This is a genomic window from Streptomyces sp. JH002, assembly GCF_050916115.1.
Lineage (GTDB): Bacteria > Actinomycetota > Actinomycetes > Streptomycetales > Streptomycetaceae > Streptomyces > Streptomyces xiamenensis.
Genome location: NZ_CP087989.1, coordinates 57,672 through 519,044 on the forward strand (window position 1 = coordinate 57,672; position 461,373 = coordinate 519,044).

At 72.6% G+C, this 461,373-nt stretch carries 353 protein-coding genes and 6 pseudogenes (1 of these 359 cut by a window edge); 169 read left to right on the forward strand and 190 right to left on the reverse strand.

What is annotated here, in order from left to right; translation table 11 throughout:
* The 3 genes in view from H7827_RS00255 to H7827_RS00265 are tightly spaced (each overlapping or abutting the next) and all read right to left on the reverse strand, a layout consistent with a single transcriptional unit that may run on beyond the window.
* Positions 1 to 1,971, reverse strand: the 5' portion of a protein-coding gene (locus H7827_RS00255) for a class I tRNA ligase family protein (RefSeq protein WP_432741589.1). 345 nt of this gene lie to the left of the window's left edge; the window shows 1,971 of its 2,316 coding nt (coding positions 1-1,971); its start codon is at positions 1,969 to 1,971; its stop codon lies off the left edge, out of view.
* Positions 1,968 to 3,098: an NAD(P)/FAD-dependent oxidoreductase gene (locus H7827_RS00260; protein ID WP_432741591.1), complete on the reverse strand. Its 1,131-nt coding sequence runs from the start codon at positions 3,096 to 3,098 to the stop codon at positions 1,968 to 1,970. Before H7827_RS00260 ends, H7827_RS00255 begins: the two co-directional genes overlap by 4 nt.
* The gene (locus H7827_RS00265) at positions 3,098 to 4,438 is read right to left on the reverse strand and encodes a lysine N(6)-hydroxylase/L-ornithine N(5)-oxygenase family protein (protein ID WP_432741593.1); all 1,341 of its coding nucleotides are present in this window, start codon (positions 4,436 to 4,438) and stop codon (positions 3,098 to 3,100) included. The genes H7827_RS00260 and H7827_RS00265 overlap by 1 nt, the downstream gene beginning before the upstream one ends.
* 549 nt (positions 4,439 to 4,987) lie before the next feature.
* Here H7827_RS00265 and H7827_RS00270 point away from each other — a divergent pair.
* The gene (locus tag H7827_RS00270) at positions 4,988 to 5,131 is read left to right on the forward strand and encodes a hypothetical protein (RefSeq protein WP_432741595.1); all 144 of its coding nucleotides are present in this window, start codon (positions 4,988 to 4,990) and stop codon (positions 5,129 to 5,131) included.
* A gap of 133 nt (positions 5,132 to 5,264) precedes the next feature.
* On the opposite strand, the pseudogene H7827_RS00275 reads toward H7827_RS00270, so the two are convergent.
* Positions 5,265 to 5,750: pseudogene (locus tag H7827_RS00275) on the reverse strand (transcriptional regulator); the annotation flags it as partial.
* A gap of 57 nt (positions 5,751 to 5,807) precedes the next feature.
* Here H7827_RS00275 and H7827_RS00280 point away from each other — a divergent pair.
* The 3 genes from H7827_RS00280 to H7827_RS00290 all read left to right on the forward strand — a co-directional run bounded on the left by H7827_RS00280 (position 5,808) and on the right by H7827_RS00290 (position 7,960).
* Positions 5,808 to 6,284, forward strand: a complete 477-nt coding sequence (locus tag H7827_RS00280) for a type 1 glutamine amidotransferase domain-containing protein (RefSeq protein WP_432741597.1) — start codon at positions 5,808 to 5,810, stop codon at positions 6,282 to 6,284.
* Between the two features lie 89 nt (positions 6,285 to 6,373).
* On the forward strand, positions 6,374 to 6,973 hold the full coding sequence (locus H7827_RS00285; RefSeq protein WP_432741599.1) for a TetR/AcrR family transcriptional regulator: 600 nt from the start codon (positions 6,374 to 6,376) through the stop codon (positions 6,971 to 6,973).
* 252 nt (positions 6,974 to 7,225) lie between these two features.
* The gene (locus H7827_RS00290) at positions 7,226 to 7,960 is read left to right on the forward strand and encodes an SDR family NAD(P)-dependent oxidoreductase (protein WP_386533002.1); all 735 of its coding nucleotides are present in this window, start codon (positions 7,226 to 7,228) and stop codon (positions 7,958 to 7,960) included.
* 129 nt (positions 7,961 to 8,089) lie between these two features.
* On the opposite strand, the gene H7827_RS00295 is transcribed toward H7827_RS00290, so the two are convergent.
* Positions 8,090 to 9,115 carry a MerR family transcriptional regulator gene (locus tag H7827_RS00295; protein ID WP_432741601.1) on the reverse strand — a complete coding sequence of 342 codons (1,026 nt, stop codon included), beginning with the start codon at positions 9,113 to 9,115 and terminating at the stop codon, positions 8,090 to 8,092.
* A gap of 365 nt (positions 9,116 to 9,480) precedes the next feature.
* Here H7827_RS00295 and H7827_RS00300 point away from each other — a divergent pair, with 365 nt between their 5' ends.
* The 7 genes from H7827_RS00300 to mnhG all read left to right on the forward strand — a co-directional run bounded on the left by H7827_RS00300 (position 9,481) and on the right by mnhG (position 17,016).
* Complete coding sequence (locus tag H7827_RS00300) at positions 9,481 to 10,452, forward strand: TIGR03557 family F420-dependent LLM class oxidoreductase (protein ID WP_432741603.1); 972 nt, start codon at positions 9,481 to 9,483, stop codon at positions 10,450 to 10,452.
* A gap of 254 nt (positions 10,453 to 10,706) precedes the next feature.
* Positions 10,707 to 13,601: a Na+/H+ antiporter subunit A gene (locus H7827_RS00305; protein WP_432741605.1), complete on the forward strand. Its 2,895-nt coding sequence runs from the start codon at positions 10,707 to 10,709 to the stop codon at positions 13,599 to 13,601.
* Positions 13,598 to 14,179, forward strand: a complete 582-nt coding sequence (locus tag H7827_RS00310) for a Na(+)/H(+) antiporter subunit C (RefSeq protein ID WP_046725309.1) — start codon at positions 13,598 to 13,600, stop codon at positions 14,177 to 14,179. The genes H7827_RS00305 and H7827_RS00310 overlap by 4 nt, the downstream gene beginning before the upstream one ends.
* A complete protein-coding gene (locus H7827_RS00315; RefSeq protein ID WP_386533015.1) occupies positions 14,176 to 15,795 on the forward strand; it encodes a Na+/H+ antiporter subunit D in 1,620 nt (539 codons plus the stop codon). The genes H7827_RS00310 and H7827_RS00315 overlap by 4 nt, the downstream gene beginning before the upstream one ends.
* The gene (locus H7827_RS00320) at positions 15,795 to 16,370 is read left to right on the forward strand and encodes a Na+/H+ antiporter subunit E (protein WP_386533092.1); all 576 of its coding nucleotides are present in this window, start codon (positions 15,795 to 15,797) and stop codon (positions 16,368 to 16,370) included. Before H7827_RS00315 ends, H7827_RS00320 begins: the two co-directional genes overlap by 1 nt.
* The gene (locus tag H7827_RS00325; protein WP_030737945.1) at positions 16,367 to 16,660 is read left to right on the forward strand and encodes a monovalent cation/H+ antiporter complex subunit F; all 294 of its coding nucleotides are present in this window, start codon (positions 16,367 to 16,369) and stop codon (positions 16,658 to 16,660) included. Before H7827_RS00320 ends, H7827_RS00325 begins: the two co-directional genes overlap by 4 nt.
* Entirely contained in the window at positions 16,657 to 17,016 is a 360-nt protein-coding gene (mnhG, locus tag H7827_RS00330) for a monovalent cation/H(+) antiporter subunit G (protein ID WP_386533019.1), read from the forward strand. The genes H7827_RS00325 and mnhG overlap by 4 nt, the downstream gene beginning before the upstream one ends.
* 42 nt (positions 17,017 to 17,058) lie before the next feature.
* Here the strand turns inward: mnhG and H7827_RS00335 are convergent, their stop codons facing one another.
* The 4 genes from H7827_RS00335 to H7827_RS00350 all read right to left on the reverse strand — a co-directional run bounded on the left by H7827_RS00335 (position 17,059) and on the right by H7827_RS00350 (position 21,232).
* A complete protein-coding gene (locus tag H7827_RS00335) occupies positions 17,059 to 17,622 on the reverse strand; it encodes a dihydrofolate reductase family protein (RefSeq protein WP_432741608.1) in 564 nt (187 codons plus the stop codon).
* Positions 17,623 to 17,845: 223 nt separating this feature from the next.
* Complete coding sequence (locus tag H7827_RS00340) at positions 17,846 to 18,886, reverse strand: chitinase (protein WP_432741610.1); 1,041 nt, start codon at positions 18,884 to 18,886, stop codon at positions 17,846 to 17,848.
* A gap of 196 nt (positions 18,887 to 19,082) precedes the next feature.
* Entirely contained in the window at positions 19,083 to 19,769 is a 687-nt protein-coding gene (locus tag H7827_RS00345) for a DUF402 domain-containing protein (protein ID WP_432741612.1), read from the reverse strand.
* Between the two features lie 248 nt (positions 19,770 to 20,017).
* Entirely contained in the window at positions 20,018 to 21,232 is a 1,215-nt protein-coding gene (locus tag H7827_RS00350; RefSeq protein ID WP_432741614.1) for a threonine synthase, read from the reverse strand.
* A gap of 194 nt (positions 21,233 to 21,426) precedes the next feature.
* Between H7827_RS00350 and H7827_RS00355 the strand changes: the two genes are divergently transcribed.
* Positions 21,427 to 22,137, forward strand: a complete 711-nt coding sequence (locus H7827_RS00355) for a helix-turn-helix domain-containing protein (protein WP_432741616.1) — start codon at positions 21,427 to 21,429, stop codon at positions 22,135 to 22,137.
* On the opposite strand, the gene H7827_RS00360 is transcribed toward H7827_RS00355, so the two are convergent.
* The 3 genes from H7827_RS00360 to H7827_RS00370 all read right to left on the reverse strand — a co-directional run bounded on the left by H7827_RS00360 (position 22,119) and on the right by H7827_RS00370 (position 23,618).
* The gene (locus H7827_RS00360) at positions 22,119 to 22,694 is read right to left on the reverse strand and encodes a dihydrofolate reductase family protein (RefSeq protein ID WP_432741618.1); all 576 of its coding nucleotides are present in this window, start codon (positions 22,692 to 22,694) and stop codon (positions 22,119 to 22,121) included. The genes H7827_RS00355 and H7827_RS00360 overlap by 19 nt on opposite strands.
* A gap of 412 nt (positions 22,695 to 23,106) precedes the next feature.
* Entirely contained in the window at positions 23,107 to 23,388 is a 282-nt protein-coding gene (locus tag H7827_RS00365) for a hypothetical protein (protein ID WP_030737922.1), read from the reverse strand.
* Complete coding sequence (locus H7827_RS00370) at positions 23,385 to 23,618, reverse strand: hypothetical protein (protein WP_364243131.1); 234 nt, start codon at positions 23,616 to 23,618, stop codon at positions 23,385 to 23,387. Before H7827_RS00370 ends, H7827_RS00365 begins: the two co-directional genes overlap by 4 nt.
* 230 nt (positions 23,619 to 23,848) lie before the next feature.
* Between H7827_RS00370 and H7827_RS00375 the strand changes: the two genes are divergently transcribed.
* Together H7827_RS00375 and H7827_RS00380 are read left to right on the forward strand one after the other, a co-directional pair.
* Positions 23,849 to 24,313 carry an SUKH-4 family immunity protein gene (locus H7827_RS00375; RefSeq protein WP_432741621.1) on the forward strand — a complete coding sequence of 155 codons (465 nt, stop codon included), beginning with the start codon at positions 23,849 to 23,851 and terminating at the stop codon, positions 24,311 to 24,313.
* Positions 24,314 to 24,536: 223 nt separating this feature from the next.
* Positions 24,537 to 25,133 carry a DUF998 domain-containing protein gene (locus H7827_RS00380; RefSeq protein ID WP_432741623.1) on the forward strand — a complete coding sequence of 199 codons (597 nt, stop codon included), beginning with the start codon at positions 24,537 to 24,539 and terminating at the stop codon, positions 25,131 to 25,133.
* Between the two features lie 585 nt (positions 25,134 to 25,718).
* Here the strand turns inward: H7827_RS00380 and H7827_RS00385 are convergent.
* The 3 genes from H7827_RS00385 to H7827_RS00395 form a co-directional block, all read right to left on the reverse strand.
* Positions 25,719 to 26,276 (reverse strand): DUF1648 domain-containing protein, encoded by a 558-nt coding sequence (locus tag H7827_RS00385; RefSeq protein WP_432741625.1) that lies wholly within the window; start codon positions 26,274 to 26,276, stop codon positions 25,719 to 25,721.
* A gap of 273 nt (positions 26,277 to 26,549) precedes the next feature.
* Positions 26,550 to 28,121, reverse strand: coding sequence for an alpha/beta hydrolase (locus tag H7827_RS00390; protein WP_432741627.1), 1,572 nt, complete (start codon positions 28,119 to 28,121; stop codon positions 26,550 to 26,552).
* Positions 28,122 to 28,438: 317 nt separating this feature from the next.
* Positions 28,439 to 29,380 (reverse strand): MBL fold metallo-hydrolase, encoded by a 942-nt coding sequence (locus tag H7827_RS00395; protein ID WP_432741629.1) that lies wholly within the window; start codon positions 29,378 to 29,380, stop codon positions 28,439 to 28,441.
* Between the two features lie 287 nt (positions 29,381 to 29,667).
* Here H7827_RS00395 and H7827_RS00400 point away from each other — a divergent pair, with 287 nt between their 5' ends.
* Positions 29,668 to 30,096: a hypothetical protein gene (locus H7827_RS00400; protein ID WP_432741631.1), complete on the forward strand. Its 429-nt coding sequence runs from the start codon at positions 29,668 to 29,670 to the stop codon at positions 30,094 to 30,096.
* Positions 30,097 to 30,103: 7 nt separating this feature from the next.
* Complete coding sequence (locus tag H7827_RS00405; protein WP_432741632.1) at positions 30,104 to 33,961, forward strand: hypothetical protein; 3,858 nt, start codon at positions 30,104 to 30,106, stop codon at positions 33,959 to 33,961.
* Positions 33,962 to 34,033: 72 nt separating this feature from the next.
* On the opposite strand, the gene H7827_RS00410 is transcribed toward H7827_RS00405, so the two are convergent.
* Genes H7827_RS00410 through H7827_RS00420 form a run of 3 tightly spaced genes read right to left on the reverse strand, consistent with a single transcriptional unit; the run spans position 34,034 to position 37,228 of the window.
* Positions 34,034 to 35,374 carry an ABC transporter substrate-binding protein gene (locus H7827_RS00410; protein WP_432741634.1) on the reverse strand — a complete coding sequence of 447 codons (1,341 nt, stop codon included), beginning with the start codon at positions 35,372 to 35,374 and terminating at the stop codon, positions 34,034 to 34,036.
* Between the two features lie 2 nt (positions 35,375 to 35,376).
* Complete coding sequence (locus H7827_RS00415) at positions 35,377 to 36,288, reverse strand: carbohydrate ABC transporter permease (RefSeq protein ID WP_432741636.1); 912 nt, start codon at positions 36,286 to 36,288, stop codon at positions 35,377 to 35,379.
* Positions 36,281 to 37,228, reverse strand: a complete 948-nt coding sequence (locus tag H7827_RS00420; RefSeq protein WP_432741638.1) for a carbohydrate ABC transporter permease — start codon at positions 37,226 to 37,228, stop codon at positions 36,281 to 36,283. The genes H7827_RS00415 and H7827_RS00420 overlap by 8 nt, the downstream gene beginning before the upstream one ends.
* 542 nt (positions 37,229 to 37,770) lie before the next feature.
* Between H7827_RS00420 and H7827_RS00425 the strand changes: the two genes are divergently transcribed.
* A complete protein-coding gene (locus tag H7827_RS00425) occupies positions 37,771 to 38,820 on the forward strand; it encodes a LacI family DNA-binding transcriptional regulator (protein WP_432741640.1) in 1,050 nt (349 codons plus the stop codon).
* A gap of 273 nt (positions 38,821 to 39,093) precedes the next feature.
* Here H7827_RS00425 and H7827_RS00430 read toward each other — a convergent pair whose 3' ends face one another.
* Positions 39,094 to 40,131 carry a LacI family DNA-binding transcriptional regulator gene (locus H7827_RS00430; RefSeq protein WP_432741642.1) on the reverse strand — a complete coding sequence of 346 codons (1,038 nt, stop codon included), beginning with the start codon at positions 40,129 to 40,131 and terminating at the stop codon, positions 39,094 to 39,096.
* 177 nt (positions 40,132 to 40,308) lie between these two features.
* On the opposite strand from H7827_RS00430, the gene H7827_RS00435 reads away from it, so the two are divergent.
* From H7827_RS00435 to H7827_RS00455, 5 genes and pseudogenes are all read left to right on the forward strand, one after another.
* A complete protein-coding gene (locus H7827_RS00435; protein WP_432741644.1) occupies positions 40,309 to 41,652 on the forward strand; it encodes an extracellular solute-binding protein in 1,344 nt (447 codons plus the stop codon).
* A gap of 32 nt (positions 41,653 to 41,684) precedes the next feature.
* Positions 41,685 to 42,636, forward strand: a pseudogene (locus tag H7827_RS00440) (carbohydrate ABC transporter permease).
* 2 nt (positions 42,637 to 42,638) lie between these two features.
* Positions 42,639 to 43,550 carry a carbohydrate ABC transporter permease gene (locus tag H7827_RS00445; RefSeq protein WP_432741646.1) on the forward strand — a complete coding sequence of 304 codons (912 nt, stop codon included), beginning with the start codon at positions 42,639 to 42,641 and terminating at the stop codon, positions 43,548 to 43,550.
* Positions 43,551 to 43,595: 45 nt separating this feature from the next.
* Positions 43,596 to 45,419 (forward strand): glycoside hydrolase family 2 protein, encoded by a 1,824-nt coding sequence (locus H7827_RS00450; RefSeq protein WP_432741649.1) that lies wholly within the window; start codon positions 43,596 to 43,598, stop codon positions 45,417 to 45,419.
* A 303-nt stretch (positions 45,420 to 45,722) separates the two neighbouring features.
* Positions 45,723 to 48,005: a glycosyl hydrolase gene (locus tag H7827_RS00455; protein ID WP_432741651.1), complete on the forward strand. Its 2,283-nt coding sequence runs from the start codon at positions 45,723 to 45,725 to the stop codon at positions 48,003 to 48,005.
* Between the two features lie 99 nt (positions 48,006 to 48,104).
* Here the strand turns inward: H7827_RS00455 and H7827_RS00460 are convergent, their stop codons facing one another.
* Together H7827_RS00460 and H7827_RS00465 are read right to left on the reverse strand one after the other, a co-directional pair.
* The gene (locus H7827_RS00460) at positions 48,105 to 48,563 is read right to left on the reverse strand and encodes a hypothetical protein (RefSeq protein ID WP_432741653.1); all 459 of its coding nucleotides are present in this window, start codon (positions 48,561 to 48,563) and stop codon (positions 48,105 to 48,107) included.
* Positions 48,564 to 48,573: 10 nt separating this feature from the next.
* Positions 48,574 to 49,317, reverse strand: coding sequence for a hypothetical protein (locus tag H7827_RS00465; protein ID WP_432741656.1), 744 nt, complete (start codon positions 49,315 to 49,317; stop codon positions 48,574 to 48,576).
* 230 nt (positions 49,318 to 49,547) lie between these two features.
* On the opposite strand from H7827_RS00465, the gene H7827_RS00470 reads away from it, so the two are divergent.
* The 4 genes from H7827_RS00470 to H7827_RS00485 all read left to right on the forward strand — a co-directional run bounded on the left by H7827_RS00470 (position 49,548) and on the right by H7827_RS00485 (position 54,554).
* On the forward strand, positions 49,548 to 50,282 hold the full coding sequence (locus H7827_RS00470) for a Crp/Fnr family transcriptional regulator (protein ID WP_386542081.1): 735 nt from the start codon (positions 49,548 to 49,550) through the stop codon (positions 50,280 to 50,282).
* Positions 50,283 to 50,522: 240 nt separating this feature from the next.
* Entirely contained in the window at positions 50,523 to 52,925 is a 2,403-nt protein-coding gene (locus H7827_RS00475; RefSeq protein ID WP_432741658.1) for an AAA family ATPase, read from the forward strand.
* A 49-nt stretch (positions 52,926 to 52,974) separates the two neighbouring features.
* The gene (locus H7827_RS00480; RefSeq protein WP_432741660.1) at positions 52,975 to 53,208 is read left to right on the forward strand and encodes a hypothetical protein; all 234 of its coding nucleotides are present in this window, start codon (positions 52,975 to 52,977) and stop codon (positions 53,206 to 53,208) included.
* A 224-nt stretch (positions 53,209 to 53,432) separates the two neighbouring features.
* Positions 53,433 to 54,554: a PP2C family protein-serine/threonine phosphatase gene (locus H7827_RS00485; RefSeq protein WP_432741662.1), complete on the forward strand. Its 1,122-nt coding sequence runs from the start codon at positions 53,433 to 53,435 to the stop codon at positions 54,552 to 54,554.
* Positions 54,555 to 54,566: 12 nt separating this feature from the next.
* Here the strand turns inward: H7827_RS00485 and H7827_RS00490 are convergent, their stop codons facing one another.
* The 3 genes from H7827_RS00490 to H7827_RS00500 form a co-directional block, all read right to left on the reverse strand.
* Positions 54,567 to 55,787, reverse strand: a complete 1,221-nt coding sequence (locus tag H7827_RS00490; protein ID WP_432741664.1) for an MFS transporter — start codon at positions 55,785 to 55,787, stop codon at positions 54,567 to 54,569.
* Between the two features lie 92 nt (positions 55,788 to 55,879).
* Positions 55,880 to 56,719: an aldo/keto reductase gene (locus H7827_RS00495; RefSeq protein WP_386540919.1), complete on the reverse strand. Its 840-nt coding sequence runs from the start codon at positions 56,717 to 56,719 to the stop codon at positions 55,880 to 55,882.
* Positions 56,720 to 56,916: 197 nt separating this feature from the next.
* Positions 56,917 to 57,537, reverse strand: coding sequence for a bifunctional 4-hydroxy-2-oxoglutarate aldolase/2-dehydro-3-deoxy-phosphogluconate aldolase (locus tag H7827_RS00500; RefSeq protein WP_432741666.1), 621 nt, complete (start codon positions 57,535 to 57,537; stop codon positions 56,917 to 56,919).
* 300 nt (positions 57,538 to 57,837) lie between these two features.
* Between H7827_RS00500 and H7827_RS00505 the strand changes: the two genes are divergently transcribed.
* Positions 57,838 to 58,608, forward strand: a complete 771-nt coding sequence (locus H7827_RS00505) for a GNAT family N-acetyltransferase (RefSeq protein ID WP_432747912.1) — start codon at positions 57,838 to 57,840, stop codon at positions 58,606 to 58,608.
* 21 nt (positions 58,609 to 58,629) lie between these two features.
* On the opposite strand, the gene H7827_RS00510 is transcribed toward H7827_RS00505, so the two are convergent.
* Positions 58,630 to 59,367, reverse strand: coding sequence for a FadR/GntR family transcriptional regulator (locus tag H7827_RS00510; RefSeq protein ID WP_432741668.1), 738 nt, complete (start codon positions 59,365 to 59,367; stop codon positions 58,630 to 58,632).
* A gap of 192 nt (positions 59,368 to 59,559) precedes the next feature.
* Here H7827_RS00510 and H7827_RS00515 point away from each other — a divergent pair, with 192 nt between their 5' ends.
* Together H7827_RS00515 and H7827_RS00520 are read left to right on the forward strand one after the other, a co-directional pair.
* Positions 59,560 to 61,908 carry a beta-galactosidase gene (locus H7827_RS00515; RefSeq protein WP_432741670.1) on the forward strand — a complete coding sequence of 783 codons (2,349 nt, stop codon included), beginning with the start codon at positions 59,560 to 59,562 and terminating at the stop codon, positions 61,906 to 61,908.
* Between the two features lie 41 nt (positions 61,909 to 61,949).
* On the forward strand, positions 61,950 to 63,212 hold the full coding sequence (locus H7827_RS00520) for a cellulase-like family protein (protein WP_432741672.1): 1,263 nt from the start codon (positions 61,950 to 61,952) through the stop codon (positions 63,210 to 63,212).
* A gap of 27 nt (positions 63,213 to 63,239) precedes the next feature.
* Here H7827_RS00520 and H7827_RS00525 read toward each other — a convergent pair whose 3' ends face one another.
* From H7827_RS00525 to H7827_RS00535, 3 genes are all read right to left on the reverse strand, one after another.
* On the reverse strand, positions 63,240 to 64,196 hold the full coding sequence (locus H7827_RS00525) for a sugar kinase (protein ID WP_386540928.1): 957 nt from the start codon (positions 64,194 to 64,196) through the stop codon (positions 63,240 to 63,242).
* A 49-nt stretch (positions 64,197 to 64,245) separates the two neighbouring features.
* Positions 64,246 to 65,391 carry a galactonate dehydratase gene (gene dgoD / locus H7827_RS00530; RefSeq protein WP_432741674.1) on the reverse strand — a complete coding sequence of 382 codons (1,146 nt, stop codon included), beginning with the start codon at positions 65,389 to 65,391 and terminating at the stop codon, positions 64,246 to 64,248.
* 109 nt (positions 65,392 to 65,500) lie between these two features.
* Positions 65,501 to 66,328, reverse strand: coding sequence for an SDR family NAD(P)-dependent oxidoreductase (locus H7827_RS00535; RefSeq protein ID WP_432741677.1), 828 nt, complete (start codon positions 66,326 to 66,328; stop codon positions 65,501 to 65,503).
* Positions 66,329 to 66,471: 143 nt separating this feature from the next.
* Between H7827_RS00535 and H7827_RS00540 the strand changes: the two genes are divergently transcribed.
* Positions 66,472 to 67,341, forward strand: coding sequence for a hypothetical protein (locus tag H7827_RS00540; RefSeq protein WP_432741679.1), 870 nt, complete (start codon positions 66,472 to 66,474; stop codon positions 67,339 to 67,341).
* A 59-nt stretch (positions 67,342 to 67,400) separates the two neighbouring features.
* Here the strand turns inward: H7827_RS00540 and H7827_RS00545 are convergent, their stop codons facing one another.
* The 5 genes from H7827_RS00545 to H7827_RS00565 form a co-directional block, all read right to left on the reverse strand.
* A complete protein-coding gene (locus tag H7827_RS00545; RefSeq protein WP_386540933.1) occupies positions 67,401 to 68,213 on the reverse strand; it encodes an SAM-dependent methyltransferase in 813 nt (270 codons plus the stop codon).
* Positions 68,214 to 68,287: 74 nt separating this feature from the next.
* On the reverse strand, positions 68,288 to 68,980 hold the full coding sequence (locus H7827_RS00550) for an aspartate/glutamate racemase family protein (RefSeq protein WP_432741681.1): 693 nt from the start codon (positions 68,978 to 68,980) through the stop codon (positions 68,288 to 68,290).
* A complete protein-coding gene (locus H7827_RS00555; protein ID WP_432741683.1) occupies positions 68,977 to 69,705 on the reverse strand; it encodes an AroM family protein in 729 nt (242 codons plus the stop codon). Before H7827_RS00555 ends, H7827_RS00550 begins: the two co-directional genes overlap by 4 nt.
* Positions 69,706 to 69,713: 8 nt before the next feature.
* Entirely contained in the window at positions 69,714 to 71,432 is a 1,719-nt protein-coding gene (locus H7827_RS00560; RefSeq protein WP_432741685.1) for an OPT family oligopeptide transporter, read from the reverse strand.
* 46 nt (positions 71,433 to 71,478) lie between these two features.
* A complete protein-coding gene (locus H7827_RS00565) occupies positions 71,479 to 72,453 on the reverse strand; it encodes a DUF1177 domain-containing protein (protein ID WP_432741687.1) in 975 nt (324 codons plus the stop codon).
* A gap of 270 nt (positions 72,454 to 72,723) precedes the next feature.
* Between H7827_RS00565 and H7827_RS00570 the strand changes: the two genes are divergently transcribed.
* Positions 72,724 to 73,584 carry an IclR family transcriptional regulator gene (locus tag H7827_RS00570; protein ID WP_432741689.1) on the forward strand — a complete coding sequence of 287 codons (861 nt, stop codon included), beginning with the start codon at positions 72,724 to 72,726 and terminating at the stop codon, positions 73,582 to 73,584.
* Between the two features lie 82 nt (positions 73,585 to 73,666).
* Positions 73,667 to 74,398, forward strand: coding sequence for a dipeptidase PepE (pepE, locus tag H7827_RS00575; RefSeq protein ID WP_432741691.1), 732 nt, complete (start codon positions 73,667 to 73,669; stop codon positions 74,396 to 74,398).
* Between the two features lie 81 nt (positions 74,399 to 74,479).
* Here pepE and argG read toward each other — a convergent pair whose 3' ends face one another.
* Positions 74,480 to 75,925: an argininosuccinate synthase gene (argG, locus tag H7827_RS00580; protein WP_030737796.1), complete on the reverse strand. Its 1,446-nt coding sequence runs from the start codon at positions 75,923 to 75,925 to the stop codon at positions 74,480 to 74,482.
* Positions 75,926 to 76,077: 152 nt separating this feature from the next.
* Here argG and H7827_RS00585 point away from each other — a divergent pair, with 152 nt between their 5' ends.
* Both H7827_RS00585 and H7827_RS00590 read left to right on the forward strand, forming a co-directional pair.
* Positions 76,078 to 77,271: a sensor histidine kinase gene (locus tag H7827_RS00585; protein ID WP_432741694.1), complete on the forward strand. Its 1,194-nt coding sequence runs from the start codon at positions 76,078 to 76,080 to the stop codon at positions 77,269 to 77,271.
* 26 nt (positions 77,272 to 77,297) lie between these two features.
* Positions 77,298 to 77,678 carry a response regulator gene (locus H7827_RS00590; protein ID WP_386539012.1) on the forward strand — a complete coding sequence of 127 codons (381 nt, stop codon included), beginning with the start codon at positions 77,298 to 77,300 and terminating at the stop codon, positions 77,676 to 77,678.
* 13 nt (positions 77,679 to 77,691) lie between these two features.
* On the opposite strand, the gene H7827_RS00595 is transcribed toward H7827_RS00590, so the two are convergent.
* Positions 77,692 to 78,372, reverse strand: a complete 681-nt coding sequence (locus H7827_RS00595) for a response regulator (protein WP_200362383.1) — start codon at positions 78,370 to 78,372, stop codon at positions 77,692 to 77,694.
* A gap of 597 nt (positions 78,373 to 78,969) precedes the next feature.
* Here H7827_RS00595 and H7827_RS00600 point away from each other — a divergent pair.
* The 9 genes from H7827_RS00600 to H7827_RS00640 all read left to right on the forward strand — a co-directional run bounded on the left by H7827_RS00600 (position 78,970) and on the right by H7827_RS00640 (position 87,203).
* A complete protein-coding gene (locus H7827_RS00600) occupies positions 78,970 to 79,635 on the forward strand; it encodes a LuxR C-terminal-related transcriptional regulator (RefSeq protein ID WP_432741695.1) in 666 nt (221 codons plus the stop codon).
* Between the two features lie 149 nt (positions 79,636 to 79,784).
* On the forward strand, positions 79,785 to 80,447 hold the full coding sequence (locus tag H7827_RS00605; protein ID WP_432741697.1) for a DedA family protein: 663 nt from the start codon (positions 79,785 to 79,787) through the stop codon (positions 80,445 to 80,447).
* Positions 80,444 to 80,722 carry a hypothetical protein gene (locus tag H7827_RS00610; protein ID WP_432741699.1) on the forward strand — a complete coding sequence of 93 codons (279 nt, stop codon included), beginning with the start codon at positions 80,444 to 80,446 and terminating at the stop codon, positions 80,720 to 80,722. The genes H7827_RS00605 and H7827_RS00610 overlap by 4 nt, the downstream gene beginning before the upstream one ends.
* Positions 80,616 to 81,677 (forward strand): sensor histidine kinase, encoded by a 1,062-nt coding sequence (locus tag H7827_RS00615; protein ID WP_432741702.1) that lies wholly within the window; start codon positions 80,616 to 80,618, stop codon positions 81,675 to 81,677. The genes H7827_RS00610 and H7827_RS00615 overlap by 107 nt, the downstream gene beginning before the upstream one ends.
* The gene (locus H7827_RS00620) at positions 81,665 to 82,309 is read left to right on the forward strand and encodes a response regulator transcription factor (protein ID WP_386539020.1); all 645 of its coding nucleotides are present in this window, start codon (positions 81,665 to 81,667) and stop codon (positions 82,307 to 82,309) included. The genes H7827_RS00615 and H7827_RS00620 overlap by 13 nt, the downstream gene beginning before the upstream one ends.
* The gene (locus H7827_RS00625; protein WP_432741704.1) at positions 82,306 to 83,166 is read left to right on the forward strand and encodes a hypothetical protein; all 861 of its coding nucleotides are present in this window, start codon (positions 82,306 to 82,308) and stop codon (positions 83,164 to 83,166) included. Before H7827_RS00620 ends, H7827_RS00625 begins: the two co-directional genes overlap by 4 nt.
* Positions 83,167 to 83,330: 164 nt before the next feature.
* Positions 83,331 to 84,872: an MDR family MFS transporter gene (locus H7827_RS00630; protein WP_386539024.1), complete on the forward strand. Its 1,542-nt coding sequence runs from the start codon at positions 83,331 to 83,333 to the stop codon at positions 84,870 to 84,872.
* Between the two features lie 74 nt (positions 84,873 to 84,946).
* Positions 84,947 to 85,936, forward strand: coding sequence for a phosphotriesterase family protein (locus H7827_RS00635; protein WP_432741709.1), 990 nt, complete (start codon positions 84,947 to 84,949; stop codon positions 85,934 to 85,936).
* Between the two features lie 19 nt (positions 85,937 to 85,955).
* On the forward strand, positions 85,956 to 87,203 hold the full coding sequence (locus tag H7827_RS00640) for an Nramp family divalent metal transporter (RefSeq protein ID WP_432741711.1): 1,248 nt from the start codon (positions 85,956 to 85,958) through the stop codon (positions 87,201 to 87,203).
* 31 nt (positions 87,204 to 87,234) lie between these two features.
* Here H7827_RS00640 and H7827_RS00645 read toward each other — a convergent pair whose 3' ends face one another.
* The 4 genes from H7827_RS00645 to H7827_RS00660 form a co-directional block, all read right to left on the reverse strand.
* Positions 87,235 to 87,834: a DedA family protein gene (locus tag H7827_RS00645; protein ID WP_432741713.1), complete on the reverse strand. Its 600-nt coding sequence runs from the start codon at positions 87,832 to 87,834 to the stop codon at positions 87,235 to 87,237.
* A gap of 224 nt (positions 87,835 to 88,058) precedes the next feature.
* Entirely contained in the window at positions 88,059 to 88,307 is a 249-nt protein-coding gene (locus H7827_RS00650) for an acyl carrier protein (RefSeq protein WP_200362399.1), read from the reverse strand.
* A gap of 33 nt (positions 88,308 to 88,340) precedes the next feature.
* Complete coding sequence (locus tag H7827_RS00655; RefSeq protein ID WP_432741716.1) at positions 88,341 to 89,255, reverse strand: acyl-ACP desaturase; 915 nt, start codon at positions 89,253 to 89,255, stop codon at positions 88,341 to 88,343.
* Positions 89,252 to 90,487: a beta-ketoacyl-[acyl-carrier-protein] synthase family protein gene (locus H7827_RS00660; protein WP_432741718.1), complete on the reverse strand. Its 1,236-nt coding sequence runs from the start codon at positions 90,485 to 90,487 to the stop codon at positions 89,252 to 89,254. Before H7827_RS00660 ends, H7827_RS00655 begins: the two co-directional genes overlap by 4 nt.
* 262 nt (positions 90,488 to 90,749) lie before the next feature.
* Here H7827_RS00660 and H7827_RS00665 point away from each other — a divergent pair, with 262 nt between their 5' ends.
* The 13 genes from H7827_RS00665 to H7827_RS00725 all read left to right on the forward strand — a co-directional run bounded on the left by H7827_RS00665 (position 90,750) and on the right by H7827_RS00725 (position 113,465).
* Positions 90,750 to 92,588, forward strand: a complete 1,839-nt coding sequence (locus tag H7827_RS00665; RefSeq protein WP_432741720.1) for a fatty acyl-AMP ligase — start codon at positions 90,750 to 90,752, stop codon at positions 92,586 to 92,588.
* Between the two features lie 16 nt (positions 92,589 to 92,604).
* Positions 92,605 to 101,946, forward strand: coding sequence for an SDR family NAD(P)-dependent oxidoreductase (locus tag H7827_RS00670; protein WP_432741722.1), 9,342 nt, complete (start codon positions 92,605 to 92,607; stop codon positions 101,944 to 101,946).
* Positions 101,943 to 102,794, forward strand: a complete 852-nt coding sequence (locus tag H7827_RS00675) for a 3-hydroxyacyl-CoA dehydrogenase family protein (protein ID WP_432741724.1) — start codon at positions 101,943 to 101,945, stop codon at positions 102,792 to 102,794. Before H7827_RS00670 ends, H7827_RS00675 begins: the two co-directional genes overlap by 4 nt.
* Before the next feature lie 88 nt (positions 102,795 to 102,882).
* Positions 102,883 to 103,149: an acyl carrier protein gene (locus H7827_RS00680; protein WP_364243013.1), complete on the forward strand. Its 267-nt coding sequence runs from the start codon at positions 102,883 to 102,885 to the stop codon at positions 103,147 to 103,149.
* On the forward strand, positions 103,146 to 104,309 hold the full coding sequence (locus tag H7827_RS00685; RefSeq protein WP_432741726.1) for an acyl-CoA dehydrogenase family protein: 1,164 nt from the start codon (positions 103,146 to 103,148) through the stop codon (positions 104,307 to 104,309). The genes H7827_RS00680 and H7827_RS00685 overlap by 4 nt, the downstream gene beginning before the upstream one ends.
* On the forward strand, positions 104,306 to 105,346 hold the full coding sequence (locus H7827_RS00690) for an HAD-IIIC family phosphatase (RefSeq protein WP_432741729.1): 1,041 nt from the start codon (positions 104,306 to 104,308) through the stop codon (positions 105,344 to 105,346). Before H7827_RS00685 ends, H7827_RS00690 begins: the two co-directional genes overlap by 4 nt.
* Positions 105,347 to 105,379: 33 nt before the next feature.
* On the forward strand, positions 105,380 to 106,387 hold the full coding sequence (locus tag H7827_RS00695) for a R2-like ligand-binding oxidase (protein WP_432741731.1): 1,008 nt from the start codon (positions 105,380 to 105,382) through the stop codon (positions 106,385 to 106,387).
* A 1-nt stretch (position 106,388) separates the two neighbouring features.
* Positions 106,389 to 107,153 carry a thioesterase II family protein gene (locus H7827_RS00700; protein WP_432741733.1) on the forward strand — a complete coding sequence of 255 codons (765 nt, stop codon included), beginning with the start codon at positions 106,389 to 106,391 and terminating at the stop codon, positions 107,151 to 107,153.
* Complete coding sequence (locus H7827_RS00705; protein WP_432741735.1) at positions 107,150 to 107,926, forward strand: 4'-phosphopantetheinyl transferase family protein; 777 nt, start codon at positions 107,150 to 107,152, stop codon at positions 107,924 to 107,926. Before H7827_RS00700 ends, H7827_RS00705 begins: the two co-directional genes overlap by 4 nt.
* Entirely contained in the window at positions 107,919 to 109,526 is a 1,608-nt protein-coding gene (locus tag H7827_RS00710; protein WP_432741737.1) for a GMC family oxidoreductase, read from the forward strand. Before H7827_RS00705 ends, H7827_RS00710 begins: the two co-directional genes overlap by 8 nt.
* Entirely contained in the window at positions 109,523 to 110,851 is a 1,329-nt protein-coding gene (locus H7827_RS00715) for an SGNH/GDSL hydrolase family protein (protein ID WP_432741739.1), read from the forward strand. Before H7827_RS00710 ends, H7827_RS00715 begins: the two co-directional genes overlap by 4 nt.
* Positions 110,848 to 112,149: an SGNH/GDSL hydrolase family protein gene (locus H7827_RS00720; RefSeq protein WP_432741741.1), complete on the forward strand. Its 1,302-nt coding sequence runs from the start codon at positions 110,848 to 110,850 to the stop codon at positions 112,147 to 112,149. The genes H7827_RS00715 and H7827_RS00720 overlap by 4 nt, the downstream gene beginning before the upstream one ends.
* A gap of 74 nt (positions 112,150 to 112,223) precedes the next feature.
* On the forward strand, positions 112,224 to 113,465 hold the full coding sequence (locus H7827_RS00725; RefSeq protein ID WP_432741743.1) for an acyltransferase family protein: 1,242 nt from the start codon (positions 112,224 to 112,226) through the stop codon (positions 113,463 to 113,465).
* On the opposite strand, the gene H7827_RS00730 is transcribed toward H7827_RS00725, so the two are convergent.
* The 6 genes and pseudogenes from H7827_RS00730 to H7827_RS00755 all read right to left on the reverse strand — a co-directional run bounded on the left by H7827_RS00730 (position 113,398) and on the right by H7827_RS00755 (position 120,749).
* Positions 113,398 to 114,696 carry a glycosyltransferase 87 family protein gene (locus H7827_RS00730; RefSeq protein ID WP_432741745.1) on the reverse strand — a complete coding sequence of 433 codons (1,299 nt, stop codon included), beginning with the start codon at positions 114,694 to 114,696 and terminating at the stop codon, positions 113,398 to 113,400. The genes H7827_RS00725 and H7827_RS00730 overlap by 68 nt on opposite strands.
* Positions 114,697 to 114,813: 117 nt before the next feature.
* Positions 114,814 to 115,665, reverse strand: a pseudogene (locus tag H7827_RS00735) (IS5 family transposase).
* A gap of 61 nt (positions 115,666 to 115,726) precedes the next feature.
* The gene (locus H7827_RS00740; protein ID WP_432741747.1) at positions 115,727 to 116,386 is read right to left on the reverse strand and encodes a transposase; all 660 of its coding nucleotides are present in this window, start codon (positions 116,384 to 116,386) and stop codon (positions 115,727 to 115,729) included.
* Positions 116,286 to 116,840 (reverse strand): transposase domain-containing protein, encoded by a 555-nt coding sequence (locus H7827_RS00745; RefSeq protein WP_432741749.1) that lies wholly within the window; start codon positions 116,838 to 116,840, stop codon positions 116,286 to 116,288. Before H7827_RS00745 ends, H7827_RS00740 begins: the two co-directional genes overlap by 101 nt.
* Before the next feature lie 128 nt (positions 116,841 to 116,968).
* Positions 116,969 to 117,481: a hypothetical protein gene (locus H7827_RS00750; RefSeq protein ID WP_432053335.1), complete on the reverse strand. Its 513-nt coding sequence runs from the start codon at positions 117,479 to 117,481 to the stop codon at positions 116,969 to 116,971.
* 106 nt (positions 117,482 to 117,587) lie between these two features.
* Positions 117,588 to 120,749: an NACHT domain-containing protein gene (locus tag H7827_RS00755; protein ID WP_432741751.1), complete on the reverse strand. Its 3,162-nt coding sequence runs from the start codon at positions 120,747 to 120,749 to the stop codon at positions 117,588 to 117,590.
* A 502-nt stretch (positions 120,750 to 121,251) separates the two neighbouring features.
* Between H7827_RS00755 and H7827_RS00760 the strand changes: the two genes are divergently transcribed.
* From H7827_RS00760 to H7827_RS00775, 4 genes are all read left to right on the forward strand, one after another.
* Positions 121,252 to 121,404 (forward strand): hypothetical protein, encoded by a 153-nt coding sequence (locus tag H7827_RS00760; protein WP_432741753.1) that lies wholly within the window; start codon positions 121,252 to 121,254, stop codon positions 121,402 to 121,404.
* 206 nt (positions 121,405 to 121,610) lie between these two features.
* The gene (locus tag H7827_RS00765; RefSeq protein ID WP_432741755.1) at positions 121,611 to 122,093 is read left to right on the forward strand and encodes an ECF-type sigma factor; all 483 of its coding nucleotides are present in this window, start codon (positions 121,611 to 121,613) and stop codon (positions 122,091 to 122,093) included.
* A gap of 14 nt (positions 122,094 to 122,107) precedes the next feature.
* Entirely contained in the window at positions 122,108 to 122,335 is a 228-nt protein-coding gene (locus H7827_RS00770; protein WP_432741757.1) for a hypothetical protein, read from the forward strand.
* A 110-nt stretch (positions 122,336 to 122,445) separates the two neighbouring features.
* Positions 122,446 to 122,625: a hypothetical protein gene (locus H7827_RS00775; protein WP_432741759.1), complete on the forward strand. Its 180-nt coding sequence runs from the start codon at positions 122,446 to 122,448 to the stop codon at positions 122,623 to 122,625.
* 9 nt (positions 122,626 to 122,634) lie between these two features.
* Here H7827_RS00775 and H7827_RS00780 read toward each other — a convergent pair whose 3' ends face one another.
* The 7 genes from H7827_RS00780 to manD (H7827_RS00810) all read right to left on the reverse strand — a co-directional run bounded on the left by H7827_RS00780 (position 122,635) and on the right by manD (H7827_RS00810) (position 130,667).
* On the reverse strand, positions 122,635 to 123,759 hold the full coding sequence (locus H7827_RS00780; protein WP_432741761.1) for an NAD(P)-dependent alcohol dehydrogenase: 1,125 nt from the start codon (positions 123,757 to 123,759) through the stop codon (positions 122,635 to 122,637).
* 145 nt (positions 123,760 to 123,904) lie between these two features.
* Complete coding sequence (locus H7827_RS00785) at positions 123,905 to 124,531, reverse strand: bifunctional 4-hydroxy-2-oxoglutarate aldolase/2-dehydro-3-deoxy-phosphogluconate aldolase (protein WP_432741763.1); 627 nt, start codon at positions 124,529 to 124,531, stop codon at positions 123,905 to 123,907.
* On the reverse strand, positions 124,518 to 125,507 hold the full coding sequence (locus H7827_RS00790) for a sugar kinase (protein WP_432741765.1): 990 nt from the start codon (positions 125,505 to 125,507) through the stop codon (positions 124,518 to 124,520). Before H7827_RS00790 ends, H7827_RS00785 begins: the two co-directional genes overlap by 14 nt.
* Entirely contained in the window at positions 125,504 to 126,541 is a 1,038-nt protein-coding gene (locus tag H7827_RS00795; RefSeq protein ID WP_432741767.1) for an L-idonate 5-dehydrogenase, read from the reverse strand. Before H7827_RS00795 ends, H7827_RS00790 begins: the two co-directional genes overlap by 4 nt.
* Complete coding sequence (locus tag H7827_RS00800) at positions 126,538 to 127,935, reverse strand: MFS transporter (RefSeq protein ID WP_432741769.1); 1,398 nt, start codon at positions 127,933 to 127,935, stop codon at positions 126,538 to 126,540. The genes H7827_RS00795 and H7827_RS00800 overlap by 4 nt, the downstream gene beginning before the upstream one ends.
* Positions 127,936 to 128,004: 69 nt before the next feature.
* Positions 128,005 to 129,462 carry a mannitol dehydrogenase family protein gene (locus tag H7827_RS00805; protein ID WP_432741771.1) on the reverse strand — a complete coding sequence of 486 codons (1,458 nt, stop codon included), beginning with the start codon at positions 129,460 to 129,462 and terminating at the stop codon, positions 128,005 to 128,007.
* The gene (gene manD, locus H7827_RS00810) at positions 129,459 to 130,667 is read right to left on the reverse strand and encodes a D-mannonate dehydratase ManD (protein WP_386539076.1); all 1,209 of its coding nucleotides are present in this window, start codon (positions 130,665 to 130,667) and stop codon (positions 129,459 to 129,461) included. Before manD (H7827_RS00810) ends, H7827_RS00805 begins: the two co-directional genes overlap by 4 nt.
* Positions 130,668 to 130,869: 202 nt before the next feature.
* On the opposite strand from manD (H7827_RS00810), the gene H7827_RS00815 reads away from it, so the two are divergent.
* Entirely contained in the window at positions 130,870 to 131,601 is a 732-nt protein-coding gene (locus H7827_RS00815; RefSeq protein WP_386539074.1) for a GntR family transcriptional regulator, read from the forward strand.
* Between the two features lie 52 nt (positions 131,602 to 131,653).
* On the opposite strand, the gene rhaS is transcribed toward H7827_RS00815, so the two are convergent.
* From rhaS to H7827_RS00835, 4 genes are read right to left on the reverse strand one after another with little or no spacing between them, the layout of a single operon-like run.
* Positions 131,654 to 132,742, reverse strand: a complete 1,089-nt coding sequence (rhaS, locus tag H7827_RS00820) for a rhamnose ABC transporter substrate-binding protein (protein ID WP_432741774.1) — start codon at positions 132,740 to 132,742, stop codon at positions 131,654 to 131,656.
* Positions 132,743 to 132,802: 60 nt separating this feature from the next.
* Complete coding sequence (locus H7827_RS00825; protein ID WP_432741776.1) at positions 132,803 to 133,795, reverse strand: ABC transporter permease; 993 nt, start codon at positions 133,793 to 133,795, stop codon at positions 132,803 to 132,805.
* Entirely contained in the window at positions 133,785 to 134,789 is a 1,005-nt protein-coding gene (locus H7827_RS00830) for an ABC transporter permease (protein ID WP_432741778.1), read from the reverse strand. Before H7827_RS00830 ends, H7827_RS00825 begins: the two co-directional genes overlap by 11 nt.
* Entirely contained in the window at positions 134,786 to 136,306 is a 1,521-nt protein-coding gene (locus H7827_RS00835) for a sugar ABC transporter ATP-binding protein (protein WP_432741780.1), read from the reverse strand. Before H7827_RS00835 ends, H7827_RS00830 begins: the two co-directional genes overlap by 4 nt.
* A gap of 112 nt (positions 136,307 to 136,418) precedes the next feature.
* On the opposite strand from H7827_RS00835, the gene H7827_RS00840 reads away from it, so the two are divergent.
* The 4 genes from H7827_RS00840 to rocD all read left to right on the forward strand — a co-directional run bounded on the left by H7827_RS00840 (position 136,419) and on the right by rocD (position 139,660).
* The gene (locus H7827_RS00840; RefSeq protein WP_386539065.1) at positions 136,419 to 136,934 is read left to right on the forward strand and encodes a DUF1990 family protein; all 516 of its coding nucleotides are present in this window, start codon (positions 136,419 to 136,421) and stop codon (positions 136,932 to 136,934) included.
* 58 nt (positions 136,935 to 136,992) lie between these two features.
* Complete coding sequence (locus tag H7827_RS00845) at positions 136,993 to 137,508, forward strand: Lrp/AsnC family transcriptional regulator (RefSeq protein WP_432741782.1); 516 nt, start codon at positions 136,993 to 136,995, stop codon at positions 137,506 to 137,508.
* A 104-nt stretch (positions 137,509 to 137,612) separates the two neighbouring features.
* Positions 137,613 to 138,428, forward strand: a complete 816-nt coding sequence (ddaH, locus tag H7827_RS00850) for a dimethylargininase (protein WP_432741784.1) — start codon at positions 137,613 to 137,615, stop codon at positions 138,426 to 138,428.
* Complete coding sequence (gene rocD, locus H7827_RS00855) at positions 138,425 to 139,660, forward strand: ornithine--oxo-acid transaminase (RefSeq protein ID WP_432741786.1); 1,236 nt, start codon at positions 138,425 to 138,427, stop codon at positions 139,658 to 139,660. Before ddaH ends, rocD begins: the two co-directional genes overlap by 4 nt.
* A 131-nt stretch (positions 139,661 to 139,791) precedes the next feature.
* On the opposite strand, the gene H7827_RS00860 is transcribed toward rocD, so the two are convergent.
* The 3 genes from H7827_RS00860 to H7827_RS00870 all read right to left on the reverse strand — a co-directional run bounded on the left by H7827_RS00860 (position 139,792) and on the right by H7827_RS00870 (position 143,788).
* On the reverse strand, positions 139,792 to 141,756 hold the full coding sequence (locus tag H7827_RS00860; protein WP_432741788.1) for a heparinase II/III domain-containing protein: 1,965 nt from the start codon (positions 141,754 to 141,756) through the stop codon (positions 139,792 to 139,794).
* Between the two features lie 118 nt (positions 141,757 to 141,874).
* Positions 141,875 to 143,035 carry a pectate lyase family protein gene (locus H7827_RS00865; RefSeq protein ID WP_432741790.1) on the reverse strand — a complete coding sequence of 387 codons (1,161 nt, stop codon included), beginning with the start codon at positions 143,033 to 143,035 and terminating at the stop codon, positions 141,875 to 141,877.
* A 267-nt stretch (positions 143,036 to 143,302) separates the two neighbouring features.
* Complete coding sequence (locus tag H7827_RS00870) at positions 143,303 to 143,788, reverse strand: carboxymuconolactone decarboxylase family protein (RefSeq protein WP_200362455.1); 486 nt, start codon at positions 143,786 to 143,788, stop codon at positions 143,303 to 143,305.
* Positions 143,789 to 144,488: 700 nt separating this feature from the next.
* Here H7827_RS00870 and H7827_RS00875 point away from each other — a divergent pair.
* The 6 genes from H7827_RS00875 (at position 144,489) to H7827_RS00900 (ending at position 151,483) form a co-directional block, all read left to right on the forward strand.
* Positions 144,489 to 145,076 (forward strand): tyrosine-type recombinase/integrase, encoded by a 588-nt coding sequence (locus H7827_RS00875; RefSeq protein WP_432741793.1) that lies wholly within the window; start codon positions 144,489 to 144,491, stop codon positions 145,074 to 145,076.
* Entirely contained in the window at positions 145,069 to 147,504 is a 2,436-nt protein-coding gene (locus H7827_RS00880; RefSeq protein ID WP_432741795.1) for a tyrosine-type recombinase/integrase, read from the forward strand. The genes H7827_RS00875 and H7827_RS00880 overlap by 8 nt, the downstream gene beginning before the upstream one ends.
* A 37-nt stretch (positions 147,505 to 147,541) precedes the next feature.
* Positions 147,542 to 148,252 (forward strand): TIGR02391 family protein, encoded by a 711-nt coding sequence (locus H7827_RS00885; RefSeq protein WP_432741797.1) that lies wholly within the window; start codon positions 147,542 to 147,544, stop codon positions 148,250 to 148,252.
* Positions 148,253 to 148,467: 215 nt separating this feature from the next.
* Positions 148,468 to 149,406 carry an RNA polymerase sigma-70 factor gene (locus H7827_RS00890; protein WP_432741799.1) on the forward strand — a complete coding sequence of 313 codons (939 nt, stop codon included), beginning with the start codon at positions 148,468 to 148,470 and terminating at the stop codon, positions 149,404 to 149,406.
* Between the two features lie 89 nt (positions 149,407 to 149,495).
* Positions 149,496 to 150,158 carry a GntR family transcriptional regulator gene (locus H7827_RS00895; protein ID WP_200362459.1) on the forward strand — a complete coding sequence of 221 codons (663 nt, stop codon included), beginning with the start codon at positions 149,496 to 149,498 and terminating at the stop codon, positions 150,156 to 150,158.
* Entirely contained in the window at positions 150,155 to 151,483 is a 1,329-nt protein-coding gene (locus H7827_RS00900; RefSeq protein ID WP_432741801.1) for an MFS transporter, read from the forward strand. The genes H7827_RS00895 and H7827_RS00900 overlap by 4 nt, the downstream gene beginning before the upstream one ends.
* Positions 151,484 to 151,565: 82 nt before the next feature.
* On the opposite strand, the gene H7827_RS00905 is transcribed toward H7827_RS00900, so the two are convergent.
* The 3 genes from H7827_RS00905 to H7827_RS00915 form a co-directional block, all read right to left on the reverse strand.
* Entirely contained in the window at positions 151,566 to 152,387 is an 822-nt protein-coding gene (locus H7827_RS00905) for an SAM-dependent methyltransferase (RefSeq protein ID WP_432747913.1), read from the reverse strand.
* A 146-nt stretch (positions 152,388 to 152,533) separates the two neighbouring features.
* Positions 152,534 to 154,072: an MDR family MFS transporter gene (locus H7827_RS00910; protein ID WP_432747914.1), complete on the reverse strand. Its 1,539-nt coding sequence runs from the start codon at positions 154,070 to 154,072 to the stop codon at positions 152,534 to 152,536.
* Positions 154,073 to 154,157: 85 nt separating this feature from the next.
* A complete protein-coding gene (locus H7827_RS00915) occupies positions 154,158 to 154,811 on the reverse strand; it encodes a TetR family transcriptional regulator (protein ID WP_432741803.1) in 654 nt (217 codons plus the stop codon).
* A gap of 81 nt (positions 154,812 to 154,892) precedes the next feature.
* Here H7827_RS00915 and H7827_RS00920 point away from each other — a divergent pair, with 81 nt between their 5' ends.
* Positions 154,893 to 155,630 (forward strand): Mut7-C RNAse domain-containing protein, encoded by a 738-nt coding sequence (locus H7827_RS00920; RefSeq protein WP_200362465.1) that lies wholly within the window; start codon positions 154,893 to 154,895, stop codon positions 155,628 to 155,630.
* Between the two features lie 176 nt (positions 155,631 to 155,806).
* Here H7827_RS00920 and tpg read toward each other — a convergent pair whose 3' ends face one another.
* Together tpg and tap are read right to left on the reverse strand one after the other, a co-directional pair.
* A complete protein-coding gene (tpg, locus tag H7827_RS00925; RefSeq protein ID WP_432741805.1) occupies positions 155,807 to 156,367 on the reverse strand; it encodes a telomere-protecting terminal protein Tpg in 561 nt (186 codons plus the stop codon).
* Positions 156,368 to 156,373: 6 nt separating this feature from the next.
* A complete protein-coding gene (gene tap / locus H7827_RS00930) occupies positions 156,374 to 158,695 on the reverse strand; it encodes a telomere-associated protein Tap (protein WP_432741807.1) in 2,322 nt (773 codons plus the stop codon).
* Positions 158,696 to 158,825: 130 nt separating this feature from the next.
* Between tap and H7827_RS00935 the strand changes: the two genes are divergently transcribed.
* The 5 genes and pseudogenes from H7827_RS00935 (at position 158,826) to H7827_RS00955 (ending at position 164,614) form a co-directional block, all read left to right on the forward strand.
* Complete coding sequence (locus H7827_RS00935) at positions 158,826 to 160,136, forward strand: hemolysin family protein (RefSeq protein WP_432741809.1); 1,311 nt, start codon at positions 158,826 to 158,828, stop codon at positions 160,134 to 160,136.
* Positions 160,133 to 161,173 (forward strand): hemolysin family protein, encoded by a 1,041-nt coding sequence (locus H7827_RS00940; protein ID WP_432741811.1) that lies wholly within the window; start codon positions 160,133 to 160,135, stop codon positions 161,171 to 161,173. The genes H7827_RS00935 and H7827_RS00940 overlap by 4 nt, the downstream gene beginning before the upstream one ends.
* A gap of 19 nt (positions 161,174 to 161,192) precedes the next feature.
* A pseudogene (locus H7827_RS00945) lies at positions 161,193 to 161,985 on the forward strand (SGNH/GDSL hydrolase family protein).
* An 11-nt stretch (positions 161,986 to 161,996) separates the two neighbouring features.
* Positions 161,997 to 163,427: an adenylosuccinate lyase gene (gene purB / locus H7827_RS00950; RefSeq protein ID WP_364242924.1), complete on the forward strand. Its 1,431-nt coding sequence runs from the start codon at positions 161,997 to 161,999 to the stop codon at positions 163,425 to 163,427.
* A 50-nt stretch (positions 163,428 to 163,477) separates the two neighbouring features.
* A complete protein-coding gene (locus tag H7827_RS00955) occupies positions 163,478 to 164,614 on the forward strand; it encodes an ROK family protein (RefSeq protein ID WP_432741813.1) in 1,137 nt (378 codons plus the stop codon).
* 47 nt (positions 164,615 to 164,661) lie between these two features.
* On the opposite strand, the gene H7827_RS00960 is transcribed toward H7827_RS00955, so the two are convergent.
* Entirely contained in the window at positions 164,662 to 165,396 is a 735-nt protein-coding gene (locus tag H7827_RS00960; RefSeq protein WP_432741815.1) for a GntR family transcriptional regulator, read from the reverse strand.
* A 130-nt stretch (positions 165,397 to 165,526) separates the two neighbouring features.
* On the opposite strand from H7827_RS00960, the gene H7827_RS00965 reads away from it, so the two are divergent.
* Positions 165,527 to 166,276 (forward strand): SDR family NAD(P)-dependent oxidoreductase, encoded by a 750-nt coding sequence (locus tag H7827_RS00965; protein ID WP_432741817.1) that lies wholly within the window; start codon positions 165,527 to 165,529, stop codon positions 166,274 to 166,276.
* Between the two features lie 46 nt (positions 166,277 to 166,322).
* Here H7827_RS00965 and sigJ read toward each other — a convergent pair whose 3' ends face one another.
* Positions 166,323 to 167,234, reverse strand: a complete 912-nt coding sequence (gene sigJ / locus H7827_RS00970; RefSeq protein WP_432747915.1) for an RNA polymerase sigma factor SigJ — start codon at positions 167,232 to 167,234, stop codon at positions 166,323 to 166,325.
* A 160-nt stretch (positions 167,235 to 167,394) separates the two neighbouring features.
* On the opposite strand from sigJ, the gene H7827_RS00975 reads away from it, so the two are divergent.
* The gene (locus H7827_RS00975; protein WP_432741819.1) at positions 167,395 to 167,940 is read left to right on the forward strand and encodes a GNAT family N-acetyltransferase; all 546 of its coding nucleotides are present in this window, start codon (positions 167,395 to 167,397) and stop codon (positions 167,938 to 167,940) included.
* A gap of 105 nt (positions 167,941 to 168,045) precedes the next feature.
* The gene (locus tag H7827_RS00980) at positions 168,046 to 169,737 is read left to right on the forward strand and encodes a DUF885 domain-containing protein (RefSeq protein ID WP_386542125.1); all 1,692 of its coding nucleotides are present in this window, start codon (positions 168,046 to 168,048) and stop codon (positions 169,735 to 169,737) included.
* 124 nt (positions 169,738 to 169,861) lie between these two features.
* Here H7827_RS00980 and H7827_RS00985 read toward each other — a convergent pair whose 3' ends face one another.
* From H7827_RS00985 to H7827_RS01015, 7 genes are all read right to left on the reverse strand, one after another.
* Positions 169,862 to 170,674, reverse strand: a complete 813-nt coding sequence (locus H7827_RS00985) for an SDR family oxidoreductase (protein WP_432741821.1) — start codon at positions 170,672 to 170,674, stop codon at positions 169,862 to 169,864.
* Positions 170,675 to 170,705: 31 nt separating this feature from the next.
* Positions 170,706 to 174,236 (reverse strand): AAA family ATPase, encoded by a 3,531-nt coding sequence (locus tag H7827_RS00990; protein WP_432741823.1) that lies wholly within the window; start codon positions 174,234 to 174,236, stop codon positions 170,706 to 170,708.
* The gene (locus tag H7827_RS00995) at positions 174,233 to 175,387 is read right to left on the reverse strand and encodes an exonuclease SbcCD subunit D (RefSeq protein WP_432741825.1); all 1,155 of its coding nucleotides are present in this window, start codon (positions 175,385 to 175,387) and stop codon (positions 174,233 to 174,235) included. Before H7827_RS00995 ends, H7827_RS00990 begins: the two co-directional genes overlap by 4 nt.
* A gap of 185 nt (positions 175,388 to 175,572) precedes the next feature.
* The gene (locus tag H7827_RS01000; protein ID WP_432741827.1) at positions 175,573 to 176,622 is read right to left on the reverse strand and encodes a pectinesterase family protein; all 1,050 of its coding nucleotides are present in this window, start codon (positions 176,620 to 176,622) and stop codon (positions 175,573 to 175,575) included.
* A 73-nt stretch (positions 176,623 to 176,695) separates the two neighbouring features.
* Positions 176,696 to 177,355, reverse strand: coding sequence for an FMN reductase (locus H7827_RS01005; RefSeq protein ID WP_432741829.1), 660 nt, complete (start codon positions 177,353 to 177,355; stop codon positions 176,696 to 176,698).
* Complete coding sequence (locus tag H7827_RS01010) at positions 177,352 to 178,440, reverse strand: LLM class flavin-dependent oxidoreductase (protein ID WP_432741831.1); 1,089 nt, start codon at positions 178,438 to 178,440, stop codon at positions 177,352 to 177,354. Before H7827_RS01010 ends, H7827_RS01005 begins: the two co-directional genes overlap by 4 nt.
* A gap of 113 nt (positions 178,441 to 178,553) precedes the next feature.
* Positions 178,554 to 179,183, reverse strand: a complete 630-nt coding sequence (locus H7827_RS01015) for an IMPACT family protein (RefSeq protein ID WP_432741833.1) — start codon at positions 179,181 to 179,183, stop codon at positions 178,554 to 178,556.
* 59 nt (positions 179,184 to 179,242) lie between these two features.
* On the opposite strand from H7827_RS01015, the gene H7827_RS01020 reads away from it, so the two are divergent.
* Positions 179,243 to 179,653: a CoA-binding protein gene (locus H7827_RS01020; RefSeq protein ID WP_030737629.1), complete on the forward strand. Its 411-nt coding sequence runs from the start codon at positions 179,243 to 179,245 to the stop codon at positions 179,651 to 179,653.
* A gap of 15 nt (positions 179,654 to 179,668) precedes the next feature.
* Here H7827_RS01020 and bla read toward each other — a convergent pair whose 3' ends face one another.
* Entirely contained in the window at positions 179,669 to 180,628 is a 960-nt protein-coding gene (gene bla, locus H7827_RS01025; RefSeq protein WP_432741836.1) for a class A beta-lactamase, read from the reverse strand.
* 127 nt (positions 180,629 to 180,755) lie between these two features.
* On the opposite strand from bla, the gene H7827_RS01030 reads away from it, so the two are divergent.
* Positions 180,756 to 181,706, forward strand: a complete 951-nt coding sequence (locus tag H7827_RS01030; RefSeq protein WP_432741838.1) for a LysR family transcriptional regulator — start codon at positions 180,756 to 180,758, stop codon at positions 181,704 to 181,706.
* Positions 181,706 to 182,608 (forward strand): serine hydrolase, encoded by a 903-nt coding sequence (locus H7827_RS01035; protein WP_432741840.1) that lies wholly within the window; start codon positions 181,706 to 181,708, stop codon positions 182,606 to 182,608. Before H7827_RS01030 ends, H7827_RS01035 begins: the two co-directional genes overlap by 1 nt.
* A gap of 10 nt (positions 182,609 to 182,618) precedes the next feature.
* Here H7827_RS01035 and H7827_RS01040 read toward each other — a convergent pair whose 3' ends face one another.
* Together H7827_RS01040 and H7827_RS01045 are read right to left on the reverse strand one after the other, a co-directional pair.
* Positions 182,619 to 183,173, reverse strand: coding sequence for a YbaK/EbsC family protein (locus H7827_RS01040; RefSeq protein WP_432741842.1), 555 nt, complete (start codon positions 183,171 to 183,173; stop codon positions 182,619 to 182,621).
* Positions 183,174 to 183,190: 17 nt separating this feature from the next.
* Positions 183,191 to 183,766, reverse strand: coding sequence for a helix-turn-helix domain-containing protein (locus tag H7827_RS01045; RefSeq protein ID WP_030737612.1), 576 nt, complete (start codon positions 183,764 to 183,766; stop codon positions 183,191 to 183,193).
* Positions 183,767 to 183,874: 108 nt separating this feature from the next.
* On the opposite strand from H7827_RS01045, the gene H7827_RS01050 reads away from it, so the two are divergent.
* Complete coding sequence (locus tag H7827_RS01050; RefSeq protein WP_432741845.1) at positions 183,875 to 184,735, forward strand: EamA family transporter; 861 nt, start codon at positions 183,875 to 183,877, stop codon at positions 184,733 to 184,735.
* Between the two features lie 22 nt (positions 184,736 to 184,757).
* Positions 184,758 to 185,729 (forward strand): hypothetical protein, encoded by a 972-nt coding sequence (locus tag H7827_RS01055; RefSeq protein WP_432741847.1) that lies wholly within the window; start codon positions 184,758 to 184,760, stop codon positions 185,727 to 185,729.
* A 32-nt stretch (positions 185,730 to 185,761) separates the two neighbouring features.
* Here the strand turns inward: H7827_RS01055 and H7827_RS01060 are convergent, their stop codons facing one another.
* From H7827_RS01060 to H7827_RS01085, 6 genes are all read right to left on the reverse strand, one after another.
* Positions 185,762 to 186,616, reverse strand: a complete 855-nt coding sequence (locus tag H7827_RS01060; RefSeq protein ID WP_432741849.1) for a spermidine synthase — start codon at positions 186,614 to 186,616, stop codon at positions 185,762 to 185,764.
* Between the two features lie 90 nt (positions 186,617 to 186,706).
* A complete protein-coding gene (tuf, locus tag H7827_RS01065; protein WP_432741851.1) occupies positions 186,707 to 187,885 on the reverse strand; it encodes an elongation factor Tu in 1,179 nt (392 codons plus the stop codon).
* Positions 187,886 to 188,162: 277 nt separating this feature from the next.
* Positions 188,163 to 188,843, reverse strand: coding sequence for a uracil-DNA glycosylase (locus H7827_RS01070; RefSeq protein WP_030737601.1), 681 nt, complete (start codon positions 188,841 to 188,843; stop codon positions 188,163 to 188,165).
* A 91-nt stretch (positions 188,844 to 188,934) separates the two neighbouring features.
* Positions 188,935 to 189,696 carry a 3-oxoacyl-ACP reductase FabG gene (gene fabG / locus H7827_RS01075; protein ID WP_386539983.1) on the reverse strand — a complete coding sequence of 254 codons (762 nt, stop codon included), beginning with the start codon at positions 189,694 to 189,696 and terminating at the stop codon, positions 188,935 to 188,937.
* 82 nt (positions 189,697 to 189,778) lie between these two features.
* On the reverse strand, positions 189,779 to 190,177 hold the full coding sequence (locus H7827_RS01080; protein ID WP_030737596.1) for a DUF3037 domain-containing protein: 399 nt from the start codon (positions 190,175 to 190,177) through the stop codon (positions 189,779 to 189,781).
* Positions 190,174 to 191,016, reverse strand: coding sequence for a HipA family kinase (locus H7827_RS01085; protein WP_432741854.1), 843 nt, complete (start codon positions 191,014 to 191,016; stop codon positions 190,174 to 190,176). The genes H7827_RS01080 and H7827_RS01085 overlap by 4 nt, the downstream gene beginning before the upstream one ends.
* Before the next feature lie 610 nt (positions 191,017 to 191,626).
* Here H7827_RS01085 and H7827_RS01090 point away from each other — a divergent pair.
* Positions 191,627 to 192,589, forward strand: a complete 963-nt coding sequence (locus H7827_RS01090; protein ID WP_432741856.1) for an NADP-dependent oxidoreductase — start codon at positions 191,627 to 191,629, stop codon at positions 192,587 to 192,589.
* A 21-nt stretch (positions 192,590 to 192,610) separates the two neighbouring features.
* Here the strand turns inward: H7827_RS01090 and H7827_RS01095 are convergent, their stop codons facing one another.
* The 7 genes and pseudogenes from H7827_RS01095 to H7827_RS01125 all read right to left on the reverse strand — a co-directional run bounded on the left by H7827_RS01095 (position 192,611) and on the right by H7827_RS01125 (position 199,119).
* Positions 192,611 to 192,862: an SDR family NAD(P)-dependent oxidoreductase gene (locus tag H7827_RS01095; RefSeq protein WP_432741858.1), complete on the reverse strand. Its 252-nt coding sequence runs from the start codon at positions 192,860 to 192,862 to the stop codon at positions 192,611 to 192,613.
* On the reverse strand, positions 192,859 to 194,166 hold the full coding sequence (locus H7827_RS01100) for an MFS transporter (protein ID WP_432741860.1): 1,308 nt from the start codon (positions 194,164 to 194,166) through the stop codon (positions 192,859 to 192,861). The genes H7827_RS01095 and H7827_RS01100 overlap by 4 nt, the downstream gene beginning before the upstream one ends.
* Positions 194,167 to 195,198: 1,032 nt before the next feature.
* On the reverse strand, positions 195,199 to 195,468 hold the full coding sequence (locus H7827_RS01105; protein ID WP_432741862.1) for a hypothetical protein: 270 nt from the start codon (positions 195,466 to 195,468) through the stop codon (positions 195,199 to 195,201).
* A gap of 131 nt (positions 195,469 to 195,599) precedes the next feature.
* Positions 195,600 to 195,860: pseudogene (locus H7827_RS01110) on the reverse strand (amino acid--tRNA ligase-related protein); the annotation flags it as partial.
* 54 nt (positions 195,861 to 195,914) lie between these two features.
* A complete protein-coding gene (locus H7827_RS01115; protein ID WP_432741864.1) occupies positions 195,915 to 196,865 on the reverse strand; it encodes an alpha/beta hydrolase family protein in 951 nt (316 codons plus the stop codon).
* Positions 196,866 to 196,941: 76 nt separating this feature from the next.
* Positions 196,942 to 197,682: a TetR/AcrR family transcriptional regulator gene (locus H7827_RS01120; RefSeq protein WP_432741866.1), complete on the reverse strand. Its 741-nt coding sequence runs from the start codon at positions 197,680 to 197,682 to the stop codon at positions 196,942 to 196,944.
* Positions 197,683 to 198,162: 480 nt separating this feature from the next.
* Positions 198,163 to 199,119: a zinc-binding dehydrogenase gene (locus H7827_RS01125; protein ID WP_432741868.1), complete on the reverse strand. Its 957-nt coding sequence runs from the start codon at positions 199,117 to 199,119 to the stop codon at positions 198,163 to 198,165.
* A 42-nt stretch (positions 199,120 to 199,161) separates the two neighbouring features.
* On the opposite strand from H7827_RS01125, the gene H7827_RS01130 reads away from it, so the two are divergent.
* Together H7827_RS01130 and H7827_RS01135 are read left to right on the forward strand one after the other, a co-directional pair.
* Positions 199,162 to 199,776: a TetR family transcriptional regulator gene (locus H7827_RS01130; protein ID WP_386539971.1), complete on the forward strand. Its 615-nt coding sequence runs from the start codon at positions 199,162 to 199,164 to the stop codon at positions 199,774 to 199,776.
* 79 nt (positions 199,777 to 199,855) lie between these two features.
* Positions 199,856 to 200,602 carry an SDR family NAD(P)-dependent oxidoreductase gene (locus H7827_RS01135; protein WP_432741870.1) on the forward strand — a complete coding sequence of 249 codons (747 nt, stop codon included), beginning with the start codon at positions 199,856 to 199,858 and terminating at the stop codon, positions 200,600 to 200,602.
* Between the two features lie 608 nt (positions 200,603 to 201,210).
* On the opposite strand, the pseudogene H7827_RS01140 reads toward H7827_RS01135, so the two are convergent.
* Positions 201,211 to 202,115 (reverse strand): annotated as a pseudogene (locus H7827_RS01140) (IS701 family transposase); the annotation flags it as partial.
* A gap of 51 nt (positions 202,116 to 202,166) precedes the next feature.
* Between H7827_RS01140 and H7827_RS01145 the strand changes: the two are divergent.
* Complete coding sequence (locus H7827_RS01145; RefSeq protein ID WP_432741872.1) at positions 202,167 to 202,736, forward strand: NUDIX hydrolase; 570 nt, start codon at positions 202,167 to 202,169, stop codon at positions 202,734 to 202,736.
* Between the two features lie 351 nt (positions 202,737 to 203,087).
* On the opposite strand, the gene H7827_RS01150 is transcribed toward H7827_RS01145, so the two are convergent.
* Positions 203,088 to 204,338, reverse strand: a complete 1,251-nt coding sequence (locus H7827_RS01150) for an MFS transporter (protein WP_432741874.1) — start codon at positions 204,336 to 204,338, stop codon at positions 203,088 to 203,090.
* An 85-nt stretch (positions 204,339 to 204,423) separates the two neighbouring features.
* Here H7827_RS01150 and H7827_RS01155 point away from each other — a divergent pair, with 85 nt between their 5' ends.
* On the forward strand, positions 204,424 to 204,759 hold the full coding sequence (locus tag H7827_RS01155; RefSeq protein WP_386539967.1) for an ArsR/SmtB family transcription factor: 336 nt from the start codon (positions 204,424 to 204,426) through the stop codon (positions 204,757 to 204,759).
* A 176-nt stretch (positions 204,760 to 204,935) separates the two neighbouring features.
* Here the strand turns inward: H7827_RS01155 and H7827_RS01160 are convergent, their stop codons facing one another.
* Entirely contained in the window at positions 204,936 to 205,514 is a 579-nt protein-coding gene (locus H7827_RS01160) for a TetR family transcriptional regulator (protein ID WP_432741876.1), read from the reverse strand.
* A 96-nt stretch (positions 205,515 to 205,610) separates the two neighbouring features.
* Here H7827_RS01160 and H7827_RS01165 point away from each other — a divergent pair, with 96 nt between their 5' ends.
* Complete coding sequence (locus tag H7827_RS01165) at positions 205,611 to 206,672, forward strand: NAD(P)-dependent alcohol dehydrogenase (protein ID WP_432741878.1); 1,062 nt, start codon at positions 205,611 to 205,613, stop codon at positions 206,670 to 206,672.
* Between the two features lie 175 nt (positions 206,673 to 206,847).
* Here H7827_RS01165 and H7827_RS01170 read toward each other — a convergent pair whose 3' ends face one another.
* The 3 genes from H7827_RS01170 to H7827_RS01180 are packed head-to-tail and all read right to left on the reverse strand — an operon-like array spanning position 206,848 to position 209,459.
* Positions 206,848 to 207,654, reverse strand: a complete 807-nt coding sequence (locus H7827_RS01170; RefSeq protein ID WP_432741880.1) for an FAD:protein FMN transferase — start codon at positions 207,652 to 207,654, stop codon at positions 206,848 to 206,850.
* Entirely contained in the window at positions 207,647 to 208,069 is a 423-nt protein-coding gene (locus H7827_RS01175; protein ID WP_432741882.1) for an FMN-binding protein, read from the reverse strand. The genes H7827_RS01170 and H7827_RS01175 overlap by 8 nt, the downstream gene beginning before the upstream one ends.
* A gap of 28 nt (positions 208,070 to 208,097) precedes the next feature.
* Positions 208,098 to 209,459: a ferredoxin reductase family protein gene (locus H7827_RS01180; protein WP_432741884.1), complete on the reverse strand. Its 1,362-nt coding sequence runs from the start codon at positions 209,457 to 209,459 to the stop codon at positions 208,098 to 208,100.
* Positions 209,460 to 209,667: 208 nt separating this feature from the next.
* Between H7827_RS01180 and H7827_RS01185 the strand changes: the two genes are divergently transcribed.
* Complete coding sequence (locus H7827_RS01185; RefSeq protein WP_432741886.1) at positions 209,668 to 210,408, forward strand: response regulator transcription factor; 741 nt, start codon at positions 209,668 to 209,670, stop codon at positions 210,406 to 210,408.
* Positions 210,405 to 211,865, forward strand: a complete 1,461-nt coding sequence (locus tag H7827_RS01190; RefSeq protein WP_432741888.1) for a sensor histidine kinase — start codon at positions 210,405 to 210,407, stop codon at positions 211,863 to 211,865. Before H7827_RS01185 ends, H7827_RS01190 begins: the two co-directional genes overlap by 4 nt.
* Before the next feature lie 186 nt (positions 211,866 to 212,051).
* On the opposite strand, the gene H7827_RS01195 is transcribed toward H7827_RS01190, so the two are convergent.
* Together H7827_RS01195 and H7827_RS01200 are read right to left on the reverse strand one after the other, a co-directional pair.
* Positions 212,052 to 213,029, reverse strand: a complete 978-nt coding sequence (locus H7827_RS01195) for a GHMP kinase (RefSeq protein WP_432741890.1) — start codon at positions 213,027 to 213,029, stop codon at positions 212,052 to 212,054.
* A gap of 41 nt (positions 213,030 to 213,070) precedes the next feature.
* Positions 213,071 to 213,292: an MbtH family protein gene (locus tag H7827_RS01200; protein WP_386539949.1), complete on the reverse strand. Its 222-nt coding sequence runs from the start codon at positions 213,290 to 213,292 to the stop codon at positions 213,071 to 213,073.
* Between the two features lie 600 nt (positions 213,293 to 213,892).
* On the opposite strand from H7827_RS01200, the gene H7827_RS01205 reads away from it, so the two are divergent.
* Genes H7827_RS01205 through H7827_RS01245 form a run of 9 tightly spaced genes read left to right on the forward strand, consistent with a single transcriptional unit; the run spans position 213,893 to position 240,787 of the window.
* Positions 213,893 to 218,662, forward strand: coding sequence for an amino acid adenylation domain-containing protein (locus H7827_RS01205; RefSeq protein WP_432741893.1), 4,770 nt, complete (start codon positions 213,893 to 213,895; stop codon positions 218,660 to 218,662).
* Positions 218,659 to 224,988, forward strand: a complete 6,330-nt coding sequence (locus H7827_RS01210) for an amino acid adenylation domain-containing protein (protein WP_432741895.1) — start codon at positions 218,659 to 218,661, stop codon at positions 224,986 to 224,988. The genes H7827_RS01205 and H7827_RS01210 overlap by 4 nt, the downstream gene beginning before the upstream one ends.
* On the forward strand, positions 224,985 to 232,046 hold the full coding sequence (locus tag H7827_RS01215) for an amino acid adenylation domain-containing protein (RefSeq protein WP_432741897.1): 7,062 nt from the start codon (positions 224,985 to 224,987) through the stop codon (positions 232,044 to 232,046). The genes H7827_RS01210 and H7827_RS01215 overlap by 4 nt, the downstream gene beginning before the upstream one ends.
* Complete coding sequence (locus tag H7827_RS01220; protein ID WP_432741899.1) at positions 232,043 to 233,089, forward strand: pyridoxal-phosphate dependent enzyme; 1,047 nt, start codon at positions 232,043 to 232,045, stop codon at positions 233,087 to 233,089. The genes H7827_RS01215 and H7827_RS01220 overlap by 4 nt, the downstream gene beginning before the upstream one ends.
* Positions 233,086 to 235,755 carry an argininosuccinate lyase gene (argH, locus tag H7827_RS01225; RefSeq protein ID WP_432741901.1) on the forward strand — a complete coding sequence of 890 codons (2,670 nt, stop codon included), beginning with the start codon at positions 233,086 to 233,088 and terminating at the stop codon, positions 235,753 to 235,755. The genes H7827_RS01220 and argH overlap by 4 nt, the downstream gene beginning before the upstream one ends.
* A gap of 47 nt (positions 235,756 to 235,802) precedes the next feature.
* Positions 235,803 to 236,507 (forward strand): thioesterase II family protein, encoded by a 705-nt coding sequence (locus H7827_RS01230; protein WP_432741903.1) that lies wholly within the window; start codon positions 235,803 to 235,805, stop codon positions 236,505 to 236,507.
* 7 nt (positions 236,508 to 236,514) lie between these two features.
* Positions 236,515 to 237,339 carry a mycofactocin-coupled SDR family oxidoreductase gene (locus H7827_RS01235; RefSeq protein WP_375878735.1) on the forward strand — a complete coding sequence of 275 codons (825 nt, stop codon included), beginning with the start codon at positions 236,515 to 236,517 and terminating at the stop codon, positions 237,337 to 237,339.
* Between the two features lie 59 nt (positions 237,340 to 237,398).
* Positions 237,399 to 240,032, forward strand: a complete 2,634-nt coding sequence (locus tag H7827_RS01240) for an amino acid adenylation domain-containing protein (protein WP_432741905.1) — start codon at positions 237,399 to 237,401, stop codon at positions 240,030 to 240,032.
* Positions 240,029 to 240,787 carry a thioesterase II family protein gene (locus H7827_RS01245; protein ID WP_432741907.1) on the forward strand — a complete coding sequence of 253 codons (759 nt, stop codon included), beginning with the start codon at positions 240,029 to 240,031 and terminating at the stop codon, positions 240,785 to 240,787. The genes H7827_RS01240 and H7827_RS01245 overlap by 4 nt, the downstream gene beginning before the upstream one ends.
* Here the strand turns inward: H7827_RS01245 and H7827_RS01250 are convergent.
* Positions 240,672 to 241,094, reverse strand: coding sequence for a hypothetical protein (locus tag H7827_RS01250; RefSeq protein WP_432741909.1), 423 nt, complete (start codon positions 241,092 to 241,094; stop codon positions 240,672 to 240,674). The two genes, H7827_RS01245 and H7827_RS01250, sit on opposite strands and share 116 nt — an antisense overlap.
* A 234-nt stretch (positions 241,095 to 241,328) precedes the next feature.
* A complete protein-coding gene (locus H7827_RS01255) occupies positions 241,329 to 241,937 on the reverse strand; it encodes a hypothetical protein (RefSeq protein ID WP_386539921.1) in 609 nt (202 codons plus the stop codon).
* 802 nt (positions 241,938 to 242,739) lie between these two features.
* On the opposite strand from H7827_RS01255, the gene H7827_RS01260 reads away from it, so the two are divergent.
* Together H7827_RS01260 and H7827_RS01265 are read left to right on the forward strand one after the other, a co-directional pair.
* Positions 242,740 to 243,234 (forward strand): SigE family RNA polymerase sigma factor, encoded by a 495-nt coding sequence (locus H7827_RS01260; protein WP_386539925.1) that lies wholly within the window; start codon positions 242,740 to 242,742, stop codon positions 243,232 to 243,234.
* Positions 243,235 to 243,261: 27 nt separating this feature from the next.
* Positions 243,262 to 244,116 carry a hypothetical protein gene (locus H7827_RS01265; RefSeq protein ID WP_432741912.1) on the forward strand — a complete coding sequence of 285 codons (855 nt, stop codon included), beginning with the start codon at positions 243,262 to 243,264 and terminating at the stop codon, positions 244,114 to 244,116.
* A gap of 117 nt (positions 244,117 to 244,233) precedes the next feature.
* Here H7827_RS01265 and H7827_RS01270 read toward each other — a convergent pair whose 3' ends face one another.
* On the reverse strand, positions 244,234 to 245,367 hold the full coding sequence (locus H7827_RS01270) for an FUSC family protein (protein ID WP_432741914.1): 1,134 nt from the start codon (positions 245,365 to 245,367) through the stop codon (positions 244,234 to 244,236).
* 280 nt (positions 245,368 to 245,647) lie between these two features.
* On the opposite strand from H7827_RS01270, the gene H7827_RS01275 reads away from it, so the two are divergent.
* The 7 genes from H7827_RS01275 to H7827_RS01305 all read left to right on the forward strand — a co-directional run bounded on the left by H7827_RS01275 (position 245,648) and on the right by H7827_RS01305 (position 254,288).
* Positions 245,648 to 246,214 carry a potassium channel family protein gene (locus H7827_RS01275; protein ID WP_043178916.1) on the forward strand — a complete coding sequence of 189 codons (567 nt, stop codon included), beginning with the start codon at positions 245,648 to 245,650 and terminating at the stop codon, positions 246,212 to 246,214.
* 217 nt (positions 246,215 to 246,431) lie between these two features.
* Complete coding sequence (locus H7827_RS01280; protein ID WP_432741917.1) at positions 246,432 to 246,965, forward strand: GNAT family N-acetyltransferase; 534 nt, start codon at positions 246,432 to 246,434, stop codon at positions 246,963 to 246,965.
* Between the two features lie 342 nt (positions 246,966 to 247,307).
* A complete protein-coding gene (locus H7827_RS01285) occupies positions 247,308 to 248,735 on the forward strand; it encodes a GntP family permease (protein WP_432741919.1) in 1,428 nt (475 codons plus the stop codon).
* Positions 248,736 to 248,937: 202 nt separating this feature from the next.
* Entirely contained in the window at positions 248,938 to 249,489 is a 552-nt protein-coding gene (locus H7827_RS01290) for a (2Fe-2S)-binding protein (protein ID WP_432741921.1), read from the forward strand.
* Entirely contained in the window at positions 249,486 to 250,490 is a 1,005-nt protein-coding gene (locus H7827_RS01295; RefSeq protein ID WP_432741923.1) for an FAD binding domain-containing protein, read from the forward strand. The genes H7827_RS01290 and H7827_RS01295 overlap by 4 nt, the downstream gene beginning before the upstream one ends.
* Complete coding sequence (locus tag H7827_RS01300; RefSeq protein WP_432741925.1) at positions 250,487 to 252,604, forward strand: xanthine dehydrogenase family protein molybdopterin-binding subunit; 2,118 nt, start codon at positions 250,487 to 250,489, stop codon at positions 252,602 to 252,604. The genes H7827_RS01295 and H7827_RS01300 overlap by 4 nt, the downstream gene beginning before the upstream one ends.
* 349 nt (positions 252,605 to 252,953) lie before the next feature.
* Complete coding sequence (locus H7827_RS01305; protein WP_432741927.1) at positions 252,954 to 254,288, forward strand: hypothetical protein; 1,335 nt, start codon at positions 252,954 to 252,956, stop codon at positions 254,286 to 254,288.
* Positions 254,289 to 254,423: 135 nt separating this feature from the next.
* Here H7827_RS01305 and map read toward each other — a convergent pair whose 3' ends face one another.
* The 3 genes from map to H7827_RS01320 all read right to left on the reverse strand — a co-directional run bounded on the left by map (position 254,424) and on the right by H7827_RS01320 (position 256,923).
* The gene (gene map, locus H7827_RS01310; RefSeq protein WP_386539941.1) at positions 254,424 to 255,194 is read right to left on the reverse strand and encodes a type I methionyl aminopeptidase; all 771 of its coding nucleotides are present in this window, start codon (positions 255,192 to 255,194) and stop codon (positions 254,424 to 254,426) included.
* A 284-nt stretch (positions 255,195 to 255,478) separates the two neighbouring features.
* Positions 255,479 to 256,003: a hypothetical protein gene (locus H7827_RS01315; RefSeq protein WP_432741929.1), complete on the reverse strand. Its 525-nt coding sequence runs from the start codon at positions 256,001 to 256,003 to the stop codon at positions 255,479 to 255,481.
* A 287-nt stretch (positions 256,004 to 256,290) separates the two neighbouring features.
* Positions 256,291 to 256,923 carry a TetR/AcrR family transcriptional regulator gene (locus H7827_RS01320; protein WP_432741931.1) on the reverse strand — a complete coding sequence of 211 codons (633 nt, stop codon included), beginning with the start codon at positions 256,921 to 256,923 and terminating at the stop codon, positions 256,291 to 256,293.
* A gap of 201 nt (positions 256,924 to 257,124) precedes the next feature.
* Between H7827_RS01320 and H7827_RS01325 the strand changes: the two genes are divergently transcribed.
* Positions 257,125 to 257,859: an SDR family NAD(P)-dependent oxidoreductase gene (locus H7827_RS01325; RefSeq protein ID WP_432741933.1), complete on the forward strand. Its 735-nt coding sequence runs from the start codon at positions 257,125 to 257,127 to the stop codon at positions 257,857 to 257,859.
* Positions 257,860 to 258,057: 198 nt separating this feature from the next.
* Here the strand turns inward: H7827_RS01325 and H7827_RS01330 are convergent, their stop codons facing one another.
* From H7827_RS01330 to H7827_RS01410, 17 genes are all read right to left on the reverse strand, one after another.
* A complete protein-coding gene (locus H7827_RS01330; protein ID WP_432741935.1) occupies positions 258,058 to 260,220 on the reverse strand; it encodes an MMPL family transporter in 2,163 nt (720 codons plus the stop codon).
* Positions 260,221 to 260,246: 26 nt separating this feature from the next.
* Positions 260,247 to 260,792, reverse strand: coding sequence for a TetR/AcrR family transcriptional regulator (locus H7827_RS01335; RefSeq protein WP_386539185.1), 546 nt, complete (start codon positions 260,790 to 260,792; stop codon positions 260,247 to 260,249).
* Between the two features lie 119 nt (positions 260,793 to 260,911).
* Positions 260,912 to 261,493: a TetR/AcrR family transcriptional regulator gene (locus H7827_RS01340; RefSeq protein WP_432741937.1), complete on the reverse strand. Its 582-nt coding sequence runs from the start codon at positions 261,491 to 261,493 to the stop codon at positions 260,912 to 260,914.
* 1,231 nt (positions 261,494 to 262,724) lie between these two features.
* On the reverse strand, positions 262,725 to 262,952 hold the full coding sequence (locus H7827_RS01345) for an MbtH family protein (RefSeq protein ID WP_432741939.1): 228 nt from the start codon (positions 262,950 to 262,952) through the stop codon (positions 262,725 to 262,727).
* A 65-nt stretch (positions 262,953 to 263,017) separates the two neighbouring features.
* Positions 263,018 to 264,520 carry an amino acid adenylation domain-containing protein gene (locus tag H7827_RS01350; RefSeq protein WP_432741941.1) on the reverse strand — a complete coding sequence of 501 codons (1,503 nt, stop codon included), beginning with the start codon at positions 264,518 to 264,520 and terminating at the stop codon, positions 263,018 to 263,020.
* Positions 264,517 to 267,849 (reverse strand): amino acid adenylation domain-containing protein, encoded by a 3,333-nt coding sequence (locus H7827_RS01355; RefSeq protein ID WP_432741943.1) that lies wholly within the window; start codon positions 267,847 to 267,849, stop codon positions 264,517 to 264,519. Before H7827_RS01355 ends, H7827_RS01350 begins: the two co-directional genes overlap by 4 nt.
* Positions 267,842 to 269,647, reverse strand: a complete 1,806-nt coding sequence (locus tag H7827_RS01360) for a carbamoyltransferase family protein (RefSeq protein ID WP_432741945.1) — start codon at positions 269,645 to 269,647, stop codon at positions 267,842 to 267,844. Before H7827_RS01360 ends, H7827_RS01355 begins: the two co-directional genes overlap by 8 nt.
* Positions 269,648 to 269,649: 2 nt before the next feature.
* Positions 269,650 to 270,834 (reverse strand): aminotransferase class I/II-fold pyridoxal phosphate-dependent enzyme, encoded by a 1,185-nt coding sequence (locus tag H7827_RS01365; RefSeq protein ID WP_432741947.1) that lies wholly within the window; start codon positions 270,832 to 270,834, stop codon positions 269,650 to 269,652.
* Positions 270,831 to 271,883, reverse strand: a complete 1,053-nt coding sequence (locus H7827_RS01370; RefSeq protein ID WP_432741949.1) for a 2-ketoarginine methyltransferase — start codon at positions 271,881 to 271,883, stop codon at positions 270,831 to 270,833. Before H7827_RS01370 ends, H7827_RS01365 begins: the two co-directional genes overlap by 4 nt.
* Positions 271,880 to 272,155, reverse strand: coding sequence for a hypothetical protein (locus H7827_RS01375; RefSeq protein WP_432741951.1), 276 nt, complete (start codon positions 272,153 to 272,155; stop codon positions 271,880 to 271,882). The genes H7827_RS01370 and H7827_RS01375 overlap by 4 nt, the downstream gene beginning before the upstream one ends.
* 26 nt (positions 272,156 to 272,181) lie before the next feature.
* Positions 272,182 to 277,941, reverse strand: coding sequence for an amino acid adenylation domain-containing protein (locus tag H7827_RS01380; protein ID WP_432741953.1), 5,760 nt, complete (start codon positions 277,939 to 277,941; stop codon positions 272,182 to 272,184).
* 48 nt (positions 277,942 to 277,989) lie between these two features.
* On the reverse strand, positions 277,990 to 287,769 hold the full coding sequence (locus tag H7827_RS01385; RefSeq protein ID WP_432741955.1) for an amino acid adenylation domain-containing protein: 9,780 nt from the start codon (positions 287,767 to 287,769) through the stop codon (positions 277,990 to 277,992).
* A gap of 267 nt (positions 287,770 to 288,036) precedes the next feature.
* Entirely contained in the window at positions 288,037 to 289,050 is a 1,014-nt protein-coding gene (locus H7827_RS01390) for a TauD/TfdA family dioxygenase (RefSeq protein WP_432741957.1), read from the reverse strand.
* A gap of 406 nt (positions 289,051 to 289,456) precedes the next feature.
* Positions 289,457 to 290,707: an MFS transporter gene (locus tag H7827_RS01395; protein ID WP_432741959.1), complete on the reverse strand. Its 1,251-nt coding sequence runs from the start codon at positions 290,705 to 290,707 to the stop codon at positions 289,457 to 289,459.
* Between the two features lie 76 nt (positions 290,708 to 290,783).
* Positions 290,784 to 291,368 carry an ArsR/SmtB family transcription factor gene (locus H7827_RS01400; RefSeq protein WP_432741961.1) on the reverse strand — a complete coding sequence of 195 codons (585 nt, stop codon included), beginning with the start codon at positions 291,366 to 291,368 and terminating at the stop codon, positions 290,784 to 290,786.
* A gap of 817 nt (positions 291,369 to 292,185) precedes the next feature.
* Positions 292,186 to 292,956, reverse strand: a complete 771-nt coding sequence (locus H7827_RS01405; RefSeq protein ID WP_432741963.1) for an aminoglycoside phosphotransferase family protein — start codon at positions 292,954 to 292,956, stop codon at positions 292,186 to 292,188.
* Between the two features lie 322 nt (positions 292,957 to 293,278).
* Positions 293,279 to 293,926, reverse strand: a complete 648-nt coding sequence (locus H7827_RS01410; RefSeq protein ID WP_432741965.1) for a hypothetical protein — start codon at positions 293,924 to 293,926, stop codon at positions 293,279 to 293,281.
* Positions 293,927 to 294,787: 861 nt separating this feature from the next.
* Between H7827_RS01410 and H7827_RS01415 the strand changes: the two genes are divergently transcribed.
* The gene (locus H7827_RS01415; RefSeq protein ID WP_432741967.1) at positions 294,788 to 295,807 is read left to right on the forward strand and encodes a Gfo/Idh/MocA family protein; all 1,020 of its coding nucleotides are present in this window, start codon (positions 294,788 to 294,790) and stop codon (positions 295,805 to 295,807) included.
* Between the two features lie 98 nt (positions 295,808 to 295,905).
* On the opposite strand, the gene H7827_RS01420 is transcribed toward H7827_RS01415, so the two are convergent.
* The 12 genes from H7827_RS01420 to H7827_RS01475 all read right to left on the reverse strand — a co-directional run bounded on the left by H7827_RS01420 (position 295,906) and on the right by H7827_RS01475 (position 306,469).
* Positions 295,906 to 297,243 (reverse strand): cytochrome P450, encoded by a 1,338-nt coding sequence (locus H7827_RS01420; RefSeq protein ID WP_432741969.1) that lies wholly within the window; start codon positions 297,241 to 297,243, stop codon positions 295,906 to 295,908.
* Positions 297,244 to 297,441: 198 nt separating this feature from the next.
* On the reverse strand, positions 297,442 to 298,413 hold the full coding sequence (locus H7827_RS01425; protein ID WP_432741971.1) for a PfkB family carbohydrate kinase: 972 nt from the start codon (positions 298,411 to 298,413) through the stop codon (positions 297,442 to 297,444).
* The gene (locus H7827_RS01430; RefSeq protein WP_432741973.1) at positions 298,410 to 299,048 is read right to left on the reverse strand and encodes a bifunctional 4-hydroxy-2-oxoglutarate aldolase/2-dehydro-3-deoxy-phosphogluconate aldolase; all 639 of its coding nucleotides are present in this window, start codon (positions 299,046 to 299,048) and stop codon (positions 298,410 to 298,412) included. The genes H7827_RS01425 and H7827_RS01430 overlap by 4 nt, the downstream gene beginning before the upstream one ends.
* A 101-nt stretch (positions 299,049 to 299,149) precedes the next feature.
* A complete protein-coding gene (gene manD, locus H7827_RS01435) occupies positions 299,150 to 300,352 on the reverse strand; it encodes a D-mannonate dehydratase ManD (RefSeq protein ID WP_432741975.1) in 1,203 nt (400 codons plus the stop codon).
* 36 nt (positions 300,353 to 300,388) lie between these two features.
* A complete protein-coding gene (locus H7827_RS01440; protein ID WP_432741977.1) occupies positions 300,389 to 301,222 on the reverse strand; it encodes a carbohydrate ABC transporter permease in 834 nt (277 codons plus the stop codon).
* Complete coding sequence (locus H7827_RS01445; RefSeq protein WP_386539168.1) at positions 301,219 to 302,169, reverse strand: carbohydrate ABC transporter permease; 951 nt, start codon at positions 302,167 to 302,169, stop codon at positions 301,219 to 301,221. The genes H7827_RS01440 and H7827_RS01445 overlap by 4 nt, the downstream gene beginning before the upstream one ends.
* Positions 302,169 to 303,347, reverse strand: coding sequence for an ABC transporter substrate-binding protein (locus H7827_RS01450; RefSeq protein ID WP_432741979.1), 1,179 nt, complete (start codon positions 303,345 to 303,347; stop codon positions 302,169 to 302,171). Before H7827_RS01450 ends, H7827_RS01445 begins: the two co-directional genes overlap by 1 nt.
* A 360-nt stretch (positions 303,348 to 303,707) precedes the next feature.
* Positions 303,708 to 304,493, reverse strand: a complete 786-nt coding sequence (locus H7827_RS01455; RefSeq protein WP_432741981.1) for a FadR/GntR family transcriptional regulator — start codon at positions 304,491 to 304,493, stop codon at positions 303,708 to 303,710.
* A gap of 64 nt (positions 304,494 to 304,557) precedes the next feature.
* Positions 304,558 to 305,037 (reverse strand): DUF4231 domain-containing protein, encoded by a 480-nt coding sequence (locus H7827_RS01460; protein ID WP_432741983.1) that lies wholly within the window; start codon positions 305,035 to 305,037, stop codon positions 304,558 to 304,560.
* A 61-nt stretch (positions 305,038 to 305,098) separates the two neighbouring features.
* Positions 305,099 to 305,599 (reverse strand): DUF5709 domain-containing protein, encoded by a 501-nt coding sequence (locus tag H7827_RS01465; RefSeq protein ID WP_386539160.1) that lies wholly within the window; start codon positions 305,597 to 305,599, stop codon positions 305,099 to 305,101.
* A gap of 55 nt (positions 305,600 to 305,654) precedes the next feature.
* On the reverse strand, positions 305,655 to 305,981 hold the full coding sequence (locus H7827_RS01470) for a plasmid stabilization protein (protein ID WP_386539158.1): 327 nt from the start codon (positions 305,979 to 305,981) through the stop codon (positions 305,655 to 305,657).
* A 143-nt stretch (positions 305,982 to 306,124) separates the two neighbouring features.
* Positions 306,125 to 306,469: a hypothetical protein gene (locus H7827_RS01475; protein ID WP_432741985.1), complete on the reverse strand. Its 345-nt coding sequence runs from the start codon at positions 306,467 to 306,469 to the stop codon at positions 306,125 to 306,127.
* Between H7827_RS01475 and H7827_RS01480 the strand changes: the two genes are divergently transcribed.
* The 3 genes from H7827_RS01480 to H7827_RS01490 all read left to right on the forward strand — a co-directional run bounded on the left by H7827_RS01480 (position 306,455) and on the right by H7827_RS01490 (position 307,659).
* Positions 306,455 to 306,610, forward strand: a complete 156-nt coding sequence (locus H7827_RS01480) for a hypothetical protein (RefSeq protein WP_432741987.1) — start codon at positions 306,455 to 306,457, stop codon at positions 306,608 to 306,610. The genes H7827_RS01475 and H7827_RS01480 overlap by 15 nt on opposite strands.
* A gap of 219 nt (positions 306,611 to 306,829) precedes the next feature.
* Positions 306,830 to 307,132 (forward strand): hypothetical protein, encoded by a 303-nt coding sequence (locus H7827_RS01485; RefSeq protein ID WP_432741989.1) that lies wholly within the window; start codon positions 306,830 to 306,832, stop codon positions 307,130 to 307,132.
* Between the two features lie 86 nt (positions 307,133 to 307,218).
* Entirely contained in the window at positions 307,219 to 307,659 is a 441-nt protein-coding gene (locus tag H7827_RS01490) for a hypothetical protein (protein WP_386539152.1), read from the forward strand.
* A 93-nt stretch (positions 307,660 to 307,752) separates the two neighbouring features.
* On the opposite strand, the gene H7827_RS01495 is transcribed toward H7827_RS01490, so the two are convergent.
* Positions 307,753 to 308,361: a hypothetical protein gene (locus H7827_RS01495; RefSeq protein ID WP_432741991.1), complete on the reverse strand. Its 609-nt coding sequence runs from the start codon at positions 308,359 to 308,361 to the stop codon at positions 307,753 to 307,755.
* A 288-nt stretch (positions 308,362 to 308,649) separates the two neighbouring features.
* Here H7827_RS01495 and H7827_RS01500 point away from each other — a divergent pair, with 288 nt between their 5' ends.
* Positions 308,650 to 309,234 (forward strand): TetR/AcrR family transcriptional regulator, encoded by a 585-nt coding sequence (locus H7827_RS01500; protein WP_432741993.1) that lies wholly within the window; start codon positions 308,650 to 308,652, stop codon positions 309,232 to 309,234.
* Positions 309,235 to 309,285: 51 nt separating this feature from the next.
* On the opposite strand, the gene H7827_RS01505 is transcribed toward H7827_RS01500, so the two are convergent.
* A complete protein-coding gene (locus H7827_RS01505) occupies positions 309,286 to 310,176 on the reverse strand; it encodes a helix-turn-helix domain-containing protein (RefSeq protein ID WP_432741995.1) in 891 nt (296 codons plus the stop codon).
* Positions 310,177 to 310,306: 130 nt separating this feature from the next.
* Between H7827_RS01505 and H7827_RS01510 the strand changes: the two genes are divergently transcribed.
* Both H7827_RS01510 and H7827_RS01515 read left to right on the forward strand, forming a co-directional pair.
* Entirely contained in the window at positions 310,307 to 311,122 is an 816-nt protein-coding gene (locus H7827_RS01510) for a phytanoyl-CoA dioxygenase family protein (RefSeq protein WP_432741997.1), read from the forward strand.
* Positions 311,119 to 311,451: a hypothetical protein gene (locus H7827_RS01515; RefSeq protein WP_386539144.1), complete on the forward strand. Its 333-nt coding sequence runs from the start codon at positions 311,119 to 311,121 to the stop codon at positions 311,449 to 311,451. Before H7827_RS01510 ends, H7827_RS01515 begins: the two co-directional genes overlap by 4 nt.
* 142 nt (positions 311,452 to 311,593) lie before the next feature.
* Here the strand turns inward: H7827_RS01515 and H7827_RS01520 are convergent, their stop codons facing one another.
* Entirely contained in the window at positions 311,594 to 312,136 is a 543-nt protein-coding gene (locus H7827_RS01520; RefSeq protein WP_432741999.1) for a nuclear transport factor 2 family protein, read from the reverse strand.
* 151 nt (positions 312,137 to 312,287) lie between these two features.
* Positions 312,288 to 312,968, reverse strand: a complete 681-nt coding sequence (locus tag H7827_RS01525; RefSeq protein ID WP_432742001.1) for a TetR/AcrR family transcriptional regulator — start codon at positions 312,966 to 312,968, stop codon at positions 312,288 to 312,290.
* 106 nt (positions 312,969 to 313,074) lie between these two features.
* Between H7827_RS01525 and H7827_RS01530 the strand changes: the two genes are divergently transcribed.
* Positions 313,075 to 314,046: an NAD(P)-dependent alcohol dehydrogenase gene (locus tag H7827_RS01530; protein ID WP_432742003.1), complete on the forward strand. Its 972-nt coding sequence runs from the start codon at positions 313,075 to 313,077 to the stop codon at positions 314,044 to 314,046.
* A 64-nt stretch (positions 314,047 to 314,110) separates the two neighbouring features.
* Here the strand turns inward: H7827_RS01530 and H7827_RS01535 are convergent, their stop codons facing one another.
* Genes H7827_RS01535 through H7827_RS01545 form a run of 3 tightly spaced genes read right to left on the reverse strand, consistent with a single transcriptional unit; the run spans position 314,111 to position 317,141 of the window.
* Positions 314,111 to 315,325: an ATP-grasp domain-containing protein gene (locus tag H7827_RS01535; protein WP_432742005.1), complete on the reverse strand. Its 1,215-nt coding sequence runs from the start codon at positions 315,323 to 315,325 to the stop codon at positions 314,111 to 314,113.
* Positions 315,322 to 316,389, reverse strand: a complete 1,068-nt coding sequence (locus H7827_RS01540) for a pyridoxal-phosphate dependent enzyme (protein ID WP_432742007.1) — start codon at positions 316,387 to 316,389, stop codon at positions 315,322 to 315,324. The genes H7827_RS01535 and H7827_RS01540 overlap by 4 nt, the downstream gene beginning before the upstream one ends.
* Positions 316,390 to 316,394: 5 nt before the next feature.
* The gene (locus tag H7827_RS01545) at positions 316,395 to 317,141 is read right to left on the reverse strand and encodes a class I SAM-dependent methyltransferase (protein ID WP_432742009.1); all 747 of its coding nucleotides are present in this window, start codon (positions 317,139 to 317,141) and stop codon (positions 316,395 to 316,397) included.
* A 436-nt stretch (positions 317,142 to 317,577) separates the two neighbouring features.
* Between H7827_RS01545 and H7827_RS01550 the strand changes: the two genes are divergently transcribed.
* The 3 genes from H7827_RS01550 to H7827_RS01560 all read left to right on the forward strand — a co-directional run bounded on the left by H7827_RS01550 (position 317,578) and on the right by H7827_RS01560 (position 320,351).
* Complete coding sequence (locus tag H7827_RS01550) at positions 317,578 to 318,105, forward strand: hypothetical protein (RefSeq protein ID WP_386539131.1); 528 nt, start codon at positions 317,578 to 317,580, stop codon at positions 318,103 to 318,105.
* A 152-nt stretch (positions 318,106 to 318,257) separates the two neighbouring features.
* Positions 318,258 to 318,902, forward strand: a complete 645-nt coding sequence (locus H7827_RS01555; protein ID WP_386539129.1) for a sigma-70 family RNA polymerase sigma factor — start codon at positions 318,258 to 318,260, stop codon at positions 318,900 to 318,902.
* A gap of 213 nt (positions 318,903 to 319,115) precedes the next feature.
* Positions 319,116 to 320,351, forward strand: a complete 1,236-nt coding sequence (locus H7827_RS01560) for an MFS transporter (protein ID WP_432742011.1) — start codon at positions 319,116 to 319,118, stop codon at positions 320,349 to 320,351.
* A 43-nt stretch (positions 320,352 to 320,394) separates the two neighbouring features.
* Here H7827_RS01560 and H7827_RS01565 read toward each other — a convergent pair whose 3' ends face one another.
* The gene (locus tag H7827_RS01565; RefSeq protein ID WP_432742013.1) at positions 320,395 to 321,153 is read right to left on the reverse strand and encodes a class I SAM-dependent DNA methyltransferase; all 759 of its coding nucleotides are present in this window, start codon (positions 321,151 to 321,153) and stop codon (positions 320,395 to 320,397) included.
* Positions 321,154 to 321,447: 294 nt separating this feature from the next.
* Between H7827_RS01565 and H7827_RS01570 the strand changes: the two genes are divergently transcribed.
* The 3 genes from H7827_RS01570 to H7827_RS01580 are packed head-to-tail and all read left to right on the forward strand — an operon-like array spanning position 321,448 to position 323,554.
* Complete coding sequence (locus tag H7827_RS01570; protein WP_432742015.1) at positions 321,448 to 322,089, forward strand: GntR family transcriptional regulator; 642 nt, start codon at positions 321,448 to 321,450, stop codon at positions 322,087 to 322,089.
* Positions 322,086 to 322,367, forward strand: coding sequence for a hypothetical protein (locus tag H7827_RS01575; protein ID WP_432742017.1), 282 nt, complete (start codon positions 322,086 to 322,088; stop codon positions 322,365 to 322,367). Before H7827_RS01570 ends, H7827_RS01575 begins: the two co-directional genes overlap by 4 nt.
* Positions 322,364 to 323,554 (forward strand): MFS transporter, encoded by a 1,191-nt coding sequence (locus H7827_RS01580; protein WP_432742019.1) that lies wholly within the window; start codon positions 322,364 to 322,366, stop codon positions 323,552 to 323,554. The genes H7827_RS01575 and H7827_RS01580 overlap by 4 nt, the downstream gene beginning before the upstream one ends.
* A gap of 43 nt (positions 323,555 to 323,597) precedes the next feature.
* On the opposite strand, the gene H7827_RS01585 is transcribed toward H7827_RS01580, so the two are convergent.
* The 9 genes from H7827_RS01585 to H7827_RS01625 form a co-directional block, all read right to left on the reverse strand.
* On the reverse strand, positions 323,598 to 324,710 hold the full coding sequence (locus tag H7827_RS01585; RefSeq protein ID WP_432742021.1) for a peptidase C39 family protein: 1,113 nt from the start codon (positions 324,708 to 324,710) through the stop codon (positions 323,598 to 323,600).
* 76 nt (positions 324,711 to 324,786) lie between these two features.
* Complete coding sequence (locus tag H7827_RS01590) at positions 324,787 to 326,889, reverse strand: iron ABC transporter permease (RefSeq protein WP_432742023.1); 2,103 nt, start codon at positions 326,887 to 326,889, stop codon at positions 324,787 to 324,789.
* Positions 326,886 to 327,962: an iron-siderophore ABC transporter substrate-binding protein gene (locus H7827_RS01595; protein ID WP_432742025.1), complete on the reverse strand. Its 1,077-nt coding sequence runs from the start codon at positions 327,960 to 327,962 to the stop codon at positions 326,886 to 326,888. Before H7827_RS01595 ends, H7827_RS01590 begins: the two co-directional genes overlap by 4 nt.
* Before the next feature lie 105 nt (positions 327,963 to 328,067).
* Positions 328,068 to 328,931, reverse strand: a complete 864-nt coding sequence (locus tag H7827_RS01600) for an ABC transporter ATP-binding protein (protein WP_432742027.1) — start codon at positions 328,929 to 328,931, stop codon at positions 328,068 to 328,070.
* A 166-nt stretch (positions 328,932 to 329,097) separates the two neighbouring features.
* Positions 329,098 to 329,973, reverse strand: a complete 876-nt coding sequence (locus H7827_RS01605) for a helix-turn-helix domain-containing protein (protein ID WP_432742029.1) — start codon at positions 329,971 to 329,973, stop codon at positions 329,098 to 329,100.
* Positions 329,974 to 330,050: 77 nt separating this feature from the next.
* The gene (locus tag H7827_RS01610) at positions 330,051 to 337,397 is read right to left on the reverse strand and encodes a MupA/Atu3671 family FMN-dependent luciferase-like monooxygenase (protein WP_432747916.1); all 7,347 of its coding nucleotides are present in this window, start codon (positions 337,395 to 337,397) and stop codon (positions 330,051 to 330,053) included.
* Between the two features lie 59 nt (positions 337,398 to 337,456).
* Complete coding sequence (locus H7827_RS01615; protein WP_432742031.1) at positions 337,457 to 340,711, reverse strand: type I polyketide synthase; 3,255 nt, start codon at positions 340,709 to 340,711, stop codon at positions 337,457 to 337,459.
* Entirely contained in the window at positions 340,708 to 341,985 is a 1,278-nt protein-coding gene (locus H7827_RS01620; protein WP_432742033.1) for an MFS transporter, read from the reverse strand. The genes H7827_RS01615 and H7827_RS01620 overlap by 4 nt, the downstream gene beginning before the upstream one ends.
* A gap of 598 nt (positions 341,986 to 342,583) precedes the next feature.
* The gene (locus H7827_RS01625) at positions 342,584 to 343,246 is read right to left on the reverse strand and encodes a helix-turn-helix transcriptional regulator (protein ID WP_386541152.1); all 663 of its coding nucleotides are present in this window, start codon (positions 343,244 to 343,246) and stop codon (positions 342,584 to 342,586) included.
* Between the two features lie 645 nt (positions 343,247 to 343,891).
* Here H7827_RS01625 and H7827_RS01630 point away from each other — a divergent pair.
* Complete coding sequence (locus H7827_RS01630) at positions 343,892 to 345,289, forward strand: DUF7507 domain-containing protein (protein WP_432742036.1); 1,398 nt, start codon at positions 343,892 to 343,894, stop codon at positions 345,287 to 345,289.
* A 183-nt stretch (positions 345,290 to 345,472) separates the two neighbouring features.
* On the opposite strand, the gene H7827_RS01635 is transcribed toward H7827_RS01630, so the two are convergent.
* From H7827_RS01635 to H7827_RS01655, 5 genes are all read right to left on the reverse strand, one after another.
* On the reverse strand, positions 345,473 to 346,165 hold the full coding sequence (locus tag H7827_RS01635) for an aspartate/glutamate racemase family protein (RefSeq protein WP_386541149.1): 693 nt from the start codon (positions 346,163 to 346,165) through the stop codon (positions 345,473 to 345,475).
* A 200-nt stretch (positions 346,166 to 346,365) separates the two neighbouring features.
* Positions 346,366 to 347,283 carry an NAD(P)-dependent oxidoreductase gene (locus H7827_RS01640; RefSeq protein WP_432742038.1) on the reverse strand — a complete coding sequence of 306 codons (918 nt, stop codon included), beginning with the start codon at positions 347,281 to 347,283 and terminating at the stop codon, positions 346,366 to 346,368.
* Positions 347,276 to 347,857: an RraA family protein gene (locus H7827_RS01645; protein ID WP_432742040.1), complete on the reverse strand. Its 582-nt coding sequence runs from the start codon at positions 347,855 to 347,857 to the stop codon at positions 347,276 to 347,278. Before H7827_RS01645 ends, H7827_RS01640 begins: the two co-directional genes overlap by 8 nt.
* 23 nt (positions 347,858 to 347,880) lie before the next feature.
* The gene (locus H7827_RS01650; protein WP_432742042.1) at positions 347,881 to 348,669 is read right to left on the reverse strand and encodes an IclR family transcriptional regulator; all 789 of its coding nucleotides are present in this window, start codon (positions 348,667 to 348,669) and stop codon (positions 347,881 to 347,883) included.
* Positions 348,670 to 349,176: 507 nt separating this feature from the next.
* Positions 349,177 to 349,554: a nuclear transport factor 2 family protein gene (locus H7827_RS01655; RefSeq protein WP_432742044.1), complete on the reverse strand. Its 378-nt coding sequence runs from the start codon at positions 349,552 to 349,554 to the stop codon at positions 349,177 to 349,179.
* A 438-nt stretch (positions 349,555 to 349,992) separates the two neighbouring features.
* Between H7827_RS01655 and H7827_RS01660 the strand changes: the two genes are divergently transcribed.
* The 7 genes from H7827_RS01660 to H7827_RS01690 all read left to right on the forward strand — a co-directional run bounded on the left by H7827_RS01660 (position 349,993) and on the right by H7827_RS01690 (position 355,277).
* On the forward strand, positions 349,993 to 350,157 hold the full coding sequence (locus H7827_RS01660; protein WP_432742046.1) for a hypothetical protein: 165 nt from the start codon (positions 349,993 to 349,995) through the stop codon (positions 350,155 to 350,157).
* Between the two features lie 182 nt (positions 350,158 to 350,339).
* Positions 350,340 to 350,849 carry an inclusion body family protein gene (locus H7827_RS01665; RefSeq protein WP_432742048.1) on the forward strand — a complete coding sequence of 170 codons (510 nt, stop codon included), beginning with the start codon at positions 350,340 to 350,342 and terminating at the stop codon, positions 350,847 to 350,849.
* A gap of 248 nt (positions 350,850 to 351,097) precedes the next feature.
* Complete coding sequence (locus H7827_RS01670) at positions 351,098 to 352,138, forward strand: vWA domain-containing protein (protein ID WP_386541134.1); 1,041 nt, start codon at positions 351,098 to 351,100, stop codon at positions 352,136 to 352,138.
* A gap of 242 nt (positions 352,139 to 352,380) precedes the next feature.
* Positions 352,381 to 352,926 carry a hypothetical protein gene (locus tag H7827_RS01675; RefSeq protein WP_432742050.1) on the forward strand — a complete coding sequence of 182 codons (546 nt, stop codon included), beginning with the start codon at positions 352,381 to 352,383 and terminating at the stop codon, positions 352,924 to 352,926.
* A 19-nt stretch (positions 352,927 to 352,945) separates the two neighbouring features.
* The gene (locus tag H7827_RS01680) at positions 352,946 to 353,500 is read left to right on the forward strand and encodes a SigE family RNA polymerase sigma factor (protein ID WP_386541130.1); all 555 of its coding nucleotides are present in this window, start codon (positions 352,946 to 352,948) and stop codon (positions 353,498 to 353,500) included.
* Positions 353,481 to 354,236 carry a hypothetical protein gene (locus H7827_RS01685; RefSeq protein WP_432742053.1) on the forward strand — a complete coding sequence of 252 codons (756 nt, stop codon included), beginning with the start codon at positions 353,481 to 353,483 and terminating at the stop codon, positions 354,234 to 354,236. Before H7827_RS01680 ends, H7827_RS01685 begins: the two co-directional genes overlap by 20 nt.
* Before the next feature lie 189 nt (positions 354,237 to 354,425).
* Positions 354,426 to 355,277, forward strand: coding sequence for a class I SAM-dependent methyltransferase (locus H7827_RS01690; RefSeq protein WP_432742055.1), 852 nt, complete (start codon positions 354,426 to 354,428; stop codon positions 355,275 to 355,277).
* A 123-nt stretch (positions 355,278 to 355,400) separates the two neighbouring features.
* Here H7827_RS01690 and H7827_RS01695 read toward each other — a convergent pair whose 3' ends face one another.
* Entirely contained in the window at positions 355,401 to 355,934 is a 534-nt protein-coding gene (locus H7827_RS01695; protein WP_432747917.1) for an EF-hand domain-containing protein, read from the reverse strand.
* 391 nt (positions 355,935 to 356,325) lie between these two features.
* Here H7827_RS01695 and H7827_RS01700 point away from each other — a divergent pair, with 391 nt between their 5' ends.
* Together H7827_RS01700 and H7827_RS01705 are read left to right on the forward strand one after the other, a co-directional pair.
* Positions 356,326 to 357,021, forward strand: a complete 696-nt coding sequence (locus H7827_RS01700) for a TetR family transcriptional regulator (RefSeq protein ID WP_432742057.1) — start codon at positions 356,326 to 356,328, stop codon at positions 357,019 to 357,021.
* A gap of 8 nt (positions 357,022 to 357,029) precedes the next feature.
* Positions 357,030 to 357,809, forward strand: a complete 780-nt coding sequence (locus H7827_RS01705) for an SDR family NAD(P)-dependent oxidoreductase (protein WP_364241311.1) — start codon at positions 357,030 to 357,032, stop codon at positions 357,807 to 357,809.
* Between the two features lie 207 nt (positions 357,810 to 358,016).
* On the opposite strand, the gene H7827_RS01710 is transcribed toward H7827_RS01705, so the two are convergent.
* From H7827_RS01710 to H7827_RS01725, 4 genes are all read right to left on the reverse strand, one after another.
* Positions 358,017 to 358,781, reverse strand: a complete 765-nt coding sequence (locus tag H7827_RS01710; RefSeq protein WP_432742060.1) for a transglycosylase SLT domain-containing protein — start codon at positions 358,779 to 358,781, stop codon at positions 358,017 to 358,019.
* Between the two features lie 336 nt (positions 358,782 to 359,117).
* The gene (locus H7827_RS01715; protein WP_030731963.1) at positions 359,118 to 360,044 is read right to left on the reverse strand and encodes a cytochrome c oxidase assembly protein; all 927 of its coding nucleotides are present in this window, start codon (positions 360,042 to 360,044) and stop codon (positions 359,118 to 359,120) included.
* Between the two features lie 30 nt (positions 360,045 to 360,074).
* Entirely contained in the window at positions 360,075 to 360,803 is a 729-nt protein-coding gene (locus tag H7827_RS01720) for a type 1 glutamine amidotransferase (RefSeq protein WP_030731960.1), read from the reverse strand.
* Between the two features lie 22 nt (positions 360,804 to 360,825).
* The gene (locus H7827_RS01725) at positions 360,826 to 362,064 is read right to left on the reverse strand and encodes a MurT ligase domain-containing protein (protein ID WP_030731957.1); all 1,239 of its coding nucleotides are present in this window, start codon (positions 362,062 to 362,064) and stop codon (positions 360,826 to 360,828) included.
* Between the two features lie 194 nt (positions 362,065 to 362,258).
* Here H7827_RS01725 and H7827_RS01730 point away from each other — a divergent pair, with 194 nt between their 5' ends.
* Positions 362,259 to 362,453: a hypothetical protein gene (locus tag H7827_RS01730; protein ID WP_030731954.1), complete on the forward strand. Its 195-nt coding sequence runs from the start codon at positions 362,259 to 362,261 to the stop codon at positions 362,451 to 362,453.
* A 30-nt stretch (positions 362,454 to 362,483) separates the two neighbouring features.
* On the opposite strand, the gene H7827_RS01735 is transcribed toward H7827_RS01730, so the two are convergent.
* A complete protein-coding gene (locus H7827_RS01735; protein WP_030731951.1) occupies positions 362,484 to 363,692 on the reverse strand; it encodes an ROK family protein in 1,209 nt (402 codons plus the stop codon).
* A 17-nt stretch (positions 363,693 to 363,709) separates the two neighbouring features.
* On the opposite strand from H7827_RS01735, the gene H7827_RS01740 reads away from it, so the two are divergent.
* Together H7827_RS01740 and H7827_RS01745 are read left to right on the forward strand one after the other, a co-directional pair.
* Complete coding sequence (locus tag H7827_RS01740; RefSeq protein WP_432742063.1) at positions 363,710 to 364,957, forward strand: MFS transporter; 1,248 nt, start codon at positions 363,710 to 363,712, stop codon at positions 364,955 to 364,957.
* A 30-nt stretch (positions 364,958 to 364,987) separates the two neighbouring features.
* Positions 364,988 to 365,245 (forward strand): DUF6332 family protein, encoded by a 258-nt coding sequence (locus H7827_RS01745; protein WP_432742065.1) that lies wholly within the window; start codon positions 364,988 to 364,990, stop codon positions 365,243 to 365,245.
* Positions 365,246 to 365,501: 256 nt separating this feature from the next.
* On the opposite strand, the gene H7827_RS01750 is transcribed toward H7827_RS01745, so the two are convergent.
* Positions 365,502 to 366,767 (reverse strand): geranylgeranyl reductase family protein, encoded by a 1,266-nt coding sequence (locus H7827_RS01750; protein WP_386541790.1) that lies wholly within the window; start codon positions 366,765 to 366,767, stop codon positions 365,502 to 365,504.
* A 173-nt stretch (positions 366,768 to 366,940) separates the two neighbouring features.
* Here H7827_RS01750 and H7827_RS01755 point away from each other — a divergent pair, with 173 nt between their 5' ends.
* The gene (locus H7827_RS01755; RefSeq protein ID WP_432742067.1) at positions 366,941 to 368,341 is read left to right on the forward strand and encodes a dipeptidase; all 1,401 of its coding nucleotides are present in this window, start codon (positions 366,941 to 366,943) and stop codon (positions 368,339 to 368,341) included.
* A gap of 25 nt (positions 368,342 to 368,366) precedes the next feature.
* On the opposite strand, the gene H7827_RS01760 is transcribed toward H7827_RS01755, so the two are convergent.
* From H7827_RS01760 to H7827_RS01795, 8 genes are all read right to left on the reverse strand, one after another.
* Positions 368,367 to 368,957 carry a hypothetical protein gene (locus tag H7827_RS01760; RefSeq protein WP_432742069.1) on the reverse strand — a complete coding sequence of 197 codons (591 nt, stop codon included), beginning with the start codon at positions 368,955 to 368,957 and terminating at the stop codon, positions 368,367 to 368,369.
* A 170-nt stretch (positions 368,958 to 369,127) separates the two neighbouring features.
* Positions 369,128 to 369,766, reverse strand: coding sequence for a class F sortase (locus tag H7827_RS01765; RefSeq protein ID WP_030731937.1), 639 nt, complete (start codon positions 369,764 to 369,766; stop codon positions 369,128 to 369,130).
* A 91-nt stretch (positions 369,767 to 369,857) separates the two neighbouring features.
* On the reverse strand, positions 369,858 to 370,880 hold the full coding sequence (locus H7827_RS01770) for an NUDIX domain-containing protein (RefSeq protein ID WP_432742071.1): 1,023 nt from the start codon (positions 370,878 to 370,880) through the stop codon (positions 369,858 to 369,860).
* A 27-nt stretch (positions 370,881 to 370,907) separates the two neighbouring features.
* Positions 370,908 to 371,870, reverse strand: coding sequence for an ROK family protein (locus H7827_RS01775; RefSeq protein WP_432742073.1), 963 nt, complete (start codon positions 371,868 to 371,870; stop codon positions 370,908 to 370,910).
* Positions 371,871 to 371,913: 43 nt separating this feature from the next.
* On the reverse strand, positions 371,914 to 373,194 hold the full coding sequence (locus tag H7827_RS01780) for a DUF6986 family protein (protein ID WP_432742075.1): 1,281 nt from the start codon (positions 373,192 to 373,194) through the stop codon (positions 371,914 to 371,916).
* Between the two features lie 136 nt (positions 373,195 to 373,330).
* On the reverse strand, positions 373,331 to 374,293 hold the full coding sequence (locus H7827_RS01785) for an electron transfer flavoprotein subunit alpha/FixB family protein (RefSeq protein ID WP_432742077.1): 963 nt from the start codon (positions 374,291 to 374,293) through the stop codon (positions 373,331 to 373,333).
* Positions 374,294 to 374,344: 51 nt separating this feature from the next.
* Entirely contained in the window at positions 374,345 to 375,142 is a 798-nt protein-coding gene (locus tag H7827_RS01790) for an electron transfer flavoprotein subunit beta/FixA family protein (protein ID WP_046725219.1), read from the reverse strand.
* Between the two features lie 85 nt (positions 375,143 to 375,227).
* Positions 375,228 to 375,593 (reverse strand): thioredoxin family protein, encoded by a 366-nt coding sequence (locus H7827_RS01795; protein ID WP_432742079.1) that lies wholly within the window; start codon positions 375,591 to 375,593, stop codon positions 375,228 to 375,230.
* A 138-nt stretch (positions 375,594 to 375,731) separates the two neighbouring features.
* Here H7827_RS01795 and H7827_RS01800 point away from each other — a divergent pair, with 138 nt between their 5' ends.
* Complete coding sequence (locus tag H7827_RS01800) at positions 375,732 to 376,442, forward strand: lysophospholipid acyltransferase family protein (protein ID WP_432742081.1); 711 nt, start codon at positions 375,732 to 375,734, stop codon at positions 376,440 to 376,442.
* A gap of 62 nt (positions 376,443 to 376,504) precedes the next feature.
* Here H7827_RS01800 and H7827_RS01805 read toward each other — a convergent pair whose 3' ends face one another.
* Genes H7827_RS01805 through H7827_RS01815 form a run of 3 tightly spaced genes read right to left on the reverse strand, consistent with a single transcriptional unit; the run spans position 376,505 to position 379,786 of the window.
* Positions 376,505 to 377,569: a threonine aldolase family protein gene (locus tag H7827_RS01805; RefSeq protein WP_432742083.1), complete on the reverse strand. Its 1,065-nt coding sequence runs from the start codon at positions 377,567 to 377,569 to the stop codon at positions 376,505 to 376,507.
* Positions 377,566 to 378,339 (reverse strand): SDR family NAD(P)-dependent oxidoreductase, encoded by a 774-nt coding sequence (locus H7827_RS01810; RefSeq protein ID WP_386536325.1) that lies wholly within the window; start codon positions 378,337 to 378,339, stop codon positions 377,566 to 377,568. Before H7827_RS01810 ends, H7827_RS01805 begins: the two co-directional genes overlap by 4 nt.
* A 46-nt stretch (positions 378,340 to 378,385) precedes the next feature.
* Positions 378,386 to 379,786, reverse strand: a complete 1,401-nt coding sequence (locus tag H7827_RS01815) for a DUF6421 family protein (RefSeq protein ID WP_386536322.1) — start codon at positions 379,784 to 379,786, stop codon at positions 378,386 to 378,388.
* A gap of 190 nt (positions 379,787 to 379,976) precedes the next feature.
* On the opposite strand from H7827_RS01815, the gene H7827_RS01820 reads away from it, so the two are divergent.
* The gene (locus H7827_RS01820; RefSeq protein ID WP_432742086.1) at positions 379,977 to 380,663 is read left to right on the forward strand and encodes a glycerophosphodiester phosphodiesterase; all 687 of its coding nucleotides are present in this window, start codon (positions 379,977 to 379,979) and stop codon (positions 380,661 to 380,663) included.
* On the opposite strand, the gene H7827_RS01825 is transcribed toward H7827_RS01820, so the two are convergent.
* Complete coding sequence (locus H7827_RS01825; RefSeq protein WP_432742088.1) at positions 380,644 to 381,219, reverse strand: GNAT family N-acetyltransferase; 576 nt, start codon at positions 381,217 to 381,219, stop codon at positions 380,644 to 380,646. The two genes, H7827_RS01820 and H7827_RS01825, sit on opposite strands and share 20 nt — an antisense overlap.
* A 123-nt stretch (positions 381,220 to 381,342) precedes the next feature.
* On the opposite strand from H7827_RS01825, the gene H7827_RS01830 reads away from it, so the two are divergent.
* From H7827_RS01830 to H7827_RS01845, 4 genes are all read left to right on the forward strand, one after another.
* Positions 381,343 to 381,921, forward strand: coding sequence for a DUF5134 domain-containing protein (locus tag H7827_RS01830; RefSeq protein ID WP_432742090.1), 579 nt, complete (start codon positions 381,343 to 381,345; stop codon positions 381,919 to 381,921).
* Between the two features lie 64 nt (positions 381,922 to 381,985).
* Positions 381,986 to 382,939, forward strand: coding sequence for a M56 family metallopeptidase (locus tag H7827_RS01835; RefSeq protein ID WP_432742092.1), 954 nt, complete (start codon positions 381,986 to 381,988; stop codon positions 382,937 to 382,939).
* Positions 382,940 to 383,219: 280 nt separating this feature from the next.
* A complete protein-coding gene (locus H7827_RS01840) occupies positions 383,220 to 383,915 on the forward strand; it encodes an HAD family hydrolase (RefSeq protein WP_432742094.1) in 696 nt (231 codons plus the stop codon).
* 139 nt (positions 383,916 to 384,054) lie between these two features.
* A complete protein-coding gene (locus tag H7827_RS01845) occupies positions 384,055 to 384,711 on the forward strand; it encodes a TetR/AcrR family transcriptional regulator (RefSeq protein WP_030731876.1) in 657 nt (218 codons plus the stop codon).
* A gap of 6 nt (positions 384,712 to 384,717) precedes the next feature.
* Here the strand turns inward: H7827_RS01845 and H7827_RS01850 are convergent, their stop codons facing one another.
* Positions 384,718 to 386,145 (reverse strand): LVIVD repeat-containing protein, encoded by a 1,428-nt coding sequence (locus H7827_RS01850; RefSeq protein WP_432742097.1) that lies wholly within the window; start codon positions 386,143 to 386,145, stop codon positions 384,718 to 384,720.
* A 206-nt stretch (positions 386,146 to 386,351) separates the two neighbouring features.
* On the opposite strand from H7827_RS01850, the gene H7827_RS01855 reads away from it, so the two are divergent.
* Entirely contained in the window at positions 386,352 to 387,044 is a 693-nt protein-coding gene (locus H7827_RS01855) for a DUF305 domain-containing protein (protein ID WP_432742099.1), read from the forward strand.
* A gap of 111 nt (positions 387,045 to 387,155) precedes the next feature.
* On the opposite strand, the gene H7827_RS01860 is transcribed toward H7827_RS01855, so the two are convergent.
* Complete coding sequence (locus H7827_RS01860; RefSeq protein WP_432742101.1) at positions 387,156 to 387,518, reverse strand: ArsR/SmtB family transcription factor; 363 nt, start codon at positions 387,516 to 387,518, stop codon at positions 387,156 to 387,158.
* A 101-nt stretch (positions 387,519 to 387,619) separates the two neighbouring features.
* Here H7827_RS01860 and H7827_RS01865 point away from each other — a divergent pair, with 101 nt between their 5' ends.
* From H7827_RS01865 to H7827_RS01925, 13 genes are all read left to right on the forward strand, one after another.
* Complete coding sequence (locus H7827_RS01865) at positions 387,620 to 388,702, forward strand: NADH:flavin oxidoreductase/NADH oxidase (protein ID WP_432742103.1); 1,083 nt, start codon at positions 387,620 to 387,622, stop codon at positions 388,700 to 388,702.
* Between the two features lie 76 nt (positions 388,703 to 388,778).
* Positions 388,779 to 389,456, forward strand: coding sequence for a uracil-DNA glycosylase (locus H7827_RS01870; RefSeq protein ID WP_030731862.1), 678 nt, complete (start codon positions 388,779 to 388,781; stop codon positions 389,454 to 389,456).
* The gene (locus H7827_RS01875) at positions 389,453 to 390,430 is read left to right on the forward strand and encodes an N-acetylglucosamine kinase (protein WP_432742105.1); all 978 of its coding nucleotides are present in this window, start codon (positions 389,453 to 389,455) and stop codon (positions 390,428 to 390,430) included. Before H7827_RS01870 ends, H7827_RS01875 begins: the two co-directional genes overlap by 4 nt.
* A gap of 97 nt (positions 390,431 to 390,527) precedes the next feature.
* Positions 390,528 to 391,418 (forward strand): sirohydrochlorin chelatase, encoded by an 891-nt coding sequence (locus H7827_RS01880; protein ID WP_432742107.1) that lies wholly within the window; start codon positions 390,528 to 390,530, stop codon positions 391,416 to 391,418.
* Between the two features lie 58 nt (positions 391,419 to 391,476).
* On the forward strand, positions 391,477 to 392,199 hold the full coding sequence (locus tag H7827_RS01885) for an HAD family hydrolase (protein WP_200362691.1): 723 nt from the start codon (positions 391,477 to 391,479) through the stop codon (positions 392,197 to 392,199).
* A 144-nt stretch (positions 392,200 to 392,343) separates the two neighbouring features.
* Positions 392,344 to 393,672 carry a Zn-dependent hydrolase gene (locus H7827_RS01890; RefSeq protein WP_432742110.1) on the forward strand — a complete coding sequence of 443 codons (1,329 nt, stop codon included), beginning with the start codon at positions 392,344 to 392,346 and terminating at the stop codon, positions 393,670 to 393,672.
* A 322-nt stretch (positions 393,673 to 393,994) separates the two neighbouring features.
* On the forward strand, positions 393,995 to 396,514 hold the full coding sequence (locus tag H7827_RS01895; RefSeq protein WP_432742112.1) for an AfsR/SARP family transcriptional regulator: 2,520 nt from the start codon (positions 393,995 to 393,997) through the stop codon (positions 396,512 to 396,514).
* Positions 396,515 to 396,866: 352 nt separating this feature from the next.
* Complete coding sequence (locus tag H7827_RS01900) at positions 396,867 to 417,113, forward strand: amino acid adenylation domain-containing protein (RefSeq protein ID WP_432742114.1); 20,247 nt, start codon at positions 396,867 to 396,869, stop codon at positions 417,111 to 417,113.
* Entirely contained in the window at positions 417,113 to 418,900 is a 1,788-nt protein-coding gene (locus H7827_RS01905; RefSeq protein ID WP_432742116.1) for a carbamoyltransferase family protein, read from the forward strand. The genes H7827_RS01900 and H7827_RS01905 overlap by 1 nt, the downstream gene beginning before the upstream one ends.
* Complete coding sequence (locus H7827_RS01910; protein WP_432742118.1) at positions 418,897 to 422,283, forward strand: amino acid adenylation domain-containing protein; 3,387 nt, start codon at positions 418,897 to 418,899, stop codon at positions 422,281 to 422,283. Before H7827_RS01905 ends, H7827_RS01910 begins: the two co-directional genes overlap by 4 nt.
* On the forward strand, positions 422,267 to 423,820 hold the full coding sequence (locus tag H7827_RS01915; RefSeq protein WP_432742120.1) for an amino acid adenylation domain-containing protein: 1,554 nt from the start codon (positions 422,267 to 422,269) through the stop codon (positions 423,818 to 423,820). Before H7827_RS01910 ends, H7827_RS01915 begins: the two co-directional genes overlap by 17 nt.
* The gene (locus H7827_RS01920) at positions 423,817 to 424,032 is read left to right on the forward strand and encodes an MbtH family protein (RefSeq protein ID WP_432742122.1); all 216 of its coding nucleotides are present in this window, start codon (positions 423,817 to 423,819) and stop codon (positions 424,030 to 424,032) included. The genes H7827_RS01915 and H7827_RS01920 overlap by 4 nt, the downstream gene beginning before the upstream one ends.
* A 72-nt stretch (positions 424,033 to 424,104) precedes the next feature.
* A complete protein-coding gene (locus tag H7827_RS01925) occupies positions 424,105 to 425,397 on the forward strand; it encodes an MFS transporter (RefSeq protein ID WP_432742124.1) in 1,293 nt (430 codons plus the stop codon).
* A 58-nt stretch (positions 425,398 to 425,455) separates the two neighbouring features.
* On the opposite strand, the gene H7827_RS01930 is transcribed toward H7827_RS01925, so the two are convergent.
* The 5 genes from H7827_RS01930 to H7827_RS01950 all read right to left on the reverse strand — a co-directional run bounded on the left by H7827_RS01930 (position 425,456) and on the right by H7827_RS01950 (position 433,329).
* Positions 425,456 to 426,466 carry a FecCD family ABC transporter permease gene (locus H7827_RS01930; protein WP_432742126.1) on the reverse strand — a complete coding sequence of 337 codons (1,011 nt, stop codon included), beginning with the start codon at positions 426,464 to 426,466 and terminating at the stop codon, positions 425,456 to 425,458.
* 11 nt (positions 426,467 to 426,477) lie between these two features.
* Entirely contained in the window at positions 426,478 to 427,521 is a 1,044-nt protein-coding gene (locus H7827_RS01935; RefSeq protein WP_432742128.1) for a FecCD family ABC transporter permease, read from the reverse strand.
* Positions 427,518 to 428,573, reverse strand: coding sequence for an iron-siderophore ABC transporter substrate-binding protein (locus H7827_RS01940; protein ID WP_432742130.1), 1,056 nt, complete (start codon positions 428,571 to 428,573; stop codon positions 427,518 to 427,520). The genes H7827_RS01935 and H7827_RS01940 overlap by 4 nt, the downstream gene beginning before the upstream one ends.
* A gap of 125 nt (positions 428,574 to 428,698) precedes the next feature.
* Positions 428,699 to 430,915: an OmpL47-type beta-barrel domain-containing protein gene (locus H7827_RS01945; RefSeq protein ID WP_432742132.1), complete on the reverse strand. Its 2,217-nt coding sequence runs from the start codon at positions 430,913 to 430,915 to the stop codon at positions 428,699 to 428,701.
* The gene (locus H7827_RS01950; RefSeq protein ID WP_432747918.1) at positions 430,915 to 433,329 is read right to left on the reverse strand and encodes a ThuA domain-containing protein; all 2,415 of its coding nucleotides are present in this window, start codon (positions 433,327 to 433,329) and stop codon (positions 430,915 to 430,917) included. The genes H7827_RS01945 and H7827_RS01950 overlap by 1 nt, the downstream gene beginning before the upstream one ends.
* 428 nt (positions 433,330 to 433,757) lie before the next feature.
* On the opposite strand from H7827_RS01950, the gene H7827_RS01955 reads away from it, so the two are divergent.
* Positions 433,758 to 434,753: a multicopper oxidase domain-containing protein gene (locus tag H7827_RS01955; protein ID WP_364241399.1), complete on the forward strand. Its 996-nt coding sequence runs from the start codon at positions 433,758 to 433,760 to the stop codon at positions 434,751 to 434,753.
* A 92-nt stretch (positions 434,754 to 434,845) separates the two neighbouring features.
* Here H7827_RS01955 and H7827_RS01960 read toward each other — a convergent pair whose 3' ends face one another.
* A complete protein-coding gene (locus tag H7827_RS01960) occupies positions 434,846 to 435,607 on the reverse strand; it encodes a transglycosylase SLT domain-containing protein (RefSeq protein ID WP_432742135.1) in 762 nt (253 codons plus the stop codon).
* Positions 435,608 to 435,975: 368 nt separating this feature from the next.
* Between H7827_RS01960 and H7827_RS01965 the strand changes: the two genes are divergently transcribed.
* Positions 435,976 to 436,803: a siderophore-interacting protein gene (locus tag H7827_RS01965; protein WP_432742137.1), complete on the forward strand. Its 828-nt coding sequence runs from the start codon at positions 435,976 to 435,978 to the stop codon at positions 436,801 to 436,803.
* On the opposite strand, the gene H7827_RS01970 is transcribed toward H7827_RS01965, so the two are convergent.
* From H7827_RS01970 to hppD, 7 genes are all read right to left on the reverse strand, one after another.
* A complete protein-coding gene (locus tag H7827_RS01970) occupies positions 436,763 to 438,115 on the reverse strand; it encodes an FAD-dependent oxidoreductase (RefSeq protein ID WP_386541608.1) in 1,353 nt (450 codons plus the stop codon). The genes H7827_RS01965 and H7827_RS01970 overlap by 41 nt on opposite strands.
* The gene (locus H7827_RS01975; RefSeq protein ID WP_432742139.1) at positions 438,112 to 439,365 is read right to left on the reverse strand and encodes an FAD-dependent oxidoreductase; all 1,254 of its coding nucleotides are present in this window, start codon (positions 439,363 to 439,365) and stop codon (positions 438,112 to 438,114) included. Before H7827_RS01975 ends, H7827_RS01970 begins: the two co-directional genes overlap by 4 nt.
* Positions 439,362 to 441,056: a prenyltransferase/squalene oxidase repeat-containing protein gene (locus H7827_RS01980; protein WP_432742141.1), complete on the reverse strand. Its 1,695-nt coding sequence runs from the start codon at positions 441,054 to 441,056 to the stop codon at positions 439,362 to 439,364. The genes H7827_RS01975 and H7827_RS01980 overlap by 4 nt, the downstream gene beginning before the upstream one ends.
* Positions 441,057 to 441,072: 16 nt before the next feature.
* Positions 441,073 to 442,110 carry a polyprenyl synthetase family protein gene (locus H7827_RS01985; protein ID WP_432742143.1) on the reverse strand — a complete coding sequence of 346 codons (1,038 nt, stop codon included), beginning with the start codon at positions 442,108 to 442,110 and terminating at the stop codon, positions 441,073 to 441,075.
* Positions 442,107 to 443,171 carry a prenyltransferase gene (locus H7827_RS01990; protein WP_432742145.1) on the reverse strand — a complete coding sequence of 355 codons (1,065 nt, stop codon included), beginning with the start codon at positions 443,169 to 443,171 and terminating at the stop codon, positions 442,107 to 442,109. Before H7827_RS01990 ends, H7827_RS01985 begins: the two co-directional genes overlap by 4 nt.
* A gap of 143 nt (positions 443,172 to 443,314) precedes the next feature.
* Positions 443,315 to 444,490, reverse strand: coding sequence for an acyltransferase family protein (locus H7827_RS01995; protein WP_432742147.1), 1,176 nt, complete (start codon positions 444,488 to 444,490; stop codon positions 443,315 to 443,317).
* Positions 444,487 to 445,629: a 4-hydroxyphenylpyruvate dioxygenase gene (hppD, locus tag H7827_RS02000; RefSeq protein ID WP_432742148.1), complete on the reverse strand. Its 1,143-nt coding sequence runs from the start codon at positions 445,627 to 445,629 to the stop codon at positions 444,487 to 444,489. Before hppD ends, H7827_RS01995 begins: the two co-directional genes overlap by 4 nt.
* 247 nt (positions 445,630 to 445,876) lie before the next feature.
* On the opposite strand from hppD, the gene H7827_RS02005 reads away from it, so the two are divergent.
* The 4 genes from H7827_RS02005 to H7827_RS02020 are packed head-to-tail and all read left to right on the forward strand — an operon-like array spanning position 445,877 to position 449,947.
* A complete protein-coding gene (locus H7827_RS02005) occupies positions 445,877 to 446,932 on the forward strand; it encodes an iron-siderophore ABC transporter substrate-binding protein (RefSeq protein ID WP_432742150.1) in 1,056 nt (351 codons plus the stop codon).
* Between the two features lie 20 nt (positions 446,933 to 446,952).
* Positions 446,953 to 447,993, forward strand: coding sequence for a FecCD family ABC transporter permease (locus H7827_RS02010; protein ID WP_432742152.1), 1,041 nt, complete (start codon positions 446,953 to 446,955; stop codon positions 447,991 to 447,993).
* Complete coding sequence (locus H7827_RS02015; protein WP_386541039.1) at positions 447,990 to 449,081, forward strand: FecCD family ABC transporter permease; 1,092 nt, start codon at positions 447,990 to 447,992, stop codon at positions 449,079 to 449,081. Before H7827_RS02010 ends, H7827_RS02015 begins: the two co-directional genes overlap by 4 nt.
* Positions 449,078 to 449,947 carry an ABC transporter ATP-binding protein gene (locus H7827_RS02020; RefSeq protein WP_432742155.1) on the forward strand — a complete coding sequence of 290 codons (870 nt, stop codon included), beginning with the start codon at positions 449,078 to 449,080 and terminating at the stop codon, positions 449,945 to 449,947. The genes H7827_RS02015 and H7827_RS02020 overlap by 4 nt, the downstream gene beginning before the upstream one ends.
* Here H7827_RS02020 and H7827_RS02025 read toward each other — a convergent pair.
* On the reverse strand, positions 449,935 to 451,506 hold the full coding sequence (locus tag H7827_RS02025) for an SDR family oxidoreductase (RefSeq protein ID WP_432742157.1): 1,572 nt from the start codon (positions 451,504 to 451,506) through the stop codon (positions 449,935 to 449,937). The two genes, H7827_RS02020 and H7827_RS02025, sit on opposite strands and share 13 nt — an antisense overlap.
* 330 nt (positions 451,507 to 451,836) lie before the next feature.
* On the opposite strand from H7827_RS02025, the gene H7827_RS02030 reads away from it, so the two are divergent.
* A complete protein-coding gene (locus tag H7827_RS02030) occupies positions 451,837 to 454,080 on the forward strand; it encodes a terpene synthase family protein (RefSeq protein WP_432742160.1) in 2,244 nt (747 codons plus the stop codon).
* A gap of 75 nt (positions 454,081 to 454,155) precedes the next feature.
* Here H7827_RS02030 and aceA read toward each other — a convergent pair whose 3' ends face one another.
* A complete protein-coding gene (gene aceA / locus H7827_RS02035; protein ID WP_432742162.1) occupies positions 454,156 to 455,445 on the reverse strand; it encodes an isocitrate lyase in 1,290 nt (429 codons plus the stop codon).
* A 331-nt stretch (positions 455,446 to 455,776) separates the two neighbouring features.
* On the opposite strand from aceA, the gene H7827_RS02040 reads away from it, so the two are divergent.
* Complete coding sequence (locus H7827_RS02040) at positions 455,777 to 457,186, forward strand: short-chain fatty acyl-CoA regulator family protein (protein ID WP_432742164.1); 1,410 nt, start codon at positions 455,777 to 455,779, stop codon at positions 457,184 to 457,186.
* Positions 457,187 to 457,376: 190 nt separating this feature from the next.
* A complete protein-coding gene (locus tag H7827_RS02045; RefSeq protein WP_432742165.1) occupies positions 457,377 to 461,327 on the forward strand; it encodes a Pls/PosA family non-ribosomal peptide synthetase in 3,951 nt (1,316 codons plus the stop codon).
* The last annotated feature ends 46 nt before the right edge of the window (positions 461,328 to 461,373 follow it).

Here is a 461,373-nt window from a genome sequence, read left to right on the forward strand (position 1 = left end):
CTGCCGGGCGAGGCCGACGGCGGTCCCGGCGGGCACCAGCTCGACCGTGGTGGGCCATCGGTGTGGCGGGGGCGCACCGATGGCGGCGGCGAGCCGGGCCGCGAACCGCGGCATGACGGGGGCGGCGCAGTCGGCGAGCAGGCGTGCGGCGGCCAGTTCGAGGGCGATGGCGGTGCGGGCCTCGTCCCGGCAGCTGTCGAGGTGCGCGGCGGGGGCCTGCAGTTGGGCGAAGGCCATGATGTCCTCGACGATGCCGTTCAGTTCCCGAGCCGCGCGGTTGAGGGAGAATCCGTCCTGGCCCAGGCTGCCGGTGACGGCCGCACGCCGGTTCTCCAGGCGGGCCAGCAACGCCATGTGCTCGGGCGTCCAGGTGCCGGCGTCCGGGGCGGTGCCGCCGTACCGCTGCTCGAGGCGGTCGCCGAGTCCGTTCAACCAGCCCTGCCAGGTGCCGATGAGGGTCTGCCGGACGTACCTCTGGTAGGCGCCGCGTTCGAAGGTGGTGCGGCGTCCTTCGGGGCGGGTCAGCGCGAGGTAGCAGCGGATGCCGTCCACCGTGCGGGGGTTGAGGATGTCCTTGCCCCGGATGACGTGGCCCCGGCTGGTGGAGAACTTGCTGTCGCCGAGCAGGTAGAACTCGTTGATGTGGTAGTCGATGTCCGGGGTCCACTCCGGGTGGGCGAGCCGGTAGAGCGCCGGGACGAACACGGGGTGGAAGAAGCTGCCGTCCGAGCCGAGGAAGTGGACGATCTTCCAGTCCTGTTCGGGGGCGTCCGCCGTCCAGGAGCGGCCGAGGCCGCGGCCGAGCGACTCGATGCCGTGCAGGACGCTGAAGGCGTAGTCCAGCCAGGACCAGATGACCTGGCCCTCCACGGCGGTCCCGGTCGGCTCGATGCCCCAGGTCGCCGGGTGGGTAACGGGGATGTCGAGGTTCTCGCGGCGGGAGAGGCGGTCGGCCAGTTCCTTCACGGCGGGTGGGACGCGGCCCAGTCGGTGGTGGGCGGCGATGTCCTTCAGCAGCCGGTGCAGCGGCACCGTGTAGCGGGTGAAGGTCCCCTCGCGCGGGGCGGTGTTCGACGCGGTGGCGTGCGCGTCGGTCAGGTCGGTGCAGACGTTGGGTTCCCGGCATGCCTCGCACACGTTCCCGCCGGAGGATTCGCCGCAGGCGGGGCAGCGGCCGGTGACCGCGGACTCGTACAGGTACGCCCCGCTCACGGCGTCGAAGAGGGCGGGGCCCGCGGCGGGGGCCACGGTGCCGTCGGCCGTGAGGCGGGAGAAGAACGTCCGCAGGGCGTCCGGATAGGTGTCGTCCTGGCTGGTCGCGGTGTACTGGTGGATGTCGATGTCCATCAGGCGGAGGGTGGCGAGGATCTCGGCGCTGTAGTGGGCGGCGGTCGCCGCCGGTTCACGTCCCTCCCGGTGGGCGGCGGCCACGACGTAGTTCTGGTAGTCGTCGCTGCCGGTGAGGTGCCAGGCGTCGGCGCCGTTCATGCGCTGGAAGCGGACGAAGACGTCGGCGCCGAAGAACGGGCCGGACAGGTGGCCCAGATGGAGGTCTCCGTTGGGGGTCGGCGCGGAGGAGAACACGAACAGCGGGCGGGTGCCGAAGCGGCGGTGCGCGGGGGCGGCCGCGGCCCCGGCCGCCCTGCCGGCGTCGCGCCAGTAGAGGCTGAGCAGCAGCAGTTCGGTGTCCCCGGTGTTGGTGACCGAGTGCGTCTCGAAGGGCTCGAACTGGACGACGGTCGAGGCGCGCACCGGGTGGCGTTCGGCGTCGACGGTCAGCTCGCCGCTGCCCGAGACGATCACCCACGTCTCCGTCTCGTCGTGCTGGTGCGCCTGCGATCGCGCGCCCGGTTCCACGCTCACCCAGGCGGCGGCGACACCCAGGCGTGCCGCGGTGCCGGTGTCGAGAGAGGTGACGTGGATGGCGTCGCAGGGGTGGGGGGCGGCGGCGCTGTGGGTGCTGATCCTCACGAGTGGCTCCCTTCGTTCTGTGCCGGGCGGGGCCGGTGCACCGGCAGACGCAGCAGGTCCGCGGCGGCCGAGGCGATGGCGGGGGCGAGGCGGTAGCCGGATCCGCCCGCGGCACCGGCGAAGACGACCCGTCCGTGGGGGTCCAGGGCCCGTACCTCGGGTTGCCCGGTCGTGCTGTAGGCGTCGCAGAACACCCGCCCGGACAGGGCCCGTTCGGCGAGCCGGGGCAGGTGACGGCGCAGGGCTGCCCGTGCTTCGGCGGTGTTCTGGGGGGTCAGTCCGCGCGCCGCTGTCCCGGGATCGGTGTCCCATTCCTGGCAGGTGTAGCTGAACAGCCAGTGCCCGCGCTGCCTCAGGGGCAGCAGGAAGGCGTCGTCGTCCTCGAAGACGATGGCGCGGTCACCGGCGGCAGGTGGCCGGTCGAGGTGCACAGCGATGATCTTCTTGACCCGGGCGCCGAGCGGTGCGACAAGGTCCCGCCAGGCGGGCTCGGCGAGCCAGGGCCCGGGGGCGAGGACGGCCTGGCGTGCCGTCAGGGTCTCGCCGGTGCGCAGCCGCAGCGTCACACCTTCACCGGGCCCGGACCGGTCGTCGGCATCGGCATCGGTGTCGGAGGGCTCCACCCGCACGACCTCGACGCCTTCCCGGAAGCTCACCCGGTGGCGCAGGTCGCGTGCCAGCGCCTGGACGAGGGCGTACACGTCGGCGTGCTGAGCGCCCTCGCAGCTGAACACCCGGCTGTCGTGCGGGAGGCTGATGCCGAGCGAACCGACCGTGGGCCGGCCGGCCGGGGCCAGCCGGGCGGAGTCGAGGTAGGTCCGGGCGAGACGGCGGGCGGTGGCCGGGGAGGCGATGACGGACAGGGGGGTCGGGTGGATCGGCAGCCGCGGATCCAGGTCGGTGAGTCCTTCGTAGTAGTCCTGGCTGTACCGGGCCATGCGCCGCAGGCGTTCTGTCGCACCGCGCGGGCAGTGCAGTCCGGCCGAGTACCGGCTCGCGCCGCTGCCGGCGGTCGCGCGTTCGAGGATCACGACGGACGTGGTGGGCGCGCGGGCGGTGATGTGCCGGGCGATGAGACAGCCGACGATTCCGCCACCGACGACGGCGATGTCGGTCCCCTCCGCCATCACAGAGCGCCCGGTTCGTCGTCAGAGGGCTTGGCGGACCACTCCACGAAGGACGGCAGTTGTCGGTCGGAGCCCTCCCCGATGATCCGGTCGAGGATACGGCGGCTTCGCCAGGCGGTGAGGCTCAGATTGGGATCCGCCAGGCCGCGCTGCCCGCGGGCGGCGTTCTGCATGAAGATCATGCGGTCGCGCGGGCCGTCCCACCGGACGGCGAAGTCCTGGTCGATGCGGTACTCGTCGCCCTCGCGCTCCAGCCGGTCGGCGATGGGTGCGAGGAAGTCCGTCGGGGCCGGGCGGAACCCGGTGGCCCACACGATGATGTCCGTGTCGAGGTGCTCGACGGCGCCGGGCTCATCGTTGTGGGTCATCTTCATGGCCCACGCTCCCGATTCGTTCCTGGCCACATCGGTGACGTCCCGGTTCGGCAGCAGTGTCACGAGGTCCTGGGCGCCGCGGATGAAGCGGTGCTCGTAACAGTGCTGGTAGATCTCCCGCAGCGTCGATCCGGAAATCCCGTCGCTGGTCAGGATGTTCTTCCTGTTGAGCGAGTTCCGCGTCGCGCGGTCCAGTCCGAAGAAGTGGTCCGAGTAGCTCGGAACGTAGTACTCGTTCGTGAACGGCGAGTCGTCGAGGGGGAGATAGTTCTCGCGCCGGGACACCCACGTCACCCGCCGGGGCAATTCCTTCGACGGGCGCGCTATCAGGTCCAGGAAGGCCTCGGCGCCGGACTGGCCTCCGCCGACCACCGCGACCCTCTTGCCGGCGACGTTCTGTGATTCCACCGTGAAGTCGGAGACGTGGAACTGGGTTTCGCCGAGCTTTCCCAGGGAGGTCTCCGGCACCCACGGCCGGGTGCCGACGCCGACGACGATGTTCTCCGCCCGCAGGGTGCGACGGCTGGTCCGGACGACGAACCAGTCGTCGAACTCCACGGAGAGCACCTTCTCGCCGAAGACCACGTTCTTGTTGCGCCGGCTGGCCCACTCCAGATAGTTCCGGAACTCCATGCGCGGCACCGCGTCGTACTGCGCGTTGATGAAGTGGTAGATCCTGCCCTGCTCGTGCAGGTAGGCCAGGAAGGAGAAACCGTTCGTGGGGTCGGACAGCAGGACCAGGTCCTTCAGCAGCGAGACCTGCAGCGACGCGCCGGTCAACTGCTGGCCGTCGTGCCAGCCGAACTGATCGTTCTCGTCGAGGAAGAGGTTCGACACCCCCGGCAGGCCGTGCAGCAGCGACGCCAGACTGAGATTGGCCGGGCCGACCCCGATGCCGATGCAGCGGTAGTACGTCGATTTCCCTGCTTCGGTGTGCGCGCTTCCTTGTGCGACAGATTTTCCCACAGTGTTAACACACTCCCAGCACTGACGTCGCCCGACCGCCGGGGGGATTCTGCCTTCACGTGGACAGCTGTCGCAGGGGCATCGCGGAAGACCCTTCGATGCGACCTCAGTGGTTTTCATCTCGGCCGAATTTCAGCCAACGCTTTTCAGAGAATCATCCATGCGATGCAGCGGGGATCCGGAACGGCCAACGTGAGGAGAACACCGGGCACCCAGAAAGTCGGCTCATGTGCACGTGCTCGTTCGCCTGTCTTGCATTTACGGCCACGCGGGGAATCCGGCACGTACTGCCGAGGCCGTTTCCCCGCATTTCATATCGGCGATTTTCTTGGCTTTCGAACGTCAACCCAAGCTAACACGGGCCTCATTGTGCGCCAAGAGACATATTCCTGTGCCAGATGCGGACACATTTTCGACCGCCTCTGAACTTCGCCACGGCTTCCCTGCTTTGACCAGGGACTTCATCGTGGCCCGTGAACGTACCCGGGAAACGGAAACTCACCCTCCACCGTGAAATTCCGGGATATCGCGCGCCGGGATTCAACGGCCTTGGCCGGTCGGCGCGAGCGGGCAGCCGCCTACACCACCGTGCAGCGCTCGGCGCGCGAGCTGTACGGGGACGGCGGGTACCGATCCCTCCGGCACGCCATCGAGTACCCGGAGCTCAACGGCCTCTTCGCCGCATCCCGCTGATCCCCGTCCACCGGCCCGGTCGGCGTCGTTTCGGCGCCCGCCGCGCACACGGCGACCGACAGGATCGCGAGGGGGCAGGGCACGGTGTCCGTTCGCCGGCGGGGCGGGAACGCCGGGTGACCGAGGGCCCGGTTCAGGACTCCCGGCGAGGGACGGCAGGGGTGAGCGTCCAGGAGATGAGGAGGTCGAGTGCCTGGCGGGAGGGCGAGCCGGCCTCGGTGCTGTAGAGGAAGACGGCTGCTTCGGTGTCCCCGGGGAGGGTGAACGTTTCGTACTGGACGGTCAATTCGCCGACCAGCGGGTGGAGCAGTCGTTTGGATCCGTGCGTGCGCTGGTGGACGCGGTGCTGCTGCCACCAGTGGCCGAACTCCGCGCTGTTCTCCTGCAACTCGGTGATGAGGTCCTCGGTGGCCCGGTCCCCGGGCGTACGGCCGGCCTCGAGGCGGAGGTTCTCCACGGCCGCGCGGGCCTGGAGTTCCCAGTCGACGAAGAGGGAGCGGGCTGCCGGGTCGAGGAGGATCCACCGTGTGTAGTTGCGCCGAGCCGGCGGCAGGGCGTCGAAGTCGGTGAACAGCGCTTTGGCCATCCGGTTGGCTCCCAGGACGTCGGCTCGGCGTCCCCGCTGGACCAGCACAGCGCCGACCCGGCGATCGCCGGTGCGGACTGTGCGCGGCATGTGGCCCACGCCCGGAAGGCACTGCGCGACTTCGGTCCGCTGCTGAAGCTGGACGAGGTTTCGGCCACCGACTACGACGCCGTGGTACTGCCGGGCGGACACGGTCCCGTGGTCGATCTCTTCCAGGACGCGTACCTGGGCCGGCTGCTGGTGGAGGCCGACCGCGCCGGCAAGATCATCGGTGCGGTCTGCCACGGCCCGGCCGCGTTGCTGTCCGCGGTCGACGAGCGGGGCGGGTGGATCTTCTCCGGCCGGCGGATGGCCGCGTTCACCGACGAGGAGGAGCGCCTGTTCGGCACCGCCGACAACGCTCCGTGGCTGCTGGCGAGCCGACTGCGCGAGATGGGCGCCCGGCATGAGCACGGTGCCCCCTACCAGGCGTTCACCATCCAGGACGCCCACCTCTTCACCGGCCAGAACCCGGCTTCCAGCGCCCCGATGGCCGACGCGATCAACACCGCGCCGGCAGCGGGCTGACCCCTCCGCCGTGCAACCGCCGCCCGCCCGGGTCCGCCGGGGGCGAACCTGTTATGGCCCGTACAGTCCAGAACTCATACCATGAGGACATGGCCAGACCTCGCAAGTTCGACGAAGATCGCGTGCTTCTCGCTGTCCGCGATGAGTTCTGGGACAAGGGCTACGCGGCGACGTCCCTGGAGGACCTGCTGCGGGTGAGCGGGCTCGGCAAGGGCAGCCTGTACGGCGCGTTCGGAGACAAGCGGAACCTGTTCCTGCGGGTGCTGCGGGACTACGACAACACGAACCTGTCGATGCTGCGCGAGCGCCTGGAGTCCGCGCCGCGAGGGATCGACCTGGTGCGCGCATTCGTGCTCAGCCCGGCCGCCGACCCCACCGGGGCAGTTGCGCGTCGCGGGTGCCTGCTGGCCAACAGCAACGCCGAGCTCGCCACCAGCGCGCCGGATGTTGCGGCCGAGGCCCGCCGCAGCTACGACGCGATCACCGCCATCCTCACCGAGGCGCTGGAGCGGGCCCAGCGTGAGGGCGACCTCTCCCCCGACGCGGACCCCGGCGAGACCGCCCGCACCGTTCTGATCGCCCAGCTCGGCCTCATCGCGCTCGGCCGCACCGGCATGGACATCGACACCCTCACCGCGGCGGCGCAGACCGTTCTGGCGCGGCTCCTGCCCGCTCTCCCGCCCACGTAGCGGCCATCCGCCGGCCGGCCTGGAACCGGCACACGTCCTTACGGGCCCGAGTGTGGTCAGGCGCGCCTTCGTGCTGCGCGCCACACACCACGCTTCGCACGCAGGGCGCCCACCGGCCGCGCTCCCGCCTGCCCTGCGGCGTGCTCGGCCCAGGCTGCCGAGTCGCCCCTCACGGACCTGTTCTTGACTGCTCGGTCCATATCGTGGATTGTTATGGACTCAACGGTCCATAATTCTTGAGAAGGGGGCGGCATGGCCGTCTTGGCAGGCAAGGTCGCTGTGATCACCGGAGGCAGTACCGGCATCGGTTTCGCAACGGCACGCGCGTTCCGCGATGCGGGCGCCCAAGTGTTCATCACCGGTCGCCGCAAGGACGCGCTGGACGCCGCGGTCGCCGAACTCGGCACCGGCGTGACCGGCGTGGTGTGCGATGTCTCGGTGCCCGCGCAGCTCGACGCGTTCTACGAGGCCGTGCGTGAACAGGCCAGTGGTATCGACGTGTTGGTCGCGAACGCCGGAATCGGCACCGCGGCTCCGCTCGGCGAGGTGACCGAGGAGCTGATCGACTCCCTGTTCGCCACCAACGTCAAGGGAACGATCTTCACTTTTCAGCAGGCACTGCCGCACCTGAACGCGGGTGCCTCGGTGATTCTGACGGGCTCGACCGCCGCGACGCGGCCCGACCCCGGGCTTGAGGTCTATGCGGCGTCGAAGGCCGCGGTGCGCAGTCTTGCCCGTGGTTGGGCCCTCAGCTCGCGCGCACGCGGTTTCCGGGTCAACGTTGTATCGCCGGGCGGGACGCGCACCCCGGGTCTGCTGGAGCTGGTCCCGGCCGAGGTGCTCAAGCAGGCCGAAGAGGGCGTCCCCCTGGGCCGCCTCGCCGAGCCCGAGGAGATCGCCGCGGTGACGACGTTCCTTGCCTCGGACGCGTCGAGTTACGTCAACGGTGCGGAGTTCTTCGCCGACGGTGGATACGCACAGGTGTAGGAGCGGCCGTACGCGGCGGGCTCGTGGATGAGTTGTCCGCACGTCACGCCTTCCTCCCTCCGAGTCCGCTGTCCAGGCGGACCCGGATCGGCGGGAGCGATCACGACCCCACACCGCCCCGGCCACCGCTCACTCCGGTGGTGCGGTCGCGGTGGGGTCCAGGACGGCGGCGAGCCAGGTGTTCGCGGCGGCGTAGCCCGCGAGTTCGGCGTGGTTAGCGTCCAGGGTGCCGTCCACCATCTGCACGAGGAGCTGGTACCGCTCGTACGGATCCGTGGGCCGGGGTCCGTTCGCCTCGCGCTCCTGGTCGGCGAGGATCTGCGGCTCGATGAGCAGCAGTCCTCCCGCGAGCTCCCGTCGCGTCGCCGCATCGTCGAACGAGGCCCCGAACATGCCGCCCAACCAGCGCAGATACCGGTCGCCCAACTCCTGGGCCTGTGGGGAGCCGGGGGCGAGGCCCGCCTGTCGCGCGGCGACGGCTTCCTCGATGAGGGGCGCGGCGCGCTCGTAAGCCTTGAGCGCGTCCTGGGAGACCAGCAGGTGTCCGGGGCCGTCGGTGAAGCGCTCGTTGAGGTCCGCCCGCACCGCGCTGCGCACCTGCGGGTCGCTGACCAGCGCCGCCAACTCGATCCACGCGTCCAGTTGCTCGGGGGTCGGCTCGTCCGGCAGGCGGGGCGGGGCGGAGTTGAGCTCGGCGACGAACCGGGGGTTCTCGTTGAGCCCTTCGCTGACATCGGCCCAGAACTCCGCGATCAGCCGCTCCCGCTCCTCGTCCGACAGGGACACCAGCCGGTGCAGAAGCGCGGCCTGCTCGGCACTTCCGTGCTGCCGGACCAGTGCCCGCAGCACCGCACGGCGGGCGCGCAGCCGCGATGCCTCGCGCTCCACGACCGCCAGGTGGGCGGTCGCGAGGTCGTGGAGCGTGGTCTGCCCGGCGAGCAACCGCCGGATGTCGTCGAGGCCCGCGTCCAGATCTCGCAGTGTGCGGACCAGTTCGAGGCGCGCGATGGCCTCGATGTCGTACAGGCGGTAGCCGGCGGTGGTGAGTGCGGAGGGCTGGACCACTCCGGCGTCGGCGTAGTAACGGATGGCGCTGACACTGAGGCCGGTACGGCGTGCCACGTCTCCGATCGGGTACATCTTCTCGTCGTCCACGGTGCAACTGTGGGGTCTCGACCCGCTTGAGACACAAGCCCGCTGGGATCCGTGTTCGATGTCGCGCGGTGGGCGTCGACCGCGCACGGGTACCCGGCTCGAGCCGGGCCGGTCACGCACCGGAACCAGGGGGCGCACGCCTTTCTGGAGCGGCAGCTGGACGGCCCGCGATCCGATGTGGCCGGCGGGGTGGTGACGGCGAGGGGCATCGGTGCATGGGCCGGGTGGGCCCGGGCGCGTCGTGGTCGGGGTGGGCCGTTGGGGGGAGCGGGGTGTCCGGGCGGCCTGTCGGGGCGGGGCCCTTGTGCTGTCTCTGGCAGCGTGCCGCGGGAGTGAGCCATGGCCGGGGCGAGTGAGGGGTTCGGATGCAGATCGGGTACAAGCTGGCGGCGGAGGGGTACGGTCCCGCGGAATTGGTGCGGCAGGCTGTGGCCGCCGAAGCGGCCGGGTTCGACTTCGTCGAGATCAGCGACCACTTCCACCCCTGGCTGGACAACCAGGGCCATTCCCCGTTCGCCTGGGGAGTGCTGGGCGCGATCGCGGCGCGTACCGAACGCATCGGGCTGGCGACCGGGGTGACCTGTCCGACCGTCCGCTACCACCCGGCGGTCATCGCGCAGGCGGCGGCCACGCTGGCGCTGCTGAGCGAGGGCAGGTTCACGCTCGGCGTCGGTTCCGGGGAGCGGCTGAACGAACATGTCGTGGGCCGCGGGTTCCCGGACTCGGTCCGGGTACGGCAGGACATGCTCCGGGAGGCGCTGGAGATCATCCGGCTGCTGTGGCGGGGCGGCTACCGCTCCTACGAGGGCCGGTACCTGCGACTGGAGGACGCGCGGGTGTTCGATCTCCCGCCGAACCCGCCGGTGCTGGCGGTGGCGGCCGGGGGCGAGGAGGCCGCCCGGATGGCGGGTGAGCTGGGCGATGGGCTGTTCGCGACCGAACCCCGGGGAGAACTGGTGCGCGCCTACCGGGACGCCGGGGGCGGCGGCCCCCGCTACGCCGAGGTCCCCATGGCGTGGGCGCCGGACGAGTCCTCGGCCGTGCGGGCGGCACTGGAGACCAGCCGGTGGGCACTGACCGGATGGAAGGTGATGAGTGAGCTCCCCAACCCGGTGAACTTCGACGCCGCTGCCGCCACCGTGCGGGAAGAAGATGTCCTGAACCACTTCGCCTGCGGCCCGGACCCACAGCGGTATGCCGAGGTGGCTCAGCCGTTCGTCGACGCGGGGTTCGACCATCTGGTGATGCAGAACGCGGGGCCGGACCCCGATGGCTTCCTCGACTTCTACCGCAGCGACCTCGACAGCCGGCTGCGTGCGCTGACGCCCCGGGGCTGAACCTGCCGCAGCCACGGGCCAGGGGCCGGCGCGGGGAGGAGCGGGCCAGGACGGCGGGCCGTGCTGGTTGAGCCGTTCGTGGTGGCTGTGGGGCGGTGCCGGGGTGGGGTCGGCCGGGCGGGGAGACGAGGGTGTGACCGCTGTGTGTGGAGGGTCTGGGCGGCGGTGCCGGGGCTGCGGGGGTGCTGTGGTCCCTGAGGGAGGATCGGCGCGTCCCGCCCGTATATGCCTTTGGTGCCGATAAGCATGGGTCCATGACCGTGCTGGTCCTGGCTCACTTCGTGCTCGCGCTCTGTGCCGCGCCGCTCATCCGGCGTGTCGGGGCGGGGGGTTTCGCCGTGCTCGCGCTGCCGCCCGCGGCGGCGATGGTGTGGGCGTTGTGCCAGTGGGGGGTGACAGCCGGTGGCGGGGCGCGGGTTGAGGTGTGGACGTGGATCCGTACCTACGACGTCCACGTGGCGTTCCGACTGGATGCGCTGGCACTGGTGATGGTGCTGCTCGCGGGCGGGATCGGTGCGCTGGTGCTGTGGTACTGCACGCGCTATTTCGTTTCCGGGGGGCCTCAGTTGGGGGCGTTCGCGGGAAATCTGCTGGCCTTCGCGGGGGCGATGCTGGGGCTGGTGCTCGCCGATGACCTGATGGTGCTGTACGTCTTCTGGGAACTGACCACGGTGTTGTCGTTCCTGCTGATCGGGTACGACAGTGAGAACCGCGGCAGCCGGCGGGCCGCTCTGCAGGCGCTGACGGTGACCGCGTCCGGTGGGCTGGCGATGTTCGTCGGGTTCCTGATGCTGGGCAACGCCGCCGGTACGTACCGGATCTCCGAGATCCTGGACGCTCCGCCCGCCGGCAGCGGGGTGGTCAGCGCGGCGCTCGTGCTGATCCTGGTCGGGGCGTTCGCCAAGTCGGCGGTGTGGCCGCTGAGTCTGTGGCTGCCCAACGCCATGGCCGCGCCGACACCGGTGAGCGCCTATCTGCACGCGGCGGCGATGGTGAAGGCGGGGGTGTATCTGGTGGCCCGCCTGGCGCCCGCCTTCGCGGAGGTGGCGCCGTGGAAGCCGCTGGTGCTGGTGCTGGGCACCGCCACGATGCTGCTGGGCGGGTGGCGTGCGCTGCGGCTGCACGATCTCAAGCTCGTGCTCGCCTACGGCACCGTCAGTCAACTGGGGTTCCTCATCGTCCTGGCGGGTGCGGGTTCCTACGGCGCCGCGCTGGCGGCTGTCGCGATGATCCTGGCGCACGGCCTGTTCAAGGCGGCGCTGTTCCTGGTCATCGGCATCGTGGACCGTGCCGCCGGCACCCGGGATCTGCGGCGCCTGTCGGGGGTGGGGCGTGGCCTGCCGTGGGTGTGCGTCACGGCGGTGGTGGCCGGGGCGTCGATGGCGGCGCTGCCGCCGTTGTTCGGATTCGCCGCGAAGGAAGCGGCTTTCGACGCGCTGCTGCACGGGACCGTCGCCGAGCGTGTCGTTCTGGGTCTGATCGTGGCCGGCTCCGCGCTGACCACCGCGTACACGCTGCGTTTTGTGTGGGGGGCCTTCGCCCGCAAGCCGGGGCAGGAGGACACGGTGGTGCGGCCGGTGGGGCCGGTGTTCCTCGCGGCGCCCGCGCTGCTGGCCGCCGGCTGCCTGGTGTTGGGGCCGGGCGTCGGCTGGACGGCCGGGCTGTTCGAGGCGTACGCGGCGCAGTACCCGGTGCCCGCGCACCCCTACCACCTCGCGCTGTGGCACGGTTTCGGCGCGGCGCTGGGGTTGTCGGTGCTGGCCTGGGCGGGCGGCGCGGCGCTGTTCGTACTGCGCACCCAAACGGTGGCGCTGGGGCGGCGCTTGGCGTGGCCCAAGGCGGACGAGATGTACGGGCGCGGTGTGCTGGGCCTGGAACGGTCCGCGCTGCAGGTGACCGGTCTCGTGCAGAAAGGTTCGCTGCCCGCCTACGTCGCCACCGTGCTCGGTGTCATGCTCGCCGGTCTGCTGGCGGTGCTGGCGATCCGGCGGCCGTGGGACGGGGTGCCGGGCCCCCGGGTGTGGGACTCACCGTGGCAGGCCGCGGTGGCCGCGCTGACCTGCGCGTGTGCCCTGATGTGTCTGGTGGTGCGGCGGCGTATGAAGGCCGCCGTGCTCGCGGGGCTGACCGGGTACGGCACGGCGTTGCTGTACGTCGTGCACGGCGCTCCCGACCTGGCGCTCACCCAGTTCGGCGTGGAGACGGTGGCGACGGTGGTGCTGGTGCTCGTGCTGCGCGGGCTGCCGGTGTACTTCGGGGAGACCATGCCGAACTCGCGGCGGGTGGCGAGCTGGTTCCTGGGGCTCAGCAGCGGGGCCGCCGTCGCCTGCGCGGTGTGGCTGGCGGCGGCCGCCCGCCGCGAGGCGCCGGCCGGGGACGCGCTGACCGAGGAGACCGCCCACCACGGTCTCAAGGACGTGGTGGCGACGATCCTGGTGGACTTCCGGGCCTGGGACACGATGGGCGAATCCGCCGTGCTCGCGGTCGCGGTCCTGGGGGTGACCAGCCTGCTGTACGTGCATCGCCGCCAGGGCCCGTCGCCCGGCCCGGCGCCGGGCGCGCCGCCGACCCTGCCCGGCGGAGTGACCGCCTGGTCGCTGGCCGGTCCCACCGGGGGCGGGTACGGTCAGGGCGCCCCCGGGCGCAGCTGGCTGGCCGCCGGCAACACCTTGGCGCCCGAGCACCGTTCGGTGGTGTTCGAGGTGATCGCGCGGCTGGTGTTCCACCCCATCCTGATCCTGTCGGTGTATCTGCTGCTGTGCGCGGAGAACCTGCCCGGTGGCGGCTTCGTGGGCGGCCTGGTCGCCGGGGTGGCCCTGATGATCCGTTATCTGGCGGGCGGGCGGTACGAGTTGGCCGCCGCCGCACCCGTCCACCCGGGCTTCTTCACCGGCATCGGGCTGACCGTGATCACCGGCATCGCGCTGATCGGGCTGATCGACGGCACGGTGCTGCACGCCTGGACCTGGCACGGGCACCTGCCGGGCATCGGCGACTTCCACGCCGGTACGGCGGTCCTGTTCGACCTGGGGGTGTATCTGCTGGTGCTGGGCGCGGTCCTGGACGTCGTGCGGGCCCTGGGTTCGAAGATCGACCAGAACACCGAACACACGGCCCGGCTGGCCCTGCACGGAGAGGCGAAACCATGACCGTCAGCGCGACCCTGTTGATCTGCGCCGTGGTACTCACCTCCGTCGGGGTGGTCCTCATCCACACCAGGGCCCTGACCCGGGTCCTGATCGGGATCATCGTGTGCGGGAACGGCATCAACCTGTTCGTCCTGGCCGCCACCGGGCGCGCCGGACTGCCCCCGCTGCTGTACCCGGGCGTCGCCCACTCCCGGGTCACCGACCCGCTGCCGCAGGCGATCGTGCTGACCGCCGTGGTCATCACGCTGGCCACCACGGCGTTCGTTCTCGCGATGGCCTACCGCAGCGGTCAGCTCACCGGTTCGGACTTCGTCCCCGACGACGTCGAGGACCGGCGCATCGTCCTGCGTGCGGTGATCTCCGCCGAACGCGCCGAACTGCGCGAGCAGCACGGGCAACCGAGCCGACGGGCCCGGCGCGAGCAGCGTCGCGAGCACCGCCGCCGGCTGCGGGCCGACCGCGCGTTCCAGGCCCGGGCCCGCGACGCCTCCGGTGACCTGTGGGACGACATCCTCGGCGCCGACCCGCCCCCGCCTCCGCCCCAGCCCGACTCCCGGCAGGAGAACGACACCCGGTGAACGCCCTCGTCCCGCTGCCCGTGGTCCTGCCCCTGACCGCCTGCGGCCTCAGCCTGTTCATCGGTCCGAGGCTGCGCTCGCTGCACCGCCTGATCAGCATCGCGGTTCTCACCATCGTGCTCGCCGTCGACGTCATCCTGCTGTTCGAGGCGGACCGCTCCGGGCCGCTGGCCGTGCACCTCGGGGACTTCGCCCCGCCGCTGGGCGTCACCCTCGTCGCCGACCGGCTCTCCGCCCTGATGCTCACCGTCTCCGGCGCCGTCACCCTCATCGTCCTCATCTACGCGCTCGGCCAGGACATGGCCGACCGGGAGGAGCGGGCCCCGATCCCCGTCTTCCACCCGGCCTACCTCGTCCTGGTCGCCGGGGTCTCCTGCACCTTCCTCGCCGGCGACCTCGTCAACCTGTACGTCGGCTTCGAGATCATGCTCATGGCCAGCTTCGTGCTGCTCACCGTGGGCGGCACCGAGCCGCGCCTGCGCGCGGGGTCCACGTACGTCGTCGTCTCCCTCGTGTCCTCCCTGGTCTTCCTCGCCGCGATCGCCGTCGCCTACGCCGCGGCGGGCACCGTCAACTTCGCCCAGCTGTCCGTACGCCTCGCCGAAGTGCCCGAGGGCGTGCGGATGCTGATCGAGGTGCTGCTGCTGACCGTCTTCGGCGTCAAGGCGGCGGTCTTCCCCGTCGCCGCCTGGCTGCCCGACTCCTATCCGACCGCGCCCGCGCCGATCACCGCCGTTTTCGCGGGACTGCTGACCAAGGTCGGCGTCTACTCCATGATCCGCGCCGAGACGCTCCTGTTCCCGGGCAACCACCTCACGCTCGTCCTCATGGCCATCGCGTTCGCGTCGATGCTCGTCGGCATTCTCGGCGCGGTCGCCCAGACCGACCTCAAACGGCTGCTGTCCTTCACCCTCGTCAGCCACATCGGGTTCATGCTGTTCGGACTCGCCCTGGGCACCCGCGAGGGCATCGGCGGCGCCATCGTCTACACCGCCCACCACATCACCGTGCAGACCACGCTCTTCCTGGCGGCGGGACTGCTGGAGCGGCGCTACGGCACCACCGAACTGACCCGCCTGGGCGGCGCAGCACGCACCGCTCCGCTGCTGGCCGTGCTGTGGTTCATCCCCGCCATGAACCTCGCCGGTATCCCCCCGCTGTCGGGCTTCCTCGGCAAACTCGGCCTGATGCGGGCCGGCGCGGCGGACGGCGGTGCCGACGCCTACATCCTGCTGGGCGCCATCGCCGTCACCAGCGTCCTCACCCTGTACGTGATGGCCAAGGTGTGGAACCTCGCCTTCTGGCGTGCCGAGCCCGCTCCCCTGCCCGCCGAGGGGGTGGTCCTGGAGGACACCGAGGAGGACGAGGAACGCCCCCACATCCCGATCGGCCCCGCCGGCCCCACCGGCCCGGCCGGCAGCGGCGCGACGCCCACCGGCGCCTGCATCCGCACCACCTCCCGCGTCCCGCTCATCATGACGAGCGCCACGGCGGGTGCCGTCGCACTGGGACTGGCCTACACCCTTCTGGCCACGCCCCTGACCGCGGTCGCCGACCGGGCGGCCGGCGAACTCCTGGCCCGTTCCCCCTACATCGAGGCGGTCCTCAACCCGTGATTCCCCCCGTGCCGCCCGCCCCCCGCCACCGGCGGCTGGACCTCCCGCTGATCGCCTGGCTCACCGTCATCTGGATGCTGCTGTGGTCCGGGCCCACCTGGGGCAATCTCATCAGCGGCGTCCTCGTCTCCGTCCTGCTGTGCCTCGTCTTCCCGCTGCCCGCGGTCGAACTCGACCTGCGGCTGCGGGCGATCGGCATCGTGAAGCTCGCCGGATACCTCCTGTACGACATGGCGGTCTCCAGCGTCACCGTCACGCGGCAATCCCTGGCCGGACGCCGGCGGCTGCGGCCGGCCGCGGTCGTCGCGGTGCCCCTGCGCTGCCGGACCGACCTCATGATCGCCGCCTGCGCCGTATCGGTGTCGTGCGTGCCCGGCGGCGCCCTGGTCGAGGTCAACGGCACCACCGCGACCCTGTTCCTGCACATCTCCGACGCCGATCAGCCCGGCAGGATCGAACGCTCGCGCCGCAACGTGTGGCGCCTGGAGGCGCTCGTCGTACGCGCCTTCGGCACCCGCGCCGAAATCGAACGGATCCGCACCGACCCCCCACAGCACAAGGAACCCCGCCCATGACCCAGGCCAGTGACGTTCTCCTCAACACCGCGCTCGGCGTCATCCTGCTCGCCGGCGCGCTCCTGCTCATCCGAATCTGGCGCGGCCCCTCCATGCTCGACCGGGCCATCGCCATCGATGTCGCCGCCGCGCTGATCGTCGCCGGCATCGGCGTGAACGCCGCGTCCACCCGCACCCGCTACTACTTGTCGATCATGCTCGTCATCGCGTTCCTCGGCTTCACCAGCTCCGTCGGCATCGCCCGCTTCATCGCCGTACGCGACCGCCCCAAGACGAAGGAAGCCCCGTGAACACCTGGCACCAGGTGGCCGACCTCATCGGCTCGCTCCTGCTCCTCGCCGGCGCTCTCGTCGCCCTGTCGGGCGTCATCGGGCTCCTGCGCCTGCCCGACGTCCTCACCCGCTCCAGCGCCGCGACCAACCCCCAGACGCTCGGCATCCTCCTTCTCACGGCCGGAGTCGCTCTCCGGCTGCGTTCGTGGACCGACGCCGCCACTCTCGCCCTCGTCGTCTTCTTCCAGCTCCTCACCAGCCCCGTCGCCGCCCACATCGTCGCCCGGGTCGCCTACCGCACGCAGCAGACGGAGCACCATCCGCTCCTCCACGACGACCTCGGCGCACAGCAGCGGTCCGGAGAGACCGACTAACACGGACCCCGGGAAGGCGACCGACGAACCGGCGATGAGCGGTTACCGCACCACGCGGTGGCGGAGGTAGACGACGTTCGAGCTGAAGGTGCGGGTCTCGACGAGTTCGAGATCGACCCGGCGCTCGTGGTGGGGGAAGAACGGAACGCCGCCGCCGAGCAGCACCGGGTGGACCACGGCCCGGTACTCGTCGATCAGACCCGCGTCGGCGACCTCGGCGGCCAGGGTCGCGCCGCCGATCGCGATGTCGCCGGTCCCCGGCTCGGCGCGCAGCCGCTCGATCTCCTGCGCCGGGCCGGCGGAGGCCAGCCGGGCCGTGCCCCGCACCGCCGGCAGCGTCCTGGAGAACACGACCTTGGGAAGTGGCTTCCACAACGCGGTCCACTCCCGGGACGCCGCGTCGAGCGCGGGGTCCTCGTCGGCGGTCTCCCAGTACAGCATCGTCTCGTACAGCCGCCGTCCCATCAGATGAACGCCGACATCCCGGATCTCGTCGATCCAGAAGCGGAAGATCTCCTCGTCGGGTGTCGTCCAGTTGAAACCGCCGTCCGGTCCGACGATGTAGCCGTCGAGTGAGACGCCCATCGAGTAGGTCACGCTGCGCACCAGAAGTCCTCCTCCGTTACGGGCTCGACAGTATGACCGGCGGACGCGGCGGAACTCATCGCGGCTCGCGGGACGCCTTGCCGGAGTCACCGCACACGACCCCGTCGCCCGGGGAGCACCTCGGCGGCCGCGGCGGTGACGGCACGTGGTCCGACCACCGCGCGCCGAGAGGTCCACACCAATGTCGGATGCTGTCGGCGGGCGGTGGTCGGATCGGGTCAGCTCAGGGCAGGCCCCGGACGTGCGGTCCGACGACGGAGGACCAGGCGTAGCCGCTGTGCGCGTCCCAGTTGGTCGACCATGTCATCGCTCCGCGCAGCCCGGGGTAGGTCCGGTCCGGCACGAAGTTTCCGCAGTTGACGCCCTGGGTGAGGCAGTCGAGTGCGGCGGTGACGACCTCGGGGGCGACGTAGCCGGAGCCCGCCGCGTTCGGCGAGGCGGGGACGCCGAGCCCGACCTGGGAGGCGTCGAGCCCGCTCTCCAGCTGGATGCACGCCAGGGCGGTGAGGAAGTCCACCGTGCCCGCGGCGTACACCTGGCCGTCGCAGCCCAGCATGGCGCCGCTGTTGTAGTACTGGGTGTTGACCACCGTCAGGAAGTCCTTGGTGTTCAGCGCCAGCTGGAAGTACGGGGAGCCGGTGGACTGCATGTCCAGGGTCTGCGGCGCCATGGTGTAGACGAGGCTGTCGCCGGTGGCCGCGTGGATACCCTCCATGGCCTGGGTCAGATAGGTGGCGTTGATGCCGTGTTCCAGGTCGATGTCCACACCGTCGAAGCCGTACTCGTCCATCAGGGCGAGCGTGCTGCGGGTGAACGCGTCGGCGGAGGCCGGGTCGTTGACGGCGACGTTCCCGAGTTCGCCGCCCACCGAGATGATGACCGACTTCCCGTCGGCCTGCTTCGCGGCGATCTCGTCCTTGAACTCCTGCTCGGAGGCGTAGCCGAGCACCGGATCGAGATGGAACTCGATCTCGCCGGGGACGGCGGTGGAGTCGGCGAACGACACCGCGATGATGTCGAAGTCGTCGGGTACGTCGGCCAACCGCTGGAGCACCGAGCCGTTGTCGAAGTTGTGCCAGTAGCCGGTCACCGCGTGCCCGGGCACCTGTTGGGCGCCAGGCGACTGCCCGGCCGGCTCCGCGGCGCCGGCTCCGGCGCTCAGCGCGGTGGTGACCAGGACACCGGCGAACGCTCCGGCACCCAGGACCAGGGCGAGCGGTCGGCGACGCGTGGGGCGAGCGCCGACGGTAGGGGTGTTGTCCACTCCTGCCTCCGTAACGAGTGTGGGGGATACGGGAGGAACGGTGGCCACCGATGGGTCCTCAGGTTGGTCCAGACCACTGTTCATGTCAATGGGGCGGTCAACTCCTCGGCGAGGCCTCTGGTTCACGGACGGCTCGCCGGTGGGGTGCTGCCACGCGTGGCGATCACCGCTGTCGGCACGATCTCTCCGCCGCGTTTCAGCCGCTCCCGGGCGCCACGGTCCCGCCTGCCGCGGCGCGCTGCGACAGGCGTGGTGGGGGCCACTGCGGCTGCCACCGCCAGCGCGCCCATTTCTGTGCGTGTGCGAAGACACCGGTGCGTTCGGCGAGCATCGTGAGGATCTGGGCGCGGGCGGCGTCCACGGCCCGGTGTTCGGCGTCGGAGACGATGCCGAGCCGCCGTACATGGGCGTACTCGTCCTCGTCCTTCCACCTCCAGCTGGTGAGGTCGGGGGCGATGACCAGATCCAGGGTGAGGTCGAAGGTGTCGAACCCGGACGCGGTACGGGCGGTGGGCCGCTCGAAGTTGACGTACCAGTTGCGCAGCCGCCGGCCGTGGCTGTCGGGAATGTAGAAGGCGTTGACGCTGAACCAGGCCGCGGGCGGTTTCCACAGCAGCAGGTCGGTCTCCTGCCAGGCCGCGGCCGCGAGATCCCACGTGCCGGTGGCCATCGCGTCGAATGCCTCCCCGCGGACGGAACGGTCGCCGTCGTGGCGGGCCTTGCGATACAGCGCGGGCCACCGGGCTTCGGCGCCCGGCGCGCAGGCCGTCACCAGGGCTTCGCCGGTGTCCTCGACGACGCGCAGGGCCTGTTCGTTCCACAGCCGTCCGGAACGGTGCACCTCACGCCGTACGACGGTTTGGCCCGTCTCGAAACAGTGCATCGCGTCCTCCTTCACCGGACCCGTCCGGGGGTCCGGCGGGTGGTGGTCATCACTTCAGCGCGCACCGGGCCAGGTGGGCAATCCGCCGTACGGGGGCCGCGTTGACCGGCCGCCCCCGTGAGCGGCGCGCGACACGCGGGCCCTGGGAGAAACAGGGATCACTGATCGCGATCGCTCGTGTTCCTCCGTGTCGGGGCCTCCGCTTCTGTCCGCGGCAGAAGGACGGAGCGCCCCTGTCCCCCGGGGATCTACCGAATGCCGGCAGCGTGTAGCCGGCGCTCAACAGCCGCCCATTCCGGGACGACACCCTCGGAGGCGCGGTCGCCCACCGCGCGGTCCTTGAATCCGCTGGAGGTGGAGACGCAGACCACCGGCTCGTCGCGGATACCGAGGGCGCGCACAGCGGCCAGCCCTGCGGCGCTGGACAGCTCCGTCCACAGGCCGGCCCGAGCCAGTTCGCGCCGGGCGTCGCGCAGTTGCCCGTCGTCGAGAACCACCACCTGGCCTCCGCTGTCCCGGACGGCGACCACACCGCGGTAGCCGCTGACGGAGGAGACGATCGAGTACGCGTCGGTCGGCCGCACGTCCACCTCCGCCGCGGGGAGGCCCTGGCGCACAGCCCGGGCGAGGGGTGCGGCCGCGGCGGGCTCGCAGGCGATCATGCGCGGCAGGCGCTCGGTAAGGCCCAGGCGGCGCAGTTCGGTGAAGCCCTTCCATACGCCGTAGAGGAGTTCGCCGTAACCGGTGGGGACACACACGGCTCCGGGGACCACACCGAGGTCCAGATACAGCTCGTAGGCGATGCTCTTGTACCCCTCGGGGCCGAAGGGGTGGCCGGTGTGCGTGCGGGTGAGGTTGCTGACCGGGTGCAGCCCCATACGGTCGACGACCATCCGCATCAAAGGCCAGCGCGCGTCGCGGGGCACGGGCAGGACCACCGCCTCGTAAGCGTTGAGGAAGGCGTCGACGGCCGGCGGCACATCCGTAGCCGTGAACACCACACACCGCAGGCCGGCGCGGGCGGCGAAGGCGGCGGCCGACGCTCCGTGGTTGCCGGAAGAGGCGACGACGACTCCCGGGGCATCGAGGCCCAGCGCGGCGCTGACGGTGCAGCGGTTCAGCCGGTCCTTGTGGCTCCAGGTGGGGTTGCGCGACTCATCCTTGATGAAGATCCCGGGCTCGAGTTCGACGAGGGGAGTGCCTCCCTCCCCCAGCCCGGGCGCGGTCAGTGGCGGGAGCAGTGGTTGCCACCGTTCCAGACCGGAGGACGCCACGGCCGGGTCCGGGGCGGCGAAGAGCGACGACGGGGCCCGGTCGTAGGCGTAGTCGACCTCCACCGGGTAGGAAACGTCCTCGGTGCTGCTCCTGGGACAACCCCGGGTCAGCGGGGGCCACAGGGGATAGCTGATGGCCGGGTCGGCCAGTGATCGCTGCACGGTTGCCAGGGAGCCATTGATAGCCACACACCGAGCCTAGTTGCGGCCTGCTTCGACCGTGGCCTGTCCTCGTCCTTGTGAGGATGGGGACTCGAAGTCCCCCCGGGCCGCACCATGGCGAACGGTGCGAGGACTGCGGAGCGGGTACGCCGGCGCATCGGGCGGGCGGTGCTGAGGCGGTGCGCTCCGGCGGCCGGCCGGTGCCGCGTATGGTGCCGCCTGTGGAGCTGCGATTCGAGACGCGAGGGTCCGACTCACCGTGGGTCGACTCCGTGTGGACCTGCACGAGCGACCGGGTCACGGCGATGACCTCCGTCGCCGGGGTGCGCTGGGGCCTGGTGTTCTGGGAGTGGGAGGGGCGGGCCCACGCGAGCATCACCGGTCCGGAGACCCGGGCCGGCACGGCGCCGGTGCCGGAGGGCGCGACCTTCACGGGCATCGACTTCGCCGTGGGCACGGCGTTGCGCGCCGTGCCCACGCCGTCGCTCGTCGATGGCGGCATCGAGCTCCCCGACACGACACGGCGGGCGTTCCGGTGGGACGGCGCGAGCTGGGAGACCCCTGGACCCGACGACGCCGAGGCCCTGGTCGGGCGCCTCGTACGGGCCGGTGCCGTGGTCCGTGATCCGCTGGTCGCCGAGGTGCTGCGGGGAGACCATCCAGAGGTGTCGGGGCGCACGGTCGAACGCCGGTTCCGCGCTGCCACCGGGCTGACCCGGGGAGCGGTGCGGCAGATCGAGCGGGCCCGCTCGGCGGCGGAACTGCTGGCCGCCGGTACGCCGGCCGCCGATGTCATCGCCCGGCTCGGCTACTTCGACGAGCCGCACCTGGCCCGGGCGTTGCGCACGTACGTCGGACGTACCGGCGGGCAACTGCGTGAAGGGGCCGGTGGCGCGATCGCCCTCGACCTGGATCAGTGCCTGACGTCGTAGACCAGCTTCAGGATCCCGTTGGAGTAGCTCTCGGACTCCCGCAGGGTCAGCAGCTGCTTTTCGCGGTCGGCCCGGCCGAACAGACTCTTCCCCGCGCCGAGCAGGACCGGGAAGACGAGCAGGTTGTACTGGTCGATCAGGCCGGCGTCCGACAGCCGTGCGGCCAGCTCCGCACTGCCGTGGATGAAGATCGCGCCGCCCTCGCTCTGCTTGAGCGCGGCGATGTCCTCGGTCGAGCGCAGGATCGTCGTCGGACCCCACCCGTCGACCAGAGCGTCGTCGGACAGCGTGGTCGACACCACGTACTTGGGCAGTTCCTTGTAGTCGGCGTGGTCCTCGGAGCCGGGCCAGACCGGGGCGAACGCCTCATAGCTGCGGCGGCCGAACATGAGCGCCGTGGTTTCGGCGAGTTCCTCGCCCTTCAGTGACCAGGCTTCGGGAACGAACGTGAGGTCGTTCACCACCCAGCCCCCGCTGCGGTGCCCCTCCCCCGGCCCGCCGGGCGAATCCACGACGCCGTCGAGGGACATGAAACCGGTGTAGACCAGGCGACGCATGTGCGGGCTCCTCATGATCGGGTGAGCTGGTGCGTTCACGCTAGCTCGCGCTCGCGCCGGTCGTCTTGGACGGAAACGACAGCGGCGTCGGGCGATGCCGGGATCGCCGACGGTCGCGGCGCCCCCGGGGCCCAGAAAAGCGGTGACGCCCGTCCGTCTCACCGGTGGCGGTCTCGGAGGATCGGCGCTTCCCCGGCTCGGTCAGTTCTTGATCGCGAAGCAGCCGGGTGAGTGCTCATCGCTCCGCGGGGCGAGCCCGGCGGACCAACAGCGGGCGCGGGGCCGCTGGCCGGGCGGCCAGGTGGGCCCGGAACGCCCGTCCGGTTCGCCTTCGGCCGGTTGCGGATGTCGGGCGGACGGCGTGGACGCCGCTGTGGCCGACCCCCTCTCGCCCCGGGAGGTCCGGTCCCGGTCACGGGCCGGTGGGCAGCCAGCGGATGTCGAGGATGCGGGCGATGCGGCGGCTGCGGGATTCCAGGACGTACTCGATGGCGCCGAAGACCATGGTGTCGTCCTCTATCGGGGCGCGCCGGATCTCGTGGGGCCAGGGGTAGCCGAGGGGGCGGCCGACGTGTTCGGCCCGCCATTCCAGTTCGGTGACCAGGGCGCGCAGAGCGGCCCACGCGGGGCCGGACTCCTTCGCCAGTTGCCGTTCGAGTTCCGGGTCGGTGTAGATGTCCCAGCGTGCGGTCACGCGGCGCTGATCTCGCGCCAGTCGCCGCCGCCCTGGTGGGCCTGGACGTACCGCTCGACGCGTCCCTCCCGCTGGGCGAGCAGCCCGTACGCCCACCAGCGGCGGTAGATCTTCGAGAAGGTGGCCGGGGTGGCTGCCTCCAGCTCGGATCGGCAGGCCTCGCGGTCGCCCGGATCCTGCATGGCGATCACCTCGGCCACCGTCGGATCCGGAGTCCTGGAAATGTCCACGCCCGCGCTCCCTTCGACCTGAAGTCTCCCTCCACCCTAATGGCTACCCAGCAGGTGGGAACCCGAACGGGGCTCTTCGTTCCGGAGGCCGGCCGGGTGGGATCCCGTCCGGGCCGGATCGCCCTTCCGCCGCAGGCCGGGGTCTGCGCCACCTCGACACCACGACGGGCATGCGCGCGTGCGGTGCGGGCGGGGACGGCGCTGTCAGTGGCGGGAGCTAGATTCCCGGCATGGATGACACGCAGACAGCCGCGGCACTGGCCGGGTGCGTCAGCTGCCCGTACCCGGGTACGTGGCAGGGCGCCCCCTTCGCGGAGCGTACGGTCGGCGGCGTGCGCTACGGCGTGGTCGCGCTCGATCCGGGGCTGAGCGCACTGGGCGTACGGCGGGCCGACGGTTCGCTGTGGGGCCTGCCGGAGGAGGGCGTACCCCATCTGGTCAACTCCGGCGTCGAGGCGTTCGTCGCCTTCACCCGGGCCTACGAAGAGGCCACCGGCGAGGCCGACGCGTACGAGGGTCCCGACGAGGGCGGCGACGAGGGAGAGGACGCAGAGGAGTTGGCCGAGCAAGCCGCCGACGCCCTCACCGACGCGTTGCTGGAGCGATTCGCGGCACTGGACGCGGAGGCGGTCGCCGACGAGAATTCCTTCTGGTGTGTCGCCGCCGAGGAGTTGGGCTACGGCATGGGTGGGTGAGCGTGCGCCCGGCAGCGGCGTGGACGGCGGTCCGTGTCCGGTGGAGCGCTGTGATCACCGTGTTCCGCGGGGAGGGCCTCGCGATCGCTCGGCCGTTCGGCCCACTCCTCGACTGCTTGCCCCCACCGCGCACCGGGGAGATGCCCCCGCACCCCCCCCGGACCACCGCGCTCCGCCTTCGACACCGCGGGCGGCCGTCCGCCGTCCGTGGGTGAGGAACCCTGTGACCTTCCTGTTGTGGCTCGGCGCCCTCGGGTGCTGGCTGTTCGTCGTCACCTTTCTCGTCGACGGCTGGACCCGTCCCGGATACCGGCCCGTCCGGCACGCGGTGAGCGCGCTGGCGCTGGGTGACCGGGGCTGGATCCAGAACGCCAACTTCATCGTCTGCGGCGTGACCGTCACGGCGGGCGCGGTGGCACTCGCCGGGGCGGTCGACAGCGTTCTGCTCGCCCTGGTGATCGCCCTGTTCGGGGTGGCGCTGGTGGCGTCCGGGGTCTACCCCATGGACGCGATGCGCGGATATCCGCCCGGTACGGCGGAGGGGACCCCCGCACACACGTCAACGGCACACCAGCGGCACGACTGGGCCGGCACGGCGGTCTTCGGGCTGCTGCCCCTCGCCGTGATCATCGCGGTGTTCGTCGTGCCGGGGGCCGGGTGGAAGGGGTACTCGGTCCTCACGGCGCTCGTCGTCCTGGTCGGAGCGGGCCTGTTCGCGCAGGCGTGGGAGGACGATCACCCCCGCACCGGCCTCGTGCAACGCGTGGTCATCGTCACCGGGTGGCTCTGGCTGGGGTTCCTCTTCGCCCACGCGGCCTGACCGGCCCGGCCTGCGGGGGCCGGCGTTGTCACATCTCCCTGCGACATAGCGGGTCATGAGGCCGCACATCTGCTTTTCGGCCACCTCGGACGGGCCGCTGCGCCCTTGTCCCCCACCGAGCATCCGGCCAGGTGGGCACGGGGGCGCTGGCGGCGATGGGGCTGCTGGCGGTGACCGGGACGATCACCGCGCTGATCTCCTCGGGGGACATCACCGACCGGCTGTGGGAGGCGGCCCCACAGCAGGCGGTTGTCCGGCGGGCAGTGGCAGCGCATCCTCCTCACCCGCGCCTTCTAACGCCGGGCGTCCCCGCTGGTGATGGTCGAGCCGACCGCCGCGCTCGACGCGCGCGCCGAGCACCGCGTCGTCACCGGGTTGCGCGGGCAACAGCGCACCACCGGCCAGGGGTTGGCCGCTCGGTGGCGCGTGCCGGGTCACCCCAGGGGGCGTCACCGCCCCTGCTCGGTGTCACGGTGACGGACGGGTCCGCCCCCTCCGTCACTTGGCCCGGACCATCACGAACCGGCGCCGGGCCGGGGCGTCGTCGTGCAGGGGGCCGCCGTGAACAGCCGCCGGCGAGGCCGGTCAGGAGGCGTGCGGGAGCGTCTTCCGCTCCCGCGCGTCCGACCACCACGCCAGGCCCGGGGGTACCAGAGACAGCAAGAAGACGAGCAGCGCGACGATCCAGGTCCAGTTGGCGACCTGCGTGGTCTGCACGGTGCGCCACTGCACCCAGCACAGCGGCAGCAGGGCGACACCGAAAAGAGCGTTCGTCATCAGCAGCGCCCTGGCCACTTGGCGCGCGGAAGCGGCGGTGGCCGGGCGCCCGCTCGTCGTGGCCGATGCCCGTGCCCACCGGTCCCGCGGTGCGGGCATCGCGTCGAGCGGCGTGCTCCGTACGACGGCGGCCGCGCAGCCGACCATGACCGCGGTCAGCCCCGCGTAGAGGAACACCGGCAGGAAGGCGCTGCCCACGCTCTTGTCGGCCCACGCGTCCACGCCACCCGGGGCGATGTGCTGCGGGACCCGGCCGGGTATCTCCGGATAGCGCAGCAGCCCCCACACCAGCATGCCGCCGAGCAGCAGCAGGCTGGGCACCACCCACCACCACAGTCCCCCTCGCTGCCCCGTGCCGGCCCTCATGGGTGTCCCCTCCCGTGTCGGCCTCCGCCATGCGTTTCCGCCTCACCGTAATGCGGCACCTACCGGGCCGTCAGGTCACGGGGGCGGGTACGGGGTGGAGACGCCTCCGCGCCCCGATGCCGTGGGGCGGCGGGGCGCACGCCGTTCACGGCCACGCGCACCCCGCGCCCCGGGCGTGGTCGCCCGGGTGCGGGGTGCGAGGGAGGAGGGCCCCGGCGGCTCAGGTCCCCCGGTGCTTCGGAGAGCAGGTCCGGCGAGGAGCAGGGCCGGGGATCACTCCAGCGTGCACCGGGCGTCGGCGGGCGGGGAGGTGAGGTTGACGAGGTAGTCGGCGACGATGTCGTCGACGCACGCGTTGCCCGCGATCAGGGCCGCGCCGTGCTGCTCACCCTCGACGGTCAGCAGGCTGCCCCCCAGTGCTTCGGCCAGGCGGGTGCCGCCCTCGTACGGGGTCACGGGGTCGCCGGTGACGGTGACGGTCAGGGTGTCGGGCAGCCCCTCGACCTCGGTGGCGTAGGGGTAGCCGAGGGTCGGCTCGACGGGCCACGCCTCACACATGTTCCGCGTCTCGGCGACCGGCAGGCCGGGGTCGAGGAAGGGGGCGGCGGCGAGGGTAGCTCGCAGGAGCGCCGTCTCCTGTTCGGCGGTGTGCCGGTCCTCGTCCAGGCAGTTGATGGCCTGGGTGGCTTCGATGGAGTTGCTGTAGCTGCCATCGGCGTCCCGCTCGTAATAGCCGTCGTAGAGCCCTATCAGGGTGTCACCGCGCCCGTCCCCGATCTCACGGATTCCCTCGATGATGTCGGGCCAGCGAGACTTCGCGTACAGCCCGGCGATCACCCCGTCGATCGCGTGGGTGAAGCCGAGTTCGCGTCCGTCGCCGGCCGGGACCGGGTTCTCGATCAGCGGGCGGACGATGTCCTGGAACCGTTCGGTCACCGTCTCGGGGTCGGAACCCAGCGGGCAGTCCGCCTCTTCCGTGCAGAAGGCACCCATCATCTCGAACGAGCGCTGCAGGCCGGTGAACTGCGACGCTCGCCGTTCCGCGGTGTTCGCGTAGGGGTCCATCGCCCCGTCGAGGACCAGCGCCCTGACGTTCTCGGGGAACATCTCGGCGTAGACGGCCCCGAGCCGCGAGCCGTAGCTCGTGCCGAGGAAGCTCAGCTGGTCGTCCCCCAGCACCGCGCGCAGGACGTCCATGTCGCGCGCGGCGTCCCGGGTGCCCACGTGGGCGAGGACCTGTTCTCCCCCGGAGCGTTCTGCGCACTGCTCCATCCACTGCCGCACGTCCTGGGCCGTCCAGCCGCCCAGAAGGAGCTTCTCCGACATCGCGAGGTCATCACGTTCGGCGTCGGTGTAGCAGTCCAGGGCTGGTTGCGACGCGCCGACGCCGCGCGGGTCGAAACCGATCAGGTCGAACCGCTCCGCCACGGAGCTGTCGGGGTTCAGCAGGGCGATCAGCGCGGCGAAGTTCATCCCCGGGAAGCCGGGGCCGCCCGGGTTGGTCAGCAGGGATCCGACCGGCTCCCCCTTCGCCGGCGACCGCAGCAGCGCGATCGAGACGGTCTCGCCGTCCGGGTCGTCGTAGTCCAGTGGTGCCTCCATCCGGGCGCACTCGAACTGCTCGTTCGCGAACAGTTCCTCGTCGCTTGGCATGGTCGCGTACGGCTCGCACGGCTCGAAGGCCAGGTCCTGCTCGTAGAAGTGCCGCAGCGCGTCAGAGGAGTCGGTCGGCGATTCCTTCGGGGCGTCGTCCGGGCTCGCCGATGTACAGGCTCCGAGCACTCCCACCAACAGCAGTGACGCGCCGAGCGCCGCCGTTCGGTGGATGGGGGGACGGGTACGCATGTTCCTCCTCGCGGACGCCACCGGTGTGGCGGCCGGACAGTGGGCTCCTCGCCCTCGGCGGCGTGGCCGGACGGGTCGGGGTACGGCCGGTGCCCGAAGGCGGCTCCCCCGCTCGTCCGCCGGCCCCGGTCATCTCCGGTGCCGCCGGGGCGTGTTCGGTGTCGGTGATCTCCATGATCCGCGGGGGCGGGGGCCGCGGTGAGTGCGCTCCGTCATCGGTCCGGGTGACGGACGTCATGAGGAGCGGTGACACATGCCATGCACCGCTCACCGGCAGCGGCAGGAGGGAACGGGTGCGCGGAACGCCGTGCGGCGGCTCAGGCGTAGCAGCTCAGGGGCTTGCCGCCGTTGTAGGTGATCATGTCGTTCAGGGCTGCGGCCTGGTCGATCCGGGCGCCCGGGGCGGCGCCGTTCCGTTCCGCGTAGGCGCGGTGCAGGTTTCCGACGAGGCGTTCGGGGTCGAGGAGTTCGCCGAACGCCCCGAGGTCGGTCTCCCGTGCGGCGTCCAGCGGTGTGAGGCCCGCTTCGTGGCCGCGCCGGGCGAGGTCCTGGACGAAGCGCAGGTAGGCGCCGACCCGCTCGATGACCTCCGGACCGCACACCGGCCCGTGCCCGGGCACGATCGTCTCGGGGTTCAGGGCCCGCAGGGTCTCCACCGCGCGCAGGGCGCCGCTGATCGATCCCTGGAGGAGGAAGGGGGTGCCGCCGTTGAAGAGCAGATCACCGCTGAACAGCAGTCGGCGCTCGGGGATCCACAGCACGGAGTCGTTGGTCGTGTGGGCGGGGGTGCCGATGTAGCGGACCTGGCAGGGGAGATCGTCGACGTAGACGGTGACCTCGTCGCGGAAGGTGAGGAACGGCGGTTCGAGTTCGATGTCCCCCCAGTCGACCTCCGTCCAGTACGGAGCCGATCGCGGCTTCCCCCACTCCAGCAGGGACCGGCGGACCCCGTCGTGGGCGACGATGGTGGAGCCGGCGAACAGGTAGTTGCCGAAGGTGTGGTCGCCGTGGTGATGGGTGTTGATCAGCGTGCGTACGGGCCGGTCGGTGATCGCGCCGATCGCCCCGAGGTAGGCGCGGGTGCGGGACTCCGTGGAACAGGCGTCGACGCTGACCACGCCTCTGCGGCCCACCAGGAAACCGGTGTTGTTGATCCACCAGGAACCGTCGGGCTGGACGTAGGCGTAGATGTTCTCGCTCACCTCCTGGACGTGTGCGGCCCCGATCCCGGTCCGTGGGTGCGGATGTGCCGAACTCACCGGGTGACACCGCCCGAGGTCACCGATACCAGCACGCTGATCACCTTCCTGGTAGGTCGTTCCCGCACTGCCGCTGTCGGGTCCGCGCACGGGGCCACCCCGTTCGCGCGGACCGGAAGAAGCCTGTCCACCGGCACCCCCAGTTCATGCGTGGCCCCCGCAGGCGTGCCGACGCCCGTCCGGCGGTCACCGGCCGCCGTCGGCCCTCTGGCGGCCGGGTCGTTCCGCCCCCACACTGTCAATCCACACGCCCAGTACACCTCTCGCGCGACAGTACGGGGGAACCGATGGACGAAGAACTCGCCTCGCTCGCCGCGTCGGCGGCCACATCGGTCGTCGACTCACTGGTTACGGACGCCTGGGAAGGAGTGCGCGACGACGTGGTGCGGCTGTGGACCCGGCACGACCCGGCGGCGGACGGCACGCCCGGGAGCGAACTGGACGCGGCACGCGCGCTGCTGCTGACCCCGGGCCGGCGGGAGGCGCGGGGTCAACTCGTGGCCGACTGGGAGGAACGGTTCCGGGGCCTGCTGCGGGCCGAACCGGCCGCGGCCGAGGCCCTGTCCCGTCTGGTCTCCGAGATCGTCGGCGGGGCCGGGGGTGACGCCCCCGCGGCGGCGAGGGAGACCACGGTGACCCGTACCGAGATGCGCGCCGAGGCGAGCGGCAGAGCCCAGATCTACCAGGCCGGGAACAACATCACGACCCAGCGGTAGGCCCGGGGTGGCCCCCGGCGCGGAACCACCGCAACCGCACGTCGAGTTGCGTGCCTGGGCGAGCGGTCACGGCGCCGTCAACCAGGCGGGCCGCGATCTCGTCATCGTGTACGGAGGGGTGACGCGGCACCTCCACGAGCATTTCCACGCGGGCGCGGAGGCCGACGAACGGACCCTGACGCCGTCGTCCGTCGACACCTGTCCCTACCCCGGACTGCGTCCCTTCGACGTGGACGACGCCGGGTGGTTCTTCGGCCGCGAGACACTGGTCAGCCGGCTGATCGGCGATCTGGAGCTGTCCCTCGCCGACCGGCGCCCGCTGGCGGTCGTCGCGCCCTCCGGCGCCGGAAAGTCCTCGCTCCTGCACGCCGGTCTCCTGGACGCGCTGCGGCGGGGTCAGCTTCCCGGATCGCGGTCCTGGCCCCATCTGCTGCTGACCCCCACCGATGACCCGCTCGCCGCGCTCACCTCGGGCTTCTCCCGGCTCACCGGGACCGGGGAGGGTCGTCTGCGGGCGGCCCTGGACGCCGGGCCCGGCCCGCTCCGGCAACTCCTGCGGGAACGGCTGGCCCTCCCCGCAGGCGGCCGGCTGGTGCTGGTCGTGGACCAGTTGGAGGAGCTGTTCACCCTCGGCCGGGGCGAGGACGCCCGGCGCCGGTTCATCGACGCCATCGCCGGGCTGACCGGCGGCGACGATCCGGTGGCGGTGGTCGTGTACGGCCTGCGGGCGGACGCCTACGGGCCCTGCGCGGCCTTTCCCCACCTGCGGGAGGCCCTGACCCACCGCCAGGTCATCGTCGGACCGATGTCGGAGGACGAGGTGCGCCGCGCCATGACCAGGCCCGCCGAACGCGCCGGTCTGGTGCCGGCGCCCGGCCTGGTCGATGTCATCCTGCGCGACCTGCGCGGCACCGCCCCCCGGGACGACGGCGCCTACGAGACGGGGCGGCTGCCCCTGCTCGCCCACGCCCTGCGCGCCACCTGGCAGCAGCGCCGGGACGACACCCTGACGGTGGGCAGCTACCGCGACACGGGCGGCATCGGCGGGGCGGTCCAGGCCACGGCCGAGGCCGAGTTCGCACGGCTGGACCCCGGGACGCGCCGGACGGCACGTCAGCTCTTCCTCGGCCTGGTGCGGATCGGTGAGAACGGCGAGGTGTCCCGTCGCCGCCGCACCCGGACCGATCTGCTGCTGGCGACCTCGGCGCCGGGCTCCGTTCCCGCCATCGTCGACCGGTTCACCGGCGCCCGTCTGTTCACCCAGGGCGTGCTGCGCGGCGAGGGCACCGTCGAGGTCACGCACGAGGCGCTGCTGTGGGCGTGGCCCAGGCTGCGCGGCTGGATCGCGGAAGCCGGCAGCGGCGCACTGATCCGGCAGGAACTGGAGGACACCGCGCTCGGCTGGGAACGTGGCGGACGCCGGGACACGGGCGTCCTGTTGCGCGGCGCCCGTCTGGAGGCGGGACAGTCCTGGGCGCGGCAGGCCGGTCCCGAACACATCAGCCCGGTGGTCCTCGCGTTCCTCGGTGTCTCGCGGCGGCAGGCGCGCCGGAACCGAAGGCTGCGCAACGGGGCGGTGTCCGTGACCACGGTGCTGGCCCTGATCGCGACGGTGCTGGCCGTGTTCGCCTTCGACCAGCGCGGTGAGAGCCTGCGGCAGCGCGATGAGGCGATCTTCAACCGGGTCGGTGCCGAGGCGGACCGCCGCCGTGACGGCGATCCGGCGCTGGCGGCGCAGCTCGACCTGGTGGCGGACACGATGCGCTCCACGCCGCAGACCAGGACCCGGCTCATGGAAACGGCGGGCGCGGTGCTGCCCGCGTCGGTGCCGGAGCAGAACGGCATCGTGCACTCGGTGGCGTTCGGCGCCGACGGCACCCTGGCCACCGGCTCCGACGCCGTGCGGCTGTGGGACACCGCACGGCCGACCGACCTGTCCGAGCTCACCTCCGTGGAGGGCTCCGGGAGAGGGGCCCGGGTCTCGGCGTCCTACGACGTCGAGGGCGAGCTGCTGGCCGTGGGATCCGGCGACGGCCGGCTGCGGATCCTGGACGCGTCCGATGCCGGTCACCCCGTGCCGCTGTCGGGCTGGGTCCCGGTGGCGGATGGCCCCGTGACCAATCCCCGGTTCAGTCCGGACGGCCGGACGCTCGCCTTCGCCAGCACCACCTACACCGACGGGACCACCACGGCAGTCGTGCAGTTGTGGGACGTGTCGGACCCCGGCCAACCGCGCCCGCTGAGCACCGCGCTGTCCTCCCCCGGGCAGAGTGTCGCGTCCGTGGCCTTCAATCCGACGGGTACGGTGCTGGCCGTGGGCGGCGGAACGGCGCCCGGAAGCGACCAGGCACACCTGCTGCGCCTGTGGGACGTGACCGACCCGTCGGAACCCGTCGGCCTGGGCGGCGATCTCGGCGGCCACTCGGCGGTCGTCAACCAGGTGGCCTTCAGCCCACTGACCGATCTGCTGGCCAGCGCGGGCAGTGACAACCGCGTGCTGCTGTGGGACGTGTCGCGGCCGCGCGAACCACAACTCGTGCAGCAGCTCTTCCTCAACAGCGTGGCCTCCTCCGTCGCGTTCAGCCCGGACGCGCGGCTGCTGGCCACCGGGGAGAATGCGGGCAGCGTTTATCTGTGGAACGTCGGAGCCCCCGCGTCGGCGCGCGTCATCGGCCCGCCGCTGCGCGGCCACACCAGCACCGTCACCGGCCTGGCCTTCGCACCCGGCGGCCGGACGCTGGCCAGTGGCAGCGGGGACGGCGCGGCCCTGGTGTGGCGGCTTCCGCCGTCGCTGGCCGTCGCGGAGTCCGGGGCCGCGGTCGCGGCCCTGGCCGTGAGCGGGGACGGGGAACTCCTGGCGGTGGCCTCGGGTTCGCTGGTCTCGTTGTGGGACGTCTCGGACCCCACCCGGCTGGCCCGGGTCGGTGCCCTGCCGCTGTTGCCCTCCGCCGTGAACGCCCTGGCCTTCCGGGAGGGGGGCGGCGGCCCGGCGCTGCTGGCCACCGGCGGTGACGCCGGTGAGGTCCGGCTGTGGGATGTCTCCGATCCGGGCCGGCCGCGCGCGCGGGCACGGCCGGCGCAGGTCACGTACGAGGCGGTGCACGGCCTGGTCTTCGACGCGTCGGGGCACACCCTGGTCGCCACCACGATGATGCTGCAGGGCGGATACCGGGGCGGGGTGTACGCGTGGGACGTCAGCGATCCGGACCGGCCCGGCGTACTGGACATCGATCCGTCCGACCAGCACGCGCGGCCCGTCAATGGGCTGGCCGCCGCCCCCGACGGTGGCCATGTCTACACCGGCGAGTACTACGCCCCGGGGTCGCTCGGTGTGTGGCGGACCGGACGGGGCGAGGTCCCCTCCCCCGCGGGCCGCACGAACACCGGACAGATCGTCATGTCGCTGGCGGCCGACCCGCGCGGCGGCGTCGTCGCCACCGGCACGGGTGAGAGCGAGGTGTGGCTGTGGGACGTGTCCCGGCCCTCCTCCCCCGGGTCCCCCAGCGGTCCGCTGAGTGCCGGGGGGATGGCGTTCAGTGTGGGCTTCTCCCCCGACGGCGGGCTGCTCGCGGCCGGGAACGGTGTCGGGCAGATCCGGCTGTGGGACACCTCAGACCCCTCCCGGCCGGTGCCCTGGGGTCTGCCGGTGGACGGCCACGGGAGCGATGTCGTGGCACTGCGGTTCGGCCCGGTGGAGGGGGCGCTGTTCACCGGCGGCCGGGACGGCACGGTGCGCGTGTGGCAGACCGATCCGGCCGGGGCCCGTGAGGTGCTGTGCTCCATGACGGGTTCCGCCATGACGCCCGAGCGCTGGGACACGTATGTGTCCCCGGACCTGCCCTACGACCCGCCCTGCGCGACCTGATGGCGTTCGCCCACCGGGAGGCGAACACGGCACCGCGCCGCCGGGGGTGCGGTGCCGTACGGCCGCGGGGGTTCAGCCCGCGGCGCGGATCGAGTCGCCGAGTTCGCCGAGGAAGGATTCGGCGGCCTCCTCCGGTGAGGTCTCGCCGAAGATGACCTGCTGGTAGTAGCGCGTGAGGATCACCTCGATGTCGCTGGCCCCGTTGGGGGTGATGGGCGGTGTGTCGCCGACTTCGCCGGACATGGCCTCGGTGAAGGCGAGCGCTTCCCGCCCGCCGGCGTCCAGGGTGGGCTGCACGGCCTCGCGGAAGGCCGGGTTCCCCGGCTCGCCGCGGTCGAGGCCGAAGAGTTCGGCGACGCGCACGTCGTTGGTCAGGAAGTCGATCAGCAGGGCGGCTTCGGCGGGATGGGAGGAGGTGGACGCGCCGGCCCAGTACATGGAGGGCTTGAGGTACTGGAACCCCTCGGGGGTCTGCGGGTCGGCGGGCCAGTTCACCAGGGTGAAGTCGAAGTCCGGAGCCGCCGCCCGGTACGAGGAGAACTGGCCGGCCGGGATGAAGGCCATGGCGGTCTCTCCGGTGACCAGGGACGTCTGGTCGAGGGGCAGGCCGACCTTCTCACTGATCCGGGCGACGCTGGGAGCGGCCCCGCTGTCGATGAGGTCCAGGACCCGTTGCCAGTAGCCGGCCAGTACGTCGGCGGGCAGGGCGAGTTGACCGTCGGAGTCGAACAGTTGCGCGCCGTGCTGGCGGGCCCAGACGGTGAGGGTGAAGGCGTCGACGCCGAAGGGGCTGACCCCGTTCACCTCTCCCCCGGATGCCTGGCCGAGTGCGACGGAGGCCTCTTCGAGGTCTTCCCACGTCCAGGTGTCGGTGTCCGGCAGGTCGACGCCGTACCGCTCGAAGAGGGTGGTGTTGACGGCGACACCGTTGGTGGTGGCACCGGTGGGGACGGCGTACAGGGTGTCGCCGACCCGGCCGGAGTCCAGGACGGCGTCGGGCAGGGCGGACGGGTCGAGGATGTTGTCGACGGTGGACAGGTCGAGCAGGGCGCCGCGTTCGGCGTAGGAGGAGAGGTAGAGCTGGTCGAACTGGACGACGTCGGCCATGTCCCCGGCTGCGGTCGCGGTCGCCATCCGGTCCCAGTAGCCGTTCCAGTCGGAGTAGACGGCCTCGACGGTGATGTTGGGGTGGTCCGCCTCGAAGAGTTCGATGGCCTCCATGGTCGCCTGGGTGCGGGCGCCGGCCCCCCACCAGGCGAAGCTGATGGTGACGTCCTTCTCGCTCAGCTCGGGGTGCAGCACCGGATCGGCTCCCACCCCGCAGGCGGCGACGGCGAGCAGCGCGGTGCCGGCCGCCAGTGCGGCCCTGGCACGGTACGGGGCGCGGTGGGGCATGGTGATCGGTCTCCTCATCGCTATTTCCCGCCGGTGGTGGCGATGCCGCGCAGCAGGAAACGCTGGCCGAACAGGAACACCAGGAACACCGGTATGAGGGAGACGACGCTCATCGCGAACATGGCGCCGAAATCTGACTGGGTCTGGGCGTCGATGAACGACCGCAGAGCCACGGGAACGGTGTAGAGGTCGGGTTTGGTGACGAAGATCAACTGGGTGAAGAAGTCGTTCCACGTCCAGATGAAGGTGAAAATCGCCGTGGTGGCCAGCGCCGGGACCATCAGTGGCAGCATGATCTGCCCGTAGATCCGGGCGTGACCGGCACCGTCGATGCGGGCCGCCTCGTCCAGTTCCCGGGGAATACCGCGGATGAACTGCACCATCAGGAAGATGAAGAACGCGTCGGTGGCCAGGAGTTTCGGCACGATCAGCGGCAGATACGTATTGATCCAGCCCAACTGCGCGTACACCACGTACTGCGGGATGATCAGCACGTGGATCGGGAGCATGATCGTCACGAGCATGGCCATGAACGCCCAGCGTCGCCACCGGAACTGGAGCCGGGCGAACGCGTAGGCGGCCATGGAACAGGACACCAGGTTCCCGATCACCGAACCGAGCACCACCAGGAACGAGTTCAGCAGATACGTACTGAACGGATACGCCAGCGCGTTCCAGCCGTTCGGGTAGTGATCGAGGTCGAAGGTGTCGACGAACAGCCCGGAGCTGGTGAAGATGTCGGCGTTCGGGCGCAGCGAGCTGGCCACCATCCACAGCAGCGGATACAGCATCAGCAGCGCGACGATGATCAGCCCGGTGTGCTTGAGAACGCTGCCCGCACGACGGCGCAACCGCCGCCCCCGGTACGGGGCGGGCAGGGCTTCGGGGGCGGGGCGCGGGCGCGTGACGGGCTTCGGTGAGGTATCAGTCATTGTAGAAAACCCAATACTTGGACGCCCAGAAGTTCACCGCGGTGAACGCTCCGATGATCAGCAGAAGCAGCCACGCCAGCGCCGACGCGTAACCCATGCGGAAACTGGTGAACCCCTCCTGGTAGAGGTAGAGGGAGAAGAACAGTGTCGAGTCACTGGGCCCGCCGGTCCCTCCCGAGACGATGAACGCCTGGGTGAAGGACTGAAAACTCCCGATCAACCCGAGCACCAGGTTGAAGAAGATGATCGGACTCAGCAGCGGCAGCGTGATGGAGAACAACTGCCGCCGTTTGGAGGCCCCATCGGTGGCCGCCGCCTCGTACAGCTCACGCGGAATCTGCCGCAACCCCGCCAGGAAGATCACCATCGGCGCGCCGAACGTCCACACGTGCAGAATGATCAGTGTGCCCAGCGCGGTATCCGGATCGGACACCCAGCCCGGGCCCTCGATACCGAACAGGGCCAGGAAGGCGTTCACCAGCCCCTGGGCCCCGAACACCAGCCGCCACAGCACGGCGATGGCGACACTGGCGCCCAGCAGCGAGGGCAGGTAGAGGACGGAGCGGTAGAGCGGCAGACCGCGGACACCGCGGTCCAGCAGCAGCGCCAGAGCGAGCGCCACCATCAGCTGCAACGGCACCGCCACCAGCACGTACACGAACGTGACCTGCAGGGACTGCGCGAGACGTTCGTCGGACAGCATCCGGCGGATATTGTCCAGGCCGGTGAACTGCGGGTCCTGCAGCAGGTTGTAGTCCGTGAACGCCAGATACAGCGAGGCGATCATCGGGCCGATGGTGATACCGAGCAGTCCCAGCATCCACGGCGCCAGGAAGAGCGCCGCCGCCTTGTTGTCGCGGTTCCGTTCTCTTCGCTCCCCGTCGCCCGCCCGTGTGCCGCGTGACTTGCTGAGCGTGCGGAACTCGCCCAGCGCGCTCATCCGGAGCGTCCCTCGCGTTGTGGTGTCGGATCCACCTGCTCCTCCTCGCGTGCGTGGGTCGGGGCCGTGCACCGGAAGACGGCGCGGGTGTCCCTCGCGCGCCGTCCCTCGGGGGCTGGTCCTCCCCGCGTCCCGTGCCGGGAGGTGCTGCCGTGCGGCGTGTGTTCCGGCGGGCCGTCCCAGGGCTCCGACCGGCTTCGCGGCGGTGTCCACCGCCGGTGTGCTGTCCCGTTTCTCACGGCCTGACAGGTCGCCGTTGGCCGCACGGAGCGTGCGCCCTCCCAGGGGTCGCCTGCGGAGGGGCCGCGCGATCCGGCCGGCGTGTAAGCGCTTGCCGCGAGATGTTAGGAGCGCGGATATCGGTAACACAAGACTGTGGGGGCATCTCTTTCGCGAAAGGGCCGCGCCGCTTCCGGAGGGACACACCGTGTTCCCACCCGCCCCACGCGGGGGGCAGACTCGGGGCGACGCGGCGGGACCCCACCCTGGTACCGGGGTTCCGTGGCGGCGTCCGGAAGCGGTTCGGGAGAAGTGGGGGCGGGATGCCCGGGGAGCTGAACGTGGGTGCCGAGGAGCGCGGGAGACGGCCGGCGACGATCTATGACGTCGCGCGACTGGCCGGGGTCTCCCACATGACGGTGTCGCGCTATCTGCGCGGAACGACCGGGGTCGGGGCGGAATCGGGCCGCAAGGTCGCCCGGGCGGTGGCGCTGCTGGACTACCGGCCCAACCGGATGGCGCGGATCATGCGTACCCGCAGGTCGGACCGGATCGCCGTGATCCTGCCCGACGCGACCGGCATGATGCCGACCCGGCTGCTCACCGGGGCCGCCCGTGCCGCGCACGAGGCGGGGTACCTGCTCGACCTGGTCGCCCTGGAGGGGGACGCCGCCGCCCGGGCGGAGCGCATCCACACGCTCCTGCGGCCCGAGTACGTCGCGGGGATCGTGGCCTTCACCCCCCTGCACGCGTGGACGGGGGACCGCGCGCCGACGGAGGTCGCGGTGCCGGTGGTGGTCGACGGGGAGTACGACGACAACATGCGCGCCCAGGGAGTGCTCGCGGACGCCACGCCGGCCGCCGGCATCGTCCGCCACCTGGCCGCGCTCGGGCACCGTCGCTTCCTCCACGTCGCCGGGCCCCAGGCGTGGGCGTCGGCGCGCAACCGGCGTGCGGTGTACGAGGCCACCGTCGCCGAACTGGGCCTGGAGTCCTACGGCGTGGCCCCGGGCGACTGGGGGGCGGAGGCGGGCCGGCGGGCGGCCGGGTGGCTGCCGGGGTCCGGGGTGACGGCGGTGTTCGCGGCGAACGACCGGACCGCCTTCGGGATGGTCCAGGGGCTGCGCGAGCTGGGCATCGACGTGCCGGGGCAGGTCAGCGTCTTCGGGTGGGACGACGACGAGATCGGCCGCTGCCTCGTCCCCGCGCTGTCGACGGTCAGGGTCGACCGGGAGCGGCAGGGAGGCGATGCCGTGCGGCGGCTGCTGGCGCTGCTGAACGGTCAGGAGCCGGCCGCCCCGCCGCAGGCCGGGGCGCTGAACCAGTTGGTGGTGCGCGATTCGACGGGCCCGGCACCGGAGCGCGCCGTGTGACCCGGCCCGGCGCGGGGAGGGAGCGCACCGGGTGAGGAGGGCGGGTGTGGCCACGGTGCGACCGTCTCGCCCACGGCTTCGCGGGGGGGGTGTCCGGGCCGGTGTGGTGCGGGGCGGCGAGGTCGGGCGGTGCCCCGCGTCCCACGGCGTTGCGGGCGTGGCCGACGGCCGCGCGGATGCCGGGCGGTTGGTGTGGCCCCTCCAGCCCGCGGTCTCGCGCCTGACCGGCCCGGTCGCCGTGCGGGTGCCCGGCGGGCCGGCAAGACGGCCGGGTCAGGCGCGGGATCCGGTGCCCATGCTGCTCTCGCGCACCAGCAGGCGGTGTGCCACCACCCGTTCCCGTGGCGGTGTGACGGCGCCCCCGGTGTCCCGTTCGGAGATCCGGACCATGAGCAGTTCCAGGGCGACCCGCGCCACGGCGTGTTTGTCGGGTGCCACGGTCGTCAGGGACGGCACGCTGAACCGGCCGCCCTCCACGTCGTCGAAACCCACCACCGCCACGTCCTCGGGCACCCGCAGCCCCCGGTCGTGGAGTTCCCGCATGGCGCCGAGCGCCAGTTGGTCGTTGAGGCACAGCAGCCCGTCCGGCGTCTCCCCGGTGTCCAGCAGGCGGCGTACCGCCCGCGCGCCGTCCAGGGCCCGGAAGTTCTCGACCCGCAGCAGGACCGCCGGGTCCCAGGGCAGGCCCGCGGCCTCCAGCGCGGCCCGGTGGCCGGCGCTGCGCACCTCGGCGGTGCCCGGTTCCGTGCCCTCCCGGCCGCCGATCACCCAGATGCGGCGACGGCCGAGTTCCAGCAGGTGAACGGTCGCCTCGCGGGCGGCCCGTTCGTTGTCGATGGCGACATGGTCGGCCTGCCCGGGCCGTACCCGCTCGCCGAGCAGTACGGTCGGCGGGGCGCCGGGGCGGTCGCGCAGGTCCGCACCCGTGAGGGTCAGCGGGCTGAGGATCAGGCCGTCGGCGAAGTCCGATCCGAACCCCTCCAGGGCCGCCAGTTCCCGGCGCCGGTCCTCGCGGGTCTGGTGCACCAGGACCGTCATCGCGTTCCGTTCGGCCTCGGTGATGATCAGCGTGGCGAGGTCCGCGAAGTAGGGGATGTCGAGTTCGGGGACGACCAGCGCGATGATGCCCGTTCTGCCCCGGCGCAGATGCCGGCCGGCGAGGTTCACGCGGTAGCCCAGCTCGTCGATGGCCTCCCGCACGGCGGTGCGGGTCCGTTCCGAGACATGCGCGTAGTCGTTGATCACGTTGGAGACGGTCTTCTCCGAGACGCCCGCGCGTCGCGCCACGTCCTTGATCCTGGGTCGCGCCACCCGTACCTCCTGAGCCGGTCACCGATCGTACGGGCCGCACGGCGGGCCCGACCACCGGTTATCACCATCCGTGGGCGTCCCGGCGACGCAAAGCCATCCTGTCACTTCTCTTTACAGCCGTTGTACATCGATGTAAAAACTCCGGAACAACCCAGCGTCGGGTCCGAGAGGTGTGAGATGACCGGTGCACATCCCAGGCGCCGCGACCGGTTCACGGTGGACCGGCGGCGGTTTTTGCGGCTCTCCCTGACCGCCTCCGGAGCGGCGCTCGCCCCCGGTCTGCTCGCCGGCTGCGGCGCCCCGGCCCCCGGCGGCGACGGCCTGGGGCTGAAGATCTGGGACCTGTTCTCCGGCGGCGACGGCCTGCTGATGGACGAGATGATGGACACCGTCAGCGGCGGGCCCGAGGGCTTCACCCTGGACCGCACCATCCTGGAGTGGGGACCGTCGTACTACACCAAACTGGCCATGGCCGCCGCGGGCGGCCGGGCGCCCGACGTCGCGGTGCTCCACCTGTCGCGGATGCCGGGGTACGCGCCCGGCGGGCTGCTCGATCCCTTCGACATGGAGCTGCTGGCCGAGTTCGGCGTCACCCGTGAGGACTTCCCGCCGGCCCTGTGGGAACGGGCCCAGTGGGAGGGCACGCTGTACGCCGTCCCCCTGGACACCCACCCGTTCATCGTCTTCTACGACCTGGACGTGGCCGAACGGGCGGGCGTGCTGGACGGTGCGGGCCGGCTGATCCAGCCCGGTTCGCCCGGCGCGATGCTGGAGACCAGCGCGGCACTCGCCGAGGCGCAGGGCGGGGCCGGGCTGCTGTTCGGCCATGTGACCGACCCCGCCCAGAACTGGCGGATCTTCAACGCCCTGTACGCGCAGACCGGCGCCACCTTCGGCCTGCCCGAGTCGGGCCCTGCCATCGACACCGACGCGGCGGTGCGCGTCGTCTCCTTCCTCCAGGAGCTCTTCGACGGCCGCACCAACCCCAACCATCTGGACTACTTCGGTGCCCTGGCCTCCTTCATCGAGGGCCGGGGCGCCATGATCGCCGTCGGCGAGTGGGAGCTGCCCACCCTGCGCAGCACCGGCATCCGGCTGGGCGCCGCGCCGTTCGTCAACGTCTTCGGCGAACCCGCCGTCGCCACCGACTCGCACAGCTACGTACTCCCCCGGCAGGAGAGCCCCGACCCGGCGCGGCGGCGTGAGGCGCACCGCTATGTGGCCGCCATGCTCCGGCAGAGCCTCACCTGGGCCAGTGCCGGCCACATACCCGCCTATCAGCCGGTCCTGGCGGAACCCGGGTACGCGGACCTGGATCCGCAGTCCTTCTACACCGAGGCGGGCGACCTGGCCGTGCTGGACCCGCCCGCCTGGTTCGCCGGCTCCGGGTCGCTCTTTCAGGACCGGATGTCGCAGGCCCTTCAGCCCGCGCTGCTGGGCAACGCGTCCGCCGAGGCTGCGGTGGGGCGGATGGTCCGCGAGTGCGCGGACCTCCTCGACCAGCCGAACCCCGTCCGGTGACCCGGCCCACGCAGAGAGAGGGAGCGCGCCCGATGAGCATCAAGGCTTCCCCCAAGACCGTCGCCGCGCGCGACGGCGGTGGCGGCGGCGTTCCGGAGCCGTCACCGGCCGCGGGCCGTTCCGGACCGCGAAGGCGCCCGAGCGGAGGGTGGTTCGTCCTGCCCTTCGCCCTGCTTCGGGCTGTTCATGCTGTGGCCCATCGTCCACGGCGTCACGATGAGCTTCACCGACGAGTCGCTCACCCTCGCCGGGACCTCGTTCGTCGGCTTCGACAACTACGCGGAGGCCTTCGGCGACGCGGCGGTGTGGAACGCCCTGGGCAACACCCTGTTCTTCACGCTGATCACCACCGTGCCCCTGGTGCTCATCGCGCTGGCGATGGCCCTGCTGGTGCACACCGGTCTGGCGGGCCAGTGGCTGTGGCGGCTGGCGTTCTTCGCCCCCTACCTGCTGCCGGTCGCCGTGGTGACGCTGATCTGGCAGTGGGTGTACCAGCCCGATCTGGGCCTGGCCAACCAGCTGCTGCAAACCCTGGGCTTCGGCCCGGTGGGCTGGCTCTCCGACGAGGCGGTCGCCATGTGGGCGATCGCGCTGCTCACCGTCTGGTGGACCGTCGGCTTCAACTTCCTGCTCTATCTCGCGGCGCTCCAGTCGCTGCCCGACACGCTCTTCGAGGCGGCGGCCCTGGACGGCGCCGGCGCCTGGCGGCGGCTGTGGTCCATCACCCTGCCCCAACTGCGGCGCACCACGGTGCTGGTCGGCATGCTCCAGGTGCTCGCCTCGCTCAAGGTGTTCGACCAGATCTACATCCTCACCAAGGGCGGGCCCAACGACAGCACCCGCCCCATCCTGGAGTACATCTACGACGTCGGGTTCACCGGCTACCGGCTGGGTTACGCCTCCGCCATCTCCTATCTCTTCTTCGCCCTGATCATCGTCATCTCCATCGCCCAGCTGCGGTTCTTCCCGCGTCAGGAGGGCTGACCGTGCCCGCCACCACCACCCTTGGCACCCGGCCGCGCCCGACGCGCCGCCGGGCGGCGGCCGAATCCGCCGGCTCCCCGCTGTTCCTGGGCCACGGCCGGCTGCCCAGGGCGCTGGCCGGCACGGCGCTCGCGGTGTTCGCGCTGCTGTGGCTGACGCCCTTCGCGCTGGCGCTGGTGACCTCCCTGCAGAGCGAGCGGGACGTCGCCTCCTCCGGGCTCAACCCCCTCAAGGGCGCGCTGACCCTGGAGTCCTACCGCCAGATCATCGAACGCGGCAACATACCGGTGTGGGCCGTCAACAGCCTGCTGATCGCCACGCTGGTCACCGTCATCACCGTGGTGATCTCCACGCTGGCCGCCTACGCGTTCTCCCGGGGCACCTTCCGCGGCCGGCGGGTGCTGCTGGCCGTCACCGTCGCGTCCATCATGGTGCCGCCGCAACTGCTCATCGTTCCGCTCTTCCAGCAGATGCTCACGTTCAACCTCGTCGACACCTACTGGGCGGTGATCCTGCCGCAGGTGGTGGCGCCGATGATGGTCTTCATCCTCAAACGGTTCTTCGACGCCGTGCCCCGGGAGCTGGAGGAGGCCGCCCGGATCGACGGCGCCTCCGAACTGCGGGTCTTCCGCTCGGTGGTGCTGCCGCTGTCGCGCCCCATCGTGGCGGCCGTCTCGGTGTTCGTGTTCATCGGCGCCTGGAACAACTTCCTGTGGCCGTTCATCATCATCAACGACTCGTCCCTGATGACCCTTCCGGTGGGTCTGGCGACGGTGCGCGAGTCCTACGGCATCCAGTACGCGCAGTCGATGGCGTCCGCGCTGCTGGCCGCCGCTCCCCTGATCATCGTCTTCCTGTTCTTCCAGCGCCGCATCGTGAAGTCCGTGGCCACCACCGGACTCGGCGGCACCTGAGCGCCCCGTGCCACCGCCCCGCCCCGTTCCCGTACAGGAGTTGTCGTGCCCACCCGCACCGCCGCACCCCGTCCCGAGTACCCGCGACCGCAGTTCGTCCGCGAGGACTGGCTGAACCTCAACGGCACCTGGCAGTTCGCCTTCGACCCCGGGGACAGCGGCCTGGAACGCGGCCTGCTGACCGGCGGCCTGGACCGGGAGATCACCGTGCCGTTCCCGCCGGAGTCCGTGCTCTCCGGCATCGGGGAGACGGACTTCCTGGAGGCCGTCTGGTACCGGCGCACCCTCACCCTGCCCGCCGAGTGGACCGGCCGGCGGGTCCTGCTGCACTTCGGCGCCGTGGACTACGACGCCACCGTGTGGGTGAACGGCACCGAGGTGGCCCGGCACCGGGGCGGGTTCACCCCCTTCACCGCCGACCTGCACGAGGTGGCCGGGCCGGGTGAGGAGATCACCGTCACGGTGCGCGCCCGCGACCCCAAGTCCGGCCCTCAGGCCCGGGGCAAGCAGGCCCTGCGCTACGCCAACCACGACTGCAACTACACCCGGGTCACGGGCATCTGGCAGACCGTGTGGGCCGAGCCGGTGCCGCACGTCCGGCTGCACCGTCCCCGGATCACCCCGGATCTGGCCGGCTCCGCCTTCCATCTGGAACTGCCGCTGTCCGGCAACGCGCCGGGACACCACGTACGGGCCCGGCTGAGCGACGCGGAGGGCGAGGTCGTCACCGCCGAGGCCCGCGCCGATCTGGATCTGGCGCCCCGGCTGTATCTGCCCGTACCGCTCGACCGCCACCGGGTGTGGAGCCCGCAGGACCCCCACCTGTACGACCTGCGGCTGGAACTGCTGGACGGCGACGGCCAGGTGGTCGACTCGGTCGGCAGCTACGCGGGGCTGCGCTCGGTGGCGATCCGGGACAAGGCGGTCCTCCTCAACGGGGAACCGGTCTTCCAGCGACTGGTGCTGGACCAGGGCTGGTACCCGGACGGGCTGATGACCGCTCCCACCGACGCCGCGCTGGTGCGGGACATCGAACTCGCCCAGGCGGCCGGCTTCAACGGCGCCCGGCTGCACCAGAAGGTGTTCGAGGAGCGGTTCCTGCACCACGCCGACCGGCTCGGGTACCTGGTGTGGGGCGAGTTCGGGGACTGGGGCTGCGAGGTGGGCGGCAGTTCGGGTGACAACCAGCAGCCCGACGCGTCGTACACCGGGCAGTGGCTGGAGGCGGTGGAACGCGACTACTCCCACCCCTCGATCATCGGCTGGTGCCCGCTGAACGAGACGTACCAGCGGCTGCACGACCGCACCACGCAACTGGACGCGGTGACGCGGGCGATGTTCCTGGCCACCAAGGCCCTGGACACGACGCGGCCGGTCCTGGACGCCTCCGGGTACGCCCACCGGGTCGCGGAGACCGACATCTACGACGCGCACACCTACGAGCAGGACCCCGCCGCCTTCGGCACGCAGGTCGCCGGACTCGACCGGGACGATCCGTATGTCAACACCGCGCCCGACGGGCGGCCGTGGTCGCTGCCGTACCGCGGCCAGCCCTATTTCATCAGCGAGTTCGGCGGCATCTGGTGGCATCCGGAGACCGCGGCCCTGGCCCGGGGTGATGACCGTGAGGAGTCCTGGGGCTACGGCGACCGCCCGCGCGACGAGGAGGAGTTCCACGCCCGGTTCGCCGGATTGACGGGCGCGCTGCTGGCCGATCCGGGCATGTTCGGCTACTGCTACACCCAGCTGACCGACGTGTTCCAGGAGCAGAACGGCGTCTACCGCTTCGACCGGAGCGACAAGCTGGACGTCTCCCGGATCCGGGCGGCCCAGCTGCGGCCGGCGGCCATCGAGCGGCCCGAGGGCTGAGGCAGGTCCTCGCGACGTACCGGCCCCCGGCGACCTCCCCGCGCCGGGGGCGCGGCGTCTTAACCGCCGCTTAAGCGGGGATGAGCCGACGCTGATCTTCGGCATCGCCGCGCCGGGGCCGGATGCCGCCCAGCAAGCGGTTGTCCCGCCTCTCACCTGCGGTCCGTACCTGAATCACTTTCAGGACCGGACTTTTACGTTCCGCAGGCTCCGTTGACAGAGCGTCCCCACCCCTCCTACCTTCGCGAACGCCGGATCGCTTTCCGGTGGTGCCCGCCTTCCCCCCACACCTTGAGGTAGCAGATGAGCCAGCATCGCGTGCCCCGGCGACGACGCCGGATCGCACTGACAACCGCCGCGGCGGCGACGGCGGCGGCCGTGGTCGGCGTCGTGGTGATCCCCTCCGCCGGGGCCGCGGAGGTCCCGGTCGGCAGCGGCAGCTACTCCGACACCCGCCCGGCCGGCGCCCAGGGCCCCACCGACAACATGGGCACCCCGGTCCTGCCGCAGGTCACCGACACGGTCGCCGGAGAGCCGGTGCCCACCAACAAGTGGTGGTCCTCGCTCGTCTTCAAACGCTACCCGGACAACCCGTACTCCCAGCCGATGTACGGTCACCCCCTCACCTACCAGGCCGTCGCCGAGGGCCTCCAGGTGGGCCACCCCACCGACCACGCCATCGTCGGCGACGGGCGGCAGTACGAGTACGTCCACACCGCCGACCTCACCCTGAGCGTCGCCGGCCTCGACTCGCCCGACGTCAAGGCGGACGGCTGGTCCGACTGGACCGTGAACCCCTACTGGGGTGACGGTGACCGCGAACTGCGCGCCACCATCGGCCACGGCCTGCCGTACGTGTACGCGGAGGCCGCCGGCGGGGACGCCGAGATCATCACCAACGGCACGCCGGAGGTCTTCTCCGACGACGGCAACATCCTCGGTGTGACCGTCGCCGGCAACCACTACGCGCTGTTCGCCCCCACCGGCAGCGACTGGAACATCTCCGGCACCTCCGTGACGGCGGCACTCGGCGACCAGGACTACTACTCCGTCGCGCTGCTCCCCGAGCGGGAGGCGCTGGACACCTACGCTCAGTACGCCTTCAGCTTCGTCACCGGCTCCGAGGTGTCGTGGGACTACGACACCGAGGCGGGCGAGATCAACGCCACCTACACCCTGGAGACCGAGGCGCGCGAGGGCTCGGAGACCGGCACCATCCAGGCGCTCTACCGCCACCAGTGGCTGCACACCGACGACGCGCTGCTGCCGTACGAGTACGTCTCACCGCGCGGCGCGATGAAGGTCCGCGAGGGCAACTCCTTCACCACCACGCAGTCCGTGCCCGGTGTGCTGCCCGTGCTGCCCGAGAGCGACGGCGTCGACGAGGCCCGGCTGAGCGGCTACATCGCCGACGTGCTCGGCTCGCAGGACCCCTTCGAGGGCGCCACCGACACCTACTGGACCGGCAAGCAGCTGGGCAAGCTCGCCCAGCTCACCACCATCGCCGACCAGGCCGGCGACGATGCGTCCCGCGACCGGCTGCTGGCGCTGATCAAGGACCGGCTGGAGGAGTGGTTCACGGTCGGCGGACCGGCGGAGTTCTCCTACGACTCCGACTGGTCGACCCTCACCGGCTACCCGGCGTCCTACGGCAGCGACGCCGAGCTGAACGACCACCACTTCCACTACAGCTACTTCGTGATGGCGGCCGCCGTCGTCGCGCAGTTCGACCCCGCGTGGGCCGAGCAGTCGGCCTGGGGCGGCATGGTCGGCGAGCTGATCCGCGACACCGCCAACCCGGCGCGTGACGACGACCGTTACCCGTTCCTGCGGGGCTTCGACCCGTACGCGGGCCACAGCTGGGCCGCCGGTCACCAGGGCTTCGCCGCCGGCAACAACCAGGAGTCCTCCTCGGAGTCCGTCAACCTCAGCGTCGGCCTCATCATGTGGGGCTCGGCCACCGGCGACGAGGAACTGCGGGACCTGGGCGTCTACCTGCTGGCCACCGAGGCCGAGTCGATCCGGCAGTACTGGTTCGACGCCGACCAGGAGGTCTACCCCGAGGACTACGCGCACCCGATCGTCGGCATGGTCTGGGGCTCCGGCGCCGCCTACTCCACCTGGTGGACCGCCAACCCCGAGGAGATCCACGGCATCAACGTGCTGCCCGTGACCGGCGGTTCGCTGCACCTGGCCGCCAACCCGGAGGCCGTGGCCCGCAACCTGGACCACCTCGTCGAGCAGAACGGCGGACCGTTCGAGGAGTGGCGCGACCTGCTGTGGCAGTTCCAGGCACTCGCCGACCCGGCGACCGCCAAGGCGTCCTACGACGCGGACGGTGACGCGTACGAGCCGGAGGCCGGGGCGACCCGCGCCCACACGTACCACTGGATCAACACCCTCGCCACGGTCGGTGCGCCCAACCTCGACGTGACGGCCGACAGCCCGACCGCCGCGGTGTTCGAGAAGGACGGCACGCGCACCTACACCGCGCACAACTACGCCGGCACCGAGCAGACGGTGACGTTCTCCGACGGCACCACGCTCACGGTCCCGGCCCGCTCGTCCGCCACCTCGCAGGGCTGACGGACACCCATCCCGCCGCCGGCCGTCCCCGCCACGGGGACGGCCGGCGCTGTGCTCGCGGCGCGCGGACCGCGGCGGACCACGGACGGGAGCGGCCCCTCAGGTGGCCCGGGCTCCGCCGTCGGCACGCCCGGGCCGATCCGGCGCGTGCGTGGTGTGGAGGTCCCCGTGCTGCACGGCGAAGACCGTGCCGGATTCGCGGGCGGTGTTGTTCTGCTCCAGGGTGAACGTTTGCCGGCCGGTGGCGAGGGCCCGGTCGATGTCGGCCGTCAGCCGGGCCAGCGGTGTGCGGCAGGCCGGCTCCCGGCGCAGCAGTTCGGCGAGTTCCCGGGCCCACACTCCGCACAGCACCCGCCGCACCTCCTCGGAGTCCGCCGCCGCCCGGACCAGTGCCGCGTTCTCCTCGAGCCGGGCCGCGAGCATCTCGCCCCGGCCCGGCGCGCCCTGGCGGAAGAGCCCGAGGACGGTGCCCTTGGTGCTCCGCCACAGGTCGGTGGCCATCGTCGCCACCACGGCCGTGGCACCCGCCTCGGCGAGCAGCGTCAGTTCGTCAGTCACGTGGGCTCCCTCACGTCCTGTCGGTGATGTGCATGGTGCCGTTCTGGACCGCGTAGATGACGCCGTGTCCCGATGCCTCGCTGATCATCTTCGGGGCCCCGCGGCTCTCGGGGCGGGCCGTACGGTCTTGGGCGGCGGGCCCGGCCTCCTCCTCGCCGGGAGCGGCGCGCGGGGTGACGGCGCCGGGCACGTGCAGCCAGGCGGACGCGGTGAACTCCTTCTCCCGGACGCCGACCTGCCGGAAGCTGTCCGGGTCGATGCCGGGCCGGCCCTGGCACACCACCTCCTCGTGGAAGTGCTGGGAGATGATGAGCGCCGCCGTCGCCTGCGGACGCACCGCCAGGGCGTCCCGGGCCGGTGCCGCGTCCAGCAGCCGGGCCAGGACCTCCAGCGGACGGCCGGTCACGGTACCGTCCGGGCCGATGTGCACGTCCCCCGCGTGCAGCGCCATCCGTACCCGCACCTGCACGGGCGGCCCGGCCAGGCGGTTGTGCGCCGCGAGACGGACCGACAGTTCGTGCGCCAGCGGGTGGATCAGGCTCGCCTTGGGCGTCCCGGCCGGCATCGCGACCCGTACGCCGTCGCCGAGATCCTGGTACAGGCACGCCTCGCGGTCGATTCCACTGCGTGTGAACGCCTCGCGCAGCGCCGCCCACAGCGCGGCACGGATCCGCCGGAGCGCCACGTCTCCGCGCCCCGCCGACCGCGCGATGTCCACCGCGAGCAAGGCCCGGTATTCCGGCACGTTCTCCATACGCCCTCCTCGTCCCGCGATCCCCCGGTCGCACCGGCGGCCGGCCGCGTCGTGACGCGTCCGCCCGGGTGCGTGCTTCCACTGTGCCCCGATTGAACGGAACGCATCCCCTCGCAATACTGGTTCGGCCCGACGTCGCGGAGCCGATCCGCCCCACTCGCCCGGACAGCACGGGTGACGGGGCGCCCCCACACTCGGCGACGGGGACCCCGGGCGGGAGGCGGCGGCGCATGGACGGCACCACACCTGGCCCGGACGCGGCCGGACGCACGCCCGCGCGGGCGTGGACCTGGCCCCCGTCGAGTCTGCTCGGATCGCTCCCGCACTCCGAGCGGCAACGGCTCCTGGCGCTGGGCGCGGGCCGGCGCTACGAGGCCGACCGGGTGCTGATGCGGGAGGGGGAACGGACCACGTTCGTCCTCATCCTGCTGCACGGCGTGGTCAAGGCGACCGGGCTCGCGCCGGACGGCCGGGACGCCCTGCTGGCCGTGCGGATGGGCGGGGACCTGGTGGGCGAACTCGCCGCGGCGGACGGCGGCCCCCGCTCGGCCACGGTCACGACCTGCGGAGCGGTGATCGCCAGGGTCGTCAGCCGGGAGGAGTTCCTCGGCTGCACGGGCCGCAACCCCGGGATCGCCCACGCCGTCAACGCGTCCGTGGTCGCGAAACTGCGCGTCGCCAACACCCATCGCGTGGACTTCACCGGCTGCGACGCCGCCACCCGGCTGGCCCGGGTGCTGCACCAGATCGTGCTGACCCACGGCGAGCGCTCCGGCGCCGGTGCGCTGATCCGCTGGCCGATCACCCAGCCGGAGCTGGCGACCCTGTCGGGGGCCGCGGAGCCCACCGTGCAGAAGGTGCTGCGCCGGCTTCGTGAGGCGGGCGTGATCTCCACCGGCTACCGCAGTGTGCGGGTGGAGGACCTGGCCCGGCTGAGCAGCATCGCCTTCGACCCACAGCCGTGATAACCCGCCCGGCGCCGGGGGAACTTCGCCCGCGGCCGTGGAGCAGCCGGGCGGAATCAGTCGTACGACGGTATTGCCCCCCACCGTGCTCGCTAGCGTGACAAGGGCGAGGGGGGCGGCCGGTTGGTGGACATGTGCCCAACCGGCCGCCGCGCCACAGGAAGGCGGGGACGGTCCGCGACCATCGTGAGGTTTCATCGGGGTCGGTCGCGCGTTCCCTCAACGGGAATGGGATGGGCCATGGCAGACAAGGACGGGCGCGGGCGGCAACCGCTCGGCCCCGAACATCGGGGGGAAGACGCCCCGGCACGCGGCGACCACCGCGTCGACATCCGCGGGAACGCGTCGGGGACGGTGATCGCGGGCCACCACAACGTGGTGATCGACGCCCACGGTTCGACGGTGAACCTGCTCCAGCCGCAGGAACGGCCCAAGCCGGTGCGCAGGGAGTCGGTGGCGCTCCTGCCCCGGCGGCAGCGGGACCCGGTGGGCCGCGAGGCGGACCTGGAGGAGCTGGGAGCGACGCTGCGCCGTCACGGGCTGGTGCAGTTGTGGGGGCCTCCCGGGGTCGGCAAGAGCACCCTGCTGCGGCACGCCGCCCGCCGCCTGGGCGCCGGCCCGGACGGGGTGCTGTTCCTGAACGGGGCGCACCGCGAGAGCGAGGACCTCGCGCAGGAGATCTTCGAGGCCTGCTACGAGGCTCCCGGTTACGCCCCGACGGGGCCCGAGCTGCGGCGGCTGATGGCCGGGGTCCGGGTCGCGGTGTACATCGACGACGCGGAGCTGACCCCGGAACAGCTGCGGCAGCTCACGGACGCCGCGCCCGACGCGACGTTCGTCCTCGCTTCCGGGGAACGCACCCTGCTCGGCGAGAGCGGCCGGCTGGAGCTTCGGGGGCTGTCCCGCGCGGCCGGACTCCAGTTGCTGAGCGAGGAGTTGGCGCTTCCGCTGCCCCAGCACGAACGCGCGGCGGCCGACGAGTTGTGCGGGCTGTCCCTCGGGCGGCCCCTGCTGCTGTTACGGGCGGCCGGGCTGGCCCGCGCGGGGGCGGCGGGCGAGCTCAGGCTGCCGCGTGCGGCCGAGATCGAGGGCCTGCTGCCGCTGCTGTTCGAAGGGCTCGACCCGGCCGCGGTCGGGGCGCTGCGCCTGCTGGCGACGCTGGGGGACGCGGAGCTCGACCCGGTGCACGTGGGGGCGCTGTGCGGGGTGGCCGAACCGGCCGCAGTCTGCGCCCGGTTGGCCCGGCTCGGCCTCGCGGAGGCCACCGAGCGCGGGTTCCGGGGGGTCGCCGACGTGGTGCCGGAGATACGGCGCTGGGCTCCGGCCACCTTCCCCGCGCTGTTTCCGGCCGACCGGCTGTGCGACCACTTCACCCGCTGGGCGTCGCTGCCGACCACCACCGCGTCCCAGGTCGCCGACCACGGGCGCGCGCTGGAGCTGGTGGCCGAGCTGGCGGAGGAGCAGGGCCGCCCCGACCTCGCCGTGCGCCTCGCCCGCGCCGTGTCGCCCTCCCTGGCCCAGTCGCTGCGGTTCGGTGTGTGGGGGCGGCTGCTCGACCGGGGCGAGAGCGCCGCGCGGCAGGCCGGGGACGCGACGGCCAGGGCCTACTTCACCCATGAGAAGGCGATCCGGTGCCTGATGACCGGCCGGCGGGTGGTGGCAGCGGTGCTGCTGGCCGAGGCCGTGGTGCTGTGGCGGCAACTGGGTGACACCGAGGGGGTCGACGCCGCGCTCAACGCCCAGCAGTACACCCCCGCGCCGTCCGTGCCGACGCCGGAGGCGGCAGCGCCGGGAGGCGGCGGGGAGATGCCGCCCGGCAATGATCCGGGCCCGGGGGCGGCGGCGGGGGGCGATCCGGGCGCGACGGCCGGGACGGACGCGGGGGCGGCTGGTCCCGGGACGGGTACGGCTCCCGGATCCGGTCCGGGAGCGGCCTCCGAGCCCGCGGGGCACAGCCCGTCCGGCGGTGATGCCGGCCCGGTACCGGCGGGGGACGGCGGCGGGCAGCCCTGGGGGGACCCGGGCACCTCGCCCGTGGGAGACGCCGGCGCTGCCCACGGAGCCGGTACGGGGGCGGGAACGGGAGCCGTTCCGAACGAGCCGGGGGACCCCGCGACGGCTTTCGCCGCCCACTCCTCCGGGGCCGCGGCCGGCGGTGCCGGGGTGGGGGCCGGCGCCGGCGCTGTGCTGCCGGGCGCGCTGTGGTCGAGCCTGCTGCCGACCATCATCGGTGTGGTCGTCGCTGTCGCCCTCGGCGTGGGCATCTATCAGGTGGCGGCCTCGGACGACGGGAGCGCCACGGAGTCGGCCTCGGGTCCCCGGGACGAACTGGCAGGGGTCTGGCGTGACGAGGCGGGGAACGTCTTCCGGATCACCGGGACGGGCGACGGCGCGTACGCGGTCGACGTACAGGCGACCTGTGGGGAGAGCGCCACCATGGAGATCACCGGAGGTTCCGGCAGTTACCGGGCCACGATGCCGGTGTGGGACGAGACCGCCTGCGGAACCACGGTCGGCGAGGCGGACGTGACGATCGAGGTCGCCTCCGACCGTTCCAGCGCCGCCGTCCAGGTCACCGAGCGATCGGACGGCAGCTGGGAGTGCTACACCTGCGGCCCGCAGAACTGGACCCGTCTTTCCTGAGGTCCTGACATCCGAGGGGCCCCTCGGCCCCACCGAAGGAGGAATCAGCATGGCCGACTCCACGGGCGACCACTTCTCGATCAGCATCGGCGGTGACGCCTCGGGTCCCGTCGTGGCCGGGCACGACAACACGGTCGAGGTCCGGCGGGCGGCCGGGCCGGAGGCCGGGGCGGGGCCGGCCCAGACGACCACGGTCCGCGACCACGGCACCGCCTACACCGTGATGAAGGGCGAACTGCACATCCATCAGGACGCCGCCGTCCGGCCACCGGAGGAGGACTGACGCCCCGCGTCCGCCCACCGGTGGCCACGGCGAGCGAGCGGGAGCTTCCGCTCCGGGGTCCGGCACAGCCGCCCCCGGAGCGGAGGCCCGTTCCGCGTGGACGGGGCCCGCTGCGGGGGCGTGCCCGGTCCGGCCGCCGTTCCCCCGGAGTGACCACCCGAAGGGCGGATGAGCGGGTCTCCCTCGTACGGTACAGAGAGACCGCCGTCCGCCCGGGAGCCTCCATGACCCGCATCCGCCGGAGGACGTCTCCCGACGCCCTCCAGGCCATCGATCCGCCGCCCACCAGGGAGCTGGTCGCCGGCGTGCTGCTGGTGACGGTGCTGGTCGAGGTCCTCGGGGTGCTGTCCGGGTCCACGGTCTGGCTGCTGGGGCTGCTGATCTTCCTGCCGGGCACGGCGTCGGCGCTGTGCACCGTGGCCCAGACACGGTTCGTGGCCGCCTGGACCACCGTCGTCGTCATGCTCACCCTGCTGGTGCGCGACCGGGAGAGCGGCCACTGGCTGGACCGGGTGCTGCTGGTGCTGCTCACCCTCGCCCTGGGGGCGCTCTCCGTCTACGCCTGCCACCGGCGCATCAAGCGCGAGCACGAGATGCTGCGGCTGCGCTCCACCGCCGCCGCGATGCAGCGGCACATCCTGCGCCCGCTGCCCCTGCTCACCGACCACGTACTGGTCAGCGGCGTCTACGAGCCCGTTCAGGAGGAGCGGCTGGTGGGCGGGGACATCTACGACGTCGTCGCCTCGCCGTGGGGCACCCGCATCCTGATCGGCGACGTGCAGGGCAAGGGGCTGGCCGCCGTGGGCGCCGCGTTCGCCGTCATCGGTGCCTTCCGCGAGGCCGCCCACCGCGAGCCGACGCTCACGGCGCTCGTGGACGCCCTGGACGCCTCGGTCGTGCGCCACAACTCGTACGCCGAGCAGTTGGGCGACGACGAACGCTTCGTCACCGCGCTCGTCGTCAGCGTGGACGCCGGCACCGAGACACAGTTCGTCAACTGCGGTCACATCCCGCCCCGGCTGGTGCACGACGGTGCCGTGACCGCCCCGGCCCTCGATTCCGGTGTCCCACTGGGCCTGGCCGCGCTGGCGGCCGAGCCGGCGACCGTGGGCTGGTTCGACTTCCCCACCGGTTCGACCCTGCTGCTGACCACCGACGGGCTCACCGAGACCCGTGCCGGCGACGGGACGTTCTACCCGGTCGACGAGCGGCTGCGGAACCTCGCCGGCCGTTCCCCCAGCGAGTTGCCGAAGGCGCTGTACGACGACGCCCGGTCCTTCGCGGGCAGGGCCGAGCAGCAGGACGATGTCGCCGTCCTGAGTGTCCGCCGTTCCCCGCACCGCTGAACGCGCCGCCGGTCAGGGGCGGCCCGGCGATCCCGGGCCGGCGGCCGCCGATCTCAGCAGGTGGAGGCCGATGGCCGCGGCCAGCAGCGTCACGCAGCCGGTGAAGACGAGTCCGGCGTCGCGCAGTCCGATGACGAGGGTGAGGGCGCCCACGCCCAGGACGGGCAGGGAGATGCCGAGGTAGGCGACCACGAAGAACGCGGAGGTGGTCTCGCCCCGGCGGTCCCGGGGGGCGCGCGTGGTCACCGCGGTCACCCCGGCGCGGAAGGCGAGCCCCTGTCCCGTGCCGCCCACGATCGCGCCGGCCAGGAGCAGCGCCAGTTCACCCGTGAGCAGCGAGGCGCCGATCAGCAGCATGCCGGCCACCAGGAGGAAGCAGCCGGCGGGCAGCGCCCGGGTGCCGGGCAGCCGGCCCGCCGTCAGCTGGCCGGCGGTGGAGGAGGCGAACGCGGCGAAGACCACGGCGCCGGAGACGGCCAGGTTGTGCACCCCGAGGTGGGTGGCCATGAAGGTGGGCGCGACCGAGGTGAACAGGCCGAACATGGCGAAGCCCGCGAATCCGGCCAGGGCCGCCGGGACGAACGCCGTGCGGACCTGGTGCGGCACCCCGGGCGGGCGGATCCGCAGCGGGGGCGGCGGGCGGTCCGGGCGGGCGGTCTCGGGCAGCGCCGCGGTGAGGGCGCAGGCCGCCACGAGAAGTCCCAGATGGGCGAGGTAGGGCAGCCGCAGGGGCGCCGGGGCGTACTCGGCGAGTACCCCGGCCAGCAGGGGCCCGCACCCGAGGCCGCCCATGTTGGCGGCGGTGGCGGCGAACGCGGCGCGTTCGCGTCCGCCGGGCGGGGCCAGTTCCATGACGGTGACGGTGGCGGTGCCCGTCAGCAGGCCGGCGGAGAAGCCGGACAGGAGGCGGCCGGCCAGCAGCCAGGGCAGTCCGTCCTCGGCGAGGAAGCAGCCGGCGCAGGCCATGGACAGGAGCAGTGCGATGAGCAGGACCGGGCGTCGTCCGCGCTGGTCGGAGAGGTCTCCGGCGAGCACGAGCACGGCGATGACGCCGACCGCGTAGGTCGCGAAGATGACCGTCACGAGAAAGGAGGAGAAGCCGATCTCGCGCTGGTAGAGGCCGTACAGGGGGGTCGGCAGGGTGGTACCGGCCATGCCGACGGCGAAGGTGTACGCGGCGGCGAGGTAGTGCCATGGCCGGAGGTGCCGGGAACCGGCCGTACCCGGAATCATGTGGTGATCGTACGGATGGCGGGCGAGTGCTGACGGCTCATCAGCATCCGCCCGCGTGTCCCGTGACCTGCGGGGGGGCGTTGCCCGCCCGGTCAGCCCACGTAGTCGAAGGTGTTGGGGTCCGGGCCGCCGCGTCCCGCCGGGCCGCGGTCCAGACCGTCGATGGCCCGGACGTCCTCCGGGGAGAGCTCGAAGTCGAAGATGCGGGCGTTCTCCTCCATGCGCGCGCGGTTCATGGACTTCGGGAAGACGATGTCACCGCGCTCGATGTGCCAGCGCAGGATCACCTGGGCGGGGGTACGGCCGGTGCGCTCCGCGATGGCGGCGACGACCTCGTCGCCCAGGACGGCGCCCTGGCCGAGCGGCCCCCACGCCTCGACGGCGATGCCGTGCCGCAGGGACGCCTCGCGGGCCCGCTCGTTGGGGAAGTACGGGTGGACCTCGATCTGGTTGACGGCGGGGACGATCCCGGTCTCGCCGATGATCCGCTCCAGGTGGTCCGGCTCGAAGTTGGAGACACCGGCCGACCGCAGCGTGCCCTCGCCGATGAGGTCGGTGACGGCCTTCCAGGTGGAGACGTAGTCGCCGTCGTACCGGGTGGGCAGCGGCCAGTGGATCAGGAACAGGTCGAGCCGGTCCAGACCGAGCCGGGTGAGGGATTCCTCGAAGGTGCGCCGTACGTCGTCCGGGCGGTGGTTGCCGTTGTCGAGCTTGCTGGTGAGGTACAGCTCCTGGCGCGGCAGACCGCTGTCGGCGACGGCTCGGCCGACTTCCGCCTCGTTGCCGTACATCTGGGCGGTGTCGATGTGCCGGTAGCCCGCCTCCAGAGCCGATCCGACCGTGGCCGCCGTGTCCTGCGGCGGCACCAGGTAGGTGCCGAAGCCGAGCTGCGGGATGGACGTGCCGTCGTTCAGGTCGATCGTCGCTGTCATACCCGAGACGGTAGGCGGCCGCCCGGGCGGACACGGGCACCGGCGGCAGGGCCGGCGCCCGTGTCCCGGGATGCCGCCCGAAGGGAGGTACGGGTCGCCGTCCGGCCGTGCCAGGAGGCCCTGGTCCACGGCGGCCTCCCGGCAGCCGTCTTCGCGGTCCGGGTCGTGGGGGCCGGGTGCGGGGGTCGTGGCCGGGTTCAGGTGCGGGCGTCCAGTGCCTCGCGCAGCCGCCTCAGGGCGCCGGGGTCGGACAGCGCGGAGCCGATGGCGACTGCGGCGCAGCCCGCGGCGAGGAAGTCGGCGGCGTTGCCGGGTCCCACTCCCCCGGTGGCGACGAAGCGGACGTCCGGGAACGGCGCGAGGTGGGCGGTGATCCAGCCGGGCCCCAGCTGCTGCGCGGGGAACGCCTTGACCCAGGTGTACCCCGCGGCCAGGGCGCCCGCGATGTCGGTGGCGGTGGCGGCGCCCGGCAGATGGGGCAGCCCGGCCCCCTGGGACGCCTCGACCACCGGCGGGTGCAGTCCCGGTGCCACGGTGAAGGAGGCTCCCAGGTCCCGGGCGGCACGCAGCCGCTCCACGGTGGTGACGGTGCCGGCTCCGACGTGCTTGCCGTGCGCGCCGGCCGCCTTGACGGCGGCTTCCAGGGAGGGCAGGGCGTCCTCGGACTGCACGGGTATCTCGACCAGTTCGACGCCGGCCTCCCAGGCGCGCAGGCACAGGTCGACGGTGGTGCGGGGGTCCTGGCCGCGGAAGATGCCCAGGACGGGGCCGGTGGACAGGTGGCGGGCGAAGAAGGCCGCGCTGGGGTCAGAGGTCATGCGGGGTTCCTTTCCGGCCCGGCGCGGTGCTGAGGTGCCGGGCCGCGGTGCGGAGTGCGTCGAAGGGACGGGTTCGGCGGATGGGACGACGGCGGAGGGGGGCGGTGGGCGACACCGTTCACGGCACGGCCGGGACGCGGGAGCGCGCGGGCGCGGACCCGCGCCGGTCAACTCCCCGCGGGGAACGGCCCCGCGTGACACCATCGGCGGGTCAGGGCCACGCACCGCTGCGGCCGCGTGGATGTCGGAACCTACCGCTGTGGGGTGACGGTGACCGCTCCTCCGGAAGCGATCGAATCGATGGAACAGCTCGCCGTGGTCTGGCGGGCCATGGCGCTGGACCGGGACCCGGACGCCGATGTGCGGGACCTGCCCGGCCTGGCCGTGCGCTGGGCCGACAGCCGGTTCGCGTTCTGGAACTGCGTCACCCTCACCGAGGCGGACGCCGGCGCCGAACTGCTCGCCCGGCGGCTGGCGGAGGCCGCGGACATCATGCGCGCCAAGCGGCGGCCCGGATTCCTGTGGCTGTTCGAGGACCTGCTGGCCGGGGAGGCGCGCGGCACGCTGGCCGCGGCGGCCGAGCGCGCCGGTCTGCGGTACGCCTTCCCGGGGACGGCGATGGCGGGGGATCTGCTGCCGATCCCCGAGCCCTCCCACCCCGATCTGACGTTCGCCAGGGTGACCACCGCCGCGCAGTTGGAGTCCTACGCGGATCTCAACTCCCGTGGGTACGGCTTCCCGCTGGAGGACGGCCGGGACGGCCTGGCCGGCTCCGCGCTGTGGACGAGCGGGGTGCACGCGTATCTGGCGCTGCGCGGGGACGTCCCGGTGGCGTGCGCGGCCACCGTCGAGGCGGCGGGCCGGCTGTTCGTCCTGCTGGTGGCCACGGATCCGCGGTGGCAGCGCCGGGGGTACGGCGAAGCGGTGACCCGCAAGGCGCTGTACGAGGGGGCGCGGGCCACCGGGCTGACCCGGGCCACGCTGCACGCGACGGCCGCCGGCGCGCCGGTGTACCCGCGCATCGGCTTCGTCCCGCACTCGCCGATGGGCTTCTACGGTCTGCGGGAGTGACCCCGCGCGCCCGGGCGTGGCTCAGCCCCCGGTCCGGGTACGGGCACGGGCGCGTGTCCGGGTGCGGGTGCGGGCGAGGTGGTCGCTGTCCTGGGCGGCCTTGGCGAGCAGGTCCAGCATGGCGGCCTCGGCGCGGGCGGGATCGCGCTCGCGTACGGCGTCGAGCACCGCGCGGTGGCTGGGGACGGGGTCATCGGCGTCGGCGTGCGCATGGACCATGCGGTCGCGTTCGCGCAGCCCCGGCTCCAGCAGCATGTCCATCCGCCGCAGCAGTTCGTTGCCGGTGGCGGCGAGCAGCGCCCGGTGGAACGCCGTGTCCGCCTCGGCGGCGGCGGAGTCCTGCCGCGCCTTCCCCATGGCCTCCAGTGCGCTCTCCAGCGCGGCCAGATCGGCGTCGGTGCGGTGCAGGGCGGCCCGGTGTGCCGCCGCCGGTTCGACGATGGCGCGCACATCGGCGAGGTCGCGCAGCAGTTGGGTGCCGTCGCCCGTCTCCATGCGCCAGCCGATCACATCCGCGTCGAGCAGGTTCCAGTGCGTCCGTTCCCTGACGTAGGTGCCGCGCTTCTGCCGCGCGTCGGTCAGCCCTTTGCCCGCCAGGACCTTGAGCGCCTCGCGCATGACGGTCAGGCTCACGTCGAGTTCGGCGCCCAGGGCGCCGATGTCCAGGGTCTGGCCCTCGGCGATCTCACCGCCGACGATGCGGGCGCCCAGGGTGTGCACGACCTGTCCGTGCACACCGCGGCCGGAGTAGGACGCCATGCGGTTCTCCTCGGGTGGCCGGGTCCGCCGGGGGGAACCGGAGGGCCCCGCCGACGTGTTGGGGCGGGCCTCTCCCGCCGCGGGGCGCCCGAGTCTACCGTGGGCATTATTTATGAATACATCTTGACAGAGATCCGGGCCGCCCGGACGATGAACCGACCCTCTCCCGCCGCGCCAACGGAGCCGCCCGTCATGCTGACGCTGCACACCCAGGACCTCCCCGCCCCGCCGGCCGGCCATCTGCCGATGGGCAGCCGCGCGGGCACCCGCGCGCCGCTGACCGCCGACGGCCGCAAGCTGCTGCGCGGTGCCGAGCCCTGGCTGCCGGTCATGGGCGAGTTCCACTTCAGCCGCTATCCGGCCGCCGACTGGCGCGAGGAACTGCTGAAGATCCGGGCCGGCGGGATCGACGTCGTCGCCACCTACCTCTTCTGGAACCAGCACGAGGAGCGGCGCGGCGCCCTGCGCTTCGACGGCGACCTGGACCTGCGGCGCTTCCTGAACGAGTGCGCCCGCCTGGGACTGCACGCGGTGGTCCGGGTCGGCCCCTGGTCGCACGGCGAATGCCGCAACGGCGGCTTCCCCGACTGGCTGGCCGACACCCCGTGCGTCCCGCGCACCGACGACCCGCGCTATCTGACGCTCGTGGAGCGGTACTACCGGCGCATCGCACACGAGCTGCGCGGCCTGTCGTACGACGACGGCGGGCCGGTGGTGGCCATCCAGGTGGAGAACGAGCTGTACGACCAGCCGGGGCACCTGCGGACGCTGCGCGCCCTGGCCGAGCGGGTGGGCATCCACGCCCCGCTGTGGACGGCGACCGCCTGGGGCGCCGCCGACCTCCCGGCCGACGTGCTGCTGCCGCTGTACGGCGGTTACCCCGAGGCGTTCTGGGAGGACGCGCACGAGGGCTGGGCCCGCGGCATGCGGCGGCACTACTTCTTCAGCGCGATCCGTGACGACCACGCCATCGGCGCCGACCTGCGCTCGTGCGCCCCGGCGGGCACCGGGCCCGATGACCGCCGCTATCCGTACGCGACCTGTGAGCTGGGCGGCGGCATGGCGATCGCCTACCACCGGCGCCCCCTGGTGCCCGCCGCCGACGTCTCCGCGCTCGCCCTGACCAAGCTCGGCAGCGGCTCGGTGTGGCAGGGCTACTACCTCTACCACGGCTGCTCCCAGCGGCTGGGCCAGGCGCTGCCCAACCAGGAGTCGCAGGACACCGGCTACCCCAACGACCTGCCGGCCGTGAACTACGACTTCCAGGCGCCGCTCGGGGAGTACGGGCAGGTCAGGCCGTCGTTCGCCGCGCTGCGGCTGCAGCATCTGCTGATCCGGGACAGCGGCGCCGCGCTGGCGGACATGCCGCTGCACCTGCCCGAGGAAGGGCCCGACGGGCTGGATGACCGTTCCTCGCTGCGCTGGGCGGTGCGTGCGGCGGGCGGCAGCGGCTTTCTGTTCGTCAACAACCACCAGCCGCACGAGACGCTGCCCGACCGGACCGGGGTGCGATTCCGGGTGCACCTCGACGGGGAGCCGCTCACCGTGCCCGACCGGGAGGTGACCGTCCCCTCCGGAGCGCACTTCGCGTGGCCGCTGGGGTACGACGCGGGGGGCGGCCTGTGCGTCACGTGGGCCACCGCCCAGCCGGTGGCCCGGCTGGACCTCGACGGCACTCCCGTCGCGGTCTTCGCGGCCACCGCCGGCATCACCGCGCGGTTCGCGCTGCCCGACGGCTGCGAGGTGTCGGGCCCGGTGACCGTGGACCGCACCCCCGGCGGCACGGTGGTGAGCGTGCCCGAGCCCGGGACGCGGGCCGCGGTGACGGTGACCGGGCCGCACGGCCGGGTACGACTGCTGGTGCTCTCCGGCGAACAGGCCCTGCTGGCCCAGCGGGTGAACATCGGCGGCACCGACCGGCTGGTGCTGTGCGAGGAGCCGGTACTGGCCGACGGGCCGGAACTGCGCCTGCACACCAGCCGCTCCGAGGTCACCGTGCGGGTGCTGACGGCCGACGGGTTCACCCGGCGGACGCTCGCCCCCGGCGAGGGCGCCCCGTCCGCGCGCCAGCTCCCGGTGGATACCGTACGGTCCAAGGCTCTCGCCCCGCCCGCCCGCACCGGTGGCCCCCACGGCCGGGCCTCCGCGCCGCGCGACGAGGACTTCGAGGAGGCGTCCGTGCACCGGATCCAGATCCCGGCCGGCGCCCTCGACGGCGAGGGCGAGGTACTGCTGCGGCTGGCGTACACCGGTGACGCGGCGCGCGCCTACGTCGGCGGCCGCCTGGTGGCGGACCACTTCTGGTACGGGCCCGTCTGGGAGCTGGGACTGCGCCGGTTCGCCGACGCGGTGACCGAGCACGGGATCGAGATCCGCGTCCTGCCGCTCGCCCCCGACAGCGCGGTGTACGTCGACCCCTCCGCGCGCGCCGGTCTGGCCGCCGCCCGCACCCGCGCCACCGTGGAGAGCGCCGAACTCGTCCCCGTCCACCGCCTCACGCTGCCGGCCGGCCTCACGGCGCACGGCAAGGCCGCCGGCTGAGCCCCGCACCACCGCACCCGCGCCACGAAAGGACCCCTGCCATGCCCCTCCCCCGGCCGCCGCATCTCCCCGAGACGCTGACGATCAGTCTGTGGGACTTCAGCTGGTACACCCGCACCGGGCCCGGCGAGCCCTTCGCCGATCTGGACCGCGCCTTCGCCGAGGCCGTCGAGCGCGGCTACAACACCGTCCGGATCTGCGCCATGCCGTATCTGCTGTTCGGCTCGGGGCTCGACACCAGCCGGCTGCGCCTGGGGCCCCTGGGCGGGGAGTACGGCCAGCGGGTGCGCTGGTACGACGTACGCGCCGAGACCGTGATCGACGGCCGCGCCCAGCTGCTGGAACTGTTCCGGGCGGCCCGACGGCACGACTGCTTCGTCATCCTCTCCTCCTGGGAGTACCAGCAGTCGGCCTCCTTCGCGGCCGACCGCGCCTGGTACGACGCCCTGATGGCCGTCGACCCCGAGGAACGCCCCGCAGCGCTGGCCGACGCGCTCGCCGACCTGCTGTCCTTCCTCGCCGCGCACGACGGCCTGGACGACCGCGTCGCGTTCACCGAACTCCACAACGAGGTGCAGGCCGGCTTCCTCACCGAGGGCCTGGAAGGGGACCATGTCGTCGCGCTGCGCCCGCGCCTGGAACGCGGACTGGAGCGCTTCCGCACCCGGCACCCGGACCGGATGGTGACCGTCAACTACGCGCAGGTCCCGGTCGGATCGCTGCGCGGGGTGCCCCGGGACATCGATGTCGCCGTCTTCCACCCCTATGTGTACGGCGTGCTGGACGAACTGCTGGACGCCTTCGCCCTGCGCGACGCCTCCCGGGACTTCCCGCAGGAGCGGGCGCGGCGCGAACTGCTGCGTCCCGGCGCCCCCGACCTGGCCGACTGGGCACCGCCGGCGCGGGAGCGCTGGCGGCTGGAGGCCACCGTGGTGGGCCTCCGTGAGGTGTACGTCCACGACTGGTGCGACCCGGTGCGCTTCGACGCCTGGCTGTACGACCGGTACGCCGTCCACCGCGTCGCGATGGAACAGCGGCTGACGACCTGGATCGCCGCCGCCGCGGACTGGGCCGCCGACACCGGGGTGCCCTTCGTCTTCGGCGAGGGCTGGGTCGGCTACACCCCGCGGCTGGGCACCTTCGAGGAGGGCCCGGTGGGGGCGGCGCTGTGCCGGCTGGCGGTGACCGAGTCGGCCGCGGCCGGCGCCTGGGGCGCGGTGGTGTGCTCCAACGCGGCCCCGCAGCACACGATGTGGGAGGACGTCGCGCTCCAGCGGGAGTGCAACGCGCTGCTGCGCGGCTGAACCGGCGCGGCGGCGCCGTCCGCGGGATCAGCGGATGGCGCTGCCGGGCGGGGCCTGCAGGAGGGCGAGTTCGTCGCGGTGCGGCAGCCCCTCCCAGTCGCCGTGCGCGGCGACGGTGAACGCGGCGACGGTGCCCGCCCGGCCCAGCCGCTCCGCTGCTTCCAGACCGTCCAGCAGGCCCGACAGATAGCCGGCGCAGAAGGCGTCGCCCGCGCCGACGGTGTCGACGGCGGTGACCCGGTGGGCGGGCTGGTGGAGATGGCGGCCGTCCGCTCCGTACAGGTCGGCGCCCTCGCCGCCGCGTTTGACGATCACCTCGCGGGCCCCGGCGGCCAGCAGTTCGTTCACGTCGCCGCAGATCAGGGGCAGTTCGTCGTCGGAGGCGATGAGGATGTCGACCCGGTCCCGCAGCCGCCGCAGCGTCTCGGTGGCCTGCTCCGTACTCCACAGCCGGGTGCGGTGGTTGATGTCGAGGACCACGGTCCAGCCGTGCTCGCGGGCGTGGTCGGCGGCGGCGGTCACGGTGGCGAGGGGCCCGGGGCCCAGCGCGCAGGTGATGCCGGTGAGGTGCAGCACGCGGGCGCCCGCCGCCAGCGCCGCCGCCAGGTGGGCGGGCCGCTGCCCGGAGGCGGCCGAACCGGCGCGCCAGTAGTGCACCCGGTTGACGCCGCCCACCAGGCGTTCGCGCAGCAGCGCGCCGGTGGGTGCCCGCGGGTCGGTGGTGACGTGGCGTACGTCGACGCCCTCGCCGCGCAGGGTCCGCAGGATGAGCCGTGCCGGCTCGTCCGCGCCCAGCCGCCCGGCCCACGCGACCCGGTGGCCCAGGCGGGCCAGGCCGATGGCGACGTTGGACTCGGCGCCGGCCACGGCGGTGCGGGCCGGGGCTCCGCCGGTGAGCGGGGCCTCGGTCTGCCAGGACAGCATGGTCTCGCCGAAGGTGAGGACATCGGCGGGTGCGGTCGCGGGGTCCGGGGAGGATGTCATACGAGGGGCTCCGGTGGGTCGGCGGGCGGGAGCGTGGGCCGGGGCGGGGTCACCATTCGGCGAAGGAGCCGTCCTGGTGCCGCCAGATCGGCCCGCGCCAGTCGGGGGCGCTGTTGTCGGCCGCGCGTACCGCCCGTTCGTCGACCTCGATGCCGAGTCCGGGCGCGGTGGGGCGCAGGAAGCTGCCGTCGTGGAAGCGGAACACCTCGGGGTCGGCGAGGTAGTCCAGGACCTCGGCGCCCTGGTTGTAGTGGATGCCGATGCTCTGTTCCTGGATGAGGAAGTTGGGGGTGCTGAAGGCGATCTGGAGGCTGGCGGCGAGCGAGACCGGGCCCAGGGGACAGTGCGGCGCGAGCGGGATGTCGAAGGTCTCGGCGAGCGCGCCGATGCGGCGGACCTCGGAGATGCCTCCGGCGTGCGAGAGGTCCGGCTGGAGGACGGCCACCCCGGCGCGCAGGGCGGGCAGGACATCGGTGCGCGAGTACAGCCGTTCCCCGGTGGCGATCGGCACCGGGGAGCCGGCCACCAGGTCTCCCAGCAGATGGGTGTACTCGGGCAGGACCGGCTCCTCGGCGAAGAGCGGGTTGAAGGGGGCCAGGTGCGGCAGGACCTTGCGGGCGTTGCCGGCGGTGAAGCGGCCGTGGAAGTCGACGGCGAAGTCCCGGTCGGGGCCGAGCACCTCGCGCGCGGCGGCGGCGCGCCCGATCACGTCGTCGATGTCGCGGGTGGTGGCCAGCCGGTTCATCCGGCCGCAGGCGTTCATCTTGACGGCGGAGAAGCCGGCCTCGACCAGGGCGGAGACCGCGTCAAAGATCTCGGCGGGCTCGTCGCCGCCCACCCAGCTGTAGGTGCGGACCCGGTCGCGCACCGGGCCGCCGAGCAGCACGTGGACGGGCGCGCCGAACGATTTGCCCGCGATGTCCCACAGCGCCTGGTCGAGCCCGGCGACGGCGCTGGAGAGCACGGGGCCGCCCCGGTAGAAGGAGCCCTTGGTCATCACCTGCCAGTGGTCCTCGATGCGCAGCGGGTCCTTGCCGATCAGGAGTTCGGCCAGCTCGTGGACGGCGGTGCGGACGGTGGCGGCGCGGCCCTCGACGACGGGTTCGCCCCAGCCGACGATGCCGTCGTCGGTCTCGACCCGGCACAGCAGCCAGCGGGGCGGAACGGCGAAGGTTTCGATGCGGGTGATCTTCACGGGGCGCTCCTGCGCGGGAGGGTGACGGGGTGACGGGCGGGTGTCGGGTGGAGGGCGGGTGGGGTGTCGGCGGGGGTCGCGGATCGGGACCGCGGGCCGGGGGCCCCGGTCAGGAGGAGGTCTTCAGCACGCTCCATCCCCCGTCGACGACGAGGGACGTGCCGGTGACGAAGGAGGCGTCCGGGCCGGTGAGGAAGGCGATGGCGCCCGCCACCTCCTCGGGGCGGCCCAGCCGGCCCAGCGCGGTCTGTCCGGCGCTGGCCCGCCGGTCCTCCTCGCCGATGTCCTCCCAGGCCCGGGTGAGGATCGGGCCGGGGAGCACGGCGTTCACCCGCACCTCGGTGCCGTACTCGACCGCCAACTGCCGCATGAGCCCGGTCAGCGCGGCCTTGGAAGCGGCGTAGGCGGGCCGGCCCGGCATGCCGACCAGCGCGTGCACGGAGGAGACGAACACGGCGCTGCCGCCGGTGCCACGCAGGTCGGACAGGCAGGCCCGGAAGCCGAGGAAGGATCCGGTGAGGTTGACGGACAGCTGCTGCTCCCAGCCGGCCCGGTCCAGGGCGTCGGCGGCGGCGATGCGCACGGTGTAGGCGTTGCTGACGAGGGCGGAGACCGGGCCGAAGTGCTCGTGCGCGGTGTGCAGGACGCCGTCCCAGTGCGCTTCGTCGGAGACGTCGCCGTGCCGGTAGACGGCGTGGCCGCCGGCGGCCCGGATGGCGGCGGCGGTGTCCTCTCCCGCGGCGTCCGCCACGTCGACCAGGACGACTCCGGCGCCGTCGGCGGCCAGCCGGTGGGCGGTGGCGGCGCCGATGCCGGAGGCGGCTCCGGTGACGACGGCGCAGTGGCCGGTGAAGTGGTTCACGCGCGGCTCCCGGGCGGCTGTGCGGCGGCAAGAGGGGGTGGGCGCCGGCCGTTCGGCACGGCCAGCAGGCGCCATTAAATATGAATTAATGGTGCCTGCCAAGGGTTCGCGCGGGATCCCGGCCGCGTGCCGCGCGGTCTGTACAGGCCGCCCGCCGCGTCGTACCGTCCGCCGAGCGCGTCCCCCTGCTCCCGACCCTCCGAGGAACGGACCCCCCCATGCCGCTGCGTACCGGGCGAGGTTCCCAGGTGGCCACCGCCGGCCTCCTGCTCCTGACCGCCCTGCTGTTCTCCGCTCCGCCGGCCGCCGCCGCGGACACCTGGACCGAGGTGGGCTCCGACCGGGCCGATCCGCTGACCGAGAGTCAGGGGCTGACCTCGGTGGAGATCCCGGCCAACAGCCCCTTCCGCTACACCGGCATCGGCACCATCCCCGCCGATCTGCGGCTGCGCGGCTGGAACCATGTCGGGGACCCCGACGCCTCCTACGACGGCCACTACATCGAGCCCTACCAGCGGGATTCGGGCACCACCAAGATGTACCGGGTGCAGGCGCCGGACGGGCGGTGGTCGGAGTACGTGCACACCCTGGGCCCCGGGGAGGCGCTGAACAACTCCTGGGTCGCCATCTCGCCCGACGGGCAGTGGATGCTGTCCGGCGAGTACGGCACGATGAGCCGGCTGCTGGTCTTCCCCACCCCGGGGATCAACCCGGACACCTCGCCGTCGGCCGACCTCCCCCAGGTCTCCACCGTGCACCTGGACCGCCCGGTGCGCGACGTGCAGGGCTGCGACTTCTCCGGGCCGACGACGCTGCTGTGCTCCTCCGACGACCCACAGGGCGCCCTGTTCGGCATCACCAAGCCGCTGCTGCAGGTCGATCTCTCCGACCGGCCGAACGGCGGGGCGGATGTGACGGGGCGGGTGACGGCGCTGCGTCAGCTCCCGCTGCGCAGCGGCTGCTCGGGCGCCTTCGAGGTGCAGGGCATCGACTACGACCGGCGCTCGGGCACGCTGCGGGTGATCGTCATGTCCCCGGGCTTCTGCGTGCTGACGGACAGTGTGACCTACCGCTTCACCCGGAGCTGACCCCGGCGGGACCGCCGCGCCACGAGCGCGGCGGTCCGCGGTGCGCGGCCGGCCCGGCGTCAGGGCTTCCTGGCCACCAGACCCCACTGGTACAGCTGGTCCTGCGGCGGTTCCACCTCCGGGTGGTCGGGGCGCCAGCGCGCGATCGGGCCCAGGCCGGGCGGCAGCAGCTCCAGGCCGGCGGCCGTGGCGGCCAGCTGCTCCTTCGAGCGCGGGTAATACGGTGCCGCGCCGGCGGCGGCGTAGTCCTCGCAGACAGCGATGACCACGGGGTCGTCGATGCTGTCGCAGGTCACCAGGTAGCTGCCGGAGGGCAGCCGCCGCATGTACTCCTGGACGAGTTCGGCGGCCGGGTCGGGCTCGATGTGGCCGAGCATCGACAGCAGCATGAGGGCGACGGGCTGTTCCAGGTCGAGGTCGGCCCCGGCGCGTTCCAGCATGACGTCCACGTCCATGACGTCGGCGTCGAGATAGGTGGTCGCGCCCTCCGGAGTGGAGGTGAGCAGCGCCTGGGACTGCAGCAGGACGGTGGGGTCGGTGTCGGCGTAGACGATCCGGGAGTCCGGGGCGTAGCGCTGGGCGACCTGGTGGGTGTTCTCGGCGGTGGGCAGACCGCTGCCGACGTCGAGGAACTGGCGGACGCCGACATCGCGGGCGAGGTGGCGGACGGCGCGGCCGAGGAACTCGCGGGACGCCACCGCGATGCCGGCGATGGCCGGGTACTCCTCCCGCAGGGCGTCCCCCAGCTCCTTGTCGACGGGGTACCAGTCGTCACCGCCGAGCCAGTAGTTCCAGAACCGCGCGGAGTGCGGCACGGTGGTGTCGATCTTGAGCGGGGCGGGGCGGTCGTGGGCGTCGTCGGCTGTGCTCATGGCGGCCTCCCTGGAAGCTGAACCGTTTCCCCATGGTGGGCTCCCGGTCGCCATCTGTCACCCGCCCACGCCTGTCACTCCCGTACCGCGCCGTCTCCGGAGCGGGGGCGGGGCACCTGCGGCGGGGCCGCCGGCGACGAGGAGCGCAGGGCCAGCAGGCCCGCCGCCAGCACCGCGTCCACCGCCGGCACGCCCAGTTCGCGCTCCAGCCGGGGCGCGATGCCGATGGTGGTCAGCCCGGTGCAGGCCAGCAGCAGGGTGTCCGCCCCGTCCGCGACGAGTTCCGCGGCGGCCGCGGACACCGCCGCGGCGCCCTCGGGGGTGGTGAGGCCGACGGTGTCGTGCACCCCCTCGGGGCGGCGGTGGCCCGCGTGGTGCGGGCCGAGCACCTTGGCGATGGCCGGTGGTACCTCGTCCCGGATGCCGATCACCCCGACGCGGGTGCCCAGGCCGAGCGCCACCCCGGCCGCGGCCGTGCCGGCGCCGATGACCGGCACGGCGAGGGCCGCCCGGGTGGCGGCGAGGGCGGGGTCGGCCGCGCAGCTGATGAGGACGGCGTCCGCGCCGTCGCGTTCCAGCGCGCGGGCCAGGTCGACGATCTTCGGTGCGGCGCGGCGCTCGCTCTCCTCGTCATGGATGCCGCGCGGCTGGCCCGGGATGCAGCGCGAGTCGGTGCGCAGGCCGAAGCGCTCCCGCAGGAGCCGGCCGTGCCCGTCCACCTGTACGGGGTCCTCGCTGGTCAGGACGCGGACGATGCCGACGGTCATGCGGGGTCTCCGGTGCGGTGGTGGGCGGTGGCGACCTCGGCGGCCAGCCGGACGGCGAGGGAGCGGGCGAGCAGCACCGGACGTCCGGTGGCCGCGGCGGCGGCGCGGCGCATGCGTTCGGTGTAGCCGATGCAGTCCAGCACGATCCACGCGCTGCCCCGGTCGGCCAGTTCGGCCGCGGCGCGCGCGACCTGGTCGAGCGGGGCGTCGCCGGGGGCGTACGGGTCGGCCGCGCTCACCCGTACCGGGCCGTCCAGGACGGTGCTCCAGCGCCGCCCCACGTCGTCCGCCTGATCCGCGTGCGGGCAGCAGACGCCCACCGGGTCGCCGCCGGTGACGGCGGCGACGGCGCGCTGCACCAGCGGTTCGGCGAACAGCAGCGGGCGGGTGGCCGGCAGCTGGGGGAAGTTCCCGGTGCACAGCACCAGGGTCGCGCCGGCGCCGTCCGCCTCGGCGCGGGCCACCGCGCGGGCCATCCGGGGCAGCAGCGCGTGGTGGCCGAGTTCCACGGAGCGGCCGTCGCGCAGCCGGGAGACGAGGGGAGTCTCGCCGGGCGCGGGGGCGAGCGCGGCGCGGGTGGCCCGCTCCTCCGGTCCTTCGAAGCGGTCCTCGTCGAGGGCGCCGTGTTCGGTGTACGCCGCGCCGCCCAGCAGCGGGGCCGCGTCCTCGTGCAGATCGGTACGGGGTGCCTGGCCGATGGTGACCAGGCCCAGGATCGCGCTCATGCGGGGCCTCACAGGGTCTTGGTGAGCTGGCCGACGTCGTTGACGGAGCTGCCGGCGATGAGTCCGGCGCCGACCAGGGACAGGTCGTTCTCGGCTTCCTCGTCGGAGGCCCGGCGGGCGGCCGGGTCGGTGATGCCGCGCCGGCGCCACACGGTGTAGCCGGTGCGGACGGCCAGGGCGCCCAGGACCATCCAGCCGGCGGCGGGGGTGGCCACCAGCAGACCGGTGGCGAGCAGCACACCCATCTGCCGGGAGGAGCCGCCGATGGCCTGGATCAGGGCGCCGGGGATGGCCCACAGCAGGAGCGTGCCCATCACGCCGGGGTCCAGGCCGGCCAGGATGGTGGCCACGTAGACCTCGGAGACGGGCGGGATGCGCCCTTCCTCGAAGAAGCTCTTCCAGGCGATGGCGACGATGATCAACGCCACCGCGAAGCCGACGAGCTGGGCGAGGTACTGCTGGCGGCGGCCGTCCATCTCGTACGGCCGCCAGGGGGTGGCGTCCTTGCGCAGCAGCCAGCCGGCCTTGAAGTCGTAGCCGATGTCGGCGAAGGCCGGTCCGGTGGAGGCGGTGTAGCCGACGAGCAGCGCGAGCGGGACGGTCTCGATCTTCAGCACCAGGCCGACGATCAGCACGATGAGGGTGACCGCGAAGGCCGGGAACCAGCCCGAGTGCATGGCGGCCAGCCCCACGATGAGCTGGTGGACCAGGGCGGCGGTGGCGGCCAGCAGCACCCAGCCGATGAGGCCGGGCAGTGACATGCCGCCGGCTATCCCGCCGGTGAGGGCCACCACGACGGCGCCGCCGAGGAAGAGCACCATGCCCTGGATCAGGCCGCGCCGCAGCTGGGCGGCGTCCTTGGTGCGGGTCTCCGGGCCGGCCGGTGCCGGGTCCTGCGCGGCGTCCCGCGGGGTGGCGCCCGGGTGGGCGGGGGCCTCGGCGGGCTCGGCCGCGCCGCGGCGGCTCTTGCGGTTGCGCATCAGCAGGACGGCCTGGATCAGGGCGACGATGCCCGCGCCGACCATCAGTCCGTGCGGGATGAACTCCTGCGAGAGGTTGACGTCGAAGATCCCGGGCGCGTACTGGGCGATGAGCAGTCCGATGCCGAACATGGCCAGCGCCCAGATGTTGCCGAGGAAGCCGACTCCGGCGGCGGCGGTGGGGAGCTTGGCGAGGGCGCCCAGGAGTCCGGCGACGGCGCTGACGCCGAGCACGGCGGCCTTGCGTCCGCCGGTGTCGCCCGCCTTGATCGTCTCGGCGGAGGCGATGCCGGCCGGCCAGGCGTTGGAGGCGGCCAGCAGCTTGGAGTCGAAGACCCGGTACAGGACCCAGCTGTCCACGGCCAGGCCGATGGCGGCACCGCCGAGCATCGGCCACACCAGGTCGGTGCGGCCCAGCGCGAAGGGCACCGCGATGGGGGTGAGCAGCGAGTTCGCGGCGGCGAAGGTGGCCCCGGAGATGGCGGACTGGACGAGGTTCTGCCGGTGCGGGGAGCGCATCCGGACCAGGATGCCCAGCGGGATGCGGCCGACCAGCATGGCGACCAGGGCGCCGATCACCGAGGTGTTCGGCGAGACGCCGAGCGAGGTGATCAGCACGATGCCGATCAGCGCGCCGAGTACGGACATCGCGATCGTGATGACGAGCGTGATGGGTTCGAAGGCGCGCGGGTGCCGCTGCCCGGGCTCCGCCGTAGCGGCCGGCGGAGTGGAAAGACTCGGTTCCACGGGGGACTCCTGGTGGTGCGTGCGTCGGACCGGGGAGGTCGGGACGTCAGGACGGGAGCGACTGCAGGTGGGTCATGGGGCCGTACAGCTCGACGAGCCGGGCGAACTCGGCCGGGTCGTGGAAGCGGGCGCCGCCGCGGCCGAACTCCTTGGCGGTCTCGATGGCGAACCGGGCGGCGGCGGCGATGTCGCTCTCGTGGCTGGCGCCGGTGGCGCAGCCGGCGACGGGGGTCGCGGCGGTCACGGCCAGGCCCACCACGGGGGCGGTGGTGGCGACGGCGGGCTGCAGGATGGAGTTGATGTGGTGCACGTCGTTGCCGTAGGGCGTGATGTCCTGGGTGGTGACAGGCAGCACCCGGGCGGGCTCGCCGGTGACGCTCTCCAGCACGGACAGCAGGTCCTCGCTCACCCGCAGGATCCAGCCCTGGTGGATGGTGGGCGACAGGGCGATGCCCCGGTGGCTGAGCAGGCGGTTGCCCTTGGTGGTGTCGATGGAGATGATCGCCTCCATCGCGGGCGAGACCTCCTGGTGGTTGCAGGTCAGGGTGTCCACGGGGGAATCCATGAACGGCACCGGGTCGTGCGGCTGGGTCGGGGCCCAGCCGCTGACGTGGGTGGACAGCAGCACGTCTCCGTCGAGGACGTCGCCCCTGGCGTGCATGTCCAGCAGCTTGGCGGCGGCGGCCAGGGCGGCCACGGCGCCGTCGGCGTCGGAGACCATGCCGATGCGCTCGGGGCGGGCGCCCACCCCGCCGAGCCGGCCGAGTACGCCGAGGGTCGGGGCGTCGCCGCCGGCGAGGCGGCCGTCGCGGCCGGGGACGGTGACGGCGACGAAGTCGGTGCTGCCCTTGTCCCCGGTGAGGGTGGTCACCTCGACGCGGACGCCGGCGGGGGCGCCGGCGGTGTCACCGGCCTCGGCCGCCGCGGTGGCGTGCACGGTGCGCAGATGGTCCGCCAGCAGCTCCCCGCCGGTCTGCGGGCGGTCCAGCAGTTCGATGATGTCGAGGACGTGCTTGAGCACGGGGGGTCCTTTCACTGGGGCGCGCCCGGGGGACGGAAGGGGTCGTCCGGGTCGCGCCGGCCGCGCCGTCGCGGTGCTGTGGGAGATGTCGCCGGCTCCGTCGTCGCCCCGGGGGATGGCGTGGGCGGGCGGGCCGGGCGGACGGGCCGGGATTCCGGCGGGCCGCCGTACCGGTCGGCCGTACGGGCGGCCGGTGCGCGTACAGAATCCGCGCGCTGTTCACCGTAACGCAATAGTTTCTCTATATGCGGGACGGTTTACACTCCTGGCATGACGGCGACCCATCCCCTGGGAGATCCCGTGTCGGAAAGCGTCTCTGTTCCGACCGACCGGGACCAGAGAACCGACAAACCCCCGCTGCAGACCGCCGACCGGGTCCTGAGCCTGCTGCTCTCCTTCGACCGGGACCATCCCGAGTGGGGGGTGAGCGATGTCGCGGCCGAGTTCGGCCTGGACAAGTCGGTGGCCCAGCGGCTGCTCGCCGCCCTGGCCCACCGCGGCTTCGTGGTCTCCGAACCGCGCACCCGCCGCTACCGGCTGGGGCCCGCCGTGTGGCATCTGGCCAAGGTGTGGGAGCGCGACGGGGGCATGGCGAGCCTGGTACGGCCGGTGCTGCGCTCGCTGTCCGACACCGTCGGGTACGGGGTGCTGTTCGCGGTGCCGGACGGCGTGCACATGCGCTGCGTCGCGGCAGTGGACGGCGCTTCCGGACCGCTGCGCGCCCACGATCTGACCGGGGAGCTGTACCCGGCCCACGCCGGAGCCACCTCGCGGGCGTACTTCGCGATGCTGCCCGCCAGGGACCGGGCGGCGCTGCTGTACGGTCGCCCGATGGCCCGGTTCGGCGAGCGGACGCTCACCGATCCGGTCCTCCTGGAGGAGCGGTTCGCCGAGGCCAGGCAGAGCGGCTATGCCTGCTCGGAGGGCGAGTACGACAACGAGACCGCCGCCGTCGCGGTGCCCGTGCTGGTCGGGCGGCGCCCGGTGGGCACGCTGTCGGTCGCCGGGCCCAGCGGCTTCTTCGGGGAGCGGCCCACCGCCGTGGTCGCCCCGCTGACGAAGGCCGCAGCCGACCTGGGCCGGCTGCTCACCCCGCTGCGTCCGCGCCGAGCCCCCGTCGACCCGCACTGAACCCGACCGGCGGGCACCCGCCCGGCGCCGGACCGACCTGATCCCACCCGACCCGCCTCACCACCACGGAAGGAAGCACCCCGTGCGCCTGCTGCTGCTCTCCAACTCCACCGCCCCCGGGCACGGCCCCCTCGAACACGCCCGTGCGGAGATCGCCGACGCCCTCGGCAGCGCCCGCCGGATGCTGTTCGTGCCCTACGCGCAGGCCGACCACGACGCGTACACGGCGGCGATCGCCGGGGCGCTGGCCCCGCTGGGGGTGGAGGTGCGGGGCGCGCACACCGCCGACCGGCCCGCAGCGCTGCTGGAGGAGGCCGACGCGGTGTTCATCGGGGGCGGCAACAGCTTCCGGCTGCTGACCGCGCTGCACCGGCACGGCCTGATCCCGGCGATCCGGGCGAAGGTGGCGGCGGGGGCGCTGTACATGGGGTCGAGCGCCGGCACCAACATGGCGTGCCCCACCCTGCGCACCACCAATGACATGCCGATCGTCCAGCCGCCGTCCTTCGACGCGCTGGGCCTGGTGCCGTTCCAGATCAATCCGCACTACCTGGACCCGGTGCCGGGCAGCACCCACATGGGCGAGACCCGGGCGAAGCGGATCGCGGAGTTCCACGAGGAGAACGACGTGCCGGTGCTGGGGCTGCGCGAGGGCACCTGGGTGCGCGCCGATCAGGGGCGGCTGACGCTCGGGGGCGTCGCGGCCGGCGCGGTGCTCTTCGGGCGCGGGCGCGCGCCGGTGGAGTACGGTCCCGGCGCCGATCTGAGCGCGCTGCTGAACACCGAGCCGGCCTTCGACAACCCGCTGGGCTGAGCCGGGGGTCGGAAACGGGACAACGCGAGGGAGGGCCGGACGCCGCGGCGGCGTCCGGCCCTCCCCGCTTCCCGTCACCGGTCAGTCGTTGCCCAGCTCCATGGCGGCGCGGTCCAGCAGCTCGTCGTCGCCGGACACCTCACCGCGGGAGGCGATGGCCTCGGCCCCGCCCTCCGGCATGGCGCCGATCAGCCCGGTGGCGGCGGCCTGGGCGGCGCCGGTGGCCGGACCCGCCGGACCGATCAGGCCGATCCCGGCGTACTGCTCCAGCTTGGCGCGCGAATCGGCGATGTCGAGGTTGCGCATGGTGAGCTGGCCGATGCGGTCCACCGGACCGAACGCCGAGTCCTCGGTGCGCTCCATGGACAGCTTGTCCGGGTGGTAGCTGAAGGCAGGGCCGGTCGTGTCCAGGATCGAGTAGTCCTCGCCGCGCCGCAGCCGCAGCGTCACCTCGCCGGTGACGGCCGCGCCGACCCAGCGCTGGAGGGACTCGCGCACCATGAGCGCCTGCGGGTCCAGCCAGCGGCCCTCGTACATCAGCCGGCCCAGGCGGCGGCCCTCGGCGTGGTACTGGGCAAGGGTGTCCTCGTTGTGGATCGCGTTGACCAGCCGCTCGTACGCGGCGTGCAGCAGGGCCATGCCCGGCGCCTCGTAGATGCCGCGGCTCTTGGCCTCGATGATCCGGTTCTCGATCTGGTCGGACATGCCCAGGCCGTGCCGGCCGCCGATGGCGTTGGCCTCCATCACCAGTTCGACGGAGGAGGCGAACTCCTTGCCGTTGATCGTCACCGGCCGGCCCTGCTCGAAGCCGATCGTCACGTCCTCGGTGGGGATCTCGACCGAGGGGTCCCAGAACCGGACGCCCATGATCGGCTCCACGGTCTCCACCCCGGTGTCCAGGTGCTCCAGGGTCTTGGCCTCGTGGGTGGCGCCCCAGATGTTGGCGTCGGTGGAGTACGCCTTCTCGGTGCTGTCGCGGTAGGGCAGGTCGTGTGCGAGCAGCCACTCGGACATCTCCTTGCGACCGCCGAGCTCGGTCACGAAGTCGGCGTCCAGCCACGGCTTGTAGATCCGCAGCTGCGGGTTGGCCAGCAGGCCGTACCGGTAGAAGCGCTCGATGTCGTTGCCCTTGAACGTGGAGCCGTCGCCCCAGATCTGGACGTCGTCCTCCAGCATCGCGCGCACCAGCAGGGTGCCGGTGACGGCACGGCCCAGCGGCGTGGTGTTGAAGTACGCGCGACCACCCGAGCGGATGTGGAACGCCCCGCAGGCCAGCGCGGCGAGCCCTTCCTCCACCAGTGCAGCGCGGCAGTCGACCAGCCGGGCGATCTCGGCGCCGTAGGTCTTGGCGCGGCCGGGCACCGAGGCGATGTCGGGCTCGTCGTACTGGCCGATGTCGGCGGTGTAGGTGCACGGGACGGCACCCTTGTCGCGCATCCACGCGACCGCGACCGAGGTGTCGAGACCACCGGAGAAGGCGATGCCGACGCGCTCGCCGGCGGGGAGGGAGGTGAGGACCTTGGACATGGGAAGAGTATGCACAAATACGCATGATCATGCAAAGTCGGGGGTCGGACCGGGAGATCATCCGCGAGACGGGGCACGCCACCCCTTTTCCGGCGGGAGACTCATTCGTTCGAGCGATGCCACCTCAGGGCGCGGCCCCTACTGTCTGGGCGATGACCTCGTTCCCGCTGCACAGGCCGCACGTCATCGATCCGCTGGTCGCTCTCGCCGCCGTCTCCCCGGCGCTGCTGGATCAGGCCACCACCGACAACTCCCAGGCCGCCTGGACAGCCCTGCTGATCCACTCCGCGATCGCCTTCTGCGGGCTGCTCATCAGGCGTTGGTGGCCGCTGACCGGGTTCGCCGGGATGCTGCTCACGCTGGCCACCGTGGAGATCTGGTGCGCGGCCCAGGAGGTCCAGCTCGGCAATCTGGCGGTGCTGCCGCTGGCGTTCTCGCTGTACGCGGTCGGCGCGTACTGCACGCTGCCGCGCGCGCTGGCCGGGCTGTGCGGCGGCACCGTCGCGGTCTGCCTGGGGGTGATGGTCAACCACGCCACCGCCACCACCGACTGGCGCGGCGGCTCCGACGTGTTCGCGACCGTGGCACCGGTGCCGGTGGCCTGGGCGCTGGGCATCGTGGTGCAGAGCCACCGGCTGACCCTGAAGGCGGTACGGCAGCGGGTCGCCGACGCCCAGCGCGAGCACACCCTGCTGGCCGAGCGCGCGGCGGCGGCCGAGCGGGTGCGGATCGCCCGTGACATGCACGACGTGGTGGCCCACTCGCTGACCCTGCTGGTGGTGCACGCCGAGACGATGCGCGCCAGATCCGGTGACCTGCCCCCGTGGGCGAGCCGGCAGGTGGACGCACTGGCCGCCGCCGGGCGGCAGGCGACGGTGGAGATGCGCGAGCTGCTCGGCGTGCTGCGCAACGGGACGCCGGAGAAGGCCCCGCTGGCCCCCGCCCCCTCGTTCGCCGAACTGCCCGCCCTGATGGAATCCGCCCGGCAGGCCGGCAACCCGGTCCGGCTGGAGACCCGCGGCGATCCCGCCGGCCTGCCCAAACCCGTGCAGCTGACGTGTTATCGGATCGTCCAGGAGACCCTCGCCAACGCGCGCCGGCACGCGCCGGGCGGCGCGGTGGACATCGAGGTGGCGGTCGAGGAGAGCGCCCTGCGGCTCGCGGTGCGCTCGGAGACCTCCCCGTACCCGGTGGTGCCGGTCCAGGGGGCGGGCACCGGGTTGCAGGGGATGCGGGAGCGGGTGGCGGCGCTGGGCGGCGCGTTCGCCTCCGGCGACACCGGGGACGGCGGTTTCCTGGTCACCGCGTCCGTGCCACTTCCCGAGCGGGCGGCGCGGGCGTGGTGAGAGCGGAGCCGCGGCCGATCACCGTCGTGATCGCCGACGACGAGCGCACCATGTGCGAGAGCCTGGAGCTGATCCTGCACGCCCAGCAGGGCCTTGAGGTCGTGGGGATCGCGACCGACGGGCAGACGGCGCTGCGCGTGTGCGCCGAGCTGCGGCCGGATGTGGCGCTGCTGGATGTGCGGATGCCGGGGGGCGACGGGCTGTGGGTGCTGTCCTCGCTGGCCGGCCGGGGGCTGGTGGGGGCCGGCGGCATCCAGGTGCTGATGCTCACCACCTTCGACAGCGGCCGGTACCTGGCGGACGCGGTCGCGCACGGGGCCCGCGGGGTGCTGCTCAAGAGCCTGCCGTGGGAGGAACTGGTGGCGGCGGTACGGGCGGCGGCCGGCGCCGGCGGGCACCGGCCCTGAACGCCGGGGCGGTTCAGCACGGTCCGGCCCGGCGCACCAGGGCGGCGGCCTGGCCGCGATCACGGCAGTCGGTCTTGCTGAGCAGCCGGGAGACATGGGACTTGACGGTGTGTTCCGACACCGAGAGCCGCTGAGCGATCTCCAGGTTGCTCAGGCCCTCCCCCAGTAACCGGAGCACATCGCGTTCACGGGCGGTCAGCCCGGCGAGCCGGGCCGCGTCGGAGGCGTCCACCGTACGGTCGGACCGGCCCCTGACGTAGCCGTCGATGATGCGCCGGGTCACGCTGGGGCTCAGGAAGCCCTCCCCCTGGGCGGCGGCCCTGACCCCGGCGAGCACCTCCTCGTAGGAGCTGCTCTTGAGCAGGAAGCCGCTCGCCCCGCCCGCCAGGGCCTCGTCCACGTACTCGTCGAGACTGAAGGTGGTGAGCATCAGCACCCGGCAGCCGCCGTGCCCCAGCAGCCCGCGGCGAGCCAGCTCGGCGAGCACCCACAGGCCGTCGCCCTGCGGCATGCGGACGTCCAGCAGCAGGACGTCCGGGCTGCGCTCGGCGCACTGCCGCACCGCCTGCAGGCCGTCGCCCGCGCTGCCGACAACACACAGATCCCGCTGCGTCTCCAGGATGAGCCGCAGTCCCTCCCGTACCACCGGTTCGTCGTCCGCGATCACCACGGACACATGGCGCTCCGTTCCCATCGTCACCTTTTCCCCAAGGTCGCGTGCCACGTGACCCGTCCCCGCGGGAGCGAAGATGCCGCCGGCGTCCCCCTGGTCGGGGAGGACGCGAGAACAGCTGCCGTGCACGGGCGGGTCTGTGTGCGGTGGTGTCATCCTCATTGACGACGCGTGGCGCTTCAAGGCCGCACCTTCGGCACCCATGGGCGGACCGGTGACGGAGCCGCGGGGCGGGTGCGGGCTCCGTCGGGCGGCGGAGGGGCGGCCACCGCCGGCGGGGGCGGCATCATCCTCAAGAGTGCATGGGGCGGGCGGGGATGCATCCTTAGCGGCGATGCCCGCGTTCGCACAGGTGTGCTGTCATGAGCGAGCGCTCACGAGTTCCGCCGGTATCACTGCCACGCGCGGTGTCCCGACCACACACCGTCCCAACCGAACTGGCCTCACAGCTCTCCGGCGCACGGTTATCGCGTCATGCGATCACGGGGCCCTGACCAGGAGTTGACTTCGCACCTGCCGTTTTCCCGGCAAGGCGGGCGGAGTTCGGGCGCGCGCGCCCGAATGCGGCATCGCGCGCTGTGCTTCACGCCTTTCGTGCCACTCCCCGACGGAGAACACATGCGTAACGAGCACCACAGCACCATTCGGATCGCTCTCGTCGACGACGAGGGGCTGGCGCGGGACGGCTTCAGTGCCGTCCTCACCCACGAGGAGGGAATGGAGTTGCTGACCGTCACGGATTCGCCCCGGGACGCGCTGATGACCGCGGAGAGAACGGATCCCGATGTGATCCTCACGGATCTGACGGTCGGCCAGGAACGCTCCCTGGAGATCCTCGCCCAGGCCCAGGGTTTACGCGCGAAGCTCATCGTCATCACCAGCCGGGACACCGAGGAGTCCCTCTTCCGCGCCCTCAAGCTCGGCGCCCGCGGCTACCTGCTGAAGTCCACCACCCGGAACGAACTCATCGAGGCGGTACGGGCGGTGGCGCGCGGCAACGCGTACCTGTGCCCGGTGATGGTCTCCCTCATGCTGGACCGCTTCAAGATCCTGCCGCCCGCCAACGGACCGCACGGCGGCGCCTTCTCCGAGCTGAGCGAACGCGAGGTGGAGGTGCTCAAGGGGATCGCGCTGGGCATGTCCAACAACGAGATCGCCCAGGAGATGAGCCTGACCATCGCCACCGTGAAGTCCCATGTCTCGAATGTGCTGTCCAAACTGGGGCTGCGCGACCGGCTCCAGGCCGGGATCCTCGCCCACCGCAAGGGCTTGACCCCGCACTGAGCGGCACTGTGGTACTCCGCAGTACGGGGGTGCGCGGCACCGCACGGCACCGGCCGCCCAGCCCCATGGCCGGGCCCGACGGCCGCTGGCAGACTGGCACACGGCAAGGACCCGCCGCCGGCGGGACGGCCGGAGAGGAGCACCCGACGGTGGACGCGGACACCCTGGCGACGGCGGCCGGCCACGCCGAACCGTGGGCGTACGCGGTGCTGTTTCTGGCCACCGCCGCGCCGCTGGCGCCCAACGGCACCCTCGTGGTGGTCGCCGGGGCGCTGGCGGCACGCGGCGACCTGTCGCTGCCGCTGGTGGCGGGCGCCGTGCTGGCGGGCACGCTCACCGGCGATCTCGGACTGTACGGCACGGCACGGCGGCTGCGCGGCCGGACGCGGGAGCGGGCCTGGCCGCTGATCGCCGCCGCCCGCCGGGAACAGCTGGCCGGGCTGATCGGCGCGGCCTCGGCCCGGTTACGGCGCGGCGGTGCCTTTCTGGTGCCGCTGCGTTTCGTGCCCTGCGGCCGGGCGACCGGCGCGGCGGCGGCCGGGCTGAGCGGCTATCCGGCGGCCCGCTACGCGGCGTTCGCCGTGCTGGCCGAGGTGAGCTGGACCGGCCTGTACGTGTCCCTGGGATACGGCGGACACAGCGCGGCCTCCGGGCCGGCCCCGGTGTGGGTGCTGGGCGCGGGGGCGGGCGCGATCGGCGGGGTGTGGTGGCTGCTCGCCCGGCGGCGCCGCGCTCCGGGCCGGCCGCCGGTCGCCGCAGTCCCCCGCACCGTCGCGCCGCTGTCGGCGGGCACGGTCGGGAGCGCGGGATGAGCGGGCGATGGCGGCAGGCCGCCGCCATGGCGCTGGCCCGTACGGTGCACGCCCTGCTGGACGTGGTGGCGGGCGTGGTGGCGCTGGTGACCCTGATCGCGCTGCCTGTGACCGGGCACCGGCGGTGGCGCCGGGCCGGGTTCCGGCTGCGCCAGGACATCCTGCTGCGTGCCGGACGGGCCGAACGGGCCAGGCTGCGCTCGTGCGGCGTCGCCGAGGTGCCGGACCCGGCCGCCGCCGTCCCCCCCGCCGCGCGCCGGGCGGCCCGCCGGTGACGCCGGCGCCGAGGCGTACCACGAGGTGCTGGCCGACACCGAGCGGCGCACCCACTCCTGGCTGGTGTCCCGGGTGACGGTCGGTCTGCCGGTGGGCGCCGCGGTGCTGCTGTGCTGGTCCTTCGGTGTGGCGCTGGTGACCGCGCCGCTGTACCGCGCCGATCCGCAGTTCCTGGGCGAGGCGGTCCGGGTGCTGGCCGGGGCCGTCGCGCTGGCGCTGGCGCCGTGGATCGCGCACGCGCTGGCGCAGTGGGACGCCAGGACCGCGCACCGGCTGCTGGGGCCGGGCGAACCGGCCCGGCTGGCGGCCCGGGTACGGGCGCTGATCCGCTCGCGGGCCTCGGTGGTGGAGGCGGTGGACGCCGAGCGGCGGCGCATCGAGCGGGATCTGCACGACGGGGTGCAGCAGCAACTGGTGGCGCTGGCCCTGCTGCTGGCGAGCGCGCGGCGCACCGCGAGCCGGGTGGCGGACGGCAAGCGGCCGGGCGTGGACCTGCTGCCCTCCCTGGACCGGGCGCACGAGAACGCGCTCCAGGCGCTGACCGAACTGCGCGACGTGGCCTGGCGGGTGTATCCGGCCATTCTTGATGACCGCGGACTGGACGCGGCGCTGTCCGCGCTGGCCGAACGCTCCGCGGTGCCGGTGCGCATCGACTACCGGCTTCCGTGGCGGCTGCCGCCGGGGATCGAACCGGTGGCGTACTTCGCGGTGTCGGAGGCGGTCACCAACGCGGCCAAGCACGCGGCGGCCGATCTCATCCGGGTCACCATCCGCGCGGAGGGCGAGCGTGCTCTCATAGTGATCGAGGACGACGGAGTGGGCGGCGCGGACACCTCGGGGGCGGGGCTTTCGGGGCTGATGCGCAGGGTCTCCGCCGTCGAGGGTGAGATGTCCGTGACCAGTCCGGTGGGCGGGCCCACCGTGATGACCGTGGAGTTGCCGTGCGCGTCGTGATCGCCGAGGATTCCGTACTGCTGCGCGAGGGGGTGGCGCGGCTGCTGGAGGACGAGGGGCACGAGGTGGTGGGCCGGGCCGGCGACGCGGTCGAGCTGATCACGGAGGTGGAGAAGCACACCCCGGACGTGGCGGTGGTGGATGTGCGGATGCCGCCGACCCACACCGACGAGGGGCTGAAGGCGGCGCTGCTGATGCGTCAGCGCTGGCCCTCGATGGGCGTGCTGGTGCTGTCGCAGTACGTGGAGGAGCGGTACGCCACCGAGTTGCTCACCCATGACGCCGGGGGCATCGGCTATCTGCTGAAGGACCGGGTCGCCCGGGTCGAGGAGTTCATGGACGCCCTGGAGCGGGTCTCGCAGGGCGGCACGGCGCTGGACCCGGTGGTCATCCGGCAGTTGTTCGCGCGCAGCAGGCGCACCGATCCGCTCAGCACGCTCACCGAGCGTGAATCGCGGGTGCTCTCACTGATGGCCGAGGGGCACACCAATGATTCCATCGCGCGGCAGGTGTATGTCTCCAGCAGCGCGGTGGAGAAGCATGTCAATTCCATTTTCCGCAAATTGGGCCTGGACATGGCGGAGGGTTCGCACCGGCGCATTCTGGCCGTGGTCCACTATCTGAAGTCATGACGCGCGCGGACGGGGGCACGGAGACCGGCGCGGGCCGGGACGCGGGCGCGGCCGGGCCGGCCGGCACCGTACGGGAGGGCCCGCCGGGGCACCCGGCGCCGGACCGCAGGCTGCTGGTCACCGGCGGGCTCGCGGCGGCGTGCGTGGTGCTGTTCCTGAGCGTGTTCATCGCCTCGCACCTCACCCGGACCAGCGGGCAGCAGGAGACCGTCCACAGCGGGGAGTTCGCGCGGATCGAGATCAGCGCGGGGAACGCGGTCACGGTCCGGGCCGATCCGGCGGCCGACGCCGTACGGGCCCGGTGGGAGCTGAGCTGGTCGCTGCTGGAGCCTCGGGTGATCGAGGAGTCGGACGGCGACACGCTGCGGCTGTCGGTGCGCTGCGCCGGGCTGCCGGGGCGCGGCTGCGACTCCTCGGTGACGCTGACGGTGCCGGTAACGGCCGCCGTGCGGGTCTCGGCCGGCGGCGCGGTCCGGGTGACCGGGGTGGCCGGCGGCGTGGAGGTGGCGGGCGGCGAGGGCGCCGTGGAGGTCTTCGACAGCGCGGGCCCGGTGCTGCTGCACACCCGCGAGGGCGCGGTGACGGGCACCGGCCTGGCCGGTCCGGCCCAGGTCTCCACCCGGAACGGGGATGTGTCGCTGGGCTTCGCCGCCGCGCCGCCCGAGGTGCGGGTCTCCTCCCGGGACGGCTCGGTCGACCTGGCGCTGCCCGAGCCGCCCGAGGGGTACGCCCTGGAGGTCGCACAGCGCGGCGGCGCCGCGGACATCGCGCTCGCCTCGCGCCCCGAATCCCCCCGTACGGTCTCCATCACCACCCGGGACGGAACGGTGCGGGTACGGCCGTCGGGCGATTCCTGAATTCACCCCGGGGCATTCCGGCGGCCTTCCGCACTCATTCCCGAGGCGGTGCGGAAACCGACCGGAGAATGAACGGGATTCCGTCCGGGGGCCGATGAGCACATCTGCCGATTTCCCTAGCATGGAGTGCGCTCAGCGTCCTTTCCAGGGAAGGCCGGTTCCGCGTGACCAGGAGCGAGACAGCCACGGCTGTCAGCACGGAGGAAGGCCCCGGGCGACTGCCCCGCCGTACCAAGGTGGCGTTGAGCGGGCTCGCGATGGCACTGCTGCTCGCGGTGCTCGACCAGACCATCGTGGCGACGGCGCTGCCCGCCATCGCCCGCGAGTTCCACGCCACCGGGTCCCTGTCGTGGGTGGTGACGGCCTATCTGATCACCACGGTGGCGTCGGCCCCGATCCACGGCAAGCTCGGTGATCTGTACGGACGGCGGCGCACGTTCCTCGTCGCGGTGACCATCTTCGTGGTCGCCTCGGCGCTGGCGGGCGCCGCCACCAGCATCGAGATGCTGATCGCGATGCGCGCGCTCCAGGGTCTGGGCGGAGGCGGCCTGATGAACCTGGCCACCTCCGGCTTCGCCGACCTGGTGCCCGCCTCCGAGCGCGGCCGGGTGCAGGGGTACACGGGCGGGGTGTTCGCGATCGGCAGCATGGGCGGGCCGCTGTTGGGCGGGGTGTTCGCCGAGCACGTGAGCTGGCGCTGGATCTTCTACGTGAACGTGCCGCTGGGGGTGCTGTGTCTGGTCATCACGTATCTCTTCTTCCGGGTGAGCCACACCCCGCGCAGGCCACGCCCCGCCATCGACTACACCGGGGCCGCGCTGCTGGCCGCCGCCGTCACCGCGCTGCTGCTGGTGACGGTGTGGGGCGGCACCGAGTACGCCTGGGGGTCGCCGCAGATCCTGGGCCTGGGCGCGGCGGCGGTGCTGCTGGGCACGCTGTTCTGGTTCCAGGAGCGGCGCGCGGCCGAACCGGTGCTGCCGCCGCGGCTGTTCCGCAACCCGGTGTTCGCGCTGGGGGTGCCGTCCTCCGGGCTGCTGGGGATCGCGCTGTTCGGCACGATCGTGTACGTCCCGCAGTTCGTCGAGGTGAGCCGGGGCACCGGGCCGACCGTCGCCGGCCTCGTGCTGGTGCCGACGATGGGGCTGGCGGTCGGCGCCGGGATGACGGCCGCGATCCGGGTGTCGGCGACCGGCCGCTACCGGCGGTTCCCCATCGCCGGTTCGCTGCTGGTGCTGGCCGGGTTCGGCGGGCTGACGCTGCTGGAGGCGCACACCCCGCTGTGGCAGTTGTTCATCCCGCTGGCGCTGCTGGGGGTGGGGGTGGGGCTGCACATGCAGCTGATGGTCTTCATCGTGCAGAACGCCGTACCGCACGCCGATCTGGGCACCGCCACGGCCGCCACCATGTTCTTCCGGGCGCTGGGCGGCGCGGTGGGCACCGCGCTGTTCAGCGCGCTGATGCTGCGCGGGCTGCGGGACGCGCTACCGCAGGCGGCGCCGGGCATCGACCCCGACGACGCGTACAACGCGATCGCCCATCACACCGGCGGCATAGCGGAGTCGGCGCGCCCCGCGGTGGCCGAGGCGTTCGCCGACTCGATCCATCTGGTGTTCGCCGCCGCGATCCCGTTCGCCGCGGCCATGCTGCTGCTGGCCTGGTTCATCCCCGCGGTGCCGCTGCGCCGCACGGTGCGCGACGGCTCGTAGGACCACCGCCCGCCGACCGTTCTACCGCTCCCCCTACCGCGCGCTTTCCTCCACCCACCGCCAAGGAGTCCCGCATGTCCCGTGTGTCCCGCATACCCACCGTGCTCGGTTCCGTCGCGCCCGAGGACCTCGGCCCCACCCTGATGCACGAGCATCTGTTCGTACTGTCCCCGGAGTACGTGCGTGACTACGGCGTGGGCGCCTGGTGGGACGAGGAGGAACGCGTGGAGGACGCGGCGCGCAAGCTGCGGGAGGTGGCGGCGCGCGGGATCCGCACCCTGGTGGACCAGACGGTGCAGGGCATCGGCCGGGACATCCGTCTCATCCGGCGGGTCGCCGAGCGGGTGCCGGAACTGAACATCGTGGTGACCACCGGCCTGTACACCTTCGACGCGGTGCCGCAGCACTACGCCTTCCGGGGCCCTGGGCTGCTGCTGGACCAGCCGGACCCGATGATCGCCGACTTCACCAAGGACATCACCGACCAGATCGCGGACAGCGGGGTGCGCGCCGCGCTGCTCAAGTGCTGTGTGGAGGCGCCGGGCCTGGTGCCCGGGGTGGAGCGGGTGGCCCGCGCGGTGGCGGCCGTGCACCGGGAGACCGGGGCGCCGATCAGCGTGCACACCGACAGCGGCAGCCGGGCCGGGCTGCCGGCCCTGGACCTGTTCGCCAAGGAGTCGGTGGACCTGAGCCGGGTGCTGATCGGCCATGCCGGGGACAGCACCGACCTGGACTATCTGATGGAACTGGCGGACCGCGGGGCGACGCTGGGCATGGACCGGTTCGGCCTGTCGCTGTTCGGCGGCACCGAGGAACGGGCCGCCACCGTTGCCGCGCTGGCCGCGCGCGGCTACGCGGACCGGATGGTGCTCTCGCACGACGCGCACTGCTTCCCCGACTACCTGGCGCCCGACCCCGACGCGGTGAAGGCCAGGGGCCTGCCCGAGTGGAACTTCACCCACCTGAGCGACACCGTGCTGCCTCGGCTGCGCGAGCTGGGGGTCGACGAGGCGGACATCCAGCGGATGCTGGTGGACAACCCGCGCCGCTTCCTGGCCGGCTGAGCCGGGCGGGCGGCGGGCGATGAGCACCCCACGGCCGGTACGGCGCCGGCGGCCCGCCGTCGTACCGGTGACGGCCCTGCGGGCGCTTGGCCCGGCTTTCGTGGCCGCGGTGGCCTATGTGGACCCGGGCAACTTCGCCACCAACATCGAGGGCGGCAGCAGCTACGGCTACAGCCTGCTGTGGGTGGTGATCGCCGCGGGCCTGGTGGCGATGCCGGTGCAGTTCCTGTCGGCGAAGCTGGGCATCGTCACCGGCCGTTCGCTGCCCGAGGCGTGCCGGGAGCGGTACCGGCCGCGCACCACCCGAGCGCTGTGGCTGCAGGCCGAGGTGATGGCGATGGCCACCGACATCGCCGAGTTCATGGGCACGGCGGTGGCGCTGGACCTGCTGTTCGGGATACCGCTGCCGGCCGCGGTGTGCCTCACGGGCGCCCTGTCGTATCTGATGCTGGGCGTCCAGGCCAGGCGGCACCGCCCGTTCGAGATGGCCATCGCCGCGATGCTGTGCCTGATGTGCGCCGGCTTCGGCTATCTGATGCTGCGTTCGGGCGTGGACGGTGGGGCGCTGGTGTCGGGTCTGGTGCCGGGCGCCGCCGATCAGCGGGCGACGCTGCTGGCGCTGGGCATCGTGGGCGCCACGGTCATGCCGCACGCCATCTATCTGCACTCGGCGCTGGTGCGGCACCGCCATGTGGCCGGCAACGACCGGGAGATCGAGCGGGCGCTGCGCGCCGAGCGGCTGGATGTGCTGGTGGCGCTGACCCTGGCCGGGGTGATCAACGCGTCGATGCTCATCGTGGCCGCCGGGGCGTTCCACGGCTCCGGGCTGTTCCAGGTGGCCTCGCTGGAGGACGCGCACGCCGCGCTGGGCGCGTGGGTGGGGCCCCTGGCGGCGCTGGTGTTCGCCCTGGCGCTGCTCGCGGCCGGGCTCTCCTCCTCGGGCATCGGGACGCTGTCCGGGCAGATCGTCATGGAGGGGTTCACCGGGGCGCGGATTCCGCTGGTGGTGCGACGCGGCATCACGATGGCGCCGGCGGTGCTGATCGCCGTGGCGGGATGGGATCCCACGCAGGCGCTGATCCTGTCCCAGGTGGTGCTGTCCTTCGGGATCGCCCCGGCACTGGTGCCGCTGCTGCTGATCACCAGGGACCGCTCGGTGATGGGGCGGTTCGCCAACTCGCGGCCGGTGACGGTGGTGTACGGGGGGATCGCGGCGGCCGTCATCGCGCTGAACGCGTTCCTGCTGTGGCTGGTCCTGGTGCCCTGAGCGGGCCCGGGGTTGCGGGCGGGGGCAGAGTTCACCGGGTGCGCAGCCGCCACAGCGTGATGTCGGCGGCGACCAGCGAGAGCACCGCGAACAGGAAGAGCGTGACGGTGAACCGGGTTGCGCCCTGCGCGTGCTGGGAGGCGAGCCGGCCGAGGCCCACGAACAGCACCGTCCACACCGCGGTGCCCAGACCCGTCCAGGCAAGGAAGCGGGGGTAGGGCAGCGAGGTGATGCCGGCCAGCGCCGGGAGCACCTGGCGGCGGAAGCCGGTGAAGGGGCCCAGGAAGAGCGCCGAGCGGGCGCGGTGGTCCAGGAACCGGTGGGCCTGGAGCAGCCGTTCACGGCGCACGATGAGCACCCGCCAGCCCAGGGCGGGCGGCCCCAGCCGGTGGCCGTCGGTGTAGGCGGCCGCGCTGGCGGCGATACCCGACAGCCCGACCACGGCGATCATGGCGGCGATCGGGACATCGACGGCCGGGGCCAGCGCGCCGCCGCCGGCCGCCCCGGCGAACAGGGCGGCGGTCTCGGCGGGGATCACCATGCTGTGCAGGCCGGTGCTTCCGGCGTACACGATGAGCCCCACCAGCAGGTACACGGCCACGATCGGGATGAATCCACCGCTATGGCTCACGAACTGTCTCTCCGTGACGTCGTCGGTTCCCTCGGGGCCGGCCGCCCCCTTCCGGTATCGACAGACTACGCATCGTGACGCGCGGGCGCCCTGCGGACAGCTCCCCGGCCGGGCTGCGGAGATCCACAGGGCCGCCGGCGGCACGGACGGGACGGCAAACGCGGAGCGGCCGGCGGAAGGCCGGCCGCTCGTGAACGGTGGTGGTGGTCAGTGGGGGGCGGGTGTCACAGGGCGGCCAGGCCCTTCTCGATGTGCTGGACGACGTCCTGGACGGTGCGCAGTTCCTTCAGTTCGTCGTCGCTCAGCTCGATCTTGAACTCCTCCCCCACCGCGACCGCGATCTCGATGAGCGCCAGCGAGTCGATGTTCAGGTCCTGGACGAGGTCCTTGTCGGGGGTGACGTCGGCGGCGGGGACCCCGCCGATCTCCTCGACGATGCCGGCCACCGAGGTGAGGATGGACTGCTCGGACATGATGTGCTCCCGGTTCTGCCGTGGGCGGTTGGGTCAGTGCGTGGTACGGGCCCGGCGTGATGCGGCGGATTCGGCGAATCGCTCCTGCTGCCTTTCGGCCTGGGCCTGGAGGATGTCGAGATGGACGGCGAGCTGTTCACGGGCCTGCTCAGCGGTGGCATCGAGCTTTTCGATATCGAAGACCCGCCAGTGTTTCAGCATGGGGCGCACCACCTCGTCGTGGTGAATGCGCAGGTTGTAGATTCCGGATTTTGCGATCACCAGCGATTTGCGGCTGAAATTCGGGATCATGGTGCCCGGCATGGCGAAGGAGGTGATTTCCTTGGCGATGGCCCGCACCGTTTCCGAGGGATCGATCTCCAGCGCCGCGGATACCAGTGAGCGGTAGAAGACCATGTGCAGGTTCTCGTCCGCGGCGACCCGGGTCAGCAACTGGTCGGCGATGGGGTCGTCGACGAACCGTCCGGTGTTGCGGTGGGCGATACGGGTGGCGAGTTCCTGGAACGAGACGTAGGCCAGTGATTCGACGGCGCCCATCCGTTCGCTGTGGTGGCCGGCCTGCATCACCGCCATCCGCTCCGCCTCCAGCTGGTCGGGGTCCAGCGCCCGGGTGACCAGGAGGTAGTCCCGGATGCACATGGCGTGCCGGCCCTCCTCCGCCGTCCAGCGGCCCACCCAGGTGCCCCAGGCCCCGTCCCGGCCGAACCGGTTGGCGATCTCCCGGTGGTAGCTGGGCAGGTTGTCCTCGGTGAGGAGGTTGACCTCCAGGGCGATCCGCGCCTGCGGGGTGAGCCGGGACTGGTCGGGGTGCCAGGGCTGTTCGGTGAAGTCCCGGCCCTCCTCCCAGGGGACGTACTCGTGCGGCATCCACTCCTTGGCGATGGACAGGTGGCGGTCGAGGTTCCGGGCGACGACCGGTTCCAGTTCGGCCAGGATGTCGGGCTTCACGATGCGCTCCTGAAGGTCAGCACCACGTTGTGGCCGCCGAAGCCGAAGGACGTGGACAGCGCGGCGGCGACCGGGGCGGGGCGGGGATCCCCGGTGACGAGGTCGAGTTCCACCTCGGGCGCGGTGTCGGTGAGATTGCGGGTGGCCGGGATCAGCGCGTGCCGCAGGGAGAGCACGGTGAAGATGGCCTCCACGGCGCCGGCCGCACCCAGCAGATGGCCGGTGGCCGACTTGGTGGCGGTGACGGCCGGGTGGGTGCCGACCGCCTGGGCGATGCCGCGGGCCTCGGTGATGTCGCCGGCCGGGGTCCCGGTGGCGTGCGCGTTGACGTGGGTGATGTCGGAGGGGGTGAGGCCGGCGTCCTCCAGGGCCGCGGCGATGGCCCTGACCTGGCCCCGGGTGTCGGGGGTGGTCATGTCGTGGGCGTCGGAGGTGACTCCGGCGCCCGCCAGCACGGCGTAGGGGCGCGCGGCGCGGGCGCGGGCGAACTCCGCACGCTCCAGCACGACGATCCCGGCGCCCTCGGCCATGACGAAGCCGTCCCGGTCCCGGTCGAAGGGGCGGGAGGCGAGTTCGGGGGTGTCGTTGCGGGTGGACAGCGCTCCCATCCGGGCGAAGCCGCCGATGGACAGCGGGTGCAGACAGGCGTCGGTGCCGCCCGCCACGACGACATCGGCGCGCCCGGAGCGGATGAGGGCGGCGGCTGCCGCCAGGGCCTCGGCGCCCGAGGCGCAGGCGCTGGTGGGCGCGTGGGTGCCGGCCCGGGCGCCGAGTTCGAGGGAGACGACGGCGGCGGCGCCGTTGGGCATCAGCCGCGGGATGGTGAACGGGGACAGCAGCCGGGGCCCCAGCTCTTCGAGGCGGTCGTCCTGATCGAGCATGGTGAGCGCGCCGCCGATGCCGGTGCCCACCACGACGGCCAGCCGTTCGGGGTCGACCTCGGGGGCGCCCGCGTCGGCCCAGGCCTCGCGGGCCGCCACCAGGGCGGCCTCCTGGCTGCGGTCCAGGCGGCGGCGCTGCACCCGGTCGACGATCTCGGAGGGGTCCTTGCGCAGCACGCCGGCGATCCGCACCGGCAGCTGTTCGGCCCAGGGGGTCTCCAGGGCGGTGACGCCCGATTCGCCGGCCAGCAGCGCCGACCAGCTGGTGGGGACGTCCCCGCCGAGCGGGGTGGTGGCTCCCACGCCGGTCACCACCACTTCGGGGCGTACGTGTTCACGTTGGTCCAGCACAGCACAACCCTTTCTCGGGAATTCCGTGTCGACCGGTGCGCCTGTGACCCAGAAGCGTACGGACGGCGGCGTCCGGAAAATAGCCGCTCAAGGACGAATAACGCCCCTCCCGCAGAGGGCTTTCGGCTCATTCCAAAGACGGATCCGAACCTCTTCCAAGGACGGTTGCCGGGCCCCTGTGCCGCTTGCCTAAGATGGCCACCGCTCGCCCCCGGAATTCCGGTCGATATGAATTCACCGCTCCTCGGATGAGAGGTCAGGCATGGTGCAGGGCACTGTTTCCCCCGATGTCGCCGGCGCACCCGCGTCGCAGGACGAAGAACCGGGCTGGCTCACCCTGGTCGACATGTGCCGCACGCGGGCGGCCGAGGAGCCCGACCGCGTCTATTTCTCTTTCCTGGAGAACGGGGTGGAGGAAAGCGCGTCCCTCACCCCGGCGCAGGTCGATCTGCGGGCCCGGGCCATCGCGGTGGAACTGCTGCGGCTCGCCGAACCCGGTGACCGGGTGCTGCTGAACTACGGCCCCGGGCTCGACTTCGTCCCGGCCTTCTTCGGCGCGCTGTACGCGGGCATGATCGCGGTGCCGATCCCGCCGGTGGAGATCGGCCGGGACGGCGCCAGGACCGACCGGCTCGACGCGGTGCTGGCGTCCTCGCGCCCGGCGGTGTTCCTGAGCACCACCGGCGTGCTGGCGAAGCTGGCCGGCTCCGAGCAGGTGGCGCGGGCGCTGGAGGGTGTCGTACGGCTGGCCACCGACACGGTGGACCCGGCGGCGGCGAGCCAGTGGCGGGCGCCGGACATCGACCGCGGGACGGTGGCGTACCTCCAGTACTCCTCCGGATCCACCGGGCTGCCCAAGGGCGTGATGCTCACCCACGCCAACGTGCTGGACAACCTGGCGCTGATTCACACCAACGGCGCGCGCGGGGACCTGCAGGAGGGTCAGCAGCCGCCGCCGGTGGTGCTGTGGCTGCCGCTCTTCCACGACATGGGTCTGGTCAACGCGGTGTTCCAGCCGCTGTTCGCCGGCTTCGAGGCCACCCTCATGCCGCCGCTGGCGTTCGTGCAGCACCCGTTCAACTGGCTGCGGGCGATCTCCGACCGGGGCGACGCCATCTCGGTGGCGCCGAACTTCGCCTACGAGCTGTGCGTGCGCCGGATCGGCCCGGAGCAGATCGCGAAGCTGGACCTGTCCGGCTGGCGGCTGGCGGCGGTCGGCGCGGAACCGGTGCGGCCGGAGACCCTGGAGCGGTTCAGCGAGAAGTTCGCCCCCGCCGGATTCCGCCGCGAGACGTTCTTCCCCTGTTACGGGCTGGCCGAGTCCACGGTGATGGTCAGCGGCGGCCCCGCGCCCGAGGAGCCGGTCATCCGGTCCTTCGACGCGGACGCCCTGGTGGCGGGCCGGGTGCGGCCGGCCGCCGGGGGCGCCAGAGCGCGGCAGCTGGTGGGCTGCGGCCAGATCCAGCCCTCGCTGACGCTGCGGGTGGTGAACCCGGCGACCGGTGAGCCGTGCGCGGACGACGAGATCGGCGAGGTGTACGTCTCCGGGTACAGCGTGGGCTCCGGCTACTGGGACGCGCCCGCGATCACCGAGGAGACCTTCCGGGCCCGGCTGCCGCAGGACCCGGAGCTGGTGTTCCTGCGCACCGGGGACCTGGGCTTCCTGTACGAGGGCCAGCTGTTCATCACCGGCCGGCGCAAGGACGTCATCATCCTGGACGGCCTCAACTACTACCCGCACGACATCGAGGCGGCCGTCTCGCGCAGCCATCCCGCCCTGCGCGAGGACCGCTGCGCCGCGTTCTCGGTGGACGACGGCGGCAAGGAGAAGCTGGTGGTGCTGGTGGAGATCCAGCGCCGCAACCCGGTGCTGCGCGGCCCGGTCGCGGAGGGCGCCGAGGTACCGCGCGGTGCGGTGCGGGCCACCGAGATCGAGGCGGCGGTACGCCGCGCGGTGACCGCCGAGCACGGCGTGCGGGTGAGCGAGGTGGGACTGCTGCGGCCCGGCGTCCTGCCGTACACCTCCAGCGCCAAGATCAAGCGCGCCGAGTGCCGTGAGCGCTGGAGCGCGGGGAGCTTCGATGCCGATCAACTCGCCTGACCCGGACGGGGGAGCCATGAGCGACGACAGCGGAACATCTGTGCCCGTCCCGGCCGGGGCGCTGCGTGCCTGGCTGGCCGGCCGGGTCGCGGAGATGAGCGGAGTGGAGCCGGAAGAGGTCGATGCGGGCACCCCGTTCGACGTCTACGGCGTCAACTCCACGGATGCGGTGAGCCTGTCGGGAGAGCTGGCGGACCGGTTCGGGCTCCGGCTCTCCCCCACCGCGCTGTACGACCACCCCACCGTCGACGCGCTGGTCGCCCATCTGGTGCCCGCCGGACCCGACCGGGTCGCGGTGCCGGACGCCGCCACGGGCCCGGCGGCGGACGATGACCCGGTGTGTGTGGTGGGCATGGCCTGCCGGTTCCCCGGTGGCGCCGACAGCCCCGAGCGGTTCTGGGAGCTGCTGTCCGCCGGGTACGACGCCGCCCGCGACGTGCCGGCGGACCGCTGGGACGCGCACGCCCGGTACGCCGAGGACCCCGACGCGCCGGGCACCGCGTACACCACCAAGGGCGCCTTCGTCGACGATCTCGCCGGGTTCGACGCCGCGTTCTTCGGCATCTCGCCGCGCGAGGCGCTGCGGATGGACCCGCAGCAGCGGATGCTGCTGGAGGTGGCCTGGCAGGCGCTCCAGGACGCGGGCTGCGCCCCGGACCGGCTGCGCTCGACCGCCACCGGCGTCTTCGTCGGGATGATGCCCGGCAGCCAGTACGCCTCGCTCCAGCGCGAGCGCGGCGGCCCCGGCGTGCTGGACGACCCGTACCTGGGTCTGGGCACCTCCTCCAGTGTGGTGGCGGGCCGGCTGTCGTACCTGCTGGATCTGCGCGGGCCCGCGCTGCTGCTGGACACCGCGTGCTCCTCCTCCCTGGTGGCGCTGCACCTGGCGGCCCGCAGCCTGCGGTCGGGCGAGAGCGACCTGGCGCTGGTGGGCGGGGTGAGCGCGATCCTGCACCCCGACACGTACCGGCAGGGCTCCAAGATGCGGATGCTCGCCAGGGACGGGCGGTGCAAGACGTTCGACGCCGCCGCCGACGGGTTCCTCATGGGCGAGGGCTGCGGCGTGGTGGTGCTGGAGCGGCTGAGCGAGGCGACCGCGCGCGGCCACCGGGTGCTGGCGGTGATCCGGGGCTCGGCCGTCAACCAGGACGGCACGAGCAACGGGCTGACCGCGCCCAACGGCACGGCGCAGCGCGCGGTGATCCGCGCGGCGCTGGCCGAGGCGCGGCTGGCGCCGGGGGACGTGGACTTCGTGGAGGCGCACGGGTCGGGGACCCTGCTGGGCGACTCCATCGAGATGACCGGGCTGCACGAGGTGTTCGGCGCGGACCGGGACCCGGAGCGGCCGCTGGTGGTCGGCGCGGTGAAGACCAACGTGGGCCATCTGACGGGCGCGGCCGGCATGGCCGGGCTGATCAAGACCGTACTGGCGCTGCGCCACGGGCGGATACCGGCGAACCTGCACCACCGGGAGCCGAGCCCGGCCATCGACTGGGACGGCTGCCCCACCTTGCTGCCCGACCGGCTGACCGAGTGGCCCGGCGGCAGCGGGCCCCGGATCGCGGGCGTCAGCTCCTTCGGCTGGTCGGGCACCAACAGCCATGTGGTGCTGGCCCAGGCGCCGGACGACGAGCGGCCCGCCGAGCCGGTACGGGACCGGGTACTGCCGCTGTCGGCCCGCACCCCCGAGGCGTTGCGGGCCACCGCCGGTGAACTGGCCGCCCGGCTGCGGCGTGAGCCCGCGCCACGGCTCGGCGATGTGGCGCACACCCTGACGGTTGGCCGCAGCGTGCTGGAGCAGCGGGCGGCGGTGAGCGGCGCGAGCCACGAAGAACTGGCCGCCGCCCTGGAGCGGCTGGCGGCCGGCGGGGCGGTGCGCGCGGTGCCGCCGGGCGGCCCGGCGGTGCCGGTGACGCTGCTGCTGCCCGGCACCGGCGAGCTGCGGGTGGGCACCGGACGGGCGCTGTACGGGAGCAGCGCGGCGTTCCGCGCGGCGTTCGACGCGTGCGCGGAGGCCGCCGGGCGGGAACTCGGCCTGGACCTGCGCGAGGTGCTGTACCCGGCGGGCGTTCGGGAACAGGCGCCGTCGGGGGCGTTCGGCCCCGCGGCGGCGCTCGGCGGCGCGGACGCCGGTTCGCCGCTGCACGAGCGGCTGGAGGTGGGACACGCGGCGGTGTTCGCCGTGGACTACGCCTGCGCGGCGCTGTGGCGCGAGCGCGGGGTCGCCCCGGCCGCGCTGCTGGGCTACAGCCTGGGCGAGTACGTGGCGGCGTGCCTGGCGGGGGTGTTCTCGCTGTCCGACGCGCTGCTGCTGGTGATCCGGCGGGCCCGGCTGGTGGCCGCCGCCGCGCCCGGGGCGATGACGACGGTGGCGCTGGCCGCCGACCGGCTGGCGCCGCTGCTCACCGAGGGGGTGGCGCTCGCCGCCACCAACGGCCCGCTGACCTGCGTGGTGAGCGGGCCGGTGCCGGCGGTGAGCGCCTTCGAGGAGCGGCTGCGCGCGGAACGGGTGGCGTTTCTGCGGATCGCCACCGAACGGGCGATGCACCACCCGCTGCTGGCCGGACAGGGCGCCGAACTGGAGGCGCTGGTCGCCTCGCTGCCGCGCAGCGCGCCGGCCGTGCCGTATCTGTCCAACGTGACCGGTGACTGGATCACCGACGAGCAGGCCCGCGACCCGGGGTACTGGGCGCGGCATCTGTGCTCCACGGTCCGCTTCGCGGAGGGCGTACGGCGGCTGGCGACGGCCGGTGGGCCCCGGGTGCTGCTGGAGGCGGGGCCCGGCCAACTGGCCAGCTTCGCCACCCAGATCGCCACGGCCGAGGGCGCGGCGGCGGAGCTGACGGCGCTGCCGACTCTGCCGGGCGCGGCCGACCGGCGCGGGCCCGGGGCGCTGGTGGCGGCCTCGCTCGCCCGGCTGTGGGAGCGCGGTGCCGGGGTGGAGCCGGTGTCCGGCTCGCAGGACGACCGGGTGGTGAGCCTGGACGGATACCCGTTCGAGCACCAGCGGTTCTGGCCCGAGCCCACCGGGGAGCAGGCCGCGCGGCCCGCCGCGCGGGCGGCGGCACCGGCCGCCGAGGTGCCCGCCACTGGCCCGGCCCCCGAGGTCTGGGCCCCGGTGTGGGAACCGGCGCAGAGCACCCCGGGCACGCCGGCCGGACCGTTCATGATCCACGCCGACACGCTGGGCGTGGGCGAACGGCTGGCGCGGAGCCTGCGGGACAGCGGCCCCTGCGTCGTGGTCACCGCCGGCACCGCGTACGCCAGGACGGGCCCCGACACGTACACCATCCGTCCGGACGCCGCGGAGGACCACGCGCGGCTGCTCGCCGAACTTCCCGCCGACCGGCTGCCGCGCACCGTGGCGCAGCTGTGGTCGGTGACCGGCGACGAGACGCCGGAGCCCAGCCGGGCCCGGTCCCTCGGCTTCACCGCGCTGGTGCGCACCACCACCGCGCTGGCCGACCGGGTCAGGGAGCCGGTGCGGCTGCTGGTGGTCACCGACGGCGCCCAGGCGGTCCGCGAAGGGGAGCCCGTCCAGGCGGGCAAGGCGACGGTGACCGGGGCCGTGCTGACGATCCCGCAGGAGTATCCGGGCTGGTCGTGCCGGCTGCTGGACCTCGCCCCGGTGGACGCCGGGGACCCGGCCGCGCTGGAGCGGGCGGCGCGGACGGTCGCCGACGAACTCGCCCGGACCGGTGGGGAGAACGTGGTGGCGGTGCGGGACGGGGTGCGCTCCGTGCAGCGCCACCGGCGCGCCGCGCCGCCGGTCGCCCCGCCGGTGGCCCCGCGCGCGGACGGCGCGGTGCTGATCACCGGCGGGCTCGGCTCGCTCGGCCTGGTCATCGCCGGGCATCTGGCGGCCCGGGCGCCGGGCATCGGCCTGGTGCTCACCGGCCGCTCGGGGCTGCCGCCGCGTCCGCAGTGGGACGCCCTGCTGAGGGACCGTCCGGACAGCCCGGTGGCGCGGCGCGTGCGCGGCGTGCTGGATCTGGAGCGGCGCGGCGCCCGGGTGCGGGTGCTCGCGGCGGACGCGGCCGACGCCGGCGCGCTGCGCACGGCGGTGACGGCGGCCCGCGGGGAGTTCGGCGCGCTGCGGGGCGTGGTGCACGCGGCGGGTCTCACCGACGCCGAGGTGTTCGCACCGCTGGCCTCGCTGACCGACGGCCAGGTGACGGCGCACTTCGACGCGAAGGTACGGGGCACGGTGGCGCTCGGCGAGGCGCTGACGGGGGAACGGCCGGACTTCGTGCTGCTGATGTCGTCCATGTCGGCGGTGCTCGGCGGCCTCGGATTCGCCGCGTACGCCGCCGCCAACGCCTTCCTCGACCGGTTCGCGCAGCAGCAGCGCGCGGCGGGCCTGACCGGCTGGCAGAGCATCGCCTGGGACACCTGGCGCTCGACCGTGGACGGGCCGGGGGCGGCCGGGCTCGGCGACTCCCTCCACCGGTACTCCTTCACACCGGGGCAGGGGCTCGCCGTGCTGGACCGGGTGCTGGGCACCGCGGACCGGCTGGTGGTCGCCCAGGGCGATCTGGCCGCCCGGCTCGCGGCCTGGACCAGTGGCGCGGAGCCGGCGGCGCCCGCCACGGGGACGGCGCCGTTCGCCCGGCCGGACGCCGCCGCGGGCGGGGCGGGTCCCGACACCGAGCGGCGGCTGGCCGCCCTGTGGCGGGTGGCCCTGGGCTCGGCCGAGGTGGGCACCCACGACAACTTCTTCGATCTGGGCGGCAACTCCCTGATCGGGATGCAGCTGATGAACTCCATCGGCAAGGAGTTCGGGCTGACCCTGCCGGCGGTGGCGCTGTTCGAGGCGCCGACCATCGGCGCGATGGCGGCCTATCTGCGCGAACGCGGAGCGGGCGCGCCACCGGCCGCCGCCCCCGTACCCGAGGCGGCTCCCGTGCCCGAGGCGGCCCAGGCACCGGCACCCGTACCCGCACCCGCCGCACCGCCGCCGCCCGCACCGCCGGGTGCGGAGCTGCCCGGGGACGACGCGATCGCCGTCATCGGCATGGCCGGGCGCTTCCCCGGCGCGGCGGACCTGGAGCGATTCTGGCGGGTGCTGCGGGACGGCGAGGAGACGATCTCCTTCTTCACCGAGGAGGAGATGGTCGCCGCCGGGGTACCGGCCGAACAGGCCGCGCGGCCCGACTACGTACGGGCCCGCCCCGTCCTGGAGGACGTGGCGATGTTCGACGCCGAGTTCTTCGGCTACAACCCGCGCGAGGCCCGGCTCCTCGACCCGCAGCAGCGGCTGTTCCTGGAATGCTGCTGGGAGGCGCTGGAGAGCGCCGGGTACGGAGACGGCGACCGGCCGCGCTCGGTGGCGGTGTACGGCGGTGCCAACATCTCCACCTACATCCGCAAGCTGTACGAGGACCCGGAGACGGCCGCCTCCGTCAACGAGTACCAGGTGGTGATCAGCAACGACAAGGACGCGCTGACCACCAACGTCTCCTACCGCTTCAACCTCTCCGGCCCCTCCCTGGGTGTGCAGACCTTCTGCTCGACCTCCCTGGTGGCCACCCATCTGGCGGCCCGCGCCCTGCTGGCCGGCGAGTGCGACATGGCGCTGGCCGGCGGGGTGTCGGTGCGGGTGCCGGACCGGGTGGGGCATGTGTACCAGGAGGGCGGGATGGAGTCCCCCGACGGGCACGTCCGTACCTTCGACGCCGCCGCCAGGGGCTCCATCTTCGGTGACGGCTCGGCGGTGGTGCTGCTCAAGCGGCTGTCGCGGGCGCTGGAGGACGGCGACCCGGTGGCCGCGGTCATCCGGGGTTCGGCCGTCAACAACGACGGCTCGCTGAAGGTCGGCTTCACCGCGCCCAGCGTGCGCGGCCAGGCCGAGGTGATCAGCCGCGCGCTGACCGACGCCGGAGTGCATCCCGCCGAGGTCTCCTACGTGGAGGCACACGGCACGGCCACCGAACTCGGTGACCCCATCGAGATGTCGGCGCTCGGCCGGGCGTTCGCCGGGGCCCCGGTGGGCAATTGCCGGGTCGGCTCGGTGAAGACCAACCTGGGGCATCTGGACCGGGCGGCCGGGGCGACCGGGCTGATCAAGACCGTGCTCTCGCTCCAGCACCGGCAGTTGCCGCCGAGTCTGCACTTCACCACCCCCAACCCCGAGATCGACTTCGAGAACGGCCCCTTCCGGGTCAACACCGCGCTGACGCCCTGGGAGTCCCCGGCGGGCCGGCCGCGGATCGCGGGCATCAACTCGCTGGGCATGGGCGGCACCAATGTGCACGTCGTGCTCCAGGAGGCGCCGCCCGCGCGCGAGAGCTCCCCGGGACGCGAGACCCAGATCCTGACGCTGTCGGGGCGCGGGCGCGAGGCGCTGGAACAGGCGGGGCGCGATCTGGCCCGCCATCTGCGCCGGAACCCCGGACAGCCGCTGGCCGACGTGGCGTTCACGCTCCAGGTGGGGCGGCAGCGGTTCGACGAGCGGCGCGCCCTGGTGGTGCGCGGCACCGAGGACGCGCTGCGGCTGCTGGAGAGCGGCGGCAGCGGCCGCTACGAGCGGCGCGAGCGGCTGCGGGAGCGGCCGGTGGGCTACGCGTTCCCGGGCGGTGACGCCTGGTACCCGGGGGCCGCGGCCGGTCTGTACCGGACCGAGGAGGCGTTCCGCGCCGCCGTGGACCACTGCCGTACCGTCCTGCGTCCGCTGCTGGGCACCGATGTGCTGGAGGTGATCACCGGCGCCGCCGACGAGGACCTCTCCCCGGGGGTGACGGCGTGCGCCGCCTTCACCGCGGAGTACGCGCTGGCCGCGCTGTTCGCCGGGTGGGGGCTGCGCCCCGACACGGCGCACGGCCGGGGCACCGGCGCGCTGACGGCCGCCGTGGTGGCCGGGGTGCTCTCGCTGGAGGACGCGCTGGGCGTACTGGCCGAGTACGCGCGGATCCGCACCGAGGACACCGGTGGCCCCGGGGACGCGGCCCAGGCTCTGACGTCCTGGATCCGGGCCAAGGCGACCCTGGCGGCCCCCGCCCTGCCCGGGGCGGCGCCGGACCCGGCACGGGCCACCGATCCCGCGTACTGGGCCGGGCTGCTGCTCGGCACCGGGCCGGACGCCGGGACCGGGGACGCGCCGCTCGGCGCGGGCGCCGAACCGCCCGCGGACCCGGACCTGATGGTGCTGGTCCTGGGCCCGGCGGACGGCTCGGGCGAACCGGACGCGGAAACGATCCTGCCCGTCCTCCCGGATCACGCCCGGCGGCACGAGGCGGTGACCGCCGCGCACAGCGCGCTGGCCAGGGCCTGGGTGCTGGGCGCGGTGGTGGACTGGGCCGCCTACCACGACGGCGAGACCCGCAACCGGGTGCCGCTGCCCACCTATCCGTTCCAGCGCTCCCGGTACTGGATCGACACCCCCGAGCGCGCCCCGCGCGGCGGCCGCCCGCTGCCCGCTTCCGGCGGCACCCCGGGCAGCCGGCTGGCGGCGCTGCCCAAACTGCCCACCGACCAGTGGCTGTCGGTGCCCGGCTGGCGGCAGCTGCCGCCGCGCGCGGCGGGCACGGACACCGGGCGCTGGCTGCTGCTCACTGATGCCCGCGGGCTCACCCCCGCCCTGGCCGCCCGGATCAGGGCGGCCGGCGGCAGCGCCGTGATCGCCGCTCCGGGGGACGGGTTCGCCAGGACCACGGCCGACTCCTTCACCCTCGATCCGGCCGACGCCGGGCAGTGGAGCGAGCTGTTCACGGCGCTGCGCGCCGAGGACGACGCGCCCCTGCGGGTCGCCCACCTGTGGGGCGTGGACCCGGTACCGGACACGCTGCGCGGCACCGAACGGGCCACCACCGCCTTCCACTCGCTGCTCGCGCTGCTCCAGGCGGCCGGCGGGGCGGGGGCGGCGGCACCGGCGGCGGTCACCGTCATCACCACGGGGGCGTTCGACGTCACCGGCGGCGAACCGGTCGATCCGGCCAAGGCCACCGTCACCGGCCCGTGCAAGGTGGCACCGCTGGAGTACCCCGGCCTGGACGTACGGCACATCGATGTGACCGCGCCGCGCGGCAAGAAGGCCGCGGCGACGCTGGCCCAGCGCCTGCTGCCCGAACTGACCTCGGCACCGGCCGGGCCCGGCGAGCGGCAGCTGGCGCTGCGCGGCCGGCGCCGCTGGGCGGCCACCCACACCCCGCTGCCGCCCCGGGCCGTGCCGGCACCGCACGAGGTGCTGCGGCAGGAGGGCGTCTATCTGATCACCGGTGGTCTGGGCGGCATCGGCGGGGCCATGGCCCACCGGCTGGCCACCTCGGTACGCGCCCGTCTGGTGCTGGCCGGCCGGTCGGGGCTGCCGGAGCGCGACCGGTGGGAGCGGCTCGTCGCCGACCCTGACACCCCCGGGGAGGTCGTGCGCCGGATCGAGGAGGTGCGCGGCCTGGAGGCGGCCGGCGCGCAGGTGCTGGTGGTGGCGATGGACGCGGCGGACCCGGAGCAGGTGGACCGGGCGGTGGACGCGGCGCTGGAGCGCTTCGGCCGGCTGGACGGCGTGCTGCACGCGGCGGGTGTACCGGGCCTGGGTGTCATGCAGTTCAAGACCGCCGAGGACGCCACCGCGGTGCTGCGGCCCAAACTGGCCGGTGCCCAGGCGCTGCGCGAGCGGCTGGCCCGCGAACGGGTGGACTTCCTGGCGTTGTTCTCCTCGACGGCCGCCGTCACCGGCGGCGGACCCGGCCAGGCGGACTACTGCGCGGCGAACGCGGCGCTCGGCGCGCACGCGAGCGACGCGGCCAACTCCCCGGGAGCAACGCGGGTGGTGACGATCGACTGGGGCGAATGGCGCTGGAACGCCTGGGACATGGCGCTGGCCGGGTTCGACGAGTCGACCACCGCCTTCCTGCGGGCCAACCGGGAGCGGATCGGCATCACCTTCGACGAGGGCTGGCAGGCCCTGCTGAAGGTGCTGGCCGGTGAGGACCAGCAGGTGGTGGTCTGCTCGCAGGACATCGGCGAGCTGGCATCGATCACCGCGGGTCTCGATCTGGCGCAGCTGGCCGGCCGGGCCGGGGACGCCTCGGGCGCCCGGCATCCACGCCCCGAACTGGCCGTGCCCTACGCGGAGCCGGCCGGGGACGAGGAGAGCGCGGTGGCCGAGCTGTGGGGCCAGGTGCTGGGAGTGGCCGGGGTCGGCGCCGACGACGACTTCTTCGAACTGGGCGGCAACTCGCTGCTGGGCGTCGATCTGGTGCACCGGATGCGGTCCGCCCTGGAGTGCCCGTGGCTGCCGCCGCACGTGCTGTACGAGGCGCCGACCGTACGCGAGGTGGTGCGGCTGGCCCGTTCGGCCGACGGCGCCTCGGGCGTGCCGGCCGCGACGAAACCCGCAACGCTGAGAGGGGCATCGGTATGACGCGTGTCGGAGTGGTGGGTGCCGGGGTCATGGGCACCGGGCTCACCCAGAACCTGACGGAGCACGGCCACGAGGTGGTGCTCACGGACCGCAGCAAGGAGGCGCTGGACCGGGCGCGTTCGGAGATCGAGCGGTACGAGCGGTTCGGCGCGCTGCTGGGCGCCACCGGGCCGCGCCGCGCGGACATGACGCAGCGCGTCACCTACTCCACCGACCTGGCGGAGCTGGGCGAGGTGGAGTTCCTGGTGGAGAACATCACCGAGAACTGGGAGCTCAAGCGCGAGCTGTATCCCCGGCTGGACGAGGTGTGCCCGCCGTCCACGGTGTTCGCCGTGAACACCTCGGCGATCCCGATCACCAAGGTGGCCGCCAGGACCGGCCGGCCCGACCGGGTGCTGGGCATGCACTTCATGAACCCGGTGCCGATGAAGTCCACCGTCGAGGTCATCAAGGGGTGGCACACCTCGCAGGAGACCATCGACACCGCGCTGGCCCTGCTGGCGGGCGTCGGCAAGAACGGGGTGCTGGTCAACGACTCCCCGGGCTTCGTCTCCAACCGGGTGCTGATGCTCACCATCAACGAGGCCGTCTTCCTGGTGGCCGACGGGGTGGCCACCGCGGAGCAGGTCGACCAGATCTTCACCGAGTGCTTCGGCCACCGCATGGGGCCGCTGGCCACCGCCGACCTGATCGGCCTGGACACCATCCTCTACAGCATCGACGTGCTGTACGAGAACTTCCAGGACAGCAAGTACCGGCCGTGCCCGCTGCTGCAGCGCATGGTCGACGCGGGCCTGCACGGCCGCAAGTCGGGTGAGGGCTTCTTCCGTTACCCCGACGCCGCCTGAGCCGCGCCGGCCACGCTCCGCCCCGGCCCCACCCGTACCTCCCCGTACCGCCCCCGCCCCACCGATCACGCGCGCAAGGAGACGAGGAATGTCGGATCAGACCGCCCGTACCATCCGGGAGTTCGTGCTCACCCGCTTCCCCGGCGTCGAACTCGACGACGACGTGGACATCTTCACCCTGGGGTTCGTCAACTCGCTGTTCGCCATGGAGCTGGTGATGTTCCTGGAGAAGGAGTTCGCGCTGCGGATCCCCAACGAGGACATGTCCCTGGACAACTTCCGCACCGTGGCGGCCATGACCGCCCTCGTCGGGCGGCTGCGGTCCCCGGACACCGCCTCGGTGGGTGAGGCGTGAGCACGGCCTCCCGCACCGCCGCACCGCCCGGCGGCGGCACCGTGCGCGAGAACGCCCGTGCCTTCGTCGACACCGAACTCGTTCCGTACGCGGACGCGTTCGACCGCGCCGAGGCCCTACCCGAACGGCTGCTGCGCTCGGTGGCCGAGCACGGCTGGTGGGGCGCGGTACGCACCGGATCGATGGTGGAGTTCGCGGCGCTGCACGAGGAGATCGGGCGCGGCTGCTCCTCGCTGCGCAGCCTGCTGACCGTGCACAGCATGGCCCTGTACGCGGTGGACCGCTGGGGCGGCACGGCGCTGCGCGAGCGCCGGCTGCCCGAGCTGACGTCCGGATCGGCGCTGGGCGCCTTCTGTCTGACGGAGGCCGCGGCGGGCAGCGACTTCACCGCCGTGCAGGCGTCCGCGCGGCCCGCGCCGGGCGGCGGCTGGCTGCTGGACGGGCACAAGAAGTGGGTGACGGGCGGCGAACGCGCCGACGTACTGCTGGTGTTCGCCCGCACCGAACGGGGGGTGAGCGCCTTCCTGGTGCCGGCCGACGCGCCCGGGGTGGAACGCACCCCGGTGCGTGGCCTGCTGGGCACCCGGGCCGCGATGACCGCCGAGATCCGCTTCACCGGTGCCCGGGTGCCCGCCGAGTCGCTGCTGGGCGCGGAGGGCATGGGCACCGCGATCGCCACCGGGGTGCTGGACATCGGCCGGCACAGTGTGGCGGCCGGCAGCACCGGCATCATCGCGGCGGCCCTGGAGGGCAGCGTGCGGCACGCCGCGTCCCGCCGCCAGGGCGGGGCGCTGCTGGGTGAACACCAGCTGATCCAGCGGCTGCTCACCCGCATGGCGGTGGATCTGCGGGCCGCGCGGGCGCTGTGCCGGGACGCGGGCGCGCTCAAGGACGCCGGGGACCCGGCGACGCTGACGGAGACCTGCGCGGCGAAGTACTTCGCGTCGACCGCGGCGATGCGGGCCGCGGCCGACGCGGTGCAGATCCACGGCGCGGTGGGCTGTGCCGAAGGGCATCCGGCGAACCGCTGGTTCCGGGACGCCAAGATCATGGAGATCATCGAGGGCAGCTCCCAGATCCAGGAAATTCTCATCGCGCAGCATGCGCTGACCACCGCCGGCGCCGGACGCCCGCGGACACCCGGAGGGGGAGCGTCGTGACGAAGGACGCCCGTGGCCGCGTCAAGTGCGTGGTGTGGGACCTGGACCACACGGTGTGGGACGGGGTGCTGCTGGAGGACGGCGACGTGGCGCTGCGCCCCGGCGTGCTGGAGACACTGCGCGCGCTCGACGAGCGGGGCATCCTGCTGTCGGTCGCCAGCCGCAACGACCACGACGCGGCGATGCGGCGGCTGGAGGAGCTGGGCGTCGCCGAGTACTTCCTGGCCCCGCAGATCACCTGGGGCCCGAAGTCGGTGTCGGTGGAGGCGGTGGCCAAGACCCTGAACATCGGCATCGACGCGCTGGCGTTCATCGACGACCAGCCCTTCGAGCTGGAGGAGGTGGCCTTCGCCCATCCCTCGGTGCTGTGCGTGAACGCCGACGAGGTGGGCGGGCTGACCGGCCGTCCCGAGTTCACCCCCCGTTTCCGCACCCAGGACGCGGCCCGGCGCCGGGAGATGTACCGCAGTGGCGAGGCGCGGGTGCGGGCGGAGGAGAGCTTCGAGGGCGCGGGCGAGGAGTTCCTGGCCACGCTCGGCATGGTGTTCACCATCGACCGCGCGCAGGTGAGCGATCTGCAGCGGGCGGAGGAGCTGACGGTGCGCACCAATCAGCTCAACTCCACGGGCGCCACGTACTCCTACGAGGAGCTGGAGCGGCTGTCGGCCTCCCCCGGCCATCTGCTGCTGATGGCGGGCCTGGACGACCGGTTCGGGGCCTACGGGCGGATCGGTCTCGCCCTGGTGGAGACGGCCGGCACCCAGTGGCGGCTGAAGCTGCTGCTGATGTCGTGCCGGGTGATGAACCGGGGCGTGGGCACCGTCCTGCTGCACCACGTGATGCGGCTGGCCCGGCGGCACGGCGCCCGGCTGACGGCGGAGTTCGTGCCCACCGACCGCAACCGGGTGATGTATGTGACCTACCGCTTCGCCGGCTTCGAGGAGACCGGCCGCAACGGCGACACCCTGGTGCTCACGGCGGCGGACACCGATGTGCCCGAGCCGCCCGCCTACCTCGATCTGCGCGTCGGCGGCTGAACCGCGTCCCCCATCCGGCTGGAAGGAGCCACCATGACCGCGTACGACGTACGGCAGCCCCGGCGCAAGGACTTCTCGGCGCTGGCCTCCGGCGGTCTCGACTTCGAGAGTCTGCCGCTGCGGCTGTTCCGCAAGGGCCACGCGAAGGCGTGGAACCCGGCCGACCTGGACTTCTCGCGCGACGCCGAGGACTGGGCACGGCTCGATGACGTCTCGCGGGAGGCCTTCACCGGTCTGTGCGCGATGTTCCTGGCGGGTGAGGAAGCCGTCACCCACGATCTCCAGCCGTTCATGGCCGCCATGTCGAGCGAGGGCCGGCTGGCGGACGAGATGTATCTGACGCAGTTCTGCTACGAGGAGGCCAAGCACACCGAGGTGTTCCGGATGTGGCTGGACGCCGTCGGGCTGCACGAGGACCTGAACGGGCTGGTCGCGGACAACCCCGGCTACCGGCGGATCTTCTTCGACGCGCTGCCGGAGTCGTTGGACCGGCTGCGGCACGCCCCGACGCCGCAGAACCAGGTGCGGGCCTCGGTCACCTACAACCACGTGGTCGAGGGTGTGCTGGCGCTGACCGGCTACTTCGCCTGGACCCGGATCTGCACGGAGCTGAACATCTTCCCCGGCATGCGGCAGATGATCGCGCGGATCCGGGACGACGAGCGGCGGCACATGGCGTGGGGCACGTACACCTGCCGCCGGCTGGTGGCCGCCGATCCGGACAACTGGCAGACCGTCACGCACCGGATGCGGGAACTGCTGCCGCACGCCATCCGGCAGATCCAGCACGCCACCCGCGACTACCCGGCCGACCTGTTCGGTCTGGTGATGCGCGATCTGCTGGAGTACGCCACCGAGTGCGCGGGGCGGCGGCTGCACGCCATCGAGTCCGCCCTGTCGGAGACCTCGGGCGGGCTGCGGTTGGACACCGTCTCGGAGAACCTGGAGGAGGAGATCGCCGACGAGGAGCGCCGGGCGCTGGCCACGCCGGGCGAGGGCGCGTTCGGCGTGACGGCCGGCCAGAACGCGGTGGCGGGCTGACGTGGACGCCATCACCCCGGTGGGCCGGGCCGCCGACTGGCTGCCGGCCGGCCCGCCGCCCCAGGGGGCGCTGCCGCTGGTGTGCTTTCCGCACGCCGGTGCCGGCGCCTCGGTCTTCCACGCCTGGGAGGGCCGGCTGCCGCCGGGCACGGTGCTGTGCCCGGTGCAGCCGCCGGGCCGCGAGAGCCGGTTCCGTGAGCCGCCGCTGCGCGACGCGCGGGCGGTGGTGAGCGCGGCGGCCGATGCGCTGATCCCGGTGCTGCGGGGGCCGTTCGCGGTGTTCGGGCACAGCATGGGCGCGCTGCTGGCGTACGCCTTCACCCGGGAGCTGCGGCGGCGCGGCGCGCCGCTGCCGGTGGCGCTGTTCGTCTCCGGCCGGGTAGCGCCCGAGGTACGGGCCCCGGGGCCGCCGGTGCACGAGCTGCCGGCGCCGGACTTCCTGCGCTTTCTGCACTCGCTGGGCGGCATCCCCGAACACATCCTGACCAGGCCGGCGTTCACCGAGATGATGGTGCCGCTGCTGCGTGCCGACATCGCGGTGAACCTGACGTACGCGTACCGGGAGGAGCCGGCTCTGCCGGTGCCGCTGACGGCGTTCGCCGGTGCGCTGGACAGCAAGGTGCCGGTGCGCTGGGTGCGGCCGTGGGCCGGGCACACCAGCGCCTCGTTCGCGCTGCGGGTGGTGCCCGGCGGGCACTTCTTCCCGTACGAGGACCCGGCCTCGGTGCTGGGGCCGATCGGGGCGGCGCTGGAGGAGGTCCGGTGAGCGCCGTGGCGGCGGCCACCCGCGCTCCGTACCGCAGGGGCCTGGCGGCGGGCACGGTGGACGTGTGGCACATCCGGCTGCCGGGCGACGGTGCCGGTGCGGTGCGCGGGCTGCCGCCGCTGCTGGACGCCCGCGAACGCGCCAGGGCCGCCGCGATGGTCTCCGAGCGCGACCGGACGGCGTTCACCGTGTCCCGCACCGCGCTGCGGGACATCCTGGGCCGCTATCTGGACCGCGACCCGGCCGCGCTGCGCTTCGGCGCGGGACGGTACGGCAAGCCGTATCTGGAGGACGCCCGGCTGGCGTTCAACCTCTCGCACACGACGGGCGCCGCGCTGCTGGCACTCGCGGCGCCGGGGCCGGTCGGGGTGGACATCGAGCGGATCACCGCGGCGGACCGCACCGCGATGGCGGAGCGGTGGTTCGCGCCGGCGGAGGCCGCGGCGGTACGGGCGGGGGCCGGGCGCGCGGGCGGTCCCTCCCCGTTCTGGGCCTACTGGACCTGCAAGGAGAGCTATGTGAAGGCCCTGGGCCTGGGGCTGAGCCACCCGCTGGACCGGTTCGAGGTCCGGTTCGCCGGGGCCACCGCCGACGCCGAGGTCTTCCGCGGCGGGCGGCGGCACGACGGGTGGCGGGTGCGGCGCCTGGACCTGCCGGCCGGCTACGCGGGCGCGGTGACCGTACGCGGGCCGCTGACGCGGCTGCGCACCTGGTCGTGGACGCCCGGCGCGGCGACCGCGACCCGAGCGGAAGGTATCTCGCACCATGGATGATTCGTTCGACTACATCGTCGTCGGGGCGGGCGCCGCGGGGGCGCCGCTGGCGGAGCGGCTGAGCGCCGATCCGGACCGCGGCGTCCTGCTGCTGGAGGCGGGCCCGGTCGACGGCGACCAGGCGATCCGGGTTCCGGCGGCCTATCTGTCGCTGTTCGGCGGCCCGTACGACTGGGCCCGGCGCACGGTGCCGCAGCGCGGGCTGGGCGGTCGGGAGATCTACTGGCCGGCCGGGCGGACCCTGGGCGGCTCGTCCTCGGTCAACGCCATGATGTGGGTGCGGGGGTTCGCGCAGGACTACGACACCTGGGAGCGGCTGGCCGGCCCCGGGTGGGGGCGCCGGGCCGTCACCCGGTGCTTCGAGTCGCTGGAGGATCGCGAGGATCCGCTGGCGGCGGGCCGCAGGACCGCGGGCGGGCCGATGCCGGTGCGGATGCAGCGCGACCCGAACCCGCTGACGGCGGCCTTCCTGGCGGCCTGTCAGGAGGCGGGGCTCAGCGAGGCGTCGGTGGACGGGTACGCGACCGCCGAGCGGGGCGGCCGTACCGCGGTCACCCAGCGCGAGGGTGCCCGGTTCAGCACGGCGGACGCGTTCCTGCGCCCGGCCGCCGGGCGGCCCAATCTGACGGTGCGCACCGGGGCCGCCGCCCGCCGGGTGGTGTTCGCGGGGCGGCGCGCGGTGGGCGTGGAGTATCTGCACGACGGCGCGCTGGTGACCTCGGCGGCACGCGCCGAGGTGGTGCTGTGCGGCGGCGCGGTCAACACCCCGCAACTGCTGAAGCTGTCGGGGGTGGGCCCGGCCGGGGAACTGCGCCGGTTCGGGATCGGGGTGGTGGCCAACCGCCCCGAGGTGGGCCGGAATCTGGCGGACCATCTGGTCACCATGCGGGTGGTGGCGAGCCGCGAGCCGATCACGCTGTTCGACGCCGCCTCGGCACGGGAGATGGTGCGCTACGGCCGGTACCGGCGCGGGAAGCTGACCTCCAACCTCGGCGAGGCGTACACCTTCGCGCGCAGCGATCCGTCGCTGGCGCTGCCCGATCTGGAGCTGCTGTTCGCACCGGGCCCCTATCTGGACGAGGGCCTGACGCTGGGCGACCGGCACGCGTTCTCGGTGGGGGCGGTGCTGCTGCAGCCGCACAGCCGGGGTGAGGTACGGCTGAACTCGCCCGACCCGGCGGACGCGCCGGTGATCGACCCGCGCTATCTGAGCGATCCGCGCGGCGCGGACCGGGCGGCGCTGGTGGCGGGCGCGCGGTGGAGCGAGCGGGTGCTGTCCGCCCCGGCGCTGGCCAGGTACGCGGCGCACAGCCTGCAGCCGGCGGCCGGGGTGACGGATCCGCAGGCCGTCGTGGAGTCGTGCTCGCACTCCCTGTACCACCCGGTGGCGACCTGCCGGATGGGCCTGGACGAGGCCTCGGTGGTCGACCCGGAGCTGCGGGTGCGCGGGGTGGAGGGGCTGCGGATCGCGGACGCCTCGGTCATCCCGCACATCATCCGTGGCCACACCTGCGCGCCGTCCATCGTGGTCGGGCTGCGCGCCGCCCAGCTGATCGGCGGCCGCCCGGCGCGGCGGCCGGAAATGGAGACAGCGACATGAGATTACGCACGGCGCGGGCCGCGATGGTGGTGTCCGCGCTGCTGGCCGCCCTGTTGGCACCGGTGACCGGCCCCGGCGCGCACGCGGCGGGGACGGGTGGGCCGGGCGGCGGGTGGACGGGCAGTTGGGCCACGGCCCCCACCGTCCCGTTCGCCGGGAACGTCTCGGCCGAGGGGTTCGAGGACCAGACGATCCGTCAGCCGCTGCGCGCGACCCGGGGCGGGGAGTGGGTACGGCTGCGGCTGTCGAACGTGTACGGCACCACCCCGCTGACCGTCGACGCGCTGTCCCTGGCCCAGCCGCGCGGGCTGGGCGGCATCCGGCCCGGGTCCAGTACCGGCGTCACCTTCGGCGGGCAGCGGTCGGCGACGATCCCCGCGGGCGAGGAGCGGCTCAGCGACCCGGTGCGGTTCCGGGTGCGCGCGGACACCGATGTCGTCGCGAGTCTGTATGTCGGTGAAGCGACCGGGCCGGCCACCTGGCACCGGCTCGCCAACCGCACGGTGTACGTGTCGCGGCCGGGATCGGGTGACCGCACGGCCGACGTGACGGCGGACGCTTTTCCCACCACCCACACCTCGTTCTTCTTCGTCACCGGTCTGGAGGTCGCCACGGACGGCGACACCGGCTCCGTGGTGGCGATCGGCGCCTCGCACACGGACGGGGTCGGTTCCACCCCCGACGCGGCCCGCTCCTACCCCAGCGTGCTGGCCCGCCGGCTGGGCGGTGAGGTGGGCGTGCTCAACGCGGGGATCGGCGCCAACCAGGTCATCAACGACACCGAGTACGGCAGCGTCGGCGCCCTGGGCCGCTTCGAGCGGGACGTGCTGGGGCAGCCCGGGGTGCGCGACGTGATCCTCATCCAGGGCATCAACGACATCCTCGGCGCGCACTACTTCCCCGACGAGGCACCCACCGCCGACGAGGTCATCGCCGCCTACCAGGAGCTGACCGAGCGCGCCCACGCGAACGGGCTGCGGATCATCGGCGGGACGCTGGGCCCCTTCCGGGGCGTCCCGGAGTTCACCGAGGAACGCGAGGCCATGCGCCAGACGCTCAACCGGTGGATCCGGGAGGACAGCGGCTTCGACGGGGTCATCGACCTGGACCGGCTGTGGCGCGACCCCGCCGACGCGTCCGCGCTGAACCCCCGCTACGACTGGGGCGACGGGCTGCACCCGAACGACGCCGGCTACCGGGCGCTGGCCGAGGCCATCGACCTGAGCTGCCTGTCGGTGGGCCCGCGGGGCACCGCCGCCCCATCAGAACCGACCGGGGAGCGCCGGGACTGCACTCCCCCGCCCACGACCGGAGGCATCCGATGAGCATCCGCAGCACCGCGCCCCTGGCCCTGGCCCTGCTCGCCCTGCTGGCGCCACTGGGCACCGCGGCGACCGCGGCCGACCAGCAGGGCGAGCCGCCCCGCGCACCGCACGCCGGCGCGCAGGCGTGGACCGGCAGCTGGTCAGCGGCGCCCACCGTCCCCTTCGGCGCCGGCATCTCGGCCGAGGGCTTCGAGGACCGCACGATCCGTCAGCCGCTGCGGGTGAGCAAGGGCGGGGAGCGGATACGGGTGCGGCTGTCCAACGTGTACGGGAGCACGCCGCTGACGATCGACGCGCTGTCGGTGGCCCTGCCACGCGGCAACGGCGGTATCCGGCCCGGCTCCAGCACCACCGTCACCTTCGGCGGCTCGGGATCCGTCACCCTCGCGCCGGGCACCGAGGTCACCAGCGACCCGGTGGACTTCGCCGTACGGCCCGACATGGACGTCATCGCGAGTCTGTATGTCGATGAACCGACCGGACCGACCACCTGGCACCGGCTGGCCAACCGCACCGTGTACCTGTCGGAGCCCGGCGACCACACCGAGGCCGTGACGGCGGCGCCCTTCCCCGCCACCACCACCTCGTTCTTCTTCGTCAGCGGCCTGGAGGTCGCCACGGACGGCGATCCCGGGTCCGTCGTCGCCTTCGGCGACTCCCTCACCGACGGCGTCGGCTCCTCGCTGGACGCCGCGCGTTCCTACCCGAGCGTGCTGGCCCGCCGGCTGGGCGGCGAGGTGGGCGTGCTGAACACCGGGATCGGCGCCAACCAGGTCATCAACGACACCGAGTACGGCAGCGTCGGCGCCCTGGGCCGCTTCGAACAGGACGTGCTCACCCAGCCGGGGGTGCGCGACATCATCTGGCTCGAAGGTCTCAACGACATCCTGGGCGCCGCGTACTTCCCCGACGAAGCGCCCACCGCCGCCGAGATCATCGACGCCTACGGCGACGTGATCGACCGCGCCCACGCCCACGACCTGCGCATCATCGGCGCCACCCTGCCCCCGTTCCGGGACGCGGCGGAGTGGACCGCGGCGGGTGAGGCCACCCGGCAGACCCTCAACGCCTGGATCAGGGACGAGAGCGGCTTCGACGGCATCCTCGACGCGGACGCGGTGTGGCAGGACCCCGCCGACCCGGTCCGGCTGAACCCGGCCTACGCCTCCGGTGACGGTCTGCACCCGAACGACGCCGGGTACCGGGCGCTGGCCGAGGCCCTCGACCTGAGCTGCCTGTCGGTCGGACCGCAGGTGGGGGCACACCTGAGCGAACGGGAGGACTGCACCCTCAGCTGACTGCGGAGTAGCACAGCAGGGCCCGGTAGCCAGCATCATTACGGTGAGCCACCGGAATTCCTAGCCTGGGATACATGGACACCACCAGGCCGCTCACCCGGCCCACGCCCACCAAGACGACGACAAGTCCGCCGCCCGGGGAACACACCCCCCGGCGGCGGACGGCGTATCTGGACAACCTCCGGATCGCGCTCATCATGCTGGTGGTCGCCCACCACGCGGCGCAGGCGTACGGACCGGCCGACTGGTGGTACGTCGAGGACCAGCGCGGCAGCGGCGCGCTCGCGGCGTTCTCCACCCTCAACGGCACGTTCTTCATGAGCCTGTTCTTCTTCGTCTCCGCCTGCTTCGTCCCGGCCTCGGTGGACCGCCGGGGCGTCGCGGCGTTCGTACGCGGGCGGCTGCGCCGGCTGGGCGTCCCGTTCCTGGCCGGAACCATCACGATCATCCCGGTACTGCTGTACGTGTACTACCTGGTGTACCGCGACCAGCCCGCGCTGTCCTTCCCGCAGTACTACGCGGACGTCTTCCTGGGCCTGGGCGAACGGCCGGCCGACTGGACCGGCCCCATCTGGCCCGACCTCCAGTTCGGGCACCTGTGGTTCATCCAGAACCTGCTGGTCTACTGCCTGCTGTACGTGCTGGCCCGCAAGCTCGGCGACGGGGTCCGGCGGCTGCGCCGGGCGGACGGGCACCGCGTGCTGCCCGTGCCGGGGCACCGCGCCCTGGTGTACTTCACGCTCGCCGTCGCCGCCGCCACCTTCGCGCTGCGGGTGGCGTACCCGCTGGACGAGTGGGTGCCGCTCGCCGAGTTCATCCAGACCGAACCGGCCCGGCTCGCGCAGTACGCGGCGTTCTTCGCCGCCGGGATCCTCGCCCACCGGCACGGCTGGCTGACCGCGATCCCGGCCCGTACCGGCTACGTGTGGCTGGCGGGCGGCGTGGCGGGCTCGCTGCTGCTGTTCGCGGCCGGCGGCACCGGGGCCTTCTGGTACGGGACGGGCGGGCTGACGGTGCAGGCGGCGCTGTGGGCGGTGTACGAGACGTTCCTGTGCACGGCGCTGTGCCTGGGCCTGCTGACCCTGTTCCGGGAGCGGCTGAACCACGAGGGACCGGTGCTGGGTTCGCTGGCCGGGTCCGCCTTCACCGTGTACATCGTCCACCTGCCGATCGTGGTGGCGTTCCAGTTCGCGCTCTCCCCGCTGGATCCGGCGCCGTTGACCGCGTGGGTGCTGGTGACGGCGGCGGCTATCGCGCTGAGTTTCCCGCTCGCGGGACGGCTGCGGCGGCTGCCCGGTTTCCGGGCGGTGCTGTGAGAGCGGCGCGGGTGAGGGTGCCGGTGACGGCGAGCAGCACGAGACCGGCCAGCGGATAGCCGGCGGCGAGGAACTGCTGCCCGAGGGAGAGATCCAGCTCGGGGCGGGACGCGTCGTGCGGCAGCAGCCAGCTGACGTAGGAACAGAACAGCAGCGCGGCGGCCCAGGTGGCCGCCCACCACGCCCGCGACCGCCGCCGGGCGGCCTCGGCACCCAGCAGGACCACGGCAGGAACCGCCCACACCCAGTGGTGCGACCAGGACACGGGACTGACCAGCAGCGCCGTGGTGGCGCAGCCGATCACGGCCCAGGCCCGTTCCCCCGCCAGCAGGGCGGCGACGGCGACGGCCAGCCCGGCGCAGCACACGCCGGCCGCCACCGGCAGCCACCAGGGCGGGAGGTCGCCGGTGTGCAGGAAACGGGCCAGCGTCCCGCGCAACGACTGATTGGCCGCCGCTTCGGCCGCCCCGACCCGGTCCTCGGCCAGGACCAGTTCCGTCCAGTACCGCCGGGAGGCGTCGGGCAGTACGAGCGCGCCGAGCAGGACCGTCCCGGCGAAAGCCGCCCAGGCCCGGGTGGCGATCAGCAGGAACCCGTTCTCCCGCCGCCGGACGAGCACGATGACCCCGGCCACGGTGAGCAGCACCGCGAAGATCGCGGGCGTGAGTTTGATCCCGGCGGCGATCCCGACGGCGAACCCGGCCAGCCGGTGCGGAACGGGCCGGGTCAGATCCCACAGGACGAGAACGACGAGCAGCAGGTTGATCTGCCCGTACCGGATGGTCGCCCACACCGGCTCGCACCACACGGCGACGGCGGCGACGGCGAGCGGCGCGGCCCACCGCCAGTGCCCCGGCGGCCGGAGCCCTGCCAGCCGGAGGGAGAGCCGGGCGAGGACGAGAACGAGGCCGAGGTTCAGCAGGAGCACGGCGGCCCGCATGGCCTCGACGCTCAGCAGGGTCAGCGGCACGAAGAACAGGGCGGCGAACGGCGGATAGGTGGCCTGGAGGGCGTGCGCGCTGACGGCGAGATCGTAGAGATCGCTGCCGTCGCGCACGGCCCAGCCCTCGGCACGGTAGACGTCGAGATCCCCTATCGGCAGCCCGAGGGCCACTTGGGCGAGCGCGGACCCGGCGAAGGACACGGCACACGCGACCGCGACGAGCAGCGGCGCGAACCGGCCCGGACGGGAGACCCTCCGCTGCGAAACGCCGTTCACTACCGAAGCCACGCGCGCCACCCTAGGGCGGCACCCCCGGCCCCGTGGCGCGTCGCCGCAGGTCACCACCGGCGGCCACTCTTTTGCCGGACAGGGACGGGGGGACGGCGCGAGCACTAGGGTCCGTCTTCAAACGGATCTTGCCCACAGCAGGAATGACGCGAGAGAGACCGCCGCTTCGTAGGAGGTGGCGGTTTTGTCATACCGGGTAGCGATGCCGCGGCAGCTCTTGAGCCGGTTGAAGCAGCGTTCGATGGTGTTGCGCCGGCGGTAGATGTCCCGGTCGAACCGTGGCGGGCGACCGCCGTCACGGCCCCGGTTGCGGCGGTGGCGTTGCTGGTCCCGCTTTTCCGGAATGGTGTGGCTGATGCCGCGCTTGCGGAGGTAGGCGCGGAAGCCGCGGGAGGCGTAGGCCTTGTCCGCGACCAGGTGGTCCGGGCGGCAGCGCGGTCGGCCCGGCCGATGCGGGGCTCTCGGATCCGCTCGAGAAGCGGGCGTGCGCAGACGCCGTCGTGACGCTGGCCAGCCGTGAGCATGAGGGTCAGCGGCCGTCGCAGGCGAGGTGGATCTTGGTTGTCAGCCCGCCTCGGGATCGGCCGAGGGCGTGAGCATCCGGTTTGTCCTGCCGGAGGGCCCCCTTTTTCGGCCAGTGGCCGCGGCGTGCTGGTGGGCGCGGACGATGGTGGAGTCGATCTGGACCAGCCAGTCGATGTCTCCGGCCGCATCCGCCCGGGCCTGCATCTGCTGCAGGGCCCGGGTGAAGATGCCGTCGAGGGCGTAGCGGCGGAAGCGGGTGTAGACCGTCTTCCACGGCCCGTAGCGTTCGGGCAGGTCACGCCAGGAGATCCCGGTCCGGATCTTGTAGACCATGCCATTGATCACCCGGCGGTCCTCCACCCGCGGTCGCCCCGTTTGGGCCCGCGGTATGAGTGGAGCGAGTAACTCCCACTCATGGTCAGTGAGTTCATGACGGCATACCACACCACCATGATCCACCACCTAGCGATCTCTGAAGACGGACCCTAGCCCCGATGCCGTTCGGTTAGCCGTTGGGTGTGTTTGGCAATGAGTTGATCGCGATCTGGATGGTGGTCTGGTGGGTTCGGTGGTCGATGTCGCGGCCGATGGCGCGGTACTTGGAGCTGATCGCTCGTTTCTTCACGCGGGGTCGGGTCCGGTTACGGCGGGTGGGTAGGAGGTCGCCGAGTATGGCGGTGCCGATCCGGCCGATGAGGTCGACCTGGGTGTGGGGGATGATGCCGGCGGCACAGACGATCTGGTCACGTGCCGCGTTCAGTGCGACGGTGAACGCGGCACGGTCGGGGTCGATGTCGGGCCGGTGCAGGACAGCGTCACTCATCGCGGTGCGTAGCACCTGGTAGGCGACCAGGAGTGCCCCGGTCTCCTGGGTGACGGCTGCTGGATGGCGTCCACGGAGGGCTCTGCCCCCGAGGATGGTCGATTTCAGCTCGCAGTAGCTGGTCTCGATCTCCCAACGCTCGTGGTAGAGCCTGACCAACTCGGTCGCGGATGCCTCGTCGGGGTCGAGCAGGTTGGTGACCAGCCGGTAGGTGTGGTGGGTGGTGCGCTGATCGGTGCTGTCAGCGGGCGTGACGGTGATGGCGGCCTCGATGACGCGGACGGTGACCTTGCCTATGCGGGAGAGGAACGTGCCGTCGGGCAGACGGCGCAGGATCGGCAACTTGAGCGCTGTGCTGTGGGTCTTGGCGCGGCTGAGGAAGTCCGCGCCCGTGGGTGCCGTCGATCGCGACCACCAGCCTGCCCGCGAACCGTGTCACCTGTGTCGCGGTCACTGCGGCGGGGCCTTTGACCAGGTCGAACAGAGCCTGCAACGGCTTGGGCCCCACCCGTCGCATCGCTTCCGTGATCGACGAACCCGCCGGTGGGGACGGTGGCACAGGGAGCGAGGCAGTCAGCCGGGACCAGATCCGCGACCAACCCAGACCAGTGAACAGCGCGCCTGCGAGCAGAAGGTAGACAACCACCCGTGACGGCAGCCGCCGCACCCGACGCTGTAGACCACCCGCGGACGCGACTGCCTCGTCGACGAGTTCGAACGGAACGACCTGGGTCAACTCGCCCAAGTGCCCCACGGCGAACACGTCGGGAGCATGCGTAATGACAGAATCGGACACTGCAGCCCTTGCGGAGGAACACGAGTCTTGGCGGACCCGAGAACCACTACAAGGGCTGCACCCACATAACTAACCGAAACGCCGAGAGTTGCACCACCGGTCAAACCCCTAACCGAACGGCATTGACCCTAGCCCCGGATCCCCAGGTCTTCCCTCATCAGTGTCCGCATCGCTACCAGCCGGGGCTCCGCCTGCCTTACCTCGACGAGTAGGCGCTCTGCACTCTCGCCGTCACGCGCGAGGCCGCGGTCAATGCGTTTGGCCGCCGCGTCGACCTCAGCGAGCACCTTGTTGAGCTCTCGCGAGGCCTCCATGATCCGCAAGGGGACGATCATTTGGGCTGCCGCGTAGCGGTCGCGGTACTCCCTGCGGGAATCCTCAAGACGGGTGCGGTCCTCCTCGGCATAGACGCCGTCACGGATGCGGTGCAGGGCGTCCTTGAGGAGCGTGTGGAATTGCTCGGAGGCACGGTTCATGGCCGTGTATGCCTCTCGCCGCTCCTCGAAGGATCTTCTCCGGTCGGCGATTTCGGCCTCGGCGGCGCGCTCGCGGGCGTTGAAGCGTTGCGGGAGTACCGAGCCGAGAAGCGCTCCGCCGAGGCCCGCCGCCGCAGTGATCGCGGTCGCTATCGCGTCTGACATGCCCGGACCCTATCGCCATCCGCACTGACGCGGCTCCGTCGAACCGTTCGCGGCAGGGATGAGGGTGGCGGGGTGTGCTACCCGGTATCCACTTTGAAGACGGACCCTAGTAGCGGGACTCCAGGGGCTGCGTCACCGTGACGTGGGGCAGGTTCTCAGGGTGTGTCAGGCGCGTGCGGCCCCGGCACTCCACCGAGGTCAGGCCCTCCACGGTGATCAGCACGCGGGCATCGACCTTCAGCTCGAATTTCGCATTCAGGGTCAGGTCACGCAGACCCGGGAGAACGTGGCCGAGGTTCCGCAAATCCGCCTCCTCCTCGATCTGGAACACGTGCGCGTGCGTGGCCTGCGGAACGCTGACCCCGTGGCGACTCATGGCGCGCAGAACACGTGCGGGGAGCACCAGGTTCGTCAGTGCGGGCAGTGCGGCGATGGCCGCCAGGCTTTCCGGGGAGGGGACCAGGTCCGCGCCGTCTTCCGTAAAGAGAATCCGCAGGGTTTCCAGCCGTGGCCAGGTGCCGATCCCGGTGAGGTCGGTGACCGTGCTGGGCACCCCCAGGTCGGTGAGTGGCGCCCGGTCCGGCAGGAGATCGAGGCCGTGGCAGGTGGTCCCGTCTCCCAGGTACAGGTAGTGAAGATCCGGCAGGGCGTTCAGAGCACGGAGGTCACGGAGCGCGGGCGTCTTGCGCAGCAGCAGACTGCGCAGGGGAAGTGTGGACAGGGGGGCAACATCCGCGATCGCGGGTGCGTCGATGAGTGAGAGCCGTTCCAGGGATCCGAAGCGACCGAGGAAGTCCAGGCGGGTGAGCTGACGGCCTTTGATGGACAGTTCCTTCAGGACCCTCGTCCCCAACGCCGCGAGGATCTCCTCCGCACTGAAATCCCCGAACAGCGACACGTAGGGATGGTCGGGCAGGCTGTCCAGCGCGGACAGCTCCTCAGAGTTACCCACCTGAAAGTGTGGCTGGTCATCCAGACGAAGCCGGGAGAGAACTTCCTTCGCGAAGCGTGCGGGATCGAGCTCGGTCGCGCAGCGCAGCAGCGTTTCTCTCACCCTGAGCGACGGATGCGCCGCGAACTCGGCGAGTCTGGGCAGCGCCGCCTCAGCTCCCTGCGCACTGATCACGCCGATCGTGTTCACCACCGCCAGGGACTCGTCATCGGTCAGTCCGTCGGGTCCCGGGAGGAGTTCGAGCACCACCTCCCCCACATCGGAGAGCACCGCCGCCTCGTAGATCGTTCTCGGCGGAATCAGCGCGGCGGCCCGTTCCTCCACCTCCCGCCGTACTTCCGGGTCGAGCTGGGTGGCGTGTTCCAGGCAGGCCATGGCCAGCAGGTGCAGCCGGACCCGGTGCTTCTTGACGGTGTCGCCGCGTTTGATCAGCTGCTTCAGCAGGCGTTTGCGTTCCTCGGGGCGGCCGTGGGCCACCGCCATGCGGATGACGTCCTCCCACTGGTCCAGGTGGGCGTTCCGTACCAGCAGCGGGAAGTCGCGGTTCTCGACGGCGGCGCGGGCGGCGAGGTAGTCCTGGAAGGTGCGGTGGATGAAGTCCACGACGTCCTCGGCGGGTTCGCGCAGCAGGCCGGAGCGGTCGAGCAGGTGCCGGTAGACGTCCTCGGCGGTGAGCCCCGCCGTGTCCCGGTGCATGGTGGGCAGCATCTGGTCGATCAGGTCGATGGCGTCGGCGCGATCCATCTGGTGCTGGCCGTTGCGGATCAGCCAGTAGGCCAGCCGTTCCAGGAACAGCGTCTGTGAGCGGGCGTCCAGGTGCGGGCCGTGGTCGATGCTGCGCTGCCGGTCCCGGCGTTCGAGCAGCATCCGCAGCGCCGCTTCGTACAACTCCTCCCGCCCACGGGGCAGATATCCGTGGCTCGCACGGTGCAGCGCGCAGAGCATGCCGCACATAAGGGGGTTGGTGGCCAGCCGACCGAGGTCCTGGCGGCTGCGGACGGCGGCCAGCAGGGCTTCGGCCCGTTCCTGGCCGGCGCCGGCCGCGTGGTGCCAGCGCTGGATGAAGGCGGCCACGTCCTCGCGGTTCATGGCGGACAGCGACAGTTCCCGGAAGCCGTCGGCCGCCAGCCAGTCCTCGCTCACGGCCGAGGGGCGGCCCGTCACCAGGCAGACGTTGCCGGGGAATTCCCGGAGCAGTTCCCGCAGCCAGCGGCGGGTGGCGTCGCGGCGCGGTTCGGGGACCTCGTCGATGCCGTCGATGAGCAGCAGGCCGCGCCCGGCGGACAGGACGCGTTCCGCCCAGCCGGTGGGCGGGGTGTGCGGGCAGCCGACCACGCTCAGGTACGTGCTGGGGGTGGGGAGTTCGTTTCCGGAGCGGGTCAGGGTGCGCAAAGGAAGGACGAATGGGACGCGTCCGTAGAGGTGGGTCAGGTGGTCGCTCAGCCGGTGTTCGGCGGTGGTGACGGCGAGCCACTGCACCAGCGTGGTCTTCCCGGCTCCGGCGACGCCGCGCAGCAGGACCCTGTCCAGTCCGGCGAGGGCCCGTTCGGCGCGGCGTGGCGGGGAGGATCGGCGCAGGGCGTCGCCCTCGGGCCCCTCGATCGCCGCGTGGGACCCGGCCTCGATGGTCTCCAGGCTCAGGTAGGCGTCGTCCAGCGGCCATTCGTCGTCCACGTCGATGCCGAAGATGGTGAGCCGGCCATGACGGGTGACGAGGTGCCGCCGGTAGCGCTCCTCGAACTCCGCGTCCTCGGTGTGCCGGGCGGGCAGGCGTTCCAGCAGCAGGTCCACCGCCCGCACCAGCCCTTCGGTCCTGCGGCTCTGCTCGACCAGGGTGCGGGCGACGAAAGTGGAGCGCCGGGTGAAGAAGTCCACGATGTGCAGGCAGGCCAGGTGCAGCAGCCGGTCGTGGAACACCGCCCCGTCCCGCGACAGTTCGCCCGAGCGGTAGGGGCGCAGGGCCAGGGCCAGCCCTTCGGGGCCGAGGCCGACGGCCTGGACGTCGTCCATGTCCAGGGCGCCGAGTCCGGTGAGGGCGTCGGTGAGTGCCGTCGCGACGGCCTCGTGTTCGTCCGGGGCGGGCGTGTCGTGCGGACCGGCGGCGCGGACCGCCCGGTCGACCAGCTCCCGGACGAGCTTTTCCAGTTCACGCCGGCCCAGATCCCGTTTCTCGCCGCCGAACGCGACCAGCGAGGAGAGCCGTACCGGCGCCTCCACCAGTCCGGCACCCGCCGGTTCGGCGCGGAACAGTTTCTTGATCAGCGGTGCGAGAGCCGCCGATCCCAGCCGTAGTCCCACCGTCGTCGCGGCGTCCATGGAGCCCTCCCCCGACCCACCCGGTCATGCCTCTACTCGTGGCACGCGTACCCCGGTTGACCATCACGGCGAGCAAGCCGCGCACCGGGGGAGGTCCATTATCGGATGGGGGAGGCGGGACGCCAGCCCGGCGGGGTTGTGCGTGGACGGCGAAGGTTCTCCACCGGAACGCCCCGCAGCCTGCCCGTTTTTGACCGCCACTGGCATATTACTGCGAATTTCGCCGCCCCTCCGGCGCGATGATGGTGATTACGTCTGGTAGTGCTGGCGTCTCGTACGGTTGAACAGGTAGCGTCCAGGCACGCGAAGGGGCCCGGTAGGCGACCAACCAGCCCGGGCTCCCCTTCGACTTGTGACCCACGCATCAAGGAGGACAATGTCTCCCGACCGTGTACCGCCGACCCTCGTGTTCCCGTTAACGGGCTCGTTGGACCGGCGTGGTGACCGTAGCATTCCGCAGGTCCCCACCCCCGAAACCACCCGTCGTCGTGAAACCACCGTCATGGTGCCCGCCGCCGTGGCGATCGCCGTCATCGCCCTGCCCCTGGTCCTGATCTGGAACGGGCCGGGACTGCTGGACGCGGTCGCCGCGTTCACCGCCCTGGCCGCCGCCCGTGGCTCCCATCTGTGCTGGCACCGCCTGCACATCGGCTGATCCGGCCCAGCACGGCACAGCCGGGCGGGCCCGCGCGGCCACGCGCCACCGCCACCGCGGCCGTCCGCCGCGTGACCCGCCCGGTCCCGGCGCCGGACCGGCCCCCCGCCGCCGGCGCCACCACGAAGACGGAACGGCGGGCCGTACCCCGGCCCGCCCTGCCCCACCGAGGCATCATGACCCCTTGCAAGAACCCGAAGTGCCGCATGGATGTGACCCCGAACCACTCCGGACGTCCCAAGGAGTACTGCGGCAAGCGCTGCCGGGACGCGGCGTACCGCATGCGCAGCGCCGTCGACACATCCGGTGCTGCGGCGGAGGACGGTTACGCCGCCGCCGTCGCGGCCGACTTCACCGGACACGCCCGTCTCACGGAGACCGCGGCGCTCATCCCGGGCCCGGACGCGGCCAGGGAGTTGCTCAGACTGCTGCGTTCCTCCGGGTTACCCCGGGAGGATCTGGTGGCCGCCGCCGTCCGCCGGGCCCGTCTCGACGGACTGACCACGGCGGAGATCGCCGACGCCCTGGGCATGAGCGCCAAGACGCTACGCAAGCGCTGGTCACGGGAGGCCGTCGAACGGCGCATCCGTCAGCGGGACGAGAGGCCGCCCTTCACCACCACGCTCAGCCAGGCGCTGCGCGGAGCGGACGTCCCAGCGACGACACCGCACGCCGACGTTCGCCGATAGCCGGGAGCACCACCATGACCGCACCCACTCCCCCGCCCTCCCCAGGACCGCAGAGGGAACTCCCCTCCGACGCCATCAACCGCGCCATCAGGACCTTCGTCTCCAGCCGTGGCGAGCAGTGGTCGGCGGAGGACCGGCTCCATCTCGCCCGCCTGTACGACGCCTGGGCCGCCCACTCCCTCGTCCCCGCCCCGCCCCCCGCTCCGGCGCCGGACCGGACCCGCCGGCCTTCCCAGCCCTGACAGCCGGACGGGCTCGCACTGACTTTCAGGCGCTGGTGGGCGGAGATGTCCAGCAGCACCAGCGCGTCGTACTCGGGCGTGCCCGGTTCGGCGAAGTAGGTGTTGACGCGGTGCCCGGCGGTTCCGTCCAGCAGTATCGACTGGACGAGATGGCGCTGACGTACAACCGGCACTACGGAGAACTGCGGCTGCACGACGAGCAGCGTATCGGCGTCACGGTGGCGCGGCAGGTCCAGGCGCGCCCGGACAGCGGGGAGGTCCGGCTGACCGGCCATGAGTCCGCCGGTTGAGCGTCGGTGTCAGCCGGGGGCGGCCGGGAATCGCAGGACCGGTTTGATGACCTCGCCCCGGGCCGCGGCATCGGCCGCCTCGTTGATCCGCTCGGGCGGATAGGTGCGGATCAGCCGGTCGAAGGGGAGGCGTCCGGCGCGGTGCAGGGCGACCAGGGCGGGGATGAAGGTGACCAGGTCGCTGTCTCCCTCGTACACGCCGCGCACGGTACGGCCGCTCAGCAGAGTGTTGACGTCGAACGCCACCTCGGTGCCGGCCGGCGGCAGGCCGAGCACCGCCGCCGTGCCGCCGACGGCCAGCGCGTCGACGGCCTGGCGCAGGACGGAGGGCACCCCGCTGCTCTCCACGGCGTGGCTGACGCCGCGGCCGCCGGTCAGTTCGGCCAGGCGCTCGGCGACATCGCCCTGCCCGGCGTCGATGGTGTCGGTGGCGCCGAGTTCGCGGGCGAGGGCGAGCCGGGCGGGGCGGAGGTCGACGGCGATGACCCGCACCGCCGCGGTGAGGGCTGCCGCCATCACCGCGGACAGGCCGACCGCTCCGGTGCCGAAGACGGCGAGTGTGTCGCCCGGTTGGGGACGCAACACGTTCAGGACGGCGCCCGCGCCGCTCTGCACGCCGCAGCCGACGGGGGCGAGCCGGGCGAGTTCGTCCTCGTCCGCGACCTCGACCGGGATGGCGCAGCGTTCGTCGGCGATGGCCAGGGCGGCGAAGGAGGACTGTCCGAAGAACCGTCCGGAGAGCCGCTCGCCGCCGGCGTCGGTGAGCGGGCTGCTGCCGTCGGCGCGGGAACCAGAGGCGTTGCGGTGGAGAAAGGTGTCGCAGTGTCCGGGGCGCCCGTGTGCGCAGGCGCGGCACGCGCCGCAGGAGCTGAAGGACAGCAGCACGGTGTCGCCGGGGGCGACCCGGGTCACGCGGTCCCCGACCGCCCGGACAACGCCGGCGCCCTCGTGGCCGAGCACGGCGGGCAGCGGCAGCGGGATGTGGCCGTCCCGTACGGCGAGATCGGTGTGGCAGATGCCCGCGCCGGCGATCCGGACCAGCACCTCGTCGGCGCGCAGTGCGTCCAGCCGGATCTCCTCCCACGCGAAGGCGCCGGTACCTGGCCTGACCACGGCGGCGGTGGTGGCGGACATGGTGTCTCCCTCGGCTGGGTCCCACCGTCATGCTGGGCCGGAACGGGCCGCGAAATCCAGGGACAGGCCGGGAGTTCCGCCGACCGGGTGCCCCACGCGCCCCGATGTTGACGGCCGGGCGAGGAGGCGGGACATCCGGCTCCCGTCACCCCAGTGCCGCGGTGAACTCCCTGGCGCGCTCGGTGATCTGCCGCCAGTCGGCAGCGGCGACGGCAGCCGGGGGGACCACGTCGGATCCGGCGCAGACGGCGAGGGCTCCGGCGGCGAGGAATGCGGCGGCGTTGGTGGCGTTGACGCCGCCGGAGGCCACCAGGGGGGTGCCGGGGTAGGGGCCGCCGAGGTCCTTGAAGTGGCGTGGGCCCAGGGCGTGGGCGGGGAAGATCTTCACCGCGGCGGCCTCCAGGTCCAGGGCCTGGGCGACCTCGGTGGGGGTGAGCGCTCCCATGACCACGGGGACGCCGGCCGGCGCGGCGGCCTCCGCGACGGCGGGACGTACGCCGGGGGTGACCAGGTAGCGGGCGCCCGCCTCGATGGCCTGCTCGGCCTGGGCGGCGGTGAGCACCGTGCCGGCGCCCAGCCCCGCGCCGGCCTCGGGGGCCGCGCGCCGCAGGTGGCCGGCCAGGTCCGGGGTGGTGTACGTGAACTCGACCCAGTGGATGCCGCCTTCGCGCAGCGCCGCGCACAGGGCGGCGGCGTCGGGGATCTCGGGGGCGCGGATGACGGCGATGACGCGGTCGGCGGCGAGGGGGGCGAGCGGGTCAGTGCTGGTCATCTGGGGCGCTCCAGGCGGCGTCGTCGAGGGTGAGCCAGGGGTCGAGTGCGGTGCGCGGCGGCAGGGTGGGCAGGTCGGCGGCGGTGCGCAGGGCGGCGGCCGCGGCGAGGTGGCCCAGGCGCAGCCGGGCGGCCGGGTCGCGTTCCTCCAGCAGCCCGGCGAGGTAGCCGGCGGCGAAGGCGTCGCCCGCGCCGACCGGTTCGATCACCCGCAGCCGGCGGGCGGGGACGAAGGTGGTGCCCTCACGGGTGCTGTAGGCGGTGGCGCCGTGTTCGGCGTCCTTGACCACGACGAGGGGGGCGGGGGCCAGCAGGTCCCGGATGTCCTCGGGGCGGGCGGTGCCCCACAGCTCCTGGGCCTCGTCCCGGCCGGTGAACACCACGTCGGCGGCGCGGGCGAGGGCGAGCAGGGTGGGTGCCGCCTGCCGGGGGCCCTCGCGCCACAGCGCCGGGCGGTGGTTGATGTCGAAGGAGATCAGCGGTCCTGGCGCGGCGCGCCGTATCACCAGGGCGTCCAGCAGGGCGGCACAGCTGTCGGACAGGGCGGCGGTGATGCCGGTGAGGTGCAGGATCCGGGCCGCGCGCAGGTCGGGGTGGGAGGCGAGGCCCGGGCCCATCCGGCTCGCGGCGGAGTGGCGCCGGTAGTAGTGGGTGCGGGTGCCGCCGGGTCCGGGGTCCTTGGCGTACAGGCCGGTGGGCCGCTCGGGGTCCACCGTCGCGCCGCTGACGTCGACGCCGCGGGCGGCGAGTTCGGTCAGGATCCGGGTGCCGAACGGGTCCTGGCCGACCCGTCCGGCCCAGGCGGCGCGGTGGCCGAGCCCGGCCAGCGCGCAGGCGACGTTGGATTCGGCGCCGCCGACACCCAGGGCCAGGTGCGCCGCGGTGGCCAGCGGCCGGCCGTCGGCGGGGGCGAGGACCGCCATGGTCTCGCCCAGGCACATGACGTCGGCACCGGCGCCGGCCGGTGGGCGGGTCATGGGGCGTCCGCCAGCCGCAGCATGACCTTGCCGCTTCCGGTGGCCGGGTCGGCGGCCACCGCCAGGGCAGTCGGCGCCTCCTCGATGCCGAAGCGGTGGCTGATGACCGGACCGACATCGAGGCCGTCGCGCAGGGCGGCCAGCGCCTCGTCCAGTTCGCCGGCGAAGCGGTAGGAGCCGATCCAGCTGATCTCCCGGGTGACCAGCTCGCCCAGGGCGGCGGGCGCCGGGGTGCCGGGCAGGTTGCCGACCTGGACGAGGGTGCCGCCGCGTGCGGTGGCGCGCAGGACCGGCCCGAGCGCCGCCGGTGCCCCGGACGCCTCGAAGACGATCTCGGTGTCCTGCGGCAGGCCGGCATCACGGGACAGGTCGCGGGTGTCGGTGGCGCCCATGGCGCGGGCGACGGCGAGTGAATCGGCGCAGAGGTCGGCCGCGATGACGGCGGCGGCGCCGCGGTGCAGCGCGGCGGCGACCACCAGGGAGCCGATGGGGCCCGCGCCGTTGACCAGGACGGTGCGACCGCGCGGGTCCGGGGCGCGGCGCACGGCGTGCAGGGCGACGGCGAGCGGTTCGGCCAGGGCGCCGTGTTCGGTGTCCACTCCGTCCGGCAGCGGCCGTATCTGGTCGGCGGGGACCGTGCGGTACTGGCTGAAGCCGCCGTCGGTGTGCGGGTCGAACGCGGCGGAGCCGAAGTACCGTACCCGCGAGTGGAGGTTGGTGCGCCCGGCGAGCCGCGGCGGCAGCTCCGAGTCCGCGGTGGGCCGTGCGGGGTGGACGGTGACCGGCTGTCCTGGCGCGAGTCCGCTGACGTCGGGGCCCAGGGCGGCGATCCGGCCGGCGATCTCGTGGCCCAGGACCATGGGCCGGTTCAGGGTGGCGGTGCCGGACGCGCCGTGTTTCCAGTAGGCGAGGTCGGAGCCGCAGATGCCGCCCCATTCGAGGGCCAGCAGGACCTCGCCCGGGCCCGGCGGTGCGGGGGCGGGGAGTTCGTCGACGCGGACGTCTCCGGCGCCGTGGACGACGACCGCTTTCATGCCGCGTCCTCCAGTCGGACCAGGTCGCGTCCCCGAGTCTCGGGGGCCAGGACGGCGGAGGTGAGGGTGATGGCGGAGTAGACGACCAGCATGGCGGCGATCGGCCACCAGCTGCCGGTGGCGGCGGTGAGCGAGGCGGCGAGCACCGGGCCGATGGCGGTGGCGAGGACGCCGCCGATCTCCTTGGCGACGGCGAGCTGGGTGAAGCGGGTGCGGGAGCCGAAGAGTTCGGCCATGGTGACGGACTCCAGGGAGAACAGGCCGAGCACGCCGATGTTGAGTGCCAGGACCATGCCGACCATCAGGGCGGTGGTGGAGCCCTGGGCGATCATCAGCATCAGCGGGAAGGCGAGGAGCATGGTCGCGGTGGTGAGCGCGATGTACATCGGGCGGCGGCCGAAGCGGTCGCCGAGGATGCCGACGAGCGGCACGGTGAGGAAGCCGAGCAGGGAGCCGTACAGGATGGCGTCGGTGGGGATGGCGCGGTCCACGGCCAGGGTGGTGGCGATGTAGCCGACCAGGAAGGTCTGGACGAGGCCGGAGTTGCCCGCCTGGCCGAAGCGCAGGCCCAGGGCGAGGAAGAACGCCCTGCCCTTGCGCTGGCGCAGTCCGGCTTCCAGGGTGCCGGCGTGCCGGTCCTCCTCCCCGGTGGCGGCGGCGGTCGCCTCCAGCTCGCCCCGGGTGAGGGCGACGCCGTCGACCACGTCGGGGCGCTCCTCGAAGACGGGGCTCTCCTTGAGGTTGCGGCGCAGCCACAGGGCGAAGATCAGCAGCACGAAGCTGAGCAGGAAGGGCAGTCGCCAGCCCCAGGCGAGGAGTTGTTCCTCGGTGAGCACGGCCAGCAGGATGGCCCACAGTCCGGAGGCGGCCAGGGTGCCGGAGTTGGTGCCGAGGGAGACGAGGGAGGCGACCAGGCCGCGGCGCGGTGGCGGCGCGTACTCGGCGAGCATGACGGTGGCTCCGGCGATCTCCGCGCCGGCGCCGAATCCCTGGATGAGGCGCAGGGCGACCAGCAGGGCCGGGGCCATGATGCCGATGGTGGCGTAGGTGGGCAGGGCGCCGATGAGGGTGGTGGACACGCCCATCATCACGATGGTGATGATGAGGACTTTCTTGCGGCCCAGGCGGTCGCCCATGCGGCCGAAGTAGACGGCGCCGGCGAGGCGGGCGACGTAGCCGACGCCGTAGGTGGCCATGGCGGCGATGAGGCCGATGGCGGGGCTGACGTCGGGGAAGAAGATCTTGTTGAAGACGATGGCGGCGGCCAGGGAGTAGAGCTGGAAGTCCATGAACTCCATGGCGGTGCCCAGCCATCCGGAGACGGCGGCCCGGGTGAGGTCCCGGGTGGTTCTGTGCACGGCGCCGGTGGGCTCCGTGGTGGCGCTGTTCGTCATCGTGAACTCCGTTGTTCCTGCGGTGCGCTGGGGAGGGAGGGGACGGGAGGGGGAGGGTGCCGCGGGTTCTCAGATCTCGACGCGGCCGGCCCGCAGGGCGGGCAGCCGGGCGGCGACGGCGGCGGTCAGTGCCTGGTCGCCCGCCAGGTCGGGGGCGCCGAGGGCGGTGAGCAGGGCGCGTACGGTGCCGGCGGGGTCTTCCGGCAGGTGCTGGGCGGCGAGGGTGGTGGCCGCCGGGTCGGTGGTGCCGGCCCCGGGGTGGGTGCTGAGCACCCAGCCGGCGAGGGCGAGTTCGAGTGCGGGGGTGGCGGCGCCGACCGCGCGCAGGGTGCGCAGGGCCGGCAGCCAGCGTTCGGGGATCTTCAGCGAACCGTCCGAGCCGATCTGGCGCAGGCGGTGGCCGATCGCGGGGTTGCGGAAGCGGGTCACCAGCGCTTCGGTGTACGCGGCGGGGTCGGGGCCGCCGGGCGGGAGGGTGCGGGCGACCTCGGCGCACAGGGCGCGGACCAGGGGTTCGCCCCAGTCGGTGGCCAGGGTGCCGTCGACGGTGGTGGCACCGGCCGCGAGGCCGAGATAGGCGAGGGCGGAGTGGGATCCGTTGAGCAGGCGCAGCTTGGTGAGCTGGTACGGGGCGGGGTCCGCGACGAACAGCGCGCCGTCGTGTTCCCAGGGTGGGCGGGGGGCGGCGAAGGTGTCCTGGAGGATCCACTGCCGGTAGGGCTCGGCGGTGACCGGCAGGGCGTCGGTGAGGCCGAGCGCGGCAGCTACGGCGGCGCGGTCGGCGTCCGTGGTGGCGGGCACGATCCGGTCCACGACGGTGGCGGGGAAGGTGACGGCGGAGGTCATCCGCTCCAGCACGGTGTGCCGGTCGGGCCAGCCGCTGGCCTCGGTGAAGGCCCGGACGGCGGCGCCGAGCACGGCGCCGTTGCCGGCCATGTTGTCGCAGGAGACGACGCTGATCGGGGCGCCGGTGGTGCGCATCCGGGCGGCGAGTCCCGTGGCGAGCCGCCCGATGACGGTGCGCGCCCCGGTCGGCGCCGGGTCCGCGGTCGCCGCCAGGTCGGCGGCGATCGCGGGGTCGGTGCGGTCGAGGGTGCCGCCGCGCGCGTGGTAGCCCTTCTCGGTGACGGTCAGGGTCACCACCGTCACCTCGGGGTCGGTGAGCAGCGCGTCGATCCGTCCGGTGTCCTCGGTCATGGCCAGCGCGCCGGTGAGCGCCGACAGGACGCGCGAGCGCGGCCCTTCGGGGTGTTGTTCGGTCAGCGTGTAGAGGCAGTCCTGGGCGCGCAGGGCGCGCACCGTCTCCACGGAGCGGGGGGCGACCGCGGTGATGCCCCAGGGTTCGCCGCTGCGCAGGGCGGCGTTCTCGGTGTACAGGGCCTGGTGGGCGCGGTGGAAGGCGCCCAGGCCGAAGTGCAGGACGCGGGTGCGCAGCGCGCCCGCGTCCAGGGCAGGGCGCAGCGCCGGGGGCAGCCGGTGCGCGGTGGTCCGGCCGAGCGTGCGGGGGTGGGGTCCGGTGGTGGTCACCAGTCGTGCACCGATCCGTCCAGGCGGCGCGCGACGGGCAGGTAGCGCGGCTGGTAGGGGAAGCGTTCGGCGGCGGCCTCGTCGTACTCGACGCCCAGACCCGGTTCCTCGGAGGGGTGCAGCATGCCGTCGGAGAAGGTGACGCCGCCGTGGAAGACCTCGGCGGCCTCGTCGGGGTGACCCATGTACTCCTGGATGCCGAAGTTGGGGACGGTGAGGTCGAGGTGGACGTTGGCGGCGAGGCTGACCGGGGAGAGGTCAGTGGCGCCGTGGGAGCCGGTGCGTACCTGGTAGAGGGCGGCGAGGTCGAAGATGCGGCGCAGGTGGGTGATGCCGCCGGCGTGCACGACGGTGGTGCGGATGTAGTCGATGAGCTGTTCGGTGATGAGGTGCTGGACGTCCCAGATGGAGGTGAGGACCTCGCCGACGGCGATGGGGGTGGTGGTGTGCTGCCGGATGAGGCGGAACGCGTCCTGGTTCTCGGCGGGGGTCGGGTCCTCCATCCAGAACAGCTGGGCGTCCTCGACGCTCTTGCCGAAGCGGGCGGCCTCGATGGGGGTGAGGCGGTGGTGGATGTCGTGCAGGAGGTGGAAGCCGAAGCCGAAGCGGTCGCGGACGGCCTCCAGGTAGCCGGGGGCGAAGTTGAGGTAGGCCTGGGTGTCCCAGGGCTGCTCGTCGGGGAGGGCGGTGGCGGCGGGCTCGTAGACCTTGCCCTTGCGTACGCCGTAGGTGCCGCCGACGTCGGGGACGGCGGCCTGGGCGCGGACGGCCTTGTAACCCAGGGACAGGAAGCGGTCGACATCGTCCAGGAGGGCGGGGATGTCGGTGCCGCTGGCGTGCGAGTAGACGAGGACGCCGTCGCGGGAGCGCCCGCCGAGCAGCTGGTAGACGGGGAGCCCGGCGGTTTTGCCCTTGATGTCCCACAGGGCGGTGTCGACGGCGGAGATGGCGGTCATGGTGACGGGGCCGCGCCGCCAGTACGCGCCCTTGTAAAGGTACTGCCAGATGTCCTCGATGCGGGCGGGGTCCTTGCCGATCAGGAGGGGGACGAGGTGATCGCGCAGATAGCTGGCGACGGCGAGTTCGCGGCCGTTGAGGGTGGCGTCGCCCAGGCCGGTCACCCCGTCCGAGGTGGTGATGCGCAGGGTCACAAAGGTGCGTCCGGGGGAGGCGACGAACACCTCGGCGCGCTCGATCGTGCTCACAGCAGCCTTCTCCTTGTCGCGTCATCGCGGATCTCTGTCGGACGATCCTGTCGCACAGGGCTTGTATACAAGCACTGGTCGGGCAGAACGGCAATACTTTGCCGAGAGCATTTCCGAGGCCTTCCCGCCCGGTCGGTGCCGGGCGGCGGCAGCGCGCCGCGGCCCGGACCGGCGGACCGGCGCCACCGATACGATGGGGCGTATGCCTCAATCGGACCGGCGGCGGCCCTCCCGGATCTCCAGGACCTCACGGCGCACCATCTACACCACGCTGCGCCAGATGGTCCTCACCCTTGAGCTGCCCCCGGGTGCCGCGCTCTCGGAGAACGAGCTGGCGGCCTCCCTCGGGGTCAGCCGCACCCCCGTGCGCGAGTCGCTGATCATGCTGGCCCAGGAGGGCCTGGTGCAGGTCTTTCCCAAGATCGGCTCCTTCGTCGCCCGGGTCGACGCCACCCAGGTCGCCGACGCACAGTTCCTGCGCGAGGCCGTCGAGCTCGCCTCACTGGAGGACCTGCCGGACGCACTGGACGAGGACCTGGTCGCGGAACTGCGCGGCAATCTGGAACGGCAGCGGCGCCCCGGTCTCGGTCTCGAGGAGTTCTTCGAGCTGGACGAGGCGTTCCATCAGGGGCTGTTGCGGCTGAGCGGACACGCCGCCGCCTGGACCACGGTGGCCGCCGCCAAGGGGCACCTGGACCGGGCACGTCGTCTGGGCCTGTACGAGAACGCCACCTCGGCCGGGTTCGCCGCGCAGCACGGCGAGATCCTGGACGCGGTGACCGGCGGCGACGCGGCGCTGGCCCGTACCGCCATGCGCACCCATCTGCGCGCCGTCTTCCACGACATCGAGCGCATCAGGGCGCACTCCCCCGAGTTGTTCGCCTCGGATTCGGCGGCCGTGCCGGTGCGGCGCAGCGTGGTGGTGTGGGAGTGACCGGCAGCAGCCGTGCCGCTGCTGCCGCTGCCGCTCCCCCACCGGCCCGCCGTCAGAAGTCGAAGTCGTCCACGTTGGCGGCGTCGAAGACCGTGGGCGGCCCCAGCGCGATCACCCCGTCCGCGCCGATGGTGAACTCGCCCAGTTCCCCGGCCGTGAAGGTCTCGCCCGGCGCGCCGGTGAGCTGTCCCGAGGCCAGCGCGGCGCCCGCGTAGGCGGCCAGATAGCCCAGGTCGGACGGGTTCCACAGGGCGAAGGACGCCACCGTGCCGTCGTGCACGAACTCCCGCATCTGGTTGGGGGTGCCCAGGCCGGTCAGCGCGACCTGCCCGCGGTACTCGGAGCCGGACAGGTAGCGTCCCGCCGCGGCGAGTCCGACCGTGGTGGGCGAGATGATGCCGGCCAGGTCCGGGTGGGCGCGCAGCAGCCCCTGGGTCTCCTGGAAGGACTTCTCGTCCTCGTCGTTGCCGTACGCCACCGCGACGATCTCGATGTCCGCGTACTCGGGGCGCTCCAGTTCCTCCTCCATCAGCGCGATCCAGGTGTTCTGGTTGGTGGCGTTGGGGGTGGCCGACAGGATGGCGATCTGCCCGGCACCGCCGATCTGTTCGGCGATCAGCTCGATCTGGGTGCGCGCGACGTCCTCGGCGGTGGCCTGGTTGATGAAGACGTCGCGGCACTCGGCGCGCGCGTCGGAGTCGAAGGTCACCACCCGCGCCCCGGCGTCCCGGGCGCTGTTCAGCGCCCCGCACACGGCGCCCGGGTCGTTGGCGGAGATGGCGATCACGTCGGTGCCCTGCTGGGTGAGCGTGTTGACGTAGCTCACCTGCGAGGAGGCGCTGGCCTCCGAGGGTCCGACCTCCTTGAAGGAGCCGCCGAACTCGGCGACGGCACGCTCACCGCCGCCCCTGGCCACCGTGAAGTAGGGGTTGTTGACCTGCTTGGGGAGGAACGCCACCGCCAGGCCCTCGGCCAGGGGCGCGTCGGGGTCGGCGCTCCCGGTGGGCGCGGCCGCGCCGCCCGGCTCGGGAGTGCCGTCGTCGCCGCCGCGGGTGGTTCCCGAGCAGGCGGTGAGCAGCAGCAGCGCCGTGAGGGCGGTGGCCGCCGTACCGGTGAGTGACCGGCGGGTGGGTACGGGCATGTCCGGTTCCCTTCGTCTCTTCGCGCTCCGGTGTCGGGGTCGCCGGGCGTCGGGCGGGCGTCAGGTGCGGGTGGCGCGGGAACGCCGGCGCTGCCGCAGTCCGGAGAGCGCCCGGGGGGCGATCACCGAGACGATCAGCAGGGAGCCGGTCACGATGTCGAGCGTGTCGGCGGGCACGTCGGCGAGCTGGAGGGCGTTGCGCAGGGTGACGAGCAGCAGCACCCCGGCGCACACCCCGGCGAGGGTGCCGCGGCCACCGAAGATGGACACCCCGCCCAGCAGGACGGCGGCGACCACGGCGAGTTCCAGGCCCTGGCCGTTGTCGGCCCGGGCGCTGGCGTAGCGCAGCGTCCAGAACACCCCGGCCAGCCCCGAGACGGCGCCGCAGCCGACGAAGAGCCAGAACTTGGTCCTGGCCACGGCGATGCCGGAGAAGCGGGCGGCCTCGGCGTTGTTGCCGATGGCGAACAGGGCCCGGCCCAGGGGGGTGGCGTGCAGCAGCACCGCGCAGCCGGCCGCGGCGAGCGCGGTGAGCAGCATGGCGGCGGGGATCGCGCCGGCCAGCGCCGTACCGCCGGCCGCGTCCGTCCACTGTCGGGGGAAGTCGGCGACGGCGCGGTCGCCGAGTACCACGAACGCCAGGCCCCGGTAGGCGGCGAGGGTGCCGATGGTGACGGCGAGCGCCGGGAGCCCGAAGCCGGTGACGAACAGGCCGTTGACGGCGCCGAGCACCGCGCCGAGCGCGACGACGGCGAGGACCACCAGTTCCAGCGGCCAGCCGGACAGCCACAGCTGGCCCATCACTGCGCTGCACAGGCCCAGGGTGCTGGCCACCGACAGATCGATCTCGCCGGTGACGATGATCAGGGTGACCGGGAGGGCGACCAGGCCGACGGCGACGGCGTCCAGCAGCAGGAACTGGGAGTTGCGGCCGGTGGCGAAGCCGTCGACGAGCAGGGCGGCGGCGAGGGTCACCAGCAGGAGGGTGGCGATCAGGGCGGTGTCCCAGCGGCGCAGGGCACCCGGGATCGCCGAGCGGGGTTCAGCTGCCACGGGACACCTCCGGAGCGGAACGGGCGGCGCCCGCGGTACGGGCAGCGCGGGCCGCGAGCCGCGCGGTCAGCAGCCGGTCGAGTCCGATGGCGGCCAGGATCAGGGCGCCGACGACGGCCTGCTGCCAGAACGGGTCCACCCGCAGCACGGCCAGCGAGCTGCCGATGCAGGTGAGCAGGAGCGCGCCGAGGGCGGCGCCGAGCACGGTGCCGCTGCCTCCGAAGATGGCGACGCCGCCGACCACGACGGCGGCGACCACCTGGAGTTCCAGGCCCTGCCCGGCGGTGGCGTCGACGGTGCCGTAGCGGGCGGCGTACAGCACTCCGGCGAGCCCGGCGAGCGAGCCGCTGAGCAGGAAGGCGGTACGGACCCGGCGGCCGGCCGGGATGCCGGCGCGTGCGGCGGCGGCCGGCTCGGAGCCGATCGCGTACAGCTCACGTCCGCTGCGGTAGCTGTGCAGCCACCCGGCGACGGCCAGCACCACGGCGGTGGCGAGCAGGGCCAGGACGGGGATGCCGGCGACGGTGGCGGTGCCCAGGTCCAGGAACGGGCGGGGCAGGTCGGCGGCGTTGATCTGCCGGCCGGCCGCCCAGGAGTGCGCGATGCCCCGGAAGACGTACAGCGTGCCGAGGGTGATGACGAGGGCGGGGACGCCGCCGTAGCTGATCAGGGCGCCGTTGAGGGCCCCGCACAGCGCCCCGACGGCGATCCCGGCGAGGGCGGCCAGCGGCAGCGGGGTGCCGGGGGCGGCGGAGAGCAGGTCGGCGGTGCCGAAGGCGGACAGACCCAGCACGGAGCCGACGGACAGGTCGATGTTGCGGGTGAGCACGACGATGGTCTGGCCGGCCGCGAGGACGGTGAGGACCGCGGCGGACAGCAGCAGGTCGCGGACGCTCTGACCGGACAGGAAGCGGGAGTTGGCGGCGGCGGTGACGGCGACCAGCAGCACCAGGGCGGCCAGCACGCCCAGTTCGCGGGGGTGGGCTCGGCTCACGGTCCCTCCCCCGGGGTGCCGGTGGCGGCGGCCATGACGGATTCGGCGGTGGCGGTGGGGCCGGGGAGAGTGGCGGTGACGCGGCCCTCGTGGAGCACCAGGATGCGGTCGGCCATGGCGAGGACCTCGGGGAGTTCGGAGGAGACCATCACGATGGCCATGCCCCGGTCGGCCAGTTCGGACATCATCCGGTGCACCTCGGCCTTGGTACCCACGTCGATGCCGCGGGTGGGTTCGTCGAGGATGAGGACGGCGGGTGCGGTGGCCAGCCATTTGGCCAGCACGATCTTCTGCTGGTTGCCGCCGGAGAGGGTGCCGGCCGGGGCGTGCGTACCGCTGTGCCGCACGCGTAACCGTTCGCTCCAGCGCAGCGCCTCGGCGCGTTCGCGGCGGGTGGTGAGGATGCCGCGGCGGGCGAGGCGGCGCAGCCGGGTGAGCGCGGTGTTGCGTTCGATGGACAGATCGAGGACCAGGCCCTGCTGGCGGCGGTCCTCGGGGACGAGGGCGAGTCCGGCGGCCATGGCGGCGGCCGGGGACCCCGGGCGCAGGACCTTCCCGGCCACGGTGACGGTGCCGGCGTCGTACCGGTCGACGCCGAAGACGGCGCGCACCACCTCGCTGCGGCCGGCGCCCACCAGGCCGGCGAGGGCCAGGATCTCGCCGCGCCGGACGGTGAAGGAGATGTCCGTGAAGGCGCCGTGCCGGGTGAGGCCCTCGACGGCGAGCACGGTCTCGCCCGGGGCGGTCGGCGTCTTGGGGAAGAGGGCGCCGATGTCCCGGCCGACCATGCGGCGCACCACGGTGTCGGGGGTGAGGCGGTGGGCGGGGTCGGTGGAGACCCACTGTCCGTCGCGGAGCACGGTGATGTCGTCGGCGAGGGCGAAGATCTCCTCGAAGCGGTGCGAGATGAACAGGACGGCGGCGCCGCGTGCGCACAGTCCGCGCACCACGGTGAACAGGTGCTCGACCTCGGTGCCCGACAGGGCGGCGGTGGGCTCGTCCATGACGAAGATCCGGGCGTCCAGGGAGAGCGCGCGGGCGATCTCGACGAGTTGCTGTTCGGCGATGGACAGGCCGCGGGCGGGCCGGTCGGGGTCGAGGGCGACGCCGAGCCGGGCGAGTTGGGCGGCGGTGGCGGCGCGCAGGGCGCGGTGGTCGATGCGTCCGAGCCGGCCGGTGGGCTGACGGCTCATGTAGAGGTTCTCGGCCAGGGAGAGGTCGGGGAAGAGGGTGGGTTCCTGGTGGATGACGGCGATGCCGGCGGCGCGGGCGGCGGCCGGGTCGCGCAGGACGGTGGGCCGGCCGTCGAGTTCCACGGTGCCCCGGTCGGGGCGGTGGGCGCCGGCCAGCATGCGGACCAGGGTGGATTTTCCGGCGCCGTTCTCACCGGCGAGGGCGTGCACACGGCCGGGACGCAGGTCCAGGGATACGTCGCGGACGGCGGTCACGGCGCCGAAGGATTTGGCGACGCCGCGCAGTCGCAGGGCTGGGGGCGGGGCTTCGGTGGGACCGGGCACGGCACTCCCTTCTCCGCATGAATCGATTCAAGAGGAGACTGAAGAGACTAGAGGCAAGCCATGAACGCGTCAAGGGCCCCTGTGACAGGGTCCGTTCCCTATACTCCGCCGGATGACGCTCAGTTACCCCACCCCCGGGATGACCCGGAACGACGGTCCCGCGCCGGACGGTTTCCGGGAGCTGGTGGCGCGGACCCCGCTCGGCCACGACCCGGCCGCCCTGGAAGCCGCCGGCGCGGCCGTACTGCACTGGGGCGCGCACCGCGGCGCCGGGTTCACCGTGCGCACGAAGGCACCGTTCGCCGCCCCCGGGGTCCGGGTGACGGTCGGCGTGGGGCCGCTGCGCGCCCCGTGCGAGGTGGTGTGGACGGTGCACGAGCGGGACCGGATCGGGTTCGCCTACGGCACCCTGCCGGGGCATCCGCAGTGCGGTGAGGAGGCGTTCGTCGTCGAGCGGTCGGCCGACGGCGCCGTCACCTTCACCGTACGGGCGCTGAGCCGGCCGGCCGCCTGGTACGCGCGGGCGGCGGGACCACTGGGACGCGCGGCACAGCGGTGGATCGCGCGCCGCTACGGCCGGGCGGTCCGCCGGGCACTGGACGGTGCGCAGGGGCGCCCCAAGCGGTGATCATTGGCGGTGAACCACCGTTCCCGCCGTGAGGCATCACGAGAACCGGAGCCGCCCCATGACGCATCTGCCGCCGGTCGTCGATGAGCTGGACCGCACCATTCTGGCGTTGCTGACCGCCAACGCCCGGGCGAGCTTCGTACACATCGGCCAACGCGTGGGGCTCTCCGCGCCCGCCGTCAAGCGCCGGGTGGACCGGTTGCGCGCCACCGGGGTGATCACGGGCTTCACCACCACCGTCCGGGCGGACGCGATGGGCTGGGGCATGGAGGCGTACGTCGAGGTGTACTGCGACAGCGCGGCGCCGCCGAGCCGGATGTCGGAGGTGGCGCGCAACCATCCCGAGATCGTGGCGGCGATGACCGTCACCGGGGACGCGGACGCGCTGCTGCACATCAGGGCGCGGGGCATCGAGCACTTCGAGCGGGTGCTGGAGCGGATCAGGGCCGAGCCGTTCGTGCGGCGCACGGACAGCCGCGTCGTCCTCACCCAGTTGCTGCCCGGCGGCGGTGGCGGCACGGCGCTGCGCCCGCTGCTGAGCCGGGCGGTGGAAAACGCCGCGGAGCCGGGCTGACACGCAACGTTGTGCGCACGGCGTGCAAGGATTGACGCTTGTCCGTGCGGTGCTTTTGTCCTTAGCGTGGAGTCGTCTTCTCCGGCGAAAGGAAAAGTGCCTCGATGGCGCCTGTCACGGTCGGCCGAGAACGCCGATATCTGCTGTGCGAGCCACGCTATTTCGAGCTGGCGTACGCCATTAATCCGTGGATGCGACAAGATTCCCGGGTGGACCGGGAGCAGGCTCTCGAACAGTGGCACACCTTGGTGCGCACCTACCGGGAGCTCGGCCACACGGTGGAGCTGCTGGAGCCGGTACCCGGCCTGCCCGACATGGTGTTCGCCGCCAACGGGGCGCTGGTCCTGGACGGCAAGGTGCTCGGCTCACGGTTCCGCGCCGCGCAGCGGCAGCCGGAGGCGGCCGAATTCACCCGCTGGTTCAAGGAAAACGGCTTTCCCGTCGTGGAACCCGAAGACGTGTGCGAAGGAGAGGGCGATCTGGTGCCGGTCGGCGGAGACATTCTCGCCGGGTACGGATTCCGCACCTCCACCGGCGCGCATATCGCCGCACAAGAGTATTTCGGCAGCGCCGTCATCAGTCTGCGGCTGGTGGATCCGCTCTTCTACCACCTCGACACCGCGCTCTTCGCGCTGGACGACACCACCATCGCCTATTACCCGGAGGCGTTCTCCCCGGGCAGCCGCGCCGCACTCCGCCGCCGCTACCCCGACGCGCTGATCGCCACCCGCGCCGACGCGATGGCCTTCGGCCTCAACTCGGTCTCCGACGGACACCATGTCCTCATCTCCCCCGGAGCCACCGGGCTCATCGACCGGCTGACCGAACGGGGCTACACCCCCGTACCGGTCGACACCTCCGAGCTGCTGAAGGCCGGCGGCGGCATCAAGTGCTGCACACAGGAGATCCGACACCCATGACCACCTCCCCGATCACCGACGACGCCGTCGACCCGGCGACCGCCATCGCCGCCGAGGAGCGGCTGGTGGCCCGCAACTACCGCCCGCTGCCCGTGGTCATCGCCCGCGGCGAGGGCTCCTGGGTGGAGGACACCCGCGGCAGGCGCTACCTGGATCTGTTGTCCGGCTACTCCGCGCTCAACTTCGGGCACCGGCACCCCGCGCTGGTCGCCGCGGCCCACCGCCAGCTGGACACCCTCACCCTCACCTCCCGCGCCTTCCACAACGACCGGCTGGCACCGTTCGCCGCCGGCCTCGCCGAACTGACCGGACTCCAGGTCACCCTGCCGATGAACACCGGCGCGGAGGCGGTGGAGAGCGCCATCAAGATCGCCCGCAAATGGGCGTACGAGGTCAAGGGCGTGGCGCGGGACCGGGCCCGGATCGTGGTGGCCGCCAACAACTTCCACGGCCGCACGACCACCGTCGTCGGCTTCTCCAGCGATCCGGTGGCGCGGGAGGGCTTCGGCCCGTACGCCCCGGGGTTCACGGTGGTGCCCTTCAACGATCTGCCGGCGCTGGAGACGGCGATCGACGCCGACACGGCGGCCGTGCTGATCGAGCCCATCCAGGGCGAGGCGGGCGTCGTCATCCCGGACGACGGCTACCTGCGCGGGGTGCGCGCGGCGACCGCACGGGCCGGGGTGCTGTTCATCGCCGACGAGATCCAGTCGGGCCTGGGGCGCACCGGGCGCACCCTGGCCCTGGACCACGAGGCGGTACGCCCCGACCTGCTGCTGCTGGGCAAGGCGCTGGGCGGCGGTCTGGTCCCGGTCTCCGCGGTGGTCGGCACCCGGGAGGTGATGGGGGTGCTGCGCCCGGGCGAGCACGGATCGACCTTCGGCGGCAATCCGCTGTCGGCGGCCGTCGGTTCGGCGGTCGTGGAGCTGCTGGCCACCGGGGAGTTCCAGGCGCGGGCCGAGCGGCTCGGCAAGGTGCTGGCGGCGGGCCTGGACCGGCTGACCGGGCACGGGGTGCTGCGGCACCGCAGCCGGGGACTGTGGGCCGGGATCGACATCGACCCGGAGATCGGCACCGGGCGCGAGCTGAGCGAACGGCTGATGGAGCGGGGCCTGCTGGTGAAGGACACCCACGGCTCGACGATCCGCGTCGCACCGCCGCTGACCATCGAGGAGGACGAACTGACCGGGGCGCTGGACACCCTGGCCGAGGTGCTGGCCGCGCCGCGCTGACCCGGACCGGCCACCCTGCGATCGCGGGGTGGCCGGCCGGTGAGGGACGGCCCGGGGGGTGACATCGGGCGGCGGCGACGCGCGCGCGGGCCGCGGCTGCCCCGGTCCGCTCCCCGCGGCGCGTCGACCGGTCAGTGCGCCCGCTCGAAGCGGACGGTCGCCGTCCCCGTGCCGCGTACCGTCAGGGTGAGGCGGGTCAGCCGGTCACCCCAGGAGCCGCGCAGCAGCGGGTCCGTCAGCTCCCGGTGGTCCAGGGCGGCCTCGGCGTCGCGCGGGTCCCAGCCGATGCGCAGCTCCCGGCCGCCCGCCGTCCGGACGGTGGCCTCGCCCGCGCCGCCCAGGGTGACCTCGCCCGTCAGGATGTGCCGCAGCAGCACCGGCCCGCCCGCAGGTGACCAGCGGTCGGTGACGGTGATGTGCGGCCGCGGCGCGGTCCGTACCAGCCGGATGGTGCGGGTCAGCTCGCCGATCAGCCCGTCGCGGTAGGCGGCGGTGAGGTCGGCGTGGAACTCCGCGCCTTCCGCGGTGAGTTCCGCGCGCACCCGGCGGGCGGCCCGGTCGGGGCCCGGCAGCTGTCCCTCGCCGCCCGGGGCGGGGAGGTTGTGCCAGGCGCTGATCAGCGGCCAGGCGCGGTAGCGGTGCGGGCCGAAGCTGTCCGCCGTGTACGTGGGCTGGCCCAGGTCGATGACCAGCGGGGCCCCGTCGAGGGCGATCCAGTAGGAGCCGACGTCAAGGTGGTTGTGGCGTTCGGCGTTGTGCCCGGCCTTGGCCGCGACCGTCAGTCCGGCGGTGGTACCGGGCCGTTCGCGGGCCAGCAGCACCTGGGTACGCGGGAGCCACTCCCCCGCCGTCAGCCAGCTGCGCCCGCCCGGGGCCTGTCGCGCGCGGGCGGCGCGCCAGTGCGGGTCGGCCAGCGCGGTCAGCGCGCTGCCAAGACCCGCCTCCGGGTGCGCGGCGGGGATCTCGGCCCGGCCACGGGCAGCCGCGTGATCGCGTACGGCCGGCTCCTCCAGCACCGTGCCCCAGCGGTGCAGCACCTGCCAGGGCAGGGTGCCGGGCAGCCGGGCTGCGGCGTCCCCGGCGTTGACGTACCGGGCGCCGCCCAGGTGCATCCGGTGCGGGAAGCGGGCGAGCCGGCGCAGCACGGGCAGGTCGCGGGCGTCGAGTCCGGGGCCGCAGACGGCGGCGAGCAGGTCGAGGGTCTCCAGCAGCCGCCCGGCGCCGTGCCACCAGTAGGCGACGCCCTCGTCGATGCCGCCGTCGTCCGGGACGGTGACGAGGAAGCGGTCGAGCCCTTCGGCGGTGAGCCGCACCAGGGTGGCGGCGCGCTCCGGTTCCTCCTCGCAGAGCAGCAGCGCGGCGGCGGTGACGGCGCTGTGGATCCAGGGGTTCCAGTTGTCGGCGGGCCGGTCGATGCCGATCCAGGGCCAGTCGCGGCGGGTGGTGAAGGGGGTGAGAACGCGCAGGTCGACCTCGCGGCGCAGCCTGCGGCGTACCCCGGGGGCCCGCTGGTCCAGGTGCGGGCCCAGGGCGTGGTCGGCCCAGGCGAGGAGGGTGGCGACCTCGGCGGCGCCGAGGTCGAGGTAGGGCTGGTCGGGGTCGGGCAGCACCTCGCCACGGGCGGCGGTGTGGCCGTCGTGCGGGGCCCAGCACCAGGTGGTGGCCTCGCACAGGGCGATCAGGCCGTCGACGGCGGCGTCCAGGTTCGGGGTGTCACCCTGCGGCGCGCTGGCGGCGGCGCTCTCCCCGGTGAGGACGGCGGCGAGGACGAACAGCGTGGTGCGCAGGCGCAGGGCGCGGGCCTGGTCCTCGTAGGCGGTACGGACGCCGTCGCGGAAGGTGCGCGCCCAGTCCGAGGCGCGCAGGACGGGGGCGGGGCGGGTGTGTTCGGCTGCGGCGCGGCGCAGCAGGGCGTCGCGAGTGGGGTGGTCCACGGCGTCCCACACGGCGCGGTCGGTGACGGGCGGCGCCGGGATCCGGCGCGGGGCGCCGCGCAGTGCGGCGGTCAGCCGAGGACCGGCGCCGGGGGCGAGCAGGGGGAGGCGGGCGGTCAGCGGGCCCGCGGTCACGTCGCTCTCCTCGGTCGCTTCCGCCATGTCGGCTCCTGTTCCCGTGGCGCGGTGTGTCGCGGCCGACCGTACCGGAGTGGCCCCTCCAGCACGGCCGGCCGAGCGCGGCACACAGGCCCCTGATGACTGCAACCGTTCGCAGGAATCAGGGATTGACGTCGATGACGCCGGTGCCCGCGTACTGTTCGACCGCCTGCTTGGCGGCGGCCGGGGTGTCCGCCCGGTAGCTGTAGGGGACGGTGAAGTCCGTGGTGGACTCCAGGTGTTCGTGAGGGCTGTCGATGAAGGTGTTGTCCTTCAGGTTCCAGTAGCCGGTCTCGGAGCTGCCGTAGAACCAGCCGACCGGGCCCTCGATGTACCCGGCGTGCGAATCGACCTCACCGGAGCCGACGTTCTCGAACCAGTTGCCCTCGACCAGCACCCGCGCGCCCATCCGGGCGTTGATGGCCGACCCGTTGATGTCGGTGAACACGTTGTTGAGCATGTGCACGTCGGCGTGGCGGATCAGCGGCACCCGGGAGTTGAGCGAGGTGAAGGCGTTGTTGTGGTAAGTGATCTTGTCGGGGGCCTGGTCGGCGCTGTCGTTGTGGCCGATCAGTGAGGTCTTCCAGTGGTCGTGGATGTTGTTCCACGAGACGGTGATGTACTCACTGTTGCGCTTGATGTCGACGAGACCGTCGTAGTGGTCCTTGTCGGGCTCGTTGTCCCGTTCGCTGGACAGGTCGTTGTGGTCGATCCACACGTGCGAGCTGTTGTCGGTCACCTCGATCGCGTCCCCCTCGCCCTCGGAGACGTGGTGGATGGCGAGGTTGCGGATGATGATGTTCTGCGAGCGGGTGACCTTGAAGCCGACCCCGTCCAGCTCGCCCGCGTCGCCGACGCCGAGGATCGAGACGTTCTCGACGTCCTTGATGTCGATCTTGCTCTCCTTCAGACCCTCCTGGCCGAGGGAGAGGTCGACATGGACGATCAGCCCCTCCTCCTCGCTCTTCTGGTGGGCCTTCAGCAGCTGGTACAGCGCCTCGGAGGGGCTGAGCCCGCTGCTGTCCGCGTACTCGCTGAGCAGGTGTTCGGCGACGGTGCTTCCGCCCCCGCCGCCGGTGGTGCCACCGGCCTCGGCCGCGTAGCCGATGGGGGCGTCGGCGAACGGGTCCGCCGCGAAGGTGCCGGGCACGGTGTCCGGGGTCCGCTCGGCGGTGCCCGCGTGGGAGACGGCGGTCAGCGCGCCGGCCAGCAGGGCGAGTCCGCCGGCCAGGGCGACGCCGGCCCTGACGGTGGTGCGGGTGGTGCGTAAGGTGCGCGACATGAGGAGTCCTCTCAGCCGGTGGGGGAACGTTCCGAGGGCCAGCGAGCCCTCGTGAGGTCGTCGGCATGTGAACCCACGATGGTGCAACCGGTTGCAGTAACCCGGCCGTAACCAGACTGAGTTGACAACTGCCTCATGTCAACGGTTCGCGCAGCACGGGCCATTTCCCGGCCCGCCCGTTCGTACACGAACCGGCCCGGGACCACGCGGTCCCGGGCCGGTTCGCCGGCGGCCGGACGGACCCGCCCGACAGGGCCCGGACGCCGGTCAGTCGAGTGCCGCGGCGAACTGACCCGCCTCGTACCCGCCGCCCTTCTGGTGCGTGATCACCGCGAGCCGGTTGGCCGCGTTGATCATGGCGATCAGACAGACCAGCGCGCCGATCCGGTCGTCGTCGAAGTGCTCACGCGCCCGGGCCCAGGTCGCGTCGCTGACCCCCTCGTGGGCATCGGCGAGCCGGGTGCCCTCCTCGGTCAGCGCCAGAGCGGCGCGCTCCGCCTCGGTGAACACGGTGGACTCGCGCCAGGCGGCCACCAGGTGCAGCCGCACCGCGCTCTCACCGGCGGCGGCCGCCTCCTTCACATGCATGTCGACGCAGTGGCCGCAGCCGTTGATCTGGCTGGCGCGCAGCGAGACCAGCTCCTGGAGGGAGTGCGGCAGCGGCGACTGCTGGATGATCAGGGCGGCGTTGGCGAACCGCTTGGCGAACTTGAGCGCGATCTCGTTGTCGAACAGGTTGAACCGGGCGTCCATGACGTCGTCCTCACTCGTGGGTAGTGCACAGTTATCTGCACCTCCCTTCCTCGTTGATCGCGGTGACCAACACCGCGATCAAGGAGAGTGAAGTGGATCTGCGCCATGAATTGATGGAGGGTCGGGCCCAGCTGCCCCGCGCTGGAGCCGTCGTGGATACCGGTGAGGCCCACCCCCCGTACACCGTCGTCAACGGCATCGGGCACAAGGTGGAGCCCGTCACCGCGTACCTCCGTGCCCTGGCGCTGAGTGACAGCAGTCCGTTGACGGCCCGTAGCTACGGGTTCGGGATGCTGCGGTGGTTCCGTCTGCTGTGGCTTCTCGATGTCGCCTGGGAACGGGCAACCGAGGCGGAAACGGCTGTCCTGACCGGCTGGCTGCGTACGGCACCGAATCCTCAGCGTCGTCGACGCAACCCTCAGTCGCCGCCCCCGGGGACGGTCAATCCGCGGACCGGCAAGCCGTATCTCAGCCCCGGATACGCCCCGACGACGATCAACCATGCGCTGTCCGTGGTGAGCGGCTTCTACACGTTCCATGCGCACTACGGGCGTGGTCCGGTGGTGAACCCCGTGCCCGTTTCGCCGCCACAGCGCCGGGCGTTGAGTCACCTAAGTCCGCTGGAGACCAAGCCAGTTCTGGGTCGGTCCAGGTTGCGGCAGAAGGTCGCACACCGGCCCCGCGATCCATTCCCGACCTCTTGTGGGACGAGCTGTTCACCGCGATGGGATGCGAGCGGGATCGGGCCCTGCTCGACTGCTACGTCACTAGCGGCGCCCGTGCAGAGGAACTGCTCGGTGTCGGTACGGACGATATTCACTGGGCCAAGCCGGGCCTCTACGTCATCTCCAAGGGCACCCGCGAGCGCGAACTCGTTCCAATCTCGCCGGAAGCCTGTGTCCGGCTCGCTCGCTACCTCGACAGCACCGGTACACCGCAGGCCGGCGAACCCGTCTGGCGGACTCGGCACGGGCAGGACCGCCCGCTGACCTACTGGGCGATGCGGCGGGTGGTGCAGCGGGCCCAGGAGAACCTCGGCACCAACTGGACCTTGCACGATCTTCGTCACACGGCAGCCCACCGGATGGCCAATGGAGGCAAGCTCACGCTGCCCGAGGTCCAGACCGTGCTCCGGCACGCGAACATCCAGACCACCAGTCGCTATCTGACGGTGCGGGTCGAGGAGATCTTCGACGCGCTCCTGGAGCACTACAACCAGCCCCGGCCGCAGACGAGTTACCCGGCCGGCTACTCCGCCGACGACATCGCGGCGGTGTTCGGTGCCTAAGACCGCCGGGAGCCCCACTACCGGCGTCAGCCGTCGGCACGGCCCGATCCCCGAGGGCCTCGACTATCCCAGCCGATTCATCGGCGGCTCGATGGCTCCGCAGCCAGCCACCGCGGCCGCGCCGCCCCGCCCGTTCGGTGACCTCTCCACCACCAGCGCACTGTCGATCGCGAAGCTGGTCGTCGAGACCTGGGAGGGAGGCATGTCCACTCGGCAGCAGCGCGGCATGGCTGCCCGCGCCCTCCTGGACTACCTCACCGGCCACCCCGGCCTGACCTGGCAGGAGCGGTGGGACGCCAGCCCGGTCGGCCAGGGGCTGGAGCACGTGAACGACCTGGAGTGCCGGCGCAGCCCCAGCATCAAGCTGTCCACCGGCCTACGGGCTCTGATCTGCCTGCGGATCATCAAGCCATCCCTGGTCGTCTTCCGGCGTCACCACATGTCCAGCTTCGCAACGATGTTCATCGACGCCCAGGACGACCCGCTGCTGGACGACTTCGTCGAGCAAGTCAAGGTCCACCAGCACTCCTACGCGCACCGCACCGAGGCGTTGTACGACCTCTGCGTGCTGCTGGCCTCCCAGGGCGTCACACTGAGCGATGTAACGGCGCCCGCGCTGCTGCACTTCGCGCAGGAGAACCGGCGCGCGTGGGCGCTCGTGAACCCGGGGAACAAGGCCGGGAACCGGCTCCGCGGTCAAGGCGTATGGCATGTCCTGCACGCTGTGGGCCACCTGCCGCCGACCGTTCCGCCAACCATGCGCGCCGCTCTCATGCGGGGCCAGAAGAGCGTCGAGGAACTCGTCGATCACTACCCGATCCGCAACCAGGCCGTCCGCGGGCTGTTGATCGAGTACTTCACCCGCCGCCGCGCGGACACCGACTACGGCACCCTGAAGAACCTGGTCCTCCACCTGGCTCACCACTTCTGGGAGAAGATCGAGCGGATCAGCCCCGACCAAGCTGACCTGCGCATCTCCCCGGAGACCTACGCCGCCTGGCGAAAGATGATCGCAGTCAAGGACAACGGCGCTCCGCGCGCCGGGGCCGACGGGCTGGTCATCTCGGTTCGCAGCTTCTACTACGACCTGCACACCTGGGCGGCTCAGGAGCCCGAACGGTGGGCTACCTGGGTCGCCCCTTGCCCGGTCCCTCCGTCTGACCTCCACGGGCTGGGGGCACGCCGTCGGCGGATCAACGAGCGCAGTGCCGACCGCACCCGCCAGCGCCAGCCCCTGCTACCTGTACTCGTCGCGCACGTGGAGTCCCGCTACGATCTCTCCCGTCAGCTCCTCCAACTCGCCGAGGAGAAGGGCGAAGGAGAGACATTCACCTTCTCCGGCACCAGCTACACCCGGGTGCTGAGCAAATCTGATCGCAAGCTCAGCCGTCACGGCTCACCCGTTCCAGCCCGTCTGCGGAACAACGACAGCGGCGAGATGGTCCACATCGCCGCCGAGGAGGAAGCCGCGTTCTGGGACTGGGCGGCGGTGGAGACGCTGCGGCACTCCGGCGTGCGCATCGAGGAGATGTGCGAGCTGACCCACCTCAGCATCCGGCAGTACCTGCGGCCCAACGGCGAAGTCATCGCGCTCCTGGTCATCGCGCCATCCAAGACCGACCGCGAGCGCGTTATCCCAATGTCCGCCGAGCTCTTCCACGTGATCGCCTCGATCATTCGTCGCCATGCCCGCACCGGCCGGCCAATCCCACGGGTGACGCGCTATGATCCGCACGACAAGCTCTGGAGCCCTCCGATGCCGTTCCTGTTCCAACGGCAGAACGGCACAGTTCCCGCGATCTTCAACCCCGGCACGATCCAGAAGATGCTGGAGCGGCGCTGCCTCGCCATCGCCGAAGTACACCCCGGCTTCAAGGGGCTGAAGTTCACCCCGCACGACTTCCGGCGGATCTTCATCACCGAACTCGTCAACAGCGGCCTGCCGATCCACATCGGTGCGGCGCTGCTCGGACACCTGAACGTCCAGACCACTCGTGGCTACGTCGCGGTGTTCGACGAGGACGTAATCCGGCACTACCGGGAGCATCTGGCACACCGGCGCCAGATCCGGCCCGAAGGCGAGTACCGAGACGCCGCCTCCGACGAATGGACCGAGTTCGAGGAGCACTTCGACCGTCGCAAGGTCGAACTCGGCTCCTGCCGCCGCCCTTACGGCACCCCCTGCCAACACGAGCACGCCTGTATCCGCTGCCCGATGCTCCAGGTCAACCCGAAAATGCTCACACGACTGGCCGAACTGGAGAAGGATCTTCTCCTACGACGACAGCGTGCTGAGGATGAGGGATGGCTCGGGGAGATCGACGGCATCGACATGACCCTGACCTTTCTACGGGCCAAGCAAGCCGACGCCGCACGACTCCCTAAGCTACCCGTGGATCTGGGTCTCCCACGGCCCCGAACCCCGTGACGCGCCAGTCAACGATCACCCCAGTAGGAGAGAACCCATGCCGCTCTACCTTGGCTGGACGATGGAAGCGGACGAGGTCGTGGCTCTGCCGGTCGATGACCTCGCGCTGCGGGTACTCAGGGATGCCCGCGACGCCGACGAGTGGAACTGGCACAACTGGGTGAGGCGGGCCCGGGTCGCCTACCAGAAGCACCCCGACGCCGTGCTCGCCCTCACCGAGGCTTGGACTTGGTTGCTGAACCGCGGACTCGTGGTCTGGAACGTGCACAAGGACACGCCCGCCTCCTTCATGATTAGCCGTCAGGGACATGCGGCGCTCGACCGCGGACTGGCCTGGATTCAGGCTGTCCAACGGCTCGACATCGAGCTGGTCCCCGTGCTGGAGGCCAAAGCCCGACCTCAGTTCCTCCGGGGCGACTTCGAGGCCGCAGCCCTCCTGGCCATGAAAGAGGTCGAGCTTCGCGTCCGAACGATGGCCAACCTCCCCGACTCCCTCACCGGCACAGCCCTGATGCAGCAAGCCTTCCGCCCCGGAAGGGGAGACCAGGCACCCGGACCACTGACCGACCAGACCGTCGATGGCGGTGAGGCCGTCGGCATGATGGAGCTGTTCAAGGGTGCCATCGGTCTCTTCAAGAACCCACCAAGCCACCGTCGAGTCGACTACAAGGACCCGACCGAAGCGGCCGAGGTCCTTCTCCTGGCCGATCTTCTGATGCGACTGCTCGACAAGATCGAGAAGTCCTAGCCCTGGCCCCGATGCCTCACGTCAACCCAGACCTGGCAGGTCACTCGTTTCGGCGAAGTGCAGAGAAGCACTGCCGACCACAAGATGCCGACCACCCGGCCCCTGTGACGGGTACGGCGTGTGACGAGCACCACCGCGGGTGGGTGTCACACGGCACGGCGTCCCGGCGTCTTGTGCGCGTGCCACCCTTGGCACCACGAAGGCAGGAGCAGCCGGTGACCAGCGACCACAGCACACCCAGCGAGCCCACCGCGGACACCGCGGCACGGTCCCCGGGCGGCACGGACCCCGCCACCGCCGCCTTCATCGCCCACCGCAGCCTGCTGTTCACCGTCGCCTACGAGATGCTCGGCTCGGCCGCCGACGCCGAGGACGTCCTCCAGGAGACCTGGCTGCGCTGGTCCGGCGTCGCACTGGACGAGGTGCGCGACCGGCGCGCCTACCTGGTGCGGATCACCACCCGCCAGTCGCTGACCCGGCTGCGCACCCTGGGCCGCCGCAGGGAGTCCTACGTCGGATCCTGGCTGCCCGAGCCGCTGCTCACCGCCCCCGACGTGGCCGAGGACGCCGAACTCGCCGACAGCCTCTCGATGGCGATGCTGCTGGTGCTGGAGACGCTCGCGCCGACCGAGCGGGCGGTGTTCGTCCTGCGCGAGGTGTTCGACCTCGGGTACGGCGAGATCGCCGACGCGGTCGACAAGTCCCCGGCCGCCGTCCGGCAGATCGCGCACCGGGCCCGGGCCCATGTCGCGGCGCGCCGCCCCCGCGAGGCCGTCTCGAAGGCGAGCACCCGGGAGGCGCTGGAGGCTTTCCGGCGGGCGACGGAGACCGGCGACCTGCAGGGACTGCTGGACATCCTCGCGCCCGATGTCGTCCTGCTGGGGGACGGCGGCGGCGTCAAACAGGCCGTCCCGCGGCCGATCGTGGGGGCCGACAAGGTGGCCCGGCTGCTGCTCGGCGGCTTGAGCAAGGTCACCGCGGCACTGCGCCCGGCACAGGTCAACGGCCACCCCGCGCTGATCGTGCGGCTGGACGGCGCGCTGGACACGGTGGTGACGGCGCACGTCGACAACGGCCTGATCACCGGCCTGTACGCCGTGCGCAACCCGGAGAAGCTGACCCATATGGACCGGGACACCGCGCTGAGCCGCTGAGCCCTCCGAACGCCGGCCGGGCCGGAACGCTCCGCCCGCATGGCGGACGCGCGCCCGCCGCGCGTCTGTGTTGTATCTATGCTGTGCGCATGCCGCAGCACGCAGCCCCCACCGCCAAACGTCCCCCCGCAGCCGACCACGTCTACGAGCACATCAAGCAGGCCGTGCTGGACCGCCGTTACGAGGGCGGCACCCTGCTCACCGAGGGCGAGCTGGCCGAGGCCGCCGGTGTCTCCCGCACCCCCGTGCGCGAGGCACTGCTGCGCCTGCAGAGCGAGGAGCTGATCCGCCTCTACCCGAAGAAGGGCGCCATGGTGCTGCCCGTCTCCGCCCAGGAGATCGCCGACGTGGTGGAGACCAGGCTGCTGGTGGAGACGCACGCCGTGCGCAAGGCGGTACCCGCCCCGCCCGGGCTGACCGACCGGCTGGCGGAACTGCTGGAGCTGCACCGCGCCCAGGCCGCCGCCGGCCGGCTGGCCGACATGGCGCTCACCGACCGCACCTTCCACGCCGAGATCGTCCGCAGCGGCGGCAACGCGATCCTGTCCCGGCTGTACGACCAGCTGCGTGACCGGCAGCTGCGCATGGGTGTGGCCGTCGTACGCTCCCGCCCCGACCGGATCGCCCTCGCCCTCGCCGAACACCAGCAGATCCTGGACGCGCTGCGGGCCGGCGACACCGAGGCGGCGCTGGCCGTCACCGTCCGGCACGTCAGCCGGGTCTCCGAACTGGCCAGGGGTGAGGTCCGGTGAGTTCCCCCGCCGATCCCGGCTCCCCCGCCGATCCGGCCGGCGGCCGGCGTGCCGTCACCGTGTGGCTGATCGCGGTCGCCGTGTACTTCGTCGCCGTGGTCTTCCGCACCTCCCTCGGGGTGGCGGGGCTCGACGCCGCGGACCGCTTCGCGGTCGGTGCCTCCGCGCTGTCCGCCTTCCCCATCCTCCAGCTGCTCGTCTATGCGGCGATGCAGATACCCGTCGGCGTCATGGTGGACCGGCTCGGCAGCCGGCGCGTGCTGATCCTGGGCCTGACCCTGCTCGTCACCGCCCAGCTCGGCTTCGCCTACGCCCCCTCCTACGGCACCGCGCTCACCGCCCGCGCCGTACTGGGCTGCGGCGACGCGATGACCTTCCTGGCCGTACTGCGGCTGGGCAACCGCTGGTTCCCGGCCCGCCGCGCGCCGATGATGGCCCAGCTCACCGGCCTCGCCGGGATGACCGGCAACCTCACCTCCACCCTGCTGCTCTCCCGCGTGCTGAACGACTCGGGCTGGGTCACCGCCTTCGCCGGCAGCGCGCTGGGCGGCCTGCTGGTGCTGATCCCGCTGGTGCTGTTCCTGCGGGACCAGCCGCGGGGACAGGCGCCGGAGCCGGCTCCGGCGACCGGCCGGGGCGCGATCCGCCGCCAGATCGGGGCCGCCTGGCGCGAGCCGGGCACCCGGCTGGGCATGTGGACGCACTTCACCACGCAGTGCCCTGCGATGGTGTTCCTGTTGCTGTGGGGGCTGCCGTTCCTGGTCGAGGAGCACGGCTACGGCCGGGTGACGGCCGGCGAGCTGCTCACCCTGGTGGTGCTGACCAGCCTGCTGCTCGGGCTGCCGTTCGGCTGGCTGCTGAGCCGCTGGCGCAACGCCCGGCTGCCGGTGGTATTGAGCGTGACGGCGGTCGTCACCGTGACGTGGACGGCGACGATCTGGTGGCCGGGCGAGGGCGCGCCCGCCTGGCTGCTGGTGCTGCTGTGTGTGGTGCTCGGCGGCTGTGTGCCGGCCTCCACCGTCGGCTTCGACTACGCGCGGCTGGCCAACCCGGCGCAGCGGCACGGCACCGCCTCGGGCATCGTCAACATCGGCGGCTTCACCGCCTCCTCGCTGGCGCTGCTGAGCGTCGGGTTGCTGCTGGACGCCACCGGCGACGACTACCGCATCGCGCTCTCGGTGGTGCTGCTCTTCATCGCGGTCGGCGTGACGCAGTTGCTACGGCTGCACGGCCGGGCGATGCGCCGGGAGCGGGAACGGCATCCGGCCCCGGCCCGGCGCGGGGCGCCCGCGAGGCGCGCGCGGGAGGCGGTCGGCGCGGGCTGAGGCGGTGGGCCGGGCCGGCGGGGGCCGTCAGGACGATCCACGGCAACCGCCGGCCCGGTGCCCCGGGCCCCGCCGCCGCGGGTCAGCCGCGGACGCGGGCGAGCCCGCCGATCCCGGCGCCCTCGGGGTGCGGGCTCAGTTCACCGAGGTCGGGCCGCCACTGGGGCATGGGCACCACGCCGGGCTCCACCAGGTCCAGGCCGTCGAAGAACCGGGAGATCTGTTCCTGGGTGCGCAACCGGTACGGGGCGGCGCCGCTGTCGTTGTAGTCGTCCTGCGCCTCCATGACCTCCTGGGAGGTGGTGGCGCCGTGCGACAGCATCAGATAGCTGCCCGGCGGCAGCTCGCCCACCAGTTGCCGCACGACGTCCTGTGCCCGCCGGTCGTCGGGGACATGCCCCATGACGTCGGAGAGGATCAGCGCAACGGGCCGGGAGAGGTCCAGGGTGCGGGAGGCCAGCCCGAGGATGCGGGCCGGGTCGTGGAGATCGGCGTCGATGTAGTCGGTGCGGCCCTGGGGGGTCGAGGTGAGCAGCGCCTGGGCGTGCACCAGCACCAGCGGGTCGTTGTCGACGTACACGATCCGCGCGTCGGGGGCGACGCGCTGGGCGATCTCATGGGTGTTGTCCTCGGTGGGCAGGCCGGTGCCCACGTCGAGGAACTGCCGGATGCCCGCCTCGCCCGCCAGGTGGCGCACGGTGCGGTGCAGGAAGTAGCGGCTGACCCGGGCGATGTCGAAGATCCCGGGGAAGGTCGCGGCGTACTGGTCGCCCGCCGTCCGGTCGACCTCGTAGTTGTCCTTGCCGCCGAGCCAGTAGTTCCATATCCGGGCCGAGTGCGGGACCGAGGTGTCGATCTCCGGTGCCGCCGCCGTCTCCCGCACGTCCTTGCCGTACTCAACCATCGGGGTCAACTCGCCATCGCTAGAGGGACCGTGGGTCCCATGATGCACAGAACCGATGGCCCGTCACAGACCCGGTGGGGGTAACGGAGCCCGGTGCCGGTACGCCGCGCCCGCCCGGCTCCGCGGGCCGGGCGCGGCGTACGGGGTCAGCCGGTGGTCGGGGCCGTCTCCTTGGCGGCGGCTTCCTCCTGCCGGGCCTCCTCGGCCAGTCGCTGGGTGGCGTTGGTGGTCTTCAGCGTCTTCTCCTTGATGAACAGGACGGTGATCAGGGCGAGGACGGCGAACGGGGTGGCGATCAGGAAGAGGTCGCCGGTGGCGTTGCCGTAGGCGTTCTGGACGACCTCGCGGGCCTCGTCCGACAGCTCGGAGATGTCGGGCACCGCGTGGCTGTCGCCGCCCGCGTCGAAGCCGCCGAGCTGGCCGGCGACCCGGTTGGCGAGCACCGCGCCGAGCACGGAGGTGCCGATGGTGCCGCCCATGCTGCGGAAGAAGGACAGTACGGAGGTGGCGCTGCCCAGTTCGGCGGCGGGCACGTCGTTCTGGGCGGCCAGCACCAGGTTCTGCATGAGCAGGCCGACGCCGACGCCCAGCAGGGCCATGTAGAGGCTGAGCAGTCCGAACCCGGTGTCGGCACCGATGGTGGACAGCAGTCCGAGCCCGGCGGTCATGGTGATGCCGCCGGCCACCAGATAGATCTTCCAGCGTCCGGTGGCGCTGATGAGCTGGCCGGCGACGGTGGAGGACACCAGCAGACCACCGATCATCGGCAGGCTCATCAGGCCGGCGACGGTCGGGGACTTGCCCAGGGCGATCTGGAAGTACTGGGAGAGGAAGACGGTGCCGCCGAACATGGCCAGACCGACGAGGAGGCTGGCGACGGTGGTCAGGGTGACGGTGCGGTTGCGGAAGATCGTCAGCGGGATGACCGGTTCGGCCACCCGGGACTCCACGAGGACGGCGAAGCCCAGCAGGATCACGCCACCACCGGTGAGGACGGCGGTCTGCCACGAGGCCCAGTCGAACTGGTTGCCGGCCATGGTGGTCCAGATCAGCAGGGCGCACACCCCGGCGACGATCAGCCCGGCACCCAGGTAGTCGATCTTGACCTCACGGCGCACGGTGGGCAGGGTCAGGGTGCGCTGCAGGATGACGATCGCGGCCAGGGCGAACGGCACGCCGATGAAGAAGCACCAGCGCCAGCCCAGCCAGGGGGTGTCGACCAGGACGCCGCCGATGAGCGGTCCGGCGACGGTGCCGACGGCGAAGACCGCGCCGAAGATCCCGGCGTACTTGCCCAGCCGGCGGGGCGGGATCACGGCGGCCATCACGATCTGGACGAGGGCGGTGAGCCCGCCGGCGCCGATGCCCTGCACCACCCGGCTGAAGATCAGCAGGCCCACGCCCTGGGAGAAGCCGGCCAGCAGCGAGCCGACCAGGAACAGGCCCAGGGACAGCTGGAGCAGCAGCTTCTTGTTGTAGAGGTCGGACAGCTTGCCCCACAGCGGGACGGTGGCGGTCATCGCCAGCAGTTCGGAGGTGATGACCCAGGTGTAGGAGGACTGGCTCGCGTTGAGGTCGGTGATGATGCGGGGCAGGGCGTTGGCCACCACCGTGCCGGCCAGGATGGCGACGAACATGCCGGCCATCAGGCCGGACATCGCCTGGAGTATCTGGCGGTTGGTCATGGCGCCCGGGGTTTCCTCGGGCGCCTCGGTCGTGAGGGTCACGATGTCCTTCTCGATGTGCGGAGGGTAAGTGGCGGCCGGGTCCTCAGGACCCGGCCGAGGTGGTGGTCAGGGCCGCGGCGGGCCCGGGGGCGGGCAGTCCGGCGGCGAGGTGGCCGAAGACCTCACGGAAGATCTCCGGGACGGGCCGCTCCCGGTCGCCGGAGCTCCAGTGCTCCATGGCGACGCGGGCCGCGGTGTTGGCGACGGCCGCCAGCAGCCGGGGGTAGACACCGGGGTCGGCGCATCCTGCGGCGGCCACGCGTGCGGCGATGGTGCCCGCGAGCCTCTTCTCGTCGGCCTGGTGCGCGCCCAGGGTGCTGACCAGCAGATGCGGGGAGCGGCGCAGCACCTGGACGCGCAGTTCCCACAGTTCGTGGCCGGTTCCGGGGTCGGGCAGTTCGGCCGCGTAGGCGTCGGCGACGGCCCACAGCGGGGGGCGCTCGGGTGGTGCGTCGAGCACCGCCCGCCGCACCCGGTCGGCGACGTCCGCGTCGATCATGACGAAGGCCTCGTCGCGGTTGTCGAAGTAGTTGAAGAAGGTACGCGGCGAGACACCGGCGGCTTCGCTGATCGCCTCGACGGTGACGTTCTCGGCGCCGTGCTCGGCCGCGAGCCTTACGGCTGCCTCGGTGAGCGCACGATGAGTGGCCCGCTTCTTGCGGTCGCGCAGCCCCTCGGGCCTCTGTTCCCCGGTCACACCTTGCAGGGTATGCAAAAGTGCAGAGTCTGCAAAATTAATTTCCGGTGCCGGCCGCCCCGCCAATGGGATGCTGGCCCGGTGCCTCCCCCAGAGATCCGGCTCCACTTCGCCCCCGCACTCCACCCGCTGCTGTCCGCGCGCCGGCGCACGGAAGGCGTACGGGCCGCCGTCGACCAGGTGTCCACGCTCGGCCATGTCGTGGAGTCCTGCGGCACCCCGCTCACCGAGATCGGCACCCTGACCGCCGACGGCAGGCCGGTGGAATTCTCCTACGTCCCGCGGGGCGGCGAGACCATCGAGGTCGCGGCGGTGACCCGGCCCCAGCGGGTCCCCGGCGCGCCGCTGCGCTTCCTGCTCGACGTCCACCTGGGCACCCTGGCCCGCCGGCTGCGGCTGCTGGGGGTGGACGCCGCCTACGAGAGCGAGGACATCGGCGACCCGGCCCTGGCCACCCGTTCCGCCACCGAGCGCCGGGTGCTGCTCTCCCGCGACCGGGGGCTGCTGCGCCGCCGGGAGATCTGGGCGGGCGGCTTCGTCTACAGCGACCGGCCCGATGAGCAACTGCGCGACGTACTGGGCCGTTTCGCTCCCCGTCTCGCCCCGTGGACGCGGTGCACCGCGTGCAACGGCGAGCTGGAGACCGTGGGGAAGGACGAGGTCGCCTCCGGCCTGGACGGCGGGACCCGGCGCACGTACGACGTGTTCGCCCGCTGTACGCGCTGTGCCCGGGTCTACTGGCGCGGCGCCCACTCCGACCATCTGGAGGCCATCGTGGCCGCGGCCCTGGCCGAGTTCGGCCCGGCCGCCGGCGGCTGAGCGCCGCCCATTCCACCGGGGAGCGGCCGGTACGGGCACAGCGCGCGAGCACCGCCGCGCGCGGCGGCATGCGACGGTGTCCCTGCCGTGGCCGCCGGACGGCCCCGGCCGCCCTGGGCGCGGCGGGTCCGACACCCATGGCCGGGCCCTGCCGAAACCGAGGGCACCGGTGCCGGTCAGCCGCCGAGGTTCAGCTCCAGGTAGTCGACGTCGTTGATCTCGACATCCAGGCCCTGGGCGCGGCGGCCGTGGTCGCGGAAGTAGACGTGGCCGAGCGCCTCGCCCAGGATGCGGCGCAGTTCCTCCTCCGAGCCGCCGGCCTGATGGGCCGCCAGCAGCCGGGCCGAGGCGTCGGGCGGCAGCTGCTCGGTGAGCCGGCGCAGCCGCGGGTCGTCGGTGGAGCCGGGCGCGGCGGTGAAGCCGAACCGGGCGCGCGTTTCCACCACCACCCCGGCGGCGGAGGCAGCACGGATGGCGCGGGCCCGGACGCGGGGCTGCCAGGACCGGCGCACCTCACGTTCCAGCGCGGCGGCCAGCCGTGGCGTGGGGCGTCTGATCTGCCCGGCGAGATGGCGCTGCACGGTGCGCGGGGAGATTCCGAGCCGGGCGGCCACCGCCTTGGTGGAGCCCTTCTCGGCGCGCAGCAGCAGCCGGAACCGGGCGCCGGGAGTCACCGGCGGCGGGCGGGTGGCCGTGGCCTGGAGCGCGGTCTCGATGCCGTCGCCGATCTCTCCCACGAGGTGCTACTCCTTGATGTGCCGGGCGGGGTTGTGTCCCTGCTCCATGAGTTCGGCGGCCCACCACAGTTCCCTGGCTCCTTCGAGCTTGACCATGCCGGGTGAGACGCCGAGCCGGAAGACCCCCGGCGCCGGGGCGCCGTCCCCGGTGCGGGGCAGCAGGTCCAGCGGGGAGGGGCCGGGGGCGGGGTAGACGACGCAGTCGGACAGCACGGCCAGCGGGAAGTGGCCGTGGGCGGCCATCCGCGCCATCTTGCGGTGCATGTTGGTGCGGGCCTGCGCGATGACGGCGGCTCTGATGTCGGGGCGCCAGGTGGGCCGTTCCAGGGCGGGCCACCGGCCGCCGGGGCGGTGGCCCGCGCCCTGCGGGCGTTCGCGCAGCTTGCCGATGCCGCCCTTCACCGTCGCCTTGATCGCGGAGAGCACCCCCGCGGTCGCCGGGTCGGCGCCGCGGTGCCGTTCCATGGCGGCCAGGAAGTCCGCGTCGGTGAGGTCCTTGGTCACTCCCAGGTCCGCCATCGTCGCCAGGTAGGCGTCCCGCAGCCGGGTGTACCAGGGGTCGAGGTACGGTCCGGCCTCCGGCCGCAGCCAGGCCTCCAGCGGCCGTACGGGGTGCCCGAGTTCGGCGGCATAGGCCAGGGTCGGCGTCGCGTACCAGGCGGGCCCGGTGGGGCGCTGTCCGGTGGGGGTGAACGGGGACGGCAGCCGGGGGTCCGTCGCGATGCCGGACAGGTCGGCGTACCAGGCGCCGGGCAGCTTGGGGTCGAAGCGCGGGCCGTCGGTGTGCAGGGGGGCGCCGAGGCCGACCCGCAGCCGGTTGGCGGCGGCGGCGAACGCCATGTTCACGTCCAGGCCGACGGCGTGGGGCAGGGCGCACTCGGCGTCGCTGAGCAGGTCCGGGTCGCGCACCCACTCGTACGCCTCCTCGTCGAGGACGTCGTGCGGATCGCGGCCGGCCGCGACGGGATGCTCGCCGGGGGCCTCCGGCGGGGCCGGGTCCACCGCGACGGCCAACGACCCGGCGACGGGGCCCGAGGTCCAGCCGCCGGCCGCGTCCCGTACCGGCCGGGTGGGCGGACGCAGCGCCGTCATCAGCTCCAGCCCGTTGACGGCGGTGGAGCCGCGCGGAGTGAGGACACGCGTGGCGTACGTGCCCAGGGCGCGGGCGAGTTCACCGGGCGTGGCCAAAGCGGCGAGGTCCGACCAGGCCCGGGGGTCGAGGGCGTCCCAGGGCAGCACGGCCAGCTGGACGCAGCGTCGGGTGCCGTGCGCCTCGACGGGCTGGTGGACGCGGGCCCAGGGCCCGAACCCGCGGCGGGTCAGCCGCCAGCCGGCCGCGAGCAGGTCGCGGACCGCGGGGTGGTCCTCGGGCAGCCGGAGGTTGCGGCGGTCCGTCAGCCGCGCGGGCAGCCCGAGCCGTTCGGCGGCGGCTTCGGTGAGCACGACCAGCGGATCGGCGTCGCGCCCGTGGCGGTGCAGCCGCTCCTGCCCGATGCCGGCGCCGAGCGCCCACTCCACCAGTTCCGTGACGGTGGCGGCCGGGCAGTGCAGGGTGCCGCCGTCGGCGGTGTGGGCGAGTGCGGCGCCGTCCAGGACGACGAGCGGCCCCGCGGGGTACGGCGCGCCGGCCGGACGGGCGGGTCGGGCGCCGGGGAGGGCTTGGGCGTCGTCGCCGGGCTGTGCCGGGCCCGGTACGGCCACCGCGCCGGCGGCCGTACCCGTACGGTCGGCGGCCGGCTTCCCCGGGCGGTCGCTTCCTGCGGCGGCGGGTCGGCGGCCGGGAGCCGGTGCGCCGGACGGAGGGGCGGCGGCGCCTTCCCGTTCCGTACGCGGCACCGGGGAGGCATCCTCCCCGTGTTCTTCCGGCGCGTCCGCGACGGCACCCCGCGCCGGTTCCGTGGACGCGCCCCGCGGGCCGCCGTCGGCGGCCACCGCGCGCGGACCCGGATCGGGGCCCGCGCCCGCCGTCGGGGGTTCTTCCTCCCGCGCACCCGGCGCACCCTCGGTCCGCTTCCCGTCCCCCGCCGCGCCGTCCGCCGCACGGCTCGCTCCGCCCTGTGCGGCCGGCCGCGGATGGCGTTCGGCGAGCCGTTCCAGCAGGCGGGCGTACGCGGCGCGTTTCGGCGGGCGGGGCACCGCGCGGCCGGACTCCCAGGCGGCCACCGCCTGCCAACTGACCTCCAGCGCCCCGGCGACCTGCTGCCGGGTGAGCCCGGCGGCCTCCCGCAGGCGCCCGCGTTCCGCCGGTGGGGGCAGTTCGCCGTGCGCGGCGGCCTGTTCCACCAGCGCGTCAACCGCCGCGAACAGGGCGTTCTCCGCGTCAGACATGACCGCAACCCTATCCAACGCCGCGCCCCCGGCCCGTTCCCCGGCGCGGGTGTGCCTCTCCTCCCCGCGCGTTCCGCGCACGGCTCGTACAGTGGGGCGTTATGTCCCCTTCCGTCAGGACGGTGGTGTCGTGATCGAGGTTCTGCTGCTGTGCGTGGCCCTTCTGCTCACCGTGGCCTGCGGGGTGTTCGTGGCCGCCGAGTTCTCCTTGACGACCGTGGAACGGTCGGTCCTGGAGGAGGCCGCCGAGCGCGGCCTGCCCGGCGCGCCCGGTGCCCTCAGCGCCGTACGGTCGCTCACTTTCCAGCTCTCCGGGGCACAGCTGGGCATCACCCTCACCAGTTTGGTGATCGGCATGCTCGCCGAGTCCTCCACCGCCGCACTGCTGGCGGGCCCGCTGCGCGCGGCCGGGGTGCCCGGCTCCGCCGTGGGCACCGTCGCCCTCGTGCTGGGCACCGCCCTGTCCACCGTGGTCCTCATGGTCATCGGTGAACTGGTCCCCAAGAACTGGGCGATCTCCTCCCCGCTGGCCGTCGCCCGGCGGGTGGCTCCGCTCCAGCGCGGGTTCTCCTCCGCCTTCCGGCCCTTCATCCGGCATCTGAACAACACCGCCAACCGCGTGCTGCACCGGCTCGGGCTGGAGCCCACCGAGGAGCTGGCGTCGGCACGTTCTCCCCAGGAACTGGTCGCCGTGGCCCGGCACTCCGCCGAGGAGGGCACGCTGGCCGCCGACACGGCCGAGCTGTTCGTCCGCTCGATCCAGCTGTCCGGGCTGACCGCGCAGTCGATCATGACCCCCCGGGTGCGGGTCGCCGCCCTGGAGACCGACGCCACGCTCCAGGACATCGCCGACGCCATCCTCGCCACCGGCCTGTCCCGGTTTCCCGTGTGCGAGGGCGGTCTGGACGCGGTGCGCGGCATCGTCCAGCTCAAGGACGTGCTCGCGGTGCCCGACGAGCGCTGGGCCCGCACCCCGGTGCGTGATCTCATGCGCGAACCGCTCCTGGTGCCGGACACCTTCCCCGCCGACCGGCTGCTGGAGGAGCTGTCGGACGAACGGCCGATGGCGGTGGTCATCGACGAGTACGGCGGCACCGCGGGGGTGCTCACCTTCGAGGACATCATCGAGGAGATCGTCGGCAGCGTCCGTGACGAGCACGATCCGCGCCAGGCGCCCGATCTGCTGCCGCTGGGTCCCGGCGTGTACGAGGCGGACGGCGCGGTGCGCCGCGACCAGCTCCAGGTCATCGGGCTCCAGTTGCCCGAGGGGCCCTACGAGACGCTCGCCGGGTTCATCGCCACCGAACTGGGGCGCATCCCCGCCCCGGGTGACCGGGTGGACAGCGGCGGCTGGGAGCTGGCGGCGCTGCGCACCGACCACCATCGCGTCGTCCGGGTGCGGCTGACCGCCCCCGTACCGTCCCCGAAGGAGGCACGGTGACCGCGCTCCAACTGCTGACCGGGCTGCTGATGATCGCCCTCAACGCGTTCTTCGTGTTCGGGGAGTTCTGCCTGATCTCGGTGCGCCGCAGCCAGATCGACCCGCTCGCCGCGCAGGGCGACGCGCGTGCCCGCCGGGTCCTGGTGGCGCTGGAACACCTCTCGCTGCTGATGGCCACCGCCCAACTGGGCATCACCCTGACCACCCTGGTGCTGGGCATCGTCGCCGAGCCGGCGATAGCGCATCTGCTGGAGCCGCTGCTGCACGGGATCGGCGTCCCGCAGGGGGCGATCCATCCCATCGCGTTCGTGGTGGCGCTGAGCGTGGCCACCTATCTGCACATGCTGCTGGGCGAGATGGTGCCCAAGAACATCGCGCTGGCCACCCCGCTGCGCTGCGCGCTGCTGCTCGGCCCGCCGCTGCTGGCGCTCTCCCGCGCGCTGTCTCCCCTGGTACGCGGCATCAACGACCTGGCGAGCGCGGTACTGCGGCTGCTGCGGGTCACCCCGCGCGACGAGGTGGTCGCGGTGTTCTCGGACGAGGAACTGGACCGGATCGTCACCGACTCGGGGGCGGCCGGGCTGCTGGACGAGCGGGCCACCGGGCGGCTGCGGGACGCGCTGCGGCTGGCGCGGCGCCCGGTGGGCGAGGTGATGCGACCGCGCGGAGCGGTGGTGACGGCGCGGGTGGGCATCAGCCCGCACGAGCTGGAGGCGCTGTCGGCCCGCACCGGGTTCTCGCGTTTTCCGGTGCTGGACGAGCGCGGCGCCGTGCTGGGCTATCTGCATGTGAAGGACGCGCTGAACGCCGCCCGCCCGCAGCTGCCCTTCACACTGTCGGCGCTGCGGCCGATCGCCCGGGTGGGCGCGGGCACCCCGCTGGACGAGGTGCTGACCGCGATGCGCGGCGGGGCGACGCATCTGGCGGCCGTGATGGGAGCGGACGGACGGCCCACGGGGGTGGTGACGATGGAGGACGTGCTGCGCGAGCTGGTGGGCCCACCGGGCGGGGCCGCCTCGGCCGCGCCGTCTCGATAGCATCGCCCGGGTGAATGCCATGGATCTGGAGAGGGACCGGGGACGGGAAGGCGCGGAGCCGGTCCGCAGCTTTGTCGCGGTGGGGGACTCGTTCACCGAGGGCATGTCGGACGCGCTGCCCGACGGCTCGTACCGGGGCTGGGCCGATGTGCTGGCGGGCCGGCTGGCCGGGCACGCGCCCGGTTTCCGGTATGCGAACCTCGCCGTGCGCGGCAAGCTGATCGCGCAGATCACCTCCGAGCAGGTGCCCCCCCGCGGCCGCGATGGACGCGGATCTGGTCACGCTGGTCGGCGGCCTGAACGACGTGCTGCGACCCCGCTGCGACCTGCCGCGGGTGTGCGGGCTGCTGGAGGAGGCGGTGGAACGGCTGGCGCCGTCCTGCCGGACGCTGCTGCTGATGCGCTCCCCCGGCCGCACGGGCCCGGTGCTGGAGCGCTACCGGGGGCGGATGGAGGAGCTGTACGCGCACATCGACACGCTCGCCGCCCGGCACGAGGGCGTGGTGGTGGCCGATCTGTACGCCTCGCGGGCGCTGGGCGACCCGCGGATGTGGGCGGACGACCGGCTGCATCTGACGACGGAGGGGCACCGCCGGGTCGCGGAGGCGGTGTGGCAGCGGCTCGGCCACCCGGCCTCCTTCGACTGGGACGCTCCGCTGCCGCCCCCCACCCCGGTCGGCTTCGGACAGCGGGTCGGGACGAACGTGCGGTTCGCCCGGGAGCATCTGCTGCCGTGGATCGGGCGGCGGCTGACGGGCCGCTCCTCGGGCGACGGGCGGGCGCCGAAGCGACCCGAGCTGAGCCCGCCGTAGAATCCGGTGACGTGACAGACAAGCCCCGCATTCCGAATGTCCTGGCCGGCCGCTACGCCTCGGCGGAGCTGGCCCGGCTGTGGTCCCCCGAGTACAAGGTGGTGCTGGAGCGCCGCCTGTGGCTGGCGGTACTGCGCGCCCAGCGGGATCTGGGCGTGGCCGTCCCCGACGAGGCGCTCGCCGACTACGAGCGCGTCCTGGAGCGGGTGGACCTGGCGTCGATCGCCGAGCGTGAGCGGGTGACGCGGCACGATGTGAAGGCGCGGATCGAGGAGTTCAACGCGCTCGCCGGGCACGAGCAGATCCACAAGGGCATGACCTCGCGGGATCTGACCGAGAACGTGGAGCAGTTGCAGATCCGGCTCTCGCTGGAGCTGGCGCGCGACCGTACGGTGGCGCTGCTGGCGCGGCTCGGCCGGCTGGCGGGCGAGTACGGCGGTCTGGTGATGGCGGGGCGTTCGCACAATGTGGCGGCGCAGGCGACCACGCTGGGCAAGCGCTTCGCGACGGGCGCCGACGAGCTGCTGGTGGCGTTCGGCCGGGTGGAGGAGCTGCTGGCCCGCTACCCGCTGCGCGGCATCAAGGGCCCGGTGGGCACCTCCCAGGACATGCTGGACCTCCTCGGTGGCGATCCGGCGCGGCTGGCGGATCTGGAGGCGCGGATCGCCGGGCACCTGGGCTTCGCCCGGGCGCTGACCTCGGTCGGCCAGGTGTACCCGCGCTCGCTGGACTACGAGGTGGTCTCGGCGCTGGTGCAGCTGGCCGCGGCGCCGTCCTCGCTGGCGAAGACGATCCGGCTGATGGCCGGGCAGGAGCTGGTGACCGAGGGCTTCCAGCCGGGGCAGGTGGGCTCCTCGGCGATGCCGCACAAGATGAACACGCGCTCGTGCGAGCGGGTGAACGGGCTCGCGGTGATCCTGCGCGGCCACGCCTCGATGGTGGGCGAGCTGGCGGGCGACCAGTGGAACGAGGGCGATGTCTCGTGCTCGGTGGTGCGCCGGGTGGCGCTGCCGGACGCGTTCTTCGCCTTCGACGGGCTGGTGGAGACGTTTTTGACGGTGCTGGACGAGTTCGGGGCGTTCGAGCCGGTGGTGGCCCGGGAGCTGGACCGTTTCCTGCCGTTCCTGGCGACCACCAAGGTGCTGATGGCGGCGGTGCGCGCCGGGGTGGGCCGTGAGACGGCGCACGAGGTGATCAAGGAGCACGCGGTGGCGTCCGCGCTGCGGCTGCGGGAGGGCGGCGAGCGCAACGAGCTGCTGGAGCGGCTGGCGGCGGACGACCGTATCCCGCTGGGCGCGGCCGAGCTGGCGGCGCTGATGGCGGACCGGCTGTCGTTCACGGGCGCGGCCGGGGAGCAGGTGGCCGCCGTGGTGGCGGCCGTGGAGGAGGTGGCCGAGCGGCATCCGAAGGCTGCCGCGTACACGCCGGGGGCGATTCTCTGACGTCGTGGGAGGGCGGGGATCCGTCCCTGCTGCGCAGGATCAACTCCGCGGTGGTGCTGCGGGCGCTGCGGGCGGCCGGTGAGTCGGGGCGGTCTCCGTCGCTGGCGGAGCTGGCCGCCGTCACCGGGCTGTCCCGGCCCACCGTGGAGCAGGTCGTGGAGTCGCTGCTGGGCGCGGGATACGCCGCCGCGGCGGTGAACGGTGACGGGACGCGGGCGCCCCGGGTGGGGCGCCCGGCGCGCCGCTTCCGGTTCCGGGCGGAGGCCGGTCATCTGCTGGGGGTGGAGATAGGGGCGCTGCGTGTCGCGGTGCTGGTGTCCGATCTGGCCGGGCGGCGGGTGGGCTCGGCGGTGCGGACGGCGACGGCGCGGACGCCGGCCGCCGAGCGTCTCGCCCTGGTGGAGGGGGCGGCGCGGGCCGCGCTGATGGCGTCGGGGGTGGCGCGGGATTCGGTGCGGGCGGTGGGGGTGGGCTCGCCGGGGATCATGGCGGCCGACGGTTCGGTGCGGCTGTGCGCGGCGCTGCCGGGGTGGACGGGGCTGGCGCTCGGGGACCTGCTGGGGGCGGCTCTCGGGGCGCCGGTGGTGGTGGAGAACGACGCGAACGTGGCGGCGGTGGGCGAGCGCTGGCGGGGCGCCGCGGTGGGCTGTGACGATGTGGTGATGGTGCTGGCCGGGCTGTCGCCCGGCGCGGGATCGCTGATCGGGGGGCGCGTGCACCGGGGGTACGGTGGGGCGGCCGGGGAGATCGGGGCGCTGCATCTGCTGGGGCGGGGGGCGACGCCCGAGTCGCTGCTGTCCACGGACGGCCGGCCGCTGGCGGCGCTGGACGAGGCCGCGGTGGGGCGGGTGTTCGAGCGGGCGCGGGGTGGGGAGGCGCTGGCGGGGGCGGCGGTGGAGCGCTACGTGGAGCGGCTGACCCACGATGTGACGGCGCTGGTGCTGGCGCTGGATCCCGAGCTGGTGGTGGTGGGCGGCTGGGCCTCGGGGCTGGACGGGGTGGTGGAGCCGCTGGCGCGGGAGCTGTCCCGGTACTGTCTGCGCACTCCGCGGGTGGCGGCGTCGGCGCTGGGCGCGGAGGCGATCGCCTGGGGGGCGCTGCGGATGGCGCTGGACCGGGTGGAGGCGGAGATGTTCGCGGTGCACCCGCCGGGCGGCCCGGCGGAGTGCGGCGTCCGGCCGGAGTGATCCGGCCCCACCGGTGGCGGTGCCGCGCCCGGCTCAGCCGTGCCGGGTCAGCTGGTGAGGGCGGTCAGGGCCGGCTGGTCGGCGAAGGTGAGCCGGCAGGTGTCGGCCCGGTAGGTGGCGACGGAGACGGCCGCGGTGCGGCCGGCCGCGAAGTAGCGGGTGGTGACCAGCAGGACCGGTGATCCCGGCAGCCGTTCCAGGCGGCGGGCCGCCTCGGCGCCCGCCGCGCCGAGTTCGACGGTCCGGTCCTGTCCCGAGGCGTCGGTCTCCTGGAGCCGGCGCAGCAACCGCCTGGCCCGTTCGGGGCCTTCGGCGGCGGGGAGCGGCGGCTCGTCCGCGCCGGGTACGTACAGCTGCTCGGTGGCGACCGGCTGTCCGTGGGTCATCAGGGTGCGGTGGATGACCTCGACGGGTTCGCCGGCCCGGACGTCCAGCAGCCGGGCCACGGCGGGCGGCGGCGGTGCGGGGGCCGCGGCGGTGGCGGTCCACGGGTCGCCGGACCAGCCGGGCCAGGAGTGCTGGGAGGGGCTGAGGTCCACCCCGACGCGGGGCGGCGCGACGGTGGTGCCCACCCCGCGGCGGCGCTGGAGGCGGCCTTCGAGCTCCAGTTGTTCCAGGGCCTGGCGCAGGGTGGCCCGGGCGACGCCGAAGCGGGCGGCCAGCTCGCGCTCGTTGGGGAGGATCTCGCCCACCGAGAACTCGGTGTCCAGGGCCTTGGACAGCAGGGTGCGCAGGTGCCAGTACTTGGGCTCCGGCTCGCGCTCCCGTTGCGTCGTTTCCACCACTGCCTCCCCGAAACCCGCGATTATGAAAGGTTGTTGCGTATATGGCGGACCCTAGGGCGGCCCGGCGACTTGGTCAAGACCAATCAATCTCGACACCGGTACCGAGGTACCTCGATAGAGTCGTGTCATGAAACAGCACGTCACTGTGGTCACAGGAGGCAGCCGGGGTATCGGGGCCGCCATCGCCGTCCGCCTCGCCCGGGCCGGCCACCACCTCGCCATCGGCTACGAACGCGACACCGAAGCCGCCGAGGAGACCGCGGCGCTGGTGCGCGAAGCGGGCGGACAGGCCGTCACCGTCCAGGTGGACACCAGCGACGCCGACCAGGTCGACCACCTCTTCGACACCACCGTCCGCGCCCTCGGCCCGGTCACCGGCACGGTGTGCAACGCCGGGATCACCGGACCGCTGGGCCGGTTCACCGAAACGGGTACCGACATCATGCGGCGCGTGGTGGACGTCAACGTGATGGGAACCCTGCTGTGCGCCCGGCGCGCGGCCCGCGAGATGTCCACCCGCTACGAGGGCTCCGGCGGTGCCATCGTGACCATCTCCTCGGGCGCGGCCACCCTGGGCAGCCCCGGCGAGTACGTGCACTACGCCGCGACGAAGGCGGCCGTCGACACGCTGGCGGTCGGCCTCGCCAAGGAGCTGGCCCCCGACGGCGTACGGGTCAACTCCGTGCAGCCGGGGATGATCGTGACCGACATGCACGCCGCCATGGGCGACGCGCAGCGCCCCTGGCGCAACCAGGACCGGGTGCCGATGCGCCGCCCGGGACAGCCGGAGGAGGTGGCCGGGGCGGTCGCCTGGCTGCTGTCCGAGGATGCCTCGTACACCACGGGCGCGGTGCTGCGGGTCTCCGGCGGCCTGTAGCCGGCCGGGCCACGGCGACGCGGGCCGGGCAGGCCCGCGTCGCCGTTCAGTCGCCGGCCACCCCCGCCAGATGCCGCAGCTTGTCGGGGTTGGAGATCAGATAGACCCGCCTCACCAGCCCGTCCGCCACCTCCAGCTGGAACACCGCGTACGGCGCGCCGGCGCTGGAGACCAGCAGCCCCGGGCCGCCGTTCAGCTCCACGAAGCGCACGCCCAGCGCGGCCGGCTGACGCCCGCCGATCCCGGTGAGGAAACGGGCCGCCTTGTGGGCGTCGGTGATCACCCGCAGCGGAGCCTTGCCCCGGCCACCACCGTCCCCGACCACCTGGACATCGGTGGCCAGCAGCGCCATGAGCCCGTCCAGATCGCCCTGGGTGGCGGCTGCCAGGAACCGCTCGGTCAGATCGCGCCGCTGCACCGGATCCACCGCGAAGCGCGGTCGCCGCTCCGCGACATGCCGACGGGCCCGGCCCGCCAGCTGCCGTACCGCCGCCTCCCCGCGCCCCAGGGTCCCGGCGATCTCCTGGTACGGGAACGCGAACGCCTCGCGCAGCACGAACACCGCGCGCTCCAGCGGGCTGAGCGACTCCAGCACCACCAGCACCGCCAGCGAGACGGACTCGGCGCGCAGCGCGGGCCCGGCCGCGTCCCCCGCCTCCGCCGGCTCCACCCGCGCGGCGGTGGGCAGCGGTTCGGGCAGCCAGGTGCCCGGGTACGTCTCGCGGGCCTCGCGCAACCGGTGCAGCCGCTCCATCGCCAACCGGGTGGTGATCCGCACCAGATAGGCCCGGGGGTGCTCGACGGCGCCGCGCTCCGCGCCCGACCAGCGCAGCCAGGTCTCCTGCACGATGTCCTCGGCGTCCGCGACGGCGCCCAGCATCCGGTACGCGACACCGAACAGCAGGCCGCGGTGCTCCTCGAAGATCTTCAGCCCGTCATCGTCCACGCCGGCCAGCATCCCATTGCGGCACACCGGCTTTACCTCCGCACCGGGTTACGCTCGGAGCATGGCATGGGGGCCCGGCCGACCGAAGGCCGCATTTACCACCGAAGCATCCTTAACCCCGCGGTCACAGAACGTTCGTGGCCGGGCAACACCGGGGAGGGACAGTGGTTCCATGGCTGACTCCTCCCTCCATCGCACCATCGTCCGCTCGGTGGACCCGGTGGGGCCCGGCGACCTGGCCGCCGCGCGGGAGTTGCACGCCCGCTGCTCGCCACAGACCCTGCGCGAGCGCTACCACGGGGTGCGGGACGCCGAGGAGGCCGACCGGCTGCTGCCGCATCTGCTCAGCCCCCGGTTCGGGCACGGCGTCGCCGCCCGGGACCGGGACGGCACACTGGCGGGCCTGGGGCATCTGCTGTGGGACGGCGAGGGCGACGAGGTCGAACTGGCCCTGCTGGTGCCGGACGGACGCCAGCGTCGCGGGGTGGGCACGGCCCTGCTGCGCCGGCTGCTCACCCTGGCCGCGGGCGCCGGCTACACGGAGATCTACGCGGTGACCAGCCCGGGCGGCAGCGGCGAGCACGGGCTCTCGGCCCTGCTGCGGGCCTCGGGCCTGACGGTCGGCCGGTATCCGGACGGGGAGACGGTGGTGCTCTGCGCCCCGCTGGCCGCCCGGCCGCTGCCCGCCCCGCCGGATCCGGCCGCCCGCGTGCCGTGATGCCCCGGCCAACACGCCCGCCCACGGCCCGCTGACCGGCCGCGACAGTAACGACCGGGCACATCAGTAGTGACGAATCCGGAGTCAGGTACCAGGATGGTGCGCATGTCCGAAGACACCACCAGCCCCGTGCTGCCCCGAGCCCTCGCCGATTCCTACGTCGACGCCCTCGTCGCGCTCGACCCCATCACCGGCACCTTCCTGGGCGTCGCCGAGAGCGCCGGACGGCTGCCCGACTACTCCCCCGAAGGCGAGCTGGCCCGGGCCGAACTCGCCCGGCGCACCCTGCGGGAGCTGACCGAGGCGGAGAACCGCCCCGGAGCGGACAGCGACGCCGAGCGGCGCTGCGCCCGGCTGCTGCGCGAGCGGCTCACCGCCGAACTCGCCGTGCACGAGGCGGACGAGCACCTGCGGGCCATCAGCAACCTCTTCTCCCCCGTGCACGATGTGCGCAGCGTCTTCTCCCTGATGCCGGCGGAGACCGAGGCCGACTGGGCGGACATCGCCACCCGGCTGCGCGCCGTGCCCGCCTCGCTGGAGAGCTACCGGGCCTCGCTGGCCGCCGGCCTGGAGCGCGGGCTGCCGGCGGGGCCGCGTCAGGTCACCACCGTGATCGGTCAGTTGGAGGAGTGGATCGCGGACGGCGCGGAGAAGAGCTGGTTCGCGCAGTTCGTGGCGGACGGCCCCGAGGCGCTGCGCACGGAGCTGGCCGAGGGCGCGCGCGAGGCCACCGGCGCGATCGTGGCGCTGCGGGAGTGGCTGGCCGGCACGTACTCCCCCGGTGTGGCCGGTGCCCCGCAGATCGTGGGCCGCGAGCGCTACGCCCGCTGGGTGCGCTACTGGAACGGCACCGACCTGGACCTGGACGAGGCGTACGCGTACGGCTGGTCCGAGTTCCACCGGCTGCACGCCGAGATGAAGGCCGAGGCGGCCAAGATCCTGCCCGGCGCCACCCCGTGGGAGACGCTGCGTCACCTGGACACCGAGGGTGAGGCCGTCGAGGGCGTCGAGGAGATCCGGGTCTGGCTCCAGGAGCTGATGGACGAGGCCATCGAGGCGCTGGACGGCACCCACTTCGAACTGGCCGACCGCGTCAAGCGCGTGGAGTCGATGATCGCCCCGCCCGGCAGCGCGGCGGCCCCGTACTACACCAGCCCCTCGCTCGACTTCTCGCGGCCGGGGCGCACCTGGCTGCCGACGATGGGCGAGACCCGGTTCCCGGTCTACGACCTGGTCTCCACCTGGTACCACGAGGGGGTCCCCGGCCACCACCTCCAGCTGGCGCAGTGGGCGCACGTCGCCGATCAGCTCTCGCGGTACCAGACCACGGTGGGCATGGTCTCGGCCAACGCCGAGGGCTGGGCGCTGTACGCGGAGCGGCTGATGGACGAGCTGGGCTTCCTGGACAACGCGGAGCGCCGTCTGGGCTACCTGGACTGCCAGATGATGCGCGCGGTGCGGGTCATCATCGACATCGGCATGCACCTGGAGCTGGAGATCCCGGCGGACTCGCCGTTCCACCCAGGTGAGCGCTGGACGCCGGAGCTGGCGCAGGAGTTCTTCGGCCAGCACAGCGGGCGGCCGGCGGACTTCGTGGAGAGCGAGTTGGTGCGCTACCTGGGCATGCCGGGGCAGGCCATCGGCTACAAGCTGGGGGAACGGGCCTGGCTGCGCGGCCGGGAGGCGGCGCGGGCGGCGCACGGTGACGCCTTCGACGCGAAGAAGTGGCACATGGCGGCGCTGTCGCAGGGCTCGCTGGGTCTGGACGACCTGGAGGCGGAGCTCTCGGCGCTGTGAGGACCGGCCGCCCGTCCGGGCCCCTCGGGGCCGGGCGGGCGGTCCGCCCGGCGGCACACCCCGGCACCCCGGCACCCCGGCACGCCCCGGCACCCGGGATCACCGCCACGGGGTCACGCGGGCGTCATCGGGCGAATCCTCCCTCGGAGTTGATGACCTCGCCGGTGATCCAGCCGGCCTCGTCCCCGGCGAGCCAGGTGATGAGCCGGGCGGCGTCCTCGGGGGCGCCCCAGCGTCCTTGCGGGAAGAGCCCGGCGACGACGGCGTGGTGCTCGCCGGTGAGATATCCCGTGTCCACCGGCCCCGGATTGACGGTGTTGACCGTGACGCGCTGCCGCATCAGGCCGGTGGCCAGGCTGCGGGTGATGGAGGCGATGGCGCCCTTGGAGAGCGCGTACGGGATCTGGTCGGGCATGCCGCCGCGCAGGTCCTGGCCAGAGGTCATGAGCACGACCCGCCCGGCCGGCGCGTCGGGGCCGCCGAGCCGGTGACGGCGGGCGAACGCCTGCGCCAGAAGGACCGAGGCGCGGGTGTTCACCTGGTAGTGCCGGTCGAGCATGTCGGCGGTGAGCTCCGGCAGCGGGCCGTCGTGGCCGCTGAGGGCCTGGTTGGCGATCAGGATGTCCAGGCGTCCCCCGAGGGCTTCGGCCGCGGTGTCGATCAGTGCGGCGGGGACCGCCGGATCGGCCAGGTCGCCGGGGCCGTGCGTGACGACGGCGGACGGCCCGGCCGCCTCCCGTACGGCGGCGGCGAGTGCGGCGGGTCCCTGGGGGTCGGCGCCCCAGGGCTGTTCGGCGTCGTGCGGGGTGTGGTGGTGCAGATAGACGCTCGCGCCGAGGGTGGCGAGCCGCCGGGCGGTCGCGAAGCCGATCCCGGCGCGCCGCGAGGCGCCGGTGACCAGGGCGGTACGGCCGAGCAGGGGCTGATGAGGGGTCATGGCCCCACCTTGCGATACGCCGCGTCTCGCGTCACCCGGTTTTCCGTACGGTGGACCCCCGGGCGGTCTTGATCACCTCCAGCTGGGTGGGGATGCGGGTCCGCAGGTCCGGTACATGGCTGACGATGCCGACCGCCCGGTCCTGCTCGCGCAGCGAGTCCAGCACGTCGAGCACCTCGTCCAGGGACTGTTCGTCCAGGGATCCGAATCCCTCGTCGATGAAGAGGGTGTCCAGCCGCTGCCCGCCGGCCTCGGCGGCCACCACGTCGGCCAGACCGAGCGCGAGCGCCAGCGAGACGAAGAAGGACTCGCCGCCGGAGAGGGTGGCGGTGTCCCGGGGCCGCCCGGTCCAGGCGTCCAGGACGTGGAGGCCGAGTCCGGAGCGGCCCCGGCCGGCCTTGCCGTCGGAGTGCGCCAGCTGATAGCGCCCGGCGGACATCCGGTACAGGCGGCTGCCGGCCGCCTCGGCGACCTGTTCGAGCCGGGCGGCCAGGACGTACGTCTCCAGCCGCATCCGGTAGGTGTTCTCGGCCGCCGTTCCGGCCGCCAGCCCGGCCAGCCGCGCGATGCGCGCGGCCTCCTCGCGGACCGGTGCGAGAGCGCGTGCCTGCGTCGCCAGCCGGGCGGAGAGGGCGTCCAGCTCCCGGCAGCGCGTCCGCGCGGCGCTGTCGGCGGCGGCGGCCTCCCGCAGCCGCACGGTGGCGGCGTCGAGCTCCCGCCGGACGACGGCGATCGGGTCGGCGGGCCCGTCGCCCGCGCCGGGCAGGTGGCGCGCGGCTTCGGCGACGGCCTCGGTCAGCGTGCGGGCCGGTGCCGACGCCACCTCACGGGCCTGGCCCGGCAGGGCGTCGGCGCGCCGGTCCCGGGATGTCGCCGGGCGCCCCGCCTCGTCCCCGTCCCGCTCGGACGCCTGCTGCGGCCGGCGGCCCTGTCCCGGCACGGAAGCAACCGTCCGCTCCACCGTGCTGCCCGCGCCGTTCGCCGCCTCGGAGGCGGCGGCACCGGGCTGCCGGGGATCACCCGGGCACTGCGCCGCCGCACCGTCGGTCACCGGCGCCGGGGCTTCACCGGCACCCGCTGTTTCCGCCGTCCCCGCGGACTCCCCGCCCGATCCGGCCACGCGAGCGCCCGCCTGCCGACGGCCACCCGGGCGCCGCGGTGCGGCACCGTCGCCGCCCCCGACTGCCGGGCCCGAGGGCGCGCCGTCGCCCGTACCGGCTGCCGCCGGCTGCCACGACGGTTCTTCGCCCGGTCCGGGCAGACGAGCGCCCGCCTGCCGGGGGACGTCCGGCGCCTCCGGCGCGACAGCGGCATCACTTCCGGCAGGCCCGACCGCGTCCGCCAGCAGGGCCGCGATGGCGGCCTCCTCCGTGCGCCAGTCGTTCAGGCGGCGTTCCAGGGAGCGCTGGTGCTCGGCGGAACGAACCGCCTCGGCCGCCTCCTGCGGTCCGGGGAATCCGGCCCGGTGGGCGGCGTCCCGCGCCTGGGTCCGTGCCGCCTCCCACCGCTGCGCGCTCTCCCCCGCTCTGCGGACCGTCTCCGCCGCCCCGGCCAGGGCCTGTGCCAGGGCGCTCAGTTCGGCGGCACGGTCGGCCACCGTGGATGCCTCGCCGCGCGCCGCGTGGATCTCCGCCAGCAGGCCCTCCCGCTCCGTGCGCAGCGCGCGTTCCCGGGACGTACGGGCCGCGATCCGGCGCTCGATGTCCCGGTGCAGGGCCTGCCGTTCGGCGTGACGCCGTTCGGCCGCCGCCAGCCGATCCCGTGCCTCCTCCCCGGTGTCCGCCACCGCCAGATCGGCGCGCTGGTCGTCTTCCAGCGCGGCGAGCTCCCGGGTCAGGCCGGGAACCGTCCCCTCCCCGACCGCCGCGTCGGCGGCGGCGTGCGCCTCGCGCAGTGCGGCCAGGGCGGCGGAGGTCCGTTCGCGGTGGGCGGACGCGGTGCGGTGGGCCTCCTCGGCGGCCCGTTCGTCCTGCGGCGACACCGGGTCGGGGCCGCCCTGCGCGGGGTGCGGATGCTCGGTGGCACCGCACACCGCGCAGGGTTCGCCGGCCCGCAGTCCCGCCGCGAGTTCGGCGGCCATGCCGCGCAGTCGGCGTTCCTTGAGCTCCAGCCACTCCTCGTACGCGCCCGCCGCCGTCTCCCTGGCCAGCAGTTCGTCCTTCTCGGCCGCCCCGATCCGGTCGGCGAGTGCGGCGCGGCGGCGTGCGGCGTCCAGCCGGCGTTCGGTGTCGGCCAGCGTCCCGGTCCGGTGCCCGGCCCTGGTGCGGGCGGCTTCGGCCGCCGCCAACTGCCGCGCCAGTTCCTCGTGTTCCCCGCCGTATCGCTCCAGCCATCCGGCCGTCTCTGCCAGCAGCTCGGCGTCCTCGTGCTCCTCCCCTGCCAGCGTCTCCAGTTCGGCGGCGAGACGGCCGGCCCGCTCCTCGGCCTGGCGGGCGGCGCTCAGCGCGCCGAGGTGGCCGCGTACGGTCCGCTCCTCCGCGGCCAGCCGGTCCGCGGTCGCGTCCCTGAGCGGTGCGGGCAGCCCGGTGCGCGCGGCTCCGGCCGCCGCGGCGGCGGCCCGGTGCTCAGCCTCCGCGTTCTCGCACAGCCGCAGGGCCGGGGCGACCGCCGCGGCGGCCCGGGCGGCGGCGAGTTCGGCCCCGGTGCGCTCGCGTTCCGCCCGCTGTCCGTCCCAGCGCTCGGCGCGGCGGCGGGCCTCGGCGAGCCGTTCCGCGCGGCGTACCCGCTCCGTCGTCCGCGCGAACGCGCGCTGGGCCCGCGTGTGGCCGGCCTCGGCGGCGTGCAGGGCCTGGGCGGCGATGTCGCGCTGTTCGCGGGCGAGGCTGCGCAGCTGGGCCGCCCAGGGCAGGACGTCTTCCTCCGGTTCCGCCGGGTCCCCGGCCCCGGCGGCCTGCCGCAGCCGGTCGGTCAGGGAACGCAGCCGGTCGTCCCCGTCCCGTACCCCGGCCGCCGCCTCCTGCCGCCGTTCCGCCAATCGCTGCTCCACGGCGGCGAACCGCCGCGTGTCGAACAGCCGCCCGAGCAGCTTGGCCCGGTCCTCCGCGCCGGCCCGCAGGAAGCGGGCGAAGTCTCCCTGCGGCAGCAGCACCACCTGGCAGAACTGCTCCCGGTTCATGCCGAGCAGCTGACCGAGTTCCTCGCCGATCTCCTGGTGCGAGCGGCTGAGCGCCCGCCAGCCGCCGCCCGCGCCGTCCGTGGTCCGCTCGCGCAGCGCGCTGTACGCACGTTCCGTCGTGGTTCCGGTGCCGCGCTTCTTGGGCCGCTCGCGTTCCGGCCGCCGGGTCACCTCCAGGCGCCGGCCGCCGAGGGTGAGTTCGAGGACGACCTCGGTCGCCGTGTCCGGCTGGGCGTGGTCGCTGCGCAGCCCGCCCGGGGCCTGCTGCCGCGCGCCGGGCACCGATCCGTAGAGCGCGAAGCACACCCCGTCCAGGATGGCGGTCTTCCCGGCCCCGGTCGGTCCGTGCAGCAGGAAGAGACCGCCGGAGGACAGGGCGTCGAAGTCGATGTGCTGGGTGCCGCCGAACGGCCCGAAGGCGGTCAGGGTGAGCCGGTGCAGCCTCATGCGTCCCTCTCCCCCACCCGGGCCGCCTCCAGGGCGCGCCGCAGCTCGGCGCGTTCCTGTGCGTCGGGTGCCTGCCCGGGCCGTACGTGGGCGATGAAGTCCTCGACGATCCGCTGGTCGTCGCGGCCGCGCAGCCGCTCGGCGTAACTGCGGCGGCCCTCGCGGGCGGCCTGTTCGGGGGCGAAGGCGAGGGCGAGGAGATGCGGGAAGCGGGCGGAGAGCCGGGCCATGGGCTCGGGGGGCCGGGCGGGGTCGGTCAGGGTGGCCTCGACCCAGTGCTCGCGGTGCCGTTCCAGCGAGGGGTCCGCCAGCAGGTCCTCCAGCCGCCCGGTGATCCTGGCCAGCGGACGGGGCACGGGGCAGTCCACGCGCTCGCCGCGCACCTCGCCGGCGGCGTCGAGGTCGATGAGCCACATGGACTTGCGGTGTCCGGCCTCGGAGAAGGAGTACGCGAGCGGGGAGCCCGAGTACCGCACCCGCTCGGTGAGCGTCTGGCTGCCGTGCAGATGGCCGAGTGCCGCGTAGTGCACGCCGTCGAAGAGTGCGGCGGGCACGGAGGCGGCACCGCCCGCGGTGATGTCGCGTTCGCTGTCGGAGGTCGCGCCGCCGGTGACGAAGGCGTGGGCGAGTACGACGGCGCGCGTCCCGGCAGGCCGGCGGGCGAGGTCCTCGCGCACCCGCCGCATGGCGGCCCCGAGCACGGCGCTGTGCCGGGCGGCCTCCACCGCGAACTGCTCGCGCACCAGCTGCGGTTCCAGGTACGGCAGCCCGTACACGGCGACCTCGCCGTGGGCGTCCCGCAGCAGGACGGGGGTGGCGCACTCCTCGGGGTCGGTGCGCAGATGCACCCCGGCGCCATCCATCAGCCCGGCGCCGACGCCCAGTCTCCTGGCCGAGTCGTGGTTGCCGGAGATCATGACGGCGGGAATCTCGGCCCCGGCCAACTGCCGCAGCACGCGGTCGAACAGCTCCACGGCGGCCAGCGGCGGCACGGCCCGGTCGTAGATGTCCCCCGCGACGAGCACCGCGTCCACCTCGTGCTGCCGGGCGGTCTCCACCAGATGGTCGAGAAACACCCGCTGCGCCTCGATCAGCGGCACCCGGTGCAGCCCCCGCCCCAGATGCCAGTCGGAGGTGTGCAGAAACCTCACCCAGCCCGCTCCGATCTCTCCGTACGCCCGTTCGCCGCCGCACCCCGGACCGGTACGGAAGGGATGAGTCGGCCAAGGTCCCTACGCTAAGCGGTGTCTGTACCGGTGCGTCCGGCGGGTGTGGCGGACGGTGCGGTCCTTCCCCCGTGGTGTCGGGGGGGAAGGACCGCGAGGGTGCGGGGAGCCTACGGCGTCCAGCCGCCGAGCCAGGTGGCCGGGGTGTGGGAGCCGGCCTGTTGGTCGGTCAGGTGGGGGCGGGTGCCGCTCGGTGCGCCCGCTCCGGGGCCGCTGTTGCGGTACTCGGCGAACCGGGCGCCCTGCCAGGGGAAGCCGCTCATGTCGGTCCAGGGAGTGGCGCGGATCGCGGCCGACAGCTGGGTGTCGCGGACGGTCACCTGGGGGTGCAGGGTGGCGTCGCCGCCGGAGTACCAGGGGCGGCCCAGGTAGGAGGTGCCGGCGCTCACCTCGCCGGTGATGGTGGAGTCGGTGATGAGGAAACCGGGGAAGCGCGGCGCGGTGGAGGGGGCGGTGACGTAGCCGGCCGAGGTGCCGTCGGGGCGGCGGGTGACCTGGATGACCGAGTGGGTGATGACGGCTGTGGCGCGGCCGAAGATGAAGTCGACGTTGCCGCTGATGGTGGAGTGGGAGATGTGGACCCGGCCCTGCCGGTCCTTGTTCGCGCTGTCCAGCAGCAGGGTGTCCTGGTCGCCGTGGGCGGCGATGTTGGAGAGCACGATGCGGTCGCCGCGGGTGCGCAGCGCCACCGCCTGGTGGTTGGGCTGGTCGGCGTGGGCCAGTTCGTCGAAGTCGTTGGCGAAGGTGATGTTGCGGGCCTGGAAGTCGTCGGCGTCGACGGCGAAGGTGGCGCTGCCGCTGGTGCCGTACGTGCCGCCGCCCGGTTTGGGGGTGCCGCTGGAGTTGTTGTAGACGATCGTCACGTCGGCGGCCCGGCCGCTGCTGCCGACGAGCCGGATGTGCGGCTTGTCGCTGGGCACCAGGACGACTTCCCGGTAGACGCCTGGCTGGACGGTGATGGTGACGGGGCTGGTGTTGTTGGCGGGGACGGCGTCGATCGCCGCCTGGATGCCGGCGAAGGCCGCGCTGCCGTCGGCGGCCACCGTCAGGGAGGCGGCGGCGTGAGCGGGCGCGGCGGTGGCGGCCGGGGTCAGGGCGGTGGTGAGCAGGGCGGCGGCCAGCAGCAGGGGTGCGGCCAGGGTGCGGGGACGCGAACGCATGGGTCATCCGTTCTGCGAGGGAGGTGGTGTCCTTCGCACCCTGGTTGCCGCGGGGACCGGTTTGGTTGCCGGCTCAGCGCTGGGGGCGCAGCGCCGCCAGTTGTTCGGCGAAGGGGATGACCTCCCGCTCCCCGACCGGCGCTGATGTGGGGGCCGAACCGCCGGCACCGGCTCCCGGCGCGCCCGCCATGAGTGCGGCGAGTTCGCGGCCGGCGCGCCGGATGCGTTCGGGGAGCCGGTCCACGAGCGGGTCGGTGCCGCCGCCCCAGTCCTCGGACGCCGCGTACACCCCGGTCGGTACGGTGACCGTCCGCAGGTAGCCGAACAGCGGGCGCATGGCGTGGTCCAGCACGAGCGAGTGCCGGGCGCTGCCGCCCGTGGCGCCGACCAGAACGGGGCGCCCCGCGAGCAGGTCGGCTTCCAGAAGGTCGGCGTAGGACTTGAACAGTCCGCTGTAGGAGGCGTTGAAGACCGGGGTGACGGCGATGATGCCGTCCGCCCCTGTCGTGGCGTCGAGCGCGTCGCGCAGCGCCGGGCCGGGGAATCCGGTGACCAGGTGCTGGGCGATGTCACCGGCGAGTTCGCGCAGTTCGATGACCCGGGTGGTCACCTCGCGGCCGTTCTCCTCCAGGTGTGCGGCGGTGGCCTCGGCCAGCCGGTCGGCGAGCAGCCGGGTGGTGGACGGCTTGCCGAGGCCCGCCGTGATGACCGTCAGCTTCAGCGGGGTCGTCATCGCAGGGATCCTTCCTTGAGCTGGGCGACCCGGGCGGCGTGGGTGGGGCCCTGCGGCACGCCGTCGGCCCGCCGGGCGGCGAACTCCTTGCGCAGCACCGGCAGTACCTCCTCGCCGAACAGGTCGAGCTGCTCCAGCACGGTCTTCAGCGGCAGCCCCGCGTGGTCGACCAGGAACAGCTGGCGCTGGTAGTCGCCGAAGGACTCGCGGAAGGTCAGGGTCTTCTCGATGACCTCCTGCGGGCTGCCGACGGTCAGCGGCGTCTGGTCGGTGAACTCCTCCAGCGAGGGGCCGTGGCCGTAGACCGGGGCGTTGTCGAAGTAGGGGCGGAACTCGCGGACCGCGTCCTGGGAGTTGCGGCGCATGAAGAACTGCCCGCCGAGGCCGACCACGGCGCTCTCGCGCGGCCCGTGCCCGTAGTGCGCCCAGCGGTCCCGGTACAGGTCGATGAGGCGCTTGAAGTGCTCCTTGGGCCAGAAGATGTTGTTGGCGAAGAAGCCGTCGCCGTAGTACGCGGCCTGTTCGGCGATCTCGGGGCTGCGGATGGAGCCGTGCCACACGAAGGGCGGGACGCCATCCAGCGGGCGCGGGGTGGAGGTGAAGCCCTGGAGCGGGGTGCGGAAGCGGCCTTCCCAGTTGACGACGTCCTCGCGCCACAGCTGGTGCAGCAGCGCGTAGTTCTCGATGGCCAGCGGGATGCCCTGCCGGATGTCCTGGCCGAACCAGGGGTAGACGGGGCCGGTGTTGCCGCGGCCCAGCATCAGGTCGACGCGCCCGTCGGCCAGGTGCTGGAGCATCGCGAAGTCCTCGGCGATCTTCACCGGGTCGTTGGTGGTGATGAGGGTCGTGGAGGTGGACAGGATGAGCCGCTCGGTGCGGGCGGCGATCCAGCCGAGCATGGTGGTGGGCGAGGAGGGGACGAACGGGGGGTTGTGGTGCTCGCCGGTGGCGAAGACGTCGAGTCCGATCTCCTCGGCCTTGAGCGCGATGGCGGTCATGGCCTTGATGCGGTCGTGCTCGCTCGGCGTGGTGCCGTTGGTGGGGTCGGTGGTGACATCCCCGACCGTGAAAATGCCGAACTGCATCGTGCCCGCCTCCTAGATTGTTTACTGTTCAACTATACCGCCGGAACACGGTCCGGCCGCCCACTATTCCCCCGCGCCTCCGGCCCCGCCGGAGCCCCGTCGCGGCGCGCCCCTCAGGCCACGCCGTAGGTGTCCTCGCCCAGCTCCAGCCGTGCCGCACCGGCCGTCGCGTCCGCCAGCCAGCCCTCGAACCCGGGCACCCCGGCCGCCGGCAGCGCGACCCCGATCGTCACCGCGGCCCCGTAGCGCACCTCACGCACCGCGTGCCCCTTCGCGCGCAGCTCATGCTCCAGACGGCCCGCCCGCTGATGATCGACCGTGACCGTCGCCAGCCGGTACCGCCGCCGGGTCTCGGTGCCCACCGCGTCCAGCGCCGCCCCCACCGCTCCCCCGTACGCCCTGATCAGCCCGCCGGCGCCCAGCTTCACCCCGCCGTAGTACCGGGTGACCACCGCCACCGCGTACCGGATCTCCCGCCGGGTGAGCATCCGCAGCATCGGTACCCCCGCCGTGCCGCCGGGCTCGCCGTCGTCGCCGCACTTCTGTACGCCCGCCTCCGCACCGATCACATACGCCCAGCAGTGATGGGTGGCCGTGGGGTGCGCCGCCCGCTCCCGGGCGAGGATCGCGGCCGCCGCCTCCTCGGTGCCCGCCGGTGCCAGCGCGCACACGAAGCGCGAACGGTTGACCTCGGTCTCGTGCACACCCCCCGCACCGGCCACCGTCACATACGCGTCCCGCATCCGGCCAGCCTATGCCGAGGCCCGGGAATGGCGTGCCCGGGGCGGTCGTTGACGCAGGCATGGACACCGAAACGGACACCGTACGACGCATCCTCACCGAGACCGGCGACACCTGGGCGGTCGTGGGGCTGTCCAACAACGAGCGCCGCGCCGCGTACGGGGTCGCCGCCGTGCTCCAGCGGTTCGGCAAACGGGTCGTGCCCGTCCACCCCAAGGCGGAGACGGTGCACGGCGAGCGCGGCTACGCCTCGCTCGCCGAGATCCCGTTCCCGGTGGATGTGGTGGACGTCTTCGTCAACAGCGCACTCGCCGGGGCGGTCGCCGACGAAGCGGTGGCCATCGGGGCCAAGGCGGTGTGGTTCCAGCTCGGCGTGGTCGACGAGGCCGCCCGGGAACGCACCCGGGCGGCCGGTCTCGACATGGTGATGGACCGCTGCCCGGCGATCGAGATCCCCCGGCTGCCGAGCTAGGACGCTGTCTTCCCGTTACCGGGAGCTGTCCAGCGCCCCGACCGCCACCGAGGCCGCTTCGGCGATGAGCGCGTTGTCGAACTCCGCGTCCTCCTCCTCCCGGGTGGAGTAGACCGCGAGCAGCAGCGGCTCGCCGCCGTCCTCCGGCCACAGCACCGCGATGTCGTTGCGGCCGCCGTAGCCGCCCGCGCCGGTCTTGTCGCCCACGGTCCAGCCCTCACCGACGCCCGCCCGGATCAGCTCGTCCCCGGTGGTGTTGGTGATCAGCCACTCGCTCAGCTGCGCGCGCTCCGGCTCCGGCAGCACCTCGCCCAGCACGTAGGCGCCCAGGTTCGCGGCGAAGACGCGCGGGGTGGACGTGTCCCGCTCATCCCCGGGCACGGCCTCGTTCAGCTCCGGCTCGTAGCGGTTCATCCGGGTCGTGTCGTCGCCCAGCCCGACCAGCCGCTCCTGAAGGCCGGCCGGGCCGCCGATGGTGTCCCAGAGCAGGTTCGCGGCGGTGTTGTCGCTGTAGCGGACGGTGGCGTCGCACAGGTCCGACATGCTCATCCCCCCTTCGGGCAGGTTCTCCTCCGTCACCGGCGAGTTGGGGACCAGGTCCTCCTCTCCGTACGGGATCACCTCGTCCATGCCCGCCAGGCCGTACTCCTCCAGCACGGCCCCGCACAGCAGCGCCTTGAAGGTGGAGGCGTACGCGAACCGCTCGTCCTCCCGGTAGCCGATCTCCTCGCCGCTGCCGGTGTCCAGCGCGTACACACCCAGCCGTACGTCGTACTCCTCCTCCAGACGGGCGAAATCCTCCTCCGGGTCCTGGGCGAGGTCCGCGTCCGCAACGGACTCGCCCGCCGTCCGCCCGCCCTCGCCGTCCGCCGTACCGCCCTGGTCCGCGCCGCCGCAGCCCACCAGCGGCACCAGCACCAGCGCCCCCAGTGCCCCCGCCAGGAACCTGCCGCCCACTCGCCTGTGCACCCGCATCTTCGCTCCCCTTCACGCACGGACCGGGGACGGTCCCCGCCCGCGTGATCACCCTCCCGCCCGGCCGCCCATGCCGTCCAAGACCCGGATGCGCGGTTCCATGCCGAAGTGGCATAGGCTCGCGGCCATGGATCTGGTCGGTGCCTGCCGCGCCTTCGTGAAGGTGAGCGAACGCGGCAGTTTCACGGTCGGCGCGGCGGCCGCCCGGATGGCCCAGTCGGTGGCCAGCCGCCGGATCGCCGCGCTGGAGAAGCATCTGGGCGAACCCCTGCTGGAACGCTCGGCACGCCGCGCGACGCTCACCCCCTTCGGCCGCGATCTGCTGCCGCACGCCCGCCGGCTGGTCCAGCTGGCCGAACTGCTGGAGCACGAGGCGGAGACCGCCAAGCGCCGCCCGTTCCGGCTGGCCCTCCCGGACGGCTGCCCGCCCGGTGCGCTGGCCCGGCTCATCGCCGACGCCCGGCGCCACGAGCTGATCCTGGAGCCCCGGCCGCTGCCGCCCGCCGAGCGCGCCGAGCGGGTGCGGGTCCAGGAGGTGCGCGCGGCCCTGGTCGCGGTGCCGGAGAGCGAGGCGGTGTGGACCGTTCCGCTGGGCCTGGCCGGGGCGACCGAACCCGCCGGGGCCCGGATCCATCTGGAGACGCTGCGTGCCGGGCGCACCGACCGCGACCCGCCGCGCCGGGTGTGGCTCCAGCCGGAGGACGAGGTGCCGCACATCCGCGACCCGCTGGCCCGGCTGCGCGACGCGGTGGGGCTGCGGCCGGCCCAGCTCATGTCGGCCGGTTCACCGGCCGCGGCCGCCGCCGAGGTGCTGTGCTCACGGGACCTGCTGCTGTGCTCGCGGGCACAGGCGGCGGAGCTGGGCCTGCACTGGCGCCCGCTCGGCGAACTGCGGCCGGTGCGCGGCTTCGCCGTGGCCGCCGCCGTACGCGCGGACGCCGAGCGGATCAGGGAACTGCTGGGCGACGGCATCGCCCGCTGCCTGGGCGCCGAACCGCAGGGCGGGAGCGGCCCGCGGGCCGGGGCGCCGGCACGGACAGGACCGGGAACGGAAACGGGGGCGGGCACGGCCGCATGATGAGCGAGGACCGTCTGCTGCGGGAGTTGCGCGCGACGCTGCGGGACGGCGGGCTGCGCGGCTCGTTCCTGGTGCGCGATCTGGCCACCGGTGACGAGCTGGGCATCGACCCCGATCTCGAATTCCCGATCGCCTCCCTGGTGAAGATCCCGCTGGCCATCGCGACCCTGGAGCGGGTACGGCGCGGCGAGCTGGACCCCGCCCGGCAGATCGAGGTGGCGCCCGGCCGCGTCGCCGCGCCGGGACCGACCGGGCTGAGCCGGTTCCGGCACCCGGCCCGGATGGCCGTCGACGACCTGCTCTACCTGGGCGTCTCCATCAGCGACAGCACCTCGGCCGACGCGCTGTTCGCGCTCACCCCGCCCGCCGCGGTCGCCCGGATCCTGGACGAACTCGGCCTGGACGGCGTCTTCGTGCGGCACCCGATGGGCGACCTGGAGGACACCCCGGTGGACCGGCTCCATCCGGCGGACGCCCACCTCGCGCACTCCCTGGCGATCGGCGCCAGCACCAGCGGCCGGGGCCACCCGGTGTGGCAGCTGGACATCGCCCGCGCCAACACCGGCACCGCCCGGGCCTTCACCGAACTGCTCCAGGCGCTGTGGACCCCCTCGGCGATCGACCCGGGGATCGCGACGCGGGTACGGGAGCTGATGGGGGCCAATCTGCTGCGGCAGCGGCTGGCCCCCGACTTCAGCTCGGACGCCACCGTGTGGTCCTCCAAGACGGGCACCCTGCTGAACCTGCGGCACGAGACGGGCGTGGTCGAGCACGCCGACGGTCAGGCGTTCGCGGTGACCGCGCTCACCGAGTCACAGGTTCCGGCGGGCCGGCAGCCGGAGGCCGAGGCACTGATGGGCCAGGTGGCCCGGGCGCTGCGCGATCAGCTGCGGCAGGGATGAGCCGGGCGGATCAGCGGCCGAGCCCTTCCACCACCGTCACACCGGGCAGGGAGCCGAGCGCCTTGCCCGGCAGGATGATCTTGCCGCGCCGGTGGCCGCTGCCGATCAGCGCCCAGGGCAGCTCGACGGCGGCCGTGTCCACCAGCAGCGGCCAGCCCGCCGGCAGCCCGATGGGCGTGATGCCGCCGTACTCCATGCCGCTGGCCTCCACGGCCTGCTCCATCGGCGCGAACGACGCCTTGCGGGCACCCAGCAGGCGGCGCACCACCCCGTTGACGTCGACCCGGGTGGTGGCGGGCACCAGGGCGGCGGCGAGCGCGGTCTCCCCGCCCCGCTTCCCGGCGATCACGACGCAGTTGGCCGAGGCCTGCTCCAGGTCCGCGCCGTAGGCGGCCACGAAGACCGCGGTGTCGGCCTTCTCCGGGTCGCTGTCCACGAACAGCACCTGCTCGACGGGCACCGGCCCCGACCAGGCCCGCAGGGCGGCGCCGACCGGCGCGGGCAGCAGGTCCAGGCACTCGATGGCGGGACGGGCTTCGTCGAATGTTCCGATGGGGGCGCGCATGGCGGCACCGTAACAAGTCAGCCGTTCGCGGACGGCACCGAGGCGGCCATCATGAACTCGACGGGCTCCTGCCCTTCGTTGCGGTAGCTGTGCGCCACGTGGGCCTCGTACGAGGCGGACACCTGGGCGGGCACGTCATGGTCCACGCCGTCCAGCCGGATGGTGAGAACTCCGGTCGTCACGTGCACCAGTTCGGTGCTGCCCGGCGGGTGCGGGTCCGAGACGTGACTCTCCCCCGGCATCAGCCGCCAGCGCCACAGCTCCAGCGGCCCCGGCGCCTCGGTGCCGGCCAGCAGCGTGCTGTGGCTGCCGGCCTCGGTGGACCACAGCCGGATCGCCCGGTCCGGGGGCACCAGCCGTACGGAGGGGGTCTGATCGAAGTCCAGCAGCGTCGTGATGCTCACCCCCAGCGCGTCGCCGACCTTCACCACCGTGCCGACGCTGGGGTTCGTCCTGGCCTGCTCGATCTGGATGAGCATCCCCCGGCTGATGCCGGCCCTGGCGGCGAGCCCGTCCAGGGTGAAGCCGCGTTCGGTGCGCAGCCGGCGCAGGTTGCGGGCGAGGGACTGGGTGAGCTGATCGAGGTCGGTCACGGGCGGCCTCTCCGCAGGGGTCACATATTCTGTACGCCACAGTGCAATGAAGTGCGCTAGAGTACGGCGTTCCCTCTTCGTCCAACGCACTGTACTGCGAGGTACTCAATGGTAGCCCTGGCCCTGGTGACCAGTCTGCTGTGGGGGCTGGCCGACTTCGGCGGCGGGCTGCTGTCCCGGCGTACCCCGGCGCTCACCGTGATGGTGGTCTCGCAGAGCCTGGCCACGGTGACGCTCGGCACGATCGTCGTCGCCACCGGGGCCTGGAGCGAGGCCGGGCCCCGGCTGTGGTGCGCGGTGGCGGCCGGGCTGATCGGGCCGGGCGCGGTGCTGTGCTACTACCGGGCGCTGGCGCGCGGCCCGATGGGCGTGGTCTCCCCGCTGGTGGCGACCGCCGTCGCGGTACCCATCACGGTGGCGCTGGTGCTCGGCGAACGGCCGCAGCCGCTGCAGTACGCGGGCATCGGCATCGCCGTGATCGGCGTGCTGCTGGCCGGTGGACCGCAGCTGCGCGGCGCCGCCCTCCAGCGCCGCACCGTCGCGCTGGCGCTGGTGGCGGCGGCCGGGTTCGGGGCGGTGCTGGTGCTCATCGTGCAGTCGGCGACCACCGTGCGCGGGCTGCTGCTCGCCCTGTTCGTGCAGCGGCTGTGCAGTGTGGCGGTGGGCGGCGGGGCGCTGTTCGCGGCGGCGCGGCGCGGCGCCCCGGTGCTGCCTAAGGGCGGGCGGCGGGCCCTGGCGGGGACGCTGCCGGCGCTGGCCTTCGTCGGGGTGGCGGATCTCGCGGGCAACGCCACGTACGCGCTGGCCGCCTCCATCGGCCCGGTGACGATCGCCGCCGTGCTGGCCTCACTCGACCCGCTCATCTGCGCGCTGGCGGCGCGCGGTGTCCTGCGGGAGCGGCTGCGGCTGATCCAGGCGGCGGGGGCGGGGCTCGCGATGACCGGGACACTGCTGCTGGCCTCCGGATAGTTCTTCTCTATTCTCCTGTTCCATGAGGCCAGGAGAACAGCAGCCGGGGGACGGCCGACCTTCCGCGGTGAACGGTCCGTACCAGCAGCAGGGCGGGCATCCCACGCACCCCCCTTACCCGTACGGGAGGTACCAGCCGACGCAGGGGCCACCGGGGCCGTACGCGCCCACCGCGCTCACCCAGCCGCCCGGCGGCGGGGGCGGGGGCCGGTCGAAGGCGGCGATCGCCGTCGTCGCGACGGCCGTCGTGGCAGCGGCGGCCGTGGTCACCACGGTGCTGGTGCTGCGCGACGGCGACGGGCAGCCGTCCGCCGCGCCGACCCCCACCGAAGGGGAGAGCACCACGGGCGCCCGTCCCGCCCCCGATGACCCGAGGCGTTCGGTGGTCACCGTCCCGGACCCGGTAGTCGCCCCGGACTGGCGGGTGCAGACCAACGCGGACAAGCACAACGCGTTCGACGTGCCGCCGGAGTGGCAGACCAACTCCGAGGACACCCTGGTCGGCTACAACGACTCCCGGGAGGGCGCCGATCCGCAGGACGTGCTGGTCGCCATGTCGGGACCGGTGGAGTACATGTACGGCTGGTGCGCCGAGGCGGAAAACGCCACCTCCCGCGCGCTGGCCGGCACCAAGGCGGGCCAGGGCGCCTCGGGCATCGAGGAAGCCGCCACCAATGAGGCGAAGAACTGGGTACTGGCCGCCTACGACCAGGAGCAGCAGGGCACCTTCACCACCTCGGAACCGGAGCCGTTCACCAGCGAGCACGGCATCACCGGGTACACGGTGACAGCCACGGTCACCGACGTGCCGCCGGACCCGGACGCGGCGTGCGAGGGCCCCGGGGGCGGCAAGGCGATCACGTTCTCCTACATCGACGCCGAGGGCGATCTGGCCACCTGGGTCCTGGTGATGGACACCGGGTACCCCGAGGAGCCCACCCAGGAGACGATCGACGCGATGATGAACAGCCTGCGGCCGTACGCGGTGGACTGAGGCCGCCGCCCGCCGGGGCGGGCGGGCGCGGCTCAGCCGACGCCGAACGCCCCGGCGGGCGGCGGTGGGGAGGGACGGGCGGCGTCCTCCGGTACGGGGCGGGCGTCGCCGGTGAGCCGGGTCAGCTCGGCGCCGTGCACCACACGGGCCGGGAACGGGTCGGCGGCCACCCGGCGGGCCAGGCCCTCGGGTGGCAGGGGCGCGGCACGGGAGGCGAGCAGCAGCACGTTGCCGAACCGCCGGCCGCGCAGGACGGAGGGCTCGGCGACCAGGCACAGCTGCTCGAAGGCGTCGGCGAGATTGGCGAGTTGGGAGCGCAGAAAGCCGAAGGGCGCGGCATCCGCGAGATTGACGGCGTAACAGCCGCCCGGCCGCAGCGCGCGGGCCGCCGCGTGGGCGCAGCTAGCGGTGGTCATCGGCCCGGGAATGCGGGAGCGGTCGAAGACGTCGGCGATCACGAGATCGTACGCACCGGCCGGCGCCGCCTCCAGCTCCTCCCGGGCGTCCGCCACCCGCGTCTCGATGGGCTCGGCCGGTGGCACCGGGAGCCGCTCGGCGATCAGCGCGGCCAGCGGGCCGTCCGCGTCCACGACGCGCTGCCGGGAGCCGGGGCGGGTGGCGGCGGCGTACCGGGGCAGGGTGAGCGCGCCACCGCCCAGGTGCAGCAGGTCGAGCGGGTCGCCGGCCGGGGCCGTGGTGTCCAGGACATGGCCGATCCGGCGGGTGTACTCGAACTCCAGGTGGGTGGGGTCGCGCAGGTCGACGTAGGACTGCGGGGCCCCGTCCACGGTCAGCAGCCAGGCGCCGTCCCGGTCGATGTCGGGCAGCAGCCGGGCGGTGCCGTATGCCACCGGCCGGATCACCGGTATCGCCTCGTCCTCGCTCACCCGGACATTGTCCCCCGGCCGGCCCGGGCCACGACCCGGGCCGGCCGCGGCCTGCGGCGGGCGGCCCCGGGGAGCCGCCCGCCGCGCCGCTCAGGCGTCGTCGACCGCCGTCACCCGTCCGGCGCCCACCGTGCGGCCGCCCTCGCGGATCGCGAAGCCGAGACCCGGCTCCAGCGGTACGGCGTGCCCCAGTTCGACCGTCATGGTGACGGCGTCCCCCGGCAGCGCCGTCCCACCGTCGGGCAGGGTGATGTCACCGACGACGTCCGCCGTGCGGATGTAGAACTGCGGCCGGTAGCCGCTGGCCACGCCCGTGCGCCGGCCGCCCTCCGCCGCGGAGAGCAGGTACGTCTCCGCGGTGAAGACGCGGCGCGGGGCGACGCTGCCGGGCAGGGCCACGATGTCGCCGCGCCGTACCGCGTCGCGGGCCACCCCGCGCAGCAGCAGCGCCACGTTGTCGCCGGCCTGCGCCTCGGTCATCGGCTTGCCGAAGGTCTCCAGGCCGGTGACCACCGTCTCGGTGCCCGCCCCGCCCACCAACAGCACGCGGTCACCGACGCGCACCGTGCCGCGCTCGACGGCGCCGGTGACCACCGTGCCGCGCCCGGTGATGGTCAGCACGTTCTCCACCGGCAGCAGGAACGGCGCGTCCACGTACCGCTCGGGCACCGGCACGTACGTGTCGACCGCGTCCAGCAGTGCCTCGATCGCGCCGCTCCAGCGTGGCTCGCCGCGCAGCGCGCCGAGCCCGGAGACCCGGACCACCGGCAGCGACTCCCCCGCGTATCCCTGCGCGGTGAGCAGTTCGCGCACCTCCAGCTCCACCAGGTCCATCAGCTCCGGGTCGCCCATGTCGGCCATGGTCATGGCCACCACGATGTGCTCGACGCCGACCTGCTTGGCGAGCAGCACGTGCTCGGCGGTCTGCGGCATGACGCCGTCCACCGCCGAGACGACCAGGATCGCGCCGTCCAGCTGGGCGGCACCGGTGATCATGTTCTTGATGAAGTCGGCGTGCCCGGGCATGTCGACGTGGGCGTAGTGCCGGGTCTGCGTCTCGTACTCGATGTGCGAGATCGTGATGGTGATGCCCCGGGCCGCCTCCTCCGGGGCCTTGTCGATGCGGTCGAAGGGCACGAAGGTGCCGGTGCCGCGGTCGCTGAGGACCTTGGTGATGGCGGCGGTCAGCGTCGTCTTGCCGTGGTCGACGTGGCCCATGGTGCCGATGTTGAGGTGGGGCTTGGTGCGAACGTATGCCTGCTTGGGCATGTTTTCTTCCTTCACGGCTGCGCCGGTGCGGCGCCGGCCGGGGACCGTCCCGGCCGGCGCGCGAACCCCCTGGATCCCACCGACCCTCCCCCTGCGGGGTCCGCGGTGCGATCCGGGGAGGGTCAGCGTCGGGCGCCGTCTGCGGCGTGCGGGAAGACGGCAGCCTTCGGCGCGTCCGCTGCTGCGGACGGCGCTGCGAGGAAGGTCTGCCGGAACATGTGCACCATCGTGGCCCGTTGGGGCCGGGCGTGTCGAAGGGTTTTCCCGGGCTCCCCGGTCAGGAGGCGGACGCCGCCAGGTCCGGGATGCGCCAGTCGATCGGCGTGTGGCCCTGCGCGGCGACGGCCTCGTTGATCTGGGTGAAGGGACGGGAGCCGTAGAACTTCTTGGCGGACAGCGGGGAGGGGTGCGCACCCTGCACCACGACGTGCCGCTCGGTGTCGATCAGGGGCAGTTTCTTCTTGGCGTAGTTCCCCCACAGCACGAAGACGGCGGGGTCGGGACGGGCGTCGACGGCGCGGATCACCGCGTCCGTGAAGGTCTCCCAGCCTTTGCCCTTGTGTGAGTTGGCCTCGCCCTCGCGCACCGTCAGCACCGCGTTGAGCAGCAGCACGCCCTGCTGGGCCCACGGCATCAGATAGCCGTTGTCGGGGATGGGGAGGCCCAATTCGCTGTGCATCTCCTTGTAGATGTTGCGCAGCGAGGGCGGAGTCTTCACCCCGGGGCGGACCGAGAAGCACAGCCCGTGCCCCTGGCCCTTCCCGTGGTACGGGTCCTGGCCCAGGATCAGCACCTTCACCCGGTCGTACGGGGTGGCCTCCAGTGCCGCGAAGACCTCCTCGCGGGGCGGGAACACCGGCCCCCGGGCCCGCTCCTCCTCGACGAACTCGGTGAGCTCCTTGAAGTAGGGCTTGCCGAGTTCCTCGCCGAGCGGGCCCTGCCAGGATGCGGGCAGCATGCCGATCACGTCGCGACCTCCGATGGTGCGCCAAGAGTGGGTTCGGGCACGAACGTACCCGGTGGCACTGACAACCGGCGGCCCGCCCGGCTCAGTTCAGCGGCCCGCCCGCCACGTACAGCACCTGTCCCGAGACGAATCCGGCCTCGTCCGCGGTGAAGAAGGCGATGGCGCGGGCCACGTCCTCGGGGGCGCCGACCCTCCCCACCGCCGTCTTCGCGGCCGCCGCCTCCTGGAAGTCGTCGAAGCCGACGCCGACCCGGGCGGCGGTGGCGGCGGTCATGTCGGTGACGATGAAGCCGGGCGCCACCGCGTTCGCGGTGATGCCGAACTTGCCCAGTTCCTTGGCGAGGGTCTTGGTGAAGCCCTGGAGCCCGGCCTTGGCGGCGGCGTAGTTGGCCTGGCCGCGGTTGCCGAGCGCCGAGGACGAGGAGAGGCTGACGATCCGCCCGAAGCCCGCCTCCACCATGTACGACTGGCAGGCCCGCGCCATGAGGAAGGCGCCGCGCAGATGGACGCCGATGACGGTGTCCCAGTCAGTCTCGTCCATCTTGAACAGCAGGTTGTCGCGCAGCACCCCGGCGTTGTTGACCAGTACCAGCGGCGGGCCGAGTTCGGCCGCCACCTGCCGCACGGCGTCCCGCACCTGGTCGGTGTCCGAGACGTCGCAGCCGACGGCGAGCGCGGTGCCGCCGCCGGCGGTGATCTTCTCCACCGTCTCCCGGCAGGCGTCGGGGTCCAGGTCGAGTACCCCGACGGCGCGGCCCTGGGCGGCGAGCCGCAGCGCGGTGGCGGCGCCGATGCCCCTGGCCGCTCCGGTGACGATCGCGACCCGCTGCTGAGTGGTGGACATGCTGCGTCTCCTCGCCGTCGAGTGGTGGCCGAGGCGACGCTAGAAGTCGGCCACCTGCCTGTCAACGGCGTGTCGCCGGTGTTCAGCGCACCAGCGTCGCCAGCAGCCGTTCCAGTTCGGCCGCCGGGTCGGCCGTCAGCCCGCTGTGCACGGGCCCCGGCTGGACGACGGTGCTGCGCGGCGCGACCAGCCAGCGGAACCGCCGGCCCGGGCCGTCCCCGGCCGCCTGCCCCGCGCTGCTGCCCCCGTCGCAGACCCGCTCGGCGGCCCGCAACGCCGCCTGTACCCCGGTCAGGTCGACGTCCGGGTCCAGGGCACGCAGCCGCCGCGGGTCCAGATGGGTACGGGCGGCCAGGAAGGAATGGGCCTGGGAGTACAGCAGCACACCGGCGTTGACGCACTCACCGCGTTCCACCCGGGGCACGACCCGCAGCAGCGCGTACTCGAAGACCTCGCGCTGCCGCGCCGGGGTGTGGTTCATCGGGCATCGTCCTGGGTGCTGTGGGTGGTGAGGGGCAGGCCGCCGGTCAGCCAGCCGGGTGCCTGGGAGGGCTTGTCGGCGGTGGGCGGCCCCACGGTGATGTGTTCATGGATGCTACGGGCCCGGGCGGCCAGCACCTCGCCGTAGGCGGCGCGCACCGCGTCGGGGGTGTCGAAACCGGGCTCCCCGGCCAGCCAGGCGTCGGGGACCAGGGCGGTGACCTCGGCCAGCAGTTCGACGGTCACCCGCGGGGCGAGCGCGGCGGCGGCCTCGGCGACGCGCGGCCCGAACGGGGCCAGGGCGTGGTCGGAGGCGTCGTAGGGGCGCTCGGCCCAGGCGCTCGCGGTGGGCCAGTTGTGGTGCCAGATCAGGGCGGCGCCGTGGTCGATCAGCCACAGGTCGCCGTGCCACACCAGGAGGTTGGGGTTGCGCCAGGAACGGTCGACGTTGCCGATGAGGGCGTCGAACCACACCACCCGGCCGGCCTCGGCCGGGTCCACCCGGTAGGCGAGCGGGTCGAAGCCGAGCGACCCGGGCAGGAAGTCCATGCCGAGGTTGAGTCCGCCGCTGGCCTTCAGCAGTTCCTGGACCTCCTGGTCGGGTTCGGCGCGCCCGATCACCGGATCCAGCTCCATGCGCACCAGCTCGGGCACCCGCAGCCCGAGCCGGCGGGCCAGCTCGCCGCAGATCACCTCGGCGACCAGCGTCTTGCGGCCCTGGCCGGCGCCGGTGAACTTCATGACATACGTCCCCAGGTCGTCGGCCTCGACGATCCCGGGCAGCGATCCCCCCTCCCGCAAGGGGGTGACATAGCGGGTGGCGAACGTTTCGCGGAGCATTCCCCCAGGCTATCGGGCCGTCCGGTCTGGGGATCCAGGGTGCTCCGTCGGCCCGTCCTCCCCGGCTGCCCACCCGGATCACGGCTGGGGAGTATGGGGGGTTCAGCCGAAGGCACCGGGCCCCTGTCGGCCCATATGAGCCGGCCCCGGAGCGGACCCAACCGCTAGCTACCGGGACCCGGTCACCGTGCGGTCGTCGGCTCCGGTGCGCCCCGGGGAGCGCGCCGGTCGCGAGCAGCTGCTCGCCGGGCGCCTGCGTGGCCAGAACGACGGTGTCCGCACTCTCCGGCGCAGACTCGTCGTGGTCGACGACGATCCGGCAGTCCTCGTGCGTGCGCGCCGGCCGGCCGCCGAGGGAACAGGTACTGACGGAGTACAGACGGGTCCCATCCGGTTCACCGGCCTCGTTGAACACCCGGGCCGCGATGCCCAGGTCCAGTTGCAGGTCTCCGTCGAGGGCGAGAACGACAACACGTTGCGCCATGGCCGGAATGGTGCGACAGATGTCCTCCTGGCCCCTCACCCGCCTCTGCTGCCACACGGCACTGTTTCTTTCAGCGGGGCCCGGTCCCGCTGAAAAAACAGTGAGACGACATGAGATGAGGACGCCATGGGTGAGCACACGATGCGGGCAGTCACCATCAGGGAGTTCGGCGGGCCGGAGGTACTGACCGTCGAGCAGGCCGCGCGCCCCGAGCCGCTGCCGACTGAGGTGCTGGTACGGGTGCACGCCGCCGGGATCAACCCGGTGGACTGGAAGACCCGCGAGGGCCAGGGCATAGCGGGGCTGCACACGCTCCCACTGACCCTGGGCTGGGACGTGTCCGGTGTCGTCGAGCAGGTCGGCTTCGGCGTCACCACCCTGAAGACCGGCGACGAGGTGTACGGCATGCCGTGGTTCCCGCGCACCGCCGGCGGCTACGCCGAGTACGTCACCGCCCCGGCCCGCCAGTGGGCCCGCAAGCCGGCCACCCTCGACCACGTGCACGCGGCCGCCGTGCCGCTGGCGGCGCTGACCGCCTGGCAGACCGTGGTCGACACCGCCCACGTCCAGGCCGGCCAGCGCGTCCTGATCACGGCCGCCGCCGGCGGAGTGGGTCACTTCGCGGTGCAGTTCGCCCGGCACCTGGGCGCCCACGTGATCGCCACCGCCAGCGCCGCCCGCCACCCCTGGCTCAAGGAACTCGGCGCCGCCGAGACCATCGACTACACCACCACCCGCTTCGAGGACGTCGTCAAGGACATCGATGTCGTCATCGACCTGGTGGGCGACGCCCATGACCAGACCAGCACCCGCTCGCTGAAGGTCCTGCGTCCCGGCGGCCTGCTGGTCGCCGTCCCCGGTGTCGCCCCGGAACTGGCCCGGGCCGCCGAGGCAGACGGCGTGCGCGTCACCCCGTACCTGGTCGAGCCGGACGGCGCGGCGCTGGCCGTGATCGCAGACCTGATCGACGAGGGCGAAGTCGCCGTCGAGGTGGAGGAGACCTTCCCGCTGGAGCAGGCCGGCACAGCCCACGCACACGGCGAGGCAGGCCGCACCCGCGGCAAGCTCGTCCTCACCGTCGCCAACTGACCATCGCTTCCCAGAGACAACTCAGGTCCGGCAATGCGGCAGGTTCAGGATGCCCGAGCTGCGAAATGCAGCGATCCCATCCGCCGAGGAGATCACCAGGGACTTCGTTTCGGTCCGACGGTCCGCTCGGCGCGTGACGAGGACCAGGTCGTATCCCGCGCGCGCCATGCGATACGCGGTCGCTTCGCCGATACCGCTGCTGGCTCCCGTTATGAGCACGGTTTCCGATCGTGTGTCATGCCGTCCTCTCGTTCGCCGTTGAATACGGGTCATGCCGGCGCGGACGAGGGTTCCGCTGCTGTTGCCCGGTCCACCTGTGTGTGCAGTCTGTGGGGGAACCACAGGCTCACCGCGCCGCTCAGTGCCACAGCCGCGGCGCCGATCAGGACGGGCACGATCCCGGCCCACGCGGCCAGCGCACCGCCCACCAGAGCACCGATCGGCAGCGTCGAGGTGAGCACCGCCTGTAGAAACGCGTTCACGCGGCCCAGCAGATGCGTGGGAGTGACCAGCTGCCGTGCGGTGGTCATGGCGATGATCCAGACCGTGGCGAGAAGCCCGAACAGCACCTCGTAGAGCAGCAGGATGGGGAAGGCCAACCCCAGGGAAGCGGCAGGGATAAGGAACAGAGCCCCGGCGGCGCCCGCCGCGCACCACTGGGTGGTACGGCCCAGGCCGAGCGCTTTGGCGATGGGTGTCGCGATGAGGACGCCCACGCCCATGGCGACGGAGTAGGCCGTGTACACCGTTCCGAGTTGCCACGGAGACAAGGCCAGTTCCTGTGTCGCGTACAGAATGAATAGTGCTCCTGAGGCTCCCCCGCCGAGGTTGAGACCCGCGGCGGCGATCGCCTGCCGGTGGAGCAACGTCTCCCGGCGCAGCACCGCCAGCCCTTCCCGAAGGGCCTCCATCCGGGAACCCCCAGCGGCGTCGGCGACAGCAGGGGTGTTGAGGGCGGCGGGCAGACCGAGAAACAGCAGCACCCCGAGCGCGTAGGCCACGCACTCCACGAGCAGCGCGGACGCGGGGTCGGTGATGCCGATCAGGACCCCGCCCAGCGCGGGTCCGCCGATCATCCCCGCTGTCCTGGCCCCGGTCATGACCGAGTTGGCCGCCATGAGTTGCTCGCGGCGTATCACCCGGGGCAGCGCCGATTGGAGAGCGACAGAGATCGTGGCGGTCAGGGCGCCGGATACGCCGGCTACGGCGAAGAGGTGCAACCACGTGAGTGCGTCCCACACGAAGGCCAGAGGCACACTGCCGATCACCAAGACCTGAAAGGCGGTCAACAGGGCCAGCATCATGCGCAGCCGAGCCCGGTCCACGGCCACCCCGATGTACGGACTCAGCACAATGCCCGGCACATAGGTCAGCGCCATCAAGGCCGAGGCACCGAACGGACCAGCCTTCAGCTCGGTGATCGCCAGCAGCGGCAGTGCCAGCGCGGTCACCTGCCGCCCCACCGAACTGGCCGCTTGTTCAGCGGCGAGCAGCAGGAACGAGCGGTGTCGCCGTAGCGAAGTGGCGGCCGGGGCCCCGGTCTCCGGGCTTGCGTTGGAGGGAGAACCGGAAGCCATGGGTCCGGCGGTCGCGGATTCCGCGCGTTCTGGAGTCTCAGTCACATGACATTCCGGTATGGGGCACGGGCCAGTGGCGGATGCGAGGTGGCACCGTGACGGCCCACCGGCCGGTGATGAGCACGATCCGCTCTTCGGCCAGTATCGCCACGGCTTCCAGTTGTCTACCGCTCATGTCGTCCAGCGTGGTGGGCGTGGAACGCGGCTTGCAACTCGGGATGGTCAAGGGTGAAGCGGGCAGAATCAGAGGGGTCACGGCGGTCCTTGAGTATGAGGGAGCGGGGGCCCTGGCGGTAGAAGAATCGGCCGTAGGCATACGCGTCGCGCCGGTCAGCCAGTTCGGACGGCTCACGGGGCCGGTGGAGGGCGGCGGCAAGTGGTGCAGCGAGCGTAGCCCGGAGCCGACGTCAGACGGATCTCCCAGGAGGAGTGGTTCGGCGGCGTCCATCGTCCACCGGACGGCGAGAGCCTGGGCTTGGCATTCGCGCCGGAGCACCAAATGCGCCCCGCCCGACTGGATCGCTCCTTGGCGTGCCTGGTCGGGTGGGCCGTGTGCCGCCGGTCGCGCTCCCGAACTCCGGGCACCCGCTTGCGGAAGGGTGACGGCAGCCCAGCGTGGGACGTACCGGACACCGCATCCGCACTCGGACCACTGCCCGACGCTCATCGACGGCACGGCCATGATCGGCTGGTAGTGGCCGTGCATACGCCCAGACACGCGCCGCAGCCCGCACGGCACCGGAAGGTATCGGCGAAGCATCCACCTGATCGCGTCGAGATCGGCTGCGGCGGGTGCGGACGGCTGCGGCGGCCATTCTCCAAGTGGGCGGCAGCAGGTGCCGACGTGCGAAGTTGAGCAATTCGGGTCCCGCCGGAGGCGGACATCGACCAGGGTGGGGGCCGGTCGCCGGGTACGTCGGCGTGGGCGGCGGTGCAGACGAGCTGGTTGACCGACGCGATGTCCATGGCCGCGCACGGCTGCCCTTCCCGGCGACGCGGGGCCAGGGTGCGGGTGTGCGCTGCCGCGGCGGATCAGCTGAGCCAGTGAGCACCGATCAGCACGAAGCTCGTGCCGGCTGCCGTGTAGAGGAGAATCGGACTGCGGAGGAGCAGCCCGGCGATCCCGCCTCCGAGCAGGAACATCTCGGCGAACAGCACGGCGTACATCTGCAGGTTGGTGTAGCCGAGCTGGATTCCGATCGCCAGTATGACGGCGTCACACAGGGCTGCCGTAATCACGAGGCGAGTCATCGCGTGGGCTTGGTAGACATCAACGGGCGTGGGGATGGGGCGTGTCGTCATCGGTCCAATGACATAGGGCAGGACCGATCTTTTCCCGGATGCACATCGGCGCGCCGCCGGCCTCCAGCAGGAGAGCCTGGTCGCGGCAGCCGTTGATCGTTTCCTGCCCACAGGCTCACCCGCCGCCCGGCGAACGGCAGAGTTCCGCGCAGCGGCTTCCCGGTGAGCAGCATCAGCAGCCGGTCCACCCCGAGGCCGAGCCCGCCGGTGGGGGTCATCCCGCGCTCCAGGGCGGCGAGGAAGTCCTCGTCCAGGGCGCCGCCGACGGTGAGCCGGCGGCGCCGTTCGACCGTGTCCGCGAGTTCGGAGCAGCCGGTGCCCAGCTCGATGCCGTACGCGACCAGGTCCCAGCGCTCGGCCGGCCGGGGGTCGTCGCGGTCGGCCCGGGCCAAGACCGTACCGGCGCGGCCCGCCGCTTTCTGATGCGGCCGATGGAGGGGCTGGGGCTACTTCATGTGGGTGGCGAACCAGTCCAGCATTTCCTCGGGCTCGCGCTGGAAGTGCAGGTAGCCGTCCCAGCGGGCGGTGGTTCCGTGGACCCAGACGAGTTTCTTGTCTTCGATCGGGATGTTGTCGAACATCGCCTGAACATCGTCGGGGCGAGTCATCAGGTCATCGTGGACCTGGTAGAGGAAGGTGGGGATGGTGACACTCTTGGCAGCCTCGACCGGCGACATCTCGGGGAAAGAGAAGCTGACGATCCGGCGGACCTTTTCCTCCAGCTCGGCGATGCGCTCGGGCAGGCCCAGCATCTCCAGGGTGCGCTGCATGGTCACGCCGACCGACAGTGGCTGCGGGGAAACGACGCAGCGCACGCCTTCGAAGTGCTCGGGGTACATCTGCATGGCGAACATGGTCGCGTTCGAGCCCTGGCAGCGGCTGAACAGGCCGACGGTCATGTCCTTGAGATCTTCGCGGCCGCGCACGTACTGCAGCGAGCCGACGACGTCGCGGGCTTCGAAGCGGCCACCGCTGCCGATGCCGCCGTTGCCGGTTCCGCTGTGGCCGAAGTTGCGCATGTCGTAGGTGAGGACGTTGTATCCGGCCTCGTGCAGGATGCGGTAATCGGGAACGAAGTCGACCTCGAAGTCGTTGCCGGTGCTCGCGCCGATCGACTTCCACGGCTCCAGGTGGGCGGGAAAGCCGTAGCGGCTGAACCACAGGGGATGGTTAGCGATGATCAGCTTGTCCGATCCATCGCAGGGGATGTACCAGGCCTCAAGCGGAACGCCGTCCATGGAGGGGAAAGACACCTCCTGGAAGGCCAGGCCGTGGTCGCCCGGGGTCTTGAGGATCGGCGAGCGCATGGGGTGACCGAAGCCTTGCGCGATGCCGTCCAGGATGCTCTGGATCGCCTCTTCGCTGAAGACCTGGTGCTGGTGCTGGATGGCGCTCATGTACACCTCATTCGTGTGGGGTCCGCAGGTCGAGGGGACCTGCCAGTGGTGTGGCCAGTCGCTCTGGAGGCCACTGTCAGGACGGGTCACCGCCTGCCGTGGGGCCGGGGAGGGACAGCTGGGCCAGCCATTCGCGCAACAGCGTGGCTTCCGAGGCACGGAGCGTGCCGACGGAGCCATGTGGCAGCTCCGCTTCCAGTTGCTCGGCAGCTCGCACAAGCTGCGGCGTCACCGAAGCCGCCCCAGGGACGGCCGGCGGGCTGATGACAGCCGCGGTGACGGCGTCACGCACGAGGGCTGACAGATGGTCGTCGGCCGCCGCGCGGGTGCGGATCAGATGCAAAGTGACCCCTACCGCGGCCGAGGCCACCATGTCCGCGGCCGTCCCGGCCGGCATGCGCAGTCGTCCGGCTCGCTCCAGGTCGCGCATCATCGTCACGAGAACGGCATGGGCGTGCTCCGCCGGAGCTGTAGGGCCGTCCATCAGGCGGCCGTACATGATGGCGTAGAGCGCAGGGTTGGTTACCCCGAACTCCACGTGCATGTCCCAGCCGCGGAGAAAGTCCTCCACCGGATCCCCGGTCGTCGCCAGGGCCTGCTTACGGCTCAGGTAGCGGCTGAACCTGTCCGCCGCCACCTCTCGCAGCAGTCCGTCCTTGTCGCCGAAGTGGTGGTACAGGGTGGGCGCCGCAACGCCGGCCGCGACACACACCTCACGGGTCGAGAACTCCCCACTGGCCGATGCCGCCAGAAGATCGGCGGCCGCGTTGATGATCAGCGCACGGGTTCGCTGAGCCGATGAAGCTTCCTTCGCCATATAGCGATGATACATACAATCACCCTGGAAGCCCATCCCTAATCTATCGGCGCTATACGTAGTCCAGAGTCCGTTCGCCCCCTCGTCACGCTGCGCCCCGAGGTCATCGCGCTTCCCGCCAGGTGGTCAGGCCGGATCAGCTGCAGCATCCTTGTCACGCAGACGCCGCAGGCCGCCGGGCAGGTCGGGAAGTCGGAAGGGTATTCGCATCCGATGCAACTGGCGGCGGCTGGAACAGCGGGACGGCGGTTGACGCCAGGCCGTTGATCTTGGTCGCTCAGCACCGTGATCGGTTACTGCGCCGGGGTTCCCGGAGGATCGACGATCCTCGGTGAGGATCGGCCAACCTCCGCCGGGTGCCGGTGGAATTCTTACCCGAAGGCGTGCCCCGGGCAGCCCCGACGATGATCTGCCCCGCCCAGCACGAGGGCTCCTGCCGTTTCCGGGCAGTTCCGGGGTGACCATCCCGCGCGGAGCACGTCATCCGAACGCGGCGACCAGTCGTCCCATCACTTCTCCCCGCTCAAGGCGGCCGATTCCGTCAGCGATCTCCTCGAACCCGATCTCGGTGATGCGCGAGGACAACCTGCCTTCGGCGACGAGATCCAGCACGGCGACGCAGTCCTCCTTCGTCCCGGCCTGCGAGCCGACGAGCTCCACCTCGTTGAGCGTGAGCGCCTGGAGGTCGATCTCGCCGCGCGCGCGACCGAGGCCGACCTGGACGATCCGTCCGCCGCGGCGGACGGAATGGATCGCACCGTCGGTGGTCGTCCCGAACCCGGCGAAGTCGATGACCACGTCGAGTCCCTCGCCGACGAAGTCGGTGATGTCGCTCGCGACGCTTTCGGCACCGAGCGAGCGGGCGAAGTCGTGCACGCGCTCGTTCTTCTCAGCGACGAACACCCTGGCACCGAGTGCGAGCGCGGTCTGCGCGCCGAGCGAACCGAGCCCGCCGAGGCCGATGATGCCGACGCGGGCGCCCGGGGAGACGCGCCCCTGCACGGAGACCGCGTGGTACGAGGTCAGACCTGCGTCGGTGGCGGCTGCCGCCTGATCGAACGGCACGCCATCGGGCAACGCGACGACGAGTCGTTCAGGGACGACGACCTCGTCCGCGAACCCACCGTTCAGCGATGTTCCCGGCCCTTCGATGGCTGCCGGAATGACGACCTTCTGACCCACAAAGAACTCGGTCACATCAGGTCCCACGGCGGACACGATGCCCGCGATCTCGTGACCCAGCGTGATGGGCCGGAACGGGAGCAGCGGCGTCAGCGTGCCGTCCAGGAATCCGATGTCGCTGTGACAGAGTCCGGCGGCGCGGACGTGGACGACGAGCTCGTCGGCGGCTGGTGCCGGTGCCGGCACCTCGCTCATGGTGAGGGGTTTCCCGACTTCCGTGAACTGCCATGCACGCATCGTCTGCTCCTGACTCATTACTGATACCTGGTACCAAAAATACTCCTCTACGCTCGGACGATGACAAGCCCCCGTACGCGCCGCGGCCGACCGCCGGCCTCGACCCGCGAAGCCCTTGAGGAGATCGCCTTCGAGCTGTTGCTCCGCGACGGCTACGAGGCCACGACACTCCAGGCCATCATGACCGCCGGCGGTGTCGGCCGCTCGACGCTGTTCCGCTACTTCGGATCCAAGGCGGGCATCGTGTGGGGTGAGTTCGACCGCGCCGTCGAGCGACTGCGGTCGGCCCTGCAGGACGCCGACGACGCACCCGTCATGGCGGCCGTGCGATCGGCGGTCGTGCGGTCGACACGCCTGTCCCAGGCGGCGGCGCCGGAATCATGGCTCGACCGCTTCCGCGTGCTGGACCGGGACCCCGCGCTCGCCGCGGAGACCGCCGCGCACTGGCGCGTATGGGCCGAGACGGTGAGCCGCTACGCGGCGGAGCGCACCGGACTCGACGCGGGCGCTCCCGTCCCGGCTGCGATCGGCGGCGCCGTGCAGGCCGCCTACGTCGCGGTGCTCAGGCGTTGGACCACCAGGGACGAGCCGGTCGACTTCGGCGAACTGGACGACGCCCTGCGCCCGGTCACCGACGCTTTCCAGACGCTGCTCAACGGAAGGGACCTGTCCTGATCCGACGCACACCCTCCGGGTGTATTTTGGGACTAGGTCCCGAAAGCCGGGTGCCCCATAGGACGAAGGAGTCCCTGCCATGGCCCGTCTGGACAACAAGGTCGCGATCATCACCGGAGCGGGCCGGGGGATGGGTGCCTCGCACGCCCGCCGCTTCATCAAGGAGGGAGCGAAGGTCACTCTCACCGACGTCAACGAGGCCGCCATCCGTGAGCTCGCCGAAGAACTCGGGGACAACGCCCGGTACACGGTGCAGGACGTCACGAAGGCCGAAGACTGGCGGCGCGTCGTGGAGGAGACCGAGACGGCGTTCGGTGACGTCACCGTACTCGTGAACAACGCGGGCATCCTGGGGCCGATCGCCAAGACGGCGGACCTCGACGAAGACGACTACCTCAAAGTCTGTGCCATCAACCAGCACTCCCAGTTCCTGGGGATGAAGGCGGTCATCCCGTCGATGCAGCGCGCGGGTATCGGGTCGATCGTGAACATCTCGTCCCTGGCGGGCCTGCGGGCCAACTACGGATTCCCGAGCCTCGCCTACGTGGCCAGCAAGTTCGCGACCCGGGGGATGACGAAGGCGACCGCCCAGGAGTACGGGCGCGACAACATTCGCGTGAACTCCGTGCACCCCGGCTTCATCAACACGCCGATGATGGTTGAGGCGACCGACGAGGAAGGCGGTGACGCGCTGGCACAGATCTTCCTGGGCCGGCTCGCGGAGGCGGACGAGGTGTCCTCGCTGGTGCTGTTCCTGGCATCCGACGAGTCCTCCTACATCACCGGCGCGGAGCACAAGATCGACGCCGGCATGTCAGCGTCCTGACGCCTCGCTACCGAACGTCGCAGCGAGGATCACGGCGACGGGCAGTGACCGTGCTCAGGCGCACCGGCCGTCGCCCTGAACGGGGAACCAGGTCAGGCGCAAGCCGACCCAGGACTTCGCACACCGCGCGGACGAGACGCTGAACGCGGGCAAGGCTATCTGGAGACGGTGGTGCGAGTAGCCGTACGCCACCTGTTCTGGAGTCAGCTCGCAAGTCGGGCGGCCTCGTGGATGTAGTCATGGGCACGCTGGAAGCCTGCGGCCTGACCTGGCCGCCATGCCCGCCCTGCACTGCCACACCAGCAGCGACCCCCGTGGCCGTGCGCATTCCTGGGCCTGCCGTTCGTGGGCGTTAGGCACGCGGACTCAGTTGCCTGAAGCACGGACAACAGCGCATCACGGAGTAACTTCAGGCTTCCCGGTCAGTCGGTTCTCTTTGGCCGGGGCCGTTGCTGAACAACCAGCGAGATCGATGGCACGTCCGGGGGTAGCGCCCACTCAGTGACGTGCAGGACCGCCAGCTCGATCAGTTCCTCCGGGACTCCCAAGAGGTGCAGAGGGGTTCGGCAATGCCGAGTCAGCCACGCCCGGCGCCGTTGCTGTTCCGCCGGGGCGAGCGTGGCGGAGTGGCAGCGGTAGTAGGCGAGTTCGCCGGTGTTGCGGTTGCGGCGGATCAGCAGCTGGTGGCGGCCCGGGGCCGGCTCGGCGAGGTCGATGACGGCCCAGTCGTATAACCGCTGTCCCTTCGCGCCGCGCCCGGCCGAGAGCTTCTGCCAGGCCCGCTTCGGCACCTTCCGCGCCAGGGCCTCGGCGCGGAACGTGCCCGCGCCGGTGGGCACTTCAGCCGAGCAGGCCACCGCGAGAACATAGCCGATGCCGCGTTCCTCCAGAGCCGTGCGCAGTTTTGGGTTGCCGCCGTAGACCTCGTCCCCGGTGACCCAGCCCACCCGGTGTCCGGCCTCCAGGAACCGTTCGATCATCGTGCGGGCCAGGTCCGGCTTGGTCGCGAAGACTGTGTCCTCGCCGAGTCCGGCTGCCCGGCAACGGTCTGGGGCGCACGTCCAGGAGCGCGGGATGTACAGCTCACGGTCCACCGCCGCGTGCCCCCGCTCGCCCGCATAGACGAGGTAGACGGCTACCTGGGAGTTCTCGATCCGGCCGGCCGTTCCGGTGTACTGGCACTGGACCCCGACCGTGCGGGTGCCCTTCTTCAGGTCACCGGTCTCGTCGACAACCAGCACCGCGGCCTCGTCATAGAGGTGCTCGACGACGTATTCGCGCACGTCATCGCGGACGCCATCGGCATCCCAGACGGCCCGGCACAGCAGATGCTGCATGCCGTGCGGGCTGGCCTCCCCGGCCCACTCCGCGATCGTCCAGCAGTTCTTCCTCGGCAGGCCCGACAGCAGCGCCAGCAACAAGTCCGCCACCCGGCGGCGGGGTTCACCCGTGCAAACCGGCCCGCGATCCGCCCCCATGGCCGCCTCGAACGCCTCCCGCCAGCGGACGGGATCTATGCTGTGGCCTGCGGCCACCGTCTCATTGTCAGTCCACACAACTCACGATGATCAACGGTGGCCGCACCCATTCCGCACCGGCCCTCACCAGCAAAATCACGAGCCAACGCTGGAGCGCAGGAGTAATGATGACGGATGCACGGCAAGGGCTTGCCCGCGACGTTCCTCGCCGGGGAGGCGCCGTCGTACTGGCCAGAGGGCGGATGCTCCTCATCCGGTACGCCCCCGAAGACGGACACAAGTACTTCATCCCCGGCGGCGGTGTCGAGCCAGGCGAAGCCCCATCGGCGACTGCCGAGCGGGAACTGGCGGAAGAGACCGGTCTGATCGGAACGGCTGAGCGGCCACTGGCCGTGGTACGCAACAGCGACCGCGTAGAGCACTACTCCCTGATGCGCCTGGACGACCCAGATCACGCTGAACAACGTGCGGCTCCTGGTGACCTGTCGCCCGGTCAGCAACTGGACTGGGTGGACGTGGCCCTCATGCCGAGTACACCCGTCTGGCCCAAGAGGCTGGCGTGGCGCATCACCGAATGGTCCACAAACGGCTGGCCCGACCGGCCCGTGGAACTCGACGACTCAATCCGCGATCTGCACGCTCCGTGTGACTGGTAGAGCGAGACCGAGAGCATCCCCTCGCCGCTCAGCCCGCCCACGATCATGGACAAGCCACAGCCCAGCCATGAAGATCACGATCCACAGCTCGAGTATCAGGTCGGAACTGCGGAACGGCACGGACCAGTTCGCCGAGCTGCGCCACGCCTCAAGGCGCTGTCCACGGCGCCCGCCCTCACCGGCGCGCGTGGGGGGACCCTCGCCGGAAGACCCATCCACCCCAGCTACCCACCCGGAACACGGGTGCGTAGTACCCGAGTCGGACAAGGCGGCGGGCCAAGGGAGGCGGCAGCAGGGGCCGGCGGGGGTGCTTATCCGCCGGCCCCTGCCGGGCTGCCATGGGGTCGCCGGTCAGTCGACCTCGCTCATCCGGGACACCTCAGCCGCCGGCGCCCGCGTCTGCGCACGATGTCCTTCCCGGCGGCCCAGCACCCGTTCGGCGAGGACGGCGGAGAGGCACAGAAGGGCCGCGAGCACGGCGAAGTAGGGGAAGATCGTAGTGCCGCCCCACAGCGTCGCGCCGATACCGACGAGCAGTGTGGGTGTGATGAGCGCGCCGTAGGCGAACAGATAGAACGCGGACATGACGGCCCCGCGGCTCTCGGCGGGAATGTGCGTGGTCAGGTGGCGCAGGGAGCCGCCGAAGGCAAGTCCGTAGGCGCCGCCCTGAAGTGCGACCGCGACAGTGATGACGACGGCGTTGCCGGTCGCGAAGGCGCCTATTCCGGCCAGCATGAACACGGCGAGCGCCGTGTCGCCGGTGAGCGCGACCGTACGGGCCGGGTAGCGACCACCGGCGACCTGCGCGCAGGCGGCGGAAAGAGTGACGGCCGCGATGATGATGCCGCCGAAGAACGGCCCTTCGATGTTCGCGGCCTGTGCGGCGATGGACGGTTCCAGCGAGAAACAGACCCCGAGCACGGCCCAGGCGGCGCCGGCGCCGATCACGGAGAAGACGAAGCGTGAGCGGATCTCCTTGGGCACCCGTGGGCGCGGGATCCTCAGTGGCGCGGCACCGGCGCCGGGGTATGGTTCCCGCATCACCGCGAGGAGGGCGAGCAGGACGAGGGCGATGAGCGCGTCGGCGAGGTAGGGCAGGAGCAGGGGGTGAAAATTGGTCTGGGCGAGTGTCGCGGTCCCGAGTGCCGCGACGGCGATGCCGACGTTGAAGGCGATGGCGGTGAGCGTTCCGCTGCGCGCCGCCCGCTGTGGATCCACGTCCAGGAGAGCAGCCCCGGCGACGACGACGATCGCGCCGATCCCCAGGCCGTTGAGCATCCGTGCCACGACGAGGTGCGCGGGCCCTGTCGCGAGGACGAAGACCGCGAGTCCGGCGAGGAGCAGCAGGACGGCGGCCAGGAGCACCGGCCGGCGGCCGTAACGGTCGGACAGGGCTCCGGAGCAGAGGATCGCGATGACGGCCACGGCCCCGTACGCGGCGAAGATGACCGTGGTCAGAAAGGGCGGATAGTTCCACTTCTCGGCGTACAGGGAGTAGAGCGGCGAGGGGATGGCGGAGGTCGCTTGGCCGAGCATGAGGAGGCCGAGGAGAACCGCGTAGCTCCAGGGCTGGGGGCGGCGCCCCGGGGAGGGTGACGGCACGGGGGACTCCTGATAAGTTCGATGCAGATCGTACTTCGAGAACGCTAAGAGCAAGTACGACGTTCGTCAAACTTGAAGGTGTCTGATGCCGCCCTGGGAAACCCCGCCCGACCAGTTGCCGGCGGTCGCCCCCGTCCAGAAACTGCTGCGTGCCCTCGCGGACCCCGCCCGCCTGGAAATGGTCCGCCGCCTGGCGGCCTCCCCTGTCGCCGAAGCCCCTTGCTCGGACCTCTACGAGGGCCTCAGTAAATCCACCGCGACCCACCACTTCAAGATCCTCGTGGAGGCCGGCATCCTCCACCCGGTCATGGTCGGCCCCTCCCGCGGCCACCGCCTCCGCCGCGCCAGCCTCCAAGAAGCGGCGCCGGGCCTGCTGGACGCACTGATGGCGACGATCGAGCGAGAGGGGCGACGGTCTTGAGTGCCTGCGCGGCAGCAGCCTGAGCACGCTCCGCCCGGCGCTGCTCGCCGACACGTCGCCCCGCCTCGCTCTGACGCGCGTGGCTCACGCCGCTCGACCGGGCGCGTGGTGAAATCGGCGTCCGAAGCTCCCCGGGGGAACGTCGGACATCGGCGGTGCGCCTCCTGGGAGAGGCCTCAGGGCATCACGGTTCGGGCGACGGAGTCGCGGAGCAGTGCGCGTCGTCGGTCGTGATCGCTACTGGATTCGTCGGCAGTGGCGGTATAGACGCTGCTGGCCGGCGACCAGGCGGAGGCCATGCCGATGAGAAGGATCAGAAGGTCGGCGGGGTCCCCCGCCCGCACCCGGCCGGCAGCCTGCGCCGCCTCTACGGCAGCGAGCTTCGACTCGTGCTGGGCACCGTCGAACCATCGTCCCGTCGGCTGCCGCTCGAGCCTCGTCCAGGCGATGAGTCGCGCAAGCTCGGGAAAGTGGAGATTCTGGTCGTAGAGACGCACCGCCCAGCCGGGCAGGTCGTCGGCGTCGAAGGCAACGCCTTCGGTACTGGTATCGACCCGATCGGCGATGACCGCGTCGAAGAGTCCCTCTTTGCTCCCGAAGTAGGCATACAGCTGCGCCTTGTTGGCGCCGGACGCGGCAGTGATGCGGTCGATGCGGGCACCGGCGAGACCGACCTGTGCGAACTCCGCCGACGCGGCGTCAAGGATCCGACGCCGAGTGGCGATACCGCGCGCAGTGGTAGGCAGTGCAGACATGCGTCAACTTTAACAGAAAGACTAGTTGGTTGTTTTCCGCGCGAGCTCGACGTAGCCTCGCCGAAGACAGACTAGTTATTCTCTTTTGGAGGCGCGATGCGCACCACCTTCGCCTGGCAGAGCACGGACAACAGGGTTGAACTCGAGCGGGTCGAGATCGAGCGCAGGGACCTCCGCGCCGATGACATCGCCGTCCGGGTCGACTTCTGTGGTGTCTGCCACAGTGATCTCCACGCGATCCACGGGGTCACGCCGCACATGTCCGACGGCAGCGGGCTTGTACCGGGGCATGAGTTCACCGGCACGGTCACCGCCGCCGGCGCTGCCGTGACCGGTTTCGCCGTGGGTGATCCCGTTGCCGTCGGAACCCTCGTCGACTCCTGCGGTGAGTGCGCCATGTGCGAAGTCGGGCAGGAGAACTTCTGCCACCTCGGGCCCCTCGGCACCTACGGCAGCGAGGACCGCGCCGACGGGACCGTCACGAAGGGCGGATACAGCCGTGAATACGTGCTGCGCGAGAAGTTCGCCCACCCCCTCCCCAAAGGGCTCGATCCGGCGGCGGCGGCGCCACTGATGTGTGCCGGAATCACCATGTGGGAGCCCCTGCGTGCGGCCGGCATCGGCCCCGGGAGCCGCGTCGCCATCGCGGGCCTCGGCGGACTCGGGCACCTCGGTGTGAAGCTCGCGGCTGCCCTCGGAGCGGAGGTGACCGTGCTCAGCCGCACCGCCGACAAGGCTGCGGACGCGCCCGCCCTCGGGGCGGCAAGCCTTCTCCTGACGACCGACGAGGGCCAGGTGCGGCAGGCCCGCGGACGCTTCGACCTCATCCTCGACACCATCTCCGCCGACCACGAACTCTCACCACTGCTGCGCATGCTCGCACTCGACGGAACCCTCTGCGTCGTCGGCAACCCACTGCTCACAGGTCCGCGCCTCATCGAACTGGCGGCCGGTCGGAAAAAGCTCACCTCCTCGGGCACCGGAGGGACCACGGGCACGGCGGAGATGCTCGCGTTCTGCGCCGAGCACGGCATCACCGCCGACGTCGAAGTGCTCCCCTCGTCCAGCGTCACCGAAGCACTGAACCGGCTCCAAGTCGGAAAGGTCCGCTACCGGTTCGTCCTCGACATGTCTGACCTCGACAAGCCGCGGGAATGAACCCCTGACAAGCAAGGGCAGGGCGCCCAGCCCCCGGGTCGGCGACATGGCGAACGAGAAGAGGATCGGCCGATCCTGGCCGGCCGTTCCCCTCATGGGGCCATGGCACACAGGCTTGGGGGGGGACAAGCCCTGTGGGTTCCCCGTTCTGTCCACCCGCGCAGCGCACCGGGCCTCACGCGTCACTCGTGAGTCGGCCCGGGGATGTTCCGCGGTGTAGGAGCCGGCCGAAGGAGCCGAAGCCGGAGGTGTGCCACACCGCTCCCCCGCGGGTCACGGCCAGGGCTTCGTGACCTTCGAGTCCCTCCACCCAGTCGCGGGCGGCGGATCCCCTCGCGAAGGCGGCCGTGGCGTAGGCGTCGGTCCAGGTCAGGCGGTTGCCGATGAGGGTGAGGGAGAGCAGTTCGCCGGCGGGTTCCCGGGCGTGCGGATCGAGGATGTGCGCGCCCCGCTCGGCGGTGCCGGAGGTGGCGACCGCGAGGTCATACCCCTGCACGACGGCGAGCAGGTGTCCCGGGGCGGCCGGGTCGGCGACACCCAGCCGCCAGGGGTCCGCCGGGGCTGTGCCCGTGCACTGGAGATCACCACCGCCGTTGACACACACCCGTTCCGCTCCCGCCCCTCGCAGCAGTTCGGCGGCCCGCTCGGTGGCCCAGCCCTTGACCAGTCCGGACGGGTCCAGGAAGCCTGCGGCGCGGACGCTGAACCAGCCGCCGCTGCGGCGGGTCGCCTCCGCGCACAGCTCCAGGACCTCGGCCACCTCCGGCGGACACGCGTCCACCGTGGTGGTTCCCGCCCCCAGCCGGCTGATGGCACTGTCGGGACGGAATGTGGAGAAGACCTCGTCCACGCGGTGCAGCATGGCGACCGCGTCCGTCAGAGCGCGGCGTACGGCGGGGGTGACGGCACCACGGATGTCGAAGGAGAACACGGTGCCCATGACGTGCTCGGCGTGACGCAGCCCGCGGCCCGGCTCAGCCACCGGCCTGGTCCAGCGCGCTCTGAAGGGAATCCAGGTAGCCCTGACTCGTGTAGCTGGCCCCGGACACGGCATCGACGTGGACGCTCTGCGCCCGCAGCACCTCCTGGGTGAGCTGGGGTATCGATTGCGCGGCGATGGCTTCGGTCCTGGGATCACCGGCCGGTGTTCGCAGGGCCCGAACACCGGTGATCTTTCCCTGATCGAGCGTGACCTCCACCTGGACCGGTCCGAAGGGAGTGTCGATCGACTTCCCGGTGAACGTGCCGGTCGGGTCGGGGCCGGGCGCGACGGCCGGCGGCGGATCGCCCGCCGGCGGCGCGGGCGCGAGGGCCGCCGGAGCGGCATGGGGCTTGAGGGAGAGCAGGGCGACCACACCCGCGACGGTGGTCACCGCTGCGATGGCGGCACGGTGCACGTTCGGTTCCTTCCGGGGTGACGGTCCGCTAGAACGCGAACGACTCGTGGTGGATGCGGCGGCGGGGCACTCCCGCGCGGCGCAGGGCCGCGGTGACGGTCTCGGTCAGGGCGGGTGGCCCGCACAGGTAGACGTCGTGGCCGGGCAGTTCGGGGACGAGCCGGCGCAGTCCCCGCGCGGTGAGGGCGGCCTCGCAATCGGCGCGGTCCCCGAGCAGGTAGTGCACCCGACCGCGGCGGTGCCGGGCGATGGCGTCCAGTTCGTCGCGGAGCACCACGTCCTCGGGACGGTGGGACCGGTAGATGAGGGTCACCTGGCCCGGAAGGGTCTCGAAGAGCGCGCGCAGCGGCGTGATCCCCACTCCCCCGGCGACCAGGAGCGACTTGGCGGCACCAGTTGCCCGTTCGGCCGTGAGTCCTCCGTACGGTCCCTCCGCCCACACCCGCGTGCCGGGCCGCAGCCGGGCCAGCCGGGCGCTGTGCCCCCCGACCGCCTTGACGGTGATGCGCAGCAGGTCGTCGCGGGCGGGCGCCGACAACGAGTAGGGGTTGGCGGACCACCACAGTCCGGGAACGAGGAAGCGCCACCGGAAGAACTGACCGGGCCGGGCCCCCAGCTCGTCGAGGTGGCGTCCGGCGATCCGTATCGAGACCACACCGGGCGCCTCGTGGGTCACGGCGGTGACCACGAGGCGGTGTCGCAGCGCCCGGCGTACCGGCAGCAGGAAGCGGTACCACACCAGAAGGACGGCCACCGTTCCGTACAGCGCGTACCAGCAGAACCTCGCCGCCGCGTTCGACGTGAAGTCGGCCCCCAGGGCGAGCTGGTGTCCGAAGGCGAGGAAGATCGCCAGGTAGGTGAGGAAGTGCAGGGCGTGCCATGCCTCGTAGCTCAGCCGACGGCGCGCGGCACGGGCGGAGACCACCGCGGTGAACAGCAGGAGAGCGAAGCCCGCCGCGCAGCTGAGCATCTGCGGGTAGCCGGTGATCAGTGTCACCGCCTGCTGGGCAGGTCCGGTGTGCGCGGTCATGGCGTACCCAAGGGTGATGAGCAGAGCGTGGGCGATGGCCAGTGACACGGTGTAGCGGCCGCCCATGGCATGCCAGCGGGAGAGCCGGTCGGTGCCGACCCCGCGGTCCAGGACCGGCAGCCGTGCCATCAGCGCGAGCAGCACGGCACAGGCGTACCCGGCCAGCAGGCCGGTGATCCGGCCGGCTCCCGTCAGCCATTCGGCTGCGCCTGTCACGGCCGGGGTGTCGCGCCACCAGAGAAAGAGAACGGCGGCGGCCCCGGTCCAGATCACGCACTGGGCGGCTCCCGGAATGAGCCGGTTCCGGCGCGCCCACAGGCTCCGGCGCGGCCCCGCCCGGTGGCGGTGGCCTCCGGGCACCCTCCCGTCCCCCGCGGTATCGCTGTCCGTCCTGGTCAACCGTCTCTCCGCTCCTCGTGGCGGCCGGTGGTTCCGGTGCCGGTGACCACAGTGACGGGCGCAGCTCTGAGGACCTTCTGAATCACGGCCGGGCGGGAGTGATTCAGAGCGAACACAGAGGTTCACGGCCCTGCGCCCGACCCGCCGCCGGGGGATGCTGGGAACCATCATGAACAGGCAGAACATCACGAGCAGCGGTCCGCCCCTGCGCCCAGACGGGTCACCCGCACGGGTCCTGGTCGTGGACGACGAGCCCGACCTGGTCGAGGTGCTCTCCCGGGCGCTGCGCTACGAGGGCTGGCAGGTGCGCACCGCCACCGACGGTGCCTCCGCACTCGATGTGGCGCGGGAGTTCCGGCCCGACGCGGTGGTGCTCGACTGGATGCTGCCCGGCATCGACGGCCCGGGAGTGCTGCGGGCGCTGCGCGGGGAGCCGAGCCAGGCGTGCGTGCTGTTCCTGACCGCGCGGGACGCGGTGGAGGACCGGATCGCGGGCATCACCGCGGGTGCCGACGACTATGTGACCAAACCGTTCAGCCTGGAGGAGGTGCTGGCGCGGCTGCGCGGGCTGCTGCGCAGGGCTGGTACGGCCCTGGAGCCGCCCGGCAGCAGGCTGTCGGTCGGTGATCTGGTGATGGACGAGGAGGCGCGGGAGGTCAGCCGCGGCGGCCGGCCGGTGGAACTGACGCGCACCGAGTTCGAACTGCTGCGGTACCTGATGCGCAATCCGCGACGGGTGCTGTCGAAGGCGCAGATCCTGGAGCATGTGTGGTCCTACGACTTCGGCGGCCGGGCCCATGTCGTGGAGCTCTACGTGAGTTATCTGCGCAAGAAGATCGACGCCGGCCGGCCATCGATGATCCACACCGTGCGCGGGAGCGGATATGTGCTGAAACCGGGGGTGCGGTGAGGCGACCCCCGGTTCCGCGCACCCTGCGCGCCCGGCTCACCACCGGTCTCGTCGTCCTGGTGGCGGCCGTGTGCGCGACGGTCGGCCTCACCACCGTGCCGGCGCTGCGCGGTTTTCTGCTGGAGCGGCTTGACCAGCAGCTGGTCTCCAGTGGCGGGCGTTTCGCGGCCAGTCTGGAGCACGAGGACCGGCCGGACGAGGACAACATGCTCGACACGCGGGGGCAGCCCGATCACACGTTCGGAGCCCGGCTGCTGGACGGTACGGTGACCGCCACCGCCGTGGTGCACGACGAATCCACCCGTCCGGTGCCGCTGGACGCCGCCGACCGCGCCGCCCTCGCCGCGCTTCCGGCCGATGAGGGCGGTCGCACGCTCGCCCTGTCCGCTCTGGGCTCCTACCGTGTGGTGGCGGTGCCGGGTGATGACGGCGATGTCCTGGTCACCGGGCTTCCGATGCACGGCGTCGATGAGACCGTGGCCCATCTGCGGGTGGTGGAGGGCGTGGTGTTCGGGGCGGCCCTGCTGGCCACCGCGGCCGCCGGCTATCTGTGGATCCGGCTCGCGCTGCGTCCTTTGGACCGGGTGGCGGCGACCGCCACGGAGGTGACCCGGCTGCCGCTGGCCAGCGGGGAGGTGGCGATGCCCGAGCCGGTGCCGGACACCGACACGGGCACCGAGGTGGGCCGGGTCGGTGCCGCACTCAACCAGTTGTTGGGACACGTGGGAGTCGCACTCGCCCGCCGGCAGGCCGGTGCGGAGCGGCTGCGGGAGTTCGCCGCCGACGCCGGCCATGAACTGCGCACTCCGGTGGCGAACGTGCGCGGCCACGCGGAGCTGGCACTTCGCCGTCCCGGGCCCCTGCCGCCGGACGTACGGCGTTCCCTGGAGCGCGTCGTCGCCGAGTCCGCGCGGATGTCCGCGCTCGTGGACGATCTGCTGCTTCTCGCCCGGCTGGACTCCGACCGCCCGCTGGCCCGGGATGTGGTCGATCTCAGCCGGATGGCCCTGGACGCCGTCGACGACGCCCGCGCCATCTGGCCGAGTCACCACTGGCTGCTGGACCTTCCGGAGGATCCGCTGCTGACACGCGGGGACGGTCCGCGGCTGCACCAGGTGGTGACCAATCTGCTGGCGAACGCCGCCTCTCACACCCCACCGGGAACCGAGGTGACGCTCCGCCTCGTCGCCGCTGCGGAGGACATCGTGTTGACGGTCACTGACGACGGCCCGGGAATCCCTCCTGATCTGCTGCCGAAGGTGTTCGCCCGCTTCACGCGGGGCGACCACGGACGGTCACGGGCGGGGGGCAACACCGGCCTGGGACTGTCGATCGTCGCGTCGGTGACGCGGGCGCACGGCGGACGCGTCGATGTCACCAGCCGGCCCGGGCACACGGTCTTCCGTGTGCTGCTCCCGTGGGAAGGGGACGGCCGAGGAACGGGCAGGCCGGGGTGACGGCCCGCGTTCGCGGACAGGCGGACACGCGGACGGCAGGCCAGTATTCGCAGAAGGAAAATATTCTGTGAGGCCGGGCGCCCAATGCCCCCGGTGGTCGATCCCCCGGTGGGCGGAAGGAGCACCGGGTGCGTGCACGGCCCTGCCGGAGCCACCGCCGTGACCGCGCCGGAACGGCACCTCTGATCAGCCGGCCATTGTTCCTTCCTCGTAATACCAGTTCTTTTCGACACCGATATTCGCCAGGTATTCCCTGGCGACTGCGGTCTTCGACATCAGGTCGGCGTCGGTGGCGTCGAAAAGAAAACTCCCGACGCTTCCACTGTGGGCGACCTGGATCCCGACAGCCTCCACATGAGCATGAATCTTCAACAACTTGGCGAACTGCGGAACGGGAAGGAAACGCTGGTTGACCGTCGCGCTCTCGGTGGCGATCCGGCCGATCTCCCGGAGGTCTCCGCCGGCCGTTCCGCACCGCATGCGGACCCGCATCTCGTCGAACTGCTCTATCTCTCGAGGTGTATAGCGGGCGGGCGGGTGCGAGAGGGTGTCCACCGGACCGATCCCCAACGGGAAGCCGAGGACCGCGAGCGGCAGCAGCGGCACGCCGAAGGACTCGATGACCTCTCCCTCACGGTGGGCGAACAGCAGCATGTCGTCGAACATGAGGGGGTCCGCCGCGGACTCCGCGGCCACCGCGATCCTGGCGATGTCCTCCACGGGCAGGCTCATCCCCAGGGCGTCGAGGACCGCACGGATCGTGGCCGTGACATCGCCCGATGACGAGCCGAACCCGAGCCCCACTTCAATGTTGCTCCGCACCCGCAGCACTCCGCCCAGGCGTGGCACGCCGACCGCCGCCAGCGTGGCGCACGCCGCCTGCCTGGCCTTGTTCTTCCAGCCCGGTTCGACGCGCAAGTTCTCCGCGGAGCTGCTGAGTTCGACGGTCGCCTCGGAACTGAACAGCGCGCAGGGCAGTGTGGTGAGCCCACGGCGCAGCCGCCCGTCCTGCGCGGTGAAGGTTCCCTGGAGCAGTTCGCCGTGATGGCCGCGTGCCGAACCCCTGCCGCGCCACGCCCCGGGCCGTCCCTCTTCCGTGAGGGCATGGCCGAAGGAGTGGACGTCAGAGATTCCGGGCACGTCGACGAGACGTTCCCCGGTCATGTGTGATCCCCGTGTTGCGGTGCCCGCCGACTGCGCCGAAGTCAGCCGGCCGACCGCGAGAGCGCGGCCACCAGGCTCTTGGGCCGCATGTCCTGCCAGTTCTCCGTGATGAATCGCAGACAGTCCTCGCGGCCGGCAGGACCGGCGACGACGTTCCAGCCCGGCGGCACCTCGGCGAACGCCGGCCACAGCGAGTGCTGTCCCTCGGCGTTGACCACGGCCAGGTAGTCGGCGGACTCATCCTCGAAAGGGTTGGCGTTCATCCCTGTCTCCCCGTTAGACGCTCGACCGACGGCCGGGTGGTGCTCGGCCTTCGGACCCCGTGCCCGGACACGGCTCCGCGTCCGGCTCCCGTGGGGGCCGGACATCACCGCTCCGGGGTTTTCACAGACGGCGTGCACGACTTGTGGCCGTGCACAGATGATCTTCTTACCAGCCTCGGACTTGCCATGTCCACCTCTTGCGGGAAACCCGTGAACAAAATATTCCCACCACTTTCCCGCGTTCCTCACCACGCGTGACCATCGAAACAACCAGGTGACGAAGGTGCGTTCGGGCTGCTACCTTCACCCTTGATCTCAGCCAGGGCGACTCCGGCAGTCGTGGCAGATCGCAGGACAGTTAACGGGATGCCGGGGATCCATTCAGAGAACTTCGTGTCCTCTGGCGCGCAGGGGCGTGGCAGCGCCCCGAAACCTCCAGGGAACGGGGCTCCTCAGGCCTTCTCGCCCCACGCCCGGGTCAGATGACACATCCGGCTCGCGCCGGGGCGGTGACATGCCTTCCGGCTGCCCTTTCACCAGGGGGCACATGCCAGGCCACCTTTGCATGAGCACACATTCACGGGGTAGGTAATCGCGATCATGGAATCGGTTGACCGGCGCACCAGCCACGACCAGGGCCACCCTCTGCGCGCCGCACAGGCCGGCATGTGGTTCGCGCAGCGCATCGCCCCACCTTCCCGGGTCTTCAACATCGCCCAGTACGCGGAGATCCGCGGCCCGCTCGACACACACCGGTTCCTGCACGCTCTGCGCCGGGCCATCGAGGAAGCCGAGACACTGCGCGTCCGCTTCCGTGAAACGCCGCAGGGGGTACGGCAGTACGTACCGGACACCCTCGACTGGAGCCCGTCGTTCGTCGATTTCTGCGACCGCCAGGACCCGGTGGCCGCCGCCCACCGGTGGATGAGCGAACTCGCGGCCCGACCGGTCGACCTCCTCGCCCCCCTCCTCCTGGACATAGCCCTCCTCAAGACCGGCCCGGACCACTACCTCTGGTACCAAGGGGCGCACCACAGCGTCGTCGACGGATTCGCCGGACCGCTCGTCGCCCACCGCGCCTGCCGCCTCTACAACGACGCGATCGCCGGGCAACCGAGTGCGCCGACACCGTTTCCCGGCATCGACGCACTCCACGCGGAGGAGGAGGCCTACCGCTCCTCCGGCCGCTTCGCCACCGACCGCGACTACTGGGTGGGGCAGTTGGCGGACCGGCCCGAACCCTTCAGCCTCTCCCACCAGCAGCTCCCGGTCCCCGACCGCGCCCTGCGCGACTCCGGCACCCTCCCGGAACCGGCCGGCGCCCTCCTGCGCTCCACGTCCCGCCGGCTGCGCACCACCTGGAGCGGGCTGGCCATCGCGGCCGCGGCCGCCTATCTGCACCGGATGTCGGGCGCGGACGACCTCGTCCTCGGACTGCCCGTCACCGCCCGCGCGGGCCGGATCCAGCGCAGCGCGGCGGCGATGCTGTCCAACATCGTCCCGCTGCGCCTGCGGCTGCGGAGGGACACCACCTTCCCCGACCTGCTCCAGGAGGTCACGGCCCGCACCCGGCAGGCCCTGGTCCACCAGCGCTACCGCTACGAGGATCTGCGCCGTGATCTCGGGATGCTCGAATCCGAGGAACGGCTCTTCAGCTCCGAGATCAACGTGATGGCCTTCGACGACGCCCTGGACATCACCGGCTGCACCGCGAGCTTCCACAACCTGACCAACCCCAACACCGAGGAACTGGCCTTCTCGCTGTACGGACGAGCCGACAGCGGCACGATCCGGGTGGACGCCGACGCCGACGCCCAGCGATTCGACGCGGACGACCTCGCCGGCCACCGCGCCCGCTTCGCACGGCTCCTCACCCGCCTGGCGGAGAACCCCGACCGCCAACTGCGGGCGCCCGACCTGATGGACGAGAAGGAAGGCCTGGTCATCCAGGGGTGGAACGCCACCGCGGCCGCCACACCCGAAGCCACCTTCCCCACGCTGTTCTCCCGCCAGGCCGGCATCACCCCGCACCGCACCGCGGTGGCCTGCGGCCGGCGCGAGTGGAGCTACGCCGAACTCAACGCCCGTGCCAACCGGCTCGCCCACCTCCTGGCGGCCCGCGGTGTGTCCCCGGGCAGCCACGTGGTGTCCGCCGTGCCGCGCTCGGCCGAGGCGGTCCTGACACTGCTGGCCGTGCTCAAGGCCCGCGCCGTGTACGTCCCGGTGGACCCCGCGCACCCCGCCGACCGCGTCGCCGGAGTGATCGGCACCGTCGGTCCCGAACTCGTCGTGGGACTCTCCCGGGACACCGCGCGGATGGCAGAGCACACCGGTTCCGTCCCGGGGGGCTGGCTCGCCCTCGACGACGACGCCGTCCGGCGGCGGCTGGAGCAGCAGCCCGACACCGACCCGGCGCCCGAGCGGGACCCGGCGGCGACCGCGCTGGGCCTGGCCTACGCCATCTTCACCTCCGGCTCCACCGGAAAGCCCAAGGGCGCGATGGTCCACCAGCGCGGCATGGTCAACCATCTGCTGGCCAAGGTCGAGGACCTGGAACTGACCGCCGGGTCCCGGGTCGCGCTCAACGCGCCCCTCACCTTCGACGTGTCGATCTGGCAGATGCTCGCCGCCCTGCTCACCGGCGGCACGACCCAGGTCATCGACGACGACGCCGGGCAGGACGCGCTGGCGCTCTTCGAAGGCGTCGCCAGGACCGGAGTCACCGTGCTGGAGGTGGTGCCCTCCCAGGTCCGCGCCGCCCTCGACGCGTGGGACGCCGGCGTACCGGCGGCGCCGCTGCCCCGGCTGCGGCGCTTCATCGTCAACGGTGAGGTGTTGCCGCCCGCCCTGTGCCGGCGCTGGTACGCCCGCTATCCGGACGCGGCCATCATCAACGCCTACGGCCTCACCGAATGCTCGGACGACAACGCGCACGCCTTCATCACGGCCGGTGACGTGCGCGCCGACACCCGGCTCCCGGTCGGACGCCCGCTGCGCAACAACCAGTTCCACATCCTCGACCGGGACCTGCGCCCGGTTCCGGTCGGCGTGCCGGGCGACCTGTTCATCGCCGGTACCGGTGTGGGACGCGGCTACCTCGCTGATCCCCGCCGGACCGCAGAACGCTATGTGCCCGACCCGTTCTCCGCCGCTCCCGGCGCCCGCATGTACCGCACCGGCGACCGGGCCCGCTGGCGGCCCGACGGGCAGCTCGATTTCCTGGGCCGCAACGACCACCAGGTGAAGATCCGTGGCAACCGGATCGAACTGGGCGAGGTCGAGGCCGCCCTGCGCACGGTGGACGGCGTGCTCGACGCCGTGGCGGCCGTCCACCGCGCCGGGAACGTGCAGCGGCTGATTGGCTACGTGATCGGCGACATCGCACCGGAGAAGGTACGCGAGGCCGTCGCCGACGCCGTACCCGACTACATGGTGCCGGCCGCTCTCGTCCGGCTGGAGGCGTTCCCCCTCAACACCAACGGCAAGGTCGACCGCAAGGCCCTGCCCGCCCCCGACTTCGCGACGTCCACCACCGGCACCCAGCCGCGTACCGCCACGGAACGGGCGCTGTGCGAGGCCTTCGCCGAGGTCCTGGGGCTCCCCGACGTCGGCATCGACGACAGTTTCTTCGACCTGGGCGGCGACAGCATCGTCTCCATCCAGCTCATCAGCCGCGCCCACCGCGTGGGGCTCCGCCTCACCGCCCGCGACATCTTCCAGCACCGCACCGTACGCGCTCTGGCGTCGGTCGCCACGGCGGCCGGCCCCGAGTCGGCCGGAGCGGCCGAACCGGAAGGGACGGAGCAGGGCGACATCCCCCTCACCCCCGTCGCCGCCTGGCTGGCCGGTCTCGAAGGACCGAAGGACCGCTACCACCAGTCGGTGCTGCTCCGGGTTCCCGGCGGCCTCGACCCGGCCGCCCTGAGGACGGCGCTGGACGCTCTGCTCGCCCACCACCCCCTGCTGCGCGCCCACGCGCGGCCGGACGGCACTCTCACCGTCCCCCCGGCCGGGGAACGGCCCGAGCCCGGCCTGCTGCTGCACCACCGGGACGTGAGCGGGGAACCGGAAGGCGGCCTGGAGCGGGCGACCGGACAGGAGCGTGCCGCGGCCGCGGGCCGGCTGTCCCCGGGTAACGGGCTCATGCTCCAGGCGGTGTGGCTCGACGCGGGGCCGCAGCTGCCCGGACGGCTCCTGCTCGTCGTCCACCACCTGGTGGTGGACGGCGTCTCCTGGCGTGTCCTGCTGCCCGACCTCGCCGCCTGTTACGCCACCGCCCGCACCGGTGGCGTGCCGGAACTGCCCGCCACCGGCACGTCCTTCCGGCACTGGGCCCGGCAACTGGCCCGCGCAGCCGTCGACCCCGACCGTGCCACCGCCGAACTCCCCCTGTGGCAGCGCATCGGCGGGCACACCGAACCCCCGCTGGGCAGCCGCGCCCTCGACCCGGCCGTCGACACCCGCGCCACCGCCAGGGACATCACCGTGGTGCTGCCCGCGGACGTCAGCGCCGCCGTACTCACCCGGGTACCCGCCGTCTTCCACACCGGAGTCGACGAGGTACTGCTGACGGCGCTGGCCCTCGCCGTCGAGCAGCACCGCACCCGCAGCGGGGCCGGGGCGGCCGGCCCGGTCCTCATCGACCTGGAGGGCCACGGCCGGGCGGACATCGTGCCCGGCGCGGACCTGACCCGGACCGTCGGCTGGTTCACCAGCATCCACCCGGTGGCCCTGCCGGGCACGGACCCGGACACGGGCCGCCCCGCACGCGAGGGCACCGCGCTCGGCGCGGCCCTCAAACGCGTCAAGGAGGAACTGGCGGCCATCCCCGATCAAGGCATCGGCTACGGCCTGCTGCGCCACCTCAACCCCACGACGCGCGCCGCACTGGCGGAGGGCGCCGTCCCGCAGATCGGCTTCAACTACCTGGGCCGGACCAACCGACCGGGGAACCTGGGCGACTGGTCGCTGGACACCTCCGACGGGGCGCTGAGCGGCGGGGCGGACGACGCCATGCAGCTGGCGCACGCCCTGGAGATCGATGTCCACCTCGGCGAGGAACGCGAAGGCCCCGGCAGCGGCCGGCTGTTCGCCCGCTGGCAGTGGGCCGGCGGCCTGCTGACCACCGACGAGGTACGGCTGCTGGCCCAGGACTGGCAGCGCCTTCTGTCGGCACTCGCCGCACACGCCGAGGAGGACGGGGCGGGCGGGCACACGCCCTCGGACATGGCGCTCGTCGAACTCAGCCAGGAGGAGATCGACGAGATCGAGGCCGGTACCGCGCACCCCCCGGGCGGCGAACGGGACAGCTTCGACGACGACTTCGACGACTTCGACAGCTTCAACGGGATCGAGGAGTGGCGGGCATGAGCGCGAGCAGCAACGTCGAGGAGATCCTGCCGCTGTCGCCCTTCCAGCAAGGGCTGTACTTCCACGCCGGTTTCGACCGCGGGGCGCCGGACGCCTACGGCGTGCAGTACGTCCTGGATCTGGAAGGCCCGCTGAACGTCCGGGCCCTCGGTGAGGCGGCCCGCGCCGTACTGAACCGGCACAGCGCCCTGCGCGCCGTCTTCCGGCAGCGGGCCAGCGGTGAGCCGGTGCAGGTCGTGCAACGGGAGATACCCCTGCGGTTCACCCGGCTCGACCTGCTGCCGCTCGCCGAGGAGGAACGGCACGCGGCACTGGAGGAGTTCCTCGCGAAGGAACGCGCCGTCGGCTACGACCTCGGCCGCGCCCCCCTGATCCGTTTCGCCCTGGTCCGTGTCGCTCCCCGGCGCTACCGGTTCGCCCTGATGAACCATCACATCCTGCTCGACGGCTGGTCCATGCCGGTGCTGCTGGGCGAGTTGTTCCGGGAGTACGCGGACCGGAACGCGGGCGGATCCGGGGATGTCCTGCCACCGCCCGCCGGACAGTACCGGGACCATCTCGGATGGCTGAGCACCCGGGACAGCGCCGCCGCCGAGACCGCCTGGCGGGATGTCTTCGCCGGACTGGACGGACCCACCCTGCTGGCTCCACCCGAAGGGACCGGGACACCGGGCACGCCCCAGCGGCTCACCGTCTCGCTGGACACGGAACGGCTGAACCGGCTCACCGGCTGGGCCCGGGGTGCCGGGGTGACCGTCAGCACCGTGGTGCGGGCCGCCTGGGGGATGGCTCTCGCGCGGCTGACCGGCCGCACCGATGTCGTCCTCGGCGCCACCGTCTCCGGCAGGCCACCGGAACTGCCCGGTGTCGAGAGCATCGTCGGGCTGTTCATCAACACCGTGCCGGTGCGGATCACCCTCGATCCGGCCGAGCCGGTGCGAGAGTTGCTGCGCCGCACGCAGGCCGAACAGACCGCTCTGCTGGCCCACGACCACCTGGGGCTGGTCGACATCCACCGGGCGACCGGCCATGCCGCCCTGTTCGACACCGTCGTGCTGATGCAGAACTACCCCTTCGACCGGGCGGAGTTCGACAAGCTGGCGACGGGCCTGACGCTGCGGGACGTCCGGGCGCACGACGGCGCGCACTACCCGCTGCGGCTGGTGGCGTTGCCCACCGGCGACGGACTCGACCTGCACCTGGACCACCGCCCGGAGGTGGTACCGGCCGTCACCGCGCGCGCGGTGGCCGACGCGCTGATGCGGATGCTGGACCGCCTCACCGGCCGGGCCGGGGAGGTACTGGTCCGGGACTGGGACGCGGGCACGTTCACGGGCGACTCGACCGGCCCCGTTCACGGGGAACGGCGGGAACCGCCGGCGGTGACGTTGCCGGAGTTGTTCGCGGAGCAGGTGGCGCGGACGCCGGAGGCGATCGCGGTGGTGGACGACGGCGACGGATCGTCGCTGACCTACGCCGAACTCGACACGCGGGCCGCCTCGCTGGCCCGGGTCCTGGTGGACGCTGGCGTCGGACCGGAATCGTTCGTCGCGGTGCTCCTGCCCCGCTCCAGCAACCTGGTGACCGCGTTGCTCGCCGTGCACAAGGCCGGCGGCGCGTATCTTCCGATCGACCCGGACTACCCGGCCGACCGCATCCGGTACATGCTCGACGACGCCCGCCCCACCGCCCTCGTGACGGCATCCTCCGTGGCCGTGCCCGAGGGGCCGGTGCACACGGTGCTCATCGACGCGCCGAGGCCCGCGCCGGGGCCGGCATCACCGGTGACGGTACGTCCGGAGCATCCGGCGTATGTCATCTACACCTCGGGTTCCACCGGCCGTCCCAAGGGGGTGGTGGTCCCGCACGCGGGGATCGTCAACCGGCTGCTGTGGATGCAGGACCACTACGGCCTGACGGTGGGCGAGGGCGTGCTCCAGAAAACCTCGGCCAGTTTCGACGTGTCGGTGTGGGAGTTCTTCTGGCCACTGATCACCGGCGCCCGACTGGTCCTCGCCCGCCCCGGCGGCCAGCGGGAACCGGGATATGTCGCTGATGTCATCGGCCGTGCGGGTGTCACGACGGTGCATTTCGTGCCGTCCATGCTCCAGGCGTTCCTCGCCGACCCGGCCGCCGCGGACTGCACCGGCCTGCGACGCGTGCTGTGCAGCGGCGAAGCCCTTTCCGGCGACGCCCGCGACCGGTTCTTCCGCACCCTCCCGGACACCGAACTCCACAACCTCTACGGACCCACCGAGGCATCCGTCGACGTCACCGCCCACACCTGCGACCCCAAAGAGACCGGCCCCGCCGTCCCCATCGGCGAACCCGTCCGCAACACCGGCCTGCACATCCTCGACACCTGGCTCCGGCCGGTCGCGCCCGGGGTACCGGGGGAGTTGTATCTCTCGGGGATCCAGTTGGCCAGGGGGTACTGGGACCGCCCGGCGCTGACCGCCGAACGGTTCGTCGCCGACCCCTTCGACACCACCGGCAGCGGCGCCCGCATGTACCGCACCGGCGACATCGTCCGCCGCACCACCGACGGCCACCTCGAATACCTCGGCCGCACCGACGACCAAGTCAAAATCCGCGGCTTCCGCATCGAACCCGGCGAAATCGAAACCGCCCTCGCCCGGACCGACGGCATCGCCCACGCCGCCGTCATCGTGCGGGAAGACCGGCCGGGCGACCCCCGCATCACCGCCTACCTGATACCGAAGAACAACGCTGTCCTGGAAACGGCGCGGGTCCGCGCGGCTGTGTCCACCCTGCTGCCGGACCACATGGTGCCCGCCGCCTTCGTCACCCTCGACGCACTGCCTCTCACCCCCAACGGCAAACTGGACCGCAAGGCACTCCCCGCCCCCGGTCTCGATCAGGCACGTTCGCCCGCCAGGGCGCCGCGCAGCCCGCGCGAGGAGACCCTGTGCCGGCTGTTCGCCGACATCCTGGGCATCGAAGAAGTCGGCATCGACGACAACTTCTTCGACCTCGGCGGCCATTCCCTCCTCGCCACCCGCCTGACCAGCCGCATCCGCACCGAACTGGACGTGGATCTCGACATCCGGACCGTCTTCGAGGCGCCCACCCCCGCGCTGCTGGCCGCGCGCTGCGGCGCCGACGACCGACACCGGCCGGTGCTGACGCGTGCGCCGCGCACCGGTGATGTCCCGCTGGCGTTCGGCCAGACGCGACTGTGGTTCCTGGACCAGTTGGAAGGGCCGAGCGCGACCTACAACCTCTCCTTCGCACTGCGTCTCTCCGGACCACTGGACATGACGGCGATTCAGCGAGCCGCCATGGACGTGCTGGCCAGGCACGAGAGCCTGCGGACGGTGTTCCGGGTGAGCGACGGCGGGCCGGTGCAACACGTGCTGGGAGTGGATGAACTCCCCGTGCCGCTGCGGACGGTGGTCACCTCACCGGACGGACTGGAGCGGGAGATGGCGACGGAGACCGCCAAGGGCTTCCGCATCGCCACCGAACTGCCGCTGCGCATCACGCTGTTCGAGGAGTCGGAGCAGGAGCATGTGCTGCTTGTCGTCGTCCATCATCTGGTGAGTGATGGGTGGTCGTTGGCGCCGTTGGCGCGGGATCTGGCCACCGCCTACACCGCCCGCACCCAGCACACGGAACCCGACTGGGAACCCCTCCCCGTCCAGTACGCCGACTACACCCTGTGGCAACGCGAACTCCTCGGCGACACCAACGACCCCACCAGCCTCGCCGCCGAACAACTCACCTACTGGGAGAAAACCCTCACCGGCCTCCCCGAACACACCCCACTCCCCCACGACCACCCCCGCCCCACCCAAGCCACCTACCGAGGCGCCACCACCCCCATCACCCTCACCCCCCAACTCCACACCCAACTCAACCAACTCGCCCGCGACAACGGCGCCACCCTCTACATGGTCCTCCAAGCAGGACTCGCCACCCTCCTCACCCGACTCGGCGCCGGCACCGACATCCCCATCGGCTCCCCCATCGCCGGACGCACCGACGAAGGACTCGACAACCTCATCGGCTTCTTCGTCAACACCCTCGTCCTACGCACCGACACCTCCAACGACCCCACCTTCACCACCCTCCTCCACCGCGTCCGCGACACCGACCTCGCCGCCTACGCCCACCAAGACCTCCCCTTCGAAAAACTCGTCGAACACCTCAACCCCACCCGCACCCTCACCACCCACCCCCTCTTCCAGACCGCCCTCGTCCTCCAGAACAACACCCCACCCCAACTCCACCTCCCCCACCTCACCATCACCCCCACCCACCTCCCCACCACCACCGCCAAATTCGACCTCACCCTCGACCTCACCGAAACCCCCAACGGCATCCACGGCACCCTCGAATACGCCACCGACCTCTTCACCCCCACCACCGCCCACAACCTCACCCAATGGTTCACCCGGATCCTGGCCTCGGCGGCTGCGAATCCGGACGCGCGACTGCACACCCTGGACTTCCAGCAGGAGGGCGAGCAGTACACGGACGACCATCCACACCGGGTCCCGGCGGTGACGTTGCCGGAGTTGTTCGCGGAGCAGGTGGCGCGGACGCCGGAGGCGATCGCGGTGGTGGACGACGGCGACGGGTCGTCGCTGACCTACGCCGAACTCGAGACGCGGGCCGCCTCGCTGGCCCGGGTCCTGGTGGACACCGGCGTCGGACCGGAATCGTTCGTCGCGGTGCTCCTGCCCCGCTCCAGCAACCTGGTGATCGCACTGCTCGCCGTGCACAAAGCAGGCGGCGCCTATCTTCCGATCGACCCGGACTACCCGGCCGACCGCATCCGGTACATGCTCGACGACGCCCGCCCCACCGCCATCGTGACGGCGTCGTCGACGATGGTCCCGGAGTGCTCCGCTCCGATCATCACGCTCGACACCGTGGAGGCGGCTCCGGGCCCGTTGGCCGCTGTCGCGGTGCGTCCGGAGCATCCGGCATATGTCATTTACACCTCGGGCTCGACGGGCCGTCCCAAGGGGGTGGTGGCCCCGCACGCGGGGATCGTCAACCGGCTGCTGTGGATGCAGGACCACTACCGCCTCACCCCCGGCGAAGGGGTGCTCCAGAAAACCTCGGCCAGTTTCGACGTGTCGGTGTGGGAGTTCTTCTGGCCGCTGATCACCGGCGCCCGGCTGGTCCTCGCCCGCCCCGGCGGCCAGGGCGACCCCCAGCACATCGCCGAACTCGTGCGCCGTGCGGGTGTCACGACGGTGCATTTCGTGCCGTCCATGCTCCAGGCCTTCCTCGCCGACCCGGCCGCCGCGGACTGCACCGGCCTGCGACGCGTGCTGTGCAGCGGCGAAGCCCTCTCCGGCGACGCCCGCGACCGGTTCTTCCGCACCCTCCCGGACACCGAACTCCACAACCTCTACGGACCCACCGAGGCATCCGTCGACGTCACCGCCCACACCTGCGACCCCAAAGAGACCGGCCCCGCCGTCCCCATCGGCGGCCCTGTCTGGAACACCGGCCTGCGTGTCCTGGACGCCTGGCTGCAACCGGTGCCACCGGGTGTCCCCGGCGAGCTGTACCTGACCGGCGCGCAACTCGCGCGCGGCTACTGGGACCGCCCGGCGCTGACCGCCGAACGGTTCGTCGCCGACCCCTTCGACACCACCGGCAGCGGCGCCCGCATGTACCGCACCGGCGACATCGTCCGCCGCACCACCGACGGCCACCTCGAATACCTCGGCCGCACCGACGACCAAGTCAAAATCCGCGGCTTCCGCATCGAACCCGGCGAAATCGAAACCGCCCTCGCCCGGACCGACGGCATCGCCCACGCCGCCGTCATCGTGCGGGAAGACCGGCCGGGCGACCCCCGCATCACCGCCTACCTGGTTCCCTCGGCCGGGAGCGCTCCGCAGCCGCACCGGCTGAAGGCGTCGCTGGCCGCCGTACTGCCGGACCACATGATGCCCGCCGCCTTCGTCACCCTCGACGCACTGCCCCTCACCCCCAACGGCAAACTCGACCGCAAGGCACTCCCCGCCCCCGGCACCGACCGGACCCCCCGGGTCATCCGGGCGCCGCGCACCCCGCGCGAGGAGACCCTGTGCCGGCTGTTCGCCGACATCCTGGGCACCGAAGAAGTCGGCATCGACGACAACTTCTTCGACCTCGGCGGCCACTCCCTCCTCGCCACCCGCCTCATCAGCCGCATCCGCACCGAACTCCAGGTGGAGGCCGATCTGCGGGCGTTCTTCCAGCAACCCACGATTGCCGCCGCCGACCTCTGGGCCCGCAGCACCACGCGGGTCCGTCCCGCACTGCGGCCCATGCGCCGCCCGGAGATGGACGAATCATGATCCCCCTGTCCCACGCCCAGCACCGGCTCTGGCTGATCGACCAGGTTGAGGGGCCGACCGCCACCTACAACGTGCCGCTGGTCCTGCGGCTGCGCGGCGACCTGGACACCGCCGCGCTGCGCACCGCGCTGCACGACGTGGTGGGCCGGCACGAGAGTCTGCGCACCCTCTTCCCGACCAAGGACGACATCCCCCACCAGCGCATCGTTCCGGCCGACCGGGTCGACATCGCACTGGAGGTGACCGACGTCGCCGGCCGCCCGTACGACGAGCAGCTCGCGGCGGTGGACGAGCGGGCCCGTACCCCGTTCGCTCTCGCCTCCGAACTTCCCCTGCGGGCCCACCTCTTCCGTGGCGGCCCGGACGACCACACCCTGCTGGTGCTCATGCATCACATCGTCAGTGACGGGTGGTCGTTGGCGCCGTTGGCGCGGGATCTGGCCACCGCCTACACCGCCCGCACCCAGCACACGGAACCCGACTGGGAACCCCTCCCCGTCCAGTACGCCGACTACACCCTGTGGCAACGCGAACTCCTCGGTGACACCAACGACCCCACCAGCCTCGCCGCCGAACAACTCACCTACTGGGAGAAAACCCTCACCGGCCTCCCCGAACACACCCCACTCCCCCACGACCACCCCCGCCCCACCCAAGCCACCTACCGAGGCGCCACCACCCCCATCACCCTCACCCCCCAACTCCACACCCAACTCAACCAACTCGCCCGCGACAACGGCGCCACCCTCTACATGGTCCTCCAAGCAGGACTCGCCACCCTCCTCACCCGACTCGGCGCCGGCACCGACATCCCCATCGGCTCCCCCATCGCCGGACGCACCGACGAAGGACTCGACAACCTCATCGGCTTCTTCGTCAACACCCTCGTCCTACGCACCGACACCTCCAACGACCCCACCTTCACCACCCTCCTCCACCGCGTCCGCGACACCGACCTCGCCGCCTACGCCCACCAAGACCTCCCCTTCGAAAAACTCGTCGAACACCTCAACCCCACCCGCACCCTCACCACCCACCCCCTCTTCCAGACCGCCCTCGTCCTCCAGAACAACACCCCACCCCAACTCCACCTCCCCCACCTCACCATCACCCCCACCCACCTCCCCACCACCACCGCCAAATTCGACCTCACCCTCGACCTCACCGAAACCCCCAACGGCATCCACGGCACCCTCGAATACGCCACCGACCTCTTCACCCCCACCACCGCCCACAACCTCACCCAATGGTTCACCCGGCTGCTCACCGCCGCCGCACAGAGCCCCGGCACGCCGATCAGCGCGCTGCCCCTGCTCAGCCCCCGGGAGTACGAGGAGCTGACCACCAGCGGCCCGTACACCGCGCCCGCGCACTCCGTGCCGCACCACTTCCGCGAGCAGGTCCGCCGCTCCCCGGACGCCACCGCCGTAGTCGCCGGTGACCACCGGCTGAGCTACGCCGAACTCGACGCCCGCACCGACGCGCTGGCCGCCCGGCTGACCCGGCACGGCGTCACGGCCGAGACACCGGTCGCGGTCCTCATGGACCGCTCGGCCGAGCTGGTGGTGGCTCTGCTGGCGATCCTGAAGGCCGGTGGCTGCTACCTGCCGCTGCACCCGGCGCTCCCGCCGGAACAGCGGGCCCATCTCCTGGACGAGACCGGCTGCCGCCTGCTGCTGACCGACCCCGAGCGCGACGAGGAGCCGGACGGCGCCGCTGTCGTTCTCACCGTCACCCGGGACGAGGACCGGGCCCCCGGCACCGGTTCCCCCACCGGTGAGCTCATCCACCCCGACCAGCTCGCGTACCTCATGTACACCTCGGGCTCGACGGGCCGCCCCAAGGGGGTGGCCGTCCGGCACCGGGATGTCGTCGCGCTGGCCCACGACCACCGCTGGCAGAACTCCCACGAACGCGTCCTGCTGCACTCCCCGCACAGCTTCGACGCCTCGACCTACGAGCTGTGGGTTCCGCTCCTCAACGGCGGCCAGGTCGTCGTCGCCCCGGCCGGCCGGCTGGAGGCGGACAGTTTCGGCCGGCTGATCGAGCGGCACAAGGTCACCGGCATGTGGCTGACCGCCGGCCTGTTCCGGGCCCTGGCGGACGAGGCCCCGGAGTCGTTCCGGCTGCTGAGCGAGCTGTGGACGGGCGGCGACGCCGTCTCACCGGCCGCCGTGCACCGGGTGCACCGGGCCTGCCCCGACCTGCGGATCGTCAACGGCTACGGGCCGACCGAGACCACCACCTTCGCCGCCGCGCACCCCGTCGCCCGCGCCGCCGAGCCCGCCACGACCGTCCCCATCGGCCGGCCGCTGGACGGGATGGCCGCGTACGTTCTCGACGGCAGGCTGCAACCGGTGCCCCCGGGTGTCCCCGGCGAGCTGTACCTGGCCGGGGCAGGTCTGGCGCGCGGCTACTGGGACCGCCCGGCACTGACCGCCGAACGGTTCGTCGCCGACCCCTTCGACACCACCGGCAACGGCACCCGCATGTACCGCACCGGCGACATCGTCCGCCGCACCACCGACGGCCACCTCGAATACCTCGGCCGCACCGACGACCAAGTCAAAATCCGCGGCTTCCGCATCGAACCCGGCGAAATCGAAACCGCCCTCACCTCCCTGACGGGCGTCGCCCAGGCCACCGTGACCGTGCGCCACAGCGCGTCCGGCGCCAAACGGCTCATCGGCTATGTGGTCCCCGAGCGGGGCACCGAGCCCGACCTCGCGGCACTGCGCACCGCTCTGGCCGCCAAGCTCCCGGACTACATGGTGCCTGCCGCGCTGGTCCCGCTGGCGGCGCTCCCCCTCACCGCGCACGGCAAGGTGGACCGCCGCGCGCTCCCCGAGCCGCCGGCCGCGGGCCCGGCCGGGCCGTCCTCCGCCGTGCCCCGGTCGCCGGGTGAGGAGACTCTGTGCCGGATCGTCGCCGAGTTGCTGCGCCTGGACACGGTGGGCCCCGACGACAACTTCTTCGACCTCGGCGGGGACAGCATCCTCGCCATCCAGCTGGCCAGCCGCGCCCGCCGGGGCGGTCTGGTGCTCTCCGCCCGTGACGTGTTCCGGTACGGCACCGCCGCGGCGCTCGCCGCGGCAGCCGACACCGTCGAGGGGCCGGTGGCCGAGCCGCGCGAAGCGGCGTACGGCACGGTTCCCGCCACCCCCATCGTGGAGTGGCTGCGGGAAACCGGCGGACCGGTGGACGGCTTCCACCAGTCGCTGCTGCTGCGCACCCCGCCCGGCCTCGACCGGCCCACCGTGACGGCCGCTCTGCAAACCGTCCTGGACCGGCACGACATGCTCCGTGCCCGGCTGATACCCGGCTCGGCCTGGACGTTCGAGGTGCCGGAACCCGGTGCCGTACCGGCCGCCGGCTGCCTGGAACGGCTGGTCACGGACGGCGAACCCGGCCGGGCCGAGCTCGACCGGGCCGCCGTCGCCGCCCACGCGCGGCTGGCACCCGCCGAGGGCGCCATGCTGCGCGCCGTGTGGTGCGACGCCGGGCCCGCCGCCCCCGGCCGGCTGCTGCTCATCGCCCACCACCTGGTGGTGGACGGGGTGTCCTGGCGGATCATCGCCGAGGACCTGATCGCCGCGGCCGCCGCCCACCGCGCCGGCGGCGATCCCGTGCCGCCGCCCGCCACCACGTCGTTCCGCCAGTGGTCCCGGCGACTCGCCGAAGCCGCCGCGGAACCCGCGCGAGTGGCCGAGCTCCCGCACTGGCAGCGGGTGTTGAAGCAGCCTGACCCGCCGCTGGGCGCACGGCCCCTCGACCCGGCCACCGATGTGCTGGGCACCGCCCGCTCGCTCACCACCGAGGTCTCCGCCGGCATCGGCGGCGCGCTGCTCACCGAGGTCGCCGCCGCCTTCCACGCCGGCCCGGACGAGGTGCTGCTCACCGCGCTCGCCCTGGCCGCCGAGCGGTGGCGGCGGGAGCGGGGCACCGCGCGGGGCACCGGTCTGCTGCTCGACCTGGAGGGCCACGGCCGCCAGGACATCCTGGAGTCGGCCGATGTGTCGCGCACCGTCGGCTGGTTCACCAGCCTCCACCCCGCCCACCTGGAACCCGCACTGAGCGGGTGGGAACACCTGCCGGACGCCGACCCGGAGTTCGGCCGGGCCCTGAAACGGGTCAAGGAACAACTGCGCGCCGTACCGGACAAGGGCGTCGGGTACGGTCTGCTGCGCCACCTCAACCCGGCCACCGCCGCCGAGCTGGTGGACGGCGCGGTCCCTCAGCTGTGCTTCAACTACCTGGGCCGGGTCACCGGCGCCGGGGACGAGGAGTCGTCCGCAGGCTGGTCCGTGGACGCCGCCTTCCAGGTACCCGGCGGGGACGCGAACCGGGACGCCGCCCGCCCCCTGGGCCACGCGCTGACGGTGGACTGCCTCGTCCACGACGGCGAGGAGGGACAGCCCCGGCTGACGTCGGTGTGGACCTGGCCCGGCGCGTTGCTGACCGAGGCCGCCGTAGGCGAACTGGCCGGCTACTGGAACCAGGCCCTGGAGAAACTGGTGCGGCACACCCGCACCCCGGGCGCCGGCGGCCACTCTCCGTCCGACTTCCCCCTCGTGACCGTCACCGACCGGGACCTGGAGGACCTGGAGGACAGCCACCCGTCGCTCACCGACGTGGTGCCGCTCACCCCGCTCCAGGAAGGGATGCTCTTCCACGCCCAGTACGACGCACAGGGCCCGGACGTCTACACGGTGCAGATCGACCTGCCGCTGCGCGGGCCCCTGGACACCCTCGCCCTGCACGCCGCCGCCGGCGCGCTGCTGCGCCGGCACACCGCGCTGCGGGCGGCGTTCGCGGCGACCCGGGACGGCGATGCCGTGCAGGTCGTTCTGGCCGAGGACGCGGTCTCTCCCGCCTGGGCCGAGCACGACCTGTCCGGCCTGGACGGGGAGGAGCGGGACGCCGCGCTGCGGCGACTGCTCGACGAGGACCGGGCCCGGCGGTTCGACCCGGCCCGCCCGCCGCTGCTCCGGTTCACCCTGATCCGGCTGGCGGAGCGGGAGTGGCACCTGGTGCTGACCAACCACCACATGCTGCTGGACGGCTGGTCCACACCGCTGCTGCTCCAGGAACTGTTCACGCTGTACGCGGCGGGCGGGGACAGCGGTGCCCTGCCCCGGCCGCGCCCCTACCAGGACTATCTCGGCTGGCTGGCCGCCCAGGACCGGGCGGCGGCCGCGGAGGCCTGGTCACGGGCGCTGTCCGGCCTGGACGGGCCGACGCTGGTGGCGCCCGGCGCGGAGGGCGACGCGGTGCCCGCGGACAAGATCACCGCGGAACTGCCGGCCGATGTCACCGCGCGCCTGACGGCCCGCGCCCGCACGGCCGGGGTGACGGTCAACACGGTGGTACGCGCCGCCTGGGGCCTGCTGCTGGCCGGGCTCACCGGGCGTGAGGACGTCGTGTTCGGCGCGACGGTCTCGGGCCGTCCCCCGGAACTGCCCGGGGTGGAGAGCATCGTCGGGCTGTTCATCAACACCGTCCCGGTGCGCGTCACCCCGGACCCGGCCGAGCCGGTGTCCGCGTTCCTGGCCCGGCTCCAGGAGGAGCAGTCCGCACTGCTCCCGCACCACCACCTGGGACTGGTGGACATCCACCGCGCGGTGGACCGTCCCACGCTGTTCGACACCGTGCTGGCCTTCGAGAACTACCCGTTCGACGCGGACGCGCTCACCCGGCGGCACGGCGGGGTGTCCTTCGGCGAGATCGATGTCAGGGACGGCGCCCACTACCCCATCGCGCTGCTGGTCACCCCGGGCGAGCGGCTGCACGTGCGGGTGGACTACCGGCCGGGTCTGTTCACCGGCGAGTCGGTGACCGGGCTGCTCGCGGTGTTCCGGCGGCTGCTCGACGCGCTGGCCGATCCGGCGGACACCACCGTCGGCGACCTGCCCGTTCCGACCGCCGGGGAGCGCCGGGCGCTGCTTCCGGCGATCGGCCCCGGCACCGCGCCGTCCGGCACCGCCCGCGGCGACGATCCCGCCGAAGGACCGTCCGGCACCGGGCAGGGGCCCCGTACCCTCCGCGAACAGGCGCTGTGCGAGCTGTTCGCGGAACTGCTGGAGGTGCCCAGGGTCGGCATCCACGACAACTTCTTCGAACTCGGCGGCCAGTCCCTGCTGGTGGCCAAGCTCGTGCGTCGTATCCGGTCCTCCCTCGGCCTCGCCGTCGATCTGCGCACGCTCTACGAGACGGGCTCCGTGGCGTCCCTCAGTGAACGTCTGGACGCCGGCGGCACGGCGACCACCGATCTGGACGTGCTGCTGCCGCTGCGCGAGGGCGGCACGGCCGCACCGCTGTTCTGCATCCACCCCGGTATCGGCATCAGCTGGTCCTACATCGGGCTGACCCGGTACATCGACGCCGACCGCCCCCTGTACGCCCTCCAGTCGCGCGGCATCACCGAGCCGCACGCCCGGCCGGCCACGATGCGCGAAGCCGCCCGCGACTACGCCGAGCGCATCCGGTCCGTCCAGCCGCACGGCCCCTACCACCTGCTGGGGTGGTCCTTCGGCGGGGTCGCGGCGCACGCCGTGGCCGAGGAACTCCAGCGGCAGGGCGAACACGTCGCGCTGCTGGCCCTGCTGGACGCCTACCCGGCCGCCGCCCTGCCACCGACCACACCGGCCCGGGCCGAGGAGTCGGTGCTGACCGAACTCGCCGACCGGCTCGGTCTCGACCTGGCCGCCACCGGGCAACTCCCCCCTGACCGCGACACCGTGCTCGGCCTGCTCACCGCGCACGGCGCCTCCTGGGCCCCCGACCGCGACACCCTGGCGGCCGTGGTGGACACCGGTGTGGACAACACCCGTCTCATCACGGAGTTCACGCCCGGGGTGGTCGAGGGCGACGTGCTGTTCTTCACCGCCGCCCACGATCTGGACCAGGGGCGCTCCGCCACCGCCTCCTGGCAGCCGCACCTCACCGGGCGGCTGACCGAGCACCTCGTCGCCTGCGACCACCTGGGGATGACCTCACCCGCCGCCCTGGCCGTGGTGGGCGAACGCCTGAATGACCGACTGAGAGACGGAAGCGAATGACAGTCCACAGCACTCCCTTTCAGGAGATCACCGAGGCGACCCTGCTGCCGAGGATCGTCCGGCTCGGCAGCAACCTGTACGGCGCGGTGTTCACCCTGATGAAGCTGGTACCGGCCCGGTACATCCTGCGCCGCGCCCTGGAGCGGGGCGAACTGGAGCCGGGCACCGTCATCGTGGAGACGACGTCGGGCACCTTCGGGCTCGCCCTGGCCATGCAGGCCGCTCTGCTCCGCCGCGACCTGGTGCTGGTCAGCGACCCGGTCATCGACCGCAACCTGCACCGCAGGCTGGCCGACCTCGGCGCGACCGTGGACATCGTCGAACAGCCCGCCGAGATCGGCGGGTTCCAGGCGTCCCGGCTGGACCGGCTCGCCGAACTGCGATCCGACCTGCCGCAGAGCTTCTGCCCCGAGCAGTACACGAACCCCGACAACCCGGCCTCCTACTCCCTGGTGGCGGAGCGGCTGGCCGACGCGCTGGGCACCGTGGACTGCGTCATCGGCCCGGTGGGCTCCGGCGGTTCGCTGTGCGGCACGGTCCGGGCGCTGCGCGGCGCCACCCCCCACACCCGGGCGATCGGCGTGGACACCCACCACAGCCTGCTCTTCGGACAGGAGGACGGCCCCCGGCAGCTGCGCGGGCTGGGCAACAGCCTGATGCCGGGCAACCTGGACCACGGCATCCTGGACGAGGTGCACTGGGTGACCGCCGCCGAGGCGTACGCGACGACCCGGTGGGCGCACCGCAGGCACGCGCTGTTCCAGGGCCCGACCAGCGGGGCCGCGCTGCTGGCCGCGCGCTGGTGGGCGGAGCAGAACCCGGAGGCCACCTGCGTGGTGATGCTGCCGGACGAGGGCTACCGGTATCTGGAGACGGTCTACGACGACGCCTGGACGGCGGGGCAGGGGCTGGATCTGAGCCGCGTGCCGGACAAGCCCGTCGAGGTGACGCACCCCCGTGAGGCCGTACCCGACCAGTGGAGCTGGTATCCGTGGCGGCGGCAGGAACTCGCCGCCGTCGTGGCGGAAGGCGGGCGACGGTGAGCGGGAACGGAAGCGGACAGGAATCCACCGGCCGGCTGACCCGGACCGTCGGGGCGCGCACCCAGCGGCTGGTCTACGGCGAGCTGACCCCGGCCGCGCTGCGCGACGAAATGTCGCTGACGACGCGGATCGACCTGGCGCACGTGGTGATGCTGGTCGAGCAGGGGCTCCTGGGCCGGGCCGACGCCGCGAGGCTGCTGCGCACCGTTTCGGCGCTGCGCGCCCAGGACTACGCGCCGCTGCGCGAACGGCCCGCCCCGCGCGGCGTGTACCTGATGTACGAGGGCTGGCTGTCGGGCGTGCTCGGCGAGGAGATCGGCGGGCGGCTGCACACCGGCCGGTCGCGCAACGACCTCAAGGCGACCGCCACGGCCCTGAAGCTGCGGGGGTGGGCCGCCGAAGCGCTGTCCGACGCGGTGCGCCTGGAGGCGGTGCTGCTGTCGCGGGCCCGCGCGTACCGCGACGTGGTGATGCCGGTCTACACGCACTTCCAGGCGGCGATGCCGGTCACCTACGGCCACTACCTGACGGGGGTGGCGCTGGCCCTGGGGCGGGACATCACCGCCGCGCAGCAGGCCGCCGAGGGGTTGGACGTCTCACCGCTGGGGGCGGGCGCGGTGGCCGGCTCGGATCTGCCCATCGCTCCCGAGCGGGTGGCCGGGCTGCTGGGCTTCGACCGGGCGAACCCGCACGCGCTGGACGCGGTGGCCACCCGGGACGTACCGCTGCGGATGCTGGCGGCGTTCAGCGGCCTGGCGGTGACGCTGAGCCGGCTGGCGGCCGACCTCCAGCTGTGGAGCACCGCCGAGTTCGGCTTCCTGACCTTCCCGGACCGGCTGGTGGGCGGCAGTTCGGCGATGCCGCAGAAGCGCAACGCGTTCCTGCTGGAACATGTGAAGGCCAAGGCGGGTCTGGCCATCGGCGCGTGGACGGCGGCGGCCGGGGCGATGAAGTCGGCGCCGTTCACCAACACCATCGAGGTGGGCACCGAGGCGGTGGGCGCCATGTGGCCGGGGCTGCGGGCCGCCGCCGACGCGGTCCTGCTGTGCCAGTCGCTGGTCAGCGGTGCTCGGCCTGTCCCGGAGCGGATGGCGAACCGGGCCGCCGCGGGTTTCGTCACGGCGACGACGGTGGCCAACCGGCTGGTGGCGCACGGCGTGCCGTTCCGCTCCGCGCACCACCGGGTGGGCGACGCGGTCCGCAGGGCCGTGGAGCAGGGCTCCACCGGGCTGGGCGGTCTCGAACTGCCGCCCGGTGTCCCGCCGGAGGCCGGCGCGGATCTGCCACTGCCCCAGGCGGTCGCGGCGCTGCGGTACGGGGGTGGTCCCGGCGCGTTCGACGTCTCCTTCGACCGGGCACGGGCCGCGATGGAATCCCATGGCGCGTGGTGCGCCGCTCTGCGGCGGCGCGAACGTGCTGCGGACGCCGAGTTGGAGGCCGCCGTGGCGCGGCTGAGTACGGCGCGGACACCGTGGCTGGCACTGGTGGAGAGCAACACCACCGGCACCGGCCGGCGGTTCTGCGCCGCCGCCCGGGACCGGGGGATGCGACCGGTCGTCCTCACCCGTGATCCGGAGCGCTACCCGTACCTGGCCCAGGACGGTGTCGAGGTTCGGGTCCTGGACACCGGTGACGCGGCGGCCGTCCTCGCGGCCTGCGCGGAGCTCGCCGGCGACGCCGGTCTTGCGGGCGTCACCTCCAGCTCGGAGTACTTCATCGCCACCGCAGCCGCCACCGCCACCGCCCTGGGGCTGCCCGCCCCGGACGCGGCGGCGGTCGAGCGGTGCCGCGACAAGGCCCGCCAGCGGGAGCTGCTGGCGGCGGCCGGGGTGGGCGTGCCGCAGGCCCGGGAGGTCGGGGACGCCGCCGGGGCCGAGGCCGCCGCGCGGGAGATCGGCCTGCCGGTGGTGGTGAAGCCGGTGTCCGGCTCGGGCTCCATCGGGGTGCGGCTGTGCGCGGACGCGGCGGACGCCGGCCAGTGGGCGGCCGCTCTGCTGGCCGGGCCCGCGTCGGGCGCGGGCCGGGTGCTGGTCCAGGAGTACGTGACCGGCCCCGAGTTCTCCGTGGAGACCTTCGACGACACGGTGGTGACGGTGGTGGGCAAGCGGCTGGGCGACCTGCCGCACTTCGTGGAAATGGGCCACGATCTGCCCGCCCGCGCCCCGGACGCGGACCTGGCGGCGCTGGGCCGGGAGGCGGTGCGTGCCCTGACCGCCCTGGGGCTGGGCTGGGGCGCCGCCCACACCGAACTGCGGATGGCGGCCCGCGGCCCGGTGGTCATCGAGGTCAACCCCCGGCTGGGCGGCGGGATGATCCCGGTGGCCCTGCGGGACGCGACCGGCGTGGACCTGGTGGACGCCGCGATCGCCAGAGCGGGCGGCCAGCCGGTGCCGGACACCGCCGCGCGGCCTGGGCACGCGGCCATCCGCTTCCTGGCCGCGCCGCACGGCGGCACGGTGACCGCGCTCGCCGACCCCGGGCCGGCCCTCGCCGTACCGGGCGTCACCGGCGTCCAGTACACCGTGGCACCGGGCGATCTCGTGACGATCAGTCACTCCTTCAAGGACCGGCTCGGCTGTGTGATCGGAACCGGCTCGGACGCGGACGGCGCGGTGCGCGCCGCCGAACGGGCCGTGGCGCTGCTGGGCGCCGACCTCGCCGGCTGACCACCCCCGACCGACACCGAACAGTTCATCAATTACGGAGCAAAGCCATGACACTCTCCCTGGTCTGCCTGCCGTTCGCCGGCAGCGGGGCCGGTTTCTACCGCGCCTGGAAGAAGCTGGAGGTGGCCGGCGTGGACGTCGTGCCCCTCCAGTTGCCGGGCCGGGAGGAACGGTTCATCGACCCGCCGCACAGCGATGTGGCCACCGCCGCGCTGGAGCTGGCCGCCGACGCCATGCGGCTCACCAAGGACAAGGAGCATGTCGCGCTGTTCGGGCACAGCCTCGGCGCGGTGCTGGCGTTCGAGACGGCGCGCGCGCTGCTCGCCCAGGGGCACCCCACGCTGCGCGCGCTGTTCGTGAGCGGTTCGCCCGGGCCGTGGAGCGGCCGCACCCACCGCGCCACCGGCCTGGACGACGACGCGTTCCTGGCCCGGGTCAACGAGTTCGCCGGCTACCGCCACGCCGCCTTCGACGACCCGGACATGCGGGAGCTGCTGCTCCCGCTGCTGCGCGCCGATGTCGCCATGCACGAGGACTACCGGCCCGCCGACGACCGTCCGCTGGATCTGCCCGTGACCGCGCTGCGCGGTGCGGAGGACCGGCTGGTGTCGGCCGCGGACTCCGCGCAGTGGGCGGCGGCCACCGCCGGCACGTTCACCGCCCACGAGTTCCCCGGTGGCCACATGTACCTCACCGAGTCCGCGACGGCGCTGCTGGAGTTCACCGCCGGCGCCGTCGCCGAAGGGCGGTGAGCGGGCGATGCGGCTGAGCGGGCTCACCGCCGTCATCACCGGGGCGGCCCGCGGCCTGGGCCGCGAGTGCGCCGTCACCTTCGCCGAGCACGGCGCGGACCTGGTGCTGCTGGACGTCGGGCAGGACCTGGACCAGGTGCCCTATCCCCTCGGTTCCGCCGGGCAACTGGCCCACACGGCCCGGCTGTGCGAGGAGCGCGGCGCGGCCGTGCTGAGCGTGACGGCCGACGTACGGGACCCGGCCGCGGTCACGGACGCGGTCGAGCAGGCCCTGGACCGTTTCGGCACCGTGGACATCCTGGTCAACAACGCCGGGATCGCGGCGCCTTCGGGGCGCGCCGCGCACGAGATCTCCGAGGAGCAGTGGGCGGTGATGATCGACACCGATCTCTCCGGCGCCTGGCGGATGACGAAGGCCGTGGCCCCCACCATGATCGCGCGGCAGTCCGGCAGCGTCATCAACATCTCCTCCACGGCCGGCCTCGTCGGCTACCGGCACTTCGCGGGCTATGTCGCCGCCAAGCACGGCCTGATCGGGCTCACGAAGGCCGCCGCGCTGGACTACGCCCCGCACCGGGTGCGGGTCAACGCGCTGTGCCCCGGCTCGGTACGCGACGACCCGGCCGTCGAAGGGCGGATGCTGTCCGAGATCGCCCGCTCGCTGGAGGTGCCGGTCGCCGACCACGAGAAGACCTTCGTGCAGTCCCAGCCGATGAACACCCTGATCGAGCCGTCCGACATCGCCGGTGCCGCGCTGTGGCTGGCGGGCCCGGACTCCCCGCAGGTGACCGGATCCGTTCTCACCGTCGACGGCGGTTTCACCGCCAGGTGAGGCCCCACCCGCCCGCTTCCCGCCCTCAGGCACCTCTCCCGGACAGGAGGCCAGACTCCATGGCCACACAGCTCTCCCCCTCCCTCGAACGCGCCGCCGCCTGTCACAGCCTGCTGCTCCGGCTGCCGCCCGCGGCGAGGGCCGACACGGTGGATGACCGGCTGGCCCGGCTGGCCGAGCACCGGCCCGGCGTCATCGGCCCGAGGCTGTGGCGTTCCCGGGGCTCCGGGGAGCGGGAAGCCCTGCGGCCGCTGCGCGCGGGCGGGGCGCCGCTGCGCGCGGTGCTGGTGGAGAACCAGGAGGGCCCGGCCGAACTCGTTCTCGTCGCCGACCGGTGCCGGATCCCGGCGGCGGAACTCGCCGCGCTGGCCGACTGGCTGACCGCCGACGATCCGGGCGAGCCGCCCCTGGCCGGCTCCCGGCCGGCCGGGGAGACGCCGGCCGCCCGGCCGGCCACCCCCTGGGGCCTGGGCGACCCGCGCCGGGCCGGCCGCGTCTCCACCCTCACCCGCACCGTGTCCGGCACCGACGAGGCACGGCTGCGGAAGGCCACCGCGCTGACGCTCTCCCGCTACGAGGAGGAGCACGACGGCGGCCCGGGCCCGCTGCACCTGGAGTTCGGCGAGGCACGGCCCGGCCGCGCGTACACCCCGGCCCTGGCCCCGCCACTGCCGATGAGCTGGTACTGGGAACGCGCGGCGGACGGCACCCACACCGGACACTGCCAGTACGACGAGGGCGCCATCGCCGCCGACATCGCCCACTCCTTCGCCGACCACCTGGCCCGTACCGCCACCGACCCGGACCCCGGTGCCCCGGTGCTCACCGACGACGCGGCCCGCGCCGTCCTGGCGCTGGGCAGCACTCCGGCACCCGCCACCGCTCCCGGTGAGCCGCGCATCGACCGCCGCATCGCCGAACTCGCGCGGCTGCGGCCCGACGCGCCCGCCGTCAGTGACGAGGACGGCACGCTCTCCTACCGTGAACTGAAGGACCGCGCGGATCTGCTGGCCGCCGGACTGCGGGCGCTCGGCGTCACGCCGGGCAGCCGGATCGGTGTCTGCCTGGACCGGTCGGCCACCACGGTCGTCGCCTTTCTGGCCGTGCTCCGGACGGGCTGCGCCTACGTGCCGATGGACCCGCGCTACCCGGCCGGACGGCTGCGCCACACCGCCACGGACGCGGGTGTCCCGCTGGTGATCACCACCGGGGACTTCCCCGCCACGGACGGAGTCCGTACGGCCGCCCCCGAGGAGTTGGCCACGGCCGGCGCCCGGTGGACGGAACTCGTCACCGACGACGCCGCGAACCCGCCCGCGTACGTCATCTACACCTCCGGATCGACCGGCCGCCCCAAGGGGGTGACCGTGCCCCACGGCAATGTCACCGCGCTCGTCCGCGCCACCGCTCCCACGTACGGGCTGGGCCCGGACGATGTGTGGACCTTCTTCCACTCCAGCGCCTTCGACTTCTCCGTGTGGGAAATCTGGGGCTGCCTGCTCACCGGCGGCCGGCTGACCGTGGTGCCCTACTGGGTGAGCCGTTCCCCCGACGACTTCCGGGATCTGCTGGCCGAACGCCGCGTCACCGTGCTCAGCCAGACCCCGTCCGCGTTCTCCCAGTTGATCGAGGCCGACCGCCGCGCCGCCCCGGACGCGGCGCGGCCCGCCCCTCGCCTGGTGGTCTTCGGCGGCGAACCGCTCGACCCCCGGACGCTCGGCCCGTGGTTCGCCGAACACCCGCCGTCGGCGTGCCGGCTGGTGAACATGTTCGGCATCACCGAGACCACCGTCCATGTCACCGCCCGCACGGTGACCCCCGCCGACACCGTGACCGGCACCCGCTCGGTGGGCCGCGCGCTGCCCGGGTGGTCGGTCTCCGTCCGCGACGAACACGGCCGGGTGCTGCCACCGGGCCCCGCCGGCGAGATCTGGGTGGGCGGCGCCGGAGTCGCCGAGGGGTACCTGGGACAACCGGAGCTGACCGCCGAGCGGTTCGTCACCGACCCGCTGACCGGGGAACGCCTCTACCGCAGCGGGGACAAGGGGCGGCTGCGCCCGGACGGCGGCCTGGAGCACCTGGGCCGGATCGACAGCCAGGTGAAGATCCGCGGGCACCGCGTCGAACTCGACGAGATCCGGGCGGTGCTGCTGGCCACCCCCCAGGTGGCCGGGGCCGCGGTGATCCTGCGGGAAGGCAGCCGGTCGGACCGGGCCGACGCCCGGATCGACGCGTACGCCGTGCTGCGGCCGGGCGCGACGGTACGCCAGGCCCTGGCCGAGTGCCGTCTGGTACTGCCGGACTACATGGTGCCCGGTACTCTCACCGAGGTGCCGGAGATCCCGCTGACCCTGAACGGCAAACTCGACACCGCCCGGCTGCCCCAGCCGCGCGCCGCCCACGCGGGCGAGCGGCCCGAGCCCGCCCCGCGTCCCGCGGCGGACGACCTGGCGGCCACCGTACTGAAGCTGTGGGCCCACCACCTGGATCTCGCCGAGGTGCGGCCGGACGACAACTTCTTCGAGATCGGCGGGAACTCGCTGCTGGTCATCCGGGTGCTCGCCGAACTGAGGGACCTTGGCCTGCCGAAGGTGTCCATGCCCGAGTTCTACCGCCACGCCGACGCCGGCCGTTTCATCGAACTGCTGCGCTCCCGGCACACCTCGGGCGACGGGGAAGGACCGGCCGCGTGACCTCCGACTGGCTGTACGTACCGCACCCGATCGCCGCGCCGACGCACCGGCTGGTGTGCCTGCCGCACGCCGGGGGCGGCCCCAACTTCTACCGGCGCTGGGGCCCGTCGCTCGGCGCTTCGGTGGAGCTCCAGATCGTGCACTACCCGGGGCGCGAGATGAGGCTGGACGAGCCGCTGATCGATGACCCCGGGCGGCTGTCGGAGCGGATCGCCGGGGAACTGGCCCGCACCGAACGGCCGGGTGTCGCCACGCTGCTGTTCGGGCACAGCATGGGGGCGCTGCTCGCCCACCGGGTGGCGTGCGTGTTTCCGGTGGCGCGGCTGATCCTCTCGGCGTGCGCACCGCCCGACCCGGCATCCGACCGCCCCCGGCCCGCGAGCCGCACGGACGCGGAACTGCTGGCGGCGCTGCGCGAGCAGGGCGGCACGTCCAAGGCCGTCCTCGCGGACCGCGATCTGATGGAGATGCTGCTGCCGATCCTGCGCAACGACTATCTGCTCGTGGCCCGCGCCCGCGCCACGGCGGCGCCCCCGGTGGCGGTACCGGTGACGGCCGTGGGCGGCGACAAGGACGTCTCCGCCACGCCCGCGCAGATCGCCGGCTGGGAGCAGCTGACCACCGGTGGCTTCGAGCAGTTCACCCTGCCCGGCGGCCACTTCTACCTGATGGAACGGCAGGAGGAGCTCCTGGAGCTGCTGCGGGCACGGGCCCGGCCAGCCGCTGATACAGCGGTACCGCCGTCACCGCGATGAACGCGCAGAACAGGCCGGGCGCCCACAGCGCGGCGGCGTCCGGCCCGAGTACCCAGCTGTTGGCGGCCAGATCGGCGCCCATCACCAGGCCCGCCGCGACCACACCGGCGGGCCTGCGGCGCCACAGCAGCACCGCCACCAGCGGGTCCAGCACCACCAGGGCGACGAAGAAGGCGCGCACCACGGCGGGGGCGTCCAGCGCGTAACTGCTGTGCCCGCCGCCGGTCAGGTCCACGAGATGGACGAGGGTCCCCCAGACGAAGACGCCGATGTACACGGCGAGCACCGCCCGTACCCCTCGCGTCATGGCTCCCCCTCGTCGGTGCAGGCTACAAGAGCCCGCGCCGGTACGCCGTGACCAGGTTCCGCGGCACCAGCCGTGTCTCATCGCCGATGAGAGCGTGCACGGCATGACGGCGAATCCGCCGCGGCAGCTCCGGCCGAGCACGCGGCAGCCCCTGACGCCCCTCGGCCTCGCCTGAGCACGAAGTGGAGGCCACTCGACTACGTCCTCAGGCCGAGACCGGGAGGCGACGCCGCCTCAGATGGTCGGGGTGTCGTCAACAACCGGCCTGTGAACCTCGACGACCGGCTTCCACCCCGCGGAGAACTCGATGAAGTCCGCGCGGGTGGGGTAGGTGTCGATCGCGCGACGGTCACGCTTGGTGCTGTCGCCCCCCTTGCGTCCTCGGGGGATCTGCTCCTCGAAGATGTCGACCTTCACGTCGGGAACCTCCTTGAGGCCCTGGCGCCAGATCTGCACGACGTCGGCGCCGAACGCCTGCCGGGCCGCGGCGTAAAGAGCCGTGATGGCCCCCTTGTCCCCACCGGGGACGAAAAGTGCCAGATCCAGCACGACACCGGCGGACTGGAGGACCTCGATGGTCGCCGAGCCGTTCTCGTCGGCCACGTAGATTCCGGCTTCATTCTCGTCGTCGGGAAGGCAGGAGACCTCTTCCTGGAATACGGTTCTCGCCGTGACTGAGCCGCCCTCGAAATCCTCACCGGACTTGGTCAGAAAAGCAGGGACATAGCAGTCGGGAAGCTTGAGTTCTGCCGTGTCGGCGGAAACGAAGATCCTGTCCTTCACGCCGAGCTTCGTCACCTCTTCCAGCGAGAGGCGGCGAGCGGCGATCTTCTCCGTGTTCACGATTTCCCTTTCAGGTTGTACTGTCCCCTCCGAGCAAGGACGCTACCACGAAACCCCGAGGTCAACTGACCAGTAATCCTTGGGTAAATGGCCTCCAGATGACCTGCGCGGGAGGATACCGAAGCGCGTGCCACTCGGCCGGGAAGACGCATCCGCCGGGCAGTGTCCCCCGTGATGGCGTTGGAAATCAACTGACGGTTGCATTTCGGTGCGTTGGGTGGCGCGGAGGAACCAAAAGAGAGCTTGCGGTAGATATCCCCCATATCGCCTTCGAGGAGGCGGCGGCACGGTAAGGCGATCCATTCGCCGAACATCTCGAAGAGCCCAGGGGAAAGCAACCGGATGACCCGACGACACAACAACGCAGGCCCCACCGGCGGCATCCGGACGGAGCGCGAACCGGGCGGCGCACACTAACGCGCGCGGACCCCACTCGGAAGTGTCCGGGAGCGATCCTCCGCATCCGCTCGGCACTTCGCGTCGCGGCCATCTGGACGCACCGCCTGTCACCCCTCCAGAACCGACCTCCTTTCTGCCCGCGCACGCGACCCGGGTGACGCCGCGCCGGGGCCGAGTTCGTCGGCCCGAACACGACTTCGCCGTGAACCGAGTGACCGAATCGGTCGGCCGGACTTTCACGGAAGGCACCAGCACCCGTGAGCGCACCGCCCGCTGAGAAGCAGGCGCCGGGGCGGCCGGCTCCACCCCCCGTACCGGCGTTGCCGAAACGTGATTGAACCCTTCGGCCGCCCCGTTGCTCAGAACAGGATGAGAGACGCGGGCACGTCGTGGCGGGGAGCAGATGAACGAAAGAGAAGAGTTCGAAGACTATGCGAGAGCACGACAGGACTGGCTGTACCGCACTGCGGTACTCCTGTGCGGCGACCGGTACCGGGCCCAGGACCTGACCCAGACCACCCTGGTCAAGTTGTTCCAGCACTGGGCCAAGGCCGGGCGGGCGGACAGCGTCGACGCCTACGCGCGCACGGTGCTGACCCGCACGTTCCTGTCCGAGCAGCGGCGGAACCTGCTCGGCCGGCGCCTGCAGGCCGTGGAGACGAACCCGAGCACCACCGGCGATCCAGCCCTGCGGGTGACGCTGCTGGCCGCACTGCGGGAACTTCCGCCCAGGCAGCGGGCCATGGTCGTCCTGCGCTACTGGGAGGACCTGAGCGTCGACACCGTCGCCTCACTGCTCGGCTGCCGTCCCGGCACGGTCAAGAGCCAGTGCACGCGCGGGCTCACCCGCCTGCGCGAGGGCCTCAAGGACGCCGAGCACATCACCGCCGAGTACTGAGCCGAGCACGTGAGGAGTCTCATGGACATGAAAGAAGCGTCCGAGAAGAACGATGCCGCCCGGCTGCGGGCGGCCATGGAGCACGCTGTGGCGGACCTGCACACGGACGCGCACGTGCTGCCCAACGCCCTGGTCCTGGGCCCCAGACGGCGGGCGCGTGCCAGGGCCCTGCGCACCGGCGGCGTCCTGTGCGCGGCGGCCGCCGTGGCGGCGGCGGTGTTCGGGCCGCTCAACCCGCTCACGTGGGGCGGAGAGACGAAGCCCCCGGTCCCCCCGGCTGCCGAGCCCTCTCCCGACGGCTCGCCGGACGCCGAGGATCGTGGGGGGCCGACCTACGACGTGGTACCGCCGGATGACGGCACCTCACCCGACTATCCGGGCCTGTCGGCCGACGAGCTGGCCAGGATCACCGACTACCGGCAGCGCGTGGCCGCCGTCCTCGACGGTCTGCTGCCCGAGCAGATCACGACCGTCCGGATCGTCCAGGGAGAAGGGAACGTCTACCGCGGCCTGACCGAGGACGGCCTGTCCTTCGACATCCTGTTCAACGTGCGGCCCCTCGCCGGAGCGGGGAACATCGACCTCAGCCACGTCGGCGACTGCCTGGCGGAGGAGGATGCGCAGACCTGCCGGGTCGCACAACTCGCCACCGGCGAGGCCGTCTCCCTGCGCGGCCTGACACCTGACATGCGCCGGGTCGGCGGGTCGAGCGCCCAGTTCTACCTCGGCGGCAGCTACGTCGGCCTCTCGGTGGGACCCGACGGCCCGACCCACACGCCGCCGCCCGTCACGGCCGATGACTTGCTGGCCTGGGCCGGCGAACCGGATGTCGTGGAACTGCTGCACGAGGCGGACGAGGACCCGCTGTACCCGGACGCGTAGCCGGCGAGAAGTCCGCGGGGGCCCGCGCACCGGCCCCCGCGGGCCGAGGCGGAATGGTCCTCGGTGTCGAGCACGTCGTGACCGCCACAGGGTGGCACCGCGGGCAGGGGCAAGCGTTCAGGACGGTTGTTCCGCTTGTTCCGTGGCGGTACGTCGGGCGAGCAGACCCGCGAGGAGCATGGTGAGGACTCCGATACCCACGCCGCAGACCGTCCACAGGACGCGGTAGCCCTCGGCGGCGTAGTCCGAGGGATGGGGAATGTTCACCAGGAGGAGGACTGAGGCGGCGATGACGGCGGTGTAGAGCGTGTAGTTCCAGAAGTAGAAGGCCACCCCGTGCATCAGCAGCACCAGCGCGACCACTTCGAGTCCCCGTTCGACGGTGTACAGCTGCCGTCCGTGCTCGCCGGCGGGGATCAGCAGCAACACGATGGCCGCGGCGGAACCGATGCCCGCTCCCACCAGGCGCTGGGAAGCCACCAGGGTGGTCTGCTCCAGACTCGGCTTCATCGCCACCATGGCCGCGATGGTCATCCAGTACCCGTACGACAGGTTCAGTCCGAAGGCGAGCGCTACGGTGCCGGCCAAGGCGACGGCGCGCACTGCCGCGAACGCCACCAGCGGCGAGGTCAGCGGCCTGCGCGTGGTGTCACCGGGCAGTTCGGGGACCGGGCGCGATCTCGCCCCGCGTCCGTGGATCAGCCAGCCGAGGAGCAGCACCGCGATCCACAGGGCCGATCCCCCGGCCCAGGCCACCACCTGGGCCCAGAGGTGGCTGGTGAGGTGAGCCGCCTGGTGGAGGCTGAAGCCGTGTCCGAGGGAGAGGACGAACCACAGGTTCAGCAGCAGCGCCGTGGCGAATGCGCGTGCCCCGAACACCGCCGCCAGACTCGCGGTCAGCGTGACGCCGAAGGACACGAGCACCAGCCAGAACCAGGCGGCCCCCGCGATGGCGAACCCCAGCGCCGTCACCCCCGCGCCCAGCAGTCCGAAGGCCGCCACGCGCGAGACCCGGAACCGGATACCGCCCCCGGGGTCCTCCAGCGCCGAGAACAGCAGGCCGAAGATCGCGCTGACCAGGTACTCCTGGTGCCCGATCGACCAGAAGACGAGCAGTGGCACCAGGGCGATGTCCAGGGCGGCCACGCCACGTGCCCAGTTCGGCCCGGCGGGGTCGAGCGTGAACATCTCCGACAGCCGGCTCGACACCTTCCCCGCGAGCGTGGCCCGTCCTTCTGTGCTCGCGCTCATGACCGTCCTCGCTCGCCCTGGTCACCGGGTGTGCCGCTCGTGCCCCGCATTCTGTGCCGGCGCCGGGACGCCTCCGGCACGACCCACGGGCCGCGGGTGAAGACAGTCCGTCCGTCCAGTCGTACGGCCCATCGGGCCCCCGACGCGCCGTCGGAGCGGGGCGCACCGTACACGGGGGCGTGCGTCGGACGTGGTCCTATGACGAGTGGCGGTCCTTGGCGCGCCGGGAGCGCCGCTGGAAGGTCGGTGTCGCCGGCCACGAACGGAGGATCTGGTTGTCATGAGCATCGACGCCGCCCGCCACTACCGGGAGCTGGAGCCTCGACAGCGCCGCCGGCTGCTCCTGCTCACCACGCTGCGAGCGACGGTCACGGTGATCGTCCTGTTGGTCCTCTTCTACACCCTGCCCGTCGATCGCCCTCTCGACCGGCTCAACGCTCTGTGGTTCCTCACCGGCTTCCTGGTCTTCGCCGCCGCCGTGGCCTGGCAGGTGTACGCGATCATCCGCTCCCCGTATCCGAGCCTGCGCGCCATCGAGGCGTTCAGCGTCGTCGTCCCGGTGTTCCTGTTGATGTTCGCCGGCGCGTACTACGTCATGGAAACCGATCAGCCGGGTTCCTTCACGATGCCGCTGACCCGTACCGACGCGCTGTACTTCACCGTCACCGTGTTCGTCACCGTCGGTTTCGGCGACATCACGGCGACGACCGCTCCTTCCCGGATCCTGGTCACCGTTCAGATGGTCGCCGGCCTCGTGCTCGTGGGAGTGGTGGCCAGGCTGATCGTGAGCGCGGTGCAGATCAACATGAGGCGCATGACGTCGGGGACGCCCCCGAAGGAGCCCTGACCCGGCCGGTGGTCCGTGTGAGGATCCGCCACCCACGGGCACGCCCCGGCGGGGCACACGGTGCGCCGCGCCATCGAGTGGGAGGAGCCGCGCCGGACGCCCGTCCCAGTCTCCTCCGGCAGGTGCGCTCCACCCGAACGGGAGCCCCCCGCAGGCCGGGTGGACCCAGCCGAGGGCAGTCGCACGGCGACCTGGTCAGGCGCCGGTATGGTCGGGCATGACCTACGTGATCACCCCCGCTCGGCCTGAGGACGCGGCGGCGTTGGGGCCCTTGCACCTGCGCAACTGGCTGCTGAACTACCCCAACCCGGAGGCAGGGATCGATGAGTCCTGGATCCGTGAGCACCGTGGTGCGTCCGCCACCGCGGAAGGCATCGCGCAGTGGCGGGAGTTCATCGAGTCGGCCAACGGGGACCGCGCTCCGCACTTCTGCCGGGTGGTCCGGTCCGGGCCGGAGATCGTCGGCTATCTGTGCGGCCACCGGAACGCGTCGGAACCGGTGACCCTCGGACCGATGTATCTGCTGGACCACGCCCAGGGGCACGGACTCGGCGGCCTCATGATGACCGCCTTCTTCACCTGGGCAGGACCCGCACCCGTCCGGCTGGGGGTCGTCGACTACAACGACCGTGCGATCCGCTTCTACGAGCGCCACGGCTTCCAGGTCGCGGGCGAGCGGTACCTCTGGCGGGGGAGGCTGCCCACCCTGCCGATGATCCGCGAGGCTCCCTCGGCCGCCGACCGCGGCTGAGCACCGGCATGGTGGCCGTCCGGTCACCCCGGCTTCGGCTTCGGCCCGGTTCGTGACGGCGATCGTGGGGCGCTCCGCTCTCCTTGACATCGCTCCGGGTTCCGGCGGTGGGCGGCTGGTCGCCCACGGCCGGGTGCGGAGGGGAAATTGCGCATGTCGCACCCGTATTCGGAATGCCGACCGCGTGCCTAGAGTGCCGGGACGACTCGCCGTGAGTCGTCCTCCCCGGCGCCCCGGCCTGCCGCGGGGCTGATCCGCGACCCCCGCGCAGGCCGCCCCCTCCCCACCACTGAGCCACCGTCACGGCCCGGAAGCGTCGTGTCCCCGCTAGGAGTCAGCCGCATGAACACAGCAGGCCCCGCACTGCTCACCGCCCTCGCCGTGAGCATCGGGTTGATCATCGTCCTGTGCGGACGGTTCCGTCTGCATCCCTTCCTCGCCATCGTTCTGTCCACCTACGCCTTCGGGTTCCTGGCGATGGGGATCGGCGCCGCGACCGGCGCGGAGGAACGGTTCGTCGACGATCTCGCCGGGACGGTGGCCCAGGGGTTCGGCTCCATTCTGATGAGCATCGGCCTGGTGATCCTCTTCGGGACCATCATCGGCAAGGTCCTGGAACGGACCGGCGCGGCGGTCACCCTCGCCGAGGGGGTGCTCAAGGTCATCGGCAAACGCCACCCCGCCCTCGCCATGTCGCTCATGGGCTGGGTCGTCTCGGTCCCGGTCTTCTGCGACTCCGGCTACGTCGTGCTCTCCCCCCTGCAGCGCTCCATAGCCCGCAGGACGGGCAAGAACCCCGTCGTCCTCGGGACAGCCCTGGCCACCGGCCTGTACGCCTCGCACACCTTCGTCCCCCCGACCCCGGGCCCGATCGCCGCCGCGGGCAACGTCGGCATCGCCTCCGACGGACTGGTCTGGGTCATCCTGTTCGGCATCCCCGTCTCCCTCGTCGCCGCCGTCGCCGGGCTCGCCTGGGCGCTGCGCCGCACCGGTGACCTGGAGAGCCATCTGCCGGACGCGCGCCAGACCTTCGAGGAGTACAAGGCGCAGTTCGAACGTCTTCCCTCGACGGGCCGGGCCCTGGCCCCGATCCTGGGGCCCATCGTCCTGATGGCGATCGGCTCGGTCGCCGCGTTCCCCTCCGGCGAAGGCACCCTCGTCGACGGCGCCCTCGGAGCCTTCCTCAGCGACCTCGGCAGCCCGGTGAACGCGCTGCTCATCGGTGTCCTGCTCGCGCTCGCCCTGCTGCCGCCACGGCGCGACGCCAAGGCGCTGACCACCTGGGTCGCCGAGGGACTGGTCGACGCCGCGCCCATCCTGGTCATCACCGGTGCCGGAGGCGCCTTCGGGGAGGTCATCAAGGGCACGCCGATCGCCGACTACATAGGTGACCTCATCGGGGACGGCTCGGCGCTCAGCGGCATCCCGGCGCTGCTGGTCCTCTTCGGGCTCGCCGCCCTGCTGAAGACCGCGCAGGGCAGCACCACCGCGGCACTGATCATCACTTCCACGCTCGCCCAACCGCTGCTCCCGGCCCTCGGGCTGGACGGCACGATCGGCTCCATACCGATGGGCCAGGTCATGGCGGTGCTCGCCATCGGCGCCGGGTCGATGGTGGTCAGCCATGTCAACGACTCGTACTTCTGGGTGGTCTCCCAGTTCGCCGGGATGGATGTGAAGACCGCCTACCGTGCTCATACCGCGGCCACCGCGGTCCAGGGGGTCACCGCCCTGTCGGCCATCGTGCTGCTCGGGCTGGTGGTGCTGTAGGGCGTCCGCCCGTTGGGGCGGGCAGTACGGTGCCGCCTCGGCGATCCGCACGCGGAACCGTGTGCCGAAGGGGTCCCCGTACCTCTGCCGCCGTCCGGGCCCCGGCTACGCCGTGACGCGGTGGCGCACCGTTCCTACCGCCACTCGTGTGAGCCTGCGCCGCGCGCCGTGTGAGCGGTAACGGTCGGGGTACCCAGCCGCGATGGATACCGAGATCATCGTGCACGTCGACGGGGCCGCGCGGCGGCTGACCGTCGATACGCGCACGACGCTGCTGGACGCGCTGCGCGAACGGCTGGGAGTGACGAGTCCCAAGAAGGGCTGCGACCACGGGCAGTGCGGGGCGTGCACGGTGCTGTCCGGCGGGCGGCGCGTGCTGAGCTGCCTCACTCTCGCCGTCACCCAGGACGGCGCCCGGGTGACCACCGCCGAAGGGCTCGCCGCCGAGGGCACCGCCCCCGACGGCGGCCTGCATCCGGTGCAGCAGGCCTTCATCGACTGCGACGCGTTCCAGTGCGGCTACTGCACCCCGGGGCAGGTCGTCTCCGCGGTCGGCATGCTCCAGGAGTTCGCGCGGGGCTGGCCGAGCGCCGTCACCGGGGGCACCGGGGAACCGGGCCTGGACCGTGCGGAGATCGCCGAGCGGATGAGCGGCAACCTGTGCCGGTGCGCGGCCTACGTCAACATCGTGCCGGCCATCCAGCAGGCCGCGGCGGCCTCCGAGCGGGCCGCCGGTACGGAGGTGGCCGGGTGAGGCCGTTCGACTACCGGAGCCCCACGGATGCGGCGGAAGCCGTGCGCACTGTCGCCGGGGATCCGACCGCGGTCTTCCTGGGCGGCGGCACGAACCTGGTGGACCACCTCAAGCTGGGTGTCGCCGCGCCCGGCCTGGTCGTCGGTGTCGCCGGCCTGCTGTCCACCGAGATCGAGGAACTGGACTCGGGGGCCCTGCGGGTCGGCGCGGGCGTCAGCAACAGCGAACTCGCCGCGGACGGCCGCGTGCGCGAGCGGTTCCCCGTGCTGTCCCAGGCACTGCTGTCAGGCGCGTCGGGACAACTGCGCAACATGGCCACCACCGGCGGCAACCCGCTGCAGCGGACCCGCTGCGTGTACTTCCAGGACGTCACCACCCCGTGCAACAAACGGGTGCCCGGATCGGGCTGCTCCGCCCTCGGCGGGTGGACCCGCAACCACGCGATCCTCGGGGCCTCCGAGCATTGCATCGCGGTGCACCCCTCCGACATGGCCGTCGCGATGACGGCGCTCGACGCGCGGGTGCGGGTGCTCGGCCCGGACGGCGAGCGCACCCTTCCCTTCGGGGACCTGCACCGGCTGCCCGGCGACACGCCGGAGCGCGACACGGTGCTCGAACACGGCGAGCTGATCACCGCGATCGACCTGCCGGGGCAGCCCCTGGCCCGTCGCTCGGCCTACCGCAAGGTGCGCGATCGCGCCTCGTACGCCTTCGCCCTGGTCAGCGTCGCCGCGGCGGTCGAGGTGGCGGACGGGGCGATCGTCGACGCGCGCATCGCGTTCGGCGGCGTGGCGCACGCGCCGTGGCGCGCCCGCCGGGCCGAGGACGTGCTGCGGGGCTCCGAGGCGTCGGAGCGGAGCTACCTCGCCGCCGCGGACGCCGAACTCGCCGATGCCCGCCCGGCCGAGGGGCTGGACGGCGGCAACGCGTTCAAGATCCCCCTGCTGCGCCGCACGCTCGCCGCCACCCTGCGCGACCTGGTCCGAGAGGACGCACCATGACCTTCCTGAACGCACCGGACGCCATCGGCCGCGACCTGCCCCGCCGGGACGGCAGGGCCAAGGTTCTGGGCACCGCCGTCTACGCCTACGAGGCCGCCGCGGAGAACCCCGCCTACGTGTATCCCGTCCAGGCCGCGATCGCCCGTGGCCGGGTCACGGAACTCGACACCACCGAGGCCGAAGCGCTCGACGGCGTGGCGGCGGTGCTCACCCCCGGGACCGTCGAGCGGCTGGCATCCACCGACGACCGGGAGCTGGCGGCGCTCCAGGACGACGAAGTCGCCTTCCGGGGCCAGGTCGTGGCCGCCGTCATCGCCGACACCTCGGAGACCGCCCGGCACGCCGCCGCGCTGATCCGGGTGACCTACGCGCAGGAACCGCACGACGCCGAACTGCGGGCCGACCGGGAGGACCTGTACGCGCCCGAGCAGGTGAACCCGTCCTTCCCCACCGACACGGCCGAGGGCGATGTCGAGGCGGCGATGGCCGCGGCGGAAGCGACCGTCGAGCAGACGTACACCACGGCGATGAACCACAACAACCCGATGGAACCGCACGCGACGACGGCCCTGTGGGACCCGGCCGGCGAGGGCCTGCTCACCCTGTGGGACTCCACGCAGGGCGTCCACCCGACGCGCGCCACCGTGGCCGGTGTGTTCGGTCTCGACGAGGCGCGGATCCGGGTCGTGTGCCCGTACGTCGGGGGAGGCTTCGGTTCCAAGGGGCAACCGCACGTCAACGTGGTGCTCGCCGCACTGGCGGCGCGGGCGCTTCCCGGCCGGCCGGTGCGGCTGGCCCTGACCCGCCAGCAGATGTTCTGTCTCGTCGGCTACCGCACCCCCACGATTCAGCGGTGCTCCCTGGGCGCCGACCGTGACGGCACGCTCACCGCGCTCGCGCTCGATGTCGTCGAGCAGACCTCGCGGATCAAGGAGTTCGCCGAGCAGACCGGAGTGCCGTCGCGGATCATGTACGCCACCGCGAACCGCCGGACCACGCACCGGCTCGCGGCCCTCGATGTCCCGGTGCCGTCCTGGATGCGCGCCCCCGGTGAGTGTCCGGGGATGTTCGGACCCGAGGTGGCGATGGATGAGCTGGCCGAACGCCTCGGCATGGACCCGATCGACCTGCGGGTCCGCAACGAACCGGCCGTCGACCCGGGTTCGGGGAAGCCCTTCTCCAGCCGCAATCTCGTCGGTTGCCTGCGGGAGGGAGCCACGCGGTTCGGCTGGTCGCGGCGCGACCCCCGGCCCGGCGTGAGGCGGCGGGGCGCGTGGCTGGTCGGCACGGGCGTCGCGGCCTCCACGTACCCGGTCAATCGCATGCCCTACTCAACGGCGGTGATCCGGCGGGAAGGGGACCGCTACGTCGCCGAGATCGGCGCGTCCGACCTCGGCACCGGGACGTGGACGACGTTGCCGCAGATCGCTGCGGACGCGCTCGGGGTACCGGTCTCCCGGGTGGACGTCCGGATCGGTGACACCGACTGTCCGACGGCATCCGTGGCCGGGGGGTCCTCTGGGATGACGACGTGGGGCTCCGCCGTGGTCGAGGCCGCACGTGCGCTGCGGGAGCGGTACGGGAACGAGCCGCCGGACGGTGCCGAGGCGTCCGGTTCCGTCGGGCGGCCCGATGACCGGTACGCCATGCACGCCTTCGGCGCGCAGTTCGCCGAGGCGCACATCAACACCGACACGGGAGAGGTACGGGTGCCACGCCTGCTCGGGGTGTTCGCCGCGGGCCGGATCATCAACCCGCGTACGGCGCGGTCGCAGCTCATCGGCGGGATGACCATGGGGCTCTCGATGGCGCTGCACGAGAGCAGCGTGCTCGACCCCCGTTCCGGTCATGTCGTCAACCACGACTTCGCCGAATATCACATCACGGCCAACGCGGACGTCCACGAGATCGAGGCGCACTGGCTGCCCGAACACGACCCCCACGTCAACGCCATGGGGTCGAAGGGCATCGGCGAGATCGGCATCGTCGGCACGGCCGCGGCGGTGTCGAACGCGGTGTGGCACGCCTGCGGCGTCCGCGTACGGGACCTGCCGATCACGTTGGACAAGGTGCTGCCCGCGCTGGAGGAATGGGAGGACGAGCAGAAGCGGTGAGCTGCGCCGCCCCTCCGGGGGGGAGCCGCCTGCCCGGCGGAGGGTGACGGCGTGACAGGTCGCGCGTGCTGGTGGCGGGCCGATCGGCGCCGAACGACAGCCTCCGTAGCATGCGAGGCTCGACCGGCGCCCGTCGCACCGCTGGTGACGGCGACCCGGAGGTGACGCGGTGACCTCGGGGCCGCGGTCCAGTGGTGTGCGCACTGCTTCTCGCCTCTGCCGCTCGGCCGGGCCCGTGCCGTCTCGTCGTCGGAGGTGTTGTCAGTGGTCTGCGGCATGATGCACGGCGGGTGACGGTCCGCCGAACCGGGCGGTCCGTCAAGCCGTCCGGTACCGAGGGAGGGGCGCTGTGCGCAGGCCAGTCACGGGCGAGGTACGCGCTGACTATCGCCAGATCTACGTCGTGAGCGATCCGCACGGTGAGGCGATCCCGGACCTCGCCGAAGCGTTCGCCGGTCAGAACACAGGGCTGTGCGGGGCGGCGGCCCCGGGCGCACTGTGGCTGAGCACCGGGCTGCACACGGGCAACGTCGGCTTCGTCGTGGAGGTCCACGACGCGGAGCCCGCGCTGGACCCGGTCTGGGAGGACGTGGTGGAGGTGTCCTTCCACCCGCTGTCGGAGCGCACCCTTCTGATGGAGTGGGCGGGCGAAGCGACGTGGGATCTCGGCCTCGCCCGGACCGGCTACCGGGTGCGGTACTGCGCCCGGGGGATGGACGAGGGACGCAGGCTGGACTCCAGAGTGTCCGGGGAGCCACAGGCGGACAGCTATCTCTTGCAGTTCTGGCCCGCGCCGCCCGGTGCGGACCGCGTTGTCCGCCAGACCTCACGGGAGGCCGCCCACCGTCATCGCTCCGCGCGCGAGCTTCCCTCACCACCCACGCCGGAACAGCGGGCCGAGACAGCCCGCCTGGCCCGTCAGGCGGAGGAACGGGCCGCCGAGGAACGGCGGCTGCACCGCGAGCGATGGGAGTGGGGCGACCGGCTGCCCAGCGAGCGCCTGCGCGGCGTCGGCGGCCATGTGCGCGGCCTGCTCCCCTTCGACAGTGATCTGGTGCCTGTGATGGATGCCGCGGGTCCCGATGTCCAGCGCGCGGTGGCGTCGTTGGCTGCCCGGCGGGCCTGCGAGGCGGCGGGCCTGGCCGGCGTTTCCTGGGTGGCCCGGGCGCTCTCCGCGTTGACGGAGGGGCGTCCGCTGCCGCCGCCGTTCGACGACCCAGCGCGGATGTGGGAGACCTTGCACTCCGATCCGCAGGTTCCGATTCGTTCGGTGCGCAGGGCGGTTCCTCCGGAGCGGCCGCCCTACCGTCCGCTGACGTCCTTGGTGGAATCCGGGCAGAGGTCGGCTGCGGCGGCGGAGCCATGGGAACAAGGGGGGAGGCGTGTGGGCTTGGGCCACGCGTTGGGCGCGTTCACGTCGAGGGTTCCCGCCGGTGACGAGCCGATACCGACCCGGGTCATGGGGCTCGGCGCGGTGGTGCTGCACGCCGCGGGGGCTCAGCACCGCCCCGAGCGGATCTCACAGCCACACTTCGCTCCTCCCGCCGTGCTCGCCGCCACCGGGCCCGACCCTTTGGAAGCGGCGCTGGACGCGGTGTGGCACGCGGTGGGCACGTATGGCGAGCACTACCCGGAACTGCTGGCGGAAGTCCGGGCAGCATGCGGCGGCCAGGTGCAGGAGTGAGCGGCCAGGGCGAGCGCTCCGCATCGAATGCAGGTACCCGGGCGGCGTTCAACGACCGCCGGGCGCCGAAGGATGACGCGGTCGCTCGCCCCCCAGTGCCCTTGGCGGCGTGGGCTCGACCTCACAGTGCCGCGTTCACTTCGGCAGGGTGAGGATTTCGGCGCCGTCATCGGTGACAGCGATCGTGTGCTCGGTGTGGGCCGTCCGGCAGCCGGTGGCGCTGCGGAGGGTCCAGCCGTCGGCGTCGGTGACGAGTCGGGCGGTGTCCGCCATGACCCAGGGCTCCAGGGCGAGCAGCAGCCCGGGGCGCAGCGTGTAACCGCGCCCCGGTCGTCCGGTGTTCGGGACGTGGGGGTCCTGATGCATCGTTGATCCGATGCCGTGGCCTCCGAACTCGGTGTTGACCGGATACCCGGCCTCGCTGAGGACCGTGCCGATGGCGTGGGAGATGTCGCCGATCCGCGCCCCGGGGCCGGCGGCGGAGATCCCCGCGGCCAGCGCCCGTTCGGTCGCGTCGATCATCGCCAGGCTCTCCGCGGGCCTTTTGGTGCCCACGATGAAGCTGATGGCGGCGTCCGCGGCGATTCCGCCCTTGGAGACCGCGAGATCGAGGGTCAGCAGATCGCCGTCGGCGAGCGTGTAGTCGTGAGGCCGCCCGTGCAGCACGGCGTCGTTGACGGCGGTGCAGATGTAGTGCCCGAACGGTCCGCGTCCGAAGGACGGCGCGTAGTCGACGTAACAGGAGGACGCTCCCGCCCCGGCGATCATCTCCTTGGCCCACCGGTCGATGTCCAGCAGGTTCGTGCCGACCGTGCTCCGGCCCCTCAGCGTCTGCAGGATGTCAGCGACGACGGCGCCGGTGGTTCTTGCCCGTGCCAGCAGGGTGGGGTTGAGAATCTCGATCATGTGGCGCCCTTCGTGCCCAGCCAATAACTATACCGTCATTACTATACCGGTATCGGTGCGAGGGCCGTGGCCAGGGCCACCCTCCCCTCCCACAGCGGCCGGACGCGGCCGGGGCACGGCGATCGCGGACGATGTCCGGCTCGGGATCAGGGCCTCCTCGAAGGTGGCCTTCCGTGTCATGACGAGAGCGCCAGCGGATTCCGGGTGGGCCGGACGGGGCTCACCGTCAGGGCCCCGGAGGCGGAGCCGTTCGTCGGCGCGTGACGCGAAGGAGCGAAACGCCCCTACCAGGCAGCGCTCCGCAGGATGTCCAGGGCGATGGCGTGGACGGAGCGACCGTCCGTCGGGATGCGGATGGTCTCCGGCGGCGCTTGCTCGTCGAGGTGCCGCGCGTTCCGCAGGCTCGACTCGATGTGCGCGTCGAGCTGGGACCCGATTTCCCGCCCGGCCAGCCGCTCCCGGACGGTGGCTTCCCCGGCCGTGAGCAGGACCCGGGTGACCCTGATCTCGTCCCCGCCCATGGCGCGCCTGAGCATCGGCTCCTCCAGAACGCTCACCGTGTTCGTGTAGATGAGGCGGCGCTGACCGAGAGCGGCGTAATTCGCCCAGATCGCGGCGGTGTTGCGCTCCGTGATCGCCGAGCGGTGCGGGTCTCCGGCCGGAGCGGGATGAATCTGATCCATGTAGTCCCCCTCCAGCAGGCAGTGCGCCGTTCCCCTCGCCCGCAGCACGGCGGACACCTCCCACCCCACGGTCGTCTTCCCTACGCCCGCACCACCGCCGATGAGCAACAACTCGTAACCGGTCATGGCCCCGACCCTGGCAGAGCCCGTGCGGCAGCGGCGAACGGTTTTGCCCGGCCCGCTTGGTTTGACCCGGCGGTCACCGTAGATGTCACCGTCGGAGTGGAAGGTGACCCACGTGTCAAGCAAGCTGAACGTGCCGCACAAGGAGCATTCCGTACCTCAGGAGACCGCCGTCTTCACAGCGGGCCCTGGCCTCGGCGCCTCTGTCGCCCGGCGCTTCGGCCGTGAAGGGCTCCGGGGCGCACTCGTGGCTCGCCGCATCCACCCGCCCCCTCTGGGCCGGGGGCGGATCACGGCCTGCCGGCGAGTCCGCCCATCACGCCGAACGCCTGCGCCGGAGTCAGCGGAGCGGCGGGAAGAGGCCCGCGCGCCCCCTCCGTACGCAATCCGTCGAGCACGAAGGTGATGTGCCGACGCCAGGCGTCAGGAGCGACGTCCGCCGCCGCGCGGGCCAACAGGGCGTGGGTGGCGAAGACCAGCAGGAGATCCTCGGCGGTGAAGTCAGGGCGGAGAGCCCCGGCCCCGCGGGCGCGTTCGACGATCCGCGTGGTCGCGTCCAGCGTCTGGTCGCAGACCGCCATCAGCCGTTCCGCACCCGGATAGCGGCCACTGACCACGTCGGCGACCGCGGGATCGGAGTTCTGCAGTGCGCACACCGTCTCGACGTAGAACGCGAATCCGCCCCAGGCGTCCTCGTGGGAAAGGGCCTCCTCGGCCGCCCGGCCGAGGCGGCCCGCGGCCAGTTCGGTGACCACTTCATCGATGAGTGCCTCGCGGGTGCCGAAGAGGTTGTAGAGCGTTCCGTGGCTCACGCCCGCGCGGCGCGCGATCTCCTTCAGGGGCACATTGAGGCCACGCTCCTTGAAGAGTTCGGCGGCGGCCGTCCGGAGCTTCTCCGCGTTCCTCTGGGCGTCGGCCCGCATCTTGTCGTTCCTCCCGGTCCCGGCAGCAAAGGCTGCCGCTCCATGGTCGCACCGTCAACCGTCCGGCCACTGATGGCATTCCTCCGCCATGCCACCCCGCCCCTCAACTTGACCCGCTGGTCAAGAAGCGTGCTACCGTCGAATTTAAATTGACCCAAGGGTCAACAACGTCTGGTCGTCATCATCGCGAGGAGCAGTTCCATGCCCAAAGTGATCGCCGTCTTCGGGGCCGGTACCGGCCTCGGCATCTCCGTGGCCCGCCGTTTCGGGCGCGAGGGGTTCCGTGTCGCCCTGGTGGCCCGCCGCAGGGAACGTCTCGATGCCCTCGTCGGGGAACTCGCCGGTGAGGGCATCGAGGCGTTCGGCTTCACCGCTGATCTCACCCTGCCCGGCGAGGTGCCCGCCCTCGTCAGCGGTATCCGCGACCGCCTGGGCCGGATCGATGTCGTCGCCTATGGACCGATCAGCGGCGATCTGAGCTTCACCCCGGCCGCCGCCCTGGACGCGGCCGGCCTGGAGAGGCTGGTCCCGCTGCTGCTCCTCACCCCGGTCGAGGTCGTCCAGGCATTGCTGCCCGAGTGGACCGAGCGGGGCGACGGCGCCTTCCTGCTGGCCCAGGGCTACTCGGCGGCGCAGCCGATGCCCCACCTCAGCGGGCTGGGCCCCGTGATGGCGGCCACCCGCAATTACCTCTACTCCCTGCACGCCGAACTGGCCGACCAGGGAATCTACGCCGGTGCACTGACCGTCGCCTCCCTGATCGCCCGCAGCGAGGCGACCGTCAAGGCCGGCGCCGCGTTCGACTCCGTGGACGGGCCCCGGCCCACCGTGGTGGACCCCGACGATCTCGCCGAGCACTACTGGGACATGTACACCAAGCGGGACCGTGTCGAGCAGTTCCACCCCGCCCCGCCGGCTCCGCTCGCCGCGGCGTAAGGCCTCGTACCGGTGTACCGCCGGTGCTCCCGCGAAGGCAGCCCACCGGAGGCCGGGCGGACGTCCATACCCGACTGAACCTGACACGCGTCAACGACCGTCCGTGTCAGGTTCAGTCGGGCCCCGATGCTCCCGCCGGGCACTTTCCCGGAAGCGCCCGGCGGGAGCCCGACCGGCGCCGGGCCAGGCAGGTGCGGGTCAGGCCGGGACGGACTCCTGCTCGCGCTGCTCCGCGGCGAGTTGCTGGTTCAGCTTCTCGCCCTCGATGTCGAGGTCCGGCAGCACCTTGTCCACGGGCGCCGGCAGCCACCAGGCGGCCCGGCCGAGCAGGGACATCACGGCCGGGACCAGCGCCATCCGGACGACGAAGGCATCGATGACCACACCGATGGCGAGGGCGAATCCGATGGACTTGATGATCGGATCGTCCATGAACACGAACCCGCCGAACACCGAGGTCATGATGAGCGCGGCGGCCGTGACGACCCGGGCGTTGTGCCCCATGCCGCTGACGGTGGCCGCCTGCGGGTCGGCGCCGTGCACGAAGTCCTCGCGCATCCGGGAGACGAGGAAGACCTCGTAGTCCATGGCCAGACCGAACAGGATGCCGATGAGCAGGATCGGCAGGAAGCTCACGAGCGGACCGGGGGCGTCGACGCCGACCAGTTCCGCGAGGTGGCCCTCCTGGAAGATCGCCACCGTGATGCCGAAGGTCGCGCCCACGGTGAGCAGGAAGCCCAGTGCGGCCTTCAGCGGGACCAGGACGGACCGGAAGACCAGCATCAGCAGCAGGATGGACAGCCCCACGACCAGGAGCAGGTAGATCGGCATGGCGTCGGCGAGCTTCTCGGAGACGTCGATGCCCAGAGCGGTGACGCCGGTCAGCGCGATGTCCGCTCCCTCGATTCCGCCGACCTGGTCACGGATCGCGTGGACGGCGTCCTCGGTGGCGGTGTCGGTGGGGCCGGCTTCGGGGATGACGGTGAGCAGCGCGGTGGTGCCCTGTTCGTTCAGCTGCGGCGGGGTGACGGCGAGGATGCCGTCGGTCGCCATGATGAGCCCGGCGGCCTCCTCGACGGCCGCGCCGGTGGACTGCGGGTCCGCGCCGTTGACCACCGCGATCAGGCGGCCGTTGAAGCCCTCGCCGAAGCCTTCGGCCGTCAGGTCGTAGGCCTCACGGGCGGGTGATCCCTCGGCGGCGGTGCCCGCGTCGGGCAGGGCGAGGCGCATGTTCTGGGCGGGGAGGGTGAGCGCGACGAGCCCGGCCGTGGCCAGCAGCAGGATCGGGATCCGGAGCTTGTGGGTGACGAGCCGTCCCCAGGTGAAGCCGAAGCCCTCGGTGGGAGCTTCGGCCTTGCCGCTCTCCGCGCGCTGCTTGCGGGGCAGGATCTTCGGCCCGGCGAAGGAGAGGAAGGCCGGCAGCAGGGTGAGTGCGACCAGGACGGCGACCGCGACGGTCGCGGCGGCGGCCAGGCCCATGAAGGTCAGGAAGGGGATGCCGACGACGGAGAGCCCGGTGAGCGCGATGATGACGGTGGCCCCCGCGAAGACCACGGCGGAGCCGGCGGTGCCGGTCGCGCGCCCGGCCGCTTCCTCGGGTGCGACACCTTCCGCGAGGTACTGGCGGTAGCGGGAGGTGATGAACAGGGAGTAGTCGATGCCGACGGCCAGGCCCAGCATCAGTGCCAGGATCGGCGCGGTGGAGGTCAGTTCGATGACGCTGGTGAGGGAGAACAGGCCGGCCATGCCGATGGCGACGCCGATGAGCGCGTTCAGCAGGGTCATACCGGCGGCGACGAGCGAGCCGAAGGTGATGACCAGGACCACCGCCGCGACCAGGACGCCCAGGATCTCGGTGGAGCCGATCTCCACCTCGCCACCCATGATCTCGCCGCCGTGCTCGACCCGCAGGTCCTCGACATCGGCTCCGACCGCCTCGTAGGCCGACCGCTGCCCGTCGGTGATCTTGTCGACGCTCGTGTCGAACTGCAGTTGCACAAGGGCGTATCGGCCGTCCGGGGAGACGGCGCCGGTCTCGAAGGGGTCCATGGCGGCGATGACGCCGTCAATCGCGGCGGCCTCCTCCACCACGGGGGCCACGGCGGCCGGGTCGAGGCCGCCGCCCTCGGGCGCGGCGATGACGATCGTGCCGGTCGCACCACTGGCCTCGGGGAACTGGCGGCCGAGGTCGTCCAGCGCCTGCTGCGACTCGGTTCCCGGCATGGAGAATTCGTCGGTCGTCGGGCTCATCAGCGTGGCTGCCGCGAGGCCCAGCAGAGCGAGGAGGACGAGCCAGGCCGCGGCTATTCGGCCTCGCGCGCGGAAGGAGAACCGGCCGAGCCGGTACAGCAGGGTCGCCATCGAGGACGCACCTTTCCGTGAGGGTTTCAGCTGGGGGTGTGGTCGAGGAGGCGCCGCACGCCGAGGATCAGCTCGGTGCGCAGGACCTCGTGCGGCACTTCGTCGTTGCCGGTGCTGGTGACGAAGACGGCGCCGATCGCCATCCAGGCGGCCACCCGGTCGCGGGGGTCCGAGGATCGCGCGGTGAACGCGTCGAGCAGCCCTTCGAAGAGATCCATGACCCCGAGGCCGGGTTCGTCACTCGCCCGCTCGATCTCGGCGAAGAGCAGCCGCATCTCCTGCCGGAAACGCAGGGTGATCTCCACAAAGCCGGTGACGGCCTCGTCCACCAGCGGCTCGCCCTCCAGCCCCTCCAGGCGGGCGAGCAGCGCGGCGACACCCTCGGCCGCCGGGGTCAGCAGCTCGGTGAGGATGGCGTCCTTGCTGGTGAAGTGGTAGAGGAGTGAGGCCTTCGAGCACCCGGCATCGGTCGCGATGTCCTGCAGCGAGGTGCCGCGGAAGCCGTCCGCTGCGAACAGCCGCAGTGCCGACTCCAGGATCTGACCGCGCAGAGCGGAAGCGGGGCGTGCCATGCCTCCATCATAACTGTCCGATCGGTCAGAGCTGACCGATCGGACAGGAAAGGGATGTGAGGTGCATCACGGCGGAGAGAGGGTGAGTGGGCGGCCGAGGAGGGGGGCGGCGGGCTCCGTCAGGGGCAGCGCGAGCCGCGCAAGATCTGGTCGACGGCGGCCTCCACGCTGCCGTCCAACAACTCGATGCCACCAGGTTGCCGTTCACCAGGGCGGCTATCCCTGCATCGTGATAAAGAGGACGACACCGACCCGCTGTACGTCGCGGGGCTCCAGCACCCCTCTCCTGGCCCGGCTGGAGCAGATCGTGCAGCAGTCCGAACGGGTCGGCCGCGGTTCTCGGCGATCCACTCGGCTCCGGCGCGGTGCTTGCCGGCGAACATCACCTCCAGCAGCGCGGCGTGCTCGGTGGCGAAGCGCAGATACGCCACCGCCAACTCGTGCAGGCGGGAACCGAAGGCCGCCCCCGCGGCGTCGCGCGCGGTGTGCAGTTCGGCGCCGAGCCGGACGAAGTCGGCCTCGGCGAGGGCGTCCAGCAGCGCCCGCCGGTCCGCGAAGTACCGCCGGGGCGCGGCGTGGCTGGCCCCGGCCTCGCGGGCCAGTTCGCGCAGGGGCAGCTGCTCCACACCGTTCTCGCGCAGGCTGCGCCTGGCGGCACCCAGCAGGGTGACGCGCAGATTTCCGTGGTGCCAGGCGGGCACGGGCCCACTCCAGCCCGCCGATGTTGCCGTTGATACAGCTTCGTTGTCGCTGACTACCTTGTTTCTCATGCCAACAATCACGATCAGCCGGATACCGAATCTGACCGATCGCACCGGGGGCAACGGTGGTATCGGGCCGCGCCACGGCCCGGGTACTGGCCGCCCACGCCGCGCACGTACTCCTCACCGCCCGCACCCCCGCGAAGGGTCACGCCGCCGCGGCCATGACGGGCGAGGTCGGCGTGCATCGGCTCGGTCTCGCCAACCTCGCGTCCGTCCGCGCGTTCTGGGGGGCGGCGACTGACCTCAGCGCTCAGCTCGACTCCGCTGGCTCCGGGCATGTCCGCCGCCCCCACGGCTTCTGTCACCGACCGGCGCAGCGCCGCAGGTACTTGATGTGTTCTCAGCAGGCGGCGCGCTCGGAGCCGGTGTCCAGGCGTACGCCGTCATCACAGCAAGCCCCAGGTGGGTGGGCCGCAGCGGATCAGCGAGCCGATCACGCTTTTCACCCGTGCAGGGCCGCTCTGCTGGGCCAGGTCCGCTCGATCCGGCGGGCCAGCAGTTGCTCAGATGCCTCCGCCGCGCTCCGGGTATCGGCGTCAGGAGACAGCTCGCCGGGGAACGCCAACAGGGGAATTTCGGGCCACCATCCGCACCTGTTGAGCCATCGACCACTTGCGCGAGCACTTTCACGTGCATCCCCGGGGAGTCTCTGGGGAGAACCACGCTCACCAGGGAGTCCGTGGGGAGTCCCGGTCGCATCAACCCGTGGGCCCCGGAAAGCTTTCGAAAGAAGCGTTTCCCCGGTTCAGGAGCCTGCCTGTGGCGATAGTCGCAGGTCAGCCATTTTGCCGCGGGAAGTGCATGACATACGCCCCAGGTCGTCGGCCTCGACGACCCCGGGCAGCGATCCCCCCTCCCACAAGGGGAGTGACAGCGGGTGGCAAACGATACGCGGAGCATTCCCCCAGGCCATCCCCCCATCCGGCCTTGGGATCCACGGCACTCCGTCGACCCACCCGCTCGGCGGCCCACCCGCATCTCGGCTGGGAAGTACTCAGGGAGTCTCAGCCGAGGGCACCGGGCCCTGCCGGACCAGCCGAGACGCGCGTCGATCGCGCCGCGTCCTTCATCGTCGAGCCGGTCAAGGAGGAAGGGCTCCCCCATCAGCGGGGAAGCCCTTCCTCCTCATCCTCGACGCCGTGCGCACGACGGCCCCGTCAGGTACCGGTCATCCGGCCGGCTGTCCGGCGGCGCCGTCCATGGCGTCGCGGAGACTCTTGGGCCGCATGTCGGTCCACACCTCGGCGATGTGGTCCAGGCATGGCTGACGCTCACCGGCGAAGCCCTCCTCGTACCAGCCGGCCGGCAGCGGCCGGTTCTCCGGAAAGATCGAGTACTGCTCCTCGTCGTTGCGGACGACCACGAAACGGGCGGTGGACTCGGCTGTCTCCGGCATGGTGGCTGCTCCTTCTGGGTGGGGTGGTGGTCCGGCCGGACGCCGGACCGGGGATGGTTCGGGTGTCAGCCGACGATCCGTTCCCGTACAAGCCGGGCGACGGCAGTCCGGTCGGCCTTGCCACTCGCGGTCCTGGGCAGATGGTCCAGCGGAACGACCCGGCGCGGGATCATATGGGACGGCAGCAGGCCCGCGAGGTGCCGCTTGACGTCTCTCTCGGACGGTGCGGGCCCTGCGTCCGGCACGATCGCGAGATCGATGGCGACGTTGCGGCCGCTCCGGGTGAGGACACAGGCGATCGCGCGGTTCACACCGGTCCCGTTCTCGGCGGCCCGTTCGATCTCCTCCAGTTCGACCCGGTGCCCGAGAATTTTTACCTGGTGGTCCTTCCTGCCCAGGTAACCGAATGTACCGTCCTCTCGCCGCACGCACAGGTCTCCCGTGCGGTAGTGGCGAACGCCGGCGTCATCCAGCAGGAAAGCGGCGTCGGTCGTCTCCGGATCACCGACATACCCCTGGGCCAGGCCGACTCCGCTCAAGAGGAGTTCGTCGGGGTGCTCCACCCGCTCGCCCAGTGGTGTCTCCCGGGCGAGAACCGCGCGCATCCCCGTAATGGGCCGTCCGATGGGCACCGGGTCGGCGACCGGCTCGGCCAGCCTGGACGTGAGCGCGTGGATCGTCGCCTCGGTCGGGCCGTACACGTTCCACACCTCACGGGCGGAACCGGCCAGCTGACGCGCCAACTCGCTGGGAAGGGCTTCTCCCGACGACAGGACGACGACATCGGTGAGGTGATCGCGCAGGACGGGCAGCGCCATCCCCCACCAGGTGGGAGTCGCCTGCATGACGGACACGGGATGCTCGGCGAGCCAGCGGGCCGCCACCGCCGGATTCGGGCCCGCGTCGGCCGGGGGCACGGAGACCGTCCCGCCGGTCGTCAGCGGCAGCAGAATCTCCAGCAGGGAGATGTCGAACGTGGTCGCCGTGAGCCATAGCGTCCGTGTCGCGGGCCCACAAGGCAAGGAATCCGCGAAATGCCGGACGAGATTGGTCAACGCGGTGTGCCCGACGGCTACCCCCTTGGGACGGCCGGTCGAGCCGGAGGTGAACAGGATGTACGCGGTCGGATCGACGGGATCCGGCGGCGCGTCGGTGGCCTTCTCCTCGTCCTGCCGGTCGATGGCCTCCACCTGCGGCTCCCCCCGACGCTCCTGAGTGATCCGGGCCGTGCAGCAGGACCTCCGGAGCATGTCGGCACAGCGAGCTGCGGGCAGAGTGGAATCGATGGGCACCACGACCGCCCCGTGATGCCACGCGCCGAGCAGCGCGGCCATGTACGCGGTACCGCGGGGCAGTTCCAGGGCGACACGGGCACCTGGCCGAATGCCGAGCGAGGCGAGCCTCTCCCCGTACCGGCGGGCCCGCTCGGCCAGTTGCCCGTAACTCATCGTGCCGTCCGGCCCGATGACAGCCGGCGCGGAGGCGTCCCGCGCGACCATGGCCGAGAACGCCGCAGGCGTGCTCGTGCCGGGGATCCGGGCGCCCGGCGTGGCCGGTGTCGTGGTCATACCGTCTCCTTTTCCGGAGCGATGGAGAGAAACGCTCCCATCTGTCCCAGCGTGGGGTGCGCGAAGAACGCGGCAAGGTGCACGCGCACGCCGAACCGCTGTTGGATCAGCGCGACCACCCGCATGGCGTGGATGGAGTGCCCGCCGACGCGGAAGAAGTGGCTGGCGGCGTCGAGTTCGACCGGTCCGAGAACCTCGCGCCAGATGGCGGCCAGGGACCGCAGGATGTCGTTGGCGACGGCCTCTCCCTCCGTGTCCGCGGCGCGCTCCGCCGCGAGCAGTTCCGCCACCCGCCCGCGCAGGGCCGTCCGGTCCGTCTTCCCATTGGCGTTGAGCGGCATGGCGCCCAGCACGAGGCAGCGGGCCGGCAACATGTAGGACGGCAGCTTCAGCGCGAGATGACCGCGTACGTCCGCCGGATCCGCGGGGCCGGTGTACACGGCGACGATCTTCCGCTCGCCCTCCTCCCCCGTGACGAGTACCGCCCCCTCGCGCACTCCGGGATGGGCGTCGAGCACCGACTCCACCTCCCCGGGCTCGACCCGGAAACCGCGGATCTTGATCTGCTGGTCGGCCCGGCCCACATAGACGATGTGGCCCTCCGTCGTCTGGTGCGCCAGGTCGCCCGTCCGGTAGAGGCGGGCGCCCGCGGGGGCGTCCGGGCCCGGGTGCGGCAGGAACCGTTCCGCCGTCCTGGCCGGATCGGCCCAGTAGCCGTGGGCCAGGCCCGGTCCGCTGAGGTACAGCTCGCCGGTGCGTCCCGGCGGGAGCGGACAGAACTCCTCGTCGAGCACGAGCGCCTGGTCACCGGTGAGAGCCGTGCCGATGGGTACCAGGCCGCGGCGCAGATCGTCCTCGGTGAGCGGGTGGGTGACCCCGAAGGTCGTGTTCTCCGTAGGGCCGTAGGCGTTCACGGCGCGCGGTAGATGCGGCCACAGTGTCCGCAGGGCGCTGACGGAGTGCTGTTCCCCGCCGAAGAGCAGCGTCCTCAGCCCCGAGAACGCCCGCGGCTCCAGCTCGGCGGTGACGGTGAGCATCGCCGCCGTGATGAATAGGACGGACACCCGCCGTCCAGCCAGGAAGTCGCGCAGCCCGGCGGGTGTAACGGGCCCATGGGGAAGGACCGCCAGCGTCGCGCCCGAGGTGAGGGCTCCCCAGATCTCGAAGGTCGCCGCGTCGAAGGCGATGTTGGAGACGTGCGCAACCACGTCCTCGGACGTGAAGCTGTGGAAGTCGGAAGAGGGCACCAGCCGGTTGATCGCCCGGTGCGGGATCATCACCCCCTTGGGGCGGCCGGTGGATCCCGAGGTGTACATCACGTAGGCCACGTGCTCTGGTGTCACCCGGGGCCCGGTGAACTCCCCCTCGTCCGCGCCCGTGACATCCGGCGGCAGCGGCACCGGCGTGACGCCGGATCCCACGTGAGCGTGGCAGCCGGGATCCACCAAGGCGTGCCGAACAGCACAGTCGGCCAGGATCGTCCGGCTCCGTTCTTCCGGCTGACCGACATCGACCGGCACGTACGCGGCGCCGGTACGCAGGACCGCGAGGAACGCGGCGACGGCGGCGGCGCCGCGGGGTGCCACGACCGCCACCCGATCACCGGGGCGCACCCCTGCCGACAGAAGCCGGGCGGCGAGCGCGGAGGACGCCTGTCCGAGTTCGCGGTAGGTAAGGTGCCGGTCGGCGCGCACGGCGACGGCGTCGGGTGTCGCGGCCGCGTGGTGCAGCACCCGCTCGTGGACGGTCTCGCCCGGGGGCGCCGCCGGGAGCGAGGTGCCCGCGCGGACGGTGTTTCCCTCCGCGCCGCCGCTCCCCAGGGCCTCGGGGATCGGCAGGTCGGGGCGGGCCAGCAGCCGTTCCAGGGCACCGAGCAGACCTTCGTGCACCCGCGCAGCGCGCTCGGGAGTGAACAGATCCGTGGAGTACTCCAGTTGTGCCACCGAGTGCGCCGGGTGGCGGGTCACGGTCCACAGCAATTCGAACTTGGCGGTGCCCGTGGTCAGCACCTCACGATCGGCCGGCCCTTGTCCGGCGAACCACCGCCAGCGACGGTGGTCCACGTGGGAGAAAGCGAGCTGGGTCAGGGGGGTGAAGCCGGTCTCGCCACTGAGGCCGAGGGCGGCGACGATCTCCTGGAGCGGGACGGTCTGGTGGGCGAGCGCGCGGGCGGTCAGCGTACTGGCCTCGGTGCACAGGTCGGTGAAGCGGGTCGCGCCGTCGGTGCGGAATCGCAGCGGAACGGTGTTGACGAACATGCCGACCGTCCCTTCGTCCTCCGGGCGCCGGCCGGCCAGTGGGACGGCGATGACCGTGTCGGGCCCCGTCTCCGTGCTCGCCCAAGCCGCCAGGGCGGCGAGCAGCACGGTGTGTTCCCCGAGGGACCAGTCGCGCGAGAACCGGGCGAGTTCCTGCTCCAGCCGGCCGTCGAGCCGCCTTTCGTCCACCGCCCCGGCGACGGACCGCACTGCGGGGCGGGCCCGGTCGTGCGGCAGAGCAAGCGGCTGCGGCACGCCCGCCAGCAGGCCGGTCCAGAAGGACAGGCCGGCTGGGCCGGCGTCGGGCAACCGCATACCGGTGCGGGGGCGCGGGGGCGCGGAGGCCGGCCGGCCGGTGGCCCGCGCGTAGGCTTCCTGCAGCCCGGCGTCAATCAAGTCGAGCGAGATCCCGTCGGCGACCAGGTGGTGCAGGTTCAGCAGCAGCGTCCAGGATTCGGCGGACTCGCGGATGACGCAGGCGCGGGCGAGCGGGGCCTCGTCGTGCGGGATCGGCCGACCGGTCTCCTGGGCGAGGGTGCGCCGCACGATCTCCGGGGCGCAGTCCTCGCCATCGGCGTTCGCCAGGACGACGCGCACCGGCCATTCTGCCGCGGGCTCGGTGACGACCCGGCCTTCGGGGGTGAAGCGGCTGCGCAGCGCCGGGTGCGCGTCGGTGAGCACGCGCAGTGCGGTGCGCAGGGCGGCCAGGTCGGGCTGCCCTGTGATGCGGTAGCGCACCGGCACCGAGTACAGCGGGGTGTCCGGATGGAGCCGTTCGGCGACCAGCAGTCGCTCTTCGACCCCGATGGGGGCCCGGTCGCCGCCGGCGTCGCCAGCGAGCAGGGCCGCGAGGCGCTCGGGGGTGCGGTGGAGGTGGACGGCGTCCGGCGGCAGTTCGGCGCCGGTGAGTTCCTGGAGGCGCATTACGGTCTCCACCGCCAGGACGGAGTTGCCGCCCTCTTCGAAGAAGTCGTCGCCCGGCTCGCCCGGGGTGCCAAGCGCCTCCCGCCACAGGTCGAGGACCAGGGCCAGCGCCTTGTCGCGTTCGCCGTCCCACGCCGGGTCAGCCATGGCGTTCCCCCGTCTCGTCGAGCGCTACGGCCGCGGTCGGCTGATCGCGGGTCACCACGTGGTCGCCGATCACCAAGGCGTCGATGGTGGAGCGGGCCAGCGTCTCGACGGCCTCCAGCGGGGTGCGGACGATGGGCTGGCCGCGCAGGTTGAAGGAGGTGTTGACGAGGACGGGGACTCCGGTCCGGCGGCCGGTCTCGGCGAGCAGGTCCCACAGCAGCGGTGCCGTCTCCCGCTCCACCACCTGGACCCGGGCCGAGCCGTCCACGTGGGTGACGGCCGGGAGCTTCTCGCGGTAGGGAGGGCGGACGTCGGTGACGAAGAGCATGTGGTGGAAGACGTGCGGCTTACCGGCGGTGTCGAAGTACGTGTCGGCGGTCTCGGCGGTCACTATGGGGGCGAACGGGCGGAATTCCTCGCGCTGTTTGACGACGGTGTTGAGGTGGGCGCGCATGGTCGCCCGGGTCGGGTCGGCGAGGATGCTGCGGTTGCCGAGGGCTCGCGGGCCGAACTCCATCGGGCCCTGGAAGAGCGCCACCACGTTGCCAGCGCGGACGAGGTCGACGGTGTCCCGGATCAGTTCGGCCCGGGAACGGCGTACGACGGTGCAGCCCTCGGGGAGCCGGTCCAGTGCCGCGCGGATCTCGGCGTCGGTGAACTCCTGGCCCCAGAAGGGCATCGTCATCCGGACGGGGGGGTGCGGCCGGGCGTCGCGCGCGACAGAGAGCGCGGCGCCCAGGGCGCTGCCGTCGTCGCCGGCGGCGGGCTGCACGAAGATGTCGTCGAAGAGTCCTTCGCGCAGGAGCACGCCGTTGGCGGAGCAGTTCAGTGCGACGCCTCCGGCCATGCACAGCCGCCGCAGCCCTGTTCTGCGGCGGGCGGCGCGCAGTATGTGCAGCAGGGCCTCCTCCAGGCGCTGTTGCAGGGCGGCGGCCACGTCCATGTGGCGCTGGTTCAGTCCGTCCTCGGGTTCGCGGGCCGGGCCGAGCGCTTCTTCGAGTGCCAGCACCACCCCGCGGTGGGTCTCCCGTTCGAGGGGCGTACGGTCGGCCCCGAGTACGGGGACGGACACGGCACCGTCGTCCCCGAGACGCACGAGCTGCCGGAAGGTCTCTCGGAACCGGGCGGGGTCCCCGTAGGGGGCAAGGCCCATGACCTTGTACTCGTCCATGTTCATCAGGAAGCCGAGATAGTGGGTGACCAGCCCGTAGAGCAGCCCCAGGGAACTGCCGACGGGGTGGGCGCGCTCCTGGGTGAGTTCGGCGCCACGACCCTCGTAGAGCGTGATGGCGTCGTGTTCTCCGAGGGCGTCGGCCACGAGCACCAGCGCGTCGTCGAAGCCGCTGAGGTAGTAGGCACTGGCGGCATGGGCGCGGTGGTGCGGCACCGTCACCAGGCGCGGTGGGCCGGCGGCGTCGCCGCGCCGGAGGCCGGCGAGCAGCTCGCTCTGGCGCTCGGGCCGGTAAACCTGTTCCCACCATCCGGTCGTGAACGTGTCGAGCTGCCATAGCGGCGAGGGCAGGTAGGCAAAGGAGTGCGCGACGGCGTCGAGGTCGCGCCAACCGGCGCCGCTCGCGCGCAGGCACGCCTCCATCGCGTCGGCGGGGAAAGCGCCGGTTCCCTTGTCCCCGTCGAACCGTTCCTGTGCGGCGGCGGCGAGTACCTCGGTGCCGCGGACCAGGACGGCCGCCGAGTCCAGTCCCTGCCGCATGCGGAGCAGGCGCGGGTCACCGGGCGGAAGGATCGATCGTTTGTACGCAGCGGAACCGTCCAGCCCGCTGTAGCCGAGCACCAGCATGGTCACACTCCTTGGTCGTCACTCGGAAGAAGGCTGTAGGTGGCGCGCAGGGCCCGGCCCAGCCGGTGCAGGGCCGGTTCGAGCACCGGGAGCGGCAGTCCGACGGGCAGGCGGAGGTGAGCTCCCCGGTCCCCCACGTAGCTGTGGGAGGTGACGGCGACGATGCCGTGGTCGCGCATGAGGCGGTCGGCGAACAGTTCGTCGTCGGTGACCCCGGGCAGCGGAAGCCAGGCCTGGGTGCCGCCGGAGAACCCGGCCAGTCGGCCGCCGGTCAGTTCTTCCCACCAGCGGGCGACCGCCGCGCGTCCGTCCCGCACGGTCTGCCGCAGCCCCTCGTTGCCGTGCGCGAGCAGCCGGGTGGCGAGCCGCTGGCCGGGGCCCGACACGGCGATGACCTCGTACTCCAGCCGGACGGCGAGCCGAGCCAGCAGCACCGGGTCGGCGCACAGCCAGCCGATCCGGAGGCCGGGGGCGCCGTAGTTCTTGGAGAAGGAGTTGAGGACGACGAGCGAGGGGGACGGCTCCAGCGGCGCGCCGGCCGGCACCGCGGCGGTGAAGTCGAAGTCATCGTAGACGGCGTCGAGTACGAGATGGCAGCCGCGCTCCTCGGCCAGGGCGAGCAGTTCCGCGATCCGGTCGGCGGCCAGCACGTGGCCGGTGGGGTTGTGCGGGCTGTTCAGGTACACGGCACTGGTGCTGGGCAGCAGCGCCTCGGCGACCGCCCGGGGGCCGTCGTCACCGATGAGGAGTTCGGTGCTCACCGGCTTGACGTCGAGCCCGGAAGCCAGCGCTAGGTCGGCGATGCTGCCCAGCAGCGGCGTCTGACAGACCAGGCGTCGCACACCGCGTGCGCTCAGCTCGCGGAAAACCAGGCCCGCCGCGTGCAGACCGCCGTGGGTGACGAGGAGATGGTCCTCGGCCACGGCGAGCCGGCCTGCGGTGCGTTCCCGGTAGGCGAGGGCGGTGAGCAGTTCGGGGTCGCCGAAGCTACCGGGGTAGTACAGGGCCGCGGTCTCCGCCGCCCGGCCGAGATCGTCGACGGGGGGCCGGGTGGGCCACACCGGTACGTTCTCCAGCAGCATGGTCCAGCTGTGTTCCGGGTGGGCCGCGACCTCGGCCAGCCGCCGCTGGAGCGGCGTCAGGCTCGCCGCCACCGACGTGTTCCCCGTGTCCGCCGTACCGATCACCGGTCCGCCTCCAGGAGGCAGCCGAAGGCCAGGCCGGTCGAGTCCACCGCCGGGTCGGCGGTGCGCCAGGAGGCGGTGCGCACTCCGGCACGGCGGAAGAGGTCCTGCCAGAACTCCTTCGTCTCCAGGCGCTGTTCGGTGACGCGGTGGATGAGGTAGTACGGGTTGTAGTAGGCGTTCGCCAGCCCGTGCTGCATGACGGCCGAGTCCTCGGGCCGGTGGTCCACCTCGACCACCGCGAGCCGCGCCCCGGGGGCCCGCTCGAAGAGGGTCTTGAGCATGACGACCAGGGCTTCTTCGCCGTCCTGCTGGAGGATCTCCTGGAGCACGAAGGACGCCACGTAGCAGTCGCCGCCGTGGTCCGGCTCGTCGAACCCCGCCATGTACTCCGTGCCGGTGGCCGTCACGAAGTCCGTGCGCGCGGACATGCCGGCGGCCTCGGCCAGTTGTACGGCGGCCGTGGTGTTCCCTGCGTCGGGATCGACGCCGATGCCGGCCGCGGCCGGGAACTCGGCGAGCAGGGCGAGCAGGAAGTCCCCGTTGCCGCACCCGAGGTCGATCAGCCGGTCCGGCCGGACCCGCGCGTCGGAGAGCAGCGCACGCACCAGGGGGATGGCGTCGTACCGGCTGATGCCGCAGCTTCCCCGTCCCACCTCGGCGCTGTCGCGTCCGGCGAAGTGGGCTCCTTCCCTGAGTGTCTCCGAGAGCTGGGCGAACGTCTGCGCGTAGCCGCCGACCAGCAAGGTGTACCAGGGTTCGAAGTCCTCCAGCTCCCGGCCGGCCGGGGTGAGGGCGAAGCGTCCGCCGCTCCTCCTGGCGACGTAGCCCTCGTTGCGCAGATAGATCAGCAGACCGTCCAGCCGCCGGGCGTCGAGCCCGTTGCCTGCGGCGAGGTCCTCCACCGTGGCGGGGCTCCGCAGAAGGTCGGCGTGGACGCCGGTGCGCATGAGGGCGTACAGGGCGTTGGCCACCACCGAGTAGCGCACGGGCTGGAGCGCGTCGACCAGCCGACGCTCGAAGCCATCGGGGAAGGCGGGGTCGGAGGTCATGAAGGCTTCCTCTCGAAGAAGTTGATCAGGACGATCTCGACATCGGCGATCGGGCGCAGTTCTTGGAGCAGGTGGGAAGCCCGCTCGACGGAGCGGGTCAGCACCCTCAGGAAGGGACGGGGCCGGCCGGAGAGGTCCTCGACCACCTCCCGGGTGCCGAGCGACAGGACGATGTCCGGGGCGAAGGGCAGGGGCGCGAGCCGGTTCCGTACCTCCTCGGCCAGGGGTCTTTCCGCCTCGGCGCGGTAGCCGTGGAATTCGATGGTGGGCATGGGGCAGCCGCTCCTCAGTGGTCGGATCAGGACGAGCCGGTGATGCGCCGCAGGTGATGTGCGACGGCGGGCACATGCGTGCGTTCGAGCAGTTCGAAGTGCTCCCCGTGGACCGGGACGGTCGAGAAGCGCCCCGAGACGGCGGGCGGCCAGCTGTCGCGCACGACGCGGGCCACCTCCGCGGAGTGCTGATCGGACAGCAGGAGGGTGGTGTCCCCCTCGAACACCTTGGGGCGGTGGGTGAGGAGACCCTCGATCATGGCGCACCAGCAGGAGACGACCCCGCGCAGTGCCTCGGGGTCCAGCGCGGCGATCTCGGACCTGCTGGTGCCGTGCCGGCGCAGAAGTCCGTCGATGCCGGGTATCCGGCCGATGGTGACCGCGTCGATGTGACCCGCTTCCACTGCGTCCCGCAGTTCCGCCAGTACCGGGACATCGGTCGCCAGGTCGCCGGTGCGTGCCCCGGCCTCGCTGAGGTCGGAGTCGATGAGGACGAGTCCGGCGACCTCGGCGCCGGCTTCCCGGAGTTCGCATGCCACGGCGTGAGCCAGTACACCGCCCAGCGACCAGCCGGCCAGATACAGCGGCCGGTCCCCGCCCGCCGCCTGCCGCAGGTCCCGGGCGTAGCGTTGGGCCAGTTCGCGCAGGTCGCCGCTGGGGGTGCCGGCCGCGAAGTCCCACTGGACTCCCAGGACGGCCACGTCGCCGGCGAGTTCCTCCGCCAGCGGCTGGTAGCAGAACGCCGTGCCTCCCACGGGGTGGAGCAGCACCACGACGGGGTGTCCCTCGTCGGCGGTCAGGGGCACCACGGAGGTGGACTCGGGCCGCTCTCCCGCGGTGCGGCGGAGTTCGTCCTCCGCGCGGACGGCCAGCGACGCGATCGACGGCTCGGTGAGGAGTGCGGCCAGGGGCAACTGGATACCGAGGGCGTTGTTGAGTTCGGTCATGACGAAGACCGCCAGCACCGAGTTCCCACCGAGCGCGAAGAAGTCGGCCCGGCTGTCCGGCTCGCCGACGCCCAGTTCTTCCCGCCAGATGCGGGCGATGAGCCGTTCGACCGCGGTCCCGGGGCGGCGGGTGCCGGTGTCCCCTCCCGGGGCCGGGTGCGCGCCGGGTGGGTGCTCGGCCAGCAGCCGGCGGCGGTCGGTCTTTCCGTTGGCTGTCACCGGGAGGGCCGGAACGGGCAGCACGGCGGCCGGCAGCATGTGCGCGGGCAGGCGCGCGGCGAGCCTGTTGAGCAGGTCCTCCGCGTCGAAGGGCTCGTCCGGCGCGCCGGCCGGTACCACGTAGGCCACCAGCTGGCCGTCGCCGTCGCTCTCGTGGACCACGACCGCACCGGACCGTACCGCGGGCTGGCCCAGGAGCACGGCTTCCACCTCTTCCGGCTCGACCCGCTCACCGAGGATCTTCACCTGCCCGTCGCGCCGCCCGGCGAACTCCAGCACACCGTCGTGGCGGTACCGGCCGAGATCGCCGGTGCGGTACATGCGCCGTCCGGGCTCGGTGGCGAAGGGATCAGGCAGGTAGGCGGCGGCCGTCAGGCGCGGCTGGCCCAGATAGCCACGCCCGACGCCCTCGCCGGAGATGTACAGCTCGCCGACGGCTCCGACGGGCACGGGGTCCAGGCCGTCGTCCAGGACGTGGATCCGGGTGTTGCCCTGCGGGACACCGATGCTGGGCGCCGGAGTCGCTCCGACGGCCACCATCGTCGAGTCGATGGCGCACTCCGTGGCGCCGTAGACGGTCTGGACGGAACGCTCGCCCGGCGGCGCGGACCGAACGTAGGAGTCCAACCGCTGCCAGAGCGCCAGTGAGCAGCGTTCTCCGCCGAAGGTGATCAGCCAGGGCGGGCGGGCGCACTCCAGCAGTCCCGCTCCGACCAGCAGATCGAGCTGTACGGTGGCGCAGTCGATGGCGTCCAGGGCGGTGTCGCCGTCGGCCGCCCGCAGCAGCTGCTCGGTCCAGCCGCTGTCTTCCTCGTCCGGCAGCACCAGAGTGTGCCCGCGCAGGAGCAGCGCCAGCTGGTTGATGTACACGTCGAAGACGACCGAGGCACTAAGGCCCACGCGCAGTGGCCGTGCCGTGCGGGCCTCCAGTTCCTCGTAGGCACGGAACGTCTGACCGTACAGGTGGTTGGTCAGGCTCCGGTGCTCGATCATGACGCCTTTGGGGCGGCCGGTGGAGCCGGAGGTGTAGAGGATGTAGGCGAGTGAGCCGGGGGCGGGCGCGCGGTGCGCCGCGGGGTGCCCGGTGGCGGGTGGGGCGGGTCGCGCGGGGGACGGCCGGTCCATCCGGAGCGGTGGCGGACCGCAGACGGCGGTCAGCAGGTCCTCGGTCTCGGCGGTGACAACGGCGGCCACCGGGCGGGCCTCCTCGATCACGTGCCGCACGCGTTCAGCGGGCCAGGCCGGGGAGATGGGGACGAAGGCTGCGCCGGTCTTCCAGGTACCGAGCAGCGCGGCCACCAGGTCGGGGCCCGGCGGCAGGCAGATAACCACCGTGCTCTCCGGCCCCGCGCCCAGGGCGCGCAGGTGCTCTCCGGTACGGGAGGCCCGGGCGTCCAGCTCCCGGTAGCTCAGGGTGCGGGACCGGTGTTCCAGCGCGATCGCCCCGGGGGTCCGTGCTACTTGTTCCGCGAAGAGCTCGGGGAAGGTGCGCGAAGGCACCTGGACCGAGGTGTCGTTCCAGCTCGCGAGGGTCCGGCGTTCCGCCTCGGATATGCGGGTCAGCGCGTGGACCGGTGTATCCGGATCTCCGGTGATGTGGTGGAGGGTGTCGGTGAGGGTGCAGGCGAGGGCCTGGATCGTCTCCGGAGCGAAAAGATCACGGTTGTATTCGAGGGAGAACAGCATGCCGCCGGCCCCTTCTTCGATCCCGAGCGTCAGATCGAAATGTGCGCTGTCCGTCTCGGTCGGCTGCGGCTCCACCCCCGCACCGGCCAGCGAAAGCCTCGGCGCGTCCTCCGGACGGTCATAGGCATACGTCAACATCACCTGAAACAACGGATTCCGCGCGGCATCACGCCGCGGAGCAAGCTCACGCACCACCCGCTCGAACGGAACATCCTGATGCTCGAACGCACTCAGAACAACATCCCGAACCTCATTTACCAACCCCAAGAACGAAAGATCCCGATCAACGGGAACCCGCAATACCAGCGTATTCACGAAGAACCCGAGGAGACCCGCCGTCTCCGGACGCTCACGCCCCGAAACAGCAGTCCCCAACACCACATCCCCACGCCCCGAAACCCGCGACAACACCACCGAGAACGCCGCCACCAACACCATGAACCGCGTCGCCCCACACCGTGCCGCAACCTTCTCCAGATCACGCGACACCCCCACCGGAACCCGCACCATCACCCGGTCCCCGTGAAACGACATCACCTCACCACGAGGCCGATCGACTGCCAGAAGCTCCGGCTCACTCCCCGCCAGCACCGAACGCCAGAACTCAAGCCCTCCACCACCACCCGACTCGAACTCCGCCCGCTGCCACGAAGCAAAATCCGCATACTGCACACCCAACGACGGAAGACCCGCCCCCCGACTCTCCAACGCAGCCGAATAAAACAAGCCCAGCTCACGCTCAAGAATCTCCAATGACCACTCATCCACCACAATATGGTGCGCCACCACCGACAACACCGACAGATCCTCACCACACCGGAAAACCCGCACCCGGAGCAAAGGGCCCTCACTCAAATCAAAAGGCTCCCGACCGAACTCCACCGCCAACCGGCGAGCCTCATCCACACCACCCCCAACCTCCACTACCTCGACCCCGCCACCCCAACCCTCACCCGCAACCGCCACCACCCGCCCATCCACCTCACGGAAAACCGACCGCAACACCTCATGCCGCCCCACCAGATCCCCGACCGCATGACCCAACGCCCCCACATCCAGCCGCCCCCGCACCACATACGACAACGGCACGTTATAAGCCGCACTCCCCGGCGCCAAACGCCACACAAACCACAACCGCTCCTGCGCGAAAGAAACCCCCACACCCCCCTCCCGCGACACCACACCCACCCCATCCGCCACGGAATCCGCCCGGATGGAAGCAGTCACCAGATCGGCCTGGGCGGCGAGAGTGGGGTGGGTGAAAACGGCGTGCAGCGGGAGTCGGACGCCAATCTCCTCACTGATCCGGAAAATCAGCCTGGTGGCCAGCAGGGAGTGGCCGCCGAGAGCGAAGAAGTCGGCGTCCCGTGAGATCTCACGGTCGCCGAGGACGGTTTCCCAGATCTCGGCCAGTTGGCGTTCGAGGGCGGTGCGCGGTGGCTCATCCTGCCCGTCGGCCGCGACCTGTGCCCCGTCCGCAGCCGACCGGGGAGCGACTGCCGGGGTGTTGTTCTCCGAGGCGGCACCCATCAGGCTCACCAGGGCGTCATCAGGGTGACCGGTGATGTGGTGGAGGGTGTCGGTGAGGGTGCAGGCGAGGGCCTGGATCGTCTCCGGAGCGAAAAGATCACGGTTGTATTCGAGGGAGAACAGCATGCCGCCGGCCCCTTCTTCGATCCCGAGCGTCAGATCGAAATGTGCGCTGTCCGTCTCGGTCGGCTGCGGCTCCACCCCCGCACCGGCCAGCGAAAGCCTCGGCGCGTCCTCCGGACGGTCATAGGCATACGTCAACATCACCTGAAACAACGGATTCCGCGCGGCATCACGCCGCGGAGCAAGCTCACGCACCACCCGCTCGAACGGAACATCCTGATGCTCGAACGCACTCAGAACAACATCCCGAACCTCATTTACCAACCCCAAGAACGAAAGATCCCGATCAACGGGAACCCGCAATACCAGCGTATTCACGAAGAACCCGAGGAGACCCGCCGTCTCCGGACGCTCACGCCCCGAAACAGCAGTCCCCAACACCACATCCCCACGCCCCGAAACCCGCGACAACACCACCGAGAACGCCGCCACCAACACCATGAACCGCGTCGCCCCACACCGTGCCGCAACCTTCTCCAGATCACGCGACACCCCCACCGGAACCCGCACCATCACCCGGTCCCCGTGAAACGACATCACCTCACCACGAGGCCGATCGACTGCCAGAAGCTCCGGCTCACTCCCCGCCAGCACCGAACGCCAGAACTCAAGCCCTCCACCACCACCCGACTCGAACTCCGCCCGCTGCCACGAAGCAAAATCCGCATACTGCACACCCAACGACGGAAGACCCGCCCCCCGACTCTCCAACGCAGCCGAATAAAACAAGCCCAGCTCACGCTCAAGAATCTCCAATGACCACTCATCCACCACAATATGGTGCGCCACCACCGACAACACCGACAGATCCTCACCACACCGGAAAACCCGCACCCGGAGCAAAGGGCCCTCACTCAAATCAAAAGGCTCCCGACCGAACTCCACCGCCAACCGGCGAGCCTCATCCACACCACCCCCAACCTCCACTACCTCGACCCCGCCACCCCAACCCTCACCCGCAACCGCCACCACCCGCCCATCCACCTCACGGAAAACCGACCGCAACACCTCATGCCGCCCCACCAGATCCCCGACCGCATGACCCAACGCCCCCACATCCAGCCGCCCCCGCACCACATACGACAACGGCACGTTATAAGCCGCACTCCCCGGCGCCAAACGCCACACAAACCACAACCGCTCCTGCGCGAAAGAAACCCCCACACCCCCCTCCCGCGACACCACACCCACCCCATCGACAGCCGAGGGGTCACGGCTCTCCAGCCGGGAACGCTCCTCGGGTGTGAGGCTCATCAGCCGGTCGAAGATGCTTTCTTCCATTTCGTGACCACCTCGGGTGTCGTGATGCGGTGACGGATAACGGGGAATTCAGACGCCGTCGTTCGTGTCGAGGATTCCGTCGAATTCGCCGCTCCTCGCCTTCTCCTCCAGGGCAGCCGATATCTGCCCGGCGAATTCCTCCAGGTTGACGGACCGGATCAGACTGCCGGGCGGCAAAGAGACCAGCAGCTGTTTCCGCACTTCGAACAGCACCCGGAGAGCCAGCAGGGAATGCCCGCCGAGCGAGACGAAGCTGTCGTCCAGCGAGACCTCCGGCACGCCGAGCGTCCGGGCCCACAGATCCGCGACGTACCGCTGCAATCCGGTCTCCGGAGCCCGCCGCACGCGGTCCGCGGCCCCCGGGGCGACGCGCCCGAGGTCCCGGAGGGCGGCGCGATCGGCCTTTCCATTGGCGTTCATGGGTATCTCGTCCAGCGGAACCAGCACGGCGGGTACCAGGTGGCCGGGCAGGATCGCCGACAGCTCCGCACGGACGGAGGCGTCGGTGGGCAGCATGCTTCCGTCGGCGGGTGTCAGATAGGCACGTAGTTCCGTGCCGCCTTCCGGGTCGTCGCCGGAGAGCACCACGGCCTGGCCGACACCGGGGATCCGGCTGAGCGCGGCCTCGACCTCGGCCGGCTCGACGCGGAAGCCCCGTACCTTGACCATGCTGTCGGTGCGCCCGTGGAACTCCAACAGGCCCTCGCCGGACCACGCTCCCCGGTCGCCGGTCCGGTAGAGCCGACCGCCCGGGGTACCGGTGAGGTGGTCGGGCAGGAAACGCTCCGCCGTCAGATCCGGTCGGCCGGCGTAACCGCGGGCCAGGGAGGGGCCGGCGACGTGGATCTCCCCGATGACGGAGGGCGGTACCGGCATGAGCCGCTCGTCCAGCACGAAGACCTCGGCTCCGCCGATCGGCCGGCCCAGGGGGGCGGGATCCGGTACGTCGTCGGGGGAACCGAACGCCTGGCAGACGGTGAATGTCGTGGTCTCCGTCGGCCCCCAGCAGTTGACGACGACCAGCTGATGGTGCCGGGCCAGCATCTGCCGCACGTGGTCCGGCGAGATCACTTCGCTGCCGGTGAGCACCATCCGCACCCGGTCGAACACCTCGGGCACCTTCTCGGCGGTGAGCCGGAACAGCGAGGCCGTCAGGTGCAGGACGGTGATCTCGTGCTCCCGGACCCACCGGCTCAGGTTCTCGGTGGTGATGTCGGGTTCGGCGGGCAGCACCAGCTCGCCGCCGGCCACCAGCGGTGCCCACAACTCCCAGGTGGCCACGTCGAACGCGATGGACGCGTTGTGCAGGAGCCGGTCGTCCGCGGTCAGTGCCAGCGCGGGTGCGCCGAGCAGATCCACGACGTTCCGGTGGGTAGTGAGCACGCCTTTGGGGCGGCCGGTGGAGCCGGAGGTGTAGATGACGTACGCCGTCTGATCAGGACTCACAGCGATTCCGGGATCGGTGGCCGGCTGCTCCGCGAAGGTGTCCTCACCCACGGGAACGACCCGCCAAGGGCCTTCCGGAATCCGGTCCACCAGCTCCGGCTCGACCAGCACCACCTCGACACCCGCATCCGCCAGCACAAAAGCCAGCCGCTCCGCCGGATACTCCCCGTCCAGCGGCACATACGCCGCCCCCGCCTTCAACACCCCCAACAACGCGGGAACCAACGGAACCGACCGGCCCCAGCACACCCCCACCCGCGCCTCACGCCCCACACCCAGCCCACCCAGACCACGAGCGATCCGATTCGCCCGCCCCTCCAACCCCGCATACGTGAGCGACCCACCACCACCGGACACCGCAACCGCCCCAGGCCGCGCGACAGCCCTCACCCCCACCAACCCGTGCACCGAACCCACACCCGACACCGCGACCGGACCCGTCTCCGCACCCGACCACGCCGCCACCAACCCCCGCTCCCCCACCGACGCCAGCGAATCCCGCAGATAGAACCGCTCCTCCCCCGCCACCATCTCCCGCAACGCCCGCACGAGATATCGGCTGAACGAGGTCACCTGGGCCTCGCCGAGTTCCTCACTCCGGTACTGGATTTCGAGCGCGAGCCGGCCGGTCTGCGGGGCACCGACAAATCCGACGAGGAACGGCAGATTGGTCGTCTGGACGGAGGCCTCTCCGACGGCGTCGGCCGACGGGACCTCCACCATGCCCGAGCGCGTCACATCGGCGATGACGTGGAAGTGGTTGTAGACGAAGTTGGCCTCGATGGGGATGCCGCCGGTGAACTCGCGCTGGAGGGCCGCGAGCGGATACCGGCGGTGCGGCAGCATGTCGCGCTCCGCCCGGAACACCGCTTGAATCAGGTCCGACCACGACCCGTCCGGCAGACCGAGGCGGAACGGGAGAGTGTTGAGGAACAGCCCCCTGACCTCGTCACCGTCCACACGCTCCACCCGGCCATTGGCCGTCACTCCGACCAGGACGTCCTGCGAACCCGTGACGAACCCGACCGTCCGCAGGTAGGCCGCCAGCAGCACCGACTTCAGCGGCACATCACACCGTTGCGCCAACGCCTCCAGGCCACGGCACAGGTCTTCCGGCAGCAGGGTCTCCACCGCCCCGTACCCCTGACCGGGCTCCGCCCGGTCACGCCACTCGTCGAGGAACGGCTCCTCCTTCGCGCATGGTTCTCCGGCGTTCGACGGCCAGCGGGACAGCCGGATGTCGGGGCGGTCGGTCAGCCGCTCCGCCCAGAACGCACGCGACGCCTCCGACCCGGCCGCTTCCCGCTCCAGCGCCACGAAGTCCCGGAACGACGAACGCAAAGCCCGCGCCCGCACCACACCCCCCGCCAACAGGTCGAGGTAGGTGTTGACCACCTCGGCCAACGTGGAGGCGACGCTCCAGCCGTCGAGCACCGCATGGTGATCGACCAGCGCCAGGTGGAAGACGTCGTCCGTCAGAGGAAGGGCGAGGAAGCGGACCATGGACGGCCGGCGGATGTCGAAGGGGGTACGGCGTTCTCTCGCGAGTTCCCGACGAACGGTCGCGCGGCGTTCGTCCGCGTCCATGGCGCGGGTGTCCACGACGAGCAGCGGAGTCTCCACGGTGGCGTGCACCAGTTGCAGAGGCTCGTCGAAATCCGTCATGGCGAACGAGGTGCGCAGGACGGGATGGCGTGTGATGAGGACGGCAAGGGCTTCCCGCAGCACCTTCTCGTCGAACGTCATCCTGACGATGACACTGGTGACGTTGTGGTAGGGGAGGCGTTCGGGATCGCGTTCCATCTCATAGACCATGCCGAGCTGCAGCGCGGTCATCGGATAAGCGTCCACCACGTCCTCGGGCAGCAGCTTCCGATCCGCCGCACCGATCAGCGCAAACGGCTCCACCACGCCGTCATCCCCAGACCCACCGTCACCGGCCGCCCGGGTCACAAGGGCCAGCTCAGCCACCGTCGGCGCCCGGAACAGATCCTGCAGAACCAGCTCCAGACCCGCCTCACGCGCCAGACCCACCACCCGGATACTCCGTATCGAATCACCACCCAGATCGAAGAACCGGTCATGCCGCCCCACCCGCTCCACCCCGAGCACCTGCGACCACACCGCCGCAAGCCGCTCCTCCACCACCCCCACCGGCGCCACAAACGCCTCACCAACCGCAACCCGCCCCGCCTCAGGAACCGGCAGAACCCGCCGATCCACCTTCCCGGACGACGTCAACGGCAACGCGTCCAACACCATCCACCGCGACGGAACCATGTACCGCGGCAGACGACCCTCAGCCCACTCCCGCACCTCCGGAACTGACACACCCCCCACACCAGCCACGAGATACGCCACCAACACCACACCGTCACCGTCATCACGCGTGACCACCGCAACACCAGCAACCCCCGGACAAGACCCGAGAACCGCCTCCACCTCACCCAGCTCAACGCGGAAACCACGCACATTCACCATCGCGTCCGCCCGGCCCACATACTCCAACCCACCACCCGGCCGCATCCGCGCCAGATCACCACTGCGATACAACCGCGCCCCCACCACCCCCGACACATGATCCGGAACAAACCGCTCCGCCGTCAGATCCGGCCGCCCCACATAGCCACGGGCCAGACGGCTTCCGCCGACGAAGACCTCCCCCACCGTCCCCAGCGGTACGGGGACGCCCGCCTGGTCCAGGACGTGGGTGGTCAGTCCGGCGACGGCGTTGCCGATCTGTGTGCCGGTGCCCAGCAGGTCGGTGGCGCTCAGCACGCGTTCGGTGACATGGACGGTGGTTTCGGTGATGCCGTACATGTTGATCAGGGCCGGCGCGTCCCAGCCGTGCCGCTCCGACCAGCGCCGCACCGACGCGTGATCCAGCGCCTCACCTCCGAAGATCACCAACCGAAGCGGCAGCGGAAGCCCGGCGGCGCGGTCGGCCGCCTCGAAGCCCGCGAACGCCGAAGGTGTCTGGTTGAGTACCGTGACGCCCTCCTCGCGAACCAGGGCGTGGAACGCCTCCGGGTCACGCGACACGGGGTGGGAGACGACGACCAGGCGCCCGCCGCTGGAGAGCGCGCCCCACATCTCCCACACGGAGAAGTCGAACGCGGTGCTGTGGAAAAGCGTCCACACATCGTCGGTTCCGAACCGGTGGCGCTCGGTGCCCCACCGCAGCAGGTCCACGACTGCGGCATGACTGACGGCGACGCCTTTGGGGCGGCCGGTGGAGCCGGAGGTGTAGATGACGTACGCCGTCTGATCAGGACTCACAGCGATTCCGGGATCGGTGGCCGGCTGCTCCGCGAAGGTGTCCTCACCCACGGGAACGACCCGCCAAGGGCCTTCCGGAATCCGGTCCACCAGCTCCGGCTCGACCAGCACCACCTCGACACCCGCATCCGCCAGCACAAAAGCCAGCCGCTCCGCCGGATACTCCCCGTCCAGCGGCACATACGCCGCCCCCGCCTTCAACACCCCCAACAACGCGGGAACCAACGGAACCGACCGGCCCCAGCACACCCCCACCCGCGCCTCACGCCCCACACCCAGCCCACCCAGACCACGAGCGATCCGATTCGCCCGCCCCTCCAACCCCGCATACGTGAGCGACCCACCACCACCGGACACCGCAACCGCCCCAGGCAGCGCGACAGCCCTCACCCCCACCAACCCGTGCACCGAACCCACACCCGACACCGCGACCGGACCCGTCTCCGCACCCGACCACGCCGCCACCAACCCCCGCTCCCCCACCGACGCCAGCGAATCCCGCAGATAGAACCGCTCCTCCCCCGCCACCATCTCCCGCAACGCCCGCACGAGATAGCCGCGGAAGAACAGCACCTGCTCGGTGGTGAGCCTGTCGGTGTGGTAGTCGACCCCGAGCAGCAGACGCGAGGAGGACGGGCTGCGCAGGATTCCGACGTTGAGGGGGAAGTTCGTCGGCTCCGCGCGGTCGGTGGTGAAGCTGTCGATCTTTCCGTCCTGAATGTGGACGGTTCCCTTCGACAGAGCCCGATCCATCACGTGGAAGTGGTTGTAGACGAAGTTGGCCTCGATGGGGATGCCGCCGGTGAACTCGCGCTGGAGGGCCGCGAGCGGATACCGGCGGTGCGGCAGCATGTCGCGCTCCGCCCGGAACACCGCTTGAATCAGGTCCGACCACGACCCGTCCGGCAGACCGAGGCGGAACGGGAGAGTGTTGAGGAACAGCCCCCTGACCTCGTCACCGTCCACACGCTCCACCCGGCCATTGGCCGTCACTCCGACCAGGACGTCCTGCGAACCCGTGACGAACCCGACCGTCCGCAGGTAGGCCGCCAGCAGCACCGACTTCAGCGGGACGCCGCAGCGTTGCGCCAACGCCTCCAGGCCACGGCACAGGTCTTCCGGCAGCAGGGTCTCCACCGCCCCGTACCCCTGACCGGGCTCCGACTGGTAGTGCCACTCGTTCTCGACCCGCTCACCGGCCCCGACGGTTTCTCCGGCGTTCGACGGCCAGCGGGACAGCCGGATGTCGGGGCGGTCGGTCAGCCGCTCCGCCCAGAACGCACGCGACGCCTCCGACCCGGCCGCTTCCCGCTCCAGCGCCACGAAGTCCCGGAACGACGAACGCAAAGCCCGCGCCCGCACCACACCCCCCGCCAACAGGATCCGGTAGTTCTCCAGGATCTCGGCGAGGGTGGTGTGCAGGCTCCAGCCGTCGAGGACCGCGTGGTGCTCCGTGAGGGTCCACTGGAAGACATCGCCGGAGCGGCGGTGGACGAACATACGGAAGAGCGGCGGGACCGCGTTGTCGAACGGCCGGCGCCGTTGCTCGTTCACGTAGGCACGAACCACGCGGTCCTGTTCGGCCGTGGGCAGGTCCCGCAGATCCTCGAAGGCCAGCGGCATGGTCGCGGCCGGGTGCACCAGTTGCAGGGGTTCGCTGTAGCCGCTCAGGGAGAACGAGGTGCGCCAAATCGGGTGGCGGGCGACGGCCAGCGCAACCGCCTCGGTGAGGCGGTCGGCCTCGAAAGGTCCGTGGAGCTGGAAGCTGGTGACGTTGTGGTAGGGGAGGCGTTCGGGATCGCGTTCCATCTCATAGACCATGCCGAGCTGCAGCGCGGTCATCGGATAAGCGTCCACCACGTCCTCGGGCAGCAGCTTCCGATCCGCCGCACCGATCAGCGCAAACGGCTCCACCACGCCGTCATCCCCAGACCCACCGTCACCGGCCGCCCGGGTCACAAGGGCCAGCTCAGCCACCGTCGGCGCCCGGAACAGATCCTGCAGAACCAGCTCCAGACCCGCCTCACGCGCCAGACCCACCACCCGGATACTCCGTATCGAATCACCACCCAGATCGAAGAACCGGTCATGCCGCCCCACCCGCTCCACCCCGAGCACCTGCGACCACACCGCCGCAAGCCGCTCCTCCACCACCCCCACCGGCGCCACAAACGCCTCACCAACCGCAACCCGCCCCGCCTCAGGAACCGGCAGAACCCGCCGATCCACCTTCCCGGACGACGTCAACGGCAACGCGTCCAACACCATCCACCGCGACGGAACCATGTACCGCGGCAGACGACCCTCAGCCCACTCCCGCACCTCCGGAACTGACACACCCCCCACACCAGCCACGAGATACGCCACCAACACCACACCGTCACCGTCATCACGCGTGACCACCGCAACACCAGCAACCCCCGGACAAGACCCGAGAACCGCCTCCACCTCACCCAGCTCAACGCGGAAACCACGCACATTCACCATCGCGTCCGCCCGGCCCACATACTCCAACCCACCACCCGGCCGCATCCGCGCCAGATCACCACTGCGATACAACCGCGCCCCCACCACCCCCGACACATGATCCGGAACAAACCGCTCCGCCGTCAGATCCGGCCGCCCCACATAGCCACGGGTGACACCGGGGCCGCCCACGTAAATCTCGCCGGTGACGCCGAGAGGGCAGGGGGCACCGGATTCATCGAGGACGTGCAGGGAGAGATCGGCGAGAGGCCGTCCTATCTGCGTCAAGGCGCGGCCGAGGTCCGGCTTGGAAAGGCGGAGGAATGTGCTGTGCACAGTGGTTTCGGTGATGCCGTACATGTTGATCAGGGCCGGCGCGTCCCAGCCGTGCCGCTCCGACCAGCGCCGCACCGACGCGTGATCCAGCGCCTCACCCGCGAACACCACGTAGCGGAGCCGCAGGGGAAGCCCGGCGGCGCGGTCGGCCGCCTCGAAGCCCGCGAACGCCGAAGGTGTCTGGTTGAGTACCGTGACGCCCTCCTCGCGAACCAGGGCGTGGAACGCCTCCGGGTCACGCGACACCGTGTAGGGCACCATGACCAGACGTCCGCCACTGGACAGCGCGCCCCACATCTCCCACACGGAGACGTCGAACGTGAAGCTGTGGAAGAGGGGCCAGACGTCGTTCTCACGGAAGGTGAAGTCCCGGGTGGTGGTGGAGAGGAGCCGGACGACGTTGTGATGACTGACGGCGACGCCTTTGGGGCGGCCGGTGGAGCCGGAGGTGTAGATGACGTACGCCGTCTGATCAGGACTCACAGCGATTCCGGGATCGGTGGCCGGCTGCTCCGCGAAGGTGTCCTCACCCACGGGAACGACCCGCCAAGGGCCTTCCGGAATCCGGTCCACCAGCTCCGGCTCGACCAGCACCACCTCGACACCCGCATCCGCCAGCACAAAAGCCAGCCGCTCCGCCGGATACTCCCCGTCCAGCGGCACATACGCCGCCCCCGCCTTCAACACCCCCAACAACGCGGGAACCAACGGAACCGACCGGCCCCAGCACACCCCCACCCGCGCCTCACGCCCCACACCCAGCCCACCCAGACCACGAGCGATCCGATTCGCCCGCCCCTCCAACCCCGCATACGTGAGCGACCCACCACCACCGGACACCGCAACCGCCCCAGGCAGCGCGACAGCCCTCACCCCCACCAACCCGTGCACCGAACCCACACCCGACACCGCGACCGGACCCGTCTCCGCACCCGACCACGCCGCCACCAACCCCCGCTCCCCCACCGACGCCAGGGGCAGCTCACCGATGGCCGTGCCGGGCTCCGCGAGGGCGGCCCGCAGGAGCTCGCACCAGTGGCTGAAGAGCCGCTCGACAGTGGACCGTTCGTACAGGTCCGTCGTGTACTCGACATCGACGCGGAAGCCGGCCGGGTGGTGATAGACCGACCAGCTGATGTCGAACTTGGCCGTGTCCGTGGCATCCACACGGCGCTCCACCCGCAGCCCGTCGGGCAGGTTCACCGCGTCGTTTGCCTCGTGGTACGCGAACTGCGTTTGTACGAGGGGGCCGTGGCTCAGGGTGCGCTCGGGGCGTACGGCTTCCACCAGCGACTCGAAGGGGATGTCGGCCCGGGCGAGAGAGTGCAGCAGCCCTTCCCTGGCCCCATCCACCACGTCGGCGAAGGTCTGGTTCCGGGCGAGCCGGCCGGTCAGCACGAGTGTTCTCGTGAACAGTCCGACTACGTGCTGGAGGTGCGGCTCCAGCCGGGCGGCGAAGGGCGTGCCGAGCACCACATCGGCGCTGCCGCTCTCACGGTGCACCAGGGTCTGGAAGGAGGCGAGCAGGACCACGAACGGCGTGACGCCGAGTTCCGTGGCGCGGGAGGACACCCGTTCCGCGAGCGCCGTGTCCACGGTAAAGGAGAGGGTGCGTCCGCGATAGCTGATCTCGGCGGGCCGGGGGAAGTCCCGGTTGAATTCGATCAGGTCGGGAAGATCCCGCAGTTCCCCTGCCGCCTCCGCCAGCCTCTGACGGGCCTCGGGGGTGACGGTGTGGCCGCGCTGCCACGCGGCGTAATCCAGGTAGCCGTTGGGCTGCTCGAAGTCAGCGGGGTCCTCGCCGGTGTAGGCGCGCATGAGTTCGCGATCGAGGATGTCGAAGGACCAGCCGTCGAAGGCGATGTGGTGACAGACGACGCCGAGGATCACCCTGCGGGGGCCGACGCGGCACAGGGTCGCCCGGACGAGGGGGCCGTTCTGCAGGTCGAAGGGCTCAGCCGCGGCCTCGGCCAGCAGGCGCTCGGCGGTCTCCTCCCCCGCATCGACCACCGAGAGGGGAAACGCGCGGTCCGCCAGCACGCGCTGCACCGGCTCGTCACCGTCCTGGCGGAAGGCCGTGAACAGCGCGTCGTAGCGGACGAGGACGCTACGGAGGGCACGGACCAGCCGCTCGCTGTCCACCGGCCCGTCGAGGGTCCAGCGCAGCGGGACGTTGTAGGCGGCCGTTCCGCTGGTCCAGCGGTCCAGGAACCACAGACGCCGCTGTTCAAGGCTCAGCGGGTGCTCCGTCGCCGGCGCATCGGCCGTACCGGTCGGGACCTCGAAGTCGTCAGGCGTCATCTGGCTGTTCCTTCCATGAGTCCGAATGAGGAGGGCACCCGGTCCTGTCGGGGCGGGCGGTCCGCAGGCGTCTCCGGGCAGCCGGAAAAGGGCATGCCACGAAGAGCGGGCCGCGCAGGGCGGAGGTCCGGGTGTGCTTCGGCTCGAAGCAGCTCCGGTGCACGACCGCTCGATGGTTGCGGGTGGGGTGGCAGGCAGAAAGGCGAGGCGCGGTGCCGGCTCGGGCCCCGCACGGGGCGGCCCGTGGCCGCCCCGTGCGGGGCTCCGCTAGGCGGAGCGTGCCCAGTCGCGCCAGTCAGCCGCCGTCATGGTCACCAGGGTCTTCCGTTCTCCCCGGTACGGGAGACGGCCGTGACTCGCCAGGACGTTGTCCAGGACCATGACTTCTCCGCGCTCCCACGGCGCCGCGACACAGGAGCGTCCGAACGCGTCGTTGATCTCTTCGATATCCGCGTCAGAGATGGGGGTGCCGTCACCGTACGTGGCATTGCGCGGCAGGTCGCGCGCCTCGAACAGCCCGAGAAGGGCTGCCGCCGTTTCCTTCGGCAAAGCGCTGACATGAAAGAGGTGGGCCTGGTTGAACCAGACCGTTTCCCCGGTCACCGGATGGTCGAGTACCGCGGGGCGCCGCTGGCTGGTGCGCAGCAGATCGCCTTCCCATTCGGCGTCGATCCCGTGTTCCCGGCAATATCCGTCGACCTCGGCCCGGTTGGTGGCCTGGAATGCCTCCTGCCAGGAGAGGCCGATTCCCTCGTGATAGGCACGGGTATAGCGCACACCCAAACGCGTGAACCGCTCCAGAAGATCAGGAGAGATGTTCTGCCGTATCACCCGGCTGTCCGCCACGGGTGTCGCGCCACCTTCGTCGGCGGGGACTACGGAGAGAAAGAAGAGGTGGTCGGGCCAGGTCGCGGAGTACGAACTCTCATTGTGCTGGGGAATGTGCTCCTCGGCCGGATACTCGGTTGAGGTGTAGACCGATTCGGAGACCCGGCTGCGCGGCGTCGACCGCTCCGTATAGGCGAGGGACGTCCCTCCCAGAAGGGACGCGACTGCGGCGAGGTCCGTGACCTGTGGGCCGCGGGGGCCGGTGATCCGGACGGCGCCGTGGCGAGTGATCAGCTCACGCAGTCCGGTGATGTGCGATCCGATCCAGTCGAGGAGGTCGTCGCTCTCCCTTCCGGCGTCCACCACCGGAAGTCGCGTTCCCCCATGCTCCAGAAAGTGAGGTAACCCGTGCCCGAAGCCGTCGGCCCGACGAAACTCCCCGATTATTTGCATGCCAGAGCCACCTCACCGCTCACATAGTGGGAAGACACATGGTCAGGTATCTTCCTTGACAATCCGCACTGCGGGCGGATACTCACGGAACATTGCGCCTTACCATCAGGGACAACGACGCGGCCATCACCCATGGAGCGCCACTGAGGGACGTGAGTAAAAAAACGAATCAGCGGATCGCGGCAAGGCGCTTCTGCGAAACGCCGATCGGCGTATCCATCGCCCCATCCACCTTCGCCAGCATCACGTATTAAGCCCTACTGCCCGGTTCGTTCGAGAGTCTAAGGGCCCTTTCGATGTGCACACAAGGGTGCGACGTGAACCTTGCGGAGAGTGATGGGCATACCGCCGGGAACACGGCGGAGCTCGGGCCCTCCCCGCCACCGTGGGAGTGGGGGCGCACCGGTCAGTCGGCAGGAGCCGACGAGGTGGTGGCAGCCCGAGGCGCCACCGCCCCGGGCTCGTCGGCGAGGGAGGGAACCACCTCCGGGACGGGCGGGCGGCGCACCAGGAGACCGAGCGCGCAGCCGGCCGAGACCACGGCGATGGCGACGTACATGACGCGGTAGTCCACCAGTCCGACGAGAACGGCACCGGCCGCGATCGAGAGGCTCTGCGCGCCGTCGGTCACCATGCCCACGGCGGCGCTGACCCGGCCCTGCAGCCGCGAGGGGGTGTAGAGATGTTCGGCCGTTCCGAGGGACACGCTGATCAGCGGTACCCCCATGCCGATGAGGGCGACCCCGGCGAGGAAGGTGGGCAGCACGGGGAGCGCGCACAGCACCATGCCCGCCGTCAGCAGGGCGTAGGCGACCGAGGCGGTGCTCAGTTCGCCCAGGCGTTTGATCAGCACGATGGCAGCCAGCCCGGCGACGACCGAACCCGCCCCCTGGACGGAGGCCACGACTCCGAAGAACGCGGCGGGACGGTCAAGTCCGTTGTCGATGGCGGAGAACACCGCGGTCTCAATCAGCCCCACCCCGGCCATGAAGAGAACCAGGGTGACGGCCAGCCGCTGGATCAGCGGCACGGATCGAACGTGCTGGAAGCCCGCCAGCAGCCGGCGCGACAGAGGCTCGCCACCAGCTTTCTCCGGCGGGGTCTCGGTGACCTTGACGCCGGCGAGCGCGAGGATGGCGATGGCGAAGGTGGCCGAGTCCAGGAGGACGAGCGTGCTGGGCCCGTAAGTGACGTAGACCCAGGTGCCGATCGCCGGGGACACCACCCGGGCGCCTTCACGTGTGGCAATGAGCCACGACCGGGCCTCCGCCGCTTCGGCGGACGGCAGCAGGTCCTTCAGCAGGGCGTTGCGGGCGGGTGTGGCGACCATCAGCCCGTAGCCGGCGGCGGCGACGTACAGCAGCCACAGGTCCTGCGCCGAGCGCACCGCCAGCAGGGCGAGGACGAAGAGGGCCATGCCGGTGTACATGCACAGCAGGAGGGGCTTGCGTCGGACCCGGTCGACGAGGTGGCCGAGCAGCGGGGAGGCGAGGCCTGGCAGGGTCAGGAAGAGGAAGACGAGACCGGCGGCGGCGTTCGAACCGGTCAGGTCCCTGGCCCAGACCGCGAGCGCCAGGAACAGGGCGCTGTCACCGAAACTCGAAACGGTTTCGCCGATCAGCAGGCGACGGAAGCGCGCTTGGCGTAAGACACTCACCTGATACCTCTTCCTGTTGTCCGCGAGATCGGCACCGTTGCCCGTCAGGTGGCGCGGGCGCTCGGTGTTCGTGCCGTCAGCCCTGGCCCTCTGCGTCCGTGGGCGAGGATTCCGCGTCGTCCGCCAGCGGGGTCGCAGCCAGGAAAAGCCGGATCCAGGCCGCGTCGCCGGGCACCTCCGCCCGGCCGCGCATGCGCTCGGCGTACGGTTCCAGCAGGTCGTGGATCCGGCGCCACACGGAGTCGAGTTCGCCTGGGGACATCGGAACAGTGAGCCCGGAGAGCAGCGGAGAGCGCCACGCGTCCGCGTGCTCTCCCGCCGGATCGGCGAGGGCGTCAAGGACGCGTGTGGCCTCGCGTTCCACCACGACCCGGTCCAGTTCCCGTGCGGCGGCCGGATGGTCCCGGGCCTCCCACGCCTGGTCCGTCTCGACCAGCCGCCAAAAGCGCTTGCGCTGGTCCGGATCGTCGGTCCGTGTCTCCTCCACGAACCCATACTTGGCGAGCTGCCGCAGGTGGAAGGAGCACGACGCCTGACTGCTGCCGAGCCGCCGGGCGCACTCGGCCGCCGTGGTCGGCCCCGCCACGCTGAGCAGTTCCACGAGGTCCAGCCGCAGCGGGTGGGCCAGCGCGCGGAACGCCCGCGGGTCTCGGATGCGCATGAATCAAAGATACCTTTGGCATTGCATCCGTCAAATAAGTCTTTGGATGTTTTCCCCTCGGAGCCGACCGGCACCTGAGTGTGCCAACAAGGCTCAAGCAGGACCTCACTCCATTCGATTGACGGCCCGACAGGTCTCCACCATGGTCCGGTCAGCACACATGGAAGCTCTCCCATGGACCCAGCCGCGCACCTCGCGCAGCGCTCCAGGGCCTCGTCGAGTTCGAGTTCGCGTGTCCCGCTGCCCTCGACAGGGGTGGCGGACGCCCCCTCCGGCGCCTGGCTGCGGACGATCACGCCCGGGGAGCAGGGCCGTCGTCAGCGGTCGGCCGGGCCCTTTTGACCGTGAGGGACGTGTTCCCTGCCCGTCGCTGCCGGTCGCCCCCATCACCCCTGGTGGACACCCTCGGCCCGAAGGCGGAATGCCGGTACGGCCCCGACCAGGGCCCGCGAGGCACAACCAAGGGGAAGCATGCGAACCAAGAAGTCAACCAAAACGCTCGCCCTCACCTTCACCGCTCTCGCCGTCATCAGCGCCGGCGGTCTGGTGACCGCCGGCACCGCCGCAGCGATGTCGGCCGAGAACCAGCCGGTGGTCACGGACTCCGTGACCCCGTTGACGGTGAACAACCTCGGCCTGACGGTCGAGGAAGCCAAGCACATCCAGCGGACGGAGGCGAGTACTGTGGGTACACCGGTCCCGTCGACGGGCTGCTGGGCACGGAAAGCTGGAACTACAACGACGCCATCGCCGGCATCGCCGGAGCCGGCGCCAGCGCCTCCTTCAGCGGCCCTTGAAGCGTCAGACGGTGCGGCGATCACACGAAGAGGTGACGGTGGGCCCGGCTCCAGACGACCCGGCGCGTCAGGTCGTCGAGATGACCAGTGGCGACCCAGTGGACCTGGGGCTGGTTGCCTCGCTCGGCCAGTTGGCGGACCTGCTCGATGGTCCGTTCCTGCACGTCGATGACCGCCTCGGCCAATCCCACGGTGGAGGTGAGGCCATAGGCTGCGGCGAAGAGCTCCATGCGGCGCCTGCGGTCGGGGGGCTGAGGATAGCTCAGCCAGCGCAGGCATTCGGCGTCATCGCGGAACGGGGCCACGTACTCCAGGGCGTAGGCGATGTCGTGGAGGCGCTCCGCCGGGCGGGCGTAGTCCCAGTCCAGAATGCCCACGGGGTCCGCACCTCGCCACACGACGTTCCACGGTCCGAAGTCGCCGTGGCAGACTACGCCGCCATCGGACGGGCCACTCTCTCCGGTGCACCAGCTCAGCCCTTCGGGCAGGCGGAACCCGACAACAGCGTCGTGGTAAGCGCGCAGCAGGCGGGCGAAGGCGATCAGGCCACGGTCGTCGACCACTCCGGCCCAACCCGCCGGCCCTGACGCGCCGTCCAGATAGGTGAGGATCTCGCGTCCCTCGTCGTCCATGCCCCGCACCCGTGGGGAGTACGGGAATCCGGCTTCCTCGAGGTACCGGAGCAGTGCGTGCACCGCCGCGGTCCATGGATGTACGGGGCGCCGGACGGTGTCGCCGACGCGCACCACCCTGCGGTGATCGTCATCTTGCAGCACGTACTCATCGGCCATGCGGGAAGCACCTCCTCGTGGCTGCCGGCCGTCGGCTCGCCCCCCACGTCCGAGCATCGCCGGTCGTTGTCTCGACCGCCACAGCGTTTCCGTCCCGGCGGGCCCCTGTGTTCCGGGATCGGCCAGACGCCGGAGCCCGGCCTGACCCACCGTCTGCCGCGTGACCTCTCCACAGACCGGCCTGACCCCGTTCGGTCTCGACGGTGGCCGACGCCGGCGGCGGAATACGGGTGCGGGGTGCGGGTGTTCCTCGTCTCCCGTCCGGGCACGCGAGGAGGCCTGCGGCCCGCAGCGGTGGGTCCGACCCCGCCACGTGGTGGGTTCAGGGGCGGCCGGGTTCTCCGGAATCGGTGCTGACCTCGACGGTGTCGGCGGTTTCCAGGAAGGCGTAGAGGTCCTGGAGTTCGGCCGGGCCGGCGAGAGCCCGGCGGGCGCGGATCCCCCACTGCCCGGCGAGAGAGCGATCCGGCGAGGGTGCGGACGGCCTGGGGATCCGGACCCCTCCGGGGCTGCCCGGGTCGCGCACCACCGGTACCGTCACGGCCTCGGCCAGGACGGTACCGGTGCCTTCGTCGATGGTGTACGCGGTGATCAGCGCACGGAGGGAGTCGGCCTTTTCACCGACGGGCGCGGGCGCGGTGTGCTGACCCTCCAGGACGACTCGGACGAACCGGGGATTCGTGCCGCCCGAGACGATGACGGCCCGATGGCCGCCGGCGTTGTGGAGGTGGGCCGTGTGCCGGGCCGGGACGCGCGCCGCGGCGAAGCGGACGAGATCCCCTCGAATGTGCCGTACGTCGCGCTGGTGACGGACCAGGATGCGGCGCTGTCGGACCTGTGCGGCCGGGAACAGGAACCACAGGCCGACGACCAGCCACCATCCCTGGGCCGCCGCGAAGCCCACTGCTCCCAGCGACAGGATCCCCAGCGTGTGGAGCGTGTTGTGCGGCAGTCGGTTCGCTTCTGGCACGGGGAGCCTCCTCTCCTGCTCGGGCCGGGCCCTGGCCGATGCGGGCGGGGACCTCTTCCGCACCACGTTGTGACCCGTGCGGACACTCCTCAGCATCGACCGGCTCACGAGCGCCGGACGGAGCGCTCCGGGCCGCCCCCGAAGGGCAACATTTTCCAGGCTCGCCGACCAGGTTGTCCACGGGCGGAGGACAACTGGACAGTCCGAGGGGGAGGGAGAGCGTGCGGCGACGGACGAGGCAGGGTCGGGTCCGCGATCGGGTCCGCGTGGACAACGGCGGCATCCGTACCACCCCCGGCAATCACCCCTCAGGACTGCGTGGCGTCGATGCGGTACATGACCGAGTCGCCGGAGGGCTTCTCGATCTTCAAGGAGGGCGTGAGGCCGCATGGGTTCATGGCCCAGAACACCCCGGCCTCCTGTACGGGAACTCCGCAAGGGGCCACTGCACCCCGACCGCGGCTCCCTCACGCCCAGCGGGATCGGCCACATCATCGACTCGGTCGCGGCCATGAAGGAAGTCGTCGGATCGCACCGCAGGCTCGCGCTCGACATGGGCCCCGGCAGGACGGTGCCCGACACGATCGCCGTGCTCCGCGCGCTGGAACCGTCGACATCGTCCTCCCCACCGGTACCGAGGCGTCGACCCACTGCGGGGTAGCGTGAGGCGCCGCAGGTGCTCCTGGACGCGCGCTGCGTGCGGAGGCCGGCGTGCCGCAGGCCCGCCGCGGCCCCCGTAGTTATCGGCCCGCGACCCGCGGATCGCCACGACCATCGGCGGCGTCTCCCGGCCCGAGGGCATCGCAGGGACACTGTCCACCGACATCAGCGCCCGCTGACCGCCCCAGCCAGGAGAACACCATGACCATCCGTACCGCGATCATCGGCTTCGGCACCGGCGGACGCGTCTTCCACGCGCCGCTGCTCACCGCCGAGCCGCGCTTCACCGTCTCCGCGATCGTGACCACCGACCCGGCGCGGGTCGCCTCCGCTGCCGGCGCGTACCCGCGGGCCGATATCCTCTCCAGCCCGGACGAGGTGTTCGCCCGTGACGATCTCGGCCTCATCGTGATCACCAGCCCGCACAGCACCCACGCCCCGCTGGCGCGGCGCGCCATCGCCGCCGGGATCCCGGTCGTGATCGACAAGCCCCTGGGGATATCCAGCGCGGAGGCGCGCTCCCTCGTCGAGGAGGCCGAGGCAGCCGGGGTTCCACTCACCGTCTTCCAGAACCGGCGCTGGGACGGGGACTTCCTCACCCTCCGCCGGGCCCTGGCGGCGGGGGACATCGGTGAGGTCCACCAGTTCGAGTCCGCCTTCGAGAAGTGGGCGCCCGCCCTCCTCCAGCGCTGGAAGGACATCGCGACCCCCGAGGAGGGGGGAGGCATCCTCCTCGACCTTGGCCCCCATCTCATCGACCAGGCGCTCCTGCTGTTCGGGGACGTCGTCGCCATCCACGCCGAACTGGACCGGCGCCGCCCCGGCGCCGTGGCCGACGACGATGCGTTCCTCGCGCTCACCCACGCGAACGGCGTGCGTTCACGGCTGTGGATGAACGCGACGGCCCCCGCCAACCGGCCCCGTTTCCGGGTGCTCGGCTCGCGCGGGGTCCTCACCTCGCACGGTCTTGACCCCCAGGAATCGCAGTCGAAGGCCGGCCTGCGTCCTCTTGACCCGGGCTTCGGCGTCCACGCCGACGGCCGCACCGCGCTGCTCGCGACACCCGACGGTGAGCACCCCACCCCGTTGGTGCCCGGCGAGCACCTGGCCTTCTACCGTGCCCTGGGCGACGCGCTCACCTCGGGGGCACCGCTCCCGATGGATCCCCGCGACTGCGTGCGCGGGCTGGAGATCATCGAGGCGGCGCGGCGGCCCGCCTGACCGCGCGCCGGGGCCGGTCCGAGCACCGGCGGCGCCCGTCCGGCCCGGTGTCAGGTGGCGGACGCGCCCCTCGGCGGTGCGTCCCGGCATCCGCTCCGTCACAGCGTCCCCCTGCGGCGGAACCGGACGCGTCCTCCGCGCGCGGGAACCAGGGTCACCGCGGCCAGCCGTGCCGGCTCCGGTGGGCCGGCCGGTTCGGGCAAGGCCCGGGCCAGCACCTCGGTGACCACGATCTCGGCCTCCAACTGGGCCAGCGGTACCCCGATGCAGCGCCGCAGACCACCGCCGAAGGGGGTGAGCGCGTACGGCAGGGGGTCGGCGCCGAGGTGACGTTCGGGCCGGAACGCGTCGGGTTGCGGCCACAGTTCGGGGTCGAGGTGGGTGATCGGGAACAGCGCCGCGACGAACGCGTGCCGCGGAACCGGGCGTCCGCCCAGTGAGGTGTCCTCGGCGGCGGTGCGCATGGCGTTGTAGACGGCGGGCCGCAGTCGGCCGGACTCCTTGATGACCGCCTTGAGCAACCCGTCCGAGCCCGCGTCGAGGTCGGCCACCAGGTCATCCCGCGCGCTGCCGTGGTGGGCGAGGAGGTGGAGGGTCCAGGCGATGGTGGTCGCCGTGGTCTCGTACCCGGCCAGCACCAGCCCGGTCAGTTCGTCCAGCAGCCGCTGGTCGCCGGGGCCCGCGTCGTAACGGTCCAGCAGCGTGGACAGGATGTCGTCGCGGCTTTCGCGATCGGCCACCTCGCGGCGGGCGGCGATCTCTTCCCGGATCAACTCCCTTACGTGCGAGTGGAGTCGTTCGAAACGGCCGCCCGGGGACAGACGTCCCAGATCGCGGCGCAGCGGCGCGGGCAGGAAGAGGGTGGAGACGTTGCCGGTCCCGGCGAAAGCCGTCAACGCGTCCCGGAACACCGCGACCCGTGCCGGATCCCGCAGGCCGAAGACGACCCGCAGCACCACCTCCAGGGTCAGCCGTTGTGCCCACGGCCGTGTCGGGCGGTCCCCGCCGGTCAGCAGGCCGGGCAGCGAGGCGCGGACGACCTCGCGGACGCGGTCCTCCCAGCCGGCCAGTTGCTTCCCCTGGAAAGGCGGCAACAGCAGTCTGCGGTGCGGCAGATGGCGCGGCGGGGGTGTGCAGATCAGTGAGCCCTCCCCCAGCGCCGGTCGCAGCAGGGCGGTCGCCCGGCCGCCGACGAACCGCTCGTGATCGGTGAGAACGGCACGGTTGGTCGCGGCGTCCGTGGCACACACCAGCGCCGCGCGGTACGGGTGCACGCGTGCGGAGAAGACCGGACCGAACCTCCGCCGCAGCGAGAGCCCGAATCCGCGCGGATCGCGGAGCATGTGGGCGGTCTGTACGGCCCGTGGCGCGCGGGAGGCGGGAGGAAAGACGCTCGGGTCCCATCGCGGCTCCTGTCCGAACGCGTCGTCCAGCATGCTCCGCAGCCCTTTCTCGCCGGTCGCCGGCCGGCCTGTCCGTGCGCCGTCCGATCCGGTCCGCTCCTGTGCGACGGACGGTCAACTCTCTCACGGACAGCACCATCACGACTGCGGAGTGTGAGAAATGGTGCCGGGTCGTGAGAAGAGCGCGGCGCCGGTGCACCCGATGCGCCCGTCCCGGTGCCGGCCGGGTCCTCAGGCCCGGACGGCGGGGGCCACCGCCCGGGACTCCGTCAGGGTGGGGATGCGGCCCGTGCCGCCCCGGCCGGTGACCGACAGCGAGGCGGCGCCGATGGCCAGGCTCACCGCCGTCGGCAGCGGGTCGCCGAGCGCCAGACGTGCGGCCGTCGTTCCGGTGAGCACATCGCCCGCGCCGGTCGCGTCGACGGCGTTGGCCACCGTCGGGACCGGCAGGGTGAGCGGCTCCCCCGCCCCCGCGCCCGCGCCCGCGCCCGCGCCCATGACGACCACCTGGTCGGCGCCCGAGGTGACCGCGGCGGCGCGCGCCCCGAGCGCGAGGACGGCCCGGGCGGCGGTGAGCGGATCCTCCGTGCCCAGCAGCGCCCGCGCGTCCGAGGGGCAGGACGGGGTGATGAGCGCGCAGTGCGGGGCCAGTTCGGCCAGGGCCGCCCGGGCCCGCTCCGCGGTCGTCAGCCGGGCACGGAAGTTGGGGTCGTACACCACGGCGGCGCCTGCCTCCGCCGCGATCCGGGCAGCCGCCGCGATGGCGTCCCGGCAGTTGTCCGAGAGCGCGCTGCCCACGCCCGAGGCGACCAGGGCCCGGGTGCCGGCCAGCACCGCGCGTTCGCGTTCGATGTCGGCGACGCCGAGCCCGGAGGCGGCGCTCGCGGTACGCCAGTAGGTGAACTCGCGCTCACCGCTGAGGTCTCCGTGCAGCAGATAGGCGCCGTTGCCGGCCGGGACCCGCCGGATCAGCGCGGTGTCCACCCCCAGGGCACGGACCCGCTCGACGAGGGCGTCGCCGAGCTGGTCCTCGGCCACGGCGGTCAGGATGGCGGTGCGCGCGCCGGCGGCCGAGGCCGCCGCTGCGGCGTTCAGCACGTCACCGGAGAAGCCGAGCCGGAGCCGCGCCTGGTCGACGGGCGGGCCCTCGCAGTAGAACTCGACGAGGATCTCGCCGATCAGTACGACGTCGTAGTCGCTCATCGTGCTCCTCCGAACAGGCGGGCGAGGGCGTCCGGGTCCTCGGGCAGGCCGGAGCCCACGCCGACGGCCAGGGCGCCGGCCGCCAGATAGGCCGGGGCCTCCTCGACCGCTATGCCGCCGGTCGGGATGAGGGACGCCTGTGGCAGTACGGCCCGCAGCGAGGCGACGAACCGCGGTCCGCCGACGTGCGCGGGGAAGATCTTCGCCGGCCCGCGCCCGGCCGCGTCGGCGACCTCGGCCGGGGTGAAGCCGCCCTCGACGAACACCGTCCCGGCCCGGGCCGCCACGGCTCGCACGGCCGGCGCCGGCCAGGGGGAGACCAGGAAGTCCGCACCGGCACCGATGGCCGCCGACGCCTGTTCGGCGGTGGTCACGGTACCCACGCCCAGTAGCGGCGGAGCACCGCCCTCCTCCCCCGCCGGCCGGAGGTACCGGCCCCGGCACTCGGCCAGAGCACGCTCCCAGTCGGGTGTCGAGGTGGTCAGCTCGACGACGCGGCAGCCCGCGTCCACCAGGGCCGTCACCGCCGCCACGGCCGTGGGGACGTCCGGTGAGCGCAGCACCGGCAGGAGGCGCTGGGCGCCCAGTGCGGCGAGCAGCGCGGACGGTGGCGTCGTTTCAGTTCCGTCGGGCACGGCGGTCTCCTTGTCTTCTCGGGGCGGTCATCGGGCGGTCGCCGGCGCGACCGGGGGGCGCGCGCCGTCCCGGCCGTGCGGGTGCCGGGTGCCGGTGCCGTTCACCAGTCGTGGACGGAGCCGTCGGCCAGCCGGTTGACCGGCAGGTAGGCGGCCCGGTACGGATGGGCGGCCGCCAGTTCCTCGTCGAGTTCGACGCCGATACCCGGTTCCTCTCCCGGGTGCAGGTGCCCGTCGGTGAAGGTGTAGGCGTGCCGGAACACCTGCTCGGTGAGCGCGGAGTGCCCCGAGTACTCCTGGATGCCGAAGTTGTGGATCGCCAGGTCGAGGTGGATCGCGGCGGCCATGCCGACCGGTGAGATGTCCTCGGGTCCGTGGATGGCGCTCTTGATCTGGTACTGCGCCGCGTAGTCGAACAGTTTCTTCAGCGGGGTGACGCCGCCGAAGTGCGTCACCGCGGAGCGCACGTAGTCGATGAGCTGTTCGTTCACCAGCGTCTGGTAGTCGAAGACGGTGTTGAACACCTCGCCGATGGCCAGCGGCGTCGTGGTGTGCCGGCGCACCAGTCGCAGCGCCTCCTGGTTCTCGGCCGGGGTGCAGTCCTCCAGCCAGAACAGGTCGTAGGGCTCCACTTCCTTGCCCAGCCGGGCCGCCTGGATCGGGGTGAGCCGGTGGTGCGCGTCGTGCAGCAGCGGCAGGTCGGGGCCGAACTCCGCGCGGACCGCCTCCAGGACGCGGGGCAGGTGCCGCAGGTAGGCGGGGGTGTCCCAGTCCTCGACCACCGGGCGCGGCAGCTGGCCGGAGACCGACAGGTCCGGGCGGACGCCGTAGACGTTGGTCAGCCCCGGCACTCCGCTCTGCACGCGGATCGCGCGGTAGCCCTGGGCCTGCCGGGCGCGGACGGAGTCCAGCAGCTCGGGTATGTCCCGGCCGCCGGCGTGCCCGTAGGCGCGCACCCGCTCCCGGCTGGCGCCGCCCAGCAGTTGGTAGAGCGGCAGTCCGGCGGCCTTGGCCTTGATGTCCCACAGCGCGACGTCGACGGCGGCGATCGCGGCCATCGTCACCGGCCCGCGGCGCCAGTACGCGCCCCGGTACAGGTACTGCCAGGTGTCCTCGATCCGGTGCGGGTCCGTGCCGATGAGCAGTGGCACCACGTGGTCGGTGAGGTAGCTGGCCACCGAGAGTTCACGCCCGTTGAGGGTGGCGTCGCCGAGACCGGTGAGGCCCTCGTCGGTCGTGATGCGCAGCGTCACGAAGTTGCGGCCCGGGCTGGTGACGACGACCTTCGCGTCGACGATCTTCATGAAGTGGTCTTCCTGGGGTGTGTGGGGTGTGGCTGGTCAGCCCTTGGTGGCACCGGCGGTGAGGCCGGCCACGAGGTATTTCTGTCCGATGAGGGCGGCGATGACGACCGGGACGGTCATCAAGGTGGCCACGGCCATCAGGCCGCCCCAGTCGGTGCTGGCGTAGGAGATGAAGTTGAACAGGGTGACCGGTGCGGTCTGGGTGGTCTCGTCGGCGAAGATCAGCGCGAACATGAAGTTGTTCCAGCTGGAGACGAACGCGAGCAGCGAGGCCGTCGCGGTGCCGGGCGCGGCCAGCGGCAGCGCGATGCGCCAGAACGCGCCGAAGGCCGTCAGTCCGTCGGTCCGGGCGGCCTCCTCCAGTTCCACCGGGAGGCCCTCGAAGAAGCCGATCATGATCCACAGGATCAGCGGGACCGAGACGAACATGTGGCTGAGGATCAGGACGGTGTAGCTGCCGACCAGCCCGGCCTGGGCGAAGAGGTAGTACCAGGGCACCAGCAGGGAGACGGCCGGGACGATGCGGGCGACCAGGACCAGCGAGCCGGTGCGGTGCATCCGGAACCGGCCGACGGCCCAGGCGGCCGGTACCGCGATCAGTGCGGACAGCGCGGTGGAGACGCCGCCCACGATCAGCGAGTTGCGCAGCGAACGCAGGATCTCGCCGTCCTGCAGGACGTTGCGGAAGTTCTCGAAGGTCGGCGAGAAGATCAGCCCCACGCCGGGGTCGGTGACCTGCACATTGGTCTTGAAGGCGGCGGCGAACATCCACACGATGGGCAGGGCGAAGATCAGCGAGACGGCGATGACCGCGATGCCCCGCAGCAGGCCCAGCCGGCTGCGGACCGCGCCGCCGGAGTGGGTACTCATGCTTCCTTCTTTCCGGCGCGGCGGCGCAGGAGGACCACGACGCCGATGATGAAGAGCGTGAAGAGCACCAGCACCGCCGAGGCGAGCCCGTACTCCTGGTAGTCGAAGGTGAGGCCGTAGGCGTAGACGTTGAGGGTCTCGGCCTCGAAGTCCGAGCCGCCGCCGGGTCCCTTGGTGGCGTAGAGGATGTCGAACGTCTTCAGCGCGTCCACGGAGCGCAGGACGAGCGCGGTCATCAGGGTCGGCAGGAGCATCGGCAGCACGACGTGCCGGAATCGCTGCCAGGCGTCGGCGCCGTCGACCTTCGCCGCCTCCTCGGGCTCCTCGGGCAGGGTGGACAGGCCGGCGAGCAGCAGCAGGGTCATCATCGGCGTCCACTGCCACACGTCGATGAACATGAGGGTGGGCAGGGACTGGCTGACCGAGCCGAGGAACTCCTGGGGCGGCAGGCCGATGGACTCCAGCAGGTGGTTGGCGATGCCGTTGGTCGGGTCGAGGATCAGCAGCCACAGGATGCCGATGGCGACCGGGGTGGTGAGCAGCGGGATGATGAGGATGGTGCGCACCCACCGCATGCCGCGGAACGCCTTGCGCATGAGCATGGCCAGTGCCAGGCCGAGCACGGTTTCTATCAGCACGGCGCCGACGGTGAAGATGACGGTGCGCTGGGCGGCGGGCCAGAAGCGGCGGGAGTCGGCGAGCGCGTCCTGGAAGTTCCGCAGGCCGATCCAGTTCTTGTCGGCGTTGACGGCGCCGAAGGCGTCGGTGAAGCCGAGGTTGAGCGTGAACAGCAGCGGAAAGACGATCATCAGTCCGACGAAGCCGAGCGCCGGGGCCAGCATCGCCCACTTGAGGCGGCGGTTGGCCTGCTCGAACGTGCGCGGGGGCCGGGAGCCGGGCGGGCGCCGGGCGGCGGTGGGCCGGGGCCGGGTCTGGGTGGTGGACATCAGGGCTCCCGGTGGCGGTTGTCGCGGACGAGGAAGTCGTCGAACTCGGCGTTCGCGTCGCGGGCGACTCCCGGCACGGACTTGCCGAGGATTCCGGCCACCAGCGGCTGGCCGACGATGTCCCGGGCGCGGCCGACCTGGAGCACCTCGGGGCGGTCGTGGCCGATCCCGTTCTCGGCGTTGATCCGCATCGCCTCGGCGAGGTCGGCGGGGAAGGAGGTGAGCGTCCGCGCGTCGGACCAGGCGGAGCTGCGGGCGCCGGGGATCCCGTCGGCCTGGAGGGAGGCGACCATCTCGGGGCTGGAGGCCCAGCGGATGAACTCCCAGGCGTCGTCACGCAGCAGGGAGAACTCGTTGACGGCCAGGCTCCAGGAGGGGATGTTGTGCGGCCGGGAGCCGGCCGGGCCGGCCGGGAACGGGGCGAAGCCGACGGTGTCCTGGACGGTGGAGATCTTCGGGTCGAGGAAGTTGGTGTAGATGGCGTCCGCGTCGATGTAGAAGGCGGCCTTGCCCTGGGCGAAGATCGGCATGGCCTGTTCCAGGCTCATGTTGGTGGCCCCGGGCGGCCCGGTCCGCTCCAGCAGCCCGCCGTACAGCTCGTAGGCGGCGATGGCCTGCGGGGTGGCGATGGCGGAGCGGCCCTCGACGGTGAAGTCGCCGCCGAAGGAGTACAGGAAGCTGGACCACTGGCTGACGGCGCCGCTGCGCTGCCCGCGTCCGACGTAGCCGAAGAGGCCCTTGCCCCGGTCGGCCAGTTCGAGCGACATCTCCAGCAGGTCCTCCAGGGTGCCGGGTGGCCCGCCGAACTGCTCCACGAGGTCCTTGCGGTAGTACAGCGCCGGGCGCTCCGTCACGACCGGGACGCTCAGCACCCGGCCGTCGGTGACCGAGCGTTCGCGCGGCGCGTCCTGGAAATCGGGCCAGTCGTACGCCGCGTCGCCCTTGGTGCGGTCGGTGAGATCGGTCAGCCAGCCGTTGTGCGCGAACAGCAGCTGTTCCTGGAGCGCGCGGACCATCATGACGTCGACGTCCGTGGCGGAGGCGTTGAGTTTCACGTTGTAACTGCTGGCGAGCTGGTCGGCGGTGAGCATCGTGATGGATACCCGGCGTCCGATCCGCTCCTCCAGCTCGGTGACCCGGCCGCTGATCGCCTGTGACCAGACGTGGTTGATCGCCATGACGCGCAGCGGCGCGTTGGGCGACGCGGAGCCGCCCCGGGCCGAACAGGAGCTGAGCGCCCGCCCCACCCGCGACCGCCGCGGCGGCGACGGCGGCGAGCTTCCCGAAGGAGCGCCGGCTGACCGGCTGGCTGCTCGTGGACATCCTCGTCCTCGACTCTCTTTGCGTACTATGTCTCGTCCCGCTATGTGGTCCAACTGGTAGGACCAGTTGGACCGTAACAGGCCGAGGGCCCTCTGACCAGCCCTGGAGCGCCGGATCACGCTGCGCCGACCGGCCCTCCGCTGTGCGTCGCCGGGCAACCGGGAACGGCCGGCCGGCACGCGCGGGCGGCTCCGGGTCCGGCGTCCGGCTCCGCGCTAGGGAGTGTCCCGGGACTGCCGCATGAGGGTCTCGATGTGCTGGCGTGCCATGACGTCCAGGCTGACATCGAGGTCCGCGCCGTAGGTGCGCAGCCCCAGCGTGAGGTGCTCGCGCATCCGCGACCGGGCCAGCTCCACGTCCCGGGCCTCGATCGCCTCGAAGATCTCCGGGTGGTGCGGCACACCGGGCTCCCCGATCGACGGATCGGAGTTCGAGCGCAGCATCATCTCGAACATCATCCCGCCGATCGACGACAGCATGATGCGCAGCACGGGGTTGCCGCTGGCAGCCGCGATCGCGTCGTGGAAGTCGAGGTCGGCCCGCGCCTTGTGCACGACGTCGGTCGCCCGCAGCAGCTTCTCGTTGGCCCTGCGCATCGCGTCCAGGTCGGCTGCGGTGGCCCGCTCCACGGCCAGGCCCACGATCTCGACCTCCAGCGGGATGCGCGCCTCGATGAGGTGGCGCGCGGTGGGGCGGCCCGCCCGGTACAGGGCGTCGTAGCTGCTGGCCTGCCCGGCGTTCTGCTCACTGACGAACGAGCCGCGGCCCGGCGCCACCTCGATCAGATGCTGCGCCTCAAGACGCCGCAGCGCCTCGCGCACCACGTTGCGGCTGGCGGCGAACTGCTCGGCGAGTTCGCGCTCCGACGGCAGTTTCACCCCGGCGGCGATCTCCCCGGACCGGATCTCGTGCTCAAGCTGCCGTGCGATGCGCTCGGTCAGCAGCCCTCGCTGGGACGAGGGCAGGGCACGACCCGATGGTGAGGAAGGCGGGGCGGGCATGGTCAGGAGCTTAACAGCAGACCGGGACGGCGCTCCGCGCCGCGAAGACCCGCAACACCCCACGTCACGGGGCGTGGTCCGGGGCCCGGAGCGCGGGCGGCGCCGCTCGGTGGACGCGGGCCCAGCCCTGGAATTCGGCGTCCGCCACCGTCTCGATCTGTTCCAGCAGCAGCCGGCGGGCGGCCTCGTCCCGTTCCGCCTCCGGGAGCAGCCGGTAGCGCTGGGTGGCCGGCCGCAGCCTGTTCCATGCCTCGGCGGCCAGGACGTAGCGCTCCAGGTCGTTGAAGAGCTGGCGGAAGCCGCCGACGAACAGCGTCAGCCCGGCCAGGGTGGCGGTGACCGCCGCCGGCGCCTGCACACCCGCCGCGACCACGGTGGCGGCGCCGGTGACCAGGGCGCTCAGCTCGGTGCCGCGGTGCCGGACGCGGGCCCGGTCCCGTACCCGCGCGTACCAGTCCAGCTCGTTCAGGGCGTACTCCAGTACGGGATCCTCGCCCGCACCGGGCCCCGGGGGCGTGGGAGGTGTTCCTCTGCGTATCAGCACCCCACCATGCTGCCCGACTCCGGTGCGCCGCGGGGCCGTCGCACGCGTCCTCGAGGGCCGGTCAGATGTCCGGCTCGGCCTCGTCGCGCGCCTCTTCCTCGGAGCCGCCGACGGATTCGTGCGTGATGTGCACGGATGCCTCCTCCGCCGAGGCCGCGCCGCCGTCGATCCCGACGTCCTCGCCGAACACATCGGTCTGCCGCCCCGTGGTGTCGTTCACCGCCACGAGACGACCGGCGCGCTCCTCACCGCGGATCTCCTCCCGGGGCTCCCCCTCGCCCTGCGGAACGTCACCGATGCCGTTGTCGTCGCCCGGCGCGACATCGGGCCTCTCGCGGGCGAGCCGCCGGTCCAGGGACTCCCCCTCGTGCTCCTCCTCGTCCGTGGTCCCGAACGCGTTGACGGCCAAGGGCCGTTCGGGAGGGGAGTATCCCTCGGCCATCTGGTCGTCGAGGTCCCGCTCATCGAGGGTGTTCTCCATGTCGGGCTGCTCGTTCGGCGGCAACCGGCCGTCGTCCTCCGGCGGCTGATACACGTCGTCACCGCGTGACTTGTCAGCCATGGGATGCTCCTTCGCGTCGGCTCGGTGTCCGGCCTCCGCCCGCACGGGTGGAGGGTCAGCGGCCCAGGGCCTTGCGCAGTTCCGCCTTGTTCATGGTCGATCGGCCGTCGATGTTCTTCTTGCGGGCCTCGGCGTACAGCTGATCCCTCGTCGGCCCCTGCGCCCCCTCGTGCGACCGCTGCCCCCCGCGCCGGTAGGCGGACTTGGGGTCACGTGTCGAGGTCTTGCTCGCCGTCTTCGTCTCACCGGCCCGGGCGCGCTGTTTGTTGACGGTCCGGGCGGCGATCTCCTCCGCACGCCCTTCGGAGGCGCCGCGCTTCCGCTGGCCCTTTTTGATGTGCTCGTACTGACGTTCCTCTTTCGCGTTCGAACCGGCTGGCACCGCGTCGCTCCTCTCGCCGCTCCGGGCAGCGGCCCCACGGGCCGCCGTTGCGCCGCCCCGGGTAGCCCGTGAGCGGCGTCCGAAACCTCCGCGGCGCAGGGGGGCGGGGCGGCCGGGGGGACGGGGTGCCGGTCCCCCCGTTCTCATGGTCGGCCGTCCGGCACCTCCGGGGGCCGGAAACAGGAGGCGAGCCGCCGCATGCCGTCGGTGGTAACGGCTCCGTAGCCCAGGGCCAGGCCGCGGCGCGGCGGCTCCTCGGCGCAGCAGGAGGCAAGATCCTCCACCGTGACCCCGGCGGCACGCGCCCGGCGGCCGACGGCGGCCGGGTCGACAGCGGCGTCGGGGCCGGCTGCCCAGGCGAGCAGCGCGGCACGCCGGGCGGGTGACATCGGCATGCCCAGCGGGAACTGGTGGAAGGGCGTGACGTACACCAGGCGGGCGCGGGCGGGCAGCGCGGTCACCACCAGGGCGTCGTGGTCGGCCGGCACGCCTTCTTCGCTCCGGTGCTCAGCCGGGTGCCCGCCAGGGAGGAGGCCGGAGTGCTGTGGGACGGTCTGGTGAACGTCGCCGCGCATCCCGGGTTCTTCGAGTTCAAGCGCGGTCGGACCGAGTCCCCCCGCGCCTCGTGAACGGACCAGGGGTGCGGGCGCGTCCGCCCGTGCGGCCCGTACAGCTCCTGGCGGTGCCGCAGTTCACCAACGCGGTCGGGGACGGGGCCTTCCCTCCGCCTGTTCGGCACTGTTCTTCACCCAGCTCCTCGGGCTCCGCGCGTTCGGGGCGCCCCGTTTCACGCGTCGTCCGCGGACAACTGACTGTCCGGCACGGCTCATGGCGGGGAACATCAGCCCATGGACAGCGAACCTCTTCAGATCCCGCTCGATCAGCTCCGCCGCGCCTTCGAACTGGCGCTCGATCACGTCGAGGTGTCGGCCGGCCGGACCGTGACGCTGGAGCACGACTTCTTCTGGTCCGTTCCGGGCGACGAACTCCACGACGTTTTCCACGAGCCGAGCACCCTGACGATCGGGTCGCTCGCCGACTCGTGGCACCAGCTTGACGGCCTGTGCTCCGACCCGGAGCGAGCGGTGGCCCACCACCTCGTCTGGCTTGCCGATGTACTCCGTGCGATGGGACGGGAAACAGCCTGTTAGCCGGCCCGCGTCGGGGCCGGCTCTCGTACCCTCTGATCACCTGTGGCGACGGAAGGCCGCCGTCCCCTCACCCGGAGGTGCACGGTATGGGACTGGTCCTGGGGCTGTGGGCCGCCGGTGAGATGCCGTACGGGGACGCGCTGTACCGGCCCGACGACACCGGCCTGGCCGTCCGGGTGGAGGGCCCCGGGGCGTACCACCCGGATGCCGGCCGGCCGATCCCCTTCCGGCTGGGCGGGCCGGTCGACGTCGCCCGGATCATCGAGGAGGAGGGGACGGCCGAGGCGGATCCCTGTTTCGAGAGCCCACTGCCGGACGGATCGGGGTGGCTGTCCGGCGGCGGCAGCGGGATGGGCAACGTCGGTTACCTCGCGCGTCTCGACGCCGATCGGTCGTTGCGGTGGGTGGCCGTGATGTGGAGTTCGAACCCGTTCATCGGGGTGCGCTTCGACGGCATGACCGCCGTGTGTGTCAACGACTGGCGGAATCTGCTCCCCCTCGACCTGACGCGCCCCGCCCTCAGCTGAGGGGCGGCACGGCCGGGAAGCGGGCCACGCGGCACGGCCCGCAGTCCTCGTGAGGATGCGGGCCGTGCCATCTGCGGCGCCGGAGGGCGGTGGTCACGCCTTGGTACGGGCGCGCCCCAGGCGGAGGGCGGAGACGAGGAAGAAGACGCCGCCGAGGAAGGCGTAGCCGGCCAGGCTGGTCAGGGAAGCGCTGTCCTGGCCCGCCTGGAGGATGAACGAGGTGCCCGCGAGGGTGGAGATTCCCCCGCTGGCGATCATGGCCCACTGCCCGCCCATCGCGCGGCGGGCGGCGCCCACGATGAGCTGGACGAGGCCCGCGGTGATCGCCCAGGCCCCCCAGACCCGCAGGACGGCGGGGATGCCGGAGGTGACGGCGACGGCGAGACCGGCCGTGGTGACGGCACTGAGCGCGACGTTCACGTACAGGGCGCGCGAGGGCCGGCCGTTCGCCCGGGCCGACCTGATGTCCACGACGGCGCACGCCACGTCGAACAGGGGGTAGATCACCAGCAGGGTGGCGGTGAGGGTACCGAGTGTGTCGGCGGTCGCGAACAGCAGCGCGGCCCACACAGCGGCGAACGCGAACCGCAGGAAGTACAGCTTGCGCAGGGCCGTGGAAACGCCGGTGGTGGCGGTGGTGGCGGGGACGTCCGTGGACGGGCGGTCCAGCGGGAGCGGGTGGGTGTCGGTCGCCTGGGTCATCGGGGGCTCCTGTCCCTGTCTGCGGAGAAATGGGCGGTCGGGCCGGGTCGGCCGACCGTGACGACGTGCGAAACGTGCGGTTGCCGGGTGGAGAGCGGGACGAGGGGGTGCGCCCCCGGGGGCCCGGTGGACGGGTCCCCGTCTGCGAAGAGAGGGGTGCGGCGGAGAGCCACGCGGGCACCACCATCCGGATGAGGGAGAACGTTCGGTCTCGCATTATCCAAGAGGGCACCGGTGCCTTCTGTCAAGACCGAACGTTCTCCCTCATCGATGGGATAAAGTGGCCGCATGAGTGAGGGCACAGGAGGCGGCAGCACGTCGGCGGCGCGGGCCCGACTGCTCTCCACGGCGACCAGGATCTTCTACGCCGAGGGGATCCACGCCGTCGGCGTCGACCGGATCATCGCGGAAGCCCAGGTCACGCGTGCCACGCTCTACCGGCACTTCGCCGGCAAGGAAGAACTCGTCCTCGCCTACCTCGACCTGGCCGACCGGGGCATCCGGGCAGGGGTGGATGCCGCCCGGGCGGGCGAGCCGTCACCGGCCGACGCGGTCCGCGCGGTGTGCCGGTCCATCACCGACGGCATCCAGGGGCCGGCGTTCCGCGGCTGTGCCTTCCTCAACGCGGTGGCCGAGTATCCCGACCCCGCCCACCCCATCCATCAGGCGGTCCTGGCGCATCGCCAGTGGTTCCTGGACACCGTCACCGGGCTGCTCGCACAGGTCGGTGACGCACCCGCCGAGGAGGACGGCCGGCATCTCGTCATGCTCCGGGACGGCGCCATGGCCGCCGGCTGCCTCTTCGACACGAAGCTGCTGAGCGAGACCTTCCTGCGGGGCGTCGAGGGCATTCTGCGGGCGCGCGGCGCCTGAGCCGTCAGCGGGAGGGATACGCCAGTCCCTCGGCGTTCGTGACCACGTTCGTCAAGGAGTTCGGCGGTACTCAGGGCCACTGGGCGCGGCCGGAGCGGAAGGGTCCGCCTGCCCGGGTGCGCCGAGACCGGCGCGGGCGGTGCTCCGGGCGGCGGACGTGCGGGGGCCGGACCGTCCGGCCCGGATGTCGCGCGGGCCGGCGCCGAGCTCGCGGCGGCAGGCCTTGTTGAACGCCTGGAGATCCGGGATACCGACGGAGGCCGCGACGGCGGAGACCGACATCGTGGTGGCCAGCAGGAAGTGCCGGGCGCGTGCCATGCGGCGGGCGCGGATGTAGCCGACGACCGTGGTCCCGGTGGCGGCACGGAACAAGCGGGTCAGATGGTTGTGCGAGACACCCACCGCCCGTGCGATCTCGGGCACCGTCAGCGGACCCGCCAGCCGTGCCTCGATCAGCCGCACCGCCGCGCTCACCGCGGGGTGGGCGGAGCGCGGGGCCCCGTCGCGGGGCGGCACCAGTTCGGCCACGCGCCACAGCGCGGACCACACTTCCGCCGCCGCCCGCTGCGGAGTGTCCGGCCAGGCGGCCAGGGCCTGACGCAACTGTGCGGTGAGGGAATCGAGTTCGGCCCCCGCGTCCTGGATCACCGGCACCTCCCGGGGTGTGCCGGCCGTTCCCAGCCGCAGGTGCGCGTACAGATGCTCGGAGCGGCCCCGGTAGCGGTAACGGACCTGGGTCCCCGGCGGGACCAGACTCACCCGTCCTGGCCGGATCAGGTGCGCCGTGCCGTTGACGGTCAAGTCCGCCGCGTAGCCGTACAGATGGAGCTGCCACAGATCCGGCAGCAGGAACTCGTCCACCCGGCCGGCCGGGCCGTGCACCCCGATGCCGACGGCTGCGAGAGCCGGAGGTTCGGTGAGATGGGCGAAGGCCGTACGCATGGAACCGATTCCAGCACGCGGACCCCGAACCGGCCAGGACGCGACCGTGCGCGAACCGGGGTGAGAATGGACCAGCGGAGGGTGAACGCGGCCCACGCGGGGCGGGCCCCGCGCGCCTAGCGTGGCCGTCATGGGGAACAGAGAGGGACTGCTCAGCTCGGTCCAGATGGCGCGCTTCGTCGCGCGCGGATCACTGCGGCTCGACGCCGTGGTTCCACCGGAGATGAACACCGAAGGTCTGGCGGCACTGGCCGCCGACGTACCCCCCGTGCCCTACGGCACACCGCTGTCCACCGCCTACGCCGCCGACTCCTTCGCCCGCAAGCTGCTGGAACTGCCCCTGGTCGCCGGGGCCCTGCACAGCCTGGTGGGGCCGGAGCCCACGGTGGACCACCACTTCGTCCACATCCGCGAGCCGCACGGCGGGCAGGCCCAGCCCCTGCACGGGGACGCCATCATCGATGTCCGTCCCGACGCCTTCGACGTGCAGCTGATGTACTTCCCGCAGGCGGTGACGCTGGAGATGGGCGGCACGCTCAGTGTGCCGGGCAGCCATCTGCGCCGGATCAACGAGTCCGACACCGGCCGCTACCAGAACCTGCGCGGGCAGGACCGGCTCGTCTGCCCGGCCGGCACGGTGGTGTTTCTGCACCACGGCCTGTGGCACGGCGGCCGGCGCAACGACAGTGACACGGCGCGCTACATGTTCAAGATCCGCTTCAACCCGACCGTACGGCAGCGGCGGCTGTGGGACACCTCGGACCTGGACGATCCGCGGGTGACAGCCGAACTGGACGCCGTCTTCCCCTGGTACGAACATGCGACCGGCCGTCTGGAGCGGTACAACCGCATCCTGCTGTGGCGCGCGTTGACGGGCGACAACGGGTTCGATCTCGACCACTGGGTGACCAGGGTCTCCAACCGCCCCCGGAGGGAGTCGGCATGACACAGGAAACGACCCGGGCGGCCGCTACGGCCACCTCGGCCACGGGGCCGCGGCAGAAGGTCCTGGTGCTCTATCTGGCCACCTCGGCCCTGGACTCGGAGGTCATCGGCTGGTCGCTGTACGACGGCACCGGCCGCACCTCGCCGACCACCGGCGACAGCGACGAGCCACCGTACGGGACGGGCCTGGCGGCCCTGCTGGACGGCTGGCGGCTGATCCAGGCGGCGCAGTTGATCCCGCCGTACCCGGGGCACGAGTACGACGTCTCCTTCCTCAAGCACGAGTTCTTCTTCGAGCGGATCGTGGACGTGGGGGCACGGACCCCCTGAGCCCGGGGCGGAAAGAACACCGGTGCGGGTGCGGGCGGTTCCCGGCGGAGCCGCGCGCACCCGCACCCCGTCTCAGTCCTTCTGGCCAGCGGGAACGACGTTCGCGGACTCCTCGATGCGGGTGATCAGTCCGGCCTCGTGCTCAGTCCCGACCGCGCGGGGTCGGGCCCGGTTCCGGGACCCGGTCCATGAGTTCCGCGACGGCGACCATGTCCAGGTACGCGTACGCCCGCACCACCGCGTTCCCGCGCAGGGTCAGCACCCAGCAGTACTCATTGCGGTACGGCAGCCCGTCGAGGGCCGTCGCGTTTCCTTCGAAGCGGGCGATGACCGTGTCGTCGTCGACCCACAGGTTCTGCGGCGTCATGTGCAGGTACGTCGCCAGTCGCGTCAGGATGGGCGCCGACCCCTCGTCCAGGAACTCCCGTTTGCCGCGGTAGGTCCGTCCGTTCACCACCGTCCACACGACGCGCTCGTCCAGGATCTCGTAGAAGCTGCCGCCGTTGTTCTGTCGCGCGAACGCCCTGAGCACCAGCGTCTTGTTCAGGCGTTCACGGCCCGAGGTGCGGCTGCCGTCCGGCGTTTGGTGGGGGTGCGGGTTGGCCGCGGCCGGTGGGCCGGTGAGCAACAGGCCACCTGCGACCGCCGCGAGGGAGACGAATCCGCGCCGACTGTTCCGTTCCATGTGCCCGCTCCTCCGTGTGGTCCACCGCTGGTGCCGTGCTGTGCACCACCTTCCGGCGGCGGCGGGCGAGCAGCCAGGACGTGCTCTCCCTGGACGGGTCGCACCCGGGTCCCTGTCGTCCGGGGGCGGTGCGCGGTGCCCGGCCGCCGGATCACGACGGCGCGGTCCGCCGTTCCCCGGGGTGGGCGGCGGTGATCGGGAGGTCGCGCAGGGACAGCGAAGCCGGCCGGGGCAGCGGGGCGTGGGCGGGCTCGGCGCGGAAGGACTGGAGCAGATACGCCATCAGGCGCCGGGATGCCGAAGGGTCGTGCGGCAGGGCCGCCACCAGAGCGCAGTGGGACATCAGGGCCATGACGAGATCGGACGGGTGGAAGTCGGCCCGGAGCGCGCCCGCCGCCTGGGCCCTGCGGATCAGTGCGACGACGTCCCGCTCGGCCTGTTCGCGGGCCCGCAGGTGTGCCCCGGCACTGTCCGGGAACGCCGCGAGGAACGCGGCCGGGAACCCCTTCTCCTCCCGCTGCAGCGCGCAGACCGTCTCCACCAGCCGCTGGAAGCCCCGCCACGGGTCGGGGTCGGCCATCGCCTCGGTGAGCGCCCCGGCGCAGGTCTCCATCTGCCGCGCGAACGCGGCGCGCACCAGGGCGTCACGGGTCGGGAAGCGGCGGTACAGCGTCGCCACCCCGACCCCGGCCCGCCGGGCGACGGTCGCCATCGGCGCGTCGATCCCGTGCTCCGCGAAGACCGCGCGGGCCGCGGCGAGGACACGCTCGCGATTGCGCCGCGCGTCGGCCCGCAGCGCGCCCGGGCCCGTCATCCGAGAGGAATCCGCCATCGCTGTCTCTCACCTCCGGGGCAAACGGACGATGTCGTCCGTTTGTGAGTCTACCGTCGGTGCTCGATCCCCGGACGGCCGCGGACTGGCGAAGGTGAGAGCGACGATGAACGACCACACGATGAAAGCAGTGCTGTTCGACCGCTTCGGCGGACCCGAGGTGCTGTACGTGGGCCGGGTGCCACACCCCGAGGCGGCACCCGGGGAGGTGCTCGTGCGGGTGCACGCGTTCAGCGTCAACGGTGCGGATCCGGCGACACGTTCGGGAACGTACCGGCTTCTCACCGGCAGGAGGTTCCCGCAGCGCGTCGGGCTGGACTTCACCGGTGAGGTCGCCGCGCTCGGCACCGGCGCGGCGGGTGTCGCGGTCGGCGACCGGGTGTGGGGCATCGTGGGCCGGGCCTCCGGGTTCGGCAGCGCCGCCGAGTACGTGGCCGTGCCGGCCGACCGGGTCGGCCGGGTGCCGGAGGGAGTGGACCTGATCGCCGCCGCCGCTCTGCCGATCGCCACCACCGCCGTCACCGCGCTGCGCGACAAGGCCGCGCTGCGTCCCGGCGAACGGCTGCTGGTGCGCGGCGCGGCGGGCGGCGTCGGCAGCACCGCCGTCCAGCTCGGAACGGCGTACGGGGCCGAGGTCACGGGCCTGGCCCGCGCCGCCAACCTGGACTTCGTCCGCGCGCTCGGCGCCCGGCACGCCGTGGACCACCGGAGCGTCGCGCCGGCCGACCTGGGCTCCTACGACGTGGTCCTCGACACCGCGGGCACCGGGCTGCGGGCCTTCCGGCGCCTGCTGAAGCCCGGGGGGCGCATGGTGACGATCACCCCCGATCCCAAGCGCCTGCTCGCCTCGCTCGGCTACATCGCCGCCAGCACCGTCCACGGGCGGCGCCGGGTGCGTGCCTTCAGCGGCAACCCTCGGCGCGAGGATTTCGACACCGTGGCCCGCCTGGTGAGCGAGGGGAAGCTCAGCCCGGCCGTGGACACGGTCTTCCCGCTGGAGGAGACGGCGGCGGCCCACCGGGCGCTGGAGGCGGGCGGCGTGCGGGGGAAGTACGTGGTCCGGGTCGTCGAGGACTGATCGCGGCCGACGGGGCGCGGCCGACACCACCGCCACGGCACCGGCACCGGCACCGGCACCGGCGCTACGGTTCGACGACCGGGTGCACGCTTCCGGCCGCGCTGAGGGCCCGGTGGAGAGCCAGTTCGGCGGTGACGCCCTCGGTCAGCAGGATCCCGGTGCAGGCGCGCTGGTCGGTCAGGTGCTCCACGCGATCCCCCGGCGCCATGGTCGGATACCAGCGCGGGGCGCCGGGGAAGGTGTCCAGGCCGTCGAGTCCGGACCAGCCGGCGAGCGTACCGGCGCGCGGGGCGTAGAGCAGGACGAACCCGGAGGCGGGGCCGGATCCGGGGGCTTCGTCCAGCAGCGGCGGGCGACGGCCGAGGGCGGTGTCGATCTCCGCCTGCTGGACGTTGCTGCCCAGCCGGCGGCTCAGGGCCTCGCCGACCAGCGCGCCGCCGATGCGGCGGTTGATCTCGACGAGCTCGGGCCCCTCGCCGGTGAGGACGAACTCCACGTGCGCGAAGCCGCGGTCGTGGCCCACGGCGGCCAGCAGTGCGCCCACCCAGGTCTCGATCCGCGCGTGGCCGCCGGCGGGGAGCGCGACGGGAAAGGCGGCGGCCTCCTCACGGACGGCGGGTTCGGGCGACATCTGGCGGCTGCACACCCCCAGCAGCCGGGTGTGCCCCTCCCAGCTGAGCGTTTCGGCGCTGTAGACCGGCCCCGCCAGGAACGTCTCGGCCAGCAGGTCTCCCTTGAGCGGGGTGCGGGACGCCGCGGTGAGGGCGGCGTGGAGCGCCGGTGCGTCGCGTACCGGCCACACCCCCCGCGAGGACGTGCCGGCGGTGTCCTTGAGAACGGCCGGCAGTCCGATGTCCCGCAGGACCTCCGGCGCGGCGGACGGGTCGGGGGCGACCCGTACGGCCCGCACCCGGCTCAGTCCCCGCTCGCTCAGGAGCGTGCGGACCCGGTGCTTGTCACGGACGAGGCGGACGGCGGCCGGGTCGGGGCCGGGCAGCCCGAGCGCGGCGGCGATGTCGGCGGCGGGGACGCCGAAGGTGTCGGTCGCGTTGATCAGGCCGCCGAGGTCGGGCACGCCGCGCAGGGCGGTGGTGCAGGCGGCGGTGTCGAGCGTGTCGATGTCCACGATGTCCAGCGCGTCCGTCGGCAGCCGGGCGAGTTCGTGGCGGTAGACGGTGCGGTCCCGGGTGAGCAGACACAGCCGGTGTCCGGCGTTCCCCGCGGCCCGGACCAGTCCGCCGAGGCCGAAGGTGAGCAGTTCGAGTGCGGCGATGGTCATGACGGGGTCTCCTCGTCGTGGCGTCGGCGCCGCCACTCCATGACCGACCAGGGCGGTACGAGGTCGGCCAGATCGGTGATCTGGTGGGGTTTCAGGGTGCGGGCCTCCGGGATCTCCCGGTGGCGGGCGAAGGCCCGCTCGGTGTAGCGGTGGCCGGTGTCGGGGCCGATGACCAGGTAGGTCTGCTCGGGATGGCGCCCCGCCTCCCAGGCGGCGGTGAGGTAGGCGGCGCCGGTGGACAGGCCGGCGAAGACCGCGTGGTCGCGCAGCAGGGCGACGGCGCCCGCGGTGGCGTGCCGGAAGTCGATCCAGTGCAGCGTGTCGTACAGTTCGTGCCGTACGTTGCCGAACGGGATGGCGCTGCCGATCCCGGCGATGATCGCCTCCGGGTCCTGGAATCGGTCGCTGCCGAAGGTGACGCTGCCGAACGGCTGGAGGCCGACCAGCCGTACGGAGACGCCGCGGCGGCGCAGCGGCAGGACGAGTCCGGCGGTGGAGGCCCCGGTGCCCACCGCGCCCACGACGGTCAGTTCGGGGCCGGGCAGCGCGGCGGTGACCAGGTCCGCGAACTCGCGGTAGCCGGCGTAGTGGATGGCGTCGTGGTACTGGCGCATCCAGTGCATGTCCGGGTTGCTGAGGAGGAGTTCGCGTACCCGGTGCACCCGGCGCTCCTGGTCGAGGCGCAGGTCCTGGGAGGGCGGCATCTGGTCGACGGTGGCGCCCAGGATCTCCAACTGGGTGCGCAGGGTGGCGTCGACGGTCGTGGAGGCGACGATGTGGCAGCGCAGCCCGTAGCGGTGGCAGGCCATGGCCAGGGCCAGCGCGTAGATGCCGCTGGAACTGTCGACCAGGGTCTGCCCGGGGGTGATCGTGCCGCGCTCCAGCAGGGTGCGGACGGCGCCCAGCGCCGCGTACACCTTGAGGGTCTCGAAGCGGGCCAGCACGGTGTGCGGGGCGAGCCGGATCAGGTCGGGGGCCTTGACGGCGTCGGTGACGTGCTCGTGAACGGGAGCGGGGACGGGGACCGCGTCCGGCTGCGGGTGCGGGTGCGGGTGCGGGCGCATGACGGTCACCGGCCCGCGGGCCGGACGCCACGCACGATGAGCCGTCGGGCGCGCTGGTCGTACGGGGTGGCGTCGAAGCCGCCGAAGCACTGGACATCCGTGAAGCCGGCCGCCTCGAACATCGCGGACAGTTCGGCTGCGCTGTAGAGCCAGCAACTGATCGACGCCTCGCGGGCTGTGTCTCCCCGGACCAGGGTCCAGTCGGTGCGCAGCCGCCGCCAGTTGTCGAGGATCGTGTCGCGCTGGATCACGTATCCGTCGTCGAGTTCGACGAGTTGGGGCCGGCCGATCCACCCGGCGAGCACTTCCTTGCCCATGACGTCGATCAGCAGCCGTCCGCCGGGCACCAGCGAGTCGAAGGCGTTGCGCAGTACCCGGGTGTTGTCCTCGTGCCGCTCGAAATAGCCGAAGGAGGTGAAGAGGTTGAGCACCGCGTCGTAGGTGCGGGGCTCGCGGTGGGTCAGCATGTCGCCCTGGATCAGCCGGGCCCGTACACCGGCGCCGGCGGCGGCCTCCCGTGCCCGTTCCAGCATGAGCGCGCTCAAATCCACGCCGGTCACCGAATATCCCCGGGCGGCGAGCGGGACGAGGAATATCCCGGGACCGCAGCACAGGTCGAGCACGCGCCCCTCTTCCCCGAACCGGAGCAGGGGTGAGGTGGCCACCAGGCGGGCCATCTCGTCCCGTCTTCGCTCCGAGAACATGGTGCTGGCGAAATCCGACCAGAACGCCTCGTCCTCGTACCATTGCATGTCGTTTCGCTACCTCTCCGGAGAGCGGTACGGGATGGGATGGATGGCCGCTCGGCCCCGTGCGGGAAGGGGGCGCCCACCCCCGGATTCCATGAGAATGCGACCCGATAAGCATCTGCATGGTGCCCAGGGCTTCGATCGGCAAAACGCTCAGAAATCAGCTCCATCAATTGGCCGGCACGGGGAACCAGATGGGCTCCGCAGCCGACTCATCAGCGGGAAACCGTTGTCCTTTTCCTTTTGCGGGGCCTGAAGTCCCGTCAGTTCCGGCCGACATCACCGCGGTGTGCCGCGTCTGCCTGGGGTCCTTCGTGAATGGCGTCATCCGCGCGGAAATTCGTCCGTTCGCGGGCCTCCCTCAATCCTCGCGCCGATGCGAGGATGAGCCGCCATGGGCAGAGCCGGGAGCCGACCGAGCAGGGTGTTGAGGGCCGCGATGTTCGCGGCCCTGTGCGTGCTGCTCGCGGCGGCCGGCCACCTCCTCGCCTCGGGGCAGCCGTTGCCGTGGTGGGCGCCGGCCCTCGCGCTGCCCGCGACCGGCGGCGCGACGTGGTTCCTCACCGGACGCGAACGCGGTGTCCCGGTGGTGCTGTCGGCGACGGTGGTCGCACAACTGGCGCTGCACCAGGCGTTCTCGCTGACCACGGCGGCTAGCGGCGCGCACGCAACGGCGCACGCCGGGCACCCGGACCCCGCGTCCGCCGGGCCCGGTATGGCCCTCGCGCACCTCGCCGCCGCACTGGCGTCCGGCCTGTGGCTGGCGCACGGGGAACGGGCCGTCTTCCGCATCACCCGAGCCGCGGGCGCGTGGCTGCTGGCCCCGCTGCGCCTGCTGCGCCGGGCGCCGTTCGCCGCGCGGCGGCGCTGTCCGGCCGGAATCCCCCGGGCCCGCCGGTGGCGGCCCCGCGCCGCCCTGCGCATCGTCACCACACGGGGGCCGCCGGCCGGTTCCGCTGTCCTGTGACAGCCGGTTCCCGCCGCCGAACTCCCACTCCGGCAGCGGCACGCGGCCCGCCACCCCACGGGCCGGACCTCCCACGGGCGCGGTCCCCCCGCGCGTCCTTCGTACGTCCTTCGTGCGTCCGCGTCCGGTGACACGAAGGACTTGGTGTACCGATGACACCTGCCACGGCTGTGACCTTCCGACGCCCCCGGCCGCCCGCCCGGCACCGGCCCGCCGCCGTCGACGACGCCGTCACCCGGCTCGCCCTGGCCGCCCGCTCGGGCGACCCGGTCGCGGTGGACGCCTTCGTCCGCGCTCTCTACCGGGACATGCGACGCTTCGTGGCCCATCTCTCGGGTGACCCGCGGCTGGCCGACGACCTCGTCCAGGAAACGTTTCTGCGGGCGCTGCGCAGCCTGCACCGGTTCGAGGGCCGCTCCTCCGCCCGTACCTGGATGCTGTCCATCGCCCGCCACACCGTGGCGGACAGCCTGCGGAGCGCCTCGGCCCGCCCCCGGCTCTCCGACTGGGAGGACTGGCAGACCGTGATCGAGCGCACCCAGCCGCGCGGCCTGCCGGGCTTCGAGGACGGCATCGCGCTGACCCAGCTGCTGGCGGCCCTCCCCTACGAGCGCCGCCACGCCTTCGTGCTGACCCAGCTCTTCGGCGTGCCCTACGAGGAGGCCGCCCGCATCCTGGGCTGCCCGATCGGCACGGTGCGTTCCCGGGTGGCACGGGCCAGGGCCGGCCTGCTCGCCGTGCTCATCGAGGCCGAACGGCAGGCCCGCCGGAGAACGGATGCGCCGGACGACCGCTGAGGGCGGGCCGTTTCCGAGGGGGCGCCGGGTCGTGGCCCGGCGCCCCCTCGTGCGGCGGCGCCCGTCCGCCGTGGCCACCCGCCGTCCCGCGCCCCGCCCGGTTCCGGGAACTTTTCGGGTGGCGTGGCCGACCCGTAGTGCGGGGCCGGCCACGCGCGGGCAGGTCCCGGGCAGGGGCTCAGCCGTCTCACGAGGATGTGTCGGAGGTCAGCCATGGGCGGGTGCGCGGAGGCCGGTGACGGCACCGCGCGGCGCTCGCGCCGTACCGGACGGGGGCGGGGGCGCGGGGTCTTCACGGGAGCACAGCTCGCCCTGCTGGCGGGCGGTTTCCTCGTCAATCTCGGCACCTTCGCCGTCTACCCGTACCTGGCGGTGCTGCTGCGCGACCGGCTCGACGCCGGAATGGCGCAGGTCGGGATGGTGCTCGGGGCGGCCACACTGGTGCAGTTCGCGAGCGCGCCGTTCACGGCCGCCTTCGCCGAACGCGCCGGGCTGAAGCGGTCCCTGCTGCTCGCCACCACCCTGTATCTCCTGGGCGCGGTGACATATCTGTACGGGGCCGGCAGCCCGGCGCTGACGGTGCTCGCCCTCTTCCTCAGTTGCGGCGCGGGCGCGCTCTACTCCCCGGCGTTCCGCGGCTACCTCGTCCACGCGGCGCCGCCGGTGCGACGGCCGCGGCTGGTGTCCGCCGGCAACGCGGCCGGCCATCTCGGCATCGCCGTGGGCCCGGTGGCGGGGGCGCTGTTCCTGCACGAGCCGGGCCGGCTGTTCACCGCGAACACGGTGCTCTACGCCGTGCTGGCCATCGGGCATCTGTTCCTGCGGCCCGAGCCCGCGGGGCCGGCCGGGGAGGGGCCGGGCGTCGAGCCGTTCCGCCGGGTGCTGCGCGGGCTGGCGGCGGTCCCCTTCGCGGCGACCGTGCTCACGCACTACCTGTACATGCAGTTCTACCAGTACCTGTCGGTGTACGCGGAGGGCCGGCTGGCCACCGCGGGCTACGGCCTGATCATGATGGGGTACGCGCTCGGCCTGGTGGTGCTGCAACCCCTGCTCGCCGGCCGGATCGCGGACATCGGGCACCCCACCGCGATGGTCATCGGCTTCGGCTGCATGGCGGCGGGCATGACGGCGTTCGCCACCGGAGGTCCGGTGGGGATGGCCGCCGGCGCCCTGGCGATGAGCGCCGGTACCGCGGTCCTCTTCCTCAAGAACGACCTGGAGGCGCTGGCCCGTTCACGGCGGTCGGCGACGGTCGCCTTCGGCCAGCAGCGGCTGGCGGTGGGCGTGGGTGCGCTGCTGAGCGGTGTGCTCGGCGGCCGGCTGTACGGCGTGCTCGAACGGGCCGGGCTGCTGCCCGGGTTCTGGCTGGCCGTCGCCGCCCAGTGCGTGCTGCTTCCGCCGCTGCTCCTGGCCGTGCTCCGCAGACCGCGCCGACCTAGTCGGCGGTGAGCGGGTCCCGCGACGCGGTGACTCCGCGCCGAGCGGGGGCCGTTCACGACACGGGCCCCGCCGGCTTCTCGTACACGGTGACGTAGGTGCCCTCGGCCGTGAACGGTTCCCGTCGCCAGCCGCCCCACCGGTGGCGGCGTTCGAGCCCGGCCAGGCGTGCCATCAGGTCGAGTTCGCTGGGCCAGGCGTAGCGCATGGAGGCCGGGGCCAGCCGGATCCCGTTGTTGGTGATGAGCACATGGTGGCCGTCGAAGCGCTGTTGGACCGGGTCGTGGCGGACGGCGACGAGCCGTACCCGGTCCAGGCCCACCTGGTGCACCTCCAGGTTCTGGTCGTGCCGGTAGCGGGCGACGTCCGGCATGGGGCATTCGAGAACGAAGCGGCCGCCGGGGAGCAGACGCCGGGCGGCGTTGGTGAAGCAGCGCACCTGCTCCTCCTGCGTCAGCAGGAAGAAGAGGGTGGAGAACACGACGAACACCATGGCGAACCGGTCGTCGCCCTCCGGGTCGACGTCCGCCATGTCGCCGATGGTGACCGGGATCCGCTCGCCGCCGGGCTTGGCCCGCATCCGCTCCACCATGGCCAGGGAGGCGTCGATGCCCCGCAGGTCCACCCCCCGCGCGGCCAGTGGAATCGTCACCCGGCCGGTGCCCACCGCCAGTTCCAGCACCGGCCCCGGCGGCCCCTCCTCGATCAGCTCGGCCAGCCGGTCCACCGCGTCGGTGGGGTCGAGTGCGGCGTGCCACTCGTCATAGACGTCGGCGTTCAGCTCGCCGTAGGTCTCCGGTCCCTGGTGCTCCATGAGGCGTCCTCCCCGAAGGTCGGTCGGTGGCGATCCAGCACATTGCAGGTCGGCCGGGTGGCCGGGAAAGTTCCCGCCGGCCGGGACCGTGGCCGGTGTCCGGGACGGAATGTGCTGCCCAGGGTGTCGTCAAAGAGGTCTGCGTTACTGGTGACGAGATTGTCAACAATCTTGTAGGCTCAGCCGCCGTCACAACCCTGTCCGGACGGATGTGCCGCCGCCCGCCCGGGGGACACGCCTACGACCCCAGGGCGTGTCCCCCGCGAGACGTACGCAGAGGGAAGAGGTTGGCCGATGGACGTCACACGAGGGATCCGGGAGCTCATTCTCGCCGGTGAACTGGTGCCCAACCAGCGTCTGGTGGAAGCCGACCTGGTCGAACAGTTCCAGGTCTCTCGTGCCGCCGTCCGGGAGGCCCTCGGTGAGCTGGTGAGCGAAGGGCTCGTGGAGCGCATCCAGAACAGGGGCGCCCGGGTCCGCACCATCACGCTGGAGGCCGCCGTCCAGATCACCGAGGCGCGCAGCGCGCTGGAATCGCTGTGTGCCGAGAAGGCGGCCCTGCTCATCACCGACGAGGAGATCGCCGAACTGCGCCGGATCGGCGCGGACATGAGCGAGGCCGTCCGGGAGGGCGACCTGGGCCGCTACTCCCTGGGCAACCGGGAGTTGCACACCCGGGTCAACCGGATCAGCCGCCAGGACGTGGTGCGGGGACTGCTGGAACGCCTCAACGGGCAGAGCGTGCGTCACCAGTACCGGCTGGTGCTGAAGCCGGGACGACCCGCCGTCTCGCTGCCCGAGCATCTGGCGATCATCGACGCCGTCACCCGCCGCGACCCGCGGGCGGCGGCGGAGGCGATGCGCGCCCATCTGAGCAGTGTCATCGACGCCCTGCGGGAATGGGACGCGACCGTACAAGGGGAGAACCGGACATGAGCGGGCGGGACCGGGCGGGCATACCCCGCCCGATGATGCGGGGCGGAACGTCCAAGGGGGCGTTCTTCCTCGCCGGGGTGGGGCCGTTCGCCCTCGAACGCGGGGGCGCGGCTCTCCTGGCGGCGCCGGCCGAAGGCGTGCGGCACCGGGTGGAGCGTCCGACCGGCCCCGCGGACGTGGAGATCGAGCCGGCTGGCCGCCGGGCGGGGCGCACCTCCGTCGTCCGCACGGCGCGCAAGCTGTCCGACGGGGTCGTCTTTCCCCGACCCGTGCGATGACGCGGGCGAGCGGGGCGCGGTTCGTCTGGTCCTGTCTGCTGCTGCACGCGGTCTGCGCGCACGCGATCAGCTACGGTCTGCGCCCGGCGATGTCCTACGCGCTCCTCGAACAGGGGCACCAGGCGGTGTGGCTGGGCGTCGCCACCGCGATGTTCGCGGCACCGCCGTTCCTGCTGGCACTGCCGGCCGGGCGGTATTGCGACCGGTACGGGGAGCGGCCCGCTCTGGTGGGCGGCGGCATCGCCCTGGTCCTGTCCGCCCTGGTGGCGCTGGCCGCTCCCGCGTCGCTGGCGGCGGTGCTGGCGGCCACCGGGCTGCTGGGCATCGGGGTGCTGCTGGCGGCGCTGGGCGAACAGGCCTGGGTCATGAACCAGGCGTCCCCCACCCGGCTGGACCACAGCTTCGGTGTGCTGACCTTCGCCACCTCCGTGGGCCAGTTGCTCGGTCCGCTGCTGTTGCTGCTGCCGCGCGACGGTACCGCCGTGCCGCCGACCCGGCTCATCGCGGTGGCCGTGCTGGGCGTCGCGGTGCTCACCGTGCTGCTGTCGCTCGCCGTTCCCTCGGCACCACGCCCTCCCGCCGCCGCGCCCTCCCCCGGTGCCGCTGCCGGTGGGCACCAGGGAGGAGGGCGGGTGCGGAACCTGCTGCGGGTGCCGGGCATGGGGTCGGCGCTGTTCGCGAGCAGCATGATCCTCAGCTCGGTCGACATCCTGGTCGCCTATCTCCCGCTGCTGGCACAGGAACGCGGGCTGGTCCCCGGCTGGATCACCCTGTTCCTGGTCGTCCGCGCCGTGGGCAGCATGGTCTCCCGGATTCTGCTGGGCAGGCTGACCACCCGGTTCGGCCGGGTACGGGTCCTGATGTCCGGCTGCGCGCTGGCCGCGGGGGGCCTGATCCTGCTGTGGCTCCCGGTCAGCCCGTGGGTGGTCGCGGGCCTCGCGACCTGTTACGGATTCACGGCCGGGATGGTGCAGCCCCTCACCATGTCCTGGGTCACGCTGATCACCCCGCCCGGGCAGCGCGGCCTCGCCGCCTCACTGCGCCTTGTGGGCAACCGCCTGGGCCAGAACGCCGTACCGCTGCTGGTGGCACCGCTGTCGCTGGTCGGCGGCGCCGGGGTGGTCTTCGGGGTGACCGGGATGCTGCTGCTGGCCACGGTCCCCTCCGCCCGCCGCGCCCCCGACTGACGCCGGGCCGCGGCGGAGGGGGTCGGTGCCTGCGGAGCGGGGGCTACTCCCCCGCCGGCCCGGGTGCGGGGGCGTCGGGCCGCCGCGCGTCACGGCCGATGGTGACCGCGCCGTGGAAGGGGTCGGCGGAGACCGCCGACATCCTCTCCAGCGCCGTGTCGGGGACGGGCAGCAGGTGCGCGTCGACCCAGGTGTCCCCCGTCGCCGCATTGGCCCAGGGGTCCTCGATGACGACGGCGCCGGGTACGGTGCCGTGGCACAGCACCCAGTGCGGCACGTCGAACCCCTGCATCGCGGCGAGCGAGAGCAGGAGCAGCACGTGCTCGCGCCGGTCGATCGCGGCGCGGATCGCGGCGACGGGCAGGCGTCGTGGGTGGATCGGGACGCCGAGCCGCCCGGCGTCCGCACGGGACACGCGCTGGAGGTGGGCGCGCCAGCCCTGCTCGTTCTCGGGGTGGTGGTCGATCAGGACGGGCCGGTCCGCGTCGAGGTGGACCTCGACGGGGAGCGAGGGCCACGCCCGGCGCACGGCCACGCCCAGTCCGGCGGGCTCGCAGGCGGGGAAATTGGTCGCGTCGCGCCACAGGGTCAGCTCGGCGGTGCGGTCCAGTGCCTCCCGTGGCAGCGCGCCCGCGTGTTCCCGCGCGACCAGGGCGGTGACGGCGCCGCAGGTGAAGTGCGTGGTCTGTCCGTAGTACGCGGGTTCGCGCCCCGCGCCGTCCCGCAACCAGCGGACGTACCCGGTGCGGGGGCCGGCCGTGTCGTCCAGCTGCCCGAGCGGGGGGCTCAGCGAGGTGAAGCCGGCGGCTGCGGCGTCCTCGGGGCCGGCCGTCCAGCCTTCCCACTTGACCTGGGCGAGTCCGCGGCGGTGTGCGTGCTCGACGACGGCCAGGGCTGCCGCCGGCACGTCGCCGACGGCGTCGACGATCTTCAGGTAGGCGGTGTGCGGGCGGGCCGTCACGAGCGCCGCGCCCACCCAGTGCTCAGCCGTGTCGCCCGGAACGGCCACGAGGTGCGGGGTGTGGGCGGAACGGTCGACCGCCCGCCAGCGCTCCGCCACCCCGGCGGGGACGAGCCGCCCGAGCGGGGCCGGCGGCGCGGCGGGATCGAACGGGACGACGATGCTCTGCTCGGACATGTCCTGCGCGGATGTCATGGCGGGGTTCCTGGCGGATCGGAGGGGACGGGGAGCGGGGCCCGCAGCGGTGTGCGGTGCGGGCCCCGGGCCGGTGTCAGGCACGGGACCGCCGGAGCACCCAGATGAAGTACGGGCCGCCGACCAGGGCGATCATCAGGCCGGCCGGCACCTGGGCGGGCGCGACGATCGTGCGTCCGAGGGCGTCGGCCACACAGACCAGCAGCGCGCCGAGCAGCATCGCGACGGGGATCGCGCGGCCGTGCCGGGCGCCCACCAGCGACCGCGCCAGGTGCGGGGCGACGAGCCCCACGAACCCGACGACACCGATGGCGATCACACTGACCGCCGCCAGCACCGCGGCGATCGACAGGGCGGCGAACCGGGTGCGCTCCGGTCGCACCCCCACGATGCGCGGGGTGTCCTCGTCGACGGCGAGCAGGTCGAGCCGGCCGCGCATGGCCAGCAGCACCGGGAGCGCGAGGGCCAGGGCCACCGCGACCGGTACGACGTCGGGCAGGGTGCGCCCGTAGGTGGTGCCCGAGAGCCAGGTGAAGATGCGGGGGGTGTTGTAGGGGTCGGCGCGCAGCAGCAGGAAGGTGGTGACGGAGCTGAGGCCGTACCCGCAGCCGATGCCGATCAGGACGAACCGGTCGGGCAGGAAGCCGCCGCGCCAGGACAGCAGGGCGATCAGCCCGAATGTGGCCAGCCCCATCGCGACCGCGGCCGCGATGAGCAGTGGCCGTCCGCCGGACAGCCCCGAGGTGACGACGGCCGCCGCGCCCAGTCCGGCGCCCGCGGTGATGCCGAGGACGCCCGGCTCCGCCAGCGGGTTGCGCACCGCGCTCTGCACGACGCATCCGGCCAGGCCCAGTGCCGCGCCGGCGAGGATCGCGGCGAGGACGCGCGGGACCCGGTCATCGAGCGCCTGCCCGACCAGGACGGGGGCGTTGCCCTGGGCCCACAGCAGGAGGTCGCCGGTCCGCAGCCACAGGCTGCCGGCCAGCAGCGCCACCAGGGCGGCCGTCACCAGGAGGGTGACCGTGCCGAGCACGACGAGGAGGAACGCGCGGCGCGACCGTGCGGCGACCCGTACGTGCGGGGGCTGCCGCAGCCCGCCCGTGTCCCGCAGGCGGAGCGCGAGGACCACGATCACGACGGAGCCCAGCAGTGCGGTCGGTACCCCGGTGGGGATGGAGGCGGCGCCGCTCGCGCCCTGCACCGCGCGCAGCGTCGCGTCGGCGAGCAGGATGAGCAGCGCGCCGAGCAGCCCGGCGGCGGGGATCAGCAGGAGATGGCGGCGCAGCGCGGTGACCCGTCCCGCGATCAGGCGGGCCAGGACGGGGGCGCCGAGGCCGACGAAGGCGATCGGGCCGGCCAGGGTCACCGCCGTGCTGGTGAGGAGTACCGCGCAGAGGACGGCGGTGACGCGGGTGGCCCGGATCGGCACGCCGAGGGTGGCGGCGGCGTCGTCGCCCAGGTTCATCACGTCCAGCCGCCGGGACAGCGCGAGGGCGATGATCAGCACGACGGCGACCAGGGGGAAGGCGCGTGTCGAGGCGTCGATGTTGAGCTGGGCGAGCGAACCGCTCCCCCAGGCGAAGAGGCCGGTGGTGTTCTGCTTGAAGAGGATGAGGAGCATGGCGGTGGCCGCCTGCAGGGCCATCGCCGTCGCCGAGCCGGCGAGGATGAGGCGGGTGCCGGTGGTGCCCGCGGCCCGTCCCGCCAGGAGCAGCAGGAGTGCCGCCGCCGCCAGGCCGCCCGCGAAGGCGACGGCGCCCGAGGCCCAGAACGGGACGGTGAGACCGAGGGCCGCGACGAAGGAGAGCGTGAAGTAGGCGCCGGCGGTGACCGCGAGGGTGTCGGGGGACGCCAGGGCGTTGTGTGTGACGGACTGCAGCAGCGCGCCGGCACAGCCGAGGGCGAAGCCCACCGCGACGCCAGCGAGCAGGCGCGGCAGCCGCGAGCCGATGATGATCTCGCCGACCGGCGCCCCGCCGGTGGTGTCCCGGTCCCCGGTCAGGTACCGCCACAGGTCACCGGCGCCGACGCCCGAGGTGCCCTGGGTGAGGTGCCACATGCCGGCCAGGACCGTCACCACGAGCAGGGACGCCAGGACGGCGGCCCCGGCGGGACCGCCGCCGCGCACGGGGCGCGGCGGCGTGTCCTGCCGGGGTACCGGGGTGCGTGCGGTGCTCACTTCTGGTCGAGGACGTCGACGTAGGCGTCGATCGCCTGCGCGCAGGAGCGCGGACCGCCGGCGCCCCACACCCGCGCGGGGAAGGCGTGCGCACGACCTTCCCGGACGGCCGGCAGGGTCGTCCACAGGGGGTTCTCCTCCAGCGCGGCGACGTAGCCGCCGACGCCTTCGTCATTGGCGTAGAAGAGGTTGGCGTTCCCCACCGCGACGAGTCCTTCGATGTCGGTCTGGGCGAGGCCGTAGGAGGGGTCGACGCCGCCGTTCCCGTGGGCCTCGTTGATGGCGTCGTCCCACACGGGGTTCATGCCGAGTTCCTTGCCGATCTCGGTGAACAGGGCGCCGTCGCCGTAGGGGCGGATGGTGAGGTTGCCGCCCTGTACCCATCCGTCGAAGAACAGGAAGTCGTTCGTGGGCAGGTCGGCGTCGATGACCTGCTGCTTCGCCGTGGCGAGGTGCTCGTCGAACTCCTGGAGGACCTGGTCGGCGCGCTCGGTGCGTCCGGTGGCCTCCCCGATCATGCCGAACACCTCCCGCATGTTGCCGATCGGGTCCTGCGGGTTGGCACCGCGGGTGGCCAGGACGGGGACGCCCCGGCTCTCCAGCCGTGCGATGGTCTCGTCGTCGGCGTCGTACGCCTCCACGACGACGAGGTCGGGGTCGGCCGCGTAGAGGGTGTCGAGGTCGGGCTCCTCGCGGGTGCCGATGTCGGTCACCCCGTCGGGCAGTTCCTCGGCGCTCACCCAGGTGCGGTACCCGTCGGCGTCGGAGACCGCGACGGGGGTGACGCACAGGGTCAGCGCGTCCTCGATCTGCTGCCACTCCAGGACGGCGATCCGCTGGGCGGGCTTGTCGAGCTGCACCTGCCGGCCGACACCGTCCGTGAGGGAGACCGGCTCCGTGGAGGTGGTCGTGGTGTCCTCGGCGCAGCTCTGCGAGGCGGGCGAGGCGTCGGTGGAGGCGTCGGCGCCGGTGTCCTTCGCGGGCTTGTCGACATCCGTCGTGCCGCAGGCCGTTGCGGCGAGCACGATGAGCCCGGTGGCGGTCGACGCCATCAGGCGACGGGCACGGTTCACGAAAAATCCTCTTTCCTGCGGTGCGACGCGGCGCGGCGGAGGTGCCCTGCGACGCGGTGGGACGGGGCGGCGGGGGTGCCGCTTCAGGGGGTGCCGTGGGCCGCTTCAGGCGGGGTGCCGTCCCAGCGGGTCGATGCGGATGCGGCCGGTGCGCGGGTCGACGCCGACCTCGACGCGGATGTCGTAGACCTCGGAGATGTTCCGCGCGGTGAGGACGTCGGCGGGTTCGCCGGCCGCGTGGACGCGGCCGGAGCGCATCAGGACCAGGGTGTCGGCGACGCGGGACGCCTGGTCGAGGTCGTGCAGTACGACGCCGACGGCGATGCCGTGCTCCTCGACGAGGTCGCGCACCAGGTCGAGCGTCTCGATCTGGTAGCGCAGGTCCAGGTGGTTGGTCGGTTCGTCCAGCAGCACGACACCGGTGTCCTGGGCGAGGCAGGCCGCGAGCCAGACCCGTTGCATCTCGCCGCCGGAGAGTTCGCCGACGGGCCGCCCGGCCATGTCGCGCACGCCGGTGACACCCATGGCTCGGTCGATCGCGTCGTGGTCCTCGGCGGTGGGTCCGGCGAAGCTGCCCCGGTACGGGTGACGTCCGAAGGCCACGACCTCGGCGACCGTCAGCCCCTGGGGTGCGGGCCTCGACTGGGAGAACAGCGTCACCTCGCGGGCGAACCGGCGGGCGCTGAGCAGGGCGGTGTCGCGCTCGGTCTCCTCGCCGGGCGTGGTGAGGGTGACCCGGCCGCCGTCCACCCGGTGCAGCCGGGACAGCGCGCGCAGCAGTGTGGACTTCCCACTGCCGTTCGGTCCCACCAGGGCGGTCGCGCGGCCGGGTTCCAGAGCCACCGAGACGCCGTGGACGACCGGGGTGCCGCCGTACCGCAGCACCAGGTCGTGCCCGTGGAGGGCGGCCACCGGCGCGACGGGGTCGGCCGCGGGGCGCGCGGCGCGCCGGAAGGGGCGTGTGAACATCGGAGGTCCGGGTGGTCGGAGGGGCAAGGAGTGCGGGCACCCTCCGTCCGGTTCTCACCGGCCGGGCCGCGAACTCTCCCCCGCACGGCGGGAACGGCTCACGGCGAGCAACGACTAAGGGTTACCTAACTCCGAGAAGGTTATATTCCCCTCGCCATGTCGACAATCAGGAGGCCCGGACATCCGATACGGGATTCCGGACATCCCGCGAGGTACCCCCGGCCGGGTCGAAGAAGGCGCCCGGGGTGGTTCCCATGACCCGCCGGAAGGCCGCGATGAAGGAGCTGGGCTGCGCGTAGCCGAGCGCCTCGGAGACCGACATCACATCGAACCCCTCGGACAGCAGGGCCAGCGCCCGGTGCGCGCGCAGCATCTGCCGCCACTGCGCGAAGGACAGCCCCGTCGCGTGCCGGAACGCCCGGGTGATGGTGCGGTCACTGACCCCCAGCGACCGCGCCCACTCCTCCAGCGAACGGCCGTCGGCGGGGTCCTCCAGCAGCGCCTCGGCGATCGCGTCGATCCGGGGGTCGCCGGGCAGCTGCAACGCGAACTGGCGTTCCGCGGGCCGGAGCACGTCGAACACGACCGATTCCGCCCGCGCACGTGCCGCCGCGTCGAGATCCGCACGGGACAGATGAGCCAGCAACGACTCCAGCAGCGGGGTCATGGCGATGGTCTTCGGTTCCGCGAACGCGAACGGTGTGCGGTCCGGTGCGAAGAAGGCGTCGTGGAACTCCGCGCCCGCCGTCGCCCGGCCGCCGTGCACCATTCCGGCGGGCATCCACAGCCCGTGCCCCTCGGACACGGTGAAGACGCGGTCTCCCACCCGGGAGGTCAGCGTGCCCCCGCGCACCCAGACCAGTTCGTGCAGGGCATGCGAGTGCGGCGCCCACTCCGTGGGCACCCGGGGGATCCGGAACCCGGCGATGATCGCCATCGAGGCCGCCGCGCGCTCCGGGAGTGCCACCGTCGCGCGTACCGCGGTGCCCGCCTCGCGCCGCCACATCCCGGGGTTCGCTTCACCACGGGAGGACCTGACCATGCGCCGGAGTCTATCCGGGGCCCGCGCCCGCCCCGGTGCCCGGCCGTCCCCGGGGGCCCCGGGGACGGCCGGCGGGTTCACTGGTGCAACTCCTCCCGGACCTTCTCGGTGAGCAGCCGGGCATAGGCGTCGGCCCAGCCCTGGACCGTGCCGTGGTCCCACAGATCGGTGGCGTACGCGATGTACCCGGTCAGGACGTCCCCGGCGGGGACCAGCCCGAACGCCGCCTCCGCACGCGCGGCCGGCACGATCAGGTCCTCGACGGCCGTGTCGAGACCGGGGAGCTTGATGTCCGTACGCAGCGAGCTCTGGTACTGGAACCCGATGGTGACGCGGTCCGGTATGCCCTCGGGTCCGTGTTCCTCCCGGAGCGCCGCGACTACCTTCCGTATCGGCAGGACGTGATCGACCCCCTCGGTCGCCGCGCGGGTCACCCCGTCCACGAGCGCGCCGAAGTCCCGGGCCTCCCCCGCCCGTACCCGCAGCACGTACGTCGCGGCCGTGCAGGCGACCAGCGACTCGAACTCGCCGCGTTCCCGGTTGGCGTAGGGCACGCTGAGCAGGACGTCGGGCTGCCCGGAGAGCCCGGACAGCAGGAGCCCCAGGGCGGCACCGGTGACGGCGAAGGCCGTCGTGCCGCGCGCCCTGGCCAGGCGCTCCACGTCGCGGCGCACCTCGGCCGGGACGGTGAACAGCACCGCCCGGCCCTTCCCGCTCGGCTTCGGCGGGCGCGGGCGGTCCAGCGGCAGCGCCATGCGGAAGGGGGCGCCGGTCAGCTGGGGCACCCAGTACGCCGCCCTGCGCGCCGCCTCCCGCTCCGGCAGGGCATGGCGCTGCTGCCACCGGGCGTAGTCGGTGGACTGGAGCGGCTCCGGGAGCTGATCGGGGATGCCGCTGACCGCCGCCGTGTACAGGGCGGCCCAGTCGTGCAGCAGGACGCTCACCGCCCACCCGTCGCACGAGGCGTGGTGCAGGACGAACAGCAGCACCCAGGTGGTGGGGCCGGTGCGCAGCAGCCGGAACCTCGGCTCCACCCCGGCGGTGAGGTCGAACGGGGTCTGCGCCAGCTCGGCGCCGGCGCGATCGACCTCGGTGTCGCGAGTGTCCGCCGGGTGGGCGCTGAGATCCTCCACGGGCAGGTCGACCGGCCGGGGCCGGAGCACCTCCTGCGACCAGGCACCGTTCTCCTCGGCGAAGCGCAGCCGCAGGGACTCGTGGCGGGCGACGAGCCGGCCGAGCGCCGTGCGCAGAGCGTCCGGGTCCAGCTCACCGGTGAGCGTGATCCGCATGGCGACGTTGTAGACCTGCGGCAGCGGGTGCTCGTGGTGTCCGGTGATGAAGCCCTGCTGCTGGAGCGTCGTCGGCGCGCGGTGCGCCAGTTCCCGGGCGGGGCCGGAGTGCAGCCCGGCCAGATGGCGGGCCACCGCCCGTGGGGTGGGCTCCTGGTAGAAGCGGGTCATGGAGAAGTCGGTGGCGAACTCCGCGCGGATCCGGTTGGCCAGCCGGATCGCGGTGATCGAGTGACCGCCCAGGTCGAAGAAGGACACATCGGGGTCGACGGCGTCCGGGTCCAGGCCGAACTCGGCGGCCCACAGCGGGCGCAGCCGTGCCTCCCACTCCCCGGGCGAACCGCTCGCCGTGGCGGGGGCGGCGGCGGGGGCGGCGGGCTCCGGGGCGCGCGCCGGGGCCGGCAGCCGCGTGGTGTGCCCGGGCGCGGGCAGCGCCGCGCGGTCCACCTTGCCGGTACCGGAGAGCGGGAGCCGGTCCAGGACCGACCACGCCCGTGGCACGAGGTACTCCGGCAGCCGGTCGGCGAGTTGCCGCGTCAGCCGGTCCGCGAACGCCCGCGCGCCCTCCCCGGCGTCCGTGCGGGGGTGGGCGGGGGCCACGAAGGCGACCAGGCGTGGCTCGTCCCGGGGGCCCGGGCGGGGCAGCACGATGGCCTCCCGCACCTCGGGGAGGCCGGCCAGGACCCGGGAGACCTCTTCGGGGTCCACCCGGAAGCCGCGGATCTTCACCTGGTCGTCGCCGCGGCCCAGGAACTCCAGGACGCCCTCCGCCGTCCAGCGCACCACGTCGCCGGTGCGGTACATCCGCCCGCTCCCGCCACCGGGGTGGCGCTCGTGGCGGAAGCGGTCCGCCGTCAGGGCGGGCTCGTGCAGATAGCCGTCGGCGATGCCCGGCCCGCCCACGGACAGCTCGCCCGGGGTGCCCACCGGTACGGGGGCACCGTGCTCGTCGAGGACCGCGAGGCGGACGTTGTCGATCGGCCGGCCGATCGGGATCGGGGCGCAGTCCTCGCCGGGCCCGGCGGGGGTGACGCCGTACGCGGTGCACAGCACGGTGACCTCGGTGGGGCCGTAGAGGTTGACGACCTCGTAGCGGCTCCCGGCCCTGGGCCGGGTGCGCAGGATGTCCCCGCCCACCGCGAGGTGGCGCAGCGGCGGCTGTTCGTGGGCCGGCAGTTCCAGAACGGTCTCGGCGAGGGCGGTGGGCAGGATGCTGAAGGTGACGTGCCGGTCCGCGTACCAGCGCGCCAGCGCCCGGGCGTCCTGCCGGTCGCTGTCGTCCGCGACGGCGAGGGAGGCGCCTGCGGTCAGCGCCGGCCAGATCTCCAGGACCGAGGCGTCGAAGCTCTGGCTGCACAGCAGGGCGCTGCGGTCGGCCGGGGTGAAGGAGAACCGGCGGTGGTGCCACTGGCAGAGGTTGACCACGGCCCGGTGCGGCACCACCACGCCCTTGGGGCCGCCGGTGCTGCCGGAGGTGTAGATCACGTAGCAGGGGTCCTGCGGTCCGCTCACCGCGGCCGCGGGCGGGGGCGCGGCGTCACCGGGGGGATCGGCGAGTCCCACGACGCGGGTGTCCGCCGGCAGCGGCGGCAGGTCCGGCGCGTCCTGGCGGGCGGCGAGCAGGATCGGCGCACCGGCGTGGGCGATCACGGTCCCGGCGCGCGGCCGGCCGAGCGAGGGGTCCAGGGGGAGGTAGGGGCGTCCCGCCTTCAGGACCGCCAGCAGGGCGACGACGAGGTCGGGGCCACGGGGAAGCCACACGGCGACGGGAGCGGCGGGATCGGTGCCGGGGTCCTGCCGGCGGATCGTGGCCGCCAGCCGGTCGGCGCGCCGGTCCAGTTCGCCGTAGGTCAGTTCGCGGTCGCCGCAGATCACGGCGGTGCGGTGGGGGGCGAGTGCCGCCTGGCGTGCCACCCGTTCGTGCACCGTGACGGCTTCCACCGGGTGTTCCTCGCCGTGCTGCCATGCCCGCGGTACGGGCGTGTCGTGGGCCGCCCCGGCGGGTGGCTCGTCGAGGGCGGACAGGGGCCGTGCGGGATCGCGGACGGCGCCGCGCAGGATCCGGTACAGGGCGGCGTAGAACCGGTCGACGGTGTCCGCGTCGAAGAGGTCGGTGTTGTACTCCAGTTGGCACAGGATGCCCGTCGGCCGGTCCGTGAAGTACACGCTCAGGTCCGTGAGGGATTTGTCCGGTCCCGCTTCCAGCGGTTCCGCCCGCAGGCCGGGCAGGTCGAAGCGGAACGGCTCGCCGGACTCGTACTCGGCGATGACCTGGAAGACGGGGGTGTGCGCGGTGGTGCGCGGCGGGGCGAGGGCCTGCACCACGGAGTCGAAGGGGAGCGCGGCGTGGTCGTAGGCGTCCAGCGCCACGGAGCGGACCTTGCGCAGCAGGGTCTCGAAGGCGGGGTCGCCGGACAGGTCCACGCGCAGGGCGACCGTGTTGAGGAAGAACCCGATGACATCCCGGTACTCCGGGGGGCGGTTGGACGTCGGGGTGCCGATGACCACGTCCCGCACGCCGGTCATCCGGTGCAGCGCGGCCGCGTACCCGGTGAGCAGCGTCATGAACAGGGTGGTGCGGTGCTCGCGGCTCAGCCGCCGCAGCGCGTCCGACAGTTCGGGGTCCAGGGTGCGGAACTCCGCGCGGCCGCGGGAGGACATGGCCGCGCTGCGCGGCCGGTCCAAGGGGAGGCTGGAGACGGGCAGTTCGCCGCGGAGGTTCTCCCGCCAGTACGCGAGGTCCTGCCGCGCCGTGTCGCCGTCCCGCGCGGCCCGTTGTTCGCGGGCCGCGTCGAGAGGGGTCCGTTCCAGCGCCGGCAGCTGCGGCGCGGTGCCGGTGCGTGCGGCCCGGTAGAGCTCGGACAGGTCCCGCGCCATGATCGTGGCGGACGCGGCGTCCGAGACGATGTGGTGCAGCGACAGGACCAGCACATGGCGCTCGGGGCCGGTCCTGATGAGGCGGCTGACCAGCAGGGGGCCGTTCTCCAGGTCGAAGTGCCGGGCGCTCTCGGCCGCCAGCACCTCACGCACGGCGGCTTCCCGTTCCTCCTCGGACGCCGTCTCGCGGTCCATCAGCTCGTGATCGAGGCGGCCGGTGGGCAGCACGAACTGGCGTGGCTCCCCGTCCGCTTCACGGAAGACCGTGCGCAGGGCCGGGTGCCGGGCCACCAGGCCGTGCAGTGCCGTGCGCAGGGCGTCCGCGTCCAGCGCGCCGTCGAACCGGATCGCCTTGACCTCGTTGTAGGCGGTGCTGTCCGGGAAGAGCTGGTGCAGCATCCACACACGCTGCTGCCCGGGTGACAGCGGGGTGCCGGGGTCCTGCGGCTCCTGCGGTTCCTGCGGCCGGCGTGGCCCGGTGCCGCGATGGGCCCGGCGCAGGGCGTCGAGATGCACGAGTCCCGATCGCAGCGCCCGGGGCGGCACCCCGAAGTCGACGAGCGAGACGATCTCGTCCGCCCCGGCCGCGCTCACCGCCTCCACCACGGGCGAGACGCTCTCGGCGGTGCCGATCAGGGCGCGCTGGTCGCAGTAGCGGTCGTACGCCCGGCGGAACAGGGCGTCCAGGTCGTCCTCGTCGAGCCCCGTGAGGTCGACCTGGTACCCCAGGCTGTTGGCGACGCCGCCGAAGAGCGACAGGGAGGAGCGCATGTAGCGGGCCAGCGGTTCGTAGGCGTCGGCCCGGGCCCGGTCGTGGTCGGCCGCGAGGTAGGTGTGCAGCAGGACGGCGACCCGGCCCGCGTCGGGGTCCAGGCCGTGTTCGGCCCGGGCGCGGCGGTAGCGCGCGATGTTCGCGGCGAGTTCCTCGACGCTCTGGGACATCAGGTTGGTGACGATGCCCAGGTCGTGCCGGGCGGCCAGTTCGTAGGACGCGGGGTTGCCGACCACGGCCGTGAACATTGGCGGGTCCTGCTGGACGGGGCGGGGGAACAGCCGGATCGCGGCCTCGCCGTCGCCGCCGGCGCGCGTCAGCGCCTCCCCGCGCCACAGTCGCCGGACGTCCGCGACCTGTTCGTACATCAGCTCCTTGTGCCGGCCGAAGCGTTCGGGGAAGAAGACGAAGTCGTTGGCGTGCCAGCCACTGGCGCAGCCGATCCCGATCCGTCCGCCGGAGAGGTTGTCGGCCATCGACCACTCCTCGGCGACCCGGACCGGGTCGTGGAGCGGGAGGACGACCGAGCCGGCGTTGAGGCGGATCCGGCTGGTCTCCCGTGCCAGGGCGGCGGCGAGTACGGCGGGGTTGGGGAAGAGGCCGCCGAAGGAGTGGAAGTGCCGCTCGGGCATCCACAGGGCGTGGAATCCGTGCTGGTCGGCGAACCGGGCGGTTTCGGCGATGAGTTCGTAGCCGTTGTCGACCTGGGGATAGTCGCCGAAGAAGTAGAGGCTGAAGTCGGGTCGCCGGCGGGCCGGTTCGGAGGCCGGGGGTGTCGCGGCGGGGCGCGTGGCCCGCGTGGCCCGGGTGTTCCAGGCCAGGGCGGGTACGGCCGGCGGCGGAGCGTCCTGCGCCGCGGGCTCGGGCGCGGGTACGGGATCGGCCGCCACTACGGCGACGGCCTCCGGAGCGGGCACGGGGACCGGGGCGGTGGCCCGGGCGGGGGTGCTCACGGGAGCGGATCCGGGCGCGGCGGTGCGCGGGAAGAAGCCCGCGGCGCGTAGTTCCCGCAGTGATTCCCTGACCGCGTCGATGATCCGTTCGATGTCACCGTCGCTGTGCGCGGTGGACAGGAAGAAGTTGCGCCACTCCCAGACGTGGATCCCGCGCAGCATCAGGTGGTGGTACAGCAGTTCCATGTCGGCACGGTGCTCGAAGCGGAACTGGGAGCCGAAGTGGCTGACTCGCAGCGGGAATTCCTCGTCCTCGAAGAAGTCGTTCAGCGTCGCCGCGAACGCGTCGGTGCGGGCGTTGAGGCGCTGCTGCAGGACGGGGCTGTGCTCGGACAGGTGGGACAGCACGGCGCGCGCCGCGACCATCGACACCGGATGCTGGAGGTAGGTGCCGCCGAAGAACGTGGTGTCGCTCTGCGGATGGCTGTCGTCGCCGTACGTCCACAGACCGCCGTCGACGCCGCCCATGAGGTCGGACCGGCCGGCGATGGCGCCCACCGGAAAGCCTCCACCGAGGACCTTTCCGTACGTCGCGAGATCGGGTGCGACCCCGTACAACTCCTGCGCGCCGCGCGGTGCCGGCCGGAAACCCGTGAGCATCTCGTCGAACATCAGGACGATGCCGTGGCGGCGGGTCAGCTCACGCAGGGCGCGGACGAACTCGACCGGGCGCAGAGACGGGTGCCGGCTCTGCACCGGCTCGATGATCACCGCGGCGATCCGGTCCGCGAAGTGCTCGATCGTCTCCAGGGACGCCGGGTCGCCGTAGTCGAGCACCAGCAGGTCCTGGACCGCGCTCGGCGGGATGCCGGGAGACACCGGCACCGTGACCCGGTCGGCACCGGAGCCGGAGGAACGGCCGAGGACGCTGTCGGCGTGGCCGTGGTAGGCGCCGTGGAAGGTGACGATCGTGCCGCGCCCGGTGGCGGCGCGGGCGAGACGGATCGCCCCGGCGTTCGCCTCCGTGCCCGAGCAGGCGAACGCGACACGGTCCAGGCCGGTGAGTCCGGTCAGCAGTTCGGCGGCCTCGCCCGTGGCGAGGTCGCGCGGCCCCAGCAGAACGCCCCGGGAGAGGTGTTCGGCGACGGCCTCGGTCACGAACTCCGGTTCGTGACCGAACAGCAGGACGCCGAAGCCCATGGTGATGTCGATGTACCGGTTGCCGTCGATGTCCTCCAGCATCGAGCCCTTGGCCCGCCGGCCCGCTATGGGGTACAGCATCTCCTTGGTGCTGCTGCGGAAGCCGACCACGGCTCGGCTGTCGGCCAGCACCGGGCGATGGCGGGCCGCGGCCTCCTTGGACCGGCGGGTCCTGCGGGTGTAACGCTCCACGAGGTCGTCGAGATGGGCCTCCTGGGTGCTCACGGCCGCCCCGCTCGCGCCGGCCGGTCGCCGGACCATGCCGGAGGAACGGGAGACGCTCACCCGTGGGCCGTGGACGGGAGCCGGTCCGCCATCGGCGTCGGCCGGCTGCTCCGGGGCGGGGTCACGGCGCTCGATGTGCCGGGCGATCCGCTCCGACAGACCGGCCATCGCCGCGAGATCGGCGTCGGTGGAGGCGGCGATGCTGCTCAGTTCCGTACCGGGTCGGGTCACTGTCCCCCCTTGCCGCCGCCGGCCGTGGTCAGGCTCTGCCGGGAGAGCAGCTCGGACAGCTGCGACATCAGCTGGAGCTGGATTCCGGAGAGCTGCTTGATCTGGCGGGCGAGTTCCTCCACTTCGTCCCGCGTGGCGTACGGGGCCGGCGGTGGTGGCACCGGAGCGGCGGAGGACACCGGCGGTTCGGCGCGGGGCGGGGTGACGGAGGGGGCCGGCGGGGCCGGGGCCGGCACCACGGGCGGGGCCGGGGCGTCCACGGGGGCGGGGGACTTGCGGCCGGCTATGAGTTCCGCCAGCTGACGGGGGGTGACAGCCTCGTCGAACAGCTCGCGCATGGACACCTTGACGCGGTGCGTCTGCTCCAGTTCGCGCAGGACGTTGATCATCAGCAGGGAGTCCGCGCCGAGTTCCAGGAACGAGGCGTCCTCGGCCACCGCGCCCGACCTGTTGCCCAGCGCCTGTGAGGTCACCTCGATGACGTTGGTCAGCACTTCCTCGACCGCGGTCCGTGCCGTCATGTGCGTTCCTTCCCTCGGGTTGTCCACCGCTCGCGGGGCGGTCTGTGCCGGCCCCGTCCAGTAGGTGCTGTGCTGGAAGCGGTAGCCGGGCAGCGGAATCCGCCGGCCTCCGCAGTCCTCGGCCAGTGCCTGCCAGTCGATGTGCGCGCCACCGCGGTACAGCTCGGCGGCGGCGTGCCACAGTGCTTCCGCTCCGGTGCCGCCGGTGCCGCCGCGCAGGCTCGGCACGGCGGGCACTCCGGGCAGGGCCTGCCGGGCGAGCCCGGCGAGGGCGGCGCCCGCGCCGATCTCGACCAGGACGGTGGCGCCCCGGCCGGCGACCGAGCGCAGGGACTCGTGGAACAGCACGGGCCGGCGCGCCTGCCGCAGGAGGTATCCGGGGTCGGGGATCCAGCCCGGCGGCCGGGCCTTTCCGTCCAGGCCGGAGACGAAGGGCACGGTGACGGGCCGGAAGGACACCCCGGCCAGCGCCTGCCCGAGGCCGTCCAGGGCCGGGGCGACCAGCGCGGTGTGGAAGGCCCGCGCCACCGGCAGCTCCCGCGCCCGGACCCCGCGCTCCTCCAGCAGCGCGCTCAGCTTCTCCACCTCGGCCCGCGGCCCCGCGAGGACGTGGTGGTGCTCGCCGTTCACCGCGGCCACTTCGATGCCGGGCAGCTCCGCGGTGAACGAGAGCGCGGTCGCCCGGTCGGCCAGGACGGCGACCATACCGCCGGGGGCGCCGAGGTGCTCCATGAGCCGCCCCCGTTCCGCGGTGAGCAGCAGACCGTCCTCGATCGACAGCGCGCCCGCCGCCGTCAGCGCCGCGTACTCGCCGACGCTGTGCCCGGCGACGGTGTCCGGTACGACGCCCAGCTGCCGCCACAACTGGACGAGCGCGCACTGCAACGCGTACAGGGCCGGTTGGGCGGTGCTGGTGGGCCACGGCGCGGCATCCCGGCGCGGCCCCGGCCGCTCGTCGAGGAGCGGGCCCAGCAGCGAACCGCCGTGCAATTCCTGGTAGCCGCGCTCGCACCGGTCGAGGACCTCGCGGACGGTCGCGTGGCGTTCGTACAGCGTCCGGGCCGCGCCGGGGCGCGCGCTGCCCTGGCCGGTGAAGAGGAACCCGGTGTGCGGGTCGCCGTGCCGTGCGCCCGGGGCCGGCCCGGCCGGAGCGCCGTCCCGGCCACCGGTCAGCCACTGCTCCAGGGAGCCGGCCAGTTCGGCGGCCGTGTCCCCCCGGGCCACCATGCGGTGCCGCCTGACCACGCGGCCGGCCGTGGACGTGATGAGGTCAGCCGGGTCGGTGTCCGGGTGACGGCGCAGATGGTCGCGGAAGGCCCGGACGTTCGCGGCCAGGGCGGCCTCGGTGTGGCCGGACAGCGCGAGCACCCCCGGCGGTTGTCTCCTCGGTCCGCGGGCAGCGACCGGGGGCGGCTCCTCCAGGACGAGGTGGACATTGGTGCCGCCGACCCCCAGGGAGGTGAGCCCGGCCCGGCGCGGGGTGTCCCCCGCCGGCCAGGCGCGGGCGGTGCGCGGGATGTAGAAGGGGCTGCGGTCCAGGTCGAGGGCCGGGTTGGGGCGGGTGAAGTTCGCCAGCGGGGGGATGATGCCGTGCCGCAGCACGAGCAGCGTCTTCAGCAGCCCCGCCAGGCCCGAACACACGTCGAGATGCCCGATGTTGGCCTTCGTCGAGCCGAGTGCGCAGTACCCGGTGCGGTCGGTGTCGTGCCGGAACGCGGCCGTCGCGCCCGCGAACTCGATGGGGTCGCCCTTGAAGGTGCCGGTGCCGTGCGTCTCCAGATAGCCGATCGAGTCCGCGCCGACCCCCGCACGTTCCAGGGCCAGCCGGATGGCGCGGCGCTGTCCGAGCGCGCTCGGGGCGGTGTACATCGTCTTGCTCGCCCCGTCGTTGGTCACCCCCCAGCCCCGGATGACGCCGTGGACGGTGTCCCCGTCGGCGAGCGCCCGCCCCAGGGGTTTGAGGACGATCGCGGCGACACCGTCACCACCGACCGTTCCGTCCGCGCCGGCGTCGAAGGCTCGCAGATAGCCGCTCTTGGAGAGGATGGATCCCTTCACATAGCGGTAGCCGAGCACTTGGGGGACGTGGACGGCGGTGGCGCCCGCCAGGGCGATGTCGCAGTCCCCGACCAGCACCGACTGGGCCGCGAGCTGCACGGCGACCAGCGAGGAGGAACAGGCGGTCTGGACACCGACGGCGGGCCCGGTCAGGCCGAGCCGGAAGGCGGCGCGGGTGGCGGTGAAATCGGCGTAGTTGCCGATGAGTGCCTGGAAGCGGGAGAGCCAGTCGTCGCCGACGCCGTTCGCCAGCACGTTGTTGAGCAGATAGTTCTGGAGCGAGTACAGATGGTTGCCGGTGCTGGCGAACACTCCCACCCGGGTGCCGGGGCGCTCACGCCCGTAGCCGGAGTTCTCCAGCGCGTGGTGGGCGCATTCGAGGAACATCCGCTGCTGCGGATCGGTGCCCTCGGCTTCCCTGCCGCTCATTCCGAAGAACTCGGCGTCGAATCCGGCGATGTCCTCCAGCAGTCCGCTCGCGCCGACGAAATCGGGCGCGCGGTACCGGGACGCGGGGACGCCGGCGGCCCGCAGTTCCGCTTCGGTGAACCGGGTGATGCGGTCCTGGCCGGCGTGGATGATCCGCCAGAACGCCTCGGGGGTGTCCGCTCCCGGGAGACGGAAGGCCATCCCGACGACGGCCACCGCCGTGTCGTCCGGCGGGCGGGTCACGAACCGCCGCCCTGGTGGGCGGTTTTCACGTCCGGCTCCGGTGTGCCGGCGGTGTCGCCCTCCTTTGGCGGGGGTGCGGTGGGTCTTCTGCCCCGTCTCACCAGCGCGACGAGGAAGCCGAGGCACAGCAGGAACGTGAGCCCGTGGAAGAGGCCCACGACCACGATCGGGGCGTAGACCTCCAGCAGGGCGGAGCTGACGAGCATCCCGACCCCGAATCCGCCGTTCTCGACGGCGGCCGCGAGACCGAACAGCCGGCCGCGCTGCTCGTCGGGGGCTTCCTGGAGCTTGCTGACGTAGGCGATCTCGGTGAATCCGTCCGCCATTCCGGCGATCAGCGCGGCGATGACGGCGGGGACGGTGGGCAGTCCGACGAAGACGAGGACGAAGCCCACCGACATCAGGGCGGAGCCGGCCGCGAAGGCCTTCTCCCCGAAGGTCCGCCCCGTCTTGCCGTAGCGCGAGCACAGTTGGAGCGCGATGATGTGCCCGATGGCCCAGGTGGCCCAGAACTGGCTGATGAAGGTCGCCGGATGGGTGGGGTCCAGCTCACTGGAGTAGATGGGCAGCGCGACGTTGTGGGAGGAGGAGCCCAGCGCGTCGGCGCCCCGGATGGCCAGCATGGCCGCCATCACCGGTGCGGCCCGCAGCAGCGTCCAGGACACCCACCGGCTCGCCCGCCCGCTCTCCGCGCTCGCCTCGTCCCCCTCGGTGGCCGCCGCCCGGGTCCGGATCGGCAGCGAGGACAGGATCAGCGCGGACACCAGGAACGTCACCGCGTTCAGGGCGAACGCCGTCGTGTAGCCGAACTGGGCGATCACCAGGCCGGAGGAGGCGAAGCCGGCGATCATGGCGAGGGAACGGCCGGTGACCAGCTGGCCGTTGGCCTTGACCCGCAGCTCGGCCCCGACGATCTCGGGGACGCTGGTGCGCAGGGCGACCTGGTGCAGCGTCGTACAGGCGCCCGTCGTGAACGCGAGCACGAACAGCAGCGGCAGCCGGCCGTCGTCCGACAGCGGCAGCACCGCCAGCAGCATCACGGCCCGGACCAGGTCGGACCCGACCATCAGCCATTTGCGGTCGAAGCGCGACACCAGGCGCCCGCTGACGAAGCCGCTGCCCACGCTGGTCAGCAGCCGCACCGCCATGAAGATGCCCGCCGCCATGGGGCTGCCGGTCACCTGGTACACGAACACGTTCAGCGCCACCAGGTTGAGGTAGCTGCCGTATGCCGAGACCCCGTTGCTGAGGACGAGCAGACGGAAGTAACGCACTTTCACGACCTCCTGAGTGGCTGTCACCAGCCCGAGCAGTCTTGCGGGAACGAGGAAGGGCCCTCAGATCCTCCGGGTACGACCGGTGCCGGCCGTCACGTCGAGCTGGCCGCTGCCCGCCTCAGGTGCCGCCCGGCCACCGGTGCGCCGCACGGCGGGTTGATCGTTTCCTCGCCCATGGCCCGTCAACATAGCCGCAGGTCAGGCGGGAGGGGATCTACCCAATCGGCTATGCCCTTCGGTCCATGTCCTTCGGCCGCCCGGTCGGGGCTGATTCGCCGCCGCGCGCGGGAGAGGATGGCGGTGCAGGGCCGTTCACCTGCGCCGACGGCAACGACGGTGCCCGCTGGCGGGGTTGGGGCGCCGCTGTGGTCACGTCCGTACCGGCGGCCGCCGGTACGTCCGCGATCCCGGGGAGAGATCCGATCCGTGCGCTAGGGCGTCTCGTCTGGATCTTCGCGGGGCCGCGACGCCAGCTACGGCACCTCGCCGCGTTGCCGAAATGCCCACAGGAAACCACCCTGAGGGCACTCCGGCGCCTTGCGATGCACCGCATCTGACGTCGCGACCTGATCCACGAAGATCCAGACGAGACGCCCTAGAGCAGTCTCTCGTTCATCGCCATGACGGCCGCCGTGGTGCGGTTGGGAGCGCCCAGTTTCAGCAGTATGGCACCGACCAGACGTTTCACCCCGTGGGCCGAGATGCCGAGCGCCTTCGCGATCTGCTTGTTGCTGTATCCCTGGGCCAGCAGGCCGAGCGTCTCCCTCTCCCGGTCGGTGAAGGAGACCGCGCGCCGGCCGGTGTGATGCCGCACCGGTCCCCGGCTGCCGGCGAGCAGTTCGCGTGCCAGTGGCGCGGGCAGCGGCATGTCGCCCTCGACGACGCGGCGCAAGGTGGTGTCCAGGAGCGGCACCGTCGCCTCCCGGAGCGGGATGACGCCGTCGCACGGCACCTCCACGGGGAGCGAGAGGTCACTGGCGTGGATGTCGTCACCGATGAGCAGGACGAAGGGCCGGGTCCCGGGGCCCAGCAGGTCCTCCCCCGTCAGCGTCCTCCACTCGGGCAGGGTGGCGATGATGAACGAGGCGCGGCCGGGCCCGCTGTCGGGCGACCCGGTCCGGTCCGGTCGCCGGTCGACGAGCGTCACCCACGGGATCTGCGCGAGCAGGGAGCCGACGCCCCGCCGGAGCACTTCGGACTCCACGAGAAGGGTGACGTCGAGCGGCACATCGTCCCCGAGTTGGTGAGAGCTCTCCACAATCGTTTCCTTTGTTCCTGGGAAGCCGTGACAGCACCGAAGAACGGCCCCCGCGTGCTCCGGCGGACAGCACCTCACGCCCGTACGGTCCGCGTACGGTGGCGCACCTCTGCCCCGGAACTGCCCGGTCCTCCACCCCGGGCCACGGACGCGCGTGGGCGCGACGGTTCGCTGTTGCCTGTGTTCAGAACAGTTCCTCGCGCGCCCCACGGTAATCGTGTGACAGTAAGCCTTTCCCTCTCTGCCCCCAGGGGCACCCGTTCCGGCCCTCGGGGGTGCCCGCGACGGCCCGCGACTCCGCACTCGGCGCGTCAACTCAAGGGCAGAACATTCACCCTTTCAGGGGCGCTCTTTTCACGGACTGTGCGGTATTTCCGGTCATACCGGGGGTGACGGAAGACAACCGGGGGGCGTCTGAGGTGACCGCGACGCCCCGGCGGCGTGAGGGTGACGTACGGCGGGAGCTCCGCCCCGGCCGGCGGGCGCGCAAACCCGCGGCGCCAGGTTGGCCGGACCCGCGGACGTGCCCCTGTACGTAACCCCCGCCCTGCGCTGCCCTACTGAGCGTCACGGTGACGCCCCGGCAGCCCTCCGCGGAGCCGGCCGGCGCGCCGTCCAGCAGCGTCAACTCCGAGGGGATGCAGCATGTCCACACCTCCCGCTCCGCTCCGGGTCACCCTCGTCAACGGCAGCTTCGAAGAACCCACCGTCACCAACTACGAGATCCTGCCCGACGCCTCACAGACCCAGGCTCCCAAGCGGGTCCCCGGCTGGCTCACCACCGCCTCCGACCACATGGTGGAGCTGTGGCACACCGGCTTCCTCGGTGTGCCGTCCGCCGACGGCGCCCAGTTCGCCGAGCTGAACGCCAACGAGGTGTCCACGCTCTACCAGGACCTGCCGACCACCCCGGGCACCACGCTCTACTGGCGTCTGCAGCACCGTGGCCGGCTGGGCGAGGACACCATGGCGCTGGACATCGGCGCGCCCGGGTCAACGGTGGAGCAGGGACGCTTCTCCGACGGCAAGGACGCCTGGGGCCAGTACCGGGGCACCTACGTCGTCCCGGCGGGACAGACGCTGACGCGTTTCGCCTTCCGCTCCCTCTCCGCCGCCGGCGGCAACCGAGGCATCGGCAACTTCCTGGACGGCATCTTCTTCGGCACGGCCCCCCACGTGACGCTCCACAAGGAGGCGATTCCGGCCGGACCGCTGGAGGTGGGAGAGATCATCACGTACCGCGTCACCGCCAGGAACGAGGGTGGCGGCGCGGCGGAGGCCCTCGTCCTGACCGACGTCGTCCCACCGGGAACGACGTACGTGCCGGGGTCCCTGCGGATCGTCGACGGGCCGAACACCGGGGAGAAGAGCGACGCTCCGGGCGATGACCAGGGCTCCTACGACGCCGGGGCGAACCGGGTCGTCTTCCATCTGGGGACCGGGGCCTCCGCCGCCGGCGGGGGCACGCTGCTCAACACCGAGACCCTGCCGGGCGGGACGACGGCCGAGTACCGGGTCCGCATCGAACGGGCCGCGGCGGGAGGGCTGATCAGCAACACCGCGACCGCCTCCTACGAGAACCGGCTCGGCGAGACGCCCGAGTCCCTGACGGCCGGCTCCAACGAGGCGGTCACCGAGGTCAGACCGGCCGCCGACCTGTCGGTGGTGAAGGCCGCCGACGCGACGACCGTCACCGTCGGCCAGACGGTCACCTACCGCATCACCGTGCGCAACGCCGGCCCGAACGACGCCACCGGCGTGCGGGTCACCGACCGGCTCCCCGACGGTCTCGTCTTCCTGTCCGCCGAGGGCACCGGGGAGTACGACCCGGACACCGGCCTGTGGTCCGTGGGCGACCTGGCCGTCGCCGCCACCGCCGCCCTCGTCCTGCGGGCGAAGGCCACCGTGGCCGGCCTGATCCGCAACACGGCGACGGTCCTGGGCAACGAGACGGATCCCGACACCGGCGACAACGCGGACTCCGTCACCCTCTGTGTCGTACGGGCGCCCTCCTGCTGTGATCCCTGTGCTCCCGGGACGTAGCCTGCCCGGCCCCGGAGTGAGGGGCGAAGGGCGATGACGGCAGCGGCGCCGCCCATCACGGGGCGACGCCGCTGCCCCGTCGCCACCCGCAGGCCACCTGCCCGGAGCACACCGACGGCACCGACGGCTTCGCGATCGACCGCAGGGCGACCGGCTGATCGCGGTCGCCCCCGGCCGGGGCGGTCAGGGGGCCAGGGCCGCCCGGAGGGCCGCCTCCACGTGCAGCCGCGTCGTGGGAAAGACCGGGACGGGGCTGTGCCGCTCCCCGATGAGCAACTCGATCTCGGTGCAGCCCAGGATGACGCCCTCGGCGCCCCGCTCGACGAGCCGACCGATCACCCGCTGGAACTCCTCGCGCGACGCGTCCCGCACCACACCGAGGCACAGCTCCTCGTAGATGATCCGGTGGACCACGGCGCGCTCGTCGGCGCCCGGCACGAGCACCTCCAGCCCGCCCGCTTCCAGACGCCCGCGGTAGAAATCCTGCTCCATCGTGAACGCCGTCCCGAGCAGGCCGACCGTGCGCACCCCCGCGGCCCGCACGGCGACCGCGGTGGCATCGGCCAGGTGCAGCAGCGGTACCGACACCGCCGCCGCCACCTGATCCGCCACCTTGTGCATCGTGTTGGTACAGATCAGCACCATCTCGGCGCCGGCCCGCTCCAGGGCGCGGGCCGCGTCGGCCAGGATCTCCCCGGCCTCCTCCCAGCGTCCCTGGACCTGGAGTCGCTCGATCTCCGCGAAGTCCACCGAGTAGAGCACGCAGCGGGCGGAGTGCAGCCCACCGAGCCGGTCACGCGTCAACGTGTTGAGCAGCCGGTAGTACTCGGCCGTGGATTCCCAGCTCATTCCGCCGATCAGGCCGATGACCTTCACGTCCGCCTCCCTGTGCTCCCGAGCCTGCGCAGATCGTACCGAGGGTGTCATGCCCTGTGGTCCCGCGGGGCACGGCGCTCCCACGACCGCCGGCCCCGGCTGTCGGCGGTGTCAGCGCGATGCCCGCCGGGCGGCCAACACCGTCGCCCCCGAGGGCGGGTGCGCCGCTCAGGGGCCAGGTGGCCGGGTGCCGCCGGGGGTCAGCCGAGGTGCCGGATGAGATGGTCGGCCGCCTCGGCCGCCATCCGGTACAGGGCCTCCTCGGTCTGAGCCCCGGTGTGCGGGGTGATGACCACGGCCGGCTCGGCACGCAGCGGATGGTCCCGCGGCAGCGGCTCGACAGTGGTGACGTCCAGGCCGGCACCCGCCAGGTGGCCCGCGCGGACGGAGGCCAACAGCGCCTCCTCGTCCAGGATGCCGCCGCGCGAGGTGTTGACGACGACGGCGCCGGCCGGCAGGGCCGCCAGTTCGGGTGCCCCGATCAGCCCGCGGGTGCCGGGGGTGAGCGGCACGTGCAGGCTGAGATGGTCCGCCGCCGCCAGCAGGGCCGGCAGCTCGGCGGGTTCGGCTCCGGCGGCGGTGATGTCCGTATCCGGGACCACGGGGTCGTGGGCCAGGACGCGCATGCCGAAGCCGTGGGCGGCGATGGCCGCCACCCGGCGGGCGATGCGGCCGAATCCGACCAGGCCCAGGGTGGCGCCGTTGAGTTCACGTCCACGGATGGCGGTCCGGGTGTCGCCCTCGCCGCGCACCGCGAGACCGATGCCGCGCCGCACGGCGAGCAGCAGGGCGATGGTGTGCTCGGCCACCGACTGGGTGTTGGCGGTGGGCGTGGTGGTGACGGTGATGCCCTGGGCGCGGGCCTGGTCGAGGTCGACCGTGTCGAGGCCGACACCGTGCCGGGCGATGATCCGCAGCCGGGGCGCCCGGCGCATCATGGCTCCGTCGACGCGTTCGGTCCGCAGCAGGATCCCGGCCACGCGGTGGCGGACGGCGTCGAAGGGGACGGGATCGGCGCCGTAGCCCAGGCGGACCTCGGCATGCCGGCTGAGGCGGTCGACGGCGTCGGGGTGGACGGGGCGCGGGATCCATACCAGGGGTATGGGGGCGTCAGTCACGGGGTACCAGCCGCTGGTTGGCGGCACGGCGTTCGGCCTCGCCCGCGATGAGCCGGTGAGCGGTGCCGATGACCTCGCCGATGTCGGCCCGTGGGACGACGGCGACACCGTCGTGGTCGCCGAGCACCCAGTCACCGGGGCTGACGGGGACACCGCCGACGGCGACGGTGACGCCGGTGCGGTACGGGCCGGTCTTCCAGGGGCCAGCGGGGGTGATGGCCCGGGCGAAGACGGGAATGCCCAGCTCCGGCAGTTCGGCGAGGTCGCGGGCGGCGCCGTCCAGGACGATGCCGCCGATCTCCAGGGCTTTGGCCTTCTGCACGACGAGTTCGCCGATCAGGGCCCGGGTGGTGTCGCCGCCGCCGTTGACGACGAGGATCTCACCGCGCCGGATGGTCTCGAAGGCGGCGTGCAGTCCCTTGTTGTCGCCGGGCCGGGTCCAGACCGTGAAGGCCGGCCCGGAGAAGGTGGCGCCCGGCCACAGGGGGCGTATGCCGTCGGCGACGCCGAAACGTTCCATCGCGTCGGAGACGGTCGCGACGGGGAGCGCGCCGGGGGGCGGGTAGTCGTGCACGGTTCTCCTTGGGTGGTGGTCCCTCAGTACAGGGCGGGCGGGAGTCCGATGCGCGCGATGTCCTCGGCGCAGCGGTGGATGGCGTGGACGAACCCGGGGATCTTGTCGTCGGTGAAGCGGACGGTGGGGCCGCCGAGGGCGAGGACCACGGTGCGGGCGGGCCGGCGGCTGCCGGTGTGCGGGACGGGTACGGCCAGACCGCTGTTGCCCGCCTCGCGCTGGCCGTGGCTGACGCTCCAGCCCTGGTCCGCGGCGCGGGCGATGCCCTCGCGCAGGGCCTGCCGGTCGCCGCCGGCTTCGGTGACGATGGCGGCGATGAGGGCTTCGCGCTCGGCCGGGGGTTCGAGGCTGAGCAGCATGTAGGCGGCGGAGCCGAGATTCATGGGCAGTTCGTCGCCCTGCTGGACGGCGTGCCGCAGGGTGTTGGGGCTGGGGGCCTGGCCGACGACGACGCGGCGGTTCCCCTCGCGGACGTAGAGGCTCACGGTCTCGCCGGTTTCCGCCGCCAGCGCCCGCATCCGGGCGAGGGAGGCGGCGGGCACCGTCCAGGCCGCGTCGGCGAAGGCGGCGAACGAGATCAGGGCGGTGCCGACCCGGATCCGGCCGTCCGCTCCGGCTTCCAGCAGTCCCTCGGCGGCGAGGGTTTCCACCAGACGCAGCACGGTCGTCCGGGGTAGTCCGGTCTCCCGGACCATGTCGGCCAGACTCAGTGACATCCGGTCGGGGGTGAAGGCCCGCAGGACCCGCCAGGCGCGGCTGACCGCGCGGATTCCGCCGCCCCCGTCGCTGTCGGTGGCCGCTGTGGTGGTCATTCCGCCCCCTTGTGCAGCGCTCAGTTCGAACCGAAGGCTTGTATACCACCTGGCGGTTATCTGTATCCACCAGACGGACACTCTGATATCGCGTCGCACTGGAGGACACCACGCCGATCGCCCGGCTCGCCAAGGACGACGAGGCGCCCATCGTCCCGGCCGATGCGCCCTGCCAGACCCTGAAACGATGTCCTCCAGGCCTGGCAGGGAGAACCGGCACGGGCACGCCATCGGCGGCGGCGAGGCCCTCACCGCCTGCCGTCGCACATGGTGGAGGTCGGGGTCAGCGGTTCCAACGACTTCCGCGACCGGATCGAGGCGCCGCCTGACCACCGACGCGGGGAAGGCGAACGCCGCGGGGCCGGCCCGTGCGGGCCGGCCCCGGCGCTGTGCGGGCGCGGCGCCGCGGGTGCTCCCGCGGCGCGCTCGCTCAGCGGTCGTTCTTCCACACGGCGCCCGGGGACGGTGCCCCGGAGGGGGAGATCGCCGGGGCGCACACGGTGGGCCTCAGATGCGCTCGGTATAGGGAGCCCGCCAGGCGGGGGCCCGGTCGGCACCGAGCTCCGTCCAGTACTCGCGGCCCCCGGTGATCACACCGTTCTCCACGGTCCAGAAGGACACCGCCCGGTGGACGCCCATCGCCCCGTGCGGCACCTCGACCTCGGAGACGACCTCGTTCCCGGAGGCCACGACGCGCAGGACGTGGATCGACCAGCCCTCCGGGTACTCCGCGTTGACCCGCACATAGTTCTCGCGGCCCACGATGCGTTCACCGCTGGCCGGCCACTCCACGATCGCGTCGGGTGCCAGCAGTGCTCCGACGCCGCTCCAGTCACGGTCCTGCATGCGGTCCCACAACAACCGCACGGTCCTCGAAGGTTCCATGGCCTCATCCTGCACCGCGCCTCTGACAGTGACTCACGGTAGCCGGCGACGCCGGCCGGCGGCCCGCGACGCGATCGCGCGCACGTGACCGGCACACCAGGCGTCCTCCCCCGCGCCCCCGCCCGAACGCGTCAGCACCTGCCCGCGCCACGGTCGAAAAAGGCCAGGTACCACCGGGCCGGGGCTCCGGGGCGGTCACCGGCCCACCCGGCGTACGCGGACTCCCGGGACGTTCCCGGTCCTGAAACCTCCGGGCCGATGACGGAGCGGACACCTCGCTTTCCCTGCCATTCCCCTTCCGCCTCTGCCAGAACTCCGGTTTTCGCAAAGAATGACGAAGCAAGCCGATCATTCGGCCAAGCACCGCATTCGATGTTTTCCGGTCGTTGTCCCCCGAATTGCACCGCCGCCGTTCCGCCAAATCTAGGATCGTGAGTCATGACCGACGCTCCACGGGACCATTCCGCGTCCCGTGCGCGCCGGCCGACGTGTCCGCGGCTCGCACGTGAACTCCTGCTCGTGGCACCGGACTACAAGGACCTCACGCCCGGCCGTCTCCACACCCTGACCGGCACCGGCCGCCTCGGCGCCACCCGGGGCTGAGCGCGCGGCCCCGGCTGTCCACCGTGCCCCGTGCCCACGGCGCACCGGGGGACGCAAGCACTCACCACCGATGACCGGACGGCCGCACCGGCCACACCGGCCACACCGGCCACACCGGCCACAGACGGAACGGCGCGACCGCACGATGCCCCGCCACAGTCCCGCACCGAGGGGAACAGGAAATGACGGATCTCAACGTACTGATCGCGTTCGACGCGGCCACCATCGTCGAGCGGTACCCCGACGCGTCGAGGAACCCCGACGCGCCGACGCAGGTCGACCACAGCCTCATCTACATGACGACGCGCCACGACCACATCATCGGGACGTCCGGGGCCGAGCTGAATCTGCGGGCCGAGACCGGGGACAGCATCAGGTGGCGGGAGACCACACTGTCACTGAGCAGCGACTACAAGGCGCTGCTGTACCGGTACGTGAGCAGCGACAGCGGACACCAGCTCATCAGGACGCCGGAGATCGAGGTCATCGACGGCATCTTCCCGATGCCGCAGGAGGGCACCGAGGGGACCCCGGGCTTCGTGACGCAGAACTACCAGGACCACTACTGGCGCACGACCGTCAGGAAGCCCGGTCAGGTCGTGTACCGCTTCTTCTTCCAGATCCTGGACCGGCACCGGCAGCTGAAGGGCTACTTCCAGTGGGACCCCTACATCACCATTGAGAGCCCGTGACGGTTCGGGAACACCGGGGCGGCGGTCCGCACCGGCCGCCGCCCCGGCCACCTGTCCGCGTCCACTCCGCCTCCCCTGGGCGCGAACGCCCGTTGTCCTGAACTCCTCCTCGTCAGCTGACGGTCCATCCGCCCGCCTCGTGGGCGTCCTCCGGCCGGATGTGACGCCGCGTCTGTTCCTTCGCCGGGATCGATTGTCAGTGGTGGGTGAGAAGGTGGGAACATCCAATCGGAAGAGGGGGAGCTTTCATGTCCGGAAAGCAGAACTACATCAACCACGTCGCCCTGGTACTGGATGCGAGTTCGTCCATGTCACACCTGAGCGGTAAGGTCGTCGAGGTCGCCGATCAGCAGATTTCCTATCTCGCCCGCCGGTCCGAGGAATTGGACCAGGAAACCCGCGTCACGGTGTACGTGTTCTCGAACACGGTGGAGTGCGTCATTTATGACAAGGACGTACTGCGCATGCCCTCGCTCAAGCAGTTGTACCGGGTCGGCGGCATGACCGCCCTGCTCGCCGCCGCGCTGAAGTCGCAGCACGAACTGGCGCAGACGGCCCAGCTGTACGGCGACCACAGCTTCTTGACGTTCGTCCTCACCGACGGGCAGGAGAACGCGAGTCATCGCTGCCAGGACGCCCCTTCCAAGGATCCCAGGGTGCTGGTCGAGTCGGTGGCCCGGATGATCGAGACGCAGGCGGACAACTGGACGCTTGCCGTGCTGGTGCCGGACCAGATGGGCAAGCGTGAGGCCATGCGGTGCGGTTTCCCGAAGGACAACATCGCGATCTGGGACGCCACGAGCACACAGGGCCTCGAAGAGGCCGGGCAGGTCATCCAGGAGGCCACCGAGAAATTCATGGTGGGCCGCACCAAGGGCATCCGGGGATCGCGGGCGGTTTTCTCCACGGGGGCGGAGACGGTCAACAAGGACACCATCAAGGCGGCCGGCCTCACCCCGGTGAATCCGTCGCAGTATCAGCTGATTTCCGTCACGCGGGACGCGGGGATACGCGAGTGGGTGGTGGAAAGTGGGCACACCTACCGCACCGGTGGCGCTTTCTACCAGCTGTGCAAGTCGGAGAAGATTCAGGCGCGCAAGCGGATAGCGGTGCTGGAGAAGAAGACGAACCGGGTGTACACGGGGCCCGAGGCGCGGGCCCTGCTCGGCCTCCCGGACGTGGAAGTGCGCGTGAAGCCCCATCACAACGACGATTTCACGATCTTCGTGCAGAGCACGAGCGTGAACCGGAAGCTCCTCCCGAACACGCGGCTGCTGCTGATGCTCTGACGCCGACAAGCCGGCGGAGCCCGGTTTCCGTGTCGACACCGGGGCCCGGCCCGCCGATCGGGCGTCGGCCGCACGAGGGAGGTACGGCAGGGGTACGGGGGTGCCCGGCGCACGGTCGGGACGGGGGAGGGTGCAGGAGCCGGGGGGCGCGGGATTTTCTGTGGTGACGGGACAGGCGGATAGATCCGGAGGGCGGACAACGTCTGAGTCATGACAGAAACAGCGAGGCCCATGGAGGGTTCATGACCGGCACGACCACACTCAGGCGCGCCCTGCTCACCGGCGCGGCCACCACCGCGGCCCTGGTGGTTCTCTTCCCCCAGGCCGCCCAGGCCGGCGGGATGGACCCCGTCGAGGTGCTGCCCTACGAGCGGGTGGTGATCAACGACCAGTTCGTGATGGGGCTGCTGCCCGAGGGCGAGCAGAACTACGTGGTCTCCTCCCCCGACTCCTTCGACGAGGACGTCGAAGCCGCCAGGGGGTACCCGGGCACCAGCATCAACCCCAACAGCATCAGCGCCGGTGTGTACGGCGTGGACGGCGAGATCATCCTGCTGGAGGGTGCCTGGCGGCTGGACGAGGGGGTGCCGTTCATCGCGGTCACCCCCGAGGGCCAGGACTGGGGCTACGGGGCCCAGCCCGTGGTGCTGGAGGAGGCGGACGGCTGGGGGACCTACTACTTCGACCCGGCCCGGTGGGCGGTCGACGGCGTCGACACCTACACCATCACCGCGTCCGGCCCCGACGGCGAGGTGTTCGACGAGATCGAGGTCTCGCTGGGCTTCTGACCCGCCATCAACCGACCCCATGACGCGTGCACCCGAAGCCCACGACGCCGACTTCAGGACCTTCGCCGTCAGCCGCTGGCCGCGGCTGCTGCGGACGGCGCAGTTGCTGACCGGCCACCACCACGATGCGGAGGATCTCGTCCAAGTGGCGCTGGCCAAGGCGTACGCGCGGTGGCACCGCGTGACGCAGAGCGCCGACCCGGACGCCTATGTGTGGCGGATCATGATCAATGCCCATCGCGACCGGATCCGTGGGCTTCGGGTGTTCGAGTGGCTGACGACCCGGTTCCCGGAGCAGAGCGTCCGGGACCAGGCCGAACAGGTCCTCGCCAGGGATGTGCTGACGAGCGCGCTGCAACGGCTTCCGCCGCGGCAGCGCGCGGCCGTCGTGCTGCGCTATATAGAGGACCGCACCGAGACCGAGGTGGCGACGCTGCTCGGGGCCCGGATCGGCACCGTGCGCAGCCGGGCGGCGCGCGGCCTGGAGAAGCTGCGTGCCGACCCGGCCGTGCGCGATCTGCGGGCCCGGGGAAAGCGACAGGAGGTGAGCCGGCGTGCCGGAGCGGCGGGGTGAACCGGAGTTCGTTGAGGTACTGCGCCGGGCGGCGCGATGGGTGGAGGCCGGACCGGCGCCGGTGGAGGAGGTGATCCGCCGGGGCCGGGTGCTGCGGGCCCGGCGGCGAGCCACGATGCTGGCCGGCGCGGGGGCTGCGGGAGTGCTCGTGGTGGTGCTGGCCACCGGTCCGGTGGGGTGGCCGGCCGGCGAGGGCCCCTCCCCCGGCGACGGGCCCGGCACCGGTGCGCCGCCTGCGGCCACGGGCCGGGGCCCGTTCCCCGGGGAGGCGGGCGGTGGCGAGCCGCTGGAGGTGGAGCCGTATGAGCCCGTCGTGATCAACGACGAGTATGTGCTGGGGCTGCTGCCCGAGGGCCGGCAGAACTACGTCGTCGCCTCCCCCGGGCAGTTCGCGAAAAGTCTGGAGACCGCCAGGGGCCCCATCGGCGACAACATCGGGCCGGGCAGCATCAGTGCCGGCTACAGCGCCGAAGCCGGCGAGGTCACGCTGGTCCAGGGCGCCTGGCGGCTGGCGGCGACGCCGTCGCGAATCGTGATCGTGCCCGAGGAAGGGACGGGCACCCACCCGACCACGCTGGTCACGCTGAAGGGGTCACCGGGGTGGGGGGTCTACTACCTGGATGTCGCGGACGTGCCCGGGCTGTCGCAGGGCTTCCGGGTGGTCGCCCACGACGCGGACGGTGAGGTGTTCGACGAGATAGCGGTGGATCCCTCCGACTGGCAGGATCCGGGTTAGGGGCGGGGGTCCGTGTGCGACCGCGGGGCGGTCGGCCGCCGGCCGGGCTTCTCGTCGATCAAGGGCTCTTTTTGGCCATTCGACGGCAACGCCCCGGCGTGCAAGGCGGCCGGATGCCACCGTAATGCTGCCCGGGCGCCGGCGTGCGCCCCTTCCAGCATCGACCGGACACCGAGGGAGATCTCAGCGGTGAGCGAACCCCTGACCCCCGCGCTCACTCCGCCCCGTGCGGAGCAGCCGCCCGGTGCGCGGTGGGCCTGGAATCCGGACCGTTACAGCGAGGGCATGTTCAGCCACGCGCTCGCCACCGAACGGCGCCGGCTGGATTTGCTGGAGTCCGTTCTGGACGAGCACACCCGGAACCGTTTCCTGTCCCTGGGGCTGAAGCCCGGGGACCGCGTCCTCGAAGTGGGCGGCGGTGGCGGGTCGGTGGCCCGCTGGCTGGCCGGCCGGGGGGCACGGGTGACGGTGACCGATCTGGACACCACCTTTCTGGACGACCTGGCCGACGCCGGCGTCGAGGTGCTGCGGCACGACATGCTGACCGAGGACTTCCCTCCGGGATCCTTCGACTTCATCCACACCCGTTATGTGCTGGTCCACCTGCCGGGTCCCGACCGGGCGGTCGCCCGGCTGGCCGGCTGGCTCGCCCCGGGCGGCACGCTGCTGCTGGAGGAACCGTCCTCCTTCCCGGTGCTGGACTCCCCGCATCCGGCGTACCGCACCGTGATGCGGGCCTTCCGGACCCATCTGGAGCAGTCGGTGGGCAGCGACACGGCGTGGGCCCGCTCGCTGCCCGTGCCGCTGCGGCGGGCCGGGCTGACCGCGGTGGGGCTGGACGCGCGCTTCCAGCAGATCCACGGGGACGACGCCGAGTCGCGATGGTGGCGGCTGAGCCTGGAGCAGTCCCGGGTGGGCATGGTCGCCGCCGGGCTGGTCGGGGAGGCCGACTTCGAGGCCGCGTACCAGGAGATGGCCCAGCCCGATTTCCACGATCTGTCGCTGGCGGTGCTCACCGCCTGGGGCCGGGCGGCCGGCTGAGCCGGGCCCCAGGCTCCGGGGGATGTGGGCGTGACCATGCCCCGGGGCGAAGGGTGGGCCGGGTCGGGGGACACGGCCCCTGCCAAAGATCCGGGCCACCGGCAGGGGACGCGCCGCCCCGGCTCAGGAGACCCGGTCGCCGACCAGATGGTCGCCCGGGATGTCGGCGTGGTCCGGGCTGTAGAACTCCTTGATGCCGTTGATCCAGGTCCCGGTCGTGATCCGGTCCTCGTCCGTGGGGCCGAAGGCGTCGAAGAGCGCGTGGATGTTGGCGTGTTGGAAACCAATGGCCGTCATCAGCGCCTCGAAGAGGGGCCGTTCGACGAGTCCGTCGCCGTCCGGGTCCCCGAGCGCGGCCAGCGTCCCCGCGAACGCGCCCAGCGCGTCCCGGAATCGTTCCGGTGTCAGCACGCCGGCAGTGAACTCCTCCAGGCTGATGCGGCCGTCCCGGTTGGCGTCCAGCTCGCCGAGCAGGAACTCCCACCACTGGCGGAAGGCGTCGCGCAGCGCGTCCTTCTCCGCCTCGCCCGCGTCGGGGGCCGCCTGGACGACCCGCCCCGCCATGAGATCGAAGTCCTCAAACTCCAGGTATCCATTGCCATCGGCGTCGAAGAGGGTGAAGACCACTTTCGCCCGGCTGAGTGCTTCCGCTCGCATCATGCCCCGCCTTCCGTCGGGCCGCGGCCGTATGCCGTCGGCTCGGCGAAGTAACTCTGTCCCGCGACGGCCACGGACCCGCCGGCCCCGCCCACAGTTCACCCGAACGCGCTGACAGCGCTTGGGTGTTGACGCGCACCTGGGGCAGCGCGACGCATTCCCGCCGTCCCAGGGGTCCGCCGGCCGGTGGGCGGCCGGCCCGGCCCGGGAAGCGACCCGGAAACCGGGACGGTCACGGTGCGGCCCCGATGGTGACGCCGCGTGTCCGGTCACGCGGGAACGGCGTCCGAGGAGTCGCGCCGGGACTCAGCCGGCACAGCGCGAGGCAACCGTTTCTGTCCCACCGGGACTCTTGTCCCCATGGGACATGAGTGGGTGTAACGTCGGTGCCATGACGGTGAACAGGTCTCCCCTGCCGATCCCCGCCCCCCGTGAGGACGGCCGGCAGCGCAAGGCACGGCGCACCCGCGAAGCACTCGCCGCCGCCGCCCTGGAGCTGGTGCTGCGGCACGGCCCCGACGAGGTGACCGTCGCCGCGATCGCCGACCGCGCCGATGTCGCCCGCCGTACCTTCAGCCGCTACTTCGCGAGCAAGGAGGAGGCGGCCCTGGACTTCGTCCGGGAGGACGGCCGTCGCATCAACGCTCTCCTGCGCGAGCGGCCCGCCGCGGAACCGCCGCTGATCGCCTACCGGCGCGCGGTCGGGCACTGGCTCACCGACCGGGACACCCCCGCCTCGCACCACCGCCCCGAGATCCGCGCGCTGCTCGCCAGGATCGACAGCGATCCCTCGCTCTTCTCCGCCTACCAGCGCATCCGGGTCGACGCCCAGGAGGAATCGGTCGGCATCGTCGCCGCGCGGCTGGCCGTGGACCCCGCCCACGACCCCCGTCCCACTGTGGTCGTCGACGCCGCGGCCGGTGTGCTGACCGCCGCCATGCGGCTGTGGGCGCGCCACGCACCCAGCGGCGACCAGAGCCGCGCCGTGGCCGACCTCGCCGTGCTGGTGGAGCGCTCCTATGACGCCCTCACGGAGGAAGCGGCTGCCGCCGCCGACCGCGAGGCCCTATCCGCACGAAGAAAGTGAACAGCACCATGAGCACCACCCCCGTACCCGACTACGCCACCGAGTTCACCGGCCGCACCGTCCTGGTCACCGGCGCCGCCTCCGGCATCGGACTGGCGACCGCCCGCCGGCTGGGCGCCGGAGGGGCCGACGTCGTCGTCGCCGACTACCGCGCCGAGGGTGCGGAGGAAGCCGCCGCCACCCTGCGCTCCGAGGGCCTGTCGGCCGCCGCCGTCACCATGGACGTCACCGACCCCGCCTCCGTCCAGGCCGGTGTGGCCTTCGCCGTCGAGACCTTCGGCGGTCTGCACCTGGCCGTCAACAACGCCGGTGTCGGCGGTCCCGTCGCCCCCACCGGGGAGTACGACATCGACGCCTACAACCGGGTCGTGCGCACCAACCTCGACGGCGTCTTCCACTGCCTGCGCCACGAGCTGCCCGCCATCGAGGCCGCCGGCTCCGGCGGGGCGATCGTGAACGTCGCCTCGATCCTGGGAAGCGTGGCCTCCCCCGGCTCCTCCGCGTACGTCGCCGCCAAGCACGGCGTGATCGGCCTGACCAAGACCGCCGCCGCCGAGTACGCCACGAAGAACATCCGGATCAACGCCGTGGGCCCCGGCTTCATCGAGACGCCGCTGCTGCAGGACATGGACCGCGCCCAGTACGAGGGCCTGGTCGCCCTGCACCCGGCCGGGCGCCTGGGCACCAGCGAGGAGGTCGCCGAGCTGGTGACGTTCCTGCTGTCCCCGCGCGCGTCCTTCGTGTACGGCAGCTACCACCTGGTGGACGGCGGCTACACCGCCGTCTGATCCGCACCGCGGTGCCCGCCGGAGCGCCTCGTCCCGCCGCCCACCGTGCCCGGTTCGGCCACCGTGACCGGGGAGGTCTCGATGTCCGGCACGGGCCTCCCGGTCCACCGACCGCGAACGCCCGGAGCTCCCCGTGCCGCAGGGGCACGGGGAGCTCCGGGCGTGGGCCCAGCTCGGTCCGGGTCGGATCAGGCGACCGTCGGACCGTCAGTAGGAGCTGTTCACGTTGTCCATGGAGCCGTAGCGGTCGGCCGCGTAGTTGCAGGCCGCGGCGATGTTGGCCACCGGGTCGTAGACGTCCTTGCTCGTACCGTCCACGTGGTACTGGTCGAAGGTCGGGTCGATGACCTGCAGCAGGCCCTTGGACGGGATGTTCTTGTGCGCGTTGCTGTCCCACATGTTGATGGTGTGGGGGTCACCGCTGGACTCGCGCATCAGGTTGCTCTTGATGCCGTCGTAGCTGCCGGGGATGCCGTTCGCCTTCATGACGTCCAGGGCCTGGTTGATCCACTGGTCGATCTGCTCGGCCGAGGCGGGCTGCGGCTTGGGCTGCTCCTTGCGGTCGATGGTGACCAGGGTTCCGTCGGCGTTGTACTGGGCGCCGCGGCCCTTGTCCGCCGGAGCGGACTCCTTCTGCTGGGCCTGCGCCGCGGTGTCGGCGGCAGCGGCGGCGGGCTTGGCCGCGGGGGCCTCGGCCGTGTCGGTGGCAGCGGCGGCGCTGCCTGTGTCAGCACTGCCCGCGGCGGCGCTGTCGCCGGCCTTGGGGGCCTGGTCGGTGGTGCCCTGGCCGGTGGGCGGGGTGAAGGCCGGAGCGCTGGTGCTCATGGTGGTGGGGGCGACGGCGGTGGTGTGCGCGTCGGCAGCGGCACCCGGGGCGTGGACGAGGGACAGAGCCGCGGCCCCGGCGGTCACAATGCCGGCCACAGCAGCCGTGCGGGTCCGGATGCGGGAAACGCCGTGGGTGGCGGTCATACAAAACACCTCGATCCTCACGAGACGGGGATATGCCGCGAAGTGCGACAACGCCACCCTGCCCGTGCCCCCACCCCCGGAGCAAAGAGCATCTCTGCGACCACGCCTCGTAGCGAGCCGCCATATGGGCACTTTGTCCGCTTTGCTGGGGGCTGGGCGCCTCCTACCCCGCATCGGATGTGACCGCCGTCTCGTGCCCCGCCTCACAGCGCACCCCCCTCGACGTCACCCGGAGCGGCGGCGGACCTACACGTGGTGAGCGGATGACCGGTGCGCCGGCGCACCCACCGTGGTCCCGCGCTGACCCAGGGGCGCGGCGGAGGGGGCCGACGGAGATTACTTGGCGAGGGAGGCGAGATAGGCGTTGTAGTCGGCCAGGGCCTGGTCGTTCGTACGGTCGGCCTGGCGGTCCTCCCTGCGCGCCGTGCGCTCCTCCGAGGCCCACCACTGGAAGACGAGCGCGATCAGCACCAGGACCGTGGGGATCTCGCTGAAGGCCCAGGCGATGCCGCCCGCCGCGGACTGATCGGCCAGGGCGTCCGTGGCCAGGGAAGCGGCCGGATCGGCGAAGGTGGCGATCATGGGCTCGCTGCCCATCATCAGGGCGATGCCGAAGAAGGCGTGGAAGGGCATCGTCGCGAACAGCTCCAGCAGGCGGATCACGTAGCCGGAGCGGTGCGGGCCGGGGTCCACGCCCATGATCGGCCAGAAGAAGACGAGACCCACGGCCAGGAAGTGGACCATCATCGCGATGTGGCCGGTCCTGGAGCCCATCAGGAAGTCGAAGATCGGGGTGAAGTACAGGCCGTACAGGCTCGCGATGAACAGCGGGATCGTGAAGACCGGGCTGGTCAGCACCCGTACGTAGCGGGTGTGCAGGAAGGCGATCAGGAGCCGGCGGGGCGCCGAGGGGGGCAGGGCCCGCATCGCGAGGGTGACCGGGGCCCCGAGCAGCAGCAGGATGGGGGTGACCATGCTGAGCACCATGTGCTGCACCATGTGCACGCTGAACAGCACCATGCCGTAGTCGTTCAGCGCGGTGGCCGTCACGGCGAGGATCGAGACGATGCCCAGGACGAAGGAGACCGTGCGGCCGACGGGCCAGCGGTCACCCCGGCGGTGGAGGCGGAAGGCGCCCCACAGATAGAGCGCGAGCACGATCAGGCTGCCCGCGAGAAAGACGGGATCGCCGCCGAATTCCATTCCGCGTGCGAAGGAAAACGGCGGCAGATCCGCCATCGTGCCGTGGTCACCGTGGTCCATGGGCAACAGGATATGACCCGGCGTTTTCGGTCAGACGGTCTGGGTGGCCGCCGCGACGCGTTCGGTGCGCAGGGCGTCGTACCAGCGGTCGTCCACCGGGGGGAGCGCGGGAACATCCAGGTGGAGGCGGAGCAGCAGATCGGCGATCTGCGGGTTGCGGGCCATCACGGGACCGTGCATGTAGGTGCCGAAGATGGTGTCGCGCCAGGCGCCCTCCGTGCCGTCCCCGGTGCCGTTCCCGTTGCCGAAGTGAACCTTCGCGAAGGGACGCACGCCGGGGCCGAGCTGGGTGACGCCCTGGTGGTTCTCGAAGCCGGTCAGCTGGGGCAGGCCGAGACGCTCGTCGACGTCGCCGAGGACATCGCCGACGCAACGGGCTCCGGTGCCGCGGACGCTGATGACGTCCAGCAGGCCGAGGCCCGCCTCGCGCTCGCCGAGGTCGTTGACGAACTCGCGGCCCAGGATCTGGTAACCGGCGCAGACGGAGAAGATGATCGCGCCGGACTCGGCGGCCTTGGTGAGGCCGCCGTCGCGGCGCAGACGCTCCGCCGCCAGGCGCTGGGGGCGGTCCTCGCCGCCGCCGATGAGGTAGATGTCACCGGTGGTGGGGACGGGCTGGTCGGAGCGGACGTCGACGCGCTCGACGGCGAGTCCGCGCTGACGGGCCCGGCGCTCGACGACCAGGACGTTCCCCTGGTCGCCGTAGGTGCTGAGCAGGTCGGGGTAGACCCAGACCAGGCGCAGGCTGGAGGCGGTCATGGTGTGCTGGCCTTCCTTGGTGTCAGTTGCCGACGACGCGGCGCAGGTCCTGGAACGCCGTGTAGTTGGCGATCGCCTCGATGCGGCCGGGAGGCAGGTTGCGGATGGCCTCGGCCGCCGTCTCGTAGACCTGGAAGTTCTGGCCGGCCACCTCCAGGCGGACGGCCAGGTCCAGGCGGCGGTCGCCGATGACGGCGATGGGGTGGCCGGTGAGCCGGGTGTAGTCGACGTCCCACAGCCAGGAGGTGTCGGTGCCGTCCGCGCCTCGGGCGTTGACGCCGAGGATGACCGGGGCCGGGGCCGGGTCGATCAGGGAGAAGGTCTCCAGCCAGCCGGCCGGGTTCTTGGCGAGCAGGAGCCGGATGTCACGGCCCTCGTACTGGACCACGTCGTAGCGGCCCGCGACGGCGGCCACCGACTGCATGCGCTGGAGGGCGACCTGGGGGGAGATCCCGAAGGTGGCGGCGACGGCGGCGGCCGAGGTGGCGTTGGCCTTGTTGGCGCGGCCGGGGAGCTGGAGGTGGATGGGCCAGGAGGCGCCGTGCGGGTCGAGCACATTGTCGCCGGAGAGCACCCAGGTGGGTGTGGGGCGGCCGAAGCCGCACTGGGCGCACTTCCAGTTGGTGTCGTCGGGGCGCTGGAGCACTCCGCCGCACGAGGGGCAGGACCAGGCGTCGTCCTTCCACGCCTGGCCGGCGGCGACCCACACCACGTTGGGGCACGAGGACGCGGCCCACACGATGAGGGGGTCGTCGGCGTTGGCGATCACGATGGCCTTGGTGCCCTGGAGCCCTTCGCGCCAGTGCTCGGCCATCATGCGGGTCTCGGCCGCGCGGTCGAGCTGGTCGCGGGAGAGGTTGAGCAGGGCGATCGCCTTGGGGTTGACGTCCTGGGCGACGGCGATGAGGTACTTCTCGTCGACCTCCAGGGCACCGAAGCGGGCTTCGGCGCCGGCCGACAGCGCGGAGGTGATGCCGGCGGGCATGTTGGCGCCCAGGGCGTTGGAGACGACCTCGCCACCGGCGCGCAGGGCCTCGGCGACCAGGCGGGTGGTGGTGGTTTTGCCGTTGGTCGCGGAGATCAGGACCACGTCCAGATGTCCGGCGAGCCGGGACAGCAGTTCGGGGTCGAATTTCAGGGCTACGCGCCCGCCGATCACCGATCCGCTTCCGCGGCCGGCGGCGCGCGATACGGCGGCTGCTGCCTTGCCCGCCGTCACGGCCAGCCTGGCCCGTGGTGACAGCGGCGTGCTCTCTGACATCGTCCTGGCTCCTCCTTGCCCTAGACCGATGACCAGCCTATCGAGGTCTGCGGCGGTACTCGCACCGCATCCGGTCAAGTGTGCGGCGTGGCGGGGGCGTTCCCCGCACCCTGGGCGGCTTTCACCCATTTGCCCGTATCGAGTGATCATTACTCTTTGTGGGCTTTAGGGTGCTTACGGTGAAGGGAGTGGTCGTGATCCTGTCGGTTTCCTGGGTGGTTCTGCTCGCGGTGCTGATGCTGGTGTTCTTCCGCAAGGACGGACTGAAGCCGGTGCACGCGGTGGTGTGCGCGCTGTTCGGCTTCTATCTGTCGGGGACGGCCCTCGCGCCGGGCATCACGGCCGGCGGTGAGTCGCTGGCCTCGCTGCTGGGCGGCTTCGGCCTGTAGAGGGGTGGGGGTGGGGGTGCGGGGCGGCGGTCAGCCCGGAAGGGCGGCGTGCGGATCGTCGAGGATGGGCTGCCAGGCGAGCTCGGCGGCGCCGACGAGACTGTTGTGGTCCAGGGTGCAGGGCAGGATGGCGGCGTTGCTGTCCTTGCCCCACAGACTGTGGTCGCGGACGGCGGCGCGCAGCCGGGCGGGATCGGCCTCCAGCAGCCAGCGGTGCAGCCCGCCCAGGATGATGCGGTCGGGGTTGAGGATGTTGACGAGGCCGGCCAGCCCCTGGCCGAGGCGGTCGGCGACGGCGTGGGTGGCGGCGCGTACGGCCGGGTCGGTGGCGTACTCGGTGCGGATCAGGTCGCGGGCCTGGTCGAGCAGGGAGCCCTCGGGCCCTGGGGGCCGCCCGGCGGCGTCCAGGAGGGCGAGGGGGTCGGTCTCCACGTCGAGGCAGCCCCGGCTGCCGCACTGGCAGGGCCGCCCGGCGGGATCGACGGTGAGGTGCCCGACCTCCAGGGCCAGCCCGGCGCTGCCGGTGTGCAGCCGCCCGTCCAGGACGAGGGCCCCGCCCACGCCGCGGTGCCCCGTGGCGACGCACAGCAGATGGCGGGCGCCGTGCCCGGCGCCGTGGCGGTGCTCGGCGAGGGCTCCGAGGTTGACGTCGTTGCCGCAGTGGCCCCGGGTGGTGAATCCGGCGTCCGCCAGGCAGCGGTTGAAGATGTCGCGGACGGGGGCCCCGGCGGGCCAGGCGAGATGCAGCGGCCCGCGAGCGGTGCCCTCGGGCTCGGCGACGGCGGAGGGGACGGCGAGTCCGGCCCCGACGCAGCGGCGCCCACTGGCGGCCAGGAGTTCGGCACCGGCGGCGACGAGTTCTCCGATGACCTGGGCGGGGTCGGCGTCCACGGTCTGGCAGGCGGGAGTGGTGGCGACGATGCCGCCGCCCAGCGCGACGAGAGCGGCGCGGTAGCCGTCGGCGTGCACCTGGGCGGCGAGGACGACGGGGCCGTCGTCGGCGATGGACAGCCGGTGGGAAGGGCGGCCCTGGGCACCGGCCGGGGCGCCGGGGCGGGCGTCCACGGTGATCAGCCCGAGAGTCTGGAGCTCGGCCGCGACGGCGCCCGCCGTGGCACGGGTGACGCCGAGTTCGGTGGTGAGGACGGCGCGAGTGGGGGCCCGTCCGGTATGGACGAGCTGAAGGGCGGGGCCGAGCGCGTTGCGGCCGCGTTCCAGCCTTGTACGAGAGCGGGTCACGTCCCTATTCTGACTTTGTGCCTTCGATGAACAAATTCAGGGCCGGGTCGGAACGGGGAAACCGCCGGGCCGGCGACGGTCGGAGGACGGTCGATCCGGCGCTGCGTCAACTGCGGTACGCGCTGACGGCGTTCTTCGCCGTGGACGGTTTCGTGTTCGCCGGCTGGGTGGTGCGCATCCCGGCGGTGAAGGAGCAGACGGGGGCGTCGGCCAGCGCGCTGGGGCTGGCGCTGCTGGGCGTCTCGGTGGGCGCGGTCGTGACGATGACGCTGACGGGGCGGTTGTGTCAGCGGCTGGGCAACCACCCGGTGACGGTGGGTGCGGCGCTGCTGCTGTCGGCCAGTGTGGCGCTGCCGGCACACGCGCATTCGGCCGTGGTGCTGGGGGCGATGCTGCTGCTGTTCGGGGCCGGGTTCGGCGGCATGAACGTGGCGGCCAACAGCGCGGCCGTCGATCTGGTCGCGGCACTGGGGCGGCCCGTGATGCCCTCCTTCCACGCGGCGTTCTCACTGGGCGGGATGGTGGGCGCGGGGGCCGGCGGGCTGGTGGCCGGGTCACTGTCGGCGGCCTGGCATCTGTCGGCGCTGGCGCTGATCGGCGTACTGGTGGCGGTGGTGGCCGGACGCGCGCTGCTGGCCCATCCGGCGCCGCGCGCGCCCGGGCCGGGGCCGGAACCGGCGGCCGGGAGCGCGCCGCGGGCCGGCGCCGCGGGCCCGGTGGGGTGGCTGGTCGTGGTGCTCGGGGTGGTGGCGGCGTGCACGGCGTACGGGGAGGGCGCGCTGGCGGACTGGAGCGCGCTGCACCTGCGCGAGACGCTGCTGGCGAGCGAGGGCCTGGCGGCGGCCGGGTACACCGTGTTCGCGCTGGCGATGACGGTGGGGCGGCTGTCGGGCACCTGGCTGCTGCTGCGACTGGGGCAGACCCGGGCGATGGTGGCCGGCGGTTCGCTGGCCGCGGCGGGGATGCTGCTGGCCTCGCTCGCGCCCTCGGTGTGGCCGGCGCTGCTGGGTTTCGTGGTGACGGGTCTGGGTCTGGCGAACATCTTCCCGGTGGCGATCGGTCAGGCCGGGTCGCTGGCCGGGCCGCGCGGCGTGGCGGCGGCCTCGACGGTCGGGTACGGCGGAATGCTGCTGGGGCCGGTGGCGATCGGTTTCCTGGCCGACTGGTTCTCCCTGGCGACGGCCCTGACCTCGGTGGCGCTGCTGTCGGCGGCCGCCGCCGCCATCGCGTACGCAATGCGCGGGTCGGCCCAGGCCGTCTCCTGAGAGACTCGCCGGAAACGGAAGGGGGGCGCGATGGCGGCGCGGAGTGAGGCCGAGCGGGACGCGCTGACGGTGGAGTTGGTGTTCGCGCTGCTCACCGGTGCGTTGCGGGCGGCGGCGGTGTTCGCCGTGGTGTGGGTGCCGGTGGAAGTGCTGGAGGCGCCGGGTCGCGACGCCTGGCTGATGGCGGCCTGCGCGGCGGCGGGCGTGGCGTTCACCGTACGCGTGGTGCGCGTTCTGTGGCGGTGGGAGCCACCGGCCGGCCCACCGGAACGGACTCCTCGGCGATGACCACGCGTTGAGTCCGGTGGCGAGGGTTCCGCGCGCCCGGGACAGGGTCGCACGGTCCCCGGCGGACCGAAGCGTAAGGCCCGGCGGTGTCCCTCCCCCGCACGCGGGACGGTCCGGCCCCGGACCTGCCGGTCCCGGGCCGAGGCTGGGGGAGGTTGGGGCGAACCCCGCCCCCGGCAGGGGCGCTTGAGTCGCCGTGTCCACGCCGTACGGGGTGCCACCGGCTCGCCGTGAACCCCGTACGGTGTGGGCGCCGTTACTCCTTGCGCGACTTCTCGTCGGCGGGCGCGGCTCCCTCGTCGGCGGGGGTCGCGGCGGGGTCGGTGCGGTCCAGCGCGGCCAGGGCGCGGCGGGCGGCCGGGTGATTGCGCACGATCCCGGCCAGGGTGGTGGAGCCGCGGGTGATCTGGGCGAAGGCGTTCCAGGCGGGACGGAAGCCGATGAGCGCGGTGTGCAGCAGCCGGTGACGCGGGCCGAATATGCCGATCATGCGGCGGCCCACGCCCATTTCGGCACCCAGACCCGACTTGATGGCGAACGTGTAGTTGAGCGCCTGGCGGCGCGCGTCGACGGCGTCCCCCGCGTCGGCGATCCGCACCGCCCACTGGCCGGCCAGCCGGCCGGAGCGCAGCGCGAAGGAGATGCCCTCCCGGGTCCATGGCTCCAGCAGCCCCGCCGCGTCTCCGCACACCAGCACGCGCCCCCGGGAGAGCGGTGAGTCCTCGCCCCGGCAACGGGTCAGGTGGCCCGAGGAGATGGCCGGCTCGAAGCCGGACAGGCCGAGCCGGGTCGTGAAGTCCTCCAGATAGCGACGGGTGGCCGCGCCGTCGCCACGGGTGGAGATGACGCCCACGGTGAGGGTGTCGCCCTTCGGGAAGACCCAGCCGTAGGAGCCGGGCAGCGGGCCCCAGTCGATCAGGGCACGGCCGGCCCAGTCGGCAGCGACCTCGGGCGGAACCGGGATCTCGGCCTCCAGGCCGAGATCGACCCGGTCCAGACGGACGCCGACGTGCGCCCCTATCCGGCTGGCGCTGCCGTCCGCGCCGACGACGGCGCGGGCCAGGATCGTCTCCCCGCCGCTGAGCACGACGGCGACCGTGCGCCGGTCGGGCACGGCCGGGCCGTGCTGTTCTACACGCGAGACCGCGGCCTTGGTACGCAGCCGGGCACCGGCGCGCACCGCCGCGTCGACCAGGCGCTGGTCGAACTCGGCGCGGTTGACGAGGCCGAAGAGCATCCGCTTGGAGCGGCGGGTGCGGGAGAGTTTGCCGTTCAGGGAGAAGGTCACGGCGTGGACGCGTTCGCGCAGGGGCAGTTCGAAGCCGGGTGGCAGCGCGTCGCGGGACGGGCCGATGATGCCGCCGCCACAGGTTTTGTAGCGGGGCAGTTCGGCTTTCTCCAGAAGCAGGACCCGCCGCCCGGCCTCGGCGGCGGCACGCGCGGCGGAGGCGCCACCGGGGCCCGCTCCGACGACGACGACGTCCCACACCACTGTGTTCTCGGCTCCGCTCTCGCTGCTCACGCTGTTCGCTGCTCCCGCTGCCCGTCCGTTCCGTCCTCGCGTTGGCATCCTACGGTCCCGGGTGGGCGGCGGTTCGCTGTGGGATGATCGGCTGTCATTCCCGGTCAGGTACGCGGCCCGGGCGTGCCCGGGGTTGGTGCGCGGGTGGCGGCACGCAGCTCAAGGAGCCTTTCATGCAGCATTCTTCTCCGCACTCCGGTCCGCACAGCGCGATCGCCGCGTCGGTGGCCGCGATGATGCCCGCGGCGCGCGAGGAACTGGCGCGGCTGGTGGCGTTCCGGTCGGTCGCCGATCCGGAGCAGTTCCCGCCGAGCGAGTGCGAGGCGGCGGCGCGGTGGGTCGCGGACGCGCTGCGCGGCGAGGGGTTCACCGATGTGCGGCTGCTGGACACCCCGGACGGCACCCAGTCCGTGTACGGGCTGCTGCCCGGTCCGCAGGGCGCGCCGACCGTGTTGCTCTACGCGCATTACGACGTGCAGCCGCCGCTGGACGAGGACGCGTGGACCTCGCCGCCGTTCACGCTGACGGAGCGCGCCGGGCGCTGGTACGGGCGGGGCGCGGCCGACTGCAAGGGCGGGGTGCTGATGCACCTGCTGGCGCTGCGGGCGCTGCGGGCCGCCGGTGGGGTGCCGGTGACGGTGAAGGTGATCGTGGAGGGTTCCGAGGAGCAGGGCACCGGGGGCCTTGAGCGATACGCGGAGCAGCACCCGGAGTTGCTGACGGCGGACACCATCGTGATCGGGGACAGCGGGAACGTACGGGCGGGGCAGCCGACGGTGACGGCGGTGCTGCGCGGGATGGCGATGGTGCGGGTGCGGGTGGACACCCTGGAGGGGAATCTGCACTCGGGGGCGTTCGGCGGGGCGGCGCCCGACGCGCTGGCGGCGCTGATCCGGATGCTGGACTCGCTGCGGGCCGCGGATGGTTCGACCTCGGTGGACGGCCTGGACTCCTCGGGGGTGTGGCCAGGCACGGCGTACGCGGACGAGGCGTTCCGGGAGGACGCCGCGGTGCTGGAGGGCGTGGAGCTGATCGGCTCCGGAACGGTGGCGGACCGGCTGTGGGCGCGGCCCGCGGTGACGGTGCTGGGCATCGACTGCCCGCCGGTGGTGGGTGCGACGCCGTCGGTGCAGGCGAGCGCGGGGGCGCTGGTGAGCCTGCGGGTGCCGCCGGGGGTGGACGCGGGTGCGGCGGCCGGGCTGCTGGCGGACCATCTGCGGGCGCGCGCGCCGTGGGGCGCGCGGGTGAGTGTGGACCCGGCGGGTGAGGGCCAGGGGTTCCTGGCGGACACCACCTCCCCCGCGTACACGGCCATGGCCGACGCGATGCGGGCGGCGTACGAGGGCGCCGAGATGGCGGTGGTGGGCCAGGGCGGCTCGATCCCGCTGACGGCCACGCTGGCGGGGCTGTATCCGGAGGCGGAGATCCTGCTGATCGGGCTGAGCGACGCGGCCGCGCGGATCCACGCGGTGGACGAGAGCGTGGACCCGCGGGAGCTGGAGCGGATGGCGGTGGCCGAGGCGCTGTTCGTCCTGGGGTACGCGGACCAGCGGGCGGAGGGTGCGCGGGCGTAACGATTCCGCGCCGCCGCCGGGCCGGTCAGCGCTGCTGCTGGGTCCGGCGGCGGTACAGGAGGACGCCGCCGCTGAGGGCGGCCGCGGTGAGGCCGGCCCCGGTGAGCAGGACGGGCGTGAAGTCCCGCTGGGAGCCGCCGGTGCCGGCCTGGGAACCCAGGGTGGGCAGGGTGGTGGAGTCGGCGGTGGGGGTGGGGGCGCCCTCCTTGCCCGCTGCCGCCGTCGCCGTGCCGGCGGTGGCGGCGGGAGTCGCGGCGGGGGTGGGCGTGGCCGCGGCGGCGACGGTGCTGTTGATGGTGAGGGTGGTACGGCCGCTCTGGCCGCCGCAGGTGAAGGTGACGTCGAAGGTGCTGCCGGGGCGGGCGGCCGGGTTGACGGTGGTGCGGGCGCTCTGGGTCTGCCCCGGGGTACCCAGGCTGATCCGGTCGAAGACGCCGGACTCGGCGAACGCCTCGGCGCCGGTGCAGCCGGTGGCGGTGAGGGTGACGGTGCCGCCGGGCTGGACGGTCTGCGGAGAGAGGGTGAAGGCGAAGGAGTCGCTGTCCTGGGCGGGGGCCGCGGCGGTCAGGGCTATGCCGGTGAGCGCGGTGACGGCGAGGGTGGTCAGGGCGGTCATGGGGGCTCCTCGTCCGGAATGACGGTGTGGCGGGTGTTGCTGGTGGGGCGGGTGTTGCTGGTGGGGCGGGAGGGGCGGTTCGGCTCCGTGTGCTGGGTGACGTTAGGCGCGGTGGGTGGTGTCCGGCCACGCGGATGCGGTGAACGGGTCACCGGATGCGGCCACCCGGGTCAGTGGACGGCCGTCAGGGTGGCGTACACGACGACGTTGCCGGTGTAGCCGGTCTCCGGGTGGTAGCTGCCGCCGCAGGTGAGGACCCGCAGTTCGGGCTGCCCGGTGTCCGCGTAGACCCGCTCGGGGAGCCGGTCCTTGTCGTACACGGCGATGTCGTACACGGTGAAGCCGAGGGTGCTGCCGTCCTCGCGTGTGACGGTGATGGTCTCGCCGGTGCCGAGGGCGCCCAGGGAGTAGAAGACGGCGGGCCCTTCGGCGGTGTCGACGTGTCCGGTGAGGACGGCGGTGCCCCGGGCGCCGGGGGCGGGCGCGTCCGTGAACCAGCCGGCGAGGTGCCCGGCGTCGGAGGGCGGGGCCTGGAGCCAGCCCTCGGGGTCCAGGCCGACCGGGGTCAGGGCGGCGTCGACGCCGATCGCGGGGATGCCGACGCGGGTGGGGGCGACGGAGGGCTGGGGCGGGTGGGCGGTGCCCGCGCCGGCGGCGGTGCCCGGGGCGGAGGGCTGGGGCGGGCCGCCGGCGCCGGTGGCCTGGTGCATCAGCTGGAGGCCGAGGACCAGGGCGCAGCCGAGGCCGGCGGCGGCCAGGCGGGTGCCCCAGCTGTCGCGGTCGGGGGGCCGGTGGGTCGATATGTGCATGGCGGTTCACCGTTGGTGGGGGTCTCCCCCGGTGTGGGGCCGTCAGGCACACGGTAGGGCGCGGGTGGCGGTGGCGCGATTCGGCGGGGTGTCAGCCACCGACGGGGACGCCGGCCTCCAGGTTGAGGGGGCGGCCCCGGGTACGGGCGTGCAGGGCCCAGCGCAGCCGGTCGAAGCGGTTCGGGGAGAGCAGGGTCCGTGCCTCGTCCTCGGTGGTGAAGCGCCAGGCGCGCAGTTCGTCGGCGGGCAGCCGGATGGCGCGGATCTGGTCGGCGGTCAGCCGGCGGCCGTCGAAGAGCAGCCGCAGCCCGCCGGGGCGCGGGGGGCGCGGCGGCTCCCAGTCGACGATGAGGAGATCGGGCCGGGGGGGCAGGCTGAGGCCGAGTTCTTCGGCGACCTCGCGCACGGCGGCCCGGGCGGGAGGCTCGCCCGCCTCGACGATGCCGCCGGGGAACTCCCAGCCGGGCTTGTAGGTGGGGTCCACCAGGAGCACCCGGTCGTGGTCGTCGAACAGGAGCATGCCGGCGGCGAGCGTCTCGGTGCGCGGCGGCGGGGTCTGCACGATGGGGCAGGCGCCCTGGTCGAGGCTGATGGCCTCGGCGATGGCCTCGGCGGTGCGGCGCGGGGTGTGTCCGTGGGTGTCGATGGTGTGCGCGTCGTGGGTGAGCCAGGGCAGTGCGGCGCTGTAGTGGGGCAGTTGGGCGAGTCCGTGCCGGCGGGCGGCGTCGTCGTCGGTGGTGGCGCGACCGTCGATCCGTCCACGCAGGAACGTTTCTTCAAGGTGCAGCAGGAAGTGCCGCACCGCGATCCCCCGGGTGGCCAGACCACCGAAGATCTCATCCCGGTGCTCCTGCCGCAGCAGGGTCATCGGGACGATGAGCGGGCCGGGGATCTCGGACAGCAGAGCGGCGGCGGTGTCCACCACCAGTCTGCGCCAGGACGGCAGTTCACTCACGTCGTCCACCTCGGCCAGGCGCTCCTTGGGGAGCGTGGCGCGCAGGCTGGCGCCGACCAGTTCGGGTTCGTAGAGCCGGCTGCCCGGCAGCAGGTCGATCAGTTCCCGTGCGGCCGTGGTCTTGCCGGCACCGAATGCGCCGTTCAGCCAGATGATCACGGATCCCCCTCCTTTTTCGCCCGTGAGTCAGTTGCCCGCTTGTCCCGGTGTCAAAAACGTGTCCGCGCCTCGGCGGCAGACGGCCGCGGCCCCCACCAGGCCCGCGTCGGTGCCCAGTTGGGCCGGGAGCACCTCGATGCCCCGGACGTACGGCAAGGTGGCGTACGTGTGAAGCGCCTCGCGCAGCGGGGTGAACAGCACCGCGCCGGCCTGGCTGACGCCACCGCCGACGACGACCACGTCCAGTTCGACGAGGGTCGCGGTGGCGGCGATGCCGGCCGCCAGGGCCCGCGCCGAGCGGGCGAAGGCCGCCCGGGCCACGGGGTGCCCGGTGCGGGCGTCGGCGGCTACGGCGGCGGCGGTCGGTTCGGCCCCGGCGGGCGGCTGCCAGCCCGCCGCGGTGGCCCAGCGGGCGATGTTGGTGCCGCTGGCGATGCGCTCCACGCAGCCCCGGCCGCCGCACGGGCAGACTTCTCCGTCGAGGTCGACGCTGATGTGCCCGATGTGGCCCGCGTTCCCGGTGGGGCCGGGGTGCAGGGTGCCGTCCAGGATCAGCCCGCCGCCCACGCCGGTGGAGACCACCATGCACAGGGCGTTGTCGTGATCGCGGGCGGCGCCGCGCCAGTGCTCCCCGGCGGCGATGGCGTTGCCGTCGCCGAGCAGGGTGACCGGCAGGGCGCCGGTGGTCGCCCGGACCCCCGCCACCAGCGGGAAGTCGCGCCAGGCGGGGATGTTGACGGGGCTGACGGTGCCGGTACGGACGTCCACGGGGCCCGCGCTGCCGATGCCGATGGCACCCACCCGCCGCCAGCGCTCGTCCGCCATCAGGGCGGTGAGCGTGCCGGTGACGGCGGCCAGCACCCGCTCCGCGCCCTCCCGGGCGGGGGTGGGCCGCTGGGCGCGGGCCAGCAGGGTGCCGTCGCCGTCCACGAGGGCGGCCGCGACTTTGGTGCCGCCGATGTCCACGGCTGCGACAAGATCCAGGTCCATGAGGGGGAAGCCTGTCCGGAACGGGGCGGGTTGTCCAGAGCGGTCAGCCGGGTGGGGCCGCCAGGGTGCGCAGCGCGTCGGGGCCGGCCCCGGTGGCGGCGGTGACCTCGGCGCCGTCCAGTGCCCCGCAGTGCAGCCCGCGCAGCAGGAAAGCGGCCAGCGCGCGGGCGGTGGCGGGTTCGTCGAGCACGGTGCGCTCGCCGTTGCCCGTGCCGCCGAGATAGGCGGCCAGCCGGCGGGCGGCACCGGGCAGGCCCTGGCGGTAGAAGGTGTAGACGGCGGCGTAGCGGGTGGGCAGGTGGCCGGGGTGCATGTCCCAGCCCTGGTAGTAGGCGCGGGCCAGGGACCGCCGGACGAGGGCGTGGTGGTGGCGCCATACCTGGTGCACCTGAGCGGTGTCCCCGGTGGGCAGGAGATTGGTGGAGCCGTCGGACAGGCGCACGCCGGTGCCGGCCGCGGCGGCCTGCATCACGGCCTTGGCGTGGTCGGCGGCGGGGTGGTCCGGGGCCTGGTGGGCGGCGCTGACGGAGCAGGCGGCGCTGTAGTCGAAGGTGCCATAGTGCAGGGCCGCCACCCGGGTGGGGGCCGCGGCGATCAGCCGGGCGACGGTGGCGCGGCCGTCGGCGCCGAGGATGGCCTGGGTGGTCTCGATCTGGACCTCGAAGGTGAGGCGGTTCGCCGGCAGTCCGGTGGCGGTCTCGAAGGCTTCGCACAGCCGGGCCATGGCGGTGATCTGGTCGGGGTGGGAGACCTTGGGGAGGGTCAGGCGCAGTTCCCCGGGCAGTGGTCCGTCCTCCAGCAGGGCGCTGAGGAAGAGATCGAGCGTGCGGATCGCCCGCTCGCGTACGGGGGCTTCCAGGCTCTTGAAGCGGATGCCGATGCCGGGTGGGGCGATGCCCCGGCGGCGGGCGGTGGCGATGTGGGCGGCGGCACGCAGGACGTCCGCGTCCTCCTCGGTGTCGGGCCGGCGGCCGTAGCCGTCCTCGAAGTCGATGCGGAGGTCCTCGACGGGCTCCCTGGTGAGCTTGGCGCGGACCCGGTGGTGGATCTCGCCGGCGAGGTCCTCGGGCAGGCCGAGGACGGCGGCCAGGGCGGCGGGGTCGGGGGCGTGGGTGTCCAGCAGCGCGAGGGCGGCGATGCCCCATTCCCGGGCGGTGTCCGGCGCGAAGCGGTCGGCGGGTACGTAGACGGTGTGCACCGGTTGCCGGGTGGCGGCCTCGCCGGGGTAGTGGCGGGCCAGATGGGCGTCGACGCCGGCGAGGGAGGCGTCGACGGCGCGGCGGGTGGCGGCGGGGATGCTGGTACGGGCCTGACGCTGATCCACCGGCGGCTCCTCGGCCCGTCGTTCAACAGTTCGTTGAACGAAGCTAACCGGCGCGCGGGGGAAAGACAACGGCGCCCGCCGTGCGGCGGGCGCCGTTGTCCTGGACCGGGTGCGTGGCCCCTGTGGGGCGGCCGGGTCAGCCCTTGCGGGCCTTGATCTCCTCGGTCAGCTTGGGCAGGACCTCGAAGAGGTCGCCGACCACGCCGTAGTCGACCAGCTCGAAGATCGGGGCCTCGGCGTCCTTGTTGACGGCGACGATCGTCTTGGAGGTCTGCATGCCGGCCCGGTGCTGGATCGCGCCGGAGATGCCCGCCGCGACGTACAGCTGCGGGGACACGCTCTTGCCGGTCTGGCCGACCTGGTGCGAGTGCGGGTACCAGCCGGCGTCGACGGCGGCGCGGGAGGCGCCGACGGCGGCACCGAGGGAGTCGGCGAGGGCCTCGATGACGGCGAAGTTCTCGGCGCCGCCGACGCCGCGTCCGCCGGAGACCACGATGGCCGCCTCGGTCAGCTCGGGCCGGCCGGTGGACTCGCGCGCGGTGCGGGAGGTGACCTTGGTGCCGGTGGCGGCGTCACCGAAGGTGACGGCGAGCGGCTCGGCGGTGCCGGCGGCCGGGGCGGCCTCGGGGGTGGCGGAGTTGGGCTTGACCGTGATGATCGGCGTGCCCTGGGTGACGCGGGAGGTGGTGGTGTAGGCGGCGGCGAAGACCGACTGGGTGGCCACCGGCCCCTGGTCGTCGGCGCTCAGGTCCACGGCGTCGGTGATGATGCCGGAGTCCAGCCGCACCGCGAGCCGGGCGGCGATCTCCTTGCCCTCGGCGGAGGAGGGCAGCAGGACGGCGGCCGGGCGCACCGCGTCGTGGGCGGCCTGGAGGGCGTCCACCTTGGGCACGATCGCGTAGTCGGCGAACTCGGGGGCGTCGGCGGTCAGGATGCGGACGGCGCCGTGCTCGGCGAGGACGCCGGCGGCGGCGTCGGCCCCGGCGCCCAGGAAGACGGCGACCGGGTCACCGAGGCGGCGGGCGAGGGTGAGCAGTTCGAGGGTGGGCTTGCGGACGGCGCCGTCGAGGTGGTCGACATGGACGAGGACTTCAGCCATGGTGATGTCTCCTGCGGAAGGTGCGGGCGGCGGACGAGGGGCGGGCGGCGGTCAGATGAACTTCTGGCCGGCGAGGAAGCCCGCCAGCTGCCCGGCGCCCTCGCCCTCGTCGGTGACGATCTCGCCCGCGGTGCGCGCCGGGCGCTCGGTGGCGGAGATGACCTCGGTACGGGATCCGGCCAGGCCCACCCGCTCGGCGTCCAGGTCGAGGTCCTCCAGGTCCAGGGCTTCCACCGGCTTCTTCTTGGCGGCCATGATGCCCTTGAAGGAGGGGTAGCGGGCCTCGCCGGACTGGTCGGTGACGGAGACGACGGCGGGCAGCTGGGCGCTCAGCCGCTCGGTGGCGGCGTCGCCGTCACGGCGCCCGGTGACGGTGCCGCCGGCGACGGTCAGCTCGGACAGCAGCGTCGCCTGGGGGACGGAGAGCCGCTCGGCGAGCATGGCCGGCAGCACGCCCATGGCGCCGTCGGTGGAGGCCATGCCGCACACGACGAGGTCGTAGCCGATGTGCTCGATGGCCTTGGCCAGGACGAGGGAGGTGCCCAGCGCGTCGGTGCCGTGCAGGTCGTCGTCCTCGACGTGGACGGCCTTGTCGGCGCCCATGGACAGCGCCTTGCGCAGCGCGTCGGCGGCGTCCTCGGGGCCGACCGTGAGCACGGTGATCTCGGCCTCCTCGCCGGCCTCGCGGGCGCTCTCGGCGATCTGGAGGGCCTGTTCGACGGCGTACTCGTCGAGTTCGGACAGCAGGCCGTCGACGTCGTCGCGGTCCAGTGTCCAGTCCTCGGCGAAGTGCCGGTCACCGGTGGCGTCGGGCACGTACTTCACACAGACAACGATCCTCAGGCTCACGCCGGCTCCTCTGATCACCCGGTTGTTACTGGTCAGTAAACCCAGCCTATATGCCGCCATCAAGCATGCCGCAATGTGACCTGCGCTACGCGTCGGTGGGACCGTCGGCCGGGTCGCGGACCGCTTCGCCCAGCGCGGCGATGACGTCGGCCTTGCGGGGCATCCCGGCCGCGCGGCGCACGGTGCGCCCGGTGGCGTCCAGGACCAGTACGGTGGGGGTGGCGGTGATCCGCAGGGCGCGCACCGTCTCCAGGTGGGCCTCGGCGTCGATCTCCACGTGCCGGACACCGGGGACCATGGCGGCGACCTGCGTGAGAACGCGCCGGGTGGCCGCGCAGGGCCGGCAGAAGGCGCTGGAGAAGTGCACCAGGGTGGCCCGCTCCCCCAGCGGACCCGCGACGCCGAGCACGGCGGGGGTCAGCGGCTGCTCACGGCGCCCGCTCCCGGTCATCGTCACTCTCCGTCCGCCCCGGTCGGTTTCCCGGGCTAGCCAATCACACCGGAATCGGGGCACTATCTGCGGATGCCGGAAGTTACGGCAGCGTAGGTTGTGCGCGGTCACCACGACCGCACGAATGAAGGGTCCCGCATGGCAGAGCTTGTCTATCCGCCGGTCGTCGCCGCCGCCAGAACGCTGTTCAAGGCGCTCGATCTGCGTCTGGACATCGCCGGCAGCGAGCATGTGCCGACGTCCGGTGGTGCCGTGCTGGTCAGTAACCACATCGGGTACCTGGACTTCGTCTTCGCCGGATTCGCGGCCAGGCCGTCCAAGCGGCTGGTGCGCTTCATGGCGAAGGACTCGGTGTTCAAGCACAAGATCTCCGGACCGCTGATGCGCGGCATGAAGCACATACCGGTGGACCGCAAGCAGGGCGAGCACGCGTTCCAGCACGCGCTGGAGGCGCTGCGCGGCGGGGAGATCGTCGGAGTGTTCCCCGAGGCGACGATCTCGCCCTCGTTCACGCTGAAGAAGTTCAAGTCGGGCGCGGTGCGGATGGCGCAGGAGGCCCAGGTCCCGGTGCTGCCGGTCGCCCTGTGGGGCACCCAGCGGGTGTGGACCAAGGGCCGCAAGCGGGACCTGCGCCGCCGCCACTACCCGATCACCATCCGGATCGGCGAGCCGATGACCGCCGACCCGGCCGAGTCGGCGGTGGCGCTGACCGAACGGATGCGCGAGCGGATGCAGGGGCTGCTGGAGGCGGCCCAGGCCGCGTACCCCGAGGGCCCGCGCGGTCCCGAGGACACCTGGTGGCTGCCGGCGCACCTGGGCGGTACGGCACCGGAGCCGCGGCAGGCGTGACACGGCGTCCGCCCGCCCGGACGCACGGTCCGGGCGGGCGGTGACGCGCGGGGCGCGGACGCTCAGCGCGCCATTTCCTCGCGCAGGGCCGCCAGGAAGGCGTCGACGTCCTCGCGCGTGGTGTCGAAGGAGCACATCCAGCGCACATCGCCGGCGTTCTCGTCCCAGAAGTAGAACCGGTGGCGCTTGCGCAGCCGCTCGGCGGCCTCCCGGGGCAACCGGGCGAAGACGGCGTTGGCCTGGACCGGGTAGAGGATCTCCACACCCTCCACGTCCGCCACCCCCGCCGCCAGCCGGGCGGCCATCGCGTTGGCGTGCCCGGCACTGCGCAGCCACAGGTCACCGGCCAGCAGCGCCTCGAACTGGACGGACACGAACCGCATCTTGGACGCGAGCTGGAGGGACAGCTTGCGCAGGTGCCGCATGGCGCGCACCGAGTCCGGGGAGAGGACGACCAGGGCCTCCCCGTACAGCAGGCCGTTCTTGGTGCCGCCGAAGGAGACGACGTCGATCCCCGCGTCGGTGGTGAGGGCGCTCAGCGGCAGGTCCAGGGCGGCGGCGGCGTTGGCGAGCCGGGCCCCGTCCAGGTGGACGGTCATGCCGCGCTCGTGCGCGTGGTCGGCGATGGCCCGCAGCTCGTCGGGGGTGTAGAGGGTGCCCAGTTCGGTGCTCTGGGCGAGCGAGACGACCTGGGGCATCGCCCGGTGCTCGTCGTCCCACCCATGCGCCTCGCGGTCGATCAGGGCGGGGGTGAGCTTGCCGTCCGGGGTGGGCACGGTGAGCAGCTTGATGCCACCCACCCGCTCGGGGGCGCCGCCCTCGTCCACGTGGATGTGCGCGGTGTCGGCGCTGATGACGGCGCCCCAGCGGTCCGTGAGCGCCTGGAGCGCGACGACGTTGGCGCCGGTGCCGTTGAAGACCGGGAAGGTCTCGGCACGGGCGCCGAAGTGGCGGCACATCACGTCCTGGAGATGGCGGGTGTAGTCGTCGTCGCCGTACGCGCCCTGGTGCCCGCCGTTGGCCAGCGCGAGGGCGGCGAGGATCTCGGGGTGGGTGCCGGCGTAGTTGTCACTGGCGAAGCCGCGCACGCTCGGATCGTGGTGACGGCGGGCGTCGGTGTCGGTCACGGCTGGGGGGTGAGCCACTGGCGGGTTCCGTTCACTTCCTCGGTGGGCCTGCTCCACAGACCGGTGACGGCCTCGGCGAGGTCGGTGACATCGGTGAAGCCGGCGAATTTCGCTCCCGGGCGCTCGGCACGCAGGGCCTCGTGCACCAGGGCCTTGACGATCAGGACGGTGGCGGCGGACGGCGGAGGGCCGCCGGCGTCGGTGCCCGCCTTGCGGAAGCTGTCGGCCAGGGCCATGGTCCAGGCCTCCGCGGCGGCCTTGGCGGCGGCGTAGGCGGCGTTGCCCGCGGTGGGGCGGGTGGCGCCGGCGGCGGAGACCAGGACGTAGCGGCCGTTCCCGCTGCGGGCCAGGGGGCCCTCGAAGGCGAGGGAGGTGTGCTGCACGGTGCGGATCAGCAGGTCGTGCAGCACGTCCCAGTCGGCGAGGTCGGTGTCCGCGAAGGAGGCCGAGCCGCGCCAGCCGCCGACGAGGTGGACGAGGCCGTCGATCCGCCCGTACTCCTTCTCGGTCCTGGCGGCCCACTGGCGGGCGGTGTCCAGGTGGAGGAGGTCGACGGTGTCACCGGTGACGGTGGCTCCGCCGTGGGCGAAACGGGCGGCGTCCACCGCGGCGGCCAGGCGTTCGGGGTCGGCGTCGGCGGCCACCACGGTGGCTCCGGCGCGGGCCAGGCTGAGCAGGGTGGCGGCGCCGGCCGGTCCCGCCGCCCCGGCGACGGCGACGACCGCGCCGTCCAGGGGGCCGGTGGTGGGCGCTGCGTCGGTGTCGGTCATCGTCCCTCGCTTCCTCGGGGCTCTTCCATCATGGCCCGGCGCCCGGTCAGGCCGCCTGTCGGACGGGGGTGTCCGCCGTGATGCCCCGGGTGGATTCGATCACCTTGCGGAGCTTCTTGGCCAGCGCCTCGTAGAACAGGCTGAGCGGGAACTCGTCCGGCAGGACGTCGTCGACGAGCTTGCGCGGGGGCTGGCTGAGGTCCAGGGCCTCGGGACCCTTGGCCCAGGTCGAGCCGGGGTGCGGGGAGAGGTAGGCGCTGACCAACTCGTACGCCTTGAACCAGTGGACGATCTTGGGGCGGTCGATGCCCAGCCGGTACAGGGTCTCGATCTCCTCGCGCAGCCGCACGGTCAGGGCGCGGGCGTGCTCCCAGTCGATGCTGAGCCGGTTGTCCGTCCACTGGAGCGCGCCGTTCTGGTGAAGGTAGGCGAACAGCAGCTGGCCGCCGAGGCCGTCGTAGTTGCGGTTGCGGGCGCCGGTGACGGGGAAGCGGAAGATCCGGTCGAGCAGGATGGCGTACTGGACGTCGCGGGCCTGGGGCAGGCCCTCGCGTTCCAGCCGGACCGCCTCGTGGAAGGCGGTGAGATCGCAGCGCAGCTCCTCCAGGCCGTACATCCAGAAGGGCTGGCGCTGTTTGATCATGAAGGGGTCGAACGGCAGGTCGCCGTGGCTGTGGGTGCGGTCGTGGATCATGTCCCACAGGACGAAGGTGTGCTGGGTGCGCTCCTGGTCGGTGAGCAGTCCCTGGGCGTCCTCGGGGAGGGCGAGGCTGGTGACCTCGCCGGCGGCGGCGACGACCTTGCGGAAGCGGGCGGCCTCGCGGTCGCAGAAGATGCCGCCCCAGCTGAACCGCTCGGGGGCCTCGCGGACCGCGATGGTCTCCGGGAACAGCACGGCGGAGTTGGTGTCGTAGCCGGGGGTGAAGTCCTCGAAGGTGATCCCGAGGAACATCGGGTTGTCGTAGCGGGTGCGCTCCAGTTCGGCGAGCCACTCGGGCCACACGACGCGCACCACGACGGCTTCCAGGTTGCGGTCGGGGTTGCCGTTCTGGGTGTACATGGGGAACAGCACGAGGTGCTGGAGGCCGTCGGCGCGGTGCTCGGCGGGCCGGAAGGCGAGCAGCGAGTCGAGGAAGTCGGGGACCCCGAAGCCCTCGTCCGCCCAGCGGCGCAGGTCGCTCTCCAGCGCCCGGTGATAGGCGGCGTCGTGCGGCAACAGAGGTGACAGAGTCCGCAGTTCGGTGATGACGCGCTCGATGTCGCGCTCGACGGCGGCGCGGGGCGGGGCTCCCTCGGCGTCGAAGTCGATGGAGCCGTCCGGCGACTGGGCGGGGCGTACGGCTTCGACGGCGTGCTTGAGCCGGGGCCAGGCCGGGTGGTCCACGACGCGGGCCGCCGGGGTCGGCGGATACTCCTCGGCGGTGGTGGGGGCCAGGGTTTCCGGCATGATCACTCCTCCACAAAAGATCCTCGCGTACTTGCACCGTATCCGGGGAAGGTCTGTCGATCAAGCCGAGATCCGGGAAATTATGCGGCGACAGCATGTTTAGACAAAAACTTTTCCTGCCCTGGTGGGTGTTGCGGGCGCCTCGCGCGGTGTTCAGCGGGGCGTCACCGGGCGCCGCTACGGTGGCCCCATGTCACTCATGATCGTCGGGCACCGCGGGCTGATGGGCGTGGAGCCGGAGAACACCCTGCGGTCCTTCGTCCGTGCCGAGCGGGAGGGCGTGGACGTCATCGAACTGGATCTGCATCTGAGCAAGGACGGCGCGCTGGTGGTGATGCACGACGCCGACGTGGACCGCACCACCGACGGCGCCGGGCCGGTCGCCGACCACACCGCCGACGCGCTGCGCGAACTGGACGCCGGCCTCGGGGAGCGGGTGCCCCTGTTCGAGGAGGTGACCGAGGCGGTCGCCCTGCCCCTGCAGGCCGAGATCAAGGACCCGGCCGCGGCGACGGCACTGGCGGCCGTCATCACCGCCCGCGGGCTGGCCGGGCGGGTGCGGGTGATCTCCTTCCACGACGAGGCGCTGCGCACCGTCCGCGGCCTGCTGCCCGAGCAGCCCATCGGCCTGGTCACCGGACGTTCCACGGACACCGCCGCGGAACGGGCCCGGGAGCTGGGCGCGGATCTGGTCTCGGCGGAGCTGCCGCATCTGACGCGGGAGGCGGTGGACCGGTGCCGGGCGCTGGGCCTGGAGGTGATCAGCTGGACGGTCAACACCGGCGAGGACCTGGCGCGGGTGCGCGAACTGGACCTGGACGGGGTGGTGACCGACCGGCCGGAGATCGTGGCGGAGCTCAGCCGCCCAGCGGCTTGACCAGCCGTTCGAATTCCAGGTCGGGCCGGCGCGGGAGGCCGAAGCGCTCGTCACCGTACGGGAACGGGGCGCACTCCCCCGTCCTGGTGTAGCCGCGGCGCTCGTACCAGGCGATGAGGTCGGTGCGGGCGGTGATCACCTGCATCTCCATCCGCTCCACCCGCCAGACGGTACGGGCCGTCCGCTCGGCGTGGGCCAGCACGGCCGCGCCGATGCCGGCGCCCTGGGCGGTGGGGCTCACCGCGAACATCCCGAAGTAGGCAGCGCCCGGGCCCCGCGGGTCCGGGCGGTGCTGCAGCTGACAGCAGGCCAGCAGCGGGGCGGGCCCGGCGCCGGTGTCCTTCGGCAGGGCGACCGTCACCACCAGTCCGGCCGGGTCGCCGATGGCGTCCCGGACGCCCTCGGGGTCGGTGCGCTGTCCGTCCAGCAGATCCGCCTCGGTGGTCCAGCCCGCGCGGCTGGACTCCCCCCGGTAGGCGGATTCCACGAGGGCGACGAGCGCGGGCACATCGGCCTCGGTCGCCGTCGCGAAGACCAGTTCTGCTGCTGCTGTCACAGCGGTCCATCGTACGCGCGTGCCCACCGCTCACCCCCCCCGCGCTCCCAGCGCTTCCGTGCGCCGTCGTAGCCCGGCGGGGGCGCGGGCAGGGAACGGGGGGCGGACATCGGGAGGGGTGCGATGCACGAGGGACCGGTGGTGGTGGGGTGGCTGTTGGTGGCCCTGTGCGGGAGCACCGGACTGTACTGCCTGTACCGGGCGGCGACCGGTCCTGGGCGGGGAGCGCGGCGGCCGGCGGGCGTCGAGGGGGCCATGGGCCTCGGCATGGCGGTCATGGCGGTGCCAGGGGCCGGAGCGGCGGCGCCGGGGCAGGCGTACGTGGTGTTCTTCGGCGTGCTGGCGGGCTGCTCCGCCCTGCTGCGGGCGCGGCCCGCGCACCGGGCCCACCACGTCGTGGAGGCGCTGGCCATGGTGTACATGGGGCTGGCGATGCTCGGCCCGGCGGGACACGGTGCGGGCGGCGTGCCGGTGCTCACCGGGGTGCTGCTGGCGTACTTCGCGCTGTACGCGCTGCGGACGGGTGCCCTGGTGGTGCCGGTGCTGCCCGCGCCGGTGGCGGCGGGAGCCGGACCGGTGGCCGGCGGCGGGGCGGAGCCGGCGGAACGGTCGCCGGAGGTGGCGGAACGGTCGCCGGAGGTGGCGGCGGGCTGCCGGCTGGCGTTGTCGCTGGGGATGCTGGTGATGCTGGTGTCCATGTGAGGACGGTGTGGGACGGATCACCCCGGCGCCGGGCGGGAGCGGGGCGGCCTCTAGGCTGACGGGCATGGTGATCGCGCTCGCGTTGCTGGTGCTGGGTGGGCTCGCCGCGGCGACGGCGCCGCGCGTGCTGGCCAGGGTTTCCTGGCCGGACCGCGAACCGGTGCTCGCGCTGTGGGTGTGGCAGTGCGTGGTGGTGGCCGTGCTGCTGTGCTGTGTGCTGGCGATGGCGCTCAGCGGGGCGGCGGCCTGGCACGGGGTGCGCGGCCATGTCTTCGCGCCGGCCCCGGCCCCGGTGATCGAGGCGTACGCGCTCCACCCCGACGGTCAGCTGTGGGCGGCGGTGCTGGCCGTCCTGCTGGCGGCGGGCGGGATCTGGACGGCGGTGATGCTCACCCTCCAGGTACGGCAGGCGCGCGCGGCGCGCCGGGCCCGAAGGGCGCTGCTGCGGGAGCGGGCGCCGCTGCTGCCGGGTGAGAGCGCCACTTGGAACGATGCCGGGGAACGGCTGATCGTGCTGGAGAGCGAGCGGCCCGACGCCTGGCTGCTGACGGACGGCGCGGAGCGGCGGCTGGTGATCACCACGGCGGCGCTGCGGCGGCTGACCGGGCGGCAGCTGGACGCGGTCCAGGCGCACGAGGACGGGCACGCGCGGGCGCGCCATCACTGGCTGGTGCACTGCGCGGGCGCGCTGGCCGACGGTTTTCCGCGGGTGCCGGTGTTCGCGGGGTTCCGGGACCAGGTGCACCGGCTGGTGGAGCTGGCGGCCGACGACGCCGCGTCGCGGCGGTTCGGGAGGCTGACGACCGCGCTGGCGCTGGTCGGCCTGAACGAGGACCGCGGGGTCTTCGCCTCCCCCGCCCACCGCGCGCAGCTTCCGCACCGCGTCCATCGCCTGCTGACGCCGTCCCGGCGGCTGACCCCGGCCCGGCGCCTGCGGCTGACGGCGATCGCCGCCCTGGTTCCGGCCGTGCCGCTGCTGCTGGCCTTCGCCCCCGGTCTGAGCGCGCTGGGCGGCTGAGCCCGCGGGGCCGGGCGGCACCGCAACGCCGTAACGGTCCCGGTCGGCCGGCTCGCCGGCGCGAGGGCGCCGACCGGTCGCGGCACAGCTGGGCCTGAGCGGCCGGTCCACCCGAGCCCACGGTGCGCGCCCGGTGCACCGGAGGTGGTGACGCGACCCCAGTGCACCACCGCCTCCCCGGTACGGACTCGTCCAGGGCGGCCCGCGACCGGGAGCACGGTCACCGGTCCCATCAGTGCGGCGCGGAAGAAGGGCGCGGCGGGTGGGGGAGGATCGGGGGATGGCGATCAAGGGTGTGCTTTTCGATTTTTCCGGGACCCTCATGCGCATCGAACCGGCGGAGCGCTGGCTGAGCACCGTCCTGGCGCGGGCCGGGGTGGACATGCCGGACGGCGAGATGCGGCGGCTCGCCCAGGAGTTGGAGGAGGCGGGGGCGCTGCCCGGTGGGGGCGCGCCGCGTGAGGTGCCCGAGGAACTGGCGGAGCTGTGGCGCGAGCGGGACCGCGATCCCGCCGGGCACCGGGCGCTGTACACGGGGCTGGCCCGGCGCGTACCGCTGCCACTGCCCGGGCTGTACGACGCGCTGTACGAGCGGCACATGGAGCCGGACGCCTGGCGCCCCTACCCCGACACGGAGCCGGTGCTGGCCGGGCTGCGGGAGCGCGGGGTGCGGGTGGCGGTGGTGAGCAACATCGGCTGGGATCTGCGTCCGGTCCTGCGTGAGCACGGTCTGGACCGGTACGTGGACGCCTGGGTGCTGTCCTACGAGCACCGGCTGGTGAAGCCGGATCCCCGGCTGTTCGAGGTCGCCTGTGCGGAGTTGGGGCTGTTGCCGCGGAACACGCTGATGGTGGGCGACAACCGGCGGGCGGACGGGGGTGCGACGGCGATCGGATGTGCCCTGCACCTGGTGGAGCACCTGCCGGTGACCGAGCGCCCCGACGGTCTGCTGCCGGTGCTGGAGCTGGTGGGCTGACGCCGTGGTGGTGGTATCGGGCGGTCCCCCGCGCCGCCCGATACCACCGGCCCGTGCCGGACAGGGCTCCGCCCCCGGGGCGGATGTCCGGCGTCCTCGCTGAGTATATTGGCTGTTAGCCAGTCAACGGGAGTCCAGCATGTCCCCTCGCCGCGCATCGGTCAATGAAGAATTGCGGCGGCGCTCGCGCGAGCGGCTGCTCGAAGCGGCCGCCGAGCTGTTCGGGGAGCGGGGTTACGAGGCCACGACCTTGGGCGATATCGCCGAACGGGCCGGTGCGGCCCGGGGTCTGGTGTCGTACTACTTTCCGGGAAAACGGCAGCTGTTGCAGAGCGCCGTGCACCGGCGGATGCATCTGACGCTCGCCGCCGCGCTGGAGCGTGAGCCGGCGCCGTGCGCGGACGCGGCGGGCGGCCGGGAGCTGCTGGCGCGGGCGATCGACGCGATCCTGGGCCTCGCGGCGCGGCGGCCGGTGCTGATGCGGGCGCACATGGCGCATCTGCTGCAGCAGGAGGGGTTCGTCCAGTGCGCCGAGCAGCAGCGGCTGGCGGCGCTGCTGCGGGAGACGATGGTGCGTTACGGGGCCGCCGATCCGGACACGGACTACCGGATGCTGCGCGCGCTGCTGATGGGCGCGGTGGTGGCGGTGCTGCTGCCGGGGGCGCCGATGCCGGGGCACCGGCTGCGCGCGGAGCTGTTCGCCCGGTACGGGCTGGAGTGGGAGCTGGGGTGCCCGCCGGGCGGTGAACCGCCCGGCGGGGTGCTCATGTCATCGGGTGAGGGTGCTCACCCGTAGCGGTGTTCACCAGTAGCTGGGCTGGGTCTGGGCGTTGAGCTCGGTGAGCTTGACGCCGCGCGCGCCGTTGGTGCGCGGGTCATCGATGCGCAGGACGTCAAGGCCCATCTGGTCGTTGGAGTAGATGTAGCCGTTGTAGTAGTAGGCGGACCAGGAACCGCCGAAGGTCAGGGTGTCGTTGCTCTGCGGCCCGCGGTCGAAGTAGCCGATCTCGTGCGGGTTGCCGGAGTCGGTGAACTCCCAGATGGACACGCCACCCTGGTACCAGGACTGCACCATGATGTCGCGGCCCCGGACCGGGATGAGCGAGCCGTTGTGGGCGACGCAGTTCTCGGTGTCGGACTGGTAGCGCGGGATCTTGAAGTAGCTCTGGAACTCCAGGCGCCGCCGGTCGCCCTTGCCGGTGATGTGGTAGATGCCGTTGGCGCCGTACTCGTCGCCGATGCGGGCGTTGCAGGTGGCCGCGCCGCCGCCGCCCAGTTCGTCGGTGAAGACGACCTTCTTGCCGTCCTGGCTGAAGGTGGCGGAGTGCCAGAAGGCGAACCGCTCGGCGTCCTGGACCCGGTCGATGACACGCGGCTTGGCGGGCTTGGAGATGTCCATGAGGATGCCGTCACCCATGCAGGCGCCGGCGGCGATCTTCAGCCGCGGGTAGACGGTGATGTCGTGGCAGCCCGTGGTGGCCGAGCCGCGGTCACTGCCAGGGAAGCCGCCGTCGGGGAAGAGCACTTCGAAGCTGGAGACCTCGGCGCGCTCGGGGGCGTTGCGGGGCACCTTCACGATGGAGATGCCGTCGTGCGGCGGCTGGCAGTCGGGGAAGGAGGCGTCGGGGTAGTAGGAGGAGATGTAGAGGTAGATGTTCTTGCCGTCCGGCACCAGCGTGTTGGTGTGCGAACCGCAGTACGTCTCCACGGCGGAGACGTACTTGGGGTTGCGCTTGTCGCTGATGTCGAAGATCCGGATGCCTTCCCAGGAATCCTTGATGGTCGCCGACTGGGAGACGCTGTTGCAGGAGTCGTCGCTGCGCGAGGAGTCGACGGACAGGAAGAGCAGGTCGCCGCTGACGGAGATGTCGCCCTGGCCACCGGGGCACAGCACTTCGGCGACGATCTTCGGCTTGCTGGGGCGGGAGATGTCGTGGATGACGAAGCCGTTGTAGTTGCCGGCGTAGGCGTAGTTGCCCTGGAACGAGATGTCCGAGTTGGTGGACTGCAGGGCGTTCTTGGGGACGTTGGCCACGTGGGTGACGTTGGGGGTGTGGACGATCTCGCCCAGGCCGGGTATCTCGCCGGTGCCGCCCGCCGATTCCAGGCGCGGGGACTGGTCGGCGGTGATCTCCTGCGACGTCTCGGGGGCGTCGTCGCCCGCGTCGGGGGTGGCGAGGGCTGTTCCGCTGAGGGCATAGGTGGCCAGCAGGCCCGCGAGGGCCGCCATGGTCACTCCGAGCCGCCTGCGTCGCACGCGGGGTCTGTGCAACGATGTCACTGGAATCCTCCCGGGATCCGTTCCGGTGTTACGTGGGGTTGACCGGTTCACGGATGTCATCAGTATCCCGACGTGCATGTACAGATCAATATGGGAAACAGATCATTCATCTTTCCGTATTGGCTGATGATGCTCTCGCGCATCAGGAGGACTCTGTGTCAACTCTTCGCTCCCGCCGCCCTGTCACGGGGGCCGCGACGGCCGTATCCCTGATCGCCGTGCTCGCCGCGGCGGCGCTCGCCGGCTGCACCGGCGGCGAGGCGGCCGCCGGGGACACCGGGCGCTCCGAGGAGGCGTCGGTGATCGCGCCGGGCCGGCCGGGCGAGGAAGCGCGGACCATCTCCCCGCAGGAGGCCCGCGAGGCGGCCGAGGAGGGCACGGCCCCGAACGCCGCCGATCACGCCTTCATGACCATGATGATCGACCATCACGAACAGGCCATCGAGATGACCGATCTGGCCGAGGAGTTCGCCGACCATGCCTCGGTACGCGGCATCGCCGGCCGGATCGCAGCGACCCAGGGCCCGGAGATCGAGATCATGCGCGCCTGGCTGCTGCGCAACGCCAGCGGCGAGGGGGCCGGGGAGGACGCCCCGCACGGGCACGGGGAACACGGCGCGGACATGCCGGGGATGGCGAGCGAGGCGGAGATGCAGCGGCTGCGCGCCGCGCGCGGCGCGGAGTTCGACGCGCTGTTCCTGGAGCTGATGATCACTCACCACGAGGGTGCGCTGACCATGGCGGCGGACGTCTCCGCGCAGGGCAACGACGGGGCGGCACTGGAGCTGGCCGCCGAGATCGGCGCCTCGCAGCGGGTGGAGATCGCCCGGATGGAGGCGCTGCGCTAGGGCCTGTCTGACACATGGCGCCGGTCAGGCCCGCGTCGCCTGGGCTGGGGGCACCTCCCGGCCGAAGGCTGGGGGAGCAACGCGGGCCGGGCGGGATGTGTCAGGCAGGCTCTACCGGGCGCGTTCGCACGCCGCCGCGGATAGGACGGCGTCCAGCAGGCCGGGGAACAACTGCTCCAGGTCGGCGCCGCGCAAGGCGTTCATCTTCGCGGTGCCCCGGTACGTCTGCGCGATCAGCCCCGCCTCACGCAGCACCCGGAAGTGATGGGTGCTGGTCGACTTGCTCACCGGCAGGTCGAAGTCCGAGCAGGACAGCTCCGCGCCGGGACCGGCGGCGGCGAGCCGGCGCAGCACGGACAGCCGCAGCGGGTCGGCCAGCGCCTGGAGCACCTGATCGAGGCGGATCCGTTCGCGGTCCGGGTGGTCCAGGGTGCGGCCGGCGACGGTGACGGGCGCGGGGGCGGAGGGGTTCATGCGTCCATCATACGAGGGGCGTCGTACTTTGATGAGCGTCGTACTACGATGGCTGCCGTACCACCGTTTCCCCCTGCCCGAGCCCCCGCGAGGAGCCTGCCGTGAGTCCCCTGTTCGAGCCCTTCACCCTGCGGTCGCTGACCCTGCCCAACCGGGTCTGGATGGCCCCGATGTGCCAGTACTCCGCCCCGGACTCCGGACCCGACACCGGAGCCGTGCGCGACTGGCACCTGGTGCACTACGGCGCCCGGGCGGCCGGCGGCGCCGGGCTCGTCCTGCTGGAGGCCACCGGGGTCAGCCCGCAGGGCCGCATCAGCCCGGCCGACCTGGGGCTGTGGAACGACCGGCAGGAGGCGGCGCTGCGCCCGCTGACCGCGTTCATCAAGGAGCAGGGATCCGTCCCCGGGATCCAGATCGCCCACGCCGGGCGGAAGGCAGGCACCGACCGGCCCTGGCTCGGCGGCCGGCCGCTGAGCCCGGAGCGGGGCGGCTGGCAGCCGGTCGGCCCGTCCCCGCTCGCCTTCGACGAGCACCACCCGGTGCCCACCGAGCTGAGCACCGCGCGGATCCACGAGATCACCGGACAGTTCGCCGACACGGCCCGGCGCGCGCTGAGGGCCGGCTTCGAGGTCGTCGAGGTGCACGGCGCGCACGGCTATCTGCTCGGCGAGTTCCTCTCCCCGTTCAGCAACCACCGCACCGACGCGTACGGCGGCGACTTCGCCGGGCGCACCCGGTTCGCCCTGGAGGTGGTGGACGCGGTGCGCGCGGTGTGGCCGGAGGACCTGCCGGTGTTCTTCCGGATCTCGGCCACCGACTGGCTCCCCGAGGGCGGCTGGGAGGCGGAGGACACGGTGCGCTTCGCCACGCTGCTGCGAGAGCACGGGGTGGATCTGCTGGACGTCTCCACCGGCGGCAACGCCCCCGGGGTACGGATCCCCACCGGGCCCGGCTACCAGGTGCCGTTCGCGGCCCGGGTCAAGGCGGAGACGGACCTGCCGGTGGCGGCGGTGGGCCTGATCACCGAACCGGAGCAGGCCGAGAAGATCCTGCGCAACGGCGAGGCCGACGCCGTTCTGCTGGGCCGCGAGCTGCTGCGCGACCCGTACTGGCCGCACCGCGCCGCCCGTGACCTGGGCGTGAGCCACCACGGGGTGCCGCCGCAGTACCAGCGGGCGGTGTGAGCGCCGCCCGTACGGACGTACGGGACGCTTCGGGCATGGCGCGCGGTGTCGGTCCCGGACAGTAGGGTAACGGACCGTGGCAGCACGACCGTTGAATGAGATTGTGGAAGCGGGCTGGGCCAAGGCCCTGGACCCGGTGGCGGACCGGATCGCCGCGATGGGCGATTTCCTGCGCGCGGAGATCGCCCAGGGGCGGACGTACCTGCCCGCCGGGCAGCACGTCCTGCGGGCCTTCACCCAGCCCTTCGACGAGGTGCGGGTGCTGATCATGGGACAGGACCCGTACCCCACCCCGGGGCACGCCGTGGGGCACAGCTTCTCGGTGGCGCCCGAGGTGCGGCCGCTGCCCGGCAGCCTGGAGAACATCTTCCGGGAACTGCACACCGACCTGGGGCTGCCCCGCCCCTCCAACGGTGATCTCACCCCCTGGACCCGGCAGGGGGTGCTGCTGCTCAACCGGTCGCTGACCGTGGCGCCGCGCACCCCCGCCTCCCACCGCGGCAAGGGCTGGGAAGAGGTCACCGAACAGGCCATCCGGGCGCTGGTGGCGCGCGGCACGCCGCTGGTGGCGATCCTGTGGGGCCGTGACGCCCGCAATCTGCGCCCGCTGCTGGGCCAGGTGCCCAGCGTGGAATCGGCGCACCCCTCCCCCATGTCGGCGGACCGCGGCTTCTTCAACTCCCGGCCGTTCAGCCGGGCCAACGCGCTGCTGGCCGAGCAGGGCGCCGCGCCGGTGGACTGGACGCTGCCGTGAGCGGCCCCGCCGGGGGCTGGGTGCTGGGGGTGGATTCGGGCGGTTCCGGGCTGCGGATCGCGCTGGCCGGGGTGAGCGGCCTCGGCGCGGTGGAGCCGGGATGGGAGACGGTCACCGACGGGCCGGTGCGGACCGGCGGCTCGGGGATCGACGCGGAGCAGTTGCTGGAACGGGTGCTGCCGGCCGCCCGGAGCCTGCTGGCGCGGGCGGGGTCGGCGGCGCGGGTCACGGCCGTGTGCGTGGGCGCGGCCGGGATGGCCACCCTCGGCGCGGAGTTGCGGGAACGGCTGCCGGCGGCCCTGGGGCGGGAGTTCGGGGTGCGGCGCTGGGCGCTGGCCGCGGACGCGGTCACCGGTTACGCGGGGGCGCTGGGCGAACGGCCGGGCGCGGTGGTGGCGGCCGGCACCGGGATGATCGCGCTGGGCATGGACGGCGGGAGCTGGCGGCGGGCGGACGGCTGGGGCCATCTGCTGGGTGACAGCGGCAGCGGGGCGTGGATCGGGCAGCGCGGGCTGGCGGCGGCGCTGCGGGCGTACGACGGAAGGACCGGCGGTTCCTCCGCGATGCTGGAGCGCGCGGAGCTGATGTTCGGGCCGGCCGGCGGGCTGCCGGGGGTGGTGTATCCGCGCAGTGACCGGGCGGCGGTGCTGGCGTCCTTCGCGCCCGAGGTGGCCGCCTGTGCCGGTAGCGACGAGGTGGCGGCGGGGATCGTGACGGCGGCGGCCCTGGAGATCGCGCGGTCGGCGGCGGCGGTCGCGCCCGCGGGCGGCGAGGTGGCGCTGACCGGCGGGCTGTTCCGGATGGGCGATCCGCTGCTGGGGCCGTTGCACGCCGAGCTCGGGCGGCTGCTCCCGGGTGCCGCGGTGACCCGCTCCACGGGTGATCCGCTGGCCGGGGCGCTGCTGATCGCGGGCCGGATCGCGGCCGGCGGGCTGCGGCTGCCGCCCGATCGGGGGCTGTTGGAGCTGGGTTGACCGGGTCACACGCAGGCGCGGGATTTTTCCGGACAAACCCCGAGGGGGAGGCCCCGGCCGAACAGCCAACCACATCAAGGCATTAACATGCGGCGACATGAGCTCCCCCACTGGGCACGGGACCGGCCTGCCCGTACGAATGCCGAGACCACGCCAGCCCGGACGCCACCGCCGTCCGGAGCCCGTCAGCGCGCCCGAGGGCGCGCCGGTGCTGGTGCTTGCCGTTCCCGGTACCCCGTCGGCGGTCAGCCGTGGCATCGCCGAGGAAGTGACCAGCATCGCCCGCTCCGAGCTGCCCGGGCTCGACGCCCGGGTGGGTTTCGCCGAGAGCCACGACGGTGACGAGGAGTTCCCGTCGCTGCGCCAGGTGCTCGCGGGGGTGGCGGCCGAGCGCGAGGACGCCGATCAGCAGCCCGCGGCCGTGGTCGTCCCGCTGCTGGCGGGCCCCGACAGTGCCCAGCTGCGCGGGATCCGGCAGGCGGTGCTCAGCAGCGGTTCCGGCGCGGAGCTGACGGACGTCCTGGGGCCGCACCCGCTGCTGGCCGAAGGGGTGCACGTACGGCTGTCCGAGGCCGATCTGGCGCGCGCGGACCGGGCCCGGCTGTTCACCGTGGCGACCGCGGCGGACGGGATCATCCTGGCCACCGTGGGCGGCGAGGAGGCCGTGCAGGCGGCCGGGATCACCGGGATGCTGCTGTCGGCGCGGCTGGCGGTGCCGGTCCTGGCGGCGGCGCTGGACGAGGCGGGTTCGGTCGCGGACGTGGCGGCCCAGCTGATCGAGGCGGGTTCGCAGCAACTGGCGCTGGCCCCGTGCCTGATCGGGCCCGAGGTGCCGGACGGCCTGCTGGCCGCGGCGGCTGACGAGGCGGGCTGTGCGATGGCCGAACCGCTGGGCGCCTACCCGGCGATCGGCAGGCTGGTGCTGTCGGCGTACACCACCAAGCTGGGCATTCCGCTGCGCGACGCGCAGGGGGCCTCGGCGCTGTGACCCCGGCCGGCCCGGCGGCGTCGTTCCGGAGCGGGGGCGCGGCTGTCACACTGGCCGCATGACGACCGTGCTGCCGGCCGCTGCCCTGGTGTTCGACCTCGACGGCACACTGGTGAACAGTGAGCCGCACTACTACGAGGCGAACCGCCGCGTGCTGGCCGGGCACGGAGTGCGTGATTTCAGCTGGGAGCGGTACACGCGCTACATCGGCGTCGGCGCGCTGGACGCGCTGATCGCCCAGCGGGCGGAGTACGGCATCGCCGCGCCCGCCCAGGAGTTGCTGGCGGAGCAGGACCGCTGCTACCTGGAGCTGATCCGGGGCCGTATCGAGGTGTTCCCGGGGATGGCGCGGCTGGTGGAGCTGGCGCACACGGCGGGGCTGCCCATGGCGGTGGCCTCCGGATCGACCCGGGAGGCGATCGACGCGGCGCTGACGGGCAGTGCGGTGGGTGCGCTGCTGCCGGTACGGGTCTCGGCCGAGGAAGTGCCGCGCGGCAAACCGGAACCGGATGTGTTCGAGGCGGCGGCGCGGCGGCTGGGGGTGCCGCCCGAGCGGTGCGTGGTGGTGGAGGACGCGGCCCCCGGCGTGACCGCGGCGCTGCGCGCCGGGATGCGGTGCGTCGCGGTGCCCTCGGTGCTGCGGGCGGCGGACGAGGCGGTGTTCGCGGGCGCCGGACTGTGCTTTCCGGGCGGGCAGGACACCTTTGACGCCGACGCCGTGCTGGCCTGGATCGGGCGCGCGGCGGGCGGAGAGCCGGCGGCCGGGCGCGCCGGTTCGTGACCGCCGGGTGGCGCGGCACCCGATGTGCGGATGTCGTGCGGAGCCCATGAATTGCGTTTCGATAACCCAGGAATAGCCGTATGTGGTGGCATTCACCCCCAGCAGATACCGGCGAGCACCGGGCATCGCCCGGCTGGAGGAGACGTGACCCAGTTCGGCTCGCCCGGAGACACCACGGAACGCGACCCCTCCCCCGCCGGCCCGCCCGCGCCGCGCGTGGACGGCGTCCGGCTGCTCCAGATCCTCGACCGGCTGGGTGAGATCGGCGCGGACCCGGGCGGCGGCGTGACCCGGCTCGGTCTGGGGCCCCTGGAGCAGCAGGCGCGGAACTGGCTGGCCGGGGTGGGCCACGCGGCCGGTCTGGTGCCGAGCACCGACCCGGCGGGCAATCTGTTCCTGCGGCTGCCCCGGCCCGCGAAGGGCCCGGTCCTGCTCATCGGCTCGCACGCGGACACCGTGGTGCAGGGCGGCCGGCTGGACGGCGCCTACGGGGTGGTGGCGGCGATCGAGGTGCTGCGGGTCCTGGACGCCACGGGCACCCGGCTGCCGTTCGATCCGGTCGCCGTGGCCTTCTCCAACGAGGAGGGCGCGCTGGTGCAGTTGCCGTTCTTCGGCTCGCGGGCGGTGTGCGGACAACTGGCCGACGGGCTGTCCGCCACGGACCGTTCGGGGCGCGGCGCACGCGAGTACCTGGCCGAGTACGGCGGGGATCCCGACCGCCTCGCCGAGGCGGCGTGGCCCGCCGGCAGCATCGCCGCGTACCTGGAACTCCACATCGAACAGGGCCCGGTGCTGGAACGGGCCGGGATCCCCATCGGGGTGGTGGAGGGCATCGTGGGCCGCGTCATCGTGGACATCGAGGTCACGGGGCAGGCCCAGCACGCGGGCACCACCCCCATGGACGCGCGCCGCGACGCGCTGGTGGCCGCCGCCGAACTGGTGCTGGGCGTGCGGCGGATCGCCGCGGACAAGATCTGTACGACGGCCACGGTCGGCTTTCTGCGAACCGGGCCCAATGTGACGAACACCGTGCCCGGCACGGCACGGCTGACGGCCGAGGTGCGGGACATCGACCCGGCGCGGCTGGCCGCCGGGGAGGCGGCGGTGCGGGAGGTGTGCGCGGAGGTGGAGCGGCGTACCGGCTGCTCCGTGCGCTGTGTCCGCTCCAGCGGTTCGGCTCCGGTGGCCACGGATCCGGTGCTGCGCAGGGCGATCGCGGAGGCCGCCGACGCCCTGGGGCTCGCCCAGCTGTCGCTGCCCAGCGGGGCCGGCCACGACGCGCAGATCGTGGCGTCCCTCGCCCCCATCGGCATGATCTTCGTACCGAGCAGCGACGGCATCTCGCACGCCCCGGCCGAGGACACCCCGCCCGAGGCGCTGGTGCGCGGGGCCGATGTGCTGCTGCGCACCGTGCTGCGGCTGGGCGCCGCCGGGGGCGGGGACACCGGCCGGGGGAAACCGCCCGCGTCGTGACGTATGCCTCCGGAGCCTGGCGGGAAGTAGACATTCTTGTTCGTTGACTGTGCCGCGACCGCTGTGCCATCGTCTCCGAAAGGAGTTGCCCCGCTACCCCGCGTGGTGACTCCGGTCGGGCACCGCCCGCGGCCGGCTCTCCGACCGTGGCCCGGTGGGCCCACGCACCACGTGTCACCGCAGGCCGGAAGGCCACTCACCCTGTATTCCGGCTGCTCGACGGCACGTTCTACGCGTGTGGCCCCGATCGGGAGCACGCTTCCTCGCTCCGCCGCGCGGTCTCTCGGAAGACGGATCGAGCAGTGAGGGAGAAACACAGCGCATGGAGTTCCGGATACTCGGCCCGCTGGAAGTGGCCCACGAGGACGTTCCGCTCCAGGTCAGGGGCTCACGGCAGCGCACGGTTCTGGCGCTGCTGCTCCTGGAGGCCGAACGGATCGTGCCGGTCGACCGGTTGATCGACGGGGTGTGGGGCAAGGAGCCGCCCGCCACCAGCCGCAGCCAGATCCAGATCTGCATCTCCTCACTGCGTCACCAGCTGTCGGCCGCCGGGCTCATCACCACGCGGCCGCCCGGCTACCGGCTGCGGACCGGCGAACACGCGCTGGATCTGGCGGACTTCGAGACCCGGGTCGCGGACGGCCGCAGATCCGCCGCCGAGGGGCGGTTACGACAGGCCGCCGGGGCGTTCCGTACGGCCCTGGCGCTGTGGCGCGGGCCCGCCCTGCACGGGATCGGCAGCCGCCTGGTGCGCGGTGGGGTCGCCCAACTGGACGAGCAGCGGCTGGCGTTGCACGAGGAATGCCTGGAACTGGAGCTGGCCGCCGGGGAGCATCAGCGTCTGGTGGGTGAACTGGCGGCGCTGGCCGCCGCGCACCCCCTGCGGGAGAGACCCAGGGCGCTGCTGATGACGGCGCTGTACCGCTCGGGCCGGCAGGCCGAGGCACTCACCGAATACCGCAGGACGCGCGAGACGTTCATCGAGGAGCTGGGCATCGAGCCCGGTGAAGGGCTGCGCCGGCTGCACCACGCCATCCTCACCGGCGACCCGCGGCTGATCCAGGGTACCGACGGCGGGCCGGCGGAGCGGGCGACGGTGGCCCCGCGGCACGCGCCGACCCGGGTGCCACGGCTGCTGCCCGCCGATGTCGCCGACTTCACCGGGCGGCACGCGGCCGTCGCCGCCCTGCTGGAGAGCCCGGCCGGAGCGTCCGGGGAACAGGCGGCGGGTGAACCGGACCCTCAGCGGAGCACGGAACCGCTCACCGGGCCCACCGCCGTCCCGGTCACCGTGGTCACGGGGCGTGCGGGGGTCGGCAAGAGCACCCTGGCCGTCCACGTGGCGCACCGGCTCGCCGCCCGCTATCCGGACGGGCAGTTGTTCGCCTCGCTGTCGGGCACCGGCGGACCGGTGGGGCCCGGCGATGTGCTCGGGCGGTTCCTGCGGGCGCTGGGCGTCGCCGAGGCCGAGATCCCGGCCGGCACCGAGGAACGCGCGGAGATGTACCGGGACCGGCTGGCCGGGCGGCGGGTCCTGGTGGTGCTGGACGGCGCGGGCACGCAGCAGCAGGTGGCGGCGCTGCTGCCGGGTACCGCCGCGTGCCGGGTGCTGATCACCTCGCGGCACCGCCTGACGGGGCTGCCGGCCGCTCGGCGGGTGGAACTCGGCCCGTTCGACCGGACCGAGGCCCTGGAGTTCCTGGCCAGGATCGCCGGCCGCAGACGCGTCGAGGGCCAGCAGGCGCAGGCCGCCAAGCTGTGCGCCACCTGCGACGACCTGCCGCTGGCGCTGCGCGGTGCCGCCGCGCGGCTGGTGGCCCGGCCGCACTGGACGGTCGCCGATCTGAACCGCCGGCTGCTGGAGTGCGCCCGGCCGCTGGACGAACTCAGCCGCTCGGGCACCGACGTACGGGCCGCCGTGGCCACCGCCTACGACAGCCGGACCCCGGGTGCGCGCCGGCTGCTGCGGCTGCTGGCGGTGCCCCAGGCCGCGTCCTTCGCCTCGTGGGCCGGGGGCCCGCTGCTGCGCACCGATCCGCTCACCTCGCAGGATCTGCTGGAGGAGCTGGCCGAGTCGTATCTGCTGGAGGTCGACATCGATCCGGTGAGCGGCGCGGCCCGCTACCGGCTGCCGGGGCTGGTACGGGCCTTCGCGCGGGAGCGGCTGGCCGCCGAGGAGACGGCCGGTGCGCACCGCGCCGCGCTCGAACGCTACCTGGGGGCGCTGCTGTTCCTGCTCGACGAGGCGTACCGCAGGGGCGGCCACGACCGGGCGCAGGAGAGCGGATCCGGCGGTGCCGGTGTGACCCGCTGGGCGCTGCCCGCGCGCTGGGTGGGCCAGATCCTGGCCGATCCCGGGGACTGGTACGGGCGGGAACGTCCGTGGCTGCTGCTGGCCGTCCGGCAGGCGGCCGACGCGGGGCTGCTGCCGCACGCCCGGGCCCTGGCGGACGCGGTGGTGGCGGTGTGGGGGCAGTGGCGCGCGGCGCCCGGCTGGGGCGGGGCGGAGGGCACGGGTGACGGCGGGGCGGCGCGGACCTCGCGTGCGGGGGGCCGGGCGGTGCTGGTCGCGGTGGCCGGGGCCGGCGGGTGGACGGTGGGGCCCGGCACGGCGGAGGCTGGGGACGAGATCGAGGCGTTGATCGCTCTGGCCGGTGCCTACCGCCACCGGGGCGAGCACGGGCAGGCCCGTGCCTTGCTCGCGGCGGCGCGGCGGGCGGCCGGGAACGCGCCGCCGGAGGCCGTGACGCGGCTGACGGTGGCGCTCGCGGAGCAGGGGGCGCGGCCCGCGCCGCCGGAACCCGCGAGGCTGTTGCTGCCGAAGGTGCCGGCGGTTCCCTGACGCATCGTGGCGCGGAAGGGCCGGTACGGCGCTTACCGGCGCCCACCGGTTTTCTTTCCCTGCCGGGCGGCGCTGCTCCGCCCGCGGTGAAATCGCGGGCGGAACTCACGCCTGCGCACACCCTTTTCCGGCCCGGACATTATTCCCTTCTTTTCCGTCCGCCATCGATCCACTATTGCGCACGCAACAGCCACCGGAATCCCTTGACTTGCCCCCATTGCCTCCCTAGCGTGCAGATGTTCCACAGCTCGACGCCCTTTCCTCCGCATTGTGCTGGCGCTCCGCCCTGCCTTCCGGATCAACATCACCGGTCATCCGCCGAATTACTCGGCCGGCGAGAAGGACTTCGTACATGGACAACGGCATCCGTCGCCCGGCGAATTCACCGGCCCCCTCCAGCAGAACTCTCCGGCCCCGTCCGGCGGAACGCGGTCCGCTGTCCTACGGACAACAGCGGCTGTGGTTCCTGGACCGCTGGATGGGCGGACGCCCGGTCTACAACATCCCGGTCACCCTGCGGTTCATCGGGCCACTTCCCGAGGATGCCGAGGAGCGGCTGCCGGCCGCCGTGAACGCGGTGGCGGCCGGCCAGGACGTGCTGTTCACGGTGATCGGGGAGGACGGCGGCGGGGAACCGCGGCAGCGGGTCCTGGAGGACCGCCGGGTCCCGGGGCGGCTGCTGGACCTCGCCGCGGACGGGAGCGGTGAGGACGTCGCACAGCGGAGGGCGCGTGCCGAGGCGCTGGTGAAGGCCGAGGCGCTGGTCCCCTTCGACCTGGCGACCGGGCCGATGGTGCGGTATGTGCTGCTGCGGATCGCGGACGACGAACTGTGGCTGCACCTGACGTTCCATCACATCGCCTGTGACGGCTGGTCGGTGGAGGTCTTCCAGCGTCACCTGCTCGCCGCCTGGGAACAGGGGGAGGCGGCGGGCGGTGCCGCGGTGGCGCCGGAGGTGCAGTTCGCGGACTACGCGCTGTGGCAGCGGGAGACGGTCGCCGGCCCCCGGGCGGACAAGGCGCTGGCGGCCTGGGAGAAGGCACTCGACGGTGCTCCCGAGGTGCTGGATCTCGGAACGGGCAGGCCCCGCCCGGCCGAGCAGAGCCACCGGGGCCGGACGCGCTCGTACCCTCTGACCGGGGTGCCCCTGCGGGAGCTGGAGACCTTCGCGGCGGACCAGAACGTCACCCTGTACATGGTGCTGCTGGCCTCCTTCCAGGCGCTGGTGGCGCGGCATTCGGGCAGCACGGACATCGTGCTGGGCTCGCCGGTGGCCGGGCGCGGGCTGCCCCGGCTGAACGAGCTGGTGGGGTTCTTCGCCGATTCGCTGGTGGTGCGCACCGACCTGTCGGACGATCCTTCCTTCCGGTCCCTGGTCCAGCGCTCGCGGACCGGGGTGCTGGACGCCCTGGGCCGCAGCAGGGTGCCCTTCGATGTGGCGGTGCAGCGGCTGCGGCCGGAGCGCTCCCTCAGCCACACGCCGGTGGTGCAGGTGGTGTTCGCCCTGCACGAGGAGGAACCGGACACAACGCTGCCGGACGGGGTCGCGGTGCGGCGCACGATGGTGCCGACGGACACGGCGAAATTCGACCTGACCTGGTCGGTGTACCGGGGGCCCGGCGGGCTGCGGCTGGAGGTGGAGTACGCCACCGACCTGTTCGACGCGGCGGACGTGGCGACGCTGGTCGACCACTGGCGCACGCTGCTCGGCCACGCCGTGACGGAGCCGGATCTGCCGGTGAGCCGGCTGGAGCTGATGCCCCCTGCCGAGCGGGAGTTGGTGGGCTCCTGGGCGGGAAGTGACCTCGTGTGCGCGGCGGGGCTGCTGCACGAACAGGTCGCCGCGCGGGCCGCCCAGGACCCGGACGCGATCGCGGTGGTCTGCGGGGAGGACCGGCTCACGTACCGGGATCTCGATCGACGGGCCAACGCGCTCGCCCACGCTCTGATCGACCGGGGAGTGGGCGCGGAGACACCGGTGGGCCTGCTCATCGACCGCTCGGCGGAGGCCGTCGTCGCCGCGCTGGGCGTGCTGAAGGCCGGCGGCGTGTACGTGCCGCTGGACACCACCTTCCCCGCCGAACGCCTGCGGCACATGCTCACCGAGACCGCCGCACCGCTGGTGCTGACCCGGAACACCACCGCACCCGAAGGGCCCTGGGCCGCCCTCGACCTCGCTACGGTGGACGGGGAGCCACCGGCGGCGGACACCGCGCCGCGGACCGCACCGATCTCCCCCGACCGGGCGTGCTACGTCATCTTCACGTCCGGGTCGACGGGCCGGCCCAAGGGCACCACCGTCACCCACCGCAACGTCACCCGGCTGTTCACCGCCGCGCGCAGCGCACTCGAACTACGCCCCGACGACGTGTGGAGCCAATTCCACAGCTTCGCCTTCGACTTCTCCGTCTGGGAGATCTGGGGCCCCCTCACCACCGGCGCCCGCCTGGTCATCGTCCCGCGCGAGACGGCCCGCGACACCCACGCCTTCCACGCCCTGCTGGGCCGGGAGAACGTCACCGTCCTCAGTCAGACGCCCACCGCGTTCCGTCACCTGGAGGCCGTCGACGCGGAGCGCGGCGAACCGCTGGCGCTGCGCGCGGTGGTGTTCGGGGGTGAGCAGCTGCACCAGCCCTCGGTCCGCGCCTGGGCCGGCCGGCACGGCTACGACTCCCCCGCCCTGATCAACATGTACGGCATCACCGAAACCACCGTCCACGTCACCCACATCCGCCTGACCGAGGAGGATCTCCGCCACAGCACGGCCCCGATCGGGCCGGCGCTGCCCGACATGACGATCCGGGTGCTCGACCGGCACGGCCGGCCGGCGCCGATCGGTGTCACGGGCGAGTTGTACGTGGGGGGTGCCGGTGTGACCCGGGGGTACACGGGCCGCCCGGGGCTGACGGCGGACCGCTTCGTCCCCGATCCCTACGGCCCGCCCGGCAGCCGCCTGTACCGCACCGGCGACCTGGCCCGCTGGACGCCGCAGGGGTCCCTGCACCACCAGGGACGTTCCGACCAGCAGATCAAGGTGCGCGGCCACCGGCTGGAACCCGCCGAGATCGAAACCGCACTCCAGCAACACCCACACATCGCCCAGGCCCACCTCACCCACACCCACCCCGACACCCTCACCGCCTACCTCACCACCACCACCACCGGACAACCCCTCAACACCACCGAGCTGCGGACCTGGCTCACCGCCGAACTGCCGCCGTACGCCATCCCGCACCACTTCGTCCACCTCGCCCAGCTGCCCCTCACCCCGCAGGGCAAGATCGACACCCGTGCACTCCCCGCCCCCGATCAGGAACGGCCGGAGCTCGGGCAGGAGTACGCCGCACCGCAGGGTCCCGTGGAGGAGCTTCTCGCCGACATCCTGAGTGAGGTCCTCGGTGTGCGCCGGGTGGGACGGCTCGACTCGTTCTTCGACCTGGGCGGCGACTCCATCCGCGCCCTTCAGGTCCTGGGGCGGGCCAAGGCCGGCGGGGTGTCCTTCGCCCTCCAGGACCTGTTCCGGCACCCGACCGCCGCCGGACTGGCGGGGGTCTGCTCCGTCACCACGCCCACGGACGGACAGGAGGACGGGGCGCGGGGCCCGGCCGCGGCGCCGGAGCCGTTCTCGCTGCTGACCGCCGGGGACCGGGCCCGGCTGCCCGAGGGACTCACCGACGCCTACCCGATGGCCGAACTCCAGGTCGGCATGGTCTACGAGATGGAGTTCGACCCCGACCGGCGGCCGTACCACAACGTCGACAGCCTGCGGATCATCGGCCCGTTCGACGAGGCGGCCTTCCGCGAGGCGGTGGCCCGGGTCGTCGCCCGGCATCCCATCCTGCGCACGTCCTTCGACCTGAGCGGCTACAGCGAGCCCCTGCAACTGGTGCACGCGCACGCCGAGATGCCGTTCACCGTGGTCGACGTGCGGGAGCTGGACGACGCGGCCCAGGAGGGGGTCATCGCCGACTATGTGCGGACGGAGCGGGCACACCGTTTCGACCACGCGCACCCGCTGCTGCTGCGCTTCGGCCTGCACCGGCTGGCGGACGAGGTGTTCCAGTGGACCATCACCGAGCACCACGCCATTTTCGACGGGTGGAGCCTGCATTCCACGCTCTCCGAAATCACCTCGCTCTATCAGGAACTGCTGGCGGGGGGTGACCCCCGTCCGGAGCCGCCGCGGTCCACCTACCGCGACTTCATCGCGGCGGAGAAGGCCGCGATGACCTCGCGGGAGAGCGAGGAGTTCTGGCTGGAGCGGGTCGGGGACCGTCCGGACTGCCGGCTGCCGCGCCGCCCGGTGGACGCCCCGTCCGTGCTTGCCGGGCAGGCGATGCCCGACGAATGGCGGGTGCACAACGAGGCCGAGGGCTACGGCTCGGTGGAGACCCTGCTGCCGCAGGAGGTGTGCGACGGCCTCCAGGAGGTCGCGCGGCACTGCGGGGTGCCGTTCAAGGCGGTGGCGCTGGCGGCTCATCTGCGGGCCATCAGCGTGCTCACCGGCAGTTCGGATCTCCTGGTGGGGCTCACGGCCAACGGCCGGCTGGAGGAGACGGACGGGGCGGAGGCCCGGGGCCTGTTCCTGAACACCGTGCCGTTCCGGCTTCAGCTGCCGACCGGCAGCTGGGCCGATCTGGTGCGGGCGGTCTTCGCGGCCGAACGCGATCTGCTGCCGCACCGCCGCTACCCCCTCGGCGCGCTCCAGCGCGGGCTCGGCGGGGGCCCGCTGTTCGAGGTGAACTTCGTCTACAACCACTTCCATGTGCTGAGCAAGGCCTTCGGTGCGGACCGGATCCGGATCGAGGACGGCAAGATCGACAGCTTCAGCACGGTCCGGGCCGAGCCCACCAATTTCCCGCTGAACGTGGGGATCATCCGTAATCCGTACTCCTCGCGGCTGCTGCTGGGGCTGGACTACCACCCGGATGTGCTGACGCAGGATCAGGTGCTGCTGCTGCGCGACGTGTACGTGCGCGTGATGCGCGCCATGGTCGCCGACCCGGGCGCGCCGCACCGGCAGGCGCCGCTGGTGGGCGATGCCGAACTGGCCGTGATCGCCTCCTGGCAGGGGCCGCGCACGGAGGTGCCGCCGGTGCCGGTGCACGAGATGGTCGCCGCCCGGGCCGCCGCCACGCCCGACGCGGTCGCCGTCGTCGCCGGGGACCAGCGGCTCACGTACGCCGAACTGAATCTGCGCGCCAACCGGCTCGCCCACCGCCTGCGTGACCTCGGTGTCGAACCCGACGTGTGCGTCGGCCTGTGCGCCGAACGCTCCCTGGAGATGGTCACCGCGCTGCTCGGCATCCTCAAGGCCGGCGGGATCTACGTCCCCCTGGACCCCGAATTCCCGGCCGCCCGGCTGGAGTACATGCTCAAGCAGGTCGCCGCGCCGCTGGTGCTGACGACGGAGCGGGTCGCGGACCGGGTGCCGGACGGGCCGTGGGACGTCCTGGACCTGGAACGGCCGCAGCCGGCCGGCCCCGGGCGGGACTCCGACCCGGTCAGCGGGGTCGGCCCCGACAACGGCTGCTATGTCATCTTCACCTCCGGCTCCACCGGCCGGCCCAAGGGAGTGCTGACACGGCACCGAAACGTCACCGAACTCCTGCACGGGGCACCGTTCCTGACGCTGGACGGCGCGGACACGCTGTTGCAGCTGGCACCGCTGCCGTTCGACAACTCGACGTTCGAGGTGTGGGCCCCGCTGGTCGGCGGCGCCCGGCTGGTGATGGCTCCGCCGATCTCCTACGGACCCGCCGACATCGCCCGCTGGGTCCAGGAGCACGAGGTGACCGTGCTGCACGCCACGGCCTCGCTGTTCACCCTGCTCGTCGACCACGAACCCGCCACCTTCGACGGATTGCGGCGCTTCCTCACCGGAAGCGAGACCGTCTCCCCCCAGCACGCCGCACGCGTCCTCCAGCGCTGCCCGGAGCTGGAGCTCGTCAACTGCTGGGGTCCCACCGAGACCACGACGTTCTCCGTCTGCGGCGCCTACACCCGGCACACGCTCCCCGACGGACCGCTGCCGCTCGGCTCCCCACTGGTCAACACCGAGGTCCACGTCCTGGACGAGGCGGGCCTGCCCACCCCCATCGGGACACCGGGCGAACTGTACGTATCCGGCCCCTGCCTGGCGCGCGGCTACCTCAACAACCCGACCATGACGGCCGAACGCTTCCTCCCCCACCCCCACCACCCCGGCCGCCGCCTCTACCGCACCGGCGACCGCGGACGCTGGACCCACCGGGGCGCCGTCGAATTCCTCGGCCGCGTCGACCACATGATCAAGATCCGCGGCTACCGCATCGAACTCGGCGAGGTGGAGACGGCGCTGCGCGCCCACCCTCAGGTGCGGGAGTGTGTGGTGGTGGCCCGGCAGGACGGTACGGGCCCGGCGGACCTGGTCGGCTATCTGGTGCCGCACGAGCCGGCACCCACCCGGGGCGAGCTGCGTGGCTGGCTCGGCGAACGGCTGCCCGGGTACATGGTGCCCCGGCAGTTCGTGTTCCTCGACGCCCTGCCGCTGACCCCGCGCGCCAAGGTGGACCGCCGCGCCCTGCCGGCCCCGGACGGCGAACGCCCCGACCTCGTCGAAGCCTTCGACCCGCCGCAGGGCGAGACGGAGCAGCACCTCGCCGCCATCTGGCGGCAGGTCCTCGGCATCGACCGTGTCGGCCGCCACGACAACTTCTTCGACCTGGGCGGCGACTCCATCCGCAGCATCCAGATCCTGGGCCAGGCGCGGAGTGCCGGTCTGCGGTTCGCGCTCCAGGAGGTGACGCGCCGCCCCACACTCGCCGAGCTGGCCCAGGCCGTGACCCGGGACGAGGGTGGGGACGGCGGCACGCGGGCGGCGGACGCCGAACGGCAGGCGCCGTTCGCCCTGCTCTCCCCCGAGGACCGGGCCGCCCTGCCCGAGGGCCTCGACGACACCTACCCCATGGCCCAGTTGCAGATCGGCATGGTCTACGAGCAGGAACGCGACCGGGAGCGGGCCCCGTACCACAATGTGCACTCCGTACGGCTGGCAGGACCGTTCGACGAGGCCGCCTTCCGCGAGGCCCTCGCGCGCACCGTGGCCCGGCACCCCGTCCTGCGCACCTCCTTCGAACTGAGCGGCTGCTCCGTCCCGGTGCAGCTCGTCCACGCCCACGCCGTGACGCCCCTGGAGGTGACGGACCTGCGGGGCCTGGACGACGCGGCCCGGCACGCCGCGCTCGCCGGGCACCTGGAACACGAGCGCAAGCGTCCGCTCACCCTGTCCGAGGCACCGCTGTGGCGCATGACGGTGCATCTTCTGAGCGATGACGCCTTCCAGTGGACCGTCACCGAACACCACGCCATCCTTGACGGCTGGAGTCTGGCCTCCACCCTCACCGAGATCGGCGCCGCCTACGACGCCCTGCGCGCCGGGGACCACACCCGGCACGCGGCGCCGCGTTCCACCTTCCGCGACTTCATCGCCGCCGAACGCGCCGCGCTCACCTCCGCGGAGACCCGCGACTACTGGCACCGGCTGCTCGCCGACCGGCCCGACAGCCGGCTCCCCGCCACGGGCCTGCCGGGTGCGGCCGGGGCCGGGGACGAGACGCACCAGCACGACGAGGCCCAGGGGTACGGCGCGCTCAGCACGGTGCTGCCCGCCGCGCTGCTCGGCCGGCTCGACGCCCTGGCCCGCAGCGCGCGGGTGCCGTTCAAGTCCGTCGTCCTGGCGGCACATCTGCGGGTGCTGAGCCTGCTCACCGGCAACTGCGACGTCGTCTCCGGGCTGACGACGCACGGCCGGCTGGCGGAGGCCGACGCCACCGAGGCACGCGGCCTGTTCCTCAACACCCTGCCGTTCCGGCTGCGGCTGCCCGGCGGAAGCTGGACCGACCTGGTGCGGGCCGTCTTCGCCCGGGAGCAGGAGACACAGCCGCACCGCCGCTACCCGATGGCGGCCATCCAGCGGGAGCTGGGCGGCGATCCGCTGTTCGAGGTCAGCTTCGTCTACAACCACTTCCACCAGCTGACGGCGGCCACCGAGGGCCCGGGGATGTCGCTGACACAGGGCGAGGCGGACGTCCGGGGCGGTATGGCCCGTACCCACTTCCCGCTGGTGGTCGCCATCAGCAGAGGGCTGGAGACCGAAGGGCTGCGGCTGGAGTTCGAGTACGACGCGCGGCTGCTGGCGCGGGGCCGCGCCGCCGCGCTGCGGGACGCGTACACCCGGGTGCTGGAGACGATGGTGGCCGACCCGGAGGCGCCGCACCGGCGGGCTCCGCTGGTGGCGGACGCCGAGGCGCGGATGATCGCCTCCTGGCAGGGGCCGCGGGTCGAGGTGCCGGCGGTGCCGGTGCACGAGATGGTCGCCGGCCGGGCCGCCGCCGCACCCGACGCGGTCGCCGTCGTCGCCGGGGACCGGCAGCTCACCTACGGCGAACTGAACGTCCGGGCCAACCGGCTCGCCCACACCCTGCGGGACCTCGGCGTCGGACCGGATGTGTGTGTCGGCCTGGGTGCCGAACGCTCCCTGGAGATGGTCATCGCGCTGCTCGGTATCCTCAAGGCCGGCGGCACCTACGTCCCCCTGGACCCCGAACTCCCGGCCGCCCGGCTGGACGGGATGCTGCGCGCGTGCGGGGCCACCGTGCTGCTGGCGACGGAGGCCGCGCGGGACCGGATACCGGACGGCCCGTGGACGGTCCTGCCCGTGACGGTGGCCGAGGACGCGGGCGGTGATCCGCTGCGTGACGCCGACCCGGTGAGCGGGGTGGGCCCGGACCACGGGGCGTACATCGTCTTCACCTCGGGCTCCACCGGCCGGCCCAAGGGGGTGGTGACCCGGCACCGCAATGTCACCGAACTCCTGCACGGCGGCGAGAGCATGGTGCTGCGGCAGCAGGACGTCCTGCTGCAGATCGCCCCGTCCTCCTTCGACGTGGCCACGTTCGAGGTGTGGGCCCCGCTGGTGAGCGGCGCCCGGCTGGTGTTGGCTCCGCCGATCTCCTACGGGCCGGCGGACATCGCCCGCTGGGTCCGCGCGCACGGGGTCACCGTGCTGCACGCCACGGCCTCGCTGTTCGCGCTGCTCGTCGATCACGAACCCGCCACCTTCGACGGATTGCGGCGCTTCCTCACCGGGAGCGAGACCGTCTCCCCGCAGCACGCCCGCCGGGTGCTCGAACGCCACCCGGGTCTGGAGCTCGTCAACTGCTGGGGGCCGACGGAGACCACCACGTTCTCCGTCTGCGGCACCTTCACCCACGGGAACGTGCCCGAGGGGCCGCTGCCGCTCGGCTCCCCCCTGGCCAACACCGAGGTCCACGTCCTGGACGAGGCCGGCCTGCCGACCCCGATCGGGACGCCCGGCGAACTTTACGTATCCGGCCCCTGCCTGGCGCGCGGCTATCTCGACAACCCGGCGCTCACGGCCGAACGCTTCCTCCCCCACCCGCACCGCCCCGGGCGCCGGCTGTACCGCACCGGGGACCGCGGGCGCTGGAGCCCGCACGGCACACTCGAATTCCTCGGCCGCGTCGACCACATGATCAAGATCCGCGGCTACCGCATCGAACTCGGCGAGATCGAGGCCGCGCTGCGCGAGCAGCCCGAGATCCAGACGTGCGTGGTCACCGCTCGCGGCGACGGGCGGACGCCGGGGGTGGTCACGGACCTGGTCGGGTACGTCGTGCCGCGGCCCGGCGAGACGGCGCCGCCCGACCTGCTGCGGTCGCGGCTGGCGGCACGGCTGCCCGGGTACATGGTGCCGCAGCGCTTCGTCACCCTGGACGCACTGCCGCTGACCCCGAACGCCAAGGTGGACCGCGCCGCCCTGCCCGCGCCTGCCGCCGAACGGCCCTCCCTCGTCCAGCCCTTCGACCCGCCACGGGGCGAGGCGGAGCAGCGCCTCGCCGCCATCTGGCAGCAGGTCCTCGGTATCGACCGCGTCGGCCGCCACGACAATTTCTTCGACCTGGGCGGCGACTCCATCCGCAGCATCCAGGTGCTGGGCCACGCCCGGGACGCGGGGCTGGTCTTCGCCCTCCAGGATCTGCTCGACCACCCCACCCCGGCCGCGCTGGCCGTCGCCGCCGCCCAGGCTCCGCCGGGAGCGGAGGCCGGTGCGCAGCCCCGTTCCGCCGAGCCGTTCGACCTGCTCACGCCCGAGGACCTGGCCACCCTGCCTGACGGGCTCGACGACGCCTACCCCATGGGGGAACTCCAGATCGGCATGGTCTACGAGCAGGAGCGCTCACCGGGCCGCAACCCGTACCACAACGTGGAGACCCTGCGGCTGAGCGGACCGTTCGACGAGGCCGCCTTCCGCGAGGCCCTCGCGCGCACCGTGGCCCGGCACCCCGTCCTGCGTACCTCCTTCGACCTCGACGGCCGTTCCGAGCCGCTGCAACTGGTCCACCGCACCGCCCAGACACCGCTGACCGTCACGGACATCCGGGGACTGGACGAGCCGGACCGGCAGATGGTGCTGACCGAGTACATCCGCGCGGAGCGGGACGCGGCGCTCCCGCTGGACCGGGCGCCGCTGTGGCGGATGGCGGTGCACGTCCTGACCGACGACGCCTTCCAGTGGACCGTCACCGAACACCACGCCATCCTCGACGGCTGGAGTCTGGCCTCCACGCTCACCGAGATCAGCGCCGCCTACCGTGTGCTGCAGACCGGGGCCGACATCCGGCACGCGGCGCCTCGTTCCACCTTCCGCGACTTCATCGCCGCCGAACGCGCCGCGCTGGCCTCCCCCGACAGCGAACGGTTCTGGCTCGATCTGCTGGCCGACCGGCCGGACCTGCGGCTGCCCCGGGTCGGCATCGCCCGGATCCCGGGCGCACCGGCACCGGTGGTGCCCGGCGAGCGGTGGCGCACGGACGCGGCGGCGGGCCGGGGCGCGCTGGAGACGCCGCTGGGCGCGGAGCTGGCGGGCGCGCTGGAGGCGTTCGCCCGGCGGGCCGGGGTGCCCTTCAAGTCGGTGCTGATGGCGGCGCATCTGCGGGTGCTGGCGGTGGCCGGCGGGAGCCCGGACGTGGTCACCGGGCTGTCGTCGAACGGCCGGCTGGAGGAGGCCGACGCCACCGAGGCACGCGGCCTGTTCCTCAACACCCTGCCGTTCCGGCTGCGGCTGCCCGGCGGAAGCTGGACCGATCTGGCGCGCGCCACGCACGCGGCGGAGCGGGCGACGCATCCGCACCGGCGGTACCCGATGGCGGCGATGCGGCGGAAGCTGGGCGGCGCACCGCTGTTCGCGGCCGGGTTCGTCCACCACCACTTCCATCAGCTGGACGGCACAGGCCCCGGCGGTGCCCCCTTCGACGCGGGGGCCCAGGAGCAGCCGGTGACGGGGGCGGGGTGGACCACCCTTCCGCTGCTGGTGTCGCTGAGCCGGGAGCCGGGGGCGGCCGGACTGCGGCTAAACCTGGAGTACGACGCCACCGAGCTGACGGCCGAGCAGGCCGGCTGGCTGCGCGACGCGCATGTGCGGGCGCTGGAGGCGATGGCGGCGGAACCGGAGGCGCCGTACGGTCCGGTGTCCCTGATACCGGAGCCGGAGCGGGAGTTGGTGGCCTCCTGGGTGGGTGGTGGCACCGTGTGCGCGGCGGGGCTGCTGCACGAACAGGTCGCCGCGCGGGCCGCCCAGGACCCGGACGCGATCGCGGTGGTCTGCGGGGAGGACCGGCTGACGTACCGGGACCTCGACCGACGGGCCAACGCGCTCGCCCACACTCTGATCGAACGGGGAGTGGGCGCGGAGACACCGGTGGGCCTGCTCATCGACCGCTCGGCGGAAGCCGTCGTCGCCGCGCTGGCCGTCCTGAAGGCCGGCGGCGTGTACGTACCCCTGGACACCACCTTCCCCGCCGAACGCCTGCGGCACATGCTCACCGAGACCGGCGCACCGCTGGTGCTGACCCGGGACACCACCGCACCCGAAGGGCCCTGGGTCCACTTCGACCTCGGGTCGTTCCGGGAGACCGCCGAGGAAGCCCCCGCCGTGGCGGTCGATCCGGAGAACGCCTGCTACGTCATCTTCACGTCCGGGTCGACGGGCCGGCCCAAGGGCACCACCGTCACCCACCGCAACGTCACCCGGCTGTTCACCGCCGCGCGCAGCGCACTCGAACTCCGCCCCGACGACGTGTGGAGCCAATTCCACAGCTTCGCCTTCGACTTCTCCGTCTGGGAGATCTGGGGCCCCCTCACCACCGGCGCCCGCCTGATCATCGTCCCGCACGAGACGGCCCGCGACACCCACGCCTTCCACGCCCTGGTGCGCTCGCAGGGGGTGACGGTGCTGAGCCAGACGCCGACGGCGTTCCGGGCGTTCGAGGAGGTGGATGCCGCAGCCGGCCAGGAGACGGCGCTGCGCGCGGTGGTGTTCGGGGGTGAACAGCTGCACCAGCCCTCGGTCCGCGCCTGGGCCGGCCGGCACGGCTACGACTCCCCCGCCCTGATCAACATGTACGGCATCACCGAAACCACCGTCCACGTCACCCACATCCGCCTCACCGAGGAAGATCTGGCCGGGGCGACCGCCCCGGTCGGGCGAGGGCTGCCGGATCTGCGGGTGTACGTCCTGGACGCCGCGGGTGAGCCGGTTCCGCTGGGTGTGACCGGCGAGCTGTATGTGGGGGGTGCCGGTGTGACCCGGGGGTACACGGCCCGCCCGGCGCTGACGGCGGACCGCTTCGTCCCCGATCCCTACGGCCCGCCCGGCAGCCGCCTGTACCGCACCGGCGACCTCGCTCACTGGACACCGCAGGGCACCCTCCACCACCAGGGACGCTCCGACCAGCAGATCAAGGTGCGCGGCCACCGGCTGGAACCCGCCGAGATCGAGGCGGCGCTCCAGCAACACCCGCACATCGCCCAGGCCCACCTCACGCACGCCCACCCCGATACCCTCACCGCCTACCTCACCAACACCACCGGACAGCCCCTCAACACCACCGAGCTGCGGACCTGGCTGACGGCCGAACTGCCGCAGTACGCCATCCCCCACCACTTCGTCCACCTCACCCACCTGCCCCTCACCCCCCAGGGCAAGATCGACACCCGCGCCCTCCCCGCACCACCCACCGACCGGCCCGAGCTGGCCGTGGAGTACGAGGAGCCCCGGCCCGGCCACGAGGAGGCACTGGCCGCCGTGTGGCGCGGGGTCCTGGGCACCGAGCGGATCGGCCGGCACGACTCCTTCTTCGACCTGGGCGGCGACTCCATCCGCGCCATCAGACTGCTCGGACGCGCCAGGGTGGCGGGCCTGCGGTTCGCGATGCCCGAGCTGCTGGAACGGCCGACCGTGGCGCGGCTGGCCGAGGTGACCACGGTCGTGGCGGCCCGGGAGCCGGGCACCGGCGACGAGGGCGCGTTCTCGCTGCTCTCCCCCGAGGACCGGGCCCGCCTGCCCGAGGGACTCACCGACGCCTACCCGATGGCCGAACTCCAGGTCGGCATGGTCTACGAGATGGAGTCGGACCCGGACCGGCTGCCGTACCTGAACGTGGAGACGCTGCGGCTGCCCGGGGCGTTCGACGAGGCGGCCTTCCGGCGGGCGGTGGGCCTGGCGGTGGCCCGGCATCCGGCGCTGCGCACCTCCTTCGACCTCACCGGCTACGCGGAACCGATGCAGTTGGTGCACCGGGAGGCCCCGGCGCCGCTGACGGTGATCGATCTGCGCGACCTGGACGAGGCGGGGCGGCGGACCGCACTGGTGGCGTACGTCGAGAACGAACGGCGGCGTCCGTTCGTGCTGGAGTCGGCGCCGCTGTGGCGGATGACGGTCCACGTGCTCACCGACACCGCCTTCCAGTGGAGCGTCACCGAACACCACGCCGTGCTCGACGGCTGGAGCCTGGCCTCCACCCTCACCGAGATCCACGGTCACTACCGTGAGCTGCTCGCGGGCGGTACGCCGCGACCCGAGCCGGTCCGGTCCCGCTACCGGGACTTCGTCGCCGCCGAGCGGGCCGCGCTGGCGTCCGGCGCCACCCGTGACTTCTGGCACCGGCGGCTGGCCGGCCGGCCCGAGGCGCGGCTGCCGCGCCGTGCGGCGGGACTCGCACCGGTGCCGCTCGGGGAACACGTCGTGGGCGAGAGCCACGAGCGCGACGAGGCGGCCGGGCACGGTGTGCTGAGCACGCCGGTGCCCGCCGCGACGGCCGCCGGGCTCGACGCGGTGGCGCGCCGGTGCGGCGTGCCGTTCAAGTCGGTGGTCCTGGCCGCGCACCTGCGGGCGGTGGGTCTGGCGACCGGCGACCCGGACGTCCTGGTGGGGCTCACGGCCAACGGCCGGCTGGAGGAGACGGACGGCGAAGAGGCCCGGGGCCTGTTCCTGAACACCGTGCCCTTCCGGCTCGCGCTCGCCCCGGGCAGCTGGGCCGATCTGGTACGGGCGGTGTTCGCCGCCGAACGCGCGCTGCTGCCGCACCGGCGCTACCCGATGGCGGCGCTCCAGCGTGAGCTGGGCGGTGGCTCGCTGTTCGACGCGAGCTTCACGTACAACCACTTCCACCAGTTCGGGGCGCTGGCCCAGGAGGTGTCCGACACCGAGGCGGCGGAGCAGGACGTCGCGGGCACCGGGCGCACCAACTTCGTGCTGGGCGTGACAGTCAGCCGGGACGCGGGGACGCAGGAGCTGCGTCTCGAGCTGGAGTACGACGCACGACGGCTGAGCGCGGATCAGGTGACGGTCGTGCGGGACTACCATCTGCGCGCCCTGCGCGCGATGGCGGCGGAGCCGGACGCCCCGCACGAGGAGGCGGTGCTGCTCGGCACGGCGGAGCGCGACCTGCTGGAGGCGTGGAGCGGCCGGGACGGGACGCGGGACGGCGCCCGGGTGCCGGTGCACGCGATGCTGCGGGCCCAGGTGGCCGCCGGTCCGGAGGCCGTCGCGCTGGAGGACGGCGCGCGGCGGGTGACGTTCGCCGCGCTGGACGCGGACAGCGACCGGCTGGCCGGCCGGCTGCTGCGGGCCGGGGTGGGGCGGGGCGACCTGGTCGGGATCTGCCTGCCGGCCGGGCGGGGCGCGGTCACGGCCGTGTGGGCGGTGTGGAAGGCGGGGGCGGCGTTCGTCCCGCTGGATCCCGAACTGCCTCCGGGCCGACTGCGGCTGATGGCCCAGGACGCCGGGCCGGTCGTCCTGGTCACGGGGGACGACGGTGCCGGGTCGGTGCCGGAGGGCTTCCCGAGGCTGCCGTGGTCCGGCCCGGACGACGGCCCGGCGGATGCGGAGGAGCAGGGGCCGGTCACCGTCACCGAACGGGACCTGGCCTATGTGATGTACACCTCCGGCACCTCGGGGGCGCCCAAGGGGGTGGCCGTCGAGCACGGCGCGCTGTCTCACTACGCCACCGGACTACTGCTGCCCCGGCTGCGCGAGGCGGCCCCCGGCGGGGAACGGCTGCGGGTGGCCCTGGGGACCTCGGCCTTCCTGTCGGACTTCTTCCTGGAACAGGTGCTGGCGCTGCTGGACGGCCACACGCTGCTGGTGCTCTCCGGGACCGAGGGCCGCGACCCGCGGCAGCTGGTGGCGCGGGCCCAGGACGCGGGGCGGGCGGCCGGGGTCATCGGCGCCACGACGGCGCAGGTGCAACTCATGGTGGAGGCGGGGCTGCTGGACGCGCCCCATCCGCCGCGGCTGGTGACGCTGGGCGGCGAGGCCTGCCCGCCGGACCTGTGGGCGGCGCTGGCCGCCCGGCCGGGGACGATCGCGCACAACACCTACGGTCCGACGGAGGCCACGGTCGATGTGACCGGGATCCGGGTGAGTGAACATCAGGATCCGGTGATCGGCAGGCCGCTGGGCGCCGTCCGCGTACGGGTGCTGGACGCGGCGCTGCGCGAGGTGCCGCCCGGCGCCACGGGTGAGCTGTATCTGGGCGGCCCGGCCGTGGCACGGGGCTACCGGGGCCGGCCGGAGCTGACGGCGGACGTGTTCGTCCCCGACCCCTGGGGGCCGCCGGGGGCCCGGCTGTACCGGACCGGTGACCTGGTGCGGTACGGCGCGGGCGGACTGCTGGAGTTCGCCGGCCGGGCGGACCAGCAGCTGAAGATCTCGGGCCAGCGGGTGGAGCCCGCCGAGATCGAGGCGGTGCTGCGTTCCCATCCGGGGGTCTCGGCCGCGGCGGTCACCGCGCACCGCGACGGCACGGCGCCGGGAGCCCGTACGACGCTGGTGGCCCACGTGGTGCCGGCCGGAGCGGCCCCCGACGACGCCGGGCTGACGGCGTATCTGGCCGACCGGCTGCCCGCGGTCGCCGTGCCCTCGGTCCTGCGCACGGTCGCCGGACTGCCGCTCACGGCGGTCGGCAAACTGGACCGGGAGGCGCTGCGGCGGGCCGCCGGCACCCCGCGTGCGGCGCTGCGGCACGGCGGCCCGCCGGTGACGCCGACGCAGCGGCGGGTGGCGGCGGTGTGGTGCCAGGTGCTGGGGCTGACCGAGGTCGGGATCGAGGACGACTTCGTGGCGCTGGGCGGGCACTCGCTGCTGGCGGTGCGGCTGGTGATGCGGCTGGGCACCGAGTTCGGGATCCGGGTGCGGCTGCACGAGGTGTTCGAACGCCCCACGGTGGCCGCGATGGCCCGGCTGCTGGAGGAGCACACGGCGCGCGGCACCACCGCCGCCGGTCCGATCGTGCGGGCCGCGCGGGCCCCCGGGGAGGCGCTGCCCGCGTCGTACGCCCAGGAGCGGTTGTGGTTCCTGTGGCATCTGGCACCGGACAGCCCCACGTACCACGTGACCTGGGCGCGCGATGTCGAGGGGGAGCTGGACGTGGCGCGGCTGGGCGCGGCCGTGGACGCGCTGATCGGGCGGTTCGAGGCGCTGCGCACCACCTTGGACACGGACGCGGACGGGGCCGTGGTGCAGCGGGTCGGGCCGGCCTGGAGCTGCGGTCTGGCCGCCGGTGAGTGCCCGCCCGGGGAGGTGACGGCGCGGCTGTCGGCGCTGGTGGCCGAGCCGTTCGACCTGACCCGGGGCCCGCTGCTGCGGGTGCGGGTGTGGCGGACCGGGCCGCGGCGGCACACGCTGGCGTTCGTCGCGCACCATGTGGCGCTGGACGCCTGGTCGCTGGAGATCTTCGAACGGGAACTGTGGGCGCTGTACCGGGCGGACGGCGATCCCGCGGCGGCCGGGCTGCCCCGGCTGGCGGCGGACTACCCGGACTACACGCGCTGGCAGCGGGAGCTGCTGGCGGAACGGGGCGGCGCCGAGCGGGAGTACTGGACACGGACCCTGGCGGGCGCGGTGCCCGCCGTGCCGCAGCCGGACCGGCCGGCCCCGGAGGAAGGCGGGTTCTCCGGCGACCGGCGCGGGCTGCGGATCCCGGCGGAGCGGGTGGCGTGGCTGACGCAGCTGCGAAGGGACACCGGCAGCACGGCGTTCATGGCGCTGCTGGCGGTCTACTGCCTGCATGTGGCCCGGCACGCGGGCAGCCGGGACGTGACGGTGGGGACACCGGTCTCGGGGCGCTCGCACCCGGACACGGCCGCGCTGGTCGGGTTCTTCGTGAACACGCTGGCGCTGCGGGTGCGCATCGATCCGGAGGAGGACTTCGCCGCCCATCTGGCGCGGGTGCGCACGGCGGTGCTGGAGGCGTTCGCGCACCAGGAGCTGCCGTTCGAGCAGGTGGTGCGGGCGGTGCGCCCGGAGCGGGAGGCGGGCGGCAATCCGCTGTTCCGCACCATGTTCACGCATGTCCCGGCGGCCGGGTCCGGGCGCGCGGACGCCGGGGCGCCCGCCGGCCTGCGGCTGACGGACCGTTCGCTGCCGCCGGGCGGGGCCCACTTCGACCTGTCGCTGGAGGTGACGGAGTCGGCCCGGGCACTGCATCTGGAGCTGACCTTCCGTCCCGAGCTGTACGACGGGGAGACGGCCGAGCAGCTGCTCGCGTCGTTCGCCGGGCTGCTGGAGACGCTGGGCCAGCACCCGGGCGCGCCGCTGCGCGAGGTGCTGGCGGCCGGTGCGGACGAACGCGCACGGCTGGCCGCCTGGCAGGGCCCGGTGCGGGAGGTGTCGCGCAAGCCGGTGCACGAGCTGCTGGCCGAGCGGGTCGCGCTGACTCCGCGCGCGGTGGCGGTGCGGGACGAGGCGGGCGCGCTGACCTTCGCCGCCTTCTGCGCGGCCGTGGACGCGCTGGCGGCGCGGCTGTTGCGGGCCGGGGTGCGCCGCGGGGACGTGGTCGGGGTGTGGCTGCGGCCCGGCCGGGCCGCGCTCACCGCGATCTGGGCGGTGTGGCGGGCGGGTGCCGCGTTCGTGGTGCTCGATCCCGAACTGCCGGTCGCGCGGCAGCGGCTGATGGCCGAGGAGTCGGCGCCGGTCCTGCTGCTCGCCGCCCCGGACGGTGCCGCGGAGCCGCCGCGCGCCGGGGTACCGGTGCTGGTGGTGGGCGCGAAGCCGGAGCCCGGCACGGACCGGGAGGCGGTGGAGTTCCCCGCCGTCGGGCCGCACGATCTGGCCGCGGTGCTGTACACCTCGGGCTCCACGGGACGCCCCAAGGGGGTGCTGATCGAGCACGGCGGGCTGACGGACTTCGCCGAGGCGACGCTGCTCCCCCGGCTGCGGGAGGCGGGCGGCGGGCAACCGCTGCGGATGGCGGCCGGGACCTCGGCGTTCGTCTCCGACTTCTTCCTGGCGCAGATCCTGGCCCTGCTGGACGGGCATCCGCTGACCCTGCTCGGCGCGCCGGAGCGGCGCGATCCACGGCTGCTGGTGGAGCGCGCGCAGCGGCCGGAGACGGCCCTGGACACCCTGGATGTGACGACGGCCCAGGTCCAGCTGATGGTGGAGGCCGGGCTGCTGGACGCCCCGTTCCCGCCGTCGGTGATCGTGCTGGGCGGTGAGGCGTGCCCGCCCGACCTGTGGGCGCTGCTGCGCGATCACCCGAAGGTGACGGCGTTCAACGCGTACGGCCCGAGCGAGACCACGGTGGAGGCGACGTACGCGCCGTTCGCGGGCCGCCCGGCGCCGGTGATCGGCCGGCCGGACGCCAACACCGTGATCCGCGTCCTGGACGCGGCGGGCGATCCGGTGCCGCCCGGGACGCCGGGCGAGATCCACATCGGCGGGGCCGGTGTGGGGCGTGGCTACCTCGGTGATCCGGTGCTGAGCGCCGACCGGTTCGTCCCCGACCCGTGGGGGCCGCCGGGCAGCCGGCTGTACCGCAGCGGGGACCGGGGCCGGTACACGGCGGACGGGATGCTGGAGTTCCTGGGGCGTACCGACGGGCAGGTGAAGATCGCGGGTCAGCGGGTGGAGCCGGCCGAGGTCGAGGCGGCGCTGCGCGGCCATCCGGCGGTCGCCGCCGTGGCGGTGACGGCGCACCACACCGGTGCCGGGTCCCGGCCACGGCTGGTGGCGCACGTGGTGCCGGCAGCGGACACCCTGCCGGAGCCGGCGGCACTGCGGCTCCACCTGGTGCGGCTGCTGCCCGAGGCGGCGATCCCCACCGACGTCGTACGGGTCGACGCGCTGCCCCGGACCGCGAGCGGGAAGCTGGACCGGGCGGCGCTGCGGCTGCCGGGTCCCGACAGCGGCGGACCGGCGCAGGGCCGGGCCCCGCGCACCGGGACCGAGCGGCGGCTGGCCGAGGTGTGGGCCGGGCTGCTGGGCCGGTCCGGGATCGGGGTGCACGAGGACTTCTTCGCGCTGGGCGGGCACTCACTGCTGGCGGTGCGGCTGGCCGAGCGGCTGCGGGAACACTTCGGGGTACGGGTGCCGCTGGCCCGGCTGTACGGGGCGCCGACGGTCGCCGCGCAGGCGGCGTATCTGGACGGCGCGGGCGCGGGCAGCGACCGGGTGGTGCCGCTGGGCGGCACGCCGGGAGCGGTGCCGCTGGTCCTGGCGCATCCGCTGGGCGGCACGCTGTTCGGCTACCGGGAACTGGTGGCGGAGCTGGCCGGGGAGTTCGAGGTGCTGGGCCTGATGGGCGACCCGTGGTCGGGTGCCGCGCCGGGCGGGCTGGACGACCTGGCGACGGCGTACGTACGGGAGCTGGCGCCGCTGCTGGCCGGCCGGGAACCGGTGGTGGTCGCCGGCTGGTCGGCGGGGGGCGCGCTCGCCCACGAGGTCGCGGTCCGGCTGCGGCGGCTGGGCGTCCCGGTCTCCCGGCTGGTCGTCATCGACGCCGAGTCCGGTGTGGCGCCGGGGGCGCCGGACGCGCCGGAGCCGGCGGACGCCGCGCGGGCCGGGGTGACGGTGGAGCGGCTGGAGCGGATCCGCGCGGCGGTGCTGCGCGAGGGCCCGGCGGCGCTGCTGCGCGGCCGGGAGGCCGGCGGGGTGCTGGCGACGCTGGGGGTGGACGCGGCGGCACTGGCCGAACTGGACGGGCCGACCACGGCCACGCTGCTGGCGTACTGGCGTGACCTGCTGGGCGCGCTCGGCCGCTGGCGTCCCGCCCGCTTCGCCGGGGACGCCCGGCTGGTGCTGTCGCTCACCGACGGCGTAGCCGAGCGGGAACGGATCACAGCCGGCTGGCGGGAGCTGACGGGGTCACTGACGGTCGCGCACACGGACGGCGACCACTTCCAGATGCTGCGCCGGCCCTGGGTCGGCGCCGTGGCCGACGCGGTGCGCGATCGGACCGAATCGAGGGGAGCCTGATGGTGCTCGTACTGGGAATCAGCGGTCTGGACCGCACGCGGGCGCTCAAGCGTGAGCTGCTGCCGGGGCTCGACCACCGCGAGCTGCGGCTGGTGCAGGGCCTGGACTCGGCGGCGGCGCTGGTGAGCGAGGACGGGGTGCTCGCCGCCTCCGCGCAGGAGCGGCACGACGGCGACAAGGGCACCGGGGCGTTCCCGATGGACGCCGTCACGGCCTGTCTGCGGATGGCCGGGGTGACCCTGGAAGAGGTCGACGTGGTCGCGCACGGCTTCCGCTACGAGCCGTCGGCCGCGTTCGAACGGGACGCGTACACCCGCCGCTGGTTCGCCGAGGCGTACGCGGAGCGGGTGCAGTGGGAGGTGCTGCGCGAGCACTTCCCCGGCCACGACTGGGAACGCAAGCTGGTGCGGGTGCCGCACCACCTGGCGCACGCGGCCAGCGCCTACTGGCTGAGCGGGTTCGAGACGGCGACGGTGCTGGTGGCCGACGGCATGGGCGAGACCGAGGCGACCTCGGTGCACGCCGGCGACGGCGCGCAGCTGCGGACGCTGCGGCGCTATCCGATCGGCGCCTCGCTGGGCATCCTGTACAGCGTCGTCACCCAGTACCTCGGATTTCTGCCGGGGATGGACGAGTACAAGGTGATGGGCCTCGCCCCGTACGGCGACCGGGGCCGGTTCCCGCAGGCCGACGGCGAGCTGATGCGGCGGCTCGCGAACGGCGGGCTGCACTCCCCGCTGCTGGCGCACGACCGCACGCCGCTGGAGCGGGAGACGCACCGGGGGGTGATCCGCCGGCTGGAGGAGGTGTTCGGCCCGGCCCGGCATCCGCGGGCGCCGCTGGAGCAGCGGCACATGGACGTGGCCGCCACGGTGCAGCACACCCTGGAGGAGAGCCTGCTGCACGTGCTCCGCTCCGCGCGCGAACTGCCCGGCGGTGGCTCGCGGCGGCTGTGCATGGCGGGCGGGGTGGCACTGAACTGCACCGCGAACGGGGTGATCGCCCGCAGCGGCCTGGTGGACGAGGTGTTCGTGCAGCCGGCGTCGGGGGACGACGGAAGCGCCCTGGGGGCCGCGCTGTGGGAGCTGCGGCAGCGCCGTCCGGCCGCGCCGTCCGCCATGACGATGCCGTACTGGGGCGAGGAGTTCGGCACCGCGCAGGTCGCGGCGGCACTGGCGGGTCTTGGCCCGGGCTTCGAGGTGACCGGGCTGGCCCGGCCCGAACTGCTGGGCCGGGTCTCCGAACTGCTGGGCGGCGGGGCGGTGGTGGCCTGGTTCCAGGGGCGGATGGAGTTCGGGCCGCGGGCCCTGGGGCATCGCAGCATCCTGGCCGACCCCCGGGTGCCGGGGATGCGGGCGCACCTGAACGCGGTGGTCAAACAGCGCGAGGAGTTCCGCCCGTTCGCACCGGCGGTGACGGCCGAGGAGGCCGGGGAGTACTTCGAGATCGTCCCCGGGCAGGAGAATCTCTACCGGCACATGCTGTGTGTGGCGCAGGTGCGGGAGAAGTACCGGGAGGCGCTGCCGTCGATCACGCACGTGGACGGCTCGGCCCGGGTGCAGGTGGTGCAGCGGGCGCAGGCGCCGGTGTTCTGGGAGCTGATCCGGCGGTTCGGTGACGACCACGGCACGCCGGTGGTGCTCAACACCTCCTTCAATCTGCGCGGTCAGCCGATCGTGCGCACGCCCCGGGAGGCGGTGGAGACCTTCGCCAGGTCCTCGCTGGACGCGCTGGCCATCGGGGACGTGCTGGTGACGCGAGTCCGGGCGGAAGGCGAGGGGCGGTGACCGCGGCGCCGGGCGGTGACCCGGAGCGGCTGCGGGCGGCGGTCGCCGAGGTGTGGCGGCGCGCGGTGGGCGCGGATCCGGCCGGGGACGAGGACCACTTCTTCCTCGCCGGGGCCGATTCGATCGTGGCGGTGGAGGCGGCGATGAGCCTGCGCGCCGTCACCGGCACCGACATCGATCTCGATCTGCTGTACGACTACCCGGAGTTCGGGCGGCTGGTGGCGGTGCTGGCCAAGGAGGGCGGGGCGGGCCAGGGGGGCGGGGAGCGTCCGCTGACGGCGGCGGAGGAGCGGCTGTGGGCCGCCGAGCAGGTGTCGCCCGGCACCGCGCGGTACCACGTGGGCGCGGTGTACCGCTTCCCCGGACGGCTGGACGTCCCCCGGCTGCGGGCGGCGCTGGACGAGCTGGCGGCGGCGCACCCGGCGCTGCGGCGCGGCTTCCGCCCGCCCGGTCTCGCGGTGGAGGCGGACCCGGGAGAGGTCCGGGTGCCGTGCCGCTGGGTGGCCGCCCCCGGGCTGTCGGAGGCAGAGCTCGGCGACCTGCTCGACGGGGAGACGCGGGAGCCGTTCGACCTGCGGAGGCCGCCGCTGCTGCGGGCTGCGGTGGTGGACCGGGGCGCGGCGGGCGATGTCCTGCTGCTGACCGTGCACCATCTGGTGTGCGACGGTGCCTCGCTGACGCTGATCGAGGAGGAACTGTCCCGCCGCTGCGCGCAGGCGGCGGACGGGCAGCCCGTACGGGGCGCGGCGGCACCGTCGGGCGGCGCGCTGCTCGCGGAGGCGCCCGCCGCGCTCGCGTACTGGCGGGGCCGGCTGGCCGGGGCGCCGCACGCGATGGCGCTGCCGTCCGATCGGCCCCGGCCGCCCGTCCTGGGCACCGGCGGCGCGGTGCACCGGGCGGCGTTCGCGCCCGGCGCGCTGGCCGCGCTGCGCGCGGTGGCCGGGCAGGAGCGGCTCAGCCCGTTCATGACCTGGCTGGCCGCGTACGCGGTGGGGCTCGCGGCGGTGACCGGGGACCGGGATCTGGTGGTGGCGGTCCCGGCCTCGTCCCGGGAGACGGGTGACGGGGCGGAGATCGGAATGTTCGTGGACACCCTGCCGCTGCGGGTGACGCTGCCGCCCGGGGTGACGGCGCGTGAGGTGGCGCGGCGGGTGCGGCGCGCGGTGGCGGAAGGGCTGGCGCATCGCCGGGCGCCGTTGCAGGACATCCTGACCGAGCTGCGGATCGCCACCGACCGGTCGCGGGCACCGCTGGCCCAGGTGGCACTGACCCACCGGAGCGCGGACGAGGGGGTGCTGCGGCTGGCGGGGCAGCGGGCGCGGCGCACGCTGCTGCCGACCGGGACGGCCAAGTACGAGCTGCTGTGGTCGGTGGTCGACGGGGACGAGCCCGAGCTGGAACTGGAGTACCACACGGACCTGTTCAGCGCCCCAGCGGCGGCGGCTCTGCACGAGCGGCTGATCGCGGCGGCCGGGGAGGCGTTCCGCACGCCGGACGCCGCGCTGCCGGACACCGCGCCCGGGTCGCCCGTGGCGGAGTCCGGGACCGGGGCCGCAGCCGGGTACGAGGCGGTGCACCAGCGCTTCGCCCGGCACGCGGCGCGGCGGCCCGGCGCCCCGGCGCTGATCGAGGGGCCGCTGCGGCTGAGCTACGGCGAACTCGCGGGCCGGGCCGGGGCCCTCGCGGCGCACCTGCGCACCGCCGGACTGGGCCGGGGATCGGTGGTCGCGGTGCTGGCGGAGCGTGGTGCCGCGTCGGTGACCGGCTTCCTCGGCGCGCTGTACGCCGGTTGCGCCTATCTGCCGGTGGACCCCGCACAGCCGGCGGCACGGATCGACCGGCTGCTGGCGTCGGCGGACGCGGTGCTGGTGACGGAGGACGCCCGGGGCACGGTGGCGGGACTCCCGGTGGCCGGCCATCTGCCGGTGCTGGTCCTGGAACGGCTGTGGGCGGACGCCGGGGCGGGGCGGAGCGCTGGCGCGCCGGCACCGGAGCCGGCCGCGGTGACGGGCGAGGACGTCGCGTATGTGATGTTCACGTCGGGCTCGACCGGGGAACCGAAGGCGGTGGTGGTGCCGCACCGGGCGATCAGCCGGCTGGTTCCGGAGGCCGACTACCTGACCATCGGCGCGCGGGACCGGGTGGCGCACCTGTCGCACCCGGCGTTCGACGCGGCGACGTTCGAGGTGTGGGGGGCGCTGGCCGGCGGCGCGGCCCTGGTGACCGGCGGCCGTGAGGTGGCGCTGTCCCCCGCCCGGCTGCGGGAGTTCATCGCCCGCGAGCGGATCACCGTGCTGTGGCTGACGGCGACCCTCTTCCATCAGGTGGTGGACTTCGCGCCGGACGCCCTGGCACCGCTGCGGGTGCTGCTGGCGGGCGGCGAACAACTGGACGCGCGGCGGCTGTCCGTCCTGCTGGCCCGGCCCGACCGGCCGGAGCGGATCGTCAACGGCTACGGGCCGACCGAGAACACCACCTTCAGCACCTGGCACGACATCACCGACCGGGACACGGCCGCCGGGATCATCCCCATCGGCCGGCCGGTGTCCGGGACCACCGCCCATGTCCTGGACGAGCGGGGCGAGCCGGTGCCGGTGGGCGCGGTCGGCGAACTGGCGGTGGGCGGGGAGGGCCTGGCACACGGCTACCGGGGGGCGCCCGCGGCGACGGCCGACGCGTTCGTGCCCGATCCCTTCGACCCGCGCGGCGGGCGGCGGCTGTACCGCACCGGTGACCTGGTGCGGGTGCTGCCGGGCGGGCAGCTGGCCTTCGAGGGGCGGCGGGACGACCAGGTCAAGGTGCGCGGCCACCGGGTGGAGCCGGCCGAGGTCGAACGGGCGCTGCGTACGCTGCCCGGGGTCGCGGAGGCGGTGGTGCTGGCCCGTCCCACCGAGCACGGTGCGGAGCTGGTGGCCTGGGTGACCGCGGGCGCGGGCCGCGCGACCGGACCGCTGGACGGCCCGGCCCTGGTCGCGGCGCTGCGCGAGCGGCTCCCCGAGCATCTGGTGCCCGTGGTGGTGCCGCTGGAGCGGCTGCCGGTGAACGCCAGCGGGAAGACGGACCGGGCCGCGCTGCTGGCCGGCCCGCTCGCCCCGGCGACCGCCCCCGACCAGGAACCGGCGGGAAGTCCCGGGGACGGGGATCCGCTCACCGGCCGGGTGACGGCCCTGTGGTGCGAGGTGCTGGACGTGCCGGCGGTGCGGCCCGGGGACAGCTTCCTCGCGCTGGGCGGGCACTCCATCATGGCGCTGCGGCTGCTGGCGCGGCTGGACGAGGAGTTCGAGGTCACCGTCGACCTCGGGGACTTCTTCGCGGACCCGACACCGGCCGGGCTGACCGCCCTGGTGCGCGAGGCGGGGGCGGCCGATGTCCTCACCGACTGAGTACGAGGCCGGCACGGTGCTCGCGGCGGTGCTGGCGCAGGCCGGGCTGCGGCCCGGCGCACCGGCGGTGGAGAGCCCGGAGGGCACGCTCAGCTACGCCGGCCTGGTGGCCGCCGCGCGCGGTGAGGCCACCCGGCTCGCCGCCGCCGGCGCCGGACGGGGCACCCGGGTCGCCGTGGAGGCCGGGTACGGGGCCCCCTATCTGGTGCCGTTGCTGGCCTGCTGGATGCTGGGCGCCACCGCAGTGCCGCTGGACCCGGCGGCCCCGGGCGAGCGGCGCCGCTACCAGATCCGGCGGGCGGTGTGCACGGTCGCGGTGCGCGGCACGGCCACCGACGGGGTGAGCACGACGGCGACGGCCGAGGTGGGCCGCGAGAAGGCGGCGATCGCCCCGGACCCGGGCGGACCGGCGGCGTACGTGCTGTTCACCTCCGGGTCCACGGGAGTGCCCAAGGGCGTGGAGGTGGAACATCCGGCGCTGCTGAACATGCTGGAACACTTCGTGCGCGCCCTGGAGTTCGGCCCCGGGAGCCGGATGCTGGCGCACAGCAACACGGTGTTCGACATGTCGGTGCCCGAGCTGCTGATCCCGCTGGTGTGCGGCGGCACCGCGGTGGTCGCACCGGAACGGGCCGCCCGCAACCCGGAGTTCTTCGCCCGCTTCCTGCGCGGGGCACGACTGTCGGCGGCCTGGGCCACCCCGAGCCAGCTGCGGCTGCTGCTGCCCTTCCTCGGCGGTGAACGGGTCTTCGGCACGCTCATCTCCGGCGGCGAGGCGCTGCCGGCCGCGCTGGCCGAGGAGTTGCTGCCGGTGACGGGGGCGCTGTGGAACGCGTACGGCCCCACCGAGATCACGGTGGTCGGGCTGTGCACTCCGCTGGAGCCGCCGTTCCGCGATCCGCTGCCGATCGGCCGGCCGCTGACGGGCCTGGGCGCCCGGGTACTGGACGAGGCGGGGCACCCGGTGGCGGCCGGGGAGGTCGGTGAGCTGTGGCTGTCGGGGGCCGGGGTGGCACGCGGCTACACCGGCGAACCCGGCCTGACCGCCAGGTCGTTCGTCACCGCTGCGGACGGCTCACGGATGTACCGCACGGGCGATCTGGTCCGGGCCGGGGCGGACGGGCAGCACTACTTCCACGGCCGCGCCGACGACCAGGTCAAGATCCGGGGCCACCGGATCGAACTGGGCGAGATCGAGGCGGTCGCCCAGCGGCTGCCGGAACTGGCGCAGGCGGTCGCGGTGGTCTGCGAGGGCCCCGAGGGCCGCCCCGAGCTGTACCTCGCCTGCGTCCCGGCCGCCGGATCGCCGCCGTGGCCCCAGGCGGGGCGGGAGGTGCGGGCCGGACTGCACCGGCTGCTTCCCGCGTACATGAGACCGCGTCAGGTGCTGGACTTCGCGGCGCTGCCGGACACGGCGGCGGGCAAGACCAGCAGGCGCGCCGTGCGGGAGCTGGTGCGCGAGCGCCTGCACCGGCCGCAACCCCCGGCACGGACCCCGTCCCACCCTTCCCCAGGACACGAGAGGACCCTCCCATGACCGAAGAGGCAAACGGCACCGGCGAGCAGCAGTTCGTGGTGGTCATCAACGACGAGGAGCAGTACTCCGTCTGGGCCGCGGAACGTCCGGTGCCGGCCGGCTGGCGGGCACTGGAGACGCGCGGGACCCGTCAGGAGTGCCTGGACCACATCGGCACCGTGTGGACCGACATGCGGCCGCGGTCCCTGCGCGTCGCGATGGGCGAAAGCTGACCCCGCCCCGCACATCACCCCCCGGCGGCGGGCGGGCCGCCCGCCGCCGTTCCTTCCCCGGAGGTCCGCCCCATGTGGAAACTGCTGCGCACCGACAAGCGCTTCAGACGGCTGTTCATCGGTGAGACCTTCTCCAGTTTCGGGGACAGCGCGGTCTATCTCTCGCTGGCGATCTGGATCAAGGATCTGACGGGGTCGGACGCGGCGGCCGGCGTGGTGTTCCTGATCATCACGGCCCCGGGTCTCGCCGCCCCGCTGCTGGGCCACTGGGTGGACCGGGTGCGGCGGCGCCCGCTGCTGCTGCGGATGTACTCGGTGATGGCGGTCCTGGTGCTGGGGCTGCTGTTCGTCGGGGATTCCGGCGATGTGTGGATCATCTATCTGGTGACGCTGGCGTACGGGGTGCTGTTCGCCACCCCGGCGCGGCCGGCGCTGCTGAAGGACATGCTCCCCTCGGAGAACGCGGCGGCGGCCCGGTCGCTGCTGATCACCGTGCGGGAGGGGGTGCGGATCGTCTCGCCGGTGGCGGGCGCCGGGGTGTACACGGCGTTCGGCGGGGGCGCGCTCGCGGTGCTGGGGTCGGCGACCTTCGTGGTGGCGGCGCTGGTGCTGTGGTCGATCAAGGTGGTGGAGTCGGAGCCGGAGCCGGCGGGCGAGCCGTTCGCGCGGTCGGTGACGGCGGGTTTCCGTTTCGTGCGGGCCACGCCGTTCCTGCTGCGGCTGGCGGTGTCGTTCGTGGCGTTCCTGGCGGTGGTCGGACTGCTGGAGACGGCGGTGTTCGCGGCGGTCGACCAGGGGCTGGGGCAGGGGCCGGCGTTCGTGGGGGTGATCGCCTCGCTGCAGGGCGGCGGTTCGGTGCTGGGCGGGATTCTCGCCGGTCTCATCGTGCGGCGGGCCGGGGAGTTCCGGGGCAGCGCGGTGGGGTACGCGCTGATATCGGCCGGCCTGGTGCTGTGCGTGTGGCGCGAGATGCCGCTGTTCATCCTGGGCGCGATGCTGATCGGTACCGGGCTGCCGTTCCTGATGGTGGCGCTGAGCACGGCGCTGCACCTGTACGCGCCGGCCCGGATGCAGGGCCGGGTGAACGCGGCGGTCAGCTCGGTGTGCGATCTGTTCCAGACGCTCTCCATCGCGGCGGGCGCGGCGCTCATCGGGCTGATCGACTACCGGATCATGTACGCCCTGATGGGGATGATGGCCCTGATGTGCGCGGTGTCCGTGCTGCTGCGCCGGATCGCGCCGCCGCAGGTGGCGGAGTCGGTGGCCGATGATCCCGGTGATGGGCGGCCGGAGGCTCCCGCCGGGCCGCCCCGGCCGCCGGACCCGTCGGATCCGGCGGACGAGGAGCTGCGCCCGGCCCGTTGAGAGGGGCCGGCTCCGTGCCGGGCCGGCGCGGGGGACGGACCGGCGCCGCGCCGGGCGGCTACAGGGAACCGCCCGCGCGGTGGGTGCGGATGATGAGGTAGATGAGGTACGGGGCGCCCAGCACTCCGGTGATGACGCCGACCGGGTAGCGGGTGCCGAACGCGAACTGGCCGCAGAAGTCGGCGACCAGCACCAGCAGCGCGCCGATGAGGGCGGCGGGCACCAGCAGGGAGTGGCCGGGGCCCACCAGACGGGCGGCGATCGGGCCGCACAGGAACGCCACGAAGGCGATCGGTCCGGCGGCGGCGGTGGCGAAGGCGATCAGGCCCACCGCCGCGACGATGGCGATGATCCGGGTGCGCTCGACGCGCACGCCGAGGGCCGCGGCGGTGTCGTCGCCCAGCTGCATCGTGGACAGGCCGCGCGACTGCCCCAGCAGAACGGGCCCCAGGACGGCCAGCGCGATCAGGACCGGCACCACCTCCGTCCAACTGGAGCCGTTGAGGCTGCCGGTCAGCCAGCGCATCGCCTCCTGGAGATCCCACTCCCCCGCCCGGCTGAGGATGTAGGCGGTGAGGCTCTCCAGCACGGCGGCGATGCCGATGCCGATCAGGATCAGCCGCGAGCCCGCCACCCCGTCCTTGAAGGACAGGGTGTACACCGCCAGGGCGACCACCAGGCCACCGGTGATCGCGAAGACGGAGACCCCGACCTCGTCGAGCGAGAGCACGACGATCGCGAAGGCGGCCGCCGCGCTCGCCCCGGTGCTGATGCCGATGATGTCGGGGCTGGCCAGCGGGTTGCGCAGCATCGTCTGGAAGGTGACACCGCCCAGACCGAAGCACAGTCCGACGAGGACGGCGAGCACCGCACGGGGCAGCCGCAGCCGGCCGACGGTGAAGGACGCGCCCGGGACCTGCTCGCCCATGATCACCCGCCACACCGCGTCCGGCGGGTAGGAGGTCTTGCCGAACATCAGGCTGAGCGCGAACGCGGTGACGACGAGAGCCACGAGGACGGCGATGGTGACGCGCCGCCGGTTCGCGCGGCGGATCCGGCCCTCGGCCATGGCCTGAAGGGTCACAGGGCTCGTACTTTCTGTCGGCGGACGATGTAGATGAAGAAGGGCGCGCCGATCAGCGCCGTCACGATGCCGACGTCGATCTCCGAGGGCCGGTTCACGATGCGGCCGACCACGTCGGCGGCGGTGAGCAGGGCGGCGCCCAGCAGCGCGGCGAGCGGCAGCAGCCAGCGGTGGTCGACGCCGACCAGCAGCCGGCACAGATGGGGCACGACCAGGCCCACGAATCCGATCGGGCCGGCGACGGCGGTGGCCGCGCCGCACAGCAGGACGGCCCCGAGCGCGGAGACGGCCCGGGTGACGGCGACGTTCTCGCCCAGTCCGGCGGCCAGTTCGTCGCCCAGCGCCAGGGAGTTCAGGCGGCGGGCGGACAGCAGACAGACGGCGAATCCCACGGCGAGGAACGGTGCCACCTGGCCGAGCTTGTCGAAGGAGGCTCCGCCGACGCCGCCGATCTGCCACATCCGGAAGGTGCCGGCGATGTCGTTGCGGGGCAGCATGACGGCGGTGACCAGGGAGGCGAGCGCGGCGGAGACGGCCGCCCCGGACAGCGCGAGCTTGAGCGGGGTGGGGCCGCCCCGTCCCATCGAACCGATGGCGTAGACGAACAGCGCGGTGGCGGCGGCGCCCGCGGTGGCGATCCAGATGTAGCTGGTGGGAGAGGTGAGGCCGAAGAAGGCGACGCCGGTGACGATGGCGAGCGAGGCGCCCATGTTGACGCCGAGGATGCCCGGGTCGGCCAGCGGGTTGCGGGTCACGCCCTGCATGACGGCGCCGGCCAGGGCGAGGGCCGCGCCGACCGTCATGGCCAGCAGGGTGCGCGGCACCCGCTTCTTGACGGCGGCCTCGCCGAGGGTGCTCTCCGCGCCGCCGAGGCCCGCGACGATGTCGGACCAGCCCACGTCCCGGGCGCCCAGGGCCACCGAGGCGGCCATGGCGAGGACCAGGAGGGCCAGGGCGGCGGCGATCCACAGACCCCGGACATGACCCGGACGCCGAGCGAGGTCGGCGTCCGGCGTGTTCCGGGTGGTGACGGCCGTCATTCCACCTTGTCCGCGGCCTCGGCGAGCAGGGCGACGTAGTCGTCCAGCACCCACGAGATGGACAGCGGGGTGGGGTTGGCGGCGGTGGCCAGCGGCGTGCTGCCGGGCAGGAAGGCCACGGAACCGCGCTCGACGGCGGGGATCTTCGAGAGCAGCGGGTCCTGCTGGACGATCCCGAACAGCTCGCCCTCCTCGTCGCCGTAGCCGGTGATGATGTCCACGTCGTCGAAGACCTGGATCTGCTCGGCGCTCTGGGTCAGCGCGAACTGGTCCGTTCCGGCGGAGAGTTCGGCGATGCTGCCGGGGGTCTGCAGGCCGAGGTCCTCGAAGAAGAGGGCGCGGGTGTCGTGCGCGGTGTAGAAGCCGACCTGGCTCACGTCGGTCGGGTCGATGTGGGTCATGAACATCACCGATTTGCCGGTCAGTTGCGGGTAGCCGGCGACGGTGTCGCTGATCTCCCGCTCCAGGTCGGCGATCAGAGCCTCGCCCTCGGCGCCCAGGCCGATGGCCTCGCTGTTGAGCTTGATGATGTCGCGCCAGGAGGTGGCCCAGGGGGCCTCCGGGTAGGCGATGACCGGGGCGATGTCGCTGAGGGTGTCGTAGTCCCGCTGTGTCAGCCCCGAGTAGGAGGCGAGGATGACGTCGGGGTTGGTGTCGGCGACGGACTCGAAGTCGATGCCGTCGTTCTCGTCGAAGAGCACCGGGGTCCCGGCGCCGAGCTCGTCGAGCTTCTCGGTGACCCACGGCAGGACGCCGTCGCCGTCGTCGTCGCCGAAGTTGGCGGCGGCCATGCCCACCGGGACGACGCCCAGGGCCAGCGGCACCTCGTGGTTGGCCCAGGCGACGGTGGCGACGCGCTCGGGCTTCTGAGGGATCGTCGTGGTGCCCAGGGCGTGTTCGATGGTGATCGGGAACGCGCCGGACGTGCCGTTCTCCGTGTTTCCGCCCTTGTCGGCGGTGTCGTCCGCTCCGTCGTCGGAGGCGCCGCAGGCGCTGAGACTCAGCGCGACAGCCGCTGCCGCGACCGCCGCCCAGACCCGGTATGAACGCATGACAAAGACACTCCGCTCCACAAACTTAGGTATGCCTTACCTATGTTACGCGAGTGTCCCGGGGTGACGGCCAAGGGGTCGGCCGCCCGAAGGCGACCGACCCCGAGGTCGTTGCGGTGAGCGGCTCACAGCTCCTTGATGCGGATGTCCCGGTAGGAGACCACGTCGTCGGCGCCGTGGACCTGGAGGCCGACATAGCCGGAGGCGTTGCGCCGGCCGTTGCTGCCCGGGTCCCCGCCGCGCGGCGGCTCGAAGGCCAGACCGCGGACGTTCTCGAACTCGTTGATGAGAACGCCGTTGCGGTAGATCTCGTAGGACTGCCCGATCACCCGGATCTCGTAGTCGTTCCAGGTGCCCTTCGGGGTCACCCCGGCGCCGCCGAGGCCGACCCGATCGAAGCCGTAGACCGAACCGGTCTTGTACAGATCGCCGGTGGGCCGGTCATAGATCTGGATCTCGTGACCGTAGTTGATCGCCACCCACTCCGGCCGGCTCTCCTCCGGATGGCCGTGCACGTCCGGGAACCGGACGAACACCCCGCCGTTGGTGAGCAGTCCGTCGGGGGCGTCGTCGCGCCACTGGAGCTTCAGCGAGAAGTTCTCGTACTGCCGCTCCGGGAACCACAGCATGCCCATGCCCGGCACATCGCTGCTGCTGGTCATGGCGTTGTCCTCGGAGAGCCCGAAGGCACCGCCGCCGACCTGCTGCCAGCGCTCGAAACTCTCCTGGCTGCCGTCGAACAGGCTGCGGTACCCCTCGGTGTTGCCCGGGGTACCGATGCCCGAGTCACGCGCGGCCTGCTTGATCAGCCCGGACTCGCGCTCGTCGATGACACCCTCCTCCAGCAGCTGACCGACGACCGTGTCCACGTGCTTGAGGAACAGCGCGTGCGAGGACCAGTCCTTCTCGTCCTCGATCCGCTCGTTGATGCGGCAGCGGGTCTCGGTGATCCGGTTGGGCACCCCGGTGTTCACCTCGCCGACGAACACCGTGCGGCGCTCGTCGAACTCGGCGCAGTTGGGCGCGGGGACGCCACCGCCGCGGGCGACGGTGAAGACGACCTCCCCGGCCTGCGAAGTGTTGCCCGCGGCATCGGTGGCCCGATAGGAGACGGTGTGCCGTCCGACGCCGTCCACGATCACCGGACGCCCGTACTCCAGGTAGGGGCCGCCGTCCAGCGAGTACTCCACCAGCTCGACGCCCGACTCCTCGTCGGTGGCCTCGATCGTCACCTGGGCGTACCCGATGTACGAGCCCGAGGAGTTGATGTTGCCGGACACCGAGGCCGAGACCTCGGGCGCGGTCACGTCCTCCTCCACGACCTCCACGACGGTGAACTCGACGCTCTGCTCCTGCGAGACGTTGCCGGCCCGGTCGGTGGCGCGGTAACGCAACACGTGGCTGCCGAGGTCGTGGACCATCACCGGCCCGGTGTACTCCTGCCACGCGCCGTCGGCGCCCCGGGCGTACTCGATGGAGTTGACGCCGGAGCCGGCGTCGGAGGCGGTCACCGTGACGGTGGCCATGCCGAGGTAGTCGCCGTCCTCGTTCTGGTCACCGCTCACCGTCGCCGAGGTCTCCGGCGGCTCGGTGTCGTCGGTCGGCGGCTCGACCACGGTGAACTCCACCGTGCCGGGCTCCGACACATTGCCGGCCACGTCGGTGGCGCGGTAGCGCAGCACGTGGTCACCGACGCGGTCGACCACGACCGGGTCGGCGTACGGCTGCCACTCCCCGTCGGTGCCCTCGGCGAACTCCACGCTCGCCACGCCGGAACCGGCGTCGGTGGCCTCCAGGGTCACGGTGGCCGAGCCGAAGAACGCGCCGTCGTCGTTGCGCACGCCGTCCACCGAGGCGGTGACCTCGGGTGCGGTGACGTCCTCGCCGTCGTCCTCGGTCACCACCAGGGTGCCCTGCATGGCGCCGTGGCCCGGGATCGCGCAGTAGTAGCGGTAGACGCCCGGGGTGAGGACCACCTCGGCGGTGTGCAGCCCGCCGTTGTTGTCGGTGGGGTTGGCCAGGATGTTGAGGTCGACGTCGTTGTTGAACTCGGGGTTGCTGGTGTCGAAGGTGAGCGTGTGCGGCATCGCGATGGCGTTGCCGGTGGCCACGCTGTTCTCGAAGACGATGGTCGCCGGCCCGGCCACCGCGGTCTGCGGCGCCGAGGTGAAGGCGTCCATCCCGCCGTCCGCCGTCCAGCGCAGCGTCTGCTCCGCCGCCACCGCCCGCTCCTCCCCCGGTCCGCCGAGGGCGGCGGCCGAGGTGAGCCCGAGCAGCAGGGCCATCGAGGTGAGCAGCGCGGTCCACAGGGTGCGGCTGTCAAGGCGTGTGCGTCGTCTCATCAGTCGCCCTTCCTGACCAGGTCGGAGGCGGCCGGGGTGGGCGCGCCGCCGGAGTAGGTCACCCGCCACAGGGCGGATTCGCTGTCGGAGTTGAAGAAGCCCCGGCCGTAGTCCAGGACGTACAGCGAGCCGTCGGGGGCGAACTTCCAGTCCATCAGGTTGCGGATGCCGCCCTGACCGACCGGGATGATCTCCTTGAGCGGCTCCGCATGGCTGGGCGGGGTGCCCCCGCCGATGGTGTCCGGGTCGATCAGGACCGCGTGCCGGGGCTGGACGCCGTCGTAGAAGTCACCGATGAACCACTTGCCGTCCCAGTAGCGGGGCCACTTGACGTCGCTGGCGCGGTCCTCGTCGTACCGGTAGACGGGTCCTGTCATCGCGGCCTGGCCGCCGCCCTTGGCCCAGGGCAGCCGGTAGAACTCGTCGTCGATGGCGTAGGACGGGATGCCGTCGGCGTTGCGCGGATAGTCGGGGCCGCCGCCGTTGGGGGCGTACCAGATCGATACCGGGGTGACCGGGGGCAGCTTCACGAGGCCGTCGTTGTGCGGGGACTCGTTGCGCGGCGCGTCGCAGTCGTACCAGCCCAGCGGCTGCGAGGGGTCGGGCAGGTTGCGGTCCCGGTAGGGCTGGTTGTTGCCCATGCAGAACGGCCAGCCGAAGTTGCCGGGTGCGGTGATGGCGGTGAAGGACTCGTACTTGGCCGGGCCCCAGGTGGTGCTGGGCTGTGAGGCGTCGGGGCCCACCCAGCCGGCGTAGAGCACGTCGGTCTGCCGGTCGACGAAGATCCGCGAGGGGTTGCGCACGCCCATCGCGTAGATCTCGCCCCTGGTCTTGCCGCCGCCCTCCGCGGTCTCCCTGCCGGTGAACAGGTTGCCCTCGGGGAGGGTGTAGGTGCCGTCCTGTTCGGGGTGGATGCGCAGGATCTTGCCGTTGAGGTTGTTGGTGTTGCCGGAGGTGCGGCGGGCGTCCGCGAAGGAGGTGCCCGCGAACACCGGCTCGGGGTTGTTGCCCGAGTAACCGTTGGTGAATCCGGAGGAGTTGGTGTCACCGGTGGCGATGTAGAGGTTCTCGTGCGAGTCCCACGCCATCCCGCCGCCCGCGTGGCAGCAGCTGTGGATCTGCACCGGCCACGACAGCAGCACCTTCTCCGAGGACAGATCCAGCCTGCCGGTGGAGCGGTTGACGGTGAAGCGCGAGACACGGCGCTCGGCGATCCGCTGCTCGCGGTCGATCTCCGAGTGCGGTGTCCAGTGCAGGTAGATCCAGCCGTTGGTCGCGAACCGGGGGTCGAGCTCGATGCCGAGCAGCCCTTCCTCGGTCTTGACCAGTTCGCCGCCGCCGCCCTTGTTGCCGAAGACGGTCAGCGAACCCACCAGGGACGCCTGGCCGGTGCGCGGGTCGTAGACGTGGATCTCGCCCTCGCCCTTGCCGATGTCCGGGTCGTTCCAGTCGGTGACGACCGAGGAGCCGGCCGGGCCACCGCCGCGTCCGATGTAGAAGATCCGGCCGTCGGGGGCGGGGACCAGGCCGTGCGGCTCACCGATCTGGTCGTGCTCGCCCGGCTGGTTGGGCGGGGTCAGCCGCTCGGCCGTGTAGTTGGCGGTGACGGTGGCCTGGCAGTCGGCACGGGCCACCCGGTTGGTCCAGGTGAGCGCGCCGCGCAGGTGGTCACGGAAGTCGGCCTCGGCCCACGAGGCGACGGTGCCGCCCATGGCGGTGTAGAAGGAACGGCCGCCGGCGTAGTCCTGGCACCAGGAGATGGGATGGTCGGGCCCGTTGGCCGACTCGCCCGGCCGGTAGTCCAGTTCGCGGACCCGGGCGACGGTGTGGACGTCACCGGAGGGATTGGTCTCCCAGTTGAGCCACCGGTCCAGGCGGCTCCACTCCGGCGGGAGACCGGCGGTGGCCGGGTGGACCCGGTCGCCGACCTCGACGGTGGCGCGCTGCGCGGTGGATCCGCTGTCCCCGGTGGCGCGGGCACCGATCAGCCCGCCGTACCAGTCGGAGTACGGCTCGGTACGGGCCGCGTCGTGCACGCCGAGGAAGCCGCCACCCGCCGCGAGGTAGGCCTGCAGGCCCAGCTCCTGCTCGGCGTCCAGGACATCGCCCGCGCCGGTGAGGAAGACCACGGAGTTGAAGGCGCCGAGCCGGCGGCCGTCGGTGAACACCGAGGCGTCGGCCGTGGCTTCGACGGAGAATCGCTGGTTGGCGGGCCCGCTGCGCCCGATGGATTCGAGCGCGGCGATGCCGGTGTCCACGGTCGGGGACTCCGTACCGGCGGACGCGTGGAAGATCAGCACACGGACGTCGTCGCCGCCCGGTGGCTGCGGCAGGTTGAGTGCCTGTGCGACGGACTCGGCGGAGGGCTGGGCGCTGGCCGCGGCGGGTACCGCGTACAGCGCGCCGGTCGCCATCACGCCCGACAGCAGGGCCGACGCCCATATCCGTAGGGACCGCGTGCGGCGGGGCCGGCGTGCCGGACCGTCCGCGGGGGATCTGTGCACCTGCTCCGAGTTCCTGGGACTGTGATGCGGTGTTCGCCGCATGTGCCACCCACTCCTCACTGGTGGTTCCGGGTCAGCGAGCAAGGTAGACGCTTGTTCCCACACCGCCAAGGGCTTTGGACCAAACTCGTCGAAACTTTGTCATGATCTGGATAAAGTCCCGTTCGAGAGCTATGTTGTCCGGCGGCTCGTGCTCGAAGTAGCAACAGTTGCAGGGAGTTGTGCCCATGAACGCGGTGACGGGCGGTAACGGAAGCGACGACGGAAGCCGGACCGAGGGGTCCGCCGGACCAAGCCGGGGGCCAGGCAGGCGCTCCCTGTTCTGGGGTGCCGCGGCGATGGCCGGCGCCGCCTCACTGACAGCCGCGGCCCCGGCCGCGAACTCCGCGGCGGCGGCCGGGACGGTGACGGCCCGTACCGCCCAGGCACGCAACCAGGTGCGGACCATGAAGCTCTACCTGGAGCGGCTCTCCGACGGCCGCATGGGCTACGGCCTCCAGCCGGGCAAGGCCTCGGTCCCGGGCCCGCTGATCGAGATGGTCGAGGGCGACACGCTGCACATCGAGGTCGAGAACCTCATGGACGTGGACGCCAGCCTGCATGTGCACGGCGTCGACTACGAGATATCCAGCGACGGCACCCGGATGACCCGCTCCCACGTACCGCCCGGCGGAAAGCGGACGTACACCTGGCGCTCGCACGCCCCGGGCCGCCGGGCGGACGGCACCTGGCGCTCGGGCAGCGCGGGCTACTGGCAGTATCACGATCACACCGTGGGCACCGACCACGGCACGGCCGGGGTGCGCAACGGTCTGTACGGTCCGCTGGTGGTGCGGCGCGCGGGCGATGTGCTGCCGGACAAGACGATCACCATCGTCTTCAACGACATGCTGACGAACAATCTGAAGGCCGGGGCCGACTACGAGGTCACGATGGGTGACCGGGTGGAGATCATCTCCATCACCCACGGCGAGCTCTACCACACCTTCCACATCCACGGTCACCGCTGGGCCGAGAACCGCACCGGGCTGCTGGAGGGCCCCGAGGACACCAGCAGGATCGTGGACAACAAGATCACCGGGCCCGGCGACTCCTTCGGCTTCCAGATCATCGCCGGCGAGGGGGTCGGGCCGGGCGCGTGGATGTACCACTGCCACGTGCAGAGCCACTCGGACATGGGCATGGCCGGACTGCTGCTGGTGAAACGACCGGACGGCACGATCCCCGACTACGAGCACCACCACACGGCGGCGGGCACCGCCGGCGAGGGCGGCGCGGACACGGCCGGTCACAGCGGATCACACGGATCGGCCGCCGACCACAGCGGGCATTAGACACCCGCCGACTCCCCCACACACGACGGTGCCGCCGCACGCCTGTGGCGTGCGGCGGCACCGGGGTGCTGTGCGCCGGTGTCCCCGGGGGATCAGTAGGCGCTGTTCACGTTGTCCATGGAGCCGTAGCGGTCGGCCGCGTAGTTGCAGGCCGCGACGATGTTGGCCACCGGATCGTAGATGTCGGTGCTGGTCCCCTCCACGTGGTACTGCTCGAAGGTCGGGTCGATGACCTGCAGCAGGCCCTTGGACGGGATGTTCTTGACCGCGTTGCTGTCCCACATGTTGATCGTGTGCGGGTCACCGCTGGACTCACGTATCAGGTTGCTCTTGATGCCGTCGTAGCTGCCGGGGATGCCGTTCGCCTTCATGACATCCAGGGCCTCGTTGATCCACTGGTCGAGCTGCTCGGCCGAGGCGGGCTGCGGCTTGGGCTGCTCGGCCTTGTCGATCACGACGATGGTGCCGTCGGCGTTGTACGCGGCGCCGCGGCCCTTGTCGGCCGGAGCGGACTCCTCCTGCGCCGCCGCGTCGTCCTGCGCGGCCTGCGTCGCGGTGTCCGCCGCCGCGCCGTCGTCGGTGGCGGTGTCGTCGGTTGCGGTGTCGTCGGTGGTCTCGGCAGCGCTGTCGTCGGCGACCTCGTCGCCGTTGTCGGCGGCGTCACTGCCGGTGACCGGGGACTTGACGATCACGCTGCTCGCGCTGTCCGGGGAGAACGCGGCCGGAGCACTGGTGCTCATGGCCGTGGGGGCGACGGCGGACGCGTGCGGGTCGGCCACTGCACCGGGGGTGTGCACGAGGGACACCACCGCCGCACCGGCGGTGACCATCCCGGCCACAGCGGCCGTGCGCATTCGAATACGGGAAGCGCCATGGGTGGCGGTCATACAGACACCTCGATCCTCGGAGGAGCGGGGGAGAGAAGCCGCGGAACGCGACCGATCGCCACCATGCACAACTCGGACTATCAACAGCAAAGACCTCATCTCCGACAAGATTTAGTACATCCCTCCCTGTCATGCCATGTCCGCCTTGGCCCACTGGCCCGGAGCACTCCTAAGCCCGTACGGATGTGACGGCCCTCTCATGCCGGGGCTCACAGTCCGGCCCCCGCCGCGTCACCGGGCATCACCGGGGCATCACCCACCGCGTCCGCCTCAGGGGGGTCGCGACCGCCCCACCGAATGCAGGTTAGGCTTACCTAACCGACAGGAAGGGCGTCATGAGCGACATCGTCACGCATCGTGGTCAGGTGCTGCGCACCGAGCGGCTCAATGCGCAGGTGATCAGAGTTGTCCTCGGGGGTGAGGGCCTTCAGGAGTTCGCGGTCGGGCCGTACAGCGACAGCTATGTGAAGCTCGTCTTCGCCCAGCCCGGAGTGGACTACCCGGAGCCGTTCGACGTGGCGGAGATCCGCCGCACGCTGCCGCGTGAGCAGTGGCCCAGCATGCGGACGTACACGGTGCGCGCATGGGACCCGCAGGCCCGTGAACTGACCATCGACTTCGTCCACCACGGCGACACCGGCCTGGCCGGGCCCTGGGCCGCCGCCGCGCGCCCCGGGGACCGGATCGCCCTCCTGGGCCCCGGCGGCGCCTACGCGCCCGACCCCACCGCCGACTGGCATCTGCTCGTCGGGGACGAGAGCGCGCTGCCCGCCATCGCCGCCTCCGTCGAGCGGCTCCCGCGGGGAGCGGTGGCGCGGGTCCTCATCGAGATCGACGGGCCGGGTGAGGAACTGAAGCTGGAGCCGCCGGCCGGGGACGTCGAGGTGGTCTGGGTCGACCGGCGCGAGGGACGCTTCGGTCCGGCGCTCGTGGACGCCGTCACCTCTCTCACCCTGCCGCCGGGGCGCGGGCACGCCTTCGTGCACGGCGAGGCGAACTGGGTCAAGGAACTGCGGCGCCATCTGCGGCACGAGCGCGCGCTGGCGCCCGAGCAGTTGTCCATCTCCGGGTACTGGCGCCGGGGGAACGACGAGGACGGCTGGCAGGCGGCCAAGGCGGAGTTCAATCAGCGGATCCTCCAGGAGCAGGAGAGCCGGGCGTAACCGGACCGCGCGCCCGCGGAAGCAGCAGGGCACGGGCGACGGCCGGGGTCAACAGGGTCGAGGGCGGGTCACTGAGGGTCCCCACCCGCACCAGGGCGCGGCGCAGCCGCGGATCGTGGTGGGCCGCCCGTTCCAGACGCAGGGCCAGGCCCCGGTGGACACGCGCCGCCCGGCGTGATCCGGCGCCGGTCGCGCCGGGGTGCAGCAGGTCGGTACCGGACGCCAGGTGCCAGGCGCCCGAGACCGCGCGGGCGATGGCGCGCTGGGTGTCGCGGGAGGAGGCGTGCGGGGTGTCGGCCAGGGCACTCACCCCGGCCGCGGTGGCGGTCATGCCGTAGCCGAAGGTGGGGTTGGTGGTGAGCAGCGCGTCACCGACGACCAGGAAGCCCTCGGGCCAGCGGCGCATGCGCTCGTAGTAGCGGCGCCGGTTGCCGGTGTGCCGGTAGCCGCGGATCGGGGCCACGGGTGTGACGGAGGTCAGCAGGTCGGCTATCACCGGGTGGTCCAGGGAGCGGGCGAACGCGAGGAAGCCGTGATGGTCCAGCGGCGGTGCGGCGCCCCTGGTGCCGGACAGGGAGATCAGCCAGCGGCCGTCCTCGATCGGGAAGACCACCCCGGCCCGGGCGGGGCGGTGCCGGGAGGGGCCCGGCTGGATGCCGATGACGGGGAAGCCGTCCCGGGCGGCGGGCGGAGCCAGCACGGGCACCGAGGCGTAGGCGACGCCGGCGTCGACGGTCCGTTCCCGTACCGGGGGCAGGCCGAGCGCGGTGAGCAGGGCGGGGGTGCGCGAGGCGCGGCCGGTGGCGTCGACGGTGAGCGCGGCCTCGTACCACCGGGTGGTGCCGTCGCGGTGCCGGGCGAGGGCTCCGGTGACACGGTGGCGGCTGCCGGTCAGTTCCCGGACCTGGGCGCCGGTGACGAGGGTGATGCCGTCCATCTCCCGGACGCGTTCGCGCAGGGTCCATTCGAGCAGCGGGCGGCTGCACAGCAGGGCGAGATGTCCGGTCGGTGTTCTGGGCTGCCAGCCCAGATCCCCCAGGCTGACGACGTCGGCGGACATGTCGATGCGGTGGGCGCCCACCGCCAGCAGCCGGCCGAGCGTGCCGGGGAGCAGGGCCTCGATGTACCGGCTGCCGGCGGGCAGCAGCAGATGACCGTGGTGGGCCTGCGGGGTCCCGGCACGGTGGGCGGCTCCGGTGGGCAGCCGGTCCTGGTCGAGGACGGTGACGGTGGTGTGGTGGCGGCGCAGCACGGTGGCGGTGAGCAGTCCCGCCAGTGAGCCGCCGAGGACCAGGGCGGGTGGGCCGCTCACTGGGGCTGCCACGGGGGGACGTGGGTGGCGCGGGGGTCGGGGAGGCCGAGTTGGTGGAGCCGGTCGAGGGGGGCGAAGGGGTGGATGCCGAGGCCGGCGAGGTTGTAGGTGGCGGTGTAGCGCAGCCGGGGGCTGTGGTGGGTGCGGCGCAGGGCGCGGCGGCCCAGGGCCCGGGTGGTGCGGCCGGTGGCGGTGACCAGGCGGGCGGCGTCGTGGCTCATCACGGCGATGTGCCGGATCCAGGGCAGCCGTTCGGCCTCGTAGGCGGCGAGCGCGGTGTCGGTGTCGGGTGCGGTGGCGAGGTGGTGGGCCAGGGTGTGGGCGTCGCAGATGGCGGTGTTCATGCCCTGGGCGGCAAGGGAGTGCACGGCGTGGGCGGCTTCGCCGACCAGGGCGAGGCCGGGGACGGTGAGGGTGGGGGCGGTGCAGCGGCGCAGGGTGAAGACCTGACGGGTGGCCAGGGAGCCGGTGAGGCGTTCGGTGAGGGGGCGCAGGGCGGGGGTGTCGTGGTCGAGTGCGGCGGCCCACCGGGTCATGGCGGCGTGGTCGGCGCCGCGCACCTCGTGGGGGCGGATCTGGACGTAGATCCGGGTGCGGCCGTGCGGCAGGGGGTAGACCAGGCGCAGCCCGCGGGGGGTGCGGTAGGCGGTGACGTCACCGGGTTCGGGGGGAGCGCCGGGGAGTTCGAAGGACAGCAGCCGGTGCGGGTAGGCGCGGGTGGTCAGGGGGATGCCGGCGGCGCGGCGCAGTCGGGAGGACATGCCGTCGGCAGCGATGACCAGGGGGGCGTGGACGTCCTCGGTAGCGCCGTCGCGGCGCACCCGTACGCCGGTGACGCGGCCGGTGGGATCGTGCAGCAGCGTGGCGGCGAAGGCGCCCCGCCGGATCTCGGTGTGCGCCGGGAGGGATTGGGCGAGGGCTGTGAGGATGGCGGTGTGGTCGTGGCTGAGCAGGGTGCGGTACCCGGTGGGGAGGGTGGTGTAGTCGAAGACCATGAGGGGGGTGGCGTCGGGTCCGCGGATGGTGAGCCGGGTGAGCGGGACGGCGCCCGCCGCGGTGAGGGCGGCGGTGACGCCCCAGCGGGTGAGGATCCGCAGGGCGGCGGGCTGGAGGACCTCGCCCTTGGCGACGGGGGCGGGCCGGCGCTGTTTGTCGAGGACGAGGGTGCGCAGGCCGAGATCGGCGAGGGCGCGGGCGGTGGCCAGGCCCGCGGCGCCGGCGCCGCAGACGATGGCGTCCCAGGTGGTCATCCGGCGGCTCCCGGCGGGAAGGTGCGGTGGTGGGCCGCCAGGGCGCCCAGTGCGAGGCCCTGGGTGATGAGGTGGCCGGGGTAGGCGAGGTGGTCCTTGATGTACCAGCAGGTGGGGCCGGGTTCCCAGGTGCCGTCGGGGAGTTGGGCGGCCAGCAGCCACGCGGCGCCGCGGGCCGCGGCGGTGCGTGCGGCGTCGTCGTCGGTGAGTGCGGCGAGGCCCTTGACGGCACGGGCGGTCTCGTCGGTGGTGCCGGGACCGGTGGCGGGCGCGGCGCCCCAGGAGCCGTCGGGGAGCTGGGCGGCCAGCAGCCAGGCACGGGCGCGGGTGGCGAGCCGGGTGCGGGTGAGCCCGAGGCGGGCGGTGGTGTGCAGGACGGCGGCGGTTGCGGGGACACCGCCGCGGTGCCAGAGGGCCACGTGGGAGCCGTCCGGCCGCTGGCTCGCGGTGAGCCGGCGCAGGGCGCGGCGGACGGCGCGGTCGGTGCCGGGGACGCCGGCGGCGGTGAGGATGTCGATGGCCTGGGCGGTGACGTGCGGGCAGGCGCGGTCCGCCGGGCAGCGGGTGTTGCGGGTGAAGACGCTCCAGGCGCCGCCGCGGTCCTGACGGGCCCTCAGCCAGGCGGCGCCCTGGCCGAGGGTCTGGCCGTGGCCGCGGATGGCGGCCAGGCAGGCGAGGGCGGCGACGGAGTCGACGGTGTTGGGCCAGCCCTTCGCGCCGGACCAGGCCCAGCCGCCGGGTGGGCAGTCGTACAGCGGAAACGGTTCGTCCTGCCGGCAGTCGAGCAGCCAGCCGGCGGCGCGCCGTACCCGGGAGTCGGTGCGGTGTCCTGCGTGGCACAGGGCCTCGGTGGTGACGGCGTGGCCGACGAGGTCGACGTCGCGTCGGCCCATGCCCTGCATGAGGACCCATGAGCCGTCGGGCCGGGCGGCGGCGCGCAGATAGCCGACGGCCGCCCGGACGACCTCGGGTGCGGTGCCGGCCCGGTGCAGCGCGGTGACGGCCAGCCCGGTCAGCCACGGGTCGCCGCTGCCGAAGGAGCCGACCCCGCCTTCCTGGTGTTCGCCGGCCCGCAGGATCGCGGTGGCGGCGGCGGTGGTGCGGGCGCGCAGGGCCGGGGGCCCGGGCCGCACCTGGTGCTGGAGGAGGGTGAGGGCGGCGAAGGGGGTTTGCAGGAAGGACAGCAGTTTCCGGATCAGTGGGGCGGGCAGCAGCAGGAGTTCGGCGGGGACCCGGGGGGCGCCGGCGGGTTCGCGCGCGTTGGTGAGGGCCAGCAGCAGCCCGGTGAGCTGCCGCACGGTGGGGTCACCCAGCCCCTGGACGCCGCCCCGGCCCTCCAGGAAGGACAGCCCGGCGTTCACTTCCTCGGCGGTGCGTCCGGGGGCCGCCGTGCGCAGGGCGGCGACGGCCATGGTGGTGGAGATGAAGTCGCTGGGGCCCTCGCCGGTGACGGGCCAGCCGCCGTCCTGGTTGCGGGCGCGCAACAGCCAGCCGACGCCGCCGCGTACGAGGGCGGCGGAGGAGTGCGGGTCGGCGGTGTGCAGGGCCAGGACGGCGCCGGCGGTGCCGGTGACGAGGCTGGGACGGGTGTCGTACCAGGTGCCGTCGGGGTCCTGGGCGGTCAGCAGGGTGTGGGCGGCGGTGTCGATGGCGGCGGACAGCCGGGCGTTGCGGGCGGGATGCTGGGCCATGGTCACTCCCGGGCGGTCAGCTGGTGCGCCGGCCGAGGTAGTCGATGAGGGCGAGGAGCGGGTCGCGGGCGGTGCCCCCGGTGTCGGCCTCGGCCAGGCAGGCGAGGCCGCGTTCGAGGTGGTGCTGGGATTCGCGTTCGGCGAAGCGGCGCCCGCCCGCCTTCTCGATGAGGGCGGCGGCACGGCGCAGTTCCGCCTCGTCGGCGCGGGGGGTGGTGAGGAGATCGGCGAGTTCGGCGGCGGCGGGCACCGGGGCGGCGAGGGCCGCCAGGACGGGGAGGGTCTTCTTGCCCTCGCGGATGTCGGCGAGGACGGGTTTGCCGGTCTCCTTCGGGTCGCCCCAGATGCCGATGATGTCGTCGACGCACTGGAAGGCGAGCCCGAAGTGGCGGCCGGCGCGGCCGAACGCGGCGGAGGTACGGTACGGGGCACCGCCCAGGACGGCGCCGAGTTCGGCGGCGCAGCCGAGCAGGGAGCCGCTCTTGCCGGCGGCCATGGAGCGGTACTCGGGGATGGTGACGGCGCCGGGGCCCTGCCAGGGGCGGCGTACGAAGGCGAGGTCCTGGGTCTGGCCGCTGACGAGTTCGGTCATGGAGCGGGCCAGGACGCGGGTGGCGCGCGGCGCGTGCGGGCTGTCGTGGCGGGCGAGCGTGGTGAAGGCGAGAGTCTGCAGGGCGTCGCCGGCGAGGATGGCGGTCGCGGCGCCGAAGGTCTTCCAGACGGTGGGCCGGCGGCGGCGCAGTTCGTCGCCGTCCATCATGTCGTCGTGGATGAGGGTGAAGTTGTGGACGAGTTCCACGGCGGCGGCGCCGGGCAGGGCCGTGTCCGGGGTGGCCCCGACGGAGGTGGCGGCCAGCAGGGTCAGGGCGGGGCGGATGGCTTTTCCGCCGCCGCCTCGGGTGGGGGTGCCGTCGGGGCGGCACCAGCCGAGGTGGTAGCCGATGGCGCGGCCGAGGTGGGGGTCGAGACCGGCCACGGCGGTGCGCAGTTCGGGTTCGATGAGGGTGCGGGCCTGCTCGGTGACGGCGGTGGGCGGCGAACTGCTGGCGGTCACGGCGTCAACGTCTCCTGGTCGGGGAGAGGGGGTGGTGGGGTGCGGACGGCGCGGGTGAACCAGACGGCGAAGGCGATCAGGGTGGCGGTGCACAGGACCAGCCACGGGGTGTCGGGGCCGGGGTCGCCGGTCAGCAGGTCGGTGAGCAGGGCCACGGTGATGGCGACGGCGGTGATGGGCATGTGCATGGAGGCCCAGAAGGTGACCGCGTTGTTGGCGCCGTGGGTGGCCAGTGCCCCGTGCAGCAGACGGCGGCCGACCCACAGCGGGACCGGGAAGGTGGCCAGGATCGCCAGGCCGGGCAGGACGGGGAGGGCGCCGGTGAACAGCAGGAGGGCGGTGGCCGCGTAGGTGAGGGACTGTCCGGCGAGGTAGAGGCGGATGAGGCCGCGGGCGCCGAGGGCCACGGCGAGGGTGCGTTTGCCGGTGCGCCGGTCGCCGTCGATGTCGGCGAGGTTCATGACGGACATGCGCAGGAACTGGAAGACGAAGACGATGGCGACGTAGGTGAGGGTGGCGGTGGTGGGGTCGCCGCCCTGCAGGCGGTGGGCGAGGAGCGGGCCCAGGCCGTAGAGCACGGCGGCACAGGCGATCTCGCCCAGGGCGCGGTAGTTGAGCCGGGCGGGCGGGGCGGTGTAGAACCAGGCGGCGGACAGGACGGTGACGGCCATCAGCCGGGACGCGGTGTCGGGCATGAGGGCGGTGACGGCGGCGGCGAGGAAGAGCAGGACGAAGGCCGCGCCGAGGCTGACCAGGGGTGGCAGCAGTCCGTCGACGAGGACCCGGCTGCCGCCGGTCCAGGAGGTGGGGCTGTGGTTGGCGCGGTCGGCCTCGAGGTCGAAGTACTCGTTGCAGTAGTGGGTCATCAGGTGGGCGGCCCAGCCGAAGAGCAGGGTGCCCACGTACCAGGCCGGGGAGAATCCGTGGCCCTCGTGCTGGGCCGCGGTCACCCCGAGGCCGACCACCATCATGCTCTGGAACAGGAATTTCGGGCGCCCGAGCCGGATGAAGGCCGTCAGCCGGCCCGGGAGGGCGGGAGGTGAGGGGGCGTTGGCCGTCATGGGGCGCTCCTTGGCCGGGGGGGGTGTCTTCACAGTGGCGCCGTCCGCCCGAGGGGCGGGCCCCGCGGTGTCCGGTGCTGGGGGCACCTCCCGGCCGGAGGCTGGGGGAGCATCGCAAGGCGGAGGGTCGCCCTCGTAGCGGGCTATTCGACAACGGAGCGAGGTGCCGTGCCGGACGCCGCGGGGCAGGCGGGACTTTGACGACACCCCCTGGGCCGGTGGCGGGGCGTGGCCAGGCGACGGTAGAGGGGGATCTCCACGGTGCGGTGCAGCAGCCAGGCGGCGGCGAGCGCGCAGGCGGCGTACAGGGCGGTGACGGCGAGGGCGGTGGGCAGGGGGTGGCCGGGCGCGATGATCAGCTGATTGATCGTCAGGATGACCGGCCAGTGCACCAGGTAGAGGGCGAAGGAGCGCTCCCCGAGGTAGACGAGCGCGCGGTGGCGCAGCCAGGTCCTGTGCCCGTCCAGGTCGGCTGCGGCGGCGGCCAGGACCAGCAGGGCGAGCGGGGCCGCGGTGATGGCGGCGGGGATGAACGGGAAGGGCAGCAGGGCCAGTCCGGGGACCAGGCACAGCGCGATGGACGCGGTGGCGGCGGGGACGCCCAGTGGGGGGCGGCGGCCGGCCCGCAGCAGGAGGGCGCACAGGGCGCCGAGGACGAACTCGGGGAGCCGGGCGGCGGGCAGCATGTAGGAGATCCAGAACTGCCACTGGGGGACGTTGTCGGCCTCGGCGATGGGCGGGCCCTGGAACTGCAGGGAGATGAGGGGGACGGTCCAGATGGCGGCGAGGGCCAGTGCGGCGGCGGCCCACAGCCGGTGGGCGGGGACGCGGCGCAGCAGGGGAAGGATGAAGGGGAGCAGGGCGTAGCAGAAGATCTCGGCGGCCAGCGACCAGGTGACGATGTTGACGCCGGCGTTGTAGTCGCGGGTGGGGATCCAGGTGTTGACGAGGAAGAGGTTGGTGAGGGCGGGGAGCACGGGGATGGGGCCCTCGCGGGCTTCGCCGGTGGCGGCGGCACCGGTGAGGGTGAGGACGGCGAGGGTGACGGCCCACACCACGACGTGGTTGGGGTAGATGCGGGCGGCGCGGCGGCGCCAGAAGCGGGCCGGGGTGTCGCCGGGGCGGGCGGTCCAGGCGAGGACGAAGCCGGAGATGAGGAAGAAGCAGGAGACCCCTGTCATGCCGAGCGGGCCGAGCAGCAGGGCGGCGTCGGCGATGTCCTGGTCGGTGAAGATCTCGGTGAACAGCCAGGCGTGGACGAGGAAGACGGCGGCGGCGCAGGGGAAGCGCAGTCCGGTGAGGGAGGGCAGTCGGTTCACAGATTGCCCCGGCGCGCCTGTTCGCGTTCGATGGCCTCGAAGAGGGCCTTGAAGTTGCCCTTGCCGAAGCCCTGCGAGCCGTGGCGTTCGATCATCTCGAAGAAGACGGTCGGCCGGTCCTGGACCGGCTTGGTGAAGATCTGCAGCAGGTAGCCGTCCTCGTCGCGGTCGACGAGGATGCGGTGTTCGCGCAGGGTGGCGACGGGGACGCGGGTGTGCCCGGCCCAGTGGCCGAGGGTGTCGTAGTAGGTGTCGGGGGTGTCGAGGAACTCGACGCCGGCGGCGCGCATGGTGCGCACGGCGGTGACGATGTCGTCGGTGGCCAGGGCGATGTGCTGGACGCCGGCGCCGCCGTAGAACTCCAGGTACTCGTCGATCTGGGACTTCTTCTTGCCGAGGGCGGGCTCGTTGATGGGGAATTTCACCTTGAGGGTGCCGTCGGCGACGACTTTCGACATGAGGGCGGAGTACTCGGTGGCGATGTCGTCCCCGATGAACTCCTTCATATTGGTGAATCCCAGGGCGGTGTTGTAGAAGGCCACCCAGTCGTCCATCCTGCCGAGTTCGACATTGCCGACGCAATGGTCGATGGCCTGGAACACGGTGGGTGGGCCGGGGCGGGCGCCGCCCGGAGTGGCGAGGTAGCCGGGGAGGTAGGGGCCGCGGTATCCGGAACGTTCGACCAGGGTGTGCCGGGTCTCGCCGTAGGTGGCGATGGCGGCGTGGGTGACGCGGCCGTGCGCGTCGGCGGACTCCCGGGGCGACTGGAGTCCGATCGCGCCGTGTTCGGTCGCGTAGGCGTAGGCGGCGTGGGCGTCGGGGACCTCGATGGCGAGGTCGATCACGCCGTCGCCGTGCCGGGCGACGTGCCGGGCGAGGAATTCGCCGTACTCGGTCTCGGGGCGGATGACCGAGGTGAGGACGAAGCGCGCGCTGCCGGAGGCCATGACGTAACTGGCTGTCTCGCGGCTTCCGTTCTCGGGCCCCCGGTACGCGATCGGGCGCATGCCGAAGGCGGTGGAATAGTAGTGGGCGGCCTGCTTCGCGTTGCCTACCGCGAACACGACCGCGTCGATTCCCAACACAGGAAAAACATCGGTATCCCGTTGCACACAGACCCCCGCTGTGTCGGATCGCACTGTTGAACTCAGAAAAACGATAGGGAGCCCGGGGCAACAGCGTCAATCAATGTTCGACAATGCGGAAGAAATGCCCATTTAACCGGACTTGCCATATGCATAGTGAGCGAGCAGGCGAAGGGAATTGCTGATTTCCGCGGCCACGGGAGCGGTTGGCGGGGGCCGGCGGACAGGTGGTGGCCCGGGAGGGCTGCGGTATGGTGAGCTTAGGCTTACCTAAGCTCACCCGAGGACATAAGGATCACCGATGCCGTCGAGAACCACCCGTGTGCGCCGCACCTCTGTGGCACTGACCGCCGCCACCGCTGCCGCCGCCCTTGTGCTCAGTGGCTGCGGCTCGTCGGACGACGACGCGGGCAAGGGCTCGTCGGACAAGTCCTCCGGCGGGTCCGGGGCGTTCCCGGTGACGATCGACAGCGCGCTGGGCTCGGCGGAGATCACCGAGCAGCCCGAGCGGGTCGTCACCCTGGGGCAGGGCTCGGCGGAGACCGCCATCGCGCTGGGCCACACCCCCGTGGGCATCGAGAGCTACGCCTGGGGCAGTGACGACTCCGGCTATCTGCCCTGGATCCACGAGGCGGTGACGGAGGCGGGCGAGGAACTGCCCACCCAGTTCGCCGGGGCCGAGGACATCGACTTCGAGACCATCATCGAGCTGGAGCCGGACGTCATCCTGGCGCCGTGGTCGGGCATCACCCAGGAGCAGTTCGACATCCTGTCGGACATCGCGCCGACCGTCGCGTACCCGGATCTGGCCTGGAGCACCAACTGGGACGAGCAGATCGAGATCGTGGCGACCGCGCTCGGACAGCCGGACGAGGCGCGGACGCTGATCGACACGATCGGGGAGCAGCTGGCCGAGGCCGCGGCGACCCGGCCGCAGTACGAGGGTGTGTCCTTCTCCTACATCTACACCACCGGCCCCGGCACCCTCGGCGTGTTCCTGCCCGAGGAGCAGCGGGTGTCCATGGTCTCCCAGCTGGGCCTGACCGTGGACCCGATCGTGAACACCTTCGAGGAGACCGAGGGGACGGACTCGGCGCTGATCGGTCTGGAGAACGCGGACCGGCTCACCGACAGCGACCTGATCTTCACCTTCTACTCCGACGAGGAGACCCGGGAGACCATCGAGGCGCAGCCGCTGTACGCCGCGATCCCGGCGGTCGAGCGCGGCTCGATCGTGGCGAGTGACGACAACCCGTTCGTGACGGCGTCCTCGATCATCAACCCGCTGACCGTGCCGTGGGTGATCGACCGTTATCTGCCGCTCATCGACGAGGCCGTCGCCACCCTCGGCGACTGACACGACGGCGGCTCCCTTCCGTGACTTCTGTTGATGCGCACCCCCGCCCGGGCGGTGCCGGCACCGAGCGTGCCGGCACCGCCCGGCGGGTGTTGGTCCTGCTGTCGGCGCTGCTGGTGCTGGCGCTCGCGGTGGCCGCGAGCGTGACCTTCGGCAGCCGGCCGACCTCGTTCGGCGATGTGCTCGACGTGCTGTCGGGATCCGCCGATCCCTTTGTCACCACGGTCGTCGAAAGCCGGTATCCGCGCACGGTGCTGGGCATTCTGGCCGGCCTGTGCCTGGCGGTGGGCGGCACCCTGATGCAGGGGCTGACGCGCAACCCGCTGGCCGATCCCGGGCTCCTGGGCATCAACGCGGGCGCGGCGGCCTCCCTGGTGGCGGCGACCGCGCTGCTGGGCTCCCCGGGGAGCACCGGCACCGTGTGGTGGGCGCTGGCCGGCGCGCTGGCGGCCGGGGTGCTGGTGCAGGGCATCGGCGCCGCCGGCGGCGGCTCCGGGGTGGTGCGCCTGGTGCTGGCCGGGGCGGTGGTCTCGGCGGTGCTGTACGCGTTCATCCAGGCGGTGACGCTGAGCCTGCCGGAGGTCTTCGACAGCTACCGCTACTGGGTGGTGGGGGCGCTCGGCGGGCGGGACTTCGAGATCTTCCGCTCCGTACTGCCGTTCGCGGTGGCCGGGTTCGTCCTGGCGCTGCTGCTGGGCCCCGGCCTCAATTCGCTGGCGCTGGGGGACGAGGCGGCGATCTCGCTGGGCGCCAATCCGCTGCTGATCCGCACCGGCGCGCTGATCGCCGCCACCGTGCTGAGCGCATCGGCGACGGCGGCGGTGGGCCCGATCGCGTTCGTGGGGCTGGCGGTGCCGCACATCGTCCGGGCGCTGGTGGGGATCGACTTCCGGTGGCAGATCGTGATGGCGGCGGTGACCGGCCCGGCGCTGCTGCTGGCCGCCGATGTGGTGGGACGGGTGATCATGCGCCCGCAGGAGCTGATGGTGGGCGTGGTGACGGCGTTCGTGGGGGCACCGGTGCTGCTGTACGCGGTGCGCAGGATGAAGGGGAACGCATGACGGGGGTGACGGCCCCGGTGCGGCCGGAGCACGGGCGCGGTACGGCGGCGGTCGCGGCGCCGCGCGGCATGCTGCGGATCGGCCGGGTGGTGGCGCTTCCGGTGCGCGGCCGGTCGGTGCTGATCGCCGTGGCGCTGGTGGCGCTGATCCTGGCGACGGCGGTCGCGACGCTGACGATGGGCCGCCTCGGCATCGCGCCGGGCCGGCTGCCGCAGGCGCTGCTGGGAGGTGCTTCCGGCAAGGAGGCGTTCGTGCTGGAGCGGCTGCGCGGCCCGCGGCTGGTGGTGGGGGTGGGGACCGGGGCGGCGCTGGGGCTGTCGGGGGCGCTGTTCCAGTCGGTGACCCGCAATCCGCTGGGCTCGCCCGATGTGATCGGGCTCGGCGCCGGGGCGGGCGCGGGCGCCGCGGTGGCCGCCCTGTTCTTCCCCGGGGTGCTGCCGGTACCGGTGGGTGCCCTGGCGGGCGCGGCGGCGGCGATGGTGCTGGTGTACGTGTCCACCGGGACCGGGTTCCGCAATCCGGGGCGGCTGATCGTGGCCGGCATCGGGGTGGCGGCGATCGCGCTGGCCTTCACCCAGTACGTGGTCTATGTGATGGAGCGGGAGGCGGCCACGGTGCTGGCCGCCTATGTCAACGGTTCGCTGGCGGCCCGGGCCTGGCATCACGCCGGGACCATCTGGCTGGTGCTGGCGGTGGCGGTACCGCTGACGGCGCTGATCGCACGCCGGCTGGACCTGTCCGAGATGGGCGACGAACTCGCGGGCGGTCTGGGGGCGGAGCCGAAGAACACCCGGGTGGCGGCGGTGGTGCTCTCGGTGGTGCTTTCGGCGGGGGCGGTCAGCGTGGCCGGGCCGATTTCCTTCATCGCGCTCACGGCGCCGCAGATCGCCCGGCGGCTGACCAGGGGGACGGGGGCGCATCTGACGCTGTCGGCGCTGATGGGGGCGCTGCTGCTGGCGGTGGCGGATCTGGCGGCGCAGCAGCTGCCGACCGCCGCCAGTCTGCCGGTGGGTATCTACACGATGGCCCTGGGCGGTATCTACCTGGGTTATCTGCTGGTTCGCGAGTGGCAAAGGAAGAGATTGTGAGCAAGCGGGCCGTGGCCGAGCCGGGCGGGAAGGGGCTGAGCGCGCGGGAGGTGACCATCGCCTACGGCGGCGGGGCCCCGGTGGTGCGGGAGCTGAGCCTGGACATTCCGCACGGCGGGCTGACGATGATCATCGGGCCGAACGGCTGCGGCAAGTCGACGCTGCTGAAAGCGCTGGCGCGGGCGGTGAAGCCGGAGGGCGGTCAGGTACTGCTGCACGGCGCGGACATCCACGCGCTGCGCGGCAAGGAGGTGGCCCGTCAGGTGGCGCTGCTGCCGCAGTCCCCGCTGGCGCCGGAGGGGATCAGTGTCCGGGATCTGGTGGCGCGCGGCCGCTATCCGCACCACACGCTGCTGCGTCAGTGGTCCCCCGACGACGAGTCGGCGATCGCGTTCGCGCTGGAGCGCACCGGGCTGAGCGAGCTGGGGCAGGCGCAGGCCGGTGAGCTGTCGGGCGGTCAGCGGCAGCGGGCGTGGATCGCGATGGTGCTGGCGCAGCAGACGGAGCTGCTGCTGCTGGACGAGCCGACGACGTACCTGGACATCGCGCACCAGTACGACCTGCTGGAGCTGTGCGCGGAGTTGCACCGCGAGGGCCGCACGATCGTGGCGGTGCTGCACGATCTCAACCAGGCGGCCCGGTTCGCCTCGCACCTGGTGGTCATGGACGCCGGGCGGGTGGTGGCGCAGGGCCCGCCGGAGAAGGTGATGACGGCGGAGCTGGTCGGCGAGGTGTTCGGGCTGCGGTGCGACATCGTGCCGGATCCGCGCACCGGTACGCCGATGGTGGTGCCGCACGAGCGGACACCGGCGGAGGGGACGGCTGCCGAGGGGGCGCGGCGGCAGGCGGAGGATCAGCCGATCTGATCGCCGGTGGCCGCCGCCCCGGCGTGCCGCTCCCCCGCCCCGCGGCGCGCGTCGCGCTGCGCGCGGCGGGTACGGTCCCGGGCGGCGGCGGTGATGTTGCGGGTCATGCCGCCGAAGACCAGGTGGTGGAAGGGGAAGACGCTCCACCAGTAGAGGTGGCCCAGCAGCCCGTGCGGGTGGAAGACGGCGCGCTGGCGGTAGACGGTGCCGCGTTCGTCCTCGGCCACCATCAGCTCCAGCCAGGCCAGACCGGGCAACCGCATCTCGGCCCGCAGCCGCAGCAGGCGGCCGCGCTGGATCTCCTCGACCCGCCAGAAGTCGAGGGTGTCACCGGCCCGCAGCCGGTCCGGGTCGCGGCGGCCCCGGCGCAGCCCGGCGCCGCCGGCCAGCCGGTCCAGCCAGCCCCGGGCCGCCCAGGCCAGCGGGAAGGAGTACCAGCCGCTGTCGCCGCCGATGCTCTCGATGACGTCCCACAGCGCCTGCGGGGTGGCGTCGGTGACGCGTTCACGGCGGTCCGTGTAGAGGCTGCCGCCGGCCCATCCGGGGTCGGTGGGCAGCGGGTTGCTGGGCGCCTTCGGGGTCGCGGCGGAGGTCCAGCGGGTGGCGACGGCGGCCTCGCGCACCCGCTCGAGCGCCAGTGCCAGGGAACGGTCCAGGCCCATGAGTCCTCCGGGCGGACCGGGAATCCGGCGGACGATGTCGTTCTCCTGGCACACACCCTCGTACCGCAGGGACTCGGCCAGCGGCCGGGCGATGGCGCCGGGGACCGGGGTGACCAGGCCGACCCAGTGACTGGAGAGCCCGGGGGTGAACACCGGCACGGGCACGATCAGCCGGCGGGGCAGGCCCGCCACCCGTGCGTACCGCTGCATCATCGTGCGGTAGGTGACGATGTCGGGCCCGCCGATGTCGAAGCCGCGGTTCACCCCTTCGGGGAGGGCGGCGCAGCCGACGAGATAGTGCAGGACGTCGCGGACGGCGATGGGCTGCACCCGGGTCTCGACCCAGCGGGGGGTGACCATCACCGGCAGGCGTTCGGTGAGATAGCGCAGCATTTCGAAGGACGCGGAGCCGGAGCCCAGGATGACGGCGGCGCGCAGGACGACGGTGGGCACCTCGCTCTCCAGCAGGATGCGGCCGACCTCCGCGCGCGAGCGCAGGTGGGGTGACAGGTCCCGCTCGGGGACGCCCTGGGGGACGGGGCCGCCGAGGTAGATCAGGCGCCGGGTGCCGGAGTTGCCGGCCTCGGTGGCGAACACGCGGGCGGCGCGGCGGTCGGTGGCCTCGAAGTCGGAGCCGCCGCTGAGGGCGTGCACCAGGTAGTAGGCGATGTCGATGTCGCGCAGGGCGGCGCGGGTGGAGTCCGGGTCCGTGACATCGCCGCGCACGATCTCCACGTCGCCGGCCCAGGGGTGGTCGCGCAGCTTCTCCGGGCTCCTGGCCATGGCCCGCACCCGGTATCCGGCGGCGAGCAGCGCGGGGACCAGCCGGCCGCCGATGTAGCCGCTGGCGCCGGTCACCAGGACCCGGGGGGCGTCACCCGGGCGGTCGGCGCTCACCGGTGCCGCCGGGCGGGGGCCGGGGCGGGCCGGGGCCCGGTCCTGGGGTGGGTGCGCCGTGCCGTGCCGTGCATGGGGTCCCGCTTCCGTGGGGTACGCGTGCCGTGGTGCCACTGTGCCCGACCCGGCGGCACGGAGCTGCGCCGGCGGGGCAGATGGAGCACATGCCGTGCGGTGCCGCTCCCGGCGTGACAGCCGCTTCTCCCCCCAAGGTCAGATGTACTAATTCGACAGACGGATAGTCGGGTTTCGGTGCGGGGTAGGGCCTGCGGGACAACGGACGCGCCCCCGTGCGCGCCGGATGCGTTTTTCACGGAAGGCCAGATCGCGGTGACCCAGCCGTTCCAGCTTCCCGATTTCTACACGCCCTATCCCGCCCGGCTCAATCCCCATCTCGAACAGGCCAGAGAGCATTCCCGTCTCTGGGCCCGCGAGCGGGGAATGCTGGAGGGATCGGGCGTGTGGGAACAGCGGGATCTCGACGCCCACGACTACGCACTGCTGTGCGCGTACACCCACCCGGACTGCTCTGCCGAGATGCTGAATCTGGTGACGGACTGGTATGTGTGGGTGTTCTTCTTCGACGACCACTTCCTGGACATGTTCAAACGTCCGCAGGACCGGGAGGGCGGCAAGGCCCATCTGGACCGGCTGCCGGCGTTCATGCCGCTGGACGACGGTGCCGAGATCCCCGAGCCGCTCAACCCGGTGGAGGCGGGCCTGAAGGATCTGTGGCTGCGCACGGTGCCGGATCGCTCGCCGCAGTGGCGGGCGCGCTTCGCGGAGAGCACCGAACATCTGCTCAACGAGTCGCTGTGGGAGCTGTCGAACATCAACGCGCACCGGATCGCCAATCCGGTGGAGTACATCGAGATGCGCCGCAAGGTCGGCGGCGCGCCCTGGTCCGCCGGGCTGATCGAGCACGCGGCGGACGCCGAGGTGCCGGCGGCGGTGGCCGGCGCCCGCCCGCTGCTGGTGCTGCGCGACGCCTTCTCCGACGCGGTGCACCTGCGCAACGACCTCTTCTCCTACCAGCGGGAGGTGGAGGAGGAGGGCGAACTGAGCAACGGCGTGCTGGTGCTGGAGACCTTCCTGGGCTGCACCACCCAGGAGGCGGCCGAGGCGGTCAACGACATGCTGACCTCTCGGCTGCAGCAGTTCGAGCACACCACCCTCACCGAACTCGCCCCGCTCTTCGCCGAGCACGGGCTGGGCCCGCAGGAGTGCGCGGCGGTGCTCGCCTATGTGAAGGGCTTGCAGGACTGGCAGTCCGGCGGCCACGAGTGGCATCTGCGCTCCAGCCGCTACATGAACGAGGGCGCCACCGGGGTGACCGGCTCCGGCGCGCTGTTCGGGCTGAGCGGCCCGGGCACCTCGGCCGTGCTGCCCGGCGGGGTGCGGACCACGGCGCGCGCCGAGCGCGGGCGGGCCAGGCGGCACGCGCACCGGCCCTACGAGCGGATCGGTCCGCTGACGCTGCCCGACTTCGTGATGCCGTTCCGCACCACGCTCAGCCCGCACCTGGAGACGGCCAGGCGGCATGTCGTGGAGTGGTCGTGGGCGATGGGGCTGCTGGAGCCGCAGCCCGGGGTGCCCGCCTCCTACATCTGGGACGAACACAAGCTGCGGGCCTTCGACTTCCCGCTGTGTTCGGCCGGGATCCATCCCGACGCCAGCGCCGAGCAGTTGAATCTCACCTCCGACTGGCTGACCTGGGGCACCTACGCGGACGACTACTTCCCGGCGGTCTTCGGGCGCGGCCGTGACCTGGCGGGCGCGCGGGTGTGCGCCGAGCGGCTGAACGCACTCATGCCGGTGGACGACACGCCCCCGCCGCCGGCGAACGCGCTGGAGCGGTCGCTGGCCGACCTGTGGCGGCGCACCGCCGGGCCGCTGGACGGGGCCGGGCGCACGGCCTTCCGCACCACCGTCTCGGACATGGTGGGCAGTTGGCTGTGGGAGCTGGACAACCAGGCGTTCCACCGGGTGCCCGACCCGGTCGACTACATCGAGATGCGCCGCAAGACCTTCGGCTCCGATCTGACGATGTCGCTGGCCCGGCTGGGGCACGGCAACCTGGTGCCTCCGGAGATCTACCGCAGCGGCCCGATGCGTTCGCTGGAGAACGCCGCCGCCGACTACGCCTGCCTGATGAACGACGTGTTCTCGTACCAGAAGGAGATCGAGTTCGAGGGCGAGGTGCACAACGGCATTCTGGTGGTGCAGAACTTCTTCGACTGCGACCGGGACACCGCCCTGCGGATCGTGGACGATCTGATGAACGGCCGGATGCGGCAGTTCCAGCATGTCGCGGAGCACGAACTTCCGGTGCTGTACGACGATTTCGGGCTGTCAGACGAGACCCGCGAGATCCTGGCCGGCTATGTGCGCGAGCTGGAGCACTGGCTGGCGGGCATTCTGATCTGGCATCAGGACTGCCACCGCTACGACGAGGACGAGTTGCGCCGGCCGGTGGGCGGGGGCGGGCGGGTCCCGGTCGGTCCGCTGGGACTTGGCACCTCGGCCGCCCGGCTGTTCGCCGGCGGTCGCACGGTGGCGCTGCCGGTGGGCTGAGCAGCCGTGCCCGGGCGCGGGTCGCCCCCGGCCGGCCGGTACGGGCCGGCCGGGGAGCGCCCCCCGGGTGGTGGATCAGTGGAACTGCTCCTCCTCGGTGGAGCCGCGCAGTGCCGTGGTCTCGGAGGCGGGGTTGAGGGCGGTGGCCACCTGGTCGAAGTAGCCGGTGCCCACTTCGCGCTGGTGGCGCACGGCGGTGAAGCCGCGCCGCTGTGCGGCGAACTCCCGCTCCTGGAGGTCCACGTAGGCCGTCATGCCGTGCTCGGCGTAGCGCTGGGCCAGGTCGAACATCGCGTGGTTGAGGGAGTGGAAGCCGGCCAGCGTGATGAACTGGAAGCGATAGCCCATCGCGCCCAGTTCGCGCTGGAACTTGGCGATCTGGTCCTCGTCCAGTGACGCCCGCCAGTTGAAGGAGGGGGAGCAGTTGTAGGCGAGCATCCGGTCGGGGTACCGGGCGTGGACCGCCTCGGCGAACTCCCGGGCCTGGCCGAGGTCGGGGGTGCCGGTCTCCATCCACAGCAGATCGGCGTACGGGGCGTAGGCGAGGCCGCGCGCGATGGCCGACGCCATGCCCGGGCGCACCCGGTGGAAGCCCTCGGCGGTGCGCTCCCCGGTGCAGAACCGGGCGTCGCGCTCATCGGTGTCGCTGGTGATGAGGCTGGCGGCCAGCGCGTCGGTGCGGGCGACCACGAGGGTGGACACCCCGGCGATGTCGGCGGCGAGGCGGGCGGCGTTGAGGGTGCGGATGTGTGCCGAGGTGGGCACCAGGACCTTGCCGCCGAGGTGGCCGCACTTCTTCTCGCTGGCCAGCTGGTCCTCGTAGTGGATGCCCGCCGCGCCGGCCTCGATGAGCGCCTTGGTGAGTTCGAAGGCGTTGAGCGGCCCGCCGAAGCCCGCCTCGGCGTCGGCGACGATGGGCACCAGCCAGTCGGTGCGGTCCCCCGCGCCTTCGGCGGTGGCGATCTGATCGGCGCGCAGCAGCGCGTTGTTGATCCGGCGCACCACGGCGGGCACCGAGTTGGCGGGGTACAGGCTCTGGTCGGGGTAGGTGTGGCCGGCCTGGTTGGCGTCGGCGGCGACCTGCCAGCCCGACAGGTACACCGCCTTCAGCCCGGCCCTGACCATCTGGACGGCCTGTCCGCCGGTGAGGGCGCCCAGGGCGTGCAGATAGTCGTGGTCGTGCAGGGCGTGCCACAGCCGGTCCGCGCCGCGCCGGGCGAGGGTGTGCTCCTCGCGGACGGAGCCGGAGAGCCGGATCACGTCCTCGGCGGTGTAGGTGCGTTCGATGCCCCGCCAGCGTGGGTCGGTGGCCCAGTGGCGGGCCAGTTCGCGGGCTGTGGTGCCGGTGTGCGGTGGGTGGGTCATGAGGGTCTCCCGGTGTCGCGAAGGGTGTGGACGCGAAGGGGTGTGGCCGCGACGCGTCCCGCGCGGGGAAGTGGAGGGTGTGCGGCCCGCCGTGCCGGTGCCGGGGTCGGATCGGCGTGGGTGTGGCCGGCGGTCGGCCGGGCGCTGGGGGCCCCGGCGGGCCACAGCACGACCATGGCAGTGGCACTGCGTGCCAACAACCGTGGCGGCGTGCGAAGTCCTGTGAATCTTCGGCCGCCGTTCGGCCAATGCTGTCAAGGGTGTTACGGGGGGTGGCCCGCCGTGCCATGCTCGCCCTGATACTGGCGGGTAGCTTCAGAGGGGGTCAACGATGACCAAGGTCTACGCCGGTGCGCGACTGCGGCTGCTGCGGCAGGAACGCGGCCTGTCACAGGCCGGCCTGGCCCGCGTCCTGTCGATCTCCCCGAGCTATCTCAACCAGATGGAACACGACGCCCGGCCGCTGACCGTCCCGGTACTGCTGCGGCTGACGGAGGCGTTCGGCGTGGACCCCGGCTTCTTCTCGCGGCGCGAGAGCGCCAGGCTGCTCGCGGACCTGACCGAGGCGCTGGCCGAGGAGGTGAGCGCGGGCCGGGTGCGCGCCGCGGACCTGGCCCGCCTCGCACAGGAGCAGCCGGAGCTGGCGGGGACGCTCGTGGAGTACGGGCGGCGCAACGCGGCGCTGACCGAGCGGCTGGCGGAGCTGTCCGGGGGCCGCGCCGGGGTGGCCCCCGCCGGGCCGCGCTCCCCGCACGAGGAGGTCCGGGAGTTCTTCTACCGGCGGCAGAACTATCTGCACGAGCTGGATGTGGCCGCCGAGCAGTCGGCCCGTTCGCTGGGCATCGGGCCCGGCCAGGCGCTGCCGGCACTGGCGGCGCGCCTGGAGGAGCGGCACGGGGTGCGGCTGGCGGACGGCTGCGAGGTGCTGCACCGCTACGATCCCGCCCGGCGCGAACTGCGGCTGTCCGGGCGGCTGCGCCCGGGGCAGCGGGCGTTCCGGATGGCGACGCAGGTGGCGCTGCTGGAGTACGCCGAGGAGCTGTCCGCGCTGGCGGCGCAGGATTTCGCGGCGGACACCGACGCCTGGGCACTGGCCAGGATCGGGGTGGCGCACTATGTCGCGGCGGCGCTGCTGCTGCCGTACGGGGTATTCCACGGCGCGGCGCAGGAGCTGCGGTACGACATCGAGCGGCTGACGGACTGGTTCGGCCTGGGCTACGAGACGGTGTGCCACCGGCTGAGCACCTTGCAGCGGCCGCGCCTGCGGGGCGTGCCGTTCTCCTTCGTGCGGGTGGACCGGGCCGGGAACATGTCCAAGCGCCAGTCGGCCACCGGCTTTCACTTCTCGCGCGCGGGCGGCACCTGCCCGCTGTGGAACGTGTACGAGGCGTTCGCGGCGCCGGGCCGGATCCATGTGCAGATCGCCGCGATGCCGGACGGCCGCCGCTATCTGTGGACGGCCCGCACGGTGACCCGGCACCAGGGCGGCTGGGGAGAGCCGCGCAAGACGTTCGCCATCGGCCTGGGCTGCGAACTGCGCCATGCAGGGCGGCTGGTGTACTCCGACGGTCTCGATCTGTCGCACCGGGCCGCGGCGACCCCGGTGGGCATGGGCTGCCGGATCTGCGAACGGCTGGACTGTCCCCAGCGGGCGGTGCCGCCGCTGGGGCAGCGGCTGGCCTTCGACGAGAACAGCAGCACCTTTGTGCCCTACCCGGTGGCGGAACAGCCGGGGACGTGACGGCCATTCATACAAGCCCATGGATAAACGCATATTCGACAGGTGAATACATACCCCGGAAGGGGTCCTCTCAGGGAAATTAAAGAATTCCCTCAGTGGAATCAAAGAGTCCGATGCCTAATGTTTTCCTCACTCCGCTCTCGATTGATCCCGTCGAAATCCGGCAGGGGCCGCGATACGGAAAGGGCAAATGGTGTCGGCGAAAATCTCCGGTAAGAACATCGGACTTTTCAGTAAGGAATGGGGAGTCCACCCGACTCCCGGGGAACCGGCCGTGTACCGGTCGGCTCCCCCCGCACGGGAACGCACCCTGCTCGACGTGCTGCGGGAGTCCGTGAACCGGTGGCCCGAGGCCATCGCCCTCGACGACGGCGGCGAACCGCTCAGCTACCGGGATCTCGACCGCCGCGTGACCGAAGTGGCCCGGCGGCTGCACCGGGCCGGAGTCGGGGCCGGGGACCGGGTGGGGGTACGCATCCCCTCCGGCGGCGCCGACCTGTACATCGGAGTGCTCGGCGTCCTGACCGCCGGCGCCGCCTATGTACCGGTGGACGCCGAGGATCCGGCGGAACGGGCCGAACTGGTGTGGCGCGAGGCCGGGGTGTGCGCCGTGCTCGGCCCGGGCGGGCGGGCGGCCGCCGTGCCCGGCACCCCGCCGGGCGGACTGCCGCGCGCACCCGAACCGGCGGACGACGCCTGGATCATCTTCACCTCGGGCTCCACCGGAAAACCCAAGGGGGTGGCCATCACCCACCGTTCGGCCGCCGCCTTCGCCGACGCCGAGGCCGCGCTGTTCGTGCCCGACGCCCCCATCGGCCCCGGCGACCGGGTCCTGGCCGGGCTCTCGGTCGGCTTCGACGCCTCGTGCGAGGAGATGTGGCTGGCCTGGCGGCACGGCGCCGCCCTGGTACCCGCCCCCCGCGCACTGGTGCGCACCGGCGCCGAACTCGGCCCCTGGCTGGGCGAGCGGCGGATCACCGTCGTCTCCACGGTGCCCTCCCTGGCGGCCCTGTGGTCGGCCGACATGCTCGCCGGGGTACGGCTGCTGATCGTCGGCGGAGAGGCGTGCCCGCCCGAGGTGGTGCGCCGCTTCGCCCGCGACGGGCGCGAGGTGTGGAACACCTACGGCCCCACCGAGACCACCGTGGTGGCCTGCGCCGCCCGGCTGCACGACGGCGAGCCGGTGCGCATCGGACTGCCCCTGAACGGCTGGGAACTGGCGGTCACCGACCGGGACGGCGTTCCCGTGCCCTGCGGGGAGAGCGGCGAACTGGTCATCGGCGGCGTGGGCCTCGGCCGCTACCTCGACGCCGACAAGGACGCCGAACGGTTCGCGCCGCTGCCCGCACTGGGCTGGCAGCGCGCCTACCGCAGCGGCGACCTGGTCCGTGCCACCCCCGAGGGCCTGGAGTTCACCGGCCGGGCGGACGACCAGATCAAGATCGGCGGCCGCCGGGTCGAACTCGGCGAGATCGACGCCGCCCTGCTCGCCCTGCCGCAGGTCTCCGCCGCCGCCGCGACGGTGCGCCGCACCCCCGGCGGCCTCGATGTCCTGGTCGGCTATCTGGTGCCCTCCCACGGCGACCCGGGGCGCTTCGACCGCGCGGACGCGCTGCGCCGGCTGCGGGAGACGCTGCCCGCCGCCCTGGTCCCCCGGCTCGCCGTACTGCCCCGCTTCCCGCTCAAGTCCTCGGGCAAGGTGGACCGCGCCGCCCTGCCCTGGCCACTGCCCGCCGGCGTGCCCGGACCCGCGCACGAGCCCGGGGCCGGGCACGCCGACCCCGTCACCCGCCGGCTGCTCGGCCTGTGGAGCGACCTGCTGGGCGTTCAGGCCGGCCCCGAGGACGACTTCTTCGACCAGGGCGGCACCTCCCTGGCCGCCGCCCGGCTGATCTCCGCCCTGCGCGAGCACCACCCCCACATCTCCGTCGCCGACCTCTACCGGCACCCCACCCCCGGCGCACTGCGCACGCTGCTCACCGAGAAACCCCCCGCGCCCCCGGCACCACGGGCACCATCCGCCACCGGCCCGGCACCCGCGGCCGCCCCGCCCCGCACCCCGTGGTGGACCGGCTGCCTCCAACTCGCCGCCCAGCCACTGCTGCACGCCGTGGCCGGGCTGCGCTGGCTGCTGGCGATCGCGCTGGCCGGCACCGCCCTGACGGCCACCGGCTACCAGGGCTGGCTGCCCACCCTGTCCTGGTGGCTGCTGATCCCGGGCTACGCCCTGCTGTTCACCCTGCCCGGCAAGGTGCTGCTGGCGGCAGGCGGAGTACGGCTGCTGCGCGGCACCCGGCTGACCCCCGGCGAACTGCCGCGCGGCGGCGGCGCCCACCTGCGGCTGTGGGCCGCGGAACGGCTGGTCACCGCGCTGGGCCTGACCACCATCACCGGCACTCCGCTCGTCGTGTGGTACGCGCGGCTGCTGGGCTGCCGGGTCGGGCAGCGGGTGGATCTGCGGGCGCTGCCGCCCGTCACCGGGCTCGGCACCTTCGGCGACGGCTGCGCCGTGGAGCCCGAGGCCGATCTGGCCGGCTGGTGGCTGGACGGCGCGGTGGTACGGATCGGGCCCGTCACCGTCGGGGCCGGCGCCCGGGTGGGCGCCCGCGTCACCCTGCTGCCCGGCGCCGAGGTGGGGGCGGGCGCCGAGGTACTGCCCGGAGGCAGCCTGGCCGGGCGGATCCCGGCCGGTGAGTGCTGGGGCGGCTCCCCCGCCGTACGACAGCCCGCCGAGTACACCTGGCCCGCCGCCCGCGGCACCCGCTCACGCGGCTGGGCACTGGGGTACGCGCTCACCCCGGCGCTGCGGGCGCTGCTGCTGTGGGTGGCCTGGGTGCCCTCGCTGGTACTGGCCCACGCGCTGCCGTCCACCGGTGGCACCGCCGAACTGACGCTGCGGCTGCCGGTGCTGGTGGTGCTGGGCATGGTGTGCCACGCGCTGTTCCTCACCCTGGCCGTGCGGCTGGCGGGCCGGTCACTGCGTCCGGGGGTGCACCGGGTGGACAGCCTGCCGGCGTGGGCCGCCTGGCTGGCGCACGATCTGATGGACACCTCGCGGCGCACGCTGTTCCCGCTGTACGCCTCGCTGTTCACCCCGCTGTGGCTGCGGATGCAGGGAGCACGGATCGGGCGGTGCGTCGAGGCGTCCACCGTGCTGGCGCTGCCACGGCTGCTGCGGGTGCGGGACGGGGCGTTCCTGGCCGACCAGGTGCTGGCGGCACCGTACGAACTGCGCGGCGGCTGGCTGCGGCTGGGGATCAGCCGGGTGGGTGAGCGGGCCTTCGTCGGCAACTCCGGTCTGGTGGGCCCCGGCCGGCGGGTCGGGGACGGGGCACTGGTCGGGGTGCTGACGGACGCACCGGAGCGGGTACCCGCCGGCTCCTCGTGGCTGGGCAATCCGGCGATGCGGCTGCGCCGGGTGGCCGAGACGCACGATGTGGCGCGCACCTACGCGCCGCCGCCCGCGCTGTACGCGGCGCGGGCCGCCGTCGAACTGTGCCGGGCCGTACCGCTCCTGCTGGCGGGGATGTTGCGGCTGACGACGCTGGCGGTGCTGCTGCTGGTGTGGAGCGCGGGCCCCACGTGGCTGCTGCCGGTGGTGTGCGGGCCGCTGCTGTGGGCGGCCGGGCTGGCGGCCGGAGCCGTGACGACCGCCGCCAAGTGGGTGCTGATGGGGCGGTTCCGGCCGGGCCGGCACCCGCTGTGGAGCCCGTTCGTGTGGCGCAACGAGCTGTACGACTGCTTCGTGGAGGTGCTCGCCGTGCCGTGGCTGGTGCAGCCCGCGACCGGGACGCCGCTGCTGAACTGGTGGCTGCGCAGCCTGGGGGTGCGGGTGGGACGCGGGGTGTGGTGCGAGTCGCACTGGCTGCCGGAGCCGGACCTGGTGCGGCTGGGCGCCGGGGCGGCCGTGAACCGGGGCTGCGTGCTGCAGACGCACCTGTTCCACGACCGCGTCATGCGCCTGGAGCCGGTGGTGGTGGGCGGGTCCGCGACGGTGGGACCGCACAGCATCACGCTGCCCGGCAGCGAGGTCGGCGCGGGTACCTCGGTGGGCGCCGGGTCGCTGCTGATGGCGGCCGAGCGGCTGCCCGGCGACGGGCGCTGGCAGGGCAATCCGGTACGGCCGGTGCCCGCCGGCTGAGCACCGTACGATCCGGGGCTCGCGCGGGCACCGCGGGCCCCGGACC

Bases quoted from the DNA above. Each gene is read 5' to 3' on its own strand.
- H7827_RS01440 (WP_432741977.1), bottom strand. From the start codon at position 301,222: ATGAGTACCCACTCCGGCGGCGCGGTCCGCAGCCGGCTGGGCCTGCTG.
- H7827_RS01575 (WP_432742017.1), top strand. From the start codon at position 322,086: ATGAGCGGGCGGGACCGGGCGGGCATACCCCGCCCGATGATGCGGGGC.
- H7827_RS01840 (WP_432742094.1), top strand. From the start codon at position 383,220: ATGGCGATCAAGGGTGTGCTTTTCGATTTTTCCGGGACCCTCATGCGC.
- H7827_RS01945 (WP_432742132.1), bottom strand. From the start codon at position 430,915: ATGAGACGACGCACACGCCTTGACAGCCGCACCCTGTGGACCGCGCTG.
- H7827_RS00895 (WP_200362459.1), top strand. From the start codon at position 149,496: ATGCCGCAGCACGCAGCCCCCACCGCCAAACGTCCCCCCGCAGCCGAC.
- H7827_RS00765 (WP_432741755.1), top strand. From the start codon at position 121,611: ATGGATGTGACCCCGAACCACTCCGGACGTCCCAAGGAGTACTGCGGC.
- H7827_RS01375 (WP_432741951.1), bottom strand. From the start codon at position 272,155: ATGCCCACCATCGAATTCCACGGCTACCGCGCCGAGGCGGAAAGACCC.
- tap (WP_432741807.1), bottom strand. From the start codon at position 158,695: ATGTCTGACGCGGAGAACGCCCTGTTCGCGGCGGTTGACGCGCTGGTG.
- H7827_RS00750 (WP_432053335.1), bottom strand. From the start codon at position 117,481: ATGTCAGACGCGATAGCGACCGCGATCACTGCGGCGGCGGGCCTCGGC.
- H7827_RS00510 (WP_432741668.1), bottom strand. From the start codon at position 59,367: ATGGCGTCCTACTCCGGCCGCGGTGTGCACGGACAGGTCGTGCACACC.
- H7827_RS00260 (WP_432741591.1), bottom strand. From the start codon at position 3,098: ATGGCGGAGGGGACCGACATCGCCGTCGTCGGTGGCGGAATCGTCGGC.
- H7827_RS01010 (WP_432741831.1), bottom strand. From the start codon at position 178,440: ATGCAGTTCGGCATTTTCACGGTCGGGGATGTCACCACCGACCCCACC.
- H7827_RS00300 (WP_432741603.1), top strand. From the start codon at position 9,481: ATGCAGATCGGGTACAAGCTGGCGGCGGAGGGGTACGGTCCCGCGGAA.
- H7827_RS01465 (WP_386539160.1), bottom strand. From the start codon at position 305,599: ATGGCTGACAAGTCACGCGGTGACGACGTGTATCAGCCGCCGGAGGAC.
- H7827_RS00515 (WP_432741670.1), top strand. From the start codon at position 59,560: ATGCTGACGCTGCACACCCAGGACCTCCCCGCCCCGCCGGCCGGCCAT.
- H7827_RS01820 (WP_432742086.1), top strand. From the start codon at position 379,977: ATGTCACTCATGATCGTCGGGCACCGCGGGCTGATGGGCGTGGAGCCG.
- H7827_RS00345 (WP_432741612.1), bottom strand. From the start codon at position 19,769: ATGCACTGTTTCGAGACGGGCCAAACCGTCGTACGGCGTGAGGTGCAC.
- H7827_RS01380 (WP_432741953.1), bottom strand. From the start codon at position 277,941: ATGGAAGAAAGCATCTTCGACCGGCTGATGAGCCTCACACCCGAGGAG.
- H7827_RS02015 (WP_386541039.1), top strand. From the start codon at position 447,990: ATGACGGGGGTGACGGCCCCGGTGCGGCCGGAGCACGGGCGCGGTACG.
- H7827_RS01130 (WP_386539971.1), top strand. From the start codon at position 199,162: ATGACAAGCCCCCGTACGCGCCGCGGCCGACCGCCGGCCTCGACCCGC.
- H7827_RS01135 (WP_432741870.1), top strand. From the start codon at position 199,856: ATGGCCCGTCTGGACAACAAGGTCGCGATCATCACCGGAGCGGGCCGG.
- H7827_RS01880 (WP_432742107.1), top strand. From the start codon at position 390,528: ATGAGCTCCCCCACTGGGCACGGGACCGGCCTGCCCGTACGAATGCCG.
- H7827_RS01900 (WP_432742114.1), top strand. From the start codon at position 396,867: ATGGACAACGGCATCCGTCGCCCGGCGAATTCACCGGCCCCCTCCAGC.
- H7827_RS01235 (WP_375878735.1), top strand. From the start codon at position 236,515: ATGCGGCTGAGCGGGCTCACCGCCGTCATCACCGGGGCGGCCCGCGGC.
- tuf (WP_432741851.1), bottom strand. From the start codon at position 187,885: ATGCCCAAGCAGGCATACGTTCGCACCAAGCCCCACCTCAACATCGGC.
- H7827_RS00980 (WP_386542125.1), top strand. From the start codon at position 168,046: ATGTCCGAAGACACCACCAGCCCCGTGCTGCCCCGAGCCCTCGCCGAT.
- H7827_RS00465 (WP_432741656.1), bottom strand. From the start codon at position 49,317: ATGGAGAACGTGCCGGAATACCGGGCCTTGCTCGCGGTGGACATCGCG.
- H7827_RS00800 (WP_432741769.1), bottom strand. From the start codon at position 127,935: ATGACGAACAGCGCCACCACGGAGCCCACCGGCGCCGTGCACAGAACC.
- H7827_RS01565 (WP_432742013.1), bottom strand. From the start codon at position 321,153: ATGGAGCACCAGGGACCGGAGACCTACGGCGAGCTGAACGCCGACGTC.
- H7827_RS02045 (WP_432742165.1), top strand. From the start codon at position 457,377: ATGGTGTCGGCGAAAATCTCCGGTAAGAACATCGGACTTTTCAGTAAG.
- H7827_RS01205 (WP_432741893.1), top strand. From the start codon at position 213,893: ATGGAATCGGTTGACCGGCGCACCAGCCACGACCAGGGCCACCCTCTG.
- H7827_RS01520 (WP_432741999.1), bottom strand. From the start codon at position 312,136: ATGGAACGGAACAGTCGGCGCGGATTCGTCTCCCTCGCGGCGGTCGCA.
- H7827_RS01425 (WP_432741971.1), bottom strand. From the start codon at position 298,413: ATGAGCGACTACGACGTCGTACTGATCGGCGAGATCCTCGTCGAGTTC.
- H7827_RS01955 (WP_364241399.1), top strand. From the start codon at position 433,758: ATGGCCGGCGCCGCCTCACTGACAGCCGCGGCCCCGGCCGCGAACTCC.
- H7827_RS00845 (WP_432741782.1), top strand. From the start codon at position 136,993: ATGACGCATCTGCCGCCGGTCGTCGATGAGCTGGACCGCACCATTCTG.
- H7827_RS01090 (WP_432741856.1), top strand. From the start codon at position 191,627: ATGGGTGAGCACACGATGCGGGCAGTCACCATCAGGGAGTTCGGCGGG.
- H7827_RS01975 (WP_432742139.1), bottom strand. From the start codon at position 439,365: ATGACCACCTGGGACGCCATCGTCTGCGGCGCCGGCGCCGCGGGCCTG.
- H7827_RS01055 (WP_432741847.1), top strand. From the start codon at position 184,758: ATGAGGCCAGGAGAACAGCAGCCGGGGGACGGCCGACCTTCCGCGGTG.
- H7827_RS00475 (WP_432741658.1), top strand. From the start codon at position 50,523: ATGGCAGACAAGGACGGGCGCGGGCGGCAACCGCTCGGCCCCGAACAT.
- H7827_RS01700 (WP_432742057.1), top strand. From the start codon at position 356,326: ATGACGGTGAACAGGTCTCCCCTGCCGATCCCCGCCCCCCGTGAGGAC.
- H7827_RS00770 (WP_432741757.1), top strand. From the start codon at position 122,108: ATGACCGCACCCACTCCCCCGCCCTCCCCAGGACCGCAGAGGGAACTC.
- H7827_RS01610 (WP_432747916.1), bottom strand. From the start codon at position 337,397: ATGGCCGGTCTGTCGGAGCGGATCGCCCGGCACATCGAGCGCCGTGAC.
- H7827_RS00885 (WP_432741797.1), top strand. From the start codon at position 147,542: ATGCCGCTCTACCTTGGCTGGACGATGGAAGCGGACGAGGTCGTGGCT.
- H7827_RS00385 (WP_432741625.1), bottom strand. From the start codon at position 26,276: ATGAGGGCCGGCACGGGGCAGCGAGGGGGACTGTGGTGGTGGGTGGTG.
- H7827_RS01650 (WP_432742042.1), bottom strand. From the start codon at position 348,669: ATGACCACCACAGCGGCCACCGACAGCGACGGGGGCGGCGGAATCCGC.
- H7827_RS01490 (WP_386539152.1), top strand. From the start codon at position 307,219: ATGGGACTGGTCCTGGGGCTGTGGGCCGCCGGTGAGATGCCGTACGGG.
- H7827_RS01215 (WP_432741897.1), top strand. From the start codon at position 224,985: ATGATCCCCCTGTCCCACGCCCAGCACCGGCTCTGGCTGATCGACCAG.
- H7827_RS01940 (WP_432742130.1), bottom strand. From the start codon at position 428,573: ATGCGTTCATACCGGGTCTGGGCGGCGGTCGCGGCAGCGGCTGTCGCG.
- H7827_RS01370 (WP_432741949.1), bottom strand. From the start codon at position 271,883: ATGACCTCCGACCCCGCCTTCCCCGATGGCTTCGAGCGTCGGCTGGTC.
- H7827_RS01980 (WP_432742141.1), bottom strand. From the start codon at position 441,056: ATGGCCCAGCATCCCGCCCGCAACGCCCGGCTGTCCGCCGCCATCGAC.
- H7827_RS00795 (WP_432741767.1), bottom strand. From the start codon at position 126,541: ATGAAAGCGGTCGTCGTCCACGGCGCCGGAGACGTCCGCGTCGACGAA.
- H7827_RS01260 (WP_386539925.1), top strand. From the start codon at position 242,740: ATGAACGAAAGAGAAGAGTTCGAAGACTATGCGAGAGCACGACAGGAC.
- H7827_RS00860 (WP_432741788.1), bottom strand. From the start codon at position 141,756: ATGGCGGAAGCGACCGAGGAGAGCGACGTGACCGCGGGCCCGCTGACC.
- H7827_RS01400 (WP_432741961.1), bottom strand. From the start codon at position 291,368: ATGCGCATCCGAGACCCGCGGGCGTTCCGCGCGCTGGCCCACCCGCTG.
- H7827_RS00305 (WP_432741605.1), top strand. From the start codon at position 10,707: ATGACCGTGCTGGTCCTGGCTCACTTCGTGCTCGCGCTCTGTGCCGCG.
- H7827_RS01275 (WP_043178916.1), top strand. From the start codon at position 245,648: ATGAGCATCGACGCCGCCCGCCACTACCGGGAGCTGGAGCCTCGACAG.
- H7827_RS01845 (WP_030731876.1), top strand. From the start codon at position 384,055: ATGTCCCCTCGCCGCGCATCGGTCAATGAAGAATTGCGGCGGCGCTCG.
- H7827_RS00360 (WP_432741618.1), bottom strand. From the start codon at position 22,694: ATGCGTCGCCTGGTCTACACCGGTTTCATGTCCCTCGACGGCGTCGTG.
- H7827_RS00310 (WP_046725309.1), top strand. From the start codon at position 13,598: ATGACCGTCAGCGCGACCCTGTTGATCTGCGCCGTGGTACTCACCTCC.
- H7827_RS00505 (WP_432747912.1), top strand. From the start codon at position 57,838: ATGGAACAGCTCGCCGTGGTCTGGCGGGCCATGGCGCTGGACCGGGAC.
- H7827_RS01450 (WP_432741979.1), bottom strand. From the start codon at position 303,347: ATGGCGATCAACCACGTCTGGTCACAGGCGATCAGCGGCCGGGTCACC.
- H7827_RS01555 (WP_386539129.1), top strand. From the start codon at position 318,258: ATGACACCTGCCACGGCTGTGACCTTCCGACGCCCCCGGCCGCCCGCC.
- H7827_RS00780 (WP_432741761.1), bottom strand. From the start codon at position 123,759: ATGTCCGCCACCACCGCCGCCGTGGTCAGGCCAGGTACCGGCGCCTTC.
- H7827_RS00570 (WP_432741689.1), top strand. From the start codon at position 72,724: ATGACGGCGACCCATCCCCTGGGAGATCCCGTGTCGGAAAGCGTCTCT.
- H7827_RS01015 (WP_432741833.1), bottom strand. From the start codon at position 179,183: ATGCGGGACGCGTATGTGACGGTGGCCGGTGCGGGGGGTGTGCACGAG.
- H7827_RS01360 (WP_432741945.1), bottom strand. From the start codon at position 269,647: ATGCTGGTGCTCGGCTACAGCGGGCTGGACGGTTCCGCTGCGTACAAA.
- H7827_RS00600 (WP_432741695.1), top strand. From the start codon at position 78,970: ATGCGTAACGAGCACCACAGCACCATTCGGATCGCTCTCGTCGACGAC.
- H7827_RS01695 (WP_432747917.1), bottom strand. From the start codon at position 355,934: ATGCGAGCGGAAGCACTCAGCCGGGCGAAAGTGGTCTTCACCCTCTTC.
- H7827_RS01350 (WP_432741941.1), bottom strand. From the start codon at position 264,520: ATGACCACGACACCGGCCACGCCGGGCGCCCGGATCCCCGGCACGAGC.
- H7827_RS01510 (WP_432741997.1), top strand. From the start codon at position 310,307: ATGGGGAACAGAGAGGGACTGCTCAGCTCGGTCCAGATGGCGCGCTTC.
- aceA (WP_432742162.1), bottom strand. From the start codon at position 455,445: ATGACCCACCCACCGCACACCGGCACCACAGCCCGCGAACTGGCCCGC.
- H7827_RS01665 (WP_432742048.1), top strand. From the start codon at position 350,340: ATGACGGATCTCAACGTACTGATCGCGTTCGACGCGGCCACCATCGTC.
- sigJ (WP_432747915.1), bottom strand. From the start codon at position 167,234: ATGCTGGCCGGCGTGGACGATGACGGGCTGAAGATCTTCGAGGAGCAC.
- H7827_RS01935 (WP_432742128.1), bottom strand. From the start codon at position 427,521: ATGACGGCCGTCACCACCCGGAACACGCCGGACGCCGACCTCGCTCGG.
- H7827_RS01720 (WP_030731960.1), bottom strand. From the start codon at position 360,803: ATGACCGCCTCCAGCCTGCGCCTGGTCTGGGTCTACCCCGACCTGCTC.
- H7827_RS01240 (WP_432741905.1), top strand. From the start codon at position 237,399: ATGGCCACACAGCTCTCCCCCTCCCTCGAACGCGCCGCCGCCTGTCAC.
- H7827_RS01265 (WP_432741912.1), top strand. From the start codon at position 243,262: ATGAAAGAAGCGTCCGAGAAGAACGATGCCGCCCGGCTGCGGGCGGCC.
- H7827_RS01930 (WP_432742126.1), bottom strand. From the start codon at position 426,466: ATGGCCGAGGGCCGGATCCGCCGCGCGAACCGGCGGCGCGTCACCATC.
- H7827_RS01775 (WP_432742073.1), bottom strand. From the start codon at position 371,870: ATGGACCTGGATCTTGTCGCAGCCGTGGACATCGGCGGCACCAAAGTC.
- H7827_RS01560 (WP_432742011.1), top strand. From the start codon at position 319,116: ATGGGCGGGTGCGCGGAGGCCGGTGACGGCACCGCGCGGCGCTCGCGC.
- H7827_RS01800 (WP_432742081.1), top strand. From the start codon at position 375,732: ATGGCAGAGCTTGTCTATCCGCCGGTCGTCGCCGCCGCCAGAACGCTG.
- H7827_RS01660 (WP_432742046.1), top strand. From the start codon at position 349,993: ATGACCGACGCTCCACGGGACCATTCCGCGTCCCGTGCGCGCCGGCCG.
- H7827_RS01535 (WP_432742005.1), bottom strand. From the start codon at position 315,325: ATGACCATCGCCGCACTCGAACTGCTCACCTTCGGCCTCGGCGGACTG.
- H7827_RS01005 (WP_432741829.1), bottom strand. From the start codon at position 177,355: ATGACGACCCCGCTGAAGCTGACGGTCATCACGGCGGGCCTCGGCAAG.
- H7827_RS01885 (WP_200362691.1), top strand. From the start codon at position 391,477: ATGACGACCGTGCTGCCGGCCGCTGCCCTGGTGTTCGACCTCGACGGC.
- H7827_RS01220 (WP_432741899.1), top strand. From the start codon at position 232,043: ATGACAGTCCACAGCACTCCCTTTCAGGAGATCACCGAGGCGACCCTG.
- rocD (WP_432741786.1), top strand. From the start codon at position 138,425: ATGACCACCTCCCCGATCACCGACGACGCCGTCGACCCGGCGACCGCC.
- H7827_RS01185 (WP_432741886.1), top strand. From the start codon at position 209,668: ATGAACAGGCAGAACATCACGAGCAGCGGTCCGCCCCTGCGCCCAGAC.
- H7827_RS01545 (WP_432742009.1), bottom strand. From the start codon at position 317,141: ATGCAATGGTACGAGGACGAGGCGTTCTGGTCGGATTTCGCCAGCACC.
- H7827_RS01315 (WP_432741929.1), bottom strand. From the start codon at position 256,003: ATGACCGGTTACGAGTTGTTGCTCATCGGCGGTGGTGCGGGCGTAGGG.
- H7827_RS01105 (WP_432741862.1), bottom strand. From the start codon at position 195,468: ATGACGACACGCCCCATCCCCACGCCCGTTGATGTCTACCAAGCCCAC.
- H7827_RS01860 (WP_432742101.1), bottom strand. From the start codon at position 387,518: ATGAACCCCTCCGCCCCCGCGCCCGTCACCGTCGCCGGCCGCACCCTG.
- H7827_RS00910 (WP_432747914.1), bottom strand. From the start codon at position 154,072: ATGACCAACCGCCAGATACTCCAGGCGATGTCCGGCCTGATGGCCGGC.
- H7827_RS01495 (WP_432741991.1), bottom strand. From the start codon at position 308,361: ATGACCCAGGCGACCGACACCCACCCGCTCCCGCTGGACCGCCCGTCC.
- rhaS (WP_432741774.1), bottom strand. From the start codon at position 132,742: ATGCCCGTACCCACCCGCCGGTCACTCACCGGTACGGCGGCCACCGCC.
- H7827_RS00905 (WP_432747913.1), bottom strand. From the start codon at position 152,387: ATGGTTGAGTACGGCAAGGACGTGCGGGAGACGGCGGCGGCACCGGAG.
- H7827_RS00695 (WP_432741731.1), top strand. From the start codon at position 105,380: ATGACCGCGTACGACGTACGGCAGCCCCGGCGCAAGGACTTCTCGGCG.
- H7827_RS01850 (WP_432742097.1), bottom strand. From the start codon at position 386,145: ATGGCGGCCCTCGCGGGCCTGCTGGCCACCTATGCCCTCAGCGGAACA.
- H7827_RS01050 (WP_432741845.1), top strand. From the start codon at position 183,875: ATGGTAGCCCTGGCCCTGGTGACCAGTCTGCTGTGGGGGCTGGCCGAC.
- H7827_RS00720 (WP_432741741.1), top strand. From the start codon at position 110,848: ATGAGCATCCGCAGCACCGCGCCCCTGGCCCTGGCCCTGCTCGCCCTG.
- argG (WP_030737796.1), bottom strand. From the start codon at position 75,925: ATGTCCAAGGTCCTCACCTCCCTCCCCGCCGGCGAGCGCGTCGGCATC.
- H7827_RS01585 (WP_432742021.1), bottom strand. From the start codon at position 324,710: ATGACATCCGCGCAGGACATGTCCGAGCAGAGCATCGTCGTCCCGTTC.
- H7827_RS01965 (WP_432742137.1), top strand. From the start codon at position 435,976: ATGAGCGACATCGTCACGCATCGTGGTCAGGTGCTGCGCACCGAGCGG.
- H7827_RS01715 (WP_030731963.1), bottom strand. From the start codon at position 360,044: ATGGACCACGGTGACCACGGCACGATGGCGGATCTGCCGCCGTTTTCC.
- H7827_RS01290 (WP_432741921.1), top strand. From the start codon at position 248,938: ATGGATACCGAGATCATCGTGCACGTCGACGGGGCCGCGCGGCGGCTG.
- H7827_RS01905 (WP_432742116.1), top strand. From the start codon at position 417,113: ATGGTGCTCGTACTGGGAATCAGCGGTCTGGACCGCACGCGGGCGCTC.
- H7827_RS01815 (WP_386536322.1), bottom strand. From the start codon at position 379,786: ATGCCGGAAACCCTGGCCCCCACCACCGCCGAGGAGTATCCGCCGACC.
- H7827_RS01710 (WP_432742060.1), bottom strand. From the start codon at position 358,781: ATGACCGCCACCCACGGCGTTTCCCGCATCCGGACCCGCACGGCTGCT.
- H7827_RS01330 (WP_432741935.1), bottom strand. From the start codon at position 260,220: ATGGCGACCCTGCTGTACCGGCTCGGCCGGTTCTCCTTCCGCGCGCGA.
- H7827_RS01085 (WP_432741854.1), bottom strand. From the start codon at position 191,016: ATGCTCCGCGAAACGTTCGCCACCCGCTATGTCACCCCCTTGCGGGAG.
- H7827_RS00415 (WP_432741636.1), bottom strand. From the start codon at position 36,288: ATGACTGATACCTCACCGAAGCCCGTCACGCGCCCGCGCCCCGCCCCC.
- H7827_RS01550 (WP_386539131.1), top strand. From the start codon at position 317,578: ATGTTCGCGGCCCTGTGCGTGCTGCTCGCGGCGGCCGGCCACCTCCTC.
- H7827_RS01810 (WP_386536325.1), bottom strand. From the start codon at position 378,339: ATGACCGACACCGACGCAGCGCCCACCACCGGCCCCCTGGACGGCGCG.
- H7827_RS00540 (WP_432741679.1), top strand. From the start codon at position 66,472: ATGCCGCTGCGTACCGGGCGAGGTTCCCAGGTGGCCACCGCCGGCCTC.
- H7827_RS00435 (WP_432741644.1), top strand. From the start codon at position 40,309: ATGACCGGTGCACATCCCAGGCGCCGCGACCGGTTCACGGTGGACCGG.
- H7827_RS01915 (WP_432742120.1), top strand. From the start codon at position 422,267: ATGTCCTCACCGACTGAGTACGAGGCCGGCACGGTGCTCGCGGCGGTG.
- H7827_RS01390 (WP_432741957.1), bottom strand. From the start codon at position 289,050: ATGCAAATAATCGGGGAGTTTCGTCGGGCCGACGGCTTCGGGCACGGG.
- H7827_RS01670 (WP_386541134.1), top strand. From the start codon at position 351,098: ATGTCCGGAAAGCAGAACTACATCAACCACGTCGCCCTGGTACTGGAT.
- H7827_RS01300 (WP_432741925.1), top strand. From the start codon at position 250,487: ATGACCTTCCTGAACGCACCGGACGCCATCGGCCGCGACCTGCCCCGC.
- H7827_RS01675 (WP_432742050.1), top strand. From the start codon at position 352,381: ATGACCGGCACGACCACACTCAGGCGCGCCCTGCTCACCGGCGCGGCC.
- H7827_RS01035 (WP_432741840.1), top strand. From the start codon at position 181,706: ATGAGCGAGGACCGTCTGCTGCGGGAGTTGCGCGCGACGCTGCGGGAC.
- H7827_RS00675 (WP_432741724.1), top strand. From the start codon at position 101,943: ATGACGCGTGTCGGAGTGGTGGGTGCCGGGGTCATGGGCACCGGGCTC.
- H7827_RS00665 (WP_432741720.1), top strand. From the start codon at position 90,750: ATGGTGCAGGGCACTGTTTCCCCCGATGTCGCCGGCGCACCCGCGTCG.
- H7827_RS01325 (WP_432741933.1), top strand. From the start codon at position 257,125: ATGCCCAAAGTGATCGCCGTCTTCGGGGCCGGTACCGGCCTCGGCATC.
- H7827_RS00640 (WP_432741711.1), top strand. From the start codon at position 85,956: ATGAGCACCCCACGGCCGGTACGGCGCCGGCGGCCCGCCGTCGTACCG.
- H7827_RS00785 (WP_432741763.1), bottom strand. From the start codon at position 124,531: ATGACCAGCACTGACCCGCTCGCCCCCCTCGCCGCCGACCGCGTCATC.
- H7827_RS00375 (WP_432741621.1), top strand. From the start codon at position 23,849: ATGGATGACACGCAGACAGCCGCGGCACTGGCCGGGTGCGTCAGCTGC.
- H7827_RS00680 (WP_364243013.1), top strand. From the start codon at position 102,883: ATGTCGGATCAGACCGCCCGTACCATCCGGGAGTTCGTGCTCACCCGC.
- H7827_RS01500 (WP_432741993.1), top strand. From the start codon at position 308,650: ATGAGTGAGGGCACAGGAGGCGGCAGCACGTCGGCGGCGCGGGCCCGA.
- H7827_RS01405 (WP_432741963.1), bottom strand. From the start codon at position 292,956: ATGGCCGATGAGTACGTGCTGCAAGATGACGATCACCGCAGGGTGGTG.
- H7827_RS00500 (WP_432741666.1), bottom strand. From the start codon at position 57,537: ATGACCTCTGACCCCAGCGCGGCCTTCTTCGCCCGCCACCTGTCCACC.
- H7827_RS01000 (WP_432741827.1), bottom strand. From the start codon at position 176,622: ATGCGTTCGCGTCCCCGCACCCTGGCCGCACCCCTGCTGCTGGCCGCC.
- H7827_RS01745 (WP_432742065.1), top strand. From the start codon at position 364,988: ATGGCGGCGCGGAGTGAGGCCGAGCGGGACGCGCTGACGGTGGAGTTG.
- H7827_RS01125 (WP_432741868.1), bottom strand. From the start codon at position 199,119: ATGAGTCAGGAGCAGACGATGCGTGCATGGCAGTTCACGGAAGTCGGG.
- H7827_RS01655 (WP_432742044.1), bottom strand. From the start codon at position 349,554: ATGGAACCTTCGAGGACCGTGCGGTTGTTGTGGGACCGCATGCAGGAC.
- H7827_RS00710 (WP_432741737.1), top strand. From the start codon at position 107,919: ATGGATGATTCGTTCGACTACATCGTCGTCGGGGCGGGCGCCGCGGGG.
- H7827_RS00715 (WP_432741739.1), top strand. From the start codon at position 109,523: ATGAGATTACGCACGGCGCGGGCCGCGATGGTGGTGTCCGCGCTGCTG.
- H7827_RS01605 (WP_432742029.1), bottom strand. From the start codon at position 329,973: ATGGTCAGGTCCTCCCGTGGTGAAGCGAACCCCGGGATGTGGCGGCGC.
- H7827_RS00755 (WP_432741751.1), bottom strand. From the start codon at position 120,749: ATGGACGCCGCGACGACGGTGGGACTACGGCTGGGATCGGCGGCTCTC.
- H7827_RS01355 (WP_432741943.1), bottom strand. From the start codon at position 267,849: ATGGCTGACCCGGCGTGGGACGGCGAACGCGACAAGGCGCTGGCCCTG.
- H7827_RS00760 (WP_432741753.1), top strand. From the start codon at position 121,252: ATGGTGCCCGCCGCCGTGGCGATCGCCGTCATCGCCCTGCCCCTGGTC.
- H7827_RS01385 (WP_432741955.1), bottom strand. From the start codon at position 287,769: ATGACGCCTGACGACTTCGAGGTCCCGACCGGTACGGCCGATGCGCCG.
- H7827_RS00400 (WP_432741631.1), top strand. From the start codon at position 29,668: ATGGACGAAGAACTCGCCTCGCTCGCCGCGTCGGCGGCCACATCGGTC.
- H7827_RS01120 (WP_432741866.1), bottom strand. From the start codon at position 197,682: ATGGCGAAGGAAGCTTCATCGGCTCAGCGAACCCGTGCGCTGATCATC.
- H7827_RS01285 (WP_432741919.1), top strand. From the start codon at position 247,308: ATGAACACAGCAGGCCCCGCACTGCTCACCGCCCTCGCCGTGAGCATC.
- H7827_RS00545 (WP_386540933.1), bottom strand. From the start codon at position 68,213: ATGAGCACAGCCGACGACGCCCACGACCGCCCCGCCCCGCTCAAGATC.
- H7827_RS01755 (WP_432742067.1), top strand. From the start codon at position 366,941: ATGCAGCATTCTTCTCCGCACTCCGGTCCGCACAGCGCGATCGCCGCG.
- H7827_RS00290 (WP_386533002.1), top strand. From the start codon at position 7,226: ATGGCCGTCTTGGCAGGCAAGGTCGCTGTGATCACCGGAGGCAGTACC.
- H7827_RS01525 (WP_432742001.1), bottom strand. From the start codon at position 312,968: ATGGCGGATTCCTCTCGGATGACGGGCCCGGGCGCGCTGCGGGCCGAC.
- H7827_RS01680 (WP_386541130.1), top strand. From the start codon at position 352,946: ATGACGCGTGCACCCGAAGCCCACGACGCCGACTTCAGGACCTTCGCC.
- H7827_RS00650 (WP_200362399.1), bottom strand. From the start codon at position 88,307: ATGTCCGAGCAGTCCATCCTCACCTCGGTGGCCGGCATCGTCGAGGAG.
- H7827_RS01100 (WP_432741860.1), bottom strand. From the start codon at position 194,166: ATGGCTTCCGGTTCTCCCTCCAACGCAAGCCCGGAGACCGGGGCCCCG.
- H7827_RS01950 (WP_432747918.1), bottom strand. From the start codon at position 433,329: ATGGCGACCGGCGCGCTGTACGCGGTACCCGCCGCGGCCAGCGCCCAG.
- H7827_RS01540 (WP_432742007.1), bottom strand. From the start codon at position 316,389: ATGCGCCCGCACCCGCACCCGCACCCGCAGCCGGACGCGGTCCCCGTC.
- manD (WP_432741975.1), bottom strand. From the start codon at position 300,352: ATGAAGATCGTCGACGCGAAGGTCGTCGTCACCAGCCCGGGCCGCAAC.
- map (WP_386539941.1), bottom strand. From the start codon at position 255,194: ATGATCGAGATTCTCAACCCCACCCTGCTGGCACGGGCAAGAACCACC.
- H7827_RS00410 (WP_432741634.1), bottom strand. From the start codon at position 35,374: ATGAGGAGACCGATCACCATGCCCCACCGCGCCCCGTACCGTGCCAGG.
- H7827_RS01080 (WP_030737596.1), bottom strand. From the start codon at position 190,177: ATGAACCACACCCCGGCGCGGCAGCGCGAGGTCTTCGAGTACGCGCTG.
- H7827_RS00635 (WP_432741709.1), top strand. From the start codon at position 84,947: ATGTCCCGTGTGTCCCGCATACCCACCGTGCTCGGTTCCGTCGCGCCC.
- H7827_RS01725 (WP_030731957.1), bottom strand. From the start codon at position 362,064: ATGTCAGAGAGCACGCCGCTGTCACCACGGGCCAGGCTGGCCGTGACG.
- H7827_RS00480 (WP_432741660.1), top strand. From the start codon at position 52,975: ATGGCCGACTCCACGGGCGACCACTTCTCGATCAGCATCGGCGGTGAC.
- H7827_RS00325 (WP_030737945.1), top strand. From the start codon at position 16,367: ATGACCCAGGCCAGTGACGTTCTCCTCAACACCGCGCTCGGCGTCATC.
- H7827_RS01415 (WP_432741967.1), top strand. From the start codon at position 294,788: ATGACCATCCGTACCGCGATCATCGGCTTCGGCACCGGCGGACGCGTC.
- H7827_RS01030 (WP_432741838.1), top strand. From the start codon at position 180,756: ATGGATCTGGTCGGTGCCTGCCGCGCCTTCGTGAAGGTGAGCGAACGC.
- H7827_RS01250 (WP_432741909.1), bottom strand. From the start codon at position 241,094: ATGACGCGAGGGGTACGGGCGGTGCTCGCCGTGTACATCGGCGTCTTC.
- H7827_RS00525 (WP_386540928.1), bottom strand. From the start codon at position 64,196: ATGACATCCTCCCCGGACCCCGCGACCGCACCCGCCGATGTCCTCACC.
- H7827_RS01040 (WP_432741842.1), bottom strand. From the start codon at position 183,173: ATGCGCGCCCCCATCGGAACATTCGACGAAGCCCGTCCCGCCATCGAG.
- H7827_RS00865 (WP_432741790.1), bottom strand. From the start codon at position 143,035: ATGTCGCGCACCTTACGCACCACCCGCACCACCGTCAGGGCCGGCGTC.
- H7827_RS00990 (WP_432741823.1), bottom strand. From the start codon at position 174,236: ATGAGGCTGCACCGGCTCACCCTGACCGCCTTCGGGCCGTTCGGCGGC.
- H7827_RS01095 (WP_432741858.1), bottom strand. From the start codon at position 192,862: ATGACCCGTATTCAACGGCGAACGAGAGGACGGCATGACACACGATCG.
- H7827_RS00455 (WP_432741651.1), top strand. From the start codon at position 45,723: ATGAGCCAGCATCGCGTGCCCCGGCGACGACGCCGGATCGCACTGACA.
- H7827_RS01455 (WP_432741981.1), bottom strand. From the start codon at position 304,493: ATGCCCGCCCCGCCTTCCTCACCATCGGGTCGTGCCCTGCCCTCGTCC.
- H7827_RS00725 (WP_432741743.1), top strand. From the start codon at position 112,224: ATGGACACCACCAGGCCGCTCACCCGGCCCACGCCCACCAAGACGACG.
- ddaH (WP_432741784.1), top strand. From the start codon at position 137,613: ATGGCGCCTGTCACGGTCGGCCGAGAACGCCGATATCTGCTGTGCGAG.
- H7827_RS01570 (WP_432742015.1), top strand. From the start codon at position 321,448: ATGGACGTCACACGAGGGATCCGGGAGCTCATTCTCGCCGGTGAACTG.
- H7827_RS01580 (WP_432742019.1), top strand. From the start codon at position 322,364: ATGACGCGGGCGAGCGGGGCGCGGTTCGTCTGGTCCTGTCTGCTGCTG.
- H7827_RS01200 (WP_386539949.1), bottom strand. From the start codon at position 213,292: ATGAACGCCAACCCTTTCGAGGATGAGTCCGCCGACTACCTGGCCGTG.
- H7827_RS02040 (WP_432742164.1), top strand. From the start codon at position 455,777: ATGACCAAGGTCTACGCCGGTGCGCGACTGCGGCTGCTGCGGCAGGAA.
- H7827_RS01705 (WP_364241311.1), top strand. From the start codon at position 357,030: ATGAGCACCACCCCCGTACCCGACTACGCCACCGAGTTCACCGGCCGC.
- bla (WP_432741836.1), bottom strand. From the start codon at position 180,628: ATGCGGGTGCACAGGCGAGTGGGCGGCAGGTTCCTGGCGGGGGCACTG.
- H7827_RS01990 (WP_432742145.1), bottom strand. From the start codon at position 443,171: ATGACGGCCAACGCCCCCTCACCTCCCGCCCTCCCGGGCCGGCTGACG.
- H7827_RS01785 (WP_432742077.1), bottom strand. From the start codon at position 374,293: ATGGCTGAAGTCCTCGTCCATGTCGACCACCTCGACGGCGCCGTCCGC.
- H7827_RS00985 (WP_432741821.1), bottom strand. From the start codon at position 170,674: ATGACCCCTCATCAGCCCCTGCTCGGCCGTACCGCCCTGGTCACCGGC.
- H7827_RS00625 (WP_432741704.1), top strand. From the start codon at position 82,306: ATGACGCGCGCGGACGGGGGCACGGAGACCGGCGCGGGCCGGGACGCG.
- H7827_RS01630 (WP_432742036.1), top strand. From the start codon at position 343,892: ATGTCCACACCTCCCGCTCCGCTCCGGGTCACCCTCGTCAACGGCAGC.
- H7827_RS00555 (WP_432741683.1), bottom strand. From the start codon at position 69,705: ATGAGCGCGATCCTGGGCCTGGTCACCATCGGCCAGGCACCCCGTACC.
- H7827_RS01160 (WP_432741876.1), bottom strand. From the start codon at position 205,514: ATGTCTGCACTGCCTACCACTGCGCGCGGTATCGCCACTCGGCGTCGG.
- H7827_RS01165 (WP_432741878.1), top strand. From the start codon at position 205,611: ATGCGCACCACCTTCGCCTGGCAGAGCACGGACAACAGGGTTGAACTC.
- H7827_RS00520 (WP_432741672.1), top strand. From the start codon at position 61,950: ATGCCCCTCCCCCGGCCGCCGCATCTCCCCGAGACGCTGACGATCAGT.
- H7827_RS01760 (WP_432742069.1), bottom strand. From the start codon at position 368,957: ATGACCGCCCTGACCACCCTCGCCGTCACCGCGCTCACCGGCATAGCC.
- H7827_RS01920 (WP_432742122.1), top strand. From the start codon at position 423,817: ATGACCGAAGAGGCAAACGGCACCGGCGAGCAGCAGTTCGTGGTGGTC.
- H7827_RS01270 (WP_432741914.1), bottom strand. From the start codon at position 245,367: ATGAGCGCGAGCACAGAAGGACGGGCCACGCTCGCGGGGAAGGTGTCG.
- H7827_RS01485 (WP_432741989.1), top strand. From the start codon at position 306,830: ATGGACAGCGAACCTCTTCAGATCCCGCTCGATCAGCTCCGCCGCGCC.
- H7827_RS01830 (WP_432742090.1), top strand. From the start codon at position 381,343: ATGCACGAGGGACCGGTGGTGGTGGGGTGGCTGTTGGTGGCCCTGTGC.
- H7827_RS01835 (WP_432742092.1), top strand. From the start codon at position 381,986: ATGGTGATCGCGCTCGCGTTGCTGGTGCTGGGTGGGCTCGCCGCGGCG.
- H7827_RS01345 (WP_432741939.1), bottom strand. From the start codon at position 262,952: ATGCCGGAGACAGCCGAGTCCACCGCCCGTTTCGTGGTCGTCCGCAAC.
- H7827_RS00840 (WP_386539065.1), top strand. From the start codon at position 136,419: ATGACGCTCAGTTACCCCACCCCCGGGATGACCCGGAACGACGGTCCC.
- H7827_RS00470 (WP_386542081.1), top strand. From the start codon at position 49,548: ATGGACGGCACCACACCTGGCCCGGACGCGGCCGGACGCACGCCCGCG.
- H7827_RS00975 (WP_432741819.1), top strand. From the start codon at position 167,395: ATGGCTGACTCCTCCCTCCATCGCACCATCGTCCGCTCGGTGGACCCG.
- fabG (WP_386539983.1), bottom strand. From the start codon at position 189,696: ATGTCCACCACTCAGCAGCGGGTCGCGATCGTCACCGGAGCGGCCAGG.
- H7827_RS01420 (WP_432741969.1), bottom strand. From the start codon at position 297,243: ATGCTGGACGACGCGTTCGGACAGGAGCCGCGATGGGACCCGAGCGTC.
- H7827_RS00485 (WP_432741662.1), top strand. From the start codon at position 53,433: ATGACCCGCATCCGCCGGAGGACGTCTCCCGACGCCCTCCAGGCCATC.
- H7827_RS01115 (WP_432741864.1), bottom strand. From the start codon at position 196,865: ATGAGCGCCATCCAGCACCAGCACCAGGTCTTCAGCGAAGAGGCGATC.
- H7827_RS01280 (WP_432741917.1), top strand. From the start codon at position 246,432: ATGACCTACGTGATCACCCCCGCTCGGCCTGAGGACGCGGCGGCGTTG.
- H7827_RS01020 (WP_030737629.1), top strand. From the start codon at position 179,243: ATGGACACCGAAACGGACACCGTACGACGCATCCTCACCGAGACCGGC.
- H7827_RS01445 (WP_386539168.1), bottom strand. From the start codon at position 302,169: ATGTCCACCACCCAGACCCGGCCCCGGCCCACCGCCGCCCGGCGCCCG.
- H7827_RS01765 (WP_030731937.1), bottom strand. From the start codon at position 369,766: ATGCACATATCGACCCACCGGCCCCCCGACCGCGACAGCTGGGGCACC.
- H7827_RS01925 (WP_432742124.1), top strand. From the start codon at position 424,105: ATGTGGAAACTGCTGCGCACCGACAAGCGCTTCAGACGGCTGTTCATC.
- H7827_RS01530 (WP_432742003.1), top strand. From the start codon at position 313,075: ATGAACGACCACACGATGAAAGCAGTGCTGTTCGACCGCTTCGGCGGA.
- H7827_RS01505 (WP_432741995.1), bottom strand. From the start codon at position 310,176: ATGCGTACGGCCTTCGCCCATCTCACCGAACCTCCGGCTCTCGCAGCC.
- H7827_RS01230 (WP_432741903.1), top strand. From the start codon at position 235,803: ATGACACTCTCCCTGGTCTGCCTGCCGTTCGCCGGCAGCGGGGCCGGT.
- H7827_RS00610 (WP_432741699.1), top strand. From the start codon at position 80,444: ATGAGCGGGCGATGGCGGCAGGCCGCCGCCATGGCGCTGGCCCGTACG.
- H7827_RS00870 (WP_200362455.1), bottom strand. From the start codon at position 143,788: ATGGACGCCCGGTTCAACCTGTTCGACAACGAGATCGCGCTCAAGTTC.
- H7827_RS01210 (WP_432741895.1), top strand. From the start codon at position 218,659: ATGAGCGCGAGCAGCAACGTCGAGGAGATCCTGCCGCTGTCGCCCTTC.
- H7827_RS00815 (WP_386539074.1), top strand. From the start codon at position 130,870: ATGCCTCAATCGGACCGGCGGCGGCCCTCCCGGATCTCCAGGACCTCA.
- H7827_RS00595 (WP_200362383.1), bottom strand. From the start codon at position 78,372: ATGGGAACGGAGCGCCATGTGTCCGTGGTGATCGCGGACGACGAACCG.
- H7827_RS00420 (WP_432741638.1), bottom strand. From the start codon at position 37,228: ATGAGCGCGCTGGGCGAGTTCCGCACGCTCAGCAAGTCACGCGGCACA.
- H7827_RS01600 (WP_432742027.1), bottom strand. From the start codon at position 328,931: ATGTTCACACGCCCCTTCCGGCGCGCCGCGCGCCCCGCGGCCGACCCC.
- H7827_RS01960 (WP_432742135.1), bottom strand. From the start codon at position 435,607: ATGCGCACGGCCGCTGTGGCCGGGATGGTCACCGCCGGTGCGGCGGTG.
- H7827_RS01145 (WP_432741872.1), top strand. From the start codon at position 202,167: ATGATCAACGGTGGCCGCACCCATTCCGCACCGGCCCTCACCAGCAAA.
- H7827_RS00490 (WP_432741664.1), bottom strand. From the start codon at position 55,787: ATGATTCCGGGTACGGCCGGTTCCCGGCACCTCCGGCCATGGCACTAC.
- H7827_RS00585 (WP_432741694.1), top strand. From the start codon at position 76,078: ATGACCTCGTTCCCGCTGCACAGGCCGCACGTCATCGATCCGCTGGTC.
- H7827_RS02005 (WP_432742150.1), top strand. From the start codon at position 445,877: ATGCCGTCGAGAACCACCCGTGTGCGCCGCACCTCTGTGGCACTGACC.
- H7827_RS00390 (WP_432741627.1), bottom strand. From the start codon at position 28,121: ATGCGTACCCGTCCCCCCATCCACCGAACGGCGGCGCTCGGCGCGTCA.
- H7827_RS01335 (WP_386539185.1), bottom strand. From the start codon at position 260,792: ATGGCACGCCCCGCTTCCGCTCTGCGCGGTCAGATCCTGGAGTCGGCA.
- H7827_RS00495 (WP_386540919.1), bottom strand. From the start codon at position 56,719: ATGACAGCGACGATCGACCTGAACGACGGCACGTCCATCCCGCAGCTC.
- H7827_RS00285 (WP_432741599.1), top strand. From the start codon at position 6,374: ATGGCCAGACCTCGCAAGTTCGACGAAGATCGCGTGCTTCTCGCTGTC.
- H7827_RS01070 (WP_030737601.1), bottom strand. From the start codon at position 188,843: ATGCTGCCCGCATCCTGGCAGGGCCCGCTCGGCGAGGAACTCGGCAAG.
- H7827_RS01155 (WP_386539967.1), top strand. From the start codon at position 204,424: ATGCCGCCCTGGGAAACCCCGCCCGACCAGTTGCCGGCGGTCGCCCCC.
- H7827_RS01515 (WP_386539144.1), top strand. From the start codon at position 311,119: ATGACACAGGAAACGACCCGGGCGGCCGCTACGGCCACCTCGGCCACG.
- H7827_RS01795 (WP_432742079.1), bottom strand. From the start codon at position 375,593: ATGACCGGGAGCGGGCGCCGTGAGCAGCCGCTGACCCCCGCCGTGCTC.
- H7827_RS01895 (WP_432742112.1), top strand. From the start codon at position 393,995: ATGGAGTTCCGGATACTCGGCCCGCTGGAAGTGGCCCACGAGGACGTT.
- H7827_RS00965 (WP_432741817.1), top strand. From the start codon at position 165,527: ATGAAACAGCACGTCACTGTGGTCACAGGAGGCAGCCGGGGTATCGGG.
- H7827_RS00550 (WP_432741681.1), bottom strand. From the start codon at position 68,980: ATGACCGTCGGCATCGTCCGCGTCCTGACCAGCGAGGACCCCGTACAG.
- H7827_RS00535 (WP_432741677.1), bottom strand. From the start codon at position 66,328: ATGGCGCCTGCTGGCCGTGCCGAACGGCCGGCGCCCACCCCCTCTTGC.
- H7827_RS01320 (WP_432741931.1), bottom strand. From the start codon at position 256,923: ATGCGGGCCGACGCCCAGAGGAACGCGGAGAAGCTCCGGACGGCCGCC.
- H7827_RS00790 (WP_432741765.1), bottom strand. From the start codon at position 125,507: ATGACCCGCCCACCGGCCGGCGCCGGTGCCGACGTCATGTGCCTGGGC.
- H7827_RS00670 (WP_432741722.1), top strand. From the start codon at position 92,605: ATGAGCGACGACAGCGGAACATCTGTGCCCGTCCCGGCCGGGGCGCTG.
- H7827_RS01195 (WP_432741890.1), bottom strand. From the start codon at position 213,029: ATGACCGGGGAACGTCTCGTCGACGTGCCCGGAATCTCTGACGTCCAC.
- H7827_RS00425 (WP_432741640.1), top strand. From the start codon at position 37,771: ATGCCCGGGGAGCTGAACGTGGGTGCCGAGGAGCGCGGGAGACGGCCG.